We start from the raw sequence: 461,373 nt of genomic DNA, 5'->3' as shown, positions 1-461,373 counted from the left end.
GGTCCGCAGTCCGTCATTGCGGATTTCGATCAGCACGGCGTCCAGGCCGCGTTCGTCGCCATGTACCGGGACGGTCATGTCCTCCAGTGGGTCGATGACATAGGGTTGGTTGGAGCCGATTTCCTCGCCGCTCTGGCGCAGCCCGCCGATGATGCGGTTGGCGTAGGCGTCGGCCTTGCCGAAGAGCACGCCGGCGACCCAGGGGCGGGTCTCGCCGCGGTAGCTCGGTGTGAAGCTGTGCACCCCGACCAGCCTCGGCGCACGTTGCGCCTTGATACGCCCGTCGATCAGCTCGCTGAGCTGCCGGTGGAAGGGCTCGAAGATGCTCGACACCCGTTCCTGCCGGGCCGCGGCCGTGAGGCCGCGGTTGCCGGGGATCGGGTAGATCTCGCTGTGCTCGGGGATGGCGTCGGGCGCGGCCAGCGGCCGGTTCAGGTCGATCAGCAGGCGCGAGTAATTGGCCACCAGCAGCGTGGCGTCGAGGCGCGCCGAGAGCGCCTCGGCCAGGGCCAGTGCGCCGATGTCCCAGGCGATGTGCTCGTGGGCCGCCGCGTCGTCCAGGCCCAACTGGCCCAGCGCCTCGGGGATGTAGCGGCTCGCGTGTTCGCAAACCAGCAGCACGGGGCTCCTGCCCTGCGGATTGACGATCCGGAACGGCGGGTGCTGGTAGAGGCCGGATTCAGTAGAACTTTGCATAGGATTCACAGAGTTGTTCTTCGCTGAGGTCGCAGGTCAGGGTCAGCTCCTGCCGCTTCATGGAGAAGTAGGTTTCCAGCAGGGCCGGAGGCAGCTCGTTGCACAGCTCGCCATCCTCCATCAGCAGTCGCTGGGCTTCGCCGAGCGAACCCGGCAGGGCCTTTATGCCCAGTTTTTCGCGGTCCGTAGCGCTGAGGCCGTGCGGGTCCACATCGGTCACCGCCGACAGCGGCAACTCCTGCTCGATGCCCAGGCGCCCGGCGATCAGTACGGCGGCCATGGCCAGGTGCGGGCTCGCGGTGGCATCCATCGGGCGGAATTCGAGGTTGAACTGGCGCGCTTTCGGCTTGCCGCCGATGTCCACGACCGGGCAGATGCGCAGCGCCGCTTCGCGGTTGCGCAGGCCCAGGCAGGCGTAGGCGGCGCTCCAGTGGTGCGGTTTCAGCCGCAGATAGGAGACGGCCGTCGGCGCGGTGAGGGCGCAGAGTGCGGGCAGGTGGCGCAGCACACCGGCCGCCCAGTGTTCGGCGAGCCTGGACAGGTTGGTGGCGCTGGCCTCGTCATAGAACACCGGGGTGCCATCCAGGCGTTGCAGGCTCAGGTGCAGGTGCACGCCATTGGTCACCGCGCCGGGGGCGAGCAGGGGAGTGAAAGTGCTGCGCCAGCCGAACTGCCGGGCGATCTCGCGGGTCACTTCGCGCACGTTCACGGCGCGGTCCGCCGCCGCGACACCCTGGGTGGGGCGGCAGGTGACTTCATACTGGTTGCGGCCGTACTCGGGCAGGAACATTTCCGGCTCCGCGCCGATCTGCTCCAGCGCCCTCATCAGCCAGCCGCCGAAGTTGCCGGTCTGGCGCTGGGCCTGCAGGGAGAAGGCAGCGGCGTGCTCGTCCGGCAGGCCGAGCAGGTTGAACTCATGCTCGAAGGCCGCAGTGACCTGCAGATCGAGTTGGCGATAGCGCGCGATCTCATTGCGCAGCAGAGTGCGCGGGCACACCGACCAGGGCGAACCGTCGGTCAGCACCAGGTCGCCATGCAGGTAGTCCAGCGGCGCCGCCTGTTGATCGGGGCCGCTTTCCAGGCGCACCCGGCTATCCGGGTCGGGAAGCAGGCGCAGGTCGCCGTGGCTGCCCCAGGGGTTGTCCTCGGCGATGATGTCCTGGGGCGTCAGCGCGCTGTTGGCGGGCACCCAGCCGCAGCCGGTGGCCAGCTGATCGGCGACGTCGGATTCGGGAAGCGAGCGGCCGCGGGTGATGCCGCAGAGGTCGGTGGTAACGAAACTGGTCAGACGCATCGGCGTGCCGGGATTCTTATTGTTGTGGCTCATGGCGTTCTCCTGGCTTCAGGCCAGCGCGGCGATTCGTGCGAGCACGGTGTCGGTGTCGGCGATCCAGCAATAGCCCTTGATCGCATCCAGGCAGGCCTGGTGGCGCTCGGGGGTATGGGTGGCGCAAGCGTCTTCCACCAGGGTGACCAGATAGCCGCGGTCGGCGGCATCGCGCACGGCCATGTCGACGCACTGGTCGGTGACTACGCCGCAGACGATCAGGTGGCGGGTGTTCAGGTTGCGCAGCACGTAGTCGATCGCGGTGGAGTTGAAGACGCCCGAGGACGTCTTGGGCAGGACGATTTCGTTTTCTGCAGGCGCCAGGGCGTCGATGACCTGGGCGTCGGGGCTGCCCTTGGGCAGGTGCATGTCGGACAGCTTGTGGTCCAGCGAGCGGTCACGCCCATCGGCGGTGAGGCTTTCGATGATGGTGTGCAGGACTTCGCCGCCCACCTCGCGCATCGCGGCCAGCAGGCGCTGCTGGTTCGGCACCACGGTCGCCTCGACGCGATCGTAGAAGTAGCGGTGTGTCTGCGGATCGACATGAGCGTCGCGGCCGGGGATTACCCAGGCGTTCTGCATATCGACGAACAGAATGGCGGTCTGGCCCGGTGTGTACGGCAGGTCGCGGGGCGATTGGTGGGGCAGGCTGAACACGGTTATTCCTCCAGGATGTGGCTGCCGAAGGCAGCACGCAGGTGATCGATGCCTTCGAGGCGTTCATCGAGGTGGCCGTCCATGCGCGCCACCAGGCTGGCAATCAGTGCTTCGACCTGGGCCATGGCGGGCACCAGGGTGTCGAAGGGCGAGGGCGACTCCACCGGTGCGCTGACGATCAGGTCGGCGAACTCGCGCAGCGGCGAGTCGTACACGTCGGTGAACAGCACCACACGTGCGCCGCGCGCCTTCGCGGCCTTGGCCACGCCCAGTGCCTGGGCCTGGTAGCGGCGGTAGTCGAACACCACCACCAGTACCTGGCGGTCGATGTCGTTGAGTTGATCGGGCAGCGCGGCGCCATCGTCCAGCAGCAGGCAGCCGCTGCGCAGCATGCGCAGGTGCGCCACCAGGTAACCGGCGAGGAAGCGGCTGAAGCGGCCGCCATGGCAGAACACGCGGGTGCGCGTATCGAGCAGCCAGTCGCCGAGCAGGCGGATGTCATCGGCCTGGGTCAGCGCCAGGGTGCGCTGGATGCCTTCGCTGGCGTCGCTGAGGAAGTTCGACCAGGCGTCGTTGTTGCTCATCCCCTCGCGGCGTCCGGCGAGCAGGGTGCGTGGCGAGCGCAGGCGGTCATCCACTTCCGCCATCAGCGCATTCTGGAAATCGCTGTAGCCGGCGAAGCCCAGTTTCTTCACCAGCCGCAGGATCGTCGGGTCGCTCACGCCGGCCTGGCGGGCCAGGCGCGACATCGGCCCCAGGCCCAGGCGCGGGTAGTCGTCGAGCAGGGCGCGCAGCACCTTGCGCTCGGCTTTGGTGAGGTCGACTTCGGGGGAGTTCAGGCGGTCTTTGAGTGTGAGCATGGCGACGTCCCTTGGTGTGCTCTATTTGTATAATGCACTTCATAAATTGGCAATACGTTATTTTTGTAGTGTTCACTACATTATGGTGGAAGTGTTATGCGTCCCGGTGAGGCGGGCTGGCTCGGGGGAGAGTTGAACGTAGGGCGTATAACGCTCCGCGTTATACGCCGATTGGCCTTCGACTCCGATTTGCTCGGAGTCGAGCCTGGCACCGGGATTGCCCCAGGTCCGACGGCGAAGTTGGCGATGGGAGGGGGGATCGGCGTACAACCGCGAACGGTTGTACGCCCTACGTTTCCGCCGACGGCGTCAGGCGTGCGCCAGGGCGTAATCCAGCGCCGCGCAGACGGCGGCGATCTGCGCCTCATTGCACTGTTGGGGGCTGGTGCGCGGGCTGTCCGGGTAGACCTCGGTGGTGGTGGTGTAACGCGCACCGGTGACGCCGGCGCACAGTCCGTACTCCGCCAGCGGGTATTCGATCACGCCACGCGCGACCACCGGCGAGCCGATGATCTCGCCCTTGTCGTCCGGCGGCGCGATGTGGGTCACCCGCTCGACCGCGGCGATGATCGCCTGCTGAAACGCCGGTTGCGGGTTCTCGCGGTCATCGACCAGGTAGAAACCATCCGGAACCAACTCCGGTTCGTACACCTTGCCATCGCGTGCGGCCAGTGCCGGGCTGAACTCGCTGGCATCGCTGTCGGTGGTCTCATGCAGGTCGATGTGCAGCAGGAACTGGCCGCGCAGCGGGGCCACCAGTTCGATCAATGTGGTCGACTCATGCGCAGGACCATCGGCGCGGAAGTTTCTGTTCGGGTCGATGGCGTCGTGGTTCCAGCGGTTGATGCGCTCGTAGCCCCAGGGGCTCACGCAGGGCGCCACCAGCAGGTTGACCTTGCCGGCGTACTCGGCGGCGCGTTCTTCCAGGAACCCCAGCGCGCCCGTCACGCCGCTGGTTTCGTAGCCGTGCACACCACCGGTAACCAGGGCCGCGGGCAGCGCGGCGTTCCAGTCACGGTTGCGCAGGGCGTACAGGGTGTAGCGCTCGCCGGCATAGTCGAGCCGGCCATAGGCCACCTTCTCGAAGCGCTCGGAGAGTGCCTCGATGCGCGGCAGCACGTCTTCGTCATAACGGCGCTGGCGCGACTGGAGTGCGCGCCACTGGGTGCGCTCGGTTTCGCCCCAGGGTTGGCCAGGGGTTCCCACGGGATAGAAGGCGGCGGTCGTCATCGGACTCTCACAGGCTGGGAAAACAGGAGCGTCACTCTAGCACCGGCGTCGCCGGAACGATTCCATGGCATTTGTCGGAGCCGCATGGTCGCCGGAAACGTAGGGCGTATAACGCTCCGCGTTATACGCCGATTGACCCTGGTTGCCGGTCTGCTCGGAGTTGGGCCTGGCTGGTGATTGCCCCAGGTTCGATCACGAAGTTGACGATGGGATGGGGGTGGCGGCGTACAACCGCGAACGGTTGTACGCCCTACGTGCAGGGGTGGCTCCTGCAGGGATACAAGCGCACTCCGGTGATCCCCCGGATGACCTTTATTTAATCGACGCCGTGTACTAGCTTTCATGGGCTTTGTCGTTTCATTAGTGAGACAGCCGGACCGAGTCGACCCACTGGAAGGCGGTTGATTTCGAGTTTTGCGCAATGCACAAAACGGACCGGCTGACTGCATTGATCGGCTTTTCCCAATGCCGCCGATGAACGACAGATGACGGTGCGGCGACAGTACCGTAGCAGTGCCGCGTTGCAGCCTGAGGACAACACCCTGGCGCGTTGCCACCTCAGACACCGCAGAGTGAGGTGCAAGATGCGCGTCGTTCTGTACGGAGAGGATTCGCAGCGCCTTGGCCAGTCGTTACGCGAGCACGGCTTGCCGGAGCATGTCGATTTGTCTGGCAGCGGCGAAGGCCTGCAGGTGGTGGTGGTGTTCTCGCACGCCGATCGTGTGCGCACGGCGGCGAACCAGTGGCTGCGAGGCGTTTCGTTGCCGGATGCATTCATCGTTGGCTGCACCCGGGCTACCCGCAACTTCTGCTGCCCGGAGCCCTGGTGGCCTGCAGCGGTGTGCGACCTGGTCACGGCGTCCGACCACGAGGTGCTGCTGGGTGAGGTCGCGATGCGCCTGGCCCGCCTCGCGGAAATGGAGGAGGTGCTGACCTCCAACTGGCTCAGGAGACGAGCGGTCGGTGACTCACCCGTCTGGCGCAGCACCCTGCGCGCACTGACGGAAGTGGGGCGCTTCGGACACGGCACCTGCCTGCTGCTCGGCGAAAGCGGATGCGGCAAGGAGCTGCTGGCGCGGCTCATCCACGATCTGGATCGGGAGCGCCGACGCGGGCCCTTCATCGTGGTGGATTGCACCATCCTGAGCCCCGAGTTGGCGGGCAGCGAATTGTTCGGCCATGCCAAGGGCGCGTTCACCAACGCCGTCGCGGCGCGCGAAGGCGCGGTCGGTCTGGCTGACCACGGTACGCTGTTTCTCGATGAGGTCGGCGAACTCGAACTGCCGTTGCAGGCGCGACTGCTTCGCGTGATCCAGGAGCACGCCTACAAGCGGGTCGGGGAGGACAACTGGCGGCAGTCGGATTTCCGCCTCGTCTGTGCGACCAACCGCGATCTCGAGGCGGAAGTGGGCGCGGGGCGCTTTCGCAGCGACCTGTACTTCCGCATCACCCAATGGACGATACGTGCGCCCAGCCTTGCCGAGCGACGCGAAGACATTCCGTTGCTCGTCACGCACTTTCTCGCCGAGCAGGGCGATGCCGTGCCCGAGGTCATGCCGGAAGTGATGCGCAAACTGGTGAATGCCGAGTATCGCGGCAACGTGCGCGAGCTGCGCAACGTCGTGCGGCGCATGGCGGAGCGCCAGCGCGGCTTCTGCGTGCTGAGCACCGGCTGCCTCGATGGCCTCATGGTCGAAGCCGAGCGAGCGAATCAGGACCCCTGCTGGGAGAAGACCTTCGAGCGCGCCGTGGAGCGTGCGCTCGATGCCGGGCTGGGCCTGAAGCAGATCGGGCAGATCGCCGAGGCGCTGGCGGTCCAGGTCGCCGAGCGGCGTGCCGGGTCGACCGGTCGGGCCGCCGAACTGTTGCAGATCACGCCGCGCGCCTTGCAGCTGCGCCGGCAGATGCGCGGTCCGGAGACGACGGGTCAGTAAGGGCTTCGGCGCAAGGCCGCCGGGGCGACCGGTACGCGTGCCCGATTGATCAAGCGGATGGCGTTACCGCCGGCGATGTCCGCGAACCCGGCGGGCGTAGGCCGTAGCGCGCGGATTTTCGCCAGCTCGAGCCCGGGATGCAGCCACGGCCCATCGGAGCCGAACAGCAGCTTGCCGGGGCCGGCCCGGGCGAACGCCTCTTCGAGCAGATCGAAGCGCCGCACACCGGCGGTGTCCGCGAAAAGATTGGGGTGGCGGGCGATCAGGTCGATCACCTGTCGTTGCGCAGCCCAGTCGTCGGCGAAACTGCCCAGATGGGCGAACACGAAGGCGACATCCGGATGTGTCTGGGCCAGCAGGCTCAGCGCGCCCGTTTCACCGCCGGGGTCGTAGAGCACGGGCAGGCGCCAGTGCCTGGCGGCGTCGCAGACCTGGCGATGTAGGCGCGCATCGTGGCGATGGACTTTGATGCCGCGCAGGCCGAGCCGTACCACGGCCTCTTCGATCATGCGCTGCACGCGATCACGGTCGCGGTCCGCGTGCACCATGGCGAAACCGATCCAGCGACGTGGATTGGCACGCACGATGGCGGCGATCTCACGGTTGCCTCGCGCATAGTCGGACTGGAACACCGGCAGCAGCACCGAACGGGTGATGCCCGCCGCCTGCGCGCGTCGCACATAGGCATCGAGCGGCGCGCAGGTGTCCCAGGGCCCGGTCATGCCATCACCCTCGCCAGCATGGACATGGAAGTCGAGGATCATGATTCCCACTCGAATTGATCGCCGCTGCGCAGGATCAATTGGTTGTCGCTGATGTGACGAGAGGTCAGGCCGGCGGGCAGGAGATGGGTGATCGCCAGCTTGCCGGGGCCGACAACCAGCGGATTGTTCTGCAGCAGTTCGTTGGTCACGCGCCCCCTGAGCGCCCGCGCGAGCGTATGTTCGACGGCCGAGAGGTCCTTCGTGGGAACGTTGGTCACCCAGGCGGCGAGCCCTGAATCGCGATGCCGCTGCGAGCACCACAGGTGCTGTGCCAGGCGCCGTTTCAGGTTCACCGCCTGCCCGACGTAGACCGGCGTATCGCCGCGCCGCAGGATGTAGATGCCGGACCCGCTCGCCTCCTTCACCGCCGCGGCGAGGGTCGGATAGCGCACCCAGCTGAGGTCGATGGTTGCGGACCGGGTGGCCGTCTCGAACTCCAGCTCCGGCATGCCCCCTGTCCGTGGGTAAGCGGCCTGGGGCAGGGACTCGACGGAAAGGCCCAACAACGTCAGCACACCCTCCCTCTGCTGCGCGAGCAGACAGGCCTTGCAGCACGCACCGGTACTCTGGAAGCGCGCCGTGCCGATGTGCGGTTGGGTATTCACGCGCCGCGCGCGGGCGATGATCTGGCGCAGGTCCTGGAGCAGCACGTGGGGCGGCGTACCGGCAGGGTAGCGGCGCGTGTCGGCGAGCAGCCGCATGAAGCGACGCATGCGCCAGGGCGCGAGCTCCAGTGTTTCACCCTCCAAGGTTCTGAACATGGCTGGTTTCCTCCTTCGGTACGGGGCGGGCCGGATGTCCCCGGCGTTGCGGCAGTCCGGGGGCCAACGCATCCATGGCCGCGGTCAGCGCGTCGATGTCCGCCGTGCGATGGTTGGCCCGCACCACCAACGCCAGCGCATAGTGAGGCCCGTACTGGCGCAGCAGGGCGGTGCGAAAGCCGCGTGCGCGCAAGGTCGCGTGCAGACCCAGGGTTCGTTCGGCGCAGTCGAGGCGGATCTGCTGCAACGGATGAAAGCGCCGCAGTATCTGCAGGTCGGGCAAGCGGTGATGCATGAGCCAGCGCAGGCCGTCGTCGAGTCTTGCAATCCGGCGCGACAACGCTGCGCGCAGACGCTCGCCGTCACGCTGGTTGATCGCCAGTGCACTCATCGCGGCGAGCAGTGCGCTCTGGCTTGCGGTGCTGCAGTGCGATTGCGTCGGGCCAGCGCGTGCGATTTCGTTCACCAGGGCGGCGGGGCCACAGAGCGTGGCGAGTGGCGCGCCAAATGCCTTCGCCCACGAGGCGAGCAACAACACCGGTGCCGCCGGCACGATGTCCGCGTAGCACAGCAGGCCGCCGCCACCGCGTCCCCACGGATGCGATGCGCTAGGGCGCGCGCCCAGCAGGCCGAGCGTCTGGCTTTGATCGATGGCCAGCAATCCACGATGACGCTGGACGATTGCCAGGTAACGACCGATCGGCGTCGGCGAGCCTTCGATGCCGGTGGCGTCGACTATGACCGCCGGCGGCCGTGCGCGTGGTAATTGCCGCATCTGCCGCGCGAGATCGGCGGGGTCGCCGTGGCGGAACCAGGCGACCGGAACGCCGAGCCCCCTGATGCGCTCCAGCCCCCAACGCATCACCGGATAGAGCGCTTCGTCGGCGATGATCGCGTGGCTGCGCCCCAGCCGGTCGAACAGGTCGATCGACAGGTGCAGCGTCGACGGCGCCACCATGCCCGCCTCGCAGCCCTGGAGCACAGCCGCCTGTGCCGCCACCTCGCCCGAGAGCGGCGACACCGCGAGCGAGGCTGGCGTGCCCGTCGTGAGTGCGTCGTAGCCGCCGGTCTCCGAGGACGGATGCTGCATCCCCAGGTAGAGCGTGGAGGCGAAGTCGATCATGGCGCCATGCCCTGGCGCTCGACCTTCATCCCCTGCCGCGCGTGGAGGCGGCGCAACAGGTGAATGCCGGGCACCTGCACGTCGACCGGTTCGGCGCTCACGTCTATGCCGGTGACGGCGCGATAGGAGTGGATATACGTCTGGATCTCGGGGCGGAAGAACATGGCCCAGTTCGCCGCGTTGGTCGGGTCGTTGATCGCGTTCCAGTTGCCCCAGCGTATGGACGAGACGATCTGCTCGCCGGTCGTTGCCAGTTGCCAGAACTGGTAGGTGTTCGAGTCGCCCCAGCCTTGCAGCTTGCGCATGCTTTCCACCGAATGCATCCACGGCTCGGGGTAGGCGATCATCGCGCGGCGCGGCAGGAACTCGCGCATTTCCGGCCGGGCGAGAATCCACTGCTGCATCATCATCTCGATGCGCGAGGTGCTCGGCAGGTCGCGGAACTGGTTGTGGGCGCCTTCCGAAAGGATCAGGTGGACTTCGCGCAGTGCGTTGAGGAGCGGGAAACCGTCCGGCACCACGGTGGTGTCGTCGGTCTGGCGGAAGAACGGCACGCACTGGTTCAGCAGGGTATGGAAGGCCGCGAGGAACTTGCTGCGCACGTCCGCCGCCTGGGTGCTCGGTACGGCGCGGCCGAACAGGCGGAAGCCATATTCATGCTGGTATTCGGCGGCGCGGCGCTCGATCGGCAGGCGGTGCTGTTCGTCCTGGACCCAGCCCCAGATGACGTTGTTGAGCGGGCGCACGGCATCGAGCTCGAACTGGGCCAGCGGATCGCGGGGACCGCTGGACACATTCTGGAAACGGCGGGAAATCGCATTCATCGTCTGCACGAGCTGCATTTCCTCCATCCAATAGCTCCAGATCAGCTCGACGAGCGGAGGCCTGGTCAGCTTCGCCGAGTAGTCCTGGTTCAGGTGGGCCAGCCACAGGCAGGTTTCCCCGCAAAACAGGTTTTCCCTCCTGTCCGGGGAGTTCCAGGCCTCGTCCAGGGCGGCCTGGACGGGCGGCTCCGCGTCCGTACCCCGCAAGCCCTCGACCACGCGGGTGAGATAGGGAATGGTCGGTGGCGATGACGTGCCGAAGTACTGGCTGGCCATGGTCTCGACGAGCGCGTCCTGGCTGATGTCGATGCCGAGCCGCTCCGATGCGAGCCTGATGGCGGTCGTGTCCTTGCGGATCAGTTCGGCGACCGAATGGATGTTGCGCTTGTCCGGGACCACGCCGCCCCAGGTAACCACGAATGCCTCGGTGGCGACCTTGAGCGTGCGGTAGGCATCGGTGTCGGTGAAGGGCAGGAAGCGGCGGCGGCTCAGATGCTGAGCGCTTTCGAGCATTTCACGGCCTGCTCCGCTGTCGGAGCCGAACAGCAGCTCCAGTTGGGCCGTGTAGTTTTCCCAACTGAGGTTGTCGGCGTTCATCTTGATCATCAGCCACAGCGCCACGTCACCGGTCAGCGGGCGAGTCGTCCTTTGCAGCGTGATCGGGTTCCTGACCTTGTAGCTGCCTGACGGCAGCGGGGCTGAGTTCGGTTCGTAGAGGGTGTTGTCGGACGGGGGAGGGTTGTCGTCACCGTCCCCGTCGCCCGTGCCAGGGCTCGCGGTCTCGGCAGACGAGGGTTCGGGGATCCTGCCGACGAGGGTGACGCTGCTCGCGCCGGCCAATTGCAGGAGGATGGTGGTTTTGACTTCGCGCGTGGACTGACTGAAGTCGACGAGATCTTCCAGTATCTGGTCGAGATTCTTTGCCAGTGTGGGCCACCGGATCTCCTTCTTGTTCCTGCCGAGGCTCAGGGTGATCTCGAGCTCCGAGCCCGCGTCTTCCGGGCTGAATTCGCCGCCGAAGACGTTCGGGTTCGCCGTCACCGTGATTCCGGGAGCTTCATACGCCTCTATGTTGGGAAAAATCGCGAAGGACTTCCCGTGGTCGGTCATCGGGATGCTGGTCAGCTTGAAGCTGACGTTGAATTTGTTGCTCATCGTTCGTCTCCTTACGGGTCAGACATTGGATGCAAACGGAATCGACCCCGCCTTGCGCTGGTTCAGCACCACGCTCAACTGGGCACTGCCGGCGCTCCATGGCAGGTAGCCGGCCAGCGCCCAGCGTTGCAGCAGTTCGGCGATGACCTTCAGCTCCTGGCTGGCCGGCAACAGTCCGCTGAAGCGCGCCTGGCCCAGTACCGCGAAGGCGAGCGTCGGGGTGTCGGCGAGAAGCTGCTGCGGCCGTGCCTTCACTCGCTCCCACAGGGCAAGCAGTTGTCGTGGATGCCGTCCCGGCAGGCTGAGCGCCCGGCCTACGCTGCGCCCGCCCAGGCTCGCTGGGCGCAGTGCGAGCAATGCGGCAACGAACTGCGGAATGGCCTGGTCGAGCATCTCGAACGCGCCGCGCTGGCTGGCGCTCATCTGCGTACGCGGGTAGAGCCGTTCCCACATCTGCTCCAGGTCCGCCCACTGCGGGTCCGGGTAGAGCGCCCGGCCCATGGCGACGGACAACTTGACGCGAATCCAGGGTGCCGGATGCGGGTCGTCCAGGTTGATGCGCAGGACGAAGGCGCGCGGCAGGCTCACCACGCTGATCAGCCCGCAGGTTGCGCTGATGCCCACCCTCGAAACGGCCCAGAGATCCGCGACGATCTCGCTGATCCAGCGATCCCATGCGCGCCACCAGGGTGGCCCCTGGGAGACGTTGGCTGCCGTCGCCCGGCGATAGCTGTTGGCAAGATCGAGCAGCGCCGACGCCTGGTGCCCGACTTCATGGAACAGCGACGCGGCGATGCCGGTGCCGACCATGCGTTCGCGCGGAATGCGGATCACGGCCACCGGGTTGGCCCCGCCTCCCGGCAAACGCGTGCGTGCGCGCCTGATTGCGCCGCCGTGTCCGCGTTCCACGTAGCAGATCACCGGCGGCGCCTGCAGGTTCACGCCCGGCTGCTTGAGGCCATCCTGGGCGGCGACGTCCAGTCCCGACAGCCAGATTCCCGTGCCGTGCTGACTGCGCTGCGTGAGCACTTCGGCGAAGATCTCGAAGTGCGTGAGCGACGCGTGGAAGTACAGCTTCAGGAGCGCGTAGTGGCGCTGCGCGAGTGCGATGTTCTGCGGCGTCGAGCGCAGACTGCGCAACCGCTGCAGGAAGCTCGCGATACGCACGCGCAACTGCTGGCGCGCCGCCTGCATGTGGCGCTCGATCGCCGACATGGCTTCGTCACTCACATTGGCCGCCGGAACCATCGGCATCTGCAGGGCATAGGGCAACTGCGCATCGAGACGTGCGCGTATGCCGAGCACTTCCTGTTCGATCAGCCGCAAGGCCATGGTGCACGCGTTCATCGCGCTCACCTCCCGAGGGGTCTCAATAACCAGGTCGAGGCGCGACGAGATACAGGATGATCGTGCGGCCGCTGCGTGAACGGCGCCAGACGCCGCTGCTCGGTACGTTCGCAGCCTGGCTCTGCGCACTCCCGCAATTTGGGCAGCTCGCCGAGGCGTCCGTCATCCCCTGGGCATTGGGTCTGGGCACTCCATAGGCGGGCACCGGCGTACCCACGGACGCGCCGGCCGGGCCGAAGATCGGCGTGGCGCTCTGGCGTGCCGCGGCAATGCCGGTGCGTGCGATCTGTCGCATGACGGGCAGGAGGCCCGGTGCGACCTGGTTGGCCCCGCGCAGGAAGGCGATGCGTGCGGCCCGCGATGGTGGGACGTTCGGCGGCATGCTCACCAGGTGATTGGCCGCGTGCTGGCCGATACGTACGAGACGGCGCGCCACCTCGAATTCGCGGTCCTCGTTGCTGAGCCCTTCCAGTTCGAGCCCGACCGCGCTGCCGGCCATGCTGGCCAGCTTGCCGCCGATCACGCCGCCCGCGCCGGGCACGATGAGGTTGCCCAGGGCACCGCCGACCACCGGCAGCGCCGACTTCACCGCCGAGCGCAGGATGCCGCCGAGCGCCTTGCCCGCCGAGGATTTTGCGAAGTTGGTCGCGACCCGGCCCACGGACTTGATGAGGCCGCCGAGGAACTGTTCCATCTGCTGCTCGTTGTTGACCGAGAGCAGCTCGGCGGCGAGTTCGAGCTCCTGCATCTCGCCCGAGACCTCGGTCTCGAATTCGTTTTCAAACTCGTTCTCGAACTCGGTTTCGGCGTATCCGAGTTGCGACTCGAACTCGAATTCGCCTGCCAATTCCTGGCCGAACTCGCCAGCCAGCTCCTGTTCGAACTCGTTGTAGCCAGGCCCCCAACCGCCCGGTCTGGATGTGCCGATGTCGTGCATGTCCTTCTCCTTGAATCAGGTTGGCGAGATTGGTCCCGCGAAGGAGAAAGTGCAGAGAGCGTGCCAGGCGTGCGCTACGGCGCGCAGGCCGGCGGGGCAGGGGGTTCGCGCATTGGCGATGGGGCGGAGGGCGAAGCGCGCTTCGCATTGGGCGGCAACGGGACGGGAGACGCGAAGCACCCTTCGCGTTCGCCGGCCGATGTCCGCCACTGGCCGGTTTCTGCCCCTGATGAGAGGCCGATACCGACCCATAGCGGACGTTCAGCCTGGGTAACTTAGCGCTTGATTGGCCGTTCTTTGGGCGTCGTGCCTACAACTTGGTCTTCGCCACGAGCCAATCGGCGCTGGCAAAAGGCGGTCTAGCCAACCCACAACAGTTCCGCTGAGACCGCCACATAGGAGGCATTGAAGGGAGGCAGAATCTTATCCAGGTCATTCGCGGAGGCTGTTGTCCATTCAATTAGCGCAGCTCCGATTAGCCCACCCAGAACGAGAATTACAGAAACCATACAGGTACAGGTTTCGCTCAAAAACTTTCACGATGGAGCTATTCTCCCTTGGGGGAGTTCGTGTGGTTCTACTTCGGGGCGAAGTGGCCGGCGAACCATATCGGACGAGAGCATGGGATGTCGGAGCGTGATGCTCGGCAATTGATCAAGGCAGGGGTCGCCTGGATTGACGCATCACTTTTGAGCAGGGAAAGTCAGGTGCCCGAACCGCTGAAATCTCATTCATGCTAATTCGACCTTCCACACGCATTGATATCCCAGCTCTTCGCGAACTGTTCCTTCAATCGCGGCAGGCAGCGTTCAGTTGGAAACTACCATCAGCGCATACGCTTCTTGATTTCGACAGAGAGACCGATGGTGAATGGCAGATGGTGGCTCTCGATGGGACGCGCGTGATCGGATTTGTTTCTGTTTGGGGTGCCGACGACTTCATTCATCATCTACACGTCCATCCGCAGTTCTTGCGCCGGGGCATTGGACGGGCACTCCTTCAAGCGCTGCCAGGCTGGCCCATGAAGCCTTATCGGTTGAAGTGCGTCTCTCTCAACACTGCTGCTCTAGAGTTTTACTATCACAATGGTTTTAGACCCATCGGAAGCGGCATGGCAGACGATTTCGAATATGTGTTGCTTGAATCGGGACGCGGTGGCGACACTGCATAGTGCCGACCCGTCCTGCATCGAAGCCGATCTCAACCCGTTAAACGCGCTTCTCCAATGAAGCTGCTACCGACCCTTTTCAGCCATTCGGGAGTTGCAGAATCCGGCCAGAAGCAGACGTTTAGAGTAGAGAAAATAAGTCTGCCCCCTTTCTCTTGCTGATGCCAAGCAGTCGATCTTTGCCACCGGAGCTGTACTGCCTCGGCGTCAACCCTAGCGAGGCAGCAAACTGTCGACCGTTGGCAAACTGGCGGGCGTCACCGATGGCCGCAATGAATGCGGTGGCGATCATCGGGCCGACGCCGCGCAGTTGTTGCAGGCTCTGAGCGCCTCGGCTCATTGGCGGCGATCACGGATATATTGTCATCGAGCTCCTTCACCCGTTCATCTAATATGAGCGAATCACGCCATTCCCGTTCGCATCATGCAAGAGATAGTAGGCATAAGGGCTGAAGGCATGTTTACGCATCAGCAGTCCGGCAGTTCACGGCTCAATCGCTCATATTCTGCTTCGCTGATGCTTTGCGAGCCCCCAGCAGGAAGCCCTGCAGCATTGGCATCACCACATCCGCGACTATAACACTATGGACGACGCCCATTGTCATTGCTTAAACGGCACCGAATTCAATCTTTCGCTTGCATGAGCAAGGCCTAGTTTGATATATATTTAAATTGGTTCAGGATGAGCCCTTCTTCGTCAGCTTATATTATTTAAGGATAAATAATGAAGCCTGCACTATCCGCTTGCAATTCATCTTCAAAGCACCACTCGCACCCGTGGCTTCATACTTTCTATCAGCAAGTAACTGAGACCCTTATACACCCAAATAAACAAACTCCACACCCAGTGGAGTTATTTTCAATCCCATGAAATGGAATTCGCAATGAAGTTTAATACCTCCACAGCCATATTTATGGCGTCTAGCATTCTCTCAGCCACCTGCATTGCAACGGAAACCAAGAATCTTGAATGCGAATATTTCAGCCAGGAGCTCTCCAAGAGCAAAAATACCTGCGAAGATTCAAGGTTATTTTGCAAGCTAAACTACATCAACGGCAAGGACCAAGACTATCAAGATGTTGACCTAGATGGCGACGGTGTGGCAGACGAAGTTGTTCAGTCTTGCGGAGCCAGTGCGGACTCACCATGTTCCTTGTATGTCACTCCATCCAAATCCAAGAAACAGTACATCTACCAGAGCCAAGATCGCTTTTACATGTTTTCATACAAAAACAGCTATTTCATAATAACCAACAACCCAATGACTACCAATCTCCCAGAGAAGAAAGGGAGAAGAAACATCCTAAAGGTTACCGACCAAGATGTGACCCTTTACTGCGAAGGATTGTGACATGCTGACTCAAAACCTCACTCATCAGCAGTATATAGCTCTTATAATGAATATCATTCCAACGCTTGAGGGACTGATCTCTCAGCCTAAGGATCTTGGCGACGGAGAAATAACCATAGGATATGGATACACATTCGCCCGCAACAACAACCTTAGTCTTTGGACTCAAGCTGACATTCAATTAACCACAGAGCAGACCAGCACACTCAAGACTATCGACAGTGCGCCTGACAAGAACACTAAAAACCTTCTTGCGTCTGAATTTCAAGTCACCATCACCAAAGAGCAGGCTACTCGACTTCTCGAATTTACCTATCAAGAATATGACACCAAGCTCGACACTCTAGGAATTCCAGAATCGAATGAACGAGCTGCGCTTCTTTCAATTCTCTACAACCTAGGGAAAAATTCTTTATCTAACATGCCATCTTTAGTTAACGCTATAAACGGCGGAAATCGTGTAGAGGCTTGGTTTCAGATTCGCTACAACACTAACGGTGGAAGCAATGAACAATTCAAAGAGGGCATTGCAAAGCGACGCTTTCTCGAGTCCGAGCTATTTGGACTCTACGACAGCAGCCCCGCCCTCACTCAAGCAGAGAATATTTATACCAAATTGACCATCAACAGGGATAAAATTTTTACCTATGAAGCCCGATATGGACAGCCTGCTGACGGAAGCACATCTCAGCTAAACTTGATCTCCCTTGCAAATGTAGATTATAGCGATTCAGGAATCACTGTATCCACATTAAAAGATATCTTAACCCCTGCACGCAACGCCATCATCGCAGACCTTAACACTCGTCTTCCGCCTGGAGCTCCTCTCTTAATAGCTGAGAACTACAACCCTGCTTCGCTTATGCTTCGCAACGACGCAATAACCTCAGCCGACCTTTTGGATGGAGCATTTTACGACAGCAAGCTAGGCACCATTTCTAATAACATTTTGATCGGAAGATCTGACAGGATTAGCTACCTTACAGGTGGCGCCGGAAGTGATATTTTGGTTGGCGGCGACAAAGTTGACAATCTAAATGGCGGCGCAGGCGCTGACTTTCTCTATGGAGGGAAAGGAATCGATCAGTATAGGGTGGATATTCAGGATACCATAAATGACGGACCAACTGGAGATGGGCTAGTTCTCCTTGGTGGTCAGATTATTCAGGGCGGTACTATTGATGCGGCCAGCCCCTCTGGAAAACTCTATAAGGATGCCAATGGCCACACTTATCAATGGTCTGACAGCGTATTAGTAATTGATGGCGGCCTGACCATCCAAAACTTTTTCAATGGTGCTCTTGGGATTACGCTAAGAAATACGGACGGCTCTGTCGCTCAAAGTACGATCGCATTGATCGATGCAATGGCAGCTTTCTCGCCTGAAGTATCATCGAGTGATCTTGGAGTCAATACACCCAACCTTGCGCCCTCATTGCTGATAGGAGTGGATGGGACGGCTTAATTCCAACATTAGTGAAGGTCACTTATGGATCTTCACTAAACTGCTCCAATTAGCTCCCATCCTGACCTCCATACCTGACAGAACAATCCGGACGTTCGAAATGCAAGATACAACCCCCTCATCGCAAATAGATATCGCTAATACCGATACTGGACTGTCAGCTCTCGTAATTCTTGCTAGATTTCATGGGATTCCAGCTTCGCTGGACCAATTAATACATGAGTTCGCCACACCAAGCCAACGCAGCGGAACTGCAGAAATCATTCTAGCAGCCCAAAAATTAAACTTAGATGCCAAGTATGTGCGAATAACTCCTGATCGCCTGCCCCATACACCTCTTCCTGCTATCGCTCGCAATACCAATGGTGAATTCTTTATAATTGCCAAAGTTTCTGACCGAAAGGTATTGGTGCAAACGACAAGTGGATTGCCGCCGCAAATTATTGACTTAGATTACCTTTTAATTTTCTGGAGCGGCGAACTGATATTGTGCCGATCCACAGAATTCAGTTTGAGGGGAACATCTCGCTTTGATTTCACCTGGTTTATTCCGGTCGTCGTCAAGTACCGCAAGTTGCTGGGCGAGGTGCTAGTCGCTTCTTTCGTCCTGCAGATATTCGCCCTACTGACCCCGTTGTTCTTCCAGGTGGTGATGGACAAGGTGCTGGTGCACCGCGGTCTTTCCACCCTGGACGTCCTGGCGGTCGGCCTGCTCGGCATCATGCTCTTCGAGACGCTGCTCAGTGGACTGCGAAGCTACGTATTCGCCCATACCGCCAGCCGAATCGATGTGGAACTCGGAGCACGGCTGTTCCGTCACCTGATCAGTCTACCGCTCGCATACTTCCAGGCGCGCCGGGTCGGGGATTCGGTGGCGCGGGTACGCGAGCTGGAAAACATCCGCAGCTTCCTTACCGGTAATGCCATCACCCTGCTGCTCGACGTGCTGTTCTCGGTGGTGTTTGTGGCGGTGATGTTCTTCTACAGCGGCTGGCTGACCCTGGTGGTGATCCTCTCGCTGCCGTTGTACTTCGTGCTCTCGCTATGCATAACGCCGCTGCTGCGTGCCCGGGTACAGGAGAGCTTCAGCCGAGGAGCGGAAAACCAGTCGTTCCTGGTCGAGTCGATTAACGGCATCGATACCCTCAAATCCATGGCAGTTGAGCCGCAAGTCACCCGTAAATGGGATAACCAACTGGCGGCCTACGTGTCAGCCAGCTTCAAGACCCAGACCCTCTCCACTTTTGCCAACGAAGGCGTGTCGCTGATCGGCAAGCTGGTGACCGTCGCCACGCTCTGGCTCGGTGCGCGGTTGGTGATCGACGGGCAACTCACCGTTGGCCAGCTGGTGGCCTTCAACATGCTCGCCGGGCGGGTGGCTCAGCCGATCATGCGCCTGGCGCAACTCTGGACCAATTTCCAGCAGACCGGGGTTTCCGTGCAGCGCCTAGGCGACATTCTCAACAGCCAGACCGAACTGACCCAGGCCACCCGCAGCTCGCTGCCGGCACTTCGCGGCCAGGTGGAGTTCGACCAGGTGCATTTCCGTTATCGTCCGGATGGCTCCGAAGTGCTACGCGGAATCAGCCTTGCGATCCGTCCTGGAGAAGTGATCGGCATCGTGGGTCGCTCCGGCTCTGGCAAGAGCACGCTGACTCGGCTGCTCCAGCGCCTCTACGTGCCTGAGCGCGGGCGCGTACTGGTGGACGGCATGGACCTGGCGCTGGCCGATGTCAGCTCGTTGCGCCGACAGATCGGTGTGGTCCTGCAGGACAATCTGCTGTTCAACCGCAGCATTCGCGAGAACATCGCCCTGACTGACCCTGGCGCGCCCATGGAGGCGGTGATCCAGGCGGCCCGCCTGGCCGGCGCCCACGAGTTCATCCTCGAACTGCCCGAAGGCTATGACACTCTGGTTGGCGAACACGGTTCCTCGCTTTCCGGTGGACAGCGACAGCGCATTGCCATTGCGAGAGCGCTAATCGGCAATCCGCGCATTCTGATCTTCGATGAAGCGACCAGCGCTCTGGACTACGAGTCTGAGCGGGTCATCCAGCAGAACATGAAAGCCATCTGCCAGGGCCGCACCGTGCTGATCATCGCCCATCGACTGAGTGCCGTTCGGGATGCGAACCGAATCATCGTCATGGACCGTGGGCAGATCGTCGAGCAGGGTACTCATGGGGAACTGCTCACCCTCCAGGCAGGCCATTACTCACGCCTGCATCGTTTGCAGCAAGGAGGCCAGGTATGAGCGCCCGACCCGAGTTGCTCAAGCGCTACCGGCGCACCTGGAGCCACGCTTGGCGTAACCGCAAGCAGATGGATGCACCTCCAAGGCTGCCCCATGAGGTGCAGTTCCTGCCGGCCGCGCTGTCGCTGCAGGAGCAGCCGGTGCACCCTGCGGCGCGCTATATCAAGTGGGCGATCATGGCGTTCTCGGCACTGGCGCTGCTCTGGGCCTGCCTGGGCAAGATCGACGTCGTCGCCACGGCCCAGGGCAAGATCGTTCCCAGCGGCAAGACCAAGGTCATCCAGCCCAGCGAAGTTGCGGTGGTGAAGGATATCCACGTCTACGATGGCCAACAGGTCAAGGCCGGCGACTTGCTGGTGGAACTGGACGCCAGCCAGACTGGCGCCGATGTCGAGCGTCTGAAGACCGACTTGCAGGCGGCGCGTATCGACGCTGCCCGCGCGGCTGCATTGCTGGAGTCCATTCGCAGTGGCCAGCCGCCACAGTCGCTGGGTTCTCGATTGCTTGGTGTCAGCGAGGAGGAGCGTCAGGCCGCCCAGCTCTGGCTGCAAGGCCAGTACCTCGAGCTGCGCAGTAATGTCGACCAGGCCCAGGCGATGATCGATCAGCGGGCCGCGGAAATTCGCGCGGCCCAAGCCACTGTTGAGTCCCTGCGTAAGACGCTGCCCATCGCCGAGCAATTGGCCGGGGACTACAAACGCCTGCTGGATCGTAACTTCGTTGCCAAGCACGCCTGGCTGGAAAAGGAGCAGGCGCTCTTGGATCAGCAGCGCGAACTGGCCGTACAACAGGCGCGCGTCCTTGAAATGGATGCCTCCCAGCGTGAAGCCGAGCAGCGCCGTGAAAGCGTCATCGCCCAGACCCGGCGCGCCATGCTCGACCTGCAGCATGAGTCCGAGCAGAAGGCCGCCGGTTTCGCCCAAGAGCTGCTTAAAGCTGAACAACGGGACCGCCTGACCCGTCTGACCGCACCGGTCGATGGCACCGTCCAGCAATTGGCCATCCATACCAACGGTGGCGTCGTCACCGAGGCACAGCCACTCATGGTCATCGTCCCCAAGGATCAGCCGGTAGAGGTCGAGGCGATGCTGGAAAACAAGGACATCGGCTTTGTTCGGCCTGGCCAGGAAGTGGAGATCAAGGTGGAGACTTTCACTTTCACCAAATACGGCGTGGTGCATGGTCGGGTGATCAGTATTTCCGATGATGCCATTGAGGATGAAAAGCGCGGGTTGCTTTACAGCATGCGTATCCAGTTGGGGCAGAACCATATTCGCGTGGGCGATCGGGATATTCCGTTGACGCCTGGGATGGCGGTGAGTGCGGAGGTTAAGACTGATAAACGGAAAGTGATCGAATACTTCCTGACCCCATTAAAGCAGTATGTGAATGAGAGCTTGGTGGAGCGTTAATCTATGCACTAACGATGAAATCCCCCCACCACGAAACCTAGTGACGCTAGCAAAGGACAGTGGAATACCGGAGCCAGCTCCACCGACGAGGATATGGCGCGAAAGCCTTGCTTGCATTAGCCGCCTGGCCAGTCACCGTTGCACATCAGCAGCCCGGCATTGGGTAGGACACCAGGCTCCGCAGTCGAGCTCTGCGGCTCTGGCTCTGGCAGGGCGAAGCCTTGCCCTTCAGGGGGCAAGCGCAGCGCGCTATAGGTGTATGGAGGTGTAGCTAGATACGCTTGAGACTGCCGATACCAACTTCTGCCAGTTCTAACCGGCAGGTATCGCCGATAGCGATCGTCCGTGAGCGGCAGCTACCGGCCATTAGCGGACGCTCAGAATCAGCTACTTCCGCTTGAAGGCCTCCCGGCGAGACTCGCGTTCGCCAAGGAAACGATTGCTGATCGACGCCTCCAGGTCCTTGCGTTCCACCGGGGTGCCGCAGTGGGGACAAACGCTGGCCACGCCCACATCATAGCCGCACGCGCGGTGCACGAAATGCACGGCCAGCCCCTCATCCTCGCTCTTGCACCACGTCTCGCCCCAGGCGCGCAGCGCGTAGATGACGGGGTAGAAGTCCCATCCCTTGTCGGTCAGATGGTATTCGTAGCGCAGCGGCTTTGCGTTGTAGGGCCGGCGCTCGACCAGGCCGTTGGTTTCCAGCGCTTTCAGGCGCGAGGTCAGCATCTGCGGCGTCGCCGCGGTCTGGATCTGCATTTCCTCGAAGCGTGTCGCGCCCATGTACAACTCACGCAGAACCAGGATGGTCCACTTGTCGCCCACCAAGTCCACCGAGCGCGCCACCGGGCACACCGTATCGCTTGTCTCGTCCAGTCTTGGCGTCACGTCATCTACTCCGCACAAACTATTTTTTTCATAGTAACACGGCCGATGTCGCAATGCCCCGAGCAGTACCTCTCAAAGCCCCGTATTTGTTGACACTATGAATTTCATAGTTGATATTGTACCTGTCGAGGCTTGCCTCATCGCAGCAAGCCATCGCCTGTACAGCAGAAGCTTCCTAACCCTCTCCCCGCAACTGGAGCACCGTCCATGACCCATCCCGTGTATTCCCCGGAGCGGACCGGCCTGCTGCTGGTCGACCCCTACAACGACTTCCTGTCCGATGGCGGCAAGCTGTTTCCCATGCTCAGAAGCGTCGCAGACGAGGTTCGTCTGCTCGACAACCTGCGCACGACCCTTGCTGCCGCGCGAGGAAAGGCCATCCAGGTCTACTACGTACCGCATCGGCGCTGGCAGCCCGGCGACTACGACCACTGGGATCACCCCAACCCGACCCAACGCCTGATCCAGCAGCGCCATACCTTTGCCAAGGGCTCCTGGGGTGGCGAATGGCATCCCGACTTCGTGCCACAGGTAGGCGACATCATCATCCAGGAGCACTGGGGGCAAAGCGGGTTCGCCAATACCGACCTCGACTTCCAGCTCAAGCAGCGAGGCATCACCCATGTGATCGTCGTTGGTCTGCTGGCGAACACCTGTATCGAATCCACCGCACGCTTCGCCATGGAACTTGGTTATCACGTCACGCTGGTACGCGATGCGACAGCCGCCTTCAGCAAGGAAATGATGCATGCGGCGCACGAACTGAACGGGCCGACGTTTGCGCACAGCATCGTGGAGACCCGCGAGCTGGTGCAGGCCCTGCAGCAGTGAAGAGCGTCATGCCTGTCTCTCCCGCAGCGCCGATGGGAGTTTCCGATCGCCTTGTCACCCTCATGGCCCTGTGCTGCTCACTGGCCGTATCGACCATCTATTACCACCAGCCGCTTCTGCCGCAGATGGCCGCGTCGTTTGGCCTGGCGCCGACACAGGCCGGCCTGGTCGCCTCCTTGACGCAGCTTGGCTATGCGGCGGGCCTGCTGTTCATCGTGCCGCTCGCCGACTGCCGACAGCCACGCCAGCTCGCACTGATGGCCATCGCGGCGAATGCCGTCGCCTTGATCCTTTGCGCCGTGGCGCCGAGTTTCACCGTGTTGTGCGTGAGCAGCCTCCTGGTCGGCGTGACCGCGATCACCGCGCAGATCATCATCCCCACCCTGTCGGGACTGGTTGCTCCGGCTGAGCGCGGTCGCATCGTCGGCAGCCTGCTCGGTGGCCTCTCGGCAGGCCTGTTGCTGGCGCGTACGGTCGGAGGGTTCGCCGGTGCGCACACGGGATGGCGAGCCGTGTTCGTACTGGCCTCGCTCATCGATGTCGTGCTGCTGGTCCTTGTTGCCAGGAGCCTGCCCGCCGCCACGAGCATGCCAGCGATAAGCTATGACCGGCTTTTGCGTTCGCTGGGCAGCCTGGTCCGGGAGGAAAGAGTGTTGCGTTACTGCGCGGCGAGCGGCCTCTTGATGTTCGCCGCGTTCAGTGCGCTGTGGGCCTCGCTGGCCGCGCTGCTGGCACAACCACCCTACGGGTTCGATTCCGCCACCATCGGCCTGTTTGGCCTGGTCGCCCTGTTGGGCATCGTCGCGTCACCACATATCGGCGCACTGAGCGATCGCCTGGGCGTCCGCACCATGGTCCTCGCCGGCGCGATGGCCCTCGCCGCAGGTTTCGCCTGCATCGCTGCGGGCGGGCAAAGTCTTGGCTGGCTGATCTTGGGTATGGTGCTGCTCGACTTGGGCAATCGTGCCGGACTGGTTGCCAACCAGGCACGCGTATTCACCCTGCATCCGGAGGCCCGGAGCCGGCTCAATACCGTATTCATGGGATCGTATTTCCTGGGTGGAGCGATCGGCGCTGCATTGGGAAACTACGGCGTGCACCGGGCAGGCTGGCTCGGCCTTGCCGCTGTTGGCATCCTGCTTTCCTGCGCGGCCGCGGTGATCAATGCTCTTTCTCCCCTTGAGTCGAACTCGACGACGGGCTAGGTGCGCCCATGAGCCATTCAAAGGCGACACTGCGGCGCACCTCATCCTTGAATTCCTGAAAGAACAGCCTTTCGCGTTGCAGCTGACCTCGAAAGCTGGCGATGCTCGCTCCTTGCTTGTTCGCCTCTTGCAAGGTCCGCTTGTGGCCGATTGCAGCCTCTGGAGAGCGCCAGCTACCGACCCATAGCGGCCGTTCACAAAAAGCCGCTATCGGCCAACCAGGCGTAGCGTCGCGCGAACAGGCAGATGCGCATGCTTTCGCAAGTCAGCGCCTGCACGACGCCGAAGCCAGGTCCGGAGCAGCCTCCCCGGATCAGGGCGCCGCAATTTTCGAGCAGGCGTTGCATGAAGTGGGGCCTTCCGTGGCCATCCGCGCCGGCGGTCCTCTGGCCGCCGGCGCGGTGGCGTCAAGCGCTGAGTACGCGGCAGGCATGTTCCGGAATGGTCACCGACACGGCCTGACCTACACGCAGACCAATGTCCTGGCAGGGCGTGCTGAGGGCGGTCAGGGAGACGCCGGAACACTCGACAGTGGTCTCGATGGTCGCGCCGATGTCGCGGATGAAGGTCACGGTAGCGTCCAGGCGATTGGCCGCCGGTGCCTGTGCCGTCGACAGTTGCAGGTCCTCCGGGCGCACCAGCATGCGCACGCTGGCGCCCGGTTGGATGCTGGGGCAATGGGCGGCATGCAGTGCCGCGCCGCCCGGCAATTCGACCCGGCCATGGCCCAGCACGGTCGCCGGGAAGATGTTGCCCGAGCCGATGAAGTCGGCGACGAAGGCGTTGGCCGGGTTGCGGTAGATCTCGATCGGAGTGCCGACCTGCTGGATGCGGTGCTCGCCCAGCACCACCACGACATCGGCCATGGTCATGGCCTCGCGCTGGTCGTGGGTGACCATGATGGTGGTGATGTTCAGGCGTTGCTGTAGTTGGCGGATCTCCACCTGCATCGACTCGCGCAGCTTGGCGTCAAGCGCCGACAGCGGCTCGTCGAGCAGCAGCAGTTTGGGGTGCGAGGCGATGGCGCGGGCGATCGCTACGCGCTGGCGCTGGCCGCCGGACAGCTTGGCCACCGGTCGGTCGACCATCTGCTGCAACTGGATCATCTGCAGCAGCTCGGCGACGCGCGCCTGCTGCTCGGCCTTGCCGACACCGCGCAGCTTCAGCGGATAGGCGATGTTCTCGCCGACGGTCATGTGCGGGAACAGCGCCAGCGACTGGAACACCATGCCGAAGTTGCGCTGGTGCGCCGGGACGAGGCTGATGTCTTCGCCGTCCAGCAGGATCTCGCCGCCGCTGAGGCTTTCCAGGCCGGCGATCATGCGCAGCAGCGTGGTCTTGCCGCAGCCGGAGGGGCCGAGGAAGCAGACCAGCTTGCCCTGTGGCAGGTGCAGGTTCACGTCCTTCACGGCGCAGGCGGTGCCGTAGTGTTTCTCGACGTTTTGCAGATTCAATCCATTCATTTTTTCACCTCGAATCAGAACGACACGCCACCTTCGCCAACCAGCTTCTCCAGCGCCCAGATGAGGACGAAGTCGATCAGCACGATCAGCACGGCGAACGAGAAAACGGTGGGGTCAAGCGAGGACACGGTGCGGCTGTACATCCAGATCGGCACGGTCATCACGTCGATGTTGTAGAGGAAGTAGGTCACGGTGAATTCGTTGAACGAGACGATGAAGGCCAGCAGCATCCCGGCGAGGATGCCCGAGCGCATCAGCGGCACGACCACATCGACGATGGCGCGCAGCGGCGGGGCGCCGAGCATCTGCGCGGCTTCCTCGACCTCGCTGCCGATGGCGACCATGGCCGCCGTGCAGTTCTTCACCACGAAGGGTAGGGCGAGGATCACGTGGGCGATGACCAGGCGCGAGGTGTCCAGGTGCAGCGGCAGGCTGTCGAACACCAGCAGCAGCGCCAGGCCCAGTACGACCATGGGGAACACCAGCGGCAGCGACATCAGTTGCAGGGCGACGGCCTTGCCACGGAACTCGCAGCGGGTCAGTGCGTAGGCCGCGGGGACGGCAACCAGGGTGGCGAGGACCATCGTCAGGCAGGACACCAGCAGGCTCGTGCTAAGCGCCTTGCCGAGGCTGAGCACGTCGCTGGCGTCGGGCGAGACGAAGGTGTGCCAGGCGGCCTGATACCACTGCAGGCTGTAGCTGCTGGGTGGGAAGTCGAGATTCGCCGCGCCGCTGAAGGACATCACGATCATGGTCAGGATCGGCAGCACGGCGAGCAGCAGGATGATGCCGGAGAGCACCAGGGCGAAGCGGCCGGTGTCGCCCGGCAGGGTCGGTTGGCGACGGGACAGGTTGCTCATTGCGAGGCCTCCAGGATGCGTCGGCGACGGCCGGTGACGACTTCCGACAGGGTCATGATCGCCAGGGTGGTGACGATCAGCACCACGCCGGCGGCGGAGGCGGCCGGCCAGTTCATCAGCGGGGCGATCTGGTCGTGGACCATCACCGCGAGCATCGGCACGCGCCGCCCGCCCAGCAGCAGCGGAACCACGAAGCTGCTGGCGTTGTAGGCGAACACCAGGGTGGCGCCGGTGAGAATGCCGGGCAGGCTCATGGGCAACACCACCTGGCGGAACACCTGGAAACGGCTGGCGCCGAGGGTCGCGGCCGCTTCTTCGTAGCTGCGCGAGATGCCGCGCATGGCGCTGGCAATGGGCAGCACGGCGAGCGGGAACGCGGTCTGCACCAGCCCCATGAGCACGCCGTTCTGGTTGTACAGCAGCATCACCGGACGCTTGATCAGGCCCAGGGCCAGCAAGGCTTTGTTGAGCATGCCCGCCGGGCCGAGGATCACCAGCCAGCCGTAGCTCTGCAACAGCAGGTTGACCAGCAGCGGCAGCAGCACGGCGGCGAGGAATATCCGCCGCAGCAGGGGCGATTGCAGGCGCGACATGCTGTAGCCGACCGGGATCGCCAGCAGCACGGCGATCAACGCACTGAAGAAGGCCAGGCGCAGCGTCAGCAACAGCGATTTGAGGTAGTACGGCTGCAGCAACTGGGCATAGCTGGCCAGGCTGAAACCGGTCCATTCGGCGCCTTTCTCGCCGACGCTCATGCGTACCACCAGCAGGCTGGCGGCGATGAGTACGATGAGGAAACACAGGGACGGCGTGAGGAACATCCAGGCACGCGCCGTCGGTGAAAACGCCCGGGCCGGGCGCAGCAGCGCCACGCCGACCGGGCGGGTCGGATTGCTCGATTGCATATCGCGTCTCTCGTCAGAACGGAGAATGTCCGCATCGAGCGCAGGTGGTTCCGGCCACTTGCGCGCGACGATTCATGGCCGCCGTGGCGGCCATGGCTGCATCAGGAAGAGAAGATTTCCGTGTAGCGGCGGATCCACTGTTCGTGGACGGTGGAGAGGAAGGCGTTGTCGTGCATGATCGCCTTCTCTGCGATCTGCTCGGGGGTGAGGATGTAGGGGCTCTTGCGCGCTTCGGCGGAAATGATCGCCTTGGCGTTGACCGGGCCGTTGAAGATGTCCTCGGCCATCTTGCCCTGCACGTAGGGGTCGAGGGAGTGGTCGATGAAGGCGTGGGCCAGGTCGCTGTCGCCCGGTCGGTTCTTCGGCAGCACCGAAAGCATCAGGTCGGTGTAGAAGCCTTCCTTCATGCCGAAGGTGGCGCCCAGGCCGTAGTTGGGGTCGCGGATCTGCTTGGGGAAGAACGCCGGCGCGTAGAGGCCGCCGATATCCAGCGAGCCGGTGCGGAACAGTTCGGCGACCTGGTTGGGGTTTTCGCCCAGGGTCATGACGCGGTCCTTGAGCTCTTCGAGCTTCTTGAAACCGGGTTCGATGTTGTGCTCGTCACCACCGGCCAGCTTGGCGGCGATGATGATCAGATCCATGGCCTCGGTCCAGTTCGGCGGCGGCAGGAACAGGCGGCCGGCGTAGTTCTCATCCCACAAGGCCGCGTAGCTGTCGGGTACGTCCTTCACCGTGCGGGTGCTGTAGACCAGGCTGTTGCACCACAGCAGGTAGCCGATGCCGTGGCCGTCGGCGCCGGTCTGGTATTTGGCTGGAACGTCCTTGAGGTTGGGGATGCGGTTGAGGTCGGGTTTTTCCAGCAGCCCGGCGCTGGCCAGGCCTTCGGCGCCGACGCCGGCCAGGGTGATGACGTCGTACTGCGGGCGGTCGCCGCCGGCCTTGAGCTTGGCGACCATCTCCGAGGTGCTGCCGGTACGGTCGGCGATCACCTTGGCGCCGGTCTTGGCCTCGAAGGTCGCGGCGATGTTGCGCAGCGCCGCAAGGCCGGTGTCGTCGGACCAGGTGAGCAGGCGCAGGGTCTTGCCCTGGAAGCGGTTATCGCTGGCGCTGGCCCGGATGAAAGGCATGGTCAGGGCAGCCGCGGCCACCGAGGCAGCGCCTACCGTTTTGATGAATTGCCTTCTGCTGAAATCACGCTCGCCCATCGGGGACTCCTTTGCTCTTATCGCTTTTGTTTAGGAAGGTCGCGGGTGTGCGGCGGGAGGTCGGGGCTGTCGCCCCCCGCCTGCCGGATATGTCTGGCGGTCCCGGAATCCGGGGGGCGCAGGCTGTTCGGCGGGGTCATCCTGCGACCTCGGCGTGGTGCCAACAATCGAAAAAATGTCATCGAAGCCATGTTCTGCATGCATGGCTGGCGTGCGCCCATGCGCGGGCCGCAGACCTTCCCTGAAAGGCCCGCAACAGAGCGGTTCAACAAAAAAAGACGCGCCGTGAAGCCGGCGCGTGGCGGGGAAAGTTCCCCGGAAAGATCCCTGCCGCCCGGGTGCGGCAGGGAGAGGGACGTGTCAGCCCTGGCTGCTCATCCAGGTCGCCTGGTCGATCTCGATCAGGGTCGGCAACGAGCTGGCGCTGGCTTCGCGCAACGCGGCGCGCAGTGCCGCTTCGTCGCTGGCGCGATGCGCCTTGCAACCCAGCGCCTTGGCCGCGCCGACAAAGTCGGGGGTGTAGATGTCGACGCCGACCGGCTCGATGTCGCGGTTGACCATGTAGCGCTTGATTTCCTCGTAGCCGTGGTTGTTCCACAGCAGGACGATCAGCGGTACGTGCGCTTCTACCGCACTGGCCAGTTCCGGCAAGGTGAACTGCAATCCTCCGTCGCCGATCAGGCACAGCACCGGGCGTCGCGTGGCGTCACCCAGCCAGGCACCGATGGCGGCCGGCAATGCATAACCGAGGGTGCCGTAGCCGGTCGAGGAGTTGAACCAGCGTCGCGGCTTCTCAAGGTCGAGGGTCAGGTTGCCGGTGTACACCGGTTGGGTCGAATCGCCGACCAGTACCGCTTCGGGCAGCTCCTCCAGCGCAACATGCAGGAAGCGGGTCTGGCCGCGCAGCGTGTCATCCAGGGTGGAGAGCACTTTCTCGCGCAGTCTGGCGGCGCGGCTACTGCCCCAGTGCGGCGTTTCGACGGCCAGGCTCCGGCCTTCCAGGGCGCCCAGCAGGGCTTCCAGGGCCAGCCCGGCATCGGCCACCAGTGCGGCTCGGGGCGGATAGTTGCGTACCGTCTGATCCGGGTCGATATCGATGCGCAGCAGGGCGCCCGGAATCTTGAAGCCGCCGGCGAAGGTCACGTCGTAATCGGTTTCGCCCAGCTCGGTGCCAACCGCAAGCACCACGTCGGCCTCGTTGACCAGTTCGCGGGTGGCGTCGGTGGACTGCGTCGAGCCGATCAGCAGAGGATGTTGCGCGGGCAGCAGGCCCTTGGCGTTGATCGTCAGCGCCACCGGCGCCTGCAGGCGCTCGGCCAGTTGCTGCAGGGCTGGCCCTGCATCGACGGCGCCGCCGCCGGCGAGGATCAGCGGGCGCCGTGCGCCTGTGAGCAGGTCGGCCATTTCGGCCGCAGCCTCGGGCGCTGCGCCAGCGCGGGCTACCTTGACTGGCTGGCTCGACAGCAGCGCGTCGGCATTTTCCACCAGCACGTCGAGGGGAATCTCGATATGCACCGGACGCGGTCGGCCGGCCTGGAACAGGGCAAAGGCGCGGGCCAGCACCGCCGGCAGTTCGGCGGCTGACATCAGCGTGTGGGAGAAGGCGCTGCAACCGGCGACCAGGCCACTCTGCGACGGCAGTTCGTGCAGCTTGCCGCGCCCGCCGCCGAGCTGGCTGCGCGCCTGCACGCTGGAGATCACCAGCATGGGAATGGAGTCTGCATAGGCCTGGGCCATGGCCGTGGCGATATTGGTCATGCCCGGGCCGGTGATGATGAAGCACACGCCGGGCTTTCCACTGGTGCGCGCATAGCCGTCGGCCATGAAGCCGGCGCCCTGTTCGTGGCGCGGCGTGACGTGGCGGATCTTCGAGCGGGCGAGCCCGCGATAGAGTTCCACGGTATGCACGCCGGGGATGCCGAACACCTGCTCGACACCGTAGCCTTCGAGCAATTTCACCAGTACTTCGCCGCATGTGGCCATGGACTTCATCCTTATTGTTGGTCGTCGGTCTGGCGCGCCATCCCGGTGTATCCGCCAGGGAAACCGGGGCCGAGCATGTACAGGCGAGGTGCGCGCTGGGAGACGGCATTGGACCTGTCGGCGGAGGGCGCTGACAAACCAAAATTTGTCATACTAGGTATGTCTTCACCTCATGCCTGAGCCACGATGAAGCGCTTACCTCCTTTGCCTGCCCTGCACACTTTTCTGGTCACCGCGCAATGCTGCAACTTCACCCGCGCGGCCGGTCTGCTGCACATCACCCAGGGGGCGGTGAGCCGGCAGATCGCCGGTCTGGAAAGCCATCTGGGCTATTCGTTGTTCCAGCGTCAGGCGCGAGGCTTGACCCTCACGCCCCAGGGCCGCGATCTGCTGCCGCGTATCCAGCAGGTGTTCGCGCTGATCGAGGAAGCAGTGGAAGAAGTCGGCGGCAAGCGTGAGGCGCTGCAGCTCAAGGCACCTACCTGCATCATGCGTTGGCTGTTGCCGCGTCTGTTGCAGTGGCAGACCGAGCGCCCGGACGTGCCGGTGGAGCTGACCACCACCATGCAGCACTCCGTGGATTTCCGTAGCGAGGAGTTCGACGCCGCGGTGGTCTACAGCCTGCAGAAGGAGGAGGAGGGCCCGGCTTGCCACCGTCTGTTCTACGAACAACTGACCCCGGTTTGCGCGCCGCAACTGCTCGACGGTCCGCTGCCGCTGAGCGCGCTGGCGGACCTGGAGCGGCATATGCTGCTGCACCCCACTCGCGACCAGCGCGACTGGGAGGCCTGGTTGCGTGTGGCCGGCACGCGGGTCAGCAACATGGGCAAGGGCCAGCATTTCGACACCCTGGACCTGGCCGTTTCGGTGGCCGCCCAGGGAGCCGGCGTGGCCATGGGCGACTGGGCGCTGATCGGTGACGACCTTCGCGCCGGGCGCCTGGTCACGCCTTTCGAGCTGAAGGTGCATACCGGTGCGGCGTACTACCTGGTTTATCCCGAACGCCGCGAGACGTCGCCGCAATTGCGCGAGCTGATCGACTGGCTGTTGCTGCAAGCGGCCGAGCCACAGGAGCAGCCGGCTGCCTGATGTCGCTTCGGCGTCAGGCGCTTTCCGCCTCACCTTGTGCGGCTCGCCACCATGACGAGCCGCGACTTAGAGAGCCTGTTCGTCGTTGCTTTCGACTGAGCGAATTTTCCACGTCATATAAGGGAAATTACTTTTGAAAAATCTGAAGTAATTATTTGCATCGCGCTATTTTTCCTATCGCACCAAGCTGCGAAAACTGCACCCACACCAAGCCGCAGAGGTCTTGGTTTACGCGGACCGGAGGGTCTGAAAATCTCCGGCCGTGCTGCTGTTCCTTACTGCCAAAGCCCGATGGCGACACGCCAGGGCACACAACAACAATCGGCGAGTACAGGCCCGCGAAGCTGCGGTCTGTCAGAGGAATATCACCATGCCCATCCTTGCGCAGTTCTCCCGTTCGACATCCTCCCCAACGTCCGCTGATTCGTTTCGCCGCCTGACGCTCTCAGCCGTCGCGCCCGTGCGCTGAACTTCCCGCCGAATGCTTCGCCGTGCCTGACGGCGCGGCTCACCCTGCCCGGAGTTCGTTCATGCGACTCGAGATCTTCCGCACCCTGTGGGGCTACACCCATGGCTGGCCGCAGGCCATCGCCGAACTGCGCGAGGCCGGCTTCGACGGCCTGGAAGCGCGCCTGCCGCTGGATCCCGCCCTTCGTGCCGAGTACGCACGGCTGCTGGCCGCGGAAGGGGTGCCCTACATCGCGACCCTGTTCACCGCCCACGACGTGCTGCCCGACCAGTCGGCCAGCCCGCAGGTGCATCTGGACGACCTGCAGCGCAAGCTGGGCTATGCCGCCGAGCTGTCGCCGCGCCTGGTCAACACCCTGGCCGGCAACGATCGTTGGCCGTTGGCTGCGCAGGTCGACTTCTTCGGCCGCGCCCTGGAGCTGGCCGCCGCGCAGGAGCTGACCTGTCTCTTCGAGATTCACCGTGCGCGCTCGCTGTACAGCCCCTGGGTGACCCTCGAGCTGATCCGCCAGGTTCCCGAGCTGCGCTTCACCACCGACATCAGCCACTGGGTGGTGGTCTGCGAGCGCCTGCTCGACGACCCCGCCGACGACCTCACGCCCTTCGTCGAGCGCGTGCAGCACATCCAGGCCCGCGTCGGCTACGACCAGGGGCCGCAAGTGCCGCACCCCGGCGCGCCGGAATACAGCAACGCACTGGCCTTCCACCAGAAGCACTGGGAAGCCGTATGGCGCGCCCAGCAGGCTCGCGGCCAGCAGATCACCACCCTGACCCCGGAATTCGGTCCGGACGGCTACTTGCATCACCTGCCTTTCACCAATGCCCCGATCGCCGATCTGTGGGCGCTGAACCGCTGGATGGCCGACGAAGAGCGTCGCCACTTCCAGCGGTTCCTCCAATCCGGATTCTGAACTGATGGAGCCATCGAATATGCAGGAGCACGCGAGCAGGGCCTTCACCTCCATACCCGTCATCGACATCGGCGGGCTGTTCAGCGCACGCCTGGAAGAGCGCCAGGCGGTGGCGGCCGAACTGGGCAAGGCGGCCCGTGAAGTGGGCTTCCTCTATATCCGCAACCACGGCCTCGATCCGAAGCTGATCGAGGGCCTGCAAGCGGCCGCGCGGGCCTACTTCGCCCAGCCGCTGGAAGCCAAGATGCGCCATTACATCGGCGTCTCGGAAAGCCACAAGGGCTTCGTCCCGGAGGGCGAGGAGGTCTACGCCAAGGGCAAGCCGGATCACAAGGAAGCCTTCGACGTCGGCTTCGAAGTGGCCGCCGAGGATCCGCTGGTGCTGGCCGGCACGCCGCTGCTGGGGCCGAACCGCTGGCCGGAAGTGCCCGGCTTCCAGCAGCAGGTGAGTGCCTACTACCAGGCTGTGTTCGCCCTCGGCCGCAAGCTGTTCGACGGCTTCGCCCTGGCCCTGGGCCTGGAGGAGGGCTACTTCGACCCGCTGGTAAGTCGGCCGCCGTCGAAGTTGCGCCTGATCCATTACCCCTTCGATGGCGAAGCGCAGGACGCACCGGGCATCGGGGCACATACCGACTACGAGTGCTTCACCATCCTGCATGCCACCCAGCCGGGCCTGGAAGTGATGAACGAGGAGGGCGAGTGGATCGACGCACCGCCGGTACCGGGTGCCTTCGTGGTGAACATCGGCGACATGCTGGAGGTGATGACCAACGGCGCCTTCGTGGCCACCGCGCACCGCGTACGCACAGTGCGCGAGGAGCGCTACTCGTTCCCGCTGTTCTACGCCTGTGACTACCACACTCAGATCCGTCCGCTGCCGCAGTTCGACAACGGCAGCCGGGAGTACGAAACCATCGCCATCGGCGAGCACATGTGGAGCCAGGCGCTGCAGACATACAGCTACCTGCGCCGCAAGGTCGCCGACGGCGAACTGGCACTGCCGGAGCGGGCGCGCAAACCGTCCAGCTTCGGCCACCTGAAAAAACAGACGCAGCCTTACTGAGCCGCGCGCAACCCTAGACTGGAGCAATCACCATGCTGAAAACCACCCGCACCCTCCTGGCCGCAGCCGTTGTCGGCGCCACCCTGTTGTGCACCCTGCAATCCGCCAGCGCCGCCCTGACTGCCACGCCGGGGCAGTTCAAGGTCGGCATGGAAATCACCTATCCGCCCTTCGAGTCCTATGACGGCGACAAGGTGGTGGGTTCCGACCCCGAGCTGGCCGAACTGCTGGCCAAGCACATGGACCTCAAGACGAGCTTCGTGAACACCAAGTTCTCCGGGCTGATCCTGGGCCTGAATGCCGGCCACTTCGACGCGGTGATCTCCGGCATGTACGTCACCCCCGAGCGTGCCACCCAGGCCATGGCGATCCCCTACGCGCAGACCGGCGCAGCCATCATGGTCCCGGCCGACAGCAAGGAGCGCCCGGCGAAGCCTGAAGACCTCTGCGGCAAGAAGATCGGCCTGGAGAAGGGCACCACCTGGGTGCCGAAATTCGAGGAGTTGTCCAAGACCTACTGCGTACCCAACGGCAAGGGTGCCATCAGCGTGAGCGAATACCCGTCCGCGCCGGAAGTGACCCAGGCGTTGCTGTCGAAGAACGTCCAGGCTCAGGTGGAGATTTCCGGCGCCGCGCACATGATCGCCGAGCGCTCCAAGGGCCGCGTGGTGGTCAGCTCCACCGAGCTGATCTACAAGCAGACCCTGGGCATGTACGTGAAGAAGGGCAACCAGGAGCTGTACGACGCACTCAAGACCGCCTTCCAGAAGACCAAGGACAGCGGCGAATTCGCTGCCCTGCTGAAGAAGTACGCTCTCGAAGACGCTCCGGCAACCGAGTGATTCCGCTTTAACGCAACATGAAAGACGGGGCTGGCCTCGCGCCAGCCTCGTTCGCCGAGGTCTCCATGCAATTCGACTGGTCCTACTTCTTCTCCCTTTTCTCCTTGCCGGATTTCTGGAAGGCCTGCGTCACGGTGATCGAACTGAGCGCCCTGACCTGGCTGATCGGCATGGTCCTGGGTTTCCTCCTCGCCTGTGCCAAGCTCTCCGGCTCGCGCTGGCTGCGCATGCCCACGGCCTTGTACATCTGGTTCTTCCGCAGCGTGCCGCTGCTGGTGCTGGTGGTGTTCGTCTACAACCTGCCGCAGCTCTTCCCGGCCAGCGGCGCGCTGCTGTCCAATCCGTTCATTTCCGGCCTGCTTGCCCTGGTGCTGACCGAAGCGGCTTACATGGCCGAGATCCATCGCGGCGGCCTGATCTCCGTGGCCAAGGGCCAGAAGGAAGCCGGTCGCGCCCTGGCCATGGGCGGCATTGGCATCCAGCGCCTGATCGTCATTCCGCAGGCGTTCCGCATCTCGCTGCCGACGCTGATCAACGAGTACGTCACCGTGGTCAAGCTGACCTCGCTGGTCTCGGTGATCTCCCTCACCGAGCTGCTGCAGGTCGGTGAGCGCCTCTATGCGCAGAACTTCCTGGTGATGGAAACCCTGTCGGCGGTCGCCATCTACTACGTGCTGATCGTGACCCTGTTCGGCTGGGGCCTGCAGTACCTGGAGCACCGCCTGGACCTCAACGCCCGCAAGCCGGAAACCCTGGCCGGCGAGCGCCTGGAAAGCCTGCGCAAGAACCTCCCGGCAACTCCCGTGGCCAGCCGCGAGGCCGCCCCGGCCGGTGCACCGCCCGCGTTGCAGCTCAAGGGCATCCGCAAGAGCTACGGCACCCACGAAGTCCTCAAGGGCGTCGACCTGAGCGTCGGCAACGGCGAGGTGGTGTCGATCATCGGCCCGTCCGGCTCCGGCAAGACCTCGCTGATTCGCACCGTCAACGGCCTGGAAGGCATCGACGGCGGCGCCACCCAGCTCTTCGGCAAGCCCTACATCGAAGCCGGCAGGCCGAACCCGGCGCGCCTGCGTGAAGGCGTGCAGCACATCGGCATGGTGTTCCAGAACTTCAACCTGTTCCCGCACCGTACCATCCTCGACAACGTCACCCTGGCGCCGCGCTTCCACGGCCTGGCCGGGCGCGACATCTGCGAGCAGAAGGCCCTGGCGCTACTGGACAAGGTCGGCTTGCTGGCCCATGCCAACAAGTACCCGCACCAGCTCTCCGGCGGTCAGCAACAGCGTGTGGCCATCGCCCGCGCGCTGGCCATGGCGCCGGCGATCATGCTATTCGATGAGCCGACCTCGGCGCTGGACCCGGAACTGGTGGGCGATGTGCTCAACGTGATCCGCGACCTGGCAAAGGAAGGCATGACCATGGTGATCGTCACCCACGAGATGGACTTCGCCATGTCGATTTCCGACCGGGTGCTGTTCATGGAGCACGGCCAGGTGCAGGTCGATGCCGCACCGGCAAGCATCCGCAATGGCGAATGCGGCGAGCGGGTGATGCGCTTCATCGGCCTGGAGCGCCAGGTCGAGCAGGACGAGGCGCAGCGCCGGGAGTTTCTCGCCAGCTGACGTCACGCCTGACTGACGGGTGTTTGCCGGGCTGTGCCGGATCGATGTCTGCAACGATGTAAAGGAGCGCGCCCATTCTGGGCGCGCTTTTTCATTCGAAGCGGAAGGACGCGCCGTAAGCGCTCTGTGGCAGGCGATCACTGCGATCGGCACGCAGGCGTGAACGGAAGGTCCCGCTTTGCGCGTTGGTGCGATAGAGACCGCGCTTCTGCAGTTCGGGGATCACCAACTCGGCGAAGTCATCGAAGGTGCCGGGACTGATCAGCGGATTGAGCATGTAGCCGCTGGTGCCGGAGAGGCGGGCGTGCTCTTCGATGCGGTCGGCCACCTGCTCCGGGGTACCAACCAGGATCAGGTCGCTGCCCCGGGTCACCTGGGCGAAGCGCTTGCGCACATCGCCGGCGGTGAGCGGCTGGCCGCTGCCGTCGGGGCGCATGACGTAGGACGTCAGCCCCTGGGTCTCGGTGGTCAGCGGCTCGTTGTCGGCGTAGCGGTCGAGATCGATGCCCGTGTCCCCGGCATAGCTCACCAACTGCGCCTGCAGGTGATAGTTGCTCTGCAACTGGTCGTACTTCTTCTGCGCCTCGATGGCTGTGCGGGCAGTGACAATGCGCAGCACGGTCAGCGATTTGATGTCATCCTGGGCACGGCCACGTGCCTCGGCCTGGGACCAGATGTCTTCCAGGCCGGCGCGGATTTCTTCCGGACGCGACTTGGCGATGAAGATCAGTTCGGCATGCTTGGCCGCGAAGGCGCGGCCGCGCTCGGACCAGCCGGCCTGGATCAGCACCGGCGTGCGCTGGGGGGAGGGTGCGCAGAGATGCGCGCCCTGCACCCGATAGTGCTCGCCGTGGTGTTCGATGGCGCGAACGCGGTCGCCGCGGGCATAGGTCTGCCCGCGCTTGTCGGCCACCAGCGCGTCATCCGCCCAGCTTCCTTCCCAGAGCTTGTACACCACATCGAGGAACTCCTCGGCACGGGCGTAGCGGTCGCCATGGCGGATCATCTCATCGAGGCCGAAGTTGCGCGCCGCGCTGCTCAGGTAGGAGGTGACGACGTTCCAGCCAACGCGGCCGTTACTCAGATGGTCGAGGGTGCTCAAGCGCCGGGCGTGGCTGAACGGGTGTTCGTAAGTGGTGCTGATGGTCACGCCGAAGGCCAGGCGTTCGGTCACCGCAGCAAGCGCGGGCAGATGCAGCAGCGGGTCGTTGGCGGGCGCCTCGACTGCCCACTTCAGCGCGGCCTCGTGGGAGCCGCCATAGACGTCATACAGGCCGAGCACGTCGGCGAAGAACAGCATGTCGAGGTTGGCCTGTTCGGCACTGCGGGCCAGGTCGGTCCAGTAGCCGAGGGTGTTGATGCGCAGGCGCTCATCGGCCGGGTGGGTCCAGAGGCTGGGCGCGCCGCCGCAGCCGACGCTGGCTTGTTCATAGAGGGCGAAGAGCAGGGGTTTGGGGTCGGACATCCGGATTTCCTGAAGAACGATGGTCGGAGGTGCGCGCGTGGATTCAGCGGCGTGTGTCGTAGGCCCGGCCGTAATGGCGCTCCAGCCGGGCCTGGATCAGCTCCAGCCCGATGGACATCAGCCAGTAGAGCAGGGCGGCGGCACTGAGCATTTCGATGTAGCGGTAGGAGGCGCGGCCGTAGGACTGGGCGAGGAACATCACCTCCCAGACACCCATCACCGAGACCAGCGACGAATCCTTGAGCATCGAGATGAACTGGTTGGTCGTCGGCGGAATGATGGTGCGCATGGCCTGCGGCAGGACGATGCGCCAGAAGGTCAGGGTGCGGTTCATGCCCAGGGCTGCCGCGGCTTCACGTTGCCCATGGGGCACGCCGATGATGCCTGCGCGGAATATTTCGCTCAGGTAGGCGCCGTAGTTGAGCGACAGCGCCAGGATGCCTGCGCTGATGGCACCCGGAACCACACCCAGCTGCGGGAGGCCCAGGTAGATCAGCAGGATCTGGATCAGCAGCGGCGTCCCGCGGAAGAAGGACGCGTAGAAGCTGGCCACGCCGAAGGCGACGGCGCTGCTCGACAACCGGGCCAGCGCCGTGACGAAACCCAGCAGCAACGAGACCCAGATCGAGCAGAAGCTGAGGAACAGGGTCAGCGCCGCCCCCTGCAGGAAACCGTTGGGCGCGAGGTTGACGCCCACCAGGTTGCGCCACTTGTCGAGGATGATCGCCAACTTCAGGTCGAAGCTGAGGAAAAACGCCACGCACAGGAGGAGCATGACCGCCCAGGTCAGGTACAGCCGGACACGGAAGCCGAACAGGCGCGCCAGCAGCGGCTCTGCCGGCGCGTCGCGCAGTCTGGAGGGAGGATTCTGGAACGCGCTCATTGGGTGATGTCTGAACCGATCCACTTATTCGAGATGCGGGCGAGCGTGCCGTCCTGGCGCAGCTGGCCGATGATCTCGGTGACCTTGGCGTTCCACTGCGGGTCGCCTTTCTCGATGGCCACCACGTTGGGCTCACCATAGAGCGGCTGGCCGACGATCTTGAAGCGTGGGTCCTGGGCGATCCGTTCGCGTGCCGTCACCAGGTTGGTGACCATGGCGTCCAGGCGCACGCCGCTACCCAGAGCGAGGTCCTGGAAGGCGACGGTCTCGTTGTCGTAGGGCGCGATCTCGACCTGCTCGAAGGGGTAGCTCAGCGGCTTGTCTTCCGCGCCCTCGATGACCAGGTCCTTGCGCAGGTAGCTCTCGTAGGTCGAAGCGCTGATCACACCGACTTTCCTGCCGTCCAGATCCTTGGCCGAGGCAATGCGCGAGTCCTTGGCATTGACCACGATCACCGCCGGCGACTCGTAGTACTTCACCGGGAAATCGAAGACCTGGGCGCGCGCCTGGCTGGGCGTCATGGAGCAGACGCAGACGTCGTATCGGCCGCTCCAGTGGCCGGCGGCGATCACGTCCCAGGATGGCGTTTCCAGGCGCAGCTTGACGCCCAGGCGCTCCGCCACGGCCCTGGCGATGTCGACGTCGAAGCCATCGAGCTGGTTCTGGGCATTGAGGAAGGAAAACGGCGGGTAGTTCTCCATCAGCACGCCCACCAGTTCGCCCTGGTGCTGGACGCGATCGAGGGTAGTGCCGGCGAAGGCGGATGCGCAGCTGGCGGCCAGAGCAAGGCCGAGAACGGGGAGGGACAGTTTCAAAACGGGCTCCAGGATGGGCGGGGAATCGGTAAAGATTAAAACGACATAAAAATTATTTTTCTAATATCTTTGTGGAATTTATTGCTCCGTTCGAGCTATATCTCTCCGTTGTGAGCGCAGTGGAGGACTCGATTGGCAGAGGTGTCCCGATCCTTGCCATGCGAGGGCGTACAAGGTCCTGTCCGACTTCGCACGGCTTGACCCGGAGCCATTAAAAAAAACGCCTCTCAGACCCGGATTCCATCGTTTTTCAGATCCGGAGCGCGTCCCTATAGTCCCCGCAGACCGATCCCGGATCGGTGTAGTCAACTCAGTCGTGCGGGAACTGGATATGAACAAGAACGAAGATGTCGAGCGCAGCAGCGGTGCCGGAGTCGGTACCCGGGTGGTCTGGAGTGGAGAGCAGGTCCAGCACCCCTACAATGCGACTCAGACCCCGATCGTGGTAAGCGCCGCCTACGGCTACCAGGACATCGATGCCTGGTACGACGTCGCCCTGGGCAAGCTTCCCGGCTACATCTACAGCCGCATGAGCAACCCGACCGTCGCCACGCTGGAAGCCAAACTCTGCGAGCTGGAGCAGTCGGAGTCGGCGGTTGCCTTCAGCAGCGGGATGGCCGCCATCAGCGCGGTGCTGCATACCTTCCTGTCGAGCGGCAAGCGGGTGGTCTCTACCCGTGACAGCTACGGCGGCACCAACAAGATCTTCGAGGAGTTCCTGCCGCGCATGGGCGTGCAGGTGTGCCTGTGCGACACCCTGGATACCGAGGCCATCGAGCGCGAGATCGCCGCCGGCTGCGATCTGCTCTACCTGGAAACCCCCACCAATCCCACGCTCAAGGTGCTGGACATCCGCCGCCTGGTCGCGGCGGCGCGGAAGGTCGGCGCCCTGGTGGTGGCCGATAACACCTTCGCCACGCCGCTGAACCAGAACCCGCTGACCATGGGCGTCGATGTCGTGGTGCACAGCGCGACCAAGTTCCTCTCCGGGCATGGTGACGTGCTGGGTGGCGTGGTCTGCGGTGCGGAGTCGCTGATGTCGCAGGTTCGCCATTACCGGGAAATCAACGGGGCGTCGCTGGACCCGTTTTCCGCCTACCTGATCATCCGCGGCATCAAGACCCTGGCCGTCCGGCTGCGCCAGCAGCAGGCCAGTGCGCGGGCGCTGGCCGAATACCTGTGCACCGAGCCCCTGGTGGAGGCGGTCAACTACCCCGGTTTGCCTCAACATCCGAGCCACGCGATAGCCCGGTCGCAGATGCGCGGCTTCGGCGCCATCGTCAGTTTCGTGCTCAAGGGCGGCATGGAGACCGTGGCCCGCCTGCTGCCGCGCCTGAAGTACGCCCACCGCGCCGGCAACCTGGGCGCCGTGGAAACCATCTACGGTCCGGCGCGTACCACCAGTCACGTCGAGAACACCCTGGAGGAGCGCCTGGCCCTGGGCATTTCCGAAGGACTGGTACGCATCTCCGTGGGCATCGAGGACACCGATGACCTGCTGGCGGACCTCGCACAGGCGTGCGCCGCGGTTCGCCGGGAACAGGCCAGGGACGGCGAACCGGAAGGGCACGGCGACGTGGCCAACCGGTCGATCGAGCTGCAGGTCTGAGACCTGCCGCGTGGCGCCCGCCGGTCGCGGCGGGTGCCACTTCATGAAATCGAACAACAACAAGACGCAAGGCAACTCGATTCGCTCTGCCCAGACGAGGTCGTAGCTACGCCCTTGCCCGCCAACTTTCATGAGAGTCCAACCATGTCCGTGCAGACAACAACAAGCAAAAATGCTTCGGCGCATTCCTTCAAGCAGGATATGCAGACCCGCCACATCGTCATGCTGGCGCTGGGCGGTGTCATCGGTACCGGCCTGTTCCTGACCTCGGGCTACACCGTCAACCAGGCCGGTCCGCTGGGTGCGGTTATCGCCTACATCATCGGCGCGGTCATGGTCTACCTAGTCATGATGTGCCTGGGCGAACTGGCCGTGCAGATGCCGGAGGTCGGTTCCTTCAGCAGCTATGCGACCCGTTACCTGGGGCCGGGCACCGGCTACACGGTGGCGTGGATGTACTGGCTGACCTGGACGGTTGCCATCGGCTCGGAATTCACCGCCGCCGGCATGCTCATGGTGCGCTGGTTCCCGGATACGCCGGTGTGGATCTGGAGTGCGCTGTTCGGAGCGGCCGTGTTCATCAGCAACATCGTGTCGGTGCGGACCTTCGCTGAGACCGAGTTCTGGCTGTCGCTGGTCAAGGTTCTCGCGGTGATCGCCTTCCTGATCGTCGGCGGTGGCGCCATTCTCGGCGTCTTCGAGATCAAGCAGGCACACAGCATCGGGCTGGGCAACTTCACCCGTGAGGGGCTGTTCCCGACGGGCTTCTGGTCGATCGCCATGACCCTGCTGGCGGTGTCCTTCGCCTTCTCCGGGACCGAGCTGATCGGTATCGCCGCCGGCGAGACCCGCGATCCGGAGAAGAACGTGCCCAAGGCCATCCGGACCACGGTGCTGCGCCTGGCGCTGTTCTTCATCGGCACCATCTTCGTGCTGGCGACCCTGCTGCCGCGTGAGCAGGCTGGCGTGGTGGAGAGCCCGTTCGTGATGGTCTTCGAGATGATCGGCATTCCCTACGCCGCGGACATCATGAACTTCGTCATCATCACCGCGCTGCTGTCCGCCGCCAACTCCGGGCTTTACGCCGCCGCGCGCATGCTCTGGACGCTCAGCGACCAGGGCAACATGCCGCGCAGCTACGCGTCGCTGTCGCGCCGGGGCACGCCGTTCAACGCCATCGTCCTGAGCATGGCCGGCGGCATGGCGTCGCTGCTGAGCAGCGTCTTCGCGCCGGACACCATCTACCTCGCCCTGGTCTCCATTTCCGGACTGGCCGTGGTGGTGGTGTGGATGAGCATCGCCGCCAGCCAGATCGCCTTCCGACGTCACTATGTGGCCAACGGCGGCAAGGTCGAGGACCTGAAGTTCCGCGTACGCGGCTATCCCTTCGTACCGCTGGCCGCGCTGTTCTGCTGCGTGCTGTCCTGCGTCGGCATCGCCTTCGACCCGGCCCAGCGGGTGGCCCTGTACTTCGGCTTGCCCTTCATCGCCTGGTGCTACTTCGTGTTCTGGCTGACCCGCAAGGGCCGGGAGCGTCGGCAGATGTCGCTGGAAGTCGTGGCGCGTGGTTCCGAGGCCGCCTGAGCAGCGTGATACTAGGCCGCTTGAACAGTTGCCATGAGGATCCGCCGTTGAGCCAGAAAGCCTTGCCCCCACTGAACTGGCTTCGAGCCTTCGAGGTGTCGGCGCGTTACCTGAACTTCACCCACGCGGCGGAGGAGCTGCACCTCACGCAGGGGGCCGTGAGTCAGCAGATTCGCCAGTTGGAGAGCCAGCTCGGGGTGGCGTTGTTCAAGCGTCTGCCCCGGGGGCTGGGGCTGACGGAGGAGGGGCAGTCCTACTTGCCGGTCGTGCAGGACGCCATCAGCCGGCTGGCGGTAGGCACCAACGAAATCTTCGGGCAACGCCAGCGGCGGCCATTGAAGGTGCGCGGCAGTCTCTCGTTCCTGCACTTCTGGCTGGCGCCCCGGCTGGCCGAGTTCCGTCGTGCTCATCCGCAGGTCGATATCCGCTACATCAGCAACCTGTGGGTCAAGGAGCTCGATGCCGAGGACGATCTGGAGATTCGTTGGGGCAGCGGGCAGTGGCCGGGTGTCGAGGCGCAGCGCCTGACCTGGGACCTGCTGGTTCCGGTCTGCTCGCCCGCGCTGATCGCCGACCGGCCCTTGCGCGAGGCGCGCGACCTGGCGCACCTGCCGCTGCTGCATGTGCTGGGCTACGAGGAGGGCTGGGGCTACTGGCTGAAGCGGGCCGGCGCCGATGATGTCGATTATTCGAGCGGCCTGCAGTTCGACACCCTGGTCTCCACCCTGCGCATGGCGGAGTTGGGCTTGGGCGTTGCCCTGGCGCGCTCGTCACTGGTCGAGGACCTCCTGCGGGAAGGGCGCCTGGTGGCGCCCTTTGCCCAGCGCATCGAGGCCAGCGAGTCGTTTTACCTGGTGCGCGGCCTGGGGCAGGCGCTGTCCCCGGATGCCCAGGCCTTTTCCAACTGGCTGGTGACCTTGGTTCACCGCCAATCATGAGTACCCACCTGGAGTGACGATGCAGTACACAACCACCCGTGGCGCCGAGACAAGCGTGGACTTCCGCACGGCGCTGCTTTCCGGGCTCGCCGGGGACGGCGGGCTCTACGTGCCTTCGTCGCTGCCGCTGTTCAGTCCGCAGGAGATCGCCAGCTGGTCCTGGCTGCCGTTCGACGAACTGGCCTGGCGGGTGATTGCTCCCTTCGTCGGCGACACGCTCGACGAGCCGAGCCTGAGGGCGCTGGTCAGCGACAGCTATCGGGGGTTTCGCCATCGCGCGATTGCGCCGCTGCAGCAGATCGGCCACAACGAGTGGGTCCTGCAGTTGTTCCACGGCCCGACCCGTTCCTCCAAGGATTTCGCCGCGCAATTGCAGGCCCGGCTGATCAGGCACTTCCTGGGCCAGGATTGCGAGCGGGCGGTATTGGTCGGGGCCAGCAATGGCGATACCGCCGTGGCGGCCATCGAGGCCCTGGGGCACTGTCCCACGGCTCGCCTGCTGGCGCTCTATCCGCTGGCCGGCACGCCGGCGGATCGGTCGGAGGTCATGCGCAGGGCGGATTCCGATAGTGTTTACAGCGTCGCCGTGGAGGGCAGTTTCGACGATTGCCAATCGCTGGTTTCGCGATTGCTGCGCGAATGGCCCTGTCCCGAGCTGATTCCGATCAGCTTCAACTCGACCAACTGGATCGGCGTGCTGGCGCAGATCGTCTTCTACTTCCATGCGGCCCTGCAGTTGGGCGGCGGCATCCGCCCGGTCGGCTTCAGCATTCCGGCGGCCAGCTTCGCCGAGATCTACGCAGGTTTCATCGCGCAGAAAATGGGGCTGCCGATCAACCAGATCATCGTCTCTACCAACCGCAACGATGCCTTGCACCGGTTCATCCATTGCAATCGCTACAGCCGGGGTTCCGCCAGCCGCACTTTGTCGCCGGCGATGGACTTCTCGCTGTTCTCCAACCTCGAACGCTTCGTCTGGGAGCTGTATGAGCGTGACGGCGAAGCGACGCGGACGCTGATGGAGCACTTCGACGACTGTGGCGAGCTGAGCATCGGTAACCGCCAGTGGTTGCAGGCGCGCATGCTGTTCGACTCCTATGCCGTGGACGATGCGCTGATCCGCGAAGAGATCATCACGCTGTTCCGCGAGACCGGCAGTGCGGTGGACCCCCATACCGCGACGGGCGCCTACGCCGGGCGGCTGCACCGGCGCAACATCGGCGCGCCCATCGTGACCCTGGGGCAGTTCGCGCCGGAGAAGTCGGCGGCGCTGCTGGCGGAGCTGGGGGCCTGGCACGGTGCAGTGCCGTCGCCCACAGGCGGCGAGGCCACTGGACCCGTGCTGGCGCGCGATGACCTGGCGGGGTTGCACGAGGTACTGATGCAGATGCGGGCCGGCCGATGAAGCGCATCCTCGACCCCCTGGACGAGCGCATCCTCGCCGAACTCACCGCCAACGCGCGCATCGCCCATGCGGAGCTGGGGCTCAAGGTCAACCTGTCGCGCAACGCGGTGCGCCAGCGCATCGAGCGCCTGGAGCGTGACGGCGCCATCCAGGGTTACACCCTGCGGGTGGGCGAGGGGCGGCGTCCCTCGTCGCTGATCAATGCGGTGATCTTCGTCTACCGCTACGACCGCATGCGCGGCGAGGAGGTGCTGGCCGCGCTGCGAACGATCCCGGAGATCGTGCAGTGCGAAGTGCTCAGTGGCGAGTTCGACCTGATGCTCCGTGTCGAGGCCGCCAGCCCGGAACGCGTGCACCACGTCTGGCGGGAGATCGCGGCGATGCCGGGGGTCGAGAACACGGTGACCTCGTTCGTGCTGTCCACCGTGATCTGAACCGCCCAACCCGGCCGTACCCTGCTGCCAAAGCCAGCGGGAATACCAGCGCCGCCCGGACCTTCGTCCGGGCGGCGTTTTTCATTCTGCGCCCAGGTATTGCGTCGGTCCGGCACTGGTCAGATTGCCCAATAAATACAGCGCTTTGCCATATTCAACTGGCATGGGACGACTCTTAGGCTGAGCGACATCGAACAACGCCTGAGAAGGAAGGCAAACCATGACCGAATACAAGATCGCCCTCGTTGGCTTTGGCGGTGTGAACCGCGCCCTGGCTCAACTGATCGCCGAGCGCAACGCTCGTTGGCAGCAGGAGCTGGGTTTCAGCCTGAAGATCGTTGGCGTCACCGATCTCTTCCTGGGCTCGGTGATCGACCGCAATGGCCTGGATGCGGCCAGTCTTGCCGCGCTGCCGGCCGTCAAGGGCGCCTTCGCGCAGATGCCCGAAGGCACCGCGCAAGCCTTCAACGAGTCGGTGATCAAGCAGTCCGGGGCCGACATCATCGCCGAAGCCACCTTCACCAATCCGAAGGACGGCGAGCCGGCGGCGACCTTCTGCCGCTGGGCCCTGGAGGCGGGCAAGCACGTGGTCACCACCAACAAGGGCCCGATCGCGCTGCACGGCGAGGAGCTCAAGCGCCTGGCCAAGGCCAATGGTGTGTCGTTCGAGTACGAAGGCTCGGTGATGAGCGGCACGCCTGTGCTGCGCCTGGCACGGCAGACCCTGGCGGGCTCCGGCGTCCAGGGTTTCGAAGGCATCCTCAACGGGACCTCGAACTACGTGCTGACGCGCATGGAAGAAGGGCTCGGTTTCGCCGAGGCCGTGGCCAAGGCGCAAGAGCTGGGCTATGCCGAGGCGGACCCGACGGCCGACGTGGAAGGGCATGACGTGCGCCTGAAGGTCGTGATCCTCGCCAACGAATTGCTCGGCGCGCACCTGCAGGTCAGCGATGTCGCCTGCAGCGGAATCAGCGGCATCAGCAGCAGCGATATCGAGAAGGTCCGCGAGTCGGGGGCGCGCTGGAAGCTGATCGGCTCCGCCCGCCGCGAAGCCGATGGCGCGGTGAGTGCCAGCGTGGAGGCCCGCCTGCTGCCGAGCTGGCATCCCCTGGTGGGCATTTCCGGCGCCACCAACGCCGTCGCCTTCGACACCGAGTTGCTGGGTGCGGTGACGGTCTCCGGCCCCGGTGCCGGCCGTGTCGAGACGGCGTTCGCCCTGCTGTCGGACATCGTCGCCATCCATGCGTCCGGCCGTCAGGCCTGAGGAGTGAAGTGCATGAGCCTGACTTCCGTATCCCTTGTTCCCGAGGCGACTCAGATCGACGTGTTCAGCCCCTTCGACGGCACGCTGGTCGGCAGCGTTCCGAACCTGGGCGCCCAGGACGTCCCCCGACTGCTCACGCTCGCTCGCCAGGGCGTGCGTGACAGCGCCGCGCAGCCCCGGCATCGCCGCGCCAGCATCCTCGAACGGGCTGCACAGCTCATCGAGCGAGACGCTGCGGATTTCGCCGGCCTGATCGTCGATGAAGCGGGCAAGACGCTGCGCCAGGCGGAAAAGGAGGTGAAGCGCTGCATCAACACGCTGAAGCTCTCCGCGGAAGAAGCCCGCCGCAACGCCGGCGAGGTGGTGCCCTTCGATGCCTACGAAGGCTCGGAATCGCGCCAGGGCTGGTTCACCCGTGAACCCCTGGGGCTGATCCTGGCGATCACCCCGTACAACGACCCGTTGAACCTGGTGGCTCACAAGCTGGGGCCGGCCATTGCCGGCGGCAATGCGGTGATCCTCAAGCCGTCGGAGCTGGCGCCGCTGTCTGCGCTCAAGCTGGTGCAGTACCTGGTCGAGGCCGGTCTGCCCGAGTCCGTGGTGACGGTGGCGACTGGAGGCGTGGAGCTGGGCAAGGCCCTGGTCGCCGTGCGCGAGATCCGCATGATTTCCTTCACCGGCGGCTTCGCCACGGGCGAGCAGATCGCCCGCAATGCCGGCCTTAAGAAACTCGCCATGGACCTGGGCGGCAACGCGCCGGTGCTGGTGCTGGAGGATTGCGACCTCGAGGCCACCGTGGAGTCCTGCGTTTCCGGCGCCTTCTGGGCCGCCGGGCAGAACTGCATCGGGACCCAGCGGATCCTGGTCGATGCGTCGATCTATGCGGCCTTCCGCGAGCGCTTCGTCGAACTGACCCGCGCGATGGTGCTGGGTGATCCGGGCCGGCGCGAGACCGATATGGGGCCGATGATCACCGAAGCCTCCGCTCGCCGGGCCGAGCATCTGGTGAACCAGGCGCTGGGCGAGGGTGCCCGCCTGCTCTGCGGCCACCAGCGCCAGGGAGCCGCCTATGCCCCCACGGTGCTGGAAGGTGTCGACCACGGTAGTCAGCTGTGGCGCGAGGAAGTGTTCGCGCCGGTGGTGATGCTGGCGCCGTTCGAGGATCTGGAACAGGCGATTTCCCTCGCCAACGCGCCGGAGTACAGCCTGCACGCAGGGCTGTTCACCCGTGATCTGTCGAAGGCGCTCAGCCTGTCGCGGCGCATCGAGGCCGGCGGGGTGATGGTCAACGACTCGTCGGACTATCGCTTCGACGCCATGCCCTTCGGCGGCTCCAAATACGGCAGCCTGGGGCGCGAGGGCGTGCGCTTCGCCTACGAGGACATGACCCAGCCCAAGGTGGTGTGCATCAACCAGCTGGGTTGACGTTTCGGGAGACGACCCTTCACGGCCGTCATTTTCACCGGGTGGGTCGCTCGCCGCGCCGCCCGGTGCTTTTTTCCGCTACTTGATGGATAAGGGAGTCGTCGATGATCACGCGTTATGCGTCGGGCAACAGGATGTCCATGGCGGTCAGCTACGGCGCCATGTTCGAGACTGCCGGGGTGGCGGCGGACGATACGCGCGAGGATGTCCAGGGGCAGCTGCGGCAGGTACTGGCGACTATTGACGCGCTGATGGCCGAGGCCGGCGTCAGCAAGGAGCAACTGACCCGCGTACAGATCTGGATCGCGGACTACAGCCACTTCGATCGGGTCAACGAGATTTACGACGCCTGGCTGCAGGGCTACCCGAAACCGGTTCGCGCCTGTGTTGGAGCGGACCTGGGGGAGGGGTACCTGGTCGAGGTGCAGGTGTTTGCGGTTCGTGGCGGGTCGATTGCGAAGCGGGGATAATGCCGCCTTCAATCGGGTGAGTTGATCACCCTGCACCCGCAGCCGTCCGGATACGGCTGCCAGCACTCCAGGAAGGAACGCTCCTATGTCATACCGACTTGCCATCTTCGACTTCGACGGCACGCTCGCGGATTCCTTTCCTTTCTTTGTCGCGGTGTTCAACCAGGTCGCTGACAAGCACGCGTTCAGCCGGATTCCCCCGGAAGAGTTGGACTCTTTGCGCAAGCAAGGGGCCCGGGAGATCATGTCCCATATCGGAATGCCGCGCTGGAAGCTGCCTCTGGTGGCGCGAACCTTCATGGGCCTGATGAAGAGGCATCGAAGCTCCATCCGGCTTTTCGAGGACATTGCCGATACCCTGAGCCATCTTGATGAGAAGGGCGTGATTCTCGCGGTGGTGTCCTCCAACTCCAGAGAGAATGTCACGCAGATTCTGGGCTCCAGCTGTCGGCATATCCGTGCCCTCGAGTGCGGGGTTTCCATTTTCGGCAAGGCATCGCGCTTGCGCCGGGTCATGCGGAAGTTTGGCGTGGCGCGAGAGGAGGTCATCTACATCGGTGACCAACCGACGGATGGGGAAGCGGCATCAACGGCCGGTATCGCGTTTGGCGCGGTTGCGTGGGGATATGGGACATATGAAGCATTCCGCACGCTTCAATCCCATGAGTGGTTCGCCGATGTGAGCGAATTGCGGCGGTTGGCGGGCAGTCATGAAGGCCTGGAGTCATCCCCACGCTGATGCCCCAATGCAGTGTTCTGCCGTCCCGTCGCGGGGCGATTGGGGGCTGGTCTTCTGATAGGCGATTACACTGGCCGTCTCCCATCCATTACAGAATGCAGCAATGGTTCCCCAATCAAGCGTACGGCTCGCCCAGGGCGACGACCTCGATGCTCTATTTGAACTGGACGCGATCGCCCGGCGCGAACCGGGGCGACGGACATACATTGCACACGCGGTAGCCAATGGCCAATGCTGGGTAGCAGCGGATGCAAGCGACGCCACAGTACTGATGGGGTACGGCGTACTGAACGACTCCTTCTTTGAGCAGCCCTTCATCCCGCTCGTCGTAGTGAGGGACTCGGCGCGGCGTCATGGTGTCGGGTCCGCCATTCTCCGCGTACTGGAGTCGCAGTGCAGGGGGCCGAAACTGTTCACCTCGACGAACCGCTCGAATGAGCCGATGCAGGGGCTGCTTGGGAAGCTCGGCTTTATCAGGAGTGGCCAGATAGAGAATCTGGATGAGGGCGATCCTGAACTTGTTTTTGTGAAGTTCCGATCCTGAATCCGAGACGGGACTGAAGACGACTGGCGTTGGTCGCGCTGTTGCCGCTCGTCGCTTGAATGCTGGCTCAACGCCAGTTCCTACATTCCTGTCTAGACTGCGATGCAGGGCCTTATCGAGCCCCGCCTTAGCCGCCATCCCTCATCCCCAGAGGCGCGGCCGCCAGGGAAAGGACAGGAGACTACATGGACGGACGTCAATTCCCACCATCCCGCCAATACCTGCTGCCATTGCTGGTAACCCTCGCCCTGATGCTCGTTTTCGGGGGGCTGGTGCTCTGGCAGTGGCTGGATCTGGAAGCGCGCAACCGTACCGAGTACGAGCAGCGTTTCAAGCTCGAGGCCGAGGAAATCGCCCATCGCGTCAGCAACCGGATGCGCTCCTACGAGATGGTTCTGCGCGGTATGTCCGGCCTGATCGTCGGCACTAACGCGGTGTCGGCCGAGGACTGGGCGCGGGCCACTGACCAGTTGCAGTTGCAGGACCGCTATCCGGGCATCCAGGCGCTGGCGTGGGCGCGCTACCTGAAGCGCGAAGAAGCCAACGAGTTCGTCAGCGAGATCTGGGAGCAGGGCCGCCGCGATTTCCGCATCATCCCTCCGGAGCCGCGGGACGAGTACATCGTGGTGCAGTACAGCAGCCCCATGGACTGGCGCAACCGCCGCACCCTGGGTTTCGACATGCTCACCGAGCCGGTGCGCCGGGCGGCTCTCGACCTCGCCCGGGAAAGCGGCGAGGTGAGTCTCACCGGGCCGCTGAAACTCAGGCAGGAAACCGAGCAGCAGGCGCAGAGCGGTGTGATCCTCTATATGCCGGTGTACCGCCCGGACGCGCCCAGCACCTCGGTCGACGAGCGCCGCACCGCGCTGCTTGGCATGGTCTGCGGTGCCTTTCGGATCAACGACCTGATGGCCGGCATCCTGGGGGCCCAGAGCAACCTCTATAGCATCGACCTCAGGGATGTCGGCAGTTCCGAGTCCATGCTGCAGGTGTCCGACAAAGGTCACCAGCCACGCTTCCACCAGGTCGAGGAGCTGAAGCTGTTCGGCCGCACCTGGGCCCTGGGAGTGGGCAGCACGGCCGAGTACGAGGCCATGCTGAGCAACAATCGCATCACCTTCAGCCTCTGGACCGGCCTGTCTGCCGCGCTGTTGCTGGCCCTGTTGGTCGGGGGCTATCTCTACCAGCGAGAGCGGAGTCTGCAGCTCAGCCTGTCGGCGACCGCCGAACTGACCGAGCGCGAGGAGCGTTTCCGCCTGCTGCTGCAGCATCTGCCGGTGGCCACCCTGACCTGCGGGGAGAATGGCCGCATCGAGATGGCCAATGCCCGCGCCGGAGAACTGTTCGCCTGCGCGGCGGAGAGCCTGGTGGGGCAGAACCTGCGCCGGTTCGTGCCGAGCCTGGCGGACCTGCCGCAACAATTGGCCAGGCAGGCTCCCACCGACCTGACGGAGATCGAGGCCTTGCAGGAGGATGGTGAGCGGGTTGCCGTGGCTTTCAGCCTGAGCACCTTCAACCACGGCAATGACCGGCGCTACCTGCTCAGCCTTGTGGACCTGCAGGCGCGCAAGAGCGCCGAGGAGCGTTTCCGCCTGGTGGTCGAAGCCTCGCCCAACGCCATCGTCCTGGTGGATGCCAGTGGTCGGATCGCCATGGTCAATCGCCAGACCGAACAACTGTTTGGTTATAGCCGTCATGACCTGCTCGAATCCTCCGTGGAAATGCTCCTTCCCGAGGCTCTTCGCGAGGCCCATGTGGCATTGCGCGAAGGCTTCCAGCGCAAGCCCGAGCAGCGGCGCATGGGCAGCAACCGGGAGCTGTTCGGCCAGCATCAGGACGGCCACATGATCCCCCTGGAGGTGGGCTTGTCGCCGATCCGCGCCGGCCGCGAACGGCTTGTGCAGGCAGTGATCATCGACATCAGCGAGCGCAAGGCCGCCGAGCAGCGACTGCGTGACCAGGCCGAGCAACTGATGCTCGCCAACCGCTACAAGTCGGAATTCCTCGCCAACATGTCCCATGAGTTGCGCACGCCGCTGAACAGCATCCTGATCCTCAGCGATCAGCTGCGACAGAACATGGCTGGCAACCTCACCGAGAAGCAGACCCGCCACGCCGATATCGTCCACCGCGCCGGTAGTGACCTGCTGCAATTGATCAACGACGTGCTCGACCTGGCCAAGGTCGAGGCAGGGCGCATGCAGCTCAAGCTGGAGCCACTCAATGTGCAGGACATGCTCGCCGAGCTGGACGGCAGCCTGCGGCCCATGGCCGAGGTCAAGGGCCTGCGCCTGTCCACCCATGTCCAGGCCGGCGTGCCAAGGGTTATCCATAGCGACCGGGTGCGCATGCACCAGATCCTGCGCAACCTGCTGTCCAACGCCCTCAAGTTCACCGAGCAGGGTGAGGTAGAGCTGTCCGTGGAGCTGGACCCGGCGGCGGCGGTCGATGAGCGCGAAGTGTTGTGCTTCGTCGTCCGTGATACGGGCGTCGGTATCCCCGAGGACCAGCACGAACGCATCTTCCAGGCCTTCCAGCAGATCGATGGTTCCACCAGCCGGCGCTTCGGCGGCACCGGCCTGGGCCTGGCCATCACTCGTCAGCTGGTGCTTGCCCTGGACGGCACCATCACCCTGGAAAGCGTGCCGGGGCAGGGTTCGAGCTTCAGCGTCCGGCTGCCGGTGGCGGTGGGTGCGAGCCAGCCGAAGGCCGATGAGCCCCCCGCACAACCGGTGCGTGGCGGCCAGGGGCCGGCGGTGCTGATCGTCGAAGACGATGTCAACTTCGCCTCGGTGATAGCCGAGGAAGCCCAGGCCCGTGGCTTCTCCAGCGTCCATTGCCGCAGCGGTAAGCAGGCTATCGAGTTGCTGCAGAACGAGCGCTTCGCTGCCGTCATCCTCGACATCCTGCTGCCGGACGTCAGTGGCTGGCAGATCTACCGGCGTGTGCGTAGCCATTCGAACCACCGCGCGACCCCGGTGAATATCATTTCCTGCGTGCCCCAGCCCCAGGATTGGAACGAGGACGCTACCCGCTACCTGGTCAAACCCATCGCCCGCGAGGACCTGGAGCAGGTGTTCCAGGACCTGGAGGGCGGCCGTCCGCCGGCGGAGCACAAGCTGTTGCTGGTGGAGGACGTGGACGTGGAGCGTGAGCACTATCGCGAGCATCTGGAGCAACTGGGCTTCAAGGTGGTGGCCAGTGCCAATGGCGAGGGTGCCCGCAAGGCCTACGCGGAGGACAATTTCTCCGCCCTGGTGATCGACCTCGACCTGCCTGACCAGGATGGTTTCGAGCTGCTCGACAGCCTTCACCGCGAACGCCCGCTGGATGGTTCGCGGGTGGTCATCAACACCGGTGTCGACGTCAACCAGCAGAACCTGCAACGCTTGCGCCGCTATTCGGCGGTGGTTGTGCCCAAGGCGGGCGGGGACCTCAAAAACCTCAGCTCGGCGGTCCAGGGATTCCTCGCCGGCCTGCGCGAACCGCAGACCAGCTCGTGGTCGGACCCGCTGGAAGGCGGCCGCGTGCTGCTGGTGGACGATGACGTGCGCAACATCTACGCCCTCAGCGCCCTGCTGGATGAAACCGGCTTGAAGGTCACCGCCGCCCGCGACGGGCTGGAGGCCATCGACTGCTTCCAGCGCGAACCCTTCGACCTGATCCTGATGGACATGGCCATGCCCAACATGGACGGCTACACCGCCACCCGCGTGCTCAAGCAGGAGCACGGCTGCAGCATCCCGATCATCGCCCTGACCGCCCATGCGATGAAGGGCGACCGGGAGAAATGCATCACCGCCGGCGCCGACGATTACCTGGCCAAGCCGGTGAGTCGCCAGGAATTGCTGGACATGCTTTACCGCTGGCTGGAACAACCGGGAGCACGCCATGGCGCACCTGCAGCTTAAGGAGGTCCCCGCAGCCAACACCCTGCTGGTGGTGGATGACCGCCGGGAAAACCTCGCCGCCATGGAAGCGTTGCTGGACCACGGTGAATGGCAGGTGCTTACCGTGGATTCCGGCGAGGCAGCGCTGAAATGCCTGCTGGAGGAGGAGGTCGGCCTGGTGCTGCTGGATGTGCAGATGCCGCACATGGACGGTTTCGAAGTGGCGCGGCTGATGCGCAGCAGTCCGTTGACCCGCTATACGCCGATCATCTTCATTTCCGCCATCGCCCACACCCATGAAGCCGTGCTGCACGGCTATTCGTCCGGGGCGGTGGATTTCATCCTCAAGCCCTTCGACCCTGAGGTGCTGCGCCTCAAGATCCAGTCCCTGCTGGCCCATGAGCGCAACCGGCGCGACCTGCTGCAGCTCAGCCAGCAACTGGACAGCGCCCGCGCCTTCAACGCCTCGGTGCTGGAGAACGCCGCCGAAGGCATCCTGGTGGTCGGCGAGGACGGCCTCATCAGCTTTGCCAACCCGGCCTCGGCGCAAATGTTCCAGGGCTCGGTGGGGGATCTGGAGGGCAAGCCGCTGCTGAACCTGATCGCCCACCCGGAGATGAGCGGCGAGTGGAAACTGTCGGATTTCTACCGCCACTGGAAGCGGAACGAGACCTACCGCCTGCACGACGCCAGTCTCAAGACCATGAGCGGCGAGCGCCTGCCGGTGGCGCTGTCGGCGTCGCCCCTGCCACGGCTGCAACGCTCGATGGTGGTCATTGCCCTGGATATGTCGGTGGTGCACCACCTCCATGCGCAACTGGAATCCCAGGCCATCACCGATGCCCTCACCGGGCTGCTCAACCGCCGCGGCTTCCACAATGCTCTGGAGGCGTCCCTGGCTCGCGTCGAGCGCAATGGCAAGCGCATGGCGGTGCTCTACCTGGACCTGGACGGCTTCAAGCTGATCAACGATTCCCTCGGCCACGAGGCCGGCGACCGTGTGCTGCGGCGGGTAGGGGAACAGCTGAAGAGCTGCCTGCGCCCCTATGACATCCTGGCGCGCATGGGCGGCGACGAGTTCACTGCGTTGCTCGACAGCCTTGACCACCCCGAAGACGCCGCGCGGGTGGCGGAGAAGCTGATCGAGATGGTTTCGGTGCGTCATCGCATCGAAGGCATCGATGTCACCATAGGTGCCAGCGTCGGCATCGCCAGCTTCCCCGAGTGCGGGCAGAGTGTGGACGGCCTGTTGCGTGCGGCGGATATCGCCATGTATGAGGCCAAGCGCGCCGGCCGCCAGCAGTACCGCTTCTACTCGCCGGAAATGAACGGCCGCGCCCGCTCCCGATTGATGCTGGAAGAGAGCCTGCGCAATGCCATCGAGCAAAACGACTTTCATCTGGTCTACCAGCCCCAGATCCACCTCGAGACTGGCCGCCTGCGCGGCTTCGAGGCGCTGCTGCGCTGGGAACACCGGGTGGCCGGCACGGTGGCGCCCAATGTGTTCATTCCGCTGCTGGAGGAAACCCGCCTGATCAACCGCCTGGGCGACTGGGTGCTGCGGGAGGGGGCTAGCCAGTGCAGTGCCTGGAGGCAGAGCTTCGGCGACGACCTGGTGGTCAGCCTCAATGTCTGCCCGCTGCAGTTCGGCATGCCGCAACTGGTGGACGACCTGCGGCGGGTGCTGGACAACTTCAGCCTGCGGCCCTCGCAACTGGAAGTGGAGGTTACCGAAAGCGCACTGATGCAGGACCTGGAGCTGACCCGCGAACAACTCCGGCAACTGCGCGCCCTGGGCGTGCGCATCGCCATCGACGACTTTGGCACCGGCTATTCGTCCCTGGCCTACCTGCGCCATTTCGAGCTGGATACCCTGAAGATCGACCGCCTGTTCATCTCCAACATGCTGGAATCGCGGCGCGATGCCGCGGTGGTCAGCACCATCATCGACCTCAGTCGCCACCTGGGCCTGGAAGTCATCGCCGAAGGTGTGGAAACCGCAGCCCAGCGCGACTGGCTGCTGGAGCATGGCTGCACCTACATGCAGGGTTTCCTGGTGGCGCCGGGGCTGCCCGTGGCCGAGGCCGGGGCCTTTCCTCGCATAGTGGACTGGCGCGCTTTGCAGGAAGCGGCCCTCGCTCCCAGCCGCTCTCCCTGAAGTGGAGAGGGGCGTTCTCTTCAAGCGTGGTGCCAGTCTTTCCCCGGCTTCTACCTTTACGCTTCAGCCACGGCGCAATTGTCGTGGGGTCGCGTTCAGCAGGCGGCGCAGCAAACGCCGGAGAGCCGTTGGATCCTGATAGCCGACCTGCGCCGCAACCGCTTCGACAGAGTACTGGCCGGATTCGAGAAGCGCTCGCGCCTTGTTCAGCTGCACCCGTTGGATGAGCTGCCGAGTGGAGTGCCCCGTCGCCTTGTGGACGTGGCGCGACAAGGTCCGCTCGGACATGCCGACACTCGCGGCGAGCGCCTTGACTCCCGCAAGCTCCGGCAGCGATTCCTCGATCTGCGCGGTCAGGCGCGAGATCAGGGCATTCCCTTGCACCAGCATGGCGGGGATGACGAAGGGCGACTGCAGTTGCCGACGGTCGAGCAGCAGGGCCTTGCTCACCGTGTCGGCGATTTCAGGGGAAAGGCGCCGGCGTAACAGGTGCAGCATGAGGTCGGTCTGAGCGAAGGCGGCACCCGCCGTAGTCAGTGGTGGGTCGGCCAGCACCATGAAGTCCGGGTCTACGCGGCAGCCCGGTGCGAGTGTCTGCAGGTGCGGTGCCAGCCACCAGGAGGTTGTCGCCCGCCTGCCATCCAGGAGCCCGGCTGCATGCAGAAGAAAGACGGCCGAGCATGACGCGGCAACTTCCTTGCCGTTCGCGATGTGGTTGCTCAGTGCCGAGAGGAAGGGAGCTACCCATGGTTCCGCAAGGCGTCGCTCGAGCTGGTCGAAGTCACTGACGCCAATGCCCGGTATGACCCAGCAGGAGCTGTCCTCAACGCCTGGCTCCATGGGGGCCACGTGCAGCAGCAAGCCATGACCCAGCGTCACCGGTCCCGGTTGAGGACCGCAAATCCGCCAGCGCGGTGTGGCCAGGCCGCGTCGCTCGCCGACGTTTGCCGCAGTGGCGAGGATGTCCAGGGTGGAGGCCACGCTCGAGGCGAATGCTCCTGGTATGACCAGAATGGTGAAATCATGCATTGGCTGATTATGCTCGAAAGAGGACGAATCGGACACTTTTGCAGGAAGCGAACGCCAGGCCCAATAGTGATCCAATCCATCGCCAAGGTTTCAGCCATGCCCAACATCCTGATCAAGGTACCCACCGGAGCTTTCAGCGAGCCGCAACGTGAGCGCCTGTTGAAGCGCGTCAGCGAGGCAGCCATCGCGCATGAGCGCATAGGCAGCGATCCACGGCAGCGCAGCCTGTGCTGGGTGCTCATCGAGGAGGTTCCGGCTGCCGATTGGCTATGCGGCGGCGCGAACGTGCACGCTCAGGCCATTCCCTGCATCGTCATGGTCAAGGTGCCTGCCGGCGTCCTCGATGAGCAGATGCGCAAGGAATACGTGCTGGGCCTGCACCAGGCCATCGAGCAATGCGCAGGGCCGGATGATGGGCGGATGTTGATGACGTCGATACAACTGACGGACATCGCCGATGGCACATGGGGTGCGAACGGAAGTCTCTGGCGCCTGGCCGATTTCACTCGCGCTGCCGGTTATGGGCATCTTCTCCCCAGCATCTAGAGGACATGCCAGGCCGGAGCCGGGAGCGAGGAACGGTTTCGACCCTTCCTCTCACAGAAGTCCGCCTCTGGCCGTTGGCTGCCCTCGACCAGTGGCTGCTACCGACCCGGAGCGGATGTCTCCCGCTCCAACTGGCGTGGAGTGCTACTCATCTGCCGCCTGGTTGAGTCGCTGTTGCTGGACAGGCAGTGCATTGCCATGTCGAGCAGATGGTTTTTAGTATATGCATAAATAATATTAAAAATATGTTGATTCGATTCATTTAGAAATAAAAGAATCGCCGGGAATTCCCACGGCGAAGCTCTGAAACGGCGCTCTCGCTCTTGTGTGTCGCAGCGAGATCTCCATGCCCGGCCAGCCCGACTCCACTGTGTTTTTCCGCCTTCAGAATCTGAGCAAGGCGTTTGCGGGCAATCGGGTACTGGACGAGGTGAACCTGGATATCCGTCAAGGCGAGGTGCTTGCGCTGCTGGGCGCCAACGGTGCGGGCAAGTCGACCCTGGTGAAGGTATTGGCCGGCTCCCATTCGCATGACGCCGGGCAGCTGTGCATCGACGGCCAGGTTGTGCGCTTCACCTCGCCTCAGGACGCCAGGCGCCACGGGATAGTCGCGGTGCACCAGCAGGTCGAGCAGGGCGTGGTGCCTGGGCTGAGCGTGGCGGAGAACCTCCTGCTCGACGAGCTCTGCGGCGCATCCGGCTCGCTGCTGTTTCGACCGCGTACGGCCCTGCAACGCGCCGCCGAAATTGCCGCCGGGCTTGACCTCCAGTTGCCGCTGGAGGCGCCCATCGAAACACTGGGGACCGCCGAGCGGCAATTGGTGATCCTGTCCCGCGCGCTGGCGCTCAGGCCACGTCTGCTGATCCTCGACGAACCCACCGCATCGCTCTCGACCCACGAAGCCGAGCGCCTGTTCGCTCTGATCGACCGGCTGCGCGAGCGCGGCGTGGCGATCCTCTACATCTCCCACCGGCTGTCCGATCTGCAACGCGTGGCGGACCGTGCGCTGGTGCTGCGCGACGGCCGTCTGGTGGGCGAATTCACGGCGCCGTTGGACCTTGCTGCCGCCGTGGAATCCATGCTCGGCGCTGCGTTGGGCGAGGTGGAATTGCAGCCTCTGGAGCGGGGCGAAAGCGTGCTTTCCCTGCGCGGCTGGCAGCTCGAAGCACAGAGCGCGGCCTTCGACCTGGACCTGCATGAAGGCGAAGTGGTTGCCCTGACCGGCCTGCTCGGTGCCGGCAAGAGCGAGATCGCCGAAGTACTGTTCGGCCTGCGCAAGCACCACGCCGGATCGATCCGCCTCGACGGGCGCGATTGGCTGCCGCGCACCCCGCGTGAAGCCATCTCCGCCGGCGTGTTCTTTGCCGCCGAGGACCGCGCGCGCAACTCGCGAGTGCCGGGATTCTCGGTGCGCGCCAGCATGACGCTGCCGCTCCTGCGCAGCTTCACCCGTTTCGGCTTCATCGACCGTGACGCGGAGCGCGCCAAGGTCGCCGAGCAGATCGCCGCACTCGACATCAAGGGGCCTGGTCCTGAACACCCGCTGGATCTGCTCTCCGGCGGCAACCAGCAAAAAGTCATTCTTGCCCGCTGGCTGCTGGGGCGGGGCCGCGTGCTGATCCTCGACGAACCCTTCCAGGGCGTCGACGTTCGCGCCCGCCGCGACATCGGCCAGCGCATCCGCGCCAGTGCTACAGGCCGCGCGACGCTTGTGATCTGCAGCGATCCGGACGAGGCCCTGGAAATCGCCGACCGCATCCTCGTCGTACGCGACGGGGCGGTGGTCGCCGAACTGCCTCGGCAGAACCTGCGGCGCAGCGAGATCGTCGCCCATCTCACTCCGAATATCCCTTCACGCCAAGGAGCCGTGCGTGTCTAGAACTGCCGTGAGCAGCGGAGCGACCACAACCGTCGCACGCCTGCTCGACTTCCTCATCCACTACGCGTTGCTCCTGCTGCTGGCCCTGCTGGTGCTGGTGTTCGCGCTGCTGGAGCCGGCCTTCCTGCGGGTCGGCAACCTGTTCCTGGTGCTGCAGTCGGTGTCCATCGTCGCGTTGCTCGCCCTGGGCGTGACCCTGAGCATGGCCGTGGGCGGGCTGGACCTGTCCATCGGCGCGGTCGCCGCGCTGAGCCTGATGACCGCCAGCTACGTGATGGTGGTGCTGGACTGGGGCCCGCTGGCGGCGATCCTCATCAGCCTCGGCCTCGGCACCCTGGTCGGGCTGCTCAATGGCTGGCTGATCGTGCGCATGCGCGTGCCGGACATCCTCGCCACCCTCGGCAGCATGTTCCTGGTGGTCGGCGTGCAACTGATCCCCACCGGCGGCCGCTCCATCGCCGTTGGCATGACCCTGCCCAACGGCGATGAAGCGCCGGGTGCCTTCGCCAGTTGGTTCCTCGCCCTCGGCCGCGCCCAGCTATGGGACCGCGTGCCGGTGCCGGTGGTGATCATGCTCGGCTGCGCACTGCTGGTCTGGCTGTTCCTCGAACGCACGCGGCCTGGGCGGTTGTTCTACGCCATCGGCGGCAACGAACAGGCCGCGCGCCTCGCCGGCGCGGCGGTGGAACGCTACAAGCTGCTCGCCTACGTGCTTTCGGCGCTGCTCGCTTCGCTGGGTGGACTGCTGCTGGCAGCGCGCCTCGGTCGTGGCGACGTCAGCTCCGGCAACGGCCTGGTTCTCGACGCCCTCGGCGCCGCGCTGATCGGCTTCGCCGTGCTCGGCGCGCAGAAGCCCAACGCCTTTGGAACGCTGGTGGGCGCGGTGCTGGTGGCGACCCTGCTCAACGGCCTGACCATGCTCAACGCGCCGTATTACGCCCAGGATTTCGTCAAGGGCGCGGTACTGGTCTCGGCCCTGATGTTCACTTTCGGTCTGGCCCGGCGCGGGCGCTGATCGCACTCTTTTCGGAGATTCAACGGATGAAATTCACCCCCGCCAAAACCCTGCGCGCACTGTTCGCCGCCGGGCTGTTGTTGTCCGGCGCCATCTCGGCCGAAGCGGCCGGGCTGCCCGGCGCGCCAGCACCCTTCGACAAGGGCGGCGTGCAGATCGCCCTGGTCGGCTACCTGTTCTCCGGCGACTTCCCCGAAGCCTACCTGCGCGGCGTGGAGAAGCAGGCCAGCGCGCTGGACGTGAAGCTGCGCGTCTTCGACGCGCGCCAGCAGGCCGCCACCCAGCGCGAGATGCTGGAGCAGGCCATCGACCTGGGCGTGGACGGCATCATCGTCCAGCTCGGTCTCGCCGAAACCCTCAAGGATTCGATCGACAAGGCGTTGGCCAAGGGCATCAAGGTCGTGACCTTCGACGTCGACGTGAACGACCCGCGCATCACCCGCGTCGAGCAGGATCACCGCGAGCTGGCGCGCCTGGCGCTCAAGCAGGTGCTGCAGGACAACGGCACCGCCTTCGAGGCCGGCTACGTGTACATCGACGGCTTCACCCCCATGGAGCGCCGCGACGAAATCTGGCGTCAGGTGAAGGCCGAGAACCCCGGCATCGTCGAGAAGGCGCGCTTCGGCACGCTCAACGCGCCCATCGCCAACTCGGTGGCCGACCAGGCCAGCGCGGTGCTGCGCGCCAACCCGGACATCACCGTGTTCTTCGCGCCCTTCGACGAGTTCGCCAAGGGCGTGAAGATCGCCGTGGACGAAGCCGGGCTGGGCAAGAAGGTGAAGATCTACAGCGCCGACATTTCCACCGCCGACATCCAGATCATGAAGGAGGAGGGCAGCGCCTGGAGCGCCACCGCGGCGGTCAATCCGGAAGTGGCCGGCGCCATCAGCGTGCGCAGCCTGGCGCTGCGCATCGCCGGTGAGAATCCGGGCGAGCAGGTACTGGTGCCGCCGACCCTGATCACCCGCCAGCAGCTGCTGGACCTGGACGTGAAGAACGTCCGCGACCTTGCGCACAAGGTGCCGGCCTTTGGCGAGGCGCAGAAGGTGGCGCAGGCGCCGTGGATTCCGCTGGCGAACTGAAGGGGCAGGGTATGCACGACAAGGCCGGGCGCCTGAAGAAGGCGCGCTCGCCCAAGGGCGACCCGCGTTACGGCGCGCGCCTGCCTCCGGGGCAGGTGCTGACCGAGCGCTTTCCCATCCTCCATGAGGGCGAGGTGCCGGACTATTCGCGCGAGACCTGGCGTCTGCGTCTCACCGGTGCTCTGTCGCAAGCGCTGGAGTTGAGCCTGGACGACCTGCTGGCGCTGCCGCAGCGCGAACTGGTCTGCGATATCCATTGCGTCACGCGCTGGTCGAAGTTCGATACCGCCTGGCGCGGCGTGCACCTGTCGGACCTGCTCGAACACTACGGCGTGAAACCGTCCGGGGCGTTCGTCATGGCCCACGCCGACCACGATTACCAGACCAACCTGCCGCTGGAAGACCTGCTGCGCCCGGACAGCCTGCTCGCTACACATTACGCCGGAGAGCCACTGACCCCGGTGCATGGCTGGCCGCTGCGGCTGGTGATCGCCGGGCGCTATTTCTGGAAGAGCGCGAAGTGGCTGCGTGAACTGGAGTTCAGCGAGGTTGACCGCCCCGGATTCTGGGAGCGCAACGGCTTCCACAACGAGGCCGACCCTTTCCGCGAGGAGCGTTTTTCCGGTGAGGCGCTAGCTATTCCTGAGGACGAATGGACCCGCAAGGCGTTCGATTGAGCGTCGCGCTGTTGCTGCCGAGACAGCAGGCACTGTTGCGCTGGAAACACTGGTAACTGGTTATAACCAAAGTATTTTTTATTCATTTGAAAGCATTCTGCTACTAGCTAGGATGACGTCTTCCCCATCTGGTCAGGGATGACCGGCGATACCGAGAAGCCGCGCCTTTTCGCACGAAGAGTGACCGGCCATGACACCTGGAGCGCTTTCCCGAGCACTGTTTTCTCCAACCTGAGGGGAACAGTCGCTCGCGGTTTCCGGACTTCCGACACCAACCGCTCGAGTCAAAAAAATCCCAAGCGGAGTTCCGGACTCGCCGCCAACGGCGAGTGGCGCTCTTTAAGCGAGACAGGAGTATTTCGCGTGTTATCCCGTTCCCTTATTGCCGTTGCGGTGGCCTCGGTCATCGCCCAGGCCTCCGCACGCGCCGAGGAAACCCCGGCGACCCCCGAGGCCACCACCAAGCTGGAAACCGTCCTGGTCACCGGTGCCCGCGGTAACCACCGCACCCTGTTGGATTCCCCGGTACCGGTGGACGTGCTCACCGCCGACGACCTCAAGTCCACCGGCGCGGTGGGCGGCGAACTGGGCCAGGCCCTGGCGACGCTGCTGCCGTCCTTCAACTTCCCACGCCAGTCCAACTCCGGCGGCGCCGACCACGTGCGCGCCGCGCAGCTACGCGGAATGAGCCCGGACCAGGTGCTGGTGCTGATCAACGGCAAGCGCCAGCACACCTCGGCGCTGGTCAACGATTCCTCGAAGATCGGCCGTGGCACCGCCCCGGTGGACTTCAACTCGATCCCCATCAGCGCCATCAAGCGCATCGAAGTGCTGCGCGATGGCGCCGGTGCGCAGTACGGCTCCGACGCCATTGCCGGGGTGATCAACATCATCCTCGACGATGCCCCGGACGGCGGCGAAGTCTCCACCAGCTATGGCGCCTACCATACCCATCAGGACGCCATCGACCGCACCACCACCGACGGGCAGAACTCCTACACCAGCGCCAAGGCTGGCACCCAGTTGGGCGAGGAAGGCTTCATCCGCGGCGGCGCCGAATACATCGACCGCAACCCCACCAATCGCGCCGGCTTCGATGGCTTCGCCGACACCCCGGAGCAGCGCAACTACGTGATGGGCGATGGCGTGGCGCGGGACGTCAACGCCTGGTTCAATGGTGACCTGGCATTGGGCGACGGCAAGGCCTACGCCTTCGGCCTGTACAACGAACGCCACACCACCGGCGCGGAGTTCTACCGTTACCCGGACGAACACCCGGAGATCTACCCCAACGGCTACCTGCCGCAGTCCCTGGGGGACAACCTGGACCTCTCCACCAGCCTCGGCTACAAGGGCCTGATCGCCGACACCTGGGACTATGACGCCAGCGTCACCCACGGTCGCAACCGCTTCGAGTCGTCCACTCGCCGTACCCTCAATGCGTCCCTTGGCGAAGACACGCCGACGAAGTTCGACACAGGCGACTACGAACTGCGCCAGAGCGTCGCCAACCTCGATCTCAGCCGCGAGCTGAGCCTTGCCGGGCGGCCGTTCGTGCTGGCGCTGGGCGGCGAGTACCGCTACGAAAACTACATCACCACCGCCGGCGATGCGGCCTCGTACTACGGTGTCGGCGCGGACGGCGCCGCCGGCCTGCGCCCGAGCGAGGAGGTGGACATCGACCGCAACGTCTTCGGCACCTATGTCGATCTCTCGGGCGACCTCACCGACCAGTTCTTCGTCGATGCCGCCGCCCGCTGGGAGCGTTACGACGACGCCGGCAGCAAGCTTACCGGCAAGCTCAGCGGGCGCTATCAGCTGACCCCGGTACTGGCCCTGCGTGGCGCGGCGTCCACCAACTTCCGCGCACCCTCGCTGGCCCAGGTTGGTTTCCAGAACACCACCAGCAACTTCGGTGACGGCGGCACGCTCACCGATATCCGCGTGCTCTCGGTGAACGATCCCATCGCCCGCGCGCTCGGTGCGGAAAGTCTCGACCCGGAAACCTCGAAGAACTTCAGCCTGGGCCTGACCGCACAGCTGAACGACCGCTTCGATCTGTCCTTCGATGTGTTCCGCATCGACGTCGACGACCGCATCACCCTGTCCCAACGCATCGGCAGCGATGCCATGGAGCAGTTCATCCAGGACAACTTCGGCGTGGCCGGTGTGCATGACGTGAACTTCTTCACCAACGCCGCCGACACTCGAACCGATGGCGCGGAGCTGGTGCTCAACTACCACCAGCCCTTCGTCGGCGGCCAGCTGGGCGTGACCACCGCGTATACCTACAACCACACCAAGGTACGCAGCACCAAGGGCACCCCGCAGCAACTGACGGACCTGGGGATCGGCGAAGACGCGCTGGTGGGCGTGGAGGAGCGCAACACCCTCACCGATGCCGCGCCCAAGGACCGCTTCATCTTCACCACCACCTGGAGCAATGCGCAGTGGAACCTGCTCGGCCGCCTGACTCGGCAGGGCGAGACCACCCGCGTGTTCGACTTCGGCGACGGCTACCACCCGGAGCAGACCTATGGCGCCGTGTGGCAGCTGGATACCGAGGTGGCCTACAAGTTCACCCCGCAGTTCAACCTGGCAGTGGGTGGCAACAACATCACCGACAACTACCCGGAACGTTCCAGCTCGGAGATCAACTACGGCGGCAACCTGCCGTACGACGTGCTTTCGCCGATCGGCTCGAACGGTGCGTATTACTACGCCCGCGCCACTTACTCCTTCTGATCTGACGCAGGGGGCCGCGTTGCGGCCCCGCTGCTTTCCGGAGTCGATTCATGGCTGACAACGACGCCGGCCCGCGCCGGCACCTGGGCGCCATTCACGCGCTGCTGCTGACGCTGGGCATGGTGATCACCAGCGACATTCTGAAAACCGCGCCCACCGTGGCGCTCAACGTCGGCCAGGAGTACTTCTACCTGGTGTGGATACTCGGCGGCCTGCTGTCGATGGTCGGCGCGCTGTGCTACGTGGAGATGGCCTCGGCCTTCGCCCATCCCGGTGGCGACTACCACTTCCTCGAACGTGCCTACGGCCAGCGGGTGGGCTTTCTGTTCGCCTGGTCGCGCTTCGCCATCCTGCACACCGGGTGGATCGCGCTGATGGCGTTCCTGTTCGCCGATCACTTCAGCGCCTTGCTCGGCCTCGGCCAGCTCGGCAACGTGCTGCTGGCGGGCGGGCTGGTCGCCGCGCTGGTGGCGCTCAATCTCATCGGCTGGCGCGTTAGCCTCGGCACTCAGGCCGGATTGGTGGCGCTGGTGGCGGCCGGTTTCCTCGGCATCGTCGGAGCCGGTCTGTGGCTGGAGTGGCGCGGCTTCGTCCCGTCCCCTGTGGCGCCGGTCGAGCCGGAGCAGGTGGGTGTTGCCGGTTTCTCCGCTGCGCTCATCTATGTCTTCCTCGCCTTCGGTGGCTGGAGCGACGCGGCGACGCTGTCGGCGGAGTTGCGCGACAGCCGCCGGGGCATCTTCACCGCCATGCTCGGTGCGCTGGCGGCGTTGTTGCTGATCTATCTGGCGCTGAACTGGGCGTTCATTCGCGGCCTGGGCTTCGACGGTCTGGCCGCCAGCGGAGCGCCGGCGCTGGAGTTGCTCGGGCTGGCCTTCGGCGCGCCGGGTATCGGCCTGATCATGGCGGTGGTAGTGGTGTCCGCCGTCGCCAGCATCAACTCGACGCTGATCGTCGGCAGCCGCACGACTTATGCCGCGGCGCGGGATGTTCCGGCACTGCGCGCCCTCGGCCGCTGGGATGTGCGTCACGGCGTACCGCGCGCGGCACTGCTCGCCGAAGGCGTGGTGGCCTTGCTGCTGGTCCTGGTGGGTGGCTGGAGCGGCCATGGCTTCAACACCATGGTGGAGTACATGACGCCGGTGTACTGGCTGTTCCTCAGCCTGAGCAGCGTGGCGCTGATCGTCCTGCGCCGCCGCCATCCGGACGTGCCCCGGCCGATCCGCGTGCCACTCTATCCCTGGTTGCCGCTGGGCTTCCTCGCGGTGTGCCTGTACATGCTGTATTCCAGCGTCGCCTACGTCGGCTGGGGCGCCTTGCTGGGCCTGGCGGTACTGGCGCTCGGCGGGTTGCTGCAACTGATCCTGCGCCCGCGTACGGCGCAATCCGAAGACTGGCAGGGAGAGGGTGCCTGATGCGCGCGAAGCGACTCTGGCGCAACGGCGCCGTGACCGTTTTGCTGGCGGCCCTGGTAGGGCTTTGGCTGAACGAGCCTACGCTCAGTGCCAGCGGTGAGGCGAGCGGCCGGCGCATGCTGCGCACGGAGCTGTACCTGGAGGCGGTGGAGCTGTCGCAGTGGGAGGACTTCCTCGCCCGCGAGGTGACGCCGCGCTTCCCCGATGGCCTCAGCTGGCTCGATCTGCACGGCCAGTGGCGCGGCCCCAGTGGCGGGCCGGAGAAGCTGCCGTCGCGGATGCTGATCCTCATCCATGCCGACAACCCCTACACGCGCCAGGCCATCACGCAGATCGGCGCGGACTTCAAGAAACGCTTCGGCACGGCGGTGCTGCAGGTCAGCAGTCCGGTTCGCGCTCGCGACCCGGACTGGACGCCGCAGCGCCTGGGCAACCCTCAGCTGTCGCGCTGAAGCCCTGCCTCGATCAGGTGGAGCATGTAGCGCGGCAGGGCGAACGCCGCCTGGTGTACCTCGGGGGTGTAGTAACGGGTCACCAGGCCGCTTTTTGCGAAGCGCTGGCGCAGGGTTTCCAGCGCGGTGCGGCGGGCTTTCTCGCTGTTGGACGCCCAGCCGAAGGCCATGCTGCCGCCGATGTAGGTCGGCACCGCCGCGTGGAAGAAGCCCCAGTCGGCGAAGGACTCCGCCAGTCGCCGCGCCGTGCCGCCCAGTTCCTCCGGCTGGAGGAAGGGCACGCCATTCTGCGTGGCGAGGATGCCATCGCCGCCCAGGCGCTGCTGGCAGTTGCGGTAGAAGGCGTCGGTGAACAGGCTCGCCGCCGGACCGCCCGGGTCGGTGGAGTCGCAGAGGATCAGGTCGAAGGTTTCGCGGCTCTGCGCGAGGTACTCCAGGCCATCGGCGTAGATCAGCCGCAGGCGCGGATCGTCCAGCGCGCCGGCCGAATGCCTCGGCAGCAGCTCGCGGCACAGCTCGACCACCTGCGGATCGATCTCCACCGCGATGATTTCCTCGATGCCGGCGTGGCGCACAATCTCTCGCAGGATGCCGCCGTCGCCCACACCGATCACCAGCACGCGGCGCACCGCACCATGGGCAAGGATCGGCACATGGGCGAGCATCTCGTGGTAGACGAACTCGTCGGCCTCGGTGGTCTGCACCACGCCATCCAGGGTCAGCACGCGGCCGAAACGGCGGTTGCGGAATACCTGCACGGCCTGCTGGCCGGTGTGGCCCTGGTAGATCGGCTCATCGATGGTCAGCGCCTGGGCGTAACCGTCGTGCAGCGTCTCGCGGAACATCAGAACGACACCTGCGCCGGTTGCGACAGCCGCAGCACGGAGAGGTCGCCGGTGATGCGCTTCCACGCCAGGCGAATGGCCTCGATGTCCTTGTCGTGCGCGGCGCTGTCTTCATGCAGGATCACGATCACCTTGGTGCTCAGCCGTTCCGGCGCCGGCGCGCCGTGGTCACGCCACTGGCCGTAGGCGTCGTAGGCGGTGAAACCGTCCGGGAAGCGCGGCGTCACTTCCTGGTCGAGGAACTGCCGCCAGCGCTGTTCGCTGATCCTGTCCTTGCCGTCCTCCTGGCCCAGCGCGAAGTACAGCTCGGTACGCAGCCACTGCGCCTGCGCCGGCCGGGTCGGGTCGCCCTGCAGGGTCGAACTGGAAGGGTTGGTGGTATGAACGGAAGGGGCGGGCGGGGTGGCGCAGCCGAACAGCGCCAGGGCGAGGCTGGCGGCGAGCAGATGGCGGAACATGGGACTTCCTTGCGGTGATGACAGTTGAACCAAACCGCCACTATAGAAGGTCGCCTGTTATTTCATTAAATATTAAAAACGCATTCTCATATGCCTGATTTTGCATTCATGGAATGTGCATCGAAGCGCTCTAGGCCGTGGGTTATGGCCAGCTACGAAGTTTTTGCGAGTTGGTTAGATTCAATATTCACTACGGTTCTTTGCTAAGTACTGGATGAGATATCCATGTCGCCGAAAAGATCGCTCTTGAAGTGTTGGAATTCGTTATCGCGACGAAAATGAAACCATAACGAACATCCCCGGCATCATCGAGACAGAATCGCGAGTTGATGCAGCGAAACCCGCCGCTCCCTCGCCATCTTGTTCCGCCGCTGCGCATTCCTAGAATCGGCCCCATTCGCAGTCACTCAACTCTATCGATTCAGGGAGCTCCACCATGATGAACGCCATGCAGATGCCGATGAACACCAATGCCATGATGCCGATGATGGGCATGCCGATGATGATGGCGACCATGGAATGCGAGATGCTCGACGACGGCATGATGTGCAAGATGAAGCCGGCCATGGGCATGGAAATGGCCATGTTCCGCAACAGCGCCGAGATGATGGCGATGATGATGAACTGCGGCATGCCGATGATGATGCACTGCGGCAACATGATGATGATGGGCATGTCCCAGTCCGCCATGGCCATGATGCCGATGATGAACCCGATGATGTCCATGCCGATGATGGGCATGAACATGGGCATGCCGAGCATGAAGTGCATGATGGAGTGCTCCATGCAGGGCGACATGATGATGTGCAAGATGATGCCGATGCAGGGCATGAACATGGAGATGTTCAAGAACTGCTGCATGCTGATGAACAAGATGATGGAGTGCGGCATGCCGATGATGATGAGCTGCAACGGCATGCCGATTATGTGCTGCACCTGCTGATAGCGGCGCACTGAAATGAAAAGGCCCGGTGGGGAAACCCTCCGGGCCTTTGGCTTTTTGACGGTTGGAATCAGTCCAGCCGTTCGGCGTAGGTGGTGACGAGGTAGGCGACCGCGTCGCTGTCGGCGGGGTTACGGTAGCTGTGCGGCTGGTCGGCGAAGAACAGGATGGAGTCGCCGGTGCCGAGGAGGAAGCGTTCCTCGTTGACGCTGATCTCGAGCACGCCCTGGGCGACCACCAGGTTTTCCTGGGTGCCCGGCGCGTGGCCGGTGGATTGCTCGATGGCCAGGCCCTGCAGGCGCAGCTCGTAGAATTCCACCTGGCGCGAGACGTCGAAGGGGAACAGCGCGCGGCTGACGAAGGCGCCGTCGCCGCTGACCAGGCGTTTGCTCTCCCGAGCCGGCAGCACGGCCACGCCTTCGAAGGCGCGGTCGTCGAGGAAGGCAGCGACCGAGACTTTCAGGCCCTGGGCGATCTTGCACAGCACCTTGATCGACGGAACGCTGCGGCCGGACTCGATCTGCGCAAGCATGGTCCGGCTCACGCCGGAAAGACGGGCGAGGCCATCGAGGGAAAGGTTGCGCTTGGCGCGCAGGCGCAGCAGGTTGCTGGCGACCCGTTCGCCGATGGGGTCTTCGGATGCGCCGGGGGTGGCGTCGAAGGCCACGGCGGGCAGCTCGGTGGCGAGCGGCAGGCCCATGGCTCAGGCCTCGCGGCGGCCGCTGTCGCGGCTCTGCTGGACGATCTGGAAGGCGTCGTAGCCGGCGCGCTGCGCGTACAGCATCCACATCAGCTCGGCCTGGCGGCGGGCCTGACGGCGCGTGCGGTGGCGGGCGAGGTCGATGACGTTGTCGGTGCGGTCCATGGCGGCTCCAGAAGGCTTGCAGTCAAGCCGGTTGCGGTGAAGTTGGAGCTAGCCTAGCCGCGAACCTGTTAGAACCAGAAATACTGAATTAGCATTTATTAATAACTTGTTTGGCTATAACGGCCGCGACGGGAAATCCGCCTGCACGGCCACGGATACTGCGTCCGGCCGCCAGAATTCCTGGTCGAACTCCACCAGCAGGCCGTCCTCGGCATAGTTCAGCCGTTCCAGCACCAGGTTGCTGGCGCCGGAGGCCAGTTGCAGCAGCTCGGCGTGGTCGTCGCTCACCGTACCCAGCCGCAGGTTCAGCGTGCAGCGCGTCTGCACCTTGCCGAAGCGCTCGCGCAGCACGCTGGTCAGCGAACGATCCAGGCGTGCGTCGAGCAGGTCCGGGCACCAGCTGGCGAGCAGGGTGTTGATCTCCACCAGCACCGGGCGGCCGTCGATCAGCCGGCGGCGCTGCAGGCAGAACACGGGTTCGTCCGGCGAGGGCAGGTTCATCCGCGCGGCCAGCCAGGCGCCGGCGCGGCGGCGCTCGGCGCTCAGGCATTCGGTGAGTGGCTCGCGGCCCTGCTGGCGCACGTAGTCCATGAAGCTGACCAGCCGCGTCGGGTCATAGTCGATGCGCGGCGGGCTGAGGTACCAGCCGCGGCGGTTCTCGCGGTAGATCAGCCCCTCGGTTTCCAGTTGCTGCAGGGCCTGGCGCAGGGTGACGCGGGTGCACTCGAAGCGCTCGGCGAGGTCGCGCTCGGGCGGCAGTTTCTGCCCGGCGAGGAAGCGCTTCTGGGCGATGTCCGCGGCCAGCTGGTCGCGGATGCGCGCGTAGTGCGGTGGAATGGCCTGGTAGAGCATGGCGGCCCTCAGTTGCCGGTGGCCAGCGCCGGCTGCTCATCGCGCAGTTCGCGCTGCCAGGCCAGCAGGCCGTAGATCGCCAGCACCACGAAGCCGGCGTAGAGCCCGGCAGTGAGGTACAGCGCCTTGTAGAGGAACACCCCGGTGTAGATCACGTCGAGGATGATCCACAGCCACCAGCTGGCGACGTACTTGCGCGCGGCCCAGAAGCTCGCCACCAGGCTGAAGGTGGTCAGCGCGGCGTCCAGCCAGGGCAGGGCGGCGTCGGTGTGGGTGTGCATTGCCCAGCCCAGGGCGAGGGCGCCGACGGCGCCGGCCAGGCAGCTGGAGACGGCGGTAGAGAAGGGCAGGCGTTCCACGCGCACCTTGCCGTGGTCGCTGCCGCCCTGGCTCCATTGCCACCAGCCGTAGAACTGCAGCACCACGAAAACCAGTTGCAGGAGCATGTCGGAGTAGAGCTTCACGCTGAAGAAGATCCACGCGTAGAGCAGCACCGCCACCACGTTCACCGGCCAGCACCAGCGGATGCGCCGGGCGGTGAGCCAGACGCCGAGCACGTTGACGATCACCGCGATGATTTCCAGAGCAGACATGTTGCGCTTACCTCAGAAGTTGACGCTCGCCGTCAGACGAGCCGTGCGTGGCGCCCCCTGGAACAGGTAGCCGTCGCCGAAATATTCACCGACATCGCGCCAGTAGCGCTTGTCGAACAGGTTGTCGACGCTCAGCCGCAACACGGTCGGGTAGCCCCCGATCTGCGTGCTGAAGCGCGCGCCGGCGTCATACAGGGTGTAGCCGCCAACCTCCACCGCGCCGTCGCGGTCGGCGTACTTGGCGCCGCTGTAGCGCGCCGCGCCGAGCAGCGAGAGCCCCGGCACGCCGGCCAGAGCGTAGTCGGCCTGCAGGCTGGCGCGCAGACGCGGGACATTGATCGCCTGGTGGCCTTCGTAGTCGTCCGTGCCGCTGTTCACCACCCGCGAACGGATCGCCGCGAGGCTGCCGCTCAATTGCAGCGCGGAGGTTACCCGGCCACTGGCCGACAACTCCAGCCCGCTGTTCTTCTGTTGGCCCTGCTGCACGTAGGTAAAGGTGCCGTCGCCGTTGGGCCGGGCGAACTGGTACGCCTGGTGGATCTGGAACAGCGCGGCGCTCCAGTCGAAGCCGGCCAGCTCCTGCTTGATGCCGAACTCCACCTGGCGCGAGGAGGTGGGCGCCAGGGTGTCGCCGGCGTTGCTGGCGAACCAGGGGGCCTCGCCGCCCAGAGAAAGCCCCTTGCTGTAGCTGCCGTAGATCGAGATGTCCTCGCGCGGCTTGAAGATCACCGCGCCGTTGGGCAGGAACTCCGAGCGGCGGGTGTGCCGGGTGGTGTCGCCTTCGCTGTCGAAGGTGCGCTCATCCAGGCGTACCTGGCGCCCGCCAAGGACCACTTGCCACTGGTCATCGAGGATGAGGCGGTCGCTGGCGAACAGGCCGTACTGGCGGCTGTCGAGGTGGCGATAGCTGTGGCCGGGCTCGCCATCGGCAGGCGCCACGGCGCCGATGCCGGTGTAGATGTTGCCGGTGCCGACCCACTCGTTGAGTTCCGGGCGGCTGTCCAGCACGCGGCGGAAGGCTGAAGTGCCGAGGGTCAGCTCGTGGCGCAGCCAGCCGGTGGCGAACTGGCCATGCAGGGCGGCTTCCAGCTCGTCGTTGCGGCGGGTGTCGTCGGGGCTGCGGAAGTCGTAGAGGTCGTAGTCGCCTTCCGGGCTGAAGTAGTTCGGCACGGCCGAATCGGCGCAGCTGGGGGCGCCGTAGCAGCCCCAGGGGAAGGCACTGTAGTCGTCGATCACCACGCGGCTGCGTGAGGCGCTGAGGGTGCCGGTCCAGGCGTCGTCGAAGCGGTACTCGAAGCGCGTATTCAGGTTCAGCGATTCGATGCGCACCGGGTTGGCCCAGCTCTGGTAGCCGATGCGGTCGTGGGGATCGATGCCGTGGGGCAGTTCCGTGCCGCCCAGCAACTGGTAGCCCGGCGCCGAGGGCTGGCGGCGGTTCTGGTATTCGGCGTCGAACTGCCAGAGGGCGTTGGGCGAGAGGTTCCAGTCCAGCGCCAGCGAGGCGAAGTCGCGATTGCCGTCGGTGTGGTCGATGTAGGAGCGCAGGTCCTCGTGGGCGAGGTTCACCCGTACGCCGACGCTCTGCTCACTGTCGAGCCAGGCGCCGACGTCGGTGGCGACGTAGCGGCCGCCTTCGTCGTCCGTGCCCAGGGTTACCGAGCGCACGTCCTGGGGGCGCTTGGTGACGTAGTTGATCAGGCCGCCCGGTTCGGACACGCCGCTCTGCAGGCCGGAAAGCCCCTTGAGCACCTCGACCTGCTCCTTGTTCTCCAGCGCCACGTTCTGCTCGCCGGTGATGGTGCGGCCATTGATCTTGTAGCTGCTCGCGGCGTTGAGCGAATAGCCGCGAATCTCGAAGTTCTCGTAATAGCCCACCGGCGCGTAGGCCTCGCCGGTGGAGGCGTCGTTCTTCAGCACGCCGCTGAGCAGGCGCGCCTGCTGGTCCTTGAGCAGGGCCTGATTGAACACCGAGATGGACGCGGGCGTGTCCAGCAGCGGCGCCTCGCCGAAGCCACCGACCGAGGCGCGGTTACTGGCGTAACTGTCGGTGTCGTGGCCGGTTACCGTGACGGTGTCCAGGGTGGTGTCCTCGGCATGGCCGGGACTGCTGGCCAGCAGCACGGCCAGGGTCAGCAGGCTGAGGGGAAATCGCGTGCGCGCGGGGCGCGGCAGGTACTGCATGGAACGCTCCTGAAAATCGCCAGGGCGTGCGCCGGGAATGCACGGGGCCGAGCCCCTCCCGCGCGAAACGGATGGCCTTGGGTGTTGGTCGTGATCGCCCGCTGACGGGGTCTCAGGCCGGAGCTGCTCCGGTGGTCAATGGCAGGGAAGGCTCTGCGGCCCACTCCTGCAGCGAGCCGTCGTAGATCGCGACTCGGGTTTCCCCCGTCAGGGTCAAAGCCAGGGCGAGGGCGGCGGCGGAGATGCCGCCGCCGCAGTACAGCAGCAGTGGTGGCTCGGCCTCGCGCAACCCGGCGAGCGCTTCGTGCAGTGCCGCGCCGCGCCGGTAGCAGCCGTCGTCGTCGAACAGGCTGCGTGCGGGCAGGTTGCGGCTGCCGGGGATGTGCCCACGGCGGGCATAGCGGGTGACGGCGCTGCCATCGAACAGGGCGGCGGACAGCGCGCAGACCAGCGTGCCGCCAGCTTCGCCCGCCACGACGTGTTCAATGTCGCGGCGGTTGATCCAGAAGCCATTCCGGTACTGCGCCGGGGCCGACAGTTTCCCGCGTCGGGCAGCGGGCGATTCGCCTGCTTCCAGCGAAAAACCGGCTGCGATCCAGGCGCGCAGGCCGCCATCCAGCACCGCCGCGTCGATGCCCAGGCTGCGCAGCATCCACCACAGGCGCGCGGCCCAGAAACCGTCGCTGCGGTCGTAGATCACAATCAGCGAGTCGTCATGGATACCCAGTCCCTGCAAGGCATCCAGCGCTGATTGCGCCTCCGGCAAGGCGAAGCTGAAGGGCGCATCGGCAGCGGCCAGATCGTCCAGCAGATCGGCATGGCGCGCACCGCGAATGTGCCCGGCGAGCCAGCCGGCGTATCCGCTTTCAACGCGGTAGTCGCCATCGAACTGCGGTGCGGCGAGTTCGACGCTGGCATCCAGCAGGCACAGGCGCGGGTCGTCCAGCGCGGCAGCCAGCCAGTGCGCGGTGACCAGGGGTTCGCTCATCTCAGTTCACCTTCGCCGCAAGGTGGCGAACGTGATTCAGCAGGCGCTGGCCTTCGCTGTCGAGGAACCAGCGGGTGTGGCCGATCAGGTAGTTGTCGTACGCCAGCGAAGCGCTCTCGGCCGAGCCGAGGATGCCGTGGAAGTAGATGACTTCCGACAGCGCGAAATCCGCGTGCACCAGCGGCAATAGCGCGGCCAGCGCGAGCAGGTCGTCGCGGCTCAGCGGGCGCACGCTTGCGTAGCCCTGCAGCAGGGAGTCCAGTGCATCGAGGTCGGCGATGGCGGCGCGGCCCTGGTCCAGCTCCAGCCAGGGCACCAGGTTGCGTTCGATGGCGGTGGCCAGGTCGAACAGCGCGAAGCTGCGGTCGCTCAGGCCGAAGTCCAGCACCGAGACCACCTGCGCCTGCGGGCCGTCCTCGCTCCACAGCAGGTTCGAGGCGTGCCAGTCGTTGTGGGTCCACAGCGCTGGCTGGCGCTGCAGGTAGGGCAGCAGTTCGCGTTGCAGCGGCAGGTGCAGCTCGCTGAGGGTTTCCTTCCACGGGCGCGCCTGCAGGTAGTCGGCGAGGGCGGGCGCCTGGGGGAAGGTCGCTTCGATGGCGGCCAGCGGGTCCGTTGCGCCGAACAGGTTCAGGTTGCTGACCAGCACGCCGGCGCTGCGGGGCGGTGCGTCGAAACCCTCGGCGGCGCGGTGCAGCTTCGCCAGCGTGGCGCCGGCGGCGAAGGAATGGGCGTTGTGCTGGAACGGCGTCCAGGACAGCGCGTCGCGGTACAGGTCCAGGCCCTCGGCCTTGCGGTGCACTTCGTAGGTCCAGCCGTCGCGCTCGATGGCGCGGCGGCCCTGGCCATCGCGCAGCACCTGGGCGACCGGTGCGCCACGGCGCGCCAGGTGGTCCAAAAAGGCATGCTCCTCCGCCAGCCATTCAGCCGTGCGCACGCTCGGGTGGTGGCGTTTGACGAACAGCGGGCCGCTGCCGGTCTCCACCAGCACGGCGGCCGAGAAGGGCCGGGGGCTGTGCCAGGTCAGGCGGGCCTCGTCGCCGGCGGCCGGAAAGTCAGCGAGCAGCGCGCGGACTTCCGCTTCGGTCAGCGCCGGCCAATCGGGCTCCACCGGGTCCAGGCCCATGCCGTGGCTCAGGCGTTTCGTCATGCTGGGTTCTCCACTTGCCAGGCGTTGCTGGTGGCGCCGCGCCAGATTTCCGGGTCGCGCAGCACGCCGTATTCATGCAGCCACTGGGCGTAGGGCTGCAGTAGTTCCTCGCGCTGTTCGCCCCAGCGGCCCTGGTGCAACCAGCTGGGCGCGATGCGCCGCAGGGATTCTGCCAGCATCTCGTGGGGAAAGTAGGGAATGGTGCGTTCGTAGACCGGCAGCGCGGCTTCGGGATCCGCCGCTGCCGCCAGGAAACCGCGTGCCGTGGCGGCGAGGAAGCGCCGCGCGATGTCCGCATTGGCGTCCAGCCAGTCCTCGCGAGCACCCAGCAGGTAGCTGTGATAGGGCGGCGCGCCGATCTCGTCCACCGGCAGCACCACGCGGCGCTCGTTGGCGATGGAACTGGGCAGCAAGGCTTCCCAGGCCCAGTAACCGCCGAAGCTGGCGTCGGCGAGGCCGGCGGCCAGGTCCTCGGGGCGCAGCTCGCGGAAGCCGGCATCTACCAGCTCCACTGCATCGGGATCGCCGCCGTCCTGGCTTACCAGATGGCGCACCATGGCCAGGCCGCGCGGTGTAGGGTTGAGCGCCAGGCGCTTGCCCTGCAGGTCGCGTGGCCGTTGGATGCCGCTGTCGGTGAGGGTCTGGATCGACTCCAGGCCACGGTGGTTGATCGCCGCCACGCCAATCAGCGGCTGGCCCAGCTCGCGGCGCACCAGCAGTCGGTTGCTGGGGAACACGCCGAACGCGGCGGCGCCACGCGCCAGGTGGTCGAGGGTGTCGCCGTGGTAGGGGTCGTGCACCACCAGTTCTACGTCCAGCCCCGCCTCGCGGTACCAGCCGCGTTCACGGGCGAGGTAGAAACCGGCCGAATTTGGCCAGGGGTGGAAGTATTCGAGCATGACCCGCAAGGCAAACATGGAACCTTTCTCCGATACGGCCAGCGGCCGGCAACTGCGATGGGGCGTATTGAAGGGGAGAGTATTTGGTATATACCAATATGATTTTTACTGGTTTTTATAATTGAAAGGAATAAAAAGGTCGCCGGACGCTCGTGCTGATCAACACGCTTCGCAATGCAGCCACTGCCATGCTGAGCGGCAAGGATCGCTCTGGCTCAGGCCTTCTGGCCTCCCGCCGGGTTATTACCTCATGCGATTAAGGTATTTAGGGTTGTACAGGGTCGTCGATAGAGTGGCGGCCTATTCCCACTCCAGCAGCCTCTGCGACCTTTCATGACCGATACCCGCGACGCACTCACCCAGCAGATCATCGAAGCCGGGCGCTTCCTCTACGGCCGCGGCTGGTCGCCGGCCACCAGCAGCAATTATTCGGCGCGCCTGGCGGCCGACCGTGCGCTGCTCACCGTGTCCGGCAAGCACAAGGGCCAGTTGGGTGTCGATGACCTGCTGGAGACCGATCTCGCCGGCAACAGCCTGGAGCCGGGGAAGAAGCCCTCGGCGGAAACCCTGCTGCATACCCAGCTCTATGCCTGGCGCACGGAGATCGGCGCGGTGCTGCACACCCATTCGGTGAATGCCACCGTGCTTTCGCGTCTCACGCCCGGCGATCGTCTGGAGCTGGAAGACTACGAACTGCAGAAGGCCTTCGCCGGCGTCACCACCCACGAAGGCCGCGTCACCGTGCCGATCTTCGACAACGACCAGGACATCGCCCGCCTGGCCGCCAAGGTGCAGCCCTGGCTCGACGCCCATCCTGACTGCCCCGGTTATCTGATTCGTGGCCATGGCCTGTACACATGGGGGCCGCGCATGAGCGACGCGCTGCGCCAGATCGAAGCCTTCGAGTTTCTCTTCGAATGCGAACTGAAAATATTGAGCCTTTGCTGAGCGAATTCAGCGATCTGAGGAACCGACCATGAGCAGCCTGACCGTCTACCACGAATCGAGCCCCGAGCAGCCGCTGAAGCTGCTGACTCATGCCGAGGACATCGCCTCGACCCTGGGCGCCGTCGGCGTGCGTTTCCAGCGCTGGCAGGCCAATGCGCCCATCGCCCCCGGCGCCAGCCAGGAGGAGGTGCTCGCCGCCTACCAGTACGAGATCCGCCGCCTGCAGGAGGAGGAGGGCTACGTCACCGTGGACGTGGTCAGCCTGAGCGCCGATCACCCGCAGAAGGACGAACTTCGCGCCAAGTTCCTCGATGAACACCGCCACGGCGAGGACGAGGTGCGCTTCTTCGTTGCCGGTCGCGGGCTATTCACCCTGCACATCGAGGATCACGTCTATGCCGTGCTGTGCGAGAAGAACGACCTGATCTCGGTGCCGGCCGGCACCCGCCACTGGTTCGACATGGGTGAGCGTCCGCACTTCGTGGCCATCCGCCTGTTCAACAATGCCGAAGGCTGGGTCGCCAAGTTCACCGGCGACGGCATCGCCAAGCGTTTTCCGTTGCTCGGTCTCTGAAACAGGAGAGGTTGCGGGCGCCATTGGCTGCTCCAATGCGGGTACTGGCGATGGGGGATCCCGTTCCGTCCGACGTCGAGCGGTAAGGATCAACCATGCCGCCGACAATCCTTTCTTCTCGGTCTTATACGTCCGCTCCTGGCCGGAATCTGCCTTTGCTCGGCGTGGCCCATGGCGAACTTCAGGAGAGCCACATAACAAGAAGGCCGCATCGATAGGTGCGGCCTTTTCCATTTCTGGAGGATCAAGCCTCCGGCTTTTTCTTGCCTATGGTCCACTCGGCCCGCTTGAACGGCTCCTTGCGGCCGTACCTGCCGGCGGGAATTTCCTGAATCTCTCCGCCTTTAGAAAGAAATGCTGAAATTTTCTTATCCAGCTCCGAACGCTCGGTTTTAATTTCTGAATTGGACATCAGTTCACCTGAGGTGATGAGCCACCACGTTGGTGGCTAGCGACCCACTATACGCACATATTGTGCTCACTCCCGACCGTCCGACCGATATCGGCAAATTCCTGAGATTTCCCTATCTATTCCATGCAAAGTCTGTATGGTGATCTCCCTGCCTGCTCGGTTTAGCGGCACCGATCGATGTTTTGTCTTCGTGATTCTCCATCTTTGCGGCCCCTCTTCACTTCGCATCCAGTCGTGCCTTGCATGTTGCATGGCATGAACTTTTTGGAGATTCATCATGACTACTCGTCAAACAGGTACCGTAAAGTGGTTCAACCCTGAAAAAGGTTTTGGTTTCATCACCCCTGAAAGTGGTGCGGACGTCTTTGTTCATTTCCGAGCGATCGAGAGTACCGGTTATAAAACGCTGGACGAAGGTCAGCGCGTCAGCTTTTACGTGACTAACGGCGCGAAAGGCCCTCAGGCCGATCAGGTACAAGCTTTGTAACGGCCAAGCCCATGTCGAAAGCCCCGCTAATGCGGGGCTTTTTCGTTTCCAGGTCGGTTGGATTTCATCCAGCAAATACACCCCCGCCATTTTGATGTCGAATGTGTGATCTCTCCTGCTCGGTCTGCGTCAAGGATGCTGCCCCGTGCCGTCGTCTGGGGTCTGATAACAGGGCCTTCCATGCAAACGCTGTTGAACGAGATTCTCGAAGAAGTACGTCCCTTGATCGGCAAGGGCAAAGTGGCTGACTACATCCCCGCGCTGGCTGATGTCCCGGCGCATCAGCTGGGCATCGCCGTTTATGGCAACGATGGCAGCTATTACTGCGCAGGCGACGCGTTGGTGCCGTTTTCGGTGCAAAGCATTTCCAAGGTGTTCAGCCTGGTTCAGGCGATTGGCCACTCCGGTGAGGCCATCTGGGAGCGGCTGGGTCATGAGCCGTCAGGCCAGCCGTTCAACTCGCTGGTGCAGTTGGAGTTCGAGCGCGGACGCCCGCGTAATCCCTTTATCAACGCGGGGGCGTTGGTGATCTGCGACATCAACCAATCGCGCTTCGCAGCCCCCATTCTGTCGATGCGCGATTTCGTGCGGCGCCTATCGGGCAATCCCCACATATCGATCGATACCCGTGTAGCCGATTCGGAGTATCAGTTCCGCGCGCGCAACGCTGCCATGGCCTACCTGATGCAGTCCTTCGGCAACTTCCATAACGAGGTCGAGACCGTACTGCGCAGTTATTTCAGCTACTGCGCGCTGCAGATGAATTGCCTCGATCTGGCCCGAGCCTTCTGTTTCCTGGCCAACGATGGTTTCTGCAAGCACAGTGGCGAGCAAATCCTGACCCGGCGCCAGACCCAGCAGGTGAATTCGATCATGGCCACCAGCGGGCTGTATGACGAAGCAGGGAATTTCGCCTACCGCGTGGGACTGCCAGGCAAGAGTGGCGTGGGCGGCGGGATCGTGGCGATCGTGCCGGGTCAATTTAGCGTATGCGTGTGGTCGCCGGAGTTGAATGCCGCGGGTAACTCCTACGCCGGGATGGCGGCGCTCGAGCTGCTTAGTTCGCGGATTGGGTGGTCGGTGTTCTGATCAGCGGACTGGCCCATGGCGCGCGCCAGAGCAGAAGCGGCCACCGCGTTGGGATTTGCGGGCGCAGTCGTCGCACTCTGACAGGTATCTGCGCGCCCCTCCACGCGGCATGCAAGCAGCCTACGCCTCCGACCGGCTGGCGTGTTCGAGCAACGCCAGGCTTTCGCCATCAAGCTTCAGGCGACTGGCGCGAACCAGGGCGGCCAGCTGGGTTTCGCTGGTGGCGCTGGCGATCGGCGCGCTGACCCCCGGTTTTTGCCGCAACCAGGCCAGGGCGACCTCCGCAGGGCTGGCGCCATGCTCATTGGCGACCCGGTCCAGCGCCGTGAGGATATGCATGCCGCGTTCATCGAAGTATTTCTCCAGGTCTTCGCGGCGGGCGCTGTCGCCGAGGTCGGCGAGGCGGCGGTACTTCCCCGAGAGGAAACCGGAGGCGAGGCTGAAGTAGGTGACCACCGCGCAGCCCTGGTCGATGGCCAGCGGCCGGATGTCGGACTCGAACCCGGCGCGGTCGTAGAGGTTGTATTCCACCTGCAGCGCCGAGTAGTGCGGCAGCCTCAGCTCGTCGGCGGTTGCCCTGGCCGCCTGCAGTTGCGCCGGGCTGAAGTTGGAGGCGCCGATGGCGCGTACCTTGCCGGCGGCGATCAGCTCCTCGTAGGCGCGCAGGGTTTCCTCGTGCGGCGTTTCCGGGTCCGGGTAGTGCGAGAAGTAGAGGTCGATGTAGTCGGTCTGCAGGCGCCGCAGAGAATCCTCTGCGGCCTGCAGTATCCAGCGTCGCGACAGGCCCTTGCGGGTCGGCGAGAGTTCGGCGCCGACCTTGCTGAACAGCGTGATGCGGTCGCGCTGGCCGGGGTGGCGTGCGAGCCACTTGCCGATGATGCACTCCGACTCGCCGCCGCTGTGGCCCGGCACCCATGCCGAATACATGTCCGCGGTGTCGATGCTGTTCAGGCCGGCGTCGAGGAAGGCGTCGAGCAGGCGCAGCGAGCGGGTCTCGTCGATCGTCCAGCCGAACACGTTGCCGCCCAGGACGAGCGGGGAAATGGCCAGTTCGCTGGCCGGCATGGCTTTGAGGGGCATGTTGGCTCCTGGCCAATGGCTGTCAGCAGACCGCGATATGCGAGTCGGCCCTGGGTTCCGTACCGCCGCAGAGCACGCCGGTCTCCGGGTCGCGGACGATGATCTGGCCGCGTCCATAGTCGGTCAGGTCGCAGGTCACCTCTACCTGGTGGCCGCGGCGGGCGAGGGCGAAGGCCAGGTCGCGCGAGGCTGTCTGCTCGATGCCCACCTTCATCCCGCCCAGCCACTGCCAGCGCGGGGCATCCAGTGCGGCTTGCGGGTTGAGGCCGAAGTCCACCAGGTTCATCACCATCTGCACGTGGCCCTGGGGCTGCATGTAGCCGCCCATCACGCCGAACGGGCCGACGGCCACGCCGTCCTTGCTGAGGAAGCCGGGGATGATGGTGTGGAAGGTCTTCTTGCCCGGCGCCAGGGCGTTGGAATGCGCCGGGTCGAGGCTGAATTCCGAGCCACGGTTCTGCAGGCCGATACCGCTGTCGGGCAGCACCACGCCGGAGCCGAAGCCGTGGTAGGCGCTCTGGATGAAGGAGACCATGTTGCCTTCGCCGTCGGCGGCGGCGATGTACACGGTGCCACTGGCGTGTGGGTCGCCGTGCCTGGGCTCGGCGGCCTGTTCGCCGATCTCGGCGCGGCGGCGGGCGGCGTAGTCGTCGGAAAGCAGCGCGGCGGTGCTGACGCGCATGTGCTCGGCGTCGGTGATGTAGTGCAGGCCGTCGGCGTAGGCCTTCTTCATCGCTTCCAGCTGGCGGTGCCAGGTGAGCTGGCTGTCGCGCTGGTCGAAGTCGTAGCCCTGGAGGATGTTCAGGGTCATCAGGGCGATGAGCCCCTGGCCGGCGGGTGGGATTTCCCAGACGTCGTAGCCACGGTAATTGGTCTTGATCGGCTCTACCCACTTGGGCTTGTAGCCGGCCAGGTCCGCCGCGCTCAGCTCGCCACCGGTGGCGGCGGAGTGCTCGGCCAGGCGCGCGGCGAGGGCGCCCCGGTAGAAGCTTTCGCACTTCGTCTCGGCCAGTTCGGCGAGGGTCTGCGCCTGGGCCGGGTTGCGGAACAGTTGGCCGGCGCGCGGCGCTTCGCCGTTGACGGTAAAGGTGTCGAACCAGGCTTCCAGCGCCGGCACGGCAGCGCGGCTTTCCTGGTATTCGCGGCGGGCGATTTCCCACTGGTGGGCGACCACCGGGGATACCGGGAAACCGTCGCGGGCGAGGGCGATGGCCGGTTGCAGCAGATCGGCGAAGGGTAGCTTGCCGAAGCGCGCGGACAGCTCGGCCCAGGCCGAGGGGATGCCTGGTACCGTGACCGGCAGCCAGCCGTGTACCGGCATCTTCTCAAAGCCGGCGGCTTTCACCTTGTCGATGGAAATGGAGGCGGGCGCATGGCCGCTGGCGTCGAGGCCGTGCAACTGGTCCTTGAACCAGACCAGAGCGAAGGCGTCGCCGCCGATGGCGCAACCGGTGGGTTCGACCACGGTCAACGCGGCGGCGGTGGCGATGGCGGCGTCGATGGCGTTACCGCCGGCGCGCAACATGGCGATGCCGGCCTCGGCCGCCAGCGGCTGTGAGGTGGCGACCATGCCGTTGCGGGCAAAAACGCTCTGGCGCTGGGAGGCGTAGGGGTATTCGTGGGCAGAGAAGCTCAGCATGGAAAACTCTCTTTGGTTCAGCGGTCAGTCTTGATTCGGGTCCATTCGCGGGTGATCACGCGCTGGATTTTCGGCGGCAGGTCGGCGGTGGCATGGGCGATCAGAGAACACGGCTGAGGAACTCCCGCGTACGCGGGTGGTGCGGATTGCCGAAGACCTGCGCGGGCGGGCCTTCCTCGATGAGCTCACCCTGGTGCAGCACCACCACGCGGTCGGCCACTTCGCGGGCGAAGCCCATTTCGTGGGTGACCACCACCATGGTCATGCCTTCGTCGGCCAGTTCCTTCATCACCTGCAGCACTTCGCCCACGGTTTCCGGGTCCAGCGCACTGGTGGGTTCGTCGAAGAGCATGGCCTGGGGCTTCATCGCCAGGGCGCGGGCGATGGCCACGCGCTGCTGCTGGCCGCCGGAGAGCTGGCCGGGGTAGTGCTCGGCCTTGTCCGACAGGCGCACGCGGGCGAGCAGCCGGCGCGCCTGCTCCAGCGCTTCGTTCTTGGACACGCCGAGCACCTGGGTCGGCGCTTCGATGATGTTCTCCAGCACGGTCATGTGCGGGAACAGGTTGAAGCGCTGGAACACCATGCCGATGTCGCGGCGGCGGCGGGCGATGTTGCTTTCCGAGTCGCGCACCAGCTTGCCGTCGGGGCGCTCGCGGTAGCCCATCAGCTCGCCGTTGACGCGGATGCTGCCGCCCTGGATGTCTTCCAGGTGGTTCATGCAGCGGATGAAGGTGGTCTTGCCCGAGCCCGAGGCGCCGATCAGTACCACTACTTCGCCACGGCGCACCTCCAGGGAAACGCCCTTGAGGATTTCCAGCTCGCCGAAGGCCTTGTGCACGTCGCGGGCCTGGATCACCACGTCTTTCATGTCCGGGATCATCTCAACGCCCCCTCAGCAGTTTCATCGCCTGGCGGCCGAACATGCGGTTCGGTGCGGCGGCCTGGCCGTCGGATTTGCCGAAGCGCGCTTCCAGCCAGCGCTGGAAGAAGCCCCACAGCGTGGTCAGGGCGAGGAAGTAGATGGCCACGACCAGGTACAGCTCGAACACGCGGAAGGTCGCCGAGGTGACCATCTGGGTGCTCAGCAGCAGTTCCTGCACGCCGATCACGCTGACCAGGGTTGTGTTCTTCAGCATCACGTTGAACTCGTTGCCCAGCGGCGGAACGATCACCCGGAAGGCCTGGGGCAGCACAATGCGCCGCATCAGCTTGGGGAAGGTCATGCCGAGGGATTTGCCGGCTTCGTACTGGCCCTTGTCCACTGCGCCAATGCCGGCGCGGATGATCTCGGCCATGTAGGCGCCTTCGTTGAGGCCCAGGGCGATGATCGCCGCCTGGATGTTGCCCGGCAGGATGAACAGCCCCAGGTCCAGGTCCTCGAAGCGGAAGATGCCGCCGGCGGCCAGTGCGGTGTAGAGGAAGACGATCTGCACCAGCAGCGGCGTGCCGCGCATCAGCCACACGTAGAAGCGCACCGGGTATTGCAGCAGCGGGTTGGAGGACAGCCGCATCAGCGCCGCCAGCAACCCGAGCACGCAGCCCAGGAGCATGGCGCTGACGGCGATCACGCAGGTCAGCCACAGGCCGTAGAGGTAGATGTCGCTCGGCCGCAGCAGGTACTGCCAGAACACGTCCCAACTGAAGTTCATGTCTCGTTACCTCAGTCCAGTTTGTCGCCTTCGATGTGCCACTTGGCCAGGAGCGCCGCGTAGCTGCCGTCGGCCTGCATGTCCTTGATGACCTGGGTGACGGCTTCGCTGAGCTGCTTGTCTTCCTTGCGGATGCCCAGCCCGGTGAGGATGCGCGCGAAGGCTGGCACGCCGATCTCGAACAGGTCCGGCGCCATGCTCTGGTAGTAGCCGGCGGTTTCCACGGTGGTGCCGTAGGCGTCGGTCTGGCGGATGCGCAGGGACTGGAAGGCGTCGGTGTCGGTGTTGTAGACCACCACCTTCATCGGCGGCTTGCCGGCCTTGGCCAGTTTCTCGTTGTGGGCGTCGAGCAGGGTGCGGATGGTGGAGCCGTTGAGCACCGCGACTTTCTTGCCGGAGAGGTCGTCCAGGCTGCGAATGCCCTCGGGGTTGCCCTTGGCGACCACCACCGCCTGGCTGGAGTACATGTAGTTGACCATGTCGATCACTTCGCGCCGTTCGGGCTTGTCGAACAACTGGTCCACCAGCATGTCGCACTGCTTGGCCAGCAGCGCCGGGATCAGCCCGGAGAAGGGCGTGATGCGCCAGTCGATCTTCTTGTCGCCCAGTCGCTTGGCGATGGCTTCGCCCAGGTCGATGGTGACGCCGGTGAGCTTCTGGTTGGCGTCATAGAAGCCCATGGGCGGGGAGTCCATGCCGCCGCAGAAGGTCACCTTGTCGACATTCTGCAAACGATCGGGAATCTTCACATCGGCGTGCGCCAGTGGGGCGGCCAGGCAAAGGGCGAGAAGGCACTGCGGGATCCTGCGTTCGAACATGTTGCTCTCCGGGGTGGGTTGCCAGGGGCAGTTCAGGGACACAGAAGTACGGGTCTAGGCGCCCGTTGCTTCGAAGGACTTGCTCGGTTTTCAGAAGGCTTGCGCCTCAGGAGGTCCGTGCCTCCAGGAATTTCGCCAGGGAGGGAATGGTTCCCTCGATGTGATCGCGGATTACCCGCTCGGCCTCGCCGGCATCGCCCGAGCGCAGGGCATCGAGGATCACGGCGTGTTCCTCGCGGGCGCTCATGGGCTTGTCGACGTGCTGCAGCCACAGGCGCATGTGCGGTTCGATCACCGAGTACAGCGCAGTGATCTGGCGCATCAGCCGCGGGCGTCCGGCGAGGCTGCACAGGTATTCGTGGAAGGCCCGGTGACGGCTGACCCACTGGGCGCTGTCGTCGCGGTAGTCGTCCATCTCGTCGAGCATGCGCTCCAGGCGCGAGAGGTCACGGTCGGTCAACTGCGGCGCGGCGATGCGGATAGCCAGGCCTTCCAGGGCGCTGCGCATCTCGAAGACTTCGCGCATCTCCTCGATGTTCAAGCCGCTGACGATGGCGCCGCGGTTGGGCCGCAGGGTCACCAGGCCCTCGGCATCCAGGCGCTTGAAGGCACCTCGCACCGGCATGCGGCTCATGCCGATGTCGTTGGCGATGTCTTCGGCAACGAGGCGGTCGCCCGTCTTGAAGCGGCCGGTGCAGATGGCCTCGAGGAGGTAGTCGTAGGCCTCGTCTTCGGCACTCATGGGTTGGCGCGGCGTGGGTACCAGGCGCATGGGATCTCTCCTTTGGATTTTTGGATCCAATTATCCATGGATTCATAAAAGCACGAGCCGTGCCAGGTGCGAGAAACACACTCAAGTAATTGATTTGAATGAGATAGGCAGGGAAGGGCGGTGATGCGGGGGCGGTGCGGCCTGGGGCGGAACGTAACCGCGCTGCCTTGTTCCGGTGCGCGGCGAGCGCCTTCGTAACACCGGCCGATTCCCAGTCTGAGCTCACCCGACCCCATCGGCCGATACCTGCTGTGCATGAGCGACCGTTTGGGGGAAGTAGCGGGTTCTGGCCAGGGACAGCCTCCGACCCGAAGCTGGTGGAGGCTATTCAAGGGAAGACGAACCGCTGTTCGCATGGGTCGTTAGTAGCTACGAGGTGTTCGTAGTCGGGCCGAAGAGCTCTCGATCGTCACCTGATAATCGTTGGGATAAATCAGGAGGCGGTCGTGAAGCTTGAAAAGCGAAGTATTGAGTTTGTCCCTCACTCTGAGCGCTATGGCACGCCCAGGCGGTTGTTCACTATCTGGTTCAGCTCGAATTTCCAAGTGACTGCTCTGGTCGTCGGCACCCTGGGTATCGCTTCAGGGTTGAGCTTCGCCTGGACATTGCTCGGCCTGCTGATCGGCAATCTCGTCGGCACCATCTTCATGGCCGCACACTCCGCCCAGGGCCCACATTTGGGCGTCCCGCAGATGATTCAGAGCCGCGCGCAATTCGGTGTCTACGGCGCTGCGATTCCCTTGCTGGTGATGGTCACGGCGGCGGTGCTGTTCCTGGCCGCCAGTGGCGTCCTGATGCGCGATGCCTTGAAGGCACTGCTACCCATCAGCGATGACCAGGCCATCGTGGTGGTGGGCATCCTGACCTTCATCATCGGTTTCGTAGGCTATGAGCTGATCCACCGCCTAGGGGCGTGGATGAGCCTGATGTCGACTCTGGTATTCGCCAGCGCGCTGGTATTGATCCTGTTGCACCCCAGCGATGCGATATCGACAACGGCAACGGGCGCGGGATTTTCGCTGACGGCCTTCAACCTGGTTGTCGCCCAGGCGGCATCCTGGACGCTGGGTTACGGCCCCTACGTCGCGGATTACTCGCGTTACCTTCCGGCCAATGTCAGCACTCGCGCCACATTCTGGACAACCTACTGCGGCTGCGCGCTGGGCTCTTTCGCCATGATGGCCCTGGGCGCTCTGGTGGCCGTTGCGATCCCGGCAGCGCTTGGGCATGACCCTGCAACCGCAATTGCCACGCTGTTCGGCCCCTGGGCGCCATTGGCGTTGGGCGTGATTGCCCTCGGGGTGATCCAGTACAACGTGCTCTGCCTGTACAGCGCCTACATGTCTTCGGTGACGATCTTCGGAGCCTTTGGCGGGCTGCGATACGTTACCGCTTCTGCAAAGGCGCTGGTGATGGCCGTGCTGACCATAGCCGCAACCCTGATCGCCATCGCCACCCAGTATCGCTTTGACACCTTCTTTGCAGACATTCTGATTGGACAGCTCTATCTGCTGATCCCCTGGAGTGCGATCAACCTGGCTGACTACTACTGGGTGTGTCGCGGTCAGTATGAGGTGGGCGAGCTGTACCATCCCAAAGGTCGGTATGGGCGCTTCAATCGGCGAACGCTAATGGTGTATGCCGTCTCGATCATCGGCACGATCCCATTCATGAAGCTTTCGTTCTTCACCGGCTTCGTAGCGGACTGGCTGGGAGCGGACATCAGTTGGGCGGTGGGCCTGGTACTCGCAGGGGCGCTCTACTGCATGGTGAACAGCCAGCCTTCGATCAAGCCGCATCAATTCCAATCTCCTGTTTCGGACTGATTCCAAAGTGGCGTGGGCGATACGGAGATGATGAAGTCGATGGCAGCTTGCCCATGGCCTGTTTCTGCCAGGTTCGTTCGGACCATGGCAGGCCGTGGATCGTCCATGGGGCTCCAGACGTCTGGATGGGGCAGCCATTGATTCGCTGTTGCGCCGGCCTGGCGGGAGCCGGCGCAACAATAGATCGATCCGCTGATCGTGGCAGCACACCCGTGGGCGGCGACCTCGACAGGTCGAGAAGGGGCGTGGCGTTACCCGCGGCGTGTTAACCACGCCCGCCAGCCACCGAAGCGGCTGATGTCCTCGGCGCCATCCAGTCCCCAGGCGTCGCAGATGAATCCGGTCTCCCAGCTGCCATCCTCCAGCTGCACCTTGCCCAGCCCCAGCGGCGCCGGGATGCCGGTAAGGAAGGAGCCCAGCTCGGCGCTGGGCAGTTCCCAGACTTCCACTTCGATGGCCACGCCACCTTCGGCCACGCGCAGCATGCCGGGGCGTAGCGGCGGGCCGCCGGCGAGGGCGTAGAGCTTGTAGGCCGGCGCGCTGCGAGTGGCGCGCAGCAGACGAGCGCCGCGCTGGCGCAGTTGCCCGTTCAGCGCCAGGCCGTCGAGGTGCGCGCCGCACACCACCAGGCGCGCACGGTCATTGCGCGCAGGGTTGGCGGAAGAGGCGGGGCAGACCGGGTTACCGCCGGTGAGCGGCAGGTTGTGCTGGCGCTGCAGTGCGTCGGCCACACCGAGCAGGTACTGGTCGGTGAAGGCGCGGCCGAACAGCGTCACGCCCCAGGGCAGACCGTTGTCCATGATCGCGCTGGGCACGGCGACGGCGGCGTAGTCCAGCAGGTTCATGAAGTTGGTGTAGTAGCCCAGCTCGGAATTGCGCTTCACCGGTTCGGCGTGCAACTCGTCCAGCGTCACCGGGCGGCCGATGGTGGGCGTCAGCACGCAGTCGAGGTCGGCGAGGATCGCGTCGCACTGCGCCTTGAGCTCCTGCAGCCGGTACTGCGCGCGGAAGGCTTGCACGGCGGTGGCGCCGGGGGCTTTCGCCAGTACGTCGCGGATCACCGGCAGCACCGCCAGCGGGTCCCGTTCGATCAGCTCGCCGGCCACGCTGTAGCGCTCGGCCACCCAGGGGCCTTCGTAGAGCAGGCGCGCGGCTTCGAGGAAGGGCGCGAAGTTGATTTCCCGGGCCTCGCCGCCGAGGGCCTTGAGCTGGTCGATGGCGTCGGTGAACAACACCGGGCCTTCATGGCAGCCGAAGAACTCCAGCTGGTCGGCGCGCGGAACGCCGAAGCGGAACGGTCTGGGTGTACCGAAGGCGCCGGCGTCGTTCCAGGCGGGATTGGCGCGGCTATACCCGTCCAGCGGGTCGGGTCGGGCGGTGAGGGCCAGCAGCTCGCTGGCCTCGGCGGCACTGGCGGTAAAGTAGGTGATGCAGTCCAGCGTGCGGCAGGCCGGCACCAGGCCGGTGTTGGACAGCAGTCCCTTGCTCGGCTTGAGCCCCAGCAGGCCGTTGAGCGCCGCCGGAGCACGGCCGGAGCCGGCGGTGTCGGTACCCAGGGCGAAGCTCGCCACGCCCAGCGCCACGGCCAGCGAGGAGCCGGCGCTGGAGCCGCCGGACGGGTACTCCGGCAGCACGCTGTTGCGGCATTCGCCGTAGGGCGAGCGGGTGCCGTTGAGGCCGGTGGCGAACTGGTCGAGGTTGGTCTTGCCCAGTGGGATGGCTCCCAGGTCGATCAGCTGTTGCACCAGTGTCGCCGAAGTCTTCGGCGTGTAGGCGAAGGCCGGGCAGGCGGCGGTGGTGGGGATGCCGGCAAGGTCGATGTTGTCCTTGATGGCGAAGGGGATGCCGTAGAGCGGCAGGCTGTCTGGGGATTGGTTGTCCAGCGCGGCGAGGTAGGGCTCCAGTTCGTCCGGCGCCAGCAGGTAGATGAACAGGTGGTAGTCGAGGTTCAGCGCGGCGGCCTTGTTGCGCAACTCGGCGATCAACTGGCGCGGCGTGGTGCGGCCTTCGCGGTAGGCGGTGCGCAGGGTGGCGAGGCGGAGGTCGAAGGTGGTGGACATGGTCGGGATTCCTTTGGGCCTGTCAGTTCTTCACTCGGATTGCCCTCACCCCGGCCCTCTCCCGGAGGGAGAGGGGGAAGAGCAGTCCGACGCGGTGTCTGTTTCCAAGCACGACCCACCCAGCGGTGCGTGTCGTGGTTTCAGGTTGGGGCCAGTGCCGAGCCGCGCTCCGAACGGTCCCCTCTCCCGCTTGCGGGAGAGGGTTAGGGTGAGGGGCTCTGCGCAACGGCGGTCTTGTCGGTTCAGGCTTCTTCCATCACCACCACCCGCTGCCCGGCACGCACCGGCGAGCCGGGCTGCACGCGGACCTCGCGCACCACGCCGTCGCGCGGGGCGGTGAGGGGGATTTCCATCTTCATGGATTCGAGGATCACCAGGATGTCGCCGGCCTTCACGCTGGCGCCGGCTTCCACCTGCACCTGCCAGAGGTTGCCGGCGATGTGGCTTTCCACGGCATGCTGGCCGGCGCCGAGCGGGGCGTCCTCGCCGCTGTCGACGGCGGCTTCCTCGCTCTCGAAGTGCGCCTGGCCGGAGGCAATCCATCGTTCGCGCTCGGCGTCGAAGGCGGCACGCTGGTGGTCGCGGAAGGCGGCGATGCTGTCGGCTTCCTCGGTGAGGAATTGCTGGTAGTCGGCCAGGCGCAGTTCGCTTTCTTCGATGCGCAGAGGGTAGCGGCCCAGCGGGAAGTCGCGGCGGATGCGCAGCAGTTCGTCCGCCGACACCGGGTAGAAGCGGATCTGGTCGAAGAAGCGCAGCAGCCAGGGCTTGCCGTTGAACGCAGCGACTTCGCGGTAGCGGTTCCACATCTGCAGGGTGCGGCCGACGAACTGGTAGCCGCCGGGGCCTTCCATGCCGTAGACGCACAGGTAGGCACCGCCGATGCCCACGGAGTTCTCCGCCGTCCAGGTGCGCGCCGGGTTGTACTTGGTGGTCACCAGGCGGTGGCGCGGGTCCAGCGGCGTGGCCACCGGCGCGCCGAGGTAGACGTCGCCCAGGCCCATCACCAGGTAGCTGGCCTCGAACACGGTGCGGTATACGGCTTCCAGGTCCGGCAGCTCGTTGATGCGGCGGATGAACTCCAGGTTGCTCGGGCACCAGGGCGCGTCCTTGCGCACGGTAGTCATGTATTTCTCGATGGCCAGCTGGCAGGCCGGATCGTCCCAGGACAGCGGCAGGTGGACGATCCGTGACGGCACCTTGAGGTCCTGGGCGGCGCACACGGCATCCCACAGGCCGGCGACGGTTTCCAGCAGCACTTCCAGTGGCAGGGTTTCCGGCTGGTAGTGCACCTGCAGTGAGCGGATGCCGGGGGTGAGGTCGATCACGCCGGCCAGGGCCTTCGCTTCCAGCGCCTGCATCAGGGCGTGGGCGCGGAAGCGCAGGACCAGGTCCAGCTCGGGCTGGCCGATTTCCAGCAGCAGGTGGGTGTCGCCGGAGAGGCGGGCGACCAGGCGGGTGTCGTCCTGGCCGAGGTCGAGGACGATGGGGGAGGTGAGCCAGGTGCTCGGGCTACCCTCACCCCCCGCCCTCTCCCGCAAGCGGGAGAGGGGGCTGTCCGTGCTGCCGGAAAACACCGTGCTCGCCGACAACGCCGAACTGCTCCCTCTCCCTGAGGGAGAGGGTTGGGGTGAGGGGAAACCGGCGGCGCCGGAGCTGGACTCTCCTGTAGGAGCGAGCTTGCTCGCGAACCCGCCCAGCTCCTGGACCGCCGGCAGAAAGCGTTCGCGAGCAAGGGCTGAGGCGCCCCCCTCGGTCCTACGAAGAGCCGCTAGTTCACGGGCTTCGAAGATGGAAGCGGGCACGAACCGCACCTTGTCTCCCGCCTTGAGCTGGCCGAGTTGCCAGAGGTCCGCCTCGATCACCGTCACCGGGCAGACGAAGCCGCCCAGGCTCGGGCCGTCCGGGCCGAGGATCACCGGCATGTCGCCGGTGAAGTCCACCGCGCCGATGGCGTACGGATTGTCGTGGATGTTCGACGGGTGAAGGCCAGCCTCGCCGCCGCTCTCGCGGACCCATTCCGGCTTCGGGCCGATCAGGCGCACGCCGGTGCGGCTGGAGTTGAAGTGCACTTCCCAGTCGGTGGCGAAGAAGGTGTCGATGTAGGCCGGGGTGAAGTATTCCGGCGCACCGTGGGGGCCGTAGATCACGCGGATCTCGCGCACTAGCAGCAGTTCGGTGCACAGGTGCGACGGCAGGCTCGCGCCGTGGCTGTCGTCGGCCAGCTCCGCGAGATGCAGTACGTCGCCGGCGCGCAGGGCGCGGCCGCCGTGGCCGCCGAACTGGCCGAGGGTGAAGGTGCTCTTGCTGCCCAGATAGTCCGGCACTTGCAGGCCGCCGCGCAGGCACAGGTAGCTGCGGGCGCCGGCGCCGCCGACGGTGCCTAGGCTGAGCGTAGAGCCGGCGGCGATGAACAATGCGGTATCCATCGGCTGTTCGACGCCGTCCAGGCTGATCGGCAGCGCCGCGCCGGTGACGGCTACGACCGCGTCAGTGTTGAAGCGCAGGGTCGGGCCGCTCATGGTGATTTCCAGCGCGGCAGCGCCTTCGGTATTGCCAAGAAGGACGTTGCCCAGGCGCAGTGCCCGATCATCCATCGGCCCGGACGGCGGAACGCCCACGGCCCAGTAGCCGAGGCGGCCAGGGTAGTCCTGCACGCTGGTCTGGGTGCCGGCGCTGAGTACTTCGAAAGTCTGCGCGCGGTAGCGCAGGCCTTCCAGGCAGCGCGTCCAGGGCGAGCCGTTGGCGAAGGGCGCGTCTGCGAGGATCTGCCGCAGGTAGTCGCGGTTGCATTCCACGCCATAGAGCTGGCTGCCTTCGAGGGCGCGGTCGAGTCCGGCGCTGGCCTGCTCGCGGGTCGGCGCCCAGGCGATGAGCTTGGCGATCATCGGGTCGAAGTAGGGCGGAATCTCGCAGCCGGCCTCGACCCAGGTGTCGATGCGCAGGGTCTTGCCGTCGGCCGCCGGGAACTGCACGGCGGTGAGCAGGCCGGGGCAGGGCTGGAAGTCGCGGCCGGGGTCTTCCGCGTAAAGGCGTGCCTGGATGGCGTGGCCGCTGGGCTTCAGCGCGGCGGCCAATTCGGCCAGGGGCGGCAGGTCACCGGCGGCCAGTTCGATCATCCAGCGCACCAGGTCGACGCCCCAGACCTGTTCGGTGACGCCGTGCTCCACTTGCAGGCGGGTGTTCACTTCGAGGAAGTAGAAGCGCTGCGCCTGGCTGTCGTAGACGAATTCCACGGTGCCGGCGCTGCGATAGCTGACGGCTTTCGCCAGCTGGATCGCCGCCGCGCACAGCGCCTCGGCCATGCCGGCGGGCAGGTTGGGCGCCGGGGTTTCTTCCAGCACCTTCTGGTTGCGTCGTTGTACCGAGCAGTCGCGCACGCCAAGGGCGATCACATCGCCCTGGCCGTCGCCGAACACCTGCACTTCCAGGTGGCGGGCGCGCTCGATGTACTTCTCGATGAACACGCCCGAATCGCTGAAGTTGTTCTGCCCCAGGCGCTTCACCGCGTCGAAGGCGTCGCGCAGTTCGTCTGCCGAGCGGCACACGCGCATACCGATGCCGCCGCCACCCGCGGTGCTCTTGAGCATCACCGGGTAGCCGACCTGTTCGCCGGCGAGCAGGGCGGCTTCCAGGTCGGGCAGCAGGTCGGTCCCTTCGAGCATCGGCACGCCCTGTTCGCGGGCCAGCGCGCGGGCGGTGTGCTTGAGGCCGAACAGGCGCAGCTGCTCCGGCGTCGGGCCGACGAAGGCGATGCCGGCGGCTTCGCAGGCTTCGGCGAAGGCGGCGTTCTCGGAGAGGAAACCGTAGCCGGGGTGGATGGCCTGGGCGCCGCTGTCGCGGGCGGCGGCAAGTATCTTCTCGACCACCAGGTAGGTGCTGGAGGCCGGGCCTTCGCCGAGGCTGATGGCCTGGTCTGCCTGCTGGATGTGCAGGCTGGCGGCGTCGGCTTCGGAGTAGACGGCCACGCCGCCTATGCGCAACTCATGAAGAGTACGCAGGATGCGGCAGGCGATGGCGCCGCGGTTGGCGATCAGGAGCTTGTCGAACATGAGGGCGTCCCCATGGGGTGGCGGGCCGTCCCGCCATGATTCGGTGTGCACCACGGTCGTCCATGGCGCTGAAGCGCTTTTCGTAGGAGCGAGCTTGCTCGCGAACCCGCTTAGCGCCGGCGTGCCAGGGGATCTTGTTCGCGAGCAATAACGATGGCGTCCCCCTCGCTCCTACAGGTTCCGGTCACACGCAGCGTCGGGCTGCATTGGGCGCTGCGGCTTTGGCTGAGGGCGAACAGCCAGCGCCGCAGCGCCTGCAGCCCAACGCCTGCCGCCTGCCGCCGATTCAGTCCCATACCAGCAGCTCCGCCGGCGTCGGGTTCCAGCCGTTGCAGGGGTTGTTGAGCTGCGGGCAGTTGGAGATCAGGACGATGACGTCCATGTGCGCGAGCAGTTCGACGTACTTGCCGGCGCCGGAGATGCCGTCCTCGAAGGTCAGGCCGCCTTCGGCGGTGACCGGCACGTTCATGAAGAAGTTGATGTTGTGGCTGATGTCGGCCTTGCTCAGGCGGCCGTCGTGCAGGCTGGCGCGCAGGAAGTTGTCGCGGCAGCTGTGCATGTAGCGCTTGTCCAGGGCGTAGCGCACGGTGTTGCTTTCCTGGGCGCAGGCGCCGCCGAGGGTGTCGTGGCGGCCGCAGGTGTCGGCGGTGATGGTCAGCATCGGGTTGCCGAGGTTGGACCAGAGCACGCTGCCGGCGCTGAGGTAGACCTGCCCCTGCTTGCGCAGGGTGCGCTGCACGTCGTAGCGCTCGCGCGGGTTGGCGGTGCTGAAGAACAGGGTATCCACTGCCTGGTTGCCTTCCAGGTCGAGGATGCGCAGGGTCTGCCCGGCTTTCAGTTCGGTGAGGCTGGGTTCGCCGGCGGGAATCAGGGTGCGCGAAACGCAGGCTTCGGGATGTTTGTCGCTGGGGACGATGGGCATGCTCGCGCTCCTTACAGGTACTGGCGTTCGGTGTTGTGGAAGCCGCGGCCATTCTCCGCGCGCGAGGTGCGGCAGAGCACGCTGATGCCGTCGGACGCGACCTGCTGCCAGGTCAGGCCGATGGGCTTGGGGGCGTACTGCGGGTTCGGGTCCAGCGGATGTTGCAGGGCGGTGAGGACGACGAGGGTGTCCATTGGCGCGTAAAGCTCCACGTAGTCGCCTGCCCTGGAGTTATCGGGGCTGAAGCGGAAGCAGCCGTCGGCATCGACGGCCACGCGGCTGAACAGGTTCAGGCACATCAGCAGGTCCTGCAGGCGCATGTCCCACTTGCCCATTTCCACCAGCAGGTTGTCCACGCCGTTGCGGTGGAAACCGTTGCGCAGTTCCTGGTAGCGGCCGTCGCCGTACTTCTCCTGGACCTCGGCGGCGTTCAGCACACCGCCGAAGCTGTCGTGCCAGCCGCAGCTGTCGGCGGTGATGGCGGCCAGCACGCGGCCCATGTCCGAGTACAGGCAATGGCCAGCGGTGAGCCTGGCGGTGTGCTGGCACTTGAGGCTGTCGGGCAGGTTCAGCCGCTCGCTCTTCTCGGCGGCGTTGAACAGCAGGAGGCTGACGTTGCCGCCGCCTTCCAGGTCGGTCAGGCGCAGCACTTGGCCGCGCTTGAGGACGAAGGAGGTGTGGCCGCCGCCGGGGACGGTTTCTTCGTAGAGAGTGGTGCGCAGGTCGTTCATGTCGGTTCCTCAGTAGGCCGGCGTGAGCAGCGGCGCGGCCGTTTCCAGGCGCGCGGCGAGCGGTTCGGGCAGGGCGGCGCGGGCGGCCTTGCGGTCGGCGTTGAGCGGGATGTCGTAGGTGATGCGGGCGCCGTAGGCGGTGGGCGCCTGCGGGTCGTGGCGGACCTTGTCGAAAACCAGCAGGCGAGTGCCCAGGCTGAAGCCCTCGGCGAGGTCGTGGGTGACCATGAACACGGTGAGGCGGGTTTCCTGCCACAGCTCCAGCAGCAGGGCGTGCATGTCCTTGCGGATGCCGGGGTCGAGCGCACCGAAGGGCTCGTCGAGCAACAGCACGCGCGGCTTCATCACCAACGCCTGGGCGATGGCCAGGCGCTGCTGCATGCCGCCGGAGAGGGCGCTGGGATACTGCTTGAGCGCATGGCCGAGGCCGACTCGTTCAAGCAGGGCGGCGGCCTGTTCGCGGGCTTCGCGCTTGGCGCTGCCCAGCAGCCGGCCGAGCAGCGGCGAGCGCGGCAGTTCCAGGCCGAGGGCGACGTTGTCCAGCACCGACAGGTGTGGGAACACCGAGTAGCGCTGGAACACCACGCCCCGGCTCGGGTCGGGCTCGCCCGGCAGCGGCTGGCCTTCGAGCAGCAGCTCGCCACGGCTGGGGCGCTCCTGGCCGAGCAGCAGGCGCAGGAAGGTGGACTTGCCACAGCCGGAGGCGCCGACCAGGGTGCAGAACTCGCCTTCCTTCACCTCGAGATTCAGGCGTTCGAGCACCACGTTGCCGTCGTACTCCTGCCAGACGTTGCGGACCTGAATGAAGCTCATGCCTTGCCTCCTTCGTACCAGGGGAAGGCGCGGCGGGTGAGGGCGCGCAGACCCCAGTCCATCAGCCAGGCCAACGCGGTGATCCACACCACGTAGGGCAGGATCACGTCCATGGCCAGGTAGCGGCGTACGAGAAAGATGCGGTAGCCCAGGCCGTCGGTGGAGGCGATGGCTTCGGCGGCGATGAGGAACAGCCAGGCCGAGCCGAGCATCAGGCGCAGGGAGATGAGCAGGCGCGGCATCAACTGCGGCAGCACCACGCGCAGGATCAGCGTCCAGGTGCTGGCGCCCAGGGTCTGCGCCTTGATCAGCAGCTCGCGGGGGATTTCCCGGGCGCGCTGTTCGATGTCGCGGGCGATGCAGGGGGCAACGCCGATAACGATCAGCACCACCTTGGACAACTCGCCGAGGCCGAAGACGATGAACAACACCGGCAGGATTGCCAGTGGCGGGATCATCGACAGCACAGTGAGCAGCGGCGAAAGCGGCGCGCCGAACAGCGGAACGCTGCCGGCAGCGATGCCCAGCACCAGGCCGAGCAGGGCGGCAATGCCAAGACCCACGCCCAGGCGTTGCAGGCTGGCGCCGGTGTCCTTCCAAAACAGTACGTCGCCGGTGCGCTTGTCTTCGCTGAAGGCCAGGCGATTGACCGCGTCGGCCATCTGCGCGGCGCTGGGCAGCAGCTTGTCGTTGGGGTTCTCCGCCAGCCGTGACGCCGACCCGGTGAAGTAGGCGAACAGCAGCAGGGCGAAGGGCAGCAGCACCAGGAACAGGCGGCCGCTGCGGTCGGGGGTTCGGTTGATCAGGCGCATGGTTAGTACCTGTGGATTTCCGTGGGAAGCGTTCCCTCTCCCCCGCCCTCTCCCTGAAGGGAGAGGGAGCTGTCCGTGCCGGCTGACGCCAAGATTTCAACCTGCACCGAACGAGTCCCCTCTCCCTTCAGGGAGAGGGTTAGGGAGAGGGCGCTTCGACTACGAGCAAGGTCTTGTCCGAAGGCGCCTCAGAGCTTGCCGTCCGCCGCCATCTGCACGTACGTCGGGTCGAAGCGCAGCTTGAGGTTCTGCGCATCGCCGGTGGCGATGCCCTTGGCGAAACTCATGCCGATCGCTTCGGCACTTTTGGCGCCTTCGCCGAGCAGGCCGTGGGCGAAGGAGAAGGCCGCGACCTTGTCCATGGTCGCCGGCAGCTTCGGGCTGGTGGCGAAGGCCAGTGCTTCCTTCGGCGTGGCAAAGAGCCTGGTGGTGGCGAGCTGGCTCTGGTAGCCGGCGAGGTCCGTGCCCGAGGCCTTGGCCATATGCTCCAGTGCGGCGCGGGTCTGGGCGCTGTCGCCCTGCATCAGCGCCACGGTTTCGAACCAGGCTCCAGTCAGGGCTTTGCCCAGCGCCGGGTTGTCCTTCAGCACGGCGCTGTTGACCACCATCATGTCCATGATCTCGCCGGGGATCTGGCTGGAGTTGAACACCTCGGTGGTGCCCGGCTTGGCGCGGGCTTCGGCGAGCATCGGGTTCCAGGTGGTCACCGCCTGCACGTCCTCGGTGTTGAAGGCGGCGGCGATGTCGGCGTCGGAGGTGTTTACCGTCTTCACGTCCTTCTCGGTCAGGCGGGCGTTTTCCAGCGCGCGGGCGAGCAGGTAGTGGGAGACCGAGAGTTCCACCAGGTTGACGTTCATGCCCTTGAGGTCGGCCAGGGATTTGCCTTCGCCCTTGAGCACGATGCCGTCGTTGCCGTTGGAGAAGTCGCTGACGATCAGCGCGGTGGAATCGACGCCGCCGGCCGCGGGAATGGTCAGGGCGTCCATGTTGGTCATGGTGCAGCCATCGAACTGGCCAGCGGTGTACTGGTTGATCGACTCGATGTAGTCGTTGAGCTGGGTGACCTTGATCTCGATGCCGTACTTCTTCGCCCACTTGTCGACGATGCCGTGGCTGGCCGCGTATTCCCATGGCATCCAGCCGGCGTAGATGGTCCAGCAGAGGTTGAAGCTGTTCTTCGTGGCGGCGCTGGCGCCGAGACTGAAAGCGGCGAGACCGGCGGCGAGCAGAGCGGTCAGAAGGGGCTTGCGCATGGACAATCTCCAGGTCGGTTGTCGGGCGGGCAGGAGTCGGGCGGCACGATGGCGCTCTCGTCTCCCGGGCTTTTGTCCCGCCGTGTAACCTCGCTGGAGGTCGATGACTCTCGGACCAGCCGCTCGCTGCGCGAGCCGGAACCCTAGTCATCCATTGTCAGATTGTGGTGCCGCTTTCCGGTGGTCCGGATGACTCCTGCACGCATCGGTAAAAGCGAATGCCGTGCCAACTCCGGAAAACCGCCATTGCAGCGCAGCTGCAATGCGCCCAGGTGGATTGCGAAGAGCTTTTTCCTGTGATCAGCGCTCCTGAAAGAGGCATTGCGCTGCTTTCTGGTGCATGAGTGGCTGCATTGAGTGTCTGAGCGCCCGGACAGCTCGCTCACTGGCACATCAGCTCCCGCAGCGGCTCAGGACGTCAGAGCAATCTCGTGTAGGCGTCGCAAAGCGAACTACGCTCCATCAGTCGACACCCCCGGAGATGCCACGATGATTCGAACCCTGCTGAGCGCTTCGCTGCTGGTGACCCTGAGCATTCCGGCCCAGGCCGGGGTAGTTGCGTTCCCGGCCTCCTTTCGTACCCAGGACGTTGCGGTAGAGGGCGCAACCCTTCACGTGCGCGTTGGTGGAGCCGGGCCGGCCGTGGTGCTCCTCCATGGGTTTGGCGATACCGGCGACATGTGGGCTCCGCTGGCCAAGGATCTGGCCAAGGACCACACCGTCGTGGTCCCGGACCTGCGCGGCATGGGCTTGTCATCGATCCCGTCCGGCGGCTACGACAAGAAGACCCAGGCAGGCGATGTCCGCGCCGTGTTGGCTTCGCTGGGTATCGAGCATTCGGTGGTCATCGGCCATGACATCGGCACCATGGTGGCCTACGCCTATGCGGCGCGTTATCCGCAGCGGACCGAGCGGCTGGTGGTCATGGACGCTCCGGTCCCCGGAATCCCGCCGTGGAATGACATCGTCCGTTCCCCGCTTCTCTGGCACTTCGACTTCGGCGGGGCCGATATGGAGCGACTGGTGGCCGGGCGCGAGCGGATCTATCTGGATCGCTTCTGGAATGATTTCGCCGGCGATCCGCATAAGGTGGATGAGGCCACTCGCGAGCATTACGCGAAACTTTACGCCCGCCCTGGTGCGATGCACGCCGCCTTCTCACAGTTCCGCAGCATCCGCCAGGATGCCGTGGACAACGAAGCGTCGAACAAGAAGCGCCTGACGATGCCGGTGCTTGCGGTCGGCGGTGAGAAGTCCTTCGGCGCCAACGAAGCCATCGTCATGCGCAATGCTGCCGATAACGTCACCGAAGTGGTGGTGCCCGGCGCCGGGCACTGGCTGATGGAGGAGGCGCCTACTCAGACGATCCAGGCGATTCGCAAATTCCTGTCACCTTGATAGGCGTTCCCTGTCGGTTTCAAGCGCACGCGGGCTGATGGAGGCTATACAGCAAGGCCCCCTCGATGCCCCATTTTGGGGTGATGGGGTCTTACAGATGCCATTCCAGGTTCAGGAACGGTGTATTGGCCTCGGTGCCGGGCGTATTGGCGGAGTTGTTGCCGAACTTGTTTTTCCAGTATTCGTAACCCACCCCGGCGAAGAGGGTGTTTTTCTTGCCGAACGTCAGCTCGCCCACGTCTACGAGCACGGCAGCGTGTACCAGTGTCTCGCTCACGGTGTCGTGACCGAAGCCGTCCTTGCCCTTGGGCGGGACGAAGTTGGCAAAACCCTTGAATTTGAGTGATACCGAGCCGAGCTGGAAGGGAGTGTCCCAAGCGGTTTCCACATAGTAGGTATCGTCGAAGCGGACATCGTGCTCGCGGGCGAAGGGCAAGCCATTGTGGTTCTTCTCGGTGCGGTACATCAGGCTCAGGTCCCAGAAACCCGGTACGTCGAAATTAATGGTCGGGCCGACGACGAACATGCGTTTCTCTGGCGCGAAAGCGGTGTTCTTGGTGTTCCAGTCGAGGCCGGCCGACAGCGACCAGTCCCGAACAGGTCCCCACTTGAAGTCCCCGCCGGAAATTTTATTGAGCGACAGTTGGTGGCGATAGACCACATACACTTCCGTGGCGCCGTCGTCGCTATCTTCGGCGGGATCGTTGCTGTCAGAAAACAGCGCCTGTATGTCGAGAAAGTTGCCGCCGTACTGGTATCCATCAACATAGGTGAATTCGACGATGTTCTTGGCGATCGAATCATCGATGCCCGGCTCGGCAAAGCGAGTGCCGTACAAGTAGCTGATAGAGCTGTCGCTCCACTCGGACGCCTTCGCTGAACTGGCCGCAGCCAACGACAGAACACCGACGGCAATGGCCTGCCAGGCAGGTAACGTGCGTTTCTGCATCTTCTGTTTTCCTTGAGTCATCACCCCGTTCGACTCGGGGAATTTCTTGTTTTTCTCGGTGAGGCTTTGCGCAGGACGTGCGTCTACTGGCACGGCGCAGGGAGCCGGACATATCGAGTTGTCCCGAGGGGGAGCGCCGTAGGAGTCCGGCCTGAAGGCCAGCCAGCGCTGGCAAGCCGGCTCCTACGAGGGAGTGGATCAGTCGTCGATCTGCATCAACTGCTGCACCCCTTCCCAGGCCTCGGCGCGCATGCGCTCCAGGTCCAGGCCAGGAATAACGCCGTCGTCGACCACCAGCCGCCCCCCGACCATGCTGTAGCGCACGGTAATCGGCTCGCCCGCGGCCACAGGTGCCAGCGCGGTATCGTGGAAACCGAAGAAGCGCGGGTGATCGAGGCTGTAGATCACCAGATCGGCCGCCTGCCCGACTTCCAGTGTGCCAACCGAGCCCAGTCCCAGCACCTTCGCCCCCCCGGCCGTCCCCCAATGGATGACATCCTCGGCCGTGGTGGCCGATGCCCCTTGCTCGGCGCGATGGATCAGCCATGCGGTATGCGCTTCGCCGACCATGCTCCCGGACTCGTTCGAGGCCACCCCGTCCACCCCCAGGGAAATCGGTACGCCGGCCTCGTACATCTGTGGCACCGGGGCGACGCCGCTGCCCAACCGCGCGTTGCTGACCGGGCAGTGGGAAATGCCGGTGCCGGTCTGCGCGAGCATGCGGATCTCCGCCGGCTGCATATGCACCGCATGGGCGAACCAGACGTCAGGACCAAGCCATTCGTGTTCGGCGACGAATTCGACCGGCAGGCAGTTGTACTTCTCGCGGCAGAAGTTGACGTAGTTCTGCGTCTCCGAAAGGTGCGTGTGCAGCCGCAGACCGAGGCCGCGTGCCGAGTGGGCCAGTTCGCGCAGCAGTGTCGGCGGTAGCGAGAAGGTCGGCGTGGTCGGCGCCACCACCACCCGGCGCATCGCATCCGAGGTGTCCTGGTGATACCGCGATTTGAGTCGCTCGATGTCGCCGACCATCTGGTCCAGTGTCTCCGGTTGCAGCGCTGTTTTCGAGAACCCCGGATGGGCGCTTGCCGACTCCAGCGCGCCCCCCCGGCACAGGACGAAGCGCATGCCGAACTCGGTGGCCATGTCGAACAGCAGGTCGCCGGACTCGGTGGTGCCGTTGGCGTGGTAGAGGTAATGGTGATCGGCGCAGGTCGTCACCCCGGAGAGCAGCAACTCGGTCATGCCCAGGCGCGCGGCGATTCGCGCCAGTTGCGGGGTAAAGCGGTTGAGGCGTGGATAGGGCACGCTGGCCAGCCAGCCTTGCAGGTCCTGGTTCAAACCCTCCGGCACCGCCTTGAGCAGGTTCTGGAACAGATGATGGTGGGTGTTGATCCAGCCCGGATACACCACCGATCCACGGGCGTCGATCACCCGCTCGCCGGGTTGCGCCGTCAGGCCTTCCGCCATTTCGGCGATGCGCCCGTCGATGATGCGGATGTCGACGTTGCCTGCCCGGGCGAGCGGGCCGCGCAAGCCGGTCATCACCGCCTGCGGGTTCTTGATCAGGGTGTTCTGAAGTTGAGTCATGGGCTTCTCCAGTCAGAGGGTGTGGGAGGCGGACTTGCTGGCTGTACTGTCGGGGGCGCTGACGCCGTTGAGCGCCGCGTTGAGCAGCACCGACACCAGGCAGGCGATCACCACGCTGCTGTGCAGGAACGGCTGAGACCACTCGGGCAGTTGCTTGAACAGGGTCGGCGCCATCACCGGCACCAGGGCGGCCACGATGGTGAAACCGACGATCAGGACGTTGTAGCGGTTGCGTTCGTAATCGACCTTGGCCAGCGTCTGGATCCCGGCTGCCGCGACCACACCGAACATGGCGACCCCGGCGCCACCGAGGGCTGCGGTGGGCATCGAGGCGATGATCGCCCCGGCCTTGGGCACCAGCGCCACCGAGCACATCAGCAGCCCGCTGATCGCCACCACCCAGCGGCTGCGCACCCCGGTGAGGATCACCAGCCCGACGTTCTCCATGAAGGCAATGAAGGGAAACGCTGCGAACATTCCGGCGATGGTGCTCGCCAGTCCGTTGGCCCGCAGGCCGCCGATCACCTGTTTCTCGCTCACTGGCTTGTCGACGATGTCGCCGATGGCGACGAACAGCCCCATGGATTCGACCATCTGCACGATCATCACCACCACCATGGTCGCGATCGGGATCAGGCTGAAGGTCGGCAGGCCGAAGTGGAACGGGTAGGGCACGGTCAGCCAGGGGGCTTCCTGAACGCTGTGGAAACTGCCCATGCCCAGTCCGTAGGCCAGGCCCGCGCCCACCAGCATGCCCATCAGCACCGCCATGTTGCGCATCAGCGGGCCGCCGTAGCGGTTCACCAGCAGGATGGTCGCCAGCACCACCACAGAGACGGCCAGGTAGGTCGGCGCGCCGAAATCGCTGGCGTGGCGGCCGCCGCCGATCCATTCATAGGCGATCGGGAAGAGTTGCAGGCCGATCACCGTGACGATGCAACCGGTGACCACCGGCGGGAAGTACCGCCGCAATCGACCCACGAGCGGCGCGGCGAGCAGGGTGAAGATCCCCGCGCCGATCACCGCTCCGCAAACCCCGGCAAAACCCACCTGGGGGTCGCTGCCGATGGCGATGACCGGGCCGACGCTGCTGAACGCCACGCCCTGGAGGATCGGCAGGCGCACGCCGAATTTCCAGAAGCCGACACACTGCAGCAGGGTGGCGATCCCGGAGCAGAAGAGTGTGGTGCTGATCAGTACCACGGTATCGGCTTCGGACATTTTCAAGGCGCTGGCGACAATCAACGGCACGGCGATGGCGCCGATGTACGAGACGGCCATGTGTTGCAGGCCGAGGGTGAGCATTTGGCGGACCGGCAGTATCTGGTCGACCGGGTGGACGGTGGAGACGGTACTGGCTGACGACATGGGGAATCACCTCTTGCTGTTTTTATTGGGTAGAGAGGGGTATTCGTTCTGCGTGCCCGGAGCCGCCATCCACCGGCGCCGATGCTTTTTTCTCAGCTGGCCAGACAGGCCGCGAATCCTTGGTTCAGCGCCGCACGATCCAGGTCGCGGCCGATGAACACGATCTTGCTGGAGCGTGGTTCCGTGCCCCATGAGGTGGACGCGCGGAACTCGACGAGGCTGTGCACGCCTTGCAGCACGTAGCGCTGGTCCTGATCCTCGACCGCCAGTACGCCTTTCATGCGGTAGAGGTTGTCGGCCTGCTGGACGCGCAGTTCGCTGATCCAGCGGTGGAAGGCGCCCAGGTTCACCGCGCCATCCACGGCGATGCCGACGGAGGAAACGCTGGGATCATGCTCATGCGCCAGATCGTCGTGATCGTGATCGTGGTCGTGGCCGTGATGATGCTCATCGGCGTGGTGATCGTGGTTGGAGCCGATTTCCATCAGCTTTTGGGTGGCTTCGAACGCTCCGACGCCGAAGATCTTCGACAGGTCGATTTCGGCGTAGCTGGAGGTCACCAGATCCGCGGTGGCATTCAAGCCGCGAATCTTTTCGCTCAGACTCGCCACTTCGGCATCGCTGACCAGATCGATCTTGTTGATGACGATCCGATCGGCACAGACGATCTGGTCCACGGCCTGGTTGTCGGCGCCGTCGAGTTGCAGATCTTCCAGGTGCTGGGTGATGTGCTTGGCGTCGACCATGGCGACGATGGCGTCCAGCTCCACTTCTTCGGAAATCGGGTCGTTGATGAAGAAGCTCTGCGCTACCGGGTACGGATCGGCCAGGCCGCTGGTTTCGATCAGGATGTGATCGAGCCGCACCGGGCGTGCCACCAGTTCGCGGACGATGCGCACCAGGTCCTCGCGGACCTCAGCGGTGCAGCACACGCAGCCGTTGACCATCTCGTAGATTTCTTCGGTTTCGGAGCTGAGCACCAGATCGCCGTCGATGCCGACTTCGCCGAACTCGTTTTCGATTACGGCAATCTTGCGACCGTGGTTTTCCTTGAGGATGTAGTTGAGCAGCGTGGTTTTGCCGGCGCCGAGGAAGCCGGTGAGGATGGTCACCGGAATCTTGCGGTTCGGGGTCGGTTGCTGGAGTGGACTGTTCATGCGAGCTCCTTCGATGGGGAGAAATGGCCAGTGGACGCTGGGCCGGGTTCACCCCAGCGCAGCGTGGTACCGGCGTCTAGGCCGAACAGGTCGAGGACACGGCCAAGGCTGTGATCGACCATTTGCGAAAGGGTCTGCGGACGGGCATAGAAGGCGGGGACCGGCGGGGCGATGATTCCGCCCATCTCGGTGACGGCGGTCATGTTGCGCAGGTGCGCCAGGGTCAACGGCGTCTCACGGGCCATCAGCACGAGAGTCCGGCGTTCCTTGAGGGTGACGTCGGCGGCGCGACCGATCAGGCCCGTGGAGGTACCGGTGGCGATTTCCGCGAGGGTACGCATGGAGCAGGGCGCGACCACCATGCCCAGGCAGCGGAACGAACCGCTGGCGATGCCGGCGGCCACGTCGTCGGCGCGGTGGTAATGGCTGGCCAGTGCCGTGACGTCCGCCAGTTTGTAGTCGGTTTCATGGGCCATGGTCAGCAGCGCGGCACGGCTGATGATCAAGTGGCTTTCGATGTCCAGCTCGGCCAGCAGCTCCAGCAGCCGTACGCCGTAGATGAAGCCCGACGCACCGCTGATGCCGACCACCATCCGCTGGCGGTTCATGACTGGATGCTCCTGAGCAGATCATGCGCGCGCTCGACCACCTTCTGGTCCAGTTGCGCCTTGATTCCGTCGAATCCCGAACCACGGGTGGCATCCAGGCCCATCCGCGACGTGGTGCCGTTGACGGAGGAGGAGGGATCCAGCGGGCTGCCGGGCAAACCGTCGACAACGAAGATGTCCTGGTGGGGCTGGAAGTGCGTGGCCAGCGCCCAAAGCACCTGGCTGTCATCGGTGATGTCGATGTCACCGTCCACCGCGATCACGGTTTTCAGGTACGGGTCCCAGCCCAGCAGTGCGAGCATGATCTGCCGCGCTTCGCCATCGCGGCTTTGATCCAGTGCCACGTAGCAATGAAAGTGAGTACCGGAGTTGGGGTAGTGCACCGCAGTGACGGCGGGGAAGCGCGCCTTGAGTTTCTCGCTCATCTCCGCTTCCCGCGGCAGCCTCGCCAGGGTCAGGTGTTCGGCGTAGCGACCTCCGACCACGTCCACCAGCCAGGCGTCCTTGCGGCGCATCAGGGTGTCGACCCGCAGGACGTTGTTGGTCGAGCGGTCCGAGGAGTAGCCGCTGAACTCGCCGAATGGACCTTCTTCGGCATACCCGGCCGGGTCTATCGCGCCTTCCAGCACGAACTCGGCGTAGGCCGGCACGCCGATGCCATAGCGCGGGGTCTTGACCAGTTCCAGCGGAGCGCCGAACAGTCCGCCTGCCACTGCGCGCTCGTCGCTGCCAAACGGCAGCCGCGCGGCGGCGGCCAGCATGAACAGCGGGTGAGCGCCGACCACCATGGCCACGTGCAGTTCTTCGCCGCGCTCACGGGCGCTTTGCAGCATGCGCCACAGGTGGCCACGGGAATGCAGGCTGGTGGCGAGGGTCTGCCGGGCGTGGCGCATCGAGCGGTGGTAGCTCATGTTGGCGATGCCGGTGACCGGGTCTTCGGCGATGATGATCGCGTTGGTGATGTACGGCCCCCTGTCACTGTCGAAATGCTTGAGCATCGGCAGCAGCGCCAGGTCCAACGCTTCGCCCTCGAAGATCTCGTCGAGTACCGGACCGGTTTCGACGTAGCGCGGCAGGATCGGATGGTTGGCGCGGTTCTGAAAGGTTTCGTGCAGCTGCGCCGGGCTAACGCCGAAGATTCGTGCGATGCGGGTCCTGGACGCGAACAGGTTGGTGGCCACCGGCACGCCGAGCGTGCCGACGTTTTCGCAGATCAACAGCGGGTCGCGGCCTTGCGCGGCCAGGGCATCGACCAGGGCGGTGACCTCCTGGTCGGCGGAAAGGGGGGACTGAACGGTGAGTACATCGTCCGGATACTGCCGGCGATAGGTATCGATGAAGGCGTGGAAGTCCTGGGTATCGCCGAGCGTTGAGAGGGGCATAGCTTCACCTCTTGAAAAAGCAGGCGCGCAGGGCTGAGGGCGACGTTTGATCGAGAGGCCGTCGGCCTGCTCGATCGAACGCCGGTTCATCTGTGCGCCTGGAAGTTGCCGCTGTGTTACAGGTAGGTCGTGCTCAGACGGAGGTCCGCCTCGATCAGGTCCTTGGGTGGCGGTGTAGGCTCGATGCCGCACAACCGGGCGATGTTGTTGCCCAGGTAGTCCTCAAGGTGGTCCTCGTCGATCCCCAGGCCCTGGGGAGCAGGCGAGCACAGCACTTCCAGTTCTCGCAGCCACATGCCGGGCTCGTTCGGCGGTGAGTCGGTGCCGAACACGATCTTGTTGCGCGGCAGGTCCTTGGCGAACTCGACGATGCGCGACTGGAAGCACCAGCCGGACTCGCAGTAGACGTTCGGCGTGTCCATCGCCATCCAGAACGCCTCGAACGAGTAATTGCCGCCGGTCTGGATACCGAAGTGGCCGATGATGAAGTTGACCATCGGGAACTCGCGGATGATCGGGTAGAACATCGTCGGGATGGTGTAGGGCCCGTCGCCGGTGTGGATCAGCACCACGATGTTGTACTTGGCGCAGACCTTCATCGCCGGGCGCAGCCAGTCGAGTGCGCGGTCCGGGCGGTAGCCGTGCATGTTGGCGTGCAGCTTGAGCATCTTGAAACCGTATTCCTTGACGTGGAATTCCAGCTCCGCCGCACCGTTTTCCGGGCCCCAGCGCGGGTTGAAGGTGAAGTTGCCGATGAAGCGGTCCGGGTACTTCACGCAGAGTTCGGCGACATAGGACATGTAGTCGCGCACGCCTTCACGGCCCCGGCGGTTGCCGTCGCGATAGCCGGTGTTGCCCGGTGGCGGCTGGATGAAGCCCATGTCGATGCGGCGTGGTTTGCCGTTGATCATGTAAGGGCCGTCCATCAGCTTGAGCATGCGCTCGCCGGTGAAGGGTTCGCCGGTGTGGCGCCAGGCCTCGTCGACCAGGTTGGTGGGGTGCAGATGGGTATCGATGATCATCGGTTCAGCTCCTGGCCAGTTGAGTGGTGACAGGGCGCTTGAGTTGCGCCTCGGCTTCGGAAACGGAACGCGGCGGCGGGGTCGGTTCGAGCCCGATCATCCGTGCGGTGTTGTTGCCCAGGTAGTCTTCGAGGGTGTCCTCATCGAGGTTCAGGCCTTGGGGCGGCTCATGGCAGAGCACTTCCAGCAGGCGCAGCCACATGCCCGGCTCGTTCGGCGGCGTGTCGGTGCCGAAGAGGATCTTGTGCGTCGGCAGGACCTTGGCGAACTCGACGATCCGCGATTGCAGACACCAGCCCGACTCGCAGTAGACGTTGGGCAGCTCCATCGCCCATTGCATCGGCTCGAACACGTAGACCCCACCGGTCTGCACACCGAAGTGAGCCATGATGAAATCGACGTTGGGGAACTCCTTGATCATCGGAACCCATTCCGATGGGATGCTGTAAGGCCCATCGCCGGTGTGCAGCTTGACCGGGATACCCAGTTCCGCGCATTTCTCGAAGGCCGGGCGCACCCAGTCCAGCGCACGGTCCGGACGATAGGCGTGCATGTTGGCCTGCATCTGGACCATCTTGAAGCCGTGTTCCTTGACGTAGCGCTCGATCGCTTCGACGCCGTTTTCCACGCCGCAGCGCGGGTTGTAGACGAAGCAGCCGATGAAGCGGTCCGGGTAGGTCTGGACCATCTTCAGGGTGTAGGCCATGTAGGCGTCGATGGATTCGCGACCGCTGAGTTCGCCGTCGGTCCAGGTGTAGATGGTGTTGCCTTGCGGCGGCTGGATGAAGGCTTTGTCGATGCGGCGAGGCTTGCCGTTGACCATGTACGGGCCATCCATCATCTCCAGCAGACGCTCGCCGGTGAACGGGTCGCCGTCATGCCGCCAGGCTAGGTCAACCTGATCGGTTGGATAGCAGCTGATATCGATGATCATTGAAGTCGATCTCCTGATAGCGGGAAGGGAACCTTGCGGTTCGCAGCAACCACGTCCCGGAAAATCGGCCGTTTCTATGCGCAAGAGACGTGCGCATTCCCCCGCCTGGTCGCATCCGACGTGGGACGCTGGCTGCTGGGGGGAGTATTGGAAGGCGGTGAGGCGTTCGTACAATATTAATTGGGAGGGGTGTTGATATGCGCTCGATATGGGGAAGGCCGGCCCGGGGAAAGCGCCGCTTCCCCGCTATGGAGAAGCGGCGTTTTCGAGGGCAGCCTGGGAGCGAGTGTGCTCGCAACCTGCAAGGAACACGCTGCCATAGGGGGCACCAACCGATGGTGTCCGCCCATTCCGGCTGATGGGGTTCTTGCTTTCGTGGTTTTGCCGCCGGCCGCTGGCGTGCCGGCGACGGGGTCAGCGCCGTGTTTGCGAAGCCAGCTGCTTGATCGCCTCGACCACCGGCGCCACTCGCTCGGCTTGCCCCGGCGGCCATACCGCATACAGGTTGTAATGCGCTGGAATTTCGGCCGCGTTCAGTTTCACCAGACGCCCGGCGCGCAATGCGTCCGCCGCCAGCAGGCCGCGTACCAATCCTGCGCCGACCCCGGCCTCGGCTGCTGCGATCAGGTTCGCCGCATTGTCGAACACCACCCGTGCGCCCGGTTCGACCGGCGCCATCCCAGCCGCATCCAGCCATGGAATCCACGAGCGTCGCGTGTATCCCAGCAGCGGCAACTCCAGTACCTGGGCCGGCGTGATCGGCAACTGCAGTCCATGGCGCTCGATCAACGCAGGGGAGGCCACCGCCATGACCCGATCACCGCAGATCTGCGTCATCTCGCAGTCTTCCCAATCGCCATAGCCGTAGCGCAATGCCAGGTCCACTCGCTCGAAGGCGCCGCGATCCGTGCGCGGCTTCGAGAGCAGCACCACCTCATGGTCAGGCAGCGAGTCGAGCAATTCCGGTAGCCGTGGATTGAGCCAGCTCTGGGCCAGCTCGCTGTCCACATCGAGGGTCAGTCGTTGCGCCACCCTTCGGTTCTTGACCGAAGACAGCGCCCGGTCGATCTGCGCCAATCCGTCGGACAGGACACTGGCGAACAACTGCCCGGCGTCGGTCAGCTTGCTGCCGCCGCCTTCGCGCACGAACAGCGGCTGGCCAACGAAGTCTTCCAGGGTCCGGATCTGCTGGCTGATCGCGCTGTGGGTCAGGTCGAGTTTGCGCGCCGCGCTCGAGAAGCTGCCGCTGCGCGCGGCCTGGATGAACGCGCTCATGGACTGCACCGACGGGTATCGCTTGTACATGCTGTTAGTCCTGCTTACAGACGATGGCAGAAATCGTTGCTGGCCCGAATTTCCTCGGGTTCCCACTATGCGGTCACCAGGCCCGCGCAAAGACGGGCCGCTCTCCTGGAGCCTGACAATGATCGAACTGACGGTAAACGGCGAACGACACGAGCTGGCGGGGACATCGCCTTCCATGCCGCTGTTATGGGTATTGCGCGACCACTTGATGCTCACCGGCACCAAATTCGGTTGCGGCATGGGCCTGTGCGGCGCCTGTACCGTGCACCTGGACGGTGTCGCGGTGCGTTCCTGCCAACTGCCGGTCGCCGCCGCGGCGGGACACAGCATCACCACCATCGAGGGCCTGTCGCCGACTGGCCAGCATCCGTTGCAGCTGGCCTGGGTTGCCGAAGATGTCCCGCAATGCGGTTACTGTCAATCCGGCCAGATCATGTCTGCTGCGGCGTTGATCAACACGGGCGCGGCAGTCACCGATGACTCGATCCGCAACGCCATGTCCGGCAACCTGTGCCGCTGCGGTACCTACGGGCGGATCAACAAAGCCATCAAGCGTGCGGCGTCCGCGCCGAAGGAGGCGTGATGAGACTTGTCGACGACATGCCTGTCGAACCGTCGCGCCGGCGTTTTCTCAAGCAGGCGGCCACCGTCGCTTCCGGTCTGGCGATTGCGCTCTATCTGCCCGCGGATGCGGCGGCGGAGCCCACGACGCCGGCCACGACCGGTGAATTCGAGCCCAATGCCTGGGTCCGGGTGCTGCCCGACGGTACGGTGAAACTGGTGGTGCACAAGCACGATTCCGGCACCGGCACCCAGACCGCCCTGGCCGCGTGCGTGGCGGAGGAACTGGACGTCAACCCGATGACCGTGCAGGTGATCACGCCGGAAAATCCGTTCTTCGAGGCCTACATCCATCCGATCTGGAAGGTTTACTCCACGGGGGGCAGCACCAGCGTTTCGCTGGAGTACGAGCGCTTGCGCATGGCTGGCGCGACCGCCCGCGCGCTGCTGATCGCCGCGGCGGCCAGGCAGTGGGGTGTCACTCCGGACAGTTGCTCGACCGAAGACGGACGGGTGCTGCATGCCGCCAGTCAGCGTAGCTGCGGTTACGGTGAACTGGCGGGGCTCGCCGCGCAATTGTCGGCACCGGCCAAGGTCACGCTGAAGGATCCGAAGCAGTTCAAGTACATCGGCAAGTTGCGGCACAAGCGGGATGCGGCGGCCAAGGTCTGCGGGCGATTCACCTACAGCATCGACGTGACGCTGCCGCAGATGCTGGTGGCGGTGGTCCAGCGCGCGCCGGTGATCGGGGCGAAAGTGCTGAAGCTGGATTCCAGCGCGGCGCTGCAGGTGCCAGGCGTGCGCAAGGTCATCGCGATTCCGGGCAGGCCCGATGTGCTGGGCGGCAACCAGGAAGGTGTCGCTGTCCTGGCCGACAACTACTGGGCTGCCCGTCAGGGGCGCGAGTTATTGCAGGTGCAATGGAGCGATTCGCCCCTGGGCGGGTTCGACAGCGATCAGTTGGCGGCCGCGCAGGCAGCGGCCATCGACGACGAGGCCGCACAACGGGTTGTCGCGCTGGCGGCGGGGGATGTCGCGGCGCAATGGCCGAAAGCCGCGAAGCTGCTCGAAGCCGACTATCGCATGCCGTACAAGGTGCAGAACCCACTGGAGCCGGTGTGCATCACCGCGCAAGTATCGAGCGACGCGATCACCTACTGGGGCGGGGTGCAGGTACCGTCGTCGGCGTTGGAGGCCGCGGAAAAGGTATGTGGGATCGCCAAGGACAGGGTCACCATCCATGAGCTGGTGTCCGGCGGCAGTTTCGGTGCGCGCGAGTCCAAGTACTGGCTGTTCGAGGTGGCGTATCTGGCGAAACAGGCCGGGGTGCCGGTCAAGCTGATGAACAGCCGCGAAGATGAAATGCGCGCGCTGTTCATGCACCCGGCCACCTTGCACCGGGCCAGGGGCGCTCTGGACGCTGACGGACGCCTGACCGCCTTGCAACTCAACGCGGTATCGCCGGCCTCGCCGGAGCAGTGGGAGCCGGGCTATTTCGAGCGTCCGGACCACATGGACTACAGCACCACCGAAGCCATTACTGCGTGGGATTTCGCCTATCGCCCGGCGAACCTGGACCTGGCCTGGGTCAGGCATGAAAGCGGAGTGCCCAGCGGCTGGTATCGCTCGGTGAGCTTCATCCCCAACGTGTTCGCCGTGGAAAGCTTCATGGACGAACTGGCCCATGGGGCCGGGCAGGATCCGCTGGCGTTTCGCCTGGCCAACATGCACGAACGGCCCCGGCATGTCGCGGTGCTCAAACGCGCCGCCGAGCGTGCCGGCTGGGGCCAGCCATTGCCGGAGGGAACGGCACTGGGAATTGCCACCAACCAGGGCTACACCAGCTTTATTGCAGTGGTCGCCAGGCTTTCCAGAAAGGACGGGGCAATCAGCGTCGACAAGCTCACCTGCGTGGTCGATTGCGGTCTGGCGGTGTCGCCGGCGGGTGTCGAAGAGCAGATCTACGGTGGCCTGATGTGGGGCCTCGGCCACGCGCTGTTCGATCGCATGGACATCAGGCAGGGGCGGGTGGTGCAGAGCAACTTCCACGACTACCGGGTGGCCCGCATGTCGGACATGCCGGCCGTGGACATCCTGGTGCTGGACGGCGAGCCGGGCAAGCCCGGCGGCGTCGGTGAGCTGGGCAGCCCGGCGGTGGCGCCGGCCATCGCCAATGCCCTGTTCAGCCTGACCGGCGTGCGCCAGCGCTCGACACCACTGACGCTGGGGTAACCTTCATGGACCTGCGCTTGCTGCGGTATTTCATGGCCCTGGCCGAGGAGCTGCACTTCGGGCGCGCTGCCGCGCGTTTACACATCTGCCAGCCGCCGCTGAGCCAGCAGATTCGGCTGCTGGAAGAGGAACTGGGGACGCCGCTGTTCGAGCGCAGCCACCATCGGGTCGAGTTGACAGCGGCCGGGCAGATGCTCAAGGAGCAGGCGCCACTGGTGTTCGAACAACTTGAGCGTGCACTGGCCTTGACTCGCCAGACCGGTCGAGGCCAGGTGGGCGAGCTGGAAATCGGCATGATCAGCTCGGTGATGATCGGCGTGCTGCCACGGGCCCTGCACCTCTTCCGCGAGCGCTATCCGCAGGTGTCCTGGCGCCTGCATGAAATGACCCCCGCGGCACAGGTCAAGGCGTTGAAGGAAAAACGCATCGATGCCTGCGTGTTCCGGGTCGGTTACGACGATCCACAGTTGCGTAATGAATTGCTGCTCTACGAGCCGATCCGGGTGGTCATGCCGGCCGATCATCCCTTGGCCAGGCGCGACAGCCTGGCGCCGGCGGACCTGGCGCAGGAGCCCTTCGTGGCGCTGGAGCTCAAGCAGTCGCGCTTTGCCGACTTTCTCTATCAGTGCTGCATCAAGGCTGGGTTCACACCACAAATCCGCCAGCAGGTGATCGAGGTGCAAACCTTGCTCAGCCTGGTGCGGGCCGGTTTCGGCGTGGCGCTGTTGCCAGCGTCCATCGAGCCGATGGCGCCCGCTGGGCTGGTGTTTCGACGTCTGACCCCCGCGCTGCCGGAAGTGCCCCTGTATGCCACCTATCGTGCGGACGACGACTCGCCGGTGATCAAGCTGTTTCTTGATACGTTGCGGGAGTTGGTCACCGAGGATGAAAGCAAGCTCAAAGGGGCGTGCCCGCCGGTGGAAGCACCAGCATAAGCAGCAATGTGACGACGCTTTTCCCGGCAATGGCAGGCAGCGCGGTGAGTTCGGCAGCAGTGGCTACCCTCGGTGAGGGAGGGTGGGGCGGCGCCTGAGCAGGTAGATCCGCGCTGCACGCCGCTTCCGGCTCCTGTATCCGGGGCGCTGTCGATGAAGCAATCCTTCAGTACTGTCAGGGTGACGTTGAACAGGCTGAGGGCATCGCGTAATCCCGTCGCTAAAAATACGACAGTTGCCGTATGGGGTGGCCCTGTGCGTCTGGGTATCTTGCGGTGGCTCATCCCATGCCATCGCGGACAAAAGCGGCTGTTGAAACTGTCCTGCGTGATTACGGAACTGCACGCCCTCCATCAGCGTTTTCTTGTGAATCTTTGGGGGCACTCGAACCGCTCCAGGGCAGCATTCCCGAAAAATGGCCAAGTGATATCAAATAGGCGTTGATTTGATCTGCCCTGGCGCTCCGCGACGCCAGCCCATCCCGTTGCGGTGGGAAGTCGTTTCAAGTCACAAGGAAGTGCACGCGATGAACCATGTTTTCGCCTTGGTCTGGAATGCCTCGTTGGGTTGCTGGACTGTCACCCACGAATACAGCAAGCGCTGCCGCAAAGGCACTCGACCTCTCGGCAAGCTGGCGCTACCGGTCTTGCTGCTGGGGGCCTCACTCACCCAGCCGGCGCAAGCCACCTGTTCGACCGCCGGCATTACTGTCACCTGTACCGGCGTTCCGAGCCTGCCGCTGTTTCTCAACGATTTCAGCAGCGCTACGAGCGGCCTGACGATCAACGTCAACTCCGGTGCGCAGATGAACGCGGCGGCCGGTAGCAAGGTGCTCAACCTGACTGGCGTCAACATCAGCCTGAACAACTCCGGCACCATCGACCCGGCGCTGCTGGGCCTGGTGTCCGAGCTCAGTGGCGGCGCGTTCATCGGAACAGGGGCCGCCAGCGCAGTCAGTGTGACCAACAACGTCAGCGGGATCATTCGCGGCACCGGCATGTTGCTCGGCCAGAGCCTGACCAGCATCGATGGGCTGGCGATTGGGGTAAACAACGCGGCGGGGGGCGCCACCAACATCACCAACGACGGTACGATCACCTCGACCGGTTTGTCGGTGGGTGGAATCACCCTGACCGATACCCCGGTGGTCGGCGTGTACGGCGGCTCGCAGGTCAACATGAGCAACAGGGCCAACGGCACGATCAACGGCCGGGTGGCGTTCGAGACCTCGGCTGCGGGCAACACCTTTACCAACGCCGGTAACATCAACGGCGGCGTGTCGCTGGGCGCGGGAAGCACCAACACCTTCTACGCCATAACCGGTTCGAGCGTTAACCTCGGAGACGGCGTGCAGACCAGTCAGGGCCTCGGTGGCCTGAACGGCGTCGGCCTGACTTTCGCTCCCACCGGGACCATCGACGGTGGTGCGGGCGGCAGCAACACCCTGATACTACAGAACCCGCTTGGAGTCGTCGGAGGTACCTCCGGCACCGGCACGGCGTCCAGCGCCACCTACGTCAACTTCAACAACCTGACCCTCAACAGCGGCACCTGGACATTGCTGGGGCCGTTGGTCAGTGGGGCGACCACGCTCAATGGCGGCATCGCGCTGTACAACAACGATGGCGCGTTCGGCAGCGGTGTGCTGACCTCCAACGGCGGGATCCTCCAGGCCAGCAATGCCGGTTTGTCGCTGTCCAACCCGATCAACCTGGGCGCGGGCGGCCTGACCCTGCAGGGCACCAATGGCATGACCCTGTCCGGCGTGCTGTCCGGTGCCGGTGCCATCATCAAGAGCGGCACGTCCAGCCTGACCCTGAGCGGTAACAACACCCACAGCGGCGGCACCGTGCTGAACGGCGGCAGCTTGCTGGTCGGCAGCAACACCGCTCTCGGTACGGGCACTTTGAATGCGGCGGCTGGCACCACCCTGGATGCGGCCACCGCAGTGGCTCTGGCCAACCCGGTCGCATTGGCGGCCGACCTGACCGTTGGCGGCACTCAGGCGCTGAGCCTGAACGGCGTCATCAGCGGCGCCGGCAAACTGATCAAGAACGGCACCGCGAACCTGACCCTTGGCGGCCCCAACACGTTCTCCGGTGGCACCGAGCTGAATGCCGGGACGCTGACCCTCGGCTCCAACACAGCGCTGGGTCTCGGTGGGCTGACCACGGCGACCGGCACCACGCTCGACGCGAGCACCACGGTGGCGCTGGGCAACGCCGTCAACCTCGGCGGCAACCTGAACGTCTCCGCCAGCAATAACCTGACCCTGGGTGGCGTGGTCAGCGGCAGCGGCGGGCTGACCAAGAACGGCACGGCCAATCTCACTCTCAACGGCGCCAACACCTACTTCGGTGGCACAACACTGAACGCCGGTACTCTGATCGTTGGCAACGCCGGCGCACTTGGCAGCGGTAACCTGACCGTCGCCGGCGCCGCGACCCTGGACAGCAACACCGCCGTCAGCCTGAACAATAACGTCGCGCTCAATGGCAACCTGCACCTCGGCGGCAGCAACGGCCTGAGATTGGGCGGCGTCATCAGTGGCGCCAGCCAATTGGTCAAGAACGGCACGGCCAACTTGACCCTCGATGGCGTCAACTCCTTCACCGGTGGCACCGCGCTCAACGCCGGCAGCCTCACGGTCGGCAACGCTGCAGCCCTTGGCAGCGGCACGCTGACAGTGGGAGGTTCGGGCGGCACGCTCAACAGCAGTGCCAACTCAACGCTGAACAACGCCATTGCGCTGAACGCCAACCTCACCGTCGGCGGGGCCAATCCGCTGGCCCTCGGCGGCGTGATCAGTGGCGGCAGCAACCTGATCAAGACGGGGTCCTCGATCCTGACCCTGACCGGCCACAACACCTACACCGGCCCTACGACGGTGAACGCCGGGACACTCGTCGTTGGTTCCGACACCGCTCTCGGCACCGGTGTGCTCAATGCAGCCCACGGCACCACGCTGGACGCCAACATCGCATCGAGCCTGGCCAACAACGTCAACCTTGGCGGCAACGTGACCCTCGGGGGCAGCAACGAACTGACCCTTACGGGTGTGATCGCCGGTGTCGGTAGCCTGATCAAGAGCGGCCCCGCCGACCTGGTTCTCAACGGCGCCAACACCTACTACGGCAACACCGCCTTGAACGCCGGCAAACTGGTTGTCGGCAACAACACCGCCCTCGGCTACGGTGTGCTGAGCGCGGCGACCGGCACCACGCTGGATGCCGGCACTGCCGTCAGCCTGGGCAACCAGATCAACCTCGCCGGCGCGCTCAATATGGGCGGCAGTGCTGACCTGACCCTCGTCGGAACCGTCGCCGGAGCCGGCAGCCTGGTGAAAAACGGCACGGCGAATCTGAGCCTCAATGGCACCAACACCTACGTCGGCGGCACCACCCTGAACGCTGGAACCCTGACCGTCGGCAATAGCGCGGCACTGGGTAGCGGAGCCTTGACGGTCAACGGTGCGGCGAGCCTGGACAGCCGCTCAGTGCTGGTCAGCCTGGGCAACTCTGTCGTCCTCAATGCCGGGCTGAACGTCGGTGGCACTCAGGATCTGATCCTCGGTGGCGTGATCAGCGGCACAGGTCCGTTGACCAAGACCGGCGCGGCCAACCTGACCCTCAGCGGCACCAATACGTTCAGCGGCGGCACCGGGCTCAATGCGGGCACGCTGACACTGGGCTCGGCCGGTGCCTTGGGCAGCGGCACCCTGACTGTCGGCGGAGCCGGTACACTGGTCAGCGGCGGCGCCTACAGCTTCGGCAACAACATCACGCTCAACGCCGATCTGACCGTGGCCGGCAACAATAACCTGATGCTCGGCGGCGCGATCAATGGTGCCGGCAACCTGGTCAAGAACGGCCTGAATGATCTGACGCTCAGCGGCAACAACACCTTCACCGGCGCGCTGGACATCCTCTCGGGCAGCGTCATCGCCCTGGGCAGCGGTGCGCTGGGCAATACCTCTGGAGCCTATATCAGTGCTGGCGCCAGCCTTGGCCTGGGCGGCAGCGTCAACCTCAAGACACTGAGCGGCAGCGGTAGCGTGCAGATCGCCAGCGGTAGCACCCTGACCGTGGGGGGAGGGAGCAGCACCAGCACCTTCGACGGCGACCTCCGTGGTGGCGGGGGCCTGACCAAAGTCGGCAGCGGAACGCTGAACCTCACCGGTATCAATGGTCTTACCGGCAACACCACCGTCAACGGCGGCACGCTGAATCTTGCCGGCTCCCTGGCCAGCGCCCAGATCAATGTCAACAACGGCGGCACCGTTAGCGGCAACGGATCGGCGCTGGGCGCGATGACCATCAACGATGGTGGTCGCCTGGCGTTGTCTTCGGGCGACACCTTGTCCGCCGCGTCGCTGGTGCTCAGTGCCAACAGCAATGTCGACACCAGTCTCGCGGCGCCGTCGACATCGTCGCTGATGGAGATCGGTGGCCACCTGACCCTCGATGGCAACCTCAACGTTACCGATGCCGGCGGTTTCGGCGTGGGTGTCTACCGCCTGTTCAACTACACCGGCTCGCTGATCGACAACGGCCTGATCGTGGCCGGCGTGCCTGCGGGTTATGGCATTGGCGATATGGTGGTGCAGACCTCGGTCGGCAACCAGATCAACCTGCTGGTGTCCGCGCCGAATGCCCCTATCCGCTTCTGGGATGGTGGCGAGACAATCCCGAATGGCGTGGTGCAGGGCGGCAGCGGCACCTGGAGTGCCATCGGCACCAACTGGACCAACGTCGACGGTACGCTGAACCAGACCTGGGCCGGTGATTTCGCGGTGTTCCAGGGCTCGGCCGGCACGGTATCGGTCAACGGCACGCAACTGTTCACCGGGATGCAGTTCCTCACCGATGGCTACAACGTGGTGAGCGGCACGGCGGGGCAACTGACCGCCGTTAACGGCAGCGGCGGTACCACGGCGCTGCGGGTCGATCCAGGCGTGACTGCCACGCTCGGTGTGAACATCAATGGCCGCGGCATCCTCAACAAGCTCGACAGCGGCACCTTGGTGCTCAACGGTGCCAACAGTTACAGCGGCGGCACGCAGCTGGATGGCGGCACGCTGGTTGTCGGTAATAACAGCGCGCTGGGCACCGGCACGTTGGTCGCCAATGCTGGCACGCAGCTCGACAGCAACACCGCTGTAACCCTGGCCAACGCCACCATGCTCAACGGCAGTCTCACCGTACTGGGTAGCAATGCGCTGGCCCTCAGCGGTGTGCTCGACGGCAGCGGCGGGCTGATCAAGAATGGCGTGGCCAACCTGACCCTCGGCGGCAACAATACCTTCCTCGGCCCAGTGGCGCTGAACGCAGGCGGATTGATTCTGGCGTCGAACTCGGCGCTGGGCTCCGGCACCCTCAACGTCGCGAATGGCACCACCCTGGATGCCAACGGTGCCTTCAGTGCGAGCAACGCCATCAACCTGGCCGGCAACCTCGGCATCACCGGCAGCAACGACCTGACATTGAACGGGACGATCAATGGCGCTGGCAGACTGACCAAGAGCGGTGCGGCCAGGCTGACGCTCTCCGGCGCCAACAGCTTCCTCGGTGGCATTACCCTCAATGCCGGCACCCTGGCCACCGGCAGCAATGGCGCACTCGGCCTGGGCAACCTGACCGTGGCTGGCGCCTCGTCGCTGGAGAGCGACACTGCAGTGTCGATGGGCAACAACGTAGTGCTCAACGCCAACCTGACCAATACCGGCACCAACGACCTGGTTCTGAGTGGCGTGCTCAGCGGTAGTGGCGCGCTGATCAAGAACGGCGCGGCCAACCTGACCCTCAACGGAAGCAGTAACTATTCGGGCGGCACGCGGCTCAACGCCGGCACCCTGACCCTCGGCACATCGTCAAGCATGGGCTCCGGCGCGTTGACCGTGGCTGGCAATTCTACCCTCGGTACCAGCGCGCCGCTGGTCCTGGCAAACAAGGTCAACGTCAATGCCAGCCTCAATGTGGCAGGCAACAACAACCTGACCCTCGGCGGAGTGATTGCCGGGGGCGGCACCTTGACCAAGAGCAGCCTCGCCGACCTTACACTGAGCGGAGACAACACCTTCAGCGGTACCTTCGACGTGCAGGCCGGCAGCCTGACCACGCTGGGCAACTCGGCGCTGGGTAGCAACGCCGGGGTCAATCTCGGCAACGCCGCCACCCTCAACCTGGGTGGTGCGGGCAGCGTGGCCAGCCTGACCGGCAGCGGTACCGCACTGATCGGGTTCGGCAACACCCTGAGCATCGGCGGCAACAATGCCAGCAGTATTTTCGACGGTGTCCTGACCGGCAACGGCTTCCTTGGCAAGCTCGGCACGGGTACGCTGACCCTGGCCGGCAACAATACCCTTACCGGCGGCACCACCGTCAACGCCGGCACGCTGCGGGTCAACGGCGCGCTGGATAGCGGCCAAGTCCAGGTCAACAAGGGTGGCACGCTGGCTGGTAGCGGCTCGCTCGGCGGAGCAGTGACCATCGCCGACGGCGGTCACCTGGCCGGCACCAGCGGTAGCACGCTGTCGGTGAACTCACTGGTGTTCAACGCCAACGCCAGCTTCGATGTCGGCCTTGGCGCGCCGGGCTCCGGTGGTGGTAGCGCGCTGGTCAATGTTGGCGGCGACCTGACCCTCGACGGCACCCTTAACGTCAGCGACGCCGGCGGTTTCGGCAGCGGCGTGTACCGTCTCTTCGACTATGCTGGCGGCCTGACCGACAACGGCATGCTCCTCGGCAGCCTCCCCGGTAGCGTCACGCCGGGCGACCTGAGCCTGCAAACCGTACTGGCCAACCAGGTCAACCTGCTGGTGTCCATGCCGGGTACCACGGTGCAGTTCTGGGACGGCAACCTGTTGACCGCCAACGGTTCAGTGGAGGGCGGCAGCGGCACCTGGAACAGTGGCAGCAACAACTGGACCGACGTCAACGGCACCACCAACCAGGCGTGGGCCAACAGCTTCGCGGTGTTCCAGGGCGCTGCGGGCACCGTGACCGTGAATGGCACGCAAACCACCAACGGCCTGCAATTCGTCACCGACGGCTATCGCCTGCAGAGCGGCACGGCAGGGGGGCTGAACCTGGTCAACGGTTCGCTGGGCACTGCCGCGATTCGCGTCGATCCGAACGCCACGGCCATCCTCGACGTCACCCTCGGCGGCAGCGCTACGCTGGGCAAATACGACAGCGGCACCCTGGTACTCAACGCGGCCAACAGCTACAGCGGTGGTACGCAACTCAATGGCGGCACGCTGGTGCTTGGCAACGCTAGCGCCCTGGGCAGCGGCGGCCTGATCGCCGCCAACGGCACCACGCTGGACAACAGCGCAGCGCTGGCCCTGGGCAATACGCTCAGGCTCGATGGCGGACTTGGCGTGGCCGGCAGCCACGACTTGACCCTGAACGGCGACGTCAACGGGAACGGCTCTCTGACCAAGAACGGAAGCGGCACCCTGGCGCTCAACGGCGCCAACACCTACAGCGGCGGTACCCTGCTCAATGGTGGCAAGCTGGTGCTGGGCAACGCTGGCGCCCTGGGCAGCGGCAAACTGATTGCTGCGAGCGGCACTACGCTGGACAACAGCGCGGCGCTTACTCTGCACAATTCCGTCACGCTCGCCGGTGAACTGACTCTGGCCGGCAGCAATGACCTGAGCCTGGCCGGAGTCGTCAACGGTAGCGGTGCGTTGACCAAGCAGGGCGCCAGCAACCTGACCCTGAGCGGCGACAATAGCTTCAGCGGCGCGCTGAACATCCTCGACGGCAGCCTGACCCTGAGCGGCGACAATGCCCTGGGCAACGTCAGCCTGAACGTCAGCGATGCCGCTACCGTCAGTGTCGGCGGCATCACCGTCCTGGGCGCCTTGAGCGGCGAGGGTGATCTCGCACTGGGCTCCGGCAGCGAGCTGCAGGTCGGCAGCAATAACGCCAACAGCCTCTACGACGGCAGCCTCAGCGGCGCCGGCGGCCTGCGTAAGACAGGCAGCGGCAAGCTGCTACTCAACGGCCAGTCCCGCGTCGCCGGTGGCACCCAGGTCAACGCGGGCAGCCTGATCATCGGCGGCCACAGCGGCAGCACGGCGAGCCTCACCAGCGACGTGCAGGTCGCCAGCGGCGCGCTGCTCGGCGGCCACGGCAATATCATCGGCCGCGTCGACCTCGCCAGTGGCGCCACACTCAGCCCGGGCAACTCCATCGGCACCCTGCATGTCGACGGCAACGTCAACTTCGCCGCCGACTCGAACCTGGAAATCGAAGCCAATCCCGACGGCCGCTCCGACAAGCTGATCTCTACCGGCACCGTCAGCGTCGCCGGCGCCAACCTCAAGGTTCTCGCCGGCGCGGGTGACTGGGCGCCCAACACCCCCTACGGCATCATCCAGGCCGAGGCGCTCAACGGCACCTTCGCGAGCGTCAGCAGCAACCTGGCGTTCCTCACGCCGGAGCTGGCCTACAGCGCAAACGGTGTAGAACTGACCCTGGAGCGCAACGAGGTCAGTTTCATCGCGGTCGGCCGCACCCACAACCAGCGCTCGGCCGCTGCCGGCGTCGAATCGCTGGGCTCGGGCACGCTGTACAACGCCGTCAGCGCGCTCACCGCCGAGCAAGCGCAAGGCGCCTACGACAGCCTCTCCGGCGAGCTGCATGCCAGCACTCAGGGCGCCTTGTTCGATGACAGCCGCTATGTGCGCGATGCCATTGGCCAACGCCTGCGCGCGGCCCAGGGACAAGCGTCGACCGATGCCATCCTGCACACCGACGCCGACAGCGGCATGACCTTCTGGCTGCAAGGGTACGGCGGTTGGGGGGACAACGGCGGCAACAGCAACACCGCGCGCCTGGACCACGACAGCCGCGGCACTCTGCTGGGCATCGATCTGCCGGTGGGCGATAACTGGCGCGTCGGCGTGGCGGCGGGCTATGGCTCCAGCAGTCTCGACGTCGACGCTCGCAGCTCCTCGGCCGAGATCGATAGCATCTCGCTGACGCTGTTCGCTTCTGGGCAGTGGGATGCCATCAACCTGCGCCTGGGCGCCTCGCACGCCTGGAACGACATCGACAGTAGCCGTCACGTCCAGGCTGGCGGCCTTGTCGAGCACGAGAAGGCGAGCTACGACGCCAACACCGCGCAGCTCTTCGGTGAGTTGGGCTACGCCATCGCCGCCGGCGACTTCACCCTGGAACCCTTCGCCGGTCTGGCGCACGTCAAGGTCGACAGTGACAGCTTCAAGGAACACGGCGGCAGCACGGCCCTGCGCGGCGACAGCGAGAAGGACGAGGTGACCTACGGCACCCTCGGCCTGCACGCCTCGACGGCGCTGACCACGGTGGGCTCGGTTCCGCTTGCGTTGCAAGGCACGCTCGGCTGGCAACATGCGTTCGACGACCTTGACCCGAAGCGCCAACTGTCGTTTGCCGGTGGAGACGCGTTCACCGTCAAGGGCACGCCGCTGGCTCAGGACACTGCGTTGGCGCAACTGGGCGTAACCGCGCAGGTTGCCAGCGGCACCACGGTGGGCTTGGGTTACTCCGGGCAGTTCGGCGACGGCTACAAGGACAACGGCCTGCGCCTGGGGCTCAACGTGAGCTTCTGAGCCTGATCCCGTATCGCCAATCCGTGGCACCTGGCATTGGAAATCCCAGAGGCTCTCGCGTAGTCGCGAGAGCCTCTGGGCGTTTGGCTATCCAGCGTCGCAAGGCGCAGTTCCGGTGACGCAGAACGACCTCTACTGCTGAATCGACGCCCGTTTCCGACCTGAAGCGGACGTATCGCACGAAAACTCAGCGGTCGATTGGAGCTCTGGTTGTTTTGCAGTTGCACCTGCGAAGTCAGAGCCAACTCATCGCGCATCGAGGTTACGGCAGCCCCGCGTCAAGCATTGCGGGCCATTGATGCGCGCCGAGAGCATGGCCAGGCCTGGCCCGCTCTGGAGGCTTACTACTCAGTGTCGAGCTTGCCGCCGGACTCGGGTCTCACTGCGTCGGGGTGTCGTCTTTGAGTCGGGGTGGAAGTGGTCCGAGGAACATTTTCCTGAGTCGCTCATGACCGATCACGCGCGCCAGTTCCGAGATGACGCAGTACATGAAGATCAGGGTGACGAGCAGTATCTGGACGGCCCAGAAGCGCGGCCAGTTCATGGACGTCCATAGCATTGAGTTGGCGTCTATCAGGCTGGGGGCTTCTTTCCAATATTCGTAAAGCCGCTCCAGGTAATGCACGAACAGGGCGACCAGGGCGTACATCACGGTCTTCCAGGTGACGTTCCAGATCAGCGGCTTTTCGGGAAAGCGATTGATGAAAGGCAGCATGTCCGCCACCAGTACCGATTTGCCGAGCACCAGGGAGGCGATCAGAACCGAGGCAGTCACCGGCAGCGGAACACCGGAGCCCTTGAGCATGAGCGCGCGAATGGCGGCAACGATGTGCAGGATGACAAAGAAGAAGATCGTCGGCGGCAGCGCCTTGATGAACTCGTGCTTTACCTTGAGCAGTATTGATGTCATGGAGTCCCCCTCTGGTTGTCGGATTCTCGGGCCTGAGTGCGTTGGTAGAGCATTCCGGCTCAATGTCCGACGCCGGCCGGAAATGCCTTGCTGCCAAGCAGCACGCCATCGACGGATTGGCCGTAGTAACCCTGATCGGAGCCATGGAAGCGTTTGGCCGTGCTGGCGACATCGCCGTCGAAGCGCGGGTCCTGTGGCCGTTCCCGGCTGTTCAGGTAGGCTGCCACGTCCCAGGCTTGCTGGACGTTCAGTTGCACGGCCTTGCCCAGCGGCATGTTTTCGTAGATGAAGGTGGCCGCCGTGTTGACGCGGTGCATGCCCGCGCCCCAGTTATACGAGTCGGCTCCCCATAAGGCCGGGATCACCGGCACGTCAGCCATCTTGCGCCCTTCGCCCTGCTCGCCGTGACAGACGGCGCAGTGCTGTGCGTAAACCTGTTCGCCGCGCTGCGGCGAGTAGGTCTGCGGTGGCTCGGGCAGGGCGGCAAAGGCGCGTCCGGGCATCCGTTCGCGCCCTTCCATCTTCACCTTGCCGGTCAGGGGGCCAGGCAGCTTGAAGGATTCGTCGCGGCCACCGTGTTGCAACGCTTCATCGCTGAGCTCGGGTACCGGCTTGTCCTGCATGCCATACATGTCCAGCAGGCCGCCCATCAGCAGCCAGTAGGAGTAGGCGGAGATAGCCACCAGCTCGGGCGAGCCCAGCTCGGGAGCCTTGCCGTTCATGGAGTAGTTGAAGCAGCCCTGGACGCGCTCGGCGAAATTGTTCACCCGATTGTCTTTCTTGCGGAAGGCCGGATAGGCCAGGTAGGCCGCCCACAGAGGGGCGGCATAGGCCTTGGTGCCAGCATCGAGGTGGCAGTTGGTGCAATTCAGCTGGTTGCCGACATAGCGCCCCTTGAGCTGCTGGGTATTGACGATCAGCTGATAGCCGAGGCGAATCTTGTCACCAAAGGCACCGTCCGGGATTTTCGAAAGGTCCCGCGGAGTGAAGTAATGGGCGTCCCTGGCCTTGGGGTGCGCGGCGATTTCTTCCATGGCGGTGGTCACTGCGTCGGCCGCCTGGACGGGCAGCGCGATGCATCCCGCGAGCGACAGGTAGAGTATGGGCCTGTTCATGAGCGTTCCTCAGCGAATCGCCGCCAGATAGCTGGCCAGCGCAGTGATGTCCTTGTCGTTCAGGCGCTGGGCGATGGCTGCCATCATGCCGTCGGGATCGCCGCTGCGTTCACCCTTGCGCCAGGCGTGCAGCTGGGCTTCCAGATAGGCCGCCTGCTGTCCGGCGAGTCTGGGGAAGGGCCCGCCTCCGATGGCGGAGGGGCCGTGGCAACTGAAGCAGGCTGGAATGTCGCGCGCCATGTCGCCCTGGTAATAGAGCTTTTCCGCCGGAGTGGCAGCGAGGTTCTGGCCTCGCACCTGCAGTATGGGTGGCGGCTTGCCCTGAGCCGCAAAATAGATTGCGGCAGGCTGCAGTAGTTCGGCCGAGGCGTAGGCTTCAGCCATCGGCCCCATCAGCGAGTTGCTGCGCCGTCTTGAGTTGAAGTTCGCGACTTGTGCGGAGATGTAGCTGGCCGATAGCCCGGCCAGCACCGGACCTTGTGCGGTCCCCTCGCCATGCACTCCATGGCAGACCGCGCAAGCTTGAACGGCATCCGGTACGTCGTCGGCAATGGCCGCTGCGGCAATAGATGAAAGAAGTACGACAGAAGGCCATCTGAGCATCGAGTTTCCTGCCTCTACATGCTGTGACTGCGCTGAGTGTAGACGGCCTGATCCAGCTTGAAATGATTCTCTTTGGGACTGTGGTTCATCTATCTAGGACGAAACCTGATCACGGTCAGCTACCGACCCGAAGCGGCCACTTGTGAGGAGCAAAAATCGGCCTGAAGCAGACTCTCAGCCTCGTCGCTGGTTAGTGAACGCGATGACTGTAGCCATGCACATAGATAAACCCGTCTTTTTCTTCGAGCGGTAGGACACCAAGTAGCGATGCTTCCGCTAGGAATTGGTCGCTTACTCCAGTGCTCGGTAACCTCTCACCCGTTTTGGGATTCTGAATCAGCGATATTTTCGGAATACGTATGGAGTAAATATCCGAATATTCTGTCGGGCCACCAGCCAGGCCTGGATCAGCGATGTAGGTATTTTTCAGCAAGCTCTCGGGGGGAGCGTATGCGGTCTGGAAGCGCTCCTCGCCTACGTATGCCACCTCAAACTGAATGCCAATACGACGAATGAGGCTCAGTAGCTCGCGCCACTTTGTGTTGTTCATGAACGCGGCTGAGTAATTAGGACGGCGCATGGTGATCTCTCACAATTCAGTAGGTTGAATAGCAGATTTTCGCTTCGCTAAGCAAAGTCCGCTCCTGGCCGATTGTTGCCTCTGAGGAGAAGCAGCTACCGACCCATAGCTGACATCCGGATTTTCAGGACATTGAGTAGACTTGGCTCCCACGTCATCTATTTCGAATACAAATGAACAGCGAGTCTTCCCGAAGCAAGGCGTGCGTCCGTGCTCAGGCACATGGTTCCGGGCCACTGTCTGTTGAGGGCTATCAGCAGACTGTGGAGGTTTGCGGCCGTCTCCCCAGCGGCTGGCTGTTCCGCTACCGGACCGTTTGTAGCTTGAACATACCTGCACATGAGCAGGAGTTGTTTGCCGGCGCTGCAGGTTGCCTAGTCGCTGATGATGGGCAGGTACATGATTTGTCGTACCCGATGTTCATGGACATGCTTCGCTCGCTGGAATAGCTCACGCGTCTGCTTCCAGGCTATTAAAAATTGCCGCGTTGATTCATGCCTCCCTGAACGCAGGGTAGCAATTCAGATGATGGAGGAGCTCATGTATACGGTGGTGGTCGTTGCAGATCGTCCAGACTTCAGGTGCTTTCTGGATCTACTTTTTGGCCCTGGACGAAACGTGGACACAGAAGGTGATTCGTACCCTGTGAACAGTCGCTCTTGGACGTTACTGCATATGAAAGACAGAGAGAGCGATGCCCCTTCCGTAGAGATCCATGCCTGTGAGGTAGATGAATCGCGGTTCAAGGTGCAATCCGAGTCGTCAAGACTCGAGGAGTTAGCTGCGTTGTACCTGTACCTGACTTGTGGTGAGACGATCTCAAATTCGGATCAGGCGCTTGATAAAGCAGTTATCGAGTCGCTTTGCAAAAGATACGATGCAGAGCTTGGTCGAGCTCGTGATTCTATTTGGCACCGGTCGACAGATGACTTGCCTTATCCACATGAGTGAGCGAAAGGTTGTTTCTGTCCGGCGAGCGTCCGCTTCTGGCTGTGGATTCAACCAATTGCAGCCCTTTGCAGAATCATCGCTTTGGCATTTCAGGTTCTTGCGATACAAACTGAACCGCTGACCGCAGGGAATAAGGCGAAATGAGTCAGCTGAGCCCTAAGCTACATGCAGACCTCTGCGAAGTGTTGAATGAGGTCTCTGCATTGATGTCCGCTGCCTATGCGCAACTCGGCCCCATACCTGATGACCATCCACTGGCTCAGGCGGGTCTTGAGAATGGGGCAGAAATCGTTCTGGACTACCTTGCACACGGCGAGGCGGGCATCGCCATTGATCATCTGTTCTACATGATCAAAGAGCCGCCTCTCGCTATTTCTGCCAAGTCCGCTGAGAAGCTGGCTCGTGTTGCAGAAGCGTTTGGAATGCCTTTGAGCTGGTGTCCTTGAAGCTGGTTGTACAACGAAATACGTACTCGCTGCGAGAGGCCGCTTCTGGCCGATTGCAGCCTCTGGAGAGCGCCAGCTACCGACCCCAAGCGGTCGTTCGCAAAATGCCGCTATCGGACAAAGCAGCCGCTCCAAGGCGGAAGCTCCACCCTGTGAGGCGTTTCTTCAAACCAACCGAGATACCCAAGCACGGCCGAACTCCTGGAGTTTGGATTGCTCAATCCAGGCGAAGGTTTTTCGAATACTCAGTGGAGTTAGGCCAGTGGGTGAAAGCCTCACACGGCCCTCTTTGTCGGGTTTGTTGCACGACAGGCAGGCCCAAGAAAACCTGCCGGGTTTCCACCAAACGACGCTTCCGGCGCGTGCTTCGCATAAAAAGCTGGCCACCTGTAATGCATATTGGTGCGGGACGTTCAATTGCCAATTGCCTGCCGTGCCGATCTCGATAGAAAACAGATAACCACCTGGGGTGCTTTGCACGTACATGTAGGTCGGGAACCATTTTCCTGCACTGCACGCAGTGACCAAAGCGGGTGACGTTTCCATTTTTACCTCCATCCCTTGTGGTCACTGCAGCGTAGCGAGTCGGCGCGAGCGGAAAACCCTTCAATTCTGGCTAATGAGAACGTGGCACCCTGCCTCGTGTGTGAGTTTCTGATGGACAACTACCGACCCGAAGCAGACGTCATTTTCAGATTCAGGCCCGTCGCTGACGGGCCTTTTCATTCCATGGATCAGCTGCTCTGCGGCATCTCGCCCCGCGCCAGGCGGGCGTTGATGTCGATGATCACCGCCGGCAGATCGGCGATGGTGTCGATCAGGTAGTGCGGGCGCGAGCCCTCGAACATCTGCCCGATGCGCTTACGTTCCTGTTCCAGCTGGTGCGCCGGCAGCGCCTTGTACTGCTCATAGGTCAGACCCAGGGCGTTGCCCGAGCAGGTCAGCGCCACGGTCCACATCCCGGCGCTGCGGCCTTCGAGGATGCCTGGCCAGGTGTCGTCGACCTTCACGCAAGCCGCGACATCGTTGACGCCCAGGGCGATCACGTTGGCCAGCGCCTGTGCCGGGTGCGGACGACCATTGGGCACTTCATCGGTGGCGACGACATGGTCGGCGATGTAGCCGTTGGTCTTCGCTAGGGCGACGACCTTTTCCATGACCACCGCCGGGTAGCCGGAGCAGGAACCGATCTTGAGTCCCTGTTTGCGCAGCGTGGCAATCGCGTCCAGCGCGCCTGGGATTAGCGCCGAGTGCTCGGCGATCTTCTCGATCTGCAGCGGCATGAAGCGTTCGTAGATGGCGGTGACGTCGTCGTCGGTAGGCAGATGACCGAATGCCGCGCGGTAGCGTTCGCCGATGGCGGGGATGTCGCACAGGGTGCGGATGTGGTCCCACTTGCCCATGCCCATCGGGCCGCGCGCTTCTTCCAGGCTGACCTGGACGCCGAATTCGGCGAAGGCTTCGACGAAGATCTGGGTCGGGGCGAAGGAGCCGAAGTCGACCACGGTGCCGGCCCAGTCGAGGATGGCGGCTTGCAGTTGCTTGGGTTGCTGGTAGTGCATGGCAATACTCCAGTGAGGGGTTTATTCGTTAAGAGGCAGCAGGATGAGCGAGGCCCGGCCGGCGAGGCGCGGGCTCGCCGGTTCATGGGGTCTTGAAAGTGAGCGTCAGGCCGTGGAGTCGAACAGCTCGGCGATGATCGGCCGGTTGCGGCGAATGCCCAGGCAGCACAGGTAGTAGCTGATGTGGAACGGGTCCTCGGCGAAGGCGATGGAGCGTGTGCCGGGCCGGTCGGCGTATTCCACCGCCGACACGAAGCCCACGCCGATGCCGTGCACCACTGCATGGACGATGGCTTCGCGGCTGTTCAGCTGCATCGCGCAGTCCAGTTCCACGCCGTGCCGCCGGCAGCCTTCCTCCACCAGTTGTCGGGTGCGCGAGGCCGGTTCGCGCAGGACCACGCGCTCCTTCGCGATCTCCTGCACGCTGACCGAGTCCTGCTGCGCCCACGGATGGTCGTCGCGCACCACCGCGAGGATCGGGCAGGTGCGGTAGAGCTGCGTGCTCAGACGCTGGTCGAATTCCGAGAGGGCGAGGATCGCCACGTCGATGTCGAAGTTGTACAGCCGCTCCAGGGTGCCGGCCTCGCTGGTGAAGGAAGTTTCCAGCTCGATGTCCGGGTAACGCTGCATCAGCGAGTAGGTCAGGCTCATGGCGATCGGCGGCGACACCGCCCCCAGGCGCAGCATGCCCTGCTTGCGCTGCTGGAAGCTCTGCAGCAGTTGCAAGGCTTCGTCCTCCTGGCCGAACAGGCCCTGGGTGATCGCGTAGAGCTGCTCCCCAGCCGGGCTCAGCTCGATGAAGCGTCCCCGCCGGTGAAACAGCTCCACCGAAAAGCGCTTCTCCAGGCCGCTGACCTGCTCGCTGATGGTCGGCTGGCCGACGCTCAGCAACGCCGCCGCCTGGGTGAAGCTGCCGGTGCGGGCCACGGCATGAAAGGAGCGCAACCACTTGTGGTACTGGTACATGAAGGTTCTCTTTCAGGAAGGCTTGCCGCATGGCCGTGCCCTCAGCGCCGGACGAACAGGGCAACCACCGCGCTGCATACACAGGCCGTGGTGACCACGATGAAGATCAGTGAAGTATTGCCCGTTGTATCCAGCATGCGACCGATCAGGGGTTCGGCCAGACCCGCAAAGAGGTACGAGGAGAAGTTCATGATCCCGGTGGCGGTGCCGGCGCGGCGTGCACCGACCAGGTCCGGGCAGAGCGCCCAGAAGCTCGAGGCCGGGCCGTAGACGAAGAAGCCGCAGAGGAACAGCGCGAGCAGGCCGACGCCGCTGTGCGCCGGCAGGCTCCACATCCACAGGCTGGTGAGGGCGCCCAGCACCATGTAGAGCATGATCGCGCGGTAGCGCTTGCTGCCGAACAGGCGGTCGGACACCCAGCCGTTGCTCAGCGCGCCGACGGCCATGCCGACGGGCAGGGCGATGGTGATCCACTTCGGGTCGATGAAGCTCTGGCCTTTCTGCCAGTTGGCGCCGAGGAAGTGCACCGGCACCCAGACGATAAGCCCGTAGCGCGCGGCGTTCTGGAAGCCCAGGGACAGCGCCGCCACCAGCAGGCGCGGGTTCTTCAGCACGGCGAGGTAGCGCTGCGTCGAGGATTCTTCTTCACCGTGAGCAGCTTCGCTGGCGCGGTCTTCGGCGTTTGCCACGCCGGTGTCTGTCAGCGGTTCGAAGCCCATGTCCTGCGGGCGCTCGCGGGCTACCAGGTAGAACACGATGCCGCCAGCGAGCATCAGCAGCACCGGCAGGCGGAAGATCCAACGCCATTCCAGGTGCAGCACGTCGATCACCACTACGGAGGTGACGTAGGACAGCACCGAGGCGCAGCCGGCGGCGAACACATAGAAGCCATAGACCTTGCCGCGCTCGGCGGCGCTCCACCAGTTCGACAGCAGGCGACTGCCCGGCGCCCAGCCCAGGGCCTGGAAGTAGCCATTGATGCCCCACGGCAGAACCAGACTGACGAAGCCGCCGGCGAAGCTGGTGACCCAGTTCGCTGCACAGGACAGCGCCGCGCCCAGGCTCATGATGCGCCGTCCGCCGAACTTGTCGGCGAGGTTGCCGTTGATGGCCTGGCCGATGGCGTACATCCAGAGCATGGCGCTGGAGGCCCAGCCGAGGGTTTCCTTGCTCAGGCCGAATTCGGCCTGGATACCGGGAATGGCGAAGCCGAAGGTCTGGCGGCCGGTGTAGAAGAACAGGTAGCAGAACATCGCGGCCAGCAGCATGCGCCACTGGGCGACGCGGAACGGTGTTACGGCGGAGACGGGACCAGACAGGGTTTGTGCACGGTTCATGGCGGTTTCCTTCTTGTTCGCTCGCGCCGGCGCAAGGCTCGGCGTGTCGGCACTCTTGTTCGGTGCAACAGGAAATGGCGGCGCTGGGGCCGCCCATTGAGGGACGGCGTCAGGCGGCTTGCGAGCCGATGAAGTTGCGTCCGCGCGCGCCCTGCATGGCGAAGTCGATCATCGCTTCGGCTTCGGCGGCAGTCACGCCGTAATCGCCGAATTCGGTCTTGACCCCGAGGCGATGAAGGAATTCACGCAGGCGCTGCTGCGCGCCGGCGCGGTCGCTGCCGAACACCCGCTGCAGGGTGTGGTCGCGGTCGGCGTCGCGGCCCCAGGCCAGGCCGAGCACCAGCGGCAGGGTGAAGGAGCAGGCGATGCCATGGGGCAGGCCGTGGCGCAGGGTCATTTCGTAGGAGATGGAGTGGGCCAGCGCCGTCTTGGTGTTGGAGAAGGCCATGCCGGCCTTCAGTGCGGCCAGCGCCATGCGCGAGCGCAGTTCGCGGCTGCCCAGGTCCTGCTGCAGGCGCGGCAGGCAGTCGAGGATGTCCTCGATGGCGGAGACGGCGAAGGTGTCGGAGATCGGGTTGGCGTTGTTGTTCCAGATCGACTCCAGCGCATGGGACAGCGCGTCCAGCCCGGTGGATACGGTCACCCCGGCGGGCACGCTGAGCATCAGGTCCGGATCGATCAGCGCCACCTTCGGCCAGGTGCAGTCCAGGTGCAGGGAGTATTTCTTCTGCTGCTGCGCGTCCCAGATGGTCGCCCAGGGTGTCACTTCGCTGCCGGTGCCGGCGGTGGTCGGGGCGGCGATCAGCGTCTTGTGCCGCGCCGGTACGAAGGGCTTGCCGGCGGCCAGCAGGTCGAGCAGTTCGTCAAAGCGGCCGGAAGCGGTGCCGACGATCAGCGCCTTGGCGGTGTCGATGGCGCTGCCGCCGCCGAGGGCGAAGACGGTGGTGCAGTTCGCCGCTTCGCGCCAGAAACGTTCGTGTACGTCGCGCAGCCAGGCCACGTCGGGGTTGGGCTGCACGTCGTCGATGACGTAGGCGAGGCGCTCGCCGAGCAGGCCACGGACGCGTTCGATCAGCCCCAGCTGCGCGGCTTCGGGGAAGGTCACCAGGGCGACCTTGCCTTCGCAGAGGTCGGCGATGCGGTCCAGGCTGCCGCCGCCGAAAACGGTGGCGACCGGATTGTGGAATCGGGCAGGCATGGGCAGTTCCTTGTTGTTGTTTGAACGTGCGGCCATGCTCGGGGGCTTGTCGTTTTCGTTCCAATCGATTGATCGCAGGTGGGCATCGGCCAGACCGATAACGGCGGGTGCGAGCGCAAGGCTTGTCTTGCGGGCCGGGGACCGGGTTATCCTGCGAGCCCCGTCGCCGTCACGAGACTGTCATGTCGTCCGCTGCCGAGCTGGCGCCGCTGCGCCGCGCCGACCGAGATTCGCGCAACTCCGCCCAGGTGCTCGGCCTGTGCCTGCCCGCCGACGTGCTGCTCTACCTGCTGCTGCCGATGTACGCCGCGGACTTCGGCGTGACCCTGGTGGAAGCGGGCATCCTGCTGGCGGCGAATCGACTGGTGCGCATCGTCGGTTATGGCTGGGTGGTGCGCTTCTACGGTCGCCATGGTGACCGCACCGCCTGCAGCCTTGCCGCGTTCGCCACGGCCCTTTGCGCGCTGGCCTCGGCGACGCTCTCCGGTTTTGCCGTGCTGCTGGTGTTCCGCCTGGTCTGGGGCCTGTGTTTCGCCACCTTCAACCTGAGCACCCAGACCCTCGCCACCGCCGAGGCGCAGGGCGCCGCGCGCCGCGCCGGGCGTTCGCGGGCGACCCTGTCCATCGGACCGATGCTGGCCCTGCCGCTGGGCGCGGTGATGGCCCAGGCCTTCGGGCCGCGCAGCGTGTTCTTCGTGTTGTGCGTGGCAGCCCTGTGCGGGCTCTGGCGTGCTCGCGCGCTGCCTGCCACGGGCCACCAGATTCCGGTCAGCAGCGGGCGTCGCCTGCGCCTGCCGGACAGCATCGCCACCTGGTCCTTCATCGAGGGCGTGACGCTGGACGGCCTGTTCGTCTTCGGCCTGTCGCTGTACGCGCAGACGCACCTGGGCGGCACCGGCGTGCTGGTAGCCGGCATCCTGATGGCGGTGCGTTACCTCAGCGAGATGCTCTTCAGCCCCTTCGGCGGGCGCCTGGCCGATCGTTTCGGCGCGCTGCGCATGCTGGTCGTGCTGTCGCTGGCCACCTCGCTGGCACTGTTACTGTTCGGCAGCTACTGGCTGTTCGTCGGCGCCTTCTTCGTGCTGGTGCTGCGCGCGCTGCAATTGCCGCTGGTGGTGACGCTGGTGGCGCAGCGCAACCCTCAGGCGCGCATCCAGGCATTGGCTGGCAACGCCGTGTGGCGCGACATCGGCGCGGGACTCGGGCCAATCCTCGCCGGCGTACTGTTGCCGCAGGTGCCGGCGTTCTGGGCCTACGCGGGCGCGGCGCTGATCCTGGCGCTCAGCGCACTGGGGTGTGCCTGGCGGCGCTGAGCAGGGAACATGCGCAGATTGTTCAAGCGCGGCTGACGGCGCGGCGGCAACACTGGCGACTCCCACTGCACTGGAGTTGCCCCATGCGATACCTCTACGCCCCTGCGTTCTTCTTCGGTTTCATCGGCTTTGCCCTGTACCTGGTTGGCGAAGGCGTGTCACTGATCTGCCTGCCGGCGCTGTTGCCGCTGGCGATCCTGCTGGCGTTCCTGGCGGAGCGGCTCCGGCCCTATCGAGCCGCCTGGAACGAGAGCCACGGGGATGGTGGCCGCGACCTGTTGCATGCGCTGGTCAATGAGACGCTGAACGCCCTGGGGATTGCCGCGATCCCGCTTGTCGCCCTGTGGCTGCCGCACTTCGGGTGGTGGCCCAGCGGCTGGCCGTTGGCGTTGCAGTTGCTGGCGGCGCTGTTGATCGCTGATCTCGGCATCACTCTGGTTCACTACGCCAGCCACCGTTCGCCGCTGCTGTGGCGCCTGCATGCAGTGCACCACAGCGTCGCGCGGATGTACGGCTTCAACGGGCTGATGAAGCACCCTCTGCACCAGGCGCTCGAAGCCTTGGGCGGCACGCTGCCATTGCTGTTGCTGGGGATTCCCGTGGAGGTTGCGGCGCTGCTGGCGTTCGCCATCGCCATCCAGTTGCTGCTGCAGCACAGCAACGTCGACATGCGTATCGGCGCATTGCGACACCTGTTCGCCTGGGCGCCGCTGCATCGTCTGCACCACCTGAAATACGGCACGGCGGGGGATGTGAATTTCGCGCTGTTCTTCAGTTTCTGGGATCGCCTGCTGGGTACCGCGCTGTACCTGCCGGACTACCGGCTGGCGGAGGACGACCTGGGGATCGGTGACCGCCCCGACTATCCGGTGGGGTACCTCGCGCAACTCGCCGAGCCGTTTCGCCGTGTCGATGCAGCACATCAGGCGGCAGCGTTGCCCCCGCAATTGTCGGCAGAGCTGCGTCGCGCGCTAATCGAGTAGGCGCAGCTTCAACTGGCGCAGCGTCAGGTCGGCGCGAATGCCAAACTGGCTGCGCACGCTGCGGGAGAAGTGCGCGGAGTCGGCGAAGCCCGCCGCGATGGCTGCGCTGGTCAGGCTGTCGCCGGCCATGGCCAGCCGCAGCGCCTGGCGTAGCCGCTGCCAGAGCACCAGGCGACGCACCGACAGACCCAGCGTGCCGCTGAACAGCCGCTCCAGCTGGCTCAGCGAGAGTGAGGCTTCCTCGGCCAGGGACTGGGCGGGCAGGGCGCCGTCATCCAGCGCGCGGAGCCGTTGCAGCGCCTTTTCCAGGCGTGGATCGAGCTCGCGCCGGGGCAGTGCCCGCAATTGCGCGGCGAGGGCTTCCAGGTTCGGTCCGGTTTGCCGGCAGACGCTTTCAAGGTCGTCCAGCGTGAAGGCCAGCGGCTCGGCGAACAGCGTGACGGCGTGCTGGTGGCTGTCGAGAATCGCATGGCGCTGGTTCGAGGCGATGATCAGTAAAGGCCCCTGCCAGGGTTGCTCATCGATCAGCACCTTCACATCGCCCGCGCGGGCCATCAGCACCTGGTGCGCATAGTGGGCGTGGGGCCGCGCGTGGCCGGTGGTGCCGGCGACGAGGCAGAAGTCCGCACCGAGCCAGAGTTCGCCCTGCCAGGCCTGTTCAGTCGGCTGCATGGCGCGCCAGCCACTCTTCGCGGGTCAGCTCCCAGGTTTCCCGTGGCAGCACGCCACTGACGAAGTGACCTTCGTCGCGGCCCACCCGGCGCATGCCTTCGCGCTCGGAGATACGCCTCGACCCTTCGTTGACGATGGCCTTCGGCACTTGCATCAGCGGGCGCCCCAGCGTCACGAACCAGAAGCGATTGACCGCTTCGCAGGCCTCGCTCATGTAGCCCTGGCCCTGCCACGCTGGCGCCAGCCAGAAGCCGCGATGGTTGCCGGGCTGATCGAAGAGCGAAATGCTGCCAATGGCGCCTTCCGGCTCGCTGTTCAAACGAATCATCCAGTGCCACTCCTCGCCACGGGCCATGGCTGGCAGCACCACGTCGCGCACATAGACCCGCGCGCCGTCGGCCGGATAAGGCCAGGGCACGCGGCGGTCCAGGTAGCGCACTACTTCCCAGTGCGGGAACAGGCGTTGGATGGCTGGCGCATCGGTGAGTTGAATGGGCGTGAGCAGCAAACGCGCGGTGCGCAGGGTGGGCGGGCTGTGGCTGTCCATAGCGGGCTCCTGGAACTTCATGGACAGTCTGCCGTTTCCTGGCGGCCGCTGGCCAGCCCTCGTCACCCGCGGTCATCGACCCGAAGGGGCACTTGCTTGTCCTGGCGAATGCCCCGTGGTGGTTCGCAGCATTCGGGATCAGTGGGCGTGTGCGCCGCGCACTTCGCGGGCGGTGCAGCCGAACCGCTGGCGGAAGGCCCGAGTGAACTGGGCCTGATCGTTGAAACCCCAGTGATACGCCAGTTCGCCGATGGAGAGGTGGCAGTGCGGGTCGCGCAATTGGCGATGCACGGCTTCCAGGCGTTGCTGGCGCACCCATTCGCCCAAGGTGTAGGGCGTGGCGGCGAAGAGCTTGTGCAGGTAGCGCAGCGACAGGCCGCAGGCGTTGGCGATGGATTGCGGGGAGAGGTTCGGGTCGCCCAGGTTCTGCGCTACGAACTGTTCGACCCGTTGCAGGTGCAGGGCGCTGAGGCTGGAGCTTTCGCTGTTGAGCACGCGCTCGTCCTGTTGCAGCGCCAGCAGCAGGATGGACAGGGTCTGTTCCAGCAACAGGTGGTGGGCGGTGGGCGGGCAGGCGTCGAAGTGGGTGGCGCACAACGCCAGCTGCTCGACGAACAGCCGGCCCAGGCCTCGCTCGGCATCGAAGCAGTAGCGGGTGTAACGCTCGGGCCCGCGCAGTTGGCCCTTGAGCGCACGTTCGGGGAGCTTGAGCACCCAGAGATCGTTCTGGGCAGCGTAATGGAAGCGGTAGGGCGCGTCGCCGCGTTCGACGATGAAGCCGCCAGGGGAGCAGCTCAGCTGTCGGCCGTCCTGTTCGAAATGCACGTCGGTACAGCGGGGCACGGTGACCAGGTAGAAGGCTTCGCGGTCTTCGCCGGCTTGCACCTTGCTGCGCGAATAGCCCAGCGTGCTGGAGCGCAGGCGGGACAGGCTGACGGGGCTGCTGGGGGTGTCCCACACCTGCAGGTGGCCGTCGAAGGGCTGCTCGCCGTCGAATTGCAGCGACAGCGGGAAGTAGGTACTGCTGATTGCCTCGGCCCAGCGCGCCTGGCGTTCATGCTGCGACCAGCGGGCGGTCGACAACTCATGGGGCATGGCGTGTCCTCGTGCTTATTGCTCTTGTGAGGACAGCGCGGCAGGTCGAGCCTGCCGCGCTGTGTGTCGGCCAATGATCCGCGTGATTCAGGACTGCATCAAGCGCAGCGCGTCACCCGGTAAGTGGCGGAAGGTTCGAGCGTCGCCTGCCAGAGCGGTGGAACCACGATGTTGGTGGTGTCCTCCTCGATCACGCAGGGGCCCTGGACCGTCTGGCCCGACTGCAGGCGGTTGCCGTTGAACACGGCGGTTGACTGGAACTCGCCGTCGGCGCTGAACAGCATCGGACGCAGGCTGTCCGGAACCGCCGGCGGCGGGTTGGCCGGGCCTTGCAGTTCGAGTTGCGGCGGACGCGGCAGGTGGCCGATCACCGAGCACTCCAGGTTGACCAGTTCCACCGGGCTTTCGCGTTCGCTGTAGGAGAACAGCTTCTGGTGGCGGTCGTGGAAGGACTCGCAGAGGGCGGCCAGGCCAGCCTCGTCGAGCTGGTGCGCCTCCAGTTCCACGCTGCACTCGTGGATCTGCCCGAGGTAGCGCATTTCCAGGGTGTAGTGGCAGCTGCTGCTTTCGTCGCCGAAGCCGTCGTCGCGCAGGTTGACCAGGCCTTGCTGGCGCAGGTCGGCCAGGGCGCGGTTGAGCTGCTCCAGATCGACGTGCCCGGCGTCCAGGCGCATCGGCAGGGTGGTCAGCTGGTCATAGCGCACGTCGGAGAGGATCTGGCCGAAGGCGCACAGACCGGAGGCGACCTTGGGGATCAGCACGGTCTGGATGCCGATTTCCTCGGCCAGGCGCACCACGTGCATGCCCGCCGCGCCGCCGGCGCCGATCAGGGCGAAGTCGCGCGGGTCGTGGCCACGTTCGATGGACACCCGGCGGATGCCGTTGACCATGTTCAGGTTGACCAGGGTGGTGATGCCGAAGGCTGCGCGTTCGATGCTGATGCCCAGTGGATCGGCGATCTTCTGCCGGATGGCGTCCAGCGCGGCCTGGCGGTTCAGGCGGATGGTGCCGCCGAGCAGGGCGCCGTCCGGCAGGTAGCCCAGGGCCAGGTTGGCATCGGTCACGGTCGGTTCGCTGCCGCCCTTGCCATAGCACACCGGGCCCGGCTTGGCGCCGGCGCTGCGCGGGCCGACCTGGAGCATGCCGAACTCGTCGAGGTGGGCGATGGAGCCGCCGCCGGCGCCGAGGGTTTCCACCTGGATCATCGGCACGCCGATGCGCTGGCGGAGGAAGTCCACGTCCTTGCTGAAGTTGGTGCGCCCGGCGTTGGTCAGGGTGATGTCGAAGGAGGTGCCGCCCATGTCCACGGTGATGATGTTGTCGATGCCGAAGGGGCGCGCCACCGAGAGGCCGGCCTGGGGCGCGGAGGCCGGGCCGGAGTTGATGGCGTTCACCGCCCGCTCGCGCATCACGTTGCCCGGCGCCAGGCCGCCGTTGGACTGGAAGTAGCGCACCGGCTGCTGGGTGCCGAGCTCCTCGAACAGTGCGTCGATGCGCTCGACGTAGCGCGCCATCACCGGGCTCAGGTAGGCGTTGACCACGGTGGTGGAGGTGCGGGTGTACTCGCGGATCTGCGGGAAGACTTCGTAGCCGGTGCAGACGAACACGCCCGGCAGCGCGGCGCGCACCAGTTCGGCGGCGCGCTTCTCATGGCTGGGGTTGCGCACCGACCAGACGAAGGAGATGGCCACGGCCTCCACGCCCTCGGCGCGGAAGTAGTCGATGGCATCGTGTATCGCGCGTTCGTCCAGGGGGCTGTGCTCGCGGCCGTCGCCGAGGATGCGGCCGCCGACGGGGCGGCGCAGGTGGCGTGGCACCAGCATGTCCGCCGGCGGGTAGTGGGCGTCGTAGCGGTGGCCTTCTTCCTTGTGGCCGAGGCGGATTTCCAGGCTGTCTTCGTGGCCGGCGGTGCAGAGCAGGCCGACCTTCACGCCGGTGCGTTCGATCAGCGCGTTGAGGGCGACGGTGGTGCCGTTGATGCACAGGTCGCAGTTGGCAATGATCTCCGCCGGGGTGCGGCCGGTGGCGTCGGCGATCTGCGCCAGGCCGGCGCGGATGGCCAGGGTGCCGTCCTGCGGGGTGGAAGGTGCCTTGAACAGCTGCACGCCGCCGTCGCGGTCGGCCAGGATGAAGTCGGTGAAGGTGCCGCCGGCGTCGATGCCCAGGCGATATTGGTTGCGCATGTCGGATCTCCGGTCAGAACTGGCCGCGGGCGGCGCGGGTGGCGGTTTCGTCGAGGTGGCCTTCGGCGTCGAGGATCACGCCGTACTCCAGGGCCGCGCCCTGGGGCGAGACCAGGCCATTGCGGACGTCCTGCAGGACCGCCGCCACCGGGCGGCGCAATGGGTCGCCGTAGCCGCCGCCACCGGGGTTGATGTTGATGATCCGCTCGCCGGGCTGGATGGTGAGCATCGGGTTCTGTACGTAGTGGTCCTCTTCGCCGTCGGCACGGCGATGGATCAGGCGGCCCAGCTTGGGTTCGGGCATCGCGTTGCGCGCCCCGGCGGCGCCGGCGGTGGGCAACTGGCGGCCTTCGCCGAAGCCGACCACGGTCATGGCGTGCTCCAGCGGTTCGATCTCCAGGCGGGTGCCGGAGCCGCCGCGGAATTCACCGGCGCCACCACTGTCGGCCATCAGGCTGTAGCGGTGGATCAGCACCGGGTAGGCATGCTCCAGCAACTCGATATCGCCGCTCATCAGGGCGCCAAAGCAGCACAGCGGACCGCAGGCGTGCCAGCCGTCCATCACCTTGTTGGCGCCCGCGCCGGCGATGATCGAGGCCAGCACCATGGTCACGTATTCGCTGTTGGCGTTGCGCGGGTCCAGGCCGGCGATGTTGATGCCGCTGGCATGCCCCCAGGAGGCGGTGACGCGCTGCGGCGAGGCCTGCTCCAGCGCCAGGCGCACGGCGTCGGCCAGGGTTTCCATCGGCGTGGTGGTGCAGTTGACGTGGGGTGCGGGTTCCTGGGCGTTGCACAGGGTGCCCCGGGGGCCGACGTCGACGCTGACGCAGCGGTACAGGCCTTCGTTATAGGGCGGGGCGACCTGGGCGAACATCATCAGCCCGAGGTAGACGCCGGAGACCGAGTTGCCCTCATAGGAGTTGATGAAGTAGGGCACCTGGGGCGGGCTCTCGATGCGGATGTGGGCCTCGTCGCCGCGGATTTCCACGTGGGCGGTGATGGCCAGTTCGCCCAGGCCGTGGCCGGAGTCCTCGAGCACGGCAGTGCCGCTGTAGTGACCGTCCGGCACGTCGCGCAGCAGGGCGCGCATGTGACGGTCGGCCATGTTCTTCAGCTCGGCGATGCAGGCGCGGACCTGTTCGACGCCGTACTTGTCGAGCAGCTCCAGCAGATGGCGCTCGCCGACCTTGCAGGCGCCGTACTGGGCGTTGAGGTCGCCTTCCTGGTAGGGCCGGGCGCGCATGTTGGTGAGCATCAGGTTGATCACGTCTTCGCGACGCTTGCCCTTTTCCCACAGCTTGACCGGCGGGATGCGCAGGCCCTCGGCGTAGATTTCCTTGGCGTCGGGGTTGTAGCCGGCCGGCACCGGGCCGCCGATGTCGGTGAGGTGGCCCTTGCAGACGGTCCAGAACACCAGTTCGCCCTTGTAGAACACCGGCTTGTACATGCAGCAGTCGAGGATGTGGCTGCCCTTGTAGGCCGGGTCGTTGTGGTAGATCACGTCGCCTTCGGCGATGTCGTCGCCAAAGAAGCCGGCCACGCACTTCATGGCGGGAATCAGCGAGCCCAGGTGGATCGGAATGTCCTGGCCCTGGAGGATCATCTCGGGGAGGTGGTCGAACAGGGAATTGGAATAGTCATGGGCCAGGTTGAACACACTGGATCGGCCGGTCTTTTCCAGGGTCAGGGTCATCTCGCGCTGCGCTGTTTCCAGCGCGCCGCGAACGACCGCGAGAGTGATGGGATCAACTGTTTTCATGGGGCACCAACGCTTGTTTTTATGTTTCGGGTGAGGGTCGTTCGTGTACGACCCTTGCTGCATACGCTACGGCCGGCGGGGGCGGCTGGCTTGTCGCTGGGTGCACTGGTTGTTGCGTTCTGGCGCACTGCGCAGGCGAGCGAGCAGGCAGCGAGGGGATGCCCCCGCGAGGCGGGGGCGAACGCGCGGATCCAGGCGCGGGACGGGCGCCGACATCGCTTGTGAAGGCGCATGTCAGCTGCCCGGGCGCGCCTCAGAAGTAGTAACCGATGTTGCTGTACAGCTGGTTCTCCCAGTGGTCGGTGCCGCCCGCACCCAGGCTCTGGGTGTAGCTGCCGCCGCCGATGTACGGGTCGTTCCTGCCGTGCAGCCATTCCAGGGCGATCCACAACGGGCCGAGGGTGAAGGAGCTGCCGGCGATGAAACGCTGGGAGTCGCGGAAGTCCGACTCGTCCTTGTCGAACAGGCTGTAGTTGGCGTAGAGCTTGACGCCCGAGAACCAGCCGTACTGGCCGGGCAGGCTGTAGCTGAGGTCCGCCACGTAGAGGTTGCCCTTGGCGGCGACGTTGAAGGTGCCGTCGAAGCTGCCGAAGCTCACCAGGCGGTCGTCGCCGGGATTCTCCGGGGTTATCTGCTGGCGCGCGGCCTGGACCTGGAAGCCCCAGGGACCGTTCTGCGCGGTAGCGTGCAGGGCTGCGGCGGTGCGATGGCCGTCGCGGCCGGTGTCCTGGTTGTCCAGGGTGGAGGCCAGCAGCGAAACGCCAGCCTCGCCGCTCCAGTCGCCGGCCTGGTAGGTCCGCGCCAGGCGGCCGACGAGGATGTCCTGCTCGTGGTTGTCGCTGCCGTCCACCACGTAGTCATCGGCGCTGGCGACACTGGTGCCGTAGGTGCGACCACCCCGGCTGGTGCCGCGGCCCTGCTCGGCGGGGATGGGGTAGTACGCCGCCTGCAGGTCCCAGCTGCCGTGCCGGGCAAGGTACTTGAAGCCGATGTCCTGGGTGTCTTCCAGGCCGATCACGTTGCCCAGGGTCTCGAAGAAGGTGCTGCCGAAGTAGGGCGACAGGCCGAAGGGGATGGCGGTCTGGCCGACCTGCAGCTGCTGTTCGGGGGTGAAGCGGTAGCCGACCCAGGCGTATTCGGCGAAGGCGATATCGCCCACCCGGTCGGTGTAGTCGTAGGGGTAGTCGCCACCGTAGAAGCGGTATTTGGCGGCCGCTATCCAGCTGTCGGAGTGGTAGTCGGCGGTGAGGAAGAAGGTGTCGAAGCTGAACTCGGAAATGTCGCGGTCGGGGTCATGGTCCAGACGCCCGCGCAGGGCGCCGCCGAGGTCGAGGTTGTCGGTGATTTCCACGGCGTCGGCGGGCTGCCCCAGGCCGAGGGCGAGGACGGACAGCGTGGCGAAAATCGAGATAAGCCGAGTGCGTTGCGGGTGCATGAACCGCTCCAGATGTTCTTGTGGTTGTAGAAACGTTCGCTTGCAGGGAGGGGCCGCCCGCCGGGCGGCCGAAGATCAGCCCAGGTCGCCCTGGGGCTGGGCGCGGCGCGACAGCAGGGGCGCGAGATAGCCGAGGAAGGCCACGAGGAAGGCGGCCGGCGCCGAGGCGGTGGCCAGTTCGGCGACACCGCACAGGTGCAGGCCGATGCCCGCGGCGGCGGAAACCAGCCAGGCGAACAGGCCCCTGGCCCGGAAGGCGGGCAGGCCGTCGAGCCGATAGCGGGTGTTGCGGGTGACCAGCAGGTGGGCGAGGGCGATGGCGACCCAGCCGACGATCAGCAGGCTCTGGTAGGCCAGTGCCTGGAGGATGTAGCTGAACACGTCGAACAGCATCAGCAGGTAGACCAGCGCGCCGGCCAGCAGCGCCCAGGCCACGTAGGGAACCTGGGCCAGGCCGAGGTGACCGGCGAACGCCTGCAGGTTGGTGGCGGCGAGGAAGAAGTTGCCGGTGTTGATGCGGGTCTGGCTGATCCAGACGAAGAGCAGGCCGCCCAGCCCCATCAACTGGACGATCGCCAGGACCACCGAGACCTCGCTCAACCCGCCCTCGGTGGGGATGGTCGCGGCGAGGAAGATGCCCACCAGGCCGTTGAGCAGGAAGGCCACGCAGTAGAAGGGCATGCCGAAGTTGATTCGCGCGTGGTAGCGGCTGTCTTCCTGGCGGCCGAAGCGGGCGTAGTCCCAGGTGTACATCATCAGCACCCAGACGCCCATGAAGTAGGTGAAGCAGTTCCACCAGCCGTGGGGCACCGGTCCGCCCTCGGGCGCCAGGGCCAGCCAGGCGGAGGAGTAGCCGTATTCGCCGATGGCCATGACCACCGCCGCCACCAGCCCGAGCAGGTAGAAGGGCAGCAGTACGCCGTTGAGCTTGTCCAGCCAGCGCAGGGCATTGCCGAAGATCAGCAGCACGCTGTAGACCACTACCAGCAGGAATGCGGCATGCAGTTCGAGGCCCGGCAGGTAGCGATGCAGCGCTACCGCCATCACCGAGCCTTCGAAGACCGCGTAGTAGATGGCCGTGGCGCTGAACACCAGCGTGGCCAGCGCGGCGCCGGTGCGGCCGAACAGCACCTGGGAGAACTGCGCCACCGACAGGCCGGTGGCGATGGCGTGGCGGCTGATGACGGCGTTGATCAGGCCGTAGCTGATCACCGACAGCACCAGGCCGATGATGGCGTTCAGCGTGCCGTAGCCCATGGCCAGGGCGGCGGCCACCACCAGGTAGAACATTGCGCTGCAGATGCCCCACCAGGCCATGGTCAGGGAGCCGCGGCCGAGCCGTTGCGAGTCCGGGACCGCGCCCTGGGAATGGGACTGTTCAGGGGATGATTCGTGGTTCGAGAGTGCTCCAGCCATGACCGTACCTTTCTTGTTGTTGGAGTTGGGAGGCTCCAAGACGGTAAGGAAAGTCGGTCGGGCGGGATTGCCGTTGGGTGTACGGCTTTTTGCGCCTGGATGCACAGGCGCTCTGGGACGCGGATCGGGCGAAGGGGCGTGGTTTCAATCGCGATGCGAAGCGGCGCCTCGAGCTATCGCGATTGAGCGTGTACCCAGCCCGCAGGGGCTCAGCGTGTGCCGTTCGCCTGCATGATCTGGGCGATGATCGGCACCGGGGTCATCAGGTGGGTGCGCATCATCTCGCTGGCGCGCTTGGCGTCGCGGGTGAGGATGGCGTCGACCAGCGCGGCGTGCTCCTGGCGCTTGAGCTCAAGGGCCTGTTCGGAGAACACCGTTTGGGTCAGCCACAGATGGCGATAGCGCTCGGCCTGGTCGAACAGGTAGGTGCGCGCCTGCAACAGGTGCTTGGAGCCGCAGCCGGAGGCGATGGCGGTGTGAAAGGCCTTGTGGCGCTGGTCCCAGACGTCCAGGCGCTGCTCGCGGGTCTTCACTTCCATCACCTTCGCCAGGGTGTGGGACTGGGCCAGCACCGAGGCTTCCCAGGCATCGTCGCCGCGTTCGATGGCGAGGCCGACGATCATCGCCTCGAGATTGGCGCGGGCATCGTAGATGTCCTGCATCTCTTCCAGGGACATGGGCGCCACGCGGTAGCCCTTCTGGCTGATGGCGACCACCAGTTTTTCCGCCACCAGCTGCGAAAGGGCTTCGCGCAGGGGGCCGACGCCCAGGTCATAGCGCTCTTTCAGGGCGCTCATCAGCAGCTTTTCACCGGGCTTGAACACCCCGCGGATGATGTCCTGCTTGAGCCACTCATACCCGCTGAATGCCGAGTTTTGACGGGGAGCGAGAGCTTCCAAAGTCCTGTTCCTCAAAGCGTTTTGCGGATCATACCGAAACGTCGTATGGACGAAAAACAATAGACAGATTAGAGAATTGAATTCGTTTTATAAAAATGTAGACATTTTGTTTTGATGGCGATATTTTTTGATCGCCCGCCTGATCCAGGTCATTGCTGGACGGCCCAATCCATCCCCTATGCCAGGACACCGCCATGAACGCCTTTACGAAGATCGAGGACCTTGTGATGCCGCTGCCGCACGAGACCCGGGGTTACACCGTCGCCCCCTCGAAGCAGTCGCCCCGCCTGTTGGAGTTGACCTTCGCCCGCGAAACCGTCGACGCCTTCGTCAAGGCCGTGGCCGAGTGGCCGGTCCAGGCGCTGGAGTACAAATCCTTCCTGCGCTTCCGTTTCGGTGAGATCCTCGACCAGCTTTGCGAAGGCACCCTGCGCCCGGTGCTGCTGAACACCATCCTCGGTCGTTCTACCGGCGGCATGCTGATCAAGCCCGTCGGCCTGGATGACGTGAGCCAGGCCGAGGACATGGTGAAATTCACCACCGCCTGCGCCCACCTGATCGGCCGCTCCAACTACGACGCCATGAGCGGCCAGTTCTACGCACGCTTCGTGGTGGTCAACACCGACAATTCCGACAGCTACCTGCGCCAGCCGCACCGCGTCATGGAGCTGCACAACGACGGCACCTTCGTCAACCAGATCACCGACTACGTGTTGATGCTGAAGATCGACGAGAAGAACATGGAAGGCGGCAACTCCCTGCTGCTGCACCTGGACGACTGGGAGCAGTGCGACGAGTTCTTCCGCCACCCGCTGGCCCGCCGCGACATGCGCTGGACCGCGCCGCCGAGCAAGAACGTCACCGAGGACGTGTTCCATCCGGTGTTCGATACCGACGCCGAAGGCCGCCCGACCATGCGCTACATCGACCAGTTCGTGCAGCCGGCCAACTTCGAGGAGGGCATCTGGCTGAACGCGCTGTCCGAATCCCTCGAGGGCAGCGCGCAGAAGCTGTCGGTGCCGGTGCCGGTGGGTAGCTTCCTGCTGATCAACAACCTGTTCTGGCTGCATGGCCGCGACCGTTTCACCCCGCACGAAGGGCTGCGCCGCGAACTGATGCGCCAGCGTGGCTACATTAGCTACCAGAAGCCGCGCTACCTGCGCGGTCAGTAATCAGGCAAGCAGGCTGGAGGGCCGCCCCGGGCGGCTCTTCGCCGTGTCTGGAAACGTCGGCCCCGCCATCGAGGCGGCTGGGCCGATGCGGACCGCGTATCGATTTGCAGCGCCCCGGCGCGAGGTAATGGCTGTGTACGATTTCATCATCATCGGCGGCGGCATCGTGGGCATGTCCACGGCCATGCAGCTGACCCAGGTTTACCCGGACGCCAGGATTCTCCTGCTGGAGAAGGAATCCGGCCCGGCCCGGCACCAGACCGGCCACAACAGCGGCGTGATCCATGCCGGCGTCTACTACACGCCGGGCAGCCTCAAGGCGCGCTTCTGCCTGGAAGGCAACAAGGCCACCAAGGCCTTCTGCAACAAGCACGGCATCCGTTTCGACGAATGCGGCAAGCTGCTGGTGGCCACCAACGAGCTGGAAATGGAGCGCATGAAGGCGCTCTGGGAACGCACCGCCGCCAATGGCCTGGAGCGTTCCTGGCTGTCCGCCGCCGAACTGCGCGAGCGTGAGCCGAACATCGTCGGCATGGGTGGCATCTTCGTGCCCTCCAGCGGCATCGTCAGCTACGCCGAAGTCACCGCCGCCATGGGCCGCGAGTTCCAGGACGCCGGTGGCGAGATCCGCTACAACGCCGAAGTCACCGGGCTCGACGAGCGCGCCGACGAAGTGGTGGTGCGCACGGGCAGCGACGAATTCCACGGTCGTTACCTCATCACTTGCTCGGGCCTGATGGCCGACCGCGTGGTGCGCATGCTCGGCATCGAGCCGAACTTCATCATCTGCCCGTTCCGCGGCGAGTACTACCTGCTGCCCAAGCAGCACAACCAGATCGTCAACCACCTGATCTACCCGATTCCGGACCCGTCCATGCCGTTCCTCGGCGTGCACCTGACGCGGATGATCGATGGCACCGTCACCGTCGGCCCGAATGCGGTGCTGGCCATGAAGCGCGAGGGCTACCGCAAGTCCGATATCTCCGTCGCCGACCTGTTCGAGACCCTGACGTCCCCCGGCATCCTCAAGGTGCTGGCGAAGAACCTGCGCCCTGGCCTGATCGAGATGAAGAACTCCCTGTTCAAGGGCGGCTACCTCAAGGAAGTGCAGAAGTACTGCCCGAGCATCACCAAGGCCGACCTCACTGCCTACCCGGCGGGTGTTCGCGCCCAGGCAGTGTCCCGCGACGGCAAGCTGATCGACGATTTCCTCTTCGTGAACACCCCGCGCAGCATGAACGTGTGCAACGCACCGTCGCCCGCTGCGACCTCGGCGATCCCCATCGGCGCCTACATCGTTGGCAAGGTTCGCGAGCAGATCGACGGCAGCCAGGCCGGCTTCACCGTCAAGGCCACCGATAACAAGCAGCGGGCCGCCGGCTGAGCCGACGTCACCGCCGTCCAACCCCGAGGATGACACGCGTGCAACTCAAAGATCCCACTCTGTTCCGCCAGCAGGCCTACATCGATGGCGCCTGGGTCGATGCCGACAACGGCCAGACCGTCCAGGTCAGCAATCCGGCCACCCACGAGATCATCGGCAGCGTGCCGATGATGGGCGCCGCCGAGACCCGTCGCGCCATCGAAGCCGCCGACAAGGCCCTGCCGGCCTGGCGTGCGCTGACCGCCAAGGAACGCGCCAACAAGCTGCGCCGCTGGTTCGACCTGATGATCGAGAACCAGGACGACCTGGCTCGCCTGATGACCATCGAGCAGGGCAAGCCGCTGGCCGAAGCCAAGGGCGAGATCGCCTACGCCGCCTCCTTCCTCGAGTGGTTCGGCGAAGAAGCCAAGCGCGTCTACGGGGACATGATCCCCGGCCACCAGCCGGACAAGCGCCTGATGGTGATCAAGCAGCCGATCGGCGTGACCGCGGCCATCACCCCGTGGAACTTCCCCTCCGCGATGATCACCCGCAAGGCCGGCCCGGCCCTGGCCGCCGGCTGCACCATGGTGCTCAAGCCCGCCTTGCAGACCCCTTACTCCGCCCTGGCCCTGGCCGAGTTGGCCGAGCGCGCCGGTATTCCGAAAGGCGTGTTCAGCGTCGTCACCGGCAATGCCGGTGCAATCGGTGGTGAGCTGACCGGCAACCCGATCGTGCGCAAGCTGACCTTCACCGGCTCGACCGAAATCGGTCGCCAGCTGATGGCCGAATGCGCCAAGGACATCAAGAAGGTGTCCCTGGAACTGGGCGGCAATGCGCCCTTCATCGTGTTCGACGATGCCGACCTGGACGCCGCCGTCGAAGGCGCCCTGGTGTCCAAGTACCGCAACAACGGCCAGACCTGCGTCTGTGCCAACCGCCTGTACATCCAGGACGGCGTGTACGACGCCTTCGTCGAGAAGCTGCAGGCCGCCGTGGCCAGGCTGAACATCGGCAACGGCCTGGAGCAGGGCATCACCACCGGTCCGCTGATCGACGCCAAGGCCGTGGCCAAGGTCCAGCTGCATATCGACGACGCCGTTTCCAAAGGCGCCAGGGTGGTCGCCGGCGGCAAGCCGCACGCCCTGGGCGGCACCTTCTTCGAGCCGACCATCCTGGTTGACGTACCGAAGAACGCCCTGGTGGCCAAGGACGAGACCTTCGGCCCGCTGGCGCCGCTGTTCCGCTTCAAGGACGAGGCTGAAGTCATCGCCCTGTCCAACGACACCGAGTACGGCCTGGCCGCCTACTTCTATGCCCGTGACCTGTCCCGTGTGTTCCGTGTCGGCGAGGCGCTGGAGTACGGCATCGTCGGCGTCAACACCGGGATCATCTCCAACGAAGTCGCCCCCTTTGGCGGCATCAAGGCCTCGGGCCTGGGCCGCGAAGGTTCGAAGTACGGCATCGAGGACTACCTCGAGGTCAAGTACCTCTGCCTCGGCGTGTAAGCACGGCCAACCATCCACCTTCCCTGCATGGGCCGCGGTCCGTGCAGGGCGATCGCACTACCGGAGTCAACGATGAATACCAACCAGAGCCTGCAACAACGCCGCATGGACGCCATTCCCCGTGGCGTCGGCCAGATCCACCAGATCTTCGCCGAGCGCGCCGAGAACGCCACCGTGTGGGATGTCGAGGGTCGTGAGTACCTGGACTTCGCCGGCGGCATCGCCGTGCTGAACACCGGCCACCTGCACCCGAAGGTGATGGCCGCCGTGCAGGAGCAGCTGGCCAAGCTGACCCATACCTGCTTCCACGTCTTCGGCTATGAGCCCTACGTGGCCCTGGCGGAGAAGATCAATCAGCTGCTGCCGGGCAACTTCGAGAAGAAGACCCTGCTGGTCACCACCGGCGCCGAAGCCGTCGAGAACGCCATCAAGATCGCCCGCGCCGCCACCGGCCGCAACGGCGTGATCGCCTTCACCGGCGCCTATCACGGCCGCACCCAGTACACCCTGTCGCTGACCGGCAAGGTGGTGCCGTACTCCGCGGGCCTGGGCCTGATGCCCGGCGGCGTGTTCCGCGCCCAGTACCCGAACGCGCTCCACGGCGTGTCGGTCGACGAATCCCTGGCCAGCATCGAGCGCATCTTCAAGAACGACGCCGCACCCCGCGACATCGCCGCGATCATCCTCGAGCCGGTGCAGGGGGAGGGCGGCTTCAACGTGGCGCCGAAGGACTTCATGGCCCGCCTGCGCGCCCTGTGCGACGAGCACGGCATCCTGCTGATCGCCGACGAAGTGCAGACCGGCGCCGGCCGTACCGGTACCTTCTTCGCCATGGAGCAGATGGGCGTCGCCGCCGACCTGACCACCTTCGCCAAGTCCATCGCCGGCGGCTTCCCCCTGGCGGGCGTGGCCGGCCGCGCCGCGGTCATGGACGCCGTGGCCCCTGGCGGCCTGGGCGGCACCTATGCCGGCAGCCCGGTTTCCTGCGCCGCCGCCCTGGCGGTGATCGAGGCCTTCGAGAGCGAGAAACTGCTGGATCGCGCCAAGTCCGTGGGGGAAATCCTCAGCAGCGGCCTGCGCCAGATCGGCGAGCGCCACAAGAGCCTGGTGGAGGTACGCAACCTCGGCGCCATGGTCGCCGTGGAACTGTTCGAGGGCGGCGACCTGAACAAGCCGGCCGCCGAGCTGACCGGCAAGGTGGTGGCCAAGGCGCGCGAGAAGGGCCTGATCCTGCTCTCCTGCGGCACCTACTACAACGTCCTGCGCATCCTGGTTCCGCTGACCGTCAGCGATGCCGACCTGCAGCGTGGCCTGGCCATCATCGGCGAGTGCTTCGACGAGTTGGCATAAGGCTTTAGAGCGTCACCCCTGGTCCCCTGCTCAACCCGTTTCTGCCCCGGCTACCGGCCGGGGCAGGGCGGGCTTTTTGGGCTCGCGCCAGGTGATCACGGAGAGCCGCGCCGTTCTCCGGGCACGACAAGAACAAAGGTAATGCCATGCAGACAGACAAGAACAACCTGAGTCACGGGCTGAAGTCCCGCCACGTGACCATGCTTTCCATCGCCGGTGTGATCGGCGCCGGCCTCTTCGTCGGTTCCGGCCGCGCCATCGCCGAAGCCGGCCCCGCTACCATCCTGGCCTACATCTTCGCCGGCGCCCTGGTGGTGCTGGTCATGCGCATGCTGGCCGAAATGGCCGTCGCCTCGCCGGATACCGGTTCCTTCTCCACTTACGCCGACCATGCCATCGGCAAGTGGGCCGGCTACACCATCGGCTGGCTGTACTGGTGGTTCTGGGTACTGGTGATCCCCATCGAAGCCAACATTGCCGCCACCATCCTCAACTCCTGGATACCCCAGCTGGATATCTGGGTACTGTCGCTGGCCATCACCCTGCTGCTCACCGCGACCAACCTGTTCAGCGTGAAGAACTATGGGGAATTCGAGTTCTGGCTGGCCCTGGTGAAGGTGGCGGCCATCGTCGGCTTCATCATCCTCGGCGCCTGCGCCATCCTCGGCCTGCTGCCCAATACCGGCGTGAGTGGCGTTTCGCGCCTGTGGGATACCGGCGGCTTCATGCCCAACGGCTTCGGCGCCGTGCTCAGCGCCATGCTGATCACCATGTTCTCCTTCCTCGGCGCCGAAGTGGTGACCATTGCCGCCGCCGAATCCGACGCGGCCGAAAAGCAGATTTCCAAGGCCACCAATTCGGTGATCTGGCGGATCACGCTGTTCTACATCCTGTCGATCTTCATCGTCGTCGCCCTCGTGCCCTGGACCGACCCGCGCCTGGCCAGCGAGGGCTCCTACGCGACCGTACTGGAGATCCTCGGCGTGCCCCACGCCAAGGCGCTCATCGATGTGGTGGTGCTGACCTCGGTCACCAGCTGCCTGAACTCCTCCCTCTACACCGCCTCGCGCATGCTCTATTCCCTGAGCCGCCGTGGCGACGCGCCGGCGTGCGTCCAGGCGACCACCAGCAGCGGCACGCCGATCTACGCCGTGCTGTTCTCCACCGGTGCGGCGTTCCTGACCGTGATCGCCAACTACCTGGTTCCATCCAAGGTGTTCGGCTTCCTCATGGCCAGCTCCGGCGCCATCGCCTTGCTGGTCTATCTGGTGATCGCGATTTCCCAACTGCGCATGCGCAAGCGCCTGACCGCCGAGGGCAAGGCCATCCAGTACCGCATGTGGCTGTTCCCGTGGCTGACCTGGGGGGTGATCGCCTTCATCCTCAGCGTGCTGGTGGTCATGTTCTTCCGCCCCGACCACCGCATCGAAGTCATCGCCACCGGTTTGCTGACCCTCGTCGTGGTCTGTTCCGGCCTGCTCGTCTCCCGCCGCAGGGCTCGGGAAGAGCTGGCCGGGAAATCCGGTGGACTGGCGCGCATCACGGACATCTGAACGCGGGGCGCACGGCTGCTTCGGGGAGAAGAAGCAGCCGTGCGGCCGCGATCGACCCGAGGCTGACGATTGCCCGCAGGCCAGAAGGCGGGTTGGCTGCGCTCATGTGCCCAGCAACCCTTGTTTGTCATAGAGGCGGGGGCGGCGGTCCTGGTGGAGATGGTTGTGGCGACTGATTCGCTTGTTTCGTGCTTCTGCCAGGTTCAGCGTGGCCAGTAGTATCTGCTCGCCGCCGTCCTCTGCCGGACCCGCTTGCGGGAAGCCATCCGCATCGACGATCACCGAGCCTTGTACCCAGTCCACTCCGCGTTCGTTGCCGTGTCGGTCGCATGCGGCGATGAACAGTCGGTTGACCGACGCGTTGGCCTGTACGCGAACCACTTCCGCCGGGCGCTCCTGGTTCGGGCGAGGACCCCAGGGCCAGTTCACCGGGGCGCACAGCAGTTCGGCACCGGCCAGGGCGGGCAGGCGCACCCATTCGGGAAACTCCAGGTCGTAGCAGATCATCACCGCGATCAGCCCGAAGGCCGTTTCAACGACCGGCGGCGCGTCATTGCCAGCGGTGAAGATGGCGTTTTCGCCGTCCCACAGATGAGCCTTGCGATAGACCGTACGCACGCCAGTGGCATCAACCAGTGCTGCGCTGTTGGCTACCCGGTCACCATCCAGCCGCTCGCAGAAGCCGCCAACGATGACGATGCCCAACTCCCGCGCCAGTCCCTGCCACAGCTGTAGCGTCGGACCTTCCTGCGTTTCGGAAAGCGCAAGCGCCTCAGCCAGGTCGCGGAACACGTAGCCGCTCTGCGCCAGTTCGGGCAATACGATCACCTGTGCGCCCCGCAGTGCGGCGGTGCGTATGGCCCGTTCGCTGGTGCGTCGATTGTGGGCGGGGTCCCCCACGCTCGGCGCCAACTGGCAACAGGCCACGGTGACAGGTTTCGAAGCAATCATGGATGAGGTTCCTGCTGTTGGAGTCACTGGCGCTCGCCGGCCATGGCGAGGATGTCAGATTCGCTGATGGCGTCGACCACCCGGCGCTCCGCGTCCAGGTCCAGGGAGCGGCTGAGCATGAAATAGGTCAGGCCGGATACCAGCAGGCCTACCAGCCAGGCCACGTCCACGCCATCGAGCATCCGCGCGATGGGGCCTACGAAGACCTCCTTTCCGGCTGCGGCGTCGTAGATGTAGAAGAACGGGATCATGCAGACGAAACCCACCACATAGGCCAGGATGCCGCGCATCTGCCAGGCGCCATAAATGCCGTTGGGGGTGAAGAAGTGAGGGATGGCGTAGCGGCCCTTGCGCACGCCGAAGTAGTCCACCAGGTTCACCGCGGTCCAGGGCACCAGGAAGTACAGCATCAGCACCAGGAAGGTATTGAGAATGGAAATGCCGTTGCCGCGAATCGACAGGACGCACGCCAGGAGGACCAGGGTAATGACCAGGATCGACAGCACCCGGACGCGTGGCGTGGGAGTGATTCGACGCACGGAATCAACTCCGGTGAGCAGGGTCAGCATGGCGCTGTAGGTATTCAGGGCGATCACCGGCAGGAATCCGGCCACCGATACCAGCACCAGGACATGGCCCAGCCCTGGCAGCAGCGAAGACCCGACCCGATCCAGCGCCACCAGCGCATCGGATGCTTGCAGCAACTGCGCCAGCCAGGCGCCCAGACCGATCATCCAGGCCCCCGACAGCGACGCGCCGAGGAACACCGCGGCAATCAGCCTGGCGCGGCTGGTGTGCCTGGGCAGGTAACGCGAGTAATCCGACACGTAGGGTGCGTAGGAGATGTTGTAGCTGGCGGCAATGGCGAACTGGGTGGCGAAGGCGACCCAGTTGAAGCCCAGGTGGCTCGATTGTGCGGCCGGTACATCGCTTTGCCCGGCGCCGAACATCAGCGCAAGCGTCACCAGCGAGTAGAGCGGCAAAGTCAGTATCAGCGCCCACTTGAATGCTTTGTGCATCAGGTCGTGGCCATAGATCGACAGCAGGGCGCCCACGGCAATGACGGTACAGGCCACCGGCACAGGTTCAAGGCCGAAGACATTGTGCAGGCCGTCCATGATCAGCGAGACGTTGACCACGTTGAAACCGACGAATACGAAAAGCGTGGCCAACAGGGCCAGCACGACTCCGCGATAACCGAACTGGGCTCGCGACTGGATCATCTGCGGCAGCCCCATCTCCGGTCCCTGGGAACCATGGAATGCCATGAACAGGGTGCCGAACATGATTCCGAGCGCACCGGCCAGGGTCGTCCACAGTGCCGAAAGGCCCAGGCCCGGTCCGACGAAACCGATGGAAATGGTGAAGAAATGGAAATTGCCCAGGAACCAGAATGGCCCCTGGCTGGAGAGTCGGGCATGGCGCTCGGACTGCGGGATGTAATCGATGGAATGGCCTTCGATGGCTAGCCCTGTGCCGGTTTCGGCAGTATGGGCGGTATGGCTGGACCCGGACATGGGAGCACTCCTGCTTAACGCGATATTGTTCTTGTGGAGGATTCGATACGGCCACTTACATATGGAGTCCATCTATGCTGCGCGTCTAGCGGCTGGCAGCGACGGGGGAAGGCGCGCGCGTCGTGCGCAGCCGAGCCTGAACCGCCGGTGACAGCTGCCTTTTGCGTCCCTACACTTGCGCAAATCCGTGCCGTCGAAGTCAGAATCTAGGCGTAGTCACCGCGCCATAAAATAACGCGCACCCACTGTTCACATAGATCGCTGTCTATATAAGCCGCCTGAGGTTCGAGATGCTGGGTAACGTATCGGAACTGGATATCCGCCTGATCCGGGTGTTTCTCGCCGTGGTCGAGGCGGGCGGTATCTCCGCCGCGCAAGGGGCGCTCAATACCACTCAACCGACCATCAGTGCCCAATTGGCATCGCTGGAGACACGCCTTGGCTTCCGGCTCTGCCAGCGCGGTCGTGCGGGCTTCGCCCTGACGCCCAAGGGCAGCCAGTTCCTCGATGCGGCGCGACGTCTGCTCGCTGCCGCCGAGGGCTTTCGGCTCGAAGTGCAGCAGATCAACCGTACCCTCAGTGGCACCCTCAATATCGGCCTGCTGGGGCAGATCGACCCGCAGGCGAACAAGCAGATCGCCCTCGCTGTCGCACGCTTGCGCGCGCGCCATCAGGGACTGTTCTTCCAGTTCACCGAACTGTCCTCGTCCTTTCTTGAAGAGAAGCTCATCAACGGGCATCTCGACCTTGCCATCGGCTACTTCTGGCGACGCCTTGACACCCTGGACTATCAGCCGTTGTTCCGTGAGACCCAGATCGCCTACTGCGGCGTCACTCATCCCCTGTACCGGTCTGCTGGCGAGTTGGGCCACGGCGATGTCGCCGAGCACGAATGGGTCTGGCCCAGCCATCCGCTTCCGGAAATGCCGGCCCCCACGGCACTGGAGCGACTCACCGCGCTGACCGACAGCATGGACGGTGCAGCCCTGCTGATACTTTCCGGCCAGCACCTGGGCTTCTTGCCCGAGCATTACGCAACCAGGCACGTCGAGCAGCAGCAACTGTGTGCGTTGAATCCTGATCTCCTGCGTTATGAAGTGGACTTCCAGGCCGCCATGCGTCGCTCATCCCGTCCTGGTGAACTGGTAAGCGCCTTTCTTGAGGAGTTGATGGAAGTGTTCGGCGTGCAGAAGGCGCGTCCCGGCGACCGATAACCAGTCCCAGTTCATTGCGTAGGCGTTGGCTTGCGCAATGAATTTCCGGGCTACCCTGGGGAACTGGCCAGGATTGTTCCTGGCCGATTACAAGCGCTGGGCATGAGGCCTTCCTGCTGGCTCTACGAACAGTCCGCGCGCAGCAGCGGCTCCAGCAACGCCCGCATGCTGCGCCAGTGGGAGCCTTGCCAGAACACCTGGTCACAATGGTCGCAGGACAGGAACCGCGCATGCCGCTCGGCCACCTTCGGCGGCACCCGTAAGCGTGCCTGTTCCGCCGGCAGTTCGCGCAGCGGGTGGTTGCAGCGCAGGCAGCGGCTGAAGGGGCGGGCGCTGCGGGCCAGGTCCAGTCGTTCGAAGAGCTCCGCCAGTTGCTCCCGTGGCTTGCGCGCGTGCAGGTAGCAGCCGTGGCTGATAATCCGGCGCTTGAGCAGCTCGCGGTCGCGGGTGAGCACGATGCGTCCCTGGTGCGCGCTGATCTCGGCGATCTCGCCGTCGTCGAAGGCGTTCTCGTACAGGGTGTCGAAGCCGCTCATGCGCAGCAGCGCCGCCAGGCCGCCCAGGTGGGCGTCGGCGACGAAGCGCAGGACTCGCAGGGGGCTGGCCCGCACGCGCAGCAGCGGGCTGATGTCCAGGCGTTCGAACATGGGGTAGACCGCCAGGCGGTCGCCATCGAGGATCGCGCGGTCGAAGTTCACCGATTCGCCATCGAGCAGGATCAGCTCCACCTCGGTGTGGGGCACGCCCAGGGCCTCGATCATGTGCTTGACCGTCGCCCCGTCCGGGCAGGCGCAAGCGAACTCGCACCGGCGGCGGTCGGCGGGCAGGAAGTCGTTGAGCTCCTCGTAGAAGCGGAAGATGGCGCGGTTCATGCCATTGAGTATGGCAGCCGCGAAGGGGCGGAGCCTGGGCGCCGCCCGGAGTGCGACGTTAGAGCGTGTACTGGCTGGTGAGCACCACGCCCAACTGGTCGAAGTCGATGAAGCGCTGGCAGCTGTCCATCATCATCGCCAGGTTGCGCTGGAACTTCTCCTCGTCGCCCGGAGCGTCGAAGAAGGCCATCGGGTCAGTCATCGCTGCCGGCGGGAAGCATTCCTCGACGATTGCCGCCAGGGGCGTGGCGCCGGGGGTCAGCACCTGCACCACCAGGTTCTGCACGTAGAGGAAGTTGTCCTGGGTATCGATGGCGACCCGCATGTGGTGGTTCTGCCAGATGTCCAGCCAGGCCGTGTGCGTCAGGCGCGGCGGCAGTTGCAGGAAGGCCAGCTGGGAGAAACCGTGGGTGCGCTGGCCGGCCTGGGCGGGGAAGCGGGTATTGGGGATCGGCACCGATTCGCAGACCAGGTAGCCGGCGATCCGTGAGCAGGCAGCCTGCAGCGCCTCGTCGTACGGGCGGCGGAATTCGCCCACGGCGCTGTCGAGCCAGAAGCTCACCACCGCGTGCGGCAGCGCGCCGGCCTGTTCCTGGCGCAGGCCGTCGGCCGGGCGCACGTCGGCGTCATCCAGGTTGAGTTGCACGTTGTGCGCACCCAGGCGGACCAGACGATCGGTCAGCTCCGTGCGCAGCTGCCGGAAGAAATCCTCGGCGTCGGTGCGACTGTCACGCCAAAGTAGATAGATGACCTTCTGCATGGCAAAGCTCCTCGTTCTCGACATGACCCGTTCGGGCGAAGAGTTGCAACCATGCATGGGGTGCCGGCCGGCGCCATCGTCTGTGCGGACTAGCCGGCCGGTGAAGCGCCTTCCTCCCGCTTCCGGGGGGGCCGAGGGCGTCACTTGGGCTGGGCGACCACCCGCAGATACGGCTTGAGGGTCTTGAAGCCTTGCGGGTACTTCTTCTGCGCGTCTTCGTTGGACACCGAGGTCGGGATGATCACATCGTCGCCCGGCTTCCAGTTCACTGGCGTCGCCACCGTGTGCTTGGCGTTGAGCTGGATGGCGTCGAGCAGGCGGAGGATTTCGTCGAAGTTGCGTCCGGCGCTCATCGGGTAGGTGAGCGTGGCCTTGATCTTCTTGTCCGGGCCGATCAGGAACACCGAGCGCACCGTCGCATTGTCCACCGCCGTGCGCGGGCCGCCGCTGGCGTTGGGGTGGATCATGTCGTAGAGCTTGGCCACCTTCAGGTCATCGTCGCCGATCAACGGGAAGTTCACGGCGTGGCCCTGGGTTTCGGCGATGTCGCCGACCCAGGCGTGGTGATCGCTGACCGGGTCGATGCTCAGGCCCGCCACCTTGGTGTTGCGCTTGTCGAATTCCGGTTTCAGGCGGGCCACGTAGCCCAGTTCGGTGGTGCAGACCGGGGTGAAGTCCTTCGGGTGGGAAAACAGGATCGCCCAGTGATCGCCGATCCACTGGTGGAAGTTCAGGGTGCCTTCGGTGCTGTCTGCGCTGAAGTCGGGGGCTTCATCGCCTATTCGTAGGGACATTTCCGTTCTCCGTGTGGGCTTGGGTGTCTGGACGGGCCGCGGGAGCCAACGGCCGGTCCCTGGGCTGAAAAGTATAGGTGGGCGTTCGGCGCTCGCCCTTGGGGCAACGGATCAGCGGTCGTGCAGGGCCCGCTGGGGCTGCTAAGCCTGTTCTATGGAGGTCGTCGGATGGGTGATGGTCGACGTGGCTCGCGATGGCAGGGATGCCGCGTGCATGCACGTCGGGAAGGGTGGCGGTCTTCTTCCGGTGCAGTGGCTTCCGCACCCTCGACCGTCGCCGCTGCATTCGACAGGAGCTGAACCATGGCTACCTTCATTTCCCTGGTGAATTTCACCGACCAGGGCATCCGCAACGTCAAGGACTCGCCGGACCGCTACACCGCCTTCCGGGCAATGGCCGAACAACTCGGTATCTCGGTAAAGGCCGCCTACTGGACGACGGGCGGCTACGACATGGTGCTGATCGTGGAAGGCGCGGAAGACGTGGCCACCACACTGCTGCTCAAGGTGGCGTCGCTGGGCAACATCCGCACGCAGACCCTGCACGGCTTCTCGGAGCAGGAGTTCCGCGGGCTGATCGACGCAATGCGCTGAGGCAAAGCGCAAACGGGGCGGCCCGAAACCGGCGCCGCCCCGTGCAGTGCATCCCTTGTCCGACCCGCCAGGAGCGGGTCGGATCCTCGAATCAGGCGTTCCTGGCCTTGTCGCGGAAGTAGGGGATGACCTTCTCGCCGATGTTCTTCAGCGTTTCCAGCTGCGCCCACTGCGGCACGGTGCCCATCTGGCAGATGAAGAGGATTTCATCGGCGCCGGCGTCGATCAGGCGCTGCACGTAGCCGATGCAGTCGTTCACGGTGCCGTAGGCGTGGTTGGGGTTCATCATCGCCATGGTCGGGTCGGAGAAGTCCACGGAGACTTCCTCGGAGGCGAAGCGCGAGCGGATCACCGCCTGGCCGTTGCCGTCGACGAAGGTGTCGTCCTGCCACTTGGCCGGGTCCGGGCGCTCGCCGCCGGCGTACCAGTAGGCCAGGGATTCCATGAAGTAGCGCTGGCCACGGATACCGATGGCGCGCGCCTTCTCGTTGTCGTCCAGGACGATGGCCGGGCAGAGCGCGGCGATGTGGCGGTTGGGGCGGAAGCCGACCTGGTCCGCTTCGTCACGGTTGTCCCAGGCTTCGTGGTACACGGCCACTTTCTTGGCGATCTCTTCCGGGCCGCCGAAGCCCAGCACCAGGGCACCCATGCCACGGCCGCCGGCGTTCTTCAGCGACTCGGTGTTGGTGCAGGCCAGGTACATCGGCGGGTGCGGGTCCTGATAGGGCTTGGGATGGATCGGTCGCTTGGGGATCTTCACGTATTCGCCGTTATGCTCGATCTCGTCCTGCACGAACATCTTCGGGATGAGGTACATGGCTTCGTCGATCTGCGGCTGCAGGGTGGCCAGGTCGTAGCCGAAGGTGCCGGCTTCCTGCTGGGTGCCGCCCTTGCCGACGCCGAAGTGCACGCGGCCCTTGGACAGCAGGTCGAGGGTGGCGATGCGCTCGGCGACCTTCACCGGGTGGTTCATCGCCGGCGGCAGGCAGACCACGCCGTGGCCGATGCCGATGCGCTCGGTCTTGCCGGCGACGAAGGCCAGCATGGTCTCCGGGGCGGACATGTGGGAGTAGTTGGTCAGCGCGGTGTGCTCCACGCACCAGAAAGTGTCGAAGCCGAGCTTGTCGGCCAGCACGGCCTGTTCGACGGTGTCATCGAAGACACGACGGTCGCCTTCACGGGTGCTGTCCAGGGTCTGGGCTTCGTAGATCAGAGAGAATTTCATGGGATGCGTCCCTTGTTGGAATTGTTGGCCGACGGGATCAGCCTCGTGGACCATGTTCTGTGTTCGCCGGCACCTCGGAATCGCCCGAATGGACTACGCCGAAATGCCGGATGGTTCTTGAGCCCCGGAGGGCAGTGTCAGAGGAAGAAGTCCGTGGAGTCCGCGCCCATGCTCACGCCGCCCAGGTTCCAGGCGTACTTGGCCGGGCTGTTGGCGACGTGCGCGCGACCGGTGTGGATGTCGCGGAAGGCGCGGTTGATCGGGTGCTCGCGGAAGATGGTGGAGGCACCGCTGTTGAACATCAGCGCGCCGGCTGCGCGGGCGCACTTGTCCGCCACCAGGGCGGAGTCGTAGCGCATCTTCACCCGCTCGGGCATGGTCAGCGGCTCGCCGTCACGGGCGCGCTGCATCATCAACTCGAAGTTGCGCAGCAGCACGGTGCGGCACTCGTCGGCCACCACCATGGCGTCCGCCAGCGCCTGCTGGGCGCCCGGGTCCTGGCCCATCTTGCGGCCATCGTTGACGCCGACGCGGGCACGGTTGTGCTCGACGAACAGGTTTACCGCGCCCTGCAGCGCGCCGATGGCCGAGGAAGACACCGCGCGCACGAAGATCTGCCCGAACGGCAGGCGGAACAGCGGCGCGGTGTTCACCGCATTGCCCGGGCTGTTCTGCATGAAGCCGTCGAGGGCGCGGTGGGTGCGGTAGTCGGGGACGAAGGCGTCTTCGACGAGCACGTCGTGGGAGCCGGTGGCTTCCAGGCCCATCACGTTCCAGTTGTCGAGGATCTGGTAGTCGCTGCGCGGCACCAGGAAGGTACGGTAGTCCGGCGCGCCGCCCGGTTCGCTCGGCGGCACCATGGCGCCGAGGAAGGCCCACTGGCAGTGCTTGCTGCCGCTGGAGAAGCCCCAGCGACCGGACAGGCGGAAGCCGCCTTCCACCGGGGTGACCTTGCCCACCGGCATATAAGAGGAGGAGATCAGCACGCTGGAGTCCTTGCCCCAGACGTCCTGCGCGGCGCGGTCATCGAACAGCGCCAGCTGCCAGTTGTGGATGGCCACCACGCCCAGTACCCAGGCGGACGACATGCAGCCCTCGGCGAGGGTCATCTGCACTTCGAAGAAGTCCTTGGGCTCCAGCTCGTAGCCTTCCCAGCGCGCCGGTTGGAGGATGCGGAAGAAGCCGGCTTCGTGGAAATCACGGAGGGTTTCCTCCGGCAACTGGCCCTGGCGTGCGGCGTCGGCGGCGCGTTCGCGCAGCACCGGCACCAGTTCGCGGGCGCGCTGGCGGAGGCGCTGGCGGATCAAATCCTGGTCGAGCATCTTGTTGTTCTCCTGTGGTCGCCCCGCAGGGCCTGCGCTTGCCCACCGCGCAGCTACGCAGGGGCCTTCACGGGCATTTGAACAACGCACAACGGGCTCGACATCCTACAAACGGACCATATCCACCGAGGCTTCGGCACGCCGGGGCGACTAGTCCCCTCGGACGATGTTGCGGCCCGGGGCCGGTCACAGAATTCATCGCACAACACCAAGAGCCAACCAGCCCAGCGAGGTCCCGTGCGATGAGCCAAGACAATCTGAAAGCCGACATGATCCAGGCGATGCGCCGGCTGGCCAAGTCGGTGACCATCATCACCACCAGCGATGGCAGCGAGCGTTTCGCCATGTCCGCCACCGCCGTCGATTCGCTGTCGACCGAGCCGCCGTCGCTGCTGATCTGCGTGAACAAGACCGCCTCGCTGCACCGCGTGCTGGATTCCGGCGCGGACTTCTGCGTGAACATCCTCGGCCAGGAGCAGGAGCATCTGTCACACCTGTGCAGTGGCCCGGTGAAAGGCGAGGGCCGCTTCGCCAGCGGCGACTGGCGCGCCTCCGAGTGCGGCGTGCCGTACCTGGCCGACGCCCAGTCCAGCGTGATCTGCGAGCAGGACGGCAAGTTTACCTACGGCACCCACACCATCTTCATCGGGCGTATCCGCGAGATCCGCAACAACCCGCGCATCACCCCGCTGATCTACGTGAACGGCACCTACACCACGGCCGTCGCCGTGCAACCGGTGAACGTGGCGGCCGCGGGTTGAAAACCATGAACGGCGTCGGGCCGATCGCTCCGCTGCGTATGGGCGAGGGCGCGCAGCCGAACTGGCACGCGCAGACCGACCTGCTGGTGGTCGGCTTCGGCGGCGCCGGTGCCTGCGCCGCCCTGGAGGCCCGCGAGCGCGGCCTCGAGGTGCTGGCCCTGGACCGCTTCACCGGTGGCGGCGCCACCGCGCGCAGCGGCGGGGTGGTCTATGCCGGCGGCGGTACGCCGTACCAGGCCCGCGCCGGCTACAACGACGACGCAGACTCCATGTTCAGCTACCTGCGTGGCGAAGTCGGCGACGCCGTGCAGGCCGAGACCCTGCGCGATTTCTGCGAGCGCAGCGTCGAGCAACTGGCCTGGCTGGAGCGCCACGGCGCGCGCTTCGAGGCCAGCGTGCCGCCGCACAAGACCTCCTATCCGAGCGATCGCTACTACCTCTACTACTCGGGCAACGAGTCGGTGCCGGCCTATGCCAGCCTGGCTCGTCCGGCTCCGCGCGGGCACCGCACCAAGGGTGCCGGCATGTCCGGGGCGGCGCTGTTCAGTGCCTTGCGCGCCTCCGCCAAGGAAAAAGGCGTGCAGCTCTACAGCCAGTGCCAGGTGCGCCGGCTGGTGCAGGATGCCAGCGGCGCCGTGGTCGGCGTCGAAGCCTGGCGCCTGCCGCCGGGCAGCCTGGCGGCGCGCCGCCATGCCTGGCTGGGGCGCATGGCCACCGCCGTGCATCCCTACGCGCCGCCGCTGGCCGAGCGCCTGATCGCCGCGCTGCGCCGTATCGAACTGAATCACGCCGAGCCGATCCTGATCCGCGCACGCAAGGGCGTGCTGCTCAGTGCCGGCGGCTTCGTCTTCAACCGCGAGATGGTCGCCGAGCATGCGCCGCAGTACCTGCCCGCGCTGCCCCTGGGCACGCCGGGTTGCGACGGCAGCGGCATCCGCCTGGGACTTGGCGTGGGCGCCGCGGCACAGCGCCTGGAAAAGATCAGTGCCTGGCGCTTCATCAACCCGCCGCTGGCCTGGGCCCGTGGGGTGATCGTCAACGCCCGTGGCGAGCGCTACTGCAACGAAGAGGTCTACGGCGCCACCCTCGGCCACGCCATGGTGGAAGAGCAGGGCGGCCGCGCCATCCTGATCCTCGACCGTACGCTGCTCAAGGAATCCCTGCGCCAGGTGGGGCCGGGCAAGGTCTGGTCGTTCCAGCGCCTGCCGGTGCTGCTCAACCTGCTGTTCAACCGCCGCCGTGGCGATACGCCTGCCGCCCTGGCCCGCGCCATCGGCGTGCCGGCCGAGAACTTGCGGCACACCCTCGAGGAATACAGCCGCGCCGCCCGCGGCGAGCATACCGATGCCTTCGGCAAGTCCCCGGCGATGCTCGCCGACCTGGACGACGGCCCCTGGTATGCCCTGGACCTGTCCGTCGACAGCAAGCTCTACCCGTGCCCGGCCATCACCCTCGGCGGCCTGCGCATCTGCGAACGCAGCGGCCGCGTGCTGGACAACGCCGGTACGCCAATTCCGGGGTTGTACAGCGCCGGCCGCAACGCCGTGGGTGTTGCCTCCAACCTCTACATATCCGGCCTGTCCATCGCCGACTGTGTGTATTCCGGCCGTCGCGCCGCCGTCCATGCGGCGTCCCGCGTGCCTGCCGCCATCCCTGAAACCGCCTGAAGGAAAACAAGCATGAATCGAGTTCAAGGCAAAGTCTGCATCGTAACTGGCGCGGCCAGCGGCATCGGTCGCGAGGACGCCCTGCTGCTGGCCGCCGAAGGCGCCCGCGTGGTGATCACCGACCTCAACGAAGAGGCCGGCCGTGCCGTGGCCGCCGAGATCGGCGACAACGCGCTGTTCATCCGCCATGACATCGCCAGCGAAAGCGACTGGAAACACGTGATCAAGACCACCGTGGAGCGCTTCGGCCGTCTCGATGTGCTGGTCAACAACGCCGCCATCCTGGCCGTGGCCAGCATTGAGGACACCAGCCTGGAACTGTGGCGCAAGGTGCAGACCATCAATGGCGACGGTTACTTCCTCGGCTGCAAGTACGCCATCGAAGCGATGAAGGAAACCGGCGGCGGCTCCATCGTCAACATGTCCTCGGTGGCAGCCCTGGGCGGCATGGCGGCGTTCTGCGCCTACTCCGCCTCCAAGGGCGCGGTGGCGGCCATGACCCGCTCCATTGCCGTGCACTGCAAGCAGCAGGGCTACCGCATCCGTTGCAACAGCGTGCACCCGGACGGCGTCAACACCCCCATGACCCAGGCCCTGGCCGGTGGTCAGCCGATTCCCCAGGAGGCGCTCGACGCCGACCCGATGAACCGCATGTGCGCGCCGCGGGATATCGCCAACGTGGTGCTGTTCCTCGCCTCGGATGAGTCGCGCTTCATCAGCGGCGCCGAGCTGCGTGTGGACAACGCCCAACTGATCAGCGGCGTCTGACGGAGCGTGGCGATGGGCAGTGCGCAGACCCTGGCGCCGCAAGCGGAGCCAACCGTCGCCGGCACCTTCCGTCTGGAGGTGGCCGACGTCATCGAGGAAACCGCCGACGCGCGCTCGCTGGTGCTGCGCGTGCCGGCGGAACTGGCCGGGCGCTTCAAGTACCGCGCCGGGCAGTTCCTCAGCTTCCGCGTGGCGCTCGACGGCAAGACCCTGACGCGCTGCTACTCCATGTCCAGCACGCCCGGGCTGGACGAGACGCTGCGGGTGACGGTCAAGCGTGTGGCCGGTGGCCGGGTGTCGAACTGGATGAACGAGCGCGTGCGTCCGGGCGACGAACTGGACGTGCTGCCGCCCGCCGGCCACTTCCATCTCGGCGAGGTGACGCGCGACCTGCTGCTGTTCGGTGGCGGGTCGGGGATTACTCCGGTGTTCTCCATCCTGCGCGAGGCGCTGGCCCATCGCGACTGCCGCATCCGCCTGGTGTACGCCAACCGCGATACCGACTCGGTGATCTTCCGCGACGCGCTGCGTCGCCTGGTCTCCGAGCATGGCGAGCGCCTGCAGGTGGTCCACGTGCTGGACAACCTGCAGGGCTTCCTCGCCGCCAGCGACGTGCGTCATCTGCTGCGCGGCTGGGAAGAGGCCGAGTGTTTCATCTGCGGTCCCGGTCCGTTCATGGATACGGTGGAAAGCACGCTGCTGCGTGAAGGAGTCGACTCGGCGCATATCCATGTCGAGCGCTTCGTTTCGCCGCCCGATCCGGACGCGCAGGAAGCGGCGAGCGAAGAGGCCCGCAGCGCCGCCGCCGAATCCGGTGCGGAAAGCCTGGTGGTGGCGCTGGACGGCGCCGAACACCAGGTGGCCTGCATCCCCGGTGAAACCCTGCTGGAAAGCTGCCGCCGCGCCGGCCTTGCGCCGCCGGCCTCCTGCGAGGAGGGCTTCTGCGGTGCCTGCATGTGCAAGGTGGAGCAGGGCGAGGTGCTGCTGCCGCGTAACGACGTGCTCAGCGCCGCCGAGATCGCCGAAGGCTGGACGCTGGCCTGCCAGGGTCGCGCTGGCAGCCGCGAGGTGCGGGTGCGTTTCCCCGATTGATGGTTTTTGTTGAATTGCTCTCGAGTGTGGGGCTTGTGCCGCCCCTTCCTTCACCCGGCTTCGGCCGGGTCTTTTTTTGCCTGATTTATGGACGGTCGGGCGAACTGACCGGGGGACTCGGGAGGTCGGCCTGGCTGGCAGTGCGGTGAGTGCTGTGGTGCCAGCGGTGGCTGGCGATTGGCCTGGCGAAAGGTCTGGCGAGAGGTTGTGCGGGCAGCCCCTTGGTCCGGGGCTGCCCGCAACAGCTCAGATCGGCGAGCCCGGCAGGCCCGGGTAGTAGGCGCCGGCCGCCACGCCGCCATCCACCGACAACTCGCTACCGTTGCAGTAGCTGGCGTCGTCGCTGGCGAGGAACAGCGTGGCGCGGGCGATTTCCTCCGGCGCGCCGATGCGCTGCTGCGGCACCGTGCGGTACTGTCCGGCCAGTTCGTCGCGCGTGGCGCCGGTGGGGTTGGACATCAGGGTATCGACGCCGCCTGGATGCACAGAGTTGACCCGCACGCCGTGTGGCCCGAGCTCCAGCGCCGCGACCTTGGTCAGGCCGCGCACGCCCCACTTGCTCGACACGTAGGCGGCCAGGGCGTTGACGCCGCGGAGCCCGTCCACCGAGGAAATGTTGACGATCGAGCCGCACCCCTGTTCGCGCATGATCGGCGCCACGCTGTGGATGCCGAGGAAGGTGCCGGTCAGGTTGATCGACAGCGCTCGTTCGAACTCCGCCTTGGACAGTTGCTCGATGGCGCCGAACACCAGCACGGCGGCGTTATTCACCAGCACGTCGATTCGCCCGTGACGCTCCAGAGTGGCCTGCACCAGGCGCTGCCAGTTTCCCTCGCAGCTGACGTCCAGGCGCTGGAAGCTGGCTGCTTCGCCCAGCTCGGCGGCGAGGGTCGCACCTTCCTGCTCCAGGAGGTCGGCGATGATGACGTGGGCGCCTTCGGCGACGAACAGGCGGGCGGTTTCGGCGCCCATGCCACGGGCGCCTCCGGTGATGATGGCGATCTTGTTTGCCAGACGTTGCATGGAAATCTCCTTGTTCAACCCCAGTAGGCCTGGCCGCCATCCAGCGGGATGGTGGCGCCGGTCAGGTAGCGGGCGTTGTCGCTGACCAGGAAGGCCACGGTGCGGCCGATGTCGGCTTCGCAGTCGCCGACGCGCCGCAACGGAATGCTCTGGAAGAACGCCTCGGCCTCTGCCGGATGGGCATCCACCCAGCCGCGCAGCCCTGGCGACAGGGCGTGAGGAGCGATGACGTTGACGCGGATGCCGTCCACGCCCCATTCGCAGGCGGCGGCGCGGCTCAGGGAGCGGATGGCTTCCTTGGTGGCGGCGTAGTGGCCGTAGCCGGAGGCATCCCAGCGCACGGCGGCGGAAGAGGCCAGATTGACGATCGAGCCGTTGCCCTTGAGGTGGGGGTAGCAGGCGCGCATCAGGCGCAGGGTGGCCATCGGCCCCGAGTCGATGCCCTTCATGAAGTCCTCGTCGCTGACGTCGAGGATGCGCCCCAGCGGCACGATCTGCGCGTTATTGACCAGGATGTCGAGGCCGCCGAAGGCCTCCACTACCTGGGCCACGCTGCGATCCAGATCGGCTGCGCTCATCACGTCGCATTCCACCGCGAGGGCCTCGCCACCGCGCTGGCGGATTTCTTCCACTGTTTGCTCCAGCGTGGCGCGGGTGCGACCCGCCACGGCGACCCTGGCACCCTCGGCGGCGAGGGCGAGGGCAATGCCCTGGCCGACACCCTGACCACCACCGGTGACCAGCGCCACCTTGCCTTGCAGCATGTTCATGCGTGATGTCTCCTTATTGTTGTTGTAAGCAGGCGGCACCGCCCGTAACCACCCGAGCGTCGCGGATGGGGCGGCGGCGAGCCTCCCGGCAGGACCTGCGGTGAGGCAGGGAAGGGCAGACTTGCATCGTTCGGGATGGTGGAAATCGGCCGATCGGACTAGGGCTAGTCCCCTTGGACGATGATCGGCTGCAGGCTCGCTGACAGGCTCGTGATTCCCCCTCATCGGAGACAAGCAGATGGCCGAGTCCGTCGAAGTCCTTCTTGAGATCGAGCAGATCCGCCAACTGAAGTACCGCTACTTTCGCGCCATCGATACCCACGACTGGGCGCTGTTCGCCAGCTGCCTCGCCGAGGACGTCACCACCCAGCTGGACAGCGGCAACTACGCCTTCGTCGGCCGCGACGCGTTCATCGCCGGGCTGAAAGGGATGATGGATCGCCCGACCCTGTTGTCGAAGCACCAGGGACACCATCCCGAGATCGAACTCGTCGGCCCCGATCGCGCCCGTGGCGTGTGGTACCTGGAAGACCAGGTGATCGATCTCGATAACGACTGGATCGTGCAGGGCACGGCGTTCTACCAGGACGAATACGTCAAGCGCGATGGCGCCTGGGTGATCCTGTCGACCGGCTACCGCCGCGTGCTCGACAACGTCACGACGCCCATCCCGGCGGATTTTCGCGTGGTGAAGAGCTGGTTCGGCGTAGCGGGTTGAGACGCCGCCGGGGCCATTGCGTCCCCGGCGGGCGTGAGCGATGTCCGGGCTTGCCACCTGGCTAGTCTCAATGGACGATCACCATCCTCCTACGGCTGATTAGACTTTCTCCGCAGGACACCCTCAGAACAACAAGACCAGAGGTACGCAATGAATCGACTGCAAGGCAAGGTCGCGGTGATCACTGGCGCGGCATCGGGCATCGGCCTGGCGTGCGCGCGCTGCTTTTCCGCGGAAGGCGCCCAGGTAGTGGGGCTGGACGTGGGCAGCGCTCCCGCCGAGTTCCCCGGCCTGTTCATGGCCCTGGACGTGCGCAACGAGAGCAACGTCGAGCAGGTGATGGGCGAAGTGGTATCGCGCTACGGTCGCCTCGACGTACTGGTCAATGCCGCCGGCGTCGCCAGCCAGGGTAGCGTTACCAGTTCGCCCACCAGCGAGTGGCAGCGCGTGCTGGACATCAACCTCACCGGCAGCATGCTCACCAGCAAGCACGCCGTGGCGCAGATGGTTGCCCAGCGCAGCGGCTCGATCATCAATATCGGCTCGATCTTCGGTCTGCAGGGGTGCGACGGCAACGTCGCGTACAACGTCGCCAAGGGCGGCATCAACCAACTGACCCGCTCCATGGCCATCGACTACGGCCATGCCAACGTGCGCGTCAACGGCCTCTGCCCGGGCCTGATAGAAACCCCCATGACCCAGATGGTGCGCGAGCAGGAAGCCTTCCACGCCTTCTTCGCCTCGCAGCACATGCTCAGCCGCGCCGGGCAGCCAGAGGAGGTGGCCAAGGCCGCGCTGTTCCTCGCCTCCGACGACGCCTCCTTCGTCAGCGGGCAGATGATCGCCGTCGACGGCGGTTTCTCCGCCGGCCGCCGCTTCGCTCCGCCGCAGGCCTGAGTCTTCAAGGCATCGGGCCGGCATTACGCCGGCCCTTCTTCGGTTTTCGTTCGTGAGTTCCCTGCCATGACCTGCCCGCAATCCGCCCTGACTATCCCCCAGTTGCTTAGCGCCGCGTCGACTGCCTATGGCGAACAGCCGGCCATCGAGGACGGCGACGTCCGCCTGAGCTACCGCCAGCTTGACCGGTGGCGCCGCCGCGCCGCTCGCGCGCTCCTGGCGCTGGGCATCGGCCACGGCGAGCGGGTCGCGGTATGGGCGCCGAACCATTGGGAATGGATAGTCGCGGCCACCGCGTTGCACAGCGTGGGCGCCGTGCTGGTGCCGCTGAACACCCGCATGAAGGGGGCCGAGGCGGGCCTGGTGCTGCGCGAGAGCGGCGCGAGCCTGCTGTTCGTCATCGGCGACTTCCTTGGCAACGATTACCCGGCGCTGCTCGATGGCGAGGAGCTGCCGGCGCTGCGCCAGCGGGTGATCCTGCGCGGCGAGCGTGCTGGTGCCCTGGGTTGGGAAGCGTTCCTGGCGCTGGCCGAGACGGTTGAGGAAGCGCAACTGGACGAGCGCCAGGCGCAGGTCACGGCCGATGACCTGTGCGACCTGCTGTTCACCTCCGGCACCACCGGCAAGCCCAAGGGTGTGATGACCGCCCACGGGCAGAACCTGCGCCTGGTGTCCGACTGGAGCGAAATGGTCGGCCTGCGCCAGGGCGACCGCTACCTGATCGTCAACCCCTTCTTCCACAGCTTCGGCTACAAGGCCGGCTGGCTGGCGGCGCTGATGCGCGGCTGCTGCATCCTGCCGCAGGCGGTGTTCGACGTGAATGTGCTGCTCGAGCGCGTGGCCGCCGAGCGCGTCACCGTGCTGCCCGGCCCGCCGACCCTGTACCAGTCGCTGCTGGCCCATCCGCGCCGTGGCGACCATGACCTCAGCTCGCTGCGCGTGGCCGTCACCGGCGCCGCCTCGGTGCCGGTGGAAATGGTCCGGCGCATGCGCAGCGAACTGGGCTTCGAGACCATCGTCACCGCCTACGGCCTCACCGAGACCTGCGGCTTCGTCACCATCTGCCGTCCGGGTGACGACGCCGAGACCATCGCCACCACCAGCGGCCGCGCCTTCCCGGAAGTCGAGGTGCGCTGCGTGGACGCCCAGGGCCGCAGCGTTCCGACCGGCGAGCCGGGGGAAGTGGTGGTGCGCGGCTACAACCTGATGCGGGGTTACTTCGGCAACCCCGAGGCGACCGCCGAAGCCATCGACGCCGACGGCTGGCTGCACACCGGCGATGTCGGCGTGCTCGACGAGCGCGGCTACCTGCGCATCACCGATCGTCTCAAGGACATGTTCATCAACGGCGGCTTCAACGTGTACCCGGCGGAGATCGAGCAGACTATCCTCGGCTATCCGGGCGTGGCCCAGGCGGCGGTGATCGGCATCCCCGACGAGCGCCTGGGAGAGGTGGCCATGGCCTTCCTGCTGCCGGCGGCGGGGCAGTCCATCGACCTCGACGCCTTCCTCGCCTGGTGCCGCGAGCGCATGGCCAACTACAAGGCCCCGCGCCGGGCCATGCTGCTCGATGCGCTGCCGTTGAACGCCGCGGGCAAGGTCACCAAGGCTGCCCTGCGGGAGCTGGCGGCGAGCTGATACAACCGAATCCTTTGGCTGGTCATGCCCCGCGGGGGAATCTACCCGCGGGGCTTTTTTTTTGCCTGGTGGTTGGCGGATGCATCGCGGATTGGAATGCCCTTCGTAGGAGCGGACTTCGTCCGCGATGCTTTAGCTCTTCGTAGGGTGCATAACGCTTCAAGCGTTATCCGCCGTCTTGCCCGGTGTTCCTGCGCCGCTTCGGCGTGCTCGGATGTCTTCTGTTTCGCCCCCTCGGGCGAGTTACTTTCTCAAACGACAGAAAGTAACCAAAGGTCTTGCCCCATCATCCGGGTCCCGCTTCGCGGGACTCCCCTCGCTCCATCGGAATTTCAGGGGCCCGCGCTGACGGGCCATCCCTGGCCCGACAGCGCTCTCGCGGCATCCATGCCGCTCAACCCCTGAAACTCCGATTCCACTCGGCCTCCTGAAGGGGCACTCGGAGTGCGCGGATATTTATCTGGAAGTCTTAGAGAGCCAGAGCCAGAGCCAGAGCCAGAGCCAGAGCCAGAGCCAGAGCCAGAGCCAGAGCCAGAGCGGAGCTGCGTTCCCGTAGGAGCGGACCTTGTCCGCGAAATCCATCGCGACGGAATCCGTACTGACAGGGAAGCGTCTGGGTTTATCGCCAACCTGTAGGAGCGAGCTTGCTCGCGAACCGCCGGACGCTGATGTGGCCGGGTAATTCTGTTCGCGAGCAAGAACTAGGCGTCCCCCTCGATCCTACGAAAAGCAGTCCATGCACGAAGCAGCCAAAGTTGCAGGCGCGCGCAGAGTCCCGTCAGGAGGCCGAGTGGAGGTATTGCGCAGAGGGGCGAGTGGCATGGATGCCGCGAGAGGCTTGAAGGGCCATGGATGGCCCTTGCGAGCCGACCCTCGGAGCGATACCGGAGCGAGGGAAACGGAGCGAAGCGAAGTAACAGCCGAAGGCTGGCCCGAAGGGTGAGCGAAGCGAATCAGTCCGGCGAAGCCGGACCCGGATGCCGGACGAGACTTTTGCCTACTTTGCGTCGTTTGGCAAAGTAACTCGCCCGAGGGGGCGAAACAAAATCTCCCAGCACACGCCGAAGCGGCGCAGGAACACCGAACAGAACGGCGGATAACGCCAAAGGCCTTATGCGCCCTACGAAATACAAAAAGGCCCGTCCCCCGGTGAGGGGACGGGCCTTGGCGCTTTACCGCTCGGATCAACCCTTGAGCAGAATCTCCACGATCCGCTCCGCAGCCGCTTCCGCCGATTCATGGCGGGTGTCGATGCGGATCTCTGGCGTCAGCGGCGCCTCGTACGGCGAGTCGATGCCGGTGAAGTTCTTCAGCTCGCCGCGCCGGGCCTTCTGGTACAGCCCCTTGGGATCGCGCTCCTCGGCCAGGCTCAGGGGTGTGTCGACGAAGATCTCCAGGAAATTGCCTTCGCCGGCCAGGTTGCGCGCCATGTCGCGTTCGGCGCGGAACGGCGAGATGAAGGAGACCAGGGTGATCAGCCCGGCATCGAGCATCAGCTTCGCCACTTCCGCCACGCGGCGGATGTTCTCCACGCGGTCGGCCTCGGTGAAGCCCAGGTCGCGGTTCAGGCCGTGGCGCACGTTGTCGCCGTCGAGCAGGTAGGTGTGCCGGCCGAGGGCGTGCAGCTTGCGCTCCACCAGGTTGGCGATGGTCGACTTGCCGGCACCGGACAGCCCGGTGAACCACAGCACCCGCGGCGTCTGGCCCTTGAGCGCAGCGTGGGCCTCGCGGTTCACGTCGATGGCCTGCCAGTGCACGTTCTGCGCGCGGCGCAGGGCGAAGTGCAGCATGCCGGCGCCGACGGTGCGGTTGCTCAGCCGGTCGATGACGATGAAACCGCCGGTGTCGCGGTTATCGGCGTAGGCATCGAAGGCGATCGGGCGGTCAAGGTTGAGGTTGCACACGCCGATCTCGTTCAGCTCCAGGGTGCGCGCAGCCAGGTGGTCCAGGCTGTTCACGTCGACCCGGTGCTTGAGGCTGGTGCAGCTCATGCCGACGGTGCGGGTGCCGATCTTCAGCAGGTAGGGACGGCCGGGCAGCAGGGCGTCCTGGTCCATCCACACCAGGGTGGCCTCGAACTGGTCGGCCACTTCCGCCGGGGCGTCGGCCAGGGTGATCAGGTCGCCGCGGCTGATGTCGATCTCGTCTTCCAGGGTCAGGGTCACCGCCTGGCCGCAGACCGCTTCATCCTGCTGGCCGGCGGTACCGAGGATGCCGCTGACCACGCTCTGCTGGCCCGAGGGCAGCACGCGAATGCGCTCGCCGACGCGGATGCTGCCGGCGGCGATGTTGCCGCTGAAGCCCCGGAAGTCCAGGTTCGGCCGGTTCACCCATTGCACCGGCAGGCGGAACGCCGCCTGACTCTGCCGCGATTCCTCCAGCGGTACGCTTTCCAGGTACTGCAGCAGGCTCGGGCCCTGGTACCAGGGGGTGTTCGGGCTGGCTTCGAGCATGTTGTCGCCGCGCAGCGCGGAGAGCGGGATGCACTGGATGTCGTCGAGGCCGATCTGCGCGGCGAAGGCGCGGTAGTCGCGTTCGATGCGCTCGAAGACTTCCTGCGAGTAGTCCATCAGGTCGAGCTTGTTGATTGCCAGCACCACCTTGCGGATGCCCAGCAGGGACACCAGGTAGCTGTGCCGGCGGGTCTGCACCAGCAGGCTCTGGCGGGCGTCGACCAGGATCACCGCAAGGTCCGCGGTTGAGGCGCCGGTGACCATGTTGCGGGTGTACTGCTCGTGGCCGGGGGTGTCGGCGACGATGAACTTGCGCTTGTCGGTGGCGAAGAAGCGGTAGGCCACGTCGATGGTGATGCCCTGTTCGCGCTCGGCGGCCAGGCCGTCCACCAGCAGGGCGAAGTCCAGTTCCTCGCCCTGGGTGCCGAGTTTCTTCGAGTCGGCTTCGAGCTGGCCGAGCTGGTCCTCGAAGAGCACCTTGGACTCGTAGAGCAGGCGGCCGATCAGGGTGCTCTTGCCGTCATCGACGCTGCCGCAGGTGATGAAGCGCAGCAGTTGCTTGTGCTGTTGCTGCGCCAGGTAGGCGCCGAGGTCGTCGCGCGCCGATTGGGTGATGGCGTTCATCAGAAGTACCCCTCTTGTTTCTTCTTCTCCATGGAGCCGGCCGAGTCACTGTCGATCAGGCGGCCCTGGCGTTCGGAGGTGCGGCTGACGAGCATCTCCTGGATGATTGCCGACAGGTCGTCGGCGTCGCTGTCGATGGCACCGGTGAGCGGGTAGCAGCCCAGCGTGCGGAAGCGCACCTTGCGCATTTCCGGGGTCTCCCCGTCGCGCAGCGGCAGGCGGTCGTCGTCGACCATGATCAGGGTGCCGTCGCGGCGCACCACCGGGCGCTCCTTGGCGAAATACAGCGGCACGATGGGGATCTGTTCCAGGAAGATGTATTGCCAGATGTCCAGTTCGGTCCAGTTCGACAGCGGGAACACCCGCAGGCTCTCGCCCTTGCGTTTGCGCGTGTTGTAGAGCTTCCAGAGCTCGGGGCGCTGTTGCTTGGGGTCCCAGCGGTGCTGCTCGGAGCGGATCGAGAACACCCGCTCCTTGGCCCGTGATTTCTCCTCGTCGCGGCGCGCGCCGCCGAAGGCCGCGTCGAAGCCGTAGTGGTCCAGCGCCTGCTTCAGGCCCTGGGTCTTCCAGATGTCGGTGTGCAGCGCCGAGCCGTGCTCGAAGGGGTTGATGCCGCGCTCGACGCCCTCGGGGTTGATGTGCACCAGCAGCTCCAGGCCCAGGCGCCTGGCGGTCTGGTCGCGGAACTCGATCATTTCGCGGAACTTCCAGGTGGTGTCCACGTGCAGCAGGGGGAAGGGCGGCTTGCCCGGGGCGAAGGCCTTCATCGCCAGGTGCAGCATCACTGCGCTGTCCTTGCCGATGGAGTAGAGCATCACCGGGTTCTCACACTCGGCGACCACTTCGCGGATGATCTGGATGCTTTCCGCTTCCAGCCGTTGCAGATGACTCAACATCACTTACCTCCTCGTGTCTTGCCGTCCTCGGGGTCGGCGTGACACCACGGTAGGTAATGCGCCGTCGCGGGTTCTTCGTCCGAGCGGACGAAAAAAACCGCGACGGCCAGACTCAGGCCGGTACCGCGTTCAATGCTTCGGCACGCGCCTTGACCGCCAGGGCCACGGCGTCGAAGCCCTGCTTGACCCACGGGCCATGGTTGGCCATCACCTGATCGGCGGTAGGGCCGAGGAACTGATCGGTGGTCTGGTAGCGGCAGCTGTTCGGGCCGGTGCTCTCGATGATCTGTTCGCGCCGCGCGGCGTCCGGGTTGTCGGCGCTGGCGATCATTTCCCAGGCGAGCAGGCGGTGAGGTTCGAAGTCGGCCAGGTACTCGACCACGTGCAACAACTCGCCGGGACGGGTTGGGTCGGGCAGGAACAGGTTGACCGGCTCGCCCAGGCGCAGGCTCGATTCCACCTTGACGGTGTAGGGGTTCCACTGCGGATAGCTCGGCAGGTCGACCAGGATCGACCAGACCAGCTCGGCAGGCGCCGCGATCTCCACGCTCAGCGAGCGCACCAGGTTCTTCTCTGTGCTCATGGGAGTCTTCCTCCAGACGTGCGCGTCGCACCGCGCGACGCGTCAGAGTCGATACTCGGCGCAAGCGTCTTCGCGCTCCTCGTCCGCTCGGACGAAGAATCCGCACCGGGCTCCTCCCTAAGGTCTGTACAGGCCCACTGGAGGAGACCGAAATGCCCACAGACAGGATCGAACACGAGGTCATCAGCGGCGAAAGCTGGAACCTCTTCTGCGAACAACTGCGCCGCAGCGGCGAACAGATACTGCGCGCCGAGGCGCCCGCCGACGGGCAGACCCGCGCCGAAGGCTTCCGCTACCTGACCCGGCTCTTGCGCATCGCCCTGGAAATGCACCTGGAGTTCGCCGACCCGGACTTCCCCGGCTTCATCACGCCCTCCCACGAGACGGCGAAGATCGGCGCCGACAACCCGGACAACCTGTACCGCTACGCCCGCCTCAATGGCGAGCACCAGTACCGCGTCAGCGGCAGTCGGGGCAGCGTGTTCTACCTGAGCTTCGGCACCCAGAAGGGCGGCTACGAGACCGACGGCAAGATGATCCAGACCGGCTTCATCGACGCCAGCCAGCTGCAGCTCGACGCCGATGGCAACTTCGAGATCATCCTCAGTCAGCACCGGCCGGCCCTTGGCAACTGGCTGCCGATGGAGGCCGCGAGCAACGCGCTGGTGGTGCGCCAGACCTTCCTCGACCGCGCCGCCGAGCAGCCGGCGCAACTGCGCATCGAGCGCCTGGACGGCGCCCAGGCTCCCGATCCGCTGACCCCGCAGCGCCTGCAGCAGGGGCTGACCCGCGCCGCCTCGTTCGTCGAGGGCACCGCGCGGCTGTTCGCCGACTGGGCCCAGGGCTACCAGGCCCACGCCAACCAGCTGCCGCTGGCGGACCAGGCGCTGTGCCAGTCGGTCGGCGGCGACCCGAACATCATCTACTACCACTCCTACTGGGCGCTGGCCGAGGACGAGGCGCTGGTGATCGAGGTCGACCGGGTGCCCGAGTGCGACTTCTGGAACCTGCAGATCAACAACTACTGGATGGAGTCGCTGGACTACCGCTACCACCGCATCTGCCTGAACAAGCATTCGGCGCAGCTCGACGGAGAGGGCGGCGTGCGCATCGTCCTCAGCGCTCGCGACCCGGGCCTGCCCAACTGGCTGGAAACCGCTGGCCACCCCCACGGCACCCTCTGTCTGCGCTGGGTTGGCGCGAAGCAGCCGATGCACCCGACGACCCGCGTGCTCAAGCTCGCCGAACTCAAGGACCTGGTGTGATGGACGATTTTTCCGCAAAAGCCCTGGTGGCCGAGGCCAGCGCGCGTACAGGGGGGCTCGCTGACTTCGGCGAAGGCGACTTCCGCGAGGCGCTGGACGTGCTCGCCATCGCCCTGCGTGACGAGGCCAGACTCTCCGCCCAGGGCCGCGCGCTGCTGCGCGAGAAGCTGCTGGCGCAACTGGTCAACCGCCTGGTGCTGGAGGACTACTGCAAGCGTCACCCGGAAATCCTCCAGCAGCCCATCGACGACCCGCTGGTGATCGTCGGCCTGCCGCGCACCGGTACCACGCTGCTGCAGCGCACCCTGGCGGTGGACCCGCAGTTCAGCAAGGCGCAGTGGTGGGAAACCCGCTACCCGGCGCCGCTTGCCGGCGAGGCGGTCGAAGCGCCGGTCCAGCGCATCGAGCGGGCGCGCATGGAGGTGGCGGGGATGATCGAGTTCCTGCCGCAACTGCTGGCCATCCACCCGCTGGACGCCGAGCAGCCGGACGAGGAATTCATGCTCATGGAGCACTCCTTCCTCTGCGCCATGGACTCCTACGTCAACGTGCCGAGCTACACCGCCTGGCTTGACCGCCAGGACCAGGCCCAGGTCTACCGCTACCTGAAGAAGACCCTGCAGTTCCTGCAGTGGCAGCAGGAACGCCGGGGTATCGCACCGGGGCGCCGCTGGTTGCTGAAGAGCCCGCAGCACCTGCACACCGTGGAGCTGCTGTTCGAGGTCTTCCCCCGCGCCCAGGTGGTGCTGACCCACCGCGATCCGGGCAAGACCATTCCGTCCCTGGCCAGCTTTATCCATACCCTCTGGCAGCTCTACAGCGAGCAGGTGGACCCGCGCGCCGTCGGCAGCCAGTGGAACCAGCGCATGGCCCGCGCCCTGCGCCACACCATGCAGGTGCGTGAAGACTTGCCGGCCGGGCGCTTCCTCGACGTGCGCTTCGAGGACACCTTGAGCGACCCGCTCGGCGTGGTCGAGCGCATCTACGCCTTCGCCGGTCTCGACCTGACGCCGGACTGCCGCGCCGCCATGCAGCGCTGGCTGGCCGACAACGGCCGCGAGAAGCGTGCCGCCCACCAGTACAGCGCCGAACAGTTCGGTCTCGACGAGGCCAGCCTCGAACGCGACTACGCCGACTACCGCCGCCGGCATATCCAGGCCTGATCCCTACACAGGAGAGATTCCCATGTTGCTGAAAGACAAGGTTGTGATGGTTTCCGGCATCGGTCCGGGGCTGGGCATCAAGCTGGCCCTGGAAGCCGCCCGCGAAGGCGCGAGCGCCCTGGCCATCGGCGCGCGCAACGAAGCACGGCTGATCGAGGCCGAGGCGCGCATCCACGCCATCGCCCCCGACTGCGAAGTGCTGCGCCTGCCCACCGACGTCACCGATCCCGCCGCCTGCAATGACTTCGCCCAGGCCACCGTGGCGCGCTTCGGGCGCATCGACGCGCTGATCAACAGCGCCTTCTCCCACGGCGGCTTCCAGGCCGTGGAGGAGGGCGACAACGAGCCGCTGCGCGAGGCCCTGGAGGTCAACCTGCTGGGTTCGCTGAACATGAGCCGGGCGGTGCTGCCGACGATGCAGGCGCAACGCGACGGCGCCATCGTCATGATCAACACCCTCGGTGTGCGCAAGCCCTACCAGGGTGGCGCTGCCTACGCGGCGTCCAAGGCCGCGCTGGCGGCTTCGGTGCGCTACCTGGCGAGCGAACAGGCGGTGCACGGCCTGCGCGTCAACGCCCTGGCCTGCGGCTGGATGTGGGGCGAGCCGGTGCAGGCGGTGGTGCGCCAGACCGCCGCTGCGCGGGGCGTCAGCGAGGAACAGGTGCGCGCCGAGTTCAGCGCCGGCGTTCCCGGCGGTCGAATGCGCACGGACGATGAGTGCGCCCGTGCCGCGCTGTTCCTCGCCTCGGACTACGCCAGCGCGATCAACGGCGCGCAGCTCGACGCCAATGGCGGCGAGCTGATGTACTGAGGTGCGGACATGAGCCTGATCGACCACTGCGCCTTCAACGGCGACGCCGACGGCCTCTGCGCCCTGCAACAGCTGCGCCTGGCCGGGGAACTGGACGCCGGCGTGCGCCTGGTCAGCGGGGTGAAGCGCGACATCGACCTGCTGCGCCGGGTCCAGGCCGGCCCTGGCGAGCGGGTCACCGTACTGGACATCTCCCACGCGCAGAACCACGACGACACCCGACGCCTGCTGGAGGCCGGCGCGCGCCTGCGCTACTTCGACCACCACCATGCCGGCGAGCTGCCCGAGCACGCGGCGTTCGAGTCCTTCATCGACACCGCCGCCGACGTCTGCACCAGCATCCTGGTCGATCGCTACCTCGACGGCCGCTTCCACCGCTGGGCGGTGGCGGCGGCCTTCGGCGATGGCCTGGCCGGTCCGGCGCGGGCCCTGGCGCAGCGCCACGATCTGGCCGCCGCCAATGTCGCGGTGCTGGAGGAACTGGGTCTGCTGCTGAACTACAACGCCTACGGCGAAAGCCTGGCGGACCTGCACTTCGACCCGCTGCGGCTGGCCGCCGAGCTGCTGCCCTATGAGGACCCGCTCGACTTCATCCGGAACAGCCCAAGCTTCATCACGCTGCGTGCCGCCCACGCCGCCGACATGGCGGCGGCGCAAGGCCAGAGCCCGTGGCGCGAGGGGCCTGGCGCGCTGCTCTACCGCCTGCCCACTGAAGCCTGGGCGCGGCGGGTGAGCGGGGTGCTGGCCAACCAGCTGGCGAGCCGCGAACCGCAGCGGGCCGTCGGCCTGCTCAGCGCCAAGGCCGAGGGCGGCTGGCTGTTCAGCCTGCGCGTTCCGGCGGGCGCAGCGCTGGCGGCGGACGCCTTCTGCCGGGGCTTTCCCACCGGCGGCGGGCGGGCCCGCGCGGCCGGCATCAATCATCTCGATGACGATCAACTGGACGAACTGGCCAGCCGCCTGCTGGCCAGCTATCCGCAAATGGCCGGGCAGGCCGCCGAGGAGGCAAGAGCATGAAGCGACTGGAAGGAAAGGTAGCCCTGATCACCGGCGCCGCGCGTGGGCAGGGCGCGGCGGAAGCGCGTCTGTTCGTCGAGCAGGGCGGCCGGGTGGTTATCGCCGACCTGCTGGACGAGGAGGGCGCGCGCCTGGCCGACGAGCTGGGTGATGCTGCGCTCTACCAGCACCTGGACGTGACCTCGGCGCAGCAGTGGGATGCGGCGGTGCAGGCGGCTGAAGCGCACTTCGGCCGGCTCGATGTGCTGGTCAACAACGCCGGCATCCTGCTGCTGGCGCCGCTGGAAGAGTGCTCGCTGGAGAGTTACCGCAAGGTCATCGAAGTCAACCAGGTCGGCTGCTGGCTGGGCATGAAGGCGGTGCTGCCGGCGCTCAAGCGCGCCGGTGGCGGCTCCATCGTCAATCTTTCCTCGACGGCGGGCATGGAAGGCGTGGCCGGTGGCAGCGCCTACGTCGCCAGCAAGTTCGCCGTGCGCGGCATGACCAAGTCCGCTGCGCTGGAGCTGGGGCGCTACGGCATCCGCGTCAACTCGGTGCATCCGGGCGGCATCGATACGCCCATGGCGCGCCCGCCGGAGATGGCCGAGTTCGATCCCTCCGCCTTCTACAGTGGCCTGCCGATTCCGCGTATCGGCCAACCGGAGGAAGTGGCCAGGCTGGTGCTGTTCCTCGCCAGCGACGAGTCCAGCTACTGCACCGGCGCCGAGTTCGTGGTCGACGGCGGCATGCTCGCCGGCGCCACTTTCGGCTGAGGCTACGGGCTTTTCGCTTGCGTCGTGGTCGAGCTTGCAATGGTTTCCAGCTTGATCTCGTGCGAGGCGTGACCCTGGCTGATCGGCGTATAACGCGGAGCGTTATACGCCCTACACAAAGCTCAATCTCGGCGTAGGGCGTACAACCGTTTGCGGTTGTACGCCGCTGCTCCGGGGTTATCGCTCACGTCGTGATTGAGTTCGGAGGAGGATGACATGCTGTCCCTGCAGGAAATCTCGGATCGGCTGGAGATTCAGCAACTGGCGGTGGATTACTCCACGGCCATCGACAGTCGTGACTTCGATGCGCTGGACCGGGTGTTCAGCGCCGACGCCTACATCGACTATCGCGCCATGGGTGGCATCGACGGGCATTACCCTGCGATGAAGAACTGGCTGCGCGAGGCGCTGGGCCTCTTCCCGGCCTATCAGCACATGATCTCCAACTTCTCCATCCAGCTGGATGGCGACCAGGCCAGCGGGCGCATCCTCTGCTTCAATCCGATGCAGATGGATCTGGCCGATGGCACGCGACAGACCTTTTTCCTCGGGCTTTGGTATCACGATCGGTACCGGCGGACCGCTGAGGGCTGGCGCATCGAGCGGCGCTGCGAGGAGAAGAGCTATGCGTTCAATGTGCCGAAGGGGTTGCCGGTCTGAGCGTCGTAGGGGCGGACTTTGTCCGCGGTGCCCTTGTTTTTTGTTTGGGTGTTCAGCGTCGCTTCGGCGTGTGTTGGCAGATTTTGTTTCGCCCCCTCGGGCGACCTACTTTGGCAAACGACCCAAAGTAGGCAAAGGTCTGTGCCCCTGCATCCGGTTTTTCGCTCAGGCGAAAAATACCCTCGCTCCATCGAAGTTTCAGGGGCACGCGCTGACGGGCCATCCCTGGCCCGACAGCGCTCTCGCGGCATCCATGCCGCTCAACCCCTGAAACTCCGATTCCACTCGGCCTCCTGAAGGGGCGTCCGGAGTGCGTGGAGATTTCTCTGGAAGTCTTCAAGAGCCAAAGCGGTGGTTATTTTGTAGGAGCGGACCTTGTCCGCGAAATCCATCGCGGCGGAATTTGTGCTGCCGGCAATGCGCAGGTATTTGCCGCCCGCTTGTAGGACCGAGGAGAACGCTCGGTCCGTGCTCGCGAACCGCACGGTACGATGCGGATCGCGCCAGCCCTTACGCCAACGACGCCACGCTATTGAGCAGCGTCTTCACCAGTTCCGCCTGGCGCGTCACGCCGGTCTTGGCGAACACGCCGCGCAGGTGCGCACGCACGGTATTGCGCGATACGCCCAGGGCATCGGCGGTCTCGTCGAGGGTCAGGCCGTCCATCATCTGCATCGCCACCTCGGTTTCCGTGCGGGTCAGCTGGAACAGGCTGCGCAGCAGGGTACGCGAGGCGCGGGGCGAGTCGGCCGGGTTGCGGATGAACACCACCAGCGCCGGCTGGCGGGCCTCGCCGTGGCTTTCGTGGTTCAGCGCCAGGGGCCGCAGCAGCAGGTTCAGCGGCATCCCGCCGCTGGGCCGGGATAGCGCCAGAACTTCCACATCGTCCGCTCCCTCACGCCGTTGCAGCAGTGCCTGGACGGCGCTCTGCAGGTTGCGGTTGTCCTGGCGGGCGAAGGCGTGCAGGCGTTCCTGCCGGCATTCCAGGCCGTCGCGGCTGTCGAGCAGGCGCTGCGCGGCGTCATTGCAGCGCATCAGCCGGCCCTGGGTATCGAGGATCGCCGTGCCCACCAGCAGGCGGTCGATGGTCAGGGCATAGAGGCGGCGTTCGGATTCCAGCTGGTCCACCGTGGAATGCAGGTCCACGGCTTGTTGCAGGTGCGGCAGCAGCAGGCGCACCAGGGCCCGCTCCGCCTCGTTGAAGTCTTCGCCCTCGGGGCCGCGGCAGGCAAATAGCGCGCAGTGCATGCCGCCGGGCGTGCGCATGTGGGCGACCAGCACATAGCGCAGGTCTAGCGGCGCCAGGTACTGACGGTAGAACTCATGCTCCAGCCAGACCTCGGTGCCCATCACCTGGTCGGCGCTGGCCACCTGGCCTACCGGCCAGTCGAGGAAGGGGCAGATGGAATAGTAGTGCTCGCTGTACGACGGCTCGCCGGGCAGGTGCGGGCCGTGCACCGAGGCGTTGACGATCAGCCCCGGCCGCTGCTGCGCGGGGTTGCGCAGTACCAGGGTGAAGTAGCTGGCGCCGCAGCGTTGGCGCAGGTGCTCCAGCAGGCTCGCCCAGGGCGTGCTCTCCTGCGGGCCTCGGTAGACCAGGTCGAGCAGCTCGCCCAGGGCGGCGGCGTCGATGCCGGCGCGGGCGCACAGCGCCTGGCTGTCGGGAGTGGATGGGTTCATGTGCCGTGCCCGTCCTTCTTATTGTCGTGGGCGGAGTATCGATGCGGCCAGCCGACGGCAAATCGTCCGTTTGGCCTATGCCGCGATGTCCCTTCGGTTATCCCGTCGTTGCCCTCAATCGCCCGCAGCATGCCCCTTTGGCGCTAGTCCCATCGGACGATGTTCGGGTAAGCCCGCGCTGTTTGAATCCTCATCACCGGCCATTCCGCCAGGCGGAGCGGCAATAACGATGAGGAGAACACCCATGGATATCCGAGGACTGGGCTACGTGACCGTCCTGGCCAGCGATCTCGCGCGCTGGAGCAGCTACGCCAGCCAGGTGCTGGGCATGATGCTGGATGACGCCGCGCCCGAAGGCGCGCTGTACCTGAAGATGGACGAGCGTCACTACCGCGTGCTGGTGCTGCAGGACGAGCGCGACGGCTACGGTGCCAGCGGCTGGGAAGTGGCCGGCAAGGCCGCCTTCGAGCAGGCCATTGCCGAGCTGGCCCAGGCCGATGTCGAGGTTGTCCGTGGCAGCGCCGCCGACTGCGCGCTGCGCAAGGTCCAGGAACTGGCGCTGTTCCGCGATCCCGACGGCAACCGCCACGAGCTGTTCTGGGGTCCGTGCCAGGACTTCCGTCCCTTCGTTTCCCCGGCGGGTGTCAGCGGTTTCGTCACTGGCTCCATGGGCATGGGCCACGTGGTGCTGCCGGCGCCGGCCTTCGAGCGCTGCCGCGATTTCTATGAGCAGGTGATGGGCTTCGGCCTCTCCGACCTGATGAAGGTGCGTTTCACCCCCGATCCGCAGGAGCCGGAGAAGCGCATCCACTTCATGCACTGCAACAACGCCCGCCACCATTCCCTGGCGATCTTCGAGTGCCCGATCCCCAGCGGCTGCGTGCACATGATGCTCGAGACCGCGTCGCTGGACGATGTCGGCCGTGCCCTGGACCGCATGCACGCCAACGGCGTGAAGCTCTCGGCGACCCTCGGCAAGCACACCAACGACCACATGGTGTCGTTCTACATGCAGAGCCCCGGCGGCTTTGACATCGAATACGGCCACGGTGGCCTGGAAGTGGACTGGCAGCAGCACACGCCCTTCGAAAGCACCGTGGTCAGCCATTGGGGCCACGACTTCAGCGTCGGCCGCCAGTAAGGAGTTCAACATGGATAAACGCATGACGGCGGCCGAGATGGTCGCCCAGCTGCGCGACGGCATGACCATCGGCATCGGTGGCTGGGGCCCGCGCCGCAAACCCATGGCCCTGATCCGCGAGATCGTTCGCTCGGACCTCAAGGACCTTACCGTCGTCGCCTACGGCGGCGCCGATGTCGGCATGCTGTGCGCCGCCGGCAAGGTGAAGAAGCTGGTGTTCGCCTTCGTTTCGCTGGACTTCATCCCGCTCGAACCCTACTTCCGCAAGGCCCGCCAGGCCGGCGAGCTGGAGGTGATGGAGATCGACGAAGGCATGATGCTGCTGGGCCTGCGCGCCGCAGCGATGAATGTGCCGTTCATTCCCACCGCGGTGGGCCTGGGCACCGACGTGCTCAAGCACAACCCGCAGATCAAGCTGGTTGCCTCGCCCTACGCCGACGGCCGCGACTGGGTCGCGATGCCGGCGCTGAAGCTGGACGCGGCGCTGGTCCATGTCGACCGTGCCGACGCCCGTGGCGTGTGCCAGATCGAAGGGCCGGACCACTACATGGACGACCTGTTCGTCCGCGCCGCCGCCAGGACCTTCGTCAGCTGCGACGAGCTGGTGGAGTCCGCGCACTTCCACGCCAACCCGCAGGCGGCACGCACCGTGTTCTGGGAACGCAACCTCACCGACGGCGTGGTGCACGTCCCCGGTGGCGCCCACCCCAGCTCCTGCGCGCCGCTGTACGGCTTCGACGTACCGCACTTCCAGCGCTACAACGCCTCGGTCCAGGAAGAGGACGGCTGGCAGCACTACTACGACGAATTCATCCGCGACGGCGAAGCCGCCTACCTGGCAAAGGTCGGTGGTATCGAGTCTCTCCGCAAGCTGCCACTGCCGGTGTTCTGACCATGACTGACGCAACCGCTTCCTGCAGCCTCGCCGAGCTGTTGATCTGCGCCGCCAGCGAATGCTGGCGTGACGACGGCGAAGTGCTCGCCACCGGCATCGGCGTGGTCCCGCGCCTGGCCGCATCGCTGGCCATGCTGACCAGCAATCCGGATCTGCTGATGACCGATTCCGAGGCCTTCATGGTCGCCGAACCGGTGCCGCTGGGTGCCCGCAACGGCTACGTGCCGAAGTTCGACAGCTGGATGGGCTTCTCGCGCATCTTCGACAACGTCTGGGGCGGCCGCCGCCACGCGCTGGTCGGCCCGACCCAGATCGACCGCTTCGGCCAGGCCAACATCTCCTGCATCGGCGACTACGCCAAGCCCAAGGCACAGATGCTCGGCGTACGCGGCTTCCCGGGTAACTCCATCAGCCACGCCAACTCCTTCTTCGTGCCGTCGCACAGCCGCCGGGTGTTCGTCGAAGGCGAAGTCGACATGGTCGCCTCGGTCGGCTACAACCCGGCGCGCCTGGCCCGTGGCTGGTCGCTGGACGACATCGACATCCGCCTGATCGTCACCGACCTCTGCGTGCTCGACTTCGGCGGCCCGCAGCACCAGATGCGCGTGCGCTCGCTGCATCCGGGCGTGGAGCTGGCGCAGGTGCTGGACAACACCAGCTTCGACCTGGCCCTGCCGGCGCAGATCCCGACCACCGCGATGCCGTCGGCCGGGCAGCTGGCGATCCTGCAGCAGCTCGACCCGCACAACCTGCGTGGCCGTCAGCTCAAGGACAACCCGCCGGCGCTGCGCAGCGCCAAGGAAGCGTAGTCATGAGCGAAGTCGAAGAGGTCGTTCTCTACGAGGTGCAGGGCCCGGTGGCCCTGGTCACGATGAACCGCCCCGAGTACCACAACGCGCAGAACTCGAAGATGACCTACGCGCTGGACGCGGCCTTCCGCCGCGCCTGCGATGACGATTCGATCAAGGTCATCGTCCTGCGTGGCGCCGGCAAGCACTTCTCCGCCGGCCACGACATCGGCACGCCGGGCCGCGACGTGAACGAGAGCTTCGACCGCGCGAGCCTCTGGTACGACCACGTGAACAAGCCTGGCGGCGAGTTCCTCTATGCCCGCGAGCAGGAGGTCTACCTGGGCATGTGCCGGCGCTGGCGGGACATCCCCAAGCCGACCGTGGCCATGGTGCAGGGCGCCTGCATCGCCGGCGGGCTGATGCTGGCCTGGGTCTGCGACCTGATCGTCGCCAGCGACGATGCCTACTTCCGCGACCCGGTGGTACGCATGGGCATCCCCGGCGTCGAGTACTTCGCCCACGTGCATGAACTCAGCCCGCGCGTCGCCAAGGAGTTCCTCTTCCTCGGCGAGCGCATGCCGGCCGACCGCGCCTGGCAACTGGGCATGGTCAACAAGGTGGTGCCGCGCGACGTGCTGCTGGACGTGACCCTGGACATGGCCCGCCGCGTGGCCGAGATGCCGCGCCTGGGCCTGCAGTTGGCCAAGCAGGCGGTGAACAACGCCGAGGACCTGATGGGCAAGCGCGCCACCATGGACATGGTGTTCGGCCTGCACCACTTCGCCCACGCCCACAACGAACTGGTCAGCGGCGACCGCCTGGGCGGCTACGATGCCCGCGCCATGGCCAGCTCGCAGCGCGAGCCGGTGGAGGGCGGTCGATGAGCCTGGACCTGAGCACCTGCGTTACCCAACTGCTCGGCTGCCGCTACCCGATCATCCAGACCGCCATGGGCTGGGTGGCCGATCCGCGCCTGGTGGCCGCCACCGGCAATGCCGGCGCCTTCGGCTTCCTCGCCGGCGCCACCATCGAACCGCACCAGATGGAAGCGGCGATCCTCGAAACCAAGTCGCTGACTTCGGCGCCGTTCGGCGTCAACTTCCACATGTACCAGCCCAACGCCGCCGAGATCGTCGAGCTGGTGCTGCGCCACGGTGTGAAGGCAGTGAGCTACAGCCGCTCCCCGGGCAAGCAGATGGTTGCCCGCCTGAAAGAGGCCGGGGTGATCTGCATGCCCACCGTCGGCGCGCTCAAGCATGCGCAGAAGGCCGTGGAGATGGGCGCCGATATCGTCACCGTGCAGGGCGGGGAGGGCGGAGGTCATACCGGTTCGGTGCCCACTTCGCTGCTGCTGGCCCAGGTGCGCGAGGCCGTGCAGGTGCCGGTGGTGGCCGCCGGCGGCTTCCATGACGGCGCCGGCCTGGTGGCCGCGCTGGCCCTGGGCGCCGAAGGCGTGGCCATGGGCACGCGGTTTTTGATGAGCCAGGAAAGCCCGGTACCGGACGCCACCCTGGCGCGCTACCTGGGTGTGAAGGACCCGGCCAAGGTCATCGTCAGCCGCGCCCTCGACGGCCTGCCGCAGCGGATGATCCGCAACGAATTGCTCGACGCCCTGGAGGCCGCCGGCCCCTGGCGTCGTCTTGGCCTCGCCGTGCAGTGCGCGCTGGCCTACCGCCGCCACTCTGGCATCAGTCTGGCGCAGATGCTCCAGGCCCTGCGCAACCGTGGCGAGCTGACGCTTTCCCAGGCGCTGCTGGCCGCCAACGCGCCCATGGTGATCCAGAAGGCCATGGTCGACGGCCAGCCAGAAGACGGCGTGCTGCCCGCCGGCCAGGTCGCCGCGCTGCTCGGCAGCCGTCCGCCGTGCGCCGAAATCATCCAGAACATCGTCGCCCAGGCCGAGGCACGGCTCTCCGAGCTGGCCCGCCGGGTAGAACCGCAACCCTCCCAGGAGAGCCTCCATGCTGCCGTTTCGCGTTGAGATCAACGAACACATCGCCGAGATGGTGTTCGACCGTCCGCCGGTGAACGCCTTCAACTGCGCCGGCTGGGCGGCCATCGCCGCCGAGCTGGAACGCCTGGGCCGCGACGACGCGGTGCGGGTCATCGTCATCCGCGCCGAGGGCCGGGGCTTCTGCGCCGGCGTCGACATCAAGGAACTGGCTGCCGACGGCAACCTGATCGCCGCGGTGAACAAGGGCAACTATGACAGCTTCAAGGCCGTGCACCGCAATCCCAAGCCGGTGATCGCCGCCGTGCATGGCTTCGTCCTGGGGGGCGGGATCGGCCTGTGCGGCGCGGCGGACATCGTCGTCGCCAGCGAATGCGCGACCTTCGGAGTGCCCGAGGTGGACCGCGGCGCCATGGGCGGCGGCGCCCACCTGCAGCGCCTGTTCCCGGTGCAGAAGGTGCGCCACATGTACTTCACCGGCGAACCCATCGACGCCTACGAAGCCTACCGGCTGGGCGCGGTGGAGCGCGTGGTGCCGCGCGACAAGCTGCGCGACGCAGCGCTGGACGTGGCGCGCAGGATCGCCGCCAAGAGCCCGGCGATGATCGCCCTGGCCAAGGAGGCGCTGACCGGCATCGAGGACGGCAACCTCGAAGACAAATACCGCTGGGAGCAGGGCTTCACCCTCGAGGCCTACCGCTCGCTGGATTCCCAGGAAGCGCGTGACTCCTTCGTGGAGAAGCGCGAAGCGCAATTCAACTGATCAACCACAGGCAGCAGCCCATGGACCTTAACTACAACAAAGAGCAACAGGCCTTCCGCGAGGAAGTCCGCGCCTGGCTGGCGGCCAACGTGCCGAAGAACCCCTTGCCCTCCTATGACACCGAGGAGGGTTTCCGTCTGCACCGCGAGTGGGAAGCTCGCCTGCACGACGGTCACTGGGGCATGGTGACCTGGCCGGAAGCCTACGGTGGCCGCGGCTGCGACCTGATCCAGTGGCTGATCTTCGAAGAAGAGTACTACCGCGCCGGCGCCCCCGGCCGGGTCAACCAGAACGGCATCTTCCTGCTCGGCCCGACCCTGATGGAGTTCGGCACCGAGGAGCAGAAGGCCCGCTTCCTGCCGCGCATGGCGCGTGGCCAGGACGTCTGGGCCCAGGGCTGGTCCGAGCCGGGCGCCGGCTCCGACATGGCGGCCATCCGCTCCCGCGCCGAGCGCGTCGGCGACCACTACGTGATCAACGGCCAGAAGACCTGGTCGACCCGCGCGGTCTGGGCCGACTGGCTGTTCGGCATGTTCCGCACCGACCCGGCCTCCAGCCGCCACCACGGCCTGACCTTCATCCTGGTGCCGCTGAGCTCGCCGGGCATCACCGTGCGCCCGATCGCCCAGCTCGACGGCCTGCCGGGCTTCGCCGAGATCTTCTTCGACGATGTGAAGGTGCCGGTGGAGAACGTCCTCGGTGGCGAAGGGCAGGGCTGGCACGTGGCGATGTCCACCGCCGGCTTCGAACGCGGGCTGATGCTGCGCTCCCCGGCCCGTTTCCAGGAGACCGCGCGGCGCCTGCTGCAGCTGTACCTGGAGAACCGCGAAGCCGCCGACCGCGACCCGGCCATCGGCGAGGCGGTGATGCGCGCCTGGCTGGACGCCGAGGCCTACACCCTGAGCACCTACATGACCGCCTCGCGCCTGCAGCAGGGCGGCCGCATCGGCCCGGAATCCTCGACCAACAAGATCTTCTGGTCGGAGCTGGACCAGCGCATGCACGACACCGCCCTGAACATCCTCGGCGCCCGCGCCGAACTGCTGCCCGAAGCGCCGCTGGCGGGCGAGGTCGGCCGCTGGCTGGATGGCTTCCTGTTCTCCCTGGCCGGCCCGATCTACGCCGGCACCAACGAAATCCAGCGCAACATCATCGCCGAACGCATGCTCGGCATGCCGCGCGCCTGAGGAGCCAGGACCATGGACTTCACTTTCAACGATGACCAACTGAGCTTCCACGACAGCGTGCGCGCCTTCCTCACCAACCAGGTGACCCCGGAGCGCCTGCGCGAACTGTGGGACAGCGAAAGCGGCCGCAGCGACGAACTCTGGGCGCAGCTCGCCGAGCTGGGCCTGACCGCCCTGAACCTGCCGGAGAGCTACGGCGGCCTGGGCCTGGACGAAACCGACTGGATGCTGCCGGCCCAGGAGTGCGGCTACGCCGCCCTGGCCGAGCCGTTGCTCGACACCGTACTGGTGGGCGCGCCGCTGCTGGCCGCGCTGGGTGCCGAACAGGAAGCGCTGAAGAGCCAGTGGCTGGGCCGCATCGCCGCCGGCGAAGCGCGCCTGGCGGTCGGGCACCCGGACAACCTGCTGGTGGCCGACGCCCACGTCGCCGACTTGCTGATCCTCGGCAACCGGGACGAAATCCACGTGGTGCCGCGCGAAGTCGTGCAGCTCACCCGCAACCCGGCGCTGGACCCGTCGCGCCATCTGTACAGCGTGACCTGGACGCCCAGCGAAGCCACCCGCGTGGCCAGCGGCGATCAGGCCCGCGCCCTGTGGGCCACTGCCTTCGAGCGTGGCGCCCTGGCCTGCGCCGCGCAGCAGCTGGGCCTGGCCCGGCGCATGGTGGACCTGGCGGTGGACTACAGCTTCGAGCGCAAGCAGTTCGGCAAGCCCATCGGCAGCTTCCAGGCGGTCAAGCACCTGATGGCCAACGTCGCGGTGCTCATCGAGTTCGCCAAGGCGCCGCTGTACCGCGCCGCGCAGTCCCTCGCCCAGGGCCATCCGCAGGCCGCGCTGCACGTCTCCCAGGCCGCCCTGGCCTGTTCCGAGGCCTCCCAGCTGGCGGCCAGGAACGCCATCCAGGTGCACGGCGCCATGGGGTACACCTGGGAAGTCGACCTGCAGCTCTACATGAAGCGCGCCTGGGCCCTGGACAAGGTCTGGGGCGACCGCGGCCTGCACAAGGCGCGGCTGTGTCAGGCGCTGTTCGGCGGGGCGGTGAGCGCCGGCGCCGGCCACACCTTCGCGGTTTGAGGAGAACGAAATGGCAGAAGCCTACATTGTCGACGCCCTGCGCACGCCCACCGGCAAGCGCAAGGGTGGCCTGTCGCAGATCCACGCCGCCGACCTGGGCGCCCACGTGCTGCGCGAACTGGTGCAGCGCAACGGCATCCCGGATGCGGACTACGACGACGTCATCTTCGGTTGCGTCGACACCATCGGCCCGCTGGCCGGCGACATCGCCCGCACCGCCTGGCTGGCCGCCGGCCTCGACCAGGGCGTACCCGGCACCACCATCGACCGCCAGTGCGGCTCCTCGCAGCAGGCGGTGCACTTCGCCGCCCAGGCGGTGATGAGCGGCACCCAGGACGTGGTGATCGCCGGTGGCGTGCAGACCATGACGCAGATCCCGATCTCTTCGGCCATGACCGCCGCCGAACCGCTGGGCTTCACCGACCCCTTCAGCGGTTCCGAAGGCTGGGTGAAGCGCTACGGTTCCACGCCGCCGAGCCAGTTCCGTTCGGCGCAGATGATCGCCGAGAAGTGGCAGCTCAGTCGCGAGGCGCTGGAAGCCTACTCGCTGGAATCGCACCGCCGTGCGCTGCACGCCATCGAGGCCGGCTACTTCGCCCGAGAGATCGTGCCGCTCGCCGGCGTGCTGCACGACGAGACGCCGCGCCAGACCAGCCTGGCGAAGATGGCCGAGCTGGAAGCGCTGTTCGGCTGTGACCGCGTCACCGCTGGCGTATCGAGCCAGACCTGCGACGCCGCCAGCGCCATGCTGATCGTCTCCGAGCGCGCCCTGGAGCGTTACAACCTGACGCCGCGCGCGCGCATCCACCACATCAGCGTGCGCGCCGACGACCCGGTGTGGATGCTCACCGCACCGATCCCGGCCACCGAGTACGCGCTGAAGAAGGCCGGCATGCGCCTGGACGACATCGACCGGGTAGAGATCAACGAAGCCTTCGCCTCGGTGGTCATGGCCTGGTTGCAGGAAACCGGCTACCCGCACGAACGCACCAACGTCCACGGCGGCGCCATTGCCCTCGGCCACCCGCTGGGCGCCACCGGCACCCGCCTGATGACCACGCTGCTCCACGAGCTGGAACGCAGCGGCGGCCGCTACGGCCTGCAGACCATGTGCGAAGGTGGTGGGCAGGCCAACGTGACGATCATCGAACGGCTGTAACGCGACCACTCTCCCAGGACGCGACGTGGGCGGGCCGAGCGACAGGCCTTCTCCGCTGCACGGACGGCCCCCTCTCCCTTCAGGGAGAGGGTTGGGGAGAGAGCGCTCGCGGCCTGCACTCAACTCTCAGGAGAACCCCATGTCCATCTGCAAAGACCGCGTCGTGATCATCACCGGCGCCGGCGGCGGCCTCGGTCGCGCCTATGCCCTGGCCCTGGCAGCCGAAGGCGCCAAGGTCGTGGTCAACGACATCAACCGCGAAGCCGTCGCCGGCGTGGTCGCCCTGATCCGCGACCAGGGCGGCCAGGCCATCGGCGACAGCCACGACATCACCAACTACGCCGAAGCCGGCGAAATCGTCCGCGCCGCCATCGACGCCTTTGGCGACCTGCACGCCGTAGTCAACAACGCCGGCATCTGCCGCGACCGCATGTTCGCCAGCCTCACCGAGGCTGACTGGGACGCCGTAATGAACGTGCACCTCAAGGGGCACTTCTGCATCGCCAGCCACGCCGTGCACCACTGGCGCGACCAGGCCAAGGCTGGCGTGAAGGTGCAGGCGCGCATCATCAACACCAGCTCCGGCGCCGGCCTGCAGGGCTCCATCGGCCAATCCAACTACTCGGCAGCCAAGGGCGGCATCGCCTCCCTGACCCTGGTGCAGGCGGCGGAACTGGCGCGCTACGGCATCACTGCCAACGCTCTGGCCCCGGCCGCGCGCACCGGCATGACCGAGCAGGTGTTTGCCGACGTGATGAAGAAGCCCGAAGACGGCTTCGACCACTTCGCCCCGGAAAACGTCGCGCCGCTGATTGCCTGGCTGGTTTCCGAAGACTCCCAGCACGTCACCGGCCGCCTGTTTGAGGTGGAAGGCGGCAAGCTCTCCATCGGCGACGGCTGGCGCCGCGGCCCGGAGCGCGACAAGGGCGCGCGCTGGCTGCCGGAAGAAATCGGCGGCGTGGTGGACGAGCTGATCGAACGCGCCGTGCCGGCGCAGAAGGTGTACGGCACTTGATCCACCGCGCGACCTTGTAGGAGCGGATTCATCCGCGATGGTCCGCATCGCGGACAAAGTCCGCTCCTGCCAGATCAAAAGCCCCTCACCCTAACCCTCTCCCGCAAGCGGGAGAGGGGACCGTTCCGTGCAGGAGGAGGCCACGGTGTCAGCCGGTACGGACTGCTCCCTCTCCCAGGGGGAGAGGGTTGGGGTGAGGGGGAAAGCCCAGCTCGGGACTCGCCGGAAAAGACAGTTGCTCCCACAGGTTGAACGTCGGACCATCCCCAACGCGCTGAACGGCTCCTTCTCTCTATGGCCAAGGGCTCGCGAGCAAGCTCGCCCCTACACCATCCCCAAAAAATCATCGCTTTCCCCCACGTCCATTCGGACGATTCCCGCCCGGCCATCTCCCGCCAGACTGCCCTGCATCTGAACCCACAGGGCCGCTTCCCATGGAATTCGCCTTTACCGACGAGCAGGAGATGATCCGCGACAGCGCGGAAAGCTTCCTCGCCGATGCTTCACCCTCCAGCGCCGTGCGCGCGGCGATGGCCGCCGGCGGTCATGACCTGGCGCTCTGGCAGCGCATTCGCGATGAACTCGGCTGGCAGGCGCTGCTGGTGCCCGAGGCCCATGGCGGCCTGGGACTGGGCTTCGTCGAGCTGGCTATCGTCCAGGAGCAACTGGGCCGTCGCCTGGCGTCGCTGCCGTTCTTCGCCAGCACCCTGGCCGTTTGCGCCCTGCGCGTGCTCGGCAGCCAGGCGCAGCAGGCCCGCTGGTTGCCCGGCCTGGCCGAAGGCAGCCTGACCGCCACCCTGGCGCTGGGTGCCGAAGGTGCGCCGGAGGCCGGCTCAGTCCAGGTGCAGGTTCGCCCCGAAGGCGACGGCTTCGTCCTCGACGGCCGCCTGCGTCCGGTGCTCGACGGCCATAGCGCCGACCTGCTGTTGATTCCCGCACGCCTGGCCGGCAGCCGAGGCGAGGGGGGCATCTGCCTGTTCGCCGTGCCCGCTGCCAGCGAAGGTCTGCAGCGCCGCGCATTGCCGACGCTGGACCAGACCCGCCAGCTGGCCGAGGTCGAGCTGAACGGTCTCTACCTGTCCGCCGAGGCCCTGCTGGGCGCGGCTGGCACCGCCTGGCCGGCGCTGTGCAAGGTGCTGCAGCTGGCCGCCGTGACCCTGGCCGCCGAGCAGGTTGGCGGCGCCCAACAGGCGCTCGACCTGACCGTCGCCTACACCCAGGAACGCCGTCAGTTCGGCCGCCCGGTGGGCAGCTTCCAGGCGCTCAAGCACCGCATGGCGGACATGATGCTGCAGGTGGAATGCGCGCGCTCCGCGCTCTACTACGCCGCCTGCGTGGCCCAGGAAGCGCTGGACGGGCAGGGCGATGCCGCGCTCGCCGCCGAGCTGCCGCTGGCCGCTGCGCTGGCCAAGTCCCAGGCCTCGGAAGCCTTCTTCCATGGCGCCGCCGAGTCGATCCAGCTGCACGGCGGGGTCGGCTTCACCTGGGAATACGACCCGCACCTGTATTTCAAGCGCGCCCGCGCCAGCGAGAGCCTGTTCGGCACGCCGGCCTGGCACCGTGAGCGCATTGCTGCCGCCATCCTGGAGGACCGCCCATGAAGATCGGATTCGACGCCGCCGACGAGGCCTTCCGCGCCGAAGTCGCCCAGTGGCTGGCGGACAACCTGCGTGGCGAATTCGAACCGCTGCGTTTCCGTGGCGGCCCGGGCGACGAACACAGTTTCCCCGAGGAACGCAAAGCCTGGGAGCGCAAGCTCGCCGAGGGCGGCTGGACCTGCGTGGGCTGGGCCAAGGAGCACGGCGGGCGCGGCCTGTCGATCAACCAGCAGGTGATTTTCCACGAGGAATACGCCCGTGCCGGCGGCCCCGGCCGCATGGGGCACATCGGCGAGGGCCTGGCTGGCCCGACCATTGCCGCCTTCGGCACCGACGAGCAGAAGAGCCGCCTGTTGCCGGGTATCGTCAGCGGCCGTGAGTTCTGGTGCCAGGGCTACTCCGAACCGGGCGCCGGTTCTGACCTTGCCGCCGTTAAGACCCGCGCCACTTTCGACGCCGAGCGCAACGTCTGGCGCATCAACGGGCAGAAGGTCTGGACCTCGCTGGCCCACGAATCCGACTGGTGCTTCGTCATCGCCCGCTCCGAGCAGGGCAGTGTCGGCCATCACGGCCTGGCCTTCCTGCTGGTGCCGATGAACCAGCCGGGCATCACCGTGCGGCCGATCGAGCAGCTGACCGGCACCTCCGAATTCAACGAGGTGTTCTTCGACGACGCCGAGACCGCCGCCGAGAACCTGCTCGGCGCGCCGGGTGACGGCTGGAAGATCGCCATGGCGCTGCTGGGCTTCGAGCGTGGCGTGTCCACCCTCGGCCAGCAGATGCAGTTCCAGAACGAACTGGATGAGATCATCCGCATCGCCCGCGCCAACGGCGCCGCCCGCGATCCGCTGCTGCGTCAGCGCCTCGCCGAGGCCTGGGGCGGGCTCAAGGTGCTGCGCTACAACTCGCTGCGCATGCTCTCGGGCGACCAGAACACCGGCCTGCGCCGCGAAGCGCTGATCTACAAGCTGTGCTGGTCCGACTGGCACGCGCGCCTGGGCAAGCTGGCCATGGACGTACTCGGCGCCGAGGCGGAAATCCTCGACGGCGGCCCCTACCAGCTGAGCCGCCTGCAGGGCCTGTTCCTGTTCAGCCGCTCCGACACCATCTACGGCGGCAGCAACGAGATCCAGCGCAACCTCATCGCCGAGCGTGCCCTCGGCCTGCCCAAAGAACCCAAGGTGGCCCGCCAGGTCCCGCAGTAAGGAGACATACCATGCTCAAACCCGAATACGTATCCGGCCGTGGCCTGCTGCGCGGCAAGTCGGTGCTGATCACGGCCGCCGCGGGCGCCGGCATCGGCTTTTCCGCCGCCCTGCGCGCCGCCGAGGAAGGCTGCCGTGCGCTGATGATCAGCGACATCCATGAGGGCCGCCTGAACGAGGCTGTTGAGCGCATCCGCCAGGCCTGCGGCCTGCAGGCGGTGTACGGGCAGGTCTGCAACGTCACCAACGAGGAACAGGTACGCGCCCTGGTGGCCGCCGCCGAGGAGCGTCTGGGCGGCGTCGACGTGCTGATCAACAACGCTGGGCTGGGCGGCTCCCGCTCGCTGGTGGAGATGACCGACGAAGAGTGGAACCGCGTCCTCGACGTCACCCTCACCGGCACCATGCGCATGACCCGCGCCATGCTGCCGTACATGATGGAGCGCCGCGCCGGCGCCATCGTCAACAACGCCTCGGTGCTCGGCTGGCGCGCGCAGAAGGAGCAGAGCCACTACGCCGCGGCCAAGGCCGGGGTGATGGCGCTGACCCGCTGCGCCGCCGTGGAAGCGGCCGAGCACGGCATCCGCATCAACGCGGTGAGTCCGAGCATCGCCCTGCACGACTTCCTGCGCAAATCCGCGCCGCAGGAGCTGCTGGACAAGCTGGCCGCCAACGAAGCCTTCGGCCGTGCCGCCGAGGTCTGGGAAATCGCCAACGTGATGATGTTCCTGGCCAGCGACTACAGCTCCTACATGACCGGCGAAGTGCTGTCGGTCTCCAGCCAGAGGGCCTGATATGGCACGCGTCTTCGAACATCCGCAAGAGCTGCTGGCCTGTGTCGGCGAAGTCCTCGGCGAGAGCGACTGGATCACCGTCGAGCAGTCGCGCATCGACCAGTTCGCCGAAGCGACCGGCGACCACCAGTGGATCCACGTCGACCCGGTTCGTGCGGCGAGCGGCCCCTACGGCACCTGCATCGCCCACGGCTACCTGACGCTGTCGCTGGTCAACCTGTTCCTGCCGCAGATCGTCGAGGTGCGCGGCATTTCCATGGGCGTCAACTACGGCTGCGACCGCGTGCGCTTCCCCAGCGTGGTCAAGGCCGGCGCCCGCGTGCGCGGCCGCGCCGAGCTGGTCGCCGCCGAGGCGGTGAAGGGCGCGGTGCAGTCCACCGTGCGCGTCAGCGTAGAGATCGAGGGCGAAGACCGCCCCGGCTGCGTGGTGGACACCATCAGCCGTTACTTCCCACTTTGAAGAGCTACCCCGTCTGAGGAGCTGCTCGTAGGGCGAATAACCTGGAACAGGTTATCCGCCGGCCTTGGGTCGGCGGATAACGCTGGCGCGTTATGCGCCCTACGAAGGCTGAAACCCGGAACTACCTGAGGATTCGCAATGAGAGAAGCCGTCATCGTCTCCACCGCCCGTACCGCCATCGGCAAGGCCTTCCGCGGCGCCTTCAACGACACCGAGGCGCCCGCCATGGGCGGCGCGGTGGTGGCCGAGGTGGTTCGCCGCGCCGGCGTCGAGCCGGGCGAGGTGGAGGACGTCATCATGGGCGCCGCCGCCCAGCAGGGCACCCAGGCCTATAACCTCGGCCGCCTCTGCGCCATTGCCGGTGGCCTGCCGTCGAGCGTGGCCGGCATGGCGGTGGAGCGCCAGTGCGCCTCCGGCCTGATGAGCATCGCCATCGCCGCCAAGTCCATCGCCTGCAACGAGCTGGACATCGCCGTGGCCGGCGGCCTGGAGTCCATCTCCCTGGTGCAGAACAAGCACAAGAATGCCTACCGCAACCAGTCGCAGATCGTGCTGGAACGCGACCCGGCGGCCTATATCCCGATGATCGAGACCGCCGAGATCGTCGCCGCCCGCTACGGCATCAGCCGCGAAGCCCAGGACGCCTACTCGCTGCGCAGCCAGCAGCGCACCGCCGCAGCCCAGCGCGACGGCCTGTTCGCCGACGAGATCCTGCCGATGCGCGCGCAGCGCCTGGTGGTGGACAAGGCCACCGGCGAGAGCCGTCACGAAGCCGTGCTGATCGACCGCGACGAATGCAACCGCGCCGACACCACCCTGGCTAGCCTCGCTGCGCTGGAGCCGGTATGGCAGGGCGGCCAGTGGACCGGGGCGGGCCAATTCATCACTGCCGGCAACGCATCGCAACTTTCCGATGGCGCCTCGGCCTCGCTGCTGATGGAAGCCCGCGAAGCCGAGCGCCGTGGCCTGCAGCCGTTGGGCATCTACCGTGGCCTGGCGGTGGCCGGCTGCAACGCCGACGAGATGGGCATCGGCCCGGTCTTCGCGGTACCCAAGCTGCTCAAGCGCCACGGCCTGAAGGCGGACGACATCGGCCTGTGGGAGCTCAACGAGGCCTTCGCCTGCCAGGTGCTGTTCTGCCAGGACAAGCTGGGCATCCCCGACGAGCGCCTGAACGTCAACGGCGGCGCCATCGCCATCGGCCATCCATTCGGCATGTCCGGCGCGCGCATGGCCGGTCACGCGCTGCTGGAAGGTCGTCGCCGCGGCGTGCGCTACGTGGTGGTGAGCATGTGCATCGGCGGTGGCATGGGCGCGGCCGCGCTGTTCGAGGTGGCCTGATGGACGCGCAACTGGTCCGCCGGCGCATGGCGCGTTACGTGGAACTGGTGGATGCCGGCGACATCGACGGCATCCTGTCGCTCTACGCCGATGACGCGGTGGTCGAGGACCCGGTGGGCGCCAAGCCCCTGGTCGGGATCGAGGCCATCGCCCGTTTCTACCGCGAGGGCCTGGGCCGCGCCGAGGCGAGCGCCCAGCTCACCGGGCCGGTGCGGGTCACCGGCAACGGCTGCGGGGCGATGCCGTTCCGTGTCGACCTGATCTGGAACGGCGAACCCTGCAGCCTGCACGTGATCGACGTGATGGAGTTCGACGCCCACGGCCGCATTCGTTCGATGAAAGCCTACTGGGGTGACCTCAACGTGGAACGGAGACCGGAATGAACCTGGAACAACGACTCGAGCGCCTGGAGGCGCTCGAAGCCATCCGCCAACTCAAGCACCGCTACCTCAATGCCTGCGACCTGAAGGACGTGGAGGCGATTCGCGCGTGCTTCGCCGGCGGCGAGGTGCTGATCGACTACGGCCCGCTGGGCGTATTCCGTGACCGCGAGCCGTTCCTGGCGCTGTACCAGGAGTTGGCCTGCGTGCCACGGGTGATCGACCTGCACCACGCGGCCAACCCGGAGATCGAGCTGGAGGATGCCGACAACGCCCGCGCGCGCTGGGCCCTGCATTACCAGAACCGCGACGGCGAGACCGGGTCAACCCGCCAACTGGGCGGCTTCTACCAGGACCGCTACCGGCGCGTCGACGGCCAGTGGCGGATCGTCGAGACGACCTTCCGCGGGCATTTCGAGGTGGCACGGGACTAACCGCCGGGACGTGCTTTTGTTCTTCGTAGGAGCGAGCTTGCTCGCGAACCCAGGCCCCGCAGCGGGGATTGTTCGCGAGCAAGCTCGCTCCTACAGGGATGCTGCGCTCCTGCGCACGTCCATCTCACGGACGACACTCAAGGTCAGCCAGCGTAATCCGGATTCTGGCTCTTGCCCGTTTTGTAAAACGCCTTGAGGTTCACCGCGATCTTCGCCACGGTCTTCTTCAGCGCACCAGCCAGCAACCATTCGCCAAGACGACCGCCACGCAGCTCGCCATCCAGGCTCAGGCTCAAACGGGTACGCCCACCGCTTTCAGGGTGCAGCGCGTAGCGGAAACTGGCCTCGCGGAAGGGGAAGGGCGGTCCCTGCTCGGCGCGGTGCAGGCGCAGCACCAGGCCCTGGCCTTCGCGCCACTCGACCACGCTTTCATCGAGGAAGCCGCGCTTCATCAGCACCCGGCGGCTGGCGCCCAGCCCGTCACGGGGGCCGGGGTGGAATTCGCAGCCGGTCAGGCCGGGCACGTAGTGCGGCGCCAGGCTCAGGTCGCGCAGGCGGTTCCAGGCCGCGTCCGGGTTGAGGTCGAGGATGAGTTCGTGACGGGCGCTGAGCATGTTCTTACCCCTGCGCCGCTTCGAGGAAGGCCGGCCGCTCGCCGCCGCCGTGCACGGCGATTTCGGCGCCGCTGACATACGCGGCCATCGACGAGGCCAGGTACAGGCAGGCATCGCCGATGTCGCCCGGCTCCGCCAGGCGCGCCAGCGGAATGGTGTCGGCCACGCGCTGAATACCGTCCTCGTCGCCATAGTGCAGGTGGCTCTGTTCGGTGCGGATCAGGCCGCCGATCACGGCGTTCACCCGTACCTTCGGCGCCCATTCCACCGCCAGCGAGCGGCCCAGGTTGAGCAGCCCGGCCTTGGCCGCGCCGTAGGCGGCGGTGCCGGGGGAGGGGCGCACGGCGCTGACGCTGCAGATATTGACGATGGCGCCGCCGCCGGCCTGCTTCTGCATGCGCTGGTTGGCCAGCTGGCAGAGGTTCAGCGGGGCCAGCAGGTTGAGCCGTACTATGGCCTCGGAGAAGCGCGGCGAGGCATCGGCGGCATCGGCATAGGGTGCACCGCCGGCATTGTTGATCAGCACGTCGAGGCGCCCGTGGCGCTCGTCGATGGCGGCCATCAGCGCCTGCAACTGCTCGAAGTCGCGCACGTCGCAGGGGATGAACCAGGCTTCGCGCCCCGCGTGGCTGGGCAGTTGCGCGGGGGCTTCGCGTCCGCAGATCACCACTTCGGCGCCCTGTTCCAGGAATCGCTGGCTGATGCCCCGGCCAACGCCCTTGCCGCCGCCGGTGACCAGCACCACCTGGCCGCTGAAATCCAATGCTCGTGTCATGTCCGCTCCTCGATGGGGAAGGCTTCCAGCCTAGGCGCGCCGGCCTCTCGCGCCCACGTCCGAAGGGACTAGGGCGGCGCCTATGTTCGACCATGGTGTTGGCGGTAGGCGAGGTAAATCGGCGTACAACCGCGAACGGTTGTACGCCCTGCGCCAGGGTTGAGCCTGGCGCGTGGCTGGCCTTCGGCCCCTCACCCTAGCCCTCTCCCGGAGGGAGAGGGGACCGTTCGGTGCAGGAGGTAACCATGGCGTCAGCCGGTTCGGACGGCTCCCTCTCCCGGAGGGAGAGGGCTGGGGTGAGGGGGAATCGTAGGCACGGACTTTCCTGGCGGCATCAGCCCGTAGGATGGGTGGTCATCGCGCACGAAATCCCCCGTAGTCCTCTCGGACGATGTGTCGCCCTCCCAGGCGCCGAAATAATCCCGGCACATTCCCCTCCCTGGAGCGACGCCATGGCCGCCTTGCCGCAAGGGCACTTCGTCACCCTCAACGACGGACTCCGATTGCATTACCTGGACAACGGCAGCGGCGACGCCGTGCTGTTCATCCATGGCAGCGGCCCCGGCGCCAGCGGCCACAGCAACTTCAAGCTGAACTACCCGGAATTCGCCGCCGCCGGCCATCGCGTGCTGGTCCCGGACCTGCCCGGCTACGGCGCCAGCGACAAGCCGGAAACCGACTACACCCTGGACTTCTTCGTCGACGCCATGTTCGGCCTGCTCGACGCCCTGGACATCCCGCGCTGCACCCTGGTGGGCAACTCCCTGGGCGGCGCCATCGCCATCAAGATGGCCCTCGACCAGCCGCAGCGCATCGCGCGCCTGGTGCTGATGGCGCCCGGCGGGCTGATGGAGAAGGAGCAGTACTACCTGCAGATGGAAGGCATCCAGAAGATGGGCGCCGCCTTCGCCAACGGCGAGCTGAACGACGCCGACGGCATGCGCCGCCTGCTTTCGCTGCAGCTATTCGATCCCTCGCAGATCAGCGACGAGACGGTCAACGAGCGCGTCGCCGTGGTGCTGGAGCAGCCGCGCTGCGTGCTGACCCGCATGCAGGTGCCGAACCTGGCCGGGCGCGTGGCCGAACTGTCCTGCCCGATCCTCGGCTTCTGGGGCATGAACGACAAATTCTGCCCGTCCAGCGGCGCGCAGACGCTGATGGACGCCTGCCGCAACATCCGCTTCGTGCTGCTCAGCGAGTGCGGGCACTGGGTGATGGTCGAGCACCGTGCGCTGTTCAACCGCGAAGTGCTGGCCTTCCTCGAGGAGACCCCGGCATGAGCGAGGTTCTCCAGCGGCAGCACGCCGACGAACTCTACGCCGCCCTGGTCGAGGGTCGCACCCTGGCGCCGCTGACCGAGCGCTGGGCGCAGATCGGCATCGAGGACGCCTACCGCATCTCCCAGCACATGCTGCAACGGCGCCTGGCCGACGGCGACGAGCTGGTGGGCAAGAAGATCGGCGTCACCTCCGAGGCCGTGCAGCGCATGCTCAACGTGCACCAGCCGGACTTCGGGTTCATCACCCGCAAGATGTGGTTCGCCAACGGCGCCGACATCTCGCTGTCGGAAAACCGCCTGATCCAGCCGCGCGCCGAAGGCGAGATCGCCTTCCGCCTCAAGCGCGACCTCAAGGGTCCCGGTGTCACCGAGGCCGACGTGCTGGAGGCCACCGAATGCGTGATGGCCTGCTTCGAGATCGTCGACTCGCGCATCCACGACTGGAAGATCCGCATCCAGGACACCGTGGCCGACAACGCTTCCTGCGGCGTGTTCGTGCTCGGCGAGGTGGAGCGCGACCCGCGTGAGCTGGACCTGCCCAACCTGCACATGCGCGTGCGCAAGAACGGCGTGCAGATCAGCGAGGGCCTGGGCTCGGCGGTGCAGGGCAATCCGCTCACCGCCGTGGCCTGGCTGGCCAACACCCTGGGCGCCTTCGGCATCCCCTTCAAGGCCGGCGAAATCATCCTCTCCGGCTCGCTGGTACCACTGGAACCGGCGAAGGCAGGCGACCGTTTCGAACTGGACATCGACGGCCTGGGCAGCGCCCAGGTGTCCTTCCGTGCATAGGAGTCATCCATGAGCAAGAAACTCAGGGCCGCGATCATCGGCCCCGGCAACATCGGCACCGACCTGCTGATGAAGATGCGCAGGTCCGAGTGGATCGAACCGGTCTGGATGGTCGGTGTCGACCCGTCTTCCGACGGCCTGGCGCGCGCCCGTGAATTCGGCCTGAAGACCACTTCCGACGGCGTCGACGGCCTGCTGCCGCACGTGCTGGACGACGACATCCGCATCGCCTTCGATGCCACCTCCGCCTACGTCCACGCCGAGAACAGCCGCAAGCTCAACGCGCTGGGCGTGATCATGGTCGACCTGACCCCGGCCGCCATCGGCCCGTTCTGCGTGCCGCCGGTGAACCTCGCCGAGCACGCCGGCAACCTGGCGATGAACGTCAACATGGTCACCTGCGGCGGCCAGGCCACCATCCCGATGGTGGCGGCGGTCTCAAGGGTGCAGCCGGTGGACTACGCCGAGATCGTCGCCACCGTGTCCTCCCGTTCGGTCGGGCCGGGCACGCGCAAGAACATCGACGAATTCACCCGCACCACCGCCGGCGCCATCGAGCAGGTGGGCGGCGCCAAGCAAGGCAAGGCGATCATCGTCATCAACCCGGCCGAGCCGCCGCTGATGATGCGCGACACCATTCACTGCCTGACTGCGACCGCGCCGGACCAGGCGGCCATCCGCGCCTCGGTGCACGAGATGATCCGCGAGGTGCAGCGCTACGTGCCGGGCTACAAGTTGATCAACGGCCCGGTGTTCGATGGCAACCGCGTCTCGGTGTACCTGGAAGTGGAAGGCCTGGGCGACTACCTGCCCAAGTCCGCCGGCAACCTCGACATCATGACCGCCGCCGGTCTGCGCACCGCCGAGATGTTCGCCGAACAAGCCCACCAGGGCGCCCTGCAATTGCCGGCCCGCTAAGGAGAATCACCATGAACCTGCAAGGTAAGAAGGTCCGCCTGCACGACATGAGCCTGCGCGACGGCATGCACGCCAAGCGCCATCAGATCAGCCTGGAGCAGATGGTTTCCGTCGCCACCGGCCTGGACGAGGCCGGCGTGCCGCTGATCGAGATCACCCATGGCGACGGCCTGGGCGGCGCCTCGGTGAACTACGGCTTCCCCGCCCACACCGACCGCGAATACTTCGAGGCGGTGATTCCCAAGCTCAAGCAGGCCAAGGTCTCGGCGTTGCTGCTGCCGGGCATCGGCACCGTCGAGCACCTGAAGATGGCCCACGGCTGCGGCGTGTCCACCATACGCGTGGCGACCCACTGCACCGAGGCGGACGTCTCCGAGCAGCACATCGGCATGTCCCGCGAGATGGGCCTGGACACCGTGGGCTTCCTGATGATGGCGCACATGGTCAGCGCCGAGCAGTTGCTGGAACAGGCGCGGCTGATGGAAAGCTTCGGCGCCAACTGCATTTACTGCACCGACTCGGCGGGCTACATGCTGCCCGATGAAGTCAGCCAGAAGATCGGCCTGCTGCGCGCCGAGCTGAAAGCGAACACCGAAGTCGGCTTCCACGGCCACCACAACATGGGCATGGCCATCGCCAACTCCCTGGCCGCCATCGAGGCGGGTGCCGCACGCATCGACGGCTCGGTCGCGGGCCTGGGCGCCGGCGCCGGCAACACCCCGCTGGAAGTCTTCGTCGCCGTGCTCAAGCGCATGGGCGTGGACAGCGGCGTGGACCTGTACCGCATCATGGACGTCGCCGAAGACCTGGTGGTGCCGATGATGGACCACCCGATCCGCCTCGACCGCGATGCACTGACCCTGGGTTATGCCGGCGTGTACAGCTCCTTCCTGCTGTTCGCCAAGCGCGCCGAGGCCCGCTACGGCATCTCCGCCCGCGAGCTGCTGGTGGAGCTGGGTCGCCGTGGCACCGTGGGCGGCCAGGAAGACATGATCGAGGACCTGGCGCTGACCATGGCGGCCAAGGCGGGTCTGCTGCCGACCTGATACGTGGCAATACAGGCAGGGTGATTCCTGGGCGACCAGGGTCACCCTGTTTTCATTTCCGGCCCGCTCAATGGGCGTCGGCCGACGGCTGCGACGGCGGGGCGATCTTGTGCATCAGCGGGATCAGCAGCAGCGTGACGGCAAAGCACACGCCGATGATCAGGAAGGCATCGGAGAAGGTCATGGTCTGCGCTTCGCGGAAGGTCAGGTTCCACAGCTGCCGCAGGGCCTGCTGGCTGACTTCCCCGGCGGCGTCCCAGTGCGGCGCCAGCCAGTCGCCGAGGGCTTCGTTGCGCGCGTTCAGGTGTTCGGCCAGGCGCAGGAAGTGCAGGTTGGTGCGGTCGTTGAGCACGGTGGCGCAGGCGGCGATGCCGATGGCCCCGCCCAGGTTGCGCATCAGGTTGAACAACCCCGAGGCCAGTTTCAGCCGTGCCGGCGGCAACGAGCCGAGCGCCAGGGTCACGGTGGGGGCCACGCTGAACTGCTGCGCCATGCCGCGCAGCGCTTGCGGCAGCATCAACTGGGCGGCGCCCCAGTCATGGGTGATCGGGGAGAACTCCCACATCGACAGGGCGAACATGCCCAGGCCCAGCGCCAGTATCCAGCGCAGGTCGAAGCGCTTGGCCAGGGCCGCATAGATCGGGATGCTCATGACCTGGAAAATGCCCGTGGAGAACACCGCCAGGCCAATGTCCAGGGCGCTGTAGCCGCGCACCCGGCCGAGGAACAGCGGGGTCAGGTAGATGGTGGCGAAGATGCCGATGCCGGTGACGAAGGAGAACAGGCAGCCCAGGGCGAAGTTGCGCTCCTTGAGGGCGCGCAGGTCGACGATGGGGTTCTTCGAGGTCAGGCTGCGGGCGATGAAGGCCACGCCGGTAAGGCCGGAGATCCAGGCGGTGGCGAGGATGGTGTCATCGCTGAACCAGTTCCACCGCGGGCCTTCCTCCATGGTGTATTCCAGGCAGCCGAGGAATACCGCCATCAGCAGCATGGCCGGGTAGTCGGCGCCTTTCACCAGCGACCAGTCGGGCTTGTCGATGCGCACCATGATCGGCACCACGACGGCGACGAACAGGCCGGGCACCAGGTTGATGTAGAACAGCCAGGGCCAGGACGAGATGTCGGTGATCCAGCCGCCGACCACCGGGCCCATGGTTGGTGCGAGGGAGGCAATTCCACCGATGGTGGCGGCCACCACCACGCGCTGCTTGCCGTCGAAGTAGAGGAAGCCGGTGGTGAACACCATGGGGATCATCGAACCGCCGAGAAACCCTTGCAGCGCGCGGAAGGCGATCATGCTCTGGATGTTCCAGGCCATGGCGCAGAGCAGGCTGGTGAGGGTGAAGCCCAGGGCCGAGGCGGCGAACAGCCAGCGGGTGGACATCACCTTGGACAGCCAGCCGGACAGTGGGATGACGATGATCTCGGCGATCAGGTAGCTGGTCTGCACCCAGGCGATGTCGTCCGCGCCCGCCGAAAGCCCGCCGCCAATGTCGCGCAGCGAGGCGGAGACGATCTGGATGTCGATCAGGGCGATGAACATGCCCACGCACATGCAGGCGAAGGCGATCACCTTCTGCCGGGTGGACAGGCTCTCGACGGCCACCACGTCATCCGACCAGAAGCTCACGGCCGCTGCTCCTGGGCCACGCGCGGGTCGACTTCATGGCGGTGTTCGCGGGTGTCCACCTCGACCACCACCGAGAGGCCGGGGCGCAGGTCGCCGAGCTTGCCGTCCGCCGCGTCGAGGTGCACGCGCACCGGCACGCGCTGGACGATCTTGGTGAAGTTGCCGGTGGCGTTCTCCGGCGGAAGGATGCTGAACTGCGCGCCGGTGGCCGGCGCCAGGCTGTCCAGGTGGCCGTGGAAGACCTTGCCCGGCAGGATGTCGGCCTCGATGGTCACCGCCTGGCCGGCTTTCATGTGCGCCAACTGGTCCTCCTTGAAGTTGGCGTCCACCCACAGTCCTTGTGCGGGCACCACCGCGAGCAACTGGGTGCCGGCGGAAACATAACCGCCCACCCGGCCCCGGCGGTTGCCGATGTAACCGTCCACCGGCGCGCGCAGCTCGGTGTAGCCCACGTCCAGCCGGGCCCGGTCGCGTTCGGCGACCGCCTGCTCCAGAGCGGCCTGGGCCTGCTGCCGCTGGCTCTGGATCACGTCCAGCTGGCGGCGCGCGGCGAGCAGGGTGGCACGGGCCTTGTCGCTGTTGGCACGGGCGGTTTTCCAACTGGCGTCGGCGCGTTGCGCGGCCTCCACCGAAACGGCGTTGGTGCGCACCAGGGTGGCGTAGCGGCGCTGGTCGTCGCGGGTGCGGGTTTCCTCGGCGCTGGCCGCATCGATTTCCGCCTGGCTCTGGCGGATCAGCGCGTCCTGCAGCGCCGCCTGGGCATCGACGTTGACCAGCAGCGCCTGCTCGGCATGCACCGCGCCTTCGGCCTTGGCCAGTGCCGCGCGGTAATCGCGGTCGTCGATGCGCGCCAGCAGGTCGCCGGCGTGGACGAACTGGTTGTCGCTGACTTTCAACTCGGTGATGTAGCCGGCCACGCGTGGGCTGATGACGGTGACGTCACCACCGACATAGGCATCGTCGGTTTCCTCCAGGAAGCGGGCGTCGAGCCACCAGTGACCGGCATAGGCGGCGACGCCGAGCAGCGCCGCGCCAACGACGGCCAGCTTGAGCGCCTTGCGCGATCTGGGTTTGACCGTGTCGGCGGCCGGGGCGGAGACAATGGAGACGGGCTGGTTCATGGCGGCTACCGTTCGTTCAGGCGTGGGTGGGGGAAAGCAGGGCGCCGTCGCGACGGCGGATCTGGTGCTGCGGCCCGATGGGCTCGCCGCTCTCGGCATCGACCAGGGCGATCTGTACCGGCTGGCCATTGCGCGTATCGATCAGTTGCACCGCGCCGCTCCCGGCGGCGTGGCGCTGGCCCCACTGCAGCAGGGTCAGCAGCACCGGGCGCAGCTCGCGGCCGGCGTCGGTAAGCAGGTACTCGTAACGCGGCGGGTGGTCGTTGTAGCGGCTGCGCTCGAGCAGGCCGCTGTCGACCAGGGCGCGCAGCCGGCGGGTCAGCACGTTGCTGGCGATGCCCAGGTGGGCGCTGAACTGCTCGAAGCGGCTGGAGCCATAGAAGGCTTCGCGCAGGATCAACACGTTCCAGCTGTCGCCGACCAGGTCCAGCGCCTGGGCGACGGGGCAGGGCATGTGGTCGAAGCGGCTTCTGCGCATGGCGGTCAACCTCTTTAGATTAATATCGTCATCTAATTGGGGCGCTCTGAAACGGCCTCTGCAAAGCGGAGGGGAAAGCGCCTTGGCTAAATATTATGGTTGTAATCTAATTCGATGACTTGCTTTGCGCAAGTGACTCCGAAAGGAAGGGACGAACGGCGGAAGCGGGCATTCGCGAGCCACTGGGACGACCCTGATGCTTCGCCAGGCAAGTGGCCCGATCCCGTGGCGGAACATGTGGGAACCGGCGCTTCAGTTCAGCGCGAAGAGCAAGGCTTGATTCGAATAACAACTCGCGAAGTGCTGCCGATAGTTCATCGCGTGAAACCCCCGATCAATAACGGAACGTACGTCCTGAGCATTTTTGCGGGCAATAAAAAAAGCCGCCTGGGGGAGGCGGCCAAACCAAAGGACGATGAAGTGGAGCAGTCTGCCGACCGCTCTGGAGCGGGCGTCCGGCAGCACGTGCTGTTCATCTGGGCCAATCTTAATGGCCTACCCGGCGGATACTGAATCGATTGTTCTGATATTGAGTATCGACGTGGCTTGTTGGTGGCGAAGTACCCGGATTGTTATCTCTTGGCCCGTTCTGTGACGTGCAGAAACAGCATAAGAACCATTGCGTCAGTTGCGCTTGAACACCTGCCAGGATAATTCCAACAAAGGGGTAGAAGATGTCCGCGTTCCGTCTCTCCATGCTCGGCGCATTGGTCGCCGGCATTCCGTTCCAGTTGGCCCATGCGGCCGCCGTTTCCGACCAGTCCGAGGCCAGCGGCTTCATCGAGGGCAGCAGCGCGAACCTGCTGCTGCGCAACTACTACTACAACAGCGACCGCAAGTCCGGCGCCCGCGACCGCCGCGACTGGACCCAGGGCTTCACCCTCAACTACAGCTCCGGCTTCACCCAGGGCACGGTGGGCTTCGGCGTCGAGGCGTTCGGCAACTGGGGTATCCGCCTGGATGGCGGGGCGGGCACCTCCGGCACCGGCAACCTGCCGGTGCGCGACGACGGCTCCCCCGAAAGCGAATACGGCCGCGCCGGAGGCGCGCTGAAACTGCGGGTGTCGAAGACCGAACTGCGCTGGGGCGACCTGCAACCCCAGGCGCCGGTGTTTGCCGCTGGCGGCAGCCGCCTGTTCCCGCAGACGGCGACCGGTTTCAACCTGCTCAGCAGCGAGATCGACGGGCTGGACCTGGACGGTGGCCACTTCACCGGCGGCAACGGACCGGTCACTACCAATGGCGACCACGGTATCTGGGCCTCCTACGCCAACGTCGAGGCCAGCAGCATCGACTACGTCGGTGGCAAATACGCGGTCAACGATAGCCTGAGCCTGTCGCTCTACGCCTCCCAGTTGGAAGACGTGTGGCGCCAGTACTACGGCAACGCCAACTACACGCTGCCGCTGGCCGATCAGCAGTCGCTGAACTTCGACTTCAATATCTACCGCACCAACGACGATGGCAGCGCCAAGGCCGGCGAGATCAGCAACACCACCTGGTCGTTCGCCACTGCCTACAACTTCCTCACCGCGCACACCGTCACCCTGGCCTACCAGAAGGTCCACGGCGACACGCCGTTCGACTACGTCGCCTTCGGCCTCAATGGGCCTGGCGATACCGCCGACTCGATCTTCCTCGCCAACTCGATCCAGTACTCGGACTTCAATGGCCCGGAAGAGAAATCCTGGCAGGCGCGCTACGACCTCAACATGAGCAGCTACGGCGTACCCGGCCTGAGCTTCATGGCGCGCTACGTCAACGGCCATGGCATCGACGGCTCGAAGATGGCAGCCGACAGCCAATACCGTGGCTACAACTACGGCGAGGACGGCAAGCACCACGAGACCAACCTGGAAGCCAAGTACGTGGTGCAGTCCGGGCCGGCCAAGGACCTGTCGCTGCGCCTGCGCGAGGCGATCCACCGGGGCAACGCCGACCAGGCCGAGGGTGACGTCAACGAGTTCCGGCTGATCGTCGACTACCCGATCTCGATTCTCTGATCACGACCAGCCCCGCCTCGCCGGCGGGGTTTTTCGTTCATGGTGGTGCTCAGGCGGCCTTGCGGTAGTCCGGCGTCAGCCGCGCGAACAGCGCCGCCAGCAGGTCCAGCGCCGAGCACAGCACGAAGTAGAGCAGGGCAACGAACAGGAAGACTTCCGTGGGATGCACCATCACCCGGTTGCTTACCTGGGTGGCGACGAAGGACAGCTCGCCGACGCCGATCACGTAGGCCAGCGAGGTGTCCTTGATCAGCGAGACCCACTGGTTGAGGAAGGACGGCAGCATGATCGGCAGCGCCTGCGGCAGGATCACCAGGCGCAGCACCTGCCACGGGCGCAGGCCGAGGGCGCGGGCGGCGTCCCACTGGCCTTTGGGCAGGCTCTCGATGCCGGCATGCACCGAGTGCGCCAGATAGGCCCCGCCGATCAGCGACAGCGCGCAGACCACGGTGCCCAGCGCCGGGACGTCGATGTGCAGGACGATGGGCAGCAGGAAGTAGGTCCAGAAGATCAGCATCAGCACCGGGATGGCGCGGAAGAACCCGAGGAACGCCACCAGCAGCAGGCGTGGTTTGCCGCGCAATACCGACAGCGCGATGCCCAGCACCAGGCCGATGATGGCCGAGGCGATGCCGGAGGCCAGCGCCAGGATCACGGTCAGCGCGGCGCCGCCCAGCGGGCCGTCCGGGTACGCGCCGATGAGGAAGTAGGACAGGTTGTCCTGGATGACGGAGAAGTCCATGTCAGGCTCCCTGGCGGTAGCGGCGGGTCTGCTGGAGCGCCTGGCCCAGCGCCTCGATCAAGGCGATGGCGCCGATGTACAGCAGGGTGGCGATGCCGAAGGCCTGGAAGGTCTTGAAGGTCTGCGTCTCCACCTGGCGCGAGGCGTAGGACAGCTCGGCGAGCCCGATGGCCATGGCCAGCGAGGAGTTCTTCAGCGCGTTCATGTACTGGCCCATCAGCGGCGGCAAGGCGGTGCGCAGAGCCTGCGGCAGGATCACCCAGCGCCACACCTGCAGCGGACGCAGCCCTAGCGCCATGCCGGCTTCACGCTGTTGCGGGCTGACCGAGGCGATCCCGGCGCGGAACTCCTCGGCGATGAAGGCGGTGGTGTAGAGCGTCAGGCCCCAGGCGGCAGCGAGGAATTCGAAGGACGGCCAGCTCAGCCCGCCCAGCTCATGGGGCGTGTTGAGCCAGACTACGAAGTCTTCCGGCAGCAGCGCCGGCACGCCGAAGTACCAGAAGAACAGCTGCACCAGCAGCGGCGTATTGCGAAACAGCGCGAGATAGGCTCGCGCAGGCCATGACAGCCAGCGAGATTTCGCCTGCCGCGCCACGGCCAACGGTGCGCCGAGCAAGGTGGCAAGCGCGCAGCAGAACAGGGAAATGCCGAGGGTGAGCAGGAAGCCGTCGAGCAACCAGCTCAGATAGGTTTGGGCGAGCAGTTCGCCGAACATCGGAAGGTTTCCATCGACAAGGGGAAGAAACGGCAACGCCCCACGGTGCGTGGGGCGTGCGGTAGTGCGGTGCGGGCGGCGGAATCAGCTCTTGTCGCCGATCCTGTACAGGCGCGCCAGCGGAGTCTTGGTGTCCGGGCCGAACCAGGTGTCGTAGATTTTCTGCGCCTGGCCGTTCGCTTCCAGGTCCTGCAGGCTCTGGTTGACGAACTCGGTCAGGGCCGTCTCGCCCTTGGGAATGCCGACGCCGATCAGGTCATTGGAGATGGTGAAGGGCGGCACTTCGTACTTGTCCTTGTCCGGCACGTTGGCCAGCAGGCCGATCAGCTTCGGGCCGTCCTGGGTGATGGCCTGGACCTGGCCGTTGCGCAGGGCGGTGAAGGCGAAGGGGGTGTCGTCGTAGGCGATGACCTTGGCGCCGGGGAATTTCTCCCGCAGCACGCCTTCGTTGACCGTGCCCTTGTCCACGCCGACGCGCCATTTGTTCAGGTCTTCCGGCGATTTCAGGCTGCCTTTCTTGACGATGAACTGCTGGCCGGACGAGAAGTAGGGGATGCTGAAATCCACCTGCTGGGCGCGCTCGGGGGTGATGGTGAAGTTGGCCAGCACCAGGTCGACCTTGTTCGCGGTCAGCAGCGGAATGCGGTTGGCCGGGTTGGTTGGCAGCACTTGCAGCTTCACCCCCAGCTTGTCGGCCAGGGCCTTGGCGTAATCCACGTCCAGGCCTTCGATCTGCTTGCTTTTGGCATCGACGAAGCCGAACGGCGGGTTGCTGTCGAACGCGGCGACTCGCAGCACGCCGGCCTTCTTGATGTCCTCCAAGCGGTCGGCGTGGGCCAGGCCGGAGAGTACGGCCAGGGCGAGGGCGGTAACGGCAGTGAGTTTCTTCATGGATTTCCAGCTCCTTTCGGAACGCGCCAATCCGGCGCGCTTCCCTATGATCGTGAGCGGGCGTTCAGGGTGTGAGAGGCCCGCGATAGAGCCGCGGGGGTGGCCCGTCGGCGAGGCCGAGTCTGGCAGGAAGCGGGGTATTCGGAGAAAGAATGAATCGGTCTACCTGATAACCTGGTGGAATATATATCTGAATTATCTTGGTGTTTAGGAAATAAAAGACTGTCGCGTCGAGACACCTGCCCACTGCATCAGCGGCGGACAGGTGCTGCCCTCAGCTGGGCGTCATTGCTTGCGAATGTTCACGATCGACGCGCCGCCGTTGCCGGTACGAAAGTCGAACGCCACCTTGTCGCCCACCTTCAGGCCGTCCAGTTGCCCCGCACGGGTCTTGAACGCCATGGTCATCGGCGGCCACTGCAAGGCCGGCACCGCGCCGTGGGCCAGCGTGACCGTGCCGTGGGCGGCATCGATCGCCCTGATCGTGCCTTCGGCGTGGGCGGCGGGCGTCGCTTGAGGGGTTTCCATAGACATGCCACTCATGTCCGTGCCGTTCATCTTCATGCCGCTCATGTTCATACCAGCAGTGTCCTCGGCGATCGCCGGGGCGGAAAGGGCGAGCAGTACGGCGGCTGCCGAGAGGTAGCGAATGTTCATGCGATTTCTCCAGAGTGGGGTTGGGTTGCCGCAGCGGCCTGACGACGGCGCATCAGCCAGTAGGCGGCGGGGATGACGAACAGGGAGAGGAGCGGGGCGGTGATCATGCCGCCGACCATGGGCACGGCGATGCGGCTCATCACTTCGCTACCGGTGCCGCTGCTCCAGAGGATCGGCAGCAGGCCGGCGACGATCACGGCCACCGTCATGGCCTTGGGGCGTACACGCTGTACCGCGCCCTCGCGGATGGCCGCGAGCAGCGCCGTGGCGTCGCCCGGACCTTGGCGTTCGGCCCAGGCGTTCTTCAGGTAGATCAGCATGATCACCCCGAACTCCGCCGCGACCCCGGCCAGGGCTATGAAGCCGACCCCGGTGGCGACCGACAGGTTGAAGCCCATCAGGTACAGCAGCCACACCCCGCCGGTGAGGGCGAAGGGCAGGGTGGCCATGATCAGCAGCGCCTCGTCGAAGCGGCCGAAGGTCAGGTAGAGCAGCACGAAGATGATCGCCAGGGTTGCCGGCACCACCAGCTTGAGCCGGGCGTTGGCGCGTTCCAGGTACTCGAACTGGCCGGAGTAGCTCAGGCTCGTGCCCGGCGCCAGCTGTACGTCACGCTCCACCGCCTGGCGCAGGTCCGCCACCACCGAGGCCAGGTCGCGGCCGCGCACGTCGACGTAGACCCAGCCGGAGAGGCGGGCATTCTCGCTCTTGAGCATCGGCGGTCCCTCGCTGATGCGCACCCGCGCCACGCTGCCCAGGGTGATCTGGCCGCCCTGGGCGGTGTAGATCGGCAGTTGCTGCAGCGCATCGAGCGAGTCGCGCCATTCGCGCGGGTAGCGCACGTTGATCGGGTAGCGGGCGAGGCCCTCCACCGTCTCACCGACGTTCTCGCCGCCGATGGCGCTGCCGACGATGGCCTGCACGTCGGCGATGTTCATGCCGTAGCGGGCCGCCGCCTGGCGGTCGATGTCGACATCGATGTAGCGCCCGCCGGTGAGTCGCTCGGCCAGCGCCGAGGTCACCCCGGGAATGCCCTTGGCCACCCGCTCCACCGCCAGGGCGGCGCGGTCGATCTCGGCCAGGTCGGTACCGGCGACCTTTACCCCGATGGGGCTCTTGATGCCGGTGGCGAGCATGTCGATGCGGTTGCGGATCGGCGGAATCCAGATGTTGGTCAGGCCCGGCACCTGCACGACGCGGTCCAGTTCCTCCACCAGCTTTTCGCTGGTCATGCCCGGCCGCCACTCATCCCTGGGCTTGAAGCGGATGGTGGTTTCGAACATCTCCAGCGGCGCCGGGTCGGTGGCCGACTCGGCGCGCCCGGCCTTGCCGAACACGCTGGCCACCTCCGGCACGCTCCTGATCAGGCGGTCGGTGCTCTGCAGCAGCTCCGAGGCCTTCTGCGCGGAGAGGCCGGGCAGGGCGGACGGCATGTACAGCAGGTCGCCCTCGTCCAGCGGCGGGAGGAACTCGCCGCCCAGCTGGGACAGCGGCCAGAGCCCGGTGAGGAAGACCACCACCGCGGCCGCCAGTGTCGCGCGCGGCCGGCGCAGCACCGCATCCAGTGCCGGTTGGTAGAGGCGAATCAGCCAGCGATTGAGCGGGTTGCGCTGCTCCGAGGGCAGGCGGCCGCGAATCCAGTAGCCCATCAGCACCGGCACCAGGGTCACGGAAAGTCCGGCCGCCCCGGCCATGGCGTAGGTCTTGGTGAACGCCAGCGGGCCGAACAGGCGGCCCTCCTGCGCCTGCAGGGTGAACACCGGAATGAACGACAGGGTGATGATCAGCAGACTGAAGAACAACGCCGGGCCGACCTCCACGGCCGCCTCGGTCATCACCCGCCAGTGCTGCTCGCCCGTGAGTGGCGTGTCCGGGTGTTTTTCGTGCCAGGCCTCGACGCGCTTGTGCGCGTTCTCGATCATTACCACCGCCGCGTCGACCATCGCGCCGATGGCAATGGCGATGCCGCCCAGGGACATGATGTTGGCGTTGATCCCCTGGTGGCGCATGACGATCAGCGCGATGAGCACCCCCACCGGCAGCGAAACGATGGCCACCAGCGACGAGCGCAGGTGCCAGAGGAACGCGGCGCAGACCAGCGCGACCACGATGAATTCCTCGATCAGCTTGTGGCTGAGGTTGGACACCGCGCGGTCGATCAACTGGCTGCGGTCGTAGGTGGTGACGATCTCCACGCCCTCGGGCAGGCTCCTCTTCAGCGCCTGAAGCTTGTCCTTTACCCGGACGATGGCTTCGCGGGCGTTCTTGCCGCTGCGCAGGACGATCACTCCGCCGACCGCTTCGCCTTCGCCGTCCAGCTCACCGATGCCCCGGCGCATTTCCGGGCCGAGCTGGATGCTGGCGACGTCGCCCAGGGTGACCGGGCTGCCGTTGGCGGCCAGGCGCAGGGGAATCGCGCGGAAGTCCGCCAGGGTCTTCAGGTAGCCCGAGGCACGCACCATGAACTCGGCTTCGCCCAGTTCGAGCACGCCGCCGCCGGTTTCCTGGTTGGCCTTGCCGAGCGCCTCGATCACCTGGCCCTGGGTGATGCCCAGGCTGGCCAGCCGCACCGGATCGAGCACGACCTGATACTGCCGGACCATGCCGCCCACGGTGGCCACTTCGGCCACGTCCGGCACCGTCTTCAGCTCGAACTTGAGGAACCAGTCCTGCAAGGCGCGCAGCTGAGCGAGGTCATGCCGGCCCGTGCGGTCGATCAGGGCGTACTGGTAGATCCAGCCGACGCCGGTGGCGTCCGGGCCCAGCGCCGTTTTCGCCGTGGGCGGCAGGCGCGACTGCACCTGGTTGAGATACTCCAGCACCCGCGAGCGCGCCCAGTAGAGGTCGGTGCCGTCCTCGAACAGCACATAGACGAAGCTGTCGCCGAAGGAGGAGAACCCGCGCACCGTCTTCGCCCCAGGCACCGACAGCATGGTGGTGGCCAGCGGGTAGGTGACCTGGTTCTCGACGATCTGCGGCGCCTGCCCCGGATAGCTGGTGCGGATGATCACCTGTACGTCGGAGAGGTCCGGCAGCGCATCGATCGGCGTGCTGCGCAGCGACCACAGGCCCCAGGCGACGATGAACAGCGTGGCCAGCAGCACCAGGAAACGGTTGGCCACCGACCAGCGTATGAGTCGGGCGATCATGGCCGGTCCTCCTGCTTGCTGACCTGCTCGATGACCAACCCCGCATCGCCCTGGCTGACGCCGAAGCGGACACGATCGCCGGCCTTCAGGCCCGCCGCCAGTTCCGGGCGGGCGAGGGCGAAGGTCATGGTCATGCCGGGCATGCCCAGGGTGTTGAACGGGCCGTGGCTGATGGTCAGGCCCTGGTCGGAGATTTCCACGATGCGGCCATTCGCCTCATGCACGGCGGGCGCCGTGGCGGCAGGCTCGGCGGTTCGCACTTCGATGCCCTTCAGGCTGGCTTCCGAGTCGATCAGGAACTGCCCGGAAGCGACCACCCGCTGGCCTTCGTCGAGCCCGTGCAGGACCGCCACCAGGCCGTCGCTTTCCTGGCCCAGGCGAACCTCGACCGGACGGAAGCGGCCCTGGTCTTCGGCCAGCATCACCAGGTTGCGCTTGCCGGTGCGGATCACCGCTTCGCTGGGAATCTGCAGCACGCTGGCCTGGCCGGCGAGGTCGAGGCTGACCTGGGCGGTCATGCCGGGGCGCAGTTGGCCGTCGGGGTTGGGCAGTTCGATGCGCAGGCGCAGGGTGCGGCTCTGCTGGTCGTTTTCCGGCAGGATGCTGGCCAGGGTGCCGCTCACCGGGCGATCCGGGAACGCCGGCAGACGGGCATCGACGCTCTGGCCGACCTTGAGTCCTCCGGCCTGGCTCTCCGGCACCGCCGCTTCCAGCCAGACCTGCCCCAGGCCGTTGATCCGCGCCAGGGGTGCGCCGGCCGCCAGGCTCATGCCGGGGCGCACCTCCAGTTCGCGGATCACTCCGGCGATCGGCGAGCCCAGGGTGATCACCGGACGGGCCTTGCCGCTGCGGGCGACCTGCTCGACCAGCGCGGCCGGCATTCCCGCCAGCAGCAGGCGTTGCCGTGCCGCCGCCAGCAGCGCCGGTTCCGCGGCGCCGCGCAGGGCGAGGAATTCCTCCTGCAGGCCGGCCCATTCCGGCACCAGGATGTCGGCGATGGGCGCACCGGCCTTCACCACATCGCCCGGCGCCAGGGCGTAGGCGCGCTCGACGAAGCCGCCGGCGCGCGCCTGCAACAGGGCCACGTCGCGGTCATTGAAGGTCAGCACGCCGGTGACCTGCAGCCTGCGGTCGAGCTTGCCACGGCTGACCGTGGCCAGGCGCATGCCGAGGTTCTGCTGGATGCCCGGTTCGATGCGAACGGCCGCCGCGCTGTCGGCGTCATCCGCGTACTTCGGCACCAGTTGCATGTCCATGAATGGCGACTTGCCCGGCGCATCGAAGTGTTGCTGCGGGACCATCGGGTCGTACCAGTAGAGCGCCTTGCGCTCGGTGCTGGCGGGAGCAGCGCTCGCCGGGGCGTGCCCTTGCTGGGCGAGCCAGTAGCCGCCAGCGCCGCCGGCGGACAGCGCGACGACCAGCAGGAGGGAGGTTTTCACAGGGAAACGGCTCATGTGCGGCCCTCCTCGTAGGTGAAGTAGAGACGCGCCGCGACCAGTGCCAGGGCGCCTTGCAGGTCGATCTGCCGCAGCCGTGCCTCGACCTGTTGCCGGCGCGCGCTGACCACCTCGTCGAGCCCGGTCTTGCCGGCGCGGTAGCCGGCCAGGGCCAGGCGCACCTTTTCCTCGGCCAGCGGCACCAGGGTTGCGCTGCTGCGCTCGACGGCGCGTTGCAGGCGCCGGTATTCGGCCAGGTCGTCCTCCAGTTGCTGCTCGTGCTCGCGGGCCAGCGCCTCGCGCTCGGCCTCCAGCTGCCGGACCTGGGCGCGCCGCGCGGCTATCTTCGGGTCCTGGCGCGTGCCGGTGAACAGCGGCAGGTCGAAGCTGACCTGCAACGTCATCATGTCGCCGAACTCACGGCCACGGCGCTGGTAATCCACCTCCCAGCTCCAGTCCGGTTTCTTCTCGGCCACCGCCTCGCGCACCAGGGCTTCGGCCTCGCGGGTCATGGGGCCGTAGGCGGCGAGTTCCGGGTGCTGGTGCAGTGCCTGCAAGGAGTGGGAGGCATCGATGGGCCAATGCGGGAAGTCGCCCGCCAGCTCCGGCGGCGCGTCCTGGCCGATCCAGCGCTTGAGCGCCGCCCGCGCCTGGGTGGCCTGGCGCAGCAGGTCATCCTTCTGCTCATCCAGCAGCGCGGCTTCCTGGCGCGGCGCCACCGCATCGACCGTGCTCGCGCTGCCACTGGCGAGGCGGGCGCGGACGGTGGCATCGAGCAGGCGGTTCTCGCGGTAGAAATCATCGAACATGGCCAGCTTGCGTTGCAGCGTATAGGCCGCGATCCAGGCTTGCGCCGAAGCGCTGCGGACCTTCAGGCGCTCGACGCCGGCCTCGGCGTCGGCGCGTTCCACGGCGGCCTGCGCTGTCTCGATGCGGGCCTTGCGCTTGTCGCGGTTGGGCACCTCCTGCATCAGGCCCACCACCTGCATCGACATGTTGTCGCGCTGGGTGGTCCAGCGCTCTTCACCCTCGATGGGGACGTTCTGCAGGCCCAGGTTCAGCTTGGGGTCGGGCAATTCCCCGGCGGGGATGGCGGCGCTTTTCGCCGCCGAGACTTTTTCGCTCTGCGCGAGCAGGGACGGGGCGTTGCGTTCGGCCAGCAACAGGGCGTCGTCCAGCGACAGGGACGCACCCTGGGCGGACAGGCTGGACAGCAGGGCGAACAGCATCCAGCCCGGATGGAGTCGGATGGGCGTCACGATGTGGATTCCTCTGGAAAACCAGCGCATAGGCGCAAGCCACCCGGCAGCCACCAGGGGCGCGGGCGGGGTTCAGATCGAGAGAGGAATCAGGTGCAGGGAGGTCGCCAGAGGTCGGCAGGCGCCTGGCTGAGGACTACTTCGGTATAGGGCGCGGGGCGCTGGGGCGTAGCGGCGGGAGGCGCGGTCTTCAGGACGCTGACCTGCAACAGGCTGCCGGTCTTGCATTCCTGCCCGCTCTTGCAGTCCTTCTTGCCGTGCTGGGTCATCTTGCCCAGGTCCTGGCAGCAGTCCTGGTCCATGCCCGCCATCTGGGTCATGTCCAAGCTCTGCATCGGGCAGGGTTCGGTCGGCGCCTCGATGCCCGCCATCCCGGTCAGGGGAAGCGCAAGGCTGAGCAGCAGGATGATCAATAACCGCAGGCGACGACTCATGGTGCGCAGTGTAGAGGGCGGCCTGGTGCGGCGGCAACGATTGAATCGGCAGGATTACCGAATCGTCATGCTGGCCTCAGCTTGCCGTTAGGGACCGCGCCGTAAGGTGGAGTCATTCCCCACCACACCGACGAGGTGACTGCCATGAAACTGCAACGCGTACTCCTGCTCGCCGCCCTGCTGGGCACGTCCACCCTGGCGCTGGCCGATGGCGGCGGCGATATCACCTTCGCCCGCATGGAACAGGCCCGCCTGCAGGTCATGCAGGCTCGCCAGACCAGCGCGGAGCAACTGGCCGAGGTGAAGCAGTACACCTACGGCATGAACCTGGACATCGCCGAAGTGGTGGCAGTGACGCCCATGAGCAGCGACTGCGGCGTGGTGCCGGTGCAGATGAGCTACAAGGATTCCTTCGGCGACCTGCAGACCATCGAGTACCGCGCCGAGCGGGTGGCCTGCCGCACCACCCGTTGAGGACTTCACTCCGGCAAGGGCGGAAAGCTGAGGCAGAAGCGCGTCGGGCCTTGCTCCGAACTCTCGGCGCTGGCCGTGCCCTGGTGCAGCTCCATGATCGAGCGCACGATGGCCAGCCCCAGTCCGGTGCCGCCGTCGGCGCGCGAGCGGCCCTTGTCCACCCGATAGAAGCGCTCGAAGAGTTGCGCGAGGTGCTGTGGCGCGATACCCGCACCGGGATTCTCCACCCGGAGGGCTACCGCGTCCTGAGCCGCTTCGACGCGCACCCGGATGCGCCCGCCTGCGGGCGTATGGCGGATGGCGTTGGACAGCAGGTTGGAAATGGCCCGCTGGATCATCAGGCGGTCGCCCAGCACCCAGCCGTGGCCGTCGATATCGATCGCCAGGGCCTTCTCTTCCGCGCTGAAGGCGAACAGCTCGGCGACCTTGTGCGCTTCCTCATCCAGCCGCACCGGTTCCCTGGGCAGCAACGCCTTGGGGTGGCTGACCTGGGCGAGGAACAGCATGTCGCTGACGATGCGGGTGACCCGCTCCAGCTCCTCGATGCCCGAGGCCAGTACCGCCTCGTATTCTTCCTTCTGCCGTGGCCGCGACAGCGTCACCTGGGCCTTGCCCAGCAGGTTGCTGATCGGCGAGCGCAGCTCATGGGCGAGTTCGTCAGAGAACTGGGTGAGCTGCTGCACGCCATTGTCCAGACGGTGCAGCATCAGGTTCAGCGCTCGCGCGGCGTCGCCCAGTTCACGGGGCAGGCGCTGCACCGGGATGCGATGGCTGAGGTCCTCGGTGGAAACCAGCGAAGCGACCTTGCCGAAACGCCGCAAGGGTTGCAGGCCACGCTTGGCCACCAGACGCGCGCCCAGGGCGATCAGCAGCAGCAACGGCGGCATCGCCAGCAGCGCAGAGCGCAGGAAGGCGCCGAGCAGGGCGTCGTCGTCGCGGCGGTCGAGGGTCAGGAAAACCCGCACGGAATTGCCGTCGCGCAGTCGCACCAGGCTTCGTCCGGTCAGCAGGCGACGGCCATCCTCGGTGCTCCAGCCGAAGGGCGGGCCGCTGCCGGCGAAATCGTCCAGGGTGGCGAGGTCCGCCTCCCGGCCACTGTTGAAGAGCGCCGGCTGGCCGTGCCGTACCCCCAGCAGCGCGGCGCTGAGGGTGTCGTGGCCCATCAGTTGATCCTTCAGCGTGTAACCGCGCAGGGGTAGGGCTGCGAGGCCGGGGTCGACGTCCAGGCTGTGGCGCAGTTGTCCCAGCTTGTCCTCCAGGGCGCGCATGGCGCGGACATCCAGCTGGTGATCGAGCGCCAGGTAGGCCAGCGCCACCAGCAGGAGCATCAGCACCGAGCCGAGCAGCCCGACCCACAGGCCGATGCGCAGCGACAGGCTGGCCGGCTTCACGTCCGTGCTTCCAGCACGTAGCCGACGCCGCGCAGGGTGTGGATCAGCTTGTCCGCGAAGGGATCGTCGATCTTCGCCCGCAGACGGCGGACGGTGACCTCCACCACGTTGGTGTCGCAGTCGAAGTTCATGTCCCAGACCAGCGAGATGATCTGGGTGCGCGAAAGCACTTCGCCGCTGCGACTCATCAGCAGGTGCAGCAGAGCGAACTCCTTGCTGGTCAGGTCGATGCGCTGGCTGTCGCGATAGGCACGGTGACGGCCAGGGTCGAGCTCCAGGCCGCCGATCTGCAGCACCTGGGGCTGCTCGATACGTTCGCTGCGGCGCAGCAGCGAGCGCACCCGCGCCAGCAGCTCGGGAAACTCGAAGGGCTTGAGCAGGTAGTCGTCGGCACCCAGGTCGAAGCCCTTGACGCGCTCGGTGAGGCGGCCGCGGGCGGTCAGCATCATCACCCGCATGTCGCTCTGCTGGCGCAGGCTGGCCAGCACTTCCCAGCCATCCATCTGCGGCAGGTTCACGTCGAGGATCAAGAGGTCGTAGGCGCACTGCCGGGCCAGGTGCAGGCCGTCGACGCCGTTGTCGGCGCGGTCGACCACATAGCCGCTTTCGCTCAGTCCCTGTAGCAGATAATCGGCCGTCTTGTGGTCGTCCTCGATGAGCAGGATCTTCATTGGTGAGTTACCCGGTAATGACTTCGATAATGGCGCCGCGCTATTTCAGACCGGCAGGAAAGTTCGCTGTGGCGGGTGGAGGGCGTGCAGTCTAAGAGCTGTAGCGACTTCAGGGTCAATCGTGTCGGCAGTGCGCGAAGTGTTGCGTATTAATTCTGTAAGTTGTTGATTTAACTAGGATGTAATGGTTGTTCGGAGGGCGCTTGAAACTCGCCAATTGTTTCCTGAAGTTACATGGAACAGCGCAAGGTCCTTTTTAAATACATACAACGAGAGTGAGTCGGCTGGCTAATTACATGTTTGTAATTATCCAGTCACCTTGTCGCTAGAAAGGCGCTTCTAGATTCGCCGGTGGAAATGACGGTGCGCCGTCGAAGTTAAATCCACTGCGCGAGGTTCACTGTGCGTTCGAGTCGTTCTGGAGAGGTTTTCCGCTGGCCGCCGAGGGCCTGTTGGGTCATGGCCCTGGTGCTGTTCTGCGGCGCGGCCCAGGGCCGCGAGATTGGCGTCGACGAGGCCCTGCGGGCCGCCTTCGCCAACAATCCCGAGCTTGCCGCCAGCGGCCGCGACATCGGCATCGCCCAGGGCCTGCGGGAACAGGCCGGGCTGCTGCCCAACCCGACCTTGTCCTGGGAGCAGGAGGGCACCGAATCCGCCAACCGCACCACCACCGTCGGCATCAGCCAGCCTCTGGAGCTGGGCGGCAAACGCGGTGCGCGGGTGGCGCTGGCCGAACGCGGCCAGGACGCCGCCGCGCTGGCTGTTCAGGTGCGCCGCAATGAGCTGCGTGGTGCGGTGATTGCCGGCTTCTACGGCGCCTTGCGCGCCCAGGAGCGAGAGCGCCTGGCGCAACAATCAGAGGCGCTGGCGCAGCGCGGCGTAACGGCGGCGGAAGGGCGGGTGCGTGCCGGCAAGGCCGCGCCGCTGGAAGCCAACCGTGCGCAAGTGCAACTGGCCGAGGTGCGCCTGGAGCAGGAGCGGGCGCGGCGCGAACGGGCCGATGCCTATCAGAACCTGGCCGCCTTGATGGGCCTGCCGGCAGCGGATTTCAGCGCGGTACGCAGCGCCGTCGCCGACCGCCTGCCGCGCCTGCCCGACAGCGATGAGTTGCTGCGCCGCCTGGGCGACAGCGCGGAAATGCGCTTGGCGCGGACCCGCATCGACGAGGGTGAGGCGGCCCTGGCGCTGGCGAGGACCCAGCGTATCCCCGACCTCGACGTTAGCCTCGGCAGCCAGGAGGCCATCGAGGATGGCAGGAGCGACCGCATTGCGGTGATCGGCCTGAGCGTGCCGTTGCCGCTGTTTGACCGTAACCAGGGCAACATCCTCGCCGAGGCTCGCCGCGCCGACCAGGCGCGCGACCTGCGCAACGCCACCGAACTGCGCCTGCGCCAGGAAACCCAGCAGGCCCTGCAGCAATGGAGCACGGCGCAGGTGGAGGTGACAGCCTTCCGCAGCACCATCCTGCCCAGCGCGCAGACTGCCGTGGAAAGCGCCACCCGTGGCTTCGAGATGGGCAAGTTCAGCTTCCTCGAAGTGCTCGACGCCCAGCGCACCCTGATCACCGCCCGCGACCAGTACCTCCAGGCCCTGGCCCAGGTCAGCGATGCCTGGGGGCGGATCGAGCGGGTCTACGGCGATGTCGGTGCGGCGGCGCCCTAGTGGCTGGCGCGCCGGCCTGGGCCTCGCGCTCGCCTTGCTGGCCACGCCCGCCGTTGCGCCGACCCGTCAATGGCCCACCGGACACTGGTGCATCCACGACCTGATCCGGTACCTGAATCCCCTATTCATCAGTCCCGGCGCCTGACGCCCGCGCGTCGCCGCCGGACCTTCCGCGGAGTCCCCATGATCAAGAGAACCCACCTCGCCGGCGCCCTGATACTGGCGTCGGTACTGGGCGTCAGCGCCTTCACCTGGCAGATCGGCGAGCGTCCGCCGGCCGGGCACCAGGACGATGCGGCGCATGCCGATGGTGAACACCACGGCAGTTCCGCCTCGGCCAGTCATGGCGAATCCGCCGGTCACGCCGATAGCGAGCATGCCCATGCCGAGTCGGCCGAGCCGGAGGGCGAAGGCCTGCACCTGAGTGCCGAGCAGATCGGCGCTGCCGGTATCCAGCTGGTGAGCGCCGGCCCGCAGTCCCTCGACGAGGCCTTCAGCCTGCCAGGGGAAATCGGCTTCGACGAGGACCGCACCGCCCACGTCGTGCCGCGCACGCCGGGCGTGGTGGAGTCGGTGGCAGTGGAACTCGGGCAGCGCGTGAAGCAGGGCGCGCTGCTGGCGGTGATCGCCAGCCAGCAGGTGTCCGAACTGCGCAGCGAGCTGGCCGCGGCCCAGCGCCGGGTGAGCCTGGCGAGCAAGACCTTCGCGCGCGAGCGTGAACTCTGGCAGGAGAAGATCTCCGCCGAGCAGGACTACCTGCAAGCCCGGCAGGACCTGGAGGAGGCGCAGATCGCCCTGGCCAATGCCCGGCAGAAGACCAATGCCCTGAGCGGCGTGTCGGCCAGCGCCGGCGGCAATCGCTACGAGCTGCGCGCGCCCTTCGACGGCGTGGTGGTGGAGAAGCACCTGGTGCCGGGCGAGGTGGTCAGCGAGGCCACCGCCGCCTTCACCCTGTCCGATCTGTCGCGGGTCTGGGCCACCTTCAGCGTCGCCCCGCAGGACCTGGCGCGGGTGCAGGTGGGCAAGCCGGCGCGGGTCGAGGCGGCGGACCTGGGCATGCAGGTCGACGGCCGCGTGAGCTATGTCGGCAACCTGCTCGGCGAGCAGACCCGCAGCGCCGTGGCCCGCGTCACCCTGGCCAACCCCGACGGCGCCTGGCGCCCCGGCCTGTTCGTCAACGTGCGGGTCAGCGATCGGGCACGGCAGGTGGCGGTGGCGGTGCCGGAACAGGCGATCCAGGAGGTGGAGGGCAAGCCCAGCGTCTTCGTGCGCAACGCCGAAGGCTTCGCCGTGCGCCCGGTCGACCTGGGCATGCGCAGCGCCGGCAAGGTGGAGGTGCTCGCGGGGCTTGCGGCAGGGGACCAGGTGGCGGGCGAGGGCAGCTTCGTCCTCAAGTCGGAGCTGGGCAAAAGCTCGGCTTCCCACGCTCACTGACGGGACGCCAGCATGTTCGAACGCATCATTCGTTTCGCCATCGAGCAGCGCTATCTGGTGTTGCTCGCCGTACTGGGCATGGCCGGCCTGGGTATCGCCAGCTACCAGAAGTTGCCCATCGACGCGGTGCCCGACATCACCAACGTGCAGGTGCAGGTCAACACTTCGGCGCCGGGCTTCACCCCGCTGGAGACCGAGCAGCGCGTCACCTACCCGGTGGAAACCGCCATGGCGGGATTGCCGGGGTTGCAGCAGACCCGCTCGATCTCCCGCTCGGGGCTGTCCCAGGTGACGGTGATCTTCAAGGACGGCACCGACCTGTTCTTCGCCCGCCAACTGGTCAACGAGCGCCTGCAGCAGGCCCGCGAACAGTTGCCCGAAGGCGTGGAATCCGCCCTCGGGCCGATCTCCACCGGCCTGGGTGAAATCTTCCTCTGGACCATCGAGGCCGAGGAGGGCGCGCGCAAGGAGGACGGGACGCCCTACACGCCCACGGACCTGCGGGTGATCCAGGACTGGGTGGTCAAGCCACAGCTGCGCAACGTACCCGGCGTGGCCGAGGTGAACACCATCGGCGGCTTCGCCAAGCAGTTCCAGGTCGCCCCGGATACCCGCCGGTTGGCCGCCTACCGCCTGACCCTGGCGGACGTGATCGCCGCGCTGGAGCGCAACAACGCCAACGTCGGCGCCGGCTACATTGAACGCAACGGCGAGCAGTTGCTGGTGCGCGCGCCCGGGCAGGTGGGCAGCCTGGAAGACATCGCCAACATCGTCGTGGCCAACGTCGACGGCACGCCGATCCGCCTGCGCAACGTCGCCGAAGTGGAGCTGGGCCGCGAGCTGCGCACCGGCGCCGCCACCGAGAACGGCCGCGAAGTGGTGCTCGGTACCGTGTTCATGCTGATCGGCGAGAACAGCCGCACCGTCGCCCGCGCCGCCGCCGAGAAACTTGCGGAGATCAACCGCACCCTGCCGACGGGGGTGAAGGCAGTCACCGTCTACGACCGCACCCAGCTGGTGGACAAGGCCATCGCCACGGTGAAGCGCAACCTCACCGAGGGTGCGATCCTGGTGATCGCCATCCTCTTCCTGTTCCTGGGCAACATTCGCGCGGCACTGATCACGGCGATGGTGATCCCGCTGGCGATGCTCTTCACTTTTACCGGCATGTTCGGCAACCGCATCAGCGCCAACCTGATGAGTCTCGGTGCGCTGGACTTCGGCATCATCGTCGACGGCGCCGTGGTGATCGTCGAGAATGCCATCCGCCGCCTGGCCCACGCGCAGCAGCACCACGGCCGCATGCTGACCCGCAGCGAGCGGATGCACGAAGTCTTCGCCGCCTCGAAGGAAGCGCGTCGCGCGCTGATCTACGGGCAGTTGATCATCATGGTGGTGTACCTGCCGATCTTCGCCCTCACCGGGGTCGAGGGGAAAATGTTCCACCCCATGGCCTTCACCGTGGTGCTGGCGTTGCTGGGGGCGATGATCCTCTCGGTGACCTTCGTGCCGGCGGCCATTGCGCTGTTCATCAGCGGCAAGGTCAAGGAAGAGGAAAACGTCCTGATGCGCAGTGCGCGCCGTGCCTACGAGCCGGTGCTGGACGCAGTGATGGCGCGACGTGGCTGGGTGTTCGCCGGCGCCACCGTGCTGGTGGTGCTCTCCGCATTGCTGGCAAGCCGCATGGGTAGCGAGTTCGTGCCCAGCCTGGGCGAGGGTGACTTCGCCCTGCAGTCGCTGCGCACGCCGGGCACCAGCCTGTCGCAGTCGGTGGCGATGCAGGAGCGCCTGGAGCAGCAGGTGCTGGCCAAGGTGCCGGAGGTCGAGCGCATGTTCAGCCGCACCGGCACCGCCGAGATCGCCTCCGACCCGATGCCGCCGAACATCTCCGACGCCTACGTGATGCTCAAGCCCAAGGACCAGTGGCCCGCCCCGGACAAGTCCCGCGCGCAGCTGGAAGCGGAAATCCAGGACGCCGCCAACGGCGTGCCAGGCAGCGCCTACGAGCTGTCGCAGCCGATCCAGTTGCGCTTCAACGAGTTGATTTCCGGCGTGCGCAGCGACGTGGCGGTCAAGGTCTTCGGCGACGACATGGCGGTGCTCAACCAGACCGCCGAACAGATCGCCGGCGTATTGCGCCGGGTGCGGGGCTCCTCGGAAGTGAAGGTCGAGCAGACCAGCGGCCTGCCGGTGCTCACGGTCAACATCGACCGCCAGCGTGCCGCCCGCTACGGGCTCAACATCGGCGACATCCAGGACACCGTAGCGGTGGCCGTGGGCGGTCGCCAGGCCGGCACGCTGTTCGAGGGCGACCGCCGCTTCGACCTGATCGTGCGCCTGCCGGAGAACCTGCGCAGCGACATCGATGCTCTGTCGCGCATGCTGATTCCGGTGCCGGCCCCGGCCAGCGCCACGGACTCGCGCATCGGCTTCATCACCCTGGGCGAAGTGGCGCGCCTGGAACTGATCCAAGGGCCGAACCAGGTCAGCCGCGAGAACGGCAAGCGCCTGATGGTGGTCAGCGCCAACGTGCGCGGACGGGACATCGGCTCCTTCGTTTCGGAGGCCAGTGGAAAGATCGAGCAGCAAGTGAAGCTGCAGGCCGGCTATTGGACCACCTGGGGCGGCCAGTTCGAACAGCTGCAATCGGCCGCGCAACGTCTGCAGGTCGTGGTGCCGGTGGCGCTGCTGCTGGTCTTCACACTGTTGATGATGATGTTCAACAACCTGCGCGACGGCCTGGTGGTGTTCACCGGCATTCCCTTCGCCCTGACTGGTGGCGTGGTGGCGTTGTGGCTGCGGGACATCCCGCTGTCGATCTCCGCCGGCGTCGGCTTCATCGCCTTGTCGGGCGTTGCGGTGCTCAATGGGTTGGTGATGATCTCCTTCATCCGCAGCCTGCGGGAGGAGGGCCGCAGCCTCGACGCGGCGATCCGCGAGGGCGCGCTGACCCGGTTGCGACCGGTGCTGATGACGGCGCTGGTGGCTTCCCTGGGCTTCGTGCCGATGGCCCTGGCTACCGGCACCGGCGCGGAAGTGCAGCGGCCGCTGGCCACGGTGGTGATCGGCGGCATTCTCTCGTCCACCACCCTGACGTTGCTGGTGCTGCCGGCGTTGTATCAGTGGATGCACCGCAAGGCGGAGGATGCGGATGCGGCCGAAGCCTGATCCGCCCAGGGCGTAAAACCGCTCGCGGTGATACGCCGTTACCCCATCGCATTGCCAACTTCGTTGCCGAGCCCGGCGCCTTCACCGCTCCGGGCTCGGACCCGAGCGGACCGGCAGCCAAGGTCAAACGACGGATAACCTCGAACTCCGCCCCACGTGCGTGGCCAGCGTGGTGATTGGCAGCATCCTCGACCATCTGCCGGGTTGCCGTGCTCCGCCTTGTGAAATCGGCGGACTCCCATATTCTTCAGTACAGCCTCACAAGGATGTGCTGATGGACAAGACCTGCCTGAAATGCGGCTACGTGCATCAGTTCGCTGATGCCCAGACCAGCAATGCCTGCCCCAACTGCGGGGCCATCTATGCCAAGGTCGAGCAGGCGCTCGCCGCCCAGGCACGGGCGCGGGCCGCTATTGCCAGCGCACCGCCTGCGCGTCCGCAAGATGTCCTGGTCTGGGTGCTCCTCGCCACCTGCCTGGCGCTGATCATGGCCACCGCCGCCCTGGCTTACTTCTATTACCAGGAGCACCGGCTGAACCGCGTGCTGATGAGTCAGCGCTTGAGTCCCCCGGCAAGGCCGATCGTCAATCCGGCAGCCTCCGTGCCCGCTGCTGCGCTAAGGCTCGACGACGGTGCGCTCCCACAGTCCGTGGCTAAGCCACCCGCGGCCCTGGCTGAAAATGCCGAAGTCGTGGTCATTTCCGGGTATGAGGCCAAGGACCAGGCAGCCAATGGAACGGTGGTGAATGTGTTCATCAATCGCCCTGGCAAGTCCGTCCTGCTGGTGCTGACCAGCTACGAAAAGATCGCCTGGAGGGTAAATGCCGGCGAAGGGACGCTCATCAATGGCATCTTGATCTCGAGCTATGAGCCTTCGAGCGTGCGCAGCAATCCCCCGGTGCCCGTCTACCGCACCAAGCTGCCCTATAGCTACAGGAAGGACAGCGCGGACTTTGCCTCGCTTCTCAATGGCGTGAACAGTCTATTCGGCATCCAGAAGGTGGATGTCTTCCGTGGTGAGTACTCGCTGCCCAATATCATTACCGTAGACAGGCTCGACCCTCCGCAAGCCAGCCTCACCGTGCAAGGTGAGCAACCTCAGGCGCCTGTCAGGGGCATGCGCTTCGATCTCACCAATGGTGATTTCGACAAGGTCCGATGGTCGCTGGAGGGGCCTGTGGATGGCACCGCGCAGGTCATCCTGTCCCCCGATAAGTCCGTCAAGTCAGAGCAGGACAAGCGCATCTACCGGATCGTCAGCCATAGTTTCACTGTGTTCGACCCCGCCAGCTCGAGGCAGGTGGAATTGCAGATGCCGGACAACTTCCCGCGCCTTTCCTGGCCGACAGCGGTTGCCTACGACAGCAAGCGCCATTTTGTCACTCTCGTCTCGCTTGGCGGTGAAGGGTTCCTCTATCGCTACGATACCAACGCAGGGCGTTGGCTGGACTTCCGCTCCCTGGACAACATCGACATCAATTCACTGGCCTATGACGAAGTGGCTGATCGCTACGTCGCCTGGACTACCGACGGCAGCCTGCTGTTCATAGCCTCTGACGGTATGCCCCTGCATACCAAGTCGGTGCTCGATCGCATGACGGACTTTCGCCGCCAGTATGCGGGAGGCAGTCCGCTTTCCAGTAGCCCGCGACTGGTTCCTCGGGGGGACCAGATCGCCTTTGTCCAGTTGCAGGGTGGCATGGTCGAGCGGATCTGGTACTACGACCTCCAGTTGGATGTCTTTCAACTGACCTACAGGCGACAACGACCGGGGAGCTGATCGCGTTGAAGTTGCCCAGCGGTGCCGGCCCGGGGAGTGGAGGGGGGCAGGGCCAAAAAAAGGCGCCCATTCGGGCGCCGAGTGTTCCTCTCTCTCCAAAGGGGCACGTGGAGCGCCAGAAAGAGGAGCGGTACTGCGGGGAAGATCATCACCATGACCGTGGGGTGGTGATGCTTTCCGTTATACGCCGTGGTACCTAACAGGACGCTGAGCCGCAGCTGACAATTCCGACATCTGTCCGCCAGGCGCCACGGCGTATCGGCTTACATCAACGACAGCGGGTACTCCACGATCAGGCGCACCTCATCCAGATCCGACTCGAAGGCCGTGGCCCGGGTAGTGGCCTGACGTACGCGTAGCGACAGGTCCTTCAGGCTGCCGGTCTGGACCACGTACTTGGCCTCGACGTCGCGCTCCCAGCGCTTCTGGTCAGTGAGCGGATTGCCGTTGTCGTCCTCACGCATGTACACGCTGTTGGCATTGGAATAGTCGGCATCGCTACCGCGTGCATAGCGGGTCATGAAGCTCAGGCCGGGCACGCCGTAGCTGGCCATGTCGAGGTCGTAGCGGGCCATCCAGGACTTCTCTTTCGGCGAGTTGAAGTCGCTGTACTGGATGGAGTTGTCCAGGTAGATCGAGTCGGCCTGGCGCAGGTAGTCGAAGTCGTTGTCGCCGTTGTTGCGCTGGTAGCTCAGGGTCACGCGGTGCGCGCCGAAGTGCACGCCGGTGTTGGCACTCCAGATGTTGGTGTTGAACTCGCCGAGCAGCTCGCGGCCTTCGTCCTGCGACTTGTAGTAGTTGAAGCCGCCGAACAGCTCCACCGACTCGGTCAGCGGGAAGTTCAGCGCGCTGCCAAAGTAGTACTGGTTCCAGGCGTCCTTCAGGCGGCTGCTGTAGAGGCTGACGCTGGCGTGGTCGTTGATGCTGTAATCGCCGCCGCCGTAGGCGATCCACGGCGAATCCACCGGGCCGGCGTAGAAGGTCTCGAAGCCGTCGTCCATCTGCCGCGACTGCGGCTGGCTCATCGAGTGCAGGCGGCCGCCCTGCAGGGTCAGCCCGTCGAGACTGGTGTTCTGCAGGGTGAAGCCACGGAAGCTCTCCGGCAGCAGGCGCGAGTCGCCGTAATGCACCACGGGCGTCTCCGGGAAAACGTCGCCGACCTTCAGCACCGTGTCCCACAGGCGCACCTTGGCGGCGCCGCCGGCCTTGGCGTAGTTGCTCTCGGTCCGGCCATCCTTGTCGGTGGGCAGTACATCCACCGAACTGCCGTCGCCGTTGCGGCCGTCGCCGGTATCGAGCTGGAAGCCGAGCATGGCGAAGGCGTCCACGCCCACGCCGACCGTGCCCTGGGTGAAGCCGGACTCGAACTTGCCCATGACTCCCTGCGCCCAGACTTCCGAGTAGCCGTTGCCGCGAGGCGGCATGGACTGGCCCTTGCGGGCGTCGCGGTTGAAGTAGAGGTTGCGGGTGAGGATGTCCAGGCTGGCGCCTTCGAGGAAGCCTTCGGCCTTCTCTTCGGGTTGAGCCTCGGCGTGGACTGCCGGCGTGGCGACGCCCAGGACCAGCAAGGATGTGGCCAGGGGGAGTTTGCGTCGGTACATGTTGTGCTCCTAAGGGCAGGGTGGTTGTCACCGCCTGCTGTTGTTGTTTTCGCCCAGGCGTGGCGAGGGCCACGGGCATCGTGAGGGAGCGCGGATAACGGCTGGATGAGGCGCAGGTGACAAATCTGTCAGCTTCGGGGCTGGGGAGGTCGGGCGGGGGCGCCCGCGAGGGGGAAATGCGTGTTCGATCCAGGTCGATGACCAGGCGGCTTCTACACGGTGCCGGGACTGGATAGGATGCCAGCCAGACCGCAGCGCCCCACCCGCGAGCCCCCTGGAGTAACCATGGCCTGGATCATCACCAAATACTTCCTGACCGCCGGCATCGTGGTGCTGGTGTCCGAACTGGCCAAGCGCAGCGACAAGCTCGGCGGTCTGGTAGCCGCACTGCCGCTGGTCACGGTGCTGACGCTGATCTGGCTCTACGTCGAACAGCAGAGCCAGGAGAAGATCGCCAACCACGCCTGGTACACCTTCTGGTACGTGGTGCCCACGCTCCCGATGTTCCTGGCCTTCCCGCTGCTGCTGCCGCGCCTGGGCTTCTGGCCGACCCTGATCGCCTGCATCGTGATCACCATGGCGTGCTTCGGGCTGTTCGCGCTGTTCGTGCGGCGGTTCGGCATCGAGTTGCTCTGAGTGGCGCTCTGACGGGGTAGTGAGGGGATGTGGAATGGGCAGATCCATGTATGTCTGCCACTGACCAACTACCGCTTGTTGCGAGTGGCTGAGGCCGACCCAAAGCGGACTTCCAACGCAACTCAGATACCCAATCGCTCCACTCAATGTTGCGATTCTGAAACACTGGGCTATGGTTGCCTTACAACTGCCGACGGCGGAAGTGCGCGACGAGAAGGGAGGTACGACGTGCGGTCGAGGCAGCGACTGCCACTGAAGTATCCGGAACAAGGAGGTTCGCCATGCCCCCGCCAACCGTGCGGCATTCCAGCCCTCACGCCGTCAAGACTGCACTTGGCATTGCCATCGCCAATGCCTTTGCCCTGGCCCTGTTGCCCGAGTCAGCGCATGCAGTCTGCGGCCAACAGAGCGGAATCTATACGACCACCCAGACATGCACTCCTGCGAGCGGGACCGCAGCGGAAATCACGACCGTTTCCGGCACCCAGGTCACAACCAGTGCGGGCAACTCGCTGCTCAGTCGATCGACCAACGCAGCCTCCACCATCCTGCTCAACGGCACCAGTATTCAGAGCTCGCCCCCGACTGCGGCAAGTGCCGTTCAGGCCCAGATACTTGGCGGTAGTGCCGGGCTCGGACAGGCGTTAATCAATTTCCAAAGCGGAAGCAACCTTGTCCGTCTGGCTGGCAGTGGCCAGGATGCAGTGGCCATCATCAATACCAATTCCGGAACCTCGTCCCTCGTGGTGAGCGATGGCGCTGAAGTGAGCATCGAAAACCAAGTGCCAGGCACTGAGCACGACGGGATCGATATCAATGCCAGCGGAGGTGGCGACATCAGCTTCCAGCACGGGGGAACGGGCTCCATTACCACCTATGGCGGCAACAACATCTGGTTGAAGGCTGCTGGCAGTGGCAACGTAAATGCCACTGTCGGGGCAGGCGTGAAACTGACTGTCGACAACAACGACCCGCTTTCCGGCGGCGATCCGCACATTGACGACGAGAACGACCCCCAGGCCGGCACCGGTAATCACGCAGGCCTGCACACCAGGGCCATCAACGGCAACACGGCGGTGAGCAACGCCGCCACCATTAGCGGTAGGGGGCTCAACGCTTTCGGCATCTTCACGGAGGGTGGTACGGGTACTACCAACCTCAGCAATACAGGCCGCATCACTACCGACGGCAAGAACGGCTTCGGTATCCGCTCTCTCTCAACCACCGGCAGCATCCATATCGTCAACAACGGCGACATCACGACGACCGGCGACAACGGCCACGCCATTTACGTCAACGACAACGTCGGTGCGACTGGCGATATCAGTATCCAGAACGACGGCGATCTGGTGGTGGGGAACTCCACCGATCTGGTCGGCTCGCGCGGGATCTACGTCATCAAGCGCGGTACGGGCAACTTCAGCCTGACCGGCAGCGGCAACATCACCGTGCTGAACGGGCCCAATTCGACTCGGGGGGCCGGCATCATCATCGCGGCTGCCCAGGACGCGCAGGTTAACTACAGCGGCGATATCACCACTGCCGGACCTGGGGCGGGCGCCATCCGTGCGGACTCCACCGATGGCGACGTGACGGTGAACTACACCGGCAACAAGCTCGAAACACTCAGCACCCAAGCCAACGGCATCTACGCCACCTCGCTGCAAGGAAGGGTAACGGTCAGTTCCACCGGTACCATCACTACGCATTCCGAGGGCTCGGGCGGAGTAGGCACGGGCATCGACGCTTATGGCTTGCAGGCGCAGAGCAGCGGGAAGGACGTGAGTGTCACCTTCACTGGGACTCGGATCGATGTGAATGGATCAGGTGCCGCCATCCTCGCCGGCACTACCTACAAATCGGGAACCGGTGAAGGCCTCGTCACGGTGGACAACAGGGGTGAGCTGATTGCCAGGGGCGACAGGCAACGGGGGATCCGGGCCCTGTCGGTGACCGGCAACCAGACGATCATCAACCGGGGGGCAATCACCACTCTGGGCGACACCAATAGTCAGGGGATACTGGCCCAAGCCTCTGGAGCAGCCAGCATTGACGTGCAGAACAGCGGCAATATCACGACCCACGGCAGCGCCGCCTCGGGCATCGACGCACTGACTGTCGGGGGGGCGGTAAGCGTCAGCAACAGCGCGGCGATCCTCGGTGGCTGGGGCCAGAGTACGGGCGTGTCCCTGGCCGGTGAGACTCAGACATTGACCAATACCGGATCCATCGGTGCACTCAGTGATCGGGCTGTTCTGGGAGATGCCAGCGGCCCCGATGCCACCGTGACCATCGACAATGCCGGGGCGATTGTCGGGTCGATCAATGCAGGGACTTCGCAGGTCAGTATCGCCAACCAGGGTAGTTGGGCATTGCGCAACTTCGTCGACAGCAACGGCGATGGCACCCGTGATACCTGGGGCGTGGCAGTCAGCAATCTCGGCACTGCCAGCGGCAACAGTATCGACAACAGCGGTACGCTCACCCTGGCGGCCCAGCCGGGCAGTGGTATCCAGACCTTCGACACGACGGGCGCCTACCTACCCCTGGGACAAACCGCCAATGCTCCGGTGCAAGGCGGGGCGGTGCAGGGCCAATTGCTGGGCGTAGGCAACTTTATCAACAGTGGGCTTATCGATCTGACGGGTGGGGGCAGTGCGGTTGGGAATGTGCTGCTTATCAGTAACGCCCAGGTAGCCGGCAGCAATGGAGGTGGTGTGTTTGTCTCCAATGGCGGTCGCCTGCTGCTCAATACCGAACTCAACGAGGGGGGCATCAACAGCCGCTCGGACATGCTGGTGGTGGACTCCACCGCTACGGGCAGTGGCGGTGCCACCGGACTGCTGGTGAACAACGTAGGAGGCAGAGGCGAACTCACCGAAGGCAACGGCATTGCCGTGGTCAACCTTCTGAATACGGCCGTCGCTGCCAGTGACGCCAACGCCTTCAGCCTGGCCAGGCGTGTGGTGGCTGGCCCCTACGAGTACCAGCTCTATCGTGGCGCGCCGGATGGTACGGGCACGCAGACCTGGTACCTGCGCTCGGATATCGAACCCACGCCTCCTGATCCGCCCACTCCGCCGGAGCCTCCGACACCACCGACGCCTCCTGATCCCACTCCGCCGGGACCTCCGACCCCGCCACCGGAGCCGCCCACCCCGAATTTCCGTCCCGAGGTGTCCTTGTACGGGGCAATTCCGGCGATGGCCCTTGTTTACGGCCGCACGATGGTCGATACCCTGCACGAGCGTGTGGGTGAGGAGCGACCAACCGCCTGGCAGGAACGACCGGCAGAGGATGAGGCGAGTTGGGGCCCATCTCTGGGCTGGGGGCGGGTCATCTATCGGAGCGGCAAGCAGGACGGCGACCGGAAGGACGCTGTCGGCGACACCCCTGAGTACAACTACGATTTGACGGCCTTCCAGGTCGGCGCCGATCTGTACCGGAAGGAGCGAACCGACGGTAGTCACGACCAGGCCGGCTTATCCTTGGCCATTGGCAGCATGGATGCCGGTGTCAGCCATTACACCGGCGGCAATGCCGGTGACGATACGCTGCGGGCATACAGCCTGGGTGGTTACTGGACGCACTTCGGCCCGGAGGGCTGGTATCTGGACGGCGTGCTGCAGGTTACCCGGTACGACATCGAGGCTCGCCCGAATGAGCTGTCCAAGCTGAAAACGGATGGATGGGGCTACACGGCATCATTGGAAGGAGGTTATCCGTTCGAGGCGGACAAGGACCTGTGGATCGAGCCCCAGGCTCAGGTGATCTATAGCTACGTCGATCTCGACGACAGTGACGACGTCGGAGCCGATGTGCGCTTCCGGGACGTGGAATCCCTGATTGGTCGTCTCGGTGTGCGCATCGCGAAGGACTGGGAAACAGAAGGTAGCGACAAGAGCCGCCGTCGTACTCAGGGCTGGATCCGTCCCAGCGTCTGGCACGAGTTCAAGGGCCAGCCGAAAACCGAGTTCTCGTCGCAGTCGGGATACATCCCCTTCGAGGCCGACATTGATGGCACCTGGGGTGAGGTGAACCTGGGCGTCGACCACCAGGCCAGTGAGAAAGTGACCTTCACCGTCTCCGCTGGCTACCGCGAGGCCTTCGACGGTGACAGCCACGGCTACGATGCAATGGTGGGGTTCAAATATCTGTTCTAGGGGCGCAGAAGCAGCCGCTGGCCTGATGGCTTGCGGCTGCAGCCACCCACTCAGCGCAGCGCATGACCGCACCGCCGACTGCTGCCATTGGCCAGCGAAGGCTCTCGCACCAAGGCGGTCACTCGCTCTGCGGCCAGTGATCCGACAGCTCGAACCAAGGCGCCTTAGAGGCGACTTGAACATGCCTTTGCTTGTGCGAGGCGAACGCCGTGTCCAGGGTGCCGAGGGCTATCGAGATCCACTCGGAAAACTCCCCCTGACTCTTCGACCAGAACAGCGACGAGCCGCAATGGCTGCAGAACTGCCGCAATACGGATTCGGACGATGCGTAGGATTTGAGTGCATCCGCACCCTTGAGGAGGCGCAGGTCGCTGCGCGGCACGCTGGCGTAACTGGCGAATGCCGCACCGTGGCTTTTCCGGCACTGGCGGCAATGGCAGTGGCTCAACGCCTTGGGCGGGGAGAGCAGTTCGTAGTTGATCGCGCCGCACAGGCAGCTTCCCTGATAAGACCCGGCCATCCTGCTGGCACTCCTTGTGAAGGGGGGCGGCAGCTTAATCGTGGCTGGCCTGTCTGTCGAACAGCCCGGACATCCGAAATTGGTACGGGGCCATGTCCCTTGTTGTCCGCCCGCATGGCTTGCGAATAGGATGACTCCCCGACCTGCCTATCGCCCCGACCGCCGATGAACCCAAGCCACCCAGTGCCAGATGAGGAGTCGCTCGAGCACGTGCTCAAGCCTGACCTGCGGGTTGCCATCGTCCTTATCGATCAGTTCACCCTGACCCCGGTGGCCGGTTTCGTCGACGCGCTGCGCTTCGCCGCCGACCGTTCCTTCGACAGCCGGCAGATCCTCTGCCAATGGGAATGGCTGAGCGTGACGGGGGCGCCGGTCAGCGCGAGCTGCGGCCTGCCGATTGCGCCGACCAAGCGTCTGGACCCGGATGCGGAATACGACTACGTGGTGCTGGCCGGCGGGCTGTTGTCCGGGGTGATGAACCCGGAGCCTGCGCTGCTCGACTACATCCGCCGCCTGCATGCGCGCAAGGTGCCGCTGGTGGCGCTGTGCGCTTCCTACTTCACCCTGGGCCTGGCCGGCATCCTCAAGGGACGCCGCTGCGCGGTGCACTTCACCGTGCAGGAGCAGTTCGCTGCGATGTTCCCGGAGACACAGACGGTGGTCGACAAGAGCTACATCGAGGACAACGGCGTATTCACCTGTCCTGGCGGTTCGGCGTTCGAACTGGCGGCGGAGATCATCGGCCGTCACTGCGGCAAGCGCCGCGCGCAGAAGAGCCTGGAATACCTGCTGGTGGCCGACGAGGACATCCGGCGCGGCACCGACAACAGCGTGGCGCATGTCTACCAGGACCCGCTGGTGCATCGTGCGCTCGACTACATGCGCGCGCATCTCGACAGCCATTGCACGATCCGGGAGCTGGCCCTGCAACTGGGCAGCAACGAGCGGCAGTTGAATCGTGCCTTCCTGGCCAATGCCGGCCAGCCGCCCGCGCAGTTCTGGCGCAAGCTGCGGCTGCAGGAAGCGCGCAAGCTGCTCAGCGACACCAGCCTGCACGTGACGCAGATCGCCTATGCCACGGGCTTCTCCGACGCCTCGCATTTCATCCAGCAGTTCCGCAAGAGCTATGGCGAGACCCCGCACCTGTTCCGCAAGCTGCGGCATAACGCCGAACGTCTGCAATGAGAGAACGCCAACGGCCCGCCAACGTATTGCGCTGGCGGGCCGGGTTGGCGCAGTGGATCAGCCCACGTAGCGCGGGTTGGTTTCCGGCGCCCAGCGCTGACAGACCAGCGCGCCGATGACCAGCGCCGTGACGCAGATGCCAATCGCCGCCGAGGCGCCGAAGTGTTCCATCACCACTGGCAGGATGAAGGTGCAGGAGGCGGCGCCGATGCGGCTGGCGGCCACCGAGATGCCGACGCCCGAAGCGCGCAGTTCGGTGGGGAACAGCTCGGAGGTGTAGGCGAACTCCAGCACCCCGGAGGCCGCCATGACGAAGGCGAACACCGCGAACACGCCCACCACATACAGCCCCGGCATGCCGCTCCAGCTCGCCAGGACGAACAGCGCGACGGCGTTGATGCTGAAGGTGCCGACGAGGAAGGCGCGGCGAGTGAGCAGGTTGATCAGCAGCAGGCCGACCACCGATCCGGCCAGCAGGAAGATGTTGTAGATCAGCCCGCCGGTGTAGCTGTCCTCGATCTTCAGCGCGTCGAGAATCCTCGGGATGAAGGTGCTCATGGCGAAGTAGGGGATCACCTGGCAGGTGTAGAACACCATGCCGACCAGGGTGCGGCGCCGGTGTTCCGGGCTGAACAGCTGGCCCCAGGAGGCCTTCGCCTTGCCGCGTTCGTCCTCCGGCAGGTCACAGCCGCCCAGGCGTTCGATGACCCGCTGCGCTTCGGAATGGCGGCCCTGTTTCATCAGCCATAGTGGCGACTCCGGTGTGCCCTGGCGCACCAGCAGCACCAACAGGGACGGCACCGCGCTGCTGGCGAGAATCCAGCGCCAGGCGTCATCGCCCCATGACTGCATCAGATAGCCGACGATGTAGGAGAGGGTGAAGCCGAGCGTCCAGGACACCGCCATCAACGCCAGCAGGGGGCCGCGGAAACGCCGGGGCACCAGCTCCGCCACCAGCGAGACGCCGACGACGAAGTCCGAGCCCAGGGCGAAGCCCAGCAGCAGGCGCAGGACCAGCAGCTGCTGGGCGTCCTGGACGAAGAACTGGGCGATGGAGGCGCCGAAGAACAGCGCCATGTTCCAGCGATAGATGTGCTTGCGCCCGTAGCGGTCGGCCAGCGGGCCGGTGAGCAGGCTGCCGAGGAACAGGCCGATCAGGGCCGCGCCACCGAGCAGGCCGAGCCACAGGGCATCCAGCCCCAGCGGGGTGGTCGCCAGGCTGATGGCGATGCCGATGATGCCCAGCACATAGCCATCGCAGAACTGGCCACCGACACCGCCGACCGCGGCCTGGAGGTGCAGCGGGCGTACGCGGGAGTGTTCGGAGGCAGGGGAATTCGAGATATCGACGCTTTGCATGACTTACCTCTTGTTGTTCTTGTCAGGGTAAGGAAGGGCGATCAGGCCGTCCGGGTGACGAAGGCCGTGACATTGTCCAGCGCGGCATCCAGCAGCCCTTGCATGGCTTCGGCGCTGCTCCAGGCAACGTGGGGGTTGAGGATCAGGTTGTGGGTGGCGGCCAGGTGCAGCAGCGGTTCATCGAGCGTGAGCGGCTCATGGGTCACGACATCGAGCGCGGCGCCGGCGATCTCACCGTTCTGCAGTGCCCAGATCAGGTCCGGCTCGTTGATCACAGCACCGCGTGCGGTGTTGATCAGCACCGCATCTTTCTTCATCCATTCGAACTGCTGGCGGCCCAGCAGGCCGCGGGTCTGCGGTGTCAGCGGGCAGTTGAGGGAGACCACGTCGCTGCGGGCGAGCAAAGCCTGCAGGGGCAGGTAGCGCTCGCCCTGGTAGTGGCCGTCGCGGTCGTGGAAGTACACGTCCATCTCCAGGCGCGAGGCGAGGTCGGCCAGGCGCTGGGCGATGGGGCCATGGCCGACGATGCCCAGCACCTTGCCGCGCAGGTCGCGGATCGGGTAGTCGAGGTAGAACGGCTGCAGCGCCTGGCCGCGCTGGCGTTCATCCATCAGCAGGCGGTGGTAGCGGCCGACGTTGCGCAGCAGCTCGAAGATCATCGCCAGCGTGTGTTCGGCCACGGTGTGGGTGCCGTAGCCGGGGACATTGGTGACGTGGATGCCGCGCCGGCGGCAGTAGTCCAGGTCGACGATATCGGTGCCGGTCAGGGCCAGCGAGATCATGCGCAGCGACGGCAGTTGCTCCAGTTGCGCCACCGAGATCGGCACGCCGCCGGTGATGGCCACGGTGGCGGTGGACAGGCGCGCCACCATCTCGTCGGGCGCGGTGTAGTCGTGGCAGCTCCAGCGGTGGGGGAAGGGCAGTTCCCGGATCTTCACGCTCGCGGAGAAAGCGTCACGGTCGAGGAAGACGACGTCATGCAGCACAGGCACCTCCAGGTGTGATTGTTCTTTTAATGAGGGGGAGAGCTGTTACGGAAAGGGCTGTCAGGCCGCCGCGCTGGCCTGGATCTCCAGGCGGTAGCGGCTGTCGGCCAGGGACGCGCCGACGCAGGCGCGCGCCGGCGGATGTTGCGGGTCCACCCAGGCGTCGTAGATGCGATTCATGGCGTCGAACTCGGCCATGTCGGCCAGCCAGATCTGCACCCGGATAAGGCGGCCCCTGTCGACGCCGGCCAGGGCCAGGACGGCCTCCAGTTGTTCCAGCACATCGCGGGTCTGCCCGGCGATGTCCAGGCTCGTATCACGGGCGACGATGCCCGAGGTTTCGATGCAGTCGTTGAAGCGCACGCACTGGCTGTAGCGGGCGTTGCGGCCTTTGCGCTGTATGTCCACGGCGGTCCCTCCTGTCTTGTCAGCACGGCCGATGTGTCCGGCCTGGGCAGATTGTTCGGGGGCCGGCGAGCGGTCGGCTAGGAAGAAAAGGACGATAAATAGGAGAAATCTGCTTTGTTAAAAAATAACTTATAAATTTTCTCAAAGTAAAAAATATCGTTGTTTTTTAGATTGCCTGCGGATAGCCTCCGGACCCATCGCCAGCCACCGGGTTGTCCTGCCGGGATGGGTATCGCCTGGCTGGCGCGACCGACGATTTCACCTGCCAAGGGACCTGCCATGAAATTCCCAGCCGTGCCGCCGCTGAAACGCAGTTTCTGGATGCTCTCCGCCGAGCCCGACTTGAAGTTGCCGTCCCCGCTCTCGGGCAACCATCGGGCCGATATCGTGATCGTCGGCGGAGGCTTCGTCGGCCTCTGGACTGCGCTGACGATCAAGGAGCACGAGCCCGATTGCCGGGTCCTGGTGCTGGAACAGGACATTTGCGGCGGTGGTGCGTCGGGACGCAATGGCGGGTTCGTGATGTCCTGGTGGCCGAAGATCCAGTCGCTCACCTCGTTCTGTTCCAGCGAGCAGGCGACCTTCCTGGCGACCAGCGCGGAGCGCGCGATCCAGGAACTGGGCGAGTTCTGCGAACGCCACCGGATCGACGCCGCTTTCCGCCAGAAGGGCTGGCTCTGGACGGCGACCTGCAAGGCCCACGTCGATAGCTGGAACGCCACCCTGGCCGCCTGCGAGCGCCTGGGTTTCCACCCGTTCGAACGGCTGTCCCGCGAGGAGGTGGCCAGGCGCTCCGGGTCCGACGTGCACATTGCCGGCGTGCTGGAGCGCAGCAATGCCACCGTGCAGCCGGCCGCCCTGGTCCGTGGCATGCGGCGCGTGGCGCTCGAAGCGGGCGTCGAGATTTTCGAGAACACGCCGGTTACCGAGATTCAGCCGGGGCGCCCGGTGCGTCTCCTCACGGCGAACGGCCGGGTTGAAGCCGGACAGGTGGTGCTGGCGACCAACGCCTGGTCTGCCGCCATCCCGGAGCTTGCGAAGCTGTTCGTGCCGGTGGGCAGCTCCATCGTGGTGACCCAGCCGCTGGGCCAGCGCCTGGAAAGCATGGGGTGGAGCGGGGCGGAAGCCATCACCGACTCGCAGCTGCTGGTCGACTACTACCGCACCACGCCCGACGAGCGCATCGCCTTCGGCAAGGGCACCGGCTCGCTGAGCTACGGCTCGAAGATGGGGCCGGTGTTCAGCGAAGACCGTGAGGGCATCGCCCTGACCGAAGCCGACCTGCGCCGCGCCTACCCGATGCTCAACGACGCGCTGATCACCCATTCCTGGTCCGGCCCGATCGACCGCACCTACGACAGCCTGCCGGTGTTCGGCCGCATCGCCGGCAGCGACAACATCCACTACGGCATCGGCTGGAGCGGCAATGGCGTCGGCCCGAGCCGCCTGGGTGGGCGCATCCTGGCCAGCCTCGCACTGGGGCGGAAGGACCCGTGGAGCGGTTGCGCCCTGGTCGGCCGCCGCTGCAAGCCGTTCCCGCCCGAGCCGGTGCGTTTCATCGGTGGCTCGATGGTGCGCAAGGCCGTGATTCGCAAGGAACGCGCCGAACTCAACGGCAAGCCGGCGAATCCGTTCGACGTACTGATGGCCCGGTTTGCACCCGCTGGACTTGAAGACAAAGCCTGAGGAAATCCCATGACCCCCGTACTGTTCCGTCTCGACAATGCCCAGTTCTCCGAGCCCGCGCCGGCCGGCATCCCGATTGGCGAACCGATCCCGATGGCCAGCACTGCCGCGCATCAGGAACTCGCCTCGCAGAATGCTTCCAGCGGCTTCTGGGAGTGCTCTCAGGGCCGTCTGCGCCGCGCCATCATGCAGGCCGAGTACAGCTACTTCATCGAAGGCCGCGGCGTGTTCACCCCGGACGGCGGCGAGCCCATCGCCTTCAAGGCCGGGGACTCGATCTACTTCGCCGCGAATACCCAGGGCGAGTGGGAAATCATCGAGAAGGTGCGCAAGGCGTATCTGATTCTGGGGTGAGTGCGGGGCGTGGCACCTGTCCACGAGGGACATCGTGCCGTGCGGTTCGCGAGCAAGGACCAGGCGCCCCCGTCTCTCCTAGGGAATGATCGGAACGGCCGGGAGCGTAGGGCGTACAACCGTTCGCGGTTGTACGCCGATACACCTCGTTCGTCAGTCGTGCCGCGATCGACCCCGGAGCGTTATACGCCCTACGCCAGCTTGCCAATGCGGCGAGGCTCACCGAGCCTTGCGATAGTGGTCCCGGATGAATACGGGGAGATCGTTCGAGGGTGGGGTGAAGGGAATCTGATACATCATGTCGCCGACGAAGCCGCGGTGATAGGTGGCGTGATTGACCAGATGCAGCACGATTTCTTCCTGCGTCATGACGCCCTTTCCCCCTCCGACGAACTCGAAATAGACGACTTTCGACAGGTCCTCGGCCGACCAGGTGTCGACGAGCTCGATATACCAGCGGTCCATCGCCTGAACCGCGTGCCAGAGGTCGCCCAGCGGAGACGGATGTTCGGTGTTGCGGGCGGCGTAGGGGGGCTTCCGGCCTTGCAGGTGATGCCTGAAGATGTCGTCCACCACGTAAACGTGGTTCAACGTATGCACCATGTTTCCAAAGCGCGTTTGCCTCGGGCGAAGCGCCTCGCCAGCGGGCAGGTTCATCACGCTTTCGAACGTCAGCTGATTCGCCCAGGCCTTGTAGCGCACCAGCATTTTCAAGGTGTCCGTGGCGGATGCGGGGTGGCTTTCCGGAGCCGAAGACATGTTGGTCAGTCCTTGTTTGAACGCAATCGATGAGTGGGTGACTTTCTTCGAAGCGGCCTTCGGCGCTTGCCGGGACCACCCTTGTTTCCCGCGCGGCTTGCGCCATACCTGACGCTCACGGGAGCCCCTGGAGTCGGCCGGTAACCTGTGTGTGGGTCTTGCCGCCGATCCAGAACTGGCCGTCGCTGTCGCGAGCCAGATGAATGCGTCCTTTGCGGCCGAGGCGAGTGCCCTGGGCGGCGATATAGGCCTCTTCGATCACGCCGGTGGAGGACAGCCACTGCGCCAGCGAGGCGTTGAGGCTTCCCGTGACCGGGTCCTCGACGATGCTGCCCAGATGATTGTTGAAGAAGGCGCGAACTTCGAACGCGGCATCGCCATGGGAATGCGCTCCGATCACGCCGATGTCGATTCGGCGCGGCCAGTGGCGTTGCGGATTCAGGGCGAGCACCTGTTCCGCCGAGGCCAGCCTGATCCCCAGCCATCCGGGACCGTTGTCGACCCAGGCGGCATCCATGACCTCGTGCGGCTCGATCCCGAGGAATTGAACCGCTTCGCTCAATTCTTCCTGCGAGGGAGCACCGGAACGAATCAGCGGCGGTGCACCAAAGGACAGCAGCCCCTGGTCACGGCGAATGGTCACCAGCCCAACGCCGCACTCCTGGACAATTTCCCTCTCCTTCATCGGCGCCTGCCCAGTGGAAAGCCAGGCATGGCAGCTGCCCAATGTCGGGTGCCCGGCAAAAGGCATTTCTCTTTCCAGCGTGAATATCCTGACCCTGTAGTCTGCCGCCGGGTGCGTAGGCGATAGCAGGAAGGCTGTCTCCGACAGGTTGAACCAGCGGGTCAGGCGCTGCATGTCATCGGTCTTGAGCGCATCGGCACCCATGACGACCGCCAGCGGGTTACCGGAAAGAGGTTCCGCGCCGAAAACGTCGATCATCTGAAACTCATAGGTCACAACAACGCTCCTCACATTCGTGGCGGCATGGGTATTGATGGGGCAATCGATTCGACTGACATCCGGGCATCAGTCTGGCGACACCAGAAGCTTCAACCCCGCGACGGCGAACAGTGCCGAGAAGAGCCCTTGAATCCAGCGGCCGAGCCTGGCGTAGAAGGCAATCATCCGGGTGGTCGAAAAGAGGATGGCGTAGCCACCGAATATGATGATCCCGAGCACGGCACAGCCGCCGATGATTGCCGGCAAGGTGCCGCTGGGGGCGTTCTCCCGCAGTCCCAGCGACATGATCGCCATCCAGGACATGATCGCCTTCGGATTGCCGAGGTGCATGAGCACGCCTTGGCGGTACAGGGGCAGATAGCGCGGCGGCGTTCGTGACGTGTCCGCGCGGGAGATATCCAGGGTCTGCTGCAAGGCGGACCTGCCGGCGCGCACCGCCAGGTAGAGCAGATAGAGGCCGCCAAGCACCTTGATGACGACAAGCGCCTTGGCATAGGTGGCCAGCAGGGTGGAGATGCCGGTCGCCGCCAGGATTGCCCAGGCGAGCGAGCCCGTCATGACCCCGCACGCGAGGATGAGGGCGGGGATGCGCCCGTCCCGCATTGCAGTCCCCATGATTGCCATGTTGCTGGGGCCCGGACTGGCAGCGGCCAGAAAGTAGGAGCCAAAGGCGAGGGCGATAGGGCTGCCGATCATTGAGGCAACCTCCGTGACGCATGCAGGAGGCCGGACGCGCGCGACTGCTGCGTCATGCCTGGATGTCTCCGCGATAGACGATGTGGACCTTGTTCCCCTCGGGATCGCGCAGATACGCGCCGAAATAGCCAGCGCCATAGTGCGGACGTGGTCCTGGGACGCCATCGTCCATTCCTCCACTCGCAAGGCCCGCCGCGTAGGCGGCTTTCACCGCCGCTTCCGAGAGGGCCAGAAAGGCGACCATGCTGCCGTTGCCAACCGTGGAGGGTTCGCCATTGCGCGGGATATAGACGTAGAAGCGTGGCAGCGGGGCCGTCGCTGTCACCCAGCAAAGCGCCGGCGGTCCGCCGTCGGGCACGACAGTGCGGCGCGTCAGGCCGAGCGGTGCGAGGGTGGCGTCATAGAAACGGCCGGCCCGCTCGAGGTCCCGCGCGCCAACAGTCACATGGCTGAACATCTGACCCTCCGTTGCCCCGTCATTGCAGCGAGGCGGTTGGTGAAACGGTTGCATGTCGCAGACAACCCTAATGCACGTTACACTTTTGATCTATTTAAATAGTGTCACGCGACACTATTAATCACTGGACGGTAAACATGCTTCTTCAATCTCCCTGGATGCCGCGCCTTGCGGAGATCGACGCGAGTGTCGCCGAGCGGCTGGTACTGGCACTGGCCGACGACATCATCGAGGGGCAATTGAAGGGGGGCGATCGTCTGCCGGCCCATCGCGATCTCGCCTGGCAGCTGGGGGTCGGCCTGGGGACAGTGACAAAGGCCTACGCCGCCCTCGAACGGCGGGGACTGGTGCGCAGCGTCAAGGGCCGGGGCATGTTCGTGGCAATCCGCCAGGCCCATGAAGACCGGGAGATCGATCTTTCCTCCAATGTGCCGCCGGCCATGCTGTCGGCGCGACTTCTGGCCCGGACCCTGGCCGGGGTCGCGCGGAAGATCGACGCCGATCATCTCAATCTCTACTCGCCGCCCGCCGGGCACCTGGAGCATCGGCGCCTGCTGGCGCGCTGGCTTGAAACGCACGGTGTCAGGGTCGAACCGACGAACCTGGCGCTGACGAGTAATGCCCGCCAGGCCATTTCGCTGGCCTTCGATCTGGCCTGCGGCCCTCACGGGGTGATCCTGACTGAACGCGTCACCTACCCCGGTGCGATAGCGCTGGCGCGGCGCAAAGGCTATCGGATGCAAGGCGTCGCGATCGATGCAGAGGGGATGCTGCCGGAGGCGCTCGCAGCAGCGCTCGAAGGCCTCGCATCCACCGCTAACAGAGCGGTCTACCTCACGCCGACGCTGCACAACCCGACCACTGCAACCATGGGCATGGCGCGCAGGCAGGCTATCGTCGATGTCTGCCGGAGGTCGGGAGCCTGGATCATCGAGGATGGCGTCTACGCGCTGGGGCCGCCCGTGGCGCCAGCGCTCGTTGCACTGGCTCCCGAGCGTGTCTTCCACGTCAATGGGCTGTCCAAGTCGATCGGACCGGGACTCCGGATCGGTATGCTCACGCTGCCGGCGGAAATGACCGCCGCGGCGCAGGAAGTTCTGCAGGATGTCCCGATGGCGCCGTCGCCATTGTCCTGTGCCGTGGTGGAGGAGTGGTTATCCAGCGGCGTCATCGCGGCCATCCCGCAGGACTTGCGCCATGAAGCGCGCCGGCGGTCGAACCTGGCGGTTTCGCTCCTTGGCGCGGTCGAGTTCGTTGCGCATCCGGATGCCTATCACATCTGGCTGCCGATGCCCCGTGACGCTGCCGATCGCCTGGCGACTGCGGCCGCCTCGGTGGGGATCAGGGTGACACCGCCCGAATCGGTCATGGTCGACCCGGGTGACCAGGCGGCAGGTATTCGCCTTTGTCTCGGTGGTCCGTCGCTCGAAGAACTGACGGAAGGACTGACGCTTCTGGCAAGGCTCATGACGAGCACTACCGCACCGGCCACATGAAGTTCGGGCCGGCACGCTACCTTCTGTCGATGATGGGGCGTCGTGGTCATGCCCGATAGGGGCGCCCCGTCCGTACGAATCGAGAGGTCAGGGGGGAGCCGGCCAGTCGGGCTGGCCGGCAGGGCGATCAGCCGCGCAGCAAATGCACCGCCAGCCCGGCCAGGGCACAGGCGAACAAGACCTGGATCACGCCGCGCTTGAAGCGGAACAGGGCCACGGCCGCAGCGATGGCAATCACGGCCGAAGGCCAGTCGAAGGCGCCGCTGAAACCCTTCGGCCAGAGCACGTGATAACCAAAGAACACCGCCAGGTTGAGAATCACGCCGACCACCGCCGCGGTGATGCCGGTCAGCGGCGCAGTGAATTTCAGCTCGTTGTGCGTCGACTCCACCAGCGGCCCGCCGGCGAGGATGAACAGGAAGGACGGCAGGAAGGTGAACCAGGTGACCAGGCTCGCGGCGATGGCACCGGCGAGGAAGGGGTGGTCTGCGCCGAACATCGGGTGCACGTAGCCGCCGACGAAACCCACGAACGCCACCACCATGATCAGCGGCCCCGGCGTGGTTTCGCCCAGGGCCAGGCCATCGATCATCTGCGTGGGCGACAGCCAGCCGTAATGGCCGACCGCGCCCTGATAGACATAGGGCAGCACCGCATAGGCGCCACCGAAGGTCAGCAGGGCCGCCTTGGTGAAGAACCAGCCCATCTGCGTCAGGGTTCCTTCCCAGCCGAACGAGGCCGTCAGCAGCCCCATGGGCAGTAGCCAGAGGGCGGCGCCGACCAGCGCCAGGCGCAGCAGGCGCCCCCAGCGGAAGCGCGCATGTTCGGGCGTCGGGGTGTCATCGTCGATCAGCGCGGGGCCGTAGCTGGCCTTCGCTGCACCATGGCTGCCGCCAATGGCGAACTGGCTCGGCAGCAGTCGCCCGCCGATGTAGCCGAGGATCGCGGCCATCAGCACGATAACCGGGAAGGGCACGTTGAGGGCGAAGATGGCGACGAAGGAGGCCGCCGCGATAGCCCATAGCCAGGCGTTCTTCAGGGCCCGCGAACCGATGCGGTGCGCCGCATGGACGACGATGGCCGTCACTGCGGGTTTGATGCCGTAGAAGATGCCCGCCACCACCGGCACTTCGCCGAAGGCGACATAGACCCAGGACAGGCCGATCAGGATGAACAGCGACGGCAGCACGAACAGCGCACCGGCGATCACGCCGCCCCAGGTGCGATGCATCAGCCAGCCGATATAGGTGGCGAGCTGCTGGGCTTCCGGTCCCGGTAGCAGCATGCAGTAGTTCAGGGCATGGAGGAACCGGCGCTCACTGATCCAGCGGCGGCGCTCCACCAGCTCCTGGTGCATGATCGAAATCTGTCCCGCCGGGCCGCCGAAACTGATGAAGCCCAGCTTCAGCCAGAACAGGAAGGCCTCGAACAGGCTGATGGGCGCCCCAGGGGCGATCGCCTTCTCGGCGGCAGGCGTGGTGGAGTCAGTCATGGTTCTTCTCGTCAGTGGCGAATGCAGTCAACAGGCCATCGAAGATGCCGCTGGCTGCCTGTAGCAGCAGGTCGTCATCGCTGATGCTTTCTCGCAGACCGGCCAGGACGCGCTCGATGCCCGATGCCTCGGCGGGCTGGCTGCCACCGATGTCCAGGTAGTGCACGAGGGCGGCGGTGCGCTTTAGGGCGGGGCTTTCGAGCTGGAAGCTGGCCAGCAGGGTCTCGAAGGTGACGCGCTGTCCGACATGGCTGAAGGTGGCGCCGTCAAAGTCGAAGCCCAGCGCATCGGCAGGGCAGTCGCGCGGGGAGTCCAGCCAGAGGATCTGCGCGGTGGGGTCGATGAAGCGGCGAATCAGCCAGGCGCTGGCGAGGCGATCGACCCAGGGGCGTTTGCGTGTCGCCCAGCGGCGACCCCGGAAGTCTTCCGGTGCCAAGGGCGTGATGGTCTCTTCATGGCTGCTCGGCTCGTCCGGCGCGAGGGCGCGGCTGATGGCGGTTTCCAGCGCCTGCAGGGCCGAGTCGGTGAGCTGCCTGGCTTCGCTGGGGAAGAAGTCGATGGCGGTCAACTGGGCAAATGCCTTGCGCAACTTGCGGACCTGCCGTGCGGTCTGCAGGGCGTTCTCGTCCGTCAGTTCGCCAAGGCAGTTGGCGATATCGGCGCGCAACCTGGCGTATTCCTCGCTGCGGTCGAACAGCGGGATGAATCGCTCGCCGGGCTCGCTGATCGCCAGCAGGTAGGCGGTGCCATTGATGGCGAGCACCTCCTGCTCGATGGCTTCGAGGGCTTCCCGTCCGCCGACGCGCTCTGGCAACAGGTACACCCCGTCGCGCAGCACCGCCGCGCCGCAGGCCTTGAGCGCTCGCCAGGCACGCATGCGCTCGGTCGAATTGGCAGTCGGCAGGCCGAGCACCAGAAGCAGCCAAGTATTCATGTAGAGTATTCAACGTATTTGGTTGTGATCTCTACTATAGTGATGCTTCATCCAAAGGGTAAGCCGTATTCGAGAGACGGATGCACCTCGGGAGGCCGGCCATGGTTCCACTCATCACACGCCTAGGATCAGGGCTGGCGCTGACAGGCGTCGAGGCCGACGTATGGCGGCTGCTGCTGGCGAGGAGTCTGCGGGGCTTTTGCGACGGTTTCGTTGCGGTGCTGCTGCCGGCCTATCTGCTCGCACTGGGCATGTCGACCCTCTCGGTCGGGCTGATCAGCACCTCGACGCTGCTGGGCTCGGCGATCGCCACGATGCTGGTCGGCATGCTGGGCAATCGCTTTGCGCGTCGCTCGCTGCTGCTGGTCGCTGCCGGGGTGATGGTGGCAACGGGCATCGGCTTTTCCAGCTTCTCGACGCTCTGGCCGCTGCTCATCGTGGCATTCCTTGGCACCATGAATCCCAGTGCGGGGGATGTCAGTCTGTTCCTGCCCATCGAGCATGCCTGCCTGGCCGAAGCCTCGGAAGCGCGGGCGCGCACGTCGCTGTTCGCACGGTACAGCCTGGTCGGAGCGCTCTCCGGCGCCCTCGGGGCATTGCTGGCCGGAGCACCGGAATGGATTGCCGGACATCTCGGCGTCGACGCGCTCCCAGCCATGCGCGGCATGTTCGTCCTCTACGCACTGGCGGGGCTGGCGATCCTCGCGCTGTACTGGCACCTGCCCACGCACCCGTCGACCGCGGCCGGTGCTCACACGCCGCTTGGGCCATCGCGCTGGATCGTCGTGCGCCTCGCGCTGCTGTTCAGCGTCGATGCATTCGCCGGCGGCCTGGTAGTCAATGCCTTGCTGACGCTCTGGCTCATGGCGCGCTTCGATCTTTCCATCGGCGCGGCCGGTCAGTTCTTTTTCTGCACGGGCCTGCTCAGCGCCGGCTCGCAACTGGCGGCGGCGCCACTGGCGCGCAGGATCGGCCTGCTGAACACGATGGTCTTCACGCACATTCCGTCGAGCCTGTGCCTGATCGCGGCAGCCTTCATGCCGTCGTTGCCGCTGGCCTTGCTCATGTTGTTGCTGCGTAGCGCCCTGTCGCAGCTCGACGTGCCCACGCGCAGCGCCTACGTCATGGCCGTCGTCACGCCGGCCGAACGAGCGGCTGCCGCGAGCCTGACGGCGGTACCGCGCAGTCTTGCCGCCGCCATTGCGCCGACCATCGCCAGCGGCCTGATCGGGCTGGGTTGGCTCACCGCGCCGCTGCTCGCCTGTGGTGTGCTGAAGGTTCTCTACGACCTGACGCTGCTCATGGCGTGCCGGCATGTGCGGCTCGAGGGGGAGCATTCGTGACTACACCGCGAAATGGTCTGTATTGGCCTGATCGTATTCGCGGTTTGCAAACGCAAAATCTCGTCCGGTCCCGCGCGTCATCGTGGCGTAAAAATGGTGCCATTACTCCTGGAGCTTGGATTGCTCAATCCAGGCGAAGGTTTTTCGAATGCTCAGCAGGGTTAGTCCTGTTGGTGAAAGCCTCACTCGGCCCTCTTTGTCGGGGTTGCTGCACGACAGGCAGGCCCAGGAAAACCTGCCGGATTTCCACCAGACGGCACTTCCGGGGCGCGCCTCGCACAAGAAGCTAGCCGCCTGTAACGCACAGTGGTGTGGGACTTTCAATTGCCCCTTAGGTCATCGCAGAGTAGCTGGTTAGCGCGAGCAGCCAATCCTTCCATTCCGGCTAACGAGAACGTCGCGTCTCAGTTGCTGAATGGCAACTACCGACCCAAAGCGGTCTTTGCGGCGTTAGTTCCCATTGCTTGTCGACTTCAGTGCGGCGTCTAGACTCCTGCCTTCAAGGAACAAGGAAAGTTGAGTGTGAGCCGCAATGGCTCACCGAAGTTCGCTGACCGACCTCCTGAACTCCGCTCATTCCAAGGAAGTCGACAATGATCCACTCGCTGAAAGTGCTGTCCGCCGCTGTCCTGTTCGCGTCCCTCAGCATGCCGGCGCTGCAAGCCGCCGAACAGCCTCCCGCCGATGCGCCGCAAATCACACAGCCCGCCAATGGCGTGCTGATGCATCCCGAGTATGCCAAGGCCATCGCCCGCATGGCCTACCTCTGGGGCTGGCCAATGGTGAACATGATCAATCGCAACGAGAGGATCACCAAGGCGCCGCATCCGGGGCTGCTGGGAGGCATTCTGCCGGCCGCGCCACGTGGCCAGGTGGGCATGCTGCACGACTACATCACGCCGGCAGAGACCTTCGTCACCTGCCCCAACCAGGACGTGGTCTATGGCCTGGGCTTCTTCTCCTTGGACGACGAGCCTGTCATCGCCCAGGTGCCGGACTTCGGCGACCGCTTCTGGGTGTACGCCCTTTATGACCAGCGCACCGACCAGTTCGGCCAGCTCGGCAAGCCGTATTCCACCAAGCCGGGCTTCTACCTGCTGGTGGGGCCGAACTGGAAGGGTGAGAAACCCGCCGGCGTCGAGGCCATCATCCGCAGCCCCACCGCCCTGGCAAACGCCATCCCGCGCATTTTCATGGACGACACCGACGAGGACCGCGCGGCCATCCAGGAGAAGCTGAACCAGATCGTTTTCTACCCGCTGAAGGACTTCGACGGGAAGATGAAGACCATCGACTGGAAGAACACGCCGAACATCCCGGTTCCCAATGCCGACAGCGCCAGCGCTGGCGAAACCAAGTGGGTGATTCCGGAGAAATTCTTTGACCAGTTCCCGAAAGTGCTGGAGATGGTCCCGCCGCTGCCGGGCGAAGAGGCGCTGTACGGCCAGTTCCGCCTGCTGATGGACGCAGCGTCCAAGGACCCGGCGCTGAAGAAACTGCTGGTGGAAACGGCGGTGGCGAGCGAGAAGGAGATCATCAAGCCGTTCTTCGAGTGGAAGCATAACGGCCGCCCGGCCGGCAACGGCTGGAACCGCTCGACCAACAACGCGCAGTTCGGCATCGACTACTTCAACCGCGTCGGTACGTCGAAGTCGAACATGTTCGACAACCGTCCGAACGAAACCCAGTACTTCTATACCGACTTCGATCACGGCGGCGCGCAGCTCAACGGCGCCCACAGCTACGAGGTTACCTTCGCCGCCGGCCAGGAGCCGCCGGTGCAGGGCTTCTGGTCGCTGACGCTGTACAACGAGAAGCACCTGTTCAGCGCCAATAAGCTCAACCGCTACTCGCTGGGCACCAAGAACAGCAAGACCCTCCAGCACAACGCCGACGGTTCGCTGACGATCTATGTTGGCCCCACCTCGCCCGGCAGAGACAAGGAGAGCAACTGGCTGCCCTCGCCCAAGGAGCCGATTTCCCTGTACCTGCGCGCTTACTGGGGCAAGGAAGGCATCCTCGATGGCAGCTGGCAGCCGCCGGTCATCAAGAAGACGAAGTGACGCAGGCTCACTAGCGTTACGCCATCAGCCGCCCTGGGACGGGGCGGTCCATGGAGACACTGGTTCCGGCATTAGCCGGAACCATAGCTCTTTCTCAGCAAGAGGGCAGCTTGTCTGCCCGGAAGTCTTCCAGGAGGAAGCAATGCTCATCCATCACATCCGCGCTGCAACCATCGCAACCCTCATGGGGACGGCCACGCTGATCGCTTTCCCAGCCTTCGCCGCAGACCAGGCCCCGGCCTCGCCGCTGATCAAGCAGATCAACAATGGCAACTGGCTCGATCCGAAGGAGGCCGAGAGCCTGCGTGACGAGCTGTATTACCAGCGCGCCGTGTACGCCTATATGACCATGCTGCCGTTGCTCAACACCATCGGCATGAAAGACGGCTCGGAGAAAGCCTTCGGCGCCGGCTACAACGTCCTGCCGATCTGGAAGCAGCGCATGGACGCCCGCACCATGGTGCCCACGCCCAATGCCGACGTGATCTATTCCATGAGCTACCTGGACCTGAAGCAGACCGGCCCCCTGGTGGTGAAGGCGCCGGCGAACGTCATCGGTATGTTCACCGACTTCTTCCAGCGCACCCTCACCGACGTCGGCGCCATCGGCCCCGACCGAGCCCGCGGCGGCCTCTACCTGCTGCTGCCGCCGGACTACAACGGCCCGGTGCCGGGCGGCTACTTCGCCGTGAAGTCACGTACCTATAACGTCTTCCTGTTCTTCCGCACCATCATGGCCAAGGGCGACGGCAAGCCCGACCCGGTACCGGCGGTGAAGAACGCCGAGACCACTCGCGTCTACCCGCTCTGGGCGACCGAGAAGGACGCCAAGCCGATGCAGTTCCCAGACGCCAGCGGTAAGAACCTGAACATGATGTACCCGGTCGACAACACCTACTGGACCAAGCTCAAGGCTTTCGTCGACTACGAGCCGGTGGAAGCCATCGACCCGGAGCTGCGCGGCGTACTGGCGTCCATTGGTATCGTCAAGGGTGAGCCCTTCAAGCCCAATGCGAAGCAGGAAGAGTTGCTGAAGAAAGCGGTGGAGACTGCGCCGAAGATGATCCTCGCCAATCGCCAGCTGGGCCGCGAGGACAAGCGCAACCTCTACTACACTGACCGCCAGTACGAGAACACCTGGGCCGGCGGCACCAACGACTGGATGCAGGAGAGCTACCTGGACACCAACCAGCGCGCCAACTTCTTCCAGTTCGCCTATTCCTCCGCCCCGGCGATGGTAATGCACACCACCGGCGCCGGCTCTAAGTACCCCTTTACTGGCCGCGACAAGGACGGCAAGTTCCTCGAAGGCGGCAGCACCTACAAGCTGCGCCTGCCGCCGAACCCGCCGGCCGCGCTGTTCTGGGCGGTGACCGCCTACAACATCACCGACGGCACCATGCCCGAAACCAAGCAACTGCTGCCGTCCACCAACGGCTACTACGACATTCCCAAGCAGCAGGACGGCTCCATCGAAATTTGGTTCGGTCCGGAGAAACCCAAGGACGTGGCGGACGCGGCCTTCATCCAGACCATTCCTGGTCGCAACTTCCTGGTCGCCCTGCGCCTGTATGGCACCGAGGACGCGTTCTACGACCAGACCTGGAAGCCGGATGACGTGGTAAAGGTCAAATGAGGGGGGCTGCTTGAAGAATTGAGCATGCTACCCACGCTTAGGAGGCGACCAACGGAACGATCCCTATCCTGACGTCCGCAACCTTGAAGCCCGCCAACTCCAGGCGGGCTTCTCGTTTAATAGACGTCCGCTTCTGGCCGGTAGCCGCCCCAGAGCCCGCTATCGATCCGAAACTGTCGATTTGGACAGGCACTCCTCGCTTACCGTGGAGTGCCTGTCCCGGTGCATGCAAGGCACACCGGTAGGTTCCGCTAGATCCCCGGCATTGGCACGAATCCGGGCAGCTGCTGGATCCTGTCGATCCAGCGCACGATGTAGGGGTAGGGCGCCAGGTCGATACCACCCTCGGGCGCCAGCGCAACATAGGGGAACACCGCGCAATCGGCGATGGTCGGGCGGGACAGCGCCAGCCAGTCGTGCTTCGCTAGGTGTGCGTCCAGCAGCGGCAGGATGCGGCCGGCTCGGACGAGGGTGTCGGCCTTGTCGATGCCGTAGCCGAACTTGTCCACGAGCCGTGCGGCGCAGGGGCCGTTCTGGATCTCATTGGCGGCTGTCGAAAGCCATTGCATGATTTCCGCTTGCAGGTGGGGCTCCACCGGCCACCAGGCTGCACCACCATAGGTGCCGGCCAGGTACACCAGGATTGCCTGTGAGTCGCGTAGCACCCGCTGCCCATCCACCAGTATGGGCAGCTCGCCCCAGGGGTTGAGGTCGATCAGCGGCGCTCGCTTGTGCTCGCCGCCGAGAAAGTCCACGGGGACGATCTCCAGTTCCAGGTTTGCCAAGTGGGCGAACAGGCGGACCTTGTAGCAGTTGCCGGACAGTTCCAGGTCATAGAGTTTCATGGCGTTTCCTTGTTATTGGCCAATAGCTGGTTGAATTCCAGGACATTGCCGTCGGGGTCGCGGATGAACAGCGCAATGCGACGAGGCCCGATCCGGTGCGGCCCTTCGGTGATGGTGATGCCTTGTTGCAACAGCCAGCCCTGCAGTGCCTCCAGGTCTTCCACGATGAAGGCCGGGTGAGTGATGCCGGGCAGCTTGATGGGCGCATCCAGCAGCACGTTGTGGGCATTGAGCTGGCGGGCACCATTGAAGATCAGGTTGATGCGTACGCCGCTTGGGGCAAGCATCTCGTTCGCTTCGAAGTCGCTGAACCGCATGCTTTCGACGAATCCCAGCGCCTCGTAGAACGCAAGGGCTCGGCTGCGGTCGCTGACGCGGATGCCGATGTGATCATAGGCTAGGATGGGCGACGGGTTGGGCATGCTGGTTGACGCATCGGCATTCATGGCGGGAAACCACACAGTCTCTGGATGCGCCCAGTGTGTCCATTGGCCGCTGTTTTACCAATGCCTGTAAGCTGACAACACTATTGCAGTTGCTGCACAGACGAGGCCTGAAGTTGGACCGATTGAAAGCGATGGCAACCCTGGTGCGGATTGTCGACAGCGGTAGCCTCAGTGCTGCGGCGAATGCCTCCGGACAGTCCACGGCGTCGGTGGTCCGGACCCTCGCGGCGCTGGAAAAACACCTTGGCACGCGGTTGCTCAATCGCAATACCCGTCGCCTGGCCTTGACCGACGAAGGCGCTGAGTTCCTCGCCTGGAGCCGACGGATATTGGCTGAGTTCGATGAGGTCGAACATGGCTTCGATGCCCGGCGTAAAAGCCCGGGTGGCCTGCTGCGCATCACTGCACCGGTGGAGTTTGGGCGCCGGTACGTCGCGCCACTGGTCAACGAGTTCCTGGCTTTGCATCCGACTATCCAGGTGGAGTTGATCCTGCTCGATCGCCTGGTCGACTTGCTGGAGGAGGGCATAGAGCTGGCGATTCGCATCGGGCAGTTGCCGGACTCTTCCCTGGTGATGACGCTGTTGGGGTATACCCGCCTGGTACATTGCGCAAGCCCGGCATACCTGCACGCCAACGGCACCCCACGGCAGCCGTCGGACCTGCTGGATCATGCCTGCGTTGCCTTTGCACCCCAGGGCAAGCAGTGGCAATTCCTGGAGCAGGGCAATGTCGTGCCCCGGGCTGTTACGGCGCGCATGACCACCAACCAGATTCAGGTCGCCAGCTTGGCCTGCCAGCAAGGTGTCGGCATCAGCCGGTTGCTGCATTACCAGGTCGCCGACGAATTGGCCGATGGCCGTCTGGTGCGGTTGCTGCCGGCGTTCGAACTACCTGATATTCCTGTCCAGATGGTTTATCCGCATGCTCGGTTGTTGTCGGCGAGGGTGCGGCAGTTTATTGATTGGGCCTCTCCACGGTTGGGGGCGGTGATTCCTAATCCGGCATGACTGGGGGGGATATCGCATCGGCGCCGACTGCCAGCAAACTGCCGGAAACATGGTACAGCAGCCGTTCGGTGGTACTTCCCAGGATGCGGTCGAGCCCCAGACGGCGTTGCATTCCCAGCACCATCACATCAATCTGATGGTCGTTCATGAAACTCGTGATTTCCTGAGCAGCTGGGCCCAGGACAAAATGGCGGCGCTCCGCAGGAATACCCCATTTGTCGGCCACATGGTTGAACGTTTGATAGAGCGAGATTCGTACTTGCTCGGCATAACTGGTATCCCAACTACTGCTCAGCATCGCCGAGTCGTAATCGATGGCCGTTGGCAGGTCGCAGGAATGCAGAAGATGCAATTCGGCGCCGCAAAGGTTGGCCATATTCCGTGCGGCCTGGAGGATCCCCTCGTTGAGCCCGCTCGTGAGCAGTTCCGGCCTGGCTACATCCAGTGCGGCTGCAATCTTGAGCGGCAATGGGTGTGGCGCCTCGGCAACCAGGTGCAAGGGGACCTGGCAGGCGCGCAACAGGCGGTAGTCCAGCGGTGTGACGAATACCCGTCGCAGAGCTGGCTCGTGGTGCACATTCTTGATCACCAGGTCTGCTTTGAGCATCGCCACGCGTTCCAGAATTTCCTTGCAAGGCTCCGCGCTCCAGACGGCCTCACAGGTCACGGCCAATCCGCTGCTGCGCAGCTCTTCGGTTTCGCGTTCCAGTTCTGCACGGCACTGCGTCAGCAGTTCATCGCGCTGGTGATCGATCAGGAACGGCAGGCCCAGCCGCGGCTCGAAGAACATCCCGATATGCAGTGATGCGTTGCCTCTTCGCACAATCGCCAAGGCACGCCGATAAGCAGGTGAATGCTGCCAGTGAGGGGCGGCGACCAGGAACACTTTCTGGTACTGGCTCATTGTCTTGCTCCGCTGCCGGTTACTCTTCAGTTGCAGCCTGAAGTGAGGGAGGCGGCTCGACCTTGATGCTCATCAACTTCAGCCCGTCCGGTATACCTGCGCCTGCAATTCCACCAACCGGCAAAGCACCCTGGGGCCGCACGACGCCCAAGCGTCAGCTTTCGGAGCCCACGGCAAGCACACCGCTGGGTATCTGATCGAGAATGTGCTCCGTCGTGCTGCCGATCAGATGATCGATGCCCGTGCGATGTACGCGCCCCATGACCACGATGTCCATCGTGTTCTCCTGGGCAAAATGGGATATGCCACGAAGCGGGGTTCCCATCAGGAAGTGGCGTCGCTCCTGGGGGACCCCGTACTGGTCGGCCAGGCTGGCGAAGGACTGATGCAGGGAGCTTCGCAATTCCTCGATCAGGTCCACCCAGGCGACGGTGCCTTCGCCGCGATTGGCCATGTAGGCCGGCATGCAGTCATAGATGTACAGAAGATGGAGTTCGGCGCTGCATTGCAGGGCCAGTCCGTTTGCCGCCGAAATGATCTGCTCGTTGATGCCGCTGATCAGGGTTCGCGGATCCGCCGGATCCACTGCCGCGACGATCCGGCGAGGCAGCGGGTGGCATGCGTCATGTACCAGGTGCAGCGGCCTGGGACACTCCCGCAACAGATGCCAGTCCAGCGGAGTGACGAATGAGCGCTTGAGTGCCGGCTCATGCTGGATGTCCTTGATCACCAGGTCCGGTTGCAGCTCTCCGATGGCCTGGAGCAGGTCCGCGCGTCGATCGGTCGTCCAGGCGACGGAGGATGTCATATCGATTCCGGCTCCCCGCCCGCGCTGCAAACGGCACTCTTTGTCCCAGCGCTCACGCTGCGCCGACAGCAGGCTCTCACGCGTATCATTCTGCACGTGTCGCGCCAACAGGCTGAACGTGGCGAAGGGCTCCACGTAAGCGAGTACGTGCAGGGATGAGCCGCAGGCCGCGGCCAAGGCTGTCGCGCGATCCAGCGCCGGAGTGTCGTGCAGGTCCGGGTGAGCGATCAGCAGGAGTTTCTGAATCTGGCTCATGGCGTACCTCGATCATGTCAATGGGCGCGGCGGATCGGGAGAGCGTCGCCGCCAGCGCATTGTCAGCACCGGCGCGGCGCAGAATCGACGAGCATCCGGCCGCCCTGATGCACCTGCATCCATCGACTGACGGCCGGCAGGAGAGTGCGTGCGCGTGGGGCATGTACCGCGCCCTCCAGCACCGTGACCGTAGCAATTGAAGAATGGCGCCCCCCGCTCGTGGAGGGCGCCTGCACCTCACTTGGCTGCCTTGACGGGAATGATCTTCTCCGGATGAACCGCCTCGGCGCGCTTGGGCAGTTGCACCTGCAGGACGCCCTTGCTGAACTGGGCCTGGATCTTTTCCGGATCCACCTCCCGAGGTAGCCGGAACACTCTCTCGAAGCTGCCATAACGACGCTCGGAAATGTGGTACTCCTTGCGTGCTTCGTCTTTTTCTTCCTTCTTCTCGCCTTTGATGATCAGGCAGCCATTGGCCAGCTTGATCTCGATGTCCTTTTCATCCATGCCGGGCAGCTCGGCGTTGATCCTGAACTCTTCTGCCTGCTCGCTGACATCCACGGCAGGTGCGCCGTGGGTGAACGGGTCGCGGCGCCAGAATGGGTCGGCATCGAAGGCGCTATGGCCGAAGGGAAGGCGTAAAGGGGTACGGCCGAAATCATCGAAGAGGTTGTCGATCTGCCGGCGCAGGTTCTCGAAGGGGTGCCATGGATTGTAATGGCTGGCGGTATGCGCAGAGGCCTTGGTCGGTTGGCTGGGGATGGTGCTGACGGGTACTTTTTTTGCGGGCTCGGACATGATGCATTCCTCCGCAGGATGAAGGTCGCCTCACGAGGAGGCCATTCGATTCTGCGGCCACCCAGGGGGCGCACTTTGATGTCGATCAAATACGGTTTCGTGCATCGCATCCATTTTCCCGGAGGCAAGTTGATGGCGATCAAGGCGGACCGACCGTCGCTACTTAGCCTGAAGCCGTAGCGGGCGTATCTCGCCAGCACTCACCGTGGAGGCACGGGATGGAACGGGAGACTGTTTGCCGGGTGCGAGTTCTGGATGTACTGCCCCTTGCAGGCTCGATCCAGTGTCTGCGTCTGCTGTTGGAAAGCAGTGAGTCGGAGGCCGTCATTCCCGGACAGTACTGCATGCTGAATGACGACGGACGGGAGCCTCGTCCATTCGATTATGTAAGCCTGCCCGGGCGAGATCGGCGCTTCATCGTCGCCACCCACCAGCCAGGCCTGCCACTGACATCGGATCAGCTCGGTTATCGCGGCCCGTTCGGCACGGGGTGGCCCTTGCCGCTGGGCGCTTCCCGGCTGCTGGTCTTCGCCTGCGAGGGTGGAATACTGGCCGTGGCCGCGGTAATCGACGAGTTCGCCTGCTGGATGCCGTGGGTGCGCTTGTCGCTCATCCATGATGCGACCAGCCCGGCCGACCTTCCCGACGATTGCCGGAGCTGGTTGCGGACACTGGGCCTGCTCGCCAAGGCAGGGCTGGACTCCTGTCCACTGGAGCGACTTCGGGAATACCTGAGCGAGCAACTGCCTGACCTTGTGTATTGCGCCGCTCCGGCTCCTCTCGCGCAACGAGCGGCTCGCTTGTGCCAGTGGTACGGCGTGCCGGCGTCTCGCATCTGGCTGCGGGACGAACGGCGTTTTCCACTCGGCGGAGCCTGGCCTGCATCGATCCGTGACGGCCCTGTGCAGCGCTTTGACCGATTCGACGGACATATCCGGGACCGCCCTTGATCGGTATCAAGGTACGATGCACTGGAGCGGCACAGGCTCATGGCATAACACCCATGTGCCCGCACCGGAGGCATCATGAACGCATTTGCCCGTCTGCTCCTGATCTGCGATCCCGACCTTCACTACTCCCCGGCCATGGTGCGCGCGCAGGCCCTGGCCGGCTCCTTCGGCGCAAGCTTGCATGTTGTGGCATTGGGGAGCATGCCAACTGGCCTGGCGCTTCTCGATTACAGTACTCAGCAACGTGCCCGTGAAGCTATCCAGGAGCGCCGACAGGCATGGCTCGATGATCAGCTTCAACTGCTACGTGGGCAGGGTATCGATGCCAGTGCGGAGGCGATCTGGAGCGCCGAGCCACTGGAGGACATTCTTCAACTGGTAACGACGCGCCAGGTCGATCTTCTGGTCAAGGACACGCAATACGAGCCAACGCTGAGCCGAACCTTGATGCACCCACTGGATTGGCAACTGCTCCGCCAGTGCCCGGTCCCACTGCACCTGGTCAGCCTTGCGCCACATCCGTTGCCGCGCAGGGTGCTGGCGGCAATCGACCTTTCGCAGGACGAGCCCGAGGTCAATGCTCTGAACGACCGGATTGTCGATTCAGCCCGGCAGTTCGCTCAGCAATGCGACGCGGAGCTGCATCTGTTGCAGGCCTACGATGTGAGCTCCAGCTTTCTGGCCTATGCCGCAAGCCCGGTAGCCTGGACTCCGGAAGTGGCTGAACAGTTGAGCGGTCGCTCGCGCCAGCGCATGGACGATATCGGCGCGCGATTCGGCGTGGGACGTCCCTACCAGCATCTGGCCAAGGGGCCGGCCATGCGAGTCATTGCTGATTTCGCTGCCCAGCAGCAAATGGACGTCGTCGTCATGGGGACCCTCTATCACGCTGGGCTGACGAAGATCATAGGCAGCACCACGGAGCAGACGTTGTATCGCGTCAACTCCAGCATTCTGGCGGTTCGTCCCTGAGGCAATACCATGAAGGTGTTCGCGCTGCTCGTCGTATTACTCTCCATCTGGGCGATTGCCTGTGTCGCCTGGATGGAGCTTCGTTACACGCCTGCCGGCGGGGACAGCCAATATGTGTTTCTCTGGGATCGCTGGGAGAACCGCGTATGCCTGGTGTCCATCAACGAGCCATCGAGAATCATCTGTGACCTTCGCTCGTTGTGGGTAGGGACAGGAGACGGAAAAGGGCCCATGGTCCGGAAACCATGACAGCGGCCCGGGATATCTCTCAGCTGGCGTGCCGCCGTTCACTTTCACGGCGGTTGCCCGTGGGCAACTCATGGGGTGCTGCGAGGCGTTGATGGAGTCGCTCCAGATATTCGCGAGCCTGAAGCTCATCGGCGAAAGGAACCCGGTATTGATCCAACTGCACGTAACAGCGGCCGTCGCCGGTGCAGAGTAATTGCGTACGCATGAGTACCTCCGCCTTACGGCGCTGGCTGCAATTGCAGGGTATGAATGGTTTGCGCGGGATCGCTGGGGTCCTGGCGGCTGCTGAATCCAAGGAATCGCGCCAGTTCGTGCATCGCGCTGTTGGCCGCCGTATCGATCGAATACATCTGCTTGAAGCCTTGCAGTCTGGCCGCTTCGATCAAGTGGCGCATCAATGCCACGGCCAATCCTCGATGACGCCAGGCATCGGCCACGGTCACCGCACATTCGCACTGCTGGGGATCCGCCCCACGCGCGTACCGACTGATGCCGATCTCGACCAGCTCTCCCTCCTGGTGCGCGAGGGCGACGTAGGCGACACTGTCCTTGAAGTCGACCGCCATCAGTTGATCCAGCAGGGAAGGGCTGACCTCCTTCATGGTGCACAGGAATCGGAAATGGCGTGCTTCCGGAGACAGCCTGGCAATGAAATCCGCCTCGCGCGTTCGGTCTTCGGGACGAAGCGGACGGATCAGTACATGGCTTCCGTCATTCAGAGCCTCGACCCAGTGTTCATCCGGACATTCGCAAGATGCTTCGCAGTGAGTTGACATGGAGACCTCCTGGCACGGCGCCTCTGAGCGGGTGAGCCGCTGACTTACTTGTACGCCGGGAGGAACACATGAATTTGATCATGATCAAGCGGCCGCCATCTCATCGCCTTCAGCCGCCGACCGGCAGGCGCCCTGGGGAAAAGCTCAGGCCCCCCTTGGCAAAATGCTCCGCTCCTCCATGCCGCTCAATCGACACAGCTCCGAGCGGTTGACCAGGCGCAGCTCCCGGCCTTGGCATTCAATCAGTCCATCCTGAACGAAACGCGTGAACAAGCGGCTGATGGTTTCCAGTGTGAGATCCAGATAATTGCCGATATCGCCGCGAGTCATGGGGAGCGTGAACTGATCCTGCCGTAGTCCTCGTTGCTGATAGCGTGCCGAAAGGCTGAGCAGGAATTGCGCAAGGCGCTGTTCCGCCCGCTCACGATTGCAACGAATATGCTCGTGTTCTCCGTGGATACCCTGGCTGAGAATATGCAGCAATTGGTGACGTAAACCAGGGATACGTCCGGACAGGTCCTCCAGCTGCTGCAGGTCGATAGCGCAGACCATGGACGTCTCCAATGCCACCGCGAAACCACGAAACTCAGCGGCACCGATAGCATCCAGTCCAATCAGCTCGCCTGGCAGAACAAAGCCCGTCACCTGCTGGTCACCACTGGCCTGGAGCAGATAGGTCTTCAACGTGCCCGAACGCAATGCAAATACCTGCCGCATGGGTTCGCCGGCCCGAAACAGATATTCCCCCCTATGCAGAGGTCGATTGCGCCGGACTATCCGGTCCAGCTCCGCGACTTCGCTGTCCGTCAGGCTTGCGGGAAGGCAAAGCCGGCTCAGCGAACAGGCGTGGCAGTTAACCTGTGGAAGAGGTGATGGGCGGCGGGTGTCTGGCATGGCTGAAGCCCCGACCAGAGGGCGATCAATAAAGTCTAGTCGCTGCACAACGTCGCTACAGGGACATCGACAAAAGGGAGGCCAGGCGTGGTGCGCATACCGCTCGCACCGGCACCCGGCCATCGACGGGCCTCACCTTGCCGGCATGCCTGAGTGCTTCGGCAAAGGCAAGGCACGCCCCTCTCTCTTCACACTGTCTTAAGGTCTTGCGCGCAGCATCTGGCCCAAAGCGCGAAAGAGAATGGCAGGCGCACCGGTCTGGAAGACTCAAGATCCCCTCCGAACTTTGATCGAAATGGCTCAGGCGGAACCAGGTTAAGGTGCGAAAGGAAGGACTTCATTGTTCTGCCGTGTTTATTGGCGTACCGCTGGCAGAGTATTCAATTGAACATTCAGTCTCGTTCAGGTCTTTCGTCGACCTATCTGGTAACCGCCATAGGATCCTTCTGTGCGGAGGCGGTCATCCACGCCCTTCGCCACGCTCCGCAGGCGCGCGTGGTGGGCATCAGCACACTGCCTCGAGAGTGGAGCGCTGTGTCCGTCATGCTGGATGCGTTCCATCGCGTTCCCCCCGCCAGGGACATGCCTGCCTTTGTCGCCCGCGTACTGGACATCTGCCAGGCGGAGCAGGTAAGCCATGTACTGCCTCTCATTGATCTTGAGGTCGATGCTTTCACGCAGTGTCGAGATGCGTTTTCAGCGCGGGGCATCATCTTGTGCATGGCTCCTCCCGAAGCCGTTCGCATCAGCCGGGACAAATGGTTGGTCTTCGAGACGTTTAGAGATCATCCGGACGTTCACCCCATCCCGACCTGGACGATGGAGAATCCCGCGGTAGATGACCTGCCTTTCCCTTTGCACGCCAAGCCGCGTGATGGCCGGTGCAGCGAGGGGCTGGCGCGAATCCTCGACAAGGAGGATTTGATTTACCTGCGAAAGAAGCTGATGGGGCGCCCTTACGTCGTCCAGCCGTTACTGGACGGCGACGTGTGCGTCGTGGACATCGTGCGGCGGCGCGACAACGGACAGTGGGCAGCAATGGCGCGACAGGAGTTGGTGCGAACCTCCAACGGTGCGGGGGTTACGGTCAGAATGCTGAACGAGCCGGCGTTGATCGACGCAGCTCGTCAGATCGCCACGACGCTGGATCTCGATGGCTGCATCAACATCGAGTTTCTGGTGGGGGGTGAACGGCCCCTGGTGATGGACATCAATCCGCGTTTTTCCGGTGGGGTCGCGTTCAGTCGCCTTTCCGGGTACGACATGGTGACCAATCATTTGCGCTGCTTCCGGGGCGAGCCGCTCGATCCTCAAGTTATCCCTGCCCCGGTCATCCATGCGCGTCGTTATGTGGAGACCACCTTTGCATTTCCCAAGGGGCAATCAGGGCAGTACTGCAAGGCGGCCGACCTGATGTAGGTCTCAGCCCACTGCGCCGTCGCCATCTACCCACAACTGGCGCAGTCCGCCCTTGTCGCGTAGCAGGAAGAGTGCGCTCAGACCGTACTCGCGCGCCATCGCCGAGCCGCGCTCGGGACCCAGCACCATCAGCGCGGTGGCCCAGGCGTCGGCAAGCATGCAGGTTGGCGCCAACACCGAAACCGAGGCCACGTCATTGGCTACTGGTACGGCCAGACGTGGGTCCATGGTGTGGGCGTAGCGTGTGCCTTCCTGTTCGAGGAAGTGCCGGTAATCACCCGAAGTAGCCAGCCCGCCGTCGCCCATCTGCAGCACGCCAAGGGCCGTGCGAACACCTTCCTGAGGCGCCTCGATGGCCACCGTCCAGGGCTGGCCGCCGGGTTTGCCTCCGCGCGCACGGAATTCGCCATCGATGCTCACCAGATAGTCGCGGATGCCACGATCCTCCAGGCAACGCGCCAACCGGTCGACGCCGAAGCCCTTGGCGATGCCGGAGAGGTCCAGGTGTACCCGGTGACGCTTGCGTACCCGGCCGCTGCCGAAGTCGAACTCCAGTGCCGCCGCGGCGCTGGGGCCGGGCTGGCGCCTGAGCGCTTCGCGTTCCCCACCCTTGGCCAATCCAGCCGGTGGTCCGAAGCTCCAGGCGCCGACCAGATCGCCTACCGCGATGTCGAATGCGCTGTCGGACGCCAAGCCAACCTGAATCGCGGTGTGCAGCACCCAGAGCAAATCACTCGGAAGAGTCATCCAGATGCCCGGCTCCAGGTCGTTGAAACGCATCAGTTCCGAGTCGGGCCGCCAATTCGACATCTGCAGATCCACCTGCGTGACAGCCTGGTCCAGTTGCCGCGCCAACTCTCCCTCGTTCTGTACCTCGGCGCTGTAGAGCACCGCGCGGTAGCGGGTTCCCATGGTCGCACCATTGAAGTCGTAACGATCCACTGTGCAGGGGTCAGAAAAGGTCTTCACGGTAGCGTCCTCCGGCCCTGAGATGCTCAACACTCAACGCCAATGGGCCCAGCAGTTCATCGATCGCGTTGCGGACACTTTCGGCCATGCCACGCCCACCACAGACCAATATCTGGGCTCCGGCAGCCAGCAGTTGGCGAAGTTCCGTTGCGTCCCGGTGCAGGCAGTCCTGCACGTAGGTGCGTTGTGGACCCGCCGAATAGGCAGTGCGCAGGTCATTCAGACGGCCATCGGCCAGCGCCTTGTCGAGTTCGCCCTGGAAGGGCACTCCAGCTTCGGGGACGCGACCGCCCCAATACAGATAGAGCGGACGGTCGCGCAGGTTCCCTCGTACGAAACCGACCAGAGGGGCAATGCCGGTACCCGCGCCGATCAGGATCAGTGGCGCATTCCCCGAATGCGGTCGGAACGCGCGGTGTGGCTGCACCGTGGCACTGATTGCGTCACCTGGCCTGAGATCATGCAGGTAGCTTGAGCACAGCCCGTCTCGACGCAGGCGCACACAAATGTCCAGCAGGCCGTCCCGGCTGTCGCTGGCGAGCGAGTATTGGCGCGGTGCATCGGCCCCCGGCGCGTATACCGCCAGCAGATCGCCCGCCTGGTAGCTGGCGGGGCCGTCGGTCGGGGCGAAGCGCAGCACCGCCAGCGGGGTATCACCGGGCGCATCGTGCAAGTGTCGCTCCACCAGCCTGAACCGGGATTCAGGGCGAGGTGCGCAGACCTTTCTCATCTTCAGGGACACACCCAGGGCGTCGCCCAGTTCACTTACCCAATCCGTGAAAGCATGAAGCTGCGCGGCTTCCATGTCCCGGCGCGGCAATAGGCGTTGCAGGCCTTGTCCGGCAAGGGCGGTGTCTACCTCGGCGGCGTATTGGCAGAAACGTGGGAATCGTCGGTCGCCGAAGCCCAGCACGGCGAAGCGTACGTCGGGTGGAAGGCGAAGGCATTCGAGGTTTTCCAGGAAGCCCGCTGCCGACTGCGGGGCTCCGCCATCACCATAGGTGGCGGTCAGCACCAGCAGTTCGCGCGCCGCCGGAAACTCGCGCGCGCCGTGACTCAACGCAGCGCCATGCACCCGCCTTCCGCTTGCCGCCAGTACTTCCTGGAGAGCATTGGCAAAGGCCCAGGTGCCATTGCTCTCGCTGCCTACCAGCAACACGCAATCGGCATCGTGGGCAGCCGCCTGCGCGGTACTGCGCACCCGAGTCCCCCGGCGGCGCAGGAACAGCAGCAGGCCGGTAATTCCTAACAAGGGCACTCCCAGGGCCGCCATACCCAGCACGGGGCTCGCCGCCCCCAGCAGCTCGCCGCTGTGCAGGCGATAGAGGAACTCATTGAAGCGTTGAGTCGACGTATGCGGCCGATAGCCCAGCAACTGGCCGCTGACCGGGTCGACGAAGCTGTCGCCCTGCGCGGTGCCGAGGGTGTACGCCGCCTGGCTGTCTCCGGGAGCCGGGAACTCCAGTTCTCGCAGTTGCCGCAGCGGTGTCTGGCGCAATGCTTGAAGGTTGCCGGGGGACTGCGCAGCTCCCTGGGCCAGATGAGCAGGGAGGGCGGGCTCCTGGTCCGGACCCGTGGGGATCAATTCGAAGTGTTCTGCCGACAAGTAGATGCCGCTCAGACCGAACAGCAGCGCCACGGGCAGCAGGCCCCTGCCGACCTGATTGTGCCAGCGCGAAGCGCCGCTGCCGTGAACGGGGCGCGCCAGCTTGCGCCAGCCGCCCTGGCGGCGGGCCAGCAGCGCCAGTCCGGAAAGGCTCAGCAGGAGCATGCCCACCGCGCCGCTCGCCACCAGCGCGTGTCCCGACTCGCCCAGCAACAATTCGCGGTGCACCGAGCGGGCGACACGGTACATGGCGGAAGGCTCATAGGCGCCCAGGATATGACCGTCGATTGGAGAGACTTGTACCGCGCCTTGTTCGCCGTAGGCGATCAGCACGCCTGAGGGGCGTCGCTCCAGCCGTTCCAGGCCGGGCACTTCCTGGCTTACGCGTTCGGCGATCTGGGCTACGCTGCGACGCGGTTCCCCTCCCGCCTGCAGGCGCTCAGCCAGAGGCTGGGTCGCGAGGAGTGCTCCACTGCCTGCCAAGACGAGGAGCAGGGCAGTCAGCAGGATGCCTGGCCAGGCGTGCAGTCGACGAAGCATGGTGGCCGCCGTCCTCAAAGATCGTAACGGAAGGCGGAGATGTAGCCGCTACCGGCATTGTCCTTGCCGGCTCCGTCGAGGGTCAGGGGTACCTTCAGTTCGGCGCGGTTGGAGCGCTTGTCCTCCACTGCGCTGTCGATTCGAATCTGGTACCCGGCGTCGATCAGGCTGTCGGCCACCTCCACCGAAACCTTCAGGGTGTCGCCGCTACCGACACTGGCACCGCTCAGGCCATCGAACTCGGCCGCACGCAGGCCGCTACCGCGGGCCCAGTCACCCAGATGCTTGTAATACTTGGCCTTGCGGCCAGCCACCCAAAGCGTGCGCTGGTACTGGCCCTGTGCATCGGTCAGGTAAATGGCCAGATAGGCCTTGTTACCGCTGTAGTCGGCAAGGGTGGTGCTCAGGTTCAGTTCTCGGGCCTGGGCCAGTGCGGGGCCAGCAAGAGCGCCAGCCACGGCCAGGGAAGCGGCAGTGATCTTCATGATGGAGTCTCCTTGGAGGGAGATTCCACATTGAGCCGCTGCGCTTAAATCAAGCTGAACTGATCGAGGACACTACTTCAGACAGGCTTCAGGTAAATCTGCTTGGCATCGGTGTGTGAGTCAGGGATACGTAGATTACCGGGTCCATGGGGTCGCTGGTTCGAAGACACAGGTGAGTATCGACCTTCACCCGATTCGCCTGCGGTTCGCGCGATTCAGAGGCGGCGACTCAGAGCTGCAATTTTCCCTGCACCAAAGCGCGCAGGCGCTGCCGAGCACTGGCCGGGCTGCTGCCGAGATTGGCGAGGGGGACATCGCACAGCGCGCTCGATATCTGCTGTGCAGCCTCGCCGGTCACCGCCAGCGGGCAGTCAATCGCCAGTTGCAGGCGCTCGAGGCGTTTGAGCCCTTCACCGGCTAGCGCGACATGGGCCAGGAGCACCAGGGCAGCCGGCTGGATCGCCTGGCAGAGCAGTGGCAATTCCTCCAGCGGCGCGCCCGGTGAAAGGGTTTGAACCTGGATTCCATCGTCGCTGAGCAGAAGTCCCGTCGCCAGCAACTCGAACTCCCGGAGGTTTCCCGTGGCGTCCGACAGTAGGACGCAGGCTTCGCTGGGACGGTTCATCTGCAAGCGCATGAGGACGCGGGCGCGCAGGAAGGCATCGAGAAACAGCCATTGGCTGCGCGCGCCAAAGGCATTGAGCGTCAGGAGGGAGCGCCACAGTGGCAGGAGGATGTCCTCCAGCAGGGTCAGGAGCGGATAGAGGCTGTAGGCTTGGCCGTAGAGACGATCGAGCGCGTCCAGGTCGAACGCCGCACTGGCCCGCTCGAAGGCTTCGCGCCATTGCAGGAGTTCGTCGCCGGCCTGCTCCGGTTCCTGGCGCTTGGATTTGGCGAGGAGCTCGCCGATCTTGCCGACCGCCATACCCCGGCCAGACCAGAGCAGGATGTCCTGGATGGTCTGCAGGTCGCTGCGGGTATAAAGGCGGTGGCCTCCCTCGGTGCGTATCGGGTTAACCAGACCATAGCGTCGCTCCCAGGCGCGCAGGGTCACCGGATTGACGCCGGTGAGGCGCACGATCTCACGCATGGGCAGCAGGTCGGTTTCGAGAATGTCGTTCATGGCGCGGCCAGCGGAGGCGAAGGTGCGGAGATTGTAAACCAGCGCCGGCGCTCATGGCCGCGCTGGGCATCGCGAAGCTCGCCGACTACCCTAGGCGGATGATTCCAATCCGGACGGGAACGCCGCCATGATCAACGCCAAGCTGCTGCAATTGATGCTCGAAGCCTCCAACGACGGTGTCGTGGTGGCGGAGCAGGAGGGTGATGACAGCATCCTGATCTATGCCAATCGCGCCTTCGAGCGCCTGACCGGTTATGCCGTGGACGACATTCTCTACCGCGATTGCCGCTTCCTCCAGGGAGCCGAGCGTCAGCAACCAGGGCTGGCGGCCATCCGCGAAGCAATAAGCAGTGGCCAGCCCTGCCGCGAAGTGCTGCGCAACTTCCGCAAGGATGGCACGCCGTTCTGGAACGAACTCTCCATCACGCCGGTGCGCAACGAGGCGGATCACCTCACCTATTTCATCGGCATCCAGCGCGATGTCAGTACTGAGGTCGCGGCGCTGGAACGAGTCAGGCAACTGGAGGCTGAGGTGGCCGAGCTCAAGCGTCAATTGGCTACCGCCGACCTGGGAAGGAACAATTCCGCACCAAAATAACTGTACAAGATCCCTTGATTTGTACAATTTTTGCCGTAGGCTTCGATTATACCTGTACAGAATTTTTAATCTGTACAGAAATTATCGGAGCTTCCCATGTCTTCGTTCCTGCGGCCCTTCGCCGAACGTTTCGCCACGCTGGATGCCACGAGCCTGCACCGGCTGGATGAGCTTTATAGCCAGGATGTGTGCTTCCAGGATCCTCTGCACCAGGTGGAAGGGCTCGCCGAGCTTCGCCGCTATTTCGAATCGATTTACGTCAATGTTCGCGAACTGCGCTACGACTTCCATGGTTTTGACGAAGTCGCGCAGGGCAGCGGGTACCTGCGCTGGACCTTGCACTTTCGCCACGCGAGGCTGGCCGGCGGCGGGCTGATCGCCCTGGATGGCTGCAGCTTTCTGCGATGGAGTGAGCGGGTCGATTACCACCGGGATTATTTCGACGCTGGAGCACTGCTTTACGAGCATCTGCCGGTATTGGGCGGTGTCATCGGCTGGCTCAAGCGGAGGCTGGCATGAGCCGCATCTGGCTGACCGGAGCCAGCAGCGGCTTGGGCGCGGCCATGGCTGATCGGTTGCTCGCGGACGGTCACCATCTGGCGCTGACGGCGCGCCGGGCGGAATCGCTCGAGACCTTGGCGCAACGCTATCCGGGGCAGGTGCTGATAGTCGCCGCGGATGTCGCGGACGCAGACCAGGTCGCCCTGGCAGCCCGCTCCATCGATCAGGCATGGGGCGTTCTGGACCGCGCCATCTTCAATGCCGGAACCTGCGAATACCTGGAACCTGGGCTCTTCAGCGCCGCCTTGGTGCAGCGCGTGGTCACGACCAATCTCATCGGCACGGCGAATTGCATCGAGGCTGCGTTGCCTTTGCTACGCCACTGCCAGCGCCCGCATCTGGTGATCATCGGCAGTGCAGTGACCTGGTTGGCCCTGCCGCGTGCCGGTGCCTACGGTGCCTCCAAGGCGGCCTTGCGGTACCTGGTGGAGTCGTTGCGGATCGATCTGGCAGAGGAGGGTATCGACCTCACCCTGGTCAGCCCTGGTTTCGTCGACACACCGCTGACACGACGTAATGATTTTCCCATGCCGATGCTGTGGCCAGCCCGGCGTGCCGCCAAACATATCGTGTCGAGGCTGGATTCCCGTCCACTGGAGATTGTCTTCCCGTTTGCCTTCGTTCTGGCGCTGAAGCTGCTGGGCCGGCTGCCGGCGCGCTGGCGCCTAGCCCTGGGGCGTCGGTTGGCGCGTCCGCCGGCGGAGGCCTGAACCATGCGCATTGCGATCATTGGTAGCGGCATCTCCGGGCTGACCTGCGCCTACCTGCTGGCTCGTCAGCACGAGCTGACCGTCTTCGAAGCTGCCGACTGGATCGGCGGGCATACCCACACGGTCGATGTCGACTGGCAGGGGCGGCGTTACGCCGTGGATACCGGGTTCATTGTCTACAACGATTGGACCTATCCGCGTTTCATCCAGCTGATGGAGCACCTGGGCGTTGCCTCTCGGCCTACGCAGATGAGCTTCTCGGTGCACGATCCGGCCAGCGGGCTGGAGTACAACGGCCATGACCTGAACACGCTGTTCGCCCAGCGGCGCAATCTGCTGTCCCCGGGCTTCTGGGGAATGCTGCGGGATATTCTGCGATTCAATCGCACGGCCCTCGAGGATCTGGCCGAGCAACGCATTCCCGCGTCGTTGACGCTGGGCGACTATCTGCGAGCCGATGGCTACGGCGCCCGCTTCGTCGATCACTACATCGTGCCCATGGGCGCCGCCATCTGGTCGATGTCGCCGGAGCGCATGCTGGATTTCCCGCTGCAGTTCTTCGTGCGCTTCTTCGCCAATCACGGTTTGCTTTCCGTCAGCGAGCGGCCTCAGTGGCGGGTGGTGGAAGGTGGGTCACGGAGCTACGTAGCACCCTTGAGCGCGAGCTTTCGCCAGAGCATACGGTTGTCTTGCCCGGTGCAACGGGTCAAGCGGGACGGGCAGGGGGTGGAGATTCTCAGTGCCGCCGGCTGCGAACGTTTCGACAAGGTGGTGTTCGCCTGTCACAGCGACCAGGTCCTGGGCCTGCTGGATTCCCCTACGCCGCAAGAGTGCGATGTGCTCGGCGCACTGACTTACGCCAGCAACGAGGTCGTCCTGCATACCGACACGCGCCTGCTGCCCAGGCGACGTCTTGCCTGGGCGAGCTGGAACTACCGGCTTGGCGGGCCGACGCAGGCGCCGGCCGCGCTGACCTACAACATGAACATTCTGCAGGGTATCGAGGCGCCAGTGACCTTCTGCGTCAGCCTCAACCAGAGTGAGCAGATCGATCCCTCCAAGGTGCTGGCGCGCTTCGACTATGCCCATCCCCAGTTCAGCCTGGCGGGCGTGGCGGCACAGGCGCGCCGCGCCGAGTTGCAAGGGCGTCACCACAGCTACTTCTGCGGTGCCTACTGGGGCAACGGCTTCCACGAGGACGGCGTGGTCAGCGCACTGGAAGTGGCCGATCACTTTGGAGAGCGGCTATGAACAGCAGCTTGTGCCGTGGTTGGGTCAGCCACCGGCGGGTGCTGCCGCGGCTGCACGCCTTTCGCTATCCGGTCGGCATGATCCTGCTGGACCTGGCAGAACAGTCGCAGTTGCTGCAGCTCTCGCCTTTGCTGCGGGCTAACCGGTTCGCGCCGCTGAGCTGGGGTGAACGCGATTATCTGCCGGCATGGACGAGCCAGGGGCTGCCGCTGGTGGAGGCGGTACGTTGTCTGTTGCGCGAAGCTCTGGGCGAAGCGCCCACGGGGCGAATCGAGTTGCTGACCCAACTGCGCAGTTGGGGGCTGTGGTTCAACCCGGTCAGCTTCTATTTCTGTCATGACGCCGATGGCCGTCTGGCCGCCATTCTTTGCGAGGTGCGCAACACGCCCTGGCGGGAGCGCTTCCACTACGTGTTTGCCGTGGCGTCCGGCGCACCGCAGGAGTTCACGGTGGCGAAGGCGTTTCACGTGTCCCCCTTCCTGCCCCGGCACATGCAATACCGCATGCGCTTCCTGATCAAGGAGTCGCGTGTGCACGTGCACATGGAGAACTGGCATGAGGAGCGATTGATGTTCCAGGCCAGCCTCGACCTGCAACGCCAGACACTCGACGCCGCCGCGCTACGTCGTCATCTGCTGGCTTTCCCCTGGATGAGCCTGCGCACCGTCACCGCCATCTACTGGCAGGCCTTGCGCCTGCTGCTCAAACACATCCCCGTGCATGAGCACCAGGCAAGCGACGTCTGCCTGAGTGTCGGGCACATCGTACAGAAGGAGTCCGACCATGACCGACCCCACACTGAGCGCCGGTAAGGCCGGAATCACGGCCCCGCTGGCGGGAAGCCTGCTGCGCCAGGTAGTCATGGGGCGGCTGCGGCTGTTGCGCCAGGGATGGTTGCAGGTGCGTCATGGGGAAACCGTGCTGGATTTCGGTGACCGGCTCAGTCCGTTGCGAGCGGTGATCGATGTGTGGCACGAGGCGGTATGGGGCATGGTCGCCTGCAACGGTTCGATCGGTGCTGGCGAGGCCTACATCCAGGGCTACTGGAGCAGTCCGGACCTGGCGGCGGTGACCCGCCTGTTCGTCGCCAATCTCGACGCACTCGATGCGCTGGAGGGCGGGCTGGCCAGGCTGGGGCGCCCGGCGCTCAGGCTGCTGCACTGGCTGAACCGTAACAGCCGGCGCGGTTCGCAGCGCAACATCATGGCCCATTACGACCTGGGCAATGACCTGTTCGAGCGCCTGCTCGACCCCACCCTGATGTACTCCTCGGCGATGTTCTCCAGTCCCGAGCAGAGCCTCGAACAGGCGCAACTGCAAAAGCTCGATGTCATCTGCCGCAAGCTGGACCTGCGGCCAGAAGACCACCTGCTGGAAATCGGTACCGGCTGGGGCAGCCTGGCGCTCTACGCCGCGACGCATTACGGCTGCCGCGTGACGACGACGACGCTTTCCCGGGAACAGTTCGCCTGCGCCGAGCGACGAATCCGTCATTGCGGCCTGGAGGATCGCGTCACACTCCTACTTCAGGACTATCGCGACCTGCGCGGGCGCTTCGACAAGCTGGTCTCCATCGAAATGATCGAGGCCGTGGGCCATCGCTACCTGCCCGAGTACTTCCGTTGCTGCGCGGCGCTGCTCAAGGACGACGGGCTGATGCTGCTGCAGGCCATCACCATCCGCGACCAGCGCTACGAGCAGGCTCGTCGCTCGGTAGACTTCATCCAGCGCTACATCTTCCCCGGCGGTGCGCTGCCATCGATCACCGTACTGTTGCAGACTGCCACGAACCACACGCGGCTCAGCCTCGTGCAGCTCGAAGACTTCGCTGCCGACTACGCCCGCACGCTGCGGCATTGGCGCGAGAACCTGCGTCAGTCGCGTGCCGAGCTGCTGGAGCTGGGGTACGACGAGCATTTTCAGCGCCTGTGGGAGTTCTACCTGTGCTACTGCCAGGGCGGCTTCGAAGAGCGTGCCATTGGCGTGGCGCACCTGCTCTGGGCGGGGCCGGCAGCGCGCAAGGCGGCCCTGGTGGATCACCTGGAAGCCTGATGTCCCGCCGCGGCTGGCTGATTGGCAATGCCCTGTGGCTACAGCTGGGGTGGTGGGGGTGCGTGCTGGGTGCGCAACATGTCGCCTTGCTTGCGGCGGTGGCGGCCGGGCTGATTGCGCATCTCTGGCTGTGCCGGCAAAGGGCAGGGGAGTGCCTGGCAATCCTCACGGTTGGCGTGGCCGGTTGTTTGCTGGATGTGCTGTTGGGTGTGCTCGGCCTGTTCGATTTTCATGGCGAAATCCTGCCGGCATGGCTGGCGTTGCTCTGGTTGGTGTTCGCCAGCGGTCTACGGCACTGCCTTGCATGGGCCGCGAGCCCCGTGTGGCGGGGAGTCCTGCTGGGCGCGGCGGGTGGGCCGCTGGCCTACTGGAGTGGCGCCTCGCTGACCGGCGTCGGCCTGCCCTGGGGCAGCGGCGCCACGGCGATGGTATTGGCGCTGGTCTGGGCCGTCTGGCTACCCCTGATGCTGAAGCTGGCGCTTCGCTGGTGAGCGCCGGCAGCGCTCGGAGCAATAGCGAACGTCATTCCAGCATCGTGCCCAGCGTCGCCGCCATGTGAAGGGGCGGCCGCAGACCGCGCAGGTCTTTTCCGGCAGATGGCCTTTCTTCATAGCGGCAACTCCGCATCCAGGCGTCCCAGCAGCGCCTCGCCGCGTTGCCAGAGGGCGAGGCAGCGTTCATCGCCCATGCGCTGCAGGTTACGGTACGGCATGGCCAGGCGAGGGTTTCGGCCGAGCTGGTCGCGATGCCGCATGAGGAAATGCCAGTAGAGCGCATTGAACGGGCATGCGTCGTCTTCCGTGGCTTTGTCCACCCGGTAGCGGCAGGCGCCACAGTGATCGGACATCCGCTGGATGTAGCGGCCGCTCGCGCAGTAGGGTTTCGATCCGAGGTAGCCCCCGTCGGCGTGCATCACCATGCCAAGGGTGTTCGGCAATTCGACCCAGTCGAAGGCGTCCAGGTAGACCGCCAGGTACCAGTCGCAGATGGCCGCCGGCGCGATGCCAGCCAGCAGGGCGAAATTGCCGGTGACCATCAGCCGCTGGATGTGGTGCGCGTAGCCCAGCTCCAGGGTCTGGCCGATCGCCTGGGCCATGCAGCGCATGTCAGTTTTGCCGGTCCAGTAGAACTCGGGCAACGGCCGGCGATTGCCGAAGCCGTTGAGCGCCGCGTAATCCGGCATGCGCAACCAGTAGATGCCGCGGACGTATTCGCGCCAACCGATCAGCTGGCGGATGAATCCCTCCGCGGCGTTGAGCGGGGCTTGTCCTTGGCGATAGGCGTCTTCGACGTCCGTCGCGAGTTGGCGAACGTCGAGCAAACCGATGTTCAGCGCGGCGCTGATGCGCGCGTGGAAGAGATAGGGCTCGCCCTCGGCCATGGCGTCCTGATAGTCGCCGAACGCCGGCAAGGCGAACGCCAGAAAGTGCTGCCAGAGTTCCTGGGCTTGCCCGTGAGTCACCGGGTAGTCGAAGCGGTCGAGGCGACCGTAATGGTTGCTGAAATGTTCGGCTACCAGCGTCATCACTTCGCGGGTGATGGCGTCCTGGCCGAAGCGGGCTGCGAACGGCCCTGCCATGCCTCGGGGCAGGGGCTTGCGGTTGTCGGCGTCAAGGTTCCAGTGCCCGCCCACGGGTTGGCCGTCGGGCTCCATCAGCAGTCCGGTGCGCCGGCGCATCTCACGGTAGAAGTGTTCCATGCGCAGCGTCTGGCGATCACCCGCCCAGTGGACGAACTCGGCTCGGGAGCAGAGAAAACGGCGATCTTCATGCCGGGTCAGCGGTATTCCGCACTGACGCAGCGCCTGCTCCAGCCGCCACTCGCCGCATTCGGTGAAGTGCACGGCCGGTTCACCCAGGATGGCATGCCAACGGAGCACTTCGCCGGCGATGCTGCCGCTGTTGTCGGCATCGTCCAGCCTGGTGTAGATCACTCGCCAGCCGCGCTCCTGCAATGCCTGGGCGAAGTGACGCATGGCGCTGAAGATCAGCATGATCTTCTGCGGGTGATGGGGCACGTAGCGTGCCTCCTCATTCACCTCCGCCATGAGGATCGCGTCCAAGGCTGGGTCCAGGGCATCGAACAGCGACAGATCGAAGCTGAGCTGGTCGCCCAGCAGCAGCCCCAGCCGCCGTGTCTTGTGCGTCACGACCATGGCTCCAGGGAGAGCGGGATGCGCAGGGGCTGTACGCTCGTTTCTCGGGCGGCACCCATCTCGTCGTGGACACAGTGCTGGATCAGTTCGCAGGGAAGCGGTCCAAGCCCGGCCAGCAAGGTGCGGACCTGGGTAGTGGAGCGCAGGTGCAGTACCTGTCCGCTTTCGTCGCAGAGTCGTTTCAGGCCGTTGGCCTGACGCACCTGGACGATGTAAATGCCGCCTTCCAGGGATACGACGTCGAGGCCTTCGACCCGACCGGCCGCCGCGGCCTCATGGAGTTCCTGCAACGTCATTCGATGCTCCCCAGTGCGTCAGCCTGGCGGCGGAAGAACAGCGTCACCTGGCCGAGCTCGAAGCCCAACTTGCTCATGCTCGAGCGATTGATCAGGGTGTCTTCGTCCATGAGGTACATCCAGTCGTCGAAGCTCACCTCCCAGGTCCGGCCATCCACCTCCAGGTTCAGGCGATAGCGCCAGCGCAGGGCATTGCCGGCGATTTCCCCGGACGCGTCGCCGACGACATCGGCGGCGCGCCCCCGCCAGCGTCCGTGTCCTTCTGGCGTCAAGGTCCAGACCCGCTGCTGGCGGGTGCCATCGCTATACAGGAAGCGCTCGTCGAGGATCAGCCGCTCGCCCTCACGGCGGCTGGTGATATCCACCTTGAAACGCTTGACTACTTCGCCGGAGGGCTTCTGGAAAATGCCCCAGGCCTGCACCGGGCCGGAGAAGAATGCTGGCAGGTCCAGCACGGGACGCTGCGCGGCATATCTCTCGACCCCGACGTTGCCGCAACTGCCCAGCAGGAGGGCGCACGAAAGCAGGAGCAAGCGGAAGTTCAGATTCATGGTTCATCCACTCCGTTCAGGCCCAGCAACTCCCGGCGCAGTTCAGGATTGCGCGTACGCCGGTCCAGCCAGATCGAAAAGAACGCCCGGGCGAATGCGCTATCAGCCACCACGTGCCGAAACGCTCCATCGACGTAGAAGCTGCAGCCCTGGCCCGGCCGGTAGACACCGGTGATCCTTTGTCCGGCGCGCACATCGACAAAGGCCCTGCGCATCTCGCCGGCCCAGCGTGTCAGCAGGCCCTCGTCGTTGGTACCCAGACGGCGCATTTCATCGATGCTGCTTTGCACCAGCGTGTCCCGCGACAGGTCTCGCCGATAGACCAGTTCCAGCGCGAAGGGGTGTTCCCATCCGGCCGGCTTGGCCGTACTCCAGAGGCTCGCGTGATAGACCGGAACGCCGAACCAGGTGAACTGCCCTTGCCCGATCTGCACCGCGCCTGGCAGATCCTGCTGCCATTCCGCGCATCCAGGTGCGCTCCAGATGCCACACCACAGCGCCATGCTCAGGACAATTGCACGCGAGAGAAGTGACTGGCGCATGGGGGCAGCTCATCGTCTGTTTTGCTAATACTTGTACAAAAATATTGAAATGTACAGATTATTGGCGAGGCATGGTTCTTCACAGGCCACTGAGACACTCTGCGTGGAGCTTGGCAGTGGGTGACATTCGGTTGCGAGACTCACCTGGATCGCTTTATTCGCGGCGAACCGGTATGCGGGTGCGAAATTGAACCTGGTTCCTTTCTTGAGAGGTGTCAGTCGTGCCCAGACAACGCCTGCCTTTCCGGTTTGATCCGAAGGAGTCGTTTCCGGCCGACTCCCGACTCTGGTGAGCGGCTGCTGCCGTACCGTTGCTGCCGTGCGCGGACGAACCCAGCCACCCCCCCTGGAAAAGGCGCCGAAGGCAAGCGCAGCGATTCAGTTTCCTGAGCAGTGACGGGCAACCTATTGTTCTTGCCCACGCGGGGCTGCCGGAATTACTTGCCGACAAGCTGCCCAGCGGCGAGCACGGCCAGTGGCTGGGGCGGTGGACGCCATTGATCGGACAGCCCAGTCCGGTCAGCGCGCCGCGCAGGCGATGACTTCGACCAGCAGGCTCGGGTCGGCCAGCTTGGCTTCGCCACAAGCGCGCGCCGGTGCGTGGCCGGCCGGTACCCAGGCATCGAGCGCACCGCACTATGGTTCGCCTGCCAGAGGTGAACCATAGACATTACCCGCGATTTGGATTCACCGCGTGCTCACGACTTCCGACATGACTATCGCTGCTCTGACCCGCGATCTGCATCTTGGGCTCACGCTGCTCGTGACGCTAAGCGTGATGCTCGCCAAGCGACACTGCTGGCATGCGCTGCGGCGCAACAGCACACTCAGCCTCTCCACAACGAGCGAAGGCTTGTGTCACCTACGACAAGGTGAACTGCTCCTGAACTCGGAATGACGGAGTGCCCGCTCCTGGCCGATAGCGGACTATGGTTCGTGTGCTGATTACGGACCATAGTCTGCCAATTTTCGCTCTGCCCTGATGACCGATGCGGCCTCTGGAGAATACCTCGCTGTTTTTATGGGCGCTCATGGCCAGGCCCTGGAGTTGCTGCGCTCTCAGGCAGAACCCAGCAGTTCGTTCGTCATGCGTTGCTGGTCCTGTCCGCGTGCGATCAGCCAGCGCTGGAAGTCCCGGCATTGTGCCTTGTGGAAATTGTTCCGGTTCCAGGTCAGATAGTACGACGCAGGCATTGGCAGGGCGCGAAGGCATGGAACGATCAGCTGGCCGCGCGCCAGATCCCCGCTGATCATCGAGTACTGGGCCAGCACCAGACCCTGCCCCTGGATGGCCGCCTCGATGGCCATGGATGAAAGCGAGTAGACCCTGCTGTTGCTGATGGATGCGCCATGCACGCCATTCAACGCGAACCACTCCGCCCATGAGGGTGGCGAGTCGAACCTGGGGCGCCAGTCGATGGTTAGCAGCGGATACTCGAGCAGGCTACCGGCAGCTTCCGGCGGCACCGCGGTCGCAAGCAGGGCAGGGCTGCATGCGGGTACCACGCAATCGCGAAAGAGTTCGATGGTGTGCTGGTCATCGTGGATGCCTTCGCCATAGCTGATGCGAAAGTCCGCGCCATTAGCCTCGGACTGAGACGGCTCGGTGTGGGTGCCGTCGAGGTAGACGCTCAGTGCCGGAAACTCCCTCTGCCACTCGGTCACCAGCGGCGCGAGCCATTTGGACAGCAGCGAAGGCAGGGCGCTGACGTAGAGATTGTTGGCGTTCTTCGCGCGCTCCAACTCTGCTGTCGCGGCCCGCAGTCGCTCGAAGGCCTGATTGCAGCCTTCGTGAAAGCGCTGGCCAACCGCGTTGAGGCGCAGGCGCTGACCATCCTTGACCGTGAGGCTGATACCGACAGCGTCTTCCAGCAACTTCATCTGCTGGCTGACCGCGCCGGCGGAAATCCCCAGGCGCTTGGCGGCCTGGGAAATGCTGCCACAGAGGCCGACGGCCTCGAATATCTCCAGTGCGCGCAAAGGGGGGAGGTGGCTCATGGTGGCTCCTGAGGGCTCAAGAATCGCGCCATTTATATTTTAGAAAATCTTAAATAAGCAACAGGAAAGGATATCTATTCTTTTGGGTCTCACGCTCCTACGCTCTCCCTCAAGAAGCTCGCTTCGAATAACAACAAGAGGAGCCATGAGACATGTTCCTGAAAAACGCCTGGTACGCAGCCGCCTGGGACAGTGAAGTGAAACAGGCCCTGCACGCGACCATTCTGCTGGGTGAGCCCGTCGTTCTCTATCGCAAGGCCGACGGCACTGTCGTCGCTCTGGAAGACGCCTGCCCGCACCGCAAACTGCCGTTGTCCATGGGGCGCCTGCAGGGTGATCTGGTCGAGTGTGGTTACCATGGACTGACGTTCGACTGCTCCGGCGCCTGCGTGAAGGCCAGTTGCGTGCCGCGGGTGCCGCAGGCCGCGCAGGTTCGCAGCTATCCAGTGGAGGAGCGCTACGGCCTGGTCTGGCTGTGGATGGGCGATCCGCAGTTGGCCGATCCGGCCAAGCTGCTCGATATCCCGGAGTGGGACGATCCGAACTGGGGCGTCAATCGTGGCGACTCGATGACCGTCGAGTGCAACTACCTGTACATGACCGACAACCTGCTCGATCCCTCCCATGTCGCCTGGGTACACCAGAGTACCTTCGGTACCTCGGCTTGCGAATCGGAGCCGCTGCAAACCCGGGTCAACGACAACGGTGTGGTGGTGTCACGCTGGCTGCATGACATTGAAGTGGCGCCGTTCTATCGGCAGTACCTGAAGTTCCAGGGCCGCTGCGACCGGCTGCAGTACTACGAGGTGCGCTATCCGTCCCACGCCATCATCAAGGGCGTGCACACCCCGGCCGGTAGCGGTGGCGAAGGGGCGCCGATGCACGAGCAGGCGTTCCTGATGGATTCGTACAACTTCATGACGCCGGTCGACGAGAATCGCACCCGCTATTACTGGTTCCAGTTGCGCAACTTCGACGCTGACGACGAGGACGTGTCCCGCCGGTTCGCCGCCGACGTGCGCCGTGCCTTCGAGGAAGACCGTCTGGTGCTCGCCGCCGTGCATGCCGGGATGAAGAACCGCCAGACGCCGAACATCGACCTGGCCATCGACTCCGGCCCGCTGCGTTTCCGCCGAGGCATCGAGCGACTGATCCGTGAGGAGCAGGAGGCCGTTGGCCTGCGCAAAGTCGACGAGGTCACAGTCCATGCGTGAGCCGACTCCCGCCGCGAAGGGTTTCGCGCGCTTCCAGGTGACCGGGAAGGTACGGGAGAGCGCGTCGATCACCTCGTTCGTGCTCAGGCCCGCGATGAACGACGCGCATGTGGAGTTCCGCCCGGGACAATTCATCATGGTGCGGATTCCACAACCGGGCGGTCCGGAGGTCCTGCGGGCCTACAGTTTGTCCGGTGACCCGGATGACCATTCGCAATTGCGTATCTCGGTGAAGCACGAACTGCCCCCTGCGCATCTTCCCGACCTGCCGGCGGGTATTGGCTCCAGCTTCCTGCACCATGCGGTGGAGATCGGCGGAGAGCTGGATATCGCCGGACCGTCCGGTGAGTTTGTCCTCGACGAGAGCAGCGAGCGGCCGGTCCTGCTGTTCAGCGGTGGTGTGGGGCTGACGCCGATGGTGAGCATGCTGCATCGCCTGGCGACCCGATCGGCGCGTCCGGTGTACTTCATCCACGCCTGTGAGAATGGCGCCGTCCACGCGCTGCGCGAAGAGGTGCTGGAGTTGGCATCGACGCGTGCCGGGATCGTCGTGCACTTCTGCTATCGCGTGCCGACGGCGGAGGACCTGGAGCGCGGCCATCACCATAGCTGCGGGCTGGTCAGCAGAGAGACCCTGCAGGCATTGCTTCCGCTGGACGACTACGACGTCTACCTGTGCGGGCCTCGCCCGTTCATGCAGGCGAACTGGCGCCTGCTGCGCGGCCTGGGCGTCGACAGGGCGAGGATTCGCTACGAATTCTTCGGTCCGGCGACCATTCTCGAGGCCGACGAAGCACCAACCGCGCCAGCGCCTGTGAAGCCGCAGCCACTGCTCGATGGCGAATTGACGGTGCGCTTCGAGCCCTCCGGCCGATCCGTTGCCTGGGATGCGTCCTGTCCATCGCTGCTGGAGTTCGCCGAGCAGGCGGGCTTCGCGCCGCCCTTCAGTTGCCGGGCCGGGCTGTGTAATTCATGCCTGACGCCCCTGCTCAGCGGCAGCGTCGAGTACAGCGAAGCGCCGCTGGAGGCCCCCGAACCGGGACAGGTCCTGCTGTGCTGCGCAAGGCCGACCGCCCCGGTGGTACTGGACCTGAAGAAGTGATGTCGGCGGTGCCGACCGAAAATCGACCTTGTATGGATGGAGCGCCTATCGACTCGACCATTGCCCATGCAACAACCGACCTGTGATTTGCCTTGCCGCGCGTGCCCTTTACGACCCTCACCGGATTCGCATCGGAGAATACAAAAATGAAAAACAAGAAAGTCGGATTCGCAGCCTGCTCGTTGTTGATGATGTTCGCTAGTTACTCGCTGAGCCCCCTGGCCAAGGAACTGGACAGCATCCAGATCGCTACCGAAGGGGTCTACGAGCCCTGGAACCGCACGCTGCCGGATGGCAGCTTCGATGGCTTCGAGCCGGAAATGGCCAAGGTGCTCTGCGAGCGCATGCAGCTCCAATGCAAAATCGTCGCCCAGGACTGGGACGGCCTGATCCCCGGTCTGCAGGCCGGAAAATTCGACGTGGTGATGGACGCTCTGGCGATCAGCGAGACGCGCAAGAAGGTCATCGATTTCTCCCGCCCCTACACCAAGGCTCCGGCCACCTTCATCGCCCTGCAGTCCAGCGGCATCGACTTGGGCAAGGGGACCCTGCACCTGCGCGGCAATCCCGAACTGGATACGCCCGCCGTCGAGGAATTGCGCGGCAAGCTCAAGGGCAAGCTGATCGGCATCGTCTCCGGCACCGTGTACAGCAAATTCATCCACGACCAGTTCGGCCAGGTGGCGACCATCCGTGACTACAAGACGCCGCCGGAGCCGCTGATGGATCTGAAGAACGGGCGGGTAGACCTGGTGTTCGAGGATCTCGGGTTCCTCGCCGGAGAAATGCAGCGGGCCACGGACAGCGGGCTCACGCTGGTTGGCCCGGCGATCAACGGGCCGATTTGGGGCGAGGGCGAAGCCTTCGGCATCCGCAAGGGCGAGCCGGAGCTCAAGGCCAAGCTGGATGCGGCAATCGAGTCGATGATTGCCGACGGCACGATCAATCGCCTGAGCACGAAGTGGTTCCATCACGACTTCACGCCACCCAGCCAGTGACCGGGTGATCCATCGGCGGACGCCATCACGCAGGGCGCCGCGCCGATGGAGTGGGTACTCCCGCGGCCGCGCATGCCGGCCGCTCTCCTGACGCAGTTCTCGGTGGGTGTACACGTGATCGATTTGATTGGTTTTGGCGAGAAAGGCTGGGGCAGTGTGCTGCTCATGGCCGCGCTCATGACGGTGCTGGTGACGCTGGGTGCGTTACTGGTCGGCGCCGTGCTCGGTGCGCTGGTGGCCGCGGCGAAGCTGCACCACAGCAGTCTGCTGCGCATGCTTGGCAATGCCTACACCACGGTGTTCCGTGGTGTGCCGGAGCTTCTGGTGATCTACCTCTTCTACTACGGCGGCTCGGCGCTGGTGAGCAGCGTCGGCCGGTTGTTCGGCACCAGCGGCTTCATCAGCATGCCCGCCTTCCTGGTCGGTGCGCTGGCGGTTGGCGTGGTGTCCGGGGCCTACCAGGCCGAGGTCTATCGCGGTGCCTTCCAGGCGGTGTCGCGCAGCGAACTGGAGGCGGCCAGAGCGATCGGCATGCCGACCCTGCTGCGCTTCCGGCGGATCATCGTGCCGCAGATCCTGCGCTTTGCGCTGCCAGGTATTGGCGGGGTCTGGCAGATCAGCCTGAAGGATTCGGCGCTGATCTCCGTCACCGGGTTGGTCGAGTTGATGCGTGCGAGTCGGGTGGCGGCCTCGTCCACCGGGCAGTTCGTACTGTTCTTCCTGAGTGGCTGCGCGCTGTACCTGATGCTCACCGCGCTTTCCAACCTGGTCTTCTCGCGAGCTGAGCTGCGAGTCGGCAGAACTTTCCGCCGCAGCTGAATAGGAGCGGGCCATGTCCATCGATTTCGCTTTCCTCTGCGACACCCTGCTGCAACTGCTGCAGGCCTTGCCCACCACGCTGGTGCTGTTCGTCGCTTCGGTCACCCTCGGTACGCTGCTGGCGATGCTGGTGGTCTGGGCGCGTGTATGCGAGTTCGCCGTGCTGCGGCACCTCGCGCGTGGCTACATCTTCCTGTTTCGCGGCTCGCCGCTGCTGATCCAGATGTTTCTGCTCTATTACGGACTCAGCCAGTTCCCGGCAGTGCGCCAGAGCCTGCTCTGGCCGGTGCTGCGCGAGCCGGCCACCTGCGCGGTGATCGCGCTGGCGCTGTGCACTGCTGGCTATATGGCGGAAATCTTCCGTGGCGGCCTGCTGACGGTGCCGGCGCAGCAGATCGAGGCTGGACGCGCAGCGGGGATGTCCGGTTGGCTTCTGGCGAGACGGATCATCATCCCGGTGGCGTTGCGCAACTGCCTGCCGGCCTATTCGACGGAAATCATCCTGATGATGAAGGCGACCTCGCTGGCAAGCCTGGTGACTGTCTACGAAGTCTCCGGCGTAGCGCAGCGAATCATTTCCGAGACCTATCGGACGATGGAGGTGTTCCTCTGCGCTGCGCTGATCTACCTGGTTCTCAACTACCTGATCGTCCGCTCACTGGCGCTGGTAGAGCGCTGGCTGTCCCCGAAGGCACCCGCTACCACCCGTCCTACAACAAGAAATTACGCACTTGGCGTGCGCAGAGGGTAACTGGCATGGCTACTGGCAACGATCCGATCCTGCAGGTGAAGCATATCCGCAAGTCGTTCGGCGACCTCGAGGTACTCAGGGGTATCTCGCTGGACGCCTACGAAGGCGATGTGGTTTCGATCCTCGGCTCAAGCGGCTCCGGCAAGAGCACCTTCCTGCGCTGCATCAACCTGCTGGAAATCCCCGACGCGGGGGAGATCCGTGTCGCTGGCGAGCAGATAGCGCTCAAACGCGGATGCAACCAGATGCTGGTACCCGCCGACCGGCGTCAGATCGACCGCATCCGCCCGGAACTGGGCATGGTGTTCCAGAACTTTGGCCTGTGGTCGCATATGACCGTGCTGCAGAACGTCATCGAAGGGCCTGTACATGTACAGAAGCGCCCGCGAGCAGAGTGCATCGCCGAGGCGGAGACGCTGCTGGAGAAGGTCGGCATGGCGGACAAGCGCAATCACTACCCGGCGTTCCTGTCCGGCGGTCAGCAGCAGCGCGTGGCCATTGCCCGCACCCTGGCAATGCGGCCGCGGGTGATCCTGTTCGACGAACCCACTTCGGCGCTCGATCCGGAACTTGTCGGCGAGGTGCTGAAGGTCATGCGCAGTCTGGCCGAAGAGGGCCGGACCATGCTGGTGGTGACCCATGAAATGGGTTTCGCACGCAACGTCTCCAACCGTGTGGTGTTCATGAACCAGGGGCAGATCGAGGCCCAGGGTACGCCGGACGAGATGTTCAGAGAGCAGCGCTCGGAGCGCTTCAGCCGGTTCATCCTGAGCCAGGCCTGACACCCGACCAACCCCATTGTTTTTTCGCCTGTCTTCGCACGGGACGGGCTTCCTACGCCCTGAAAAAGGCTAATGAGCAGAGAGAGCAACGCAATGCGTATTCATCCGAAAGACATTTCCAATGTGGTACTGGACAACGCCAGACCTTCCATCGAGGAGGTCATCGCCGTCGCCCGCTACGGGGCCAAGGTGAGTTTCTCCGACGCCTATCGCGCCCGAGTTGACCGTTCGCGCCGGCTGATCGAGCGTTTCCTCGACGAGAACCGCCTGGTCTACGGCGTGACCACCGGCTTTGGCGACAACGTGCGTCACGTAATCTCTCCGGAGGACGCCCAGACATTGCAGGTGAACATCGTTCGCTCCCACGCGGTATCGGTTGGCGAGCCGCTCAATCGCGAGCAGGTGCGCGCCATCCAGTTGATGATTCTGGTCAGTCTCGGCAAGGGCTACTCGGGCGTGCGCATCGAGTTGCTGGAGCAGATCGCCGGTCTGCTCAACAACGATGTGCTGCCTTTCGCTCCCGGCGAAGGCTCTGTGGGCTACCTCGGCCCGGAAGGTCACCTGGCGCTGGTGTTGATCGGGGAGGGCAAGGCCAGCGTCGCCGGCGGCGAGTGGGTTGACGGCGCGGCTGCGCTGCGCCAGGTCGGCATGCAGCCGATCTCGCTGCAGTGCAAGGAAGGCTTGGCGATGCTCAACGGCACCACTTCGGTGACTGCCATCGCCACACTCGCACAGTACAACGCCAACCAGGCCGCGCAGGCAGCGGACGTCGCCGCGGCAGTCTCGCTGCAGGCGCTGAAAGGCACCATTCGCGCCTTCGATGCGCGTTACCACTCGGTCAAGGCGCATGCCGAACAGGCGCAGACCGCCCAATACATCAAGCGCCTGCTGGATGACAGCCGGCTGATCGAGGAAAACATTGACTACCGCCTGCAGGACACCTACAGCCTGCGCGCTATTCCCCAGGTGCACGGCGCCTCGAAGAAGTTCATCACCTATGCCCAGACCTGCGTCGATAACGAGATAGCCTCGTCGGGCGACAACCCGGTGATCTACCCGACCAGCGAGGACGATGGCATTGCCATATCCGGGGCGAACTTCGATGGCTCCTATATCGGCATCGCCGCCGACACGCTGTGCAACGCGCTGACCAACCTGGCGAAGATTTCCGAGCGGCGCACGGACCGCATGGTCAACTCGCACTTCAGTGAGATGCCGGCTTTCCTCGTGCGCAAGCCGGGCCTGAACAGTGGCTACATGATCATCCAATACACCGCCGCCGGGCTGCTCGGTGAGATGAAGGTGCTGTCGCATCCCTCCACCATCGACAGCGTTTCCACATGCGGTAACCAGGAGGACCCGGTGAGCTTCGCCTTCAATGCTGCGGTCAAGGCGTACCAGGTGTCGCGCAAGCTGGAGTCGGTGCTGGCCATCGAGATCCTGGTTGGCTGTCAGGCACTGGACTTCCACGATCTCGGCAAGGCCTCCAGCGCCACCCGTGCGCTCTATGACCTGGTACGCAGCCGTGTGCCGCGCGCCGACGAGGACCGTGCTTTCTATCCGGACATCGTCGCGGTGACCGAGCAACTGCGCTCCGGCGAAATCCTCTCCACCGTCGACCGAGTCCTCGCCAACCAGTGAATCCGTGCGGCCGCCCCGGACTACAGGCCGGGGCGGCCCGGACCAGGAGATACAGGCATGATCAAATCCCGAGCTGCCGTCGCCTTCGAACAGCGGCAGCCATTGCAGATTGTCGAGGTGGACGTGGCTCCGCCCAGCGCCGGTGAGGTGCTGGTGCGCATTGTCGCCAGCGGCGTCTGTCATACCGACGCGTATACCCTGTCTGGCGCCGATCCGGAGGGTATCTTCCCGAGCATTCTCGGCCATGAGGGCGGCGGCATCGTCGAGGCGGTCGGCCCTGGAGTGACCTCGGTGGCGGTCGGCGACCACGTGATCCCGCTGTACACACCCGAGTGCGGGCAGTGCAAGTTCTGTCGCTCCGGCCGGACCAACCTGTGTCAGGCGATCCGAACGACCCAGGGGAGAGGCCTGATGCCGGACGGCACCACGCGGTTCTCCTTCGAAGGGCGCCCGCTGTTCCACTACATGGGCTGTTCGACCTTTTCCGAGTACACCGTATTGCCGGAAATCTCATTGGCGAAGATTCCCCGGAGCGCCCCGCTGGAGAAGGTCTGCCTGCTCGGCTGCGGTGTCACCACCGGAATCGGCGCGGTGCTCAACACCGCCAAGGTGCACGCGGGTTCCAGCGTGGCGATCTTCGGCCTGGGCGGTATTGGTCTGTCGGCAATCATCGGCGCGGTGAAGGCGAATGCCGGGCGGATCATCGCCGTCGACATCAATCCAGCGAAGTTCGAGATCGCTCGCCAGCTTGGCGCCACCGACTGCATCGACCCGCGCGACTACGACAAGCCGATCCAGGACGTGATCGTCGATCTCACCGATGGGGGCGTGGACTATTCCTTCGAGTGCATCGGCAACGTCCAACTGATGCGCGCGGCGCTGGAGTGCTGCCACAAGGGCTGGGGCGAGTCGGTGATCATTGGCGTGGCCGGGGCAGGCCAGGAGATCTCCACCCGGCCGTTCCAGCTGGTCACCGGGCGTGTCTGGCGCGGCTCGGCCTTCGGCGGTGTACGCGGCCGTAGTGAACTGCCGAGCTACGTGGAGATGGCACAGAAGGGCGACATTCCACTGGACACCTTCATCACTCACACCATGGGTCTGGACGCCATCAACCAGGCGTTCGAACTGATGCATGCGGGCAAGAGCATTCGCAGCGTCATTCATTTCCAATGACCAGTAAGGAGAGATCAATGTCTATCTACACACATGTAACAGTTGGCACGAACGACTTGCCCAAGGCTCGGGCCTTCTATGACGAAGTCCTCGGCAAGCTGGGGATGAAGCGTCTCGCCGACCTCGGCGAGAATGGCTCCATCTGGGGCGTCGACGCTCCCTCGTTCTTTGTGCTGAAACCTGCCAACGGCGAGCCCGCGACTGTCGGCAATGGCGTCACCGTGAGCTTCGAGGCGCCCGACCGGCCCGCTATCGATGCCGCTCACACTGCCGCCCTTGCCTGTGGTGGCAGGGACGAAGGTACCCCCGGTCCCCGTAATTGGAAGGAAAACGCGTACGCGGCGTACTTCCGTGATCTGGATGGCAACAAGATTGCCGCCTATTGCTTCCAGCAGACTTGAACCTGGACCGCTCGCTTGAGCTCAGCCCGTCAATGGAAGTCGTGGCGTCGGATTGATGTGCCTCACGTCTGAGGCACCGCCAGACCGCAAGCCAAAATCAAAGATCCCAGGTATTCACCTGGGGTCTTGTCGCATGGGGTGACCGCGGTCGACCCACCGATGGTGCATTGACGATCAAACGGATGAGCTGGCAGCGGCTACTCAGTCAAGTAGCCGCTCTGCTGCGGGCGCCGAGGCTTATCTTCCAGCTTGCCGCGCAATCAGCTCTGCCAACGCTTCGCTGATAGCTTGGGAGTTGGCCTCCAGGACCATCAGATGGCGCCGGACGGCTTCTGAAGTGTCTACAGAACCGCTTGCCTCTGCCCAGGCTGCAAGCTCCCGGATAGCGGCACTGGTGGCATTGATGTTCTGGTTTATGCGGCAAACGAGCGAGGGGAGAGGGGCGGTGTTCATGATGACCTCCGCAGAGAGACTTCAGAGCACTCGGAAGCAAGAAAGGCCGTACCCCATCGATACGGCCTTGTGCCGCGTGGTTGCTGCTCTCCAAACCACACGGCAGGAAAAATTTACCAAAAACGGATTCGGATTCAAGCCCCCGCCACGCACCTTGGACGAACTCGCCTGCCGTCCGTTTCTGCTCGAATTCGCGCTTTGCTCGGCTCTTGTGCTCCGGCCTCGATGCTCAGGGCTGCACTGGGGGGCGAGCCACCCGCTCAAGGCTCGCCCGAGCTCCTGAGCACGGCATCGGATCGAGTGTCTGGCGCATGGAGAAAATGACGGACTGATAAATTTCATGCATCAATGCATGCAAACATAGCACTTATCGTTTCAAAGTGTGTCGAGCAGAATCCAGCGACCACAAGCGCCAACAAGCCTAAATAAGATCGCTGGAGAAACTACCTATGCATGCCTCCCTCAAACAGGGCTCGTCATCCACTCGATCCAAGGCGGGCGCCGTGTTTCGCGTCACCTCGGGCAACTTCCTCGAACAATTCGATTTCTTTCTCTTTGGCTTCTATGCCACGCAGATAGCCGCCGTTTTCTTCCCCGCTTCGAGTGAATTTGCTTCGCTCATGATGACGTTCGCTGTCTTTGGCGCGGGTTTTCTGATGCGCCCGCTGGGGGCGGTGATTCTTGGGGCTTACATTGACGATGTCGGCCGCAGGAAGGGGTTGATCGTCACGCTTTCGATCATGGCCAGTGGCACCTTGCTGATCGTTCTGGTACCGGGCTATTCCAGCATCGGTTTCTGGGCGCCCCTACTGGTGCTTGTCGGACGACTGCTCCAAGGCTTTTCCGCTGGCGCTGAACTGGGAGGCGTCTCGGTCTACCTGGCGGAAATGGCAACTGCCGGGCGAAAAGGCTTCTATACCAGTTGGCAGTCCGCGAGCCAGCAGGTGGCGATTGTCGTTGCGGCCGCCTTGGGCTACGGGCTCAACCAACTGATGCCGCCCGCGATGATCGCGGATTGGGGCTGGAGAATCCCCTTTGCGATCGGCTGCCTGATCGTTCCCTTCATCTTCGTGCTTCGTCGCAGCCTGGAGGAAACCGAGGAGTTCGCCCGTCGCTCCCAGCGCCCGACCATGAAACAGGTGTTTGCCACGCTGGGCGAGAACTGGCGTGTCGTCCTCGCAGGCCTGCTGATGGTGGCCATGACGACCACGGCGTTCTATCTGATCACTGTGTACGCGCCAACTTTCGGCAAGACGGTACTCAACCTGAGTACAACGGATGCATTGCTCGTCACTCTGCTTGTCGGTATCTCGAACTTCGTCTGGCTGCCCATCGGCGGGCATCTGAGTGACAGGTTCGGACGCAAGCCCATGCTCATCGCAATGACTGTGCTGGCCGTCTTCACGGCTTATCCTGCGCTGTCATTCCTGGCTCAGGCTCCGAGCTTCGGGCACATGCTTCAGGTACTGCTCTGGCTGTCGTTCATCTACGGCCTCTACAACGGGGCGATGATTCCGGCGCTCGCCGAAATCATGCCGGTGGAAGTCCGGGTCGCTGGTTTCTCGCTGGCCTACAGCCTGGCGACCGCCGTGTTTGGCGGATTCACTCCCGCGATTTCCACGTGGCTCATTCATCTGAGCGGCGATAAAGGCGCGCCTGGCTACTGGATGACCTTCGCCGCTATCTGTGCGCTTTGCTCGACCCTGGTGCTTTACCGCAGAAGCTCCTCGCGTACCCCCATTCCTGTCTGATCGAGAGCGTCCTGAATGAAAGCACTGACAAAGCATCTTGCCGTATTAACAATTGGCCTCTGTGCGCTTAGCACTGCCGCGCATGCAGAAGAGCTGAACGTCATGACCTCGGGAGGGTTCACTGCGGCCTTCCAGCGGCTGAGCCCGAAGTATGCGAAGGCCAGCGGTGACACTATCCAGACCATTCTCGGTCCTTCCATGGGCAAAGCTCGCGAAGCGATCCCCAATCGTCTGGCGCGGGGGGAAGATGCCGATGTGGTGATCATGGTCGGCTACGCATTGGATGACCTCATCAAGCAGGGCGTGGTGGATCCGGCTTCCAAGGTGGAACTGGCGGATTCGCGCATCGGCATGGTGGTCAGGCAGGGAGCTCCCAAGCCCAGGATCGATACGGAAGAGGCATTCAAGAAAAGCCTGCTGGACGCCGGGTCGATTGCCTATTCGGACAGCGCCAGCGGGGTCTACATCAAGAGCCAATTGTTCCGGAGACTTGGGCTGGAGTCGCAGGTCGGCTCGAAAGCGAAGATGATCGAGCGGATTCCGGTTGCCTCGGTTGTTGCGTCGGGCCAATACGAGGTCGGTTTCCAGCAGGTCGCCGAGCTGCTGCCTGTTCCTGGGGTTACCTTCGTCGGCAAGATTCCTGAAAGCCTGCAATCGGTTACCCGCTACTCCGCCGGCGTCCCCCGCAATGCGAAACACCCGGAGAAGGCGAAGGAGCTGCTGTCGTACCTGTCGTCTGCGGCAGCGCAACCTATCGTGCAATCCACAGGTCTGGACTCAGTCCCCCAGTGATTTCACCGGCGTACTTCTGACAAGCCGTTCCAGCTCAAGCGCAGCGGGCGTCAGCGTGCGTCCGCGGCGCTTGATCAAACCTACGCTGCGTACGACCTCCGGCTCCTCCAATGGAACAGCCTTGAGTACGGGGTGGTGGGTGCGGGGCATGGCTATGGACGGTACGGCTGCCACGCCCAGCCCAGCTTCCACCAGCCCTATCGCGGTCGTCACATGTCGCGTTTCGCAGATGCTGTGTCGGGATGGGGACAGGCGCTTCAGGGCCTGGCTCAGGATGAGTCGGTTGCCCGATGTCTTGTCCAGTGAGATGTAGTCATGCTCATACATTTCGGACCAGGTCACCGCGTGTCGATTCGCCAGGGGATGATCGCGCCGACATGCCATCACGTAGCGCTCTTCGAGTAGCAGCTCGAAGGTCACTTCCGGGCTCAGATTTCCACTGAAGGTGACGCCAAAATCGGCTTCGCCACTCGCTACGGCAACGTTTACCTCATGCGCGCTGGAGTCCACCACCATGATCTTGATGCGTGGATACAGGCGATGGAATTCGCTGATCACGTTTGGCATGAAATAGTAGGCGGCCGACGGTACGCACGCGATGGTGACGCGCTCCATTCGGCTGGAGGCGACATCCGCAATGCTCATCAACGCATTGTCCAGCTGGTCGAGCACGCGCTCGACCTCCGGCACGAAGGCGCGGCCCACGGCCGTCAGGCTGACCTTTCGGGTAGTCCTGTCGAACAGGCGCACGTTCAAGGCGGATTCCAGCTTCTCGATACGACGGCTAAGAGCCGGCTGAGTGATCTTCACCGCCTCGGCAGCCTTGCGAAAACTGCCATTTTCAACGATGGCCCGGAACGCTTGCAGATCGTCTAGATCGAAGTTGATGCTCATCGGGGCGAACGGAGGATTGATGATTGAAAGACATCAATAACACTTTCGGTCGCGGTCGGAAAAGCGCAACGACGCCGATGATGAGGTCTCCATCCGAAATCCTTCGTAGTTTTTAACCCTCGGTTGCCGTTGGGCCGGCTCGTCCAGACAAAGGCGAGCCGAGGTCAAGGACAACGTTCGATCCTGGAGCACGCGGGCATCCCTGCCCGAGCCATCAGCGAATGCTGTTGCCGTGCGCCTGCTGGTCGGCATGGTACGAGGAGCGCACCAGCGGGCCGGAAGCGACGTTCTTGAAGCCCATCTTCGCGCCTTCCTCGGCGAACCAGGCGAAGGTATCCGGGTGGACGAAGCGCTGCACCGGCAGGTGGTTGCGCGAGGGCTGCAGGTACTGGCCGAGGGTGAGCATGTCGATGTCATGCTCACGCATACGCTGCATGACTTCGATGACTTCCTCGTCGGTTTCGCCCAGGCCGAGCATCAGGCCGGACTTGGTCGGTACGTGGGGGACCATCTGCTTGAACTTCTGCAGCAGGTCCAGCGACCACTCGAAGTCGGAACCCGGACGCGAGGACTTGTACAAACGCGGCACGGTTTCCAGGTTGTGGTTGAACACATCCGGCGGCTCCTGGGCGGTGATCTCCAGGGCGATATCCATGCGGCCGCGGTAGTCCGGGACCAGGGTTTCCAGTTGGATGCCGGGAGACAGCTGGCGGATCTCGCGCAGGCAGTCGGCGAAGTGCTGGGCGCCGCCGTCACGCAGGTCGTCGCGGTCCACCGAGGTGATCACCACGTATTTCAGGCGCAGGTCGGCGATGGCGATGGCGAGGTTCTTCGGCTCGTCGACGTCCAGCGGCTTCGGCCGGCCGTGGCCGACGTCGCAGAAGGGGCAGCGTCGAGTGCAGATGTCGCCCATGATCATGAAGGTGGCGGTGCCGCCGGAGAAGCATTCGCCCAGGTTCGGGCAGGAGGCTTCCTCGCAGACGCTGTGCAGCTTGTGCTTGCGCAGCAGTTGCTTGATGCGGGCGACCTCGGGCGAGGCGGGGATGCGCACGCGAATCCAGTCGGGCTTCTTCGGCAGTTCCTCGGTGGGGATGATCTTCACCGGAATGCGCGCGACCTTTTCTGCGCCGCGCAGCTTCACGCCGACTTCCACCTTGTGCGGTGCTGTTGCTGTGCTCATGGAGGCTTCCTGACAGCAGGCGTTCCGGGGCGAGCCCGGAACGCGGGTGGGGATCAACCGCGGTAGTAACGCTGCGGCACGAAGGGCGTACGGGCCACCTGCATGGGCACGCGCTTGCCGCGCACCACGGCCCAGACTTCGGTTCCCAGGGTGCTGTATTCGGCAGGCAGGTAGCCCAGGGCGACCGGCGCGCCCAGGCTGGGGCCGAAGCCGCCGCTGCACACCTGGCCGATCACCTGGCCGTCGGCGTCCACCAGCTCCGCGCCTTCGCGTACCGGCATGCGTTCCTGGGCCAGCAGGCCGACGCGCTTGCGAGCAGCGCCTTCGGCTTGTTGCGCCAGCACCCGCTCGGCGCCGGGGAAGCCGCCGGCACGTGCGCCTCCGGCGCGGCGGTCCTTGGAGATCGCCCAGCCGAGCGAGGCTTCGATTGGCGTGGTCTGGGTGTTCATGTCGTGGCCGTAGAGGCACAGGCCGGCTTCCAGGCGCAGCGAGTCGCGCGCGCCCAGGCCGATCGGCTGGACTTCCGGCTCGGCCAGCAGGGCGCGGGCCAGGGCTTCGGCGTGCTCGACCGGCACCGAGATCTCGAAGCCGTCCTCGCCGGTGTAGCCGGAGCGGCTGATGTAGCAGTCGGCGCCGAGCAGTTGGGTGCGGGTGAACTGCATGAAGGTCATCTGCGCCACCTGTGGCGCCAGGCGGGCCAGTACGCTGACCGCCGCCGGGCCTTGCAGGGCGAGCAGGGCGCGTTCTTCGAACAGCGGCTGGATTTCGCAACGGTCGCCCAGGTGCTTGCGCAGGTGCGCCAGGTCCTGCTGCTTGCAGGCGGCGTTGACCACCAGGAACAGGTGGTCGCCGGCATTGGCCACCATCAGGTCGTCGAGGATGCCGCCCTCGGCATCGGTGAACAGCGCGTAGCGTTGCAGGCCGACGGGCAGGCCGATGATGTCGACTGGCACCAGGCTTTCCAGGGCCAACGCGGCGTCTTCGCCACGCAGGATGATCTGGCCCATGTGCGAGACGTCGAACAGGCCGGCCTGCTCGCGGGTGTGCAGGTGCTCCTTGAGCACGCCGAGGGGGTATTGCACCGGCATGGAATAGCCGGCGAAGGGCACCATGCGGGCGCCGAGTTCCAGGTGCAGGGCGTGCAGCGGGGTGTGTGCGAGGGTTTCGGTGGTCATGTCGGGCTCCGGTTCCAAATCGTACGGACTGTCAGTGGGCGCGCGGCCGGGTCAGCATTCGATGATGTTGACCGCCAGGCCTCCGCGCGCGGTTTCCTTGTATTTGCTCTTCATGTCGGCGCCGGTCTGGCGCATGGTGCGGATCACCTTGTCGAGCGAGATGAAATGCTGGCCGTCCCCGCGCAGCGCCATGCGCGCCGCGTTGATGGCCTTTACCGCGCCCATGGCGTTGCGTTCGATGCAGGGCACCTGGACCAGGCCGCCGACCGGGTCGCAGGTCAGGCCGAGGTTGTGCTCCATGCCGATCTCGGCGGCGTTCTCCACCTGCTGCGGGGTGCCGCCGAGAACTTCGCAGAGTGCGCCGGCGGCCATCGAACAGGCCACGCCGACCTCGCCCTGGCAGCCGACCTCGGCGCCGGAGATGGAGGCGTTCTCCTTGTAGAGGATGCCGATGGCGGCGGCGCAGAGCAGGAAGCGCTCGACGCCGTCGTCGCTGGCGCCGGGCACGAACCGGCTGTAGTAGTGCAGCACCGCCGGGACGATGCCGGCCGCGCCATTGGTGGGCGCGGTTACCACGCGCCCGCCGGTGGCGTTTTCCTCGTTCACCGCCAGGGCGTAGAGGTTGACCCAGTCGAGGACGCTCAGGCTGTCGCGCAGGCTGGCTTCGGGACGCTCGCTGAGCTGGCGGTAGAGGCCGGCGGCGCGGCGCCGCACCTTGAGTCCGCCGGGCATGATGCCTTCCTTGCGGCAGCCGGCGCGCACGCAGTCCTGCATCACCTGCCAGATGCGCGCCAGGCCCGCGCTGGTCTCGGCGGCGCTGCGCCAGGCCAGTTCGTTCTCGCGCATCAGGTCGCTGATCGACAGGCTGTGGGTCAGGCACTGGTCGAGCAGTTCGCCGGCGGTGCGGAAGGGGAAGCGCAGCGGCGTGCGGTCGGCGACGATGCGGTCGTGGCCGGCCGCTTCCTCGTCGACCACGAAGCCGCCGCCCACCGAGTAGTACTCGCGGCTGCGCACTTGCAGGCCGGCCTGGTCGAAGGCGCGGAAGATCATGCCGTTGGGGTGGTAAGGCAGCGGCCGGCGGATCAGCGCCAGGTGCTCCTTCTCGACGAAGCCGATCTGGCGTTCGCCGCCCAGGTGCAACTGGCCGCTGCGGCGGATTTCCTGCAGGCGCGGCTCGACGCTTTCGGTGTCGACGCTATCGGGCTGCTCGCCTTCCAGGCCGAGCAGCACCGCCTTGTCGCTGCCGTGGCCCTTGCCAGTGGCGCCCAGCGAGCCGTAGAGCTCCACACGCAGGCTGTGGGTGGTGTCCAGCAGGTTGTCGCGGCGCAGGCCATCGACGAAGCGCGCGGCGGCGCGCATCGGCCCCACCGTGTGCGAGCTGGAGGGGCCGATACCGATCTTGAACAGGTCGAAGACGCTGAGTGACATGGGGGAGGCTCCAGAAGTCTCGGATCGCTGCGCTTTACCTGTAGGAGCGAGCTTGCTCGCGAACCAGTCCCGCTGCGAGGCCGTTCGCGAGGCCGAATCCGTTCCCTACGGATAACGGCATTCCCCACATCCCTGTGGGTCACAAGCTCGCTCCTACAGGTCAGGCCAATCTCAGCGGTAAACCGGATAGTCGGCGCACAGCCCGGCTACCTGCAGGGCCACCTTGGCTTCCACGTCGGCGTCGCCCAGGTGGTCCAGTACGTCGCAGATCCAGCCGGCCAGTTCGCGGCACTGTTCTTCCTGCAGCCCGCGGGTGGTGACGGCGGGCGTGCCGATGCGGATGCCGGAGGTGACGAACGGGCTCTGCGGGTCATTCGGCACGGCGTTCTTGTTCACGGTGATGCCGACGCGGCCGAGGGCGGCGTCCGCTTCCTTGCCGGTCAGGCCCTGCTTCACCAGGCTGATCAGCATCAGGTGGTTGTCGGTGCCGCCGGAAACCACGTCATAGCCGCGGTCGATGAACACCGAGGCCATGGCCTGGGCGTTCTTGATCACCTGGGCCTGGTAGTCCTTGAAGCCGGGTTCCAGCGCTTCCTTGAAGCACACCGCCTTGGCGGCAATCACGTGCATCAGCGGGCCGCCCTGGGCGCCGGGGAAGACGGCGGAGTTGAGCTTCTTCTCGATCTCTTCGTTGGACCTGGCCAGGATCAGGCCGCCACGCGGACCGCGCAGGGTCTTGTGGGTGGTGGTGGTGACCACGTCGGCGTAGGGCAGCGGGTTGGGGTACAGGCCGGCGGCGACCAGGCCGGCGACGTGGGCCATGTCGACGAACAGCAGCGCCCCGACCTTGTCGGCGATGGCGCGGAAGCGCGGGAAGTCGAGGGTCTTGGAGTAGGCGGAGAAGCCGGCGACGATCATCTTCGGCTTGTGCTCCACGGCCAGGCGCTCGACTTCGTCGTAGTCGATCAGGCCGGTGGCGGTGTCCAGGCCGTACTGGATGGCGTTGTACAGCTTGCCGGAGGAGGAGACCTTGGCGCCGTGGGTCAGGTGGCCGCCGTGGGCCAGGCTCATGCCCAGGATGGTGTCGCCGGCGTTGAGCAGGGCGAGATAAACAGCGGCGTTGGCCGAGGAGCCGGAGTGCGGCTGGACGTTGGCGTAGTCGGCGCCGAACAGCTGCTTGGCGCGGTCGATGGCCAACTGCTCGACCTTGTCGACGTGCTCGCAGCCACCGTAGTAGCGCTTGCCCGGGTAGCCTTCGGCGTACTTGTTGGTCAGCCCGCTGCCCTGGGCCTGCATGACGCGCTTGCTGGTGTAGTTCTCCGAGGCGATCAGCTCGAGGTGGTCCTCCTGGCGGGCCTCCTCGGCATCCATCGCCGCGAGCAGTTCGTCGTCATAGCCCTGGATCTGGTCGTGCTTGCTGAACATGGGGTTACCTCACGAATGTCGGGTGAGGCGCGCCCGGCCACCGCCGGGCGCGCCGTGCGGCTTCAGGCTTCCTGGTAGCTTTCCAGGGACGGGCAGGCGCAGATCAGGTTGCGGTCGCCGTGGACGTTGTCGACGCGGCCCACCGGCGGCCAGTACTTGCCGTCGACCAGGCTCTGGACCGGGAACACCGCCAGCTCGCGGCTGTAGGGGTGTGTCCATTCGCCGACCAGTTCCGCCGCAGTGTGCGGGGCGTTCTTCAGCGGGTTGTCGCTGGCGTCCAGCTCGCCGCTTTCCACCGCGCGGATTTCCTCGCGGATGCGGATCATGGCGTCGCAGAAGCGATCCAGTTCTTCCTTCGACTCGCTCTCGGTGGGCTCCACCATCAGGGTGCCGGCCACCGGGAAGGACATGGTCGGCGCGTGGAAGCCGTAGTCGATCAGGCGCTTGGCCACGTCGTCGACGCTGATGCCGCTGCTGTCCTTGAGCGGGCGCAGGTCGAGGATGCATTCGTGGGCCACCAGGCCGTTGCCGCCGCTGTAGAGGATCGGGTAGTGCTCCTCCAGGCGACGGGCCACGTAGTTGGCATTGAGGATCGCCAGCTGCGAGGCGCGCTTGAGGCCGGTGCCGCCCATCATGCGGATGTACATCCAGGTGATCGGCAGGATGCTGGCGCTGCCGAAGGGCGCCGCGCTCACCGCGCCGACCTTGCGTTCCAGCTGCTCGCCGTGGCCCGGCAGGAAGGGCGCCAGGTGGGATTTCACGCCGATCGGGCCGACGCCCGGACCGCCGCCGCCGTGGGGGATGCAGAAGGTCTTGTGCAGGTTCAGGTGCGAGACGTCGCCGCCGAACTTGCCTGGCGCGCAGAGGCCGACCATGGCGTTCATGTTGGCGCCGTCGATGTACACCTGGCCGCCGTTGTCGTGGACGATGGCGCAGATCTCGCGGATGCCTTCCTCGAACACGCCGTGGGTGGACGGGTAGGTGATCATCAGCGCCGCCAGGCGGTCGCGGTATTCCTCGGCCTTGAAGCGCAGGTCGTCGATGTCGACGTTGCCCTTGGCGTCGCAGCCGGTGACCACCACGCGCATGCCGGCCATCTGTGCGGTGGCCGGGTTGGTGCCGTGGGCGGAGGAGGGGATCAGGCAGACATCGCGGTGCGCTTCGCCACGGCTGGCATGGTAGGCGCGGATCGCCAGCAGGCCGGCGTACTCGCCCTGGGAGCCGGCGTTGGGCTGCAGCGACACGGCGTCATAGCCGGTGGCGGCGCAGAGCATGGCCTCCAGTTCCTGGGTCAGGGCGCGGTAGCCCTCGGCCTGCTCGGCCGGCGCGAAGGGATGCAGGTTGCCGAATTCCGCCCAGGTGATCGGGATCATCTCGCTGGCGGCGTTGAGCTTCATGGTGCAGGAGCCCAGCGGGATCATGCTGCGGTCCAGCGCCAGGTCCTTGTCCGCCAGCTTGCGCAGGTAGCGCATCAGCTCGGTTTCCGAGTGATAGCGGTTGAACACCGGATGGGCGAGGAAGGCCGACTGGCGCAGCAGTTTGGCCGGCAGACGGCTGGCGGCGGAGGCGGCGAGGGTGGTGAAGTCCGGTACGGCCTGGCCGTTGGCGAACAGCCCCCAGAGTTGTTCGACATCCGCCAGGGTGGTGGTTTCGTCGAGGGCGATGCCGACGCGCAAGGCGTCGATCCGGCGCAGGTTGATCCGCGCGGCGACCGCCCGCTCGTGCAGGGCGGCGACCTGTCCGGCATCGCTGAGGACCAGGGTCAGGCTGTCGAAGAAGTGTTCCTGCTCCACGCTGACGCCCAGCTTGGCCAGGCCCAGGGCCAGGGTGGCGGTCAGCTGGTGGATGCGCTGGGCGATGCGCTTGAGCCCCTTCGGGCCGTGGTAGACGGCGTACATGCTGGCGATGTTGGCCAGCAGCACCTGCGCAGTGCAGATGTTGCTGGTGGCCTTCTCGCGGCGGATGTGCTGCTCGCGGGTCTGCATGGCCAGGCGCAGCGCGCGGTTGCCGAAGCGGTCGATGGAGACGCCGACCAGGCGGCCGGGCATGTCGCGCTTGAAGGCATCGCGGGTGGCGAAGTAGGCCGCGTGCGGGCCGCCGAAGCCCAGCGGCACGCCGAAGCGCTGGGCGCTGCCCAGGACTACGTCGGCGCCGAATTCGCCCGGCGGAGTGAGCAGGGTCAGCGCCAGCAGGTCGGCGGCCACCGCCACCAGGGCGCCGGTGGCATGGAAGCCGGCGAGGGGCGCGCGGCAGTCGAGCACGTCGCCGTGGCTCGCCGGGTACTGCAGCAGGGCGCCGAAGTAGGGGCTGAAGTCGGTGAGCGCCTGCTCGTCGCCGACCACCACCTCGATGCCCAGCGGCTCGGCGCGGGTGCGCAGCACGTCGAGGGTCTGCGGGTGGCAGTGCATGGAGGCGAAGAACGCCTGGGCGGCCTTGTTCTTCGACAGGCGCTTGCAGAAGGTCATGGCCTCGGCGGCGGCGGTGGCTTCGTCGAGCAGCGAGGCGTTGGCGATCTGCATGCCGGTCAGGTCGCTGACCAGGGTCTGGAAGTTCAGCAGCGCTTCCAGGCGGCCCTGGGAGATTTCCGGCTGGTAGGGGGTGTAAGCGGTGTACCAGGCCGGGTTTTCCAGCAGGTTGCGCAGGATCGGCGCCGGGGTGTGGCAGGGGTAGTAGCCCTGGCCGATGTGGGTCTTGAACAGCTGGTTCTTGCTGGCGATCGCCTTGATCGCAGCGAGGGCTTCGGCCTCGCTCTGGCCGGCCGGCAGGTCGAGCACGGCGGTGCCCTTGATGCTGTCGGGGATGACGCTGGCGGTCAGTGCGTCGAGGTCGGCGTAGCCGAGCAGTTCGAGCATGGCGCGGACATCGCTGTCGCGCGGGCCGATGTGGCGGGCGACGAATTCGTCCTGGGTGCCCAGGGCATTGTCATGGCTGGCCATGGTGGGTTCCTCAGGCGCTGATCAGTTGCTGGTAGGCGGCTTCGTCGAGCAGCGCGTCGAACTGGCCGGCGTCGCTGGGGCGCATGCGGAAGAACCAGCCGCCGTTCTGCGCGTCTTCGTTGACCAGCTCCGGGGTGCCTTCGAGGGTGGTGTTCACTTCCACCACTTCGCCGTCCAGCGGCATGAGGATGTTGCTGGCCGCTTTCACCGATTCCAGGGTCGCCACTTCGTGGCCGGCGTCGTAGGTGCCCGGCTCGGGCAGTTGCACGAAGACCACGTCGCCGAGGGCTTCCTGGGCATGGTGGGTGATGCCGACAGTGATCAGGCCATCGGCATCCAGACGCAGCCATTCGTGTTCGACGGTAAAGCGCACTTGGCTCATGGGAACTCCTCGGGGGTCAGACTCGCCGCTTCTTCGGGCGGGCTTTGGGATGGGCTCGTGTCGGGTAACGAGCGGTGTCGAGGAGGAAAGAGCAAGGCGGATGCCAGTTTTATATTTTATTTATAAATCAATAAGTTATGCGTAATTGAGGGTGATCTGGATGATGTTTCTGTATTGAATTCGATACGACTTGTCGTGATCGGCCTCCAGCGCCCGGCAGATAGGCCGCGCCGGGCGTGGTGGAGATGCTTTTGTATGGAAAACGATACGATGTATTGAAATCAATACGATCGCGCTCAAGGCCCGTCCTTGAGCGCTTGGCGCGGGCTCAGGCCTTGCCGGGAATGCCGTACTTGCGCAGGCGGGTGGCGATGGCGCTGTGGGAGGTGCTCAGGCGCGCGGCCAGTTGCCGGGTGGAGGGGTAGCTGCCGTAGAGGCGGCTGAGCAGGTCCTTCTCGAAGCCTTCGACGGCTTCCTCCAGGCTGCCGATCTCGCCACTGGCCAGGGGCGCCACGGCGGTGGCGATGTCCAGGTCGTGGATCTCCACCAGCGTGCCCTCGCACACGGCGGCGGCGCGGAAGATCACGTTCTGCAACTGGCGCACGTTGCCCGGCCAGCGGTTGCCGAGCAGTGCGGGGAAGGCACTGGCGGCCAGTCGGCACGGTGGGCGCTGGATCTGCGTGCAGGCCTGCTGCATGAAGTGCCGGGCCAGTTGCAGGATGTCCTGGCCGCGCTCGCGCAGCGGCGGCACTTCCAGGTTGAGCACGTTGAGGCGGTAGAACAGGTCCTCGCGGAAGCTGCCTTCGCCGACCATCTTCTCCAGGTCGCGGTGGGTGGCGCTGAGGATGCGCACGTCGACCTTCACCTCGCGGTCGCCGCCGATGCGGCGGAAGCAGCCGTCGCTGAGGAAGCGCAGCAGCTTGGCCTGCAGGTAGGGCGACATCTCGCCGATCTCGTCGAGGAACACCGTGCCCTGGTGGGCCAGTTCCAGCAGGCCGGGCTTGCCGCCGCGCTGGGCGCCGGTGAAGGAGCCGGGGGCGTAGCCGAACAGTTCGCTCTCGGCCAGGCTTTCCGGCAATGCAGCGCAGTTGAGCGCGAGGAACGGCTGGGCGCTGCGCGCGCTGGCGGCGTGGCAGGCGCGGGCCACCAGTTCCTTGCCGGTGCCGGTTTCGCCGTGGATCAGCAGCGGTGCGTCCAGTGCGGCCACGCGCATGGCGCGTGCCTTGAGGGCGCGCACCGGCTGCGAATCGCCGATCAGCGCATCGAAGCCTTCGGCATGGTCGTGATGCAGCGCGGCCAGGCGGCCGCCGATGCGGTTCGGCGGATAGAGGGTGAGCAGGGCGCCGGTGAGGTTGTCGTTCTCGTGGATCGGCACGGCGTCGAGCAGCAGCGCCTGGCCGCGCAGGGTGACTTCGCCCAGCGGCAGGCGGAAGCCCTGCTCCACCAGGGTGGCGGCCAGCGTCGGGTCGTCGAACAGTTCGGCCAGCAGGCGGCCCTCCGGCGGCTGCTCGCAGAATTGCAGCAGCGCCGGGTTGGCCAGCAGCACGCGGCCTTCCGTGTCGACCGCCAGCACCGGGTCGCTCATCGCTTCCAGCAGCGCGTCCAGCTGCAGGCTGCGGCGCTGGCCGGGGAGGATGTCGACCACGGTCACCGCTTCCACCCCGCGCACTTGCAGCAGCGCACCGCGCAGTTCGTCGAGCACCGTGAAGCTCAGCGCCGGGGCGTCGATGTAGACGTTCGGCGGAACCATCTCGACGGCGTCGAGGTTGAGGTTGCGGCCGACCAGCAGGGCCAGGACTTCCTGGGTGATGCCGACGCGGTCGATGAAGCTGACGTGGATGCGCATTTAGGGTCCTGCGAAAGGCTGAATCGGGTGTGGGGTCAGGCGTGGCCGCTCTGGCGCGAGGAGGCCGCCAGGTCTTCGAGGAAGGCGCGCAGGATCGGCGGCGGCGCCACGCCCCGGCGGGTGATGGCGTCGAACGGCGACATCAGGTTCAGCGCGCTGGCGCCCAGGCGGCGCATCTCGCCGGTCTTCACCCACTGTTCGGCGAAGTGTGCCGGAAGAAAGCCGATGTAGGCACCGGAAATGATCAGGATCGCCGCCGCCTCGATGTTCTCCACCGTCGCCGCCGCCTTGCTCACGCCCAGCTGTTCCAGATCGTACTGCTGCATGTAGCCGCGCGCGACGATGCGGCAGGCGCGGACTTCCTCCAGCAGGCGGCCGTTCTTCTCCTGGCTGGCGAACAGCGGGTGGCGGCGGCCGCAGTAGAGGCCCAGGGCTTCCTGGTACAGCGGCAGGTAGGAGAGCCCCGGCACGCGCAGCGGGAAGTGCCCAATGGCCAGGTGCAGTCGGCCGTCCAGCACGCGCTCCTCCAGTTCCGCCGGGGCGCCGATGTAGACGTTCAGGTGGGCATCGTGGCCGCGCGAGACGAAGCGCTGGGTGGTGCGCGGCAGCGGCGAGTCGGGGTCGGTCAGGGTGGAGTCGATGATGCCGAGGTTGAGCTTGCCGCTGATGTGCTGCTTGAGCACGTCGGCGTCCATGCAGAAACCCTCCACGGCGGACAGCAGGCGCTGGGTGGCCTCGTGGATGGCGACGCCCTGCTCGGTGAGGCGGAAGCCGCTGCGGCCGCGCTGGCAGAGCTTGACCCCCAGGCGCGTCTCCAGGTGCGTCATCTGCTCGCTGATGGTCGACTGGCCGGCATTGAGCGCGGCCTGGGCGGCGGAAAAGCCGCCGCAGCGGACGATGGTGGCGAACACCCTGAGGAGCTTCAGGTCGACGTCGTGCAGCTGGATCACGCAGGCCTCCCGTCCGGTTTCACATCGCAGAAGCTGATATGAGCCCTGGATCGAATTGTTTTTGCCAAGGTAAACCGGCGCCCCGGCGGGGCGCAACGCCAGACGCCGCTGCGGTATCGCCGGAATATTACTGAAACATGCGCCCGGTGCTGGCTTCGGTGAGCGGAAAGACAGGCTGAAAGCGCTGCCGTAGAGGGGCGCGCGCGGGCGCGAGGAATAGGGAAGGGCTGTTGCGAAAACTTCGGGATAGCCGATGTGAGTATCTGAACTTGCGCATTTTTCCATCACCTATCCGCGCCCATAGTCGATCCAACGGCGGTCGACCCGTCGGCACGCCTCCCGCCAAGAACAAGAACTGGAGAAGCAAGAACATGGCAAAGCACGGTTATGAATCCGGCCGTCTGAACCTGCCCTTCGTCGGGCACTGCACGTTCGCCAAGTCGCCCATCTGCACCGACTGGAACGCCATCGACGCCGACGTCGCCATCCTCGGCGCACCGAACGACATGGGCACCCAGTGGCGCTCCGGCGCCCGCTTCGGACCGCGGGGCATCCGCGAGGCATCCACGCTGTTCTCCTTCGGCCACTCCGGCGCCTATGACCACGAAGACGACGCCACCTACCTGACCGAAGACCAGGTGCGCATGGTGGACGTGGGCGATGCCGACATCGTGCACACCGACATGGAAACCAGTAACGCCAATATCGAATCCGCCGTACGGCAGATCCTCGCGTCCGGCGCCATGCCGGTGGTGCTGGGCGGCGACCACTCGATCCACGCGCCGGTGATCAAGGCCTTCGAAGGGCGCGGCCCGATCCACATCGTGCACTTCGATGCGCACCTGGACTTCGTCGACGAGCGCCACGGCGTGCGCTTCGGCCACGGCAACCCGCTGCGCCGCGCCTCGGAGATGGACCATATCGTCGGCATGACCCAGATGGGCATCCGCAACGTGTCCTCGTCCAACCGCGCCGACTACGACGCCGCCCGCGACGCCGGCTCGCAGATCCTCTCGGTGCGCGATGTACGCCGCCTGGGCTGCGACGCAGTGGTGGACATGATCCCCCAGGACCGCAACTACTACATCACCATCGACATCGATGGCTTCGACCCGTCCATCGCGCCGGGCACCGGCACCCCCAGCCACGGCGGCTTCCAGTACTACGAGGTGCTGGAAATCATCCAGGCGCTGGCCAAGCGCAGCCACGGCCGCATCGTCGGCATGGACCTGGTGGAAGTCGCGCCGGCCTATGACCCCGCCGGTGTCACCTCGATCCTCGCCGCGCAACTGCTGATGAACAGCATCGGCTTCATCTTCCACGCCCGCGCCCAGGTTCGCTGAGCCCGGCCCACCGCCCCGCAACGAGGACACCCGAGTGGACACCAAGGTCAAAGAGTATCTGCAGCGCTACGGCATCTCCGAAGCCACCCAGCGCTTCCTCTCCAAGCCGCAGAAAATGTTCATCGCCGGCGCCTGGGTAGACGCCAGCGACGGCGCCACGGCCCAGGTCATCGAGCCCTTCACCGAGGCCGCGCTGACCCGCATCCCCATGGGCACCGCGGCCGACCTGGACCGCGCCGTGCAGGCAGCCCGCGCGCAGTTCGACGGCGGCGCCTGGAGCCAGCTCAAGCCGCTGGAGCGCGAGCGCCTGCTGCATCGCCTGGCCGACCTGATCGAGGCCAACGGCGATGAGCTGGCCGAGATCGAATCGGTCGACATGGGCAAGTCGGTGGCCCAGGCGCGGGCCGTGGACATCCAGGGCACCATCGACACCTTCCGCTACTTCGCCGGCTGGGCCAGCAAGATCCACGGCCGCACTGTCGAACCGTCGCTGCCGGGCAACTATGTGGCCTACACCCGCAAGGAGCCAGTGGGCGTGGTCGGCGTCATCGTGCCGTGGAACTTCCCGCTGCAGACCATGGCCTGGAAGCTCGGCGCGGCGCTGGCGGTCGGCTGCACCGTGGTGGTCAAGCCGGCCGAGCTGACGTCGCTGTCGGCGCTGCGCTTCGCCGAGCTGGTGCAGGAAGCCGGGATTCCCGACGGCGTGGTGAACATCGTCAGCGGACGCGGCAGTGTGGTCGGCGCGGCGATGGCCGAGCATCCGGGCATCGACAAGCTGAGCTTCACCGGCTCCACCCCGGTCGGCTGCAACGTCGGCAAGGCCGCCATGGACCAGATGAAGCGCCTGACCCTGGAACTGGGCGGCAAGTCGCCGGTGATCGTCTGCGCCGACGCTGACATCAAGGCCGCCGCCCAGGCGGTGGCCAACGGCGTGTTCTTCAACTCCGGGCAGGTCTGCGACGCCGGCACCCGCGCCTACGTGCACCGTAGCGTCTATGACGAATTCCTGCGCGAGCTGGCCGACTACACCGCGAGCCTGAAGCTGGCGCCGGGGCTGGACCCTGACTGCTTTATCAGCCCTATGGTGTCCCGACAGCAGCAGGAGCGCGTGCTGGCCTACATCCAGGCCGGCAAGGAGGAGGGCGCCGAGGTCTATTACGGCGGCGAGGCGGTCGAAGGGTCGGGCTTCTTCGTGCAGCCGACCATCTTCGCCAACTGCCGCAACGACATGCGCGTGGTCCGCGAGGAAATCTTCGGCCCGGTGCTGGTCACCGCACCCTTCGACGACGAGGAGGAGGCGCTGGCGCTGGCCAACGATTCCGAGTTCGGCCTGGCCGCGGCCCTCTACTCGAACGACCTGGGCAAGGTCCACGGCCTGATCCCACGCCTGCGTGCCGGCACCGTCTACGTCAACGCCCACAGCACCCTCGACCCGAGCATGCCCTTCGGCGGCTACAAGCAGTCCGGCTACGGCAAGGACATGGGATCGGAACAGCTGGATTACCTCCTGGAAACCAAGGCGGTGTGGATCACCTTGCCCTGATCGGGCCGCCTGGCAAATCGCCATACCGTTGATGCACGGGGCGCTGTACCTGCAGCACGGGTCGTAACAGACTCGATCTCAGGTGCAGTGCCTGCTGGTGAGACTCCATACAAGAACAATCCGGAGAGAACCATGAAAGCAGATTCGCAGTCAGCTCCCCTTGCCGAAGGCGCGCGCGGCTTGGAAATTGAAGGGCACTCCATCGATTTCATCGAGGAGCACGAGCGCACCGACAAACTGTCGACCCAGGGCCCGTTCTGGTTCGTCGGCAACTTCACCTTCTTCACCATGACCATCGGCTTCGTTGGCCCCAGCGTCGGCCTGAACGCCCTCTGGACCATGATCGCCGGCACCCTCGGCATCATGTTCGGCACCCTGTTCATGGCCTTCCACGGCTCCCAGGGCCCGCACCTGGGCCTGCCGCAGATGATCCAGTCGCGCGCGCAGTTCGGTTATCGCGGGGTCATCCTGGTGCTGTTCGCCACCCTGTTCGTCTTCGCCGGCTTCAACATCGTCAACCTGGTGCTGATGATGCAGGGGCTCAACACGCTGTTCCACTGGGGACCGATGCAGGTGGCCCTGGCAGTGACGGTGCCGGCGACCCTGCTGGCGATCCTCGGCCACGACTGGATGCACCGCACCTTCAAGTGGTCGCTGTTCCTCTCGCTGCCGCTCTACGGGCTGCTCTCGCTTGCCGTGCTGATGGGCTGGGTCCAGTCCGCGCCGGCTCCGGCGGGCGGCACCGAGGCCGTCGCCCTGGGCTTCACCTGGGTCGGCTTCGTCGCCCAGTTCGCCGCCGGCGCCAGCTACAACATCGCCTATGCACCCTACGTCTCGGACTACTCGCGCTACCTGCCGAAGAACACCTCCAGCGGCAAGCTGATCCTCGCGGTGTTCCTCGGTGCTTCGCTGTCCGGCGCCTGGATGATCGCCGTTGGCGGCTGGCTGGCCGAACACCTGCACGCCACCGATGTGCTGGTCGCGCTCAATGCCGTGGGTGCCGGGTTCGCACCGCAGCTGGGCACCCTGATGGTGGCCGTCACCATCCTGGCCTTCCTGCCGGTCATCGCGATGAACATCTACAGCGCCAAGCTCACCACCCTCACCGGCGTCGACTCGTTCAGGAAGATCAAGCCGACCCCCCGCGTGCGCATCTGGGCGATCCTCTTCGTGGTGGTGCTGCAACTGGGCATGGCCGTCACCATCAACGCCTCCGGCTCGGGCCTGTCGGTGCTCAACATGTACCTAGTGGTGATGCTGTACTTCCTGGTGCCCTGGACCGCCGTCAACCTCACCGACTACTTCTTCGTGCGCAAGGGCCGCTACGCCATCCCGCACTTCTTCCTGCCGAACGACAACATCTACGGCCACTGGGGCAGCCGTGGGCTGATCGCCTACCTGATCGGCTTCGTGGTGATGATCCCGTTCTTCACCCTCTACAACGGCACCGACGAAGTGTTCGTCGGCCCCCTGGCGAAGATGATTGGTGGCGTCGACATGGCTTGGCTGGTCGGGCTGATCGTCTCCGGCGTCGCCTACTACCTGCTGTGCCTGTCGCTCGACCTGGCGAAAGAGGAACGCCTCATTCGCGACATCGAGAGCACCACTCCGCACTTCTCCACGGGCAAGGCCTGGTAACCGAAGGGCGCGCCCCCCGCGCCAGAGAGATCCGAAATGACCAACAAATACGACTACATCATCATTGGTGCGGGTTCGGCTGGCTGCGTCCTGGCCAATCGCCTGAGCGAAGACCCGCGTACCTCGGTCCTGGTCCTGGAGTTCGGCGGCAGCGACCGCAGCGTGATAATCCAGATGCCCAGTGCCTTCTCCATCCCGATGAACACCAGGAAGTACAACTGGCGCTACGAAACGGCCGCCGAGAAGCACCTCGACAACCGCCGCCTGCATTGCCCGCGCGGCAAGGTGCTGGGGGGCTCCTCGTCGATCAACGGGCTGGTCTACATCCGCGGCCATGCCTACGACTTCGACGAGTGGGAATCCCTCGGCGCCAAGGGCTGGGGCTATCGCAACTGCCTGCCGTACTTCAAGCGCGCCGAGGGCTACAAGTTCGGCGGCGATGACTACCGGGGCGCCGACGGCCCGCTCTCCACCAACAACGGCAACAACATGCAGAACCCGCTGTACGGCGCCTGGGTCGAGGCGGGCGCCGAGGCCGGCTACATCAAGACCGATGACTGCAACGGCTACATGCAGGAAGGCTTCGGCGCCATGCACATGACGGTGAAGAACGGCGTGCGCTGGTCCACCGCCAACGCCTACCTGCGCCCGGCTATGGAGCGGCCGAACCTGACCGTGGTGACCCACGCCATGAGCCGCCGCATCCTCCTCGAAGGCAAGCGCGCCATCGGCGTGGAGTACGACCAGGGCGGCAAGACCCACACCGTCTACTGCAACCGCGAAGTGCTGGTCAGCTCAGGCCCCATCGGCTCGCCGCACCTGCTGCAGCGTTCCGGCATCGGCCCGGCGGCGGTGCTGCGCAAGGCCGGCATCGAGGTGCTGCACGACCTGCCCGGTGTGGGCGAAAGCCTGCAGGACCACTCGGAAATCTACATCCAGTACGCCTGCAAGGAGCCCGTGACCCTCAACGGCAAGATGAGCCTGCTGGGCAAGGCGCTGATCGGCCTGCGCTGGCTGCTGTTCAAGGATGGCCTGGGGGCGAGCAACCACTTCGAGGCCGGCGGCTTCATCCGCTCCTCCAAAGGCCTGCGCTGGCCCGACATCCAGTTCCACTTCCTGCCGGCGGCGATGCGTTACGACGGCGACAAGCCGTTCAAGGGCCACGGCTTCATGATCCTCACCGGGCCGAACAAGCCCAAGAGCCGGGGCTACGTGCGCGTCGTCTCCGCCGACCCCTACCAGCACCCGGAAATCCGCTTCAACTACCTGGAAAGCGAAGAGGACCGCGAAGGCTTCCGCCGCTGCGTGCGCCTGACCCGCGAGATCATCGGCCAGCCGGCCATGGACCGCTTCCGTGGCGAGGAACTGGCGCCCGGCCCGCAGGTGCAGACCGACGAGGAGATCGACGCCTTCGTCCGCGCCAACATGGAAAGCACCATGCACCCCTGCGGCTCCTGCCGCATGGGTGAGGACGAACTGGCGGTGGTCGATTCCGAACTGCGCGTGCGCGGCCTCCAGGGCCTGCGGGTGATCGACTCGTCGGTGTTCCCCACCGAGCCCAACGGCAACCTCAACGCACCGACCATCATGCTCGCCGAGCGCGCCTCCGACCTGGTGCGCGGCCGCGAGATGCTGGCACCGGCGGACGTACCGGTGGGCGTGGTGGGCGACTGGGAGGAGCAGCAGCGCAGCCGGGCGCCGGTGCGCCAGGTCAGGGCCTGAGGGGCAGAGCGGTGCCGGTCGTTCGGGCCGGCGCCGCGTTTGGCAAGCGGCTAGGGCTGGGTGAGGTGCAGGTTGTTGTTGATGATGCCCTGCACGATTTCCACCGAGCCGTTGATGGCGAACTGAACGCCCATGCAGACGAGCAGAAAGCCCATCAAGCGGGAGATGGCGTCGATACCGGATTCGCCCGTCATCTTCATGATCCAGTCCGAGGCGCGCAAACAGAGCCAGAGCGTCAGTGCCGCCGACAGGAAAATCAGTGGCGGCGCGGTCAGCAACACCCACTGCGGAAAACTCGTGTTGTGCTTGAGGGTGGCGGAGGCGCTGATGATCATCGCGATCGTGCCCGGGCCGGCCGTGCTGGGCATGGCCAGCGGGATGAAGGCAAAGCTGCTGCGTTCGGCATTGCCTTCCTGCGAGGCGGAGGGGGGAAGGGGCTGGGGAAACAGCATCCTGCCGCCGATGATGCAGAGGATTCCGCCCCCGGCGATGCGCAGGCCGGGGATGGAGATATTGAAGACATCCATGATCAGTTCACCGATGTAGTAGGTGAGCATCATGATGATGAACACGTAGAAGGCGGTCAGCAGCGCCTGCCTGTTCTTTTCCTCCCGGCTGAACCCATGGGACAGGGCAAGGAACAGCGCCACCGTCGTCGGTGGATTGATCAAGGGAAGTATTGCCAGCAGACCGAGAACGATAGCGTCGAACAAACTGCTCATATCCGGGCGTCCTCGTAGTGTTCCGGATGTTCTGTTCTCCGCAGGCCACACCGCTGGCTTGTGCGAGAAGGGTTGCGAGGAAGTTTAGGCATGAATCTGCCACTGGCTACCCAAGGACGCTCCCGAACGACCGAATCGGATCAGTTCGATGAAATACCCGCCGTTCCCTGTGCTGGAGAGATTCTGTTCGCCAAGGCAAGCGCGAGTGGGTCGCAGCGTCTTTACTTGCCTGGAGCCATTGATTTTCGCCGCAACGGCGATTGGCCTACGGACCGCCGGGTACCTTCCGTACAACGGCTTGCGCAGTCTCTGATTCAGCGAATGCATGGCGGACGGCACGCTTCGTCCGCCGCTCTGGAGAGGGTGCGATGGACAGACCTCGAGTTGGAATGTGGCAGCGGGTTCTCGACCCCGTGGACCGGGTTACCGAAGTGATCTTCGGCCTGCTGATGGCAATGACCTTCATTGGCTCGCTGAGCGTTGCCACGGCGGGCCGCGAGGAGGCGCGAACCATGCTGATCGCGGCCCTGGGCTGCAACCTCGCCTGGGGCCTGGCCGACGCCGTGATCTACCTGTTGCGCACCTGGACCGAGCGCACGCGTAGCCGAACCCTCCTGGCCCGCTTGCGCGACGGTACCGACCCGCGCGAAGGCCAGGACCTCATCGCCGATGCCTTGCCGCCACGCATCGCCCAGGCCGCGGGTGCGGACGCACTGGAGATGCTGCGGGTTCGCCTGTTGGCCAACGCAAGCCCGGTTCGCGCGCGGCTGGACCTGGAGGATTTCAAGGGAGCGCTGGGCACCTTCCTGCTGGTGGTGCTGGCGACCTTCCCGTTGGTCATTCCGTTCCTGTTGATCGACCAGACCGGACTGGCCATCCGCCTCTCCAACCTGGTGGCGCTGGGGATGCTCTTCCTCGCCGGCTGGGTGCTGGCACATTACTCCGGTGGGACGCCCTGGGTGGGCGGCGGGGCGCTGGCAGTCGTGGGCACCGCCTTGCTGTTCGCGATCATCGCCCTGGGCGGCTGACAGGCTGTTGCCGGGTCGAGCATGCCGCCGCGCGTGAGACGGTCGGAAACATCTACAAGTACTACGTGGCCTACCGGCTGGTCGGCGAGGCGAGCCAGCGCCGCCAGCAGGCACATCAGTGATCGAGGCTAGTGGAAGGGGTAGATGTAGTTCAGCCAGGAGGACATGCGCAGCAGGATCTTGCGCATCACCGCCAACTCGTGGGCGTGTTCGCTGTACACCGCGGCCTGGCCGAAGGAGCCGCCGGGCAGGCCGGCGCGGTACTGCTCGAAGGCAGGGTCGGTGATGTCGAGGATCACCGGTACCCGGCCGGGGGGCGGTGAGTTGCTGAAGCTGACCAGGCTGCCGCCCGGCTGGATTTCGCCTTCGCCGATCACCGGCAGCATGCGCCGGACCTTGGCCTGGAAGACCTGGCCGGGCAGGCCGTCGAAGGCGATCTCCGCCGCCTCGCCGGGCTGGATGCGCAACTGGCCGTTCTGCCGCATCCAGGCGACGTAGTAGCGCTCCTGGTCGGGGATGAAGACCATCGAGGGGCGGGTTGCGAAGCGGGTTGCGCGTACACCGGGGCGCAGGAACAACTGCGAGACGATGCCGTCCGCCGGCGCTCGCACGGTGGTGCTTTCGAGGTCGTAGCGGGCGCCCATCAGCTGCGCCTCCAGATCGTTGACCCGGGCAGTGGCCTGGTCGAGGTCACGACGGTTGCCGACGTTGCGTTCGACCAGGGTAGCGGCGCGCTGGACGTCCGCCTTGGCCGAGACCAGTTGCGCCTCCAGCGATTTCACCTTGCTCTCGAAGGGCGTCGGGTCGAGTCGGAACAGCACCTCGCCTTTCTTCACCGTATGGTCGCGCTCGACCGGCACCTCGATGACCTGGCCGCTGACGTTGGGCGAGATCGGCGTGCTGATGAAGTAGGCGCGGGTGACTTCCGAGTAGGGGTGGTTGTAGTTCATCAGGAACACCAGACAGCCGACCAGCACCACACCGCCAAGGGCGGCGGTCGGGATGGTCCACTTGTTCTTCGGAATCTTGAAGATCTTGAAGATCGCCACACACAGGGCGGCATAGCTGAGCAGCAGCAACGTTTCCATGTCAGACGTCCCCGTGCGGCTGTTCGTGGCTGGTGCCGAGCGTGCGTTTGAGCTCCAGCAGCTCGGCCTTGAGGGCCTCCAGCTCGCCCTCGGTGGCGGGTATTGATGAACTGCTCATGCCCCAGCCGCGGTCTTCGCGGTAGAGGGTTGCCCAGATCCATAGCAATGGCCAGATCGCATGCAGGGTGAAGAGGCTTACCCAGCCTGCGACGTGGATGGCGTCCTGATGGGGATGCTTGCGTTCCTTGGCGATCTCGTAGGGGATGTCGTGGAGAACGATGATGCCGTAGAAGAGGATCAGGGCAACGGCGATAAGGATTCCTAGCGCTACGTAATTGAGCATGCGTATTTCCTTCAGCGGACTGAAACGACTCGGTCGTCCGGCCACCGGGATTGTTCATCGCGCAGGGCCGCCGGCGTTTTAGGGTCACCGGAAAGGGTATGCGAACGTGCTCGTCGCCTATATAAGCATTTGACGACAGTGTTGCGTTCAGATGCGAACAAGACCGCCAGTCAAGCTGAATCACAGGAAGCGATTGATGATTGCGTTGCCTCCTCCAACTCAAGCGTGAGGATGAATCGCTGCACCTGTGGGCCAGCTCGCCGCTCGAGCTGTCCTCCCAGCCCTTTGGCCAGCAATTCGGCGATACGGAGCAGGATCGCCGAAGGCTCAGGGTCGGGCAGTCGGCCTGCCAGGGTCAGGCGGATCTCTATCACGCCATGGCTGCTGCGGCGCAGGGTCAGTTCCGCCGCCGGTGCCATGCCAGTCATCTGGCACAACGTTTCCAGCAGTTCCCGATACCTGTCCACGGCGATCCAGGCGTGGGCCGCCGCCGGCCCCTGAGTTCTCAGTCTGGCCTGGTACCGCTTCAGCAGCGGAACGCTGATGCCGAGAACGTCGCACGCCTCTTCGGGAGGGTTGTGCGCCCTGGCCAGGTGGGCGAGATGTGCAAGGCGCTGCATGAGCCTCTCGAGCGCCTCCAGCGAGCGGGTAGCGCCAGCCTGGTCGCGCGCGATGGCCAGCGCATCGCCAAGTTCCGTCATGATCGATTCGAACAGCTCGAACCTTGCCTCACTGGCAATTTCCGCCTGGCGACGCCCATGGCGCAGCTCGGCCATCAGCTGCGCCTGTTCCGTCATGTCGCGTATGCCGCCGACGATGCCAATGACCTGCCCGCTGGCGTCCCGGAACGGCATGCCCCAGATGTGCAGCAAGCGCAGGACCCCGCGCACTGTCAACGTGCGCTCCAGGTTGAAGGGTTGTTCTTCCGAGAGGAGTCGTTCGTAGCCCATGCCGATACGCTGGCGCTCCGGTTCGTCGAACCACTGGGCGGCCAGGAAATCCTGGCCCGCCACCTCTTCGGCGCCGACCTGGTAGAAGTCCAGGAACGATTGATTGCACAGCAGCAGCCGACCGTCCCGGTCCCGCAGGAACATCGGGTGCCCCGCGGCATCGAGCATCGCCCGCAAGCGTACGACCTGCTCGTGCCACTGGGCTGGCAGATCCTCCGTGACATAGCCGTTCGCCTGGCCCGGTTCACCCAGGCCATGGCGGCGCGCCAATTCCACCAACTCCAGACGCGAGCGCACGTGGAGCTTTTCTTGCAGGTGGGTCTTGTGGGTGCTCACGGTCTTGAAGCTGATGGACAGGGTGTCGGCGATCGCCTGGTTGGATTTGCCTTCGGCGAGGAGCTGGAGGACGGAGAGTTCCCGCGGAGAGAGCGCTGCCAACTCGCCGCCGTCGGGCATCTCCAGGGCGACGGCGGGGTAATGGCTGCGCCCCTTCAATACGCTTTCGATGGCGGCTTCGAGCACATCGAGATCTTCCTGCTTGCTGACGAAACCGCTGACGCCCTCCTTGAAGCACAGCGGCGCGAACTGCTCAGCGTTCAGCGCGGTGTAGACGAGGATACGTCCGTCCGGATGACGGCTGGCGGCGCGGTGCACCAGGTCCAGGCCGCTCCTCCCCGGTGTGGAAAGCGCGAGGATCGAGAGGTCCGGCTGGCAGCGCCGGATCAGATCCAGCCCCTCGCGGCCATCCGCGACACTGCCCACCACGCTATGCCCCATCCGTTCGAGCAGCGACTCCAGGCATTGGCGGATTGCCGGCAGCGCCTCGACCACTACGACCCGAGCCATGTCCGTCTCCTTGGTACGCGACATGCCTAGCGTAGACGATCCGCACTCCGACAAGCTCCGAGGCGCGGATAAGGCAACTCCGACAGATATATGAAAAGAGGAGGCGAACACTGATGACCTAACCACCCATTTCGTGGAGGTCATCATGAAATCCAACCATTCTTCCCTGTTCCTCGAGCGCATGCGGAAAAACCGCCTGGCGCACTCCATTGGCATGGCAATGGCAGCCTTGTTCTCCCTCAAGGTCGCTGAAGTGGAGGCTGAAGATGCCGTCGTCAGTGTCGATGCCGAGGACCTGAAACAACCATCATCGGCAGGGCTGGACATCGGGCCGCAGCCCGAACCACTGGCCTCGCCACGACTGCTGGGCGCTCCCCCGCCCATGGTGCTGGACAATCCCGATACGGTGGGCGTTCGGGCAACCGGCAATAGCGTTTCGGTCAGCGAGATGAATATCCAGGCCAATGCGACAGGTACCGTCGGCGTCCTGGCCGAACAGGGGGGCGCGGTCCGTATAGACGATTCGACGTTATATACATCGGGGGCTGCCGTCTGGCCTTCCGGCCAACCATCGGTTGCCATCCTGGCGACGGGAACTGACAGCGTGGTGGACGGGGAGAACCTCGATATCAGCGCGGACCCCGGTAACTACATGACGGGGGCAGCGGTAGCCATCGATGGCGGTACGGTTAACTTGCGCAATTCCCATGTTTCCGATCATTCGATCGTGATTGCGCAAGGTGCGGGCTCGAGTCTCAACCTGATGGGCAGTGAGGTCGACTGGGTCATGGGCGGTGACCAGGGCAAAGTGACGGTGAAGGATTCCACGGTGCATGGCGCGGTGCAGCTCGATGGACCGTCGCACGCGGAAATCAGTGGTTCCACCTTTGATTACGCCACTTCTTCGTCGCCCTTTGCCTATCTGCAAGGACATAATGAATCGTTCAACTCGGAGCCCTCGCCCATACAAACCTTCAAGGTCGACAATAGTCAGTTCGGCAGCGAGGACGGCCTGAATGCGGGCCGTGGCGTGGAGATCAGCGGTAACGTAGAGCTCGAAATGACAAACAGCACCCTGCATGCCGATGACATGGGGGTGTGGTTGTCAACTGGCATGTCGATGGACTCCGAAAATACCGCTTCCGCCACCATTGAAAACTCGCAAATACAGGTGGGTAGCGAAAAGGGAGGGCTATTCGGTGTCGGGGTGGATAACTCGTCCCCCACATCTCAGGCACAAGTGATATTGAAGAATACCGATGTGACTGTGCACTCCGGTTTCAACGATGGCTCCCAGTATCAAGGGGCCACGTCGGGGCTGGACATCTGGGGTAGCGGCAAGACGGATATCCAGCTGGACGGATCGCATATCGCCGCGAGCACCGACAATTCGGAGGAAACCGCCATAGGCGCGAACCTCCATAACGCAGCCGCCACGGTCACCTTGCGCAATGACAGCAGCGTGGTCGGGCAGGATGTCGGGATTCGAGCCTCCAATCAGTATTTTCCAGAACTCCCCGCCGACAACACGGTGACGGTCGATAACAGCCTGGTGAAGAGTGAACAAGGCACTGCCGTGGAAGTTCAGGACTTCGCCCAACTGACCGTCGATGTCAAAAACAACGGGCGGGTCGAGAGCGGCAATGGCGTGCTGGCGGATGTCACCAGCCAAGGCAAGCTGACGCTGAATGTCGAAGGCAGCCAACTGTCCGGGGATGTCCGAAGCGACCGTGCCGAAGGAGAAGTAACCCATTGGGTGCAGGAGGGCGACGATTGGGTGGAGGAAAGCCTCTTCACCACGTCCAGCTCCGCCAACGTCAATCTCCAAAACAGCGCGCAATGGACCGGCACCGGCAGCAACATCGACGCCATGAGCATCGATCCCACCAGCCAGTGGACCATGACCGGCAACTCCAATGTCGGCCAACTGGACACCCAGGGCACGGTGGCCTTCCAGCCGGGCAACGGCTACAAGACCCTGACCGTGGAGGGGGACCTCGACGGCAGCGGCACCTTCGCCATGAACACCGACATCGCCGAACGCCAGGGCGATCAGTTGGTGGTGCAGGGCACCGCCCGCGGCGCTCACCAGTTGGCCATCGAGGACAGCGGCAAGCAGCCCGCGCACCTGGATGCGCTCAAGGTCGTCGACACCAACGGCGGCTCCGCCAGCTTCGATCTGAAGGGCGGCCATGTTGACGCTGGCGCCTACCGCTACAACCTGACGCAAAGCGCGGATGACTGGTACCTGGCCTATCACGACCTGGTGCCCACCGATCCCGTAGTGCCGACCGAGCCGGGTGAGCCGAGCGATCCGACTCGCCCTGTGGATCCAGTCGATCCGCTTGATCCTACCGAACCAGGCGAACCCGCCGATCCAACTGGTCCGGACGATCGAGTCGCCCCGATCCCGCCGGTCACCCCCGCGCTTCCCGAACCCCGTCCTCAGGACCTGTCGAAGGGCGCCAACGCCGCCCTGGGGATGCAGAGCGCGACCAGCCTGTTGTTCAACGCGGAAATGGACAGCCTCAACCAGCGCCTGGGCGATATCCGTGGCGAGAAGGGAGAAGGCGGCGTCTGGGTACGCGGCCTGGGTAAACGCTTCGAAGTCGACAGTGGCAAGAGCCGCGAATTCGACCAGGACATCCAGGGCGTGCAGATAGGCGCCGACAAGGCTATACCCCTGGCCAGCGGCAAGTTGCACGTCGGTGGGATGGTCGGTGCCAGCAAGGCCGACATGGACTTTGGCGAGGGCGCCAAGGGTGAGGTCGACGCCACCAGCGTAGGCGCCTATGGCACCTACCTGCGCGAGGACGGCTGGTACGTCGACGGCGTGGCGAAGCTCCAGAACTTCGATGCCGACGTGAAGATGCCGAACAACCTCGGCCGCTCGGTCAAGGGCGACTACTCCGGCAAAGGCGTCGGGATCAGCGTCGAGGCGGGCAAGCACATCAAGCTGGAGAACGATTGGTTCGTCGAGCCGCAGGCGCAACTGAGCGCATCGCGTGTCGACGGTCCCGACTACACCTCCAGCGATGGCATGAAAGTCGACGGCGAGGCCATGGACAGCCTGCAAGGACGGATCGGCGCGCGCTTCGGCAAGTTCATCCCGCTCGACCAGGGCCGCAGCCTGCAACCCTTCGTCAAGATCAACCAGATCCACGAGTTCAAGGGCAATGCGGACGTGAAGGTCAACGACGTCGTGAAGCTGGACAACGCCTTGCCCGGCTCGCGGACTGAGATCGGTGTCGGAGCCCAACTGAACCTGGGCGAGAAGCACAAGGTGTACGTCGAAGCCGAGGCGGCGAAGGGCGACGAGGTCGAACAACCGGTTGGCGTCAACATCGGCTACCGCTACGACTGGTAGCCCGTCATGGAGGCCAGGCCCACCCTGGCCTTGTCATCGGCTTAGTGGTCTGTCGCGGGCTGAGTGGACACTGACTTATGGAGGATAAGTCCACCGTAAGGGGGCATGACCCAGACCAGAAGATGTTTCCTGATTCCTTCAAACGCGAAGCGGTCGAACGGGTGCTGTGCCTTGGACCTGCTCGCCGAACCTTATGCGCTCCTTGGCCGACGCCCCTTCGTTGCCTTCTGGCCGACTGAGGGCCCGTTGCTTTCCTGAACGCCAAAGCGGGGCTTCACTGAAAGAAACAGCCCTGGGCTTTTCGGACGATGAGGCGATCACGATGAGCGACGAACAGGTGGCACCCGACACGCGTGGTGTGACGGTGGAGTTGTTGGCGGCGATCGACCTTGGCCCGGAGATCGAGGGCATGGCCGGGCGGCAGTTGCGGATGCGCAAGGTGACCATCGAGCCGGGCGGCGTGTTCGGGCCGGTCCATGACCACAAGGACAGGCCCGGCACGGTGTTCATCCTGCAGGGCACCATCACCGACCATCGCAATGGCGTCGCCACGGACTACGGGCCGGGTGTGGGTTGGCCCGAGGACCGGAATACCACTCACTGGCTGGAGAACCGGGGCACGGTGGCGGCGGTGGAGATTTCGGTCGATATCGTCCGGCAGGGGTGAGTTCGAGGGGCAGCCGGCTGGGGGTATTAAAGCGGAACGAGGCAACGCCGCGCCTGCCCGGAACGGTGATTCCGGACAGACACGGCGCAGGCGAGGGGCTACGCCTTCTCGGTCGACTCCGTCAGCGCGGCCCGCACCAGCGGGTGCAGGTCGCCGTCGGGGTGTTGCTCCTGCCAGGCCATCAGGTCGCGGCGCATGGCCGGAGTCCAGAAGTTCTGCAGGTGCTGCTGCACACCGCGCACGGCCTGTGCGCGGTCCGGCTCGCTGGCGAAGTACAGGCCGATCTGGTTGGCCATCTTGATCAGGTTCTCGATGCTCATCGGCGGGCCTCGGCTTTCTCCGCGTGGCGACGTTCCTTGAGCAGGCGCCGCTGTTCGTCACTGAACGACTGGAAGCGCTTCTGCCACTCGGAGGGCTCGTAGACACGCGTGACTTCCACCGCCGTGACCTTGTATTCCGGGCAGTTGGTGGCCCAGTCGGAGTTGTCGGTGGTGATCACGTTGGCGCCGGATTCCGGGAAGTGGAAGGTCGTGTAGACCACGCCGGGCGCCACGCGCTCGCTGACCTTGGCGCGCAGCACCGTCTGCCCGGCGCGGCTGCCCACGCCGACCCAGTCGCCATTCTGGATGCCACGGGTCTCGGCGTCGCTGGGGTGGATCTCCAGGCGGTCTGCCTCGTGCCAGGCGACGTTGTCGGTGCGCCGGGTCTGGGCGCCGACGTTGTACTGGCTGAGGATGCGCCCGGTGGTCAGCAGCAGCGGGTAGCGGGCGTTGACCTTCTCGTCGGTGGGCACGTAGCCGGTGAGCATGAAGCGTCCCTTGCCGCGCACGAACTCTTCGATGTGCATGGTCGGGGTGCCGTCGGGCGCAGCGTCGTTGCACGGCCACTGCAGGCTGCCATGGCGGTCGAGTTCGGCGTAGCTGACGCGGGTGAAGGTCGGCGTCAGGCGGGCGATCTCGTCCATGATCTGCGACGGGTGCGTGTAGTTCATCGGGTAGCCCAGGGCATTGGCCAGGGCCACGGTGCCTTCCCAGTCGGCCTTGCCGCCCAGCGGTTCCATCACTTTGCGAACCCGCGAGATGCGGCGCTCGGCGTTGGTGAAGGTGCCGTCCTTTTCGAGGAAGGAGCTGCCCGGCAGGAACACGTGGGCGAACTTCGCCGTCTCGTTGAGGAAGATGTCCTGCACCACCACGCATTCCATGGCCGACAGGGCGGCGGTGACGTGCTGGGTGTTGGGGTCGCTCTGGGCGATGTCCTCGCCCTGACAGTACAGCGCCTTGAAGGTGCCGCCCAGGGCTGCCTCGAACATATTGGGGATGCGCAGGCCCGGATCGGGCTGCAGGGTCACGCCCCAGGCCTGTTCGAACTGCGCGCGCACGGCCTCGTTGGAAACGTGGCGGTAGCCCGGCAGCTCGTGGGGGAAGGAGCCCATGTCGCAAGAGCCCTGGACGTTGTTCTGGCCGCGCAGCGGGTTCACGCCGACGCCTTCGCGGCCGACGTTGCCGGTGGCCATGGCGAGGTTGGCGATGCCCATCACCGCGGTGCTGCCCTGGCTGTGCTCGGTGACGCCCAGGCCGTAGTAGATCGCCGCGTTGCCGCCGGTGGCATAGAGGCGGGCGGCGGCGCGGATTTCCTCGGCGGGCACGCCGCAGACCGGGCCGAGCACCTCGGGGGCGTTCTCCGGCAGGCTGACGAAATCGCGCCAGCGGGCGAATTCCGCCGCCTCGCAGCGGGCATCGACGAACTCCTGGTTGACCAGGCCTTCGGTGACGATGACGTGGGCCAGCGCGTTGAGCATGGCCACGTTGGTGCCGGGGCGCAGTTGCAGGTGCAGTTCGGCGCGGGCGTGGGGCGAGTCCACCAGGTCGATGCGCCGGGGGTCGATGACGATCAGTTGCGCGCCTTCACGCAGGCGGCGCTTGAGCTGGGAGCCGAACACAGGGTGGGCGTCGGTGGGGTTGGCGCCCATCACCAGCACCACGTCGGCCTGCATCACCGAGTCGAAGCTCTGGGTGCCGGCGGATTCGCCCAGGGTCTGCTTGAGGCCGTAACCGGTGGGCGAGTGGCAGACGCGGGCGCAGGTGTCGACGTTGTTGTTGCCAAACGCCGCGCGCACCAGTTTCTGCACCAGGTAGGTTTCTTCGTTGGTGCAGCGGCTGGAGGTGATGCCGCCGATGGAGTCGCGCCCGTATTTCTGCTGGATGCGGCGGAATTCGCTGGCGGCGTAGGTGACGGCCTCGTCCCAGCTGACTTCCTGCCACGGGTCGCTGATGTGCTTGCGGATCATCGGCTTGGTGATGCGGTCCGGGTGGGTGGCGTAGCCCCAGGCGAAGCGGCCCTTGACGCAGGAGTGGCCGTGGTTGGCCTGGCCGTTCTTGTCCGGGACCATGCGTACCAGCTTGTTGCCCTTCATCTCGGCGCGGAAGGAGCAGCCCACGCCGCAGTAGGCGCAGGTGGTGATGACGCTGCGCTCGGGCTGGCCGATCTCGACCACGCTCTTTTCCATCAGCGTGGCGGTGGGGCAAGCCTGCACGCAGGCGCCGCAGGAGACGCACTCGGAATCGAGGAAGTTCTCGCCGCCGGCTGCCGCCACGCGGGATTCGAAGCCGCGTCCTTCGATAGTCAGGGCGAAGGTGCCCTGGGTTTCTTCGCAGGCACGCACGCAGCGGTTGCAGACGATGCACTTGCTCGGGTCGTAGTCGAAGTAGGGGTTGGAGACGTCCTTCGCATCGCTCAGGTGGTTGGCGCCTTCGTAGCCGTAGCGCACTTCGCGCAGGCCCACCTGGCCGGCCACTGTCTGCAGTTCGCAGTTGCCGTTGGCTGGACAGGTCAGGCAGTCCAGCGGGTGGTCGGAGATGTACAGCTCCATGACGTTGCGCCGCAGGCTGGCCAGTTTCGGCGTCTGGGTGCGCACCACCATGCCTTCTGTAACCGGCGTGGTACAGGAGGCCGGGTAGCCGCGCATGCCGTCGATCTCCACCAGGCACATGCGGCAGGAGCCGAAGGCTTCCAGGCTGTCGGTGGCGCAGAGCTTGGGAATGCTGGTGCCTGCCAGCGCCGCGGCGCGCATCACCGAGGTGCCGGCGGGGACGCTGATTTCGCGGCCGTCGATGCTCAGGCTGACCTGCACGTCGCTCTCGCGGGCCGGGGTGCCGAGGTCGAGTTCGCTGCTGCTGGAGCTGGCGGGGTCGAAGTAGTTGATCATTGGTCGGCCTCCTGGGACTCCAGACCGAAGTCGGCGGGGAAGTGCTTGAGGGCGCTGGTCACGGGGAAGGCGGTCATGCCGCCAAGCGCGCAGAGCGAGCCGTAGGTCATGGTGTCGCAGAGGTCCTTGAGCAGGATCACCTGCTCGTCCCGCGCACGGGCGTCGGGCGCCGCCAGCAGGCGGTCGACGACTTCCACGCCACGGGTGGAGCCGATGCGGCACGGCGTACACTTGCCGCAGGATTCTTCGGCGCAGAACTGCAGGGCGAAGCGCGCCATGCGGGCCATGTCGAGGCTGTCGTCAGCCACCACCACGCCGCCGTGGCCGAGCATCGCGCCCATGGCGGCGAAGGCCTCATAGTCCAGCGGTGTATCGAACTGCGACGGTGGCACCCAGGCGCCCAGCGGGCCGCCCACCTGTGCGGCCTTCAGCGGCCGGCCACTGGCGGTGCCGCCGCCGTAGCCGTCCACCAGCTCGCGCAGGGTCAGGCCGAAGGCGCGCTCGACGAGCCCGCCGTGGCGGATGTTGCCGGCCAGCTGGAAGGGCATGGTGCCCAGCGAGCGGCCCATGCCGAAGTCGCGGTAGAACTGCGCGCCCTTGGCCAGGATGACCGGCACCGAGGCCAGGGTGAGCACGTTGTGCACCAGCGTCGGCAGCCCGAACAGGCCTTGCAGCGCCGGCAGCGGCGGCTTGGCGCGAACCACGCCGCGCTTGCCTTCGAGGGAATCCAGCAGGGCGGTTTCCTCGCCGCAGATGTAGGCGCCGGCGCCCATCCGCACTTCCAGGTCGAAGGCGCGGCCGCTGCCGCACACGTCTTCACCCAGGTAGCCGGCGTCGCGGGCGATCTGGATGGCCAGGTTGAGGGCGGTGATGGAGTCGGGGTACTCGGAGCGTACATAGATGTAGCCCAGGGTCGCGCCGACGGCGAGGCCGGCGATGGCCATGCCTTCGATCAGCAGGAAGGGATCGCCTTCCATCAGCATGCGGTCGGCGAAGGTGCCGGAGTCGCCTTCGTCGGCGTTGCACACCACGTATTTCTGGGCGGCCTGGGCGTCGCGCACGGTGCGCCACTTGATGCCGGCCGGGAAGGCCGCGCCGCCGCGACCGCGCAGGCCGGAGTCGAGCACTGCAGCGACCATCTCGGCGTCGTCCAGGCCGATGGCGCGGGTCAGGCCTTCGAAGCCGCCGTGGGCGCGGTAGTCGTCCAGCGACAACGGCCGGGTGATGCCCGCGCGGGCGAACAGCAGACGCTGCTGGGTCTTCAGGTAGGGGATGTCTTCCACCGGACCGACGGCGCGGGGATGGTTGGCGGGGTCGCCGGCCAGGGCGTCGAGCAGAGCCGGAACCTCGGCTGCGGTGATGGGGCCGAAGCCCAGGCGGCCATCGGCGCTTTCCAGTTCGACCAGCGGCTCCAGCCAGTAGAGGCCGCGGGAGCTGGTGCGTTGCACCTGAATCGACAATTGACGACGCTCGGCCTCGGCGGCCAGCGCGGCGGCGACCTCGTCGGCGCCCACCGAGCGGGCGACCGAATCGCAGGAAACGAACAGCTTCAGCATGCTCCGTCCTCCAGGCAGCCGTTCACCAGCTCACGCAGGCGTTCGGGGGTGAGGCGTGCATGCACGCGGCCGTCCAGCTCCAGGGCCGGCGAGCAGGCGCAGGCGCCCAGGCAATACACCGGGCGCAGGGCGATCTGGCCGTCGGCGCTGGTACCGTGGTCGTCCAGCGCCAGTTGCTCGCGCAGCTGCGCGGCGAGGCCTTCGGCGCCCATGCTCTGGCATGACTCGGCCCGGCACAGGCGCAGGGTATGCCGGGCGGGCGGGGCGGTACGGAAGTCGTGATAGAAGCTGATCACCCCGCGTACCTCGGCGACGCTGAGGTTGAGGGCGTGGGCGATCTCGGGAACGGCGACATCGGGGATGTACCCGAGGCCGTCCTGGATGGCATGGAGGATCGGCAGCAAGGCACCGGGAGTGGCCTTCTGGCGTTCCAGCACGTCGTGAATCAGGGGCAGGTGGAGCGAGTCATCAGACATTCAGCGAACCTCGACATCGCGAACGCGCCTGCCGTCCCCCGGCAGCGGTTCGGAACTCTTCGGCTGCGGCGTGCCGGCCACGTCACGGGCGCGTGGCTCTTCGGAGCGCCATTCTTGTTATCCGGCCAGGCATCTGGGCGCACCTGGTCCTTAACAGTATGGAAGCTTGCCATCCCCCCTGCCGGCGGATTGCACCTGAACGACACGTCGCATCCTGAAACCGACAGCGGGCCGTAGAGAGGCTCGGAGAGGGGGCGCTGACCGCCCGCGAGAGGGAAGAAATGGGCCTGCCGCAACCGCCGGAGCCGTCCTGGTCCTGTTCCGGCTTCGGCGGTTGGCGAGGGCGGTCAGGCGTCGCGGTAGGTGCCTTTCTGCTTGGCGGCGTGGCTGGCCAAGGCGTCCATCAGCGGCGGCGACAGGCAGTCATAGGGTTCCAGGTGAAGCTCACGCAGGCGCTGGCGGATGGCTTCCATCTGCGAGGGCGGCGTGCCGCTCTCGATCACCGAGGATACGAAGGCGGCGAACCCAGGCGCTGACCAGCCTTCCTGCGGGGAGAGTTCGGTGTGCACGAAGTCGAGGCCATAGAAGGCGTGCCCCTTGTTTTCGATGCGGCCGAACAGGTGCACGCCGCAGTCTCGGCAGGCGTGCCGCTGGATGACGGCGCTCTCGTCGACGATCTGCAGCTTTTCGGGATGGGCTACCACACTGACCTTGTCGCGCGGTACCACGGCGATCACCGCGAAGGTCGCCCCCGCGGGCTTCCAGCACTTGGTGCAGCCGCAGGCATGGTTGTGCAGGGTCTGGGCGCCGACCGTGACTTCCACCTTGTCGGTCGCGCACAGGCACTGCAGCGTGCCGCCGGCAAAGCCGGGCTGTTCCGGGCGGATGCCGTTGTCCACTGACGGATGAATGTGAATTGCGCTCATGTACGTGTTCCTCCTGGCGTTCGGTCCGGCAGGGAGGGCGCAGCCACAGGCCGCGTCCAGGGCCCGGCCCGTCGAAAGGGATGACGGCGCATCAGGATGGGGCTGTGCATCATACCGAAGACCGGATCGATGCCTTCGTGGTCCAGGGTGGGTTTGCGGCGAGTGGGATGTGGCCTTCCATCGCGTCCTTCACCCTGCCGGGAAGCGGGGTGCGCCGCCGACAGCCGACTCCCCGTCCCCGCGGCCGCTAAGCCACAGGAAGGGGCGGGGCGATCTTCGTTGCGGTGCCGGAGTCGCCGACAACGATCGACCGCCATCATTCACGATAGGTGAGTTTCAGCGGGATACGGGCAGGGGGCGAAGGGAAAACCGGGGAGGGTCCACAGGCGCGGATGGACGGTGCGGTGCGGCGCGAATGGAGAGGAAACACCGGCGGCCGGGAGCGGCGCGCCGGTGTTTCGGGGTTACTGCGGCTCGACGCTGACCGCGACGGCGGAGGTGATGCGCAACACCACCTGGCGGCCGATGTAGTCGGGTTTCATTTCCACGTCGGGGCGAACCTTGACGGTGTGCAGGCCGCCGTCGGCGAGCTGCAGGGTGGCGGTGCGCTGGGTGGTGTCGAGGGATTTGACCAGGGCCGTGATCTCGATGGTGTCGGCCGAAACCATGGCCGGCTTCGCGCCGAGCTGCGAGGTGGCCAGCATGCCGGCGGCGCCGTCCACGGCGGCTTCGCCCGGCTTGCGCAGGTAGACGACGCGTTCCATGACCACAACCGCCTTGACCCGGTCTCCGACCTTGAGCTGGTTGAAGTTGCGCATCTCCGGCGGCGCCTGGATGGTGCGGCTGTTGCCCTGGTCGTCCTTGAGGGTGAAGGTGCGCTTGCCCGCGTCAATGGCCGAAACGGTGGCCTGCAGCTCTTCCGTCTCGGTGATCGCCCCGCCCGGCACGCCCTTGGCGACAGTCTCGGTACGGCCGTACTCGGTGTTCAGCGGCTTGTCGGCCTGGGTCTGGCAGCCGACCAGCACAGCGGCGGCCAACGGCAGGAAGAGAAAACGGGATGCACTCATGGTGAGTCCTTGCTTCATGGTGTTTGAGGTTCGGTTTCGCGGATCTGGTAGATGGCGTCGTCGGGACGCATAGGCGTCACGCGGATCAGGTAGCTGGGGCCGGGGTTGCCGAGCATCATCTCGTTCAGGTTGAAGCGCACGTCGAGCTTCAGGTACTTGATCTCGCCCGGCGCGATGCTGAAGGTCTGCTTGATGTCGCGGGGTTCCCAGCTCGCCTTGCGGGTCAGGCCGGTCACGCGCAGGTTGTGGTTGCCCGGCGCCAGCTCGATGCGACGATAGGAATTGAACTCGAGCGTACCGACGCTCTGTTCGTCGATCAGGATGTCCGGATAGGAGAAACGCAGGGGCTGCCTGCCCGGATTATCGGCCTTGGGACGGAACAGGTAGAGCGTCGCGCGATCCGGAGTGCTGGGGGGAATGGGTTCGAAATAGCCGGGGCCGCTACAGCCCGTGAGCAGGAGCAGGGAGACAAGAAAAATGGAGAGCCGGCGCATGACGGTCCTTCGTGGCGGCCTGGATCGGCGCAGCGTAGCAGAGCCCCCGAACGTCGTTCAATGCACGTTTGCTCGATTGTTGGGGGCCTGTTGGAAATTGCCCGTCCGTCGACTTGGACGGGTACCGGCGAGCCGCCGACTTCACCCGGAGGACGCGATATAGAGCGTCTGCGTTTCCCTCGGATTTGGCCTGCGGGTGTCGTCAGCATGGCGGTTGAGGGGGATAGTCCATTTGGACGAGGCGATACGTCGCACTTTTTTCATAGTCTCGAACCACCCCTGGTTCTCCCTGAAGGGCGGTGAAGGCAATGAAAACAAAAAAAATCTGCCTGGCTGCGGTTCTCTGTGCATTCTGCGCGGCCTATGTCCTGCTACTGGTCCAGCCCAAGCCGGCTGCCCTGGCCAGTACCGTCTATTGCAACGCCAGCTACCCCAGCTGCTACGTGCCGGTGCCTTCCATCAGCCGGCTGTTGCCCTGATCGCCGACATCCATCGCCTGCATCGTCTGGATGCACGGCTGCTTGCGCGGCGTTTTCCTCCGAGCGGTGCAGGGCGCAGTCGCCCCTGACTGAGTCCGTGCACGGCCGCTATCGCCCACGCCTGGTGACGTATCGACGTCGAGCCGGGCGCGGCATCTCGCCTGCTGACTGCTGACGGATTCGCTCCGTTTCGAGCGCTGATTTGCGCTGCGCCTGGATAACCGCCGCAGGGCCAGATCCGTGTTCCGCCAAACCGCGTGGCCGCGGAGTGATGCCGAGCTTCTGGCGCGTCACCCCGTTGCGCTGGCGTCCTGTTCCCTGAAATTCTCCATGATTATTTTTGTTAACTAATAGCGCTGTCTCGCTAAGGGTGCAGCGATGTCGGTGGCGATCTCCTTGTTGACCCTTGATACCGAGGTTTTCATCTCGGCCGTTCGCCAAGGCAGGTGCTCGCGTCAAATGAATTGGCAAATATAGTTAATTGACATAACTAATTTGGCGAGATAGTTTTCCCTCACCAAGCCAAACAAGAACACAGGTGAGACATGAACAAGTACGAAGGCCGCTGGCAGACCGTAACCGTGGAAGTGGAGGGCGGCATCGCCTGGGTTACCCTGAACCGTCCGGAAAAGCGCAACGCCATGAGCCCCACGCTCAACCGCGAGATGCGCGATGTGCTGGAAACCGTGGAGCAGGATGGCGACGCGCGTGTTCTGGTGCTGACCGGCGCCGGCACAGCCTGGACCGCGGGCATGGACCTGAAGGAATACTTCCGGGAAGTGGACGCCGGTCCGGAGATCCTCCAGGAACGCATCCGCCGCGACGCCTCCGAATGGCAGTGGAAGCTGCTGCGCCTGTACTCCAAGCCGACCATCGCCATGGTCAACGGCTGGTGCTTCGGCGGTGGTTTCAGCCCGCTGGTGGCGTGCGACCTGGCCATCGCCGCGGACGAGGCGGTGTTCGGCCTCTCCGAGATCAACTGGGGCATCCCGCCGGGCAACCTGGTCAGCAAGGCCATGGCCGACACCGTGGGCCATCGCGAGTCGCTGTACTACATCATGACCGGCAAGACCTTCGATGGCCGCAAGGCTGCCGAGATGGGCCTGGTCAACCGCAGTGTGCCGCTGGCGCAACTGCGCGAGGCGGTGCTGGAACTGGCCGCAGATCTTCTGGACAAGAACCCGGTGGTGCTGCGCGCGGCGAAGAACGGCTTCAAGCGCTGCCGCGAGCTGACCTGGGAGCAGAACGAGGACTACCTCTACGCCAAGCTCGACCAGGCCCAGCTGCGTGACCCGGAGCATGGCCGCGAGCAGGGCCTCAAGCAATTCCTCGACGAAAAGAGCATCAAGCCGGGCCTCCAGGCCTACCGCCGCTGAACCGCCGCCGCGGGGCGCAGGTCCCGCGGCCAGAACAACGACAAGAGGAATCGCTGCATGAACGAAGTCTCGCTGTTGATCGGCGGACGGGCCTTGCCTGCCAGCAACGGACGCACCTTCACCCGGCTCGACCCGCTGACGGGCGCGCCGGCCAGCGTCGCGGCTGCGGCCACCCTCGACGATGCCGATGCCGCCGTAGCCGCCGCTGCTGCGGCATTTCCCGCCTGGTCCGCGCTGGGCCCCGGCGAGCGTCGTACGCGCCTGCTGGAGGCGGCGCGGCTGATGGACGCGCGCAGCGCCGAGTTCATCGCCGCCGGCGCCCGCGAAACCGGCGCCATGGCCAACTGGTACGGCTTCAACGTGCACCTGGCCGCCGGCATCCTGCGCGAAGCGGCCGGCATGACCACCCAGGTGCTGGGCGAGGTGATCCCCTCCGATGTGCCCGGCTCCCTGTCCATGGCCATGCGCCAACCGGTGGGTGTCGTACTGGGCATCGCTCCCTGGAACGCCCCGGTGATCCTGGCGACCCGTGCCGTGGCCATGGCCCTGGCATGCGGCAACACGGTGGTGCTCAAGGCGTCCGAACAGTGTCCGGCGGTGCACCGGCTGATCGGCCAGGTGCTGCATGACGCGGGCCTGGGCGATGGCGTGGTCAACGTGCTGAGCAACGCTCCGGAAGACGCCGCCGCACTGGTCGACCGGCTGATCGCCAATCCGGCGGTCAGGCGCGTCAACTTCACCGGCTCGACCCGTGTCGGACGCATCATCGGCGAGCTCAGCGCGCGTCACCTCAAGCCCGCGCTGCTGGAGCTGGGCGGCAAGGCACCGCTGCTGGTGCTGGACGATGCCGATCTGGACGCCGCCGTTGAAGCTGCTGCCTTCGGTGGCTACTTCAATCAGGGGCAGATCTGCATGTCCACCGAGCGCGTGATCGTCGATGCGCGCGTGGCAGACGCCTTTGTCGAACGCCTGGCGAAGAAGACCGCCAGCCTGCGCGCCGGCCATCCCGCCGCGCCGGACTCGGTGCTTGGCAGCCTGGTGGACGAAGCCTCCGCCCGGCGCATTCGCGCGCTGATCGACGACGCGGTGGAGAAGGGTGCACGCCTGCTCTGCGGCGGTGAATGCGAGGGTGCGGTGATGCAGCCGGCGCTGCTGGACGGGGTGACACCGGACATGCGCCTGTATGCCGAGGAGTCGTTCGGCCCGGTGCTTTCGGTGATCCGCGTGGACGGCGACGAAGAGGCCCTGCGGGTGGCCAACGACAGCGAGTACGGCCTGTCGGCGGCGATCTTCAGCCGCGATCAGGCCCGCGCACTGAACCTGGCGCGGCGCGTCGAGTCGGGTATCTGCCATATCAACGGCCCGACCGTGCACGACGAGGCGCAGATACCTTTCGGTGGCGTCAAGGCCAGCGGCTACGGTAGCTTCGGCAGCCGCGCCGCGCTCGATCACTTCACCCAACTGCGCTGGATCACCCTGCAGACCACGCCGCGCCACTATCCAATCTGAGTTTCCGATCCGAGCGCCCGGCAGGACGCCGAGCAGAACAAGAACAAGATTTCCGCCGCCGCGCCGAAGGGCCCGGCGGCGTGTCTCGATGGAGAACACTCCATGAACCTCGAATCCAATTCCCGGCCGCGTTATCGACCGGTCGCCATCGGCCATCCCGAAGTGGAAGTCCGGCGCGAGGCCGACGGCACCCTCTACATGCGCGCCCGCGAAGCGCTGGAGCCGCTGCCCGAACGCTTGCTTGAACGCCTGCAACTGTGGGCCGTCGAGCGGCCGCAACAGACCTTCGTCGCCGCCCGCGACGAATCCGGACAGTGGCGCCGCATCAGCTACGCGCAGATGCTCGACAGCACCCGGCGTATCGCCCAGAACCTGCTGGCCTATGGGCTCGGTCCGGAGTGCCCGCTGCTGATCCTCTCGGGCAACGACCTGGAGCACCTGCAACTGGCCTTCGGCGCGATGTACGCCGGCATTCCCTATTGCCCGGTGTCGCCGGCCTATTCGCTGGTCTCCCAGGACCTGGCCAAGCTGCGCCATATCGTCGACCTGTTGCAGCCGGGCCTGGTGTTCGCCGCCGATGCCACGCCGTTCCGTCGTGCCATCGAAACGGTGATCGATGCCCAGGTGCCGTTGCTGTTCAACCGTGGCGAGATCGCCGGCCGGCAGTGCCGCGCCTTCGCTGACCTGCTGCAGGCCGGGGATTGCGCCGAGGCGGATGCCGCCTTTGCAGCCACCGATGGCGACACCATCGCCAAGTTCCTCTTCACCTCCGGCTCGACCAAGCTGCCCAAGGCGGTGCCGACCACCCAGCGCATGCTCTGCGCCAACCAGCAGATGCTGTTGCAGACCTTCCCCGAGTTCGCCAGGGAGGCGCCGGTGCTGGTGGACTGGCTGCCGTGGAACCACACCTTCGGCGGCAGCCACAACCTCGGCATCGTGCTTTACAACGGCGGCAGCTTCTACATCGATGGCGGCCGCCCGACGCCCCAGGGCTTCGCCGAAACGCTGCGCAACCTCAAGGACATCTCGCCCACCGCCTACCTCACCGTGCCGCGCGGCTGGGAGGAGCTGGCCGGGGCGCTAGAGACCGACGCACAACTGCGCGAGCGCTTCTTTGCCCACATTCGCCTGTTCTTCTTCGCCGCAGCGGGGCTGTCCCAGGATATCTGGGACCGCCTCGACCGCCTGGCCGAGGCCCATTGCGGCGAACGCATCCGCATGATGGCCGGCCTGGGCATGACCGAGGCGGCGCCGTCCTGCACATTTACCACCGGCCCGCTCTCCGTGGCGGGCTACGTCGGGCTGCCGGCGCCGGGTTGCGAGGTCAAGCTGGTGCCGCTGGAGGGCAAGCTGGAAGCGCGCTACCGGGGCCCGAACCTGATGCACGGTTACTGGCGCAGCCCCGAGCAGAGCGCCGAGGTCTTCGACGAGGAAGGCTTCTACTGCTCCGGCGACGCCCTGCGCCTGGCGGACGACGCCAATCCGCAACTGGGCCTGATGTTCGATGGCCGCCTGGCCGAGGATTTCAAGCTGTCCTCCGGCGTGTTCGTCAACGTCGGCCCGCTGCGCACCCGCGCGGTGCTCGCCGGGGCGCGCTACGTGCAGGATGTGGTGGTGCTGGCGCCCAACCGTCCGAGCCTGGGGTTGCTGGTGTTTCCGCGCATGGCCGAGTGCCGTGCGCTGGCCGGCCGGGGGGCGGATGCCAGCGATGCCCAGGTGCTTGGCAGCGTGCAAGTGCGCGCCTGGTTCAGCGAGTGGCTGGGACAACTCAACCGGGAAGCGACCGGCAATGCGAACTTCTTCGGCTGGGCTGCGCTGCTCGATGAGGCGCCGTCCATCGATCGCGGCGAGATCACCGACAAGGGCTCGCTGAACCAGCGCGCCATCCTGGCCTCGCGGGCCGAGCTGATCGAAGGCCTGTACCGGGGTGAAGATGCACGGTTGATCCCCGCCCCCTGAGCCTGAGCGAACGAAACGGGCCGCCTTGTGAGAGCACGGCGGCCCGTTTTTTTATGTGTGAAATTTGGCCGGAAGAAAGGCGGCGCCAGGAGGGCGCCGCACAGTAGGGGCTCAGTTGAAAGCGGTGGGCTGCGGGTTTTCCAGCAGCACGGCCATGCCCTGGCCGCCGCCGATGCAGGCGGAGGCGATGCCATAGCGGCGGCCGCTGGCGGCCATCTGCCGGGCCACGGTTTGGGCCAGGCGCAGGCCGGTGGCGGCCAGCGGGTGACCCAGTGCGATGGCGCCGCCATGGATATTCAGGCGTTCGTCGTCCAGTTCCAGTTCGCGTTGCACGGCAAGCACCTGGGCGGCCTGGGCTTCGTTGATCTCGAAATGGCCGATCTGCTCCAGACGCAGCCCGCAGCCGTCGAGCAGACGGCGGATCGCCGGCGCCGGGCCGATGCCCATGTACGCCGGGTCTACACCCACCACGGCGGCGCCACGCACGTGAGCCAGAACCGGCCGGTTGCCAGCTTCCGCACGGGTCATCAGCAGCGCGGCGGCGGCGCCATCGACCACGGCGCAGCTGTTGCCGGCGGTCTGCACGCCGTCCGGGTAGAGCGCGTTCAGGCGTCCCAGTGCTTCGGCGGAGGTCTCGCGAATATGGCTGTCCTGGGCTGCGCGCGCCTGGCGGCTGGCCAGCTTCAGCCGGCGCGGGGCGAGGCCGGGCTGCTCGAAACTCTGCTCGATCACCTCCTGGATTTCTCCGGCGAACCAGTCTTCGGCCTGGGCGCGCAAGGCCCGTTCGAAGCTGCGCAGGGCATAGGCATCCACGTCCTCGCGGCGCAGGCCGTAGCGGCGGGCGAGATTCTCGGCGGTCTGCATCATGCTCAGGCCCACGGCCGGGTCGAGCAGCGCCTCCCAGAGAAAGTCCTTGAACTCCACCGGCTGGCCCAGGGTGAAACCGTTGCGATGGCTGTAGCTGACGATCGGATTGCGCGACATCGACTCGCTGGCCACGCAGAGCACGCTGCGGGCCTGGCCTCGCTGGAGTTGCTCGGCGCCTTGGCGCAGCAGTTCCAGGCCGGTGCCGCAGATGCGTTGCACACCCAGCGCCGGGACGTGCTGGGGAACGCCGCAGTACAGGCCGATGTGGCGCGGCAGCATGTAGGCATCGAAGCTGGCCTGGGCCATGTTGCCGGCCAGTACGCTGTCGATGCCGGCCGGGTCCACGCCGCCGCGTTGCAGTGCAGTGCGGCCGACGTGGATACCCAGGTCGGTCGGCGAGACGCTGGAGAGGGCGCCCCGGTAGTCGATCCAGGGTGTGCGGACGGCTTCGACGAGCAGGGCGTCGTCGAAGGCGCTGAAGAGTCCGGGTAGGGGCATGGGGGATTCCTGATTGATTAGGTTTCTTAACGATCACCACAGCGCAAGGCTGTAATCGATGGTCACGCGCACTTCGTCCACGTCACGGGCGAAGTCGCTTTGGTAGTGCCCTTGGCGCAGTCGCAGTCCGAGACCGGCAAGGCTGCCGGACTGCACCACGTAGCCGAGTTCCAGGTCGCGCTCCCATTCGCGGCCGCGCCAGTCGTACTGCGGCAGCTGCACGTTGTCGCCGTGCACCACCCGCACCAGGGCGGTCAGGCCGGGCAGGCCCTGGGCGGCGAAGTCGTGCTCGTAGCGCAGTTGCCAGACGCGCTCGTCCGGATTGACGTACTCCGAGACCAGGCTGCCGCCGACGATCAGGTAAGGGTCGGTGCCGGACAGGTAAGGCATCCCGGTGTCGCCGCTCAGGCGCATGTGGCCCAGGCGCAGGGTGTCGGCGCCCAGCTGGTAGGAAAGGTTGAGGTTGAGGTTGCCGTTGTCCACCGGGCCGGCTGCGGCGGCGCCATCCTCGGTACTGCGGAAGTAGAAGGCTTCGCCCTTGAGCCGGCCGGGCCCCAGCGGACTGGTGTAGGTCAGGCCGGCGTAGTGCTGGCGGTACAGATCGCGCAACTGGGCGAAGTAGTAGCTGCCGGTCAGTTGTTCGCTGATCCGGTATTCGCCGCCGCCGAAGCCGAAGAAGTCCGACTCGGCGGTGCCGTTGAAGCGCTTGTTCGGCGCGCTGACCCGCAGCTTGTCGTCGTTGCTGGAGTCGCGGAATTTCTGGCGGTCGAAATAGCCGCCATGCAACGTCAGCGCGTCGAACTCGCGGGACTGCAGGAAGGCGCCACGGAACACCGGCGGGAACAGCCGTGCGGTGATCGGGTAGGCGATCGGCAGCAGCGGTTGCACGGTTCCCAGCTGCAGCTCGCTGCGCGATGCCTTCAGGCGCGCCGTAAGGCCAGCCTTGGCGTACTGGTCGTCCACTTCGCGGCTGACCGGGTCGTAGGCCAGTAACCCGGTGCCGGTGCGATCCGGGCTGGAGTCGAGCTTGTAGCCGGCCATGCCCAGAAAGCTCAGGCCGAAACCGACGGGACCGTCGGTATAGCCCGAATCCAGCTTCAGGGTGAAACCCTGGGCCCACTCGCGGGCCTGGGACTGCCCGCTGCCACTGCGAAAATCACGATCCATGTAGAAGTTGCGCAGCGCCAGGCTGCCCTTGCTGTCGTCCAGGAAACCGCCTGCCAGCGCGCCAGGCGCCAGGCAGGCGGCGAGGACCGCCACGAGGTATCTGTCCATCGGGGGCTCGCTTCTTGTCGTTATCTTCGGCGGGGTGTCAGTCGCTGGCAGTGCCGGATCGGTGGCGGAGCAGAAGAATGATCCCGGCGGCGGCAACCACGATGCCGGGGGCGGCAACCGCCATCAGGCCTGTTGCTCCGGCGCCGGAGGCGAGCATCTGGCCTGCCAGCAGGGGCCCGCCGATGGAGCCCAGGCGGCCCACGGCGACCGCCGAGCCGACGCCGGTGGCGCGGATGCCGGCGGGGTAGAACTGCGGCGCCAGGGCATAGAGCACCAGCTGCGCGGCGAGCACGAAGAAGCCGGCGGCGAAGCCCACCAGCAGCATGCTGACAAAGCCGTCCAGCGAGCCCAGACCGGCCAGGGCGAGGAGGATGCCGGCGTAGATCAGGGTCACCAGCAGGGTCGGCCGCCAGCGGTCGAGCAGCACGCCGGCCAGTACCGAGCCCAGCGCCATGCCAAGGTTCAGCAGCAACTGCACGCTGCCGGCCTGGGCGCGACTGAAGCCCTGACCCATGAGCAGCGAGGGCAGCCAGTTGAGCAGCATGTACACCACCATCAGGGTGAAGAAGCAGCTCAGCCACAACAGCAGGGTCGGCAGGGCCTGGCCCGAACGGAACAGCCCCTGGTACACGCCGATGCGCTGGCGCTCGTTGCCCGGGCGCAGGTAGGCCGGGGACTCCGGCAAGCGCAGGTAGAGCAGCGGCGCCACCAGCAGTGGCGCCCAGCCGCCGATGTGGAACACCAGTTGCCAGCGCTCCGCACCAGCCGACATCCCCGCCAGCGAGGCCAGCGCCCCGCCCAGCGGCACACCGCAGTACATCAGGCTGACTGCGGTGGCGCGCTGGGCGCTGCCGGCGGCCTCGGAGGTCAGGGCGATCAGGTTGGGCAGTGCCGCGCCCAATCCCAGTCCGGTCATGAAGCGCGCCGCCAGCAGGCTGTCGAGGCTCCCGCTCTGGGTGGTGAGCAAGGAGAACAGGCCGAACAGCGTTACTGCGGCGGTCAGCACGCGCTTGCGGCCGATGCGGTCAGCCAGCCAGCCGCCGACGAAGGCACCGGGCAGCAGGCCGAGGATGCTGGCGCTGAATACCCAGCCGAGCTGGACCTTGTCCAGGCCGAAATGCGCGGCGATACCCGGTCCGGCGATGCCGGAGGACTGGATGTCGACGCCCTCCAGCAGGGCAACGATGAAGCACAGCAGGATGGTGAGGCGAGTGGCAGCGGTTTGCCGCGCCAGTGGAGCGGACGGGATGTCGTTCATGCCAGAAGTGCTCTTGTAATTGTTGTAGGAGAATCCGGTTAATTTAATTAACTAATTTCGATGCTAGGAGGCTTGAACGGATTCGTCAACGCCACGGCCGTCCACCGCCGGGGGCGGTAGACGGGGCGCGATCAGGGAACGGCAGGGCGAACGGAGAGGGGAATTACGCGGGGGTATGGATTTTCTGCAGCAGGCCGAGCAGTTGCTCACGTTCGGCGTCGGAGAGGCCGGCGGTGGCTTCGAGGTCGCTCTGCAGGGCGACGTCCTTGAGTTGCTTGAGCAGGGTTTCGCCCGCCTTGCTGAGGAAGATCCCGTAGGAGCGCTTGTCCGGCTTGCAGCGCACGCGCACCGCAAGGGCACGGGTTTCCAGCTTGTTCAGCAGCGGCACCAGTTGCGGCGGCTCGACGCTCAGGGCGCGGGCGAGGTCAGCCTGCATCAGCCCGGGATTGCTCTCGATAATCGCCAGGGCGGTGAACTGCGCCGGGCGCAGGTCGAACTTGGCCAGTTCGTTCACCAGGTGCTGGAAGACGGACAGCTGCGCACGGCGCAGGGCGTAGCCGACGTAGTTGTCCAAAGGCGAACTCAGGGCCGCGCTGGCGGCCTCCTGAGGCGCGTCGTCGAGGGGCAGGGCGGAAGCGCTTTTCTTGGCCATGCGGTCACGGTTACTCGTGTTAACGATTTTGGGCGATCTTCGCACTTTTTCGGCTTGCCTGGCCAGATGGGGCGGATTTTCGCCCGTGGGGATGCACGGGAACTCAGGATCTGGGTGGCTCGTCCCGGAATACCTGGCGCATGAGATCGAGGTAGCGCCGGGCACCCAGGCCCAGCGGCCGGGACTTCATCCAGATGACATCGACCCAGAGCCGCAGCCTGCTGGCCATGTTGTCGAAGCGGACTTCCGTGACCGCGCCCGAAGCGATCAGCGGTTGTACCAGGGGCTGCGGCAGGTAGGCCCAGCCGAGGCCGGACTGGATGAACTCCAGGGTGGCCAGGTAGCTGTCGGTCAACCAGATGCGCCGCGACAGCACCATGCGTGGGTCCGACCCGGTGGGCGTGCCCGAAGACACGATGATCTGCCGCTGTTCGGCGAGCATTTCCTCGCGCAATGGCCTGTCACCCTGCCGGGCAACGGGGTGCTGCGGAGACGCGACCGCGACGAGCAACTGGCTGCCCGCTTCGAGGAAGGACTCGCGCTCATCGATGCCGGGGCGCTCGAACACCAGCGCCAGTTGCACGGCGCCTTCGTGGAGCATGCGTACGGCTTCGGCTTGCGTGGCCGAGCGGACCTCGATTTCCAGTCCGGGGAACTCCTCGGCCAGTGTCGCCAGCGGCTCGCCCCAGCGCCCGGTCTGCAGCTCCGGGGCAATCGCGATGCTCAGCCGTTGTTCGAGCCCCTTGTGCAGCTGCAATGCCTGGGCATCCAGCAGGTTCAGCTGGCAGATCACCTGCCGGGCCTGGGGCTCCAGGGCCAGCGCGGCGGCGGTGGGCAATGCCTTGCGTGTGCTGCGGTCGAACAGCGTGAGGTCCAGCTCCGCTTCCAGCTGGGCGATGGCCATGCTGACCGCCGATGGCACGCGACCGAGCTTGCGCGCCGCAGCGGAGAAAGAGCCGCTGTCCAGCACGGCGAGGAAGATCGAGAGGGAGTCGCTGGAGAAGGCCATTGTTTTCAATAATCCTGATGATGATCCCCGCCGACATGGGGATGCACGGCTTTGATATGGCCGATACGCACTGAATACCCGATGCGAGCCTGGTCGGTTGTCAGAATAACTGATGGTAATCGTCTTTTTCGATGGCCAGGACGAGCCTAATCTGGCTCGCACTATCGCAATCGAAGGAGGCTGAGATGCTGAATGCACAATGGCAGGGCCAGGTCGCGTTGATCAGCGGCGCCGGCAGCGAACAGGGAATCGGAATGGCGATCGCCCGGCGGCTCGGGCAATGCGGGGTGAAGCTCATCGTTACCGCCAGCAGCGCCCGCCTGTTCGACCGTGTGGCACAGCTGCGCGCCGAAGGTTTCGAGGTCGAAGGACGCACGGCGGACCTTACCGATGAGGCCCAGGTGAACACGCTGGTGGAGTGGGCCGAATCCGTCTGGGGCCGGATCGACATCCTGGTCAATAACGCCGGCATGGCCATGCAGGGCAGTCCGGAGCCCTTCGCCGATGTGGCCGATACCGACCTCGCCGCATGGAACCTGTCACTGTCCCGGAACCTGACCACCGCCTTCCTGCTGACCCGCGGCGTACTGCGGGGCATGCAGGCTCGGGGTTACGGACGGGTCGTGCAGATCAGCTCCACCACCGGCACCCGCGGCAGCAACCCCGGCGAGGCGGCCTACAGCGCGGCCAAGGCCGGGATGGTGGGGATGAACATGGGATTGGCGCTGGAAGTCGCCCGATACGGCATCACTGTGAACAGCGTGGCGCCCGGCTGGATCGCCACCGAATCCTCCACCGAAGAGGAGGCCGTCGCCGGCCGTCATACTCCCGTCGGCAGGGCCGGGCGCCCGGAGGAAGTCGCCGCCGCGGTGGCCTTCCTGGCGTCGCCGGAGGCGAGTTATGTGACCGGTGAAGTACTGGTCGTCGACGGCGGCAACTGCCTGATCGAAAACAAGGCGCCATGAGCGTCCAGGCGCTTACCCGGTCGCCTGGTGCGGCTGTCGGTTCGCGCCCGAGTTCTTGAAGGAAGATATCGATGAGCAAGCCAGTGGTTCTGGTAACCGGCGCCTGCGGCGGCGTGGGGCAGGCATTGGTGCAACGCTTCGCCGCTTCAGGGTGGCAGGTGTTCGCCACCGACCTGGACGACGAGGCGTTACGGCGCCTGGACGAGTCGAAATGGTTGGCCGGCTACAGCGCGGGAGACATTCGCCAGCCCGCCGAGTGCCGGCGGGTCGTGGCCGATGCGGTGCAGGCGACGGGGCGTCTCGATGCGCTGGTCAATGCCGCCGGAGTATGGCGCGAGGGGCCGGTCGAGGCCAGCAGTGAAGAGGATTTCGATATCGTTCTGGACGTCAACCTCAAGGGCACCTTCTTCATGTGCTCGGCGGCGATTCCGCATCTCAAGGACAGCGAAGGGGCGATCGTGAACATCTCCAGCGATGCCGGCCGCCAGGGCAACCGCAATGCCGCCGCCTACTGCGCGAGCAAGGGCGGGGTGACCTTGCTGAGCAAGACGCTGGCCCTGGACCTGGCGCCTTTCGGCGTTCGTTGCAACACGGTGTCGCCGGGCGACATCGAGACGCCCATGTTGCGCTTCCAGGCGGAGCGCTACGGTGCCGGCGACCCCCAGGGGTACTATCGCGAGCTGCTCGCCAAGTATCCCCAGGGTGACAGGGCCGCGTTCATCCAGCCCGGCGAAGTGGCCGAACTGGTGTTCTTCCTCTGCCAGCCGCATGCGCGCTCGATCACGGGGGCGGACCTGGCGATCGATCGCGGCGTGTCCGCCGGCAACTGAGCGTCCCGATTCCCCCAGCCATCCGAGCCGCAAGGAAGCTCTCGTCCATGAACAACCTGCACCCTGAAAAGGAGTCGCTTGTGCACCGACCCATCGCCTGGCACGTCACCCATTGGAGCCATGATCCGTATTCCCTGGGGGCGTACAGCATGCTTCTGCCCGGCGCGACGCCAGCGCATCGCGCAGTCCTGGGCGAGTGCATGGGCGGTCGCCTGGTGATCGCGGGCGAGGCCTGCAACCCCAAGGCGCCGGCCATGGTCCACGGCGCCTGGGACGACGGTGTTCGCGCGGCGGACCTGGCGGTGCGTGCCGGCGCCCGGCGAGTCATCGTCATCGGCGCCGGATGTGCGGGCCTGGGTGCCGCCCGCCACCTTGGCGCGCAGGGTATCGACTGCGTCGTGCTCGAAGCGCGGGAGCGCATTGGCGGCCGCACGCACAGCCTGCAACTGGGGCCGGTGACCGTGGATGTCGGCGCCGCCTGGCTGCAGCAGTTCGGCGACAACGCCGTGGCCCGCGAGGCGGAACGGCTCGGGGTGCGCCTGGTCGGGACTGACTTCAACCAGCCTTTGGCGGCGGCCAGCGACGGACCGGTCGATGGCATCGAGGCCGCCTGGGAGGCGCTTCGCCAGGGAATAGATCGGCGTCTTCCCTTGGCCGAGGGCGTTGAGCGCTACCTGGCCGGTCTGACGCCGGAGCAGGCGCGCGCGACGCGTTACGCCATCGACGGCAACCTGATCATCGAGGCCTGCCGGCCGCTGGCGGAATTGTCGGTGGAGTCGCTCGACGAGGAGGGGGTCGGCAACGACGATCATTTCCTTCCCGACGGCTATCGCCAGGTCATCGACCATCTGGCGACCGGGCTCGACATCCGGCTCGGGCAACCCGTTACGCGGATCGACTGGCGCGACGGCGACGTGCGCGTGAATGACGAGCGCGGCGACTTCTGCATCTGCACCGTTCCGCTCGGCGTGCTCAAGACCCTGGAGTTCCTCCCCGAGCTGCCGCAGCCCCAACGGGAGGCATTGTCCCATCTGGGCATGGGGACGCTGGAGAAGGTCGTGCTGCAGTTCGACCAGCGCTGGTGGCCATGCTCTCCGAGCGGCTATCTGCGCTGGTACGACACGCCGGCGAGCTGGGTCGAATGGCTGGACTTGACCGATGCGGTCGGCAAACCCACGGTCGCCGGGCTGATCGCGGCGGATGCGGTGGAGCGGCAGTTCAGTGGCCGCAGCGATGAGGAGATTGCCCTGGCCGCCTGCGATGCCCTGCGGGCCTGGGCTCGTGCCGTCGAGGCAACGCTGTAAGGTGTGAGCGTTTCATGCTTCCGCCTGACTCGGCATCACAGCCTTTCCGCCGCTCCCGGTAATCCAGGGATAATGGCGGTTCGCGAGGCCCGACGGGCTTTCTGGTAAACAGCCCTGACACTCGATGTCAGAGGAGGTGCAGCATGGAACGATTCACCGGTGGTTGCCTGTGCGGCAACGTCCGCCTTGTGGCCACGGGGCGCCCCTATCGGGTCGGCCTGTGTCACTGCCTGGACTGCCGCAAGCATCATGGCGCGCTGTTTCATGCGTCGGCGATCTTCCCCGACGATGCGGTGACGGTCGAAGGCGAAACCCATGAGTACGCCGGGCGGCATTTCTGTCCCCGTTGCGGGTCGTCGGTGTTCGGGCGCAGCGGCGATGAAATCGAGGTGAATCTGGGCTCGCTGGATGCCCCGGACCAGTTCAAGCCCACCTACGAACTCTGGACCATCCGCCGCGAGGCCTGGCTGCCAGCGTTCCCGCTTTCGCGGCACTACGAGCGAGACCGGGATAGCACTGAGCGTTCCGAAGACTAGGCCGTCAGTGTGAGTCGTCTTCCGCCTGCTTCTTCAGGTGGAAACGGCAGACTTCGCCGTCGCGGTGGATGCATTCGAGGTGTTCGACGGGGTGCCCGGCGAGGGTGCCGATCAGCGTTAAGAGGAACGAAAAGGGACAGATTTATTTTTCTACTCTAAAGCCCTCTTGGAGGTCAGGAGTAGAGTGCTTAAATAAATCTTTCCCCTTTTTCCCTGCTTTTTCTCTCAGGTTACTTGCGGTAGTCGCTGAACTTGGCGGCGAACTGCTCCAGCGGCAGGTTGAGACCGTTGGCCACGTAGGAAACCGTGCGGTAGAAGCCGGCGAGCATCAGAATCTCGAGAATCTGATTGTCGTCGAAATGCTTCTTGACGTTGGCGAACTCTTCCTCGCTGAGCGTTGCGCGGTCGTGCAGCGCATCGATCGTCAACAGCAGTGCGGCGTCCGACTCGCTCCACTTCTCTACGTTGAGCGGGCACTCCAGGGTGTCGGAAACCTCTTCTTTCGAGAGGCCGGCCGTCTGACTGAAGGCCATGACGTGGACGCCCCATTCGTACTCGCAACCGGTGCGAGCGCAGACGCGGTCGATCACCAGTTCGCGCTGACGGAGTGTCAGCGGACTCGAGTCCAGCAGCGAACCACCGCGGAATTTCTTCCATGCCCGATCACTGCTCGCCAGAGTGGTGAACAGGGCCAGCGGCGGTACGCCAGGCCCCATGATCCTGTCGAATGCTGCCTGCACTTCTTCCGGATATGGTTTGCTGAGTGCCTCGATACGAGCCATGGTGTATCTTCCGCTATGAATAATGTAGCGGCGATGCTCGCTACGAATAACGTAGCAATCAAGGTCTATCAGCATGAATGATGATTCTTCCTCTGCCCCGCTGATGCCGCTCCGCCGTCGCCCGATCATGGCTCTGCTGGACCTGTTGGGTCAGAAGTGGGCGCTGAGAATTCTGTGGGAACTGCGTGGCGGGGCGCTCAATTCCAGGGCGTTGAGAGCCGCTTCAGGAAATATCTCACCCACGGTTCTCCAAAGCCGGGTCAATGAGCTTCGGGAGGCCGGCATCATCGCATCATGTCGCGATGGCTACTCGTTGACGCCGCTCGGTACTGAATTATCCGAGGTCATTACTCCTCTCTACTTTTTCGCCAGTAAATGGGCAGATGCCCTTGATGTAACAGAACGGGCCAGAGAAGGAACGAACACTGATTTAGCGCCATAGAAACAGCCTGCACATAGCGGCCGCTATGGGGCGGAAACGGCCCTTTCATGCATAGACAATCGAACCCTGATTTTCCGGCCGCCCGCAAAAAGTCCTTGGCAAAGCCCACCACTGGCCTATAGTTAGCCATATGGCTAACTATGAAGCGGCAATCAGCGACGTGTTCCAGGCGCTGGCGGACCCCACCCGCTGCGCCATTATCGGCGCGCTCGGTTTCGGCGCGCAGTCGGTGTCGACGTTGGCGGCGCCGTTCGACATGGCGCTGCCGTCCTTCATGAAGCACCTGACGGTGCTCGAACGCAGCGGGCTCATCCGCAGCCGCAAGAACGGTCGGACCCGCACCTGCGAGCTGGTGCCGGAACGGCTTGCCCAGGCCGAGCAATGGTTCGCCGAGCAGCGTGCCCTGTGGGAAGCGCGCTCGGATCGCATGGCCGAATTCGTCGAACAACTTCACCAAGAGGAGCAGGACCATGACCCGGAACACTGAACGCGACGACTCGCGCGACCTGATCATCACCCGTGTGCTCAACGCCCCGCGCAGCGCCTTGTGGCGCGCCTGGTCGGAACCCGAGTTGCTCAGGCAGTGGTGGTGCCCCAAGCCCTGGACCACCGAGGTACTGGCCTTCGACCTGAAGCCCGGCGGCGCTTTCCATACCTTGATGAAAGGGCCGGATGGCGGCGTCAGTGACAACCCCGGCAGCTTCCTCGAAGTCGTACCGGGCGAGTGCCTGGTGTTCACCTCGATGCTCACCGCAGGCTGGCGGCCGAACACGCCCTGGATGGGCTTCACCGCGATCATCACGATGACCGACGAAAGCGCCGGCTGCCGCTACACCGCCCACGTCATGCACCCCGACGATGCTTCGCGGGAGCAGCATGAGCAGATGGGCTTCTTCGACGGCTGGAACACTGTCATCACCCAGCTCGAAGAACTCGCCGCCACGCTGGGGTGATCAGATTTGCGTTCGAATCACGTGCAATTCAACCACTCATGATTTGAAGTCAAAAGACTTTGCCGCTCCGGCGCCTTAATCGCTGACAGCGAAGCCGGCAGACTGGGCTCCATTGGAACGATCAACCTTCCTGGAGCCCCAACATGAGCATTCCTTCCTTCGGCCTCGGCACCTTCCGCCTGACTGGCCAGGCCGTCATCGATTCGGTACGCACCGCGCTGGAGCTGGGCTACCGCGCCATCGACACCGCGCAGATCTACGGCAACGAGGCCGACATCGGCCAGGCCATCGCCGAGAGCGGCGTGCCGCGCTCCGAGCTGTTCCTCACCACCAAGATCTGGGTGGAGAACTACGCCGCCGACAAGCTGGTCCCCAGCCTGCGCGACAGCCTCGCCAAGCTGCGCACCGACCACGTCGACCTGACCCTGATCCACTGGCCTGCGCCGGGCAATGGCGTCGAGCTGACCGAGTACATGGCTGCGCTGGCCGAAGCCAAGAAGCTGGGCCTGACCCGCCAGATTGGCATCTCCAACTTCAACATCGAGCTGACCCGCCAGGCCATCGCCGCCGTGGGCGAGGGCGAGATCGCCACCAACCAGATCGAACTCAGCCCCTACCTGCAGAACCCGGCCCTGACCGCGTTCCTGAAAGAGCAGGGCATCAAGGTCACCTCCTACATGACCCTGGCCTACGGCAAGGTGCTGAAGGACCCGCTGCTGGCCGAGATCGCCGCCAAGCACAACGCCACCGTCGCGCAGGTCGCGCTGGCTTGGGCGCTGCAGTTGGGTTACGCGGTGATCCCGTCCTCGACCCGCCGCGAGAACCTGGCCAGCAACCTGCTCGCCCAGGAGCTGCGCCTGGATGCCGACGACATGGCGAAGATCGCCACGCTGGAGCGAAATGGCCGTGAAGTCAGCCCGGAAGGTCTGGCTCCGATCTGGGATTGATCGCCATGTCCGCACCTATGGATCGCCTGACTGCCGGCGGCTTCAGCGTCGGCCTCGAAGCTCCGCTGGACAACGACTGGACGCCCGCCGGTGAACTGGCGCGGCAGCAGGCCGGACGCCGCCACGGCGAACCGGACCTGGCCCAGCACGCGAAGCTCGCCCAGCTTGCCGACCGCCTCGGCTTCCGTGCCCTGTGGGTGCGCGACGTCCCACTCTATGACCCGTCGTTCGGCGATGCCGCCCAGGTTTTCGAGGTGTTTTCCTACCTCGGTTACCTGGCTGGCGTCACCCGCGACATCCTGCTCGGCACCGCTGCCGTGGTGCTGCCGATCCGCGAGCCGCTGCTGACCCTGAAGTCGGCCGCGACCGTGCAGCGCCTGAGCGGCGACCGCTTGCTGCTCGGCGTGGCCAGTGGCGACCGGCCGGTGGAGTACCCGCTGTTCGGCCGCGACTTCGAAGGCCGCGGCGGCAACTTCCGCGAGCAGATCGCACTGCTGCGCGATGCCGCGCGGTCGAGCCTGCCCGAAGGCATGGCCGTGCTGCCTGCTCCGACTTCACCGCTGCCGTTGTTGGTGGCGGGGCTGGCGCAGCAGAGCCCGGCCTGGATCGGCGCGAACCTCGACGGCTGCCTGGCCTATCCCGGCACGCCGGAAGACCACCAGCGTCGCGTCGCCAACTGGCGTGCGGTGGCCGGAGCCAAACCCTATTCGAGCTTCATCCACCTGGACCTGGCCGAGCGCGCCGACGAGCCCCTGCGGCGCTGGCGCTTCGGTTTCCGTGGCGGCCGTGACGCGCTGGCTGCCGAACTGCGTGCGCTGCGTGCCGCCGGCGTCGACCACGTCGGCCTGCAACTGCGCCGCAACCTGCGGCCCCTCGACGAGACCCTGCAGGAGATCGCCGAGTGCGTGCTGCCCGAATTCCATGCCCAATCGACCACGGCGGCCGCGCCGCTGGAGGAGATCTGCAATGTCTGAGAATGCATCCCCGCTGTTCCAACCCCATTCCCTGGGCGGCCTTGAACTGCCCAACCGCATCGTGATGCCGCCGATGACCCGCTCCCGCGCCAGCCAGCCGGGCGACGTGCCCAACGAGCTGATGGCCGAGTACTACGCCCAGCGCGCCAGCGCCGGCCTGATCGTCAGCGAGGGCACCTGGATTTCCCCGCTGGGCAAAGGCTATGCCTGGACCCCAGGCATCCATTCGCCGGCACAGGTCGCCGGCTGGCGCAAGGTCACCCAGGCGGTGCACGCCGCTGGCGGGCGCATCTTCGCGCAGCTCTGGCATGTCGGCCGGCTGAGCCATATCAGCCTGCTCGATGGCCAGGCGCCGGTATCCTCGTCGGCCATGCAGGCCGAGGGCGTCAACGTCTTCGTCGCCGAGACCGACGGCACCCCCGGCTTCGTCCAGGCCTCCAAGCCGCGTGCGCTGAAGACCGAGGAAATCCAGGGCATCGTCGATGAGTACCGTCAGGCCGCGCGCAATGCCATGGCTGCCGGCTTCGACGGTGTCGAGCTGCACGCCGCCAACGGCTACCTGGTCAACCAGTTCATCGACTCCAATGCCAACGACCGTACCGACCAGTACGGCGGCTCGCTGGAGAACCGCCTGCGCTTCCTCGGCGAAGTGGCCCAGGCGCTGATCGAAGGCACCGGCGACAAGAGCCGCGTCGGCATTCGCCTGGCGCCGCTGACCACCCTCAACGGCTGCGTCGACGCCGATCCGCAAACCACCTATCTCGCCGCCGCACGTCTGCTGGGCGAGATCGGCGTGGGTTACATCCACATCGCCGAAGCCGACTGGGACGACGCCCCGCACATGCCACTGGAATTCAAGCAGCGCCTGCGCGAGGTGTTCCCCGGCACCCTGATCTACGCCGGCAAGTACACCGCCGAGCGCGCCAACGCCGCGCTGAACGAAGGCTGGGCGGACCTGATCGCCTTCGGCCGGCCCTTCGTCGCCAACCCCGACCTGCCCGAGCGCCTGCGCCAGGGCGCGCCGCTCAACCCGCACCAGCGCGAAACCCTGTTCGGCGGTGGTGCCCATGGCCTCACCGATTACCCCAGCCTGGCCGTCGCCGCGACCGCCTGAACCCACCCAGGAATTCGAAGATGAAAGCCCTTGCAACACTCACCCTGGCCGCTGTGCTGCCGCTGGCCGTGCAGACTGCTTCCGCCGCGGACTGGTACCCATCCGCCTACGGCGCCAACGATGAAATCGGTGCCGCTAACCTGCTGACCCCCGAAGTGACGAAGCAGGCCGTGCAACTGGTCAGGACCGGCAAGACCTACCCGCTGGCCGTGCCCGTGGACAAGAACCTGCCGGCCTTCCGCCACCGCAGCTTCCACCTCTACAACATCCAGCCGGGCGAGCAGGGTGGGCAGTCCCTCGGCCCGAACAAGTTCACCTTCAATGACGAGCTGGTGAACGCCTGGACTGGCGTCGGCACCCAGCTCAACGGCATTGGCCACATCGGGATCGACAACCTTTACTACAACGGCAACAAGGCCGCCGACTTCGTCACCGTGGAAGGGGTGAAGAAGCTCGGCGTCGAGAAGGTCCCGCCGTTCGTGACCCGTGGTGTGGTGCTGGACATGACCGCGCACTACGGCAAGGCCATCGTTCCCGGCGGCACGGAGTTCAGCGTCGCCGACATCCAGGCGGTGCTGAAGAAGGAAGGCCTCACCCTGCGCAAGGGCGACGTGGTGCTGTTCAACACCGGCTGGCTGGAACTGATCGGCAAGGACAACCAACAGTTCCTCGAAGTCGAGCCAGGCATCGGCATGGAGGCCGCGAAGTGGCTGGCCGACCAGGGCATCGTCGCCTTCGGTGGCGACACCTGGGCCTCGGAGGTCTACCCCAATCCCCATGGCAAGGACGAGTTCCCGGTCAACCAGTACCTGCTCGCCAAGCGCGGCATCTACAACCTGGAACTGATCGACAGCCGCGCCCTGGTGCGCGACCAGGCCTGGGAGTTCCTCTTCGTCCTCGGTCAGCCGCTGTATGTCGGTTCAACCCAGGTCAACATCAATCCGGTGGCGATCAAATGAGCAAACCTGACCAAACCTCGCGCCCGCTATTCGCCGGCCGGGGCTTCCGCGTCGACTACGACGGCTTGTCCGCCCACAACCTCTATTCGGCGGACGGTAACAGCATCCGCTACGCCATCGTCTCCGGCCCCTACGCCGGTGCCCGTGGCGAGGCGGCCTGCCAGTGGCAGGAAATTGGCGATGGCGTCTACGTGATCTCCTGGCAGGAAGCCGACGGCGCTACCGTGGTGCACGTCGACGACTTCGCCAACGGGCGCTCGCAGGCGTTCTTCACTGCCACGGACCTCAGCTTCTACCGCATGCAGGGCCCGCTGACGGAAATCGACCCCGCCGAATACGGGGCCCAGGAGAGCGGAAAATGAAATCCGGTCGGGTTCTGTTCGCCCTGGCCATTGGCGCGTTCGGCATCGGTACCACCGAGTTCACTCCGATGGGGCTGTTGCCGGTGATCGCCGATGGCGTGCAGGTCAGCATCCCCACGGCGGGGATGCTGGTCACTGCCTACGCGGTCGGCGTCATGGTCGGCGCTCCGGTGATGACCCTGCTGTTCAGTCGCTTCGGCAAGCGCGCCGCATTGATGGCATTGATGGCCATCTTCACGGTCGGCAACCTGCTTTCGGCCATGGCGCCGGATTACTACACGCTGCTCGCCTCGCGGCTGGTCACCAGCCTCAACCATGGCGCCTTCTTCGGCCTTGGCGCGGTGGTGGCGGCGAGCGTGGTGCCCAGGGACAAACGGGCGAGCGCGGTGGCGACCATGTTCATGGGTCTGACCATCGCCAACATCGGCGGGGTCCCGGCGGCCACCTGGGTTGGCCAGCAGGTCGGCTGGCGCCTGGCCTTCGCCGGCACCGCCGGGCTCGGTGTGCTGGCCATGGCGGCGCTGTGGTTCGCCTTGCCCAAGGGCGAACGCGGCATGGTGCCTCACGTTCGCCGTGAGCTGGCAGTGATTGCCCGGCCCAGCGTGCTGCTGGCGATGGCGACCACGGTGCTGGGTGCGGGCGCGATGTTCACCCTTTACACCTACGTCGCCCCGGTGCTGGCCGAGCTGACCGGCGCCTCGAACAGCTTCGTCACCCTGGCGCTGGTGCTGATCGGTGTCGGCTTCACCCTCGGCAACAGCCTGGGCGGCCGTCTTGCCGACTGGTCGCTGGATGGCTCGGCACGCATCTTCCTCGGCGCGCTGGCGGTGATCATGCTGCTGTTGCCGCTGATCCTGAGCAGCCATGTGGGCGCTGCCGTGGGCCTGCTGCTGTGGGGCGTGGCCACCTTCGCCGTGGTGCCGCCGCTGCAGATGCGCGTGATGCACGCCGCCGCCGAGGCCCCGGGGCTTGCCTCGTCGATCAACGTGGGTGCCTTCAACCTTGGCAATGCCGTGGGCGCGGCACTGGGCGGTGGGGTAATCAGCCTGAATCTTGGCTACGCAGCGGTGCCAATGGCCGGCGGCTTGCTGGCCGCTGCCGGGCTGCTGCTGGTATGGCTGGGGAAGGCGCAGAAGGTCACGCTTGAAACGGCGGATAGCGCGTCGCGCGACAGTGCCTGATTCCGCTCGCGAAGGCTGTTCGAGAAGGCCGTCTCCATGCGAGGCGGCTTTTTTCGTTTCCCTTATTGCTGGTGGTCTTCAGCCTCGGGCGCGTCGCGTCCGGGGCGTTCTTGTTGTGCTATGTCGGGGTCATTGGCTCGATGGGGGAGGGAAAGGACCGCGCGGCTCGGGTTGAAACAAGTGCCTGCGTGATGCGCGCACAAACAAAAAGCCCCGGCCTGCTGGCCGGGGCTTGGTTCAGCGGATCAGACGAGGTGACGCCTGAGGTAGTCGGCTCAGATCGCCAGGCTGTCCACCACGCCGCCATCCACGCGCAGTGCCGCACCGGTGGTGGCGGAGGAGTAGGGCGAGGCGACGTAGGTGACCAGGGCCGCCACTTCGTCGACTTCGGCGACGCGCTGGATGATCGAGCTGGGACGTTCGCGGCGTACGAAGGCGTCGGCTTCCTCGCGCGGGGTACGGCCGGACTCGCGCACGGCGTCGGCCACCAGGTTGGCCACGCCTTCGGTGAAGGTCGGACCGGGGAGAACCGCGTTGACGGTCACGCCGGTGCCCGCCAGGCGTTTGGCCAGGCCATGGGAAACGGCCAGATTGGCGGCCTTGGTGACGCCGTAGTTGATCATCTGCGCGGGGATGGCGACGCCCGACTCTGACGACAGGAAGATCACCCGGCCCCAGCCGCGCTCGACCATGCCGGGGGTGTAGTGGCGGGCCAGGCGTACGCCGGAAAGCACGTTGATTTCGTAGAAGTCCAGCCAGTCCTGGTCGTCGGTGTCGTAGAAATCGACATCGTTGTAGATGCCCAGGTTGTTCACCAGGATGTCGGCGTGGGGCTCGGCGGCGAACAGGGTTTGCGCGCCGGCGGCATTGCCCAGGTCGGCGACTACGCCACGGGCCTTGCCCTTGGCTACGCGGATGCCGGCCACGGCCTCGTCCACGGAGGCGGCGTTGCGGCCGACGATGACGACTTCGGCGCCGGAAGCGGCCAGCTGGCGGGCGATGCCCAGGCCGATGCCGCCGGTGGAACCACTGATGATGGCGGTCTTGCCGCCGAGATCGATCTGCATGTTGGTAATCCTCATCCAGGGGGCGCGGGATGCGCCGGTAATCGACTGGATCTGGCGGCATCCTAGGGGTGGCCTGTAAGATCGTACATAACTTAATTCGACATACTTGAGTCCTAGAAGGTCATATGCTGGATCTCAGACAGCTCCGTTATTTCGTTGCCGTGGCCGAAGTCGAACACGTGGGCAAGGCGGCGGAGCAATTGCACATTTCCCAATCGCCGCTGAGCCGGCAGATCGCCCAACTGGAGGAGCGCCTCGGCCTGCAACTGTTCGAGCGTAGCCAACAGCGACTGCGCCTGACGTCCGATGGACGCACTTTCCTGCATGAGGCCAAGGCGCTGCTCAAGCACGCCGAGCGCCTGGAGTCCCTCGGCCGCCGGCTGGGCCGGGGCGAGACGGGTGGGCTGTGCGTCGGCTACGTCAGCCATGCCATCCATGCCGGAGTGCTGCCCGATGCGCTGCGCCGGGTGCGTGAGGAGCGGCCGGGCATCCACATCGCCCTCTACAACCTCTCGGCCCAGGAGCAGTTCGAAGGCCTGCGCCAGCGCAGCCTGGATATCGCCCTGGTCTGCGAGCCGCCGATGGCCGACGACCCGGACCTGCTGGCCTCGCCGGTGTTCAACGACCCGCTGCACCTCGCTTTGCCGCTGGGGCATCCCCTCGCCGACAAGGCCGTCATCGAGCCGGCCGACCTGCACGAGCAGGACTGGATCATGGTCGAGGGTCACTTGCAGCAGAGCCGTCGCGAGCAGTTCCTGGCCAGTTGCGTGGAAGCCGGCTTCACCCCGCAGATACGCCTGGAGGCGGCCGAGCCGCTGAGCGCCCTCGGGTTGGTGTCCGCCGGCCTGGGCCTGGCGCTGATCCAGCAGAGCATCGGCGGCGAGCGCAATCCCAACGTGGTGCTGCGCGAGCTGCCGTGGCTGGGGCAGAGCACCGGCCTGTGGGCGGCCTGGCACCGGGTTGATCTGCGGCCGATCGTGAGCGAGTTCCGCGAGATGGTGCTGGCCTGCTCGCAAGCCTGAGCGGCGCTTCCCGGCAAAATCACCAGGGCGGGGCAGGGTGAGGGATATGACATGATGGGTCTCAAGTCTGTCGAATTATGACTTGGACGGTCTCGGTTGGGCGGGCATAGGATTGCCGCCACTGGAGTTCACAAGCGACTCCCCCCAACCCGGAGAACCCCGTCATGAGTCTCAAGTCCCTGATCCCCACCCGCCTTGGTTTCGGCACCGCGCCGCTGGGCAACATGTTCCGCGCCGTGCCCGCCGAGGAGGTGCAGGCCACCGTCGACGCCGCCTGGAACAACGGCGTGCGCTACTTCGACACCGCGCCCTTCTACGGCGCCGGCCTTTCCGAAATCCGCCTGGGTGCCGCCCTGGCCAACCGCCCGCGTGACGAGTACGTACTCAGCACCAAGGTCGGCCGCATCATCCTCGACGAACTGGAAGACCCGGCGGCCCGCGAACTGGGCGAGAAGAGCGGCCTGTTCGAACACGGCAACCGCAACCGCATCGTCAACGACTACAGCGCCGACGCCACCCTGCGCTCCATCGAAGACAGCCTGAAGCGCCTGGGCACCGACCGCCTGGACATCGTCTGGATCCACGACATCGCCCAGGACTTCTACGGTGACCAATGGCTGACCCAGTTCGAGATCGCCCGCACCGGCGCCTTCCGTGTCCTCACCCGCCTGCGTGAAGAGGGCGTGATCAAGGCCTGGGGCCTGGGCGTGAACCGCGTCGAGCCGATCGAACTGACCCTCGACCTGGACGAGCCGCGCCCGGACGGCTTCCTCCTCGCCGGCCGCTACTCGCTGCTGGACCATGAGCGTGCCCTGCAACGCGTGATGCCGCAGGCGGTGGAGCAGGGCGTCGGCATCGTCGTCGGCGGCCCGTACAGCTCCGGTGTGACCGCCGGTGGCGAGCACTTCGAGTACCAGAAGGCCAGCCCGGCCGTGCTGGCCAAGCTCGAACGCATCCGCGCAGTGGCCCGTGCCCATGGCGTGGACGTGAAAGCTGCTGCCTTGCAGTTCGCCCTGGCCCATCCGGCCGTGGTGGCCGCGATCCCCGGCTCGACCCGCCCGCTGCACGCCAACGAAGACCACGCCGCGCTCAGCGCTGCCATCCCGGCCGCGTTCTGGAACGACCTGCGCGCCCAGGGCCTGATCAGCGCCGTGGCGCCGGTCCCCACCGTTTGACCTCCGCGCCGCCGGGCACAAGGCCCGGCGGCCAGCCTCGAATCCTCAGTTCACTGAATCATCGAATCATTGGGGCCAGAGCCCCGGGAGAAACATCATGGCCAAGGCCACTGCATTCATCGATCTCAACACCGACGCCGACACGGTCTGGCAACTGATCGGCGGCTTCGATTCGCTGCCCGACTGGCTGCCCTTCATCCCGCAGAGCGCCCTCAGCGAAGGGGGCCGCGTGCGCACCCTGAAGAGCGTCGACGGCGACACCATCATCGAGCGCCTGCTGGACTTCAACGAAGCCAGCCGCAGCTACAGCTACACCATCCTCCAGGGCCCGGCGCCGGTGCGCGACTACCAGTCGACCCTGCGTGTGGCGGCTGGCAGCGATGGCAAGGGCGCCCGCGTGGAATGGTTTGGCTCGTTCACCCCCGAAGGCATCAGCGACGCGGAAGCCACCACGCTGTTCACCGGCATCTATGTCGATGGCCTGGCGGCGCTCAAGCAAAGCCTGGAAGGCTGATCGCCCTCGAAGAAAAGCCCCTTGCCCAGCCCAGGCAAGGGGCTTTTTTCGTTTTGCCGGGCCCGGATGATGCGCCGTCGCCGGCCAGGGCAGTGGCTATACTCTCGGCTGCGCCAGGGCTGGATCTGCCGCGGGCGCGTCCACTTCGGCGGAGGATGGTCAATGAATGCACCTGGTCCCGTTGTCAGGCCGACGATCCTGATCGTCGACGATACGCCCGAGAATCTCACGCTGCTGACCGAGCTGCTCAAGCTGCCTTACCGGGTCAAGGCCGCCAGGAGCGGTGAGAAGGCCTTGCAGATCGCCAGTTCCGACGAACCACCGGACCTCATCCTGCTGGATGTGATGATGCCGGGCATGAGCGGCTTCGAGGTGTGTCGGCGCCTGCGGGAGCAGCCGGGCACGCGGCATATCCCGGTGATCTTCATCACCTCCCAGGGCGCCACCGATGACGAGGTGCGTGGCCTGGAGCTCGGCGCGGTGGACTATCTGACCAAGCCGATCAACCCACCGACCGTGCTGATGCGCGTGGACAACCAGCTGCGCATCAAGGCTGCCAACGACTTCCTGCGCGACCAGAATGACTTCCTGGAACAGGAAGTGCAGCGGCGCACCCGCGAGGTGGCGGCCATCCAGGACGTGACCATTCTGGCCATGGCCTCCCTGGCGGAGACCCGCGACAACGAAACCGGTAACCATATCCGCCGCACCCAGCACTACGTCAGCGCACTGGCCGAACACCTGAAACAGCATCCGCGCTTTGCCGCCGAACTGGATGAGGAAACCCGCCACCTGCTGTTCAAGTCGGCGCCGCTGCACGATATCGGCAAGGTCGGTATCCCGGATCACATCCTGCTCAAGCCCGGCCGCCTCACCGCCGAGGAATTCGAGCTGATGAAGACGCACACCACGCTGGGGCTCGAGGCCTTGGAGACGGCAGAGGCGCGGCTGGGCATGGATGTTCCCTTCCTCCGGCTGGCGAAGCAGATCGCCTATGGACATCACGAGAAATGGGATGGCTCGGGCTATCCCCAGGGTCTGGCGGGCGATGCGATTCCGCTGTCGGCACGGTTGATGGCGGTGGCCGATGTCTACGATGCGCTGATCAGCCGGCGGGTCTACAAGACCGGGATGCCCCATGAGGGCGCCGCGGAGTTCATCCGCTCCCAGCGCGGCCTGCATTTCGATCCGGACATCGTCGATGCCTTCATCGCCTTGCAGGATGAGTTCCGCGGCATCGCCGAGCGCTTCTGCGACCGTGACAGCGATCTGGCCGGGAAGACCTGACCCGGCCGAAACACGCCAGCTCTGCCAGGAGGCGGCACGATGGTGACACCGCTCGACTATCTTCAGCGTCTGCGGCTGCGTACCCGGTTGGTGCTGGGTTTCGGTGGCATCCTGCTGCTCGCGCTGTTCCTCGGGCTGTACAGCCTGAACGTCCAGCGCAAGCAGAACGAACAGATCAACCAGATCTACGAGCAGGAAATGCTCGGCCTCTCGCACATCGAGGCGGCCCGCGTCGCGCTGGCGGGTATGGGTAGAAACGTCCGGCAGATCGTGCTCGCCACCAATGAGAGCGGGAGAGAGCAGGCGATCAGGGATTTCAACGAAGGCAAGGCGACCCTGCGCGAGGAAATCGAACAGGCCCGCCCGCTCATCTCTCGAGCCCGCGCCCAACAGGAACTGATCCGCTTCGAATCCGCCTACGAGGAGTACCAGGCGCAGGTGGATCGGGTGGTGGAGCTGAACGACCAGCCTGCCGGTGAAGGAAAGCCTACCGACCTTGCGGCTATCTCGCTGCTCTCGTCCACGGCGTTGCAGCGTCCTGCCGAGGTGGCCAACCAGGCCTTGGCCGAGGTGGCTCAGATCAAGCGCAAGGGGGCGGACCTGGAGGTCAATCTCGCCTCGGAACGCTTTCACCACAGCGTCCAGCTGACCTTCTGGCTGCTGGCGTTGGGCGTGGGCGGCGGCGTGCTGTTCGGCATCCTGATCAGTCTGTCGATCCGCCGCCCGGCCGACCTGCTGCGCTACTCGGTGGATGCCCTGAGCAAGGGAGAACTGGGGGTGGATGTCCCGTTCCAGGACTACCCCAACGAAGTCGGCGAGATGGCGCGGGCGATCACCGCGTTGCAGTCCGAGGCCCGGCAGATGGCCAACCAGCGCTGGGTGAAGACCCAGGTGGCGACGCTGAGCAGCGAAATGCAGTCGGTTGCCGGCTCCAATGCACTGGGCGACCGGACCCTGGCGGCACTGGCTCCGCCCCTGGGGCTGCGCCGCGCCTCGGTGCATGTCCATGAGGAGGACAGCCATGAACTGGTACTGCTGGGCAGCTACGCGGCGCCGGCCGATCTGCCCCGGCGCCTGCCAGTGGGACAGGGGCTGATCGGCCAGTGCGCGAAACAGCGGCAGCCGATCCACCTGCGTAATCCCGAGCGCGCCCTGGAGGGAGAATACGCGCCTCCGCAGTTCCTCGAAGTGCTGCCGCTGATACACGGCGAGCGCCTGGTGGGCGTGCTCGCGCTGGAGGTGCTGGAAGGTTTCAGCCCGAGCCGACGCACGCTGCTCGACGAATTCCTGCCGTTGCTCGCCATGAACCTGGAAATCCTCGAACGCACCTCGCGCACCCAGCAGTTGCTGACGGAAACCCTGACCCAGGCCGAGCTGATGGAGCGCCAGGCCGCCGACCTTCAGGCGCAGAAGCAGGAGTTGGAGTCCCAGCAGCAGGAAATCCAGGCCACCAAGGCCTGGTACCAGGGCATCCTCGAATCGGCGCCCGACGGCATGCTGGTGGTGGAGCAGAGCGGCCGGATCATCCTGGCCAACCCCAAGCTGGAAGTCTTGTTCGGCTATGCCCAGGGCGAGCTGCTCGGGCGCTCGGTGGATGAACTGGTGCCCGAGGTTCATCGCGAGCACCATGTGCAGCAGCGCCACGGCTTCATGGACGAGCAGGGTAGCCGCCAGATGGGCCGGGGCATCGCCGACCTGCATGGCCTGCGCAAGGACGGTAGCCGGTTCTCCGTGGAGATCGCCCTGGCGCCGCTGCCGGACCTGCTCGGCCACGGCGTCTGCGTGTGCGCCTCGGTGCGCGACATCAGCGAACGGCGCGCTATGGAAGCGGCCCTGCAGGAGAGCGAAAAGCGCCTGCAGTACATCCTCGACTGCAGCCCGGTCAGCGTTGCTATCTCGACCCAGGAGCATCTGCATCTGGTCAATCCAGCCTTCCATGAGAACTTCGGGCTCCAGGCTGGCGACGAGGCGCGCGGACTCTATGTCGACCCGGCCGAGCGCGAGACGATCTGGAGCCACATGCTTGCCGGTGAGCGGATGCTGGAGCGCGAGGTACGCCTGTACGACCGCAAGGGGGGCGAGCGGGACATCCAGGCGACTTACCTGCCCATCCGCCACCACGGTGAATTCGCCGTGCTGGGTTGGTTGTACGACATTACCGAGCGCAAGCTGGCCGAGCAGCAGATGCGCCGCGCCAAGGAGCTGGCCGAGGAGGCGACGCGGGCCAAGAGTGAGTTCCTGGCCAACATGAGCCATGAAATCCGCACGCCGATGAACGTGATCATCGGCATGAGCAGCCTCGCCTTGAAGAGCGGGCTCGACGCGCGGCAGCACAACTACGTGCAGAAGGTGCATCGTTCCGCCGAAGGGCTGCTCGGCATCATCAACGACATCCTCGACTTCTCGAAGATCGAGGCCGGGATGATGTCGGTGGAACATGTCGAGTTCCGCCTGGAGGACGTGCTCGAACAGTTCTCCGGCCTGGTCGGTTTCAAGGCGGAAGAGAAGTCGTTGGAGCTGCTGTTCCAGCTCAGCCACGATCTGCCCACGGCCCTGGTGGGCGATCCGCTGCGCCTGGGCCAGGTCCTGCTCAACCTGGGCAACAATGCGGTGAAGTTCACCGAGCACGGAGAGATCGTTCTCGGCATCGAGCCGGTCGCGCTCGGCGAGGACGAGACGGAGCTGCACTTCTGGGTTCGCGACACCGGTATCGGCATGACAGCCGAGCAGTGCGGGCGCATGTTCCAGTCCTTCATCCAGGCCGACTCCTCGACCTCGCGCCGTTACGGCGGCACCGGCCTGGGGCTGTCGATCTGCAAGAGCCTGGTGGAGCTCATGGGCGGACGCATCTGGGTCGACAGCGAGCCGGGCAAGGGCTCGGTCTTCCATTTCCATGCACGCTTCGGCGCCCACCCGGCCGCTGCGCCACGGCGCATGCTGCGGGCGGACGAGTTGCTCGGTGTGCGGGCGCTGGTCGTGGATGACAACGCCTCGGCCCGCGAGATCCTCTCGGGCATGGCGCTGAGCTACGGGCTGGAGGTGGACATCGCGCGCAACGGCGCTGAAGCCCTGGAGTGGATCGCCGAGGCCGAGCAGAAGCGCCTTCCATATCAACTCGTGCTGGTCGACTGGCAGATGCCGGTGGTGGATGGCATCGAGGTCGTCGCGCGCTTGCAGACGGGCCATTGCGAGAGCGTTCCGGCGGTGATCATGGTGACCGCCTTCGGCCGCGAAGAAGCCCTGGATGCCGCGCAGGACCGGGGTGTCGAACTGGGCACGGTGCTGACCAAACCGGTAACGCCCTCGACCCTGCTGGAAGCGATCAACATCGCCCTGGGCAGGGAAAGCACCGCCGAGCCGCGCAGCCGCGAGCGGGAAAGCGCCACGGCGGAGGCCCTGGCCGATGTTGCCGGCAGCCGCGTGCTTCTGGTGGAGGATAACGAGCTGAACCAGGAACTGGCCCTGGAGCTGCTGGGTGACGCCGGCATCGAAGTAGTGCTGGCCTGCAATGGTCAGGAGGCACTCGATCGCCTGGCGGCCGACCAGGCTTTCGACGGCGTGCTCATGGACTGCCAGATGCCGGTGCTCGACGGCTATTCGGCGACCCGCGCGCTGCGCCAGCGTCCGGAGTTGAGCCAGTTGCCAATCATCGCGATGACCGCCAACAACATGGCCGGCGACCGGGAAGAGGCGTTGCTGGCCGGCATGAACGATCACATCGCCAAGCCGATCGACCCGCCGGCGATGTTCCTCACCCTGTCCCGCTGGTTGCCCCCGTACCGCGCGCAGAGGTCGAAGGCTGTGCAGGTGCCGAGCGAAACGAAACCGCAGGAAGTCAGCCTGCCCGGCATCGACGTGCAAGCCGGCCTTGTGACCTGCTCCGGCAAGCAGGCGCTCTATGAGCGGTTGCTGCGCCGGTTCCAGTCCAGTTACGGCGACTTCATCGCGCAGTTCCAGGCCATCGATGGGCAAGACGACCCGACGGCGGAACGCAGGGCCGCCCACTCGCTACGCGGCGCAGCCGCCAACATTGGCGCTGCCGCGCTGGCGAGTGCCGCGGCGGCACTGGAGGAGGGCTGCCGTATACAGGCGCCCGCAGAACGCATCGCCGAGCTGCTGGGGGATGTGCAGACGGAGCTGACACCTGTGCAGAACGGACTCGCGAGCTTCCTTGCCAGTACCGAGGCCGAATCGGTGGCTGGTGCTGCCGATCCGGGCCAGGCCGCGGCCCTGATGCGCCAGTTGCGGGAGCTGCTGATGCGCAGCGACACCCGCGCCGGGGAGCTTGTCGGTCGACTCTGCAGCCTTTACCGGGGCCAGGACGAACTGGCGGCCCTGCGGGAGCTGGCCACGGCTATCGAAGACTTCGACTACGACCTGGCCCTGGAGCGACTGGGTGGGATTCCGGTTGCAGCCCAGTAGTCGGTGGGCACAAGGTCACCGGGCCGGCGCTGCCGCCCGGCTCACGGGGTCTCCTGCGGAAACACCAGCGGCGGCTGGTCCAGGTCGATGGCGCTCTGGGTGGTGGCGGCGACGCGGGTCTTGAGCCATTCGCTGAAGGCTTTCACCACGGCGCGTTCGGCCTTCACCGGGTCGGTCACCAGGTAGTAGTTGCGGTTGGACTGGATGGTGATGTCGAAGGGGCGCACCAGCAGGCCGCGGCTCAGGGCGTCGCCGCTGAGCAGGTTGTCGCCGATGGCCACGCCCTGGCCGGCGATGCAGGCTGCGATGGTGCTGGTGGCGTCGGCGAACAGCACGCCGGAGGTGAACTCGATGTCCCGCGCCCCGACCGCACCCAGCCAGAGGCGCCAATCGGCGAAGTCGTTCATGTGCAGCAGGGTATGGCCGGCCAGGTCGGCCGGGGACTTCAGACTGTTGCGGACGTTGAGCAGGCGGGGGCTGCAGACCGGGAAGAAGTGCAGGGCGACGAGGGGCTCGACGATCTGGTTGGGCCAGTCGCCGGCGCCGTAGGCAATGAACAGGTCGGCCTCCGCCGCGCTGGTGTCCTGCGGCACGCGGGGCGTGACCACGTGCAGTTGCACCTGCGGGTACTGCGCGAGGAAGTCGCCCAGGTGCTGGCACAGCCAGTAGGTGGCGAACCCTGGATTGGAACTGACGCACAGGCGGCCGATGACCTGCTGCTCGTCGAAGCTGCTGCCGGCCAACTGCACCTCGGCGAGGATGCGCCGCACGTCGCGGGCGTAGCGCTCGCCCCGGTAGGTGAGGCGGATGCCGCGCCCGGTGCGCTCGGTGAGGGCGAAGCCCAGGCGTTCCTCCAGGGTCGCGATGCGGTGGCTCACCGCGCTGCGGGTGAGGTTCAGCTCCGTGGCGGCGGCGGACACGCTGCCCAGCCGCGCCACGGCGTCCAGCGCGCGCAGGGCGGTCATCGAGGGAAAGTGCATGGGGCTTCCTGGCCGGTGTCTTACCGGTGAATGGTGAAACTATCTGGACAAAGAGGCCAAATTGTTTCGCTTGTTGTGAGTTTGGCTTCACCAATACTAGGCCACACGACAACAACAACAGGCAACGATGAGGAAGCCCGCCATGTCGAAGTTCAAGGCCTACGTCCAGCAGTGGATCGACGAGCACCGCCAGCAGTTGTCCGACTGGCACCAGGTGATCTGGCATTTCGCCGAGCCGGCTTTCCGCGAGTACAAGTCCTGCGCCTGGTACGTGGAGCTGCTGCGCCGCGAAGGCTTCACGGTGGAAGAGGGCAGCGGCGGCATGCCCACCGCCTTCGTCGCTATCTTCAGCAATGGCGAAGGCCCGGTGCTCGCCACCTACGCCGAGTACGACGCGGTACCCGGCAACTGCCAGGCGGCGGCGACCCGGCCGATGCCGCGCGAGGGCCTGTCGAAGTACGCGCCGGGCCACACCGACCCGCACTCCGCGCTGGGCATGAGCGCCCTGGGCGGTGTACTGGCGGCCAAGGCGGCGATGCTGGAGTTCGGCATCAAGGGCACCCTCAAGTTCTTCGGCGAGCCGGCGGAAAAGCTCCGTGCCTCCAAGCCGGTGCATGCCGCCAAGGGCTACTACGACGACATCGACGCGGCCGTCAGCTTCCACCCCACCTACATGCTGCCGCTGAACAACACCACCACCTGGGACACCCACTGCGGCATCGCCTATTCGTACATCTACACCTTCACCTGCGAAGACCCGCAGAACTGGATCGCCGCCGACCGCTACAGCCCGATCCCGCAGAACCACCTGGCGGCCCGTGCGCCGGGCGCCAACGACGCGCTGGTGCACTTCTACACCCTGAACGAAAGTCTGCGCCGCTCGACGCTGCCTTTCACCGGGCTGTGGAGCTTCAACGAAGCCATCCTCACCGCCGGCCAAGCTACCGCCGACAACCTGCCGCCGCACATCTCGCAGATCCAGTACCTGCTGCGCTGCGACTCCATCGAGCAGGCCGAGACCATCTCCACGGTGATGGACAACAACGCGGCCGCTGCCGCACTGGCCACCGGCTGCAAATGGAAGAAGACCTGGGTCTGCAAATCCCGCGGCGGCCTGGCCAACCACGCCCTGGCCCAGGCCTGCTACGACAACCTGGCCGAAATAGGCGCGCCGACCTGGGGCGAGGCGGCGATTGCGGTTGCTCGCGAAATCCAGGTGAACCTCGGCCTCGAACCGATGGACGAGCCCTTCCTGCCGGCCACCGAAGCCCTGGTCGAACCCCAAGAGTGCGAGCGTCAGCTGCGCCTGCAGATGCCGGCCTGGCAGAAGTACCTGACCTCGGACGACTACCCCGAGTACACCTGGCATTGCCCGACCGTGCGCCTGTATGTGGCGCGGCCGATGCTGTCGGCGCCGGCCGGCTACACCTACCCGGACTGGGTCGCCAACGCCCTGGGTGGCATCCGCGAGACCATCGACCCGATGATCGAGGTGGCGTCGAAAACCATCGGCAGCACGCTGATCGAACTGTTCACCGAGCCCGACCTGCTGGCCGAGGCCACCCGCGAGTTCAACGAACGCACCGGTGGTGGCATTGGCGGCACGCAGTGGCAGGCGCCGCTGTTGCCGAAGGACTTCCAGGTGCCGCACCGCTTCCGCTGGCCGGAGTACATCCGCACGGTGCGGGGCGAGGAGTGGTGGATTCCCGCGCGGGACGATGAGTGAGCACCGAGGACTGACGAAACTGGCACCCGGCATTGAGCCGGGTGCTGGCAGGTTGCGCGGGGGCGCTGGCCCGACGGGCGGCCATTTGTCCCGGAGGATTATTGACTCAGGTCCATGAATAGCCGAAGACGCGTTGTCCTGCCGCGTTTCGTCCTACAGACTTTTGCCTCATGTATACACTTTGAGGCTTGAATCATGCGCAAATCATTCACTGCACTGGCATTTTCCATTCTGGCGTCACAGGGCGTCGTTGCGGGTGAAACCGCCAACACGGCGGTCGGCGGCGGCTTGGGTGGGGCCCTGGGAAGTGTGGTCGGTCAGGCCGTTGGTGGAAGCACCGGCGCGGCGATCGGCGCAGGCGTCGGTGGCGCCGCGGGTGGCGCGGTGACGGCGAAGGACGGCAAGAAGACCGAAGCGGCCATCGGTGGCGGGCTTGGCGCCGCCGGTGGGCAGGTGATCGGCAACAGCATGGGGGGCTCCACGGGCGGCGCGATCGGTGCCGGCCTGGGTGGTGCTGCGGGCAGCGCCGTTGGCAATAGCCTGGCCGATGACAACGACCACCATGACAACCACAAGTCGAGCCACAAGCACAAACATAAGCACAAGTAGGGCCACGGAGCCTGGACACTCACGCTGACAGGCCATCTTTCGATGGCCCTGCAGCCTGAGTACGAGGCAGAAGAGCTCTCCATTCCAGGGGAGGCGAAGTCTGGCTGGAACTGAGGGCGTCGCCCGAGTGGACGACGCCGCTGAAGACAAGCAGCAGCGATCAGTGGACCGAGAGTTCCAGGATGTCGTCGCCGTACTCATCCCGTTCCCCAGTCGGCACCCAGCCCAGGTATCGATAGAAACCATGGGAGCGAACCTTCGGATCGCTGGAGCAGGCCAGGAACAGGCGCTTGAATCCTTGGCGCGCCAGCGTCTCTATCATCAGTCCGAGCAAGGTCTTGCCGATTCCCTGTCCCTCGTAGGCGGGGAGCAGGGCGAGAACGACGATCTCACCGGATTCCACGTCGCCGAAGCAGTAGCCGATCATCTGGCCTTCCCGGCAGGCTACAAAGCCGGGACAACTGCCATCCTGGATACCACGGCTCCATGACTCGGCGGTGATGCCCAATGCACGCAGCTCCTCCTCGGAAAAGGCGTTTTCTCTCGTCAGTCCGCGGATCGTGATGCACAGGGCAGCGTCATCAGGTACGGCAGGGCGATACGTCAGGTCGGTCATGGGGCGATTTCACTGTAAGGGCGAAGACAGGATGCATCCGCTATCGGTTCACGCGTGCATCGGCGAGGACACAAAGCAGCTCGAACATCAGCGTCGCGGCATTGAGGGCAGTTATTCCGGAAGGGTCCAGGTCCGGAGCGACCTCCACCACGTCGCCTCCGATGAGGTTGAGTCCGCGCAGTCCTTTCAGCAGGCGCATGGCTTCCCGCATCGAGATGCCGCCGGCTTCGGGGGTGCCGGTTCCGGGTGCGAAGGCAGGGTCGAGTCCGTCGACATCGAATGACACGTAAGTCTGGCCGTCACCCACGACCCTGCCTACTTCCCTGAGCACGCCCTCGACGCCGAGGTCGTCGAACTCCTCGATGAAGATGACCCGCATGCCGCATTCGAGGCTGTAGTTCGGGGTGCCCGAATGTTCGGAGCCACGGATGCCGATCTGGATGGTGCGCAGTGGATCGAGAAGGCCGTCCTCGACCGCTCTGCGGAACGGCGCCCCGTGGAAGAATTTCGACCCGTAGAGGCTGTCCCAGGTATCGGTATGCGCGTCGATGTGGACCATGCCGATAGGGCCGTCCTTCGCCAGCGCCTTGAAGATCGGGTAGGTGATCGAATGGTCCCCGCCAACCGTGAGCGGCATGATATTGCGCGCGCAAATCTCCTGGTAATAGTTCTCGATGCAGGCATGGGCGTCCTCGATGTTGTACATGCGATCGAGGTAAACGTCGCCCAGATCGCGAATGTTGCACAGGTCGAACGGGGCAATGCCCGAGGCGTGATTCCGGGTGCGCATCAGACAGGATTGCTGCCGGACTCCACGGGGGCCGAGGCGCGCGCCAGGCTTGAACGACGTGCCGCCATCGAACGGCACGCCAATCAGGCCGATATCGACCCCATCCAGCGTGTCCGCGACCGGGGCACGCATGAAGCTCGCGATTTCGTTAAATCTCGGGCGCTTCTGCGGGTCGTATGAAGTCCCGTCCGAGAAGTTGGTTTTGAGTCTGGAGTCGGACATGGTTACCCCCGCAGTTGTCGCAAGCCTGGAAAGCGTTGCCGTTTCTTGTTGTTCAGTGCCAGGCAACAGTCTTGAAACATATGCATTCAGCGCAATGGACTGTCGATATGGCGTCGCGCTTCATTTAATCGGCTGTTCAGTCCGGGATAAATAGCGGATCGTGAAGTGCTTGGTTAATGATATTGTGAATATAATTCCATGATTCTTGACAGGCTTTCGGCATTGTGCGAACAAGGCGGGTCAATGGCGTGCTCGGTGCAGGATGAAAGAGAACATATACAACATTCGTCTGCTGCGGGTTTTTGTTGCCGTGGTCAGGAACAAGGGATTTTCTGCGGCGCAGCAGGACCTGAACATGTCGACGCCGGCCATCAGCGGCTATATGAGCCAGCTCGAAGCGCAGCTAGGCATGCAACTGTGCAGCCGCGGCAGATCAGGGTTCAGCCTGACCAGTAAAGGGCAGTTGATTTACGATGAGGCGCAGAATCTCTTGAACCAGATCGATGGTTTCGAGAACTATGTGCTTGAATTGAAGGGCGAGTTACGCGGGACGATTTCAATAGGGATACTCGATTCCATGATCACCGACAAGCAGGTCAACATAGTGGATCTGCTTGGGAACTTTGCATCGAAGCACCCCAAGGTGCATGTCAATCTTAAAGTGCTGAGTCCTTTCGAACTTCAACGGGAAGTCCTCGAAGGAAAGATCGATCTGGCAATCGGCTCGTTGCCGACGAAGATGAGCGGATTGAAATATATCGATCTCTATATCGAGCAACATTGGCTGTATTGCAGCGACAGGCATCCATTGTCACGGGAGTTGCGCAAGACCCCGGAGACGATCAGGCAGCACGCCCTGGTCAAACGGGGCTACTGGTCGAGCGCGGAAGTGGCACGGCACGGATTCAAGGAGTGCTCCGCCACCATCGACAGCATGGAGGCCGAGCTGATCCTGGTGTTGTGCGGGAGCTATATCGGCTATCTGCCGGATCATCTGGCTCAGCAGTGGGAGATGCAGGGCCGGCTGATCAGGCTCCTACCAGAGCACTTTGGCTATCAGGCCGAATTCTCGCTCATCATGAAGAATGGGCGAACCCGCGAGCCGCTGATCCAGGCGTTCAGGGATGAAATGACGGAGCTCTATGACAAGGAGGTTGGGTACCCGGTCAGGTAAAGCGTGCTGGATTCCGGCGTATTGGGTCATAATCCTGCCGTGTGCAGAACATTGACGCTCCATGATGATTGGCACCGCTCTGGTTGCGTGCGGATGTCAGCGATTGGTAGTCTGATAGTTAATAATATTAATAAATATCCGGGTGTGTGATGGCGATCAAGGTGATGGAGGCTCGCGAGGTTGACGAGCCGCGTGCGGTGCTGCCGGGTTGGGAAGAGCAGTACACGCAGATGTCAGCTGGTCGCTTTTGCGGTCGCCTTGTGCACGCGGAGACGGGCGCGGTCCAGCTCTACGAAGAACGCATGAACCTGCGGGTCGAGCAGGAATTCCATGCCCCCGCCGATACCCTGGTGTTCAGCTTCGACATGAACGACAGCGCCCTCTACCTGCTGGATGGGCACACGCACAACGCCTGGGTCACTCCCGAGAATTACCGTGAAGTCGCTGTGGTCCTGAAGGACGCCTCCACCTGGGGACGCTCCGCCGCAGACTTCGAAGGCCTGGTGCTGCAGCCGCTGCGCTCGGCGAATTGCAGCGCCTTTGCCACCTCCCTGAGCCAGTTGCTGGCCGGGGCCGTGGAAGGCAACGTCAATGTGGATGCGCCCGGATTCGCCCAGCAGGTCGCCGAGGGTTGTTTCTCGTTGCTGGACGAGGCCGTGGAGGTAGGGCAGCGCCGTCGCTCCGACCGCAGTGCCAAGCGGGTCGTCGAGCGGGTGAAGGAGGTGGTCAACGACTGTCCGCAGGACAGCTTCGGCGTCCCAGAGCTGGCGCAGATCGCCGGTGTCTCGGTGCGGCAGTTACAGCAGTCGTTCGTCCAGTATGCCGGCATGCCGCCCACCGTCTGGCTGCGCAATCGCCGCCTGAACGCTGCCCGGCGTGACCTGCTGGCCGCCGGTGGCGCCGGGGTCAATGTCGCGGAGATCGCGATGCGCTGGTCGTTCTGGCATCTGGGGCGATTCTCCCAGGCCTACCAGGCGCTCTTTGGCGAGTATCCGAAGGCGACGCTCAAGCGCGGAGCCGAGCGCTGCGCCGTGAGCATGCTGCCGAGCTGAAAAAAAGCGGAGCCCCCTCGGCATTGCAAGGCTCCGCCTGGCTTATTCAGCCAATTGCCTCTCGAATCCGGTACCAGAGCATTCCCATCGCCAGCAGGGGCGAGCGCAGCAACTTGCCGCCCGGGAAGGTCAGGTGCGGCACCGCGCTGAACACATCCAGCCCCTGGCTCTGGCCTACGGAAATCGCTTCGGCCAGGAGTTTGGCGGTCCAGTGGGTCACGTTCAGGCCGTGCCCCGAGTACCCCTGGGCGAAATACACATTCGGGTGCTGGGCCAGACGGCCCACCTGCGGGAAACGGTTGGCGGTGATGCCGATCATGCCGCCCCACTGGTAGTCGATGCGCACATTGGTCAGCTGCGGGAAAACCTTCAGCATCTTCGGCCGCATGTAGGCGCCGATATCCGCCGGGTCCCGCCCGGAGTAGTGGCAGGCACCGCCGAACAGCAGGCGACGGTCGGCGGTCAGCCGGTAGTAGTCCAGCCCCACTTTCTGGTCGCACAGCGCCATATTCTGCGGGATCAACTTCGCCGCGACCTCTTCGGCGAGCGGTTCGGTGACGATGACGTAGCTGCCCGCCGGCAGGACCTTGCCCGTCAGGCGCGGCTCGAGTTCTTCCAGGTGGGCGTTGCAGCCCAGCACCAGCTTGTCCGCCCGCACGCGGCCGTTGGCACAGTGCACCGTGACCGAATTGCCGTGGCTGATGCGCAGTGCCGGGCTCTGCTCGAAGATCTTTACCCCCAGGCTACTGGCCGCCCGTGCTTCCCCTGTCACCAGGTCGAGCGGATGCAGGTGGCCCGAGCCCATGTCGATCAGCCCGCCGGCATAGCAGTCGCTGGCCACCACGTCATGGATCTGGCCGGCGCCTACAAGCCTGGTCTGATGCGCATAGCCCATCGACTGCAACTCGCGCTGCTCCTCCGCCATGGCGGTGAACTGCGCAGGCGTATTGGCCAGCTCGCAGAAGCCCCAGCGAAGGTCGCAGGCGATGTCGAACTGCTTGATGCGCTCCGCCACCAGCTTCACAGAATCGAAACCGGCCTGGTCCAGATAGCGGACGCCATCTTCGCCGACATACTTGGCGAAGCCGCTGACGTCGTGGCCGATGCCGCGGATCAGTTGCCCACCGTTGCGGCCGCTGGCGCCCCAGCCAATGCGACGGCCTTCCAGGAGCACCACGGAGTGGCCCCGAAGGGCCAGCTCCAGTGCCGTGTTGACGCCGGTCAGACCGCCACCGATGACGCAGACCTCCGCCTGGACCTCACCCTCGAGGGCTGGGTAGGTCTGCTTGTCGCGCGCAGTGGCCGCGTAATAGGACGCGGCGTGTTCGCCGGCATGATTCATGGGACGTTCTCGGGTCATTGGTTGAACTTGATCTTGCTCCAGCTGCGAGTCATCAGACGCATGATCTTCGGCGGCGGAGCGTTGGAGATGTACAGCTTGTCGAGCACGGCCTGGCTCGGGTAGACCTCGGGATTGTTCAGCGTCTCCTGGTCCAGGAAGGCCTTGGAGTCGGCGTTGGCGTTGGGATAGCCGACGTACTCGCTGACCCCGGCGATGACCTTGGGCTCCAGCACATAGTTGATGAACGCCAGGGCCTGGTCCGGGTTCTTCGCGTCCGACGGGATGGCCATCAGGTCGAACCAGAGGTTGGCGCCTTCCTTGGGAATGCTGTAGGCGATCTCGATGCCGTTCTTGGCTTCCTTGGCCCGAGCGGCCGCCTGGAACACGTCGCCGGAATAGCCGAAGGCCACGCAGATGTTGCCGTTGGCGAGGTCGGAGATGTACTTCGAGGAATGGAAGTAGGTGACGTAGGGGCGCAGCTCCATCAGCCTGGCCTCGGCCTTCGCATAGTCCGCCGGGTTGGTGCTGTTGGGGTTCATGCCCAGGTAATTGAGCACCGAGGGGATCAGCTCGTCGGCGGAGTCCATGAAGGCGACGCCGCAGGCGTTGAGCTTCTTCAGGTTCTCCGGCTCGAACAGCACCGACCAGGAGTCGATCTTGTCGACGCCCAGCACCTGCTTGACCTTCTCGACGTTGTAACCGATGCCGTTGGTGCCCCACAGGTAGGGTACCGAGTGCTTGTTACCCGGGTCGTTCTGCTCCAGCAGCTTGAGCAGCGTCGGGTCCAGGTGCTTCCAGTTCGGCAGCTTGCTGCGGTCCAGTTCCAGGAAGACCCCGGCCTGTACCTGGCGGGTGAGGAAGTGGTTGGACGGCACCACCACGTCGTAGCCCGAGCGGCCCGCCAGCAGCTTGCCTTCCAGGGTCTCGTTGGAGTCGAAGACGTCGTAGACCGGCTTGATGCCGGTGGTCTTCTGGAAACCGGCGAGGGTGTCGGGGGCGATGTAGTCGGTCCAGTTGTAGATGCTGACCGTCGGCTCAGCGTGGGCGTTCTGCGCCAGCGCGGCAAAAGCCAACGCCGCAAGGGGTTTGAGCAGTCTCATGCGGACTCCTTTTCTTGTAGGTATTCCAGGAACCTGCCGGCGGGCTCGCGAGGCCGCCGGTAGGCTTTGGCGGGCGGGGGCGTCAGACGCTCAGCAGCAGGAACTCGCGTTCCCAGGAGCTGATCACGCGCTTGAAGTTCTCGTGCTCGGCGCGCTTAACCGCGACGTAGCCCTGGACGAACTTGCGGCCCAGGTAGTCTTCCAGTACCTGGCACTCTTCCATGTGCGCCAGCGCGTCCTCGATGGTGATCGGCAGGCGCAGGTTGCGGCGCTCGTAGGCGCGGCCTTCGACCGGGGCGCTGGGGTTGATCCGCTCGACCATGCCCAGGTAGCCGCACAGCAGGCTGGCGGCCAGCGCGAGGTAGGGGTTGGCGTCGGCGCCGGGCAGGCGGTTTTCCACGCGCATGGCTTCAGGGGACGCCGCGGGGACGCGCAGGCCGACGGTGCGGTTTTCCACGCCCCACTCGACGTTCACAGGCGCGGAAGTGTCCGGCAGGAAGCGGCGGAAGGAGTTCACGTTTGGCGCGAACATCGGCAGCACTTTCGGAATGTACTTCTGTAGGCCGCCGATGTAGTGCAGGAACAGCTCGCTCATCGAGCCATCGGCATTGGCGAAGATGTTCTTGCCAGTGGCGATATCCAGCACGCTCTGGTGAATGTGCATGGCGCTGCCGGGTTCGTCGGTGATCGGCTTGGCCATGAAGGTCGCCGCCACGTCATGCTTGAGCGCCGCTTCACGCATGCTGCGCTTGAACACGGTGATCTGGTCCGCCAGGCTCAGGGCGTTGCCGTGACGGAAGTTGATCTCCATCTGCGCCGGACCGTCCTCGTGGATCAGGGTGTCCAGGTCCAGGCCCTGGGCTTCGCACCAGTCGTAGACGTCTTCGAACAGCGGGTCGAATTCGTTGGCTGCGTCGATGGAGAAGCTCTGCCGGCCGCTTTCCGGACGGCCCGAGCGGCCCACCGGGGCTTCCAGCGGGAAGTCCGGGTCGCTGCTGCGCTTGGTCAGGTAGAACTCCATTTCCGGCGCGACGATCGGGTTCCAGCCCTTGTCCGCGTAGAGCTTCAGCACGCGCTTGAGCACGTTGCGCGGCGACAGCTCGACGGGGTTGCCGTACTTGTCGTAGGTGTCATGGAACACCATCGCGGTCGGCTCGATGGCCCAGGGCACCACGAACACCGCGTCCGGATCGGGACGGCAGACCATATCGATGTCCGCTTCGTCCAGCAGGTCGTAGTAGATATCGTCGTCGACATAGTCCCCGGTGACCGTCTGCAGCAGCACACTCTCGGGGAGACGCATGCCTCCCTCGCCGAGGAACTTGTTGGTCGGGGAAATCTTGCCGCGGGCGATACCGGTCATGTCACTGACGACGCACTCGACTTCGGTGATCTGGTGTTGCTTCAGCCAGGAACTCAGCTGATCGGCGGGGGTGCTCATGCAAGCCTCTAATGGGTAGATGGAAGGCACAGGAAGGAAGTCGACCTCGTTGTGGGTCGACGCATGGCTAGTGTTGGGGAGAGCCGGGTTCCCGTTCTATCCACTTTCCGCAGATTCGAGCGGAGCGCTGCGTCGAAGAGCATGAATGAGGGGCGGGGCAGGTCATCCGTTTTCTTGACCTGCTTTTGACTCGTCCTTGACGCACCGGCCCCGATCATGAGCGAACACAGTCAACCGACGAGCCATAGCCGTGCCGATCAATTCCCTCTCCGCCGCCATGCTTCTGCTGGCCCTTGCCACCCCGGTGAAAGCCCACTCGGAAGAGTTGCCGGTCCGGGGCTGGATCGAAGAAGCGAAAATCTACCCCGAGGGCATTCCGGTCAAGGCCAAGCTGGACACCGGCGCGCTGACTTCGTCGATGGATGCCAAGGACATCGAGTACTTCGAGAAAGACGGCAAGAAGTGGGTGCGCTTCAAGGTCGTCGCCAAGAACAGCGACACCGGAGACGAGAGCGTCCAGGCGTTCGAGCGCGCCGTACTGCGCAAAGTGAAGGTTCGCGGCGCTGGCGGAGCGGACCACCGGCCGGTGGTGTCGATGAAGATCTGCATCGGCAATCAGCTGCTCGACGAAGAGTTCTCTCTGCGTGACCGCAAGAACATGATCTACCCGGTGCTGATCGGTCGAAAGACCCTGGAGCACGTGGGCCCGGTGGACGTGCGCCGCACCTTCACCCAGCAGCCCAGCTGCAAGGCCTGAGCTAGCCCCATAGCCACCGATAGCACAGCACGGCCAGCAACAGCCAGATCGCGACGATCACCACGGCGGCGGCCGTGCTGCAGGGGCGCTGTGAGCTGGCGCGCTCGAAGTCATCCGCCTGCTGCTTGCTCTGCGCATACACCGGCGCGGGAATGAGGCGGATGATCAGCCAGATGGACGCCGGCAGGATCACCAGGTCATCCAGCAGCCCCAATACCGGAATGAAGTCCGGAATCAGGTCGATGGGGCTCAGCGCGTAGGAAACCACCAGCAGGCACAGCAGTTTGACGGGCAGGGGTGTTTCCGGGTGCTTCCAGCAGAACCACAGAGTCATGGTTTGCCGTTTGATCGAGCGGGCCCACTGCTTGAGTCTTGCGTACATGGATGACGCTTCAGCGATGAAAGGGAGTGATCAAGCTACACCTTTCACTGTGAAAAACCGGTTGCTAGTGGAGGACCGCGCGGAACAGCGACACCAGTGCGGCGCCGATGATCGGTGACAGCCACAAGCCCAGGGTCTGGCGGATGAAATCCTGCAGATAGGTGGCCAGGTGAAGGTCATGCGGGGGCATGTCGCTGGAGTACCGGGCATAGCCGAACATGGCCAGGACGAAACATGCAGCGGAGAAAAAGCCGGCCATCCTCGGCACTACGCTTTTACCTTGGGTGTAGGCGAACAACGCTCCGCAAAGAATTCCGCAGAAGGCGGCCAGGGCTTCAAATCCGTATTCGGGCTCCGCAAACCACTCATCGCCGTACAGGCCGACCAGCCGGCCGACGTACCAGCCAACCAGGCCCCCGAACAGCAGTGCGGAGGACAACAACGAAGGATTGCGCAAGCCCGGACTGAACCGCATTTCGCCAATCACCTTAGGGCTCAAGCCCAATGAAGTGGCGGGATTATACGTCTATCTCTGCACCGGAAGCGCATTGCACTTTGGCCAGATTTCGCTCCATCCAACCGTCAGCCGTTGGGCCTTGGAGCCGCTCATGGAAGGCTTGGTCGCGGTACTCAACCGTAGGAGCGGATTCATCCGCGATGGTGACCAGAAGCCCCGTGCCGAACCATCGCGGACGGAGTCCGCTCCTACAAGAGCGGTGCAGCGTCAGTGTCGCAGCCAGCGCCCCCTCCAACGAATCGGGCATGGGGTGTTATCATGTAACGATCATGGAGAGCGTTTGAGCAGGCGGGCCGACAGCCAGGCCAGTCTGTGTCGATTCGGCGGCAATCCTGGTAGACGGATGCAAGTACGGACGTAGCAAGGTGATTTGAGTGAAGCGCAACGATGTGAAAGCCCGGAATGCCGCAGGCATATCCTTCGACACGCACGTGATCGCAAACCCGGCCAATACGAAAGAGTGGATCGTGTTCTTCAAGAAGGACGCGGGGCGCAGCTTTTTCCTGGTGGATGAGAGCGAGCAGGTCGAGTCGTTTGCGCACCTGGATGGCCTGATCGTCGAGCTGCGCGAGCTTGGCATCAAGAACGTGGAAATCCATCTCTGAACCCGCCGAGCCATTCGGAGGCGCCGCCATGCCAGTGAACGATCCCTATCCGCGAATGCCGGCCAACGTTGTGGGCTGGGACATCCTGTGAGTTGCACGACCCGTCGAAAGATCGACCATTTGCGCCGGCAGATCCCGAGTTTCGCCTGCGTGCCGGGCTGCCACGATTGCTGCGGGCCGGTGACCGCCTCGTCCGAGGAAATGTCGCGCCTGCCCGTGAAGAGCGACGCCGAGCATGACGCCGCCCTGGCGCATTGGAACTGCGTGCACCTGGGGCCGCAGGGCTGCGAGGTGTACGAGGAGCGTCCGTTGATCTGCCGCCTGTTCGGCACGACGCCGAGCCTGCCATGCCCGCGCGGCCGGGGACCGGAAAGCCCCACGGACGAGCAGGTCGAGCGCCAGGTGCACGAGCTGATCGCCACCACCCGGCAGGTGCTCGTCTAGCGGGGCATGTAGCCCAACTGCCAGGAGCGCGGGACGAAGTAGACGATCACGGCCAGTGCGCAGGCCAAGGCACTGCTCACGGCCATGGCGCCCAACCCCAGGTGATGTTCCAGGAAGGCACCCGCCGCACCGCCCAGCAACATGCCGCTCCAGGGTACGAGTTGAACCCGCCAGCCATTGTTGCGCTCGCCCAGCAGCCAGCGCCCGAGACCACGGCCGAAGCGGGACAGTGCACCGGTCACGTAGGTGAGGCCGATGGGCATGCCGTTCACCTGTTCCACCACCGCGTTCAGCATCCCCATCGACACGATTGCCGCAACGAAGGCCGGGAGGTTCCGCGTCTCGGGCCAGACGGCGGCGAAGCCAAGCAGCACCGCGACGACGATGAGCAAAGGCGTGGCGCGCCGCTTGAAACCGCGGGCCAGGACGACCCCCAGGGCATTGCCGGCCACGAAGCACAGCACTGCGAGCGATAGCCGTCCGAGCGTAGTCAGGTCGTGGTCATTCACGGCGACGGCGAGCCGGGTGGTATTGCCGCTCATGAAGGACACGAAGTCGCCCGTGGCCAGGAACCCGATCGCATCGGTCATGCCCGCCAGCACGGAAAGGCCGGCGACGAGCCCAAGCCCGACGCGCCCGCGCAACAGGTGAAGACGCGATCTCTTGGCGCTGCGAGGCTTGGGAACATGAGGGAGCATCTAGGGGCGCCTGGCTGGATAAGGGGGGCGATGGGGAGGGCGTCAGCATTGCGCCTTGGGCACTTCGTCTTCGCTGATGCAATGCTCGATTTCGGTCACCTTGCGCAACGCGAGATCGGCATCGGGATAGGCGCCGAACAGGCGTCCCTGGTAGAAGACCACCCAGACGAAGCCCGACGGTTCCATGCCGGGACACTCTCGCAGCAGGGCCTGGAATCGGGCGGGCAGGTCATCGATGTGCATCTGTGCCATACCGCGCAGGATCATGGCGGGTCACCTCTCGTTGGGTCGGCGCTATTTTCGATTTCCGATGGCGATTGAGCAATACGACGGAAGTTTGTCCCGGATTGATTGCGGCCAGCCGTCAGCGGGGCGACGGCGACGGATAGAGGCCGGCCAGCCGTGCGATCAGGACGCCGACGTAGAAGACCCCGGTGAACTCTTCGATCATCACCAGTGAGCGGGCGTGATTGGTCAGCGGCACGATGTCACCGTAGCCGGTGGTGGTGAGAGTGGTGAAGCTGAAATAGATCAGCTTGAAGAAGGTACCGGTCTGCGTGAAGTCCAGGCGGGTGGGGCCGAACGAGGCAGCTGCGTCCATTTCTGTCAGGGCATAGATAAAGGCCCAGGCAAAGGCCAGCATGATGTACCCGGACAGCGCGCCGTGCAGCTTGTCCGCAGTGATCAGCCCGCGCTTGAGCACATAGCGGAGCACGCCGGTTATCGATACCAACAGTGATACCGCATAGGCCATTCCGGCGAGGTGAAGGAGCGCCAGGTTCGAGGTCCACAGCGCCGTCCATTGAAGGCCGATCCCCAATAACGCCAGGCCCAGTTTGACGACGAGCCCGCGCTGGGACTGCGGAGTTGCAAATGCCCCTACCAGCAGCACGCTTGAGAACAGGATGCCGAGCAGGGTGCGGGGGAACAGGCCTTCTTCGAGGAAGGGGAATACGAGGATCAGGGCAATCAGAAGTAGCAGCAGATAGGTGCAGGGCCCGAGACCTATGATCATCTGCGACAGGTCTCCGTCGGCTTCCGTCCTGTCTTTCGAGTCTGTCATGGCGAACTTCCTGAAGAATGAATCGGCGCCTGCAATGGTGCGCCCCCTATTGAATGGATCGTCAGGCCGGGTCCTTCGCGTGGAGGTAAAGAACGACGATCCACATACCCAGTGTGGCGACGAAGTTGATGGTGAAGACCAGGCCGCGCAACCGAATGTTTGTCGTAAGTATCTGCACACAACTGTGAGCCACGCGTCCGGCAATGAAAGCCCAGGCAAACCAGGCTGCAGCCTCGACCTCGAGATGGCTCTGTATCAGCAGCAGGCAAGCGGCGTAGAAGAACACCGGCCATTCGAACTGATTGGACAGGTTGGCGCTGATGCGGGGTTCTACCGTTGCCCAGGGATTGCTCCCATCCGGACTCTTGCCGATACCCCAGACTTTCGGCGCCCGCGCGATGGTTAGCAGCACGTAGAGAAAAGCGGTAAGCGCTACATGGACGGCCATGGGGAGTATGAGTGGATGCACCTGCCGTTACCCTCCTTGGGCGATGTTGCTGAATCCGCCATTGACGGGAAGCCTGCCTGGCGCCCTGAACGAGGGGTCGCCCGTTCTCTCGGCATCCCGACAATTCCCTTGGCTCGATGCGTTCAGCCAACGTGAGACTAGCTCAATTCCAGATGCCATGGCCTGCGCCAGCCGCCCGCTGTTGACCGAGAACAGCCGTCGCAAACCGCCATCTCTGATAGTCTCAACCGCACCCAGTCCGATGACGAGTGATGGAAAAATGACCAACGATTCACCTGTACCCCAAGCGGTCGATAGCCCGATCACCCGTAGCGCGATCTTCCTCGTCGCAACCTTGACGCCCGGCGAGGAGCACCTGGATTCGGTGCGTTCGCTGTGTGGCGACGTGGCGGCCCTGGTCCGTTCGGTCGGCAAACGCGTACCCAGCGGCAACCTGTCCTGCGTGGTGGGCTTTGGTTCCGAGGCATGGGATGCCCTGTTCGGTTCGCCGCGTCCTGCGTCGCTGCACAGGTTCCGCGAAATCGGCGCTGGCGAGCGTGTCGCCGTTTCCACACCGGGTGATCTCCTGCTGCATATCCGCGCGGAGCAGATGGACCTCTGCTTCGAACTGGCGACGCTGCTGCTTTCCAGGCTGGGGGATGCCGTCAGCGTGGTGGATGAAGTCCATGGATTCCGCTATTTCGACATGCGCAGCATGGTCGGCTTCGTCGATGGCACCGAGAACCCGGTCGGCCGCGAGGCGGCGCACTTCACCCTCATTGGCGAGGAGGATGCGGGCTTCGCCGGTGGCAGCTATGTGCTGGTGCAGAAATACCTGCATGACATGGCGGGCTGGAACGAACTCTCCACTGAAGCTCAGGAGCGCATCATCGGGCGCACCAAGCTGTCGGACATCGAGCTGGACGACTCGGTGAAACCGAGCTGCTCGCACAGCTCGCTGACCACCCTGGAGAAGAACGGGCAGGAGGTGAAGATCCTGCGCGACAACATGCCCTTCGGCCGCCCTGGTTCAGGGGAGTTCGGCACCTACTTCATTGGCTATGCCCGCTCGCCGCAGCCGATCGAGGAAATGCTGCAGAACATGTTCATTGGCCGGCCGGCGGGCAACTACGATCGCCTGCTGGACTACAGCAAGGCGGTGACGGGGAGCCTGTACTTCGTGCCGTCCGCCGATCTTCTGGAGTCGCTGGTCGACAAGGCGCCATAGCCAGGCGCCACAGCTCACGCCCAGGGCGCGCCGCTGGCGAAATGTTCCTCGATCCAGCGGCGAAACGCTTCGGCGGTGGCCGTGTCGTAGCGCGATGACGGGCGGACGAGGTAGACCCCTGCCTCCGCGTCGAGTCGCCAGCCGGGCAGCACGCGGACCAGCCGCCCGGCATCGAGGTCGCGCTTCATCAGCCATTCGCCGCCGACCAGGATGCCGATGCCGGTGCGCGCGGCTGACAGCAGCGCCTCATTGTCATTGCTGGTAAGGGTGCCGTTGATCCTGACGGTCTGCTGGGGGCCGTCGCAGGTGAGCTTCCAGTCGGGATAGGACTGCAGGCCGGTGAAGCCCAGGCAGTTGTGCCCGGTCAGCTCGGCGGGCGTAGTGGGGCTGCCACGGCGCTCCAGGTAGTCCGGCGCGGCGCAGAGGATGCGGTGGCTGGCGCAGAGCTTGCGCGCGACCAGGCGGCTGTCGGGCAGTTCGCCAACCCGGATGGCGGCATCGAAGCCTTCGGCGACCAGGTCGACGATGCGCTCGGAGTACTCCATGTCCAGGGAAACCTTCGGGTGCGCGAGGGCGAAGCCGGCGATGATCGGGCTCAGCCAGAGCCGGCCCATCGCCGACGGCAATGCGACGCGCAGGCGTCCCTGCACCTGGGCGGCGTTGTGCGTGGCTTCTTCCTGGGCTTCCTGGATCAGGCTGGCGGCGTGGCGCAGGCGCTCGGCCAGGCGCAAGCCTTCGCCGGTGAAGCGCAGTTGCCGGGTGGTGCGTTCCACCAGCCGTATTCCCAGGCGCAGCTCCAGCGCGCTCAGCCGTTTCGACAGCACCGAGGGGTGGCGCTGCAGGGCCCTGCCCGCGGCGGCGAAGGAGCCGTGCTCGAACAGCGCCAGGAGGGTGGCGAGTTCATCCGCCTGTCGACTATCGAACAGATCCATAAGGCTCCCAGTTTGGCGAATCCATTGATCGGGCGCACACGCTTCACGGCACCAGCACCATGGCGCCTTCGGAGCGGCCGGCCTCCAGGTCGGCATGGGCGCGTGCGGCGTCGGCGAGCCGGTAGCGCTGCCAGACCCGAGGCCGGATGATACCTGCGGCGACGGTCTGCAACACGTCCCCCGCGCGCTCCTGGTATTCCTCGGTGGTCGCCGTGTGCGCCGCCAGGGAAGGGCGGGTGAGGAACAGCGAACCCTTGGCGTTGAGCGTGGCCAGTTCCACCGCTGGTGGCGCACCGCTGGTCATGCCGAAGCTCACCAGCAGGCCTCGGGGGCGCAGGCAGTCCAGCGAAGCGGCGAAGGAAACCCGGCCGATGGGATCGTAGACCACGTCGACCTTCCGGCCCTGGGTGAGGTCGAGCACTTGTCCGGCCAGGGTCTGGGCATCGAAGACCAGTACCTCGTCGCAGCCTGCCTCCCGCGCGCGCTCGACGCTTTGTTGGCGGGATACGACGCCGATGACGAAGGCCCCCAGGTGCTTCGCCCAGGACACCATGATCTGCCCGAGCGCGCCGCCGGCGCCGTAGATCAGCACCCGCGTGCCGGGGCCGACGGGGTAGGTGGTCTTGAGCAGGTACTGCGCGGTGATGCCCTTGAACAGGACGGCCGCCGCCTCGTCGAAACCCAACTCGTCGGGCAGCCGGAGCAGACGCTCCGCCGGATAGATGCGCCCGCTCGCATAGCCGCCCAGGGGGCCGGTGGCATAGGCGACCCGGTCGCCGACCGCTACCTGGGTGACACCCGCGCCCACGGCGGCCACGATGCCCGCGCCTTCGAGCCCTGGCGTCGCCGGCAGGGGAATCTTCACCGCTCCCGAGCGCAGGCTGGCGTCCAGCGGATTGACGCCGATGGCCGCCTGTTCCAGCCAGACCTCGCCCGGGCCGGGTTGCTGGCCTTCGACCTGGCTGATCCGAAGCACCTCCGGTCCACCGAACTGTTGCAGCGTTACACGAGCGATCATCGTTTTTCCCTCTGACTGTGAACGATGATCGGCAGTCTAATTATCCAGGCTATAAGCACTAGATGGGGGAATTGCAGATGATAAGTGCATTGTGTGCAGTAATGCTGAGGGCGCGATGGGCGCTTCGGCCGGTAGGGTCCTGGGTTTGGACGCGGTGCCGGGTTACGGCAGCTGCCGCAGGCAATTGCCCACGCTGCACGGCGCGTCCAGGCGGGCCTGCTTCGCCGAGGCTTCGTACCTGTCCAGCATGTAGCGCGCGGCCAGCAGGCTGCCGCAGATGACAATCGTGATCAGCAGCGGAATGAACCTCGACATGACTTCGGCCTCATCGACTAACCCCGCGTTTCGAACGGTAGTCGCGGAGGCCGATGAGCAAATCGTCCGCTGGGACTAGCCCAGGGAGGCGACGCTGCGCAGTATCAGGCGGACCAGCATGGTCTGCCGGGTCACCCCGGTCTTGGAGAAGGTCGAGCGCAGGTGGGCGCGCGCGGTGTTGCGGCTGATGTTCAGCTCGTCGGAGGCTTCGTCCAGGGTCAGGCCGTTGGCCAGCAGCATCGCCAGTTGGGACTCGGCCGGGGTCAGGTCGAACAGCGCCCGGACGATTTCCTGGGGGGCGCGGGCCTCCTGTTCCGGGTCGCTGACGAAGATCACCACCGAGGGGCAGTGCTTGCCTTCGTTCCACTCGCTCAGGGGGACCGAGCGCACGATGATGCCCAGGTCCGAGCGTCCGGACGGACGCTGAACGCGCATGGCCTCGACCACCGAGGGCTGCGAGCCTTTCTGCGACTGCAGGGCCTGCTTCACCAGCCGGCGGAATTCCTGGCAGTCGCGCGGGGTGCCGACCTGCAGGTTGTCGCCGCTGATCTTCAGCCCGTCCTTTTCGCGCAGCAGGTTCTCGGCCACCTGGTTGGTCTGCAGGATCTTGCCGGTCTCGTCGAGGATGATGGTGCCGACGGCGAACTGGTCCACCGCGCCGGCGTAGAGGTTGCGTTCGGTCTCGATACGGTTCATCTGCGTGTGCAGTACCACCGAGCGCTCCAGGTGCGGCACGAAATACGCCAGCCGCGCCTTGTCGTTCTCGGTGAAAGCGGGGGATTCGATGCCGCGGCAGACGCGGATGCGGCACAGGGCACCGTCGCTGGTGCGGATGTCGGCGCCGAGGATATGGAACACCCCCGCCGGTGCGGCGAAGTTGCGGTAGAACTCCGAGGCCAGCCAGGCCTCCTGGGAGATGAATTCATCGATGGTCACGACCTGGCCGCTGGGCAGGTCGACGAACGGGTCGAGACTGAAATAGTACTGGCTGTAGGAGGCCACGATTTCGGCCGAACTGCCGTTGGCATTGACCATCAGTCCTTCGTTCTCGTCACTGGGTGGACGCAGGATGAAGGTGACGTACTTGGCGTCGAGGAACTGGTTGAGCTGGTTGAGAAAGGATTGCCACGGCGTGGACTCCAGAGGGCCCTGATAGAGATTGCCGAGCATCCCGCTGAACTGGTCGAGCGAAAGCGAGTGTGCCATTTGGAACCATTTCTTATTTTTGTTGTAGGAAAGCGCCGACGAGATTAAGCGGCGCTTCCTGCAAAAGGCAATCCGTCCCGCCCGGCGGCAAAGGCCGCCATCCAGCCGTGGCCCGGAAGTACATCATCAGCGTGCCCATGCCGGGTTGCCCTGTGGCTAGTTCAATCGGACGAGGGCCGTCCTTACCGCAGTCGGTAAGGTGGGGCGTCCCTGCCCGTCGGGGCGGTACGGCGTCGGCCTCCGTTTTCGCCCGATCTCCGCTGCTTCTGTTCGACCTCGGCCCGCAGGTCCATTTGCCAGAACAACAAGAAGAAGGAGCATCTGCATGTCATCCCCGTTCTCCGTGAACCGCCCCTGTCGTCTGCATGAGGTCCCCGCCTGGGACCAGGAAACCGAGGTGCTGGTGGTTGGCTTCGGCGCCGCCGGCGCCTGCGCCTCGATCGAGGCCGCCGGTGCGGGGGCGGGCGTCGTGCTGCTGGAGGCCTCCTCCGGCAGCGGCGGCACCAGTGCCCTTTCGGGTGGCGAGATCTACCTCGGCGGCAATGGCGGCACCCCGGCCCAGCGCAACGCCGGCTTCAGCGACGACACCGAGGACCTGTACCGCTACCTGATGATGGCCGGCGGGCCTGACGCCGACGAAGCCAAGGCGCGCCTCTACGCGGACAACAGCCTGGACCACTACCACTGGCTGGTGGCCCAGGGCGTGCCCTACAAGAACACCTTCCTCCCGCAGAAAATGGTGGAGCCGGTCACTGACGATTGCCTGATCTGGTCCGGCAGCGAGGAGGCCTGGCCCTTCGCGGCCGAAGCCAGACCCTGTCCGCGAGGCCATACGCTGCAGTGGGAGGGCTGGGGTGGCGGTCGCCTGCTGATGGACATTCTGGCGGCCCGTGTCGTCGAGCTCGGCGTCGAGGTGAGCTATGACAGCCGCGTACTGGCCCTGATCGCCGACGACGCGGGCAAGGTCCACGGCGTGGTGGCGCGCCGCGATGGCCAGCAGCGCTTCATTCGCGCCAGCAAGGGCGTGATCCTCTGCGCCGGTGGCTTCGTGATGAACCGCGAGATGGTGCGTCGCCATGCCCCGCAGCTGATGCACAACGACAACCCGATCGGCACGCCGGGGGACGATGGCAGCGGCATCCAGCTGGGCATGAGTGTCGGCGGCGCGGCGATCCACATGGACGAGGCCTTCGTCAGCCTGCCGTTCTATGCGCCGGAATCGCTGGTCAAGGGTATCTTCGTCAACCAGCGTGGCCAGCGCTTCATCAACGAAGACTGTTACCACGGCCGCATCGGCCATCACATCCTGCGCCAGGGCGGGGACCGGGTCTTCCTGCTGGCTGACAACGCCTGCTTCGAGCGCCCGGCCGAGTTCACCCGCATCGACATCGCCGCCGTTGGCGAGACCTGGGAAGAGGTGGAGCAGGAGCTGGGACTGCCTTCGGGCACCCTGTCCGAGAGCGTCGCGTTCTTCAACCGGCATGCCGCCGAAGGCCGCGACCCGCTGTTCCACAAGGCGGAGAAATGGCTCAAGCCGCTGGACGAGCCGCCTTTCGTGGCCCTGGACTGCCGCTTCGATTACGCCTTCTACCCCCACTTCACCCTTGGCGGGCTCGACACACTGCCGACCGGCCAGGTGCTGACCCAGCAGCGCGACCCCATCGCCGGGCTCTACGCCGCCGGTAGAACCACCTGCGGCTTGCCGCGTTGGGGCGGCGGCTACAGCTCCGGTCTGTCGCTGGCGGATTCCAGTTTCTTCGGCCGCCAGGCCGGCCGTCACGCCGCGATGCAGGGCTGACGGCAGGAGGCTCCCCGGTGTTCGATACCGGGGAGTCTTTGCATTGGCGCTTCGGCGCTGCGCTTGCTGAGCGGAGTCAGCCGGCCGAGGGATTGCCGCAGAGAAAGGCAACGCTGCCGTGCAGCGTGCACGCCAGTTCGCTCTGCCGGTTGACCCCGGCCTTGCCGAAGATCGCCCGCAGGTGCGACTTGGCCGTGTTGCGGCTGATGCTCATGCGCGCGCAGGCATCCTCCAGCGACAGCCCGTTGGCCAGCTGCGCCGCCAGCTCCGCCTCGGTCGGGGTGTGTGTGTGTGTGTGTGTGTGTGTGTGTGTGTGTGTGTGTGTGTGTGTGTGTGTGTGTGTGTGTGTGTGTGTGTGTGTGTGTGTGTGTGTGTGTGTGTGTGTGTGTGTGTGTGTGTGTGTGTGTGTGTGTGTGTGTGTGTGTGTGTGTGTGTGTGTGTGTGTGTGTGTGTGTGTGTGTGTGTGTGTGTGTGTGTGTGTGCGAAGCCGAACAGTTGGCGCAATGGCTGCTGCGGCACGCTGGCGGTCTGTTCGGGATCGCGCAGGAACACCGCCACCCGGGCTTCTCCACTCTCCATCTGTTCCCGGCCCGGCAGGCACTGTACGACCACGCCCAGCGCCGGGCGGCCGGAAGGGCGCGTCAGCATGATCGCTTCCGCCACTTGCGGGCCGTTGGGCTGGCGCCGTTGCTGGGCCTGGCTGATCAGCCGCTGCAGGGCCTGGTTGTCGCGGCCGACGCTGGCTTGCAGGCAGCCTTCGAGCACTTGCAGGCCGTCGCCGGCCGCGAGCAGCTCCTGGGCAGCCTGATTGCTTTCGAGCACCTGCTTGTGGCCGTCGAGGATCAGGGTGCCGATGCGCATCCGCTCCACGGCGGAGGCATACAGGCGCCGCTCCACCTCACTGCGTTCCAGCCGTTCATAGAAGCTCAGGGCGCGTTGCAGGTGGGAGAGCAGGCGCGTGCAGAACGCCTTGTCGGCGGCATCGAAGGCCGGGGCCCCGTGCGAGCGGCTGATGCGCAGGCGGCATTGCCCGCCGTCGGGGCCGGGGATGTCCGCTCCGAGGATGTGAAAGATGTCCAGCGGGGCGTTGAACTGCTGGTAGAAGGCCGATTCGCGCCAACCGTCCTCACCGAGGATTTCCGTCACCGTATGGACCTCGCCCGAGGGTAGGTCGATGAAGGGATCGAGGGCGTAGAAGGTGCCTTCGTAAGCGTCCACGGCCCAGGTCGAGACTGCGCCGGCATTCACCATGAAACCCGGCGCGCCGGGTTTCGCCGGGCGCAGGATCAGGGTCGCGTAGCTGGCGCCCAGGGCCTCGCGCAGGCGCTCCAGGCTCTGCTGCCAGGGCAGGGCTTCGGTGGCGCCTTCGTAGATCAGGTCGATCAGGGCGCTCAGGCTGTCCAGCGAAATATCGGTACCGTGCATGTTCTTCCCTCCACCGGGTGAGCCTTCTGATGGGCTACCCAAGGCTGGTTTGCCCGGAGTTCGTCGACATCGTCCGTATGGAGGATGTGCGGTGGCGCGCGGGGCGTCGGGCCATCTCACCCGTGTGGGCTAGTCCTCGGCGGGGATGTTGCCCGCTGGGCCCTGTTCGATAGTTCGGCACGACATCCATCACCCTGGAGAACAGCATGGAATCGCCGACCAATGCGCCCGCACTCTACCCGCAACGCTTCGCCCGTGGCTGGCACTGCCTGGGCCTGGCCGCTGACTTTGCCGACGGCAAACCGCATCGCCTGGACATCTTCGGCACCCGTCCGGTCGCCTATCGCGGCGAGGACGGCACCATTCGCATCCTCGACGGCTACTGCCCGCACATGGGCGCCGATCTCAGCGGTGGCGAGGTGCGTGGCAACGACGTGGTGTGCCCGTTCCACCATTGGCAGTGGGGCGCCGACGGCAAGTGCACGGCCATCCCGTACTGCCAGCGCATTCCGCCACGCGCACGGATCAAGGCCTGGCCGACCCTGGAGGAAAACCGCCTGCTGTTCGTCTGGCACGACGCCGAGGGTGGCGCGCCCGATCCGGCGGTGCGCATTCCGCGCATCGAGGCCTGCTTCTCGCAGGAGTGGACCGACTGGCGCATGCGCAAGATGGTGATCCAGACCAATTGCCGCGAGCTGGTGGACAACCTCGCCGACTGCGCGCATTTCGGCCCGGTGCACGGCTCGCCGGCCAGCTACTTCTGCAACACTTTCGACGGCCATATCGGCTACCAGATGTTCCAGGGCGAGGAGAGCGAGCTGCTCGGCAGCGGTCTTCGTGCCGACAGCGCCTACTTTGGTCCGGCCTATCACGTCACCCGGATGAGTGCGCAGACCGGTGGCCAGACCATCGACACGCTGCTGCTCAACTGCCACGTGCCGATAGACCAGAACAGCTTCGAGCTGCGTTACGCAGTCAAGGTGCGCAAGCAGCCGGGTTTCTCCGAGGAGCAGAACCTGGCCATTGCCGAGGCCTATGCCGAGCAGGCGCACAAGTCGTTCTTCCAGGACGTGGAGATCTGGCACGGCAAGCGCCGCATCGACAAGCCGCTGCTGTGCGATGGCGACGGCCCGGTGTACCAGCTGCGCGAGTGGTACGAGCAGTTCTATACCGACGTCGCCGCACTGCCGGCGCCAACCCTCAAGGTCTTCGAGCGTCACGCCAGCGGCTGGCGCCAGCTCAACGAAGTGCCCGAGCAGGCGCGCAGCCAGCTGCACCTGATCTGAGCGGAGCGCAGCCGATGAAACTCAAGGACAAAGTCGCGCTGGTGACCGGCGCGGGCTCGGGCATGGGGCGCGCCACCGCCGTCCTGTTCGCCGAGCAGGGCGCCAGCGTGGTGCTGGCGGATATCGATGGCGCGGCGGCGGAAAGCGCCCGGCAGGCTTTGACGGGTAGCGAGCGCTGCATGGCGGCGGCCTGCGACATCGCTGACGGCGTGGCCGTGGAACGGCTGTTCGCGGCGGTGCGCGAGCGCTACGGCCGGCTCGATGTGCTGGTCAACAACGCCGGTCTCGGCCAGGTGCCGGGCGATGGCTTCGAGCACTACCAGCGGCGGCTGGGCGAGCGCACTGCGCAGCTCGCCGCGGGGCAGGAGCCGGATGTATTCACCGACATGATCGTCGACCTCACCGATGACGGCTGGCAGCGCATCCACAAGATCAACCTCGACGGCGCCTTCCACTGCAGCCGCGCGGCGGTGCGCCTGATGATCGCCTGCGGCAGCCGTGGCTCGATCGTCAACATCGCCAGCCTGTCGGCGCTGACCGGCGAGGGGCCGCTGGCCTACTGCGCGTCCAAGGCGGCGCTGCTCGGCTTCTCCAAGTGCCTGGCGCGCGACCTCGGGCCGCGCGGCATCCGCGTCAACACGGTGTGCCCGGGGCCGACCCGCACGCCGATGATGCAATCCATTTCCCGCGAATGGGCCCAGGCCCTGGAGCGCGCGATACCCCTGGGACGAATGCTGGAGCCGGAGGAGATCGCGCAGACCTGTCTGTTCCTCGCCAGCGACGATTCCAGCGCTTTCACCGGACAAACCCTCGCCGCCAGCGGCGGCATGTTGATGCTTTGAAGAGGCACAGGCAGATGACTGGACGACTGCAAGACAAAGTGGCGCTGATCAGTGGCGCCGGTACCGGCATTGGCGCGGCGGCGGCGCAGCTGTTCGCCGCCCAGGGCGCGCGGGTGATGCTCTGTGGCCGTCGCCGCGAGCCGCTGGAGCAGGTGGTGGCGCAGATCCGCGCCCAGGGCGGCGAGGCCGACTGGGTGCAGGCCGACGTCACCGACGAGGCCTCGGTGGACAACGCCGTGGCGGCGACGGTGGAGCGCTTCGGGCAGCTCGATGTGATGGTCAACAACGCCGTGAACTACACCTGGGGCACGCTCTCCGGGCTGGAAACCTCCGAGTGGCACAAGTGCCTGCGCGGCAGTCTCGACGTGGCCTTCTTCGGCACCCGCGCGGCGTTTCGCGCCATGCAGGGGCGCGGCGGCTCCATCGTCAACCTCGGTTCGGTGGCCGGGCTGCTCGGTAGCCCCGGACTGAGCGCCTACGGCGCGGCCAAGGCCGGCGTACTGAATTTCAGCCGCGCGGTGGCCCTTGAAGGGGCGATGCAGAAGATCCGCGTCAACGTGGTGATCCCTGGCATAGTCTGGAGCGAGGGTACCCGCGAGGCCATGCGCAATCCGCAGATGGCCGAGGGCACCGCCCGCGCCGTGCCGCTGGGGCGCATCGGCGAACCGGAGGAGGTGGCCAACGCGATCCTCTTCCTGGCTTCCGACGAGGCCTCCTACATCACCGGCCAGAGCCTGGTGGTGGATGGTGGCAAGACCTGTGAACTGAATGTGGGCGCCACCGACTACACCTCGGCGACTTCGACTGAAATCCGCGCGGCCGCCCAGGAGGCATGATCCGATGAATATCCAGCTCAATTCCCCCGCCAGCCCGGTGGTGGTGACCGGCGGCGCTTCCGGCATCGGCCTGGCCTGCGCCGAGGCGCTCGCCGCCGTCGGCCGCCCCGTGGCCATCTGGGACCTGCAGGCCGAGAACGCCTCCGAAGTCGCCACGCGCCTGGGCGAAACCTTCGGCGTGCGCTGCCTGGGTCTGGGCATCGACCTGTGCGACGCCTCGGCCATCGCGCCGGCCCTGGTGGCGTCCCGCACGGCACTGGGTGCGCCGGGCGGCCTGGTGCATGCCGCCGGCATGGTCGACCAGAGCGGCATCGAGCAACTCACCGTAGAGCGCTGGAACCGAGTGCTCGACGTCAACCTGCGGGCCATGGCGCTGCTGGTCCAGGAAATGCTGCCCGACCTGCGCGCCAATCCGGGTTCCTCGGTGGTCGGCATCGCCTCGATCAACGCCGCCCTGGGCAACGGCCTGATCCCGTCCTACAGCGCTTCCAAGGGCGGCCTGCTGTCGCTGGTGCGCTCCTTGGCCGATGCGCTGGGTGCCGACGGCATTCGGGTCAACTCGGTGTCGCCGGGGCAGATCCTCACGCCGATGGTGGAGCCGATCGCGAAAGCCAACCCCGGTGTGTTCGAGCGGCGCATCCTACTCGGCCGCCTTGGCCGCCCCGATGAAGTGGCGCGCGTAGTGCGCTTCCTGCTGTCCGATGAGGCCGGCTACATCAACGCCGCGGAAATCGTCGTCGACGGCGGCAACATTTCCTCGCAGCGCTGAGCCCAGTCCATGGAGAAGCCAATGAATGAAGTGAGCCTGGAGCAGCGCCTGGATCGCCTGGAGTCGCTGGAACAGATCCGCATGCTGCCGGCCAAATACGCCCTGGCCCTGGATATGCGCGACCTCGATGCCTGGGTCGGGTTGTTCCCGGAGGACGTGCGGGTCGGCAAGGACCAGGTCGGCCGCGCCCACCTCAAGGCCTGGATGGACGACACCCTGCGCCTGCAGTTCAGCACCACCTCGCACCATATCGGCGGGCACATCATCGAGTTCCGCGACGCCGACAACGCCAGCGGCGTGGTCTATTCGAAGAACGAGCACGAAGCTGGCCCGGAGTGGGTGATCATGCAGATGCTCTACTGGGACGACTACCAGCGCATCGACGGGCGCTGGTACTTCCGCCGCCGCCTGCCGTGCTACCTCTACGCCACCGACCTGAACCGCCCGCCGATTGGCGAGAAGAAGATGCGCTGGCCGGGCCGCGAACCCTATGACGGCTCCTGGCACGACCTCTGGCCGACCTGGAAGGCCTTCTGGAGCGCCAAGCCCGACGATGCCCTGCCGCAGGTGGCCGAGCCGGCGCCGCTGGAGCAGTTCCTCGACACCATGCGCCGGGGTTCCAGCGCACCGCGGATCAAGGTGCGCTGATGGCCGGCTCTTCCTCTCGCGCGCTGGACGCGCTGTTCGAACCGCTGCAACTGGGCGAGCTAGGACTGGCCAACCGCATCGTGATGGCGCCGATGACGCGCAGCCGCGCCGATGCCGACGATGCCCCCGACGCGCTGCACGCTCGCTATTACAGCCAGCGTGCCGACGCCGGATTGATCATCGCCGAAGGCACCTACCCGAGCGTGCACGGCAAGGGTTACTGCCGCACGCCGGGTGTCGCCACGCCCACGCAGATCGGCGCCTGGGGGCGGGTCAACGCCGCCATCGGCGAGCGGGGCGGGGCCAGCCGCGTGCTCCAGCTGATGCACGTCGGCCGGGCGGCCAGCCGCCATAACAAGCCGGAAGGCGCCGAGACGCTGGCACCGTCCGCCATCGCCGCACGCGGCAGCCTGTACAGCGACAGCCACGGCATGGTGCCGATGGAGGTGCCGCGCGCGCTGGAGACCAGCGAGGTCGCAGGCGTCGTCGATGAGTACCGGCAGGCCGCGCTGAACGCCCGCGCGGCCGGCTTCGACGGGGTGGAACTGCACTGCAGCAGCGGCTACCTGCCGATGCAGTTCCTCCTGGCGGGCAGCAACCAGCGCAGCGACGGCTACGGCGGGTCGCTGACGCGACGCATCCGCTTCGTCGTGGAAACCCTCGAAGCCATGGCCGAGGCGATAGGGGCAGGGCGGGTCGGCCTGCGCATCTGCCCGGGCAATCCGTACAACGACATGCAGGACGACGATCCGCTCGCCACCTACGGGGCCTTGCTCGACGCCGTCGATCCGCTGGGCCTGGCCTACCTGCAGGTCAGCCGCTCGCCGCAGCCTGGGCTGGATGCCTTCGCCCTGGCGCGCCGGCACTTCAGCGGTGCGCTGATTCTCAACGACGGCTTCGAGGGCGCGGGCGCCGCCCATGCCATCGTCGCCGGGCAGGGTGAGGCGGTGTCGTTCGCCCGCCATTTCATCGCCAACCCCGACCTGGTGGCGCGCCTGCGTGAGGGCCATCCCCTGGCAGGCTTCGACCGCGCCACCCTCTATACCCCGGGGGCCGGTGGCTTCACCGACTACCCGGTGTACGCCGACGCGGTGGAGGTGCAGCCATGATGCCGGCGCGGAGCATTCCTGCAGCGTTGGTACGCAGCGCGCGTCGCGCTCCCGAGCACATCGCCGTCGACGAGGGCGACCTGCGCCTGACCTACGGCGAGCTGGAAAGCCGCTCCCGGCAGTTGGGCAAGGCCTTGCTCGCGCTGGGCCTGACGCCGGGGGAACGGGTCGCCGTGTGGGCACCGAATGGGCACCGCTGGCTGCTGGCGGCCCTCGGTGGCCTGATGGCCGGCGCGGTGCTGGTGCCGCTGAGCACGCGGCTGAAGGCCGCCGAGGCGGCGGACATCCTGCGGCGCAGCGGCGCGCGGGTGCTGTTCAGCGTCGGCGAGTTCCTCGGCAGCTATTACCCGGAGCTGCTGGCCGGCCAGGTGCTGGTCGATCTGGAGTGCACCGTGGTCATCGAACAGGCGCGCGACAGTGATACCAGCTGGGACGATTTCCTCGCCGGTGCCGAAACGATCCCCGAAGCCGCGCTCGACGCACGCATCGACGCGCTGGACGAGAACAGCCTCAGCGACCTGATGTTCACCTCCGGCACCACCGGCTATCCCAAGGGCGTGCTCTGCGCCCACGGGCAGAACCTGCGGCTGTTCGATAACTGGGGCGAGACTGTCGGCCTTGGCGCCGAGGATCGCTACCTGATCGTCAATCCGTTCTTCCATGCCTTCGGCTTCAAGGCCGGTTGGCTGGCGGCGCTGATCCGTGGCGCGACCATCCTGCCGCAGCGCACCTTCGACGCCGAAGAGGTGTTGCGGCGCGTCGAGCGGGATCGGGTGACCTTCCTGCCCGGACCGCCAGCGCTGTATTCGGCCATGCTGGAACACCCACGGCGCGGCGACTTCGACCTGTCCTCGCTGCGGGTGGCGGTGACCGGCGCTGCCTCGGTGCCGCCGGTGCTGGTGCAGCGCATGGGCAGTGAGCTGGGCTTCGCCAGCGTGCTGACCGCCTACGGCCTGACCGAGAGTTGCGGGTTGGCGACCCTGTGCCGGCCCGGTGATGACGTAGAGACTGTGGCCAGCACCTGCGGCCGGCCTCTGGAGGGCATCGAGATCCGCTGCGTGGACGACGAGGGGCGGGCGCTGCCCAGCGGCCAGGTGGGGGAGGTGCTGATCCGGGGCTTCAACCTGATGCGCGGCTACTTCAACGACGTACAGGCCACCGCCGAAGCCATCGACGCCGAGGGTTGGTTGCATACCGGTGATGTGGGTGCCATCGACGAGCGGGGGTACCTCAGGATCACCGATCGCCTCAAGGACATGTTCATCGTCGGCGGCTTCAACTGCTACCCGGCCGAGGTAGAGCGCCTGATGATGGAACATCCGGCGGTGGCGCAGGTGGCGGTGATCGGCGTTCCCGACGCCCGCCAGGGGGAGGTGGGCAAGGCGTTCGTGATACTGCGCCCCGACCTCGACCTGACGGCGGATGCGCTGATCGCCTGGTGCCGGCAGCACATGGCCAACTACAAGGTTCCGCGCCATGTCGAGTTCGTCCAGAGCCTGCCGCTGAACGCCTCGGGCAAGCTGCTCAAGCGCGATTTGCGCACGGTGTGACGAGGCGCCTGCAGGGATGACCCAGGGCGAGTTGTGCTGTCTGGGAGTCATTCCTGCCACCTTGGCGCCAGGCAACCCAACGCTGCCTGGCGTGTCAGGCGGAATTTAGCGCCCCTTAAGACCTCGGATCGAACCCGAAGACGCGGAGCTCCTGTTGGCAGCGGCAGGCTTTCGCAATACGCGCGGCCCATGCGACGGCCTCCTCGAGAGAGGGCAGTTCCAGCACGGTGAAGCCGCCGTTCAGCGGGGGAGCCCAAGGGTAGCCGCCCTTGACGACCGAACCGTCAGCCGAGACAAGCATGGGCGGCACGTCTTCGTCGATGCCGCCGCCAAAGACATATACGCCGGCGGCCTTCGCCTCATCGATTACTGCGTGCGCGTCGCGGCTTACTGCCTCCAACTCGCCGTCGGGGACAATCATTGCCGCGCTGGGGAAGGAAATCAGGTATTTGGCCATGGTGCGCTTTCCTTGGGGTTGATAACGGTCGTGAAGTGCGTGGCCTGACGATTATGGTCCAAGAACTTCCGTCCATGCGTGCCCACTTCTGGCGCTGGCCGCCAGTGACACCGTCCGCTCGAAAACGGCATGAGTGCCGTCCACTCCCGAAAACCTATGAGAGCCGCATAGCGCTACGATGGGCCGGGCTGTTCTACGCTGAAGGACGGAAAGGTCTCCGTTGCGCGATGCCTTTCCTGCGCCGTTCTTGCCCTGGAGCCATTCGTTCATGTCCGATACGTCCCATCCGGGATCCTCCTCGCGTCCGCAACACTCAGGTTTCAACTGGCAGCGCTGGCTGCCGGGGCTTGTCACCCTGCGGCATTACCAGATGGCGTGGTTGCCGAAGGACCTGGCGGCCGGGCTGGTGCTGACCACCATGCTGGTGCCGGTGGGCATCGCCTACGCCGAGGCTTCCGGCGTGCCGGGTATCTATGGTCTGTACGCAACCATCATCCCGCTGCTGGCCTATGCGCTGTTCGGCCCGAGCCGGATTCTGGTGCTCGGTCCGGACTCGGCGCTGGCCGCGCCCATCCTCGCGGTGGTGGTGCAGTACGCGGCGAGCGATCCGCAGCGCGCCATTGCCATTGCCAGCCTGATGGCGCTGGTGTCCGGGGTGGTCTGCATGGTCGCCGGGTTGCTGCGCCTGGGCTTCATCACCGAGCTGTTGTCCAAGCCGATCCGCTACGGCTACATGAACGGCATCGCTCTGACGGTGCTGATCAGCCAGTTGCCCAAGCTGTTCGGCCTGTCGGTCGACAGCCAGGGGCCGCTGCGCGATCTCTGGAGCCTGGGGCAGGCATTGCTCGATGACCGCGCCAATTGGGCGAGCTTCGCCGTGGGTGCCGGCAGCCTGGTGCTGATCCTGCTGCTCAAGCCTTACCAGCGTCTGCCGGGCATTCTTATCGCGGTGGTGCTGGCGACCTTGTCGGTCAGCCTGTTCGACCTCGGCAGCCTGGGCGTCAAGGTGCTCGGCGAGTTGCCCCAGGGGCTGCCGTCCTTCTCCATACCCTGGTTGACCGGTATCGATCTGATGGAAGTGGTGCTCGGCGGCGTGGCGGTGGCGCTGGTGTCCTTTGCCGACACCAGCGTGCTGTCGCGCACCTACGCCGCGCGGATGAAGACGCCGGTAGACCCGAACCAGGAGATGTTCGGCCTGGGCGTGGCCAACCTGGCTTCCGGGCTGTTCCAGGGCATTCCGATCAGCAGCAGCTCGTCGCGCACGCCGGTGGCCGAGGCCGCCGGCTCGAAGACCCAGCTCACCGGCATCATCGGCGCCCTGGCGGTTACCCTGCTGCTCCTGGTGGCGCCCAACCTGATGCAACACCTGCCCAACAGCGCGCTGGCGGCGGTGGTGATCGCGGCGGCGCTGGGGCTGTTCGAGTTCGCCGACCTCAAGCGCATTTTCCGCATGCAGCAGTGGGAGTTCTGGCTGTCCTTCACCTGCTTCGTCGGCGTTGCGGTGTTCGGCGCCATACCGGGGATCTGCATCGCAGTGGTGATCTCGGTGATCGAGTTCCTCTGGGACGGCTGGCGGCCGCACTTCGCGGTGCTCGGCCGGGTCGAGGGCACCCGTGGTTACCACGATGTGGCGCGCTACCCGCAGGCCCGGCGCATCCCGGGGCTGGTGCTGTTCCGCTGGGACGCACCGCTGTTCTTCGCCAACGCCGAGCAGTTCCAGAACACGGTGCTGGAGGCCGTCGACCAGTCGCCTACGCCGGTGCAGCGCCTGGTGATCGCGGCCGAGCCGGTGACCAGCATCGACATCACCTCCGCCGACATGCTCGCTGAACTGGACAAAGCCTTGGAGGCGCGCGGCGTGGAGCTGCAGTTCGCGGAGATGAAAGACCCGGTGAAGGACAAGATGAAGCGCTTCGAACTCTTCGAACGCATGGGAGAAAGCGCCTTCCACCCCACGGTCGGCGCGGCTGTCGATGCCTACCTCAGCGACTCCGGGGTCGACTGGCAGCCCTAGGCCGTACCCGTCCGCGCGCGGCGGCTGTCGATCCAGATCAGCATGCCGCTGGCGTACAGCGACACCGCGAGGAACAGTGCCATGCGCACGGCGAAGGCGCGGTAGACGTCCTGGCCTGACGCGCTGTCCTGCACGGATTGCCCGAGCAGGATCAGCATGGTGGTCAGGCAGCTGACCCAGAATGCCGGGCTCTGCCGGGTGGCCACCGCTGCGTAGAGCCGGCGCCCCTGCCAGAGGGCGAACAGCAGCACCCAGAGGAAGAACATCCAGAGGTCGACGAACAAGCTCAGCGCGCCCCACACCAGGATCGCCAGCAGCCCGGCCAGCAGGGTGGAGCCGATCAGTTCGCGGCTGGCGTGGCGCGCGCGGGTTTCGCCGGCCTGCTGGCCGAGGCTCACCGATTTCATGATCAGCGGCATGAAGCGATCCGGCGCGATCATCGCCAGCAGGAAGGCCGGCATCACGATCAGCACGGCGCGCAGGGCGATCCAGCCGGCGTCTTCCTCGGTGGGCAATGGCGGGGCAGGGGGCGAGGGCGCATTGGCCGGCTCGGGGAACAGCGCATGGGCCACGGCGGTGCACAGCACGGCCAGCAGCATGCCCTTGGCCAGCGCCTCGACCACCGACAACGCCAGGGTGAAGTCGCTGGTGCCCGCCGCGGCGATCATGGTCAGGCCCACCACCAGCAGGTTTGCCAGCAGGCCATTGCCGCCGCGCAGGGCGTAGCGGAAGACCAGGTACAGCCCAACGCCCACCAGCAGCACGCCGCTCAGCGGGGCATGGCGCAGTAGTGGGATCAGCAGCAAACCGATGCCGCAGCTGAGCAACACCAGTATCGCCAGGGCGGGTGCCGCCTTGAGCGGCAGAGCCTGCGCGCGCATGGCCAGCAGGAGGACTGCGAGTACCGGTGCGAGAAAGGGAATCGGCAGCCCGATGCCGTAGCTGGCCGCCAGGCACAGCGCGACACCCCAGGCCAGCCTCAGCGCGCGCCGGCGCCGCAGCTCAATAGGCATAGCTCAGCCAGCTCATCAGCCACATGAACAGGCGGCCGATCAGGTTCAGCGGATTACCTTCGCTGGGCAGCGCCATGACTTCCGCCTGGCCGCCCACGCGCAGGGCGGCGGTGTTCAGCGGCTGGTCGCGGTCCAGTTCGACGATCACCGGGAAACGCTGCGCCGAACGTAGCCACTCGCGGCTGTTCTGCACCGTCGGCAGCGAGCCCGGCGGGGTGCTCTGGCCGACGCTAACGCCGTAGCCGATGCTGCGGATGCGGCCGCGCAGGAGCTCGCCGGGCAGGGCGTCGAGCACCACCAGCACCGGGCTGCCGGTGCTCAGGTGGCCGAGGTTGTTCTCGGTCATGTCGGCGCTGATCCATACGTCATGGATGGCGATCAGGGTCATCACCGGGCTGCCGGGGCCGACGTAGTGGCCGACGTCGGTGCGCAGGTCGGTGATCAGTCCGTTCGAGTCGGCGCGCACCACTGTGCGGGCCAGGTCGAGGCGGGCTTTCTGCACGTTCGCCGTGGCGCTGCGCAACTGGGCGTTGTCCTCGTCATGGCCGCCCTGTTGTTCGCGGGCGCGTTCGACTTCGGCGCGCGCGGCCGCCACCTGGCTGGCCGCCTGTTCGCGGTTTGCCTGGGCATTTTCCAGACGACGCACGGAAACGGTGCCGGGGTCTTCCTGGTACAGCCGCTGCAAACGTTCCGAGTCCTGCCGCGCCTTGCGCTCGTTGGCCTGCGCCGCGGCCAGCGCGGCCTGGGCGGAGTCGATGCCGGCCGTGCTGGCGCCGATCTGCCGGCGCACCGTATCCAGGTCAGCCTCGGCCCGCGACAGGGCGATCCGGTACTGCTCCTGGTCCAGCTCGAAGAGCACGTCGCCCTTGCGCACTTCCTGGTTGTTGCCCACCGCTACGCGCTTCACCTGGCCCGCCACCTCGGCACTCACCGGGACCACGTAGGCCTGCAGGCGCGCCTGTTGGGTGTAGGGGGTGAAACGGTCGGCGAGCAGGTACCAGACCAGGCTGACGACGATCAGCAGCAATACCACGCGCATTCCACGGTCGGGGGAGGACTTGCCTGGGGTAGGGGCCGGCTGTTGTGCGGGCGGCGTGCCGGGGGCGTCGCTCATTTCTGCTCACCTTTTCCTGCGGTGCTGGGGTTCTGGGGGGCGGGCTCGTCGAGCAGGTCGCCCCAGTCGGTTCGTTGTTGCATCTGTTGGCGGGTGGCCGGGTCGATGGGCGCGCGTTGGCTATCCCAGCCGCCACCCAGGGCCTTGTACAGGGCCACCAGGCTGCTGACCGCGTTGCCCCGGCTGACCAGGTAGCCGTCCTGCTGTTGCAGCAGCAGTTGCTGGGCGTCGAGCACGCGCTGGAAGTCGGCGAAGCCTTCGCGATACTGCGAGCTGGCCAGGCTCAGGGAGCGCTGGGCGGCCTGTGAGGCCTGCTCGCGGATGCCCGCGCTCTGCAGCGAACGGACCAGGCCGCTGGCGGCGTCGTCGGCCTCGCGCGCGGCGTTACGCACGTCCTGGTGATAGAGCTCGATCAACTGCTGCAGGCGCGCGTCTTCCACGCGCACGGCGTTCTTGCGCCGGCCATAGTCGAAGGGGTTCCAGATCAGGTTCGGGCCAGCGGCGAGGTTGAAGCTGTCCGGCAGGTTGTTGGCCGACACGAAGCTCCAGCCGATGCTGCCCAGGAGGCTGATCGACGGATACAGGTCGGCTTCGGCGACCCCCACCAGCGCCGATTGCGCGGCCACCGCCTGCACGGCGGCGCGGATGTCCGGACGGCGCTGCAACAGGTTGGCGGGCACGTCCTGGAGAATCGCCCGGTCCGGCAGCGGCAGTCGGCCGTGGCGCGCGGCCAGCTCCGGCATCGCTCCCGGCGGTCGCCCGAGCAGCGCGCAGAGAATGTTGCGCAGGGCGTTCACCTGGTTCTCGAACTCGGGGATGGTGGCCTGGGTCGCCAGGTACTGGGTGCGGGCCTGCTGCCAGTCGAGTTCGTCGTTCTCACCGTGACGGAACAGCCGCTCGGTGATCTCCAGGCTGCGCTCCTGGCGCTTGGCGTTCTCGCGGGCGATGTCCAGGCGCGCCTCGGCGGTGCGCAGGCCGAAGTAGGTGTCGGCGACCTGCGCGCGCAGCAGCACCATGGCGTCGGCGTAGTTGGCCTCGGAGGCAAAGTAGGCGGCGTCGGCGGATTCGATGGCGCGGCTGAAACGGCCCCAGAAGTCGATCTCCCAGCCGATGTCGAAGCCCGTGCTGGATTGCCAGAACACCGAGTCACGGGCGGTCGGCGCGCCGGACTGGTTCTGCTTGAGGTAAAGGCTTTCGCCACGGATCTGCTGCAACTGCGGATAACGCCCGGTTTCGGCGATGGCCAGCTGCGCGCGCGCCTCGGCGATGCGCAGGCCGGCCACCCGCAGGTTGGTGTTGTGCGCGTCGGCTTCGGCGATCAGCGCGTCCAGGGTCGGGTCGGCGAACACCGTCCACCACCGGCGCAGGTCCGGGGCATTGGCATTGCGACCCGCCTGCTCCAGCAGCGGCGTTTTCCAGCCGGCCAGCCACGGGTCCTGCGGCGGCTGGAAGTCCGGGCCGACCTGGGTGCAGCCGGCCAGGAGGGTGGCGAAGATGAGTGTGCAGCGTCTGACACGCTTTGGCATGGCAATCCTTGGCTTATTCGGGCGACTCGGAGGCGCTTTCCGGTTCCTGCTGGTCGACCCATTGCCAGAACAGGTTGTAGGCCACGGCGAGGATCACCGGGCCGATGAACAGGCCGATGATACCCTTGACCACCATGCCGCCAAGGGCGCCGATCAGCACCACCGGCATCGGCACGTCGACACCGCGGCCCAGCAGCAGCGGCTTGAGCACGTTGTCGGCGAGACCGGCGACGAAGGAGTAGATGGCGAAGGTGATGGTCGCGGCAGTGAAGCCTTCGGTAGAGAAGACGTAGGCGATCACCGGGAGGGTGATCAGGGTCGCCGGCGCCTGGGCGATGCCCAGGATCAGGATGGCGATCGCCAGGATGCCCGCACCCGGCACGCCCTTGATCACGAAGCCGACACCGATCAGCAGCATCTGGATGAAGGCGATACCGATCACCCCCTGGGCGACCGCGCGGATGGTGGCGGTGCACAGGGTTGCGATGTGCTTGCCGCGTTCCACGTTGGAGACCCGTATGGCGATGCGTTGCGCCGCGCGTTCGCCGTTTTCACCGAAGGCCATGATGATGCCGGAGACGATGACCGCCGCGATGAACAACAGGAAGGCGCCGCCGGCGCTGGCGGCGGCACCCAGCAGCACGCGACCGGTGCCCTTGAGGTAAGGCAGCAGGTGTTGAGCCACCTCGCTCAGGCCGCCGGAGACCGACAGCCAGGCCGCGTACAGGCGCGGGCCGATCAGCGGCCAGGTGGCCACTGACTCGGGCGGTGCAGGAATGCTCAGGGTGTCGCTCTTGAGCAGCGTCACCACGCTGTCCAGGGAGTCGCCGATGTTGATCGCCAGGAGGTAGATCGGCACCAGCAGCACCAGCAGGACGAACAGGACGATCAGGGTCGCCACGTGGCCGTCCTTCAGCCCGGTGCGCGCCTTGAGCCAACGCTGCAGCGGGTAGAGGGTGACCGCGAGGATCACCGACCAGATCATCAGTTCCTGGAAGGGCTGGAACACCTGGAAGGAGAAGATCACCAGGACGGCGATCAGCCCGGCCTTGATGAGGACGTCGAGCATCCCTCGCGACAGGGCGCTATCGAGCTTGAAACTGGGTTGCATGGTTTTCCTCCAGAGCGACCCTTCAGGTCGGACGGTCATCGCGCCGAGCGGCGCTTTCCAAGGGTTGATTCCGGGGCTGCGATGTCACACCGGCGACGGGATTGCTGTCGTCGCCGAAGCGACCATCCGGATCGTCGCTGCGGCCTTGCCGGTGCAAATCCAGCAGCCATTGCGCTTCCTGCTGTCGGTAGCGGCGCACCCACGCGGCGGCCTGTTCCTCGCTCACACCCAGCTCGATAAAGGCCCGGCGGGCCATTTCCAGGCTGGAATGGAAGGTCTCGCGCACCGGGTTGGCGCCCCGGTCGAGCAACTGCAGGACCTGCTGGCGGTTGTTCGCCCTGGCGATCACCCGGGTATGTGGATAGAGGCGGGCGAGGGCATCGACCGTATTCAGGTTGATCTCCGGATCGTCGGTGGCGACGATCACCAGCTCGGCCTCGCCGACCTTGGCGGCATGGAGGATTTCCGGGCGCGTCGGGTCGCCGTAGAAGACCGGCACGCCACCTTCCTTGCCCTGGCGGCGCAGCGCGTCCACCGAGGTGTCCAGGGCTACCACCGGCACGTCCTGGGCTTGCAGCAGTTTGGCGATCACACGCCCCATGCGGCCCATGCCGGCGATCACCACCCTGGGCTGGTCATCCACCTCCGGTGTTCCTTCCGGAGCCTCAGTCTCTGTCGTCTCGTCGCTCATCCGGCGCGCCAGGGCCATCATCACCAGCGGCACCACGGCCATCGACAGGGTGATGGCGAGCACCAGCACATCGTGCACCTGCTGCTCCAGCAGGCGGTGATCCAGTGCCAGCTTGAACACCACGAAGGCGAATTCGCCGCCCGATGCCAATACCACGCCCAGGCATATCGCGCCGGCACGGTTCAGGCCGCCAAAGAGGCGGCCCAGGCCGACCAGCAGCGGCAACTTGATGCCCACCAGCAGCACGGTCACGCCCAGAACCAGCAGCGGCTGGCCGATCAGCAGGCGCAGGTCGGCGGTCATGCCCACGCCGACGAAGAACAGGCCGAGCAGCAGGCCCTTGAGCGGTTCGATCTGCGATTCCAGTTCATGGCGGAACTGCGACTCGGCCATCAGCATGCCGGCGAGGAAGGCGCCCAGCGCCATGGACACGCCAACGTGCTCCATGATCCAGGCAGTGCCCAGGACCACCAGCAGGGCGGTGGCGGTGGAGAGCTCGCGCAGCCCGGAGCCGACTGCCCAGGTGAATACCGGCCGCAGCAGGTAACGGCCGCCGATGATTACCACGCCGATCCCGACTGCTACCGCCAGCAGCGGCCGTATACCGGCATCCGGCGCGCTGTCCCCGGCGCCGCCCAGCAGCGGCACGATGGCGATCAGCGGAATGGCGGCGATGTCCTGGAACAACAGGATGCCCACGGCCGTGCGGCCATGGGGCTTGTTCAGTTCCTTGCGCTCGGCCAGCACCTGCAGGCCGAAGGCGGTGGACGACAACGCCAGGCCCACGCCCAGCACCAGGGCTGCGGCCGGTGACTGGCCGAACAGCAGATAGGCCAGCAGGCCAAGGACTACGGCAGTCACGCCAACCTGCAGGGAGCCGACCCCGAACAGCGAGCGGCGCATCATCCATAGCCGGCGCGGCGAAAGCTCCAGGCCGATGATGAAGAGCAGCATCACCACGCCCATTTCGGAGAGCTTGCCGACGTTCTGCGGATTGCTGATCAGACCCAGCACCGAGGGGCCGATCAGGATGCCGGCCAGCAGATAGCCCGGCACCGCACCAAGCTTCAGGCGCTGTGCCAGTGGCACCAGAACCACCACGGCCAGCAGGAAAATCACCGTCGCCTGCAACAGGCTTCCATCATGTGGCATTCATCAGCTCCCTTGCGGCTTCTCGGGATTCGCTGCCCCGAGTGCCGATTCTGTTCTCAAGCCCGGTCGGAATGTCGTCCGGCCGGGTAATCCGAGTAACGCTCACTGCTGCGCGCGCAACTTGGTGTAAGACAGGCGCATGTCCTTGGCCCAGCCGTCGAGCACGCCTTTCACATCGTTGGCGGTCATGGCCTGCTTGTCGTTCTCCAGCGACTGTCCGGTGCCCTTGCGCACGACCTGGGCCACTTCCTTGCTGGTGCGGCCATCGAGGAAGTCGGCTTCGGTGGCGATCACCGTGTCCTGGTCGCGGATGCCGGTGGCGGTGCTCACCCCGGCGGCGATCAGGGCGATCGGGATGACTTCGTAGGCATGCAGGGATTGAGTATGGCTGCTCACCCCGGTGATGGCGGCGCGCACCACCAGCGAGTCGCTGGCAGGCTGGTTGACCACCGGCAGCACCTGGCCGAACTCGCGCTTGAGCACCTGGGTGTAGTAGGCGGAAATCTGGTCGAGGGTCTGCTGGGAGACCTTGTCGGTCGGCGCCGGCTTGGGGAAGTACTGCGTCGGTTCGATGTAGACGCTGGTGTAGCGGCTCAGATTCAGGTTCGGCTCGACCCAGGACATGACCTTGGCGCCGGAGGCGTTTACCTGCTCGCTCAGGTGCGAGTAGTCATTCAGGAAGCCGGAATAGTCTTCGCTGGAGACCTTGTTGCTCGAGCAGCCGGCCAGCAGCAGCGGAAGGACGAACAGGGGAAGCAGTGCCGCGTGTTTCTTCATGTTTTCTCCAAATGTATGTGGCGATAGCGATGACGACGGGGCCGCAAGCGTTCCTCGACCTGCTGAAAGCCGCAGGTTGTCGGCCTCGCTGCGCCTGCCCAGCTCCACGCACTCGCTGCGGGAGTCCCTTGCAAGGGACCCGCGGCAGAAGCGGCAGATGATGTTCAGGCGTGAGGCACGTGTCGTTGGAATGCGCCACAAATCAATGACGTAGGGTGAGTATGGGTGATCCGTGGCAATTTGCCGGCCGGCAAGCTTAGGGGAGATAAGCCTGCCTCGTAATGCAACGTCAAGAGATTCAAAGGTTTACGAGACCTGGGCGTTGCTGGTTCGGTCCGTGGGTCCTGGCTGCGGCAGGTCGCGGCGGAGCGTCTGGATCAGATCTTCCAGATGGGGCCGTATGAGCCGAAGCAGGCATTCGACAGGGCTTCAGGCCGGACGCCGTGGGTTTCGACGGCGCCCCATTCATTGATTTCCAGGGTCAATTGGGGGGTGAGCTCCTTTCCATTCTTCAGACGAACGCTGTCGAAGACTTGGATGTTCCTCCCCCTGTTGACCACGCTGGTTTCCATCCAGGCATCGGGCGTGTTTGCTTCATTCAGTCGCGCGAGCAGAGCGTTGTACAGCGGGAGGTAGCGGCCGTCCGGGGCCCGGCAGTCGATGTTGATCTTCTTGATGATCGTCTCCGCCGTGGGCGAACTGAAATAGATTCGCTGCCCGAAATCGCGCTGCAAGCGGTCGACGTAGGTCGAGCTTTGCCCAAGGGGGGCGGTTTTCACTGGCATCGATGTGGCGGCTACGAGTGGAATCGATTCCGGCCTTCTGGAAAGGTCCTTCTGGCAGGCTTCCCTGCTTTTATAGAACGAGTGGGAGACCACCTCGCCGGTGGGCTTGTAGGTTGCCGAGGCAATCAGGACTGCACCATTGCCCATGAGCTTCTCCGTCTTCTGCCCATAGTCCCCGCCATTGCCCCAGACGCCATTCGGCAAGCCGGTTGCCCATTCGTAGCAGAACGGCGGCGAGGTATCCCGGCGCAGTTCATAAACACGGCCTTGCAGGAATGTCTGAGGGCTTTCGGCAAAAGCGAGGAGTGAAGTCGCTGACAAGCAGGAGGCGATGAGCAGTTGAATCCGATTCACACAGGGTCTCCTAGTAGACCATCCGGCCCAGGGAGCGGGTGGGCGCCGCCATCATGATAGCTCGGCGGGCCATACAAGCTGCTCGAAGTTCGGGCCGTTCACTTGGGGCAATTTCCGGGGTGTCTTCATTCATTGGTTATCTGCTCCTCTATATATAGAGAACGGCAGGCAGGTATTTGTCATCTTTCTGCAAAAAGTCGTTGACGGGTCTTTTTAAGTCCCTATAATGCGCACCACTCCCAGCGACGAAGCGCTGAAAGGGCTTGAAAATCAAGCACTTACAAAGGTTCGAAGCTGAGAGTGGTGGTCCGGCAGGTGAATCACTTGCCACTGTTCATTCGCTGCTCCGGCAGTGGGTCGAAAAGAAGATCATCGAGGTGCTTGACAGTGAGTTTGATCGCTGTAGAATGCGCCTCCCGCTGGTGAGAAGGCTTCCTTCTCCGAAGCGCAAGCGGTTGAGTAGAAAAGAAAATTTTCGAAAACAACGCTTGACAAGATGAGGTGCTGCTGTAGAATGCGCGCCTCGGTTGAGACGAAAGCCTTAACCAACTGCTCTTTAACAAGTCGAATCAAGCAATTCGTGTGGGTGCTTGTGATGTAAGACTGATGATCGACTGATTATCAGCAACGCAAGTAACACTCGTGAATTCGAGAGTTTTAGCTCTTTAAATAGAGCATGCGATTGCTGAGCCAAGTTTAGGGTTTTCGCAAAACCCAAGCAGTATTGAACTGAAGAGTTTGATCATGGCTCAGATTGAACGCTGGCGGCAGGCCTAACACATGCAAGTCGAGCGGATGAGTGGAGCTTGCTCCATGATTCAGCGGCGGACGGGTGAGTAATGCCTAGGAATCTGCCTGGTAGTGGGGGACAACGTTTCGAAAGGAACGCTAATACCGCATACGTCCTACGGGAGAAAGCAGGGGACCTTCGGGCCTTGCGCTATCAGATGAGCCTAGGTCGGATTAGCTAGTTGGTGGGGTAAAGGCCTACCAAGGCGACGATCCGTAACTGGTCTGAGAGGATGATCAGTCACACTGGAACTGAGACACGGTCCAGACTCCTACGGGAGGCAGCAGTGGGGAATATTGGACAATGGGCGAAAGCCTGATCCAGCCATGCCGCGTGTGTGAAGAAGGTCTTCGGATTGTAAAGCACTTTAAGTTGGGAGGAAGGGCAGTAAGTTAATACCTTGCTGTTTTGACGTTACCAACAGAATAAGCACCGGCTAACTTCGTGCCAGCAGCCGCGGTAATACGAAGGGTGCAAGCGTTAATCGGAATTACTGGGCGTAAAGCGCGCGTAGGTGGTTTGGTAAGATGGATGTGAAATCCCCGGGCTCAACCTGGGAACTGCATCCATAACTGCCTGACTAGAGTACGGTAGAGGGTGGTGGAATTTCCTGTGTAGCGGTGAAATGCGTAGATATAGGAAGGAACACCAGTGGCGAAGGCGACCACCTGGACTGATACTGACACTGAGGTGCGAAAGCGTGGGGAGCAAACAGGATTAGATACCCTGGTAGTCCACGCCGTAAACGATGTCGACTAGCCGTTGGAATCCTTGAGATTTTAGTGGCGCAGCTAACGCGATAAGTCGACCGCCTGGGGAGTACGGCCGCAAGGTTAAAACTCAAATGAATTGACGGGGGCCCGCACAAGCGGTGGAGCATGTGGTTTAATTCGAAGCAACGCGAAGAACCTTACCTGGCCTTGACATGTCCGGAACCTTGCAGAGATGCGAGGGTGCCTTCGGGAATCGGAACACAGGTGCTGCATGGCTGTCGTCAGCTCGTGTCGTGAGATGTTGGGTTAAGTCCCGTAACGAGCGCAACCCTTGTCCTTAGTTACCAGCACCTCGGGTGGGCACTCTAAGGAGACTGCCGGTGACAAACCGGAGGAAGGTGGGGATGACGTCAAGTCATCATGGCCCTTACGGCCAGGGCTACACACGTGCTACAATGGTCGGTACAGAGGGTTGCCAAGCCGCGAGGTGGAGCTAATCCCACAAAACCGATCGTAGTCCGGATCGCAGTCTGCAACTCGACTGCGTGAAGTCGGAATCGCTAGTAATCGTGAATCAGAATGTCACGGTGAATACGTTCCCGGGCCTTGTACACACCGCCCGTCACACCATGGGAGTGGGTTGCTCCAGAAGTAGCTAGTCTAACCGCAAGGGGGACGGTTACCACGGAGTGATTCATGACTGGGGTGAAGTCGTAACAAGGTAGCCGTAGGGGAACCTGCGGCTGGATCACCTCCTTAATCGAAGATCGCAGCTTCTTCATAAGCTCCCACACGAATTGCTTGATTCACTGGTTAGACGATTGGGTCTGTAGCTCAGTTGGTTAGAGCGCACCCCTGATAAGGGTGAGGTCGGCAGTTCGAATCTGCCCAGACCCACCAATTGTTGTGGTGTGCTGCTGATCCGATGGGGCCATAGCTCAGCTGGGAGAGCGCCTGCTTTGCACGCAGGAGGTCAGGAGTTCGATCCTCCTTGGCTCCACCATCTCTAAATCGTCGAAAGCTCAGACAGGAATGTTCGGTGTAACGAACCTTGCTGTCTGGTCTTTGTGCCAGAACTGTTCTTTAAAAATTTGGGTATGTGATAGAAGTAGACTGAATAATCTCTTTCACTGGTGATTATTCAAGTCAAGGTAAAATTTGCGAGTTCAAGCGCGAATTTTCGGCGAATGTCGTCTTCACGTTCGAGACAATAACCAGATTGCTTGGGGTTATATGGTCAAGTGAAGAAGCGCATACGGTGGATGCCTTGGCAGTCAGAGGCGATGAAAGACGTGGTAGCCTGCGATAAGCTTCGGGGAGTCGGCAAACAGACTTTGATCCGGAGATCTCTGAATGGGGGAACCCACCTAGGATAACCTAGGTATCTTGTACTGAATCCATAGGTGCAAGAGGCGAACCAGGGGAACTGAAACATCTAAGTACCCTGAGGAAAAGAAATCAACCGAGATTCCCTTAGTAGTGGCGAGCGAACGGGGACTAGCCCTTAAGCTTCTTTGAATCTAACAGAACGCTCTGGAAAGTGCGGCCATAGTGGGTGATAGCCCCGTATGTGAAAGGTTCTTTGAAGTGAAATCGAGTAGGACGGAGCACGAGAAACTTTGTCTGAATATGGGGGGACCATCCTCCAAGGCTAAATACTACTGACTGACCGATAGTGAACCAGTACCGTGAGGGAAAGGCGAAAAGAACCCCGGAGAGGGGAGTGAAATAGAACCTGAAACCGTATGCGTACAAGCAGTGGGAGCCTACTTTGTTAGGTGACTGCGTACCTTTTGTATAATGGGTCAGCGACTTATATTCAGTGGCGAGCTTAACCGTATAGGGAAGGCGTAGCGAAAGCGAGTCTTAATAGGGCGATTTAGTCGCTGGGTATAGACCCGAAACCGGGCGATCTATCCATGAGCAGGTTGAAGGTTAGGTAACACTGACTGGAGGACCGAACCCACTCCCGTTGAAAAGGTAGGGGATGACTTGTGGATCGGAGTGAAAGGCTAATCAAGCTCGGAGATAGCTGGTTCTCCTCGAAAGCTATTTAGGTAGCGCCTCACGTATCACTCCAGGGGGTAGAGCACTGTTTCGGCTAGGGGGTCATCCCGACTTACCAAACCGATGCAAACTCCGAATACCTGGAAGTGTCAGCGTGGGAGACACACGGCGGGTGCTAACGTCCGTCGTGAAAAGGGAAACAACCCAGACCGTCAGCTAAGGTCCCAAAGTTGTGGTTAAGTGGTAAACGATGTGGGAAGGCTTAGACAGCTAGGAGGTTGGCTTAGAAGCAGCCACCCTTTAAAGAAAGCGTAATAGCTCACTAGTCGAGTCGGCCTGCGCGGAAGATGTAACGGGGCTCAAACCACACACCGAAGCTACGGGTGCATCGCAAGATGCGCGGTAGAGGAGCGTTCTGTAAGCCTGTGAAGGTGAGTTGAGAAGCTTGCTGGAGGTATCAGAAGTGCGAATGCTGACATGAGTAACGACAATGGGTGTGAAAAACATCCACGCCGAAAGACCAAGGGTTCCTGCGCAACGTTAATCGACGCAGGGTTAGTCGGTCCCTAAGGCGAGGCTGAAGAGCGTAGTCGATGGGAAACAGGTTAATATTCCTGTACTTCTAGTTACTGCGATGGAGGGACGGAGAAGGCTAGGCCAGCTTGGCGTTGGTTGTCCAAGTTTAAGGTGGTAGGCCGAACACTTAGGCAAATCCGGGTGTTCAAGGTCGAGAGCTGATGACGAGTCGTCTTTTAGATGATGAAGTGGTTGATGCCATGCTTCCAGGAAAAGCTTCTAAGCTTCAGGTAACTAGGAACCGTACCCCAAACCGACACAGGTGGTCGGGTAGAGAATACCAAGGCGCTTGAGAGAACTCGGGTGAAGGAACTAGGCAAAATGGCACCGTAACTTCGGGAGAAGGTGCGCCGATGAGGGTGAAGCATTTACTGCGTAAGCCCATGTCGGTCGAAGATACCAGGCCGCTGCGACTGTTTATTAAAAACACAGCACTCTGCAAACACGAAAGTGGACGTATAGGGTGTGACGCCTGCCCGGTGCCGGAAGGTTAATTGATGGGGTTAGCGAAAGCGAAGCTCTTGATCGAAGCCCCGGTAAACGGCGGCCGTAACTATAACGGTCCTAAGGTAGCGAAATTCCTTGTCGGGTAAGTTCCGACCTGCACGAATGGCGTAACGATGGCGGCGCTGTCTCCACCCGAGACTCAGTGAAATTGAAATCGCTGTGAAGATGCAGTGTATCCGCGGCTAGACGGAAAGACCCCGTGAACCTTTACTGTAGCTTTGCACTGGACTTTGAGCCTGCTTGTGTAGGATAGGTGGGAGGCTTTGAAGCGTGGACGCCAGTCTGCGTGGAGCCAACCTTGAAATACCACCCTGGCATGCTTGAGGTTCTAACTCTGGTCCGTCATCCGGATCGAGGACAGTGTATGGTGGGCAGTTTGACTGGGGCGGTCTCCTCCTAAAGAGTAACGGAGGAGTACGAAGGTGCGCTCAGACCGGTCGGAAATCGGTCGCAGAGTATAAAGGCAAAAGCGCGCTTGACTGCGAGACAGACACGTCGAGCAGGTACGAAAGTAGGTCTTAGTGATCCGGTGGTTCTGTATGGAAGGGCCATCGCTCAACGGATAAAAGGTACTCCGGGGATAACAGGCTGATACCGCCCAAGAGTTCATATCGACGGCGGTGTTTGGCACCTCGATGTCGGCTCATCACATCCTGGGGCTGAAGCCGGTCCCAAGGGTATGGCTGTTCGCCATTTAAAGTGGTACGCGAGCTGGGTTTAGAACGTCGTGAGACAGTTCGGTCCCTATCTGCCGTGGACGTTTGAGATTTGAGAGGGGCTGCTCCTAGTACGAGAGGACCGGAGTGGACGAACCTCTGGTGTTCCGGTTGTCACGCCAGTGGCATTGCCGGGTAGCTATGTTCGGAATAGATAACCGCTGAAAGCATCTAAGCGGGAAACTAGCCTCAAGATGAGATCTCACTGGGAACTTGATTCCCCTGAAGGGCCGTCGAAGACTACGACGTTGATAGGTCGGGTGTGTAAGCGCTGTGAGGCGTTGAGCTAACCGATACTAATTGCCCGTGAGGCTTGACCATATAACACCCAAACAATTTGTGTGTTCGATGGTGAAGTCGACGAACCGAAAGTTCGTGTGAACCGCAAATGACTGTCACATACCCGAATCTGGATGAGCGTGTGCGAATGCCACGAGCGTCCTAAAGAATTGCTTGACGACCATAGAGCGTTGGAACCACCTGATCCCATCCCGAACTCAGCAGTGAAACGACGCATCGCCGATGGTAGTGTGGGGTTTCCCCATGTGAGAGTAGGTCATCGTCAAGCTCCTATCCCAAAGCCCCTGGTTAGCGAAAGCTGGCCGGGGGCTTTGCTTTTGCGCGCGGGAAAGTTGGGCTGGGTGCGGGGGGCCTCCAACCCAACCCGAACCCGTAGTGCGTGTTGAGACGGCGGCCATCGCGGACGGGGTCCGCTCCTGCGGGTGCAATGCCCAGATCGGAGCGCATGCGACGCTGCGTGCTGTGGCGTCATTTCATCGATTATGACGGTGTGGCTGCCTGCTAAGGCTCGCGAGCAAGCTCGCTTCTACAAGGGATCGGCGGGCCTGATCCGTTCCTTCACGTACAGGCGCAGGGTAACTCTTCCGACGGGTATCTCGTAGGTGTAGAGGAACGGCGTTTGCCTGAGAGGCGAGGGAAACGTAAATTCGCGATCGTTCAGACGGCATGGCATCACCATCGGAGTGGTGATGCCATGCGTCGATGGCTATCGGGCGGGGAACAGGTGGGCGCCGCCGCTGACGCCAATATGCACGCGCGTCCCGATGTCGGGACAGTCCATCGCCGGTACCCTGACGTGAATCGACAGGGCAGGTGAGCTGCCGGGGGATTCTTCTTGCGGCGCTTCAAGCTGAACCATGACCGAACACTTGTCGCCGCCGAAGTCGCTGCTCAGCACCGTACCAAAGCAGCCGTCCGCGCCGTGGGCAAGCCTCTCGCCGTGTCGCAGGTGAATCTGCTCGGGACGCAGCATTATCTGCGCGAATCCGTTGGCTTTCGGGCTGTCGACCCGGATCCTGCCGAGCGGGGACTGTGCCCAGCCATTCTGGACATCGGCGGAAAACACCAAGGCGTCTCCCAGGAAGGTGGCGGTGTCTTCGTCGACCGGTCGGAAGTACAGCGCCTTGGGGGCGCCTGCCTGGATCAGGCGCCCCTGGCGGATAACCGCGAGTTGATGGCCGAACGAGAGCGCCTCTTCCTGATCATGCGTGACCAGGATCGCGGTGACGCCGGCATCGCCCAGGACCTGGGTGACTGCCTTGCGCATGGAGGCGCGCAGGCCGCTGTCCAGGGCGGAGAAGGGTTCGTCGAGCAGCATCAGCCTGGGGCTTTGCGCCAGGGCCCTGGCCAGCGCCACTCGCTGTTGCTGTCCACCTGAGAGTTCGTGGGGCCAACGCTGCGCCATATCGCTGTTCAGGGATACCATCTCCAGCAACTCGTCGATGCGCTGCGAGCGGGTAGCCATGTTCCTGGGCAGTCCGAAGCCGATGTTCTCGGCCACCGAGAGGTGCGGGAACAGCGCGCCATCCTGCGGCACATAGCCGATGAGACGGCGATGTGCAGGAATGAAGGTGGTCGCGTCCGCCAGCGTCGTATCGCCGAGGGTGATGGTGCCCTGGTCGGGGACTTCGAATCCGGCGATCAGGCGCAGCAGGGTGGTCTTGCCGGAGCCGGAGGGACCGACGATTGCTGCCCGGCCGCCCGCCGGTACCGACAAACTGAAGTCTTCGATCGCTGTGAATGCGCCGAAGAACCGAGAGACGGACTTGAGTTCAAGAGGGCTCATCGGCCTGCTACTCGCTTGGATTGTTGGTAAAGAAGCCCGGTCAGCGGAACGGACAGCAGGATCATCATCAGTGCGTACGGCGCCGCGGCGACGTAGTCGATCTCGCTGGTCTTCGCCCAGAAGGCCGTGGCCAGGGTTGCGGTGCCGCTGGGTGACAGCAGCAGCGTGGCGGTGAGCTCGTTGACGATCGCCAGGAACACCAGGGCGACGCCCGCCGCAGCGCCGGGTGCGGCAAAGCGGATGGTGACACCCCAGATGGCCTGCATCGGGGAGCGGCCCAGGCTGCGGGCGATGTTCTCAAGCTCCACGGGCGCCTGGGAGAGCCCGGCGCGGAGGCTGACCAGCGCGCGGGGCAGGAACATCAGCACGTAGGCCAGCAGCACGGTGAATACAGTCTGGTACAGCGGCTGGGCGAACTTGATCGTCAGGCTGACCAGCGCCAGCGCGACAACGATTCCCGGTAGCGAGCTGGCCACGTAGTTGCTGCCTTCGAGCAGGCGCTGGAGCTTGCTCGGCGCGCGCACGGAAATCCAGGCGATCGGCACCGCGGCGATGGTCGTGAGCAACGCTCCTGCCGCGCCGAGCAGCACCGTCTGCCCCAGGCAGACCAGGAGTTCCTCGGAGCGCCAGACCTCGATCCCGCCCGCGGCGAGCCAGCGCCCCAGAGTGACCAGTGGAACGCCGAGCGAAAGGGCGGTGAAGGCTGTGCACAGCAGCAGGGCGATGCCTGAGCAGGCTTTGCCCAGCGGGTACTGTCGGGGCGCTCGCGGGCTGCCGGCGCCGATGCGCGCGTAGCGGGCCGAGCCGCGGGTGCCCGACTCCAGGGTGAGCATCAGCAGGCAGGCCAGGGCCAGGACGCCGGCCAGCATGTTCGCGGCGGGGCCGCTGAAGGACGACTGGAACTGGTCGAAGATCGCCGTAGTGAAGGTGTCGAATCTGATCAGTGCGAAGAGGCCGTATTCCGCGAGCAGATGCAGGCCCACCAGCAGCGATCCGCCCCAGATGGCGACACGCAACTGCGGGAGGACGACACGCCGGAACACGGTGAAAGGCTGTTCTCCCAACGACTCGGCCACGTCTTCAAGGACTGGGTCCAGGCGTCGGAGAGCGGCTGCCGCCGGTAAATAGATGAAGGGGGAGTAGGCGATCACCGAGACCAGAACGGCCGGGAGCAGGCCGTGCAACGATGGCACGAGGCTGACCCAGGCGTAGCTGTGGACGAACGCCGGAATCGCCAGCGGGGCGACGACCAGCAGGGACCAGAGCCGTCGGCCGGGAAGCCGGATTCGTTCGGTCAGCCAGGCCATCGCCACGCCATGGAGTACGCAAAGCGGGACGGTCAGTGCGATCAGCAGGAGCGTGTTGTACAGCAGCTCTGCGACCCGTGGCCGAAACACCAGCTTGGCGATGAGCGGAAAGCCGGCCTGAACGCCTGCGCTCGCAACGAAAACCAGCGGGAGTACCGCGAACGCCGATACCAAAAGCGCGACGGCCAGCATCCATTGCTGCCCGGAACCATTGCGAAGTCGGCGCCGAGTGCGCGCCACCGGTACGGTTGTCGCCGCACCCGTGGCGTTATCGGTACGGGCCCGTGGCCCGAACTGTTGGGCAGTCACTTACAACAGGCCCGCCTGGGTCATCAGGTCCACGACCTTCTGGCTATCGAGCTTGGACACGTCGACGAGCGGAGCGTCCAGCTGATCCAGCGGGACGAGCTTCGGGTTCGACTGCGCGCCTTCACCCACGGCATATTCGTACCATTTGCCGTCGCGCAGGACGGCTTGGCCCTGCTTGCCGGTGATCCATTGCAGGAACGCCTGGGCCTCCTTGGGGTGCTTGCTGGACGCCAGGACGCCAGCGCCGGACAGGCTGGTGAAGGCGCCCGGGTCCTTGTGCTTGAAGTAGTGGAGTGCGGCGTTGTTGCTGTTCTCGCCGGTCTTGGCCTGATCGCCGACGTAGTAGTAGTGATAGATCACGCCACCATCGATCTGACCTGCGTTGACCGCCTTGAGCACGGCGTTGTTGCCCCGGTAGACCTTGGCTCCGGCCTTCATCGCCTCGAGCCATTCGAGGGTTGCAGCCTCGCCCTTCAGTTCCAGCAGAGCGCCGACGATGGCCTGGAAATCTGCGCCAGCAGGAGAAGCAGCCCAGCGGCCGATCCATTGCGGCTCGGCCAGGTCGAGGAGCGATTTGGGCAGGTCGGCTTCCTTCACCATGTTCTTGTTGTAGACGAAGACGGTGGAGCGAGCCGCGATGCCAACCCAGCGGCCGTTGGCTGGCCGGTAAGGCGCGGCAACCTGGGAAAGGGTGGCGGGTGCGACCGGGGCGAAAAGTCCGGCATGGTCGACGAGGACCATCGACGGGGAGTTTTCGGTCAGGAATACGTCGGCCGGGGACGCCTTGCCCTCCTGGACGATCTGGTTGCCCAGTTCGCTATCGTCGCCGTTGCGCAAGGTGACCTTGATGCCGGTTTCCTTGGTGAAGCCTTCGACCCAGGCCTTGGTCAGGGACTCGTGCTGGGCGTTGTAGACCACGATGCCGTCGCTGTCCGACGCGGCGAAGGATGGGCCCGCGCCCAGCAGTGCCGCTACTCCAACTGCTCCCAGGAAGACCCACGAGGCACCGCGTACTTTCATCAATCGTCACTCCGGATAGGTGATGTCACACGCCCGATCGAGGGCGTGGCAGGGTGAATGTGGGGATGATCGCTTCAAGGCTGTTAAAAAATTGTCATTCTCATTTGATAGGCGAGCGTTACACATGCGTGGATGCGCGCCGGGCAAGGCGTGAGGGGCAGGAGTGTGCGGGAGACTGCGCGGAAGCCTCGTTGGGATCAGCTACTTCCTGAGTATGTAAACGCGAATGCCATCCACGCCGGGCAGGAAGTTGTAGTGCTTGATCTGCGAGAAGCCGACGTGCTGAAACGCCTGCTCCAGGGCCTTGGCGCTGGTGGGGGGCTGAGTCGTGGCATGGGACTCGGAGTCCGACCCGCAGGGGCAGGGTTGCTCCACTTCTTTCGCCGAGCGCTGGCGGCCGACTCGGGCGAAAAGGATCACGGTGTCCCGGGTGATGGGGTGCAACTGACCCAGCAAGCCGATGGTGGCTGCGTTGCATTCCGTCGGAGGGACGTCGGAGATCAGGACGCAGTCGACCGAACCCGCCCCCAGTTCGGAGTAGTCCAGGGGCCCCGGCATGGCCTTGATGCGTTGCGCCATGGCATTGGGCAATTTCTGGTGGGTGGCGAGCAGGGACTCGGCGGCCGGGGAGGTCGCGACGATGATCCGGTTGCCGTGCTCCAGCAGCACGGGCCAGAAGGTGCCTGGCGATTGCGAGACATCGAGCATGAGTATCGGCTCTTCCGCAACGCGCAGGGCCAGCCGAAGCAGGCGTTTCTTCCGCCACTCGGCAATGCGGGTGCGTATGAAGGCACGCAGCGTGTTGTTGGCAACGCCATCGTTCTCGCGGTCTGTGGCAGAGGCAATCAGGCGTTGGGGTTCGTTCATGGGCGCGGGCTCGACAGATGCCGCCATTATCGAGTGGCGCGATCAAGGTCTCGTCAAGGGCATGTGAAAAAGTCGTGGTGACACCGGTCGGCAGGGCCAGACCTCAAGCGAGCGATGGCACCCGAGGGTTTGGCTGAATACCGGATATCACGGCGAACCGTGACCGCTCCTGGCTCGCATCCTATTTGACAATTTCTTTTCCTTCCATGGCGTACAGTCTCGGCCACTTGCCGGTTTCGGCACATTAAAAGCGCTGGAGACCGCAAGGGCCTGCGCATAACGATAAGGAAGTACCCATGCAATTTCTCCGTTCGGCCCCGACGCGCTTCCTCGCGCTGATCGCCGTGTTGTGGCTGATCGTCTTCTTCCTGACACGTGTGGTTCTGATGGTGGGTCACCTGTCGGATCTGGGGGCGGCGCATGTGGCGGTCTTCGCCATTGGCCTGCTCTACGACCTGAGCTTCCTGATCTATGCGCTGCTGCCTCTCGGAGTAGTGCTGCAGATGATGCCGGCACGACTCTGGCGCAAGGCGTCCTGGCGCTGGATTCTTGCTGCAGTGGTCTTCGCCAGCGTTTACCTGATGCTGTTCACGGCAGTGGCCGAGTGGTTGTTCTGGGATGAGTTCGGGGTTCGCTTCAACTTCATCGCCGTCGATTACCTGGTCTATTCCGATGAAGTCCTGAACAACATTCTCGAGTCCTATCCCATTGGCCTGCTCCTGAGCATCCTCGCCGCGGCTTCGCTGGTCGTGACCCTTGGACTGATCAAGGCCTTGCGGGCTATCTGCGCCTCGGAAGTCCCGGCGTTCCGCCGTCGTCTCCTGGGTTGTGTGGGGCTTGTGCTGATGGCATTGCTCGCCGGGTTCCTGGTTGACCAGGACCGCCCGCGGACCCAGGGTGGCAACACCTACGCCCGCGAGCTGGAGAGCAACGGCCCGTATCAGTTCTTCGCCGCATTCCGCAACAACGAACTGGACTATCCGCAGTTCTACGCGACGCTGCCCGCAGAGGAAGTGGCTCAGCAGATGCGCGCCGAACTGGCCGAGCCCAATGCGCGCTTCATCGGCACCGACCCGATGGATATCCGCAGGACCATTTCCAACGAGGGCGCGCCGAAGAAGCACAACATCGTCCTGGTGACGATCGAGAGCCTCAGCGCCAAGTACCTGGGCAGTAACGGCGACGGGCGAAACCTCACACCGAACCTGGATGAATTGCGCCGCAACAGCCTCTACTTCAACAATTTCTACGCCACCGGCACCCGCACCGACCGTGGCCTGGAAGCCATCACGCTGTCGATTCCACCCACTCCGGGCCGCTCGATCGTCAAGCGCATCGGCCGTGAAAGCGGCTTCGGCAGCCTGGGCCAGCAGCTGAGCGCCATTGGTTACGATGCGGTCTTCCTGTACGGCGGCCGTGGTTATTTCGACAACATGAACGCCTTCTTCGGCGGTAACGGCTATCGAATCGTCGATCAGTCGAGCGTCCAGGAATCCGATATCCACTTCAAGAATGCCTGGGGCATGAGCGACGAGGACCTCTACGCGCAGGCCGTCAAGCTCGCGGACGAGGACTTCGCGAAGAACCAGCCGTTCCTGCTGCAGCTGATGACCACGTCCAACCACCGTCCTTATACCTACCCGGATGGCCGTATCGACATCCCTTCGGGCAATGGTCGTGACGGCGCGGTCAAGTACACCGACTACGCAATCGGCAAGTTCCTCCAGGCGGTGAAGGACAAGCCGTGGTTCGACAACACCATCTTCGTCTTCGTGGCCGACCACACTGCCGGCAGCGCGGGCAAGGAAGACCTGCCGGTTGCGAACTACCAGATCCCGCTGTTCATCTATGCGCCCAAGCTACTGCCCGCCGGGGAGCGCGGGGAGCTCGCGAGCCAGCTCGATCTCGCGCCGACCTTGCTGTCGATCCTGAACGTGAGCTACGCGTCGACCTTCTACGGTCGCAACCTCATGGCGGAAAACACGCTGCCGCCGCGTGTGGTGATCGGCAACTACCAGCACCTGGGACTCTTCGACGGCAAGGACCTCGCGATCCTCAGCCCGCGCGCGGCGCTGCGCCGTCACAACCAGGCCCTTGGCGCCAGTGAGGAAGTGTCTGCGAAAGCCGACGATCCCCTGGTGGAGCGAGCGATCAGCTACTACCAGTCGGCCAGCTTTGGGTTCACCCATCACCTGCTGGACTGGAAGCCGGTACAGGCACAGTAAGCCCCGAATCGGGCAGGGCGCCGCCGTTGAGGAGAGCCCTGTCCGATGCATCCGGTGTCGCCGGGATTGCCGCTCACAACGCCCTGAGCAGCCGCCGGTGTTCGAGCGGCGGCATGCCGAACCAGCGTTGATGAGCACGGCAGAACGAGGTGGCCCGCCGGTAGCCCAGCTCATGGGCTATCTGTCCGACGCTGAGATCGGACTGCCCCAGCAACTGTTCCGCCCGGCGCCGGCGGATTTCATCGACGTGTTCTTCGAAGTCGATACCATCGTTGGCCAGGCGTCGTTGCAGTGTCCGGGGATGCAGGTCGAGGATCTGTGCGATCTGCTCCAGGGTGCAGCGATACTTGGGCAGTAGCGCCTGAATGTGCCGGCCCACTTCGAAGCCGAGTTTTTCGTCGGGGTTGGCGTGGGCTTCGAGGTAGAACTTCACGATCGAATGCAGCATGGGATCATGCCGGACGCAGGGACGTTGCATGTCCCGCAGGCTGATCGCCAGCGCGTTATGGTCCTGGCCGAACAGCGCCGGGCAACCGAAGTAACGTTGATAGACCGAAGCCGGCGCCTGCGGCTGGTGACGCAGCAGCACTGCGGTCGGCTTGAGTGGCATGCCCAGCAGTTCGGTCATCAGCAGCCTGCCGTGCAGCAGGGATTTCTCCACGATCTGCGGGATTTCCTGGATGCAGGGCAGGGCATTGTCGAAGCAGAGCAGGGTGCTGTCGCCCCGGCGCTCCATATGGAAAATGATCGAGGGGCTGTAGACACGCATGTAGCGTACGGCCGCGATCAGGCCGTCACCCGCCGTCGGCGCGGTTTGCGCCAGGTGCTGGATCGGCCCGAGCAAGGTGGATTTCTGCCGGGTCGCCAGTTCCATTCCCAGCTCAGGCATCGCCAGGGCATGGGCGCTGCCTTCGAAAATCTGCACCAGGCTTCTGTAGGAGAACTTCTTCTCGTAGTCGCCGACGACATCCATGCCGATGCGATGGGGCGCGAGGTGCGTGCGCAACGACGCGCCACGTTCGGAAAGCAGTTCGCCAAATTGTAGAAAGGCCGTGCCGCGAATTGTGTCCATGATCTGTAGCTTCCTGCTTGACGCGTCCGGCGCTGGGGGCCGTGCGAGTCCCGGACTGCCCCATGACGCCAGTCCGTCGTGAAAAAAGGCAAACCATCGGCCAGGGCCGATGGTTTGCCAGCGATGCCTCCAGGCATCGGTAGGAGCGTCAGGGAGTGACGATGTTGAACCAGAAGTCGAAGTTATCCATGTAGCTCATCAGCTCCGTGAGCTTGTCCTGGTTGCCGTCGACTTTCAGCTCGCCCGAGGCCACCGCGTCCTTGAGGGTGGTCTGCTTGAGCATCAGCTTGTTCAAGGTGTCGCGGGTCAGCTTGAGCGTGGCGTCGGCGTCCTTGGATTGCAGACCTTCGGTGTGGTTCAGCACGCCGTTGCCCATCTCCAGCAGGTACTTCTTCTTCAGGTCGGTGAAGTCCAGGTTGAGGGCGATGTGCTTGTCCGCCACCTCCGGGCCTTTCAGACGCATGGCCAGGTAGTCGAAGAACAGGTCCAGGTCCATGGCCTTCACGGTGTCGGGGCTCGCGGTGTCCGGGGTCGGCAGCTTCTGCACGCCCTCGCGCAGCTCTTTCGCACCGGTGAGGTAGAAGTTGCGCCACGGGCCGCTTTCAGCCTGGTAGCCCAGTTGCTCCAGAGCGTCGGCCTGCAGGTTCTTCGCGGCCTGGTTGCTCGGGTCGGCGAACACCACGTGGTTCACCACTTCGGCCACCCAGCGGTAGTCGCCCTTGTCGTAGTACTCCTTGGCCTTCTTCAGCACGGCATCGGCGCCGCCCATCATGTCGACGTAACGCTTGCCTTCCTCGTCCGGCGGCAGCTCGTTGAGGGTGGCGGGGTTGCCGTTGAACCAGCCCAGGTACAGCACGTAGGTGGCCTTGACGTTGTGGTTGAGTGAGCCGTAGTAGCCACGGTTGGAGAACCGGGAGGCGATCGACTTGGGCAGTTTCACCTGCTCGGCGATCTCGGTCATGGTGAAGCCCTTGTTGGCCAGGCGCAGGGTCTCGTCGTTGATGTAGCGGTACATGTCGCGCTGCGACGACAGCTGCTCGCGGACTTCCTTGTTGCCCCAGACCGGCCAGTGGTGCATGGCGTACATCACCTGTACGTCGTCGCCCCACATCTTCAGCGCTTCGTTAAGGTACTTGGACCAGGGCAGCGGCTCGCGGATCTTCGCGCCACGCAGCGAATAGGTGTTGTGCAGGGTGTGGGTGGAGTCCTCGGCCGTGTTCAGGGCCTTCTTCTCCTTGATGTAATACATCATCTCGGCCGGCGCCTCGCTGCCCGGCGCGTAGAGGAACTCGTAGGTGAGGCCGTCGATCACCCGCTTCTCACCGGTCTTGCTGATGATGTCGGTCGGCGGAATGAGGGTCACGGTACCGGCGGAGGTGGTGGTACCCAGGCCGGCGCCCAGCTGGCCGGTCTCGCTCGGCGGCAGCAGGTTGCCGTACATGTAGCTGGCGCGGCGGCTCATCGCGGTGCCGGCCATCACGTTCTCGGCCACGGCGTGTTCGAGGAAGCCCAGCGGCGCGTAGATCTTGACCTTGCCGGCCTTGACGTCCTTCTCGTCCACCACGCCGCGAACGCCACCATAGTGGTCGACGTGGCTGTGGGTGTAGATCACCGCCACCACGGGCTTCTTCGGCCGGTGCTTGTAGTACAGCTCCAGCGCTGCCTTGGCGGTTTCGGAGGAAATCAGCGGGTCGAAGATGGTGATGCCGCTCTTGCCCTCGACGATGGTCATGTTCGACAGGTCGTAGTTGCGCACCTGGTAGATGCCGTCGGTGACCTGGAACAGACCGGAAATATTGATCAGCTGGGACTGCCGCCACAGGCTCGGGTTGGTGGTTGCCGGAGCTGCTTCACCTTCCTTGATGAAACCATACTTGGCCGGGTCCCAGATCATATTGCCGGACGGCCCCTTGATCGGCTCCTGAGGCAGCGGCGCGATGAAGCCCTTGTGCGCGAGTTCAAACGACGTCTTGTCGTTGAACGGCAGCTCCTGGAGCAATGCGTCGTTGGCAGCCTTGGTGGCATCCGATGCCGGCTTGGCTGCCTCGGCAGCCCAGGCCTGGGTGGTCATCGAGATGGCGGCGGCGAGGAGGAAGGACGTGCTGAACTTCCAAATGCCTGCTGCCTGGCTACCGGACTGGATCGAGGATCGAGCGGTTACTTTCATTTCAAGCTCCTTCTTGCTTTCTTACGCTGTACCTTCCAGGTAACTGCCAGCGATATTTGAGGTGGTACTTCTTTGACTGGGGCACGTCTGGGCCCCGTCTGGGAATGCAGGAGCCCCCGGCCTGGGCCGGGAGCGGGTTCGTCAGTCCGGGGTCAACGGCGCTTCAGCGCCTGGAAGGACTTCAGCATGTCCGAGGCCCAGCCATCGAGCACGGCGCGGGCATCCTTGGCCTGCATGACCTGGGAGGAGTTTTCCAGCTCCGCGCCCGCGCCCTTGCGCACGACCTCGGCCACGACCTGGCCGCTGCTACCGTCGAGGAAGGCCGCTTCGGTGGCGATGCTGGTGTCCTGATCGCGAATACCGGTGGCAGTGCTGACTCCGGCCGCGATCAGGGCGATCGGGATCACTTCATAGGGCTGCAGCCCCTTGGTTGACGCGCTGACGGCGGTGATCGCCGGGCGCACCACCAGCACGCCCGGGCCGGGGCCGGTGGCCAGCGGCAGGGCCTTGGAGAATTGGGTCTTCAGTGCCTGGTCGTAGTACTGGGTGATGCCCTGCAGGGTGATCGCCGGGATCTTCTCGGTGGGCTGGGGCTGCGGGTAGAGCTGGCTGGGTTCGACATAAACGCTGGTGAAGCGGTTCACGTTCAAGTCCGGCTGGATCCAGCGCATGACCGGCGCACCGGTGGGCGACTTGTCTTCTTCAAGCGCGCTGTAGTCTTTCAGGAAGCCCGAATACTTCTCGGGCTCAACGTACTTGCTGGCACATCCCGTGAGGGTCAGGGCCGTCAGGCAGAGTGGCAGCGCCAACAGTTTCCAGTTCATTACAACGTTCCTTGTGGAGGGTTTCGGTATTCAGTGGGGTCAAGAGGGAGCCGCTAGAAACGCCAGGTCGCACCACCGCCGATGATGTGCAGGGCCGCGTTCTTGTAGGTGCCCGACAGCGTGGTGCCCGAGCGCGACTTGGTCTGTTCGTCGTCCATGTCGCCCAGCCACACCAGGGTGTAGGCCAGGTGCAGGTCCAAGCCTTCGTCGACCTGGTAATTCATCCCGGTCGCCAGGCGCCAGTTTTCGGCCATGGGGTTGTCGACGGTGCGGTCCTTGTCGTCGACCGCCGAGCTGTCGTAACCCAGCCCCATGTTCCAGCGCAGCCTCGGCGTGGCCTGGTATTGCGCGCCGACGGAAGCGTGCCAGGTATCCTTGTATTGACGGTCGACGGTGCGGTCGACACCCGCGGCGTTGGCGTCCACCTCCACGCCGATCTGCCCGAAGTCGCTCCAGTCCTGCCAGCCCAGGCTGCCGAGCAACTTCCACTGCGGGTCGAGCTGATGAGCCACGCTCAGCACCACGGTCTGCGGCACGTTCATGTCCAGTTCCAGCGAGTCGACATCAAGGCGGTTCAGGGCCGCGTTGATGATCGGATTGCTGACGTTGCGCACGTCCGGGCTGTCCTCGAACTCCAGCTTCACCTTGCTGGTGTAGGCGAGGCCGACCTGGGTGCGCTCATTGAGCTTGTAGAGCAGCCCGAGGTTGACCCCGACGCCGGTGTCCGTGTCCTTGTATTCCAGCTGGCCGTCGGGCCTGTCCACCAGGCCCAGCAGGTTGTTGTTGATGGCCATTTCGCTGCGGTAATAGCCGTAGAGGATGCGCGGGCCGATGCCGATGGACAGGTCGTCGGTGAACTTGTGCGCGATGGTGGGCTGGAAGGAGACGCCGATGATTGCGGTTTCCTGGCTGAAATAGCGGCCCGCCCAGTCATCGTCGTAGTCCAGCGCCAGGCCGAAGTTGCCGTACATGCCAAAGCCGATCGCCGAGCGCTCGTCGATCTGGTGGCTGATGAAGAAGCTGGCGCCGGGCAGCCACTGCAGGGCGTTGCCCCCTTCGTTGCCGCTGAACTGGTTGTTGTCATCACGGGAGAAACGGACGTCCCCCAGGATGACCTGTGCGTTGGCGCTGATCTGCGTACCGGAAAGCTCAGTGATACCCGCGGGATTGCTCATCAACACGCTGGGGTCGCTGGCCAGGGCGGCGGAGCCGGCGTTGGCCAGGCCGGCGCCTTCCTGTCCGGCTTCGTAGATCAGAATGCCGCCGGCAAACGCCTGTCCGGCAAACAGTCCACACAGAGACGCCAAACTGATCCGTGCGACATGGTTCCTGTTTCCCTTCATGAGCATCCTCTGCTGTTGACTCTGGCTGATGGCTCCCCGCATCCGGATGGGTGGGAGGCTCTGCCTCGCAGGTCTTGCAGGGCAATGAGCCAGTATGGGGCGGGTACCAGTGTTGGACGACAGCCTAGAAGCTGAGAGATGAGATGCAAGTCGATTCGGCCGGCGGTGCACATTTTGCGACAGTCATTGGTGTTCAGAGAGAACTTTTGTGGCATTGCAGGATCGTGCGATTTCCATGAAAAACGCTGCTGTTTATGGTGAATTCTTCTCAATTCCCGAAAATCGGTTGTCGTGAAAAGAAACAAGTTCTGAAACGTCCCGGGATGAGTGGCGCAGGCAGGAGCTCCTGGCTCTTTCCCGCAAGCGGAACGGTGAGCCGGGAGAAGCGGGGCTCGCCGGTGTCACCGTCCCGTTGCACGGCTAGGCCCGGCGGATCAGCAGAAGTTCGCGCTGGGCGATGGATTGATACAGGGCCTCCAGCGCCCGGGCGTCATCATCCATGTGCTGCACGATGTCCAGGATGCGGGCGGCGAGGGCGGGTGGCGGACGGTAGCGGCGCTGCAGCTCCAGCAACAGTTCGGCCGCGATGTCGTTGTTGAAGGAGGCGCTACGGATGGTACGGGGCGGGTCGAATGGCGGTTTCATGGCATTGTCCTCCCGTCCCTAGAACAGCTTCAGGAAGTTGATGTAGAAGCGCGGCGCCTTGCCGTTGTCATGGTCGATCTCCTTGGCAGACACCGAGCGGGTCAGCGGGAAGGCGACCTCCGGCGAGACGTAGGTATCCGGGTAGACGTTGTAGTGGGCGCCGACCCCGGTGGAGGACAGGCTTTCGCTGCTGACCCAGGTGGGGTCCTTGCTCCAGACCTTACCGAAGTCCCAGAAGGTGTAGTACTGGGTCGGGACCGTGTAGTTCTTCAGGGTGTGGATGCGGTTGTACTGCAGCTCGGTCTTGAGCGCGAAGCCGCTGTCACCAGTGATCTCGGACGGGTCGTAGCCACGGCCGAACTCGCTGCCGCCGACGCCGAATTGCTCGGGCGAGAGCAGCCGCTGACCGAAGGCGGTCTGCGCGGTGCCGGCGATGTACAGGTTCAGGCCATCCATGAGCATCGACAGGTCCTGCAGGCGCTGGGCGTCGACCTGGAGCTTGCTGAAGTCGGTTTCGCCACCCTCGCGGGACGGGTTCGCGCGCCCCTCGTTGCTGGCGCCCATGATCGCCAGCCCCTTGCTCAGCTCGGCCTTGACCAGGTTCTTTCCGCCGAAGGCATCGAACCAGTCGTAGCTTGCGCCGAGGCGGACCGCACGGATGCGGTCTTCGCTGGAGGGCGGCAGGCTCTTGTCGTCCAGGTACTCGGAAGTGCCGTTGTAGTAGGTGAAGGCCGCAGAGGTCTTGAAGGTCTCGTCGCGCTGACGGATCCAGGGCCGAGTGATACGCACCGCGAAGGTATCGCCGGAGCTGTTCGCGTTGAGGAACGAGTAGGTGTCGGCATGGCCATCGTTGTGCTGGGCCAGGAAGCTCACCACGTCCCCTTTGCTACCCACCGGCAACTCGTACTGACCCTCGAAGAAGGTCATCTTGTCGCCTTCAATCGATTTGCCGGCGCGGATACCCAGGTGGTCGCCACGCCCTGAGAGGTCGTTGACCCCGACCCCACCGTAGACCTGCCAGGGCCCAAAGTAGCGACTATCTCTGTTGTCGAAGCCGAAAAAGCCTTCGTACTTACGGAGGGCGTTTTCGACAGCGAGGTCGGTGCCGTTCTCTACAGGAGATGCCTGAAGCATCCCACGACTATCGTTACCCGAGACGTCGTTCATGAGCAGTAGGTTGCGCTCGATGGTCTTGCTCGTAGGGGGTGTCTCTTTGCGGATGTTGTCGGCGTAACGCTCCAAAGCTTTGTTTGTCGGGCCAGTGAAGGTCACATCGTTCACATTGCCCTCAAAGACCTGAATGGTGAGGACGCCGCCCTCCAGGCGCTGCTGTGGGATGTAGGCCTTGGCAAGCAGGAAACCAGCCTTGCGATAGCGTTGCGTGATCGTGTCGACCACAGCATGGATCTCCTGCAGGTTGACCTGGTTTCCTTCCAAGCGTTTGGCCACCGAGTCAAAGGTGCCGACGGGATAGCTGTTCGCACCTACGATGTTCACCTTGGTTACCAGGAATCGGGTCATGTGGCCGGGTAGGGCGGTCATCTCCTGCGGGGCCTCTTCAATTTCAGGAGTGATGACGGTTTCAGGCAGTTCCAGCGTGCCGGGCATCTGCGTAGCAGAAGAGCGGTTGCCAGTCCTGTCCGGAACCTCTACCCGGCCGGGGTTGAGCTGCCCCAACGGGGCAGCGATTGCGTTGGTTCCACTGATGAGCAGCAGTCCTGAAAGCACTGCCACAGCCAGCCTACTCAAGTTCGACGGATGCGTTTTCATGGCTATTTCCCTCCCTTGGCCGGAGCCTTGAGGTCATGCGGGATCACGCTCCGGTTCCAATCGGGGACGACGAACTTGCCATCCTTGAAGTGACTGTTGGCGTAGCTCAGCACGTCCTGGATGTTCGGCACGGTGCTGGTTTTTTCGCCGTAGGAGCGAGGTTTACAGATCAATTGCACGGCGTAGGTGCGAATCACGGCCGGCGAGACCGAGTAATTGGCTGAGACAGCAGATGGCGATTCGACGGCGATACAGCGCGCGTTACCTGGGGACTGCGAGGTGACCGGCAACAGCGGCACGCCGGGCTGCTCAGGGGGAATTGGCGCCAGCTGGCCGGTGATGGTCATCGCACCGTCTTTGAAGGTCACGGTGTAGTTGGTGCCGGCGCTGAAGCTGCCTTCCTGACCAATGCGATACTGGCCAGCTTCTTCACCAGGTTCTCGCGACAGCTGTCCTTGCACGAGGCTTGTCGACTCGCCGCGCTTCATGCCTGAGACGCTGTAGGTCAGTGCAGGATCGCTTTCGCCCTGGCGCTTGGTCTTGTTGTCTGCCGTCACTTGCAGCGGGGCGGGCGTGACCTGCAGATTGCCGTCCTTGAACACCATGGTGTAGTTGCTGCTGGTGAGACGGACATTGCCCTGGGTGATGGCGTAACCCTCAGGCGTGACGTTTTCTCCAGAGATGCGCGCCAGGCTGCCAGTGGTGACCGAGGCGGCGCTGTCGCCGTTCTTCAGGCCGGCGACGCTGTAGGTGAGCGTCGGGTCGAGGTCGCCGTAGACCTTTGTCTTGTGGTCGGCGGTGACGGTCAGCTCGGCCGGGGTGATCGCCAGCTTGCCTTCGTTGAAGGTCAGGATGTAGTTGCCGTTTGAGCCCAGCGAGCCTTGGCCGATGCCGTAGCTGCCGACGTTCTCGCCGGCTGCGCGGCCTGCACTTCCGCTGATCACGGAAGCCGCACTGTCGCCGTTCTTCAACCCGCTCACGCGGTAGGTCAGGGACGGATCGATTTCGCCGTAGACCTTGGAGTGGTCGTCGAAATCGATCTGCAGGGTGGCAGGCGTGATGGTGAAGGTGCCGTCCACATACTGCAGAAGGTAGTTCTGACTCGTGCTCTTCAGGTCGCCCTGGCCGATGGCGTAGCCTCCGGCCTTCACATCCTCGCCGGCCTGGCGAGCGATGTTACCGCTGAGCACTGAAGATTGCTGGTCGCCACCCTTCAGCCCGCTGACCTGATAGCTGAGCGCAGGATCGATCTCGCCATAGACCTTGGTCTTGTCGTCTGCGCGCACCATGAGGGTGGCGGGGGTAATGGTGAAGGTGCCGCCCTGGTAGTTGAGGATGTAGTTCTGTGAAGCTTTGCCAGTCAGTCCCAGATCACCCTGGTTGATGGCATAGCCCCCATCTTTCACATCCTCACCGGCCTGGCGTGCCAGTTGGCCTGCCAGCGCCTGGGTTGCTGTGTCCGCTCCTTTAAGGCCACTGACCTGATAGCTCAACGATGGGTCGAGATCGCCATAGACCTTGCCCGTGTTATCCGCCGTTACCGTGAGGCTGGCGGGGGTAATGGTCAGCTTGCCGTCCTCGAACTCCAGAACGTAGTTCTTGCCCTGGGTATTGTTCAGGCCAAGCTCGCCCTGGTGGATTGTGTAGCCACCCGCACGGACGTCCTCGCCGGCTTCCCGACCGAGCGCGCCTTTCAGCACGTCGGCTGCTGTATCGCCGTTTTTCAGCCCTGAGACGATCTGGGTCAGCGCAGGGTCGGCATCGCCATAGACCTTGGATTTGTCCTCAGCCTTGACCTTCAGGGTGGCCGGGGTGATGGCGAGTTTTCCGTCAACGAAGGTCAGCACATAGTTGCTGTTTTCACTGAGCCCCAGCTCTCCCTGGCGAATGGCGTAGTCACCCACGTTCTGACCGGGGTCGCGGCCGAGCCCCTTGCCATTGAGCACGTCGCTCTGTTTGTCGCCATTTTTCAGGCCCGAGACCTTATAGCTCAGTTCAGGATCGAGTTCGCCATACACCTTTGTCTTGTCATCGGCGGACACTGTCAGTGTCGCGGGCGTGATTTTGAAATCGTTGCCCGTGAAGCTCAGGACATAGTTCTGGCCTTTCCCAGACGTCAGATCGAGATCTCCCTGACGGATGCCATAGGTGCCAACATTCTGGCCCTGGTCGCGCGCCAGCCCACCGCCGAGAACGTCGGCCTGGGTATCCCCATTCTTCAGACCGCTGACGATGTAGGTGAGGGCTGGGTCGAGATCGCCGTACACCTTGGTCTTTCCATCGGCCTGGACTGTCAGCGTGGCGGGGGTAATGTAGAAATCTCCGTCCACGTAGCGCAGCACATAGTTCTGACCGGCTGCTGCGTTCAGATCCAAGGTGCCTTGGTGAATGCCATATCGACCGACGTCAGTGCCGGCATCCCTTTGCAGGGTGCCGCCGTTCAGCACACTCGACTGGGTGTCGTCGCGCTTGAGCCCAGTCACCTCGAAGGTAAGCGCCGGGTCAGAATCACCGTAGACCTTGGACTGCTTGTTGGCCGTGACGGTCAGCTCGGCGGGCGTGATGCTGAAGATCCCGTCGTGGAATTGCAGGATGTAGTTGGTGCTGAGTAGTGCCAGGTCGCCTTGGGTGATCCCGTAGGTACTCACGTTCTCGCCGGCATCGCGTTTGAGTCCACCACCGCCGACAACGTCAGTCTGCTTATCACCGTTCTTCAGACCGGTGACCTGGTAGGTGAGCGACGGATCGGCATCGCCGTAGACTTTGCTCTGGTTATCCGCCTGGACATCCAGTGTCGCGGGGGTGATCTGCAACTGCCCGTCGACGAACCGCAGCCTGTAGTTGCCACCCAGGCCATTGTTCAGATCCAGTTGACCTTGGTCGATGCCGTAGCGGCCAACATTCTCGCCAGCCTGGCGGGAAAGGGCTCCGCCGTTGAGCAGGTCGTCCGAGGTATGGCCGAGCTTGGCGCCGGAGAGTTCATAGTCCAGTTTCGGATCGACATCGCCGTAGGTCTTGCTCTTGTCCTTGGCGGTCACAGTGAGTTCAGCAGGGTTGACGATCAGCTGTCCCGCCTGGACAGAGGTCTGGTAGCGGTTAGCAACGAAGCCGTCTGCCAGAACCTTGCCTTCGACTTGATACTGGCCAACATCGGAATGTTCGTTGGCAGCAGTGCTCGTTTCGACCTTGGTGTCAAAACGGTTCTGGTTGAGCTGACGATCTACGAAGTCGTCCACACCCTTCACCGCTTTGCTGTTTTCGGATGCGCCGGCAGTCAGTCCCACGGAGGCCTGAAACTCAGGGTTGGCGTCCCCATACTCCCGTTGGACGTCATGCACTTTTCCTTCAAGTTGAGCGGTTTGATTTTTTAGCGTGACCCCGCCGACCTTGCTGGTGTCTTGCCCACTCAGGAAAGTCACAATGGCCTGGTCATAAGGGTTGCCGTTGGAAAGCCCCGCGAGATCAGCGGTGACTGATTTTGTTGAACTACCGAGGTCAACGAGTAACTTGTCCGATGTGCCGCTTGCATAGTTACGGTTGATGCCGTCGGGGTTGACTGGATTGTTGATGTCTCCAGCACCATTTTGAACGCCAATGCCATTGTTTGTGTACGATACCTGGCCTTGATTAGTCCCAAAACTAAATCCTGGCGGTAGCACGCCGTTGGTATTCACGCCATTTCGAGTAACGGTTACACCGCCGCTCGTTGCGCTTATGACCCAGGTGACGGGATTTACACCTGGCTCGACGAAGGTGAGCGAGGTGATGTAATAGAAAGAGTCTTTGGCTACTTCATTACCTTTGTTATTAACAACAGCGCCCGCCTCGAAGACAAGGTATTGGAATTCAGAGCCATCGGCAGGAGCCAGAGGATGAACTTCTTGGTTGTGCTCTCTGAAAACAGTTTCACCCACTTTTTTGATAGTGGTAGAGCCAACCCCCGTCATGCTCTCGCCACTGACGCCTGGGTTCTCAACTGTTCCAGTATTTACTTCCGAGGCAGAAGAGGTTTGGTTGTAGATGAATTTGCCGTTGCTAGCTTTCCCGGCTAACGTACCCGCATGGTTAAGCGAACTGTCAAGCAGAACACTGGCACCTTCAGCGGCAATCTTTTTGCCTATGAGTGCCGTTCCGTCATCCTGGATAATTGAGCCACTATTAGATGTCTTTATCCAAATGGTTCCGCTGCCAACGTCGATGATTGCGCGCCCCATATATCCTGCATCACCAGTTGCTTGCCCAGTAGTGTTTTTGAGCATTACATCGCCAGTTGCCAGAATGACGAGATGTCCGTCTTTCAGGAGAATGGGTGCATTGATGTAAATCGAGCCGCTGTCGTTACGTTTGGCATCATTGAATGGATTATTGGTGTCAATATAATCAGTCAATGGTTTAACTGTACCGTTTGCTTGTAGCTTCAGTACATGGAATCCAGCATCTTGGGCGACTATCGCAGAATTGACGTTGATCCGATTATTCGCGCTGATGGTGATGTTTTGGTTTTTCAGGGAATTAACAATAGCAGCTGCAGAAACTGTATCGCTGCCAGGGGCGCCACCATTGGCTTCAATATTGACCGTTTCCGGATCGAGCAGCCATGTGCCCGAGTGTTGGCCGCCTGAAGCGTTGACCTCTGCTTCTGGCGATATTGTCAGCTGTTTGCCAGATGTCTCGACCTCGCCGCCTTTTTGGGCGCCCTGGGCACTGGCTGTCCCGCCGAAATGGGTCTTGCCATCGCTCCAGACGACCACTTGGCCGCCATCGGTTTTGCCGTCCGCTTTGAGCTGAGCGCCTTTGGCAACGGTTGTGTTCTTGGCCGCTTGCTCGGGTCCTTTGCCCTGGAAGCTTCCGCCTACCAGCACCTTGCCGCCGCTGCCCTGGGTGCCGCTGGCATCAATTTTCGCGGTGCCGGCAACGTTCACTTCATCACCCAGCACCTTGATCTGGCCGCCATTCACGCCTTTGGCGCTGAGGTTGCCCGTGATGTTGGTCTGAGCGGAGCTGCCCAGCACGATGGTACCGCCATCATTGGTGACCGAGTCGGCCACGACGTTGCCGCCGATGTTGATCACCGAGTCCAGGTGTTTGGCCGCGCGGGCGGCGCTCATGGCCACGGTGCCGTTGCCGACGTCGATCTCGCCGCTGTTGTGCACGCCACCGGTAACGTCCGAATTGACGCTGCCTTTCTCGCCAGGCTCGCCGCTTACGGCAATGTTCAGTAGACCGTCACCGTGGAAGTCCAGGGTGGCCTGCGGCCCGGTTGCCAGCTGCACCATGCCCTTGCGTGCCTGGATGATCCCGGCGTTGTTCACCTGGGCGCCAAGCAGGGCCACCATGCCATTGTCGTGCACCGTGATGCGGCCCTGGTTGGTGACGTTGCCGGTGAGGGCGATGTCCAGCTTGCCGGTCTGCGCGAACTGTTTGGCCTGCTCCTCGGTCAGGAAGCCGGCGCTGGCGACTAGCGCGCTTGAAGAGATATGCGCCTTGGGTCCGACCATGATGCCATTGGGGTTGACGAGGATCAGCTGGCCGTTGGAGGTGACCGCCCCGTAAATCTTCGACGGGTCGCTGCCGATGACGCGATTGAGGGTGACCGATTTGCCGTCTGGCTGGTTGAAGGTGATCTTATGATCCTCACCGACATTGAAACGCTGCCAGTTGATCGCTGTGCGGGCCGTGGACGTGTTGACGTCCATGCTGTTGCCCTGCTGGGTGATGGTCGCCTGGCCGCCGATGACCTGGCCGCCTTGCGGCAGGTTGTCGGCGAGTACATAGGTCACCGGGAAGCTGGCCCCGGCCGAAGCCAGGGCGACAGCGATGCAGAGTGTGGTGAGCGGTGAACAAGGGTGTCCTTTTCCCGCCTTCGATTGAGTGCTCATCGAATTCTCCTGAGTGCGTTAGCTAGGAGAAATGATTCGCCTCGGGCCGAAGCCGGGTAAGCGTGCGTTCAGGCAATGCCTTGTAGTGCGATTCCTATCCTGGGGGCTTCATGCGATGGGGACGTTCATCACGACGACTGCCTCGAAGACCTGCACATCGTCCCTGGTGACCCGAAGGCTACCGTGCAGCAGATCGCTCAGCTCATCGGCCAGGGCAAGGTAGATGATTGGCGCGGCGCGCTTGCCCGCCGCTGCGATGTCACCTTTGAGCTGCAGCGTCCACTCCAGCTGTCCGGCCTCCTGTTCGAGGGACTCGAGCCGGATCGCGGCGCCTAACGCTCCCACATGTCGCATGTGCAGCAGCAGGGCCTTGAGCAGGTAGCCGTAGCGAACCGCATCCACCCACCCACGGGTATGGGAGGGAGCTCTGACGAGGGTCCAGGGTGGGATCATGTCACCCCCAAGGCCCTGGAGGTGACGCAGGGTCAGTTCGTTCAGGTCCTCGGGGAAGGGCGCCAGCGGAACCTCTCTCTGCTCCAGGCGTATCAGCTCGGAGACCGTCTGCACGGTCTCCAGGATGCGCTCCAGATGCGTGTCGACCTCGTCGTGGTCGTGGCCCGGGAGGATTCTCCGCAGGCTGGCGATGCTGGCGGCGATGTCCTCGCCCTGTTGCAGCAGGTAGTGGCCGCGGCGCTTCTGGAGCGACGAGACATAGGTCAGCTGGTCGCGCAGGGACTGGACCTGCTGGGTCTCCTCGTCCAGGTCCACGGAGGAACACAGCATGCCCAGCAGCTCGCCGTTTTCGTCCAGTACCGGATAGCCACTGTGCCTGAAGACCCGCCGTTGCCCGCGCACATAGATGGCGATCACCATCATGTAGGGGATGCGCTTTTCAACGGCGGCTTCGAAGGTCTTGCGCCCGTATGCCAGGTGCTCCTCGCCGATGAGACCCAGGTCGCGCTGCCGGGCGTCCAGCACCTGGTCCAGCGTCAGCTCGAAAAGCTGCAGGAAGGCCTGGTTCGCCGCGAGAATCCGGGTATCTGGCGCGCGCAGGCAGATGGGAAAGGGAATCTGGTTGAGCAGGTCATTGAAGGGGGCGGCGAGCTTGCCGGCGGCGGCGACCTGTTTCGGCAGGCCCGGGCGCTCCTCGAGCAAGCCGCGTTGCGCGGCGACCTGCAGCAGTTCGACCAGCGAGCGGGTGCCGGTCTTTTCCAGCAGGCGGGTCTTGTAGGTGCTGACGGTGCGGTCGCTGATCGCCAGCTCACCGGCGATCTGCTTCACCCGGTAGCCTTCGGCGAGGTAGTGCAGCACGGTCACCTCCCGCGCCGTCAACTGTTCCCCGGCGCCCTCGGCTGCGCTTGCGCCAGTTTCGAGGTGAATGGCCTTGGCCTGGAAATAGGTGCGCCCGGACAGCACCTTGGCTACCGCATCGAGGAAGGATTCGAGCGAGTCGTCCTTGGGCACGAAGCCCGCCGCCCCGGCCGCCAGGCAGAGGTGCTCGTACACATCGGCGGGCAGCGAGGTCAGCACCAGCACACGGGTGGCGGTCTTCCTGGCGACGATCCGCTTGATGACATCGAGGCCGCCCAGCTTGGGGATGTCGAGTTCCAGCACGACCAGGTCGGGTGCACGGGTGCGGAATTCGGTGAGTCCGTCGAGGCCGTTCCGGGCGACGCCGATTACGTCGTGGCCGGCGTTGCGCAGGGCGGTCTCGGCGCCCAGGGCGCTCAGCGGCTGCTGATCGATGAGGAGTATGTTGGCCATGCTTCGATCCGTGAGTCTGACGGCAACCGGGCTTGATGATAGACGCTGTATGACACGGATCGTTGAGTCACGGCTGCTCGCTCAGGCGATGCTGCCACCTATGGCGCCGATCAGTCGTTCGCCGACTCGAGCCTATGCAGCGGGCACTTGCCATGCAGGCGACGGTGCTCCAGCGGTGACATGCCAAACCAGCGCAGGTGCGCACGGCAGAACGACGCCGTACGGTTGTAGCCCAGCTCGCTGGCGATCTGGCCCACTGTCAGGTTGGTATGGCGCAGCAACTGCTCGGCCTGCTGGCGGCGGATCTGCTCGACGTGGCCCTCGAAGTCGACGCCTTCGCTGGCCAGGCGCCGCTGCAGGGTGCGTGGGTTCAGGGCCAGGTTGCGGGCGACCTGCTGGAGGTTGCAGCGGCTCCTGGGCAGCAGCATCTGGATATGGCGCTCCACCTTGCTGCGCAGGTTTTCGTCCTCGCTGCTCTGGGCCTCCAGGTAGAAGCGCACGATGGCGTGCAGCACCGCGTCGTGCTGGATGCACGGACGTTGCAGCGACACCGGCGAAAGGGCCAGGGCGTTGTGGGCCTGGCCGAACAGGACTGGGCAGCCAAAGTAGCGCCGATAAACCGCGATATCGGCCTGGGGCTGATGACGCAGCAGCACCGAACGCGGGCGGAAGGCCGCGCCCATCAGTTCGGAGATCAGCAGTTTGCCTTGCAGTACCGACTTCTCGACGATCTGCGGGATGTCCTCGTTGCAGGGCAGGGTGTTCTCGAAATACAGCATCGCGCTGCCGGGTCGACGCTCCAGGCGGAACTGGATCGACGGGCTGTACAGGTGCATGTAGCGCAGCACTGCAACCAGTCCATCGCCCACGGTGGGCGCCGAGCGTGCCAGGTGCTGCAGCGGGCCGAGCAGTGAGGAGCCCTGGCGGGCCGCCAGCTCAAGCCCGAGCTCCGGCATGTTGATGGCGTGGGCGCTGCCCTCGAAAATCTGCACCAGGCTCTTGTAGGAAAACTTCTTCTCGAAATCGCCGACCACGTCGAGGTTGACGCGGTGGGGGGTAAGGTGGTCGCGCAGTGATGCGCCCTGCTCGGAGAGCAGTTCGCCAAACTGGAGAAAAGCGGTGCCGCGGATACTGTCCATGTGATCACACTGATTCGAATTACGGTCGAGCGGGGCGCTGCAAGCCCTGGTACCTGCCAGGAGCTCGGCTGCGGAGTAGGAAAAGTATTACGGGCTGACACAAAAGCGCAAACGAGGCCCGGACGCGCGGTCGCGTCCGGGCCGGTCGGCTTACTTGTTCTTGAGGGTCTGGTAGGACTTGAGCATGTCCGAGGCCCAGCCATCGAGCACGGCGCGCGCGTCCTTGGCCTGCATGACCTGGGAGGAGTTCTCCAGCTCGGTGCCGGCACCCTTGCGCACGACCTCGGCCACCACCTTGTTGCTGCCGCCGTCGAGGAAGGCTGCTTCGGTGGCAATGCTGGTGTCCTGGTCGCGAATGCCGGTGGCGGTGCTGATGCCGGCCGCGATCAGGGCGATCGGGATCACTTCGTAGGGTTGCAGGCCCTTGGTCGAGGCGCTGACGGCGGTGATCGCCGGGCGCACCACCAGCACGCCCGGGCCGGGGCCGGTGGCCAGCGGCAGGGCCTTGGAGAATTGGGTCTTCAGCGCCTGGTCATAGTACTGGGTGATGCCCGTCAGGGTGCTCGCCGGGATCTTCTCGGTGGGCTGCGGCTGCGGGTAGAGCTGGCTGGGTTCGATATAGACGCTGGAGAAGCGCTTCACGTCCACGTTCGGATCGATCCAGCGCATGACCGCTGCGCCGGAGGGCGATTTTTCTTCCTTGAGAATGCTGTAGTTCTTCAGGAACCCGGAATATTGCTCAGGCTCCACGTACTTGCTCGCACAACCTGACAGCGCAAGGGACGCGCCGCACAGCGTGGCCAGCAGAAACTTCGACTTCATCGTAATGCTCCTTAACGGTCATGGGATCAGGCAAGGGAGGTGATAGCAGTTTGCTTGTCATGAATATGTTGCGGCTGGTCTCAGAATCACCACGTTGCACCGTCGCCCAGTGCCTGCAGCGCGCCGTTCTCGTAGCCCCCGATGACGCAGTGCCGGTATGCGAGTCGGATCGCTCGCCTTCAGATCGCCCAGCCACAGGAGAGTGTAGGCGGCGCGTGCAGGCAGTCCATCGTTAGAATGGCAAATACTTTCAGCGACAGAACGGCGCCCCGACAGATACTCCTGATCGTTGACGTCTTCATTACATCCTTAAGAGGCTCCTGCGGCCTGTCAGCCTCTCAAGGAGAACCGGGCCGCGATTTACGCCAATTGATCTATTCATTTCGCGACACGTTGCAGGAAGACTCCAGGCTTTGCCTGCCGGCTGAACAGGCTATGCTAACGCGTCACTTGGGGGCGTCGGAGCGCGCCACAGCGGCCGCACAACCGACTCGAACGAACGCAGAACAAGGAAGAACAAGGTGAACACTCGCGAGCAGATCGCCAACCTGGAAGCCAGCATCGGATCGCAGGTACTGGGCCAGCAGCAGGGCATTCGACATATCCTGCTGGGTTTGCTGGCCAACGGCCATGTGCTGTTGGAGAGCCTCCCGGGGCTGGCGAAAACCCGCACGGTCAAGGCGCTTTCCACGCACCTGGATGCGCAGATGAGCCGTATCCAGTTCACGCCAGACCTGTTGCCTTCCGACATCACCGGCGGGGAGATCCTCCAGCAGACCGAGTCAGGCAACCAGCTCAAGTTCCAGCCCGGCCCGCTGTTCGGCAACGTTATCCTCGCCGACGAGATCAACCGCGCGCCGGCCAAGGTCCAGGCCGCACTGCTGGAGGCCATGGAGGAGCGGCAGATCACCGTGGCAGGGCAGACCCACGTCATGCCAGGGCTGTTCATGGTGCTGGCCACACAGAACCCCATCGAGCAGGAAGGCACCTATCCGCTGCCCGAGGCGCAGATGGACCGTTTCCTGATGAAGTTGCTCATCGACTATCCCAAGGTCGAGGACGAGACCCAGGTATTGCGCCTGGTGCGCGAAGAGGAGCAGCGCCAGCAGAGCGGCGGGGTGCCGCAACGGCCCGAGCAACTGCCGCAGGAAGTGATCTTCGCCGCGCGCCGCGAAGTGGGCCGGGTGCATGTGTCCGAGCCGCTGGACCGCTACCTGATGGATCTGATCAACGCCACGCGCCGGCCCGCCGACTACGACGCGGACCTGGCGCGCTGGATCAGGGTTGGCGCCAGCCCTCGCGGCGGCATCAGCCTGGACCGGGTGGCGCGCGCCCACGCCTGGCTCGACGGCAACGACTATGCCTCGCCCGACGACGTTCGCGCCGTGCTACATCCGGTGCTGCGTCACCGCCTGCTGCTGTCCTATGACGCGGTGGCCGATGGCGTGAGCGCCGACCAGGTGCTGGATCGCCTGCTCGATAAAGTGGCGGTTCCGGCGTAAGGACGCGGCCATGCAGGAGCAACGCCCCGACGCCGACGGATTCGTCTACGCCTCGCTGCCGCAGTTGATGCTGCTGGAACACCGGGTGCGCGACCTGAGTTTCCTCTCGCGGCAACCGCTGTCCAGCGTGCTGTCCGGCAACCACGCCGCGCGCCTGCGGGGCCGTGGCCTGAGCTTCGACGAGCTGCGCCAGTACAACCCCGGCGACGACCTGCGCCACCTGGACTGGCGCGCCTCGCTGCGCTACGGCAAACCCTTCGTACGCAGCTATACCGAAGAACGCGACCGGCCGACCCTGCTGCTGGTCGACCAGCGCATGAGCATGTATTTCGGCTCCCAGCGCAACTTCAAGTCGGTGACGGCCGCCGAGCTGGGCGCCATCGGCGCCTGGATGGCGTTCCACGCCGGGGACCGGGTGGGCGGCATCGTCTTCGATGACCATCACGTCGAACACGTACGACCGCTGCGCAGCCGGGCGCGGGTCGAGGCGCTGTGCTCGTCCATCGTCCGCTACAACCACGCGCTGCGGGCCACGCGCACCGAAGACGCATCGCCCGGCCAACTGGACCGGGTACTGCGCGAATGCCTGGGCATCGCCGGGCACGACCACCTGATCGTGATCGTCAGCGACTTCGCCGGGGTTTCCGAGCAGACCCTGCAGCTGCTGCGCCAGCTCAGTCGTCACAACGACGTGCTGGCCCTGCAGGTGTTCGACCCCATCGCACTGAAGATCCCCGATCGCGGACGGGTGACGGTGACCCAGGGTGAGCTGCAGGTCGAGCTGGAAGTGGAGCGGCGCCAGGTGCACCGCCCCTTGGGCGAATTCCTCTCCGGTCGCCTGAAGGACGTGGCCACCCTGCTGCGGCGCAGCCAGGTGCCGCTGATGATGTTCAGCACCGGGCGTGACAGCCTCGACCAGCTGCGCGCCGAGCTGGGCCGCCTGACCGGGGGGCTGCGATGAGCACGGCGAACGTCCCCAGCATCGATCAACTGCGCGAGCTGGCGCTTCCGGTACCGCCAGCCAGCTACTGGCCGCAGACCTGGGGCTGGCTGGTGCTGGCGCTCATTCTGCTGGCGCTGCTGCTGGCCGGGTGCGTCTGGCGTTATCTGCGCTGGCGGCGCGATCGCTACCGGCGCGAGGCACTGGCGCGGCTCGACGAGCTGGCGCAGGCGCTGAACGACCCGCAGGGCCGTCTGGGCGCGCTGCGCGAGCTGCCGCAACTGGTGAAGCGCGTAGCCCTGTCGATGCCGGCGGGGGAAGCGGCTGCGCGTCTGGGGGGAAGCCAGTGGCAGGTATTCCTTGAGCGTCATGGCACGGCGCCAGTGCCGGCGGATTTCGCCCAGCGCCTGGCGCTGCTGGCCTACGCCCCGGCGGAGCGCATTGCGGCGCTGGCGGATCACGAAGTGCACGCGCTGCTCAGCGTGAGCCGGCAATGGATCGAGGCTCACCGTGTGGCAGTTTGACTATCCCTGGCTGTTGTTCCTGCTGCCGCTGCCCTGGCTGGCGTACCGCTATCTGGGGCGCTATGCCGAGGCCCGCAGCGCGCTGCGCGTACCGTTCTTCGCGGCCATGAGCCAGGCCGCCGGGCAGGTGCCGGGCAGCGCCAGTGCCAGCGGGGGGCGCTGGCAACTGCCGCTGAACCTGCTGGTGTGGGGGCTGGTCCTCGCCGCGTGTGCGCGGCCGGTACTGGTGGAAAAGCCCATTGAGCACGAGCAGCCGATCCGCGACCTGATGCTGGCCATCGACATCTCGCAATCCATGCAGACCACGGACTACAGCGCGCCGGACGGTACCCGGGTGGATCGCCTGACGGCCGTGAAGGACGTGGTCCGCGACTTCATCGCCAAGCGCAAGGACGACCGCATCGGCCTGATCGTCTTCGGCACTGCGGCCTACCCGCAGGCGCCGCTGACCCTGGACCACGGCAGCCTGGGCATCCTGCTCGACGAAGTCGGCATCGGCATGGCCGGGCCGAACACCGCCCTGGGCGATGCCATCGGCCTGACGGTGAAGCTGCTCGACAACGCCCAGGAACAGGAGAAGGTGCTGATACTGCTCACCGACGGCAACGACACCGGCAGCGCCATCACCCCGGACCACGCCGCCGCCATCGCCCGCGACCATGGCGTCGTGGTGCACACCATCGGTATCGGCGACCCCGAGGCCACCGGCGACGCCAAGGTCGACCTGAAAACCCTGCAGGACATCGCCACCACCACCGGTGGACGGTTCTTCCGCGCCGGCGACCGTGATGCCCTGGAACAGGTCTACACGACTCTCGACCAGATCACCCCGCACCGCGTGAAAACCCTGAGTCACCAGCCCAAGCGAGACCTGTTCTGGCTGCCTTTGGGGGCGGCGTTGCTCGCGCTGTCGCTGGCGCACGGTGTGGCGGCCCTGGCCTCGCGAGTCAGCGCGCCGCGCCGGCGGCGAGCCAGGGTAGAGGAGGGCTGAGATGGACATCGACCTGAGCGCCTTCCACTTCCTGCGTCCGTTGTGGCTGCTGGTGCTGATCCCCGGCGTGCTCCTGCCGCTGCTGTGGGCACGTCGCCATGACCTGGCACGCCGACTCGATGGCGTTATCGCGCCGCATCTGCTGAAGCACCTGGTCATCACCCCGCGCGACAACCAGCGCCTGCGCCCGGTGCATCTCCTGGCCGCGCTGCTGGTGTTGGGCGGCGTGGCGGCCGCCGGCCCGACCTGGGAGCAAGACCGCCCGGACTTCCTCGACAACCGCGCGCCGCTGATTCTTGCCGTGGACCTGTCCGCCTCGATGGACGCCGACGACGTGCCGCCCTCGCGCCTGGCAGCCGCCAAGCACAAGCTGCACGACCTCATCCAGCGCCGCGCGGGCAGTCGCGTCGCGCTGCTCGCCTATGCCGGCAGCGCCCATCTGGTGCTGCCGGCCACCGACGATCCGGCGTTGCTCGACAGCTTCCTGCAAGCCCTGTCGACCCGCCTGATCGAGCGCAGCGGCAAGGACGCACTGGGCTCCATCCGCCTCGCCAAGCGCCTGCTGGCGGCCGAACAGTCCCCGGGCACCCTGGTGCTGGTCACCGACGGCGCCGATGCCAGCCAGTTCGATGCGATCGGCCAGGAGCTGCAGGGCAGCGACCTGCAGGTGCTGGTGCTGGCGGTTGGCAGCCAGGATGGCGGCCTGTTGCCTGGTGCCAATGGCCAATCGCGGCTCGATGACCAGGGCCGGCCGCAACTCGGCCGCTTCGACGCGGAGGGTCTCAAGGGTCTGGCCGATGCGGCGAATGCGCCCCTGGGCAGCCTGACCTTGAATGACGACGTGCTGGACTGGATCGAGCTGCACGCTCAGCAACACTTCCAGGCGGTGCGCGGTGACGATCAGACGGTGCACTGGAAAGACGCCGGCTACTGGCTGTGCTGGCCGCTGTTATTGCTGGCGTTGTTCAGCGTGCGCCGTGGCTGGCGGGTGCACTGGCTGAGCGGCGTGCTGCTGGCCCTGGGCCTGGGCTTGCCGCCGCAGCCTGCACACGCAGGCGCCCTGGCGGATGCTTTCTTCACCCCGGATCAGCAGGGCCGCTGGGCCTTCGAGCACGGGCACTATCCGCAGGCGGCCGAGCATTTCGACGACGCCTACTGGAAGGGGCTGGCCGCCTACCGCGCCGCCGAATTCGACGTTGCGCTGGCCAGTTTCGCCCGCCTGGACAGTGCGCCGGGGTATTTCTACCTGGGCAATACCTATGTGCGCCTGTCGAAGTTCGAGCAGGCCATTGCGGCCTATCAGCAGGCGCTACGGGTACAGGCGGACTTCCCCGAAGCCCAGGCCAACCTAGCCCTGGCCCAGGCGCTGCTGAAGGACCGCGACGACCAGCAGGAGGCCGGGCCGCCGGACGAGAAGGCCGACAAGATCGAGTTCGACAACAAGACCGGCAAGGGCAAAACGGTGCAAATGAAGAGTCAGCAGGCCAGCTCGGACCAGCTGTGGCTGAACAACCTGACGACGTCGCCGGAGCAGTTCCTGCGGCGCAAGTTCCAGCTGCAGGATGCCGCCAGGGAGACCGCGCCATGAGGCTGCTCGCCGTCCTGCTGATGCTGCTGGTGCCGCTTTGGGGCCTGGCCGCGGAATCCGAAAACACCGCCGGGCCGGACGTCAGGGTACGCAGCCAACTGCTGCCAGCGGACTCGGCCCTGGTCGGCGGCACCGTCAGCCTGCAGGTCGATCTGCTGGTGGACACCTGGTTCAGCGCTGCGCCCCGCTTGCCCAAGCTGAACCTGGACGGTGCGGTGGTCTCCGACCCCGGCGGCGAAGCCGTTCACCTGAACGAGGAGATCGACGGCAAGCCGTTCTTCGGCCTGCGCTTCACCTACCAGATCACCCCGCAACAGGCAGGCTCCTTCGTGATACCTGCGCTGGACATCCAGGTCACGCCCGGCCAGGGCAACGGCCCGGTCACCGTGCACAGCGCTGAACAGCGCTTCGTCGCCCGGCAGCCGGCGGGCGCAGGGGAGGGCGTACAGCGGCTGGTGGCGCGGCAGGTCACCCTGACCCAGACGCTCAAACGCTCCCATGAGCCGCTGCGGGTCGGCGACAGCATCGAGCGACGCCTGCACGTCGAGGCCGTGGGCGCGCAAGCGATGCTGATTCCACCGCCCGGTTTCGCCGAGATCAGCGGCTTGCAGCGCTACGTCCAGCCGCCCAGCGTTCGGCCCCTGAGCGACGGTCGTGGCGGTGTCAACGGCGGCATGCGTGACGATGCGGTGAGCTATGTGGTCAAGGAGGGGGGCAAGTACCAGCTGCCAGCCATCGAGTTGCACTGGTGGGACGCCGCCAGCGGCGAGGCTCGTACGGTTTCGGTGCCGGCGCTGGAGATCGAGGCGGCGGCCGCCGCTGGCTACCAGGCGCCGTTCTCGATCACCGAGGACCTGCGCGAACTGGGCCGCAAGACGCAGGTGCGCATCGCCGGGCACTGGCTGTTCCTGCTCGGCGCCTTGCTGTTCGTGGGCGGGGCGGGCTACGCCTGGCGCACATGGGGAGGCGCGCTGATCGGCACATGGAGGCGCTGGCGTCAGGTGCGCCGCCAGGCCTGGCTGGAGTCTCCGGAATACGCCTGGCAGCAGGTTCGCAGCCAACTCGAAGGCACGCCGACCGAGCTGGGCGCGCTTTACCTGTGGATTCGTCGGACCAGCGGTTGTCGTGAAATGAGTAAACACATGTGCGATCTGTCCGACGCTGTGCGCAAACCTTTGCTAGGTTTTCTCAGGACTCGCTACGGGCGCGGTCGCAGCGAGGGCGCCCCGGCCGAGCTGATCGACGCTCTGCCGAAGCTGCGGCAGGCCACTGCCCAGCACTCCAACATCTCCTCGGGGAAACACGGCCTGAAGCCGCTGAACCCGTGAGCCATTGAACCGGGCCGGTACCCATCAAGGACGTTACATGCACCGTCACGCTGCTTCACGCTGGTTGTTCACCCTCCTGCTGGCCTTGCCGCTGCTGAGCCAGGCCGCCGACCTGGCATCCTGGAACGACGGCAAGTCGCGCCAGGCCATCGAGGGCTTCGTCGAGGCGGTGACCCGCGAGGGCGGCCCGGATTACGTACCGCCGGCCGAACGCATCGCGGTGTTCGACAACGACGGCACCCTGTGGAGCGAACAACCGATGTATTTCCAGGTGCTGTTCGCCCTGGAAGAGGTCAAGCGGCAGGCGCCGCAGCATCCGGAATGGAAGACCCAGCAGCCGTTCAAGGCCGTGCTGGAGAACGATCAGAAGGCGCTCGCCGAAAGCGGCATGAAGGGCATCCTGGAAATCGTCGCCGTTACCCACGCGGGCATGAGCACCGACGAGTTCATCGGCAATGCCCGCCGCTGGTTCGCCAGCGCCAAGCATCCCCGCAGCCACAAGCCCTACACCGAAATGGTGTTCCAGCCGATGCTGGAGCTGCTCGACTACCTGCGTGCCAATGGCTTCAAGACCTACATCGTCTCCGGTGGCGAAGTCGCGTTCATGCGTGCCTTCGCCGAGGAGGTCTATGGCATTCCGCCCGAACAGGTGATCGGCACCACGCTGGGCGGCCGCTTCGAGGACCACAACGGGCAGTTGTCGATCCAGCGCCTGCCCAAGCTGGTCCATAACGATGACGGTCCGGGCAAGCCGGAAAGCATCGACAGCATCATCGGCCGCCGGCCGATCCTGGCCTTCGGCAACTCCGACGGCGACCTGCAGATGCTGCAGTGGACCATGGCGGGCAAGGGCAAGCGCCTGGCCGCGCTGGTCCACCACACCGACGCCCAGCGTGAATGGGCCTATGACCGGCAAAGCAAGGTCGGTCGCCTGGACAAGGCGCTCGATGAGGCGAAGAGCAAGGGCTGGGTGGTCGTGGACATGGCCACGGAATGGAAGCGCGTCTATCCGTTCGACCAGTAACAGGGCAAATGCCAGGACACCGCAGGGGTACGGGGGATTCCAGCCGAGCTGTTGGCGTCTCCCTGCGCGCAGTCGCGGATACGACTCAGTAAGAGAAATGGAGAAACATCAATGAAGCGCACGGGAAAATGGATATCGCGGTTCGCCCTCGCGGCGACGGCGATAGTGGGGTGCTCCGTAGCCCAGGCGGCCGACAAGCCGAACATCCTGGTGATCTTCGGTGACGATATCGGCCAGACCAACATCAGTGCCTACTCGTTCGGCGTGGTTGGCTACCAGACGCCGAACATCGACCGCATCGCCAAGGAAGGCATGATGTTCACCGACTACTACGCGGAGAACAGCTGCACCGCCGGGCGATCCACCTTCATCACCGGCCAGGCGATCCTGCGTACCGGCCTGTCGAAGGTCGGCATGCCGGGCGTTCCGGTGGGCCTGCAGGCGCGCGACGTGACCATCGCCCAAGCGCTCAAGGCCCACGGCTATGCCACCGGCCAGTTCGGCAAGAACCACCTGGGTGACCGTGACGAGTACCTGCCTACCAACCACGGTTTCGACGAGTTCTTCGGCAACCTCTACCACCTCAACGCCGAGGAAGAGCCCGAGCGCCCGTACTGGCCGAAGGATGACCAGGCCTTCGTCAAGGCCGCCTCGCCGCGCGGCGTGATCCATTCCTTCGCCGACGGCAAGATCGAGGACACCGGCCCGCTGAACAAGAAGCGGATGGAAACCATCGATGACGACACCACCCAGGCCGCCATCAACTTCATGGACAAACAGGTGAAGGCCGACAAGCCGTTCTTCGTCTGGATGAACACCACCCGCATGCACGCCTTCACCCACGTGCGCGAGTCCATGCAGGGCCAGAGCGGCATGCCGGGCAACGATTACGCCGACGGCATGCTCGAGCACGACGGCGACGTCGGCAAGCTGCTCAAGGCGGTGGACGACCTGAAGATCGCCGACAATACCATTGTCGTCTACACCACCGACAACGGCCCGAACCAGTGGTCCTGGCCGGATGCGGCAACCACTCCGTTCCGCAACGAGAAGAACTCCAACTGGGAAGGCGCCTACCGGGTGCCGGCGATGATCCGCTGGCCGAACCACATCAAGCCGGGCTCCGTTTCCACCCAGATGTTCTCCGGCCTGGACTGGTTCCCGACCCTGCTGGCGGCCGTGGGTGATACCGACATCAAAGAACGCCTGCTCAAGGGTGCGGATATTGGCGGCAAGAACTTCAAGGTGCACCTGGACGGCTACAACCAGCTGGACTACCTGACCGGCAAGTCCAACGAGAGTGCACGCAAGGAGTTCTATTACTTCAACGATGAGGCAGAGTTGGTAGGCATGCGCTTCAACGACTGGAAGATTGTCTGGTGCGAACAGCGCGCACCGGGTGGTCTGCAGGTCTGGAGCGAGCCGTTCACCTGCCTGCGCGTGCCTAAGCTGTTCAACCTGCGCATGGACCCGTATGAGCGGGCGGATGTGGTCTCCGACCAGTACTACGACTGGCTGACCAAGAACGACTACCTGCTCTTCCAGGGCACTCGCAAGGCTGCGGCCTTCCTGCAGACCTTTGTCGACTATCCGCCGAGCCAGCGTCCGGCGAGCTTCAGCATCGATCAGATCCGCAAGGATGTGGATGCGAAGATCGAAGCGAAAATGAAACAAGCCAAGTAACCTGTTGTGCGTAGTGGGCGCCTGCGCAGGCGTCCGAACCAGGCCCGCGACGGACTTGTCCGTCGCGGGCTTTCCTCTGTCTGACAAGGCGTACCCGATGTCCTCAGCCGCCGACTCCTCCCGCATGAGTTCTTCGCGCAGCGCAGAACGCACCACTCGCCAGGAAAAACAGGCGCGTTTGCTGATCCCCGCGCTGTTGCTGTTCGTTTCCGGGGGCGCCGCGCTCGTCTACCAGGTGCTGTGGGTCAAGCAGCTGTCGCTGGTGGTCGGGGTCGAGGTCTTCGCCGTGACCACGGCGATCAGTGCATTCTTCGCCGGCCTCGCCCTGGGTGGCCTGGCCTTCGGACGCTGGGCCGATCGCCTGCGGCGTCCGGTGCTCCTGTATGCGGGGCTTGAATTGCTGGTGGCGATTCTCGGCGTCGGCGCCACGCTGGCCCTCTCGGCGTCGGCAGAACCCTTCGCGCGGCTGGAGGACAGCGTCGGCCTGCTGGCCTGGCTGCTGCCGTTCCTGCTGGTTGGCGTACCGGCCTTCTTCATGGGCGGCACGCTGCCGGTGCTGATGCGCGCCGTGCAACCTGACACCCAGCAGATGGGCCGTGCCGGCGGCGGGCTGTACGCCGCCAACACCACGGGCGCCATCGCGGGAACCCTGCTGGCAGCTTTTCTGCTGCTGCCGGCGCTCGGCGTAATCGGCAGCGCCTGTGCTGCTGCCGTCCTCAACCTGGTGGCCGCGGTGGGTGCGCTGATCGCCCAGCGCGGTGCCGTCGAGCCTGTGGCTGAGCCCGCCGCAGCGAGCGGGAAGCGCAGCCCGGCGGCGCGCCTGGCAACCGCGTTGTACTGCCTCGCCGGCGGTGTCGCCCTGGGCTACGAAGTGGTGTGGACGCAGTCCATCGTGCAATTCATGAGCACCCGCGCCTTCGCCTTCGCGGTGGTGCTGGCCACCTATCTGCTCGGCCTGGTGCTGGGTAGCGCGTTGTATGCCCGCCGAGCGGACCGCCTGCGCGACCCCTGGGGTGTGTTCGCGGTGCTGATCGCGGCGGCCGGCCTGCTCGCCATCCTGCAGATCGCCGGCCTCGGCCAGTGGCTGGTGGCGGCGCAGAGCGGCGTCGAAATGATGGTGCTGAGCCTGGGCGGCAGCGAGCTGGCGGGGATGTCCGCGCGCTTCGCGGTGGCCGCGCTGTGCGTGGTGTTCCTGCCGACCACTCTGCTGGGCGCGGCATTTCCCCTGGCACTGCGCCTGTCGGTGGACTCCGGGCATGTCGGCCGCGATGTCGGGCTGGTGGTGGCGCTGAACACCCTGGGCGGCATCCTCGGCGTGGTGCTGACCGGCTTCCTGCTGGTGCCGGCGGTGGGCCTGGTGCGTACCCTGGCGCTGCTCGCGATCCTGGCCGCTGTCATTGGTCTGCTGGCTGTCTGGCGCGGAGTCGGCGTGGGCAGGGGCGGGCGCATTGCGGTGATGGCGATTGCCGTCGCGACCCTGGCGACCGCAGTGCTGACGCCGCCACGCCACCTGGCCGAACTGATGCCGGCGGCGCGCAACGGGCAGATCACCTTCTACCAGGAAGGCCGTGGCGGCACCGTCGCCGTGGTGGAGCAGGGCAAGGGTGACCGGCGCTTCAACCGCCTGTACATCCAGGGTGTGTCCAATACCGGTGACGCCATGCCGTCGCTGCGCTACATGCGCCTGCAGGCATTGCTGCCGCTGCTGATCCACCGGGGCGAGCCGCGTTCCTCGCTGGTGATCGGTTTCGGCACTGGCATAACCGCCGGCGCCATGCTGCGCTACCGCGACCTGGAGCATCCGGTGGTGGCTGAATTGCTGCCCGAAGTGCTGGCCGCCGCGCCGAATTTCCAGGGCACCTTCGGCGCGATCAAGGACCCACGCCTGGAGATTCGCCTGCGTGACGGCCGCCGCGAGTTGCTGCGCAGCGACGAACGCTACGACATGATCACCCTGGAACCGCCGCCGCCTTCGGCCGCCGGCGTGGTCAACCTGTACTCGCGGGACTTCTACCAGCTGGCCGCCCGCCGCCTGCAGGAGAATGGCGTGGTCGCCCAGTGGCTGCCGCTGCCGACGCAGAACGACGAAGACAGCCGTTCGCTGGTGCGCAGCTTCATCGACGTATTCCCCTATGCGTCACTGTGGACCACCGAGTTCCACGAGATGCTGCTGGTGGGCTCGCTGCAACCGCTGCAGCTCGATGTCCCGCGCATCCGCCAGCGCTTCGAGCAACCCGAGATCGCGGCGGCCCTGGGCGCAGTGGGGGTCGATTCGCCGCAAGCCCTCCTGGCCACCTGGATCACCGATCGCAACGGCCTTGAGCGCTATGCCGGCGACGCCCCGGCAGTGACCGACGACCAGCCGCGCATCGAATACGCCCCCTGGGTGCGCTCGCGGGAAATCACCCGCGTACTGCCGACACTGCTCGCCCTGCGCTCTGCGCCGCCCCTGGAAAACGCCGAACCCTCGTTCCGTGGCGCGGTGGATGATGAATGGCAGAGCCTGCGCCGCTTCTACGGCCTGAGCCTGCACGCCTACCGTGGCGAGCGCGAGGCCTGGGCACGGGACGTCCGGCAGATCGCCCGGGAGGAGGGGGATAACCCGTACTATCGCTGGTTCCTCGGCGGGCCTTGAAGGCCGTGGAGCGCGCAAACGCAAAGGCCAGGCTGAACATGGGGTCGCCTGGCCTTTGCGGTTTCTCGGGCGGGTGAGGTCACCCGGCCTCAGGGTGTCAGGATGCGTTCACCTTTCCTGAGGTCACCGGAATCAGCAGATGCGAATCGTATCCGCCGCCGGTATGGATGACATGGGTCCCTTCGTTGATGGTCTCGATGTACGGCAGCTCCGGGAACTCGGGGCGGCGCAGCAGATCGCAGCCATTGATGCGCAGTTGCAGGGTTTCGCCTTCATGCCACTTCATCGCATAGGGCCAGAAGTCGATTTCCAGCGGGACGATTTCACCGGCCGAGAGCTTCTCCACCTTGTCGAAGCGGTGGTACGGCTGGGAGTCGGTGGATTTTTCCTTATCCAGGGCGCGTAGCGACGCGCGCAGACGTCCGTTCGGGCCGGTGAAGTAGCGGCCTTTCACCGGTTCGGTGAAGACTTCCTTGCCATCCTTGTCGAGCTTGGTGATGTAGGCGAAGACGTCCATATCGTCGTGCTGGCGAGCTTCGACCCAGAGCTTGAGCTTGATGTAGCCGGCGATTTCCAGATCGTTCTGGAGCTTGTACTGGAAGACCGTTCCCTGCTCATCGGGTTGGTATTCGACGCAGGAAGTCTCGGTGGGAGCAATGCGCGAGAACCCGCCGCTCTTCGCGTCCAGATAGATGGACTCGAACTGTTGGCGCTTCAGCGGGAAGCTGCTTTCGGCTCGTTCGAGGATATCGTCATGGCCGGGGTCGAGCACCGTGAGGCGTACGCGGGGGGTAGACTCCCAACCGTTATCGACACCCTTGAGATAGTGGTCGAAGAAGCGACGCAGATCCTCGACGTACTCCGGATTGAAGAAGTCCACCCATTCGTGACGGTTGTGGACGCGCAACCATTTCTCCTCGCAACCATAGTCGTGCCAGGACGAGAAGGTACCGCCGGTGTGCAGGACGTTGGTCCAGGAGCCGACGACGTAGGCTGGAATCTTCGATTTGGCAACATCCGGAACCTTGGTTTTCCAGTAGTCGTCGAACAGCGGAGCGGCGTCGACCATGCCGATGATGTCTTCGGTGTAGCCCTTGCCGAACAGGTGGATCAACAGTCCCTCGAAGAACACCTTGTCGCCGATACCGCCACGGAACATGGCGTCACGGTACAGATCGCGGGCACCCTCCCAGGGGGCGATGGCCTTGAGGTGCGGCGGGTTCAGGCGGCAAACGTTCCACTGCGACATGGTGAACCAGCTGTTCCCGCAGGTGCCGACCTTGCCGTTGGACCAGGGTTGCGCGGCGGCCCACTCGATGACGTCGTACTCATCTTCGGCTTCCTGCTGGCCGAAGAAGGGGATATTGCCTTCGGAGTTGAACACGCCGCGACCATCGACGTTGATGATGACGTAGCCGTGCTTGCACCAGTAGGCGGGTACCGGGCCTTCGAACTTGTTCAGGCCGTCTTCCCATTGCGGCAACACATCCACGCGGTTCTCGAAGATGTCGTTGTGGATCCAGCTGCCTTTCTTGCCGTACGGGCTCCAGGCGATGATTACAGGGCAATCCTGCGCATCCACCGGGCGGAAGATATCGGCATAGATGGTGGCACCGTCGCGAAGCTGAACGGGGACGTCGTGCTCGCCAATGATGTCCACCGGCAGCGGCATCCCCTGATCGCGATGAATCGTGCCCTTTTTCAGCGTCTGGGTGTGCGGCTTGAAGCCGGGATAGTCCTGTGCTTCTTCGATGGGGGTGGACTTGCGGTAGGCAACCTTGTAAGCGCTTCCAAGTTCAAGGATTTCGCTGGGTACCTTTTTCATGATTTCACCTCTTTACGGCGGAAAGCTCTTTGGCTTTATCCGACTGAATCGGGGGCATCCCGCGTACACCATGGCCCGCCCCAATGAGCGCCAGGTGTCCTGCCGACCTATTGAGTGTCGTACCTCTCACGCCGGCTGGCTGCTGCGGTCTTGGCATTGCAGTGTCGGTGGAATGTTGCACCTGCCAGCACTGAACACATATGAGTAATTGCAGTACGCATGCCAATATTCAAAAATGTATATAAAAAGCAATAAAAACAATATGTTATGATTTTTCCTGGAAATAATATTCCAGATTGATTTCGAAGACTGATTACATATTTGTTAACATGAATTTTATTGAGTTACATATGTGTATATCGGCTTATGCGAACAAATCTCTTTCCCGTGGACCTGGCTCGCCAGTTGCGTCTCGAACCTGAGCTGGGGCGTATCTGGCTGGGCCAGCAACGCGCATTTCTCATGCAACTGCCAGCTTTTGCCGCGTTGCGACGGGAGCTGATCGCGGAGATCGGCATCAGCCATGCTCGTCGGTTGCTCTCGCGCATGGGCTTTGCAGCCGGTTCCAGCGATGCCGGACTGGCCCGTCAGATACGGGACGACGAGGACGACCTCGCTTTCCTGGCAGGCCCGCAGTTGCATGGCCTGGAGGGGATTACACGGGTCGAGACCCTGCGCATGGAGATCGACGTAGAGTCGGGGCGCCATTACGTCGAGCAGCTCTGGTTCGACTCCCTGGAAGCTTGCGCTCACTTGACCCACCAGCCCTTGTCCGAGGAGCCGGTCTGCTGGATGCAGGTCGGGCATGCATCAGGCTTCAACAGCGCCTTCTTCGGGCGCACGATCCTATTCCGCGAAGTCGAATGCATCGCGATGGGACACCCCCATTGCCGGATCATTGGCAAACCGATCGAAGAGTGGGGCCGGGACGCCGATGCGTTGGAGATGTTCGACACCACGGACTTCGTCAATGCTTCCCTGCACGATCCGGTACTCGACAACGCCCTAGCCGCTACCGACATGATCGGCGCCGATCCTGCCTTCCTGGCTACCTGCCGGCGTATCGAAAAGGTCGCCGATCGTGATGTGACCGTGCTGTTTCGCGGAGAGACCGGCGTAGGCAAGGAGCGTTTCGCTCGCCTGTTGCACCGACTCAGTCATCGCGCCCAGGGGCCGTTCGTGGCGGTAAACTGCGCGGCGCTGCCGGAGACGCTGATCGAGTCCGAGCTCTTTGGTGTGGAGAAGGGGGCTTTCACTGGTGCCACGCACAGCCGCGCCGGACGCTTCGAGCAAGCCGAGGGCGGCACATTGTTCCTCGACGAGATCGGCACCTTGATTCCCTCCGCCCAGGAAAAGCTGCTGCGGGTGCTGCAGGAGCGCGAAGTCCAGCGGCTGGGCGGTGAGCACACGCAGAAGGTGGATATCCGCTTGGTCGCGGCGACCAATGCCGATCTGGAGGAAGATGTCCGAAAAGGGCGCTTTCGCGAGGACCTGTTCTACCGAATCAATGTCGTGCCGGTGTTCATTCCGGCGCTACGGGAGCGGCGCAACGACATTCCTCTGCTGATTCGCTACTTCATCAAGCGCTTTTCCGCCCAGCATCGACGCGATATTCGCGGCTTGAGCCGAGCGGCGGTTCGCGCGCTGCTGGACCATGACTACCCTGGTAACGTGCGCGAGCTGGAGAACATCATCGAGCGCGGCGTCGTGCTTGCCGATGAGGGGGAGCCGATCGGGCTTGGCGAGCTCTTCCTGGCCGCGCCGGGCAAGGCACCAGCGGCCCGATCCGATATGCAGGTCATCGAGCAGTGGCTCGATGGTCGCCCGCTGGACGACCTGATCGATACCGCCGTGAGAAGGGCAATGACGCGTGCCGATGGAAACATCAGCCAGGCGGCCAGAATGCTGGGATTGACCCGTCGACAGTTGGATCACCGGCTCAAGAAGGATGCAAGACCCTGACGCCGGAGGGCGTCATGCCTCGTGGTCGATGAGCCGGCCAGAGGACAGAGGGCCCCTGGCCGAAGCTCAGCTTTCACGCTTCCCTATTGCCGATTGGCTGCCGGCCATCTCTGATTCCGCTTCCGTCGCCGGCTCGCTCACCACAAGCTGGTCCACCCAGGAGTTGAACAGCTCATAGCCAACGGCGAGCACTACGGGCCCGATGAACAGGCCGATGATGCCGTTGCTGATCATTCCGCCCAGCGCGCCGATCAGTACCACCGGCATCGGCACGGCAACGCCGCGTCCCAGCATCAGGGGTTTGAGCACGTTGTCCGACAGGCCGGCGGCGAGGGTCCAGATGGCGAAGATGATGGTGGTGGCGCCGACGCCATCCTGGCTGAAGACGTAGAGCACCACCGGCAGGGTGACCAGCAGAACCGGCAGCTGCATGATGCCCAGCAGCAACACGAACAGAGCGATCAGGCCCGCACCGGGTACACCCATCAGCACCAGTGCCACGCCTATCAGCAGCATCTGGATAAAGGCGATACCCACTACGCCCTGGGCTACCGCACGGATGGTGGCCGCGCACAGTGTGGCCAGTTCCTGACCCCGTTCCGGACTGAAAATACGCTGGGCAATGGCCGTGGCACGGTGGGCGCCGCGTTGGCCGTTGGCCATGATCACGCCGGCGATGATGAGGGCCGCGACGAACACCAGAACCCCGGTGCCGACTCCGGCCAGTTTCACCAGCAGCGCCTTGCTGAGGTCCTTCAGGTGCGGCGCTACCTGCTGCAAGGCCCAGCTCAGGTCGCCGGAGGCGTGGTTCCAGATGCGGAACAACGGCTCGCCTATCACGGGCCACTCCTGCACCGACGGGGTGGGCGGGGGAATTTCCAGCTTCCAGTCCTGGGCTGAGTGCAGGGCCACTTGCACGGAGCTGGCGATGGATTCGCCGAGGAAGGCCAGCGGGGCGATCAGGCACAGCAGGGCGAGCAGCACCAGCAGTGTGGCGGCCTTGCCGGGGGAGATGCCGATGCCGTTGGCGATACGGGTATTCAGCGGATACAGGGTGACCGCCAGGATCACCGCCCACAGCATGACGCCGAGGAAGGGGCGGAAGATCTCGTAGCAGAAGATCACCAGGCCGGCGATCAGGCCCGCCCGGATCAGCACGTCCAGGTAATCGCGGGCGCTGCTGATCTCGAGGAATTTACGGCTGCTCATCGTGGGGGCTCCTTTTGCCTGGGGGCGACGGCGCGTGGCCTGTCCGTGTCGTCTGTTTCGCTATGTGCAGGCTAGACCAGCGCCTCTGTGGTTCAAATGCCAAGGGGTATGGGGTTCTCATTTGGCGACAGTGATCGCTCAGCCGGCCGTCAGCGCGACGATGATCGGCCCGCACACCGCCAGCAGCACGTTGGAGATGGCGTAGCACACGGTGAAACCGACCACCGGGGTATTGCTGCCGGACTGCTCGATGATCCGGTTCATCGAGGCCGCTTCGGTCTGCGCCCCGGCCAGGGCGCCGAACAGGATCATCGGGTGCAGGCGCAGCACGTAGCGTCCGAAATACAGCGCCACCAGTGGCGGGATCAGCGTGACCATGGCGCCAGCGACCAGCAGCGCCAGGCCCTGGTCGCGGATGGCGGCAAGCGCCGCCGGGCCCGCCAGCAGGCCGACCACGGCGCCAAATGCGGTGAGGCCGAATTCGGAAAAGGCCCACTGTGCCGCGGGAGGCAAGGAGCCCCGCTCGGGGTGGCGCGAGTTGTACCAGCCGATCAGCAGGCCGGCGAGCAGCACGCCGCCGCCGATGCCCAGCTCCACCGGGATCATGCCGATGTGGGTGGACAGCAGCCCCACCAGCGACCCCAGCACCATGCCCAGAGCATGGATGGCGATATCGCTCTTGTAGTTGCTCTCGCGGATGCGCCCCAGCTGGGCGGCCAGGGCTTCGACACTGGCGGTACGGCCGGTGAGGCTGATGACGTCTCCGCGGCGCAGTACCGTCTCGGGCAGTTGCGGCAGCTCCAGGCCCTGGCGGGTAATGGTGGTGATGAAGCAGCCCATGCGCTGGGCGCCGACCAGGTCCGCATGAATCTGGTGGATGCTGCGGCCGGCCAGTCGGCGCGACGTCAGCACGATATCCGCGCTGCGGGTGGGGAAGGACAGGCTTTCGGCGTGATCCACCTCCGGCCCCACCCAATGACTCAGGTCGCCCACCGCCTCGCGCAAGGCATAGACGCCGAGAATGTCGCCGGCCTCCAGGCGCAACCCCGGGTCACGCTCGAGGATGCGTTCGCCGCGCACCACGCGTTCCACGCTCAGCGCTGGATGCAGCGCCTCGATATCCGCGATGCTCAGGCCGATCGCCGCCGGCGTCTCCAGGCGATGGGCGCGAACCACGATGCGGGTGTACGGGATGCTGATGGCGTCCTCGTTGCGCTCGATGCCCAACTCGCGCTCCAGCTCGCGTGCCGAGGTGCGCAGGTCGACCCCCAGCAACCAGGGCGCGACGCTGCCGACGAAGACCACCAGGCCGATGGTGCCGAACAGGTAGGTAATGGCATAGGCCACCGCCATGTGGCTGTTGAGCTGGGCCTTGGCCGCTGCATCGATGCCCAGTTGGGCGATGGCGCTGCTGGCGGTGCCCATGATCGCGGTATCGGTCAGCGCACCGGCGCCCAGGCCGGCAGTGAAGCCCGCGTCGAAGCCGTAGAGCGCGTACATCGCCAGGATGGTGGCGAGGGCCGTGGCGCACAGCACCACCGAGAGCAGCACCAGTTTCAGGGTGCCGCGGTTGAGGCTGCCGAAGAACTCCGGCCCGCTCTTGAAGCCGACCGCGTAGATGAACAGGGCGAAGAACACCGCCTTCAGCTCATGGGGTACCTCCAGGCCGAGCTGCCCGATCAACAGCCCCATCAGCAGCGCTCCCGCCACCGAGCCGAGGTGAAACCCGGCGAAGTGCAGGCGCCCCAGCAGCACCCCCAGGGCGATGGCGAGGAAGACTGCGATCTCGGGGTTGGTACGCAGTGCATTGAGCGTGAAGTCGAGCATGAAACCTCTCCGTGGCGATTCATCCGGCAGGCGATGCCCTGCTACCGGCCCGAAGAGTATGGCTGGATTGACGGTCTGCTACGGGGTTGTCGCGAAATGAAAACGCAGAGGGATGCCTGCACCAGGCAATGCCATCACTGCGCGCTGCCTGGGGCAGGCTGGAGGGCTTTGGCTATCGGGAGGGGATGCCACGCCCCGGCGGGGCGTGGCGGGTGGATCACTGCTTCTGTGGAGCGGCTTGCTGCTGTTTCATCTTCTCGGCGATCTTCTGGTAGATCGACTGCTGCACCTGGTCGATGGTGAAGCTGGCCGGGCGCTGGCTCGGCGGCCATTCGAGGAAGGTCTGCAGGAACTGCGTGGATTTCATGGTGCCGATGCCTACCAGATAGGCGTTCTTGGTCAGCCAATCGTAGTACTGGTCGGAGACGATGTCGGCGGTTTCATAGGGGTCCATGCGCAGGTTGTACAGCTTGGGAACGCGCAGGCAGGTGAAGGGCTCGCTCCACACTTCGAAGCCGCCAGGCTTGCGCTGTTCGCAGAACACCACCTTCCAGTCGCCGAAGCGCATGGCCACCAGTTGGCCGTCGTCGTTGAAGTAGTAGAAATCATTGCGCGCGCTCTTCTTCGCCTTGCCGGTGAGGTAAGCGAGCTGGTCGTAGCCATCCAGGTGCACCTTGAAGGTCGGCCCGCCGGACGAAGGCGCCCAGCCCTTGAGCAGCTTCTCCTTGGCGTCGGGCACGCCCACGGCGGAGAGCAGGGTGGGGAACCAGTCCAATCCGGAGAACATCTCGTTGGACACCTGGCCCGCTCCGATATGCCCCGGCCAGCGGATCATCGCCGGCACCCGGAAGGCGCCTTCGTAGTTGGAGTTCTTCTCGTTGCGGAACGGCGAGGTGGCGGCATCCGGCCAGGTGAAGCGGTTCGGGCCGTTGTCGGTGGTGTAGATGACGATGGTGTTGTCCGCGAGCTTCAGGTCATCAAGGGTCTTGAGCAACTTGCCGACGTCACCGTCGTGTTCGAGCATGCCGTCGGCGTACTCGTTGCCGGGCATGCCGCTCTGGCCCTTCATCGAGTCGCGCACGTGGGTGTAGAGGTGCATGCGCGTGGTGTTCATCCAGACGAAGAACGGCTTGTCGGCCTTGGCCTGCTTGTCGATGAAGTTGATCGCCGCCTGGGTGGTCTCGTCATCGATGGTTTCCATGCGCTTCTTGGTCAGCGCCCCGGTGTCCTCGATCTTTCCGTCGGCGAAGGAATGGATCACTCCACGCGGGGAGAAGTGCTGGACGTAGGGGTTCTGCGGGTCCTTCGGCCAGTACGGACGCTCGGGCTCCTCTTCGGCGTTGAGGTGGTAGAGGTTGCCGAAGAACTCATCGAAGCCGTGCTTGGTGGGCAGGTATTCGTCGCGATCGCCCAGGTGGTTCTTGCCGAACTGGCCGGTGGCGTAGCCTTGCCCCTTGAGGGCCTGCGCCAGGGTGATGTCGCGATCCTGCAGGCCCACCGGCGAGCCGGGGATGCCGACCTTGGTCAGGCCGGTACGCAGTGAGGCCTGGCCAGTGATGAAGGTGGAGCGCCCGGCGGTGCAGCTGTTCTCCGCGTAGTAGTCGGTGAACAGCATGCCCTCCTTGGCGATTCGGTCGATGTTCGGCGTGTGGTAGCCGACGACCCCTTGCGAATAGGCGCTGATGTTGGTCTGGCCGATGTCGTCGCCGAAAATCACCAGAATGTTCGGCTTGTCGGCGGCCTGGGCTCCGGCGCCAGCCAGCAGGCCGACGGCCATGGCGAGCCGCGGTAGCCAGCTGCGATTGCGAGTCATAGCACGGTTCTCCGTGATGCTTGTTGTTGTGGTTGGCTGGCCCTTGCCGCAGGGGATTGGGCACTGGGCGTCATTGAACGCGGCAAGGCAGAGCGTGCAAATCACCCGATGGGGTGGTTCGCCAAGGGCGCGGGAGGGGTGTTTCTGGCGGGTGTTACGCAGGGTATCGCGGGTTTCGCTGGCGTCGGAAGCAACGCACGACGCCAACGGGTGAATGGCTGTGAAACCGGTTTCTGCCACCCACTCGGGTGAGGCGAAAAATCACCTGTTCAGGCGGTTTTTCGCGGTATCGGCGGCTGACAGCATGCGTACTCCAACACAAGGATCACTGGAGTACCGCATGCCAACAATAACAATGCGCGGAAGCTTCCGACCGCAGGCCCTGGCCGTTGCCGTGGCGCTTGCCTGGACTGCACAGGCGCAAGCCGTAAGCTTCAACATCGGCGAGATCGAAGGGCAATTCGACTCGTCGCTTTCCCTGGGCACCAGCTGGGCCCTGCGCAATCCGGACCCGAAGTTCGTCTCCAACTTCAATGTGGTCGGCGCCAAGGGCACGGCTGCCTCGCGGACCAACGACGATGGCCGGCTGAACTTCAGCAAGGGCGATACCTTCTCGAAGATCTTCAAGGGCACCCACGACCTGGAGCTCAAGTACGGCGATTCAGGCGCCTTCCTGCGCGGCAAGTACTGGTATGACTTCGAGCTCAAGGACGAGGACCTGCGCTACTACAACATCGACGACCGTGGTCGCGACCAGGCGGCCAGCGCCTCGGGCGCCCAGTTCCTCGACGCCTTCGTCTATCACAACTACCAGCTGGGCGATCTGCCGGGCAACGTGCGTTTCGGCAAGCAGGTGGTGAGCTGGGGTGAGAGTACCTTCATCCCCAACTCGATCAACTCGATCAACCCGGTGGACGTCTCCGCACTGCGTCGCCCCGGCGCCGAGGTCAAGGAAGCGCTGGTGCCGGTGCAACTGTTCTATCTCTCCCAGGGGCTGAGCGAGAACGTCACTGCCGAGGGCTTCTACCAGATCAAGTGGGACAAGACGGTCACCGAGAACTGCGGCACCTTCTTCGCCGCCGATGCCGTGGCCAAGGGGTGCAACGACCGACTGGTGATCGCCGGCCCGGACTTCGCTCCCGGTGATCCGCGCGCCAACAGCGGTACCATTCTCGATGTGGCGGGCAACCGCGCCAACGCCTACATCCCGCGTGTCGACGACAACGAACCGGGCGATTCCGGTCAGTACGGCCTGGCCCTGCGCTGGTTCCTGCCGGAGCTCAACGACACCGAGCTGGGCGCGTACGTGATGAACTATCACAGCCGCAACCCCTACCTGAGTTTCACCCGCACCACCTTTGCCGGTGCCTCCACGGCACTGACCACAACCAACCGCGTGCGGGGCGCCAATTACTTCGTCGACTACCCCGAAGACATCCACCTGTACGGCCTGAGCTTCCAGACCAACGTCTCCGGCGTCGCACTGGGCGGTGAGATCAGCTACCGGCCGAACATGCCGATGCAGATCAACACCGGCGACCTCAACCTCGCCGCGGTGAACCAGGTTGGCAAGGTCAACGGCGTGACCACGGCGGTGTCGCCGGTGTTCCTCGACGGCCAGGCGGTCAACGCCCCCGGCGCGGACATCCAGGGCTACAAACGCCTGCCGTTCACCCAGATACAGGTCACTGCCACCAAATTCATCGACCAGGTCATGGGCGCCGAGCGCCTGACCCTGGTGGGTGAGGTGGGTTATGACCATATCAGCGGCATCGATGACTCCCTCGGTAGCCTGCGCTTTGGCCGCAGTCCGACCTTCGGCGCCGGCGAATTGGTCGATCAGTCGGTTTGCGTCGGAACCAACCCCGGCAAGCCCAACGCCAGCAACCCGCAGCAGGAGTGCAACAACAAGGGCTTCTATACCAGCGAGTCCTGGGGTTACCGGGTGCGCGGCGTCCTCGACTACCCGAACGTGATCGCCGGCATCAACTTCAAGCCCAACGTCGCCTGGTCGCATGACATCAACGGTACCGGACCGAGCTTCGAGGAAGGCGCCAAGGCCATCAGCCTGGGCCTGGATGCCGACTACCAGAACACCTACACCGCGAGCCTGAATTACACCAACTATTTCGGTGGCGATTACAACACCATGACCGACCGCGACTACATGTCAGTCAGCGTCGGCGTGAACTTCTGAGCAGGTGAACAGCATGCACATGATGAATTTGATGAAGGGCACGATCCTGGGTCTGAGCCTCCTGGCGAGCTCGGTACACGCCGCAGTTTCGACTGAGGAAGCGGCCAAGCTCGGCGCCACCCTGACGCCGCTGGGCGGCGAGAAGGCGGGCAACGCCGACGGCAGCATCCCGGCCTGGACCGGCGGCCTGAAGCCGGGCGCGGCAGCGGTGGAGAATGGCTTCCTCAGCGATCCGTTCCCCGATGACAAGCCGCTGTTCGTGATCACCGCCGCCACGGCGGAGAAGTACAAGGACAAGCTGAGCAACGGCCAGATGGCCATGTTCAAGCGCTATCCGGACACTTACCGCATTCCGGTGTACGTGACCCGCCGTACCGCCTCCAGCCCGCAGTCGATCTACGACGCGGTGAAGGTCAGCGCGCTGAATACCGAGGAAGTGGACGGCGGCAATGGCCTGGCCAATTTCAAGGGGCGCAATTATGCCTTCCCGATTCCCAAGAACGGCGTTGAAATCGTCTGGAACCACATGACCCGTTACCGCGGCCCCAACCAGCGCCGCCTGAGCGCGCAGGCCACGCCGCAGACCAACGGCTCGTTCACGGCGGTGGAGTTCGAGGAAGACCTTGGCTACCCGCAGCTGATCAAGGATGCCGATCCGAAGCAGACCGAGAACGTGCTGTTCCTCTACAAGCAGCGGGTCACCGCGCCGGCGCGCCTGGCAGGTAACGTGCTGCTGGTCCACGAGACCATCGACCAGGTCAAGGAACCCCGTCTGGCCTGGGTCTACAACGCTGGCCAGCGCCGCGTCCGCCGGGCTCCCCAGGTGGCCTACGACGGTCCCGGCACCGCCGCCGACGGCCTGCGCACCTCCGATGACGCGGACATGTACAACGGCGCACCGGACCGCTACGACTGGAAGCTCGTGGGCAAGAAGGAAATGTACGTTCCCTACAACAACTACCGGCTGTGGTCGCCCAAGCTCAAGTACGCCGACATCCTTCAGGCCGGTCACATCAACCCCGACCTGGCGCGCTACGAGCTGCACCGGGTGTGGGAAGTGGTCGCCACCCTGAAGCCTAACCAGCGGCACATCTACGCTACCCGTCGCTTCTACTTCGACGAGGACACCTGGCAGGCCGTGGAGTCCGAGGCCTATGACGGACGCGGCCAGCTCTGGCGCGTCGGCGAAGGCTTCGCGGTGAACGACTACCAGCAAGGCACGGCAGTCTACGCGGTGAATGCGCTCAATGACCTGATCGCCGGCCGCTACCTGGCGATGGCGATGATCAACGAGTCGCGGCGCGGCATCGATTACACCGCGCAGCCAAGCATGACCGACTTCACACCAGCGGCCCTGCGCAACGCCGGTATCCGCTAAGCCCCACGGCGCCGTCTGCCGGTAAGGGGCGGCGCCATACCTCGGACTAGTCCTCTCGGCTAGTCCGAACGACCGATTGTTCCCCGCCATTGCCGAATGCTCTGCTGACACCCAGACGCAGCACGAATTACAACGAAAACGGGTGTCGCCATGTCCAGTTTCTCCGCCATTGCCGCCGGTGCGCCGGTGTCCTTGCCTGCCACGCAACTGCCGCGCGAGCCGCTGCTGCTAGCTCTGCTGGAATCTCCTCGCCGCCTGAACCTGCTCTGCGCTCCCGCCGGTTACGGCAAGAGTGCGCTGGCCCGTGCCGCGCTGGAGCGCCTGCCGGCCAGTTGTGCACGAATCTGGTTGGATTGTGCCGGTCAGCGGCTGGAAGTGGCGGCCGCATGCGCCCGGATCGCCAAGAGCCTGGGCCTGCAGGAGGCAGACCCGACCAGCGTGCTGCTGGCCTTGCAGTTGCGGCGGCAACCGCTGTGGCTGGTCCTGGACGACTATCCGCAAGACCCCGACGCGGACCTCGACGCCTGGCTCCAGCGCCTGCTGAGCCTCAGCGAAACACCGCTTTACCTGCTGGTCAGCTGTCGCCAGCGCCCGCAATGGAATCTCTCGCGCCTGCTGCTCGACGAGCGCCTGTGCGAGCTGGGCATCGCGCAGCTGGCGTTCAGCCGCGAGGAAAGCGACACGCTGGCGTTGGCTCAGGGGTACGACGCGGACTGCCGCGAGCGTTTGTGGGCCGCCACCCAGGGCTGGTGCGCCGGCGTGCGCCTGCTGCTCAGCGCACGCGACGGCGTGCATGCGCCGGGTGAAGTGGCGTCCTGGCTGCGCTCGTACCTGTCGCAGGAGCTGCTTGGCCGCCTCGACGCAGAGACTGGCGACATGCTCTGCGGCCTGGCCTACCTGCCGCGCTTCAACCGGGAAATCTGTGCCGGCCTTTGGGAGGAGGGGGGCGGTGAGCGCTTCGACCAGCTGCGCCACGGCCAGGGGTTCTTCCTTGCGCTGGATGGCGAAGCCACTTGTTTCCGCCTGCCACCGCTGGTCGCCAAGGCACTGCAGGGCCACCTGCAGGGGCCGGCGCTGACCCGCCTGCGCCTGCGCGCCTGCAACGTGCTGAGCCAGGCCGGCTGGCTGAACGAGGCGATCGAGCTGGCGCTGGGCGCTGGCCAGCCGGAAGTCGCCGCCAGCTACATGGACCGCCTGGACATGGACTGGCTGTTCGCCGGCGACCACCTGCGACTGCTGCTGGATTGGCGCGAAAAGCTCCCCGCCGCACTGATGGAAAGCACTCCCCGACTGATCTGCCTGAACGCCCGTGCGCTGCTGTTCAGCTGGCGTCTGGACGAGGCGGAGGCCTGCATCGAGCGCCTCAGCGACTTCCTGCCGCAAGCCCAGGCCGCGCGCAACCGCCGCCTGCTGGCCAACTGGCTGGCCCTGCGGGGCGCGCTGGACGGCATGCGCGGGCGCCTGGATGACGCGCGCGAACGCTGCAGTGCCGCCCTGCAAGAGCTCGACCCGAGCGACTGGCGCTCGGTGCTGTTATGCCAGACCACCCTGGCGCGCCTGGACATGGCCGGGGGCCAGCCGCAGGCAGCGCGACGCACGCTACAGGACGCGCTGGAACTGGCGCGCCGCCGTGGCTGCCTGGCCAGTGAAGTGCTGCTCGACTGCGACCGCATCCGCCTGGCCCTGCTCGGCGGCGAGGTGGGGCAGGCCCGGACGCTGCTGGACGCCTGCTGCGAGCGCGTCGCGGCGACCAGTCAGGAACACGGGTTGCTGATCGGGCGCCTGGCCTTCCTGCGTGGCGAGCTGCTGCTGATCCAGGGCGACATGGCCGGCGCCGAAGCCGTCCTCGAAGGCGGCGTGGCGCAGGCTCGCGCCTGCGCCGATCCGTGCATCCTGCATGGCCTGATCGGTCTCGCCGAAGTCGCCTCGCGAGGTGGCGATGCACTGGGCGCCGATCGCAGGATGGAGGAAGCCGAACGCTGCATGCATCGTTGGCGGGTGCAGCCGGTTTGCTATGCGCTGCCGCTGCAGGGCCTGCGGTTGCGCCTGCTGGCGCGCCAGGGGCAGTGGCAGCGCCTGCATCAGGAAGGCCAGGCGCTGGCTGCGCAGAAAGCGGTGCCGCCGCTACACACGCCGTCGCTGCCGCAGCGCCTGCGTTATCTGCTGGCGCTCGCCGAGGCCGGCTGCGGCAACCCGGAGGTGGCATGCGAACGTCTGCGCCGGCTACAGGAGGAGTGCCAGTGCCTGGAACTTCATGGCCTGGCGCGCGAAGCGCAGCACGCGCTGGAGCGCTTGGCCGGCAGCCTGCCGATCGAGCAGCTTTCCGGCCTGCTGCCGGCGGGGCCAGGCGGTACGCCCGATGGCTCCGGGCACGGCCTCACCGCACGCGAGGTGGCGGTGTTGCGGCTGCTGGCCGAGGGCCTGTCGAACCAGGAGATCGGCAACAGCCTGTTCATTTCCCTGAATACCGTGAAGACGCACACCAAGAAGATCAACGTGAAACTCGGGGTGCGCCGGCGCACCCAGGCCATCGTCCGTGCCAAGTCACTGGGGTTGCTCGGTTGAGCGACCGTCGCCGGTCTGCCGCAGCAGGTCCACCAGCGCCCGGGCACAGCCGGGCAGGGCCTCGCGGTCACGCAGCAGCACGCTGCGTTCGCGTACCACCCAGGGCTCGTCCAGGGCGAGGATCTGCAGGTTCATGGTGCGGCTGTGGCGACGCGCCGCCGTCTCCGGGATCACCCCAATGCCCACCCCGGCCTCGATCATCCGGCAGATGGCTTCGAAACTGGCCACCTGGATGCGCAGGTTGAGGTTGCCGCCGACGCGCTCCACCTGCTCGCGCAGGAAGCTTTGCAGGGTGCTGCCTTCATGCAGGCCGATGTGGGCGAAGTCCAGGGTGTCAGCCAGGGTGAGCCGGCGCAGCCGGCCCAGTGGATGCCCCGGTGGCACCGCCAGGACCAGTCGGTCGGTGCTGAAGTGCACCACCTGCAGCCCCTCGGCGCGCACCGGTCCGGCGACGATGCCAAGGTCGGCCGAGCCGTCGAGGATGGCGCGGACGATATCGCGGTTGAGGCGTTCCTGGAGGTCGACGCTGACGCCAGGGCGCACGGCGAGGAAGCCCGCCAGCAGCTCGGGCAGGAACTCGGTGACCGCCGTGGTGTTGGCGAAGATGCGGATGTGCCCGACCTGGTCCCCGCCCTGTTCGCTGAAGTCGTCCTTCAGGTGCTCCACCTGGCGCAGGATCAGCCGCGCATGCTGCAGCAGCCGCTGGCCCGCCGGGGTCAGTTCGACGCCACGGTTGTCGCGGTACAGCAGGCGGCAGTCGAGCTGACCTTCGAGGGCCTTGATCCGCGCGCTCGCGGCGGCCGCCGAGAGGTGCGCACGGCGGGCGCCCTGGGTCAGGCTGGGGGCTTCGGCGATATGGACGAAGAGGCGCAGGTCGGCGAGATCGAAATGCATGGGCGGCCCTGAAATTGGCGTTCGGATTTGCTTAACACTGGATTATGAAAATGCAGATTCTCGGAACGCAAGAGGCACTGCATGCTGCATGAAATTTTCAACACGGAGAGCCCTGCGATGAGCGATTCCCCCTATACCGCCTGGATCGGTCGTAGCCAGGAGCGCCACGAGGAACTGAGCGAGGTGCTGGTCCGTCGCCTCGCCGCCACGCTCGGCGAGGCGGCTCCAGGAACCGGCGAAGCACTGCCACCGTTGTGGCAGTGGGCATTCTTCCAGGATGCCGAGCCCGAATCCGGCCTGGGCGCCGACGGACACCCGGCGCGCGGTGGATTCCTGCCGCCGGCGGACGGGCGCAACCGCATGTGGGCCGGTGGCCGCCTGGAGTTCCATGCGCCACTCTGCGTAGGCCGCAAGGCCAGCCGGCTGACCACCATCCTCAAGGTCGAGGAGAAGCATGGGCGTACCGGCTCGCTGCTGTTCGTCACCCTGCGCCACGACTACCTGCAGGACGATCACCTGGCGATTCGCGAGGAGCAGGACATCGTCTACCGCGAACCGACGCCGCCCAAGCTCGCCAGCGGCGAAGCCCTGCCGTCCGGCGCCTGGCGCGAGGCCATGGAGCCCTCGCCGGTACTGCTGTTCCGTTACTCGGCGGTGACCTTCAACGGCCACCGCATCCATTACGACTGGCCCTATGTCACCGAAACCGAGGGCTATCCGGGGCTGGTGGTGCACGGCCCGCTGATTGCCACCCTGAACCTGAGCGCCTTCTGCCGCGCCAACCCGCAGGCACGCCTGCGGCGCTTCGCCTTCCGTGGGTTGCGCCCGCTGGTCTGCCCGGAAGCCTTCGAGCTCGGCGGGCGCCTGCTCGCGCCGGGCAAGGCCGAGGTATGGGCCGGCAATGGCGCCGGCATCGCCCAGAGCGGCGAAGTGGAATTCGACTGAAACCTGACGCGGCCGCATGGCGACCGCCCGACGTACCGAGGACATCGCATGAGCAGTACCCCCGAAGAAATCCAGGCCATCCGCGACGGCGTGCGCGCCCTTTGCGCGGAGTTCCCCGCCGAATACTGGCGCAGGATCGACGACGAGAAGGGCTTCCCCGAGGCCTTCGTCAGCGCCATGACCGAAGCCGGCTGGCTGTCGGCGATGATCCCCGAGGAATACGGCGGCTCCGGCCTTGGCCTGGCCGAAGCCTCGGTGATCCTCGAGGAAGTGAACCGCTGCGGCGGCAACTCCGGGACCATCCACGGGCAGATGTACAACATGTTCACCCTGCTGCGTAACGGCAGCGAGGAGCAGAAGGCCTACTACCTGCCCAAGCTGGCCAGTGGCGAGTTGCGCCTGCAATCCATGGGCGTGACCGAGCCCACCACCGGCACCGACACCACCAAGATCAAGACCACCGCCGTGCGCCAGGGCGACAAGTACGTGATCAATGGCCAGAAAGTGTGGATCTCGCGCATCCAGCACTCCGACCTGATGATCCTGCTGGCCCGCACCACGCCGCTGGCCGAGGTGAAGAAGAAGGCCGAGGGCATGTCGATCTTCCTGGTCGACCTGCGCGAAGCCATCGGCAACGGCCTGACCGTGCAGCCTATCGCCAACATGGTCAACCACGAGACCAACGAGCTGTTCTTCGACAACCTGGAAATCCCCGCCAGCAGCCTGATCGGCGAGGAGGGCAAGGGCTTCCGCTACATCCTCGACGGCCTCAACGCCGAGCGCACCCTGATTGCCGCCGAGTGCATCGGCGATGGCCGCTGGTTCATCGAGAAGGCCAGCCAGTATGCCCGCGATCGCGTGGTATTCGGCC

Annotated in this window: 391 protein-coding genes, 2 tRNA genes, 3 rRNA genes, 3 pseudogenes and 1 riboswitch (2 of these 400 running past the window's edge); of the genes and pseudogenes, 195 read left to right on the top strand and 204 right to left on the bottom strand. The window is 65.0% G+C overall.

Going from position 1 to position 461,373, the window contains the following annotated elements; genetic code table 11:
- From O6P39_RS15755 to O6P39_RS15735, 5 genes are all read right to left on the bottom strand, one after another.
- Positions 1–696 carry the 5' portion of an N-formylglutamate amidohydrolase gene (locus tag O6P39_RS15755; RefSeq protein WP_275607442.1) on the bottom strand. The gene continues 48 nt to the left of window position 1, outside the view, so only the first 696 of its 744 coding nucleotides appear in the window; its start codon is at positions 694–696; its stop codon lies off the left edge, out of view.
- Positions 680–2,023: a glutamine synthetase family protein gene (locus tag O6P39_RS15750; RefSeq protein ID WP_275607441.1), complete on the bottom strand. Its 1,344-nt coding sequence runs from the start codon at positions 2,021–2,023 to the stop codon at positions 680–682. Before O6P39_RS15750 ends, O6P39_RS15755 begins: the two co-directional genes overlap by 17 nt.
- A 15-nt stretch (positions 2,024–2,038) precedes the next feature.
- Positions 2,039–2,680 (bottom strand): isochorismatase family cysteine hydrolase, encoded by a 642-nt coding sequence (locus O6P39_RS15745; RefSeq protein WP_275607440.1) that lies wholly within the window; start codon positions 2,678–2,680, stop codon positions 2,039–2,041.
- Between the two features lie 2 nt (positions 2,681–2,682).
- Entirely contained in the window at positions 2,683–3,540 is an 858-nt protein-coding gene (locus O6P39_RS15740) for a MurR/RpiR family transcriptional regulator (RefSeq protein WP_275607439.1), read from the bottom strand.
- A gap of 309 nt (positions 3,541–3,849) precedes the next feature.
- Positions 3,850–4,770: a M14 family metallocarboxypeptidase gene (locus tag O6P39_RS15735; RefSeq protein WP_275607438.1), complete on the bottom strand. Its 921-nt coding sequence runs from the start codon at positions 4,768–4,770 to the stop codon at positions 3,850–3,852.
- A 584-nt stretch (positions 4,771–5,354) separates the two neighbouring features.
- Here O6P39_RS15735 and O6P39_RS15730 point away from each other — a divergent pair.
- Complete coding sequence (locus O6P39_RS15730) at positions 5,355–6,704, top strand: sigma 54-interacting transcriptional regulator (protein ID WP_275607437.1); 1,350 nt, start codon at positions 5,355–5,357, stop codon at positions 6,702–6,704.
- Here the strand turns inward: O6P39_RS15730 and O6P39_RS15725 are convergent.
- The 6 genes from O6P39_RS15725 to O6P39_RS15700 are packed head-to-tail and all read right to left on the bottom strand — an operon-like array spanning position 6,698 to position 13,615.
- The gene (locus O6P39_RS15725) at positions 6,698–7,468 is read right to left on the bottom strand and encodes an amidohydrolase family protein (RefSeq protein WP_275607436.1); all 771 of its coding nucleotides are present in this window, start codon (positions 7,466–7,468) and stop codon (positions 6,698–6,700) included. The two genes, O6P39_RS15730 and O6P39_RS15725, sit on opposite strands and share 7 nt — an antisense overlap.
- A complete protein-coding gene (locus O6P39_RS15720) occupies positions 7,465–8,229 on the bottom strand; it encodes a GIY-YIG nuclease family protein (RefSeq protein ID WP_275607435.1) in 765 nt (254 codons plus the stop codon). The genes O6P39_RS15725 and O6P39_RS15720 overlap by 4 nt, the downstream gene beginning before the upstream one ends.
- Entirely contained in the window at positions 8,207–9,352 is a 1,146-nt protein-coding gene (locus O6P39_RS15715) for an aminotransferase class I/II-fold pyridoxal phosphate-dependent enzyme (RefSeq protein WP_275607434.1), read from the bottom strand. Before O6P39_RS15715 ends, O6P39_RS15720 begins: the two co-directional genes overlap by 23 nt.
- Positions 9,349–11,331 (bottom strand): hypothetical protein, encoded by a 1,983-nt coding sequence (locus O6P39_RS15710; protein WP_275607433.1) that lies wholly within the window; start codon positions 11,329–11,331, stop codon positions 9,349–9,351. Before O6P39_RS15710 ends, O6P39_RS15715 begins: the two co-directional genes overlap by 4 nt.
- Positions 11,332–11,349: 18 nt before the next feature.
- Entirely contained in the window at positions 11,350–12,678 is a 1,329-nt protein-coding gene (locus O6P39_RS15705) for a hypothetical protein (RefSeq protein WP_275607432.1), read from the bottom strand.
- 22 nt (positions 12,679–12,700) lie between these two features.
- A complete protein-coding gene (locus O6P39_RS15700; protein WP_275607431.1) occupies positions 12,701–13,615 on the bottom strand; it encodes a hypothetical protein in 915 nt (304 codons plus the stop codon).
- Between the two features lie 557 nt (positions 13,616–14,172).
- Between O6P39_RS15700 and O6P39_RS15695 the strand changes: the two are divergent.
- Positions 14,173–14,355, top strand: a pseudogene (locus O6P39_RS15695) (hypothetical protein); the annotation flags it as partial.
- Positions 14,349–14,786 (top strand): GNAT family N-acetyltransferase, encoded by a 438-nt coding sequence (locus tag O6P39_RS15690; protein WP_275607430.1) that lies wholly within the window; start codon positions 14,349–14,351, stop codon positions 14,784–14,786. The pseudogene O6P39_RS15695 and the gene O6P39_RS15690, both read left to right, overlap by 7 nt.
- 148 nt (positions 14,787–14,934) lie before the next feature.
- Here the strand turns inward: O6P39_RS15690 and O6P39_RS15685 are convergent.
- Positions 14,935–15,108, bottom strand: a pseudogene (locus tag O6P39_RS15685) (transposase); the annotation flags it as partial.
- Between the two features lie 559 nt (positions 15,109–15,667).
- On the opposite strand from O6P39_RS15685, the gene O6P39_RS15680 reads away from it, so the two are divergent.
- The 4 genes from O6P39_RS15680 (at position 15,668) to O6P39_RS15665 (ending at position 21,266) form a co-directional block, all read left to right on the top strand.
- Positions 15,668–16,135, top strand: a complete 468-nt coding sequence (locus O6P39_RS15680) for a hypothetical protein (protein ID WP_275607429.1) — start codon at positions 15,668–15,670, stop codon at positions 16,133–16,135.
- Position 16,136: 1 nt separating this feature from the next.
- Positions 16,137–17,600: a hypothetical protein gene (locus tag O6P39_RS15675; RefSeq protein ID WP_275607428.1), complete on the top strand. Its 1,464-nt coding sequence runs from the start codon at positions 16,137–16,139 to the stop codon at positions 17,598–17,600.
- Between the two features lie 100 nt (positions 17,601–17,700).
- Complete coding sequence (locus O6P39_RS15670) at positions 17,701–19,854, top strand: type I secretion system permease/ATPase (RefSeq protein ID WP_275607427.1); 2,154 nt, start codon at positions 17,701–17,703, stop codon at positions 19,852–19,854.
- Positions 19,851–21,266, top strand: a complete 1,416-nt coding sequence (locus O6P39_RS15665; RefSeq protein ID WP_275607426.1) for an HlyD family type I secretion periplasmic adaptor subunit — start codon at positions 19,851–19,853, stop codon at positions 21,264–21,266. The genes O6P39_RS15670 and O6P39_RS15665 overlap by 4 nt, the downstream gene beginning before the upstream one ends.
- 387 nt (positions 21,267–21,653) lie before the next feature.
- Here O6P39_RS15665 and O6P39_RS15660 read toward each other — a convergent pair whose 3' ends face one another.
- Positions 21,654–22,154, bottom strand: a complete 501-nt coding sequence (locus tag O6P39_RS15660; RefSeq protein ID WP_275607425.1) for a helix-turn-helix domain-containing protein — start codon at positions 22,152–22,154, stop codon at positions 21,654–21,656.
- 207 nt (positions 22,155–22,361) lie between these two features.
- On the opposite strand from O6P39_RS15660, the gene O6P39_RS15655 reads away from it, so the two are divergent.
- Positions 22,362–22,985 carry an isochorismatase family cysteine hydrolase gene (locus O6P39_RS15655; protein ID WP_275607424.1) on the top strand — a complete coding sequence of 208 codons (624 nt, stop codon included), beginning with the start codon at positions 22,362–22,364 and terminating at the stop codon, positions 22,983–22,985.
- Between the two features lie 8 nt (positions 22,986–22,993).
- On the top strand, positions 22,994–24,190 hold the full coding sequence (locus O6P39_RS15650; RefSeq protein WP_275607423.1) for an MFS transporter: 1,197 nt from the start codon (positions 22,994–22,996) through the stop codon (positions 24,188–24,190).
- Between the two features lie 194 nt (positions 24,191–24,384).
- Here O6P39_RS15650 and O6P39_RS15645 read toward each other — a convergent pair whose 3' ends face one another.
- The 6 genes from O6P39_RS15645 to O6P39_RS15620 form a co-directional block, all read right to left on the bottom strand.
- Positions 24,385–24,537 carry a hypothetical protein gene (locus tag O6P39_RS15645; protein WP_275607422.1) on the bottom strand — a complete coding sequence of 51 codons (153 nt, stop codon included), beginning with the start codon at positions 24,535–24,537 and terminating at the stop codon, positions 24,385–24,387.
- A 60-nt stretch (positions 24,538–24,597) separates the two neighbouring features.
- Positions 24,598–25,653 (bottom strand): ABC transporter ATP-binding protein, encoded by a 1,056-nt coding sequence (locus O6P39_RS15640; RefSeq protein ID WP_275607421.1) that lies wholly within the window; start codon positions 25,651–25,653, stop codon positions 24,598–24,600.
- A 14-nt stretch (positions 25,654–25,667) separates the two neighbouring features.
- Complete coding sequence (locus O6P39_RS15635; protein WP_275607420.1) at positions 25,668–26,513, bottom strand: ABC transporter permease; 846 nt, start codon at positions 26,511–26,513, stop codon at positions 25,668–25,670.
- Positions 26,510–27,334, bottom strand: a complete 825-nt coding sequence (locus O6P39_RS15630) for an ABC transporter permease (protein WP_275611960.1) — start codon at positions 27,332–27,334, stop codon at positions 26,510–26,512. Before O6P39_RS15630 ends, O6P39_RS15635 begins: the two co-directional genes overlap by 4 nt.
- Before the next feature lie 185 nt (positions 27,335–27,519).
- Positions 27,520–28,623: an ABC transporter substrate-binding protein gene (locus O6P39_RS15625; RefSeq protein ID WP_275607419.1), complete on the bottom strand. Its 1,104-nt coding sequence runs from the start codon at positions 28,621–28,623 to the stop codon at positions 27,520–27,522.
- Between the two features lie 360 nt (positions 28,624–28,983).
- Positions 28,984–30,606, bottom strand: coding sequence for a 5-guanidino-2-oxopentanoate decarboxylase (locus O6P39_RS15620; protein WP_275607418.1), 1,623 nt, complete (start codon positions 30,604–30,606; stop codon positions 28,984–28,986).
- 186 nt (positions 30,607–30,792) lie between these two features.
- On the opposite strand from O6P39_RS15620, the gene O6P39_RS15615 reads away from it, so the two are divergent.
- The 5 genes from O6P39_RS15615 (at position 30,793) to O6P39_RS15595 (ending at position 36,601) form a co-directional block, all read left to right on the top strand.
- Complete coding sequence (locus O6P39_RS15615) at positions 30,793–31,695, top strand: LysR substrate-binding domain-containing protein (RefSeq protein ID WP_275607417.1); 903 nt, start codon at positions 30,793–30,795, stop codon at positions 31,693–31,695.
- A gap of 530 nt (positions 31,696–32,225) precedes the next feature.
- Positions 32,226–33,074, top strand: a complete 849-nt coding sequence (locus O6P39_RS15610) for a TIM barrel protein (protein WP_275607416.1) — start codon at positions 32,226–32,228, stop codon at positions 33,072–33,074.
- A 4-nt stretch (positions 33,075–33,078) separates the two neighbouring features.
- Positions 33,079–34,137: a 2-oxoglutarate and iron-dependent oxygenase domain-containing protein gene (locus tag O6P39_RS15605; RefSeq protein ID WP_275607415.1), complete on the top strand. Its 1,059-nt coding sequence runs from the start codon at positions 33,079–33,081 to the stop codon at positions 34,135–34,137.
- A gap of 32 nt (positions 34,138–34,169) precedes the next feature.
- On the top strand, positions 34,170–34,979 hold the full coding sequence (locus O6P39_RS15600; RefSeq protein ID WP_275607414.1) for an ABC transporter substrate-binding protein: 810 nt from the start codon (positions 34,170–34,172) through the stop codon (positions 34,977–34,979).
- Positions 34,980–35,044: 65 nt separating this feature from the next.
- A complete protein-coding gene (locus tag O6P39_RS15595; protein ID WP_275607413.1) occupies positions 35,045–36,601 on the top strand; it encodes an amino acid ABC transporter permease/ATP-binding protein in 1,557 nt (518 codons plus the stop codon).
- 91 nt (positions 36,602–36,692) lie between these two features.
- Here the strand turns inward: O6P39_RS15595 and O6P39_RS15590 are convergent, their stop codons facing one another.
- From O6P39_RS15590 to O6P39_RS15580, 3 genes are read right to left on the bottom strand one after another with little or no spacing between them, the layout of a single operon-like run.
- Complete coding sequence (locus O6P39_RS15590; protein WP_275607412.1) at positions 36,693–38,066, bottom strand: LLM class flavin-dependent oxidoreductase; 1,374 nt, start codon at positions 38,064–38,066, stop codon at positions 36,693–36,695.
- A gap of 43 nt (positions 38,067–38,109) precedes the next feature.
- Positions 38,110–38,949: an amino acid ABC transporter permease gene (locus tag O6P39_RS15585; protein ID WP_275607411.1), complete on the bottom strand. Its 840-nt coding sequence runs from the start codon at positions 38,947–38,949 to the stop codon at positions 38,110–38,112.
- Positions 38,946–39,764: a transporter substrate-binding domain-containing protein gene (locus O6P39_RS15580; RefSeq protein ID WP_275607410.1), complete on the bottom strand. Its 819-nt coding sequence runs from the start codon at positions 39,762–39,764 to the stop codon at positions 38,946–38,948. The genes O6P39_RS15585 and O6P39_RS15580 overlap by 4 nt, the downstream gene beginning before the upstream one ends.
- Before the next feature lie 331 nt (positions 39,765–40,095).
- Between O6P39_RS15580 and O6P39_RS15575 the strand changes: the two genes are divergently transcribed.
- From O6P39_RS15575 to O6P39_RS15520, 12 genes are all read left to right on the top strand, one after another.
- Positions 40,096–41,373, top strand: coding sequence for a cystathionine gamma-synthase family protein (locus O6P39_RS15575; protein ID WP_275607409.1), 1,278 nt, complete (start codon positions 40,096–40,098; stop codon positions 41,371–41,373).
- A 201-nt stretch (positions 41,374–41,574) separates the two neighbouring features.
- Complete coding sequence (locus tag O6P39_RS15570) at positions 41,575–42,957, top strand: amino acid permease (protein WP_275607408.1); 1,383 nt, start codon at positions 41,575–41,577, stop codon at positions 42,955–42,957.
- 47 nt (positions 42,958–43,004) lie between these two features.
- Complete coding sequence (locus O6P39_RS15565) at positions 43,005–43,895, top strand: LysR substrate-binding domain-containing protein (RefSeq protein WP_275607407.1); 891 nt, start codon at positions 43,005–43,007, stop codon at positions 43,893–43,895.
- A gap of 19 nt (positions 43,896–43,914) precedes the next feature.
- Positions 43,915–45,300, top strand: a complete 1,386-nt coding sequence (locus O6P39_RS15560; protein ID WP_275607406.1) for a threonine synthase — start codon at positions 43,915–43,917, stop codon at positions 45,298–45,300.
- Complete coding sequence (locus O6P39_RS15555) at positions 45,297–45,734, top strand: Lrp/AsnC family transcriptional regulator (RefSeq protein WP_207886659.1); 438 nt, start codon at positions 45,297–45,299, stop codon at positions 45,732–45,734. Before O6P39_RS15560 ends, O6P39_RS15555 begins: the two co-directional genes overlap by 4 nt.
- A gap of 220 nt (positions 45,735–45,954) precedes the next feature.
- Entirely contained in the window at positions 45,955–46,998 is a 1,044-nt protein-coding gene (locus tag O6P39_RS15550) for a homoserine dehydrogenase (RefSeq protein WP_275607405.1), read from the top strand.
- A gap of 12 nt (positions 46,999–47,010) precedes the next feature.
- On the top strand, positions 47,011–48,423 hold the full coding sequence (locus tag O6P39_RS15545) for an aldehyde dehydrogenase family protein (protein ID WP_275607404.1): 1,413 nt from the start codon (positions 47,011–47,013) through the stop codon (positions 48,421–48,423).
- A gap of 104 nt (positions 48,424–48,527) precedes the next feature.
- The gene (locus O6P39_RS15540) at positions 48,528–48,893 is read left to right on the top strand and encodes a RidA family protein (RefSeq protein WP_275607403.1); all 366 of its coding nucleotides are present in this window, start codon (positions 48,528–48,530) and stop codon (positions 48,891–48,893) included.
- Positions 48,894–48,978: 85 nt separating this feature from the next.
- Entirely contained in the window at positions 48,979–49,632 is a 654-nt protein-coding gene (locus O6P39_RS15535; protein WP_275607402.1) for an HAD hydrolase-like protein, read from the top strand.
- Between the two features lie 103 nt (positions 49,633–49,735).
- Positions 49,736–50,176, top strand: coding sequence for a GNAT family N-acetyltransferase (locus O6P39_RS15530; RefSeq protein WP_275607401.1), 441 nt, complete (start codon positions 49,736–49,738; stop codon positions 50,174–50,176).
- Positions 50,177–50,361: 185 nt separating this feature from the next.
- A complete protein-coding gene (locus tag O6P39_RS15525) occupies positions 50,362–54,087 on the top strand; it encodes a response regulator (protein ID WP_275607400.1) in 3,726 nt (1,241 codons plus the stop codon).
- Positions 54,068–56,224, top strand: a complete 2,157-nt coding sequence (locus O6P39_RS15520; protein WP_275607399.1) for an EAL domain-containing protein — start codon at positions 54,068–54,070, stop codon at positions 56,222–56,224. Before O6P39_RS15525 ends, O6P39_RS15520 begins: the two co-directional genes overlap by 20 nt.
- 63 nt (positions 56,225–56,287) lie before the next feature.
- On the opposite strand, the gene O6P39_RS15515 is transcribed toward O6P39_RS15520, so the two are convergent.
- The gene (locus O6P39_RS15515) at positions 56,288–57,253 is read right to left on the bottom strand and encodes a helix-turn-helix domain-containing protein (RefSeq protein WP_275607398.1); all 966 of its coding nucleotides are present in this window, start codon (positions 57,251–57,253) and stop codon (positions 56,288–56,290) included.
- 96 nt (positions 57,254–57,349) lie between these two features.
- Between O6P39_RS15515 and O6P39_RS15510 the strand changes: the two genes are divergently transcribed.
- The 8 genes from O6P39_RS15510 (at position 57,350) to O6P39_RS15475 (ending at position 67,061) form a co-directional block, all read left to right on the top strand.
- The gene (locus O6P39_RS15510; protein WP_275607397.1) at positions 57,350–57,799 is read left to right on the top strand and encodes a tautomerase family protein; all 450 of its coding nucleotides are present in this window, start codon (positions 57,350–57,352) and stop codon (positions 57,797–57,799) included.
- Between the two features lie 346 nt (positions 57,800–58,145).
- Complete coding sequence (locus O6P39_RS15505) at positions 58,146–59,678, top strand: sugar ABC transporter ATP-binding protein (protein WP_275607396.1); 1,533 nt, start codon at positions 58,146–58,148, stop codon at positions 59,676–59,678.
- Positions 59,671–60,693 (top strand): ABC transporter permease, encoded by a 1,023-nt coding sequence (locus O6P39_RS15500; RefSeq protein ID WP_275607395.1) that lies wholly within the window; start codon positions 59,671–59,673, stop codon positions 60,691–60,693. Before O6P39_RS15505 ends, O6P39_RS15500 begins: the two co-directional genes overlap by 8 nt.
- A 26-nt stretch (positions 60,694–60,719) precedes the next feature.
- Complete coding sequence (locus O6P39_RS15495) at positions 60,720–61,775, top strand: substrate-binding domain-containing protein (protein WP_275607394.1); 1,056 nt, start codon at positions 60,720–60,722, stop codon at positions 61,773–61,775.
- Positions 61,776–61,786: 11 nt separating this feature from the next.
- Positions 61,787–62,452 carry a sulfite oxidase-like oxidoreductase gene (locus O6P39_RS15490; protein WP_275607393.1) on the top strand — a complete coding sequence of 222 codons (666 nt, stop codon included), beginning with the start codon at positions 61,787–61,789 and terminating at the stop codon, positions 62,450–62,452.
- 363 nt (positions 62,453–62,815) lie between these two features.
- On the top strand, positions 62,816–65,197 hold the full coding sequence (locus tag O6P39_RS15485; RefSeq protein WP_275607392.1) for a TonB-dependent receptor: 2,382 nt from the start codon (positions 62,816–62,818) through the stop codon (positions 65,195–65,197).
- Positions 65,198–65,247: 50 nt separating this feature from the next.
- Positions 65,248–66,609, top strand: coding sequence for an APC family permease (locus O6P39_RS15480; RefSeq protein ID WP_275607391.1), 1,362 nt, complete (start codon positions 65,248–65,250; stop codon positions 66,607–66,609).
- Positions 66,609–67,061 carry a DUF3574 domain-containing protein gene (locus O6P39_RS15475; protein ID WP_275607390.1) on the top strand — a complete coding sequence of 151 codons (453 nt, stop codon included), beginning with the start codon at positions 66,609–66,611 and terminating at the stop codon, positions 67,059–67,061. The genes O6P39_RS15480 and O6P39_RS15475 overlap by 1 nt, the downstream gene beginning before the upstream one ends.
- On the opposite strand, the gene speE is transcribed toward O6P39_RS15475, so the two are convergent.
- Positions 67,046–67,906, bottom strand: a complete 861-nt coding sequence (gene speE / locus O6P39_RS15470; RefSeq protein ID WP_275607389.1) for a polyamine aminopropyltransferase — start codon at positions 67,904–67,906, stop codon at positions 67,046–67,048. The genes O6P39_RS15475 and speE overlap by 16 nt on opposite strands.
- Complete coding sequence (locus tag O6P39_RS15465; protein ID WP_275607388.1) at positions 67,906–68,364, bottom strand: DUF3574 domain-containing protein; 459 nt, start codon at positions 68,362–68,364, stop codon at positions 67,906–67,908. The genes speE and O6P39_RS15465 overlap by 1 nt, the downstream gene beginning before the upstream one ends.
- A 436-nt stretch (positions 68,365–68,800) precedes the next feature.
- On the opposite strand from O6P39_RS15465, the gene O6P39_RS15460 reads away from it, so the two are divergent.
- On the top strand, positions 68,801–69,307 hold the full coding sequence (locus O6P39_RS15460) for a hypothetical protein (protein WP_275607387.1): 507 nt from the start codon (positions 68,801–68,803) through the stop codon (positions 69,305–69,307).
- A 70-nt stretch (positions 69,308–69,377) separates the two neighbouring features.
- Here O6P39_RS15460 and O6P39_RS15455 read toward each other — a convergent pair whose 3' ends face one another.
- From O6P39_RS15455 to O6P39_RS15420, 8 genes are all read right to left on the bottom strand, one after another.
- A complete protein-coding gene (locus O6P39_RS15455) occupies positions 69,378–70,007 on the bottom strand; it encodes an XRE family transcriptional regulator (RefSeq protein ID WP_275607386.1) in 630 nt (209 codons plus the stop codon).
- A gap of 3 nt (positions 70,008–70,010) precedes the next feature.
- A complete protein-coding gene (locus tag O6P39_RS15450) occupies positions 70,011–70,172 on the bottom strand; it encodes a hypothetical protein (RefSeq protein WP_207886673.1) in 162 nt (53 codons plus the stop codon).
- Positions 70,173–70,286: 114 nt separating this feature from the next.
- Positions 70,287–71,024, bottom strand: a complete 738-nt coding sequence (locus O6P39_RS15445; RefSeq protein WP_275607385.1) for a UTRA domain-containing protein — start codon at positions 71,022–71,024, stop codon at positions 70,287–70,289.
- A gap of 8 nt (positions 71,025–71,032) precedes the next feature.
- Complete coding sequence (gene pnuC, locus O6P39_RS15440) at positions 71,033–71,617, bottom strand: nicotinamide riboside transporter PnuC (RefSeq protein WP_275607384.1); 585 nt, start codon at positions 71,615–71,617, stop codon at positions 71,033–71,035.
- 12 nt (positions 71,618–71,629) lie between these two features.
- Positions 71,630–73,798: a TonB-dependent siderophore receptor gene (locus tag O6P39_RS15435; protein ID WP_275607383.1), complete on the bottom strand. Its 2,169-nt coding sequence runs from the start codon at positions 73,796–73,798 to the stop codon at positions 71,630–71,632.
- A 112-nt stretch (positions 73,799–73,910) separates the two neighbouring features.
- The gene (locus O6P39_RS15430) at positions 73,911–74,786 is read right to left on the bottom strand and encodes a rhodanese-like domain-containing protein (RefSeq protein WP_275607382.1); all 876 of its coding nucleotides are present in this window, start codon (positions 74,784–74,786) and stop codon (positions 73,911–73,913) included.
- A gap of 1 nt (position 74,787) precedes the next feature.
- Positions 74,788–75,933 (bottom strand): phosphotransferase, encoded by a 1,146-nt coding sequence (locus O6P39_RS15425; RefSeq protein WP_275607381.1) that lies wholly within the window; start codon positions 75,931–75,933, stop codon positions 74,788–74,790.
- Positions 75,930–76,850, bottom strand: a complete 921-nt coding sequence (locus O6P39_RS15420) for an ABC transporter substrate-binding protein (RefSeq protein WP_275607380.1) — start codon at positions 76,848–76,850, stop codon at positions 75,930–75,932. The genes O6P39_RS15425 and O6P39_RS15420 overlap by 4 nt, the downstream gene beginning before the upstream one ends.
- A gap of 315 nt (positions 76,851–77,165) precedes the next feature.
- On the opposite strand from O6P39_RS15420, the gene O6P39_RS15415 reads away from it, so the two are divergent.
- Both O6P39_RS15415 and O6P39_RS15410 read left to right on the top strand, forming a co-directional pair.
- The gene (locus tag O6P39_RS15415) at positions 77,166–77,780 is read left to right on the top strand and encodes a methylthioribulose 1-phosphate dehydratase (protein ID WP_275607379.1); all 615 of its coding nucleotides are present in this window, start codon (positions 77,166–77,168) and stop codon (positions 77,778–77,780) included.
- Positions 77,781–77,808: 28 nt separating this feature from the next.
- Positions 77,809–78,354, top strand: coding sequence for an acireductone dioxygenase (locus O6P39_RS15410; protein ID WP_275607378.1), 546 nt, complete (start codon positions 77,809–77,811; stop codon positions 78,352–78,354).
- 244 nt (positions 78,355–78,598) lie between these two features.
- On the opposite strand, the gene O6P39_RS15405 is transcribed toward O6P39_RS15410, so the two are convergent.
- The gene (locus tag O6P39_RS15405) at positions 78,599–78,766 is read right to left on the bottom strand and encodes a hypothetical protein (protein ID WP_275607377.1); all 168 of its coding nucleotides are present in this window, start codon (positions 78,764–78,766) and stop codon (positions 78,599–78,601) included.
- A gap of 277 nt (positions 78,767–79,043) precedes the next feature.
- Between O6P39_RS15405 and O6P39_RS15400 the strand changes: the two genes are divergently transcribed.
- Together O6P39_RS15400 and glsB are read left to right on the top strand one after the other, a co-directional pair.
- Positions 79,044–79,253 (top strand): cold-shock protein, encoded by a 210-nt coding sequence (locus tag O6P39_RS15400; RefSeq protein WP_207887261.1) that lies wholly within the window; start codon positions 79,044–79,046, stop codon positions 79,251–79,253.
- Positions 79,254–79,433: 180 nt separating this feature from the next.
- Positions 79,434–80,342: a glutaminase B gene (gene glsB / locus O6P39_RS15395; RefSeq protein ID WP_275607376.1), complete on the top strand. Its 909-nt coding sequence runs from the start codon at positions 79,434–79,436 to the stop codon at positions 80,340–80,342.
- A gap of 120 nt (positions 80,343–80,462) precedes the next feature.
- Here glsB and O6P39_RS15390 read toward each other — a convergent pair whose 3' ends face one another.
- The 6 genes from O6P39_RS15390 to O6P39_RS15365 form a co-directional block, all read right to left on the bottom strand.
- Positions 80,463–81,422, bottom strand: a complete 960-nt coding sequence (locus O6P39_RS15390) for an aldo/keto reductase (protein WP_275607375.1) — start codon at positions 81,420–81,422, stop codon at positions 80,463–80,465.
- A gap of 22 nt (positions 81,423–81,444) precedes the next feature.
- Positions 81,445–83,061 carry a gamma-glutamyltransferase family protein gene (locus O6P39_RS15385; protein WP_275607374.1) on the bottom strand — a complete coding sequence of 539 codons (1,617 nt, stop codon included), beginning with the start codon at positions 83,059–83,061 and terminating at the stop codon, positions 81,445–81,447.
- A gap of 100 nt (positions 83,062–83,161) precedes the next feature.
- Complete coding sequence (locus O6P39_RS15380) at positions 83,162–83,941, bottom strand: amino acid ABC transporter ATP-binding protein (protein ID WP_275607373.1); 780 nt, start codon at positions 83,939–83,941, stop codon at positions 83,162–83,164.
- 1 nt (position 83,942) lies between these two features.
- The gene (locus tag O6P39_RS15375) at positions 83,943–84,710 is read right to left on the bottom strand and encodes an amino acid ABC transporter permease (protein ID WP_275607372.1); all 768 of its coding nucleotides are present in this window, start codon (positions 84,708–84,710) and stop codon (positions 83,943–83,945) included.
- 11 nt (positions 84,711–84,721) lie between these two features.
- Complete coding sequence (locus O6P39_RS15370; protein WP_275607371.1) at positions 84,722–85,528, bottom strand: ABC transporter substrate-binding protein; 807 nt, start codon at positions 85,526–85,528, stop codon at positions 84,722–84,724.
- A gap of 106 nt (positions 85,529–85,634) precedes the next feature.
- Positions 85,635–86,300 carry a GntR family transcriptional regulator gene (locus tag O6P39_RS15365; RefSeq protein WP_275607370.1) on the bottom strand — a complete coding sequence of 222 codons (666 nt, stop codon included), beginning with the start codon at positions 86,298–86,300 and terminating at the stop codon, positions 85,635–85,637.
- 446 nt (positions 86,301–86,746) lie between these two features.
- Between O6P39_RS15365 and O6P39_RS15360 the strand changes: the two genes are divergently transcribed.
- Positions 86,747–88,126: a cytosine permease gene (locus O6P39_RS15360; RefSeq protein ID WP_275607369.1), complete on the top strand. Its 1,380-nt coding sequence runs from the start codon at positions 86,747–86,749 to the stop codon at positions 88,124–88,126.
- Positions 88,127–88,377: 251 nt separating this feature from the next.
- On the opposite strand, the gene atzF is transcribed toward O6P39_RS15360, so the two are convergent.
- The 7 genes from atzF to O6P39_RS15325 all read right to left on the bottom strand — a co-directional run bounded on the left by atzF (position 88,378) and on the right by O6P39_RS15325 (position 98,766).
- Complete coding sequence (gene atzF, locus O6P39_RS15355; protein WP_275607368.1) at positions 88,378–90,186, bottom strand: allophanate hydrolase; 1,809 nt, start codon at positions 90,184–90,186, stop codon at positions 88,378–88,380.
- 242 nt (positions 90,187–90,428) lie between these two features.
- Positions 90,429–94,235 carry a 5-oxoprolinase/urea amidolyase family protein gene (locus tag O6P39_RS15350; RefSeq protein WP_275607367.1) on the bottom strand — a complete coding sequence of 1,269 codons (3,807 nt, stop codon included), beginning with the start codon at positions 94,233–94,235 and terminating at the stop codon, positions 90,429–90,431.
- A gap of 286 nt (positions 94,236–94,521) precedes the next feature.
- The gene (locus O6P39_RS15345; protein WP_275607366.1) at positions 94,522–95,157 is read right to left on the bottom strand and encodes an urea amidolyase associated protein UAAP2; all 636 of its coding nucleotides are present in this window, start codon (positions 95,155–95,157) and stop codon (positions 94,522–94,524) included.
- Positions 95,158–95,168: 11 nt separating this feature from the next.
- A complete protein-coding gene (locus tag O6P39_RS15340) occupies positions 95,169–95,888 on the bottom strand; it encodes an urea amidolyase associated protein UAAP1 (RefSeq protein ID WP_275607365.1) in 720 nt (239 codons plus the stop codon).
- A gap of 9 nt (positions 95,889–95,897) precedes the next feature.
- Positions 95,898–96,701: an ABC transporter ATP-binding protein gene (locus O6P39_RS15335; RefSeq protein ID WP_275607364.1), complete on the bottom strand. Its 804-nt coding sequence runs from the start codon at positions 96,699–96,701 to the stop codon at positions 95,898–95,900.
- Positions 96,698–97,513, bottom strand: coding sequence for an ABC transporter permease (locus O6P39_RS15330; RefSeq protein ID WP_275607363.1), 816 nt, complete (start codon positions 97,511–97,513; stop codon positions 96,698–96,700). Before O6P39_RS15330 ends, O6P39_RS15335 begins: the two co-directional genes overlap by 4 nt.
- Before the next feature lie 188 nt (positions 97,514–97,701).
- Positions 97,702–98,766: a putative urea ABC transporter substrate-binding protein gene (locus O6P39_RS15325; RefSeq protein WP_275607362.1), complete on the bottom strand. Its 1,065-nt coding sequence runs from the start codon at positions 98,764–98,766 to the stop codon at positions 97,702–97,704.
- 59 nt (positions 98,767–98,825) lie between these two features.
- Positions 98,826–98,924, bottom strand: a riboswitch (guanidine-I (ykkC/yxkD leader).
- 331 nt (positions 98,925–99,255) lie between these two features.
- Between O6P39_RS15325 and O6P39_RS15320 the strand changes: the two genes are divergently transcribed.
- Entirely contained in the window at positions 99,256–100,164 is a 909-nt protein-coding gene (locus O6P39_RS15320) for an alpha/beta hydrolase (RefSeq protein WP_275607361.1), read from the top strand.
- A gap of 91 nt (positions 100,165–100,255) precedes the next feature.
- Here O6P39_RS15320 and O6P39_RS15315 read toward each other — a convergent pair whose 3' ends face one another.
- The 9 genes from O6P39_RS15315 to O6P39_RS15275 form a co-directional block, all read right to left on the bottom strand.
- Positions 100,256–101,113, bottom strand: a complete 858-nt coding sequence (locus O6P39_RS15315; RefSeq protein ID WP_275607360.1) for a hypothetical protein — start codon at positions 101,111–101,113, stop codon at positions 100,256–100,258.
- A gap of 198 nt (positions 101,114–101,311) precedes the next feature.
- Positions 101,312–102,700: an amidohydrolase family protein gene (locus tag O6P39_RS15310; RefSeq protein ID WP_275607359.1), complete on the bottom strand. Its 1,389-nt coding sequence runs from the start codon at positions 102,698–102,700 to the stop codon at positions 101,312–101,314.
- Between the two features lie 12 nt (positions 102,701–102,712).
- Positions 102,713–104,068, bottom strand: a complete 1,356-nt coding sequence (locus O6P39_RS15305; RefSeq protein WP_275607358.1) for a nucleobase:cation symporter-2 family protein — start codon at positions 104,066–104,068, stop codon at positions 102,713–102,715.
- Positions 104,069–104,160: 92 nt separating this feature from the next.
- Positions 104,161–105,225, bottom strand: coding sequence for a GTP-binding protein (locus tag O6P39_RS15300; RefSeq protein ID WP_275607357.1), 1,065 nt, complete (start codon positions 105,223–105,225; stop codon positions 104,161–104,163).
- Positions 105,222–105,833, bottom strand: a complete 612-nt coding sequence (locus O6P39_RS15295; RefSeq protein WP_275607356.1) for a UbiX family flavin prenyltransferase — start codon at positions 105,831–105,833, stop codon at positions 105,222–105,224. Before O6P39_RS15295 ends, O6P39_RS15300 begins: the two co-directional genes overlap by 4 nt.
- Positions 105,830–107,215: a UbiD family decarboxylase gene (locus O6P39_RS15290; protein ID WP_275607355.1), complete on the bottom strand. Its 1,386-nt coding sequence runs from the start codon at positions 107,213–107,215 to the stop codon at positions 105,830–105,832. Before O6P39_RS15290 ends, O6P39_RS15295 begins: the two co-directional genes overlap by 4 nt.
- Positions 107,216–107,331: 116 nt before the next feature.
- Complete coding sequence (locus O6P39_RS15285) at positions 107,332–108,237, bottom strand: amidohydrolase family protein (protein ID WP_275607354.1); 906 nt, start codon at positions 108,235–108,237, stop codon at positions 107,332–107,334.
- Between the two features lie 4 nt (positions 108,238–108,241).
- Positions 108,242–109,171, bottom strand: a complete 930-nt coding sequence (locus O6P39_RS15280) for an amidohydrolase family protein (RefSeq protein WP_275607353.1) — start codon at positions 109,169–109,171, stop codon at positions 108,242–108,244.
- A 414-nt stretch (positions 109,172–109,585) separates the two neighbouring features.
- Entirely contained in the window at positions 109,586–110,476 is an 891-nt protein-coding gene (locus O6P39_RS15275; protein WP_275607352.1) for a LysR substrate-binding domain-containing protein, read from the bottom strand.
- Positions 110,477–110,594: 118 nt separating this feature from the next.
- Between O6P39_RS15275 and O6P39_RS15270 the strand changes: the two genes are divergently transcribed.
- From O6P39_RS15270 to O6P39_RS15255, 4 genes are all read left to right on the top strand, one after another.
- Positions 110,595–111,059: a (2Fe-2S)-binding protein gene (locus O6P39_RS15270; RefSeq protein ID WP_275607351.1), complete on the top strand. Its 465-nt coding sequence runs from the start codon at positions 110,595–110,597 to the stop codon at positions 111,057–111,059.
- On the top strand, positions 111,059–113,269 hold the full coding sequence (locus O6P39_RS15265) for a molybdopterin cofactor-binding domain-containing protein (RefSeq protein ID WP_275607350.1): 2,211 nt from the start codon (positions 111,059–111,061) through the stop codon (positions 113,267–113,269). Before O6P39_RS15270 ends, O6P39_RS15265 begins: the two co-directional genes overlap by 1 nt.
- Positions 113,270–113,274: 5 nt before the next feature.
- Complete coding sequence (locus O6P39_RS15260) at positions 113,275–114,204, top strand: LysR substrate-binding domain-containing protein (RefSeq protein ID WP_275607349.1); 930 nt, start codon at positions 113,275–113,277, stop codon at positions 114,202–114,204.
- A 526-nt stretch (positions 114,205–114,730) separates the two neighbouring features.
- Positions 114,731–123,805 (top strand): autotransporter-associated beta strand repeat-containing protein, encoded by a 9,075-nt coding sequence (locus tag O6P39_RS15255; protein ID WP_275607348.1) that lies wholly within the window; start codon positions 114,731–114,733, stop codon positions 123,803–123,805.
- 379 nt (positions 123,806–124,184) lie between these two features.
- Here O6P39_RS15255 and O6P39_RS15250 read toward each other — a convergent pair whose 3' ends face one another.
- From O6P39_RS15250 to O6P39_RS15235, 4 genes are all read right to left on the bottom strand, one after another.
- The gene (locus O6P39_RS15250) at positions 124,185–124,715 is read right to left on the bottom strand and encodes a hypothetical protein (protein WP_275607347.1); all 531 of its coding nucleotides are present in this window, start codon (positions 124,713–124,715) and stop codon (positions 124,185–124,187) included.
- 59 nt (positions 124,716–124,774) lie between these two features.
- Positions 124,775–125,830: a c-type cytochrome gene (locus O6P39_RS15245; RefSeq protein WP_275607346.1), complete on the bottom strand. Its 1,056-nt coding sequence runs from the start codon at positions 125,828–125,830 to the stop codon at positions 124,775–124,777.
- Positions 125,831–125,839: 9 nt separating this feature from the next.
- Positions 125,840–126,433 carry a c-type cytochrome gene (locus tag O6P39_RS15240; RefSeq protein ID WP_275607345.1) on the bottom strand — a complete coding sequence of 198 codons (594 nt, stop codon included), beginning with the start codon at positions 126,431–126,433 and terminating at the stop codon, positions 125,840–125,842.
- A gap of 190 nt (positions 126,434–126,623) precedes the next feature.
- A complete protein-coding gene (locus O6P39_RS15235; RefSeq protein WP_275607344.1) occupies positions 126,624–127,013 on the bottom strand; it encodes a hypothetical protein in 390 nt (129 codons plus the stop codon).
- Between the two features lie 1,091 nt (positions 127,014–128,104).
- On the opposite strand from O6P39_RS15235, the gene O6P39_RS15230 reads away from it, so the two are divergent.
- Positions 128,105–128,410, top strand: coding sequence for a hypothetical protein (locus tag O6P39_RS15230; protein WP_275607343.1), 306 nt, complete (start codon positions 128,105–128,107; stop codon positions 128,408–128,410).
- Positions 128,411–128,575: 165 nt separating this feature from the next.
- On the opposite strand, the gene O6P39_RS15225 is transcribed toward O6P39_RS15230, so the two are convergent.
- The 5 genes from O6P39_RS15225 to psrA all read right to left on the bottom strand — a co-directional run bounded on the left by O6P39_RS15225 (position 128,576) and on the right by psrA (position 133,473).
- On the bottom strand, positions 128,576–128,956 hold the full coding sequence (locus tag O6P39_RS15225; RefSeq protein ID WP_275607342.1) for a hypothetical protein: 381 nt from the start codon (positions 128,954–128,956) through the stop codon (positions 128,576–128,578).
- Positions 128,957–129,144: 188 nt separating this feature from the next.
- On the bottom strand, positions 129,145–129,972 hold the full coding sequence (gene phnX, locus O6P39_RS15220) for a phosphonoacetaldehyde hydrolase (protein WP_275607341.1): 828 nt from the start codon (positions 129,970–129,972) through the stop codon (positions 129,145–129,147).
- A 105-nt stretch (positions 129,973–130,077) separates the two neighbouring features.
- A complete protein-coding gene (locus O6P39_RS15215) occupies positions 130,078–130,938 on the bottom strand; it encodes a LysR substrate-binding domain-containing protein (RefSeq protein WP_275607340.1) in 861 nt (286 codons plus the stop codon).
- Positions 130,939–130,979: 41 nt separating this feature from the next.
- A complete protein-coding gene (locus O6P39_RS15210) occupies positions 130,980–132,275 on the bottom strand; it encodes an MFS transporter (RefSeq protein ID WP_275607339.1) in 1,296 nt (431 codons plus the stop codon).
- A 109-nt stretch (positions 132,276–132,384) separates the two neighbouring features.
- A complete protein-coding gene (psrA, locus tag O6P39_RS15205; protein WP_275607338.1) occupies positions 132,385–133,473 on the bottom strand; it encodes an iron-containing alcohol dehydrogenase PsrA in 1,089 nt (362 codons plus the stop codon).
- 182 nt (positions 133,474–133,655) lie between these two features.
- Here psrA and O6P39_RS15200 point away from each other — a divergent pair, with 182 nt between their 5' ends.
- Both O6P39_RS15200 and O6P39_RS15195 read left to right on the top strand, forming a co-directional pair.
- Positions 133,656–134,786 (top strand): MFS transporter, encoded by a 1,131-nt coding sequence (locus O6P39_RS15200; protein ID WP_275607337.1) that lies wholly within the window; start codon positions 133,656–133,658, stop codon positions 134,784–134,786.
- Between the two features lie 83 nt (positions 134,787–134,869).
- Entirely contained in the window at positions 134,870–135,769 is a 900-nt protein-coding gene (locus O6P39_RS15195; RefSeq protein WP_275607336.1) for a sterol desaturase family protein, read from the top strand.
- On the opposite strand, the gene O6P39_RS15190 is transcribed toward O6P39_RS15195, so the two are convergent.
- From O6P39_RS15190 to csiR, 8 genes are all read right to left on the bottom strand, one after another.
- Positions 135,758–136,441, bottom strand: a complete 684-nt coding sequence (locus O6P39_RS15190; RefSeq protein ID WP_275607335.1) for an AraC family transcriptional regulator — start codon at positions 136,439–136,441, stop codon at positions 135,758–135,760. The genes O6P39_RS15195 and O6P39_RS15190 overlap by 12 nt on opposite strands.
- Positions 136,428–136,988 carry a GNAT family N-acetyltransferase gene (locus tag O6P39_RS15185; RefSeq protein ID WP_275607334.1) on the bottom strand — a complete coding sequence of 187 codons (561 nt, stop codon included), beginning with the start codon at positions 136,986–136,988 and terminating at the stop codon, positions 136,428–136,430. The genes O6P39_RS15190 and O6P39_RS15185 overlap by 14 nt, the downstream gene beginning before the upstream one ends.
- Before the next feature lie 138 nt (positions 136,989–137,126).
- Positions 137,127–138,083: a helix-turn-helix domain-containing protein gene (locus O6P39_RS15180; protein ID WP_275607333.1), complete on the bottom strand. Its 957-nt coding sequence runs from the start codon at positions 138,081–138,083 to the stop codon at positions 137,127–137,129.
- Positions 138,084–138,181: 98 nt separating this feature from the next.
- Positions 138,182–140,266, bottom strand: coding sequence for a hydantoinase/oxoprolinase family protein (locus tag O6P39_RS15175; RefSeq protein ID WP_275607332.1), 2,085 nt, complete (start codon positions 140,264–140,266; stop codon positions 138,182–138,184).
- Positions 140,267–140,279: 13 nt separating this feature from the next.
- A complete protein-coding gene (locus tag O6P39_RS15170) occupies positions 140,280–141,959 on the bottom strand; it encodes a hydantoinase B/oxoprolinase family protein (protein WP_275611959.1) in 1,680 nt (559 codons plus the stop codon).
- Positions 141,960–142,278: 319 nt separating this feature from the next.
- Positions 142,279–143,460, bottom strand: a complete 1,182-nt coding sequence (locus O6P39_RS15165) for a hypothetical protein (RefSeq protein WP_275607331.1) — start codon at positions 143,458–143,460, stop codon at positions 142,279–142,281.
- Between the two features lie 75 nt (positions 143,461–143,535).
- Positions 143,536–144,876: an allantoin permease gene (locus O6P39_RS15160; protein ID WP_275607330.1), complete on the bottom strand. Its 1,341-nt coding sequence runs from the start codon at positions 144,874–144,876 to the stop codon at positions 143,536–143,538.
- 209 nt (positions 144,877–145,085) lie between these two features.
- On the bottom strand, positions 145,086–145,775 hold the full coding sequence (gene csiR / locus O6P39_RS15155; protein WP_275607329.1) for a DNA-binding transcriptional regulator CsiR: 690 nt from the start codon (positions 145,773–145,775) through the stop codon (positions 145,086–145,088).
- Positions 145,776–145,969: 194 nt separating this feature from the next.
- Between csiR and glaH the strand changes: the two genes are divergently transcribed.
- The 5 genes from glaH to gabP all read left to right on the top strand — a co-directional run bounded on the left by glaH (position 145,970) and on the right by gabP (position 152,721).
- Positions 145,970–146,947 (top strand): glutarate dioxygenase GlaH, encoded by a 978-nt coding sequence (gene glaH / locus O6P39_RS15150; RefSeq protein WP_275607328.1) that lies wholly within the window; start codon positions 145,970–145,972, stop codon positions 146,945–146,947.
- A 133-nt stretch (positions 146,948–147,080) separates the two neighbouring features.
- The gene (lhgO, locus tag O6P39_RS15145) at positions 147,081–148,331 is read left to right on the top strand and encodes an L-2-hydroxyglutarate oxidase (RefSeq protein ID WP_275611958.1); all 1,251 of its coding nucleotides are present in this window, start codon (positions 147,081–147,083) and stop codon (positions 148,329–148,331) included.
- Positions 148,332–148,369: 38 nt separating this feature from the next.
- On the top strand, positions 148,370–149,818 hold the full coding sequence (gabD, locus tag O6P39_RS15140; RefSeq protein WP_275607327.1) for an NADP-dependent succinate-semialdehyde dehydrogenase: 1,449 nt from the start codon (positions 148,370–148,372) through the stop codon (positions 149,816–149,818).
- 72 nt (positions 149,819–149,890) lie between these two features.
- Positions 149,891–151,168 (top strand): 4-aminobutyrate--2-oxoglutarate transaminase, encoded by a 1,278-nt coding sequence (gene gabT, locus O6P39_RS15135; protein ID WP_275607326.1) that lies wholly within the window; start codon positions 149,891–149,893, stop codon positions 151,166–151,168.
- Between the two features lie 146 nt (positions 151,169–151,314).
- Positions 151,315–152,721, top strand: coding sequence for a GABA permease (gene gabP / locus O6P39_RS15130; RefSeq protein ID WP_275607325.1), 1,407 nt, complete (start codon positions 151,315–151,317; stop codon positions 152,719–152,721).
- A 102-nt stretch (positions 152,722–152,823) separates the two neighbouring features.
- Here gabP and O6P39_RS15125 read toward each other — a convergent pair whose 3' ends face one another.
- Together O6P39_RS15125 and O6P39_RS15120 are read right to left on the bottom strand one after the other, a co-directional pair.
- On the bottom strand, positions 152,824–153,672 hold the full coding sequence (locus O6P39_RS15125) for a nitrilase family protein (protein ID WP_275607324.1): 849 nt from the start codon (positions 153,670–153,672) through the stop codon (positions 152,824–152,826).
- A gap of 23 nt (positions 153,673–153,695) precedes the next feature.
- On the bottom strand, positions 153,696–155,189 hold the full coding sequence (locus tag O6P39_RS15120; RefSeq protein ID WP_275607323.1) for a cytosine permease: 1,494 nt from the start codon (positions 155,187–155,189) through the stop codon (positions 153,696–153,698).
- A 290-nt stretch (positions 155,190–155,479) separates the two neighbouring features.
- On the opposite strand from O6P39_RS15120, the gene O6P39_RS15115 reads away from it, so the two are divergent.
- Entirely contained in the window at positions 155,480–156,403 is a 924-nt protein-coding gene (locus O6P39_RS15115; protein ID WP_275607322.1) for a LysR family transcriptional regulator, read from the top strand.
- Between the two features lie 122 nt (positions 156,404–156,525).
- Here the strand turns inward: O6P39_RS15115 and O6P39_RS15110 are convergent, their stop codons facing one another.
- The 3 genes from O6P39_RS15110 to O6P39_RS15100 form a co-directional block, all read right to left on the bottom strand.
- The gene (locus O6P39_RS15110) at positions 156,526–157,275 is read right to left on the bottom strand and encodes a Mut7-C RNAse domain-containing protein (protein ID WP_275607321.1); all 750 of its coding nucleotides are present in this window, start codon (positions 157,273–157,275) and stop codon (positions 156,526–156,528) included.
- Between the two features lie 58 nt (positions 157,276–157,333).
- Entirely contained in the window at positions 157,334–158,035 is a 702-nt protein-coding gene (locus O6P39_RS15105) for an EthD domain-containing protein (protein ID WP_275607320.1), read from the bottom strand.
- 140 nt (positions 158,036–158,175) lie between these two features.
- Positions 158,176–158,829, bottom strand: a complete 654-nt coding sequence (locus O6P39_RS15100; protein ID WP_275607319.1) for a peroxiredoxin — start codon at positions 158,827–158,829, stop codon at positions 158,176–158,178.
- A 303-nt stretch (positions 158,830–159,132) separates the two neighbouring features.
- Between O6P39_RS15100 and O6P39_RS15095 the strand changes: the two genes are divergently transcribed.
- On the top strand, positions 159,133–159,423 hold the full coding sequence (locus tag O6P39_RS15095) for a GYD domain-containing protein (RefSeq protein WP_275607318.1): 291 nt from the start codon (positions 159,133–159,135) through the stop codon (positions 159,421–159,423).
- A gap of 91 nt (positions 159,424–159,514) precedes the next feature.
- Here the strand turns inward: O6P39_RS15095 and O6P39_RS15090 are convergent, their stop codons facing one another.
- Positions 159,515–160,648: an LLM class flavin-dependent oxidoreductase gene (locus O6P39_RS15090; protein WP_275607317.1), complete on the bottom strand. Its 1,134-nt coding sequence runs from the start codon at positions 160,646–160,648 to the stop codon at positions 159,515–159,517.
- A gap of 137 nt (positions 160,649–160,785) precedes the next feature.
- A complete protein-coding gene (locus O6P39_RS15085; protein WP_275607316.1) occupies positions 160,786–161,970 on the bottom strand; it encodes an acyl-CoA dehydrogenase family protein in 1,185 nt (394 codons plus the stop codon).
- Positions 161,971–162,212: 242 nt separating this feature from the next.
- Here O6P39_RS15085 and O6P39_RS15080 point away from each other — a divergent pair, with 242 nt between their 5' ends.
- Genes O6P39_RS15080 through O6P39_RS15065 form a run of 4 tightly spaced genes read left to right on the top strand, consistent with a single transcriptional unit; the run spans position 162,213 to position 166,258 of the window.
- Positions 162,213–162,731, top strand: coding sequence for a flavin reductase family protein (locus O6P39_RS15080; protein WP_275607315.1), 519 nt, complete (start codon positions 162,213–162,215; stop codon positions 162,729–162,731).
- Positions 162,732–162,769: 38 nt separating this feature from the next.
- Complete coding sequence (locus O6P39_RS15075) at positions 162,770–164,398, top strand: FAD-binding protein (RefSeq protein ID WP_275611957.1); 1,629 nt, start codon at positions 162,770–162,772, stop codon at positions 164,396–164,398.
- A gap of 12 nt (positions 164,399–164,410) precedes the next feature.
- Complete coding sequence (locus O6P39_RS15070) at positions 164,411–165,166, top strand: glucose 1-dehydrogenase (RefSeq protein ID WP_275607314.1); 756 nt, start codon at positions 164,411–164,413, stop codon at positions 165,164–165,166.
- A 12-nt stretch (positions 165,167–165,178) separates the two neighbouring features.
- Entirely contained in the window at positions 165,179–166,258 is a 1,080-nt protein-coding gene (locus O6P39_RS15065) for a ferredoxin--NADP reductase (protein ID WP_275607313.1), read from the top strand.
- 246 nt (positions 166,259–166,504) lie between these two features.
- On the opposite strand, the gene O6P39_RS15060 is transcribed toward O6P39_RS15065, so the two are convergent.
- Both O6P39_RS15060 and O6P39_RS15055 read right to left on the bottom strand, forming a co-directional pair.
- Entirely contained in the window at positions 166,505–167,281 is a 777-nt protein-coding gene (locus O6P39_RS15060) for a glucose 1-dehydrogenase (RefSeq protein WP_275607312.1), read from the bottom strand.
- A gap of 14 nt (positions 167,282–167,295) precedes the next feature.
- Entirely contained in the window at positions 167,296–168,051 is a 756-nt protein-coding gene (locus tag O6P39_RS15055; protein ID WP_275607311.1) for an SDR family NAD(P)-dependent oxidoreductase, read from the bottom strand.
- Positions 168,052–168,289: 238 nt separating this feature from the next.
- Between O6P39_RS15055 and O6P39_RS15050 the strand changes: the two genes are divergently transcribed.
- The 3 genes from O6P39_RS15050 to O6P39_RS15040 all read left to right on the top strand — a co-directional run bounded on the left by O6P39_RS15050 (position 168,290) and on the right by O6P39_RS15040 (position 171,304).
- Entirely contained in the window at positions 168,290–168,769 is a 480-nt protein-coding gene (locus O6P39_RS15050) for a nuclear transport factor 2 family protein (protein WP_275607310.1), read from the top strand.
- Between the two features lie 150 nt (positions 168,770–168,919).
- A complete protein-coding gene (locus O6P39_RS15045; RefSeq protein WP_275607309.1) occupies positions 168,920–169,666 on the top strand; it encodes an SDR family oxidoreductase in 747 nt (248 codons plus the stop codon).
- 66 nt (positions 169,667–169,732) lie between these two features.
- Positions 169,733–171,304: a FadD3 family acyl-CoA ligase gene (locus O6P39_RS15040; protein WP_275607308.1), complete on the top strand. Its 1,572-nt coding sequence runs from the start codon at positions 169,733–169,735 to the stop codon at positions 171,302–171,304.
- A gap of 1,184 nt (positions 171,305–172,488) precedes the next feature.
- On the opposite strand, the gene cysN is transcribed toward O6P39_RS15040, so the two are convergent.
- The 3 genes from cysN to O6P39_RS15025 form a co-directional block, all read right to left on the bottom strand.
- Positions 172,489–174,381 (bottom strand): sulfate adenylyltransferase subunit CysN, encoded by a 1,893-nt coding sequence (cysN, locus tag O6P39_RS15035; RefSeq protein ID WP_275607307.1) that lies wholly within the window; start codon positions 174,379–174,381, stop codon positions 172,489–172,491.
- A complete protein-coding gene (gene cysD, locus O6P39_RS15030) occupies positions 174,381–175,277 on the bottom strand; it encodes a sulfate adenylyltransferase subunit CysD (RefSeq protein WP_275607306.1) in 897 nt (298 codons plus the stop codon). The genes cysN and cysD overlap by 1 nt, the downstream gene beginning before the upstream one ends.
- Positions 175,278–175,389: 112 nt before the next feature.
- Complete coding sequence (locus O6P39_RS15025; RefSeq protein WP_275607305.1) at positions 175,390–175,860, bottom strand: SRPBCC domain-containing protein; 471 nt, start codon at positions 175,858–175,860, stop codon at positions 175,390–175,392.
- Between the two features lie 152 nt (positions 175,861–176,012).
- Between O6P39_RS15025 and O6P39_RS15020 the strand changes: the two genes are divergently transcribed.
- The 6 genes from O6P39_RS15020 (at position 176,013) to O6P39_RS14995 (ending at position 181,525) form a co-directional block, all read left to right on the top strand.
- Entirely contained in the window at positions 176,013–177,125 is a 1,113-nt protein-coding gene (locus O6P39_RS15020) for a DUF1214 domain-containing protein (protein ID WP_275607304.1), read from the top strand.
- Positions 177,125–178,288, top strand: a complete 1,164-nt coding sequence (locus O6P39_RS15015) for a sulfotransferase (protein ID WP_275607303.1) — start codon at positions 177,125–177,127, stop codon at positions 178,286–178,288. The genes O6P39_RS15020 and O6P39_RS15015 overlap by 1 nt, the downstream gene beginning before the upstream one ends.
- Before the next feature lie 22 nt (positions 178,289–178,310).
- Positions 178,311–179,099, top strand: a complete 789-nt coding sequence (locus O6P39_RS15010) for an SDR family oxidoreductase (RefSeq protein WP_275607302.1) — start codon at positions 178,311–178,313, stop codon at positions 179,097–179,099.
- Positions 179,100–179,108: 9 nt separating this feature from the next.
- On the top strand, positions 179,109–180,113 hold the full coding sequence (locus O6P39_RS15005) for an acetyltransferase (RefSeq protein WP_275607301.1): 1,005 nt from the start codon (positions 179,109–179,111) through the stop codon (positions 180,111–180,113).
- Positions 180,110–180,865, top strand: a complete 756-nt coding sequence (locus tag O6P39_RS15000) for a glucose 1-dehydrogenase (RefSeq protein ID WP_275607300.1) — start codon at positions 180,110–180,112, stop codon at positions 180,863–180,865. The genes O6P39_RS15005 and O6P39_RS15000 overlap by 4 nt, the downstream gene beginning before the upstream one ends.
- 216 nt (positions 180,866–181,081) lie before the next feature.
- A complete protein-coding gene (locus tag O6P39_RS14995) occupies positions 181,082–181,525 on the top strand; it encodes a nuclear transport factor 2 family protein (RefSeq protein ID WP_275607299.1) in 444 nt (147 codons plus the stop codon).
- Between the two features lie 510 nt (positions 181,526–182,035).
- Here O6P39_RS14995 and O6P39_RS14990 read toward each other — a convergent pair.
- A complete protein-coding gene (locus O6P39_RS14990) occupies positions 182,036–183,205 on the bottom strand; it encodes a LuxR C-terminal-related transcriptional regulator (RefSeq protein ID WP_275607298.1) in 1,170 nt (389 codons plus the stop codon).
- A gap of 244 nt (positions 183,206–183,449) precedes the next feature.
- Between O6P39_RS14990 and O6P39_RS14985 the strand changes: the two genes are divergently transcribed.
- The 17 genes from O6P39_RS14985 to O6P39_RS14905 all read left to right on the top strand — a co-directional run bounded on the left by O6P39_RS14985 (position 183,450) and on the right by O6P39_RS14905 (position 199,393).
- Positions 183,450–184,346 (top strand): VOC family protein, encoded by an 897-nt coding sequence (locus tag O6P39_RS14985; protein WP_275607297.1) that lies wholly within the window; start codon positions 183,450–183,452, stop codon positions 184,344–184,346.
- 10 nt (positions 184,347–184,356) lie between these two features.
- Positions 184,357–185,238 carry a CoA-transferase gene (locus O6P39_RS14980; protein WP_275607296.1) on the top strand — a complete coding sequence of 294 codons (882 nt, stop codon included), beginning with the start codon at positions 184,357–184,359 and terminating at the stop codon, positions 185,236–185,238.
- Between the two features lie 2 nt (positions 185,239–185,240).
- Entirely contained in the window at positions 185,241–186,050 is an 810-nt protein-coding gene (locus O6P39_RS14975) for a ketoacid CoA transferase (RefSeq protein WP_275607295.1), read from the top strand.
- Between the two features lie 2 nt (positions 186,051–186,052).
- Positions 186,053–186,916, top strand: coding sequence for an enoyl-CoA hydratase (locus O6P39_RS14970; RefSeq protein ID WP_275607294.1), 864 nt, complete (start codon positions 186,053–186,055; stop codon positions 186,914–186,916).
- The gene (locus O6P39_RS14965) at positions 186,913–188,013 is read left to right on the top strand and encodes a nitronate monooxygenase (RefSeq protein WP_275607293.1); all 1,101 of its coding nucleotides are present in this window, start codon (positions 186,913–186,915) and stop codon (positions 188,011–188,013) included. Before O6P39_RS14970 ends, O6P39_RS14965 begins: the two co-directional genes overlap by 4 nt.
- A complete protein-coding gene (locus O6P39_RS14960) occupies positions 187,994–188,746 on the top strand; it encodes an enoyl-CoA hydratase family protein (protein ID WP_275607292.1) in 753 nt (250 codons plus the stop codon). Before O6P39_RS14965 ends, O6P39_RS14960 begins: the two co-directional genes overlap by 20 nt.
- A 20-nt stretch (positions 188,747–188,766) precedes the next feature.
- Entirely contained in the window at positions 188,767–189,933 is a 1,167-nt protein-coding gene (locus tag O6P39_RS14955; protein WP_275607291.1) for an acyl-CoA dehydrogenase, read from the top strand.
- Positions 189,934–189,945: 12 nt separating this feature from the next.
- Positions 189,946–191,007 (top strand): acyl-CoA dehydrogenase family protein, encoded by a 1,062-nt coding sequence (locus O6P39_RS14950; protein WP_275607290.1) that lies wholly within the window; start codon positions 189,946–189,948, stop codon positions 191,005–191,007.
- A gap of 10 nt (positions 191,008–191,017) precedes the next feature.
- Complete coding sequence (locus tag O6P39_RS14945; protein ID WP_275607289.1) at positions 191,018–192,166, top strand: acetyl-CoA C-acetyltransferase; 1,149 nt, start codon at positions 191,018–191,020, stop codon at positions 192,164–192,166.
- Between the two features lie 139 nt (positions 192,167–192,305).
- Entirely contained in the window at positions 192,306–193,181 is an 876-nt protein-coding gene (locus O6P39_RS14940) for an SDR family oxidoreductase (RefSeq protein WP_275607288.1), read from the top strand.
- 434 nt (positions 193,182–193,615) lie between these two features.
- Positions 193,616–194,782, top strand: coding sequence for an acyl-CoA dehydrogenase family protein (locus O6P39_RS14935; RefSeq protein ID WP_275607287.1), 1,167 nt, complete (start codon positions 193,616–193,618; stop codon positions 194,780–194,782).
- On the top strand, positions 194,779–195,984 hold the full coding sequence (locus O6P39_RS14930; protein WP_275607286.1) for an acyl-CoA dehydrogenase family protein: 1,206 nt from the start codon (positions 194,779–194,781) through the stop codon (positions 195,982–195,984). The genes O6P39_RS14935 and O6P39_RS14930 overlap by 4 nt, the downstream gene beginning before the upstream one ends.
- Before the next feature lie 11 nt (positions 195,985–195,995).
- Entirely contained in the window at positions 195,996–196,778 is a 783-nt protein-coding gene (locus O6P39_RS14925; RefSeq protein ID WP_275607285.1) for an SDR family oxidoreductase, read from the top strand.
- 1 nt (position 196,779) lies between these two features.
- Positions 196,780–197,238 carry a MaoC family dehydratase gene (locus O6P39_RS14920; RefSeq protein ID WP_275607284.1) on the top strand — a complete coding sequence of 153 codons (459 nt, stop codon included), beginning with the start codon at positions 196,780–196,782 and terminating at the stop codon, positions 197,236–197,238.
- 138 nt (positions 197,239–197,376) lie between these two features.
- Entirely contained in the window at positions 197,377–198,579 is a 1,203-nt protein-coding gene (locus tag O6P39_RS14915) for an acetyl-CoA C-acyltransferase (protein WP_275607283.1), read from the top strand.
- Entirely contained in the window at positions 198,576–198,962 is a 387-nt protein-coding gene (locus O6P39_RS14910) for a nuclear transport factor 2 family protein (RefSeq protein WP_331314883.1), read from the top strand. Before O6P39_RS14915 ends, O6P39_RS14910 begins: the two co-directional genes overlap by 4 nt.
- Positions 198,959–199,393, top strand: coding sequence for a nuclear transport factor 2 family protein (locus O6P39_RS14905; RefSeq protein WP_275607281.1), 435 nt, complete (start codon positions 198,959–198,961; stop codon positions 199,391–199,393). Before O6P39_RS14910 ends, O6P39_RS14905 begins: the two co-directional genes overlap by 4 nt.
- Positions 199,394–199,536: 143 nt before the next feature.
- On the opposite strand, the gene O6P39_RS14900 is transcribed toward O6P39_RS14905, so the two are convergent.
- Together O6P39_RS14900 and O6P39_RS14895 are read right to left on the bottom strand one after the other, a co-directional pair.
- On the bottom strand, positions 199,537–200,007 hold the full coding sequence (locus O6P39_RS14900; RefSeq protein WP_275607280.1) for an SRPBCC family protein: 471 nt from the start codon (positions 200,005–200,007) through the stop codon (positions 199,537–199,539).
- 4 nt (positions 200,008–200,011) lie between these two features.
- Complete coding sequence (locus O6P39_RS14895; RefSeq protein ID WP_275607279.1) at positions 200,012–200,782, bottom strand: SDR family oxidoreductase; 771 nt, start codon at positions 200,780–200,782, stop codon at positions 200,012–200,014.
- Between the two features lie 452 nt (positions 200,783–201,234).
- Here O6P39_RS14895 and O6P39_RS14890 point away from each other — a divergent pair, with 452 nt between their 5' ends.
- The 4 genes from O6P39_RS14890 to dmpG are packed head-to-tail and all read left to right on the top strand — an operon-like array spanning position 201,235 to position 204,814.
- The gene (locus O6P39_RS14890; protein WP_275607278.1) at positions 201,235–202,062 is read left to right on the top strand and encodes an alpha/beta fold hydrolase; all 828 of its coding nucleotides are present in this window, start codon (positions 201,235–201,237) and stop codon (positions 202,060–202,062) included.
- Entirely contained in the window at positions 202,059–202,850 is a 792-nt protein-coding gene (locus O6P39_RS14885) for a fumarylacetoacetate hydrolase family protein (RefSeq protein WP_275607277.1), read from the top strand. The genes O6P39_RS14890 and O6P39_RS14885 overlap by 4 nt, the downstream gene beginning before the upstream one ends.
- A gap of 9 nt (positions 202,851–202,859) precedes the next feature.
- On the top strand, positions 202,860–203,768 hold the full coding sequence (locus tag O6P39_RS14880) for an acetaldehyde dehydrogenase (acetylating) (protein WP_243807799.1): 909 nt from the start codon (positions 202,860–202,862) through the stop codon (positions 203,766–203,768).
- Positions 203,769–203,779: 11 nt separating this feature from the next.
- Positions 203,780–204,814 (top strand): 4-hydroxy-2-oxovalerate aldolase, encoded by a 1,035-nt coding sequence (gene dmpG / locus O6P39_RS14875; protein WP_275607276.1) that lies wholly within the window; start codon positions 203,780–203,782, stop codon positions 204,812–204,814.
- 67 nt (positions 204,815–204,881) lie between these two features.
- Here the strand turns inward: dmpG and O6P39_RS14870 are convergent, their stop codons facing one another.
- The 3 genes from O6P39_RS14870 to O6P39_RS14860 all read right to left on the bottom strand — a co-directional run bounded on the left by O6P39_RS14870 (position 204,882) and on the right by O6P39_RS14860 (position 208,043).
- On the bottom strand, positions 204,882–206,369 hold the full coding sequence (locus O6P39_RS14870) for a DHA2 family efflux MFS transporter permease subunit (protein ID WP_275611956.1): 1,488 nt from the start codon (positions 206,367–206,369) through the stop codon (positions 204,882–204,884).
- Positions 206,370–206,440: 71 nt separating this feature from the next.
- Positions 206,441–207,565 carry an HlyD family secretion protein gene (locus O6P39_RS14865; protein ID WP_275607275.1) on the bottom strand — a complete coding sequence of 375 codons (1,125 nt, stop codon included), beginning with the start codon at positions 207,563–207,565 and terminating at the stop codon, positions 206,441–206,443.
- Positions 207,566–207,581: 16 nt separating this feature from the next.
- Entirely contained in the window at positions 207,582–208,043 is a 462-nt protein-coding gene (locus O6P39_RS14860; RefSeq protein ID WP_275607274.1) for a helix-turn-helix domain-containing protein, read from the bottom strand.
- A gap of 225 nt (positions 208,044–208,268) precedes the next feature.
- Between O6P39_RS14860 and O6P39_RS14855 the strand changes: the two genes are divergently transcribed.
- Both O6P39_RS14855 and O6P39_RS14850 read left to right on the top strand, forming a co-directional pair.
- Positions 208,269–208,556: a hypothetical protein gene (locus tag O6P39_RS14855; protein WP_275607273.1), complete on the top strand. Its 288-nt coding sequence runs from the start codon at positions 208,269–208,271 to the stop codon at positions 208,554–208,556.
- Positions 208,557–208,738: 182 nt separating this feature from the next.
- Positions 208,739–210,046: an OprD family porin gene (locus O6P39_RS14850; RefSeq protein WP_345774678.1), complete on the top strand. Its 1,308-nt coding sequence runs from the start codon at positions 208,739–208,741 to the stop codon at positions 210,044–210,046.
- Positions 210,047–210,095: 49 nt separating this feature from the next.
- On the opposite strand, the gene O6P39_RS14845 is transcribed toward O6P39_RS14850, so the two are convergent.
- The 8 genes from O6P39_RS14845 to O6P39_RS14810 all read right to left on the bottom strand — a co-directional run bounded on the left by O6P39_RS14845 (position 210,096) and on the right by O6P39_RS14810 (position 219,329).
- Positions 210,096–210,788 carry an amino acid ABC transporter permease gene (locus O6P39_RS14845; RefSeq protein WP_275607271.1) on the bottom strand — a complete coding sequence of 231 codons (693 nt, stop codon included), beginning with the start codon at positions 210,786–210,788 and terminating at the stop codon, positions 210,096–210,098.
- A gap of 1 nt (position 210,789) precedes the next feature.
- A complete protein-coding gene (locus O6P39_RS14840) occupies positions 210,790–211,503 on the bottom strand; it encodes an amino acid ABC transporter permease (RefSeq protein WP_275607270.1) in 714 nt (237 codons plus the stop codon).
- Between the two features lie 84 nt (positions 211,504–211,587).
- Complete coding sequence (locus O6P39_RS14835) at positions 211,588–212,394, bottom strand: ABC transporter substrate-binding protein (protein WP_275607269.1); 807 nt, start codon at positions 212,392–212,394, stop codon at positions 211,588–211,590.
- A gap of 285 nt (positions 212,395–212,679) precedes the next feature.
- Entirely contained in the window at positions 212,680–213,051 is a 372-nt protein-coding gene (locus tag O6P39_RS14830) for a copper-binding protein (RefSeq protein ID WP_275607268.1), read from the bottom strand.
- Positions 213,048–216,200 carry an efflux RND transporter permease subunit gene (locus tag O6P39_RS14825; RefSeq protein ID WP_275607267.1) on the bottom strand — a complete coding sequence of 1,051 codons (3,153 nt, stop codon included), beginning with the start codon at positions 216,198–216,200 and terminating at the stop codon, positions 213,048–213,050. The genes O6P39_RS14830 and O6P39_RS14825 overlap by 4 nt, the downstream gene beginning before the upstream one ends.
- Positions 216,197–217,654: an efflux RND transporter periplasmic adaptor subunit gene (locus O6P39_RS14820; RefSeq protein WP_275607266.1), complete on the bottom strand. Its 1,458-nt coding sequence runs from the start codon at positions 217,652–217,654 to the stop codon at positions 216,197–216,199. Before O6P39_RS14820 ends, O6P39_RS14825 begins: the two co-directional genes overlap by 4 nt.
- Entirely contained in the window at positions 217,651–218,895 is a 1,245-nt protein-coding gene (locus O6P39_RS14815) for a TolC family protein (RefSeq protein WP_275607265.1), read from the bottom strand. The genes O6P39_RS14820 and O6P39_RS14815 overlap by 4 nt, the downstream gene beginning before the upstream one ends.
- 89 nt (positions 218,896–218,984) lie before the next feature.
- Positions 218,985–219,329, bottom strand: a complete 345-nt coding sequence (locus O6P39_RS14810; RefSeq protein ID WP_275607264.1) for a hypothetical protein — start codon at positions 219,327–219,329, stop codon at positions 218,985–218,987.
- Between the two features lie 144 nt (positions 219,330–219,473).
- Here O6P39_RS14810 and O6P39_RS14805 point away from each other — a divergent pair, with 144 nt between their 5' ends.
- Entirely contained in the window at positions 219,474–219,803 is a 330-nt protein-coding gene (locus O6P39_RS14805) for a DUF2790 domain-containing protein (protein ID WP_275607263.1), read from the top strand.
- Between the two features lie 5 nt (positions 219,804–219,808).
- On the opposite strand, the gene O6P39_RS14800 is transcribed toward O6P39_RS14805, so the two are convergent.
- Positions 219,809–221,194 carry a heavy metal sensor histidine kinase gene (locus O6P39_RS14800; protein WP_275607262.1) on the bottom strand — a complete coding sequence of 462 codons (1,386 nt, stop codon included), beginning with the start codon at positions 221,192–221,194 and terminating at the stop codon, positions 219,809–219,811.
- On the bottom strand, positions 221,191–221,865 hold the full coding sequence (locus O6P39_RS14795; RefSeq protein WP_275607261.1) for a heavy metal response regulator transcription factor: 675 nt from the start codon (positions 221,863–221,865) through the stop codon (positions 221,191–221,193). Before O6P39_RS14795 ends, O6P39_RS14800 begins: the two co-directional genes overlap by 4 nt.
- Positions 221,866–222,324: 459 nt before the next feature.
- Between O6P39_RS14795 and O6P39_RS14790 the strand changes: the two genes are divergently transcribed.
- The 4 genes from O6P39_RS14790 to O6P39_RS14775 all read left to right on the top strand — a co-directional run bounded on the left by O6P39_RS14790 (position 222,325) and on the right by O6P39_RS14775 (position 229,909).
- Positions 222,325–223,527 (top strand): TolC family protein, encoded by a 1,203-nt coding sequence (locus tag O6P39_RS14790; RefSeq protein ID WP_275607260.1) that lies wholly within the window; start codon positions 222,325–222,327, stop codon positions 223,525–223,527.
- A 183-nt stretch (positions 223,528–223,710) separates the two neighbouring features.
- Positions 223,711–224,961, top strand: coding sequence for an efflux RND transporter periplasmic adaptor subunit (locus O6P39_RS14785; protein ID WP_275607259.1), 1,251 nt, complete (start codon positions 223,711–223,713; stop codon positions 224,959–224,961).
- 12 nt (positions 224,962–224,973) lie between these two features.
- On the top strand, positions 224,974–228,129 hold the full coding sequence (locus O6P39_RS14780; protein WP_275607258.1) for a CusA/CzcA family heavy metal efflux RND transporter: 3,156 nt from the start codon (positions 224,974–224,976) through the stop codon (positions 228,127–228,129).
- Positions 228,130–228,403: 274 nt separating this feature from the next.
- A complete protein-coding gene (locus tag O6P39_RS14775) occupies positions 228,404–229,909 on the top strand; it encodes a hypothetical protein (RefSeq protein ID WP_275607257.1) in 1,506 nt (501 codons plus the stop codon).
- A 263-nt stretch (positions 229,910–230,172) separates the two neighbouring features.
- Here the strand turns inward: O6P39_RS14775 and O6P39_RS14770 are convergent, their stop codons facing one another.
- Positions 230,173–231,510 (bottom strand): OprD family porin, encoded by a 1,338-nt coding sequence (locus tag O6P39_RS14770; RefSeq protein WP_275607256.1) that lies wholly within the window; start codon positions 231,508–231,510, stop codon positions 230,173–230,175.
- A gap of 285 nt (positions 231,511–231,795) precedes the next feature.
- Between O6P39_RS14770 and O6P39_RS14765 the strand changes: the two genes are divergently transcribed.
- Positions 231,796–232,146, top strand: a complete 351-nt coding sequence (locus O6P39_RS14765) for a DUF3147 family protein (protein ID WP_275607255.1) — start codon at positions 231,796–231,798, stop codon at positions 232,144–232,146.
- Between the two features lie 281 nt (positions 232,147–232,427).
- Positions 232,428–236,309 (top strand): autotransporter outer membrane beta-barrel domain-containing protein, encoded by a 3,882-nt coding sequence (locus tag O6P39_RS14760; RefSeq protein WP_275607254.1) that lies wholly within the window; start codon positions 232,428–232,430, stop codon positions 236,307–236,309.
- Between the two features lie 118 nt (positions 236,310–236,427).
- On the opposite strand, the gene O6P39_RS14755 is transcribed toward O6P39_RS14760, so the two are convergent.
- The gene (locus O6P39_RS14755; protein WP_275607253.1) at positions 236,428–236,829 is read right to left on the bottom strand and encodes a GFA family protein; all 402 of its coding nucleotides are present in this window, start codon (positions 236,827–236,829) and stop codon (positions 236,428–236,430) included.
- A gap of 210 nt (positions 236,830–237,039) precedes the next feature.
- Here O6P39_RS14755 and O6P39_RS14750 point away from each other — a divergent pair, with 210 nt between their 5' ends.
- Positions 237,040–238,014, top strand: coding sequence for a helix-turn-helix domain-containing protein (locus O6P39_RS14750; protein ID WP_275607252.1), 975 nt, complete (start codon positions 237,040–237,042; stop codon positions 238,012–238,014).
- Positions 238,015–238,071: 57 nt separating this feature from the next.
- Here the strand turns inward: O6P39_RS14750 and O6P39_RS14745 are convergent, their stop codons facing one another.
- The 3 genes from O6P39_RS14745 to O6P39_RS14735 are packed head-to-tail and all read right to left on the bottom strand — an operon-like array spanning position 238,072 to position 240,767.
- On the bottom strand, positions 238,072–239,373 hold the full coding sequence (locus O6P39_RS14745) for an MFS transporter (RefSeq protein ID WP_275607251.1): 1,302 nt from the start codon (positions 239,371–239,373) through the stop codon (positions 238,072–238,074).
- A gap of 41 nt (positions 239,374–239,414) precedes the next feature.
- Positions 239,415–240,359, bottom strand: coding sequence for an NAD(P)-dependent oxidoreductase (locus O6P39_RS14740; protein WP_275607250.1), 945 nt, complete (start codon positions 240,357–240,359; stop codon positions 239,415–239,417).
- 60 nt (positions 240,360–240,419) lie between these two features.
- Entirely contained in the window at positions 240,420–240,767 is a 348-nt protein-coding gene (locus tag O6P39_RS14735; RefSeq protein WP_275607249.1) for a RidA family protein, read from the bottom strand.
- Positions 240,768–241,088: 321 nt separating this feature from the next.
- On the opposite strand from O6P39_RS14735, the gene O6P39_RS14730 reads away from it, so the two are divergent.
- A complete protein-coding gene (locus tag O6P39_RS14730; RefSeq protein ID WP_275611955.1) occupies positions 241,089–242,453 on the top strand; it encodes an FAD-binding oxidoreductase in 1,365 nt (454 codons plus the stop codon).
- A gap of 9 nt (positions 242,454–242,462) precedes the next feature.
- Positions 242,463–242,807, top strand: a complete 345-nt coding sequence (locus tag O6P39_RS14725) for a cupin domain-containing protein (protein ID WP_275607248.1) — start codon at positions 242,463–242,465, stop codon at positions 242,805–242,807.
- Positions 242,808–243,026: 219 nt separating this feature from the next.
- On the opposite strand, the gene O6P39_RS14720 is transcribed toward O6P39_RS14725, so the two are convergent.
- The 4 genes from O6P39_RS14720 to O6P39_RS14705 all read right to left on the bottom strand — a co-directional run bounded on the left by O6P39_RS14720 (position 243,027) and on the right by O6P39_RS14705 (position 245,683).
- Entirely contained in the window at positions 243,027–243,566 is a 540-nt protein-coding gene (locus O6P39_RS14720) for a DinB family protein (RefSeq protein ID WP_275607247.1), read from the bottom strand.
- A 115-nt stretch (positions 243,567–243,681) separates the two neighbouring features.
- Positions 243,682–244,509 (bottom strand): PhzF family phenazine biosynthesis protein, encoded by an 828-nt coding sequence (locus O6P39_RS14715; RefSeq protein WP_275607246.1) that lies wholly within the window; start codon positions 244,507–244,509, stop codon positions 243,682–243,684.
- 87 nt (positions 244,510–244,596) lie between these two features.
- A complete protein-coding gene (locus O6P39_RS14710; protein WP_275607245.1) occupies positions 244,597–245,226 on the bottom strand; it encodes a LysE family translocator in 630 nt (209 codons plus the stop codon).
- 52 nt (positions 245,227–245,278) lie between these two features.
- On the bottom strand, positions 245,279–245,683 hold the full coding sequence (locus O6P39_RS14705) for a VOC family protein (RefSeq protein WP_275607244.1): 405 nt from the start codon (positions 245,681–245,683) through the stop codon (positions 245,279–245,281).
- A 137-nt stretch (positions 245,684–245,820) separates the two neighbouring features.
- On the opposite strand from O6P39_RS14705, the gene O6P39_RS14700 reads away from it, so the two are divergent.
- Positions 245,821–247,179 (top strand): PLP-dependent aminotransferase family protein, encoded by a 1,359-nt coding sequence (locus O6P39_RS14700; RefSeq protein WP_275607243.1) that lies wholly within the window; start codon positions 245,821–245,823, stop codon positions 247,177–247,179.
- 127 nt (positions 247,180–247,306) lie between these two features.
- Here O6P39_RS14700 and chrA read toward each other — a convergent pair whose 3' ends face one another.
- Together chrA and O6P39_RS14690 are read right to left on the bottom strand one after the other, a co-directional pair.
- Positions 247,307–248,671: a chromate efflux transporter gene (gene chrA / locus O6P39_RS14695; RefSeq protein WP_275607242.1), complete on the bottom strand. Its 1,365-nt coding sequence runs from the start codon at positions 248,669–248,671 to the stop codon at positions 247,307–247,309.
- A complete protein-coding gene (locus O6P39_RS14690; RefSeq protein ID WP_275607241.1) occupies positions 248,664–249,605 on the bottom strand; it encodes a chromate resistance protein ChrB domain-containing protein in 942 nt (313 codons plus the stop codon). The genes chrA and O6P39_RS14690 overlap by 8 nt, the downstream gene beginning before the upstream one ends.
- A 101-nt stretch (positions 249,606–249,706) precedes the next feature.
- Here O6P39_RS14690 and O6P39_RS14685 point away from each other — a divergent pair, with 101 nt between their 5' ends.
- The 3 genes from O6P39_RS14685 (at position 249,707) to O6P39_RS14675 (ending at position 254,647) form a co-directional block, all read left to right on the top strand.
- Positions 249,707–250,948: an MFS transporter gene (locus O6P39_RS14685; protein WP_275607240.1), complete on the top strand. Its 1,242-nt coding sequence runs from the start codon at positions 249,707–249,709 to the stop codon at positions 250,946–250,948.
- Positions 250,949–251,541: 593 nt separating this feature from the next.
- Positions 251,542–253,011, top strand: a complete 1,470-nt coding sequence (locus tag O6P39_RS14680; protein ID WP_275607239.1) for a DUF1254 domain-containing protein — start codon at positions 251,542–251,544, stop codon at positions 253,009–253,011.
- Between the two features lie 142 nt (positions 253,012–253,153).
- A complete protein-coding gene (locus O6P39_RS14675) occupies positions 253,154–254,647 on the top strand; it encodes a DUF1254 domain-containing protein (RefSeq protein WP_275607238.1) in 1,494 nt (497 codons plus the stop codon).
- A 251-nt stretch (positions 254,648–254,898) separates the two neighbouring features.
- On the opposite strand, the gene O6P39_RS14670 is transcribed toward O6P39_RS14675, so the two are convergent.
- Positions 254,899–255,492, bottom strand: coding sequence for a glutathione S-transferase (locus O6P39_RS14670; protein ID WP_275607237.1), 594 nt, complete (start codon positions 255,490–255,492; stop codon positions 254,899–254,901).
- Complete coding sequence (locus tag O6P39_RS14665; protein ID WP_275607236.1) at positions 255,489–255,938, bottom strand: VOC family protein; 450 nt, start codon at positions 255,936–255,938, stop codon at positions 255,489–255,491. The genes O6P39_RS14670 and O6P39_RS14665 overlap by 4 nt, the downstream gene beginning before the upstream one ends.
- 113 nt (positions 255,939–256,051) lie before the next feature.
- On the opposite strand from O6P39_RS14665, the gene O6P39_RS14660 reads away from it, so the two are divergent.
- Positions 256,052–256,948 (top strand): LysR family transcriptional regulator, encoded by an 897-nt coding sequence (locus tag O6P39_RS14660; protein WP_275611954.1) that lies wholly within the window; start codon positions 256,052–256,054, stop codon positions 256,946–256,948.
- On the opposite strand, the gene O6P39_RS14655 is transcribed toward O6P39_RS14660, so the two are convergent.
- The 3 genes from O6P39_RS14655 to O6P39_RS14645 form a co-directional block, all read right to left on the bottom strand.
- Positions 256,935–257,852: a universal stress protein gene (locus O6P39_RS14655; RefSeq protein WP_275607235.1), complete on the bottom strand. Its 918-nt coding sequence runs from the start codon at positions 257,850–257,852 to the stop codon at positions 256,935–256,937. The two genes, O6P39_RS14660 and O6P39_RS14655, sit on opposite strands and share 14 nt — an antisense overlap.
- 154 nt (positions 257,853–258,006) lie before the next feature.
- On the bottom strand, positions 258,007–258,915 hold the full coding sequence (locus O6P39_RS14650) for a universal stress protein (RefSeq protein ID WP_275607234.1): 909 nt from the start codon (positions 258,913–258,915) through the stop codon (positions 258,007–258,009).
- Positions 258,916–259,152: 237 nt separating this feature from the next.
- A complete protein-coding gene (locus O6P39_RS14645; RefSeq protein ID WP_275607233.1) occupies positions 259,153–259,713 on the bottom strand; it encodes an Hsp20/alpha crystallin family protein in 561 nt (186 codons plus the stop codon).
- A 218-nt stretch (positions 259,714–259,931) separates the two neighbouring features.
- Here O6P39_RS14645 and O6P39_RS14640 point away from each other — a divergent pair, with 218 nt between their 5' ends.
- Both O6P39_RS14640 and O6P39_RS14635 read left to right on the top strand, forming a co-directional pair.
- Complete coding sequence (locus O6P39_RS14640) at positions 259,932–260,663, top strand: hypothetical protein (RefSeq protein WP_275607232.1); 732 nt, start codon at positions 259,932–259,934, stop codon at positions 260,661–260,663.
- Between the two features lie 75 nt (positions 260,664–260,738).
- Positions 260,739–261,635: a universal stress protein gene (locus O6P39_RS14635; RefSeq protein ID WP_275607231.1), complete on the top strand. Its 897-nt coding sequence runs from the start codon at positions 260,739–260,741 to the stop codon at positions 261,633–261,635.
- 268 nt (positions 261,636–261,903) lie between these two features.
- On the opposite strand, the gene O6P39_RS14630 is transcribed toward O6P39_RS14635, so the two are convergent.
- The 3 genes from O6P39_RS14630 to fnr all read right to left on the bottom strand — a co-directional run bounded on the left by O6P39_RS14630 (position 261,904) and on the right by fnr (position 263,554).
- Positions 261,904–262,089 carry a hypothetical protein gene (locus tag O6P39_RS14630; RefSeq protein ID WP_275607230.1) on the bottom strand — a complete coding sequence of 62 codons (186 nt, stop codon included), beginning with the start codon at positions 262,087–262,089 and terminating at the stop codon, positions 261,904–261,906.
- Between the two features lie 13 nt (positions 262,090–262,102).
- A complete protein-coding gene (locus O6P39_RS14625; RefSeq protein ID WP_275607229.1) occupies positions 262,103–262,660 on the bottom strand; it encodes a GNAT family N-acetyltransferase in 558 nt (185 codons plus the stop codon).
- A gap of 144 nt (positions 262,661–262,804) precedes the next feature.
- Positions 262,805–263,554 carry a fumarate/nitrate reduction transcriptional regulator Fnr gene (gene fnr, locus O6P39_RS14620; protein WP_275607228.1) on the bottom strand — a complete coding sequence of 250 codons (750 nt, stop codon included), beginning with the start codon at positions 263,552–263,554 and terminating at the stop codon, positions 262,805–262,807.
- 384 nt (positions 263,555–263,938) lie between these two features.
- Here fnr and O6P39_RS14615 point away from each other — a divergent pair, with 384 nt between their 5' ends.
- Entirely contained in the window at positions 263,939–264,973 is a 1,035-nt protein-coding gene (locus O6P39_RS14615) for an ATP-grasp domain-containing protein (RefSeq protein WP_275607227.1), read from the top strand.
- 3 nt (positions 264,974–264,976) lie between these two features.
- Here the strand turns inward: O6P39_RS14615 and O6P39_RS14610 are convergent, their stop codons facing one another.
- The 4 genes from O6P39_RS14610 to O6P39_RS14595 all read right to left on the bottom strand — a co-directional run bounded on the left by O6P39_RS14610 (position 264,977) and on the right by O6P39_RS14595 (position 269,696).
- Complete coding sequence (locus tag O6P39_RS14610; RefSeq protein WP_275607226.1) at positions 264,977–265,942, bottom strand: FAD:protein FMN transferase; 966 nt, start codon at positions 265,940–265,942, stop codon at positions 264,977–264,979.
- Positions 265,926–268,088 (bottom strand): PepSY domain-containing protein, encoded by a 2,163-nt coding sequence (locus tag O6P39_RS14605; protein WP_275607225.1) that lies wholly within the window; start codon positions 268,086–268,088, stop codon positions 265,926–265,928. The genes O6P39_RS14610 and O6P39_RS14605 overlap by 17 nt, the downstream gene beginning before the upstream one ends.
- Before the next feature lie 14 nt (positions 268,089–268,102).
- Positions 268,103–268,573 (bottom strand): DUF2271 domain-containing protein, encoded by a 471-nt coding sequence (locus O6P39_RS14600; protein WP_275607224.1) that lies wholly within the window; start codon positions 268,571–268,573, stop codon positions 268,103–268,105.
- A 229-nt stretch (positions 268,574–268,802) separates the two neighbouring features.
- The gene (locus tag O6P39_RS14595) at positions 268,803–269,696 is read right to left on the bottom strand and encodes a MerR family transcriptional regulator (RefSeq protein ID WP_275607223.1); all 894 of its coding nucleotides are present in this window, start codon (positions 269,694–269,696) and stop codon (positions 268,803–268,805) included.
- Positions 269,697–269,823: 127 nt separating this feature from the next.
- Here O6P39_RS14595 and O6P39_RS14590 point away from each other — a divergent pair, with 127 nt between their 5' ends.
- The 7 genes from O6P39_RS14590 (at position 269,824) to O6P39_RS14560 (ending at position 275,359) form a co-directional block, all read left to right on the top strand.
- Positions 269,824–270,294, top strand: a complete 471-nt coding sequence (locus O6P39_RS14590; protein ID WP_275607222.1) for a PAS domain-containing protein — start codon at positions 269,824–269,826, stop codon at positions 270,292–270,294.
- 96 nt (positions 270,295–270,390) lie between these two features.
- Positions 270,391–270,813 (top strand): nuclear transport factor 2 family protein, encoded by a 423-nt coding sequence (locus tag O6P39_RS14585; protein WP_275607221.1) that lies wholly within the window; start codon positions 270,391–270,393, stop codon positions 270,811–270,813.
- Positions 270,810–271,565, top strand: coding sequence for an SDR family NAD(P)-dependent oxidoreductase (locus O6P39_RS14580; RefSeq protein WP_275607220.1), 756 nt, complete (start codon positions 270,810–270,812; stop codon positions 271,563–271,565). Before O6P39_RS14585 ends, O6P39_RS14580 begins: the two co-directional genes overlap by 4 nt.
- A gap of 3 nt (positions 271,566–271,568) precedes the next feature.
- Positions 271,569–272,816, top strand: coding sequence for an FAD-dependent oxidoreductase (locus O6P39_RS14575; RefSeq protein ID WP_275607219.1), 1,248 nt, complete (start codon positions 271,569–271,571; stop codon positions 272,814–272,816).
- A complete protein-coding gene (locus O6P39_RS14570) occupies positions 272,813–273,628 on the top strand; it encodes a DUF1365 domain-containing protein (RefSeq protein ID WP_275607218.1) in 816 nt (271 codons plus the stop codon). Before O6P39_RS14575 ends, O6P39_RS14570 begins: the two co-directional genes overlap by 4 nt.
- A complete protein-coding gene (locus O6P39_RS14565) occupies positions 273,600–274,868 on the top strand; it encodes a cyclopropane-fatty-acyl-phospholipid synthase family protein (protein ID WP_275607217.1) in 1,269 nt (422 codons plus the stop codon). Before O6P39_RS14570 ends, O6P39_RS14565 begins: the two co-directional genes overlap by 29 nt.
- On the top strand, positions 274,868–275,359 hold the full coding sequence (locus O6P39_RS14560) for a DUF2878 domain-containing protein (protein WP_275607216.1): 492 nt from the start codon (positions 274,868–274,870) through the stop codon (positions 275,357–275,359). The genes O6P39_RS14565 and O6P39_RS14560 overlap by 1 nt, the downstream gene beginning before the upstream one ends.
- Here O6P39_RS14560 and O6P39_RS14555 read toward each other — a convergent pair.
- The 6 genes and pseudogenes from O6P39_RS14555 to O6P39_RS14530 all read right to left on the bottom strand — a co-directional run.
- Positions 275,324–275,479, bottom strand: a complete 156-nt coding sequence (locus tag O6P39_RS14555; protein ID WP_275607215.1) for a DUF2256 domain-containing protein — start codon at positions 275,477–275,479, stop codon at positions 275,324–275,326. The two genes, O6P39_RS14560 and O6P39_RS14555, sit on opposite strands and share 36 nt — an antisense overlap.
- Positions 275,476–277,023: a cryptochrome/photolyase family protein gene (locus O6P39_RS14550; protein WP_275607214.1), complete on the bottom strand. Its 1,548-nt coding sequence runs from the start codon at positions 277,021–277,023 to the stop codon at positions 275,476–275,478. The genes O6P39_RS14555 and O6P39_RS14550 overlap by 4 nt, the downstream gene beginning before the upstream one ends.
- Positions 277,014–277,319 (bottom strand): DUF6482 family protein, encoded by a 306-nt coding sequence (locus tag O6P39_RS14545; RefSeq protein WP_275607213.1) that lies wholly within the window; start codon positions 277,317–277,319, stop codon positions 277,014–277,016. The genes O6P39_RS14550 and O6P39_RS14545 overlap by 10 nt, the downstream gene beginning before the upstream one ends.
- Positions 277,316–277,870, bottom strand: a complete 555-nt coding sequence (locus tag O6P39_RS14540; RefSeq protein ID WP_275607212.1) for a DUF3833 domain-containing protein — start codon at positions 277,868–277,870, stop codon at positions 277,316–277,318. The genes O6P39_RS14545 and O6P39_RS14540 overlap by 4 nt, the downstream gene beginning before the upstream one ends.
- Entirely contained in the window at positions 277,867–278,412 is a 546-nt protein-coding gene (locus tag O6P39_RS14535) for a chalcone isomerase family protein (protein ID WP_275607211.1), read from the bottom strand. Before O6P39_RS14535 ends, O6P39_RS14540 begins: the two co-directional genes overlap by 4 nt.
- Before the next feature lie 519 nt (positions 278,413–278,931).
- A pseudogene (locus O6P39_RS14530) lies at positions 278,932–279,036 on the bottom strand (RidA family protein); the annotation flags it as partial.
- Positions 279,037–279,124: 88 nt separating this feature from the next.
- Between O6P39_RS14530 and O6P39_RS14525 the strand changes: the two are divergent.
- Positions 279,125–279,310 (top strand): hypothetical protein, encoded by a 186-nt coding sequence (locus O6P39_RS14525; protein ID WP_275607210.1) that lies wholly within the window; start codon positions 279,125–279,127, stop codon positions 279,308–279,310.
- Between the two features lie 161 nt (positions 279,311–279,471).
- Here O6P39_RS14525 and O6P39_RS14520 read toward each other — a convergent pair whose 3' ends face one another.
- The gene (locus O6P39_RS14520; protein WP_275607209.1) at positions 279,472–280,410 is read right to left on the bottom strand and encodes a LysR substrate-binding domain-containing protein; all 939 of its coding nucleotides are present in this window, start codon (positions 280,408–280,410) and stop codon (positions 279,472–279,474) included.
- Positions 280,411–280,562: 152 nt separating this feature from the next.
- Here O6P39_RS14520 and O6P39_RS14515 point away from each other — a divergent pair, with 152 nt between their 5' ends.
- The 9 genes from O6P39_RS14515 to O6P39_RS14475 all read left to right on the top strand — a co-directional run bounded on the left by O6P39_RS14515 (position 280,563) and on the right by O6P39_RS14475 (position 289,291).
- Positions 280,563–281,624, top strand: coding sequence for an aromatic ring-hydroxylating dioxygenase subunit alpha (locus tag O6P39_RS14515; protein WP_275607208.1), 1,062 nt, complete (start codon positions 280,563–280,565; stop codon positions 281,622–281,624).
- Positions 281,617–282,726, top strand: coding sequence for an FAD-binding oxidoreductase (locus O6P39_RS14510; RefSeq protein WP_275607207.1), 1,110 nt, complete (start codon positions 281,617–281,619; stop codon positions 282,724–282,726). The genes O6P39_RS14515 and O6P39_RS14510 overlap by 8 nt, the downstream gene beginning before the upstream one ends.
- A 146-nt stretch (positions 282,727–282,872) precedes the next feature.
- A complete protein-coding gene (locus O6P39_RS14505; RefSeq protein ID WP_275607206.1) occupies positions 282,873–283,724 on the top strand; it encodes a transporter substrate-binding domain-containing protein in 852 nt (283 codons plus the stop codon).
- A 114-nt stretch (positions 283,725–283,838) separates the two neighbouring features.
- Positions 283,839–284,543: an ABC transporter permease subunit gene (locus O6P39_RS14500; protein ID WP_275607205.1), complete on the top strand. Its 705-nt coding sequence runs from the start codon at positions 283,839–283,841 to the stop codon at positions 284,541–284,543.
- A gap of 13 nt (positions 284,544–284,556) precedes the next feature.
- Positions 284,557–285,294 (top strand): ABC transporter permease subunit, encoded by a 738-nt coding sequence (locus tag O6P39_RS14495; protein ID WP_275607204.1) that lies wholly within the window; start codon positions 284,557–284,559, stop codon positions 285,292–285,294.
- 5 nt (positions 285,295–285,299) lie between these two features.
- Entirely contained in the window at positions 285,300–286,076 is a 777-nt protein-coding gene (locus O6P39_RS14490; RefSeq protein ID WP_275607203.1) for an ATP-binding cassette domain-containing protein, read from the top strand.
- 93 nt (positions 286,077–286,169) lie between these two features.
- A complete protein-coding gene (locus tag O6P39_RS14485) occupies positions 286,170–287,717 on the top strand; it encodes a histidine ammonia-lyase (protein WP_275607202.1) in 1,548 nt (515 codons plus the stop codon).
- 57 nt (positions 287,718–287,774) lie between these two features.
- Positions 287,775–288,890, top strand: coding sequence for an S-(hydroxymethyl)glutathione dehydrogenase/class III alcohol dehydrogenase (locus O6P39_RS14480; protein WP_275607201.1), 1,116 nt, complete (start codon positions 287,775–287,777; stop codon positions 288,888–288,890).
- A 17-nt stretch (positions 288,891–288,907) separates the two neighbouring features.
- On the top strand, positions 288,908–289,291 hold the full coding sequence (locus tag O6P39_RS14475; protein ID WP_275607200.1) for a VOC family protein: 384 nt from the start codon (positions 288,908–288,910) through the stop codon (positions 289,289–289,291).
- A 237-nt stretch (positions 289,292–289,528) separates the two neighbouring features.
- On the opposite strand, the gene O6P39_RS14470 is transcribed toward O6P39_RS14475, so the two are convergent.
- Positions 289,529–289,744, bottom strand: coding sequence for a hypothetical protein (locus O6P39_RS14470; RefSeq protein ID WP_275607199.1), 216 nt, complete (start codon positions 289,742–289,744; stop codon positions 289,529–289,531).
- A 449-nt stretch (positions 289,745–290,193) separates the two neighbouring features.
- Between O6P39_RS14470 and O6P39_RS14465 the strand changes: the two genes are divergently transcribed.
- Positions 290,194–291,495 (top strand): MFS transporter, encoded by a 1,302-nt coding sequence (locus tag O6P39_RS14465; RefSeq protein ID WP_275607198.1) that lies wholly within the window; start codon positions 290,194–290,196, stop codon positions 291,493–291,495.
- A gap of 15 nt (positions 291,496–291,510) precedes the next feature.
- Positions 291,511–292,287, top strand: coding sequence for a substrate-binding domain-containing protein (locus O6P39_RS14460; protein WP_275607197.1), 777 nt, complete (start codon positions 291,511–291,513; stop codon positions 292,285–292,287).
- On the opposite strand, the gene O6P39_RS14455 is transcribed toward O6P39_RS14460, so the two are convergent.
- From O6P39_RS14455 to O6P39_RS14415, 9 genes are all read right to left on the bottom strand, one after another.
- Positions 292,273–293,181 carry a LysR family transcriptional regulator gene (locus O6P39_RS14455; protein WP_275607196.1) on the bottom strand — a complete coding sequence of 303 codons (909 nt, stop codon included), beginning with the start codon at positions 293,179–293,181 and terminating at the stop codon, positions 292,273–292,275. The two genes, O6P39_RS14460 and O6P39_RS14455, sit on opposite strands and share 15 nt — an antisense overlap.
- 214 nt (positions 293,182–293,395) lie before the next feature.
- A complete protein-coding gene (gene lipA, locus O6P39_RS14450) occupies positions 293,396–294,361 on the bottom strand; it encodes a lipoyl synthase (RefSeq protein ID WP_275607195.1) in 966 nt (321 codons plus the stop codon).
- Between the two features lie 53 nt (positions 294,362–294,414).
- Positions 294,415–295,536 carry a glycine cleavage system aminomethyltransferase GcvT gene (gcvT, locus tag O6P39_RS14445; RefSeq protein WP_275607194.1) on the bottom strand — a complete coding sequence of 374 codons (1,122 nt, stop codon included), beginning with the start codon at positions 295,534–295,536 and terminating at the stop codon, positions 294,415–294,417.
- Positions 295,537–295,587: 51 nt separating this feature from the next.
- Positions 295,588–296,964, bottom strand: coding sequence for an L-serine ammonia-lyase (locus tag O6P39_RS14440; protein WP_275607193.1), 1,377 nt, complete (start codon positions 296,962–296,964; stop codon positions 295,588–295,590).
- Between the two features lie 171 nt (positions 296,965–297,135).
- Positions 297,136–298,389, bottom strand: coding sequence for a serine hydroxymethyltransferase (gene glyA / locus O6P39_RS14435; protein WP_275607192.1), 1,254 nt, complete (start codon positions 298,387–298,389; stop codon positions 297,136–297,138).
- Between the two features lie 62 nt (positions 298,390–298,451).
- A complete protein-coding gene (gene gcvP / locus O6P39_RS14430) occupies positions 298,452–301,325 on the bottom strand; it encodes an aminomethyl-transferring glycine dehydrogenase (protein WP_275607191.1) in 2,874 nt (957 codons plus the stop codon).
- A 10-nt stretch (positions 301,326–301,335) separates the two neighbouring features.
- On the bottom strand, positions 301,336–301,707 hold the full coding sequence (gcvH, locus tag O6P39_RS14425; protein ID WP_275607190.1) for a glycine cleavage system protein GcvH: 372 nt from the start codon (positions 301,705–301,707) through the stop codon (positions 301,336–301,338).
- Positions 301,708–302,035: 328 nt separating this feature from the next.
- Entirely contained in the window at positions 302,036–303,553 is a 1,518-nt protein-coding gene (locus O6P39_RS14420; RefSeq protein ID WP_275607189.1) for a sigma-54-dependent transcriptional regulator, read from the bottom strand.
- Positions 303,554–303,588: 35 nt separating this feature from the next.
- Complete coding sequence (locus tag O6P39_RS14415; protein WP_275607188.1) at positions 303,589–304,503, bottom strand: LysR family transcriptional regulator; 915 nt, start codon at positions 304,501–304,503, stop codon at positions 303,589–303,591.
- 371 nt (positions 304,504–304,874) lie between these two features.
- Here O6P39_RS14415 and speB (O6P39_RS14410) point away from each other — a divergent pair, with 371 nt between their 5' ends.
- The 4 genes from speB (O6P39_RS14410) to betA all read left to right on the top strand — a co-directional run bounded on the left by speB (O6P39_RS14410) (position 304,875) and on the right by betA (position 310,749).
- A complete protein-coding gene (speB, locus tag O6P39_RS14410) occupies positions 304,875–305,846 on the top strand; it encodes an agmatinase (RefSeq protein WP_275607187.1) in 972 nt (323 codons plus the stop codon).
- Between the two features lie 34 nt (positions 305,847–305,880).
- Entirely contained in the window at positions 305,881–307,389 is a 1,509-nt protein-coding gene (locus O6P39_RS14405; RefSeq protein ID WP_275607186.1) for an aldehyde dehydrogenase family protein, read from the top strand.
- A 132-nt stretch (positions 307,390–307,521) separates the two neighbouring features.
- Entirely contained in the window at positions 307,522–309,027 is a 1,506-nt protein-coding gene (locus tag O6P39_RS14400; protein ID WP_275607185.1) for a cytosine permease, read from the top strand.
- Between the two features lie 36 nt (positions 309,028–309,063).
- Positions 309,064–310,749 (top strand): choline dehydrogenase, encoded by a 1,686-nt coding sequence (betA, locus tag O6P39_RS14395; RefSeq protein ID WP_275607184.1) that lies wholly within the window; start codon positions 309,064–309,066, stop codon positions 310,747–310,749.
- Between the two features lie 50 nt (positions 310,750–310,799).
- On the opposite strand, the gene O6P39_RS14390 is transcribed toward betA, so the two are convergent.
- Positions 310,800–311,471, bottom strand: coding sequence for a MarC family NAAT transporter (locus tag O6P39_RS14390; RefSeq protein WP_275607183.1), 672 nt, complete (start codon positions 311,469–311,471; stop codon positions 310,800–310,802).
- Between the two features lie 368 nt (positions 311,472–311,839).
- On the opposite strand from O6P39_RS14390, the gene O6P39_RS14385 reads away from it, so the two are divergent.
- Complete coding sequence (locus O6P39_RS14385; RefSeq protein ID WP_275607182.1) at positions 311,840–312,499, top strand: hypothetical protein; 660 nt, start codon at positions 311,840–311,842, stop codon at positions 312,497–312,499.
- Positions 312,500–312,627: 128 nt separating this feature from the next.
- Here O6P39_RS14385 and O6P39_RS14380 read toward each other — a convergent pair whose 3' ends face one another.
- The 3 genes from O6P39_RS14380 to O6P39_RS14370 all read right to left on the bottom strand — a co-directional run bounded on the left by O6P39_RS14380 (position 312,628) and on the right by O6P39_RS14370 (position 315,726).
- Positions 312,628–313,587 (bottom strand): biotin/lipoyl-binding protein, encoded by a 960-nt coding sequence (locus O6P39_RS14380; protein WP_275607181.1) that lies wholly within the window; start codon positions 313,585–313,587, stop codon positions 312,628–312,630.
- Between the two features lies 1 nt (position 313,588).
- Positions 313,589–313,930, bottom strand: a complete 342-nt coding sequence (locus tag O6P39_RS14375) for a DUF3302 domain-containing protein (protein WP_275607180.1) — start codon at positions 313,928–313,930, stop codon at positions 313,589–313,591.
- Positions 313,931–314,100: 170 nt separating this feature from the next.
- A complete protein-coding gene (locus O6P39_RS14370) occupies positions 314,101–315,726 on the bottom strand; it encodes a LuxR C-terminal-related transcriptional regulator (protein WP_275607179.1) in 1,626 nt (541 codons plus the stop codon).
- Between the two features lie 145 nt (positions 315,727–315,871).
- On the opposite strand from O6P39_RS14370, the gene O6P39_RS14365 reads away from it, so the two are divergent.
- Positions 315,872–319,093, top strand: a complete 3,222-nt coding sequence (locus tag O6P39_RS14365; RefSeq protein WP_275607178.1) for an autotransporter outer membrane beta-barrel domain-containing protein — start codon at positions 315,872–315,874, stop codon at positions 319,091–319,093.
- 322 nt (positions 319,094–319,415) lie between these two features.
- Positions 319,416–319,760 (top strand): cupin domain-containing protein, encoded by a 345-nt coding sequence (locus O6P39_RS14360; protein ID WP_275607177.1) that lies wholly within the window; start codon positions 319,416–319,418, stop codon positions 319,758–319,760.
- A 98-nt stretch (positions 319,761–319,858) separates the two neighbouring features.
- Here the strand turns inward: O6P39_RS14360 and O6P39_RS14355 are convergent, their stop codons facing one another.
- The 7 genes from O6P39_RS14355 to O6P39_RS14325 form a co-directional block, all read right to left on the bottom strand.
- Entirely contained in the window at positions 319,859–320,080 is a 222-nt protein-coding gene (locus O6P39_RS14355; RefSeq protein ID WP_275607176.1) for a formate dehydrogenase subunit delta, read from the bottom strand.
- Positions 320,077–322,965: a formate dehydrogenase subunit alpha gene (gene fdhF / locus O6P39_RS14350; RefSeq protein ID WP_275607175.1), complete on the bottom strand. Its 2,889-nt coding sequence runs from the start codon at positions 322,963–322,965 to the stop codon at positions 320,077–320,079. Before fdhF ends, O6P39_RS14355 begins: the two co-directional genes overlap by 4 nt.
- A complete protein-coding gene (locus O6P39_RS14345) occupies positions 322,962–324,521 on the bottom strand; it encodes a formate dehydrogenase beta subunit (RefSeq protein ID WP_275607174.1) in 1,560 nt (519 codons plus the stop codon). The genes fdhF and O6P39_RS14345 overlap by 4 nt, the downstream gene beginning before the upstream one ends.
- A complete protein-coding gene (locus O6P39_RS14340; protein ID WP_275607173.1) occupies positions 324,515–324,997 on the bottom strand; it encodes a formate dehydrogenase subunit gamma in 483 nt (160 codons plus the stop codon). Before O6P39_RS14340 ends, O6P39_RS14345 begins: the two co-directional genes overlap by 7 nt.
- A 347-nt stretch (positions 324,998–325,344) precedes the next feature.
- Positions 325,345–325,923: an S-(hydroxymethyl)glutathione synthase gene (gfa, locus tag O6P39_RS14335; RefSeq protein ID WP_275607172.1), complete on the bottom strand. Its 579-nt coding sequence runs from the start codon at positions 325,921–325,923 to the stop codon at positions 325,345–325,347.
- Between the two features lie 464 nt (positions 325,924–326,387).
- Entirely contained in the window at positions 326,388–326,990 is a 603-nt protein-coding gene (locus tag O6P39_RS14330) for a hypothetical protein (protein ID WP_275607171.1), read from the bottom strand.
- A 14-nt stretch (positions 326,991–327,004) separates the two neighbouring features.
- Positions 327,005–327,484, bottom strand: coding sequence for a DUF2846 domain-containing protein (locus O6P39_RS14325; protein WP_275607170.1), 480 nt, complete (start codon positions 327,482–327,484; stop codon positions 327,005–327,007).
- Between the two features lie 308 nt (positions 327,485–327,792).
- On the opposite strand from O6P39_RS14325, the gene O6P39_RS14320 reads away from it, so the two are divergent.
- From O6P39_RS14320 to O6P39_RS14305, 4 genes are all read left to right on the top strand, one after another.
- On the top strand, positions 327,793–327,963 hold the full coding sequence (locus O6P39_RS14320; RefSeq protein WP_275607169.1) for a hypothetical protein: 171 nt from the start codon (positions 327,793–327,795) through the stop codon (positions 327,961–327,963).
- Between the two features lie 545 nt (positions 327,964–328,508).
- Positions 328,509–329,339 carry a p-hydroxycinnamoyl CoA hydratase/lyase gene (locus O6P39_RS14315; RefSeq protein ID WP_275607168.1) on the top strand — a complete coding sequence of 277 codons (831 nt, stop codon included), beginning with the start codon at positions 328,509–328,511 and terminating at the stop codon, positions 329,337–329,339.
- 57 nt (positions 329,340–329,396) lie between these two features.
- A complete protein-coding gene (locus tag O6P39_RS14310) occupies positions 329,397–330,848 on the top strand; it encodes an aldehyde dehydrogenase (RefSeq protein ID WP_275607167.1) in 1,452 nt (483 codons plus the stop codon).
- Between the two features lie 102 nt (positions 330,849–330,950).
- Positions 330,951–332,807 carry a feruloyl-CoA synthase gene (locus O6P39_RS14305; RefSeq protein WP_275607166.1) on the top strand — a complete coding sequence of 619 codons (1,857 nt, stop codon included), beginning with the start codon at positions 330,951–330,953 and terminating at the stop codon, positions 332,805–332,807.
- Between the two features lie 111 nt (positions 332,808–332,918).
- Here O6P39_RS14305 and O6P39_RS14300 read toward each other — a convergent pair whose 3' ends face one another.
- From O6P39_RS14300 to O6P39_RS14280, 5 genes are all read right to left on the bottom strand, one after another.
- Positions 332,919–334,172 (bottom strand): thiolase family protein, encoded by a 1,254-nt coding sequence (locus tag O6P39_RS14300; protein WP_275607165.1) that lies wholly within the window; start codon positions 334,170–334,172, stop codon positions 332,919–332,921.
- 33 nt (positions 334,173–334,205) lie between these two features.
- Positions 334,206–335,447: an OprD family porin gene (locus O6P39_RS14295; RefSeq protein WP_275607164.1), complete on the bottom strand. Its 1,242-nt coding sequence runs from the start codon at positions 335,445–335,447 to the stop codon at positions 334,206–334,208.
- 37 nt (positions 335,448–335,484) lie between these two features.
- The gene (gene mhpT, locus O6P39_RS14290; RefSeq protein ID WP_275607163.1) at positions 335,485–336,705 is read right to left on the bottom strand and encodes a 3-(3-hydroxy-phenyl)propionate transporter MhpT; all 1,221 of its coding nucleotides are present in this window, start codon (positions 336,703–336,705) and stop codon (positions 335,485–335,487) included.
- A 163-nt stretch (positions 336,706–336,868) separates the two neighbouring features.
- Positions 336,869–337,357, bottom strand: coding sequence for a MarR family transcriptional regulator (locus O6P39_RS14285; RefSeq protein ID WP_275607162.1), 489 nt, complete (start codon positions 337,355–337,357; stop codon positions 336,869–336,871).
- Positions 337,358–337,460: 103 nt separating this feature from the next.
- Positions 337,461–338,366, bottom strand: coding sequence for a LysR family transcriptional regulator (locus O6P39_RS14280; RefSeq protein WP_275607161.1), 906 nt, complete (start codon positions 338,364–338,366; stop codon positions 337,461–337,463).
- Positions 338,367–338,551: 185 nt separating this feature from the next.
- Here O6P39_RS14280 and O6P39_RS14275 point away from each other — a divergent pair, with 185 nt between their 5' ends.
- The 4 genes from O6P39_RS14275 (at position 338,552) to O6P39_RS14260 (ending at position 342,001) form a co-directional block, all read left to right on the top strand.
- Positions 338,552–339,331, top strand: coding sequence for an SDR family NAD(P)-dependent oxidoreductase (locus O6P39_RS14275; protein ID WP_275607160.1), 780 nt, complete (start codon positions 338,552–338,554; stop codon positions 339,329–339,331).
- A gap of 71 nt (positions 339,332–339,402) precedes the next feature.
- Entirely contained in the window at positions 339,403–340,161 is a 759-nt protein-coding gene (locus O6P39_RS14270) for an SDR family oxidoreductase (RefSeq protein ID WP_275607159.1), read from the top strand.
- Positions 340,162–340,208: 47 nt separating this feature from the next.
- Positions 340,209–341,465 (top strand): FAD-dependent oxidoreductase, encoded by a 1,257-nt coding sequence (locus O6P39_RS14265; protein ID WP_275607158.1) that lies wholly within the window; start codon positions 340,209–340,211, stop codon positions 341,463–341,465.
- 143 nt (positions 341,466–341,608) lie between these two features.
- Positions 341,609–342,001 (top strand): GFA family protein, encoded by a 393-nt coding sequence (locus O6P39_RS14260; RefSeq protein ID WP_275607157.1) that lies wholly within the window; start codon positions 341,609–341,611, stop codon positions 341,999–342,001.
- A gap of 230 nt (positions 342,002–342,231) precedes the next feature.
- On the opposite strand, the gene O6P39_RS14255 is transcribed toward O6P39_RS14260, so the two are convergent.
- Positions 342,232–342,783, bottom strand: coding sequence for a carboxymuconolactone decarboxylase family protein (locus O6P39_RS14255; protein WP_275607156.1), 552 nt, complete (start codon positions 342,781–342,783; stop codon positions 342,232–342,234).
- Positions 342,784–342,856: 73 nt separating this feature from the next.
- Here O6P39_RS14255 and O6P39_RS14250 point away from each other — a divergent pair, with 73 nt between their 5' ends.
- The 9 genes from O6P39_RS14250 (at position 342,857) to O6P39_RS14210 (ending at position 349,715) form a co-directional block, all read left to right on the top strand.
- Positions 342,857–343,225 carry a helix-turn-helix domain-containing protein gene (locus O6P39_RS14250; protein ID WP_275607155.1) on the top strand — a complete coding sequence of 123 codons (369 nt, stop codon included), beginning with the start codon at positions 342,857–342,859 and terminating at the stop codon, positions 343,223–343,225.
- A gap of 130 nt (positions 343,226–343,355) precedes the next feature.
- Complete coding sequence (locus tag O6P39_RS14245) at positions 343,356–343,712, top strand: metalloregulator ArsR/SmtB family transcription factor (RefSeq protein WP_275607154.1); 357 nt, start codon at positions 343,356–343,358, stop codon at positions 343,710–343,712.
- Positions 343,696–344,178 carry an SRPBCC family protein gene (locus O6P39_RS14240; protein WP_275607153.1) on the top strand — a complete coding sequence of 161 codons (483 nt, stop codon included), beginning with the start codon at positions 343,696–343,698 and terminating at the stop codon, positions 344,176–344,178. Before O6P39_RS14245 ends, O6P39_RS14240 begins: the two co-directional genes overlap by 17 nt.
- Before the next feature lie 143 nt (positions 344,179–344,321).
- Positions 344,322–345,125 (top strand): 2,5-didehydrogluconate reductase DkgB, encoded by an 804-nt coding sequence (gene dkgB, locus O6P39_RS14235; RefSeq protein WP_275607152.1) that lies wholly within the window; start codon positions 344,322–344,324, stop codon positions 345,123–345,125.
- A gap of 5 nt (positions 345,126–345,130) precedes the next feature.
- A complete protein-coding gene (locus O6P39_RS14230; RefSeq protein WP_275607151.1) occupies positions 345,131–346,099 on the top strand; it encodes a TIGR03571 family LLM class oxidoreductase in 969 nt (322 codons plus the stop codon).
- Positions 346,092–347,213, top strand: coding sequence for an alkene reductase (locus O6P39_RS14225; RefSeq protein ID WP_275607150.1), 1,122 nt, complete (start codon positions 346,092–346,094; stop codon positions 347,211–347,213). The genes O6P39_RS14230 and O6P39_RS14225 overlap by 8 nt, the downstream gene beginning before the upstream one ends.
- A gap of 20 nt (positions 347,214–347,233) precedes the next feature.
- Positions 347,234–348,172 (top strand): cyclase family protein, encoded by a 939-nt coding sequence (locus tag O6P39_RS14220; RefSeq protein ID WP_275607149.1) that lies wholly within the window; start codon positions 347,234–347,236, stop codon positions 348,170–348,172.
- On the top strand, positions 348,169–348,534 hold the full coding sequence (locus tag O6P39_RS14215; RefSeq protein WP_275607148.1) for an adenylate cyclase: 366 nt from the start codon (positions 348,169–348,171) through the stop codon (positions 348,532–348,534). The genes O6P39_RS14220 and O6P39_RS14215 overlap by 4 nt, the downstream gene beginning before the upstream one ends.
- Positions 348,531–349,715, top strand: a complete 1,185-nt coding sequence (locus O6P39_RS14210; protein ID WP_275607147.1) for an MFS transporter — start codon at positions 348,531–348,533, stop codon at positions 349,713–349,715. The genes O6P39_RS14215 and O6P39_RS14210 overlap by 4 nt, the downstream gene beginning before the upstream one ends.
- Positions 349,716–349,990: 275 nt before the next feature.
- Here O6P39_RS14210 and O6P39_RS14205 read toward each other — a convergent pair whose 3' ends face one another.
- Positions 349,991–350,782: an SDR family oxidoreductase gene (locus O6P39_RS14205; RefSeq protein WP_275607146.1), complete on the bottom strand. Its 792-nt coding sequence runs from the start codon at positions 350,780–350,782 to the stop codon at positions 349,991–349,993.
- A 125-nt stretch (positions 350,783–350,907) separates the two neighbouring features.
- Between O6P39_RS14205 and O6P39_RS14200 the strand changes: the two genes are divergently transcribed.
- The 5 genes from O6P39_RS14200 to O6P39_RS14180 all read left to right on the top strand — a co-directional run bounded on the left by O6P39_RS14200 (position 350,908) and on the right by O6P39_RS14180 (position 359,202).
- A complete protein-coding gene (locus O6P39_RS14200; protein WP_275607145.1) occupies positions 350,908–351,804 on the top strand; it encodes a LysR substrate-binding domain-containing protein in 897 nt (298 codons plus the stop codon).
- A 164-nt stretch (positions 351,805–351,968) separates the two neighbouring features.
- Entirely contained in the window at positions 351,969–352,979 is a 1,011-nt protein-coding gene (locus O6P39_RS14195) for an aldo/keto reductase (protein WP_275607144.1), read from the top strand.
- 97 nt (positions 352,980–353,076) lie between these two features.
- Positions 353,077–353,493, top strand: a complete 417-nt coding sequence (locus tag O6P39_RS14190; protein ID WP_275607143.1) for an SRPBCC family protein — start codon at positions 353,077–353,079, stop codon at positions 353,491–353,493.
- 162 nt (positions 353,494–353,655) lie between these two features.
- Entirely contained in the window at positions 353,656–354,780 is a 1,125-nt protein-coding gene (locus O6P39_RS14185) for a two-component system response regulator (RefSeq protein WP_275607142.1), read from the top strand.
- 39 nt (positions 354,781–354,819) lie between these two features.
- A complete protein-coding gene (locus O6P39_RS14180) occupies positions 354,820–359,202 on the top strand; it encodes a response regulator (RefSeq protein WP_275607141.1) in 4,383 nt (1,460 codons plus the stop codon).
- A 41-nt stretch (positions 359,203–359,243) separates the two neighbouring features.
- Here O6P39_RS14180 and O6P39_RS14175 read toward each other — a convergent pair whose 3' ends face one another.
- Positions 359,244–360,182, bottom strand: coding sequence for a LysR substrate-binding domain-containing protein (locus O6P39_RS14175; RefSeq protein WP_275607140.1), 939 nt, complete (start codon positions 360,180–360,182; stop codon positions 359,244–359,246).
- A 142-nt stretch (positions 360,183–360,324) separates the two neighbouring features.
- On the opposite strand from O6P39_RS14175, the gene O6P39_RS14170 reads away from it, so the two are divergent.
- The gene (locus O6P39_RS14170; RefSeq protein WP_275607139.1) at positions 360,325–361,908 is read left to right on the top strand and encodes an amidohydrolase; all 1,584 of its coding nucleotides are present in this window, start codon (positions 360,325–360,327) and stop codon (positions 361,906–361,908) included.
- Between the two features lie 195 nt (positions 361,909–362,103).
- The gene (locus tag O6P39_RS14165) at positions 362,104–362,517 is read left to right on the top strand and encodes a glycine zipper domain-containing protein (RefSeq protein WP_275607138.1); all 414 of its coding nucleotides are present in this window, start codon (positions 362,104–362,106) and stop codon (positions 362,515–362,517) included.
- Between the two features lie 160 nt (positions 362,518–362,677).
- On the opposite strand, the gene O6P39_RS14160 is transcribed toward O6P39_RS14165, so the two are convergent.
- The gene (locus O6P39_RS14160; protein ID WP_275607137.1) at positions 362,678–363,133 is read right to left on the bottom strand and encodes a GNAT family N-acetyltransferase; all 456 of its coding nucleotides are present in this window, start codon (positions 363,131–363,133) and stop codon (positions 362,678–362,680) included.
- Positions 363,134–363,173: 40 nt separating this feature from the next.
- Positions 363,174–364,145: an agmatinase gene (gene speB / locus O6P39_RS14155; RefSeq protein ID WP_275607136.1), complete on the bottom strand. Its 972-nt coding sequence runs from the start codon at positions 364,143–364,145 to the stop codon at positions 363,174–363,176.
- Between the two features lie 262 nt (positions 364,146–364,407).
- On the opposite strand from speB (O6P39_RS14155), the gene O6P39_RS14150 reads away from it, so the two are divergent.
- Complete coding sequence (locus O6P39_RS14150; RefSeq protein ID WP_275607135.1) at positions 364,408–365,319, top strand: LysR family transcriptional regulator; 912 nt, start codon at positions 364,408–364,410, stop codon at positions 365,317–365,319.
- Positions 365,320–365,621: 302 nt separating this feature from the next.
- On the top strand, positions 365,622–366,371 hold the full coding sequence (locus tag O6P39_RS14145) for a helix-turn-helix domain-containing protein (RefSeq protein ID WP_275607134.1): 750 nt from the start codon (positions 365,622–365,624) through the stop codon (positions 366,369–366,371).
- 46 nt (positions 366,372–366,417) lie between these two features.
- Here O6P39_RS14145 and O6P39_RS14140 read toward each other — a convergent pair whose 3' ends face one another.
- From O6P39_RS14140 to O6P39_RS14130, 3 genes are all read right to left on the bottom strand, one after another.
- Positions 366,418–367,713 carry an FAD-binding oxidoreductase gene (locus tag O6P39_RS14140; RefSeq protein ID WP_275607133.1) on the bottom strand — a complete coding sequence of 432 codons (1,296 nt, stop codon included), beginning with the start codon at positions 367,711–367,713 and terminating at the stop codon, positions 366,418–366,420.
- 14 nt (positions 367,714–367,727) lie between these two features.
- Positions 367,728–368,813 (bottom strand): polyamine ABC transporter substrate-binding protein, encoded by a 1,086-nt coding sequence (locus tag O6P39_RS14135; RefSeq protein WP_275607132.1) that lies wholly within the window; start codon positions 368,811–368,813, stop codon positions 367,728–367,730.
- 82 nt (positions 368,814–368,895) lie between these two features.
- Positions 368,896–370,254 carry a glutamine synthetase family protein gene (locus O6P39_RS14130; RefSeq protein WP_275607131.1) on the bottom strand — a complete coding sequence of 453 codons (1,359 nt, stop codon included), beginning with the start codon at positions 370,252–370,254 and terminating at the stop codon, positions 368,896–368,898.
- A gap of 277 nt (positions 370,255–370,531) precedes the next feature.
- Between O6P39_RS14130 and O6P39_RS14125 the strand changes: the two genes are divergently transcribed.
- Positions 370,532–371,011 (top strand): ATP-dependent zinc protease, encoded by a 480-nt coding sequence (locus O6P39_RS14125; protein WP_275611953.1) that lies wholly within the window; start codon positions 370,532–370,534, stop codon positions 371,009–371,011.
- A 1-nt stretch (position 371,012) separates the two neighbouring features.
- Here O6P39_RS14125 and O6P39_RS14120 read toward each other — a convergent pair whose 3' ends face one another.
- Together O6P39_RS14120 and O6P39_RS14115 are read right to left on the bottom strand one after the other, a co-directional pair.
- Positions 371,013–371,393, bottom strand: coding sequence for a YkvA family protein (locus tag O6P39_RS14120; protein WP_275607130.1), 381 nt, complete (start codon positions 371,391–371,393; stop codon positions 371,013–371,015).
- 64 nt (positions 371,394–371,457) lie between these two features.
- Positions 371,458–371,868, bottom strand: a complete 411-nt coding sequence (locus O6P39_RS14115; RefSeq protein WP_275607129.1) for a hypothetical protein — start codon at positions 371,866–371,868, stop codon at positions 371,458–371,460.
- A gap of 416 nt (positions 371,869–372,284) precedes the next feature.
- Here O6P39_RS14115 and O6P39_RS14110 point away from each other — a divergent pair, with 416 nt between their 5' ends.
- Positions 372,285–372,515: a hypothetical protein gene (locus tag O6P39_RS14110; RefSeq protein WP_275607128.1), complete on the top strand. Its 231-nt coding sequence runs from the start codon at positions 372,285–372,287 to the stop codon at positions 372,513–372,515.
- An 87-nt stretch (positions 372,516–372,602) separates the two neighbouring features.
- Positions 372,603–372,959 (top strand): YkgJ family cysteine cluster protein, encoded by a 357-nt coding sequence (locus O6P39_RS14105; RefSeq protein WP_275607127.1) that lies wholly within the window; start codon positions 372,603–372,605, stop codon positions 372,957–372,959.
- Here the strand turns inward: O6P39_RS14105 and O6P39_RS14100 are convergent.
- From O6P39_RS14100 to O6P39_RS14085, 4 genes are all read right to left on the bottom strand, one after another.
- The gene (locus O6P39_RS14100) at positions 372,956–373,657 is read right to left on the bottom strand and encodes a YoaK family protein (protein WP_275607126.1); all 702 of its coding nucleotides are present in this window, start codon (positions 373,655–373,657) and stop codon (positions 372,956–372,958) included. The genes O6P39_RS14105 and O6P39_RS14100 overlap by 4 nt on opposite strands.
- A 42-nt stretch (positions 373,658–373,699) precedes the next feature.
- Positions 373,700–373,924 carry a hypothetical protein gene (locus O6P39_RS14095; protein WP_275607125.1) on the bottom strand — a complete coding sequence of 75 codons (225 nt, stop codon included), beginning with the start codon at positions 373,922–373,924 and terminating at the stop codon, positions 373,700–373,702.
- 97 nt (positions 373,925–374,021) lie between these two features.
- Positions 374,022–374,720 (bottom strand): potassium channel family protein, encoded by a 699-nt coding sequence (locus O6P39_RS14090; protein ID WP_275607124.1) that lies wholly within the window; start codon positions 374,718–374,720, stop codon positions 374,022–374,024.
- Between the two features lie 61 nt (positions 374,721–374,781).
- The gene (locus O6P39_RS14085) at positions 374,782–375,168 is read right to left on the bottom strand and encodes an MAPEG family protein (RefSeq protein ID WP_275607123.1); all 387 of its coding nucleotides are present in this window, start codon (positions 375,166–375,168) and stop codon (positions 374,782–374,784) included.
- Positions 375,169–375,448: 280 nt separating this feature from the next.
- Between O6P39_RS14085 and O6P39_RS14080 the strand changes: the two genes are divergently transcribed.
- Positions 375,449–376,396: a Dyp-type peroxidase gene (locus tag O6P39_RS14080; protein ID WP_275607122.1), complete on the top strand. Its 948-nt coding sequence runs from the start codon at positions 375,449–375,451 to the stop codon at positions 376,394–376,396.
- Between the two features lie 14 nt (positions 376,397–376,410).
- Here O6P39_RS14080 and O6P39_RS14075 read toward each other — a convergent pair whose 3' ends face one another.
- The 4 genes from O6P39_RS14075 to O6P39_RS14060 form a co-directional block, all read right to left on the bottom strand.
- Positions 376,411–377,328: a LysR family transcriptional regulator gene (locus O6P39_RS14075; protein ID WP_275607121.1), complete on the bottom strand. Its 918-nt coding sequence runs from the start codon at positions 377,326–377,328 to the stop codon at positions 376,411–376,413.
- Between the two features lie 43 nt (positions 377,329–377,371).
- Positions 377,372–378,346 carry a quinone oxidoreductase gene (locus O6P39_RS14070; protein WP_275607120.1) on the bottom strand — a complete coding sequence of 325 codons (975 nt, stop codon included), beginning with the start codon at positions 378,344–378,346 and terminating at the stop codon, positions 377,372–377,374.
- Positions 378,347–378,508: 162 nt separating this feature from the next.
- A complete protein-coding gene (locus O6P39_RS14065; protein WP_275607119.1) occupies positions 378,509–378,661 on the bottom strand; it encodes a hypothetical protein in 153 nt (50 codons plus the stop codon).
- A 75-nt stretch (positions 378,662–378,736) separates the two neighbouring features.
- Entirely contained in the window at positions 378,737–379,867 is a 1,131-nt protein-coding gene (locus O6P39_RS14060; RefSeq protein ID WP_275607118.1) for a LuxR C-terminal-related transcriptional regulator, read from the bottom strand.
- 325 nt (positions 379,868–380,192) lie between these two features.
- Here O6P39_RS14060 and O6P39_RS14055 point away from each other — a divergent pair, with 325 nt between their 5' ends.
- Positions 380,193–381,665 carry an FAD-dependent oxidoreductase gene (locus tag O6P39_RS14055; protein ID WP_275607117.1) on the top strand — a complete coding sequence of 491 codons (1,473 nt, stop codon included), beginning with the start codon at positions 380,193–380,195 and terminating at the stop codon, positions 381,663–381,665.
- A gap of 76 nt (positions 381,666–381,741) precedes the next feature.
- On the opposite strand, the gene O6P39_RS27360 is transcribed toward O6P39_RS14055, so the two are convergent.
- Both O6P39_RS27360 and O6P39_RS14045 read right to left on the bottom strand, forming a co-directional pair.
- Positions 381,742–381,900, bottom strand: a complete 159-nt coding sequence (locus O6P39_RS27360; RefSeq protein ID WP_345774677.1) for a helix-turn-helix transcriptional regulator — start codon at positions 381,898–381,900, stop codon at positions 381,742–381,744.
- On the bottom strand, positions 381,876–383,090 hold the full coding sequence (locus O6P39_RS14045) for a helix-turn-helix transcriptional regulator (RefSeq protein WP_275607116.1): 1,215 nt from the start codon (positions 383,088–383,090) through the stop codon (positions 381,876–381,878). The genes O6P39_RS27360 and O6P39_RS14045 overlap by 25 nt, the downstream gene beginning before the upstream one ends.
- A gap of 206 nt (positions 383,091–383,296) precedes the next feature.
- Between O6P39_RS14045 and O6P39_RS14040 the strand changes: the two genes are divergently transcribed.
- From O6P39_RS14040 to O6P39_RS14010, 7 genes are read left to right on the top strand one after another with little or no spacing between them, the layout of a single operon-like run.
- Complete coding sequence (locus O6P39_RS14040; protein WP_275607115.1) at positions 383,297–384,376, top strand: Rieske 2Fe-2S domain-containing protein; 1,080 nt, start codon at positions 383,297–383,299, stop codon at positions 384,374–384,376.
- Between the two features lie 14 nt (positions 384,377–384,390).
- Positions 384,391–385,218 (top strand): SDR family NAD(P)-dependent oxidoreductase, encoded by an 828-nt coding sequence (locus tag O6P39_RS14035; RefSeq protein ID WP_275607114.1) that lies wholly within the window; start codon positions 384,391–384,393, stop codon positions 385,216–385,218.
- 14 nt (positions 385,219–385,232) lie between these two features.
- Positions 385,233–386,054 carry an SDR family NAD(P)-dependent oxidoreductase gene (locus O6P39_RS14030; RefSeq protein WP_275607113.1) on the top strand — a complete coding sequence of 274 codons (822 nt, stop codon included), beginning with the start codon at positions 385,233–385,235 and terminating at the stop codon, positions 386,052–386,054.
- A 4-nt stretch (positions 386,055–386,058) separates the two neighbouring features.
- A complete protein-coding gene (locus tag O6P39_RS14025) occupies positions 386,059–386,823 on the top strand; it encodes an SDR family NAD(P)-dependent oxidoreductase (RefSeq protein ID WP_275607112.1) in 765 nt (254 codons plus the stop codon).
- 21 nt (positions 386,824–386,844) lie between these two features.
- Positions 386,845–387,471 (top strand): nuclear transport factor 2 family protein, encoded by a 627-nt coding sequence (locus tag O6P39_RS14020; RefSeq protein ID WP_275607111.1) that lies wholly within the window; start codon positions 386,845–386,847, stop codon positions 387,469–387,471.
- A gap of 23 nt (positions 387,472–387,494) precedes the next feature.
- On the top strand, positions 387,495–388,580 hold the full coding sequence (locus tag O6P39_RS14015) for an alkene reductase (RefSeq protein ID WP_275611952.1): 1,086 nt from the start codon (positions 387,495–387,497) through the stop codon (positions 388,578–388,580).
- Positions 388,577–390,130: a FadD3 family acyl-CoA ligase gene (locus O6P39_RS14010; protein ID WP_275607110.1), complete on the top strand. Its 1,554-nt coding sequence runs from the start codon at positions 388,577–388,579 to the stop codon at positions 390,128–390,130. The genes O6P39_RS14015 and O6P39_RS14010 overlap by 4 nt, the downstream gene beginning before the upstream one ends.
- 115 nt (positions 390,131–390,245) lie before the next feature.
- Here the strand turns inward: O6P39_RS14010 and O6P39_RS14005 are convergent, their stop codons facing one another.
- The gene (locus tag O6P39_RS14005; protein ID WP_275607109.1) at positions 390,246–390,587 is read right to left on the bottom strand and encodes a transcription initiation protein; all 342 of its coding nucleotides are present in this window, start codon (positions 390,585–390,587) and stop codon (positions 390,246–390,248) included.
- 268 nt (positions 390,588–390,855) lie between these two features.
- Here O6P39_RS14005 and sulP point away from each other — a divergent pair, with 268 nt between their 5' ends.
- On the top strand, positions 390,856–392,601 hold the full coding sequence (gene sulP / locus O6P39_RS14000) for a sulfate permease (RefSeq protein WP_275607108.1): 1,746 nt from the start codon (positions 390,856–390,858) through the stop codon (positions 392,599–392,601).
- On the opposite strand, the gene O6P39_RS13995 is transcribed toward sulP, so the two are convergent.
- The 7 genes from O6P39_RS13995 to O6P39_RS13965 all read right to left on the bottom strand — a co-directional run bounded on the left by O6P39_RS13995 (position 392,598) and on the right by O6P39_RS13965 (position 401,124).
- Positions 392,598–393,614: a DUF2955 domain-containing protein gene (locus O6P39_RS13995; protein WP_275607107.1), complete on the bottom strand. Its 1,017-nt coding sequence runs from the start codon at positions 393,612–393,614 to the stop codon at positions 392,598–392,600. The two genes, sulP and O6P39_RS13995, sit on opposite strands and share 4 nt — an antisense overlap.
- Positions 393,604–394,728 (bottom strand): HlyD family secretion protein, encoded by a 1,125-nt coding sequence (locus O6P39_RS13990; RefSeq protein ID WP_345774663.1) that lies wholly within the window; start codon positions 394,726–394,728, stop codon positions 393,604–393,606. Before O6P39_RS13990 ends, O6P39_RS13995 begins: the two co-directional genes overlap by 11 nt.
- Positions 394,725–396,254, bottom strand: coding sequence for an efflux transporter outer membrane subunit (locus O6P39_RS13985; protein WP_275607106.1), 1,530 nt, complete (start codon positions 396,252–396,254; stop codon positions 394,725–394,727). Before O6P39_RS13985 ends, O6P39_RS13990 begins: the two co-directional genes overlap by 4 nt.
- Before the next feature lie 13 nt (positions 396,255–396,267).
- Entirely contained in the window at positions 396,268–397,365 is a 1,098-nt protein-coding gene (locus tag O6P39_RS13980) for an AI-2E family transporter (RefSeq protein WP_275607105.1), read from the bottom strand.
- Positions 397,366–397,387: 22 nt separating this feature from the next.
- Positions 397,388–399,208, bottom strand: a complete 1,821-nt coding sequence (locus O6P39_RS13975) for a monovalent cation:proton antiporter-2 (CPA2) family protein (protein WP_275607104.1) — start codon at positions 399,206–399,208, stop codon at positions 397,388–397,390.
- 102 nt (positions 399,209–399,310) lie between these two features.
- Positions 399,311–399,985, bottom strand: a complete 675-nt coding sequence (locus O6P39_RS13970) for a DUF3313 domain-containing protein (RefSeq protein WP_275607103.1) — start codon at positions 399,983–399,985, stop codon at positions 399,311–399,313.
- 377 nt (positions 399,986–400,362) lie between these two features.
- Entirely contained in the window at positions 400,363–401,124 is a 762-nt protein-coding gene (locus O6P39_RS13965; protein ID WP_275607102.1) for a hypothetical protein, read from the bottom strand.
- Between the two features lie 726 nt (positions 401,125–401,850).
- On the opposite strand from O6P39_RS13965, the gene O6P39_RS13960 reads away from it, so the two are divergent.
- From O6P39_RS13960 to rrf, 5 genes are all read left to right on the top strand, one after another.
- Positions 401,851–403,386, top strand: a 16S ribosomal RNA gene (locus O6P39_RS13960).
- Positions 403,387–403,450: 64 nt separating this feature from the next.
- Positions 403,451–403,527, top strand: a tRNA-Ile gene (locus O6P39_RS13955).
- Positions 403,528–403,554: 27 nt separating this feature from the next.
- Positions 403,555–403,630, top strand: a tRNA-Ala gene (locus O6P39_RS13950).
- Between the two features lie 232 nt (positions 403,631–403,862).
- Positions 403,863–406,754 (top strand): 23S ribosomal RNA (locus tag O6P39_RS13945).
- A gap of 131 nt (positions 406,755–406,885) precedes the next feature.
- A 5S ribosomal RNA gene (rrf, locus tag O6P39_RS13940) occupies positions 406,886–407,001 on the top strand.
- Together the 16S, 23S and 5S rRNA genes with 2 tRNA genes alongside form the textbook arrangement of a ribosomal RNA operon.
- A gap of 438 nt (positions 407,002–407,439) precedes the next feature.
- Here the strand turns inward: rrf and O6P39_RS13935 are convergent.
- From O6P39_RS13935 to O6P39_RS13920, 4 genes are all read right to left on the bottom strand, one after another.
- Positions 407,440–408,519, bottom strand: a complete 1,080-nt coding sequence (locus O6P39_RS13935; RefSeq protein ID WP_275607101.1) for an ABC transporter ATP-binding protein — start codon at positions 408,517–408,519, stop codon at positions 407,440–407,442.
- Positions 408,516–410,018, bottom strand: coding sequence for an iron ABC transporter permease (locus O6P39_RS13930; protein WP_275607100.1), 1,503 nt, complete (start codon positions 410,016–410,018; stop codon positions 408,516–408,518). Before O6P39_RS13930 ends, O6P39_RS13935 begins: the two co-directional genes overlap by 4 nt.
- Positions 410,019–410,135: 117 nt before the next feature.
- The gene (locus O6P39_RS13925) at positions 410,136–411,155 is read right to left on the bottom strand and encodes an iron ABC transporter substrate-binding protein (protein WP_275607099.1); all 1,020 of its coding nucleotides are present in this window, start codon (positions 411,153–411,155) and stop codon (positions 410,136–410,138) included.
- Positions 411,156–411,356: 201 nt separating this feature from the next.
- Positions 411,357–412,022 (bottom strand): hypothetical protein, encoded by a 666-nt coding sequence (locus O6P39_RS13920; RefSeq protein WP_275607098.1) that lies wholly within the window; start codon positions 412,020–412,022, stop codon positions 411,357–411,359.
- Positions 412,023–412,318: 296 nt separating this feature from the next.
- On the opposite strand from O6P39_RS13920, the gene O6P39_RS13915 reads away from it, so the two are divergent.
- Entirely contained in the window at positions 412,319–414,247 is a 1,929-nt protein-coding gene (locus O6P39_RS13915) for an LTA synthase family protein (RefSeq protein ID WP_275607097.1), read from the top strand.
- A 73-nt stretch (positions 414,248–414,320) separates the two neighbouring features.
- Here the strand turns inward: O6P39_RS13915 and O6P39_RS13910 are convergent, their stop codons facing one another.
- From O6P39_RS13910 to O6P39_RS13865, 10 genes are all read right to left on the bottom strand, one after another.
- Positions 414,321–415,319 (bottom strand): AraC family transcriptional regulator, encoded by a 999-nt coding sequence (locus tag O6P39_RS13910; RefSeq protein ID WP_275607096.1) that lies wholly within the window; start codon positions 415,317–415,319, stop codon positions 414,321–414,323.
- 148 nt (positions 415,320–415,467) lie between these two features.
- Positions 415,468–417,486 (bottom strand): alkyl sulfatase dimerization domain-containing protein, encoded by a 2,019-nt coding sequence (locus O6P39_RS13905; protein ID WP_275607095.1) that lies wholly within the window; start codon positions 417,484–417,486, stop codon positions 415,468–415,470.
- Positions 417,487–417,638: 152 nt separating this feature from the next.
- On the bottom strand, positions 417,639–418,310 hold the full coding sequence (locus O6P39_RS13900; RefSeq protein WP_275607094.1) for a DUF3313 domain-containing protein: 672 nt from the start codon (positions 418,308–418,310) through the stop codon (positions 417,639–417,641).
- A gap of 53 nt (positions 418,311–418,363) precedes the next feature.
- Positions 418,364–419,653, bottom strand: coding sequence for an OmpP1/FadL family transporter (locus O6P39_RS13895; protein WP_275607093.1), 1,290 nt, complete (start codon positions 419,651–419,653; stop codon positions 418,364–418,366).
- 420 nt (positions 419,654–420,073) lie between these two features.
- Entirely contained in the window at positions 420,074–420,298 is a 225-nt protein-coding gene (locus tag O6P39_RS13890) for a hypothetical protein (protein WP_275607092.1), read from the bottom strand.
- An 18-nt stretch (positions 420,299–420,316) separates the two neighbouring features.
- The gene (locus O6P39_RS13885) at positions 420,317–422,068 is read right to left on the bottom strand and encodes a ShlB/FhaC/HecB family hemolysin secretion/activation protein (protein WP_275607091.1); all 1,752 of its coding nucleotides are present in this window, start codon (positions 422,066–422,068) and stop codon (positions 420,317–420,319) included.
- 2 nt (positions 422,069–422,070) lie between these two features.
- Entirely contained in the window at positions 422,071–427,947 is a 5,877-nt protein-coding gene (locus O6P39_RS13880) for an MBG domain-containing protein (protein WP_275607090.1), read from the bottom strand.
- 108 nt (positions 427,948–428,055) lie between these two features.
- Positions 428,056–429,711 carry a LuxR C-terminal-related transcriptional regulator gene (locus tag O6P39_RS13875; protein WP_275607089.1) on the bottom strand — a complete coding sequence of 552 codons (1,656 nt, stop codon included), beginning with the start codon at positions 429,709–429,711 and terminating at the stop codon, positions 428,056–428,058.
- A gap of 110 nt (positions 429,712–429,821) precedes the next feature.
- The gene (locus O6P39_RS13870; protein WP_275607088.1) at positions 429,822–430,850 is read right to left on the bottom strand and encodes an AraC family transcriptional regulator; all 1,029 of its coding nucleotides are present in this window, start codon (positions 430,848–430,850) and stop codon (positions 429,822–429,824) included.
- Between the two features lie 150 nt (positions 430,851–431,000).
- Positions 431,001–431,672 (bottom strand): DUF3313 domain-containing protein, encoded by a 672-nt coding sequence (locus O6P39_RS13865; protein ID WP_275607087.1) that lies wholly within the window; start codon positions 431,670–431,672, stop codon positions 431,001–431,003.
- A 521-nt stretch (positions 431,673–432,193) separates the two neighbouring features.
- Here O6P39_RS13865 and O6P39_RS13860 point away from each other — a divergent pair.
- The 9 genes from O6P39_RS13860 (at position 432,194) to O6P39_RS13820 (ending at position 443,887) form a co-directional block, all read left to right on the top strand.
- Complete coding sequence (locus O6P39_RS13860) at positions 432,194–433,174, top strand: MoxR family ATPase (RefSeq protein WP_275607086.1); 981 nt, start codon at positions 432,194–432,196, stop codon at positions 433,172–433,174.
- A 10-nt stretch (positions 433,175–433,184) separates the two neighbouring features.
- The gene (locus tag O6P39_RS13855; RefSeq protein ID WP_275607085.1) at positions 433,185–434,135 is read left to right on the top strand and encodes a DUF58 domain-containing protein; all 951 of its coding nucleotides are present in this window, start codon (positions 433,185–433,187) and stop codon (positions 434,133–434,135) included.
- On the top strand, positions 434,132–434,638 hold the full coding sequence (locus tag O6P39_RS13850) for a DUF4381 domain-containing protein (RefSeq protein ID WP_275607084.1): 507 nt from the start codon (positions 434,132–434,134) through the stop codon (positions 434,636–434,638). Before O6P39_RS13855 ends, O6P39_RS13850 begins: the two co-directional genes overlap by 4 nt.
- Positions 434,625–435,629 carry a VWA domain-containing protein gene (locus O6P39_RS13845; protein ID WP_275607083.1) on the top strand — a complete coding sequence of 335 codons (1,005 nt, stop codon included), beginning with the start codon at positions 434,625–434,627 and terminating at the stop codon, positions 435,627–435,629. Before O6P39_RS13850 ends, O6P39_RS13845 begins: the two co-directional genes overlap by 14 nt.
- 1 nt (position 435,630) lies before the next feature.
- Positions 435,631–437,217 (top strand): VWA domain-containing protein, encoded by a 1,587-nt coding sequence (locus O6P39_RS13840; RefSeq protein WP_275607082.1) that lies wholly within the window; start codon positions 435,631–435,633, stop codon positions 437,215–437,217.
- The gene (locus O6P39_RS13835; protein ID WP_275607081.1) at positions 437,214–438,545 is read left to right on the top strand and encodes a hypothetical protein; all 1,332 of its coding nucleotides are present in this window, start codon (positions 437,214–437,216) and stop codon (positions 438,543–438,545) included. The genes O6P39_RS13840 and O6P39_RS13835 overlap by 4 nt, the downstream gene beginning before the upstream one ends.
- Positions 438,546–438,582: 37 nt before the next feature.
- The gene (locus tag O6P39_RS13830) at positions 438,583–439,569 is read left to right on the top strand and encodes an HAD family hydrolase (RefSeq protein WP_275607080.1); all 987 of its coding nucleotides are present in this window, start codon (positions 438,583–438,585) and stop codon (positions 439,567–439,569) included.
- A 111-nt stretch (positions 439,570–439,680) separates the two neighbouring features.
- Complete coding sequence (locus O6P39_RS13825) at positions 439,681–441,252, top strand: arylsulfatase (protein ID WP_275607079.1); 1,572 nt, start codon at positions 439,681–439,683, stop codon at positions 441,250–441,252.
- Positions 441,253–441,376: 124 nt separating this feature from the next.
- Positions 441,377–443,887, top strand: a complete 2,511-nt coding sequence (locus tag O6P39_RS13820; protein WP_275611950.1) for a fused MFS/spermidine synthase — start codon at positions 441,377–441,379, stop codon at positions 443,885–443,887.
- A 97-nt stretch (positions 443,888–443,984) separates the two neighbouring features.
- Here the strand turns inward: O6P39_RS13820 and O6P39_RS13815 are convergent, their stop codons facing one another.
- A complete protein-coding gene (locus O6P39_RS13815) occupies positions 443,985–445,712 on the bottom strand; it encodes a CocE/NonD family hydrolase (protein WP_275607078.1) in 1,728 nt (575 codons plus the stop codon).
- Positions 445,713–446,099: 387 nt separating this feature from the next.
- Here O6P39_RS13815 and O6P39_RS13810 point away from each other — a divergent pair, with 387 nt between their 5' ends.
- Positions 446,100–447,674: a sigma-54-dependent Fis family transcriptional regulator gene (locus tag O6P39_RS13810; protein ID WP_275607077.1), complete on the top strand. Its 1,575-nt coding sequence runs from the start codon at positions 446,100–446,102 to the stop codon at positions 447,672–447,674.
- Positions 447,675–447,740: 66 nt separating this feature from the next.
- Here O6P39_RS13810 and O6P39_RS13805 read toward each other — a convergent pair whose 3' ends face one another.
- The 3 genes from O6P39_RS13805 to O6P39_RS13795 all read right to left on the bottom strand — a co-directional run bounded on the left by O6P39_RS13805 (position 447,741) and on the right by O6P39_RS13795 (position 452,523).
- The gene (locus O6P39_RS13805; RefSeq protein WP_275607076.1) at positions 447,741–448,883 is read right to left on the bottom strand and encodes an AI-2E family transporter; all 1,143 of its coding nucleotides are present in this window, start codon (positions 448,881–448,883) and stop codon (positions 447,741–447,743) included.
- A gap of 138 nt (positions 448,884–449,021) precedes the next feature.
- Positions 449,022–450,710, bottom strand: coding sequence for an aspartate-alanine antiporter (gene aspT, locus O6P39_RS13800; protein ID WP_275607075.1), 1,689 nt, complete (start codon positions 450,708–450,710; stop codon positions 449,022–449,024).
- Between the two features lie 217 nt (positions 450,711–450,927).
- Positions 450,928–452,523: an arylsulfatase gene (locus O6P39_RS13795; protein WP_275607074.1), complete on the bottom strand. Its 1,596-nt coding sequence runs from the start codon at positions 452,521–452,523 to the stop codon at positions 450,928–450,930.
- Positions 452,524–452,863: 340 nt separating this feature from the next.
- Between O6P39_RS13795 and O6P39_RS13790 the strand changes: the two genes are divergently transcribed.
- The 3 genes from O6P39_RS13790 to O6P39_RS13780 all read left to right on the top strand — a co-directional run bounded on the left by O6P39_RS13790 (position 452,864) and on the right by O6P39_RS13780 (position 458,663).
- Positions 452,864–454,720 (top strand): DUF1302 domain-containing protein, encoded by a 1,857-nt coding sequence (locus O6P39_RS13790; protein WP_275607073.1) that lies wholly within the window; start codon positions 452,864–452,866, stop codon positions 454,718–454,720.
- Between the two features lie 13 nt (positions 454,721–454,733).
- The gene (locus O6P39_RS13785; RefSeq protein WP_275607072.1) at positions 454,734–456,098 is read left to right on the top strand and encodes a DUF1329 domain-containing protein; all 1,365 of its coding nucleotides are present in this window, start codon (positions 454,734–454,736) and stop codon (positions 456,096–456,098) included.
- A 150-nt stretch (positions 456,099–456,248) separates the two neighbouring features.
- Complete coding sequence (locus tag O6P39_RS13780; RefSeq protein ID WP_275607071.1) at positions 456,249–458,663, top strand: LuxR C-terminal-related transcriptional regulator; 2,415 nt, start codon at positions 456,249–456,251, stop codon at positions 458,661–458,663.
- Here the strand turns inward: O6P39_RS13780 and O6P39_RS13775 are convergent.
- On the bottom strand, positions 458,643–459,557 hold the full coding sequence (locus O6P39_RS13775) for a LysR substrate-binding domain-containing protein (RefSeq protein ID WP_275607070.1): 915 nt from the start codon (positions 459,555–459,557) through the stop codon (positions 458,643–458,645). The genes O6P39_RS13780 and O6P39_RS13775 overlap by 21 nt on opposite strands.
- Before the next feature lie 117 nt (positions 459,558–459,674).
- Between O6P39_RS13775 and O6P39_RS13770 the strand changes: the two genes are divergently transcribed.
- On the top strand, positions 459,675–460,502 hold the full coding sequence (locus tag O6P39_RS13770) for a MaoC family dehydratase N-terminal domain-containing protein (protein WP_275607069.1): 828 nt from the start codon (positions 459,675–459,677) through the stop codon (positions 460,500–460,502).
- 48 nt (positions 460,503–460,550) lie between these two features.
- A protein-coding gene (locus O6P39_RS13765) for an acyl-CoA dehydrogenase family protein (RefSeq protein ID WP_275607068.1) crosses the window boundary here: on the top strand, positions 460,551–461,373 show its 5' portion. 338 nt of this gene lie beyond the right edge of the window; only the first 823 of its 1,161 coding nucleotides appear in the window; its start codon is at positions 460,551–460,553; the stop codon falls past the right edge of the window.

Origin of the sequence: Pseudomonas sp. PSE14, from assembly GCF_029203285.1 — a bacterium.
Lineage (GTDB): Bacteria > Pseudomonadota > Gammaproteobacteria > Pseudomonadales > Pseudomonadaceae > Pseudomonas.
The sequence above is the reverse complement of the archived record's forward strand: the minus strand, read 5'-3'. Positions and strand labels throughout refer to the sequence as shown.

Bases quoted from the DNA above. Each gene is read 5' to 3' on its own strand.
- O6P39_RS15750 (WP_275607441.1), bottom strand. From the start codon at position 2,023: ATGAGCCACAACAATAAGAATCCCGGCACGCCGATGCGTCTGACCAGT.
- O6P39_RS15740 (WP_275607439.1), bottom strand. From the start codon at position 3,540: ATGCTCACACTCAAAGACCGCCTGAACTCCCCCGAAGTCGACCTCACC.
- O6P39_RS15735 (WP_275607438.1), bottom strand. From the start codon at position 4,770: ATGACGACCGCCGCCTTCTATCCCGTGGGAACCCCTGGCCAACCCTGG.
- O6P39_RS15730 (WP_275607437.1), top strand. From the start codon at position 5,355: ATGCGCGTCGTTCTGTACGGAGAGGATTCGCAGCGCCTTGGCCAGTCG.
- O6P39_RS15725 (WP_275607436.1), bottom strand. From the start codon at position 7,468: ATGATCCTCGACTTCCATGTCCATGCTGGCGAGGGTGATGGCATGACC.
- O6P39_RS15720 (WP_275607435.1), bottom strand. From the start codon at position 8,229: ATGTTCAGAACCTTGGAGGGTGAAACACTGGAGCTCGCGCCCTGGCGC.
- O6P39_RS15715 (WP_275607434.1), bottom strand. From the start codon at position 9,352: ATGATCGACTTCGCCTCCACGCTCTACCTGGGGATGCAGCATCCGTCC.
- O6P39_RS15710 (WP_275607433.1), bottom strand. From the start codon at position 11,331: ATGAGCAACAAATTCAACGTCAGCTTCAAGCTGACCAGCATCCCGATG.
- O6P39_RS15705 (WP_275607432.1), bottom strand. From the start codon at position 12,678: ATGAACGCGTGCACCATGGCCTTGCGGCTGATCGAACAGGAAGTGCTC.
- O6P39_RS15700 (WP_275607431.1), bottom strand. From the start codon at position 13,615: ATGCACGACATCGGCACATCCAGACCGGGCGGTTGGGGGCCTGGCTAC.
- O6P39_RS15690 (WP_275607430.1), top strand. From the start codon at position 14,349: ATGCTAATTCGACCTTCCACACGCATTGATATCCCAGCTCTTCGCGAA.
- O6P39_RS15680 (WP_275607429.1), top strand. From the start codon at position 15,668: ATGAAGTTTAATACCTCCACAGCCATATTTATGGCGTCTAGCATTCTC.
- O6P39_RS15675 (WP_275607428.1), top strand. From the start codon at position 16,137: ATGCTGACTCAAAACCTCACTCATCAGCAGTATATAGCTCTTATAATG.
- O6P39_RS15670 (WP_275607427.1), top strand. From the start codon at position 17,701: ATGCAAGATACAACCCCCTCATCGCAAATAGATATCGCTAATACCGAT.
- O6P39_RS15665 (WP_275607426.1), top strand. From the start codon at position 19,851: ATGAGCGCCCGACCCGAGTTGCTCAAGCGCTACCGGCGCACCTGGAGC.
- O6P39_RS15655 (WP_275607424.1), top strand. From the start codon at position 22,362: ATGACCCATCCCGTGTATTCCCCGGAGCGGACCGGCCTGCTGCTGGTC.
- O6P39_RS15650 (WP_275607423.1), top strand. From the start codon at position 22,994: ATGCCTGTCTCTCCCGCAGCGCCGATGGGAGTTTCCGATCGCCTTGTC.
- O6P39_RS15645 (WP_275607422.1), bottom strand. From the start codon at position 24,537: ATGCAACGCCTGCTCGAAAATTGCGGCGCCCTGATCCGGGGAGGCTGC.
- O6P39_RS15640 (WP_275607421.1), bottom strand. From the start codon at position 25,653: ATGAATGGATTGAATCTGCAAAACGTCGAGAAACACTACGGCACCGCC.
- O6P39_RS15635 (WP_275607420.1), bottom strand. From the start codon at position 26,513: ATGAGCAACCTGTCCCGTCGCCAACCGACCCTGCCGGGCGACACCGGC.
- O6P39_RS15630 (WP_275611960.1), bottom strand. From the start codon at position 27,334: ATGTTCCTCACGCCGTCCCTGTGTTTCCTCATCGTACTCATCGCCGCC.
- O6P39_RS15625 (WP_275607419.1), bottom strand. From the start codon at position 28,623: ATGGGCGAGCGTGATTTCAGCAGAAGGCAATTCATCAAAACGGTAGGC.
- O6P39_RS15620 (WP_275607418.1), bottom strand. From the start codon at position 30,606: ATGGCCACATGCGGCGAAGTACTGGTGAAATTGCTCGAAGGCTACGGT.
- O6P39_RS15615 (WP_275607417.1), top strand. From the start codon at position 30,793: ATGAAGCGCTTACCTCCTTTGCCTGCCCTGCACACTTTTCTGGTCACC.
- O6P39_RS15610 (WP_275607416.1), top strand. From the start codon at position 32,226: ATGCGACTCGAGATCTTCCGCACCCTGTGGGGCTACACCCATGGCTGG.
- O6P39_RS15605 (WP_275607415.1), top strand. From the start codon at position 33,079: ATGGAGCCATCGAATATGCAGGAGCACGCGAGCAGGGCCTTCACCTCC.
- O6P39_RS15600 (WP_275607414.1), top strand. From the start codon at position 34,170: ATGCTGAAAACCACCCGCACCCTCCTGGCCGCAGCCGTTGTCGGCGCC.
- O6P39_RS15595 (WP_275607413.1), top strand. From the start codon at position 35,045: ATGCAATTCGACTGGTCCTACTTCTTCTCCCTTTTCTCCTTGCCGGAT.
- O6P39_RS15590 (WP_275607412.1), bottom strand. From the start codon at position 38,066: ATGTCCGACCCCAAACCCCTGCTCTTCGCCCTCTATGAACAAGCCAGC.
- O6P39_RS15585 (WP_275607411.1), bottom strand. From the start codon at position 38,949: ATGAGCGCGTTCCAGAATCCTCCCTCCAGACTGCGCGACGCGCCGGCA.
- O6P39_RS15575 (WP_275607409.1), top strand. From the start codon at position 40,096: ATGAACAAGAACGAAGATGTCGAGCGCAGCAGCGGTGCCGGAGTCGGT.
- O6P39_RS15570 (WP_275607408.1), top strand. From the start codon at position 41,575: ATGCAGACCCGCCACATCGTCATGCTGGCGCTGGGCGGTGTCATCGGT.
- O6P39_RS15560 (WP_275607406.1), top strand. From the start codon at position 43,915: ATGCAGTACACAACCACCCGTGGCGCCGAGACAAGCGTGGACTTCCGC.
- O6P39_RS15555 (WP_207886659.1), top strand. From the start codon at position 45,297: ATGAAGCGCATCCTCGACCCCCTGGACGAGCGCATCCTCGCCGAACTC.
- O6P39_RS15550 (WP_275607405.1), top strand. From the start codon at position 45,955: ATGACCGAATACAAGATCGCCCTCGTTGGCTTTGGCGGTGTGAACCGC.
- O6P39_RS15545 (WP_275607404.1), top strand. From the start codon at position 47,011: ATGAGCCTGACTTCCGTATCCCTTGTTCCCGAGGCGACTCAGATCGAC.
- O6P39_RS15540 (WP_275607403.1), top strand. From the start codon at position 48,528: ATGATCACGCGTTATGCGTCGGGCAACAGGATGTCCATGGCGGTCAGC.
- O6P39_RS15535 (WP_275607402.1), top strand. From the start codon at position 48,979: ATGTCATACCGACTTGCCATCTTCGACTTCGACGGCACGCTCGCGGAT.
- O6P39_RS15530 (WP_275607401.1), top strand. From the start codon at position 49,736: ATGGTTCCCCAATCAAGCGTACGGCTCGCCCAGGGCGACGACCTCGAT.
- O6P39_RS15525 (WP_275607400.1), top strand. From the start codon at position 50,362: ATGGACGGACGTCAATTCCCACCATCCCGCCAATACCTGCTGCCATTG.
- O6P39_RS15520 (WP_275607399.1), top strand. From the start codon at position 54,068: ATGGCGCACCTGCAGCTTAAGGAGGTCCCCGCAGCCAACACCCTGCTG.
- O6P39_RS15515 (WP_275607398.1), bottom strand. From the start codon at position 57,253: ATGCATGATTTCACCATTCTGGTCATACCAGGAGCATTCGCCTCGAGC.
- O6P39_RS15510 (WP_275607397.1), top strand. From the start codon at position 57,350: ATGCCCAACATCCTGATCAAGGTACCCACCGGAGCTTTCAGCGAGCCG.
- O6P39_RS15505 (WP_275607396.1), top strand. From the start codon at position 58,146: ATGCCCGGCCAGCCCGACTCCACTGTGTTTTTCCGCCTTCAGAATCTG.
- O6P39_RS15495 (WP_275607394.1), top strand. From the start codon at position 60,720: ATGAAATTCACCCCCGCCAAAACCCTGCGCGCACTGTTCGCCGCCGGG.
- O6P39_RS15490 (WP_275607393.1), top strand. From the start codon at position 61,787: ATGCACGACAAGGCCGGGCGCCTGAAGAAGGCGCGCTCGCCCAAGGGC.
- O6P39_RS15480 (WP_275607391.1), top strand. From the start codon at position 65,248: ATGGCTGACAACGACGCCGGCCCGCGCCGGCACCTGGGCGCCATTCAC.
- O6P39_RS15475 (WP_275607390.1), top strand. From the start codon at position 66,609: ATGCGCGCGAAGCGACTCTGGCGCAACGGCGCCGTGACCGTTTTGCTG.
- speE (WP_275607389.1), bottom strand. From the start codon at position 67,906: ATGTTCCGCGAGACGCTGCACGACGGTTACGCCCAGGCGCTGACCATC.
- O6P39_RS15465 (WP_275607388.1), bottom strand. From the start codon at position 68,364: ATGTTCCGCCATCTGCTCGCCGCCAGCCTCGCCCTGGCGCTGTTCGGC.
- O6P39_RS15460 (WP_275607387.1), top strand. From the start codon at position 68,801: ATGATGAACGCCATGCAGATGCCGATGAACACCAATGCCATGATGCCG.
- O6P39_RS15455 (WP_275607386.1), bottom strand. From the start codon at position 70,007: ATGGGCCTGCCGCTCGCCACCGAGCTGCCCGCCGTGGCCTTCGACGCC.
- O6P39_RS15450 (WP_207886673.1), bottom strand. From the start codon at position 70,172: ATGGACCGCACCGACAACGTCATCGACCTCGCCCGCCACCGCACGCGC.
- O6P39_RS15445 (WP_275607385.1), bottom strand. From the start codon at position 71,024: ATGCTCTACCAGGCCATTCCACCGCACTACGCGCGCATCCGCGACCAG.
- pnuC (WP_275607384.1), bottom strand. From the start codon at position 71,617: ATGTCTGCTCTGGAAATCATCGCGGTGATCGTCAACGTGCTCGGCGTC.
- O6P39_RS15435 (WP_275607383.1), bottom strand. From the start codon at position 73,798: ATGCAGTACCTGCCGCGCCCCGCGCGCACGCGATTTCCCCTCAGCCTG.
- O6P39_RS15430 (WP_275607382.1), bottom strand. From the start codon at position 74,786: ATGAGCGAACCCCTGGTCACCGCGCACTGGCTGGCTGCCGCGCTGGAC.
- O6P39_RS15425 (WP_275607381.1), bottom strand. From the start codon at position 75,933: ATGACGAAACGCCTGAGCCACGGCATGGGCCTGGACCCGGTGGAGCCC.
- O6P39_RS15420 (WP_275607380.1), bottom strand. From the start codon at position 76,850: ATGTTTGCCTTGCGGGTCATGCTCGAATACTTCCACCCCTGGCCAAAT.
- O6P39_RS15415 (WP_275607379.1), top strand. From the start codon at position 77,166: ATGACCGATACCCGCGACGCACTCACCCAGCAGATCATCGAAGCCGGG.
- O6P39_RS15410 (WP_275607378.1), top strand. From the start codon at position 77,809: ATGAGCAGCCTGACCGTCTACCACGAATCGAGCCCCGAGCAGCCGCTG.
- O6P39_RS15405 (WP_275607377.1), bottom strand. From the start codon at position 78,766: ATGTCCAATTCAGAAATTAAAACCGAGCGTTCGGAGCTGGATAAGAAA.
- O6P39_RS15400 (WP_207887261.1), top strand. From the start codon at position 79,044: ATGACTACTCGTCAAACAGGTACCGTAAAGTGGTTCAACCCTGAAAAA.
- glsB (WP_275607376.1), top strand. From the start codon at position 79,434: ATGCAAACGCTGTTGAACGAGATTCTCGAAGAAGTACGTCCCTTGATC.
- O6P39_RS15390 (WP_275607375.1), bottom strand. From the start codon at position 81,422: ATGCCCCTCAAAGCCATGCCGGCCAGCGAACTGGCCATTTCCCCGCTC.
- O6P39_RS15385 (WP_275607374.1), bottom strand. From the start codon at position 83,061: ATGCTGAGCTTCTCTGCCCACGAATACCCCTACGCCTCCCAGCGCCAG.
- O6P39_RS15380 (WP_275607373.1), bottom strand. From the start codon at position 83,941: ATGATCCCGGACATGAAAGACGTGGTGATCCAGGCCCGCGACGTGCAC.
- O6P39_RS15375 (WP_275607372.1), bottom strand. From the start codon at position 84,710: ATGAACTTCAGTTGGGACGTGTTCTGGCAGTACCTGCTGCGGCCGAGC.
- O6P39_RS15370 (WP_275607371.1), bottom strand. From the start codon at position 85,528: ATGTTCGAACGCAGGATCCCGCAGTGCCTTCTCGCCCTTTGCCTGGCC.
- O6P39_RS15365 (WP_275607370.1), bottom strand. From the start codon at position 86,300: ATGCGCCTGGTACCCACGCCGCGCCAACCCATGAGTGCCGAAGACGAG.
- atzF (WP_275607368.1), bottom strand. From the start codon at position 90,186: ATGTCCACCACCTTCGACCTCCGCCTCGCCACCCTGCGCACCGCCTAC.
- O6P39_RS15350 (WP_275607367.1), bottom strand. From the start codon at position 94,235: ATGTTCGACAAGCTCCTGATCGCCAACCGCGGCGCCATCGCCTGCCGC.
- O6P39_RS15345 (WP_275607366.1), bottom strand. From the start codon at position 95,157: ATGCCCATCGTCCCCAGCGACAAACATCCCGAAGCCTGCGTTTCGCGC.
- O6P39_RS15340 (WP_275607365.1), bottom strand. From the start codon at position 95,888: ATGAACGACCTGCGCACCACTCTCTACGAAGAAACCGTCCCCGGCGGC.
- O6P39_RS15335 (WP_275607364.1), bottom strand. From the start codon at position 96,701: ATGAGCTTCATTCAGGTCCGCAACGTCTGGCAGGAGTACGACGGCAAC.
- O6P39_RS15330 (WP_275607363.1), bottom strand. From the start codon at position 97,513: ATGCGCCTGATCAACCGAACCCCCGACCGCAGCGGCCGCCTGTTCCTG.
- O6P39_RS15325 (WP_275607362.1), bottom strand. From the start codon at position 98,766: ATGCGCAAGCCCCTTCTGACCGCTCTGCTCGCCGCCGGTCTCGCCGCT.
- O6P39_RS15320 (WP_275607361.1), top strand. From the start codon at position 99,256: ATGATTCGAACCCTGCTGAGCGCTTCGCTGCTGGTGACCCTGAGCATT.
- O6P39_RS15315 (WP_275607360.1), bottom strand. From the start codon at position 101,113: ATGCAGAAACGCACGTTACCTGCCTGGCAGGCCATTGCCGTCGGTGTT.
- O6P39_RS15310 (WP_275607359.1), bottom strand. From the start codon at position 102,700: ATGACTCAACTTCAGAACACCCTGATCAAGAACCCGCAGGCGGTGATG.
- O6P39_RS15305 (WP_275607358.1), bottom strand. From the start codon at position 104,068: ATGTCGTCAGCCAGTACCGTCTCCACCGTCCACCCGGTCGACCAGATA.
- O6P39_RS15300 (WP_275607357.1), bottom strand. From the start codon at position 105,225: ATGAACAGTCCACTCCAGCAACCGACCCCGAACCGCAAGATTCCGGTG.
- O6P39_RS15295 (WP_275607356.1), bottom strand. From the start codon at position 105,833: ATGAACCGCCAGCGGATGGTGGTCGGCATCAGCGGTGCGTCGGGCTTC.
- O6P39_RS15290 (WP_275607355.1), bottom strand. From the start codon at position 107,215: ATGCCCCTCTCAACGCTCGGCGATACCCAGGACTTCCACGCCTTCATC.
- O6P39_RS15285 (WP_275607354.1), bottom strand. From the start codon at position 108,237: ATGATCATCGATACCCATCTGCACCCCACCAACCTGGTCGACGAGGCC.
- O6P39_RS15280 (WP_275607353.1), bottom strand. From the start codon at position 109,171: ATGATCATCGATATCAGCTGCTATCCAACCGATCAGGTTGACCTAGCC.
- O6P39_RS15275 (WP_275607352.1), bottom strand. From the start codon at position 110,476: ATGTACAAGCGATACCCGTCGGTGCAGTCCATGAGCGCGTTCATCCAG.
- O6P39_RS15270 (WP_275607351.1), top strand. From the start codon at position 110,595: ATGATCGAACTGACGGTAAACGGCGAACGACACGAGCTGGCGGGGACA.
- O6P39_RS15265 (WP_275607350.1), top strand. From the start codon at position 111,059: ATGAGACTTGTCGACGACATGCCTGTCGAACCGTCGCGCCGGCGTTTT.
- O6P39_RS15260 (WP_275607349.1), top strand. From the start codon at position 113,275: ATGGACCTGCGCTTGCTGCGGTATTTCATGGCCCTGGCCGAGGAGCTG.
- O6P39_RS15255 (WP_275607348.1), top strand. From the start codon at position 114,731: ATGAACCATGTTTTCGCCTTGGTCTGGAATGCCTCGTTGGGTTGCTGG.
- O6P39_RS15250 (WP_275607347.1), bottom strand. From the start codon at position 124,715: ATGACATCAATACTGCTCAAGGTAAAGCACGAGTTCATCAAGGCGCTG.
- O6P39_RS15245 (WP_275607346.1), bottom strand. From the start codon at position 125,830: ATGAACAGGCCCATACTCTACCTGTCGCTCGCGGGATGCATCGCGCTG.
- O6P39_RS15240 (WP_275607345.1), bottom strand. From the start codon at position 126,433: ATGCTCAGATGGCCTTCTGTCGTACTTCTTTCATCTATTGCCGCAGCG.
- O6P39_RS15235 (WP_275607344.1), bottom strand. From the start codon at position 127,013: ATGCGCCGTCCTAATTACTCAGCCGCGTTCATGAACAACACAAAGTGG.
- O6P39_RS15230 (WP_275607343.1), top strand. From the start codon at position 128,105: ATGAGTCAGCTGAGCCCTAAGCTACATGCAGACCTCTGCGAAGTGTTG.
- O6P39_RS15225 (WP_275607342.1), bottom strand. From the start codon at position 128,956: ATGGAAACGTCACCCGCTTTGGTCACTGCGTGCAGTGCAGGAAAATGG.
- phnX (WP_275607341.1), bottom strand. From the start codon at position 129,972: ATGCACTACCAGCAACCCAAGCAACTGCAAGCCGCCATCCTCGACTGG.
- O6P39_RS15215 (WP_275607340.1), bottom strand. From the start codon at position 130,938: ATGTACCAGTACCACAAGTGGTTGCGCTCCTTTCATGCCGTGGCCCGC.
- O6P39_RS15210 (WP_275607339.1), bottom strand. From the start codon at position 132,275: ATGAACCGTGCACAAACCCTGTCTGGTCCCGTCTCCGCCGTAACACCG.
- psrA (WP_275607338.1), bottom strand. From the start codon at position 133,473: ATGCCTGCCCGATTCCACAATCCGGTCGCCACCGTTTTCGGCGGCGGC.
- O6P39_RS15200 (WP_275607337.1), top strand. From the start codon at position 133,656: ATGTCGTCCGCTGCCGAGCTGGCGCCGCTGCGCCGCGCCGACCGAGAT.
- O6P39_RS15195 (WP_275607336.1), top strand. From the start codon at position 134,870: ATGCGATACCTCTACGCCCCTGCGTTCTTCTTCGGTTTCATCGGCTTT.
- O6P39_RS15190 (WP_275607335.1), bottom strand. From the start codon at position 136,441: ATGCAGCCGACTGAACAGGCCTGGCAGGGCGAACTCTGGCTCGGTGCG.
- O6P39_RS15185 (WP_275607334.1), bottom strand. From the start codon at position 136,988: ATGGACAGCCACAGCCCGCCCACCCTGCGCACCGCGCGTTTGCTGCTC.
- O6P39_RS15180 (WP_275607333.1), bottom strand. From the start codon at position 138,083: ATGCCCCATGAGTTGTCGACCGCCCGCTGGTCGCAGCATGAACGCCAG.
- O6P39_RS15175 (WP_275607332.1), bottom strand. From the start codon at position 140,266: ATGCGCAACCAATATCGCCTGGGCATCGACGCCGGCGGCACCTTCACC.
- O6P39_RS15170 (WP_275611959.1), bottom strand. From the start codon at position 141,959: ATGACCCTGACCCTGGAAAAGACCGGCCGATCCAGTGTGTTCAACCTG.
- O6P39_RS15165 (WP_275607331.1), bottom strand. From the start codon at position 143,460: ATGCACCCGCAACGCACTCGGCTTATCTCGATTTTCGCCACGCTGTCC.
- O6P39_RS15160 (WP_275607330.1), bottom strand. From the start codon at position 144,876: ATGGCTGGAGCACTCTCGAACCACGAATCATCCCCTGAACAGTCCCAT.
- glaH (WP_275607328.1), top strand. From the start codon at position 145,970: ATGAACGCCTTTACGAAGATCGAGGACCTTGTGATGCCGCTGCCGCAC.
- gabT (WP_275607326.1), top strand. From the start codon at position 149,891: ATGAATACCAACCAGAGCCTGCAACAACGCCGCATGGACGCCATTCCC.
- gabP (WP_275607325.1), top strand. From the start codon at position 151,315: ATGCAGACAGACAAGAACAACCTGAGTCACGGGCTGAAGTCCCGCCAC.
- O6P39_RS15125 (WP_275607324.1), bottom strand. From the start codon at position 153,672: ATGATTGCTTCGAAACCTGTCACCGTGGCCTGTTGCCAGTTGGCGCCG.
- O6P39_RS15120 (WP_275607323.1), bottom strand. From the start codon at position 155,189: ATGTCCGGGTCCAGCCATACCGCCCATACTGCCGAAACCGGCACAGGG.
- O6P39_RS15115 (WP_275607322.1), top strand. From the start codon at position 155,480: ATGCTGGGTAACGTATCGGAACTGGATATCCGCCTGATCCGGGTGTTT.
- O6P39_RS15110 (WP_275607321.1), bottom strand. From the start codon at position 157,275: ATGAACCGCGCCATCTTCCGCTTCTACGAGGAGCTCAACGACTTCCTG.
- O6P39_RS15105 (WP_275607320.1), bottom strand. From the start codon at position 158,035: ATGCAGAAGGTCATCTATCTACTTTGGCGTGACAGTCGCACCGACGCC.
- O6P39_RS15100 (WP_275607319.1), bottom strand. From the start codon at position 158,829: ATGTCCCTACGAATAGGCGATGAAGCCCCCGACTTCAGCGCAGACAGC.
- O6P39_RS15095 (WP_275607318.1), top strand. From the start codon at position 159,133: ATGGCTACCTTCATTTCCCTGGTGAATTTCACCGACCAGGGCATCCGC.
- O6P39_RS15090 (WP_275607317.1), bottom strand. From the start codon at position 160,648: ATGAAATTCTCTCTGATCTACGAAGCCCAGACCCTGGACAGCACCCGT.
- O6P39_RS15085 (WP_275607316.1), bottom strand. From the start codon at position 161,970: ATGCTCGACCAGGATTTGATCCGCCAGCGCCTCCGCCAGCGCGCCCGC.
- O6P39_RS15080 (WP_275607315.1), top strand. From the start codon at position 162,213: ATGAGCCAAGACAATCTGAAAGCCGACATGATCCAGGCGATGCGCCGG.
- O6P39_RS15075 (WP_275611957.1), top strand. From the start codon at position 162,770: ATGGGCGAGGGCGCGCAGCCGAACTGGCACGCGCAGACCGACCTGCTG.
- O6P39_RS15070 (WP_275607314.1), top strand. From the start codon at position 164,411: ATGAATCGAGTTCAAGGCAAAGTCTGCATCGTAACTGGCGCGGCCAGC.
- O6P39_RS15065 (WP_275607313.1), top strand. From the start codon at position 165,179: ATGGGCAGTGCGCAGACCCTGGCGCCGCAAGCGGAGCCAACCGTCGCC.
- O6P39_RS15060 (WP_275607312.1), bottom strand. From the start codon at position 167,281: ATGCAACGTCTGGCAAACAAGATCGCCATCATCACCGGAGGCGCCCGT.
- O6P39_RS15055 (WP_275607311.1), bottom strand. From the start codon at position 168,051: ATGAACATGCTGCAAGGCAAGGTGGCGCTGGTCACCGGTGGTGGTCAG.
- O6P39_RS15050 (WP_275607310.1), top strand. From the start codon at position 168,290: ATGGCCGAGTCCGTCGAAGTCCTTCTTGAGATCGAGCAGATCCGCCAA.
- O6P39_RS15045 (WP_275607309.1), top strand. From the start codon at position 168,920: ATGAATCGACTGCAAGGCAAGGTCGCGGTGATCACTGGCGCGGCATCG.
- O6P39_RS15040 (WP_275607308.1), top strand. From the start codon at position 169,733: ATGACCTGCCCGCAATCCGCCCTGACTATCCCCCAGTTGCTTAGCGCC.
- cysN (WP_275607307.1), bottom strand. From the start codon at position 174,381: ATGAACGCCATCACCCAATCGGCGCGCGACGACCTCGGCGCCTACCTG.
- cysD (WP_275607306.1), bottom strand. From the start codon at position 175,277: ATGTTGAGTCATCTGCAACGGCTGGAAGCGGAAAGCATCCAGATCATC.
- O6P39_RS15025 (WP_275607305.1), bottom strand. From the start codon at position 175,860: ATGAGCACAGAGAAGAACCTGGTGCGCTCGCTGAGCGTGGAGATCGCG.
- O6P39_RS15020 (WP_275607304.1), top strand. From the start codon at position 176,013: ATGCCCACAGACAGGATCGAACACGAGGTCATCAGCGGCGAAAGCTGG.
- O6P39_RS15015 (WP_275607303.1), top strand. From the start codon at position 177,125: ATGGACGATTTTTCCGCAAAAGCCCTGGTGGCCGAGGCCAGCGCGCGT.
- O6P39_RS15010 (WP_275607302.1), top strand. From the start codon at position 178,311: ATGTTGCTGAAAGACAAGGTTGTGATGGTTTCCGGCATCGGTCCGGGG.
- O6P39_RS15005 (WP_275607301.1), top strand. From the start codon at position 179,109: ATGAGCCTGATCGACCACTGCGCCTTCAACGGCGACGCCGACGGCCTC.
- O6P39_RS15000 (WP_275607300.1), top strand. From the start codon at position 180,110: ATGAAGCGACTGGAAGGAAAGGTAGCCCTGATCACCGGCGCCGCGCGT.
- O6P39_RS14995 (WP_275607299.1), top strand. From the start codon at position 181,082: ATGCTGTCCCTGCAGGAAATCTCGGATCGGCTGGAGATTCAGCAACTG.
- O6P39_RS14990 (WP_275607298.1), bottom strand. From the start codon at position 183,205: ATGAACCCATCCACTCCCGACAGCCAGGCGCTGTGCGCCCGCGCCGGC.
- O6P39_RS14985 (WP_275607297.1), top strand. From the start codon at position 183,450: ATGGATATCCGAGGACTGGGCTACGTGACCGTCCTGGCCAGCGATCTC.
- O6P39_RS14980 (WP_275607296.1), top strand. From the start codon at position 184,357: ATGGATAAACGCATGACGGCGGCCGAGATGGTCGCCCAGCTGCGCGAC.
- O6P39_RS14975 (WP_275607295.1), top strand. From the start codon at position 185,241: ATGACTGACGCAACCGCTTCCTGCAGCCTCGCCGAGCTGTTGATCTGC.
- O6P39_RS14970 (WP_275607294.1), top strand. From the start codon at position 186,053: ATGAGCGAAGTCGAAGAGGTCGTTCTCTACGAGGTGCAGGGCCCGGTG.
- O6P39_RS14965 (WP_275607293.1), top strand. From the start codon at position 186,913: ATGAGCCTGGACCTGAGCACCTGCGTTACCCAACTGCTCGGCTGCCGC.
- O6P39_RS14960 (WP_275607292.1), top strand. From the start codon at position 187,994: ATGCTGCCGTTTCGCGTTGAGATCAACGAACACATCGCCGAGATGGTG.
- O6P39_RS14955 (WP_275607291.1), top strand. From the start codon at position 188,767: ATGGACCTTAACTACAACAAAGAGCAACAGGCCTTCCGCGAGGAAGTC.
- O6P39_RS14950 (WP_275607290.1), top strand. From the start codon at position 189,946: ATGGACTTCACTTTCAACGATGACCAACTGAGCTTCCACGACAGCGTG.
- O6P39_RS14945 (WP_275607289.1), top strand. From the start codon at position 191,018: ATGGCAGAAGCCTACATTGTCGACGCCCTGCGCACGCCCACCGGCAAG.
- O6P39_RS14940 (WP_275607288.1), top strand. From the start codon at position 192,306: ATGTCCATCTGCAAAGACCGCGTCGTGATCATCACCGGCGCCGGCGGC.
- O6P39_RS14935 (WP_275607287.1), top strand. From the start codon at position 193,616: ATGGAATTCGCCTTTACCGACGAGCAGGAGATGATCCGCGACAGCGCG.
- O6P39_RS14930 (WP_275607286.1), top strand. From the start codon at position 194,779: ATGAAGATCGGATTCGACGCCGCCGACGAGGCCTTCCGCGCCGAAGTC.
- O6P39_RS14925 (WP_275607285.1), top strand. From the start codon at position 195,996: ATGCTCAAACCCGAATACGTATCCGGCCGTGGCCTGCTGCGCGGCAAG.
- O6P39_RS14920 (WP_275607284.1), top strand. From the start codon at position 196,780: ATGGCACGCGTCTTCGAACATCCGCAAGAGCTGCTGGCCTGTGTCGGC.
- O6P39_RS14915 (WP_275607283.1), top strand. From the start codon at position 197,377: ATGAGAGAAGCCGTCATCGTCTCCACCGCCCGTACCGCCATCGGCAAG.
- O6P39_RS14905 (WP_275607281.1), top strand. From the start codon at position 198,959: ATGAACCTGGAACAACGACTCGAGCGCCTGGAGGCGCTCGAAGCCATC.
- O6P39_RS14900 (WP_275607280.1), bottom strand. From the start codon at position 200,007: ATGCTCAGCGCCCGTCACGAACTCATCCTCGACCTCAACCCGGACGCG.
- O6P39_RS14895 (WP_275607279.1), bottom strand. From the start codon at position 200,782: ATGACACGAGCATTGGATTTCAGCGGCCAGGTGGTGCTGGTCACCGGC.
- O6P39_RS14890 (WP_275607278.1), top strand. From the start codon at position 201,235: ATGGCCGCCTTGCCGCAAGGGCACTTCGTCACCCTCAACGACGGACTC.
- O6P39_RS14885 (WP_275607277.1), top strand. From the start codon at position 202,059: ATGAGCGAGGTTCTCCAGCGGCAGCACGCCGACGAACTCTACGCCGCC.
- O6P39_RS14880 (WP_243807799.1), top strand. From the start codon at position 202,860: ATGAGCAAGAAACTCAGGGCCGCGATCATCGGCCCCGGCAACATCGGC.
- dmpG (WP_275607276.1), top strand. From the start codon at position 203,780: ATGAACCTGCAAGGTAAGAAGGTCCGCCTGCACGACATGAGCCTGCGC.
- O6P39_RS14870 (WP_275611956.1), bottom strand. From the start codon at position 206,369: ATGTGCGTGGGCATGTTCATCGCCCTGATCGACATCCAGATCGTCTCC.
- O6P39_RS14865 (WP_275607275.1), bottom strand. From the start codon at position 207,565: ATGAACCAGCCCGTCTCCATTGTCTCCGCCCCGGCCGCCGACACGGTC.
- O6P39_RS14860 (WP_275607274.1), bottom strand. From the start codon at position 208,043: ATGCGCAGAAGCCGCTTCGACCACATGCCCTGCCCCGTCGCCCAGGCG.
- O6P39_RS14850 (WP_345774678.1), top strand. From the start codon at position 208,739: ATGCTCGGCGCATTGGTCGCCGGCATTCCGTTCCAGTTGGCCCATGCG.
- O6P39_RS14845 (WP_275607271.1), bottom strand. From the start codon at position 210,788: ATGGACTTCTCCGTCATCCAGGACAACCTGTCCTACTTCCTCATCGGC.
- O6P39_RS14840 (WP_275607270.1), bottom strand. From the start codon at position 211,503: ATGTTCGGCGAACTGCTCGCCCAAACCTATCTGAGCTGGTTGCTCGAC.
- O6P39_RS14835 (WP_275607269.1), bottom strand. From the start codon at position 212,394: ATGAAGAAACTCACTGCCGTTACCGCCCTCGCCCTGGCCGTACTCTCC.
- O6P39_RS14830 (WP_275607268.1), bottom strand. From the start codon at position 213,051: ATGAACATTCGCTACCTCTCGGCAGCCGCCGTACTGCTCGCCCTTTCC.
- O6P39_RS14825 (WP_275607267.1), bottom strand. From the start codon at position 216,200: ATGATCGCCCGACTCATACGCTGGTCGGTGGCCAACCGTTTCCTGGTG.
- O6P39_RS14820 (WP_275607266.1), bottom strand. From the start codon at position 217,654: ATGAGCCGTTTCCCTGTGAAAACCTCCCTCCTGCTGGTCGTCGCGCTG.
- O6P39_RS14810 (WP_275607264.1), bottom strand. From the start codon at position 219,329: ATGAGTCGTCGCCTGCGGTTATTGATCATCCTGCTGCTCAGCCTTGCG.
- O6P39_RS14805 (WP_275607263.1), top strand. From the start codon at position 219,474: ATGAAACTGCAACGCGTACTCCTGCTCGCCGCCCTGCTGGGCACGTCC.
- O6P39_RS14795 (WP_275607261.1), bottom strand. From the start codon at position 221,865: ATGAAGATCCTGCTCATCGAGGACGACCACAAGACGGCCGATTATCTG.
- O6P39_RS14790 (WP_275607260.1), top strand. From the start codon at position 222,325: ATGGCCCTGGTGCTGTTCTGCGGCGCGGCCCAGGGCCGCGAGATTGGC.
- O6P39_RS14785 (WP_275607259.1), top strand. From the start codon at position 223,711: ATGATCAAGAGAACCCACCTCGCCGGCGCCCTGATACTGGCGTCGGTA.
- O6P39_RS14780 (WP_275607258.1), top strand. From the start codon at position 224,974: ATGTTCGAACGCATCATTCGTTTCGCCATCGAGCAGCGCTATCTGGTG.
- O6P39_RS14775 (WP_275607257.1), top strand. From the start codon at position 228,404: ATGGACAAGACCTGCCTGAAATGCGGCTACGTGCATCAGTTCGCTGAT.
- O6P39_RS14770 (WP_275607256.1), bottom strand. From the start codon at position 231,510: ATGTACCGACGCAAACTCCCCCTGGCCACATCCTTGCTGGTCCTGGGC.
- O6P39_RS14765 (WP_275607255.1), top strand. From the start codon at position 231,796: ATGGCCTGGATCATCACCAAATACTTCCTGACCGCCGGCATCGTGGTG.
- O6P39_RS14760 (WP_275607254.1), top strand. From the start codon at position 232,428: ATGCCCCCGCCAACCGTGCGGCATTCCAGCCCTCACGCCGTCAAGACT.
- O6P39_RS14755 (WP_275607253.1), bottom strand. From the start codon at position 236,829: ATGGCCGGGTCTTATCAGGGAAGCTGCCTGTGCGGCGCGATCAACTAC.
- O6P39_RS14745 (WP_275607251.1), bottom strand. From the start codon at position 239,373: ATGCAAAGCGTCGATATCTCGAATTCCCCTGCCTCCGAACACTCCCGC.
- O6P39_RS14730 (WP_275611955.1), top strand. From the start codon at position 241,089: ATGCTCTCCGCCGAGCCCGACTTGAAGTTGCCGTCCCCGCTCTCGGGC.
- O6P39_RS14725 (WP_275607248.1), top strand. From the start codon at position 242,463: ATGACCCCCGTACTGTTCCGTCTCGACAATGCCCAGTTCTCCGAGCCC.
- O6P39_RS14720 (WP_275607247.1), bottom strand. From the start codon at position 243,566: ATGTCTTCGGCTCCGGAAAGCCACCCCGCATCCGCCACGGACACCTTG.
- O6P39_RS14715 (WP_275607246.1), bottom strand. From the start codon at position 244,509: ATGATCGACGTTTTCGGCGCGGAACCTCTTTCCGGTAACCCGCTGGCG.
- O6P39_RS14710 (WP_275607245.1), bottom strand. From the start codon at position 245,226: ATGATCGGCAGCCCTATCGCCCTCGCCTTTGGCTCCTACTTTCTGGCC.
- O6P39_RS14705 (WP_275607244.1), bottom strand. From the start codon at position 245,683: ATGTTCAGCCATGTGACTGTTGGCGCGCGGGACCTCGAGCGGGCCGGC.
- O6P39_RS14700 (WP_275607243.1), top strand. From the start codon at position 245,821: ATGCTTCTTCAATCTCCCTGGATGCCGCGCCTTGCGGAGATCGACGCG.
- chrA (WP_275607242.1), bottom strand. From the start codon at position 248,671: ATGACTGACTCCACCACGCCTGCCGCCGAGAAGGCGATCGCCCCTGGG.
- O6P39_RS14690 (WP_275607241.1), bottom strand. From the start codon at position 249,605: ATGAATACTTGGCTGCTTCTGGTGCTCGGCCTGCCGACTGCCAATTCG.
- O6P39_RS14685 (WP_275607240.1), top strand. From the start codon at position 249,707: ATGGTTCCACTCATCACACGCCTAGGATCAGGGCTGGCGCTGACAGGC.
- O6P39_RS14680 (WP_275607239.1), top strand. From the start codon at position 251,542: ATGATCCACTCGCTGAAAGTGCTGTCCGCCGCTGTCCTGTTCGCGTCC.
- O6P39_RS14675 (WP_275607238.1), top strand. From the start codon at position 253,154: ATGCTCATCCATCACATCCGCGCTGCAACCATCGCAACCCTCATGGGG.
- O6P39_RS14670 (WP_275607237.1), bottom strand. From the start codon at position 255,492: ATGAAACTCTATGACCTGGAACTGTCCGGCAACTGCTACAAGGTCCGC.
- O6P39_RS14665 (WP_275607236.1), bottom strand. From the start codon at position 255,938: ATGAATGCCGATGCGTCAACCAGCATGCCCAACCCGTCGCCCATCCTA.
- O6P39_RS14655 (WP_275607235.1), bottom strand. From the start codon at position 257,852: ATGAGCCAGTACCAGAAAGTGTTCCTGGTCGCCGCCCCTCACTGGCAG.
- O6P39_RS14650 (WP_275607234.1), bottom strand. From the start codon at position 258,915: ATGAGCCAGATTCAGAAACTCCTGCTGATCGCTCACCCGGACCTGCAC.
- O6P39_RS14645 (WP_275607233.1), bottom strand. From the start codon at position 259,713: ATGTCCGAGCCCGCAAAAAAAGTACCCGTCAGCACCATCCCCAGCCAA.
- O6P39_RS14640 (WP_275607232.1), top strand. From the start codon at position 259,932: ATGGAACGGGAGACTGTTTGCCGGGTGCGAGTTCTGGATGTACTGCCC.
- O6P39_RS14635 (WP_275607231.1), top strand. From the start codon at position 260,739: ATGAACGCATTTGCCCGTCTGCTCCTGATCTGCGATCCCGACCTTCAC.
- O6P39_RS14630 (WP_275607230.1), bottom strand. From the start codon at position 262,089: ATGCGTACGCAATTACTCTGCACCGGCGACGGCCGCTGTTACGTGCAG.
- O6P39_RS14625 (WP_275607229.1), bottom strand. From the start codon at position 262,660: ATGTCAACTCACTGCGAAGCATCTTGCGAATGTCCGGATGAACACTGG.
- fnr (WP_275607228.1), bottom strand. From the start codon at position 263,554: ATGCCAGACACCCGCCGCCCATCACCTCTTCCACAGGTTAACTGCCAC.
- O6P39_RS14605 (WP_275607225.1), bottom strand. From the start codon at position 268,088: ATGCTTCGTCGACTGCACGCCTGGCCAGGCATCCTGCTGACTGCCCTG.
- O6P39_RS14600 (WP_275607224.1), bottom strand. From the start codon at position 268,573: ATGAAGATCACTGCCGCTTCCCTGGCCGTGGCTGGCGCTCTTGCTGGC.
- O6P39_RS14595 (WP_275607223.1), bottom strand. From the start codon at position 269,696: ATGAACGACATTCTCGAAACCGACCTGCTGCCCATGCGTGAGATCGTG.
- O6P39_RS14590 (WP_275607222.1), top strand. From the start codon at position 269,824: ATGATCAACGCCAAGCTGCTGCAATTGATGCTCGAAGCCTCCAACGAC.
- O6P39_RS14585 (WP_275607221.1), top strand. From the start codon at position 270,391: ATGTCTTCGTTCCTGCGGCCCTTCGCCGAACGTTTCGCCACGCTGGAT.
- O6P39_RS14580 (WP_275607220.1), top strand. From the start codon at position 270,810: ATGAGCCGCATCTGGCTGACCGGAGCCAGCAGCGGCTTGGGCGCGGCC.
- O6P39_RS14575 (WP_275607219.1), top strand. From the start codon at position 271,569: ATGCGCATTGCGATCATTGGTAGCGGCATCTCCGGGCTGACCTGCGCC.
- O6P39_RS14570 (WP_275607218.1), top strand. From the start codon at position 272,813: ATGAACAGCAGCTTGTGCCGTGGTTGGGTCAGCCACCGGCGGGTGCTG.
- O6P39_RS14565 (WP_275607217.1), top strand. From the start codon at position 273,600: ATGACCGACCCCACACTGAGCGCCGGTAAGGCCGGAATCACGGCCCCG.
- O6P39_RS14560 (WP_275607216.1), top strand. From the start codon at position 274,868: ATGTCCCGCCGCGGCTGGCTGATTGGCAATGCCCTGTGGCTACAGCTG.
- O6P39_RS14555 (WP_275607215.1), bottom strand. From the start codon at position 275,479: ATGAAGAAAGGCCATCTGCCGGAAAAGACCTGCGCGGTCTGCGGCCGC.
- O6P39_RS14550 (WP_275607214.1), bottom strand. From the start codon at position 277,023: ATGGTCGTGACGCACAAGACACGGCGGCTGGGGCTGCTGCTGGGCGAC.
- O6P39_RS14545 (WP_275607213.1), bottom strand. From the start codon at position 277,319: ATGACGTTGCAGGAACTCCATGAGGCCGCGGCGGCCGGTCGGGTCGAA.
- O6P39_RS14540 (WP_275607212.1), bottom strand. From the start codon at position 277,870: ATGAATCTGAACTTCCGCTTGCTCCTGCTTTCGTGCGCCCTCCTGCTG.
- O6P39_RS14535 (WP_275607211.1), bottom strand. From the start codon at position 278,412: ATGCGCCAGTCACTTCTCTCGCGTGCAATTGTCCTGAGCATGGCGCTG.
- O6P39_RS14525 (WP_275607210.1), top strand. From the start codon at position 279,125: ATGACTATCGCTGCTCTGACCCGCGATCTGCATCTTGGGCTCACGCTG.
- O6P39_RS14520 (WP_275607209.1), bottom strand. From the start codon at position 280,410: ATGAGCCACCTCCCCCCTTTGCGCGCACTGGAGATATTCGAGGCCGTC.
- O6P39_RS14515 (WP_275607208.1), top strand. From the start codon at position 280,563: ATGTTCCTGAAAAACGCCTGGTACGCAGCCGCCTGGGACAGTGAAGTG.
- O6P39_RS14510 (WP_275607207.1), top strand. From the start codon at position 281,617: ATGCGTGAGCCGACTCCCGCCGCGAAGGGTTTCGCGCGCTTCCAGGTG.
- O6P39_RS14505 (WP_275607206.1), top strand. From the start codon at position 282,873: ATGAAAAACAAGAAAGTCGGATTCGCAGCCTGCTCGTTGTTGATGATG.
- O6P39_RS14495 (WP_275607204.1), top strand. From the start codon at position 284,557: ATGTCCATCGATTTCGCTTTCCTCTGCGACACCCTGCTGCAACTGCTG.
- O6P39_RS14490 (WP_275607203.1), top strand. From the start codon at position 285,300: ATGGCTACTGGCAACGATCCGATCCTGCAGGTGAAGCATATCCGCAAG.
- O6P39_RS14485 (WP_275607202.1), top strand. From the start codon at position 286,170: ATGCGTATTCATCCGAAAGACATTTCCAATGTGGTACTGGACAACGCC.
- O6P39_RS14480 (WP_275607201.1), top strand. From the start codon at position 287,775: ATGATCAAATCCCGAGCTGCCGTCGCCTTCGAACAGCGGCAGCCATTG.
- O6P39_RS14475 (WP_275607200.1), top strand. From the start codon at position 288,908: ATGTCTATCTACACACATGTAACAGTTGGCACGAACGACTTGCCCAAG.
- O6P39_RS14470 (WP_275607199.1), bottom strand. From the start codon at position 289,744: ATGAACACCGCCCCTCTCCCCTCGCTCGTTTGCCGCATAAACCAGAAC.
- O6P39_RS14465 (WP_275607198.1), top strand. From the start codon at position 290,194: ATGCATGCCTCCCTCAAACAGGGCTCGTCATCCACTCGATCCAAGGCG.
- O6P39_RS14460 (WP_275607197.1), top strand. From the start codon at position 291,511: ATGAAAGCACTGACAAAGCATCTTGCCGTATTAACAATTGGCCTCTGT.
- O6P39_RS14455 (WP_275607196.1), bottom strand. From the start codon at position 293,181: ATGAGCATCAACTTCGATCTAGACGATCTGCAAGCGTTCCGGGCCATC.
- lipA (WP_275607195.1), bottom strand. From the start codon at position 294,361: ATGAGCACAGCAACAGCACCGCACAAGGTGGAAGTCGGCGTGAAGCTG.
- gcvT (WP_275607194.1), bottom strand. From the start codon at position 295,536: ATGACCACCGAAACCCTCGCACACACCCCGCTGCACGCCCTGCACCTG.
- O6P39_RS14440 (WP_275607193.1), bottom strand. From the start codon at position 296,964: ATGTCACTCAGCGTCTTCGACCTGTTCAAGATCGGTATCGGCCCCTCC.
- glyA (WP_275607192.1), bottom strand. From the start codon at position 298,389: ATGTTCAGCAAGCACGACCAGATCCAGGGCTATGACGACGAACTGCTC.
- gcvP (WP_275607191.1), bottom strand. From the start codon at position 301,325: ATGGCCAGCCATGACAATGCCCTGGGCACCCAGGACGAATTCGTCGCC.
- gcvH (WP_275607190.1), bottom strand. From the start codon at position 301,707: ATGAGCCAAGTGCGCTTTACCGTCGAACACGAATGGCTGCGTCTGGAT.
- O6P39_RS14420 (WP_275607189.1), bottom strand. From the start codon at position 303,553: ATGCGCATCCACGTCAGCTTCATCGACCGCGTCGGCATCACCCAGGAA.
- speB (WP_275607187.1), top strand. From the start codon at position 304,875: ATGGCAAAGCACGGTTATGAATCCGGCCGTCTGAACCTGCCCTTCGTC.
- O6P39_RS14400 (WP_275607185.1), top strand. From the start codon at position 307,522: ATGAAAGCAGATTCGCAGTCAGCTCCCCTTGCCGAAGGCGCGCGCGGC.
- betA (WP_275607184.1), top strand. From the start codon at position 309,064: ATGACCAACAAATACGACTACATCATCATTGGTGCGGGTTCGGCTGGC.
- O6P39_RS14390 (WP_275607183.1), bottom strand. From the start codon at position 311,471: ATGAGCAGTTTGTTCGACGCTATCGTTCTCGGTCTGCTGGCAATACTT.
- O6P39_RS14385 (WP_275607182.1), top strand. From the start codon at position 311,840: ATGGACAGACCTCGAGTTGGAATGTGGCAGCGGGTTCTCGACCCCGTG.
- O6P39_RS14380 (WP_275607181.1), bottom strand. From the start codon at position 313,587: ATGGAAACGTTGCTGCTGCTCAGCTATGCCGCCCTGTGTGTGGCGATC.
- O6P39_RS14375 (WP_275607180.1), bottom strand. From the start codon at position 313,930: ATGCTCAATTACGTAGCGCTAGGAATCCTTATCGCCGTTGCCCTGATC.
- O6P39_RS14370 (WP_275607179.1), bottom strand. From the start codon at position 315,726: ATGGCTCGGGTCGTAGTGGTCGAGGCGCTGCCGGCAATCCGCCAATGC.
- O6P39_RS14365 (WP_275607178.1), top strand. From the start codon at position 315,872: ATGAAATCCAACCATTCTTCCCTGTTCCTCGAGCGCATGCGGAAAAAC.
- O6P39_RS14360 (WP_275607177.1), top strand. From the start codon at position 319,416: ATGAGCGACGAACAGGTGGCACCCGACACGCGTGGTGTGACGGTGGAG.
- O6P39_RS14355 (WP_275607176.1), bottom strand. From the start codon at position 320,080: ATGAGCATCGAGAACCTGATCAAGATGGCCAACCAGATCGGCCTGTAC.
- fdhF (WP_275607175.1), bottom strand. From the start codon at position 322,965: ATGATCAACTACTTCGACCCCGCCAGCTCCAGCAGCAGCGAACTCGAC.
- O6P39_RS14345 (WP_275607174.1), bottom strand. From the start codon at position 324,521: ATGCTGAAGCTGTTCGTTTCCTGCGATTCGGTCGCCCGCTCGGTGGGC.
- O6P39_RS14340 (WP_275607173.1), bottom strand. From the start codon at position 324,997: ATGTCTGATGACTCGCTCCACCTGCCCCTGATTCACGACGTGCTGGAA.
- gfa (WP_275607172.1), bottom strand. From the start codon at position 325,923: ATGAGCGCAATTCACATTCATCCGTCAGTGGACAACGGCATCCGCCCG.
- O6P39_RS14330 (WP_275607171.1), bottom strand. From the start codon at position 326,990: ATGAGTGCATCCCGTTTTCTCTTCCTGCCGTTGGCCGCCGCTGTGCTG.
- O6P39_RS14325 (WP_275607170.1), bottom strand. From the start codon at position 327,484: ATGCGCCGGCTCTCCATTTTTCTTGTCTCCCTGCTCCTGCTCACGGGC.
- O6P39_RS14320 (WP_275607169.1), top strand. From the start codon at position 327,793: ATGAAAACAAAAAAAATCTGCCTGGCTGCGGTTCTCTGTGCATTCTGC.
- O6P39_RS14315 (WP_275607168.1), top strand. From the start codon at position 328,509: ATGAACAAGTACGAAGGCCGCTGGCAGACCGTAACCGTGGAAGTGGAG.
- O6P39_RS14310 (WP_275607167.1), top strand. From the start codon at position 329,397: ATGAACGAAGTCTCGCTGTTGATCGGCGGACGGGCCTTGCCTGCCAGC.
- O6P39_RS14305 (WP_275607166.1), top strand. From the start codon at position 330,951: ATGAACCTCGAATCCAATTCCCGGCCGCGTTATCGACCGGTCGCCATC.
- O6P39_RS14300 (WP_275607165.1), bottom strand. From the start codon at position 334,172: ATGCCCCTACCCGGACTCTTCAGCGCCTTCGACGACGCCCTGCTCGTC.
- O6P39_RS14295 (WP_275607164.1), bottom strand. From the start codon at position 335,447: ATGGACAGATACCTCGTGGCGGTCCTCGCCGCCTGCCTGGCGCCTGGC.
- mhpT (WP_275607163.1), bottom strand. From the start codon at position 336,705: ATGAACGACATCCCGTCCGCTCCACTGGCGCGGCAAACCGCTGCCACT.
- O6P39_RS14285 (WP_275607162.1), bottom strand. From the start codon at position 337,357: ATGGCCAAGAAAAGCGCTTCCGCCCTGCCCCTCGACGACGCGCCTCAG.
- O6P39_RS14280 (WP_275607161.1), bottom strand. From the start codon at position 338,366: ATGGCCTTCTCCAGCGACTCCCTCTCGATCTTCCTCGCCGTGCTGGAC.
- O6P39_RS14275 (WP_275607160.1), top strand. From the start codon at position 338,552: ATGCTGAATGCACAATGGCAGGGCCAGGTCGCGTTGATCAGCGGCGCC.
- O6P39_RS14270 (WP_275607159.1), top strand. From the start codon at position 339,403: ATGAGCAAGCCAGTGGTTCTGGTAACCGGCGCCTGCGGCGGCGTGGGG.
- O6P39_RS14265 (WP_275607158.1), top strand. From the start codon at position 340,209: ATGAACAACCTGCACCCTGAAAAGGAGTCGCTTGTGCACCGACCCATC.
- O6P39_RS14260 (WP_275607157.1), top strand. From the start codon at position 341,609: ATGGAACGATTCACCGGTGGTTGCCTGTGCGGCAACGTCCGCCTTGTG.
- O6P39_RS14255 (WP_275607156.1), bottom strand. From the start codon at position 342,783: ATGGCTCGTATCGAGGCACTCAGCAAACCATATCCGGAAGAAGTGCAG.
- O6P39_RS14250 (WP_275607155.1), top strand. From the start codon at position 342,857: ATGAATGATGATTCTTCCTCTGCCCCGCTGATGCCGCTCCGCCGTCGC.
- O6P39_RS14245 (WP_275607154.1), top strand. From the start codon at position 343,356: ATGGCTAACTATGAAGCGGCAATCAGCGACGTGTTCCAGGCGCTGGCG.
- O6P39_RS14240 (WP_275607153.1), top strand. From the start codon at position 343,696: ATGACCCGGAACACTGAACGCGACGACTCGCGCGACCTGATCATCACC.
- dkgB (WP_275607152.1), top strand. From the start codon at position 344,322: ATGAGCATTCCTTCCTTCGGCCTCGGCACCTTCCGCCTGACTGGCCAG.
- O6P39_RS14230 (WP_275607151.1), top strand. From the start codon at position 345,131: ATGTCCGCACCTATGGATCGCCTGACTGCCGGCGGCTTCAGCGTCGGC.
- O6P39_RS14225 (WP_275607150.1), top strand. From the start codon at position 346,092: ATGTCTGAGAATGCATCCCCGCTGTTCCAACCCCATTCCCTGGGCGGC.
- O6P39_RS14220 (WP_275607149.1), top strand. From the start codon at position 347,234: ATGAAAGCCCTTGCAACACTCACCCTGGCCGCTGTGCTGCCGCTGGCC.
- O6P39_RS14215 (WP_275607148.1), top strand. From the start codon at position 348,169: ATGAGCAAACCTGACCAAACCTCGCGCCCGCTATTCGCCGGCCGGGGC.
- O6P39_RS14210 (WP_275607147.1), top strand. From the start codon at position 348,531: ATGAAATCCGGTCGGGTTCTGTTCGCCCTGGCCATTGGCGCGTTCGGC.
- O6P39_RS14205 (WP_275607146.1), bottom strand. From the start codon at position 350,782: ATGCAGATCGATCTCGGCGGCAAGACCGCCATCATCAGTGGTTCCACC.
- O6P39_RS14200 (WP_275607145.1), top strand. From the start codon at position 350,908: ATGCTGGATCTCAGACAGCTCCGTTATTTCGTTGCCGTGGCCGAAGTC.
- O6P39_RS14195 (WP_275607144.1), top strand. From the start codon at position 351,969: ATGAGTCTCAAGTCCCTGATCCCCACCCGCCTTGGTTTCGGCACCGCG.
- O6P39_RS14190 (WP_275607143.1), top strand. From the start codon at position 353,077: ATGGCCAAGGCCACTGCATTCATCGATCTCAACACCGACGCCGACACG.
- O6P39_RS14185 (WP_275607142.1), top strand. From the start codon at position 353,656: ATGAATGCACCTGGTCCCGTTGTCAGGCCGACGATCCTGATCGTCGAC.
- O6P39_RS14180 (WP_275607141.1), top strand. From the start codon at position 354,820: ATGGTGACACCGCTCGACTATCTTCAGCGTCTGCGGCTGCGTACCCGG.
- O6P39_RS14175 (WP_275607140.1), bottom strand. From the start codon at position 360,182: ATGCACTTTCCCTCGATGACCGCCCTGCGCGCGCTGGACGCCGTGGCG.
- O6P39_RS14170 (WP_275607139.1), top strand. From the start codon at position 360,325: ATGTCGAAGTTCAAGGCCTACGTCCAGCAGTGGATCGACGAGCACCGC.
- O6P39_RS14165 (WP_275607138.1), top strand. From the start codon at position 362,104: ATGCGCAAATCATTCACTGCACTGGCATTTTCCATTCTGGCGTCACAG.
- O6P39_RS14160 (WP_275607137.1), bottom strand. From the start codon at position 363,133: ATGACCGACCTGACGTATCGCCCTGCCGTACCTGATGACGCTGCCCTG.
- speB (WP_275607136.1), bottom strand. From the start codon at position 364,145: ATGTCCGACTCCAGACTCAAAACCAACTTCTCGGACGGGACTTCATAC.
- O6P39_RS14150 (WP_275607135.1), top strand. From the start codon at position 364,408: ATGAAAGAGAACATATACAACATTCGTCTGCTGCGGGTTTTTGTTGCC.
- O6P39_RS14145 (WP_275607134.1), top strand. From the start codon at position 365,622: ATGAACCTGCGGGTCGAGCAGGAATTCCATGCCCCCGCCGATACCCTG.
- O6P39_RS14140 (WP_275607133.1), bottom strand. From the start codon at position 367,713: ATGAATCATGCCGGCGAACACGCCGCGTCCTATTACGCGGCCACTGCG.
- O6P39_RS14135 (WP_275607132.1), bottom strand. From the start codon at position 368,813: ATGAGACTGCTCAAACCCCTTGCGGCGTTGGCTTTTGCCGCGCTGGCG.
- O6P39_RS14130 (WP_275607131.1), bottom strand. From the start codon at position 370,254: ATGAGCACCCCCGCCGATCAGCTGAGTTCCTGGCTGAAGCAACACCAG.
- O6P39_RS14125 (WP_275611953.1), top strand. From the start codon at position 370,532: ATGCTTCTGCTGGCCCTTGCCACCCCGGTGAAAGCCCACTCGGAAGAG.
- O6P39_RS14120 (WP_275607130.1), bottom strand. From the start codon at position 371,393: ATGTACGCAAGACTCAAGCAGTGGGCCCGCTCGATCAAACGGCAAACC.
- O6P39_RS14115 (WP_275607129.1), bottom strand. From the start codon at position 371,868: ATGCGGTTCAGTCCGGGCTTGCGCAATCCTTCGTTGTTGTCCTCCGCA.
- O6P39_RS14100 (WP_275607126.1), bottom strand. From the start codon at position 373,657: ATGCTCCCTCATGTTCCCAAGCCTCGCAGCGCCAAGAGATCGCGTCTT.
- O6P39_RS14095 (WP_275607125.1), bottom strand. From the start codon at position 373,924: ATGATCCTGCGCGGTATGGCACAGATGCACATCGATGACCTGCCCGCC.
- O6P39_RS14090 (WP_275607124.1), bottom strand. From the start codon at position 374,720: ATGACAGACTCGAAAGACAGGACGGAAGCCGACGGAGACCTGTCGCAG.
- O6P39_RS14085 (WP_275607123.1), bottom strand. From the start codon at position 375,168: ATGGCCGTCCATGTAGCGCTTACCGCTTTTCTCTACGTGCTGCTAACC.
- O6P39_RS14080 (WP_275607122.1), top strand. From the start codon at position 375,449: ATGACCAACGATTCACCTGTACCCCAAGCGGTCGATAGCCCGATCACC.
- O6P39_RS14075 (WP_275607121.1), bottom strand. From the start codon at position 377,328: ATGGATCTGTTCGATAGTCGACAGGCGGATGAACTCGCCACCCTCCTG.
- O6P39_RS14070 (WP_275607120.1), bottom strand. From the start codon at position 378,346: ATGATCGCTCGTGTAACGCTGCAACAGTTCGGTGGACCGGAGGTGCTT.
- O6P39_RS14065 (WP_275607119.1), bottom strand. From the start codon at position 378,661: ATGTCGAGGTTCATTCCGCTGCTGATCACGATTGTCATCTGCGGCAGC.
- O6P39_RS14060 (WP_275607118.1), bottom strand. From the start codon at position 379,867: ATGGCACACTCGCTTTCGCTCGACCAGTTCAGCGGGATGCTCGGCAAT.
- O6P39_RS14055 (WP_275607117.1), top strand. From the start codon at position 380,193: ATGTCATCCCCGTTCTCCGTGAACCGCCCCTGTCGTCTGCATGAGGTC.
- O6P39_RS14045 (WP_275607116.1), bottom strand. From the start codon at position 383,090: ATGCACGGTACCGATATTTCGCTGGACAGCCTGAGCGCCCTGATCGAC.
- O6P39_RS14040 (WP_275607115.1), top strand. From the start codon at position 383,297: ATGGAATCGCCGACCAATGCGCCCGCACTCTACCCGCAACGCTTCGCC.
- O6P39_RS14035 (WP_275607114.1), top strand. From the start codon at position 384,391: ATGAAACTCAAGGACAAAGTCGCGCTGGTGACCGGCGCGGGCTCGGGC.
- O6P39_RS14030 (WP_275607113.1), top strand. From the start codon at position 385,233: ATGACTGGACGACTGCAAGACAAAGTGGCGCTGATCAGTGGCGCCGGT.
- O6P39_RS14025 (WP_275607112.1), top strand. From the start codon at position 386,059: ATGAATATCCAGCTCAATTCCCCCGCCAGCCCGGTGGTGGTGACCGGC.
- O6P39_RS14020 (WP_275607111.1), top strand. From the start codon at position 386,845: ATGAATGAAGTGAGCCTGGAGCAGCGCCTGGATCGCCTGGAGTCGCTG.
- O6P39_RS14010 (WP_275607110.1), top strand. From the start codon at position 388,577: ATGATGCCGGCGCGGAGCATTCCTGCAGCGTTGGTACGCAGCGCGCGT.
- O6P39_RS14005 (WP_275607109.1), bottom strand. From the start codon at position 390,587: ATGGCCAAATACCTGATTTCCTTCCCCAGCGCGGCAATGATTGTCCCC.
- sulP (WP_275607108.1), top strand. From the start codon at position 390,856: ATGTCCGATACGTCCCATCCGGGATCCTCCTCGCGTCCGCAACACTCA.
- O6P39_RS13995 (WP_275607107.1), bottom strand. From the start codon at position 393,614: ATGCCTATTGAGCTGCGGCGCCGGCGCGCGCTGAGGCTGGCCTGGGGT.
- O6P39_RS13990 (WP_345774663.1), bottom strand. From the start codon at position 394,728: ATGAGCGACGCCCCCGGCACGCCGCCCGCACAACAGCCGGCCCCTACC.
- O6P39_RS13985 (WP_275607106.1), bottom strand. From the start codon at position 396,254: ATGCCAAAGCGTGTCAGACGCTGCACACTCATCTTCGCCACCCTCCTG.
- O6P39_RS13980 (WP_275607105.1), bottom strand. From the start codon at position 397,365: ATGCAACCCAGTTTCAAGCTCGATAGCGCCCTGTCGCGAGGGATGCTC.
- O6P39_RS13975 (WP_275607104.1), bottom strand. From the start codon at position 399,208: ATGCCACATGATGGAAGCCTGTTGCAGGCGACGGTGATTTTCCTGCTG.
- O6P39_RS13970 (WP_275607103.1), bottom strand. From the start codon at position 399,985: ATGAAGAAACACGCGGCACTGCTTCCCCTGTTCGTCCTTCCGCTGCTG.
- O6P39_RS13935 (WP_275607101.1), bottom strand. From the start codon at position 408,519: ATGAGCCCTCTTGAACTCAAGTCCGTCTCTCGGTTCTTCGGCGCATTC.
- O6P39_RS13930 (WP_275607100.1), bottom strand. From the start codon at position 410,018: ATGCTGGCCGTCGCGCTTTTGGTATCGGCGTTCGCGGTACTCCCGCTG.
- O6P39_RS13925 (WP_275607099.1), bottom strand. From the start codon at position 411,155: ATGAAAGTACGCGGTGCCTCGTGGGTCTTCCTGGGAGCAGTTGGAGTA.
- O6P39_RS13920 (WP_275607098.1), bottom strand. From the start codon at position 412,022: ATGAACGAACCCCAACGCCTGATTGCCTCTGCCACAGACCGCGAGAAC.
- O6P39_RS13915 (WP_275607097.1), top strand. From the start codon at position 412,319: ATGCAATTTCTCCGTTCGGCCCCGACGCGCTTCCTCGCGCTGATCGCC.
- O6P39_RS13910 (WP_275607096.1), bottom strand. From the start codon at position 415,319: ATGGACACAATTCGCGGCACGGCCTTTCTACAATTTGGCGAACTGCTT.
- O6P39_RS13905 (WP_275607095.1), bottom strand. From the start codon at position 417,486: ATGAAAGTAACCGCTCGATCCTCGATCCAGTCCGGTAGCCAGGCAGCA.
- O6P39_RS13900 (WP_275607094.1), bottom strand. From the start codon at position 418,310: ATGAACTGGAAACTGTTGGCGCTGCCACTCTGCCTGACGGCCCTGACC.
- O6P39_RS13895 (WP_275607093.1), bottom strand. From the start codon at position 419,653: ATGAAGGGAAACAGGAACCATGTCGCACGGATCAGTTTGGCGTCTCTG.
- O6P39_RS13890 (WP_275607092.1), bottom strand. From the start codon at position 420,298: ATGAAACCGCCATTCGACCCGCCCCGTACCATCCGTAGCGCCTCCTTC.
- O6P39_RS13885 (WP_275607091.1), bottom strand. From the start codon at position 422,068: ATGAAAACGCATCCGTCGAACTTGAGTAGGCTGGCTGTGGCAGTGCTT.
- O6P39_RS13880 (WP_275607090.1), bottom strand. From the start codon at position 427,947: ATGAGCACTCAATCGAAGGCGGGAAAAGGACACCCTTGTTCACCGCTC.
- O6P39_RS13875 (WP_275607089.1), bottom strand. From the start codon at position 429,711: ATGGCCAACATACTCCTCATCGATCAGCAGCCGCTGAGCGCCCTGGGC.
- O6P39_RS13870 (WP_275607088.1), bottom strand. From the start codon at position 430,850: ATGGACAGTATCCGCGGCACCGCTTTTCTCCAGTTTGGCGAACTGCTC.
- O6P39_RS13865 (WP_275607087.1), bottom strand. From the start codon at position 431,672: ATGAAGTCGAAGTTTCTGCTGGCCACGCTGTGCGGCGCGTCCCTTGCG.
- O6P39_RS13855 (WP_275607085.1), top strand. From the start codon at position 433,185: ATGCAGGAGCAACGCCCCGACGCCGACGGATTCGTCTACGCCTCGCTG.
- O6P39_RS13850 (WP_275607084.1), top strand. From the start codon at position 434,132: ATGAGCACGGCGAACGTCCCCAGCATCGATCAACTGCGCGAGCTGGCG.
- O6P39_RS13840 (WP_275607082.1), top strand. From the start codon at position 435,631: ATGGACATCGACCTGAGCGCCTTCCACTTCCTGCGTCCGTTGTGGCTG.
- O6P39_RS13835 (WP_275607081.1), top strand. From the start codon at position 437,214: ATGAGGCTGCTCGCCGTCCTGCTGATGCTGCTGGTGCCGCTTTGGGGC.
- O6P39_RS13830 (WP_275607080.1), top strand. From the start codon at position 438,583: ATGCACCGTCACGCTGCTTCACGCTGGTTGTTCACCCTCCTGCTGGCC.
- O6P39_RS13825 (WP_275607079.1), top strand. From the start codon at position 439,681: ATGAAGCGCACGGGAAAATGGATATCGCGGTTCGCCCTCGCGGCGACG.
- O6P39_RS13820 (WP_275611950.1), top strand. From the start codon at position 441,377: ATGAGTTCTTCGCGCAGCGCAGAACGCACCACTCGCCAGGAAAAACAG.
- O6P39_RS13815 (WP_275607078.1), bottom strand. From the start codon at position 445,712: ATGAAAAAGGTACCCAGCGAAATCCTTGAACTTGGAAGCGCTTACAAG.
- O6P39_RS13805 (WP_275607076.1), bottom strand. From the start codon at position 448,883: ATGAGCAGCCGTAAATTCCTCGAGATCAGCAGCGCCCGCGATTACCTG.
- aspT (WP_275607075.1), bottom strand. From the start codon at position 450,710: ATGCTCGACTTCACGCTCAATGCACTGCGTACCAACCCCGAGATCGCA.
- O6P39_RS13795 (WP_275607074.1), bottom strand. From the start codon at position 452,523: ATGACTCGCAATCGCAGCTGGCTACCGCGGCTCGCCATGGCCGTCGGC.
- O6P39_RS13790 (WP_275607073.1), top strand. From the start codon at position 452,864: ATGCCAACAATAACAATGCGCGGAAGCTTCCGACCGCAGGCCCTGGCC.
- O6P39_RS13785 (WP_275607072.1), top strand. From the start codon at position 454,734: ATGCACATGATGAATTTGATGAAGGGCACGATCCTGGGTCTGAGCCTC.
- O6P39_RS13780 (WP_275607071.1), top strand. From the start codon at position 456,249: ATGTCCAGTTTCTCCGCCATTGCCGCCGGTGCGCCGGTGTCCTTGCCT.
- O6P39_RS13775 (WP_275607070.1), bottom strand. From the start codon at position 459,557: ATGCATTTCGATCTCGCCGACCTGCGCCTCTTCGTCCATATCGCCGAA.
- O6P39_RS13770 (WP_275607069.1), top strand. From the start codon at position 459,675: ATGAGCGATTCCCCCTATACCGCCTGGATCGGTCGTAGCCAGGAGCGC.